This is a genomic window from Actinomyces sp. oral taxon 171 str. F0337 (assembly GCF_005696555.1).
Classification (GTDB): domain Bacteria; phylum Actinomycetota; class Actinomycetes; order Actinomycetales; family Actinomycetaceae; genus Actinomyces; species Actinomyces oris_E.
The window spans coordinates 1,430,638-1,892,010 of the sequence record NZ_CP040005.1 but is presented as its reverse complement, the minus strand read 5'-3'; the positions used below and the strand labels follow the sequence as shown (position 1 = coordinate 1,892,010).

General features: G+C 67.6%; 365 protein-coding genes, 12 tRNA genes, 3 rRNA genes, 1 other RNA gene, 3 pseudogenes and 1 riboswitch (1 of these 385 only partly in view). Of the genes and pseudogenes, 230 read left to right on the top strand and 154 right to left on the bottom strand.

What is annotated here, in order from left to right:
* Positions 1–32: the 3' end of a 4-hydroxy-tetrahydrodipicolinate reductase gene (dapB, locus tag FBF36_RS08300; RefSeq protein ID WP_009396507.1), read on the top strand. The gene continues 721 nt to the left of window position 1, outside the view; only the last 32 of its 753 coding nucleotides appear in the window; the start codon falls outside the window, past its left edge; it ends in the stop codon at positions 30–32.
* A 53-nt stretch (positions 33–85) separates the two neighbouring features.
* Here dapB and FBF36_RS08295 read toward each other — a convergent pair whose 3' ends face one another.
* Positions 86–871, bottom strand: coding sequence for a GNAT family N-acetyltransferase (locus FBF36_RS08295; RefSeq protein ID WP_034492347.1), 786 nt, complete (start codon positions 869–871; stop codon positions 86–88).
* 119 nt (positions 872–990) lie between these two features.
* Between FBF36_RS08295 and dapA the strand changes: the two genes are divergently transcribed.
* Positions 991–1,887, top strand: a complete 897-nt coding sequence (dapA, locus tag FBF36_RS08290) for a 4-hydroxy-tetrahydrodipicolinate synthase (protein WP_009396501.1) — start codon at positions 991–993, stop codon at positions 1,885–1,887.
* Between the two features lie 22 nt (positions 1,888–1,909).
* Positions 1,910–2,356 carry a pyrimidine dimer DNA glycosylase/endonuclease V gene (locus tag FBF36_RS08285; protein WP_009396499.1) on the top strand — a complete coding sequence of 149 codons (447 nt, stop codon included), beginning with the start codon at positions 1,910–1,912 and terminating at the stop codon, positions 2,354–2,356.
* Between the two features lie 40 nt (positions 2,357–2,396).
* On the opposite strand, the gene FBF36_RS08280 is transcribed toward FBF36_RS08285, so the two are convergent.
* The 3 genes from FBF36_RS08280 to FBF36_RS08270 all read right to left on the bottom strand — a co-directional run bounded on the left by FBF36_RS08280 (position 2,397) and on the right by FBF36_RS08270 (position 8,936).
* Positions 2,397–4,178, bottom strand: coding sequence for an AMP-binding protein (locus FBF36_RS08280; protein ID WP_009396497.1), 1,782 nt, complete (start codon positions 4,176–4,178; stop codon positions 2,397–2,399).
* Positions 4,179–4,253: 75 nt separating this feature from the next.
* Positions 4,254–6,170 (bottom strand): AMP-binding protein, encoded by a 1,917-nt coding sequence (locus FBF36_RS08275; RefSeq protein WP_009396496.1) that lies wholly within the window; start codon positions 6,168–6,170, stop codon positions 4,254–4,256.
* Between the two features lie 159 nt (positions 6,171–6,329).
* Positions 6,330–8,936 carry a HelD family protein gene (locus tag FBF36_RS08270; RefSeq protein WP_138137364.1) on the bottom strand — a complete coding sequence of 869 codons (2,607 nt, stop codon included), beginning with the start codon at positions 8,934–8,936 and terminating at the stop codon, positions 6,330–6,332.
* Positions 8,937–9,431: 495 nt separating this feature from the next.
* Here FBF36_RS08270 and FBF36_RS08265 point away from each other — a divergent pair, with 495 nt between their 5' ends.
* A complete protein-coding gene (locus FBF36_RS08265; protein ID WP_009396487.1) occupies positions 9,432–10,370 on the top strand; it encodes a PAC2 family protein in 939 nt (312 codons plus the stop codon).
* A gap of 48 nt (positions 10,371–10,418) precedes the next feature.
* On the opposite strand, the gene FBF36_RS08260 is transcribed toward FBF36_RS08265, so the two are convergent.
* A complete protein-coding gene (locus FBF36_RS08260; protein ID WP_225792322.1) occupies positions 10,419–11,246 on the bottom strand; it encodes a spermidine synthase in 828 nt (275 codons plus the stop codon).
* A gap of 86 nt (positions 11,247–11,332) precedes the next feature.
* Between FBF36_RS08260 and dinB the strand changes: the two genes are divergently transcribed.
* From dinB to FBF36_RS08135, 25 genes are all read left to right on the top strand, one after another.
* On the top strand, positions 11,333–12,613 hold the full coding sequence (dinB, locus tag FBF36_RS08255) for a DNA polymerase IV (protein WP_009396484.1): 1,281 nt from the start codon (positions 11,333–11,335) through the stop codon (positions 12,611–12,613).
* A gap of 193 nt (positions 12,614–12,806) precedes the next feature.
* Positions 12,807–13,220: a DUF3040 domain-containing protein gene (locus FBF36_RS08250; protein WP_034492342.1), complete on the top strand. Its 414-nt coding sequence runs from the start codon at positions 12,807–12,809 to the stop codon at positions 13,218–13,220.
* Between the two features lie 642 nt (positions 13,221–13,862).
* The gene (mraZ, locus tag FBF36_RS08245; protein ID WP_034492339.1) at positions 13,863–14,294 is read left to right on the top strand and encodes a division/cell wall cluster transcriptional repressor MraZ; all 432 of its coding nucleotides are present in this window, start codon (positions 13,863–13,865) and stop codon (positions 14,292–14,294) included.
* Positions 14,295–14,603: 309 nt separating this feature from the next.
* On the top strand, positions 14,604–15,728 hold the full coding sequence (gene rsmH / locus FBF36_RS08240; RefSeq protein WP_138137362.1) for a 16S rRNA (cytosine(1402)-N(4))-methyltransferase RsmH: 1,125 nt from the start codon (positions 14,604–14,606) through the stop codon (positions 15,726–15,728).
* 117 nt (positions 15,729–15,845) lie between these two features.
* On the top strand, positions 15,846–16,310 hold the full coding sequence (locus FBF36_RS08235) for a hypothetical protein (RefSeq protein WP_009393806.1): 465 nt from the start codon (positions 15,846–15,848) through the stop codon (positions 16,308–16,310).
* 6 nt (positions 16,311–16,316) lie between these two features.
* Positions 16,317–18,116: a peptidoglycan D,D-transpeptidase FtsI family protein gene (locus tag FBF36_RS08230; RefSeq protein ID WP_034491172.1), complete on the top strand. Its 1,800-nt coding sequence runs from the start codon at positions 16,317–16,319 to the stop codon at positions 18,114–18,116.
* A 107-nt stretch (positions 18,117–18,223) separates the two neighbouring features.
* Complete coding sequence (locus FBF36_RS08225; protein ID WP_009393810.1) at positions 18,224–19,810, top strand: UDP-N-acetylmuramoyl-L-alanyl-D-glutamate--2,6-diaminopimelate ligase; 1,587 nt, start codon at positions 18,224–18,226, stop codon at positions 19,808–19,810.
* On the top strand, positions 19,795–21,246 hold the full coding sequence (locus tag FBF36_RS08220) for a UDP-N-acetylmuramoyl-tripeptide--D-alanyl-D-alanine ligase (RefSeq protein ID WP_009393812.1): 1,452 nt from the start codon (positions 19,795–19,797) through the stop codon (positions 21,244–21,246). Before FBF36_RS08225 ends, FBF36_RS08220 begins: the two co-directional genes overlap by 16 nt.
* Positions 21,243–22,343 (top strand): phospho-N-acetylmuramoyl-pentapeptide-transferase, encoded by a 1,101-nt coding sequence (mraY, locus tag FBF36_RS08215; protein ID WP_009393814.1) that lies wholly within the window; start codon positions 21,243–21,245, stop codon positions 22,341–22,343. The genes FBF36_RS08220 and mraY overlap by 4 nt, the downstream gene beginning before the upstream one ends.
* 105 nt (positions 22,344–22,448) lie before the next feature.
* Positions 22,449–24,008 (top strand): UDP-N-acetylmuramoyl-L-alanine--D-glutamate ligase, encoded by a 1,560-nt coding sequence (murD, locus tag FBF36_RS08210; RefSeq protein WP_009393816.1) that lies wholly within the window; start codon positions 22,449–22,451, stop codon positions 24,006–24,008.
* Complete coding sequence (locus FBF36_RS08205; protein ID WP_034491174.1) at positions 24,005–25,519, top strand: FtsW/RodA/SpoVE family cell cycle protein; 1,515 nt, start codon at positions 24,005–24,007, stop codon at positions 25,517–25,519. The genes murD and FBF36_RS08205 overlap by 4 nt, the downstream gene beginning before the upstream one ends.
* Entirely contained in the window at positions 25,503–26,762 is a 1,260-nt protein-coding gene (locus FBF36_RS08200) for a UDP-N-acetylglucosamine--N-acetylmuramyl-(pentapeptide) pyrophosphoryl-undecaprenol N-acetylglucosamine transferase (RefSeq protein ID WP_034491175.1), read from the top strand. Before FBF36_RS08205 ends, FBF36_RS08200 begins: the two co-directional genes overlap by 17 nt.
* Complete coding sequence (murC, locus tag FBF36_RS08195; RefSeq protein WP_009393821.1) at positions 26,759–28,333, top strand: UDP-N-acetylmuramate--L-alanine ligase; 1,575 nt, start codon at positions 26,759–26,761, stop codon at positions 28,331–28,333. Before FBF36_RS08200 ends, murC begins: the two co-directional genes overlap by 4 nt.
* 383 nt (positions 28,334–28,716) lie before the next feature.
* Positions 28,717–29,562 carry a cell division protein FtsQ/DivIB gene (locus FBF36_RS08190; protein ID WP_009393823.1) on the top strand — a complete coding sequence of 282 codons (846 nt, stop codon included), beginning with the start codon at positions 28,717–28,719 and terminating at the stop codon, positions 29,560–29,562.
* Positions 29,563–29,869: 307 nt separating this feature from the next.
* On the top strand, positions 29,870–31,201 hold the full coding sequence (gene ftsZ / locus FBF36_RS08185; RefSeq protein WP_225792321.1) for a cell division protein FtsZ: 1,332 nt from the start codon (positions 29,870–29,872) through the stop codon (positions 31,199–31,201).
* Positions 31,202–31,231: 30 nt separating this feature from the next.
* Positions 31,232–32,065 (top strand): polyphenol oxidase family protein, encoded by an 834-nt coding sequence (locus FBF36_RS08180; protein ID WP_034491178.1) that lies wholly within the window; start codon positions 31,232–31,234, stop codon positions 32,063–32,065.
* Positions 32,066–32,217: 152 nt separating this feature from the next.
* Positions 32,218–32,682 carry a cell division protein SepF gene (locus tag FBF36_RS08175; RefSeq protein WP_009393832.1) on the top strand — a complete coding sequence of 155 codons (465 nt, stop codon included), beginning with the start codon at positions 32,218–32,220 and terminating at the stop codon, positions 32,680–32,682.
* Between the two features lie 12 nt (positions 32,683–32,694).
* A complete protein-coding gene (locus FBF36_RS08170; protein ID WP_034491181.1) occupies positions 32,695–32,991 on the top strand; it encodes a YggT family protein in 297 nt (98 codons plus the stop codon).
* Between the two features lie 164 nt (positions 32,992–33,155).
* Positions 33,156–33,764 carry a DivIVA domain-containing protein gene (locus FBF36_RS08165; protein ID WP_034491216.1) on the top strand — a complete coding sequence of 203 codons (609 nt, stop codon included), beginning with the start codon at positions 33,156–33,158 and terminating at the stop codon, positions 33,762–33,764.
* A 228-nt stretch (positions 33,765–33,992) separates the two neighbouring features.
* On the top strand, positions 33,993–34,796 hold the full coding sequence (gene lspA, locus FBF36_RS08160) for a signal peptidase II (RefSeq protein ID WP_009393837.1): 804 nt from the start codon (positions 33,993–33,995) through the stop codon (positions 34,794–34,796).
* Positions 34,793–35,713, top strand: coding sequence for an RluA family pseudouridine synthase (locus FBF36_RS08155; RefSeq protein ID WP_009393839.1), 921 nt, complete (start codon positions 34,793–34,795; stop codon positions 35,711–35,713). The genes lspA and FBF36_RS08155 overlap by 4 nt, the downstream gene beginning before the upstream one ends.
* A gap of 8 nt (positions 35,714–35,721) precedes the next feature.
* A complete protein-coding gene (locus FBF36_RS08150) occupies positions 35,722–36,360 on the top strand; it encodes a GNAT family N-acetyltransferase (RefSeq protein WP_192574964.1) in 639 nt (212 codons plus the stop codon).
* A gap of 66 nt (positions 36,361–36,426) precedes the next feature.
* Positions 36,427–37,395 carry a ketopantoate reductase family protein gene (locus tag FBF36_RS08145; protein WP_009393841.1) on the top strand — a complete coding sequence of 323 codons (969 nt, stop codon included), beginning with the start codon at positions 36,427–36,429 and terminating at the stop codon, positions 37,393–37,395.
* A 194-nt stretch (positions 37,396–37,589) separates the two neighbouring features.
* Positions 37,590–41,183, top strand: a complete 3,594-nt coding sequence (dnaE, locus tag FBF36_RS08140; protein WP_009393842.1) for a DNA polymerase III subunit alpha — start codon at positions 37,590–37,592, stop codon at positions 41,181–41,183.
* Between the two features lie 313 nt (positions 41,184–41,496).
* Positions 41,497–43,530 (top strand): BCCT family transporter, encoded by a 2,034-nt coding sequence (locus FBF36_RS08135; protein ID WP_034491184.1) that lies wholly within the window; start codon positions 41,497–41,499, stop codon positions 43,528–43,530.
* A 34-nt stretch (positions 43,531–43,564) separates the two neighbouring features.
* Here FBF36_RS08135 and FBF36_RS08130 read toward each other — a convergent pair whose 3' ends face one another.
* Entirely contained in the window at positions 43,565–43,831 is a 267-nt protein-coding gene (locus tag FBF36_RS08130; RefSeq protein WP_009393844.1) for an RNA-binding S4 domain-containing protein, read from the bottom strand.
* A 186-nt stretch (positions 43,832–44,017) separates the two neighbouring features.
* Here FBF36_RS08130 and FBF36_RS08125 point away from each other — a divergent pair, with 186 nt between their 5' ends.
* The 11 genes from FBF36_RS08125 to FBF36_RS08075 all read left to right on the top strand — a co-directional run bounded on the left by FBF36_RS08125 (position 44,018) and on the right by FBF36_RS08075 (position 59,883).
* Positions 44,018–46,522, top strand: a complete 2,505-nt coding sequence (locus FBF36_RS08125; RefSeq protein ID WP_009393845.1) for a right-handed parallel beta-helix repeat-containing protein — start codon at positions 44,018–44,020, stop codon at positions 46,520–46,522.
* 75 nt (positions 46,523–46,597) lie between these two features.
* Positions 46,598–46,966, top strand: a complete 369-nt coding sequence (locus FBF36_RS08120) for a hypothetical protein (RefSeq protein WP_009393846.1) — start codon at positions 46,598–46,600, stop codon at positions 46,964–46,966.
* Between the two features lie 64 nt (positions 46,967–47,030).
* Positions 47,031–47,124: riboswitch (SAM riboswitch) on the top strand.
* Positions 47,120–48,334, top strand: a complete 1,215-nt coding sequence (locus FBF36_RS08115) for a methylenetetrahydrofolate reductase (protein ID WP_034491187.1) — start codon at positions 47,120–47,122, stop codon at positions 48,332–48,334. It overlaps the preceding riboswitch by 5 nt.
* Positions 48,331–50,721, top strand: coding sequence for a 5-methyltetrahydropteroyltriglutamate--homocysteine S-methyltransferase (metE, locus tag FBF36_RS08110; protein WP_009393848.1), 2,391 nt, complete (start codon positions 48,331–48,333; stop codon positions 50,719–50,721). The genes FBF36_RS08115 and metE overlap by 4 nt, the downstream gene beginning before the upstream one ends.
* A gap of 92 nt (positions 50,722–50,813) precedes the next feature.
* Entirely contained in the window at positions 50,814–52,154 is a 1,341-nt protein-coding gene (hisD, locus tag FBF36_RS08105) for a histidinol dehydrogenase (protein WP_034491190.1), read from the top strand.
* A 380-nt stretch (positions 52,155–52,534) separates the two neighbouring features.
* A complete protein-coding gene (locus FBF36_RS08100) occupies positions 52,535–52,783 on the top strand; it encodes a hypothetical protein (RefSeq protein ID WP_225792320.1) in 249 nt (82 codons plus the stop codon).
* Positions 52,783–54,345 (top strand): glycosyltransferase family 2 protein, encoded by a 1,563-nt coding sequence (locus tag FBF36_RS08095; RefSeq protein ID WP_009393851.1) that lies wholly within the window; start codon positions 52,783–52,785, stop codon positions 54,343–54,345. The genes FBF36_RS08100 and FBF36_RS08095 overlap by 1 nt, the downstream gene beginning before the upstream one ends.
* Positions 54,342–55,055, top strand: coding sequence for a hypothetical protein (locus FBF36_RS08090; protein ID WP_009393852.1), 714 nt, complete (start codon positions 54,342–54,344; stop codon positions 55,053–55,055). The genes FBF36_RS08095 and FBF36_RS08090 overlap by 4 nt, the downstream gene beginning before the upstream one ends.
* 85 nt (positions 55,056–55,140) lie before the next feature.
* A complete protein-coding gene (gene wecB / locus FBF36_RS08085) occupies positions 55,141–56,343 on the top strand; it encodes a non-hydrolyzing UDP-N-acetylglucosamine 2-epimerase (protein ID WP_009393854.1) in 1,203 nt (400 codons plus the stop codon).
* Positions 56,340–58,295 (top strand): DUF2334 domain-containing protein, encoded by a 1,956-nt coding sequence (locus FBF36_RS08080; protein WP_009393856.1) that lies wholly within the window; start codon positions 56,340–56,342, stop codon positions 58,293–58,295. The genes wecB and FBF36_RS08080 overlap by 4 nt, the downstream gene beginning before the upstream one ends.
* A 94-nt stretch (positions 58,296–58,389) precedes the next feature.
* A complete protein-coding gene (locus FBF36_RS08075; RefSeq protein ID WP_009393858.1) occupies positions 58,390–59,883 on the top strand; it encodes a hypothetical protein in 1,494 nt (497 codons plus the stop codon).
* 46 nt (positions 59,884–59,929) lie between these two features.
* Here the strand turns inward: FBF36_RS08075 and FBF36_RS08070 are convergent, their stop codons facing one another.
* Entirely contained in the window at positions 59,930–62,254 is a 2,325-nt protein-coding gene (locus FBF36_RS08070) for a RecQ family ATP-dependent DNA helicase (protein WP_009393860.1), read from the bottom strand.
* Positions 62,255–62,311: 57 nt separating this feature from the next.
* Between FBF36_RS08070 and FBF36_RS08065 the strand changes: the two genes are divergently transcribed.
* The 4 genes from FBF36_RS08065 to FBF36_RS08050 all read left to right on the top strand — a co-directional run bounded on the left by FBF36_RS08065 (position 62,312) and on the right by FBF36_RS08050 (position 67,107).
* Entirely contained in the window at positions 62,312–64,237 is a 1,926-nt protein-coding gene (locus tag FBF36_RS08065; RefSeq protein ID WP_009393864.1) for a cation:proton antiporter, read from the top strand.
* Between the two features lie 100 nt (positions 64,238–64,337).
* The gene (locus FBF36_RS08060; RefSeq protein ID WP_009393865.1) at positions 64,338–65,480 is read left to right on the top strand and encodes a histidinol-phosphate transaminase; all 1,143 of its coding nucleotides are present in this window, start codon (positions 64,338–64,340) and stop codon (positions 65,478–65,480) included.
* 110 nt (positions 65,481–65,590) lie between these two features.
* Positions 65,591–66,190, top strand: coding sequence for an imidazoleglycerol-phosphate dehydratase HisB (gene hisB, locus FBF36_RS08055; protein ID WP_009393866.1), 600 nt, complete (start codon positions 65,591–65,593; stop codon positions 66,188–66,190).
* Complete coding sequence (locus FBF36_RS08050) at positions 66,190–67,107, top strand: hypothetical protein (RefSeq protein ID WP_009393868.1); 918 nt, start codon at positions 66,190–66,192, stop codon at positions 67,105–67,107. Before hisB ends, FBF36_RS08050 begins: the two co-directional genes overlap by 1 nt.
* Before the next feature lie 62 nt (positions 67,108–67,169).
* Here FBF36_RS08050 and FBF36_RS08045 read toward each other — a convergent pair whose 3' ends face one another.
* Positions 67,170–68,753, bottom strand: a complete 1,584-nt coding sequence (locus FBF36_RS08045; RefSeq protein ID WP_009393871.1) for a serine/threonine-protein kinase — start codon at positions 68,751–68,753, stop codon at positions 67,170–67,172.
* A 437-nt stretch (positions 68,754–69,190) separates the two neighbouring features.
* Here FBF36_RS08045 and hisH point away from each other — a divergent pair, with 437 nt between their 5' ends.
* A complete protein-coding gene (hisH, locus tag FBF36_RS08040) occupies positions 69,191–69,829 on the top strand; it encodes an imidazole glycerol phosphate synthase subunit HisH (protein ID WP_009393873.1) in 639 nt (212 codons plus the stop codon).
* A 41-nt stretch (positions 69,830–69,870) separates the two neighbouring features.
* On the top strand, positions 69,871–70,623 hold the full coding sequence (gene priA / locus FBF36_RS08035) for a bifunctional 1-(5-phosphoribosyl)-5-((5-phosphoribosylamino)methylideneamino)imidazole-4-carboxamide isomerase/phosphoribosylanthranilate isomerase PriA (RefSeq protein ID WP_009393874.1): 753 nt from the start codon (positions 69,871–69,873) through the stop codon (positions 70,621–70,623).
* Positions 70,624–70,668: 45 nt separating this feature from the next.
* Here the strand turns inward: priA and FBF36_RS08030 are convergent, their stop codons facing one another.
* The 3 genes from FBF36_RS08030 to FBF36_RS08020 form a co-directional block, all read right to left on the bottom strand.
* Positions 70,669–71,973 (bottom strand): lysophospholipid acyltransferase family protein, encoded by a 1,305-nt coding sequence (locus tag FBF36_RS08030; RefSeq protein ID WP_009393875.1) that lies wholly within the window; start codon positions 71,971–71,973, stop codon positions 70,669–70,671.
* Positions 71,974–72,073: 100 nt separating this feature from the next.
* On the bottom strand, positions 72,074–73,009 hold the full coding sequence (locus FBF36_RS08025; protein ID WP_009393876.1) for a phosphatidate cytidylyltransferase: 936 nt from the start codon (positions 73,007–73,009) through the stop codon (positions 72,074–72,076).
* Positions 73,006–73,704 (bottom strand): CDP-alcohol phosphatidyltransferase family protein, encoded by a 699-nt coding sequence (locus tag FBF36_RS08020; RefSeq protein WP_009393877.1) that lies wholly within the window; start codon positions 73,702–73,704, stop codon positions 73,006–73,008. The genes FBF36_RS08025 and FBF36_RS08020 overlap by 4 nt, the downstream gene beginning before the upstream one ends.
* 167 nt (positions 73,705–73,871) lie before the next feature.
* Here FBF36_RS08020 and FBF36_RS08015 point away from each other — a divergent pair, with 167 nt between their 5' ends.
* Positions 73,872–74,648: an SseB family protein gene (locus FBF36_RS08015; RefSeq protein WP_009393878.1), complete on the top strand. Its 777-nt coding sequence runs from the start codon at positions 73,872–73,874 to the stop codon at positions 74,646–74,648.
* A gap of 22 nt (positions 74,649–74,670) precedes the next feature.
* Here FBF36_RS08015 and FBF36_RS08010 read toward each other — a convergent pair whose 3' ends face one another.
* Positions 74,671–74,988, bottom strand: coding sequence for a hypothetical protein (locus tag FBF36_RS08010; RefSeq protein ID WP_009393879.1), 318 nt, complete (start codon positions 74,986–74,988; stop codon positions 74,671–74,673).
* Between the two features lie 163 nt (positions 74,989–75,151).
* Here FBF36_RS08010 and FBF36_RS08005 point away from each other — a divergent pair, with 163 nt between their 5' ends.
* The 6 genes and pseudogenes from FBF36_RS08005 to FBF36_RS07980 all read left to right on the top strand — a co-directional run bounded on the left by FBF36_RS08005 (position 75,152) and on the right by FBF36_RS07980 (position 80,237).
* Positions 75,152–75,886: an ABC transporter ATP-binding protein gene (locus FBF36_RS08005; RefSeq protein ID WP_009393883.1), complete on the top strand. Its 735-nt coding sequence runs from the start codon at positions 75,152–75,154 to the stop codon at positions 75,884–75,886.
* Positions 75,883–77,496: a DUF6297 family protein gene (locus tag FBF36_RS08000; RefSeq protein WP_009393884.1), complete on the top strand. Its 1,614-nt coding sequence runs from the start codon at positions 75,883–75,885 to the stop codon at positions 77,494–77,496. Before FBF36_RS08005 ends, FBF36_RS08000 begins: the two co-directional genes overlap by 4 nt.
* Before the next feature lie 333 nt (positions 77,497–77,829).
* Positions 77,830–78,339, top strand: a pseudogene (gene infC, locus FBF36_RS07995) (translation initiation factor IF-3); the annotation flags it as partial.
* 254 nt (positions 78,340–78,593) lie between these two features.
* Positions 78,594–78,788: a 50S ribosomal protein L35 gene (gene rpmI / locus FBF36_RS07990; protein WP_003780493.1), complete on the top strand. Its 195-nt coding sequence runs from the start codon at positions 78,594–78,596 to the stop codon at positions 78,786–78,788.
* A 27-nt stretch (positions 78,789–78,815) separates the two neighbouring features.
* On the top strand, positions 78,816–79,196 hold the full coding sequence (rplT, locus tag FBF36_RS07985) for a 50S ribosomal protein L20 (RefSeq protein ID WP_009393891.1): 381 nt from the start codon (positions 78,816–78,818) through the stop codon (positions 79,194–79,196).
* 126 nt (positions 79,197–79,322) lie between these two features.
* Positions 79,323–80,237 carry a TrmH family RNA methyltransferase gene (locus tag FBF36_RS07980; protein ID WP_009393895.1) on the top strand — a complete coding sequence of 305 codons (915 nt, stop codon included), beginning with the start codon at positions 79,323–79,325 and terminating at the stop codon, positions 80,235–80,237.
* A gap of 32 nt (positions 80,238–80,269) precedes the next feature.
* On the opposite strand, the gene FBF36_RS07975 is transcribed toward FBF36_RS07980, so the two are convergent.
* Both FBF36_RS07975 and FBF36_RS07970 read right to left on the bottom strand, forming a co-directional pair.
* Positions 80,270–81,550 carry a glycosyltransferase gene (locus tag FBF36_RS07975; RefSeq protein ID WP_009393897.1) on the bottom strand — a complete coding sequence of 427 codons (1,281 nt, stop codon included), beginning with the start codon at positions 81,548–81,550 and terminating at the stop codon, positions 80,270–80,272.
* A 208-nt stretch (positions 81,551–81,758) separates the two neighbouring features.
* Positions 81,759–82,409 (bottom strand): TetR/AcrR family transcriptional regulator, encoded by a 651-nt coding sequence (locus tag FBF36_RS07970; protein WP_034491224.1) that lies wholly within the window; start codon positions 82,407–82,409, stop codon positions 81,759–81,761.
* Positions 82,410–82,674: 265 nt separating this feature from the next.
* Here FBF36_RS07970 and FBF36_RS07965 point away from each other — a divergent pair, with 265 nt between their 5' ends.
* The 4 genes from FBF36_RS07965 to FBF36_RS07950 all read left to right on the top strand — a co-directional run bounded on the left by FBF36_RS07965 (position 82,675) and on the right by FBF36_RS07950 (position 86,250).
* Positions 82,675–83,460 (top strand): amino acid ABC transporter ATP-binding protein, encoded by a 786-nt coding sequence (locus FBF36_RS07965; protein ID WP_050792618.1) that lies wholly within the window; start codon positions 82,675–82,677, stop codon positions 83,458–83,460.
* An 89-nt stretch (positions 83,461–83,549) separates the two neighbouring features.
* Entirely contained in the window at positions 83,550–84,596 is a 1,047-nt protein-coding gene (locus FBF36_RS07960; RefSeq protein ID WP_009393904.1) for a glutamate ABC transporter substrate-binding protein, read from the top strand.
* A gap of 125 nt (positions 84,597–84,721) precedes the next feature.
* A complete protein-coding gene (locus FBF36_RS07955; protein WP_009393908.1) occupies positions 84,722–85,378 on the top strand; it encodes an amino acid ABC transporter permease in 657 nt (218 codons plus the stop codon).
* Complete coding sequence (locus FBF36_RS07950) at positions 85,375–86,250, top strand: amino acid ABC transporter permease (protein ID WP_009393910.1); 876 nt, start codon at positions 85,375–85,377, stop codon at positions 86,248–86,250. Before FBF36_RS07955 ends, FBF36_RS07950 begins: the two co-directional genes overlap by 4 nt.
* 44 nt (positions 86,251–86,294) lie before the next feature.
* Here FBF36_RS07950 and FBF36_RS07945 read toward each other — a convergent pair whose 3' ends face one another.
* From FBF36_RS07945 to FBF36_RS07940, 3 genes are all read right to left on the bottom strand, one after another.
* A complete protein-coding gene (locus tag FBF36_RS07945) occupies positions 86,295–87,098 on the bottom strand; it encodes a hypothetical protein (protein WP_034491203.1) in 804 nt (267 codons plus the stop codon).
* Positions 87,099–87,264: 166 nt separating this feature from the next.
* Positions 87,265–87,393 (bottom strand): hypothetical protein, encoded by a 129-nt coding sequence (locus FBF36_RS13670; protein WP_263970013.1) that lies wholly within the window; start codon positions 87,391–87,393, stop codon positions 87,265–87,267.
* 223 nt (positions 87,394–87,616) lie between these two features.
* Positions 87,617–88,051: a MarR family winged helix-turn-helix transcriptional regulator gene (locus FBF36_RS07940; RefSeq protein WP_009393926.1), complete on the bottom strand. Its 435-nt coding sequence runs from the start codon at positions 88,049–88,051 to the stop codon at positions 87,617–87,619.
* A gap of 120 nt (positions 88,052–88,171) precedes the next feature.
* On the opposite strand from FBF36_RS07940, the gene FBF36_RS07935 reads away from it, so the two are divergent.
* The gene (locus FBF36_RS07935) at positions 88,172–88,456 is read left to right on the top strand and encodes a hypothetical protein (protein ID WP_225792318.1); all 285 of its coding nucleotides are present in this window, start codon (positions 88,172–88,174) and stop codon (positions 88,454–88,456) included.
* 512 nt (positions 88,457–88,968) lie between these two features.
* Here the strand turns inward: FBF36_RS07935 and FBF36_RS07925 are convergent.
* Genes FBF36_RS07925 through FBF36_RS07915 form a run of 3 tightly spaced genes read right to left on the bottom strand, consistent with a single transcriptional unit; the run spans position 88,969 to position 92,521 of the window.
* Positions 88,969–90,657, bottom strand: coding sequence for an ABC transporter permease (locus FBF36_RS07925; protein WP_225792317.1), 1,689 nt, complete (start codon positions 90,655–90,657; stop codon positions 88,969–88,971).
* Positions 90,657–91,661, bottom strand: coding sequence for an ABC transporter ATP-binding protein (locus tag FBF36_RS07920; protein WP_034491206.1), 1,005 nt, complete (start codon positions 91,659–91,661; stop codon positions 90,657–90,659). The genes FBF36_RS07925 and FBF36_RS07920 overlap by 1 nt, the downstream gene beginning before the upstream one ends.
* Positions 91,658–92,521 (bottom strand): MerR family transcriptional regulator, encoded by an 864-nt coding sequence (locus FBF36_RS07915; RefSeq protein WP_009393934.1) that lies wholly within the window; start codon positions 92,519–92,521, stop codon positions 91,658–91,660. The genes FBF36_RS07920 and FBF36_RS07915 overlap by 4 nt, the downstream gene beginning before the upstream one ends.
* Before the next feature lie 185 nt (positions 92,522–92,706).
* Between FBF36_RS07915 and pheS the strand changes: the two genes are divergently transcribed.
* The 9 genes from pheS to FBF36_RS07870 all read left to right on the top strand — a co-directional run bounded on the left by pheS (position 92,707) and on the right by FBF36_RS07870 (position 103,565).
* Entirely contained in the window at positions 92,707–93,792 is a 1,086-nt protein-coding gene (gene pheS / locus FBF36_RS07910; protein ID WP_009393938.1) for a phenylalanine--tRNA ligase subunit alpha, read from the top strand.
* 1 nt (position 93,793) lies between these two features.
* Positions 93,794–96,451, top strand: coding sequence for a phenylalanine--tRNA ligase subunit beta (gene pheT / locus FBF36_RS07905; RefSeq protein WP_009393939.1), 2,658 nt, complete (start codon positions 93,794–93,796; stop codon positions 96,449–96,451).
* A gap of 128 nt (positions 96,452–96,579) precedes the next feature.
* Positions 96,580–97,098: a flavodoxin domain-containing protein gene (locus tag FBF36_RS07900; protein WP_009393943.1), complete on the top strand. Its 519-nt coding sequence runs from the start codon at positions 96,580–96,582 to the stop codon at positions 97,096–97,098.
* Between the two features lie 85 nt (positions 97,099–97,183).
* Positions 97,184–98,290 carry an N-acetyl-gamma-glutamyl-phosphate reductase gene (gene argC / locus FBF36_RS07895; RefSeq protein ID WP_009393945.1) on the top strand — a complete coding sequence of 369 codons (1,107 nt, stop codon included), beginning with the start codon at positions 97,184–97,186 and terminating at the stop codon, positions 98,288–98,290.
* The gene (argJ, locus tag FBF36_RS07890; RefSeq protein WP_009393947.1) at positions 98,287–99,483 is read left to right on the top strand and encodes a bifunctional glutamate N-acetyltransferase/amino-acid acetyltransferase ArgJ; all 1,197 of its coding nucleotides are present in this window, start codon (positions 98,287–98,289) and stop codon (positions 99,481–99,483) included. The genes argC and argJ overlap by 4 nt, the downstream gene beginning before the upstream one ends.
* Entirely contained in the window at positions 99,480–100,406 is a 927-nt protein-coding gene (gene argB / locus FBF36_RS07885; RefSeq protein ID WP_009393949.1) for an acetylglutamate kinase, read from the top strand. Before argJ ends, argB begins: the two co-directional genes overlap by 4 nt.
* Positions 100,403–101,677 (top strand): acetylornithine transaminase, encoded by a 1,275-nt coding sequence (locus FBF36_RS07880; RefSeq protein WP_138137356.1) that lies wholly within the window; start codon positions 100,403–100,405, stop codon positions 101,675–101,677. Before argB ends, FBF36_RS07880 begins: the two co-directional genes overlap by 4 nt.
* Positions 101,674–102,261: an arginine repressor ArgR gene (locus FBF36_RS07875; protein WP_009393953.1), complete on the top strand. Its 588-nt coding sequence runs from the start codon at positions 101,674–101,676 to the stop codon at positions 102,259–102,261. Before FBF36_RS07880 ends, FBF36_RS07875 begins: the two co-directional genes overlap by 4 nt.
* A gap of 80 nt (positions 102,262–102,341) precedes the next feature.
* Positions 102,342–103,565, top strand: coding sequence for an argininosuccinate synthase (locus FBF36_RS07870; protein ID WP_009393955.1), 1,224 nt, complete (start codon positions 102,342–102,344; stop codon positions 103,563–103,565).
* A gap of 42 nt (positions 103,566–103,607) precedes the next feature.
* Here FBF36_RS07870 and FBF36_RS07865 read toward each other — a convergent pair whose 3' ends face one another.
* Positions 103,608–104,480: a formate/nitrite transporter family protein gene (locus tag FBF36_RS07865; protein WP_009393957.1), complete on the bottom strand. Its 873-nt coding sequence runs from the start codon at positions 104,478–104,480 to the stop codon at positions 103,608–103,610.
* 175 nt (positions 104,481–104,655) lie between these two features.
* Between FBF36_RS07865 and argH the strand changes: the two genes are divergently transcribed.
* From argH to FBF36_RS07725, 28 genes and pseudogenes are all read left to right on the top strand, one after another.
* A complete protein-coding gene (gene argH / locus FBF36_RS07860) occupies positions 104,656–106,242 on the top strand; it encodes an argininosuccinate lyase (RefSeq protein ID WP_034491211.1) in 1,587 nt (528 codons plus the stop codon).
* A gap of 17 nt (positions 106,243–106,259) precedes the next feature.
* Positions 106,260–106,931 carry a DNA-3-methyladenine glycosylase gene (locus FBF36_RS07855; RefSeq protein ID WP_009393963.1) on the top strand — a complete coding sequence of 224 codons (672 nt, stop codon included), beginning with the start codon at positions 106,260–106,262 and terminating at the stop codon, positions 106,929–106,931.
* A 140-nt stretch (positions 106,932–107,071) separates the two neighbouring features.
* The gene (locus tag FBF36_RS07850; RefSeq protein WP_009393965.1) at positions 107,072–107,497 is read left to right on the top strand and encodes a hypothetical protein; all 426 of its coding nucleotides are present in this window, start codon (positions 107,072–107,074) and stop codon (positions 107,495–107,497) included.
* On the top strand, positions 107,494–108,054 hold the full coding sequence (locus tag FBF36_RS07845) for a MarR family winged helix-turn-helix transcriptional regulator (RefSeq protein ID WP_009393967.1): 561 nt from the start codon (positions 107,494–107,496) through the stop codon (positions 108,052–108,054). The genes FBF36_RS07850 and FBF36_RS07845 overlap by 4 nt, the downstream gene beginning before the upstream one ends.
* 61 nt (positions 108,055–108,115) lie before the next feature.
* Positions 108,116–108,253 (top strand): annotated as a pseudogene (locus FBF36_RS07840) (SAM-dependent methyltransferase); the annotation flags it as partial.
* A 164-nt stretch (positions 108,254–108,417) separates the two neighbouring features.
* Positions 108,418–109,680 (top strand): tyrosine--tRNA ligase, encoded by a 1,263-nt coding sequence (tyrS, locus tag FBF36_RS07835; protein WP_009393971.1) that lies wholly within the window; start codon positions 108,418–108,420, stop codon positions 109,678–109,680.
* Between the two features lie 537 nt (positions 109,681–110,217).
* Positions 110,218–111,774 (top strand): 16S ribosomal RNA (locus FBF36_RS07830).
* 411 nt (positions 111,775–112,185) lie between these two features.
* Positions 112,186–115,379: ribosomal RNA gene (locus FBF36_RS07825) — 23S ribosomal RNA — on the top strand.
* Positions 115,380–115,588: 209 nt separating this feature from the next.
* Positions 115,589–115,706 (top strand): 5S ribosomal RNA (gene rrf, locus FBF36_RS07820).
* The 16S, 23S and 5S rRNA genes sit together here, the layout of an rRNA operon.
* Before the next feature lie 713 nt (positions 115,707–116,419).
* Positions 116,420–117,268, top strand: a complete 849-nt coding sequence (locus FBF36_RS13810) for a hypothetical protein (RefSeq protein WP_009393660.1) — start codon at positions 116,420–116,422, stop codon at positions 117,266–117,268.
* Positions 117,265–118,365, top strand: a complete 1,101-nt coding sequence (locus tag FBF36_RS07810) for an HAD-IIA family hydrolase (protein ID WP_009393662.1) — start codon at positions 117,265–117,267, stop codon at positions 118,363–118,365. The genes FBF36_RS13810 and FBF36_RS07810 overlap by 4 nt, the downstream gene beginning before the upstream one ends.
* A gap of 86 nt (positions 118,366–118,451) precedes the next feature.
* The gene (locus FBF36_RS07805) at positions 118,452–118,706 is read left to right on the top strand and encodes a hypothetical protein (RefSeq protein WP_009393664.1); all 255 of its coding nucleotides are present in this window, start codon (positions 118,452–118,454) and stop codon (positions 118,704–118,706) included.
* A gap of 1 nt (position 118,707) precedes the next feature.
* Positions 118,708–119,580, top strand: coding sequence for a TlyA family RNA methyltransferase (locus FBF36_RS07800; protein ID WP_009393666.1), 873 nt, complete (start codon positions 118,708–118,710; stop codon positions 119,578–119,580).
* Between the two features lie 116 nt (positions 119,581–119,696).
* Positions 119,697–120,656, top strand: a complete 960-nt coding sequence (locus FBF36_RS07795) for an NAD kinase (protein ID WP_034491096.1) — start codon at positions 119,697–119,699, stop codon at positions 120,654–120,656.
* Positions 120,653–122,461, top strand: coding sequence for a DNA repair protein RecN (gene recN, locus FBF36_RS07790; protein WP_138137354.1), 1,809 nt, complete (start codon positions 120,653–120,655; stop codon positions 122,459–122,461). The genes FBF36_RS07795 and recN overlap by 4 nt, the downstream gene beginning before the upstream one ends.
* Entirely contained in the window at positions 122,458–123,663 is a 1,206-nt protein-coding gene (gene steA / locus FBF36_RS07785) for a putative cytokinetic ring protein SteA (RefSeq protein WP_034491101.1), read from the top strand. The genes recN and steA overlap by 4 nt, the downstream gene beginning before the upstream one ends.
* A gap of 58 nt (positions 123,664–123,721) precedes the next feature.
* On the top strand, positions 123,722–124,657 hold the full coding sequence (locus tag FBF36_RS07780; protein ID WP_009393672.1) for a copper transporter: 936 nt from the start codon (positions 123,722–123,724) through the stop codon (positions 124,655–124,657).
* 78 nt (positions 124,658–124,735) lie between these two features.
* A complete protein-coding gene (locus FBF36_RS07775; protein WP_138137352.1) occupies positions 124,736–125,653 on the top strand; it encodes a hypothetical protein in 918 nt (305 codons plus the stop codon).
* Positions 125,653–127,302: a murein biosynthesis integral membrane protein MurJ gene (murJ, locus tag FBF36_RS07770; protein ID WP_138137350.1), complete on the top strand. Its 1,650-nt coding sequence runs from the start codon at positions 125,653–125,655 to the stop codon at positions 127,300–127,302. The genes FBF36_RS07775 and murJ overlap by 1 nt, the downstream gene beginning before the upstream one ends.
* Positions 127,299–128,462, top strand: a complete 1,164-nt coding sequence (locus tag FBF36_RS07765) for a glycosyltransferase family 4 protein (RefSeq protein ID WP_138137348.1) — start codon at positions 127,299–127,301, stop codon at positions 128,460–128,462. The genes murJ and FBF36_RS07765 overlap by 4 nt, the downstream gene beginning before the upstream one ends.
* An 87-nt stretch (positions 128,463–128,549) precedes the next feature.
* A complete protein-coding gene (locus FBF36_RS07760; RefSeq protein ID WP_050792681.1) occupies positions 128,550–129,263 on the top strand; it encodes an NUDIX domain-containing protein in 714 nt (237 codons plus the stop codon).
* A gap of 331 nt (positions 129,264–129,594) precedes the next feature.
* Positions 129,595–130,329, top strand: coding sequence for a helix-turn-helix transcriptional regulator (locus FBF36_RS07755; RefSeq protein WP_009397422.1), 735 nt, complete (start codon positions 129,595–129,597; stop codon positions 130,327–130,329).
* Complete coding sequence (gene sufB, locus FBF36_RS07750; protein WP_009397418.1) at positions 130,326–131,765, top strand: Fe-S cluster assembly protein SufB; 1,440 nt, start codon at positions 130,326–130,328, stop codon at positions 131,763–131,765. The genes FBF36_RS07755 and sufB overlap by 4 nt, the downstream gene beginning before the upstream one ends.
* A 92-nt stretch (positions 131,766–131,857) precedes the next feature.
* Positions 131,858–133,123 carry a Fe-S cluster assembly protein SufD gene (sufD, locus tag FBF36_RS07745; protein WP_138137346.1) on the top strand — a complete coding sequence of 422 codons (1,266 nt, stop codon included), beginning with the start codon at positions 131,858–131,860 and terminating at the stop codon, positions 133,121–133,123.
* A gap of 68 nt (positions 133,124–133,191) precedes the next feature.
* Complete coding sequence (gene sufC / locus FBF36_RS07740) at positions 133,192–133,941, top strand: Fe-S cluster assembly ATPase SufC (RefSeq protein ID WP_009397416.1); 750 nt, start codon at positions 133,192–133,194, stop codon at positions 133,939–133,941.
* Positions 133,942–134,101: 160 nt separating this feature from the next.
* Positions 134,102–135,454, top strand: a complete 1,353-nt coding sequence (locus FBF36_RS07735; RefSeq protein WP_009397415.1) for a SufS family cysteine desulfurase — start codon at positions 134,102–134,104, stop codon at positions 135,452–135,454.
* A gap of 2 nt (positions 135,455–135,456) precedes the next feature.
* Positions 135,457–135,933 carry a Fe-S cluster assembly sulfur transfer protein SufU gene (gene sufU, locus FBF36_RS07730; RefSeq protein WP_009397412.1) on the top strand — a complete coding sequence of 159 codons (477 nt, stop codon included), beginning with the start codon at positions 135,457–135,459 and terminating at the stop codon, positions 135,931–135,933.
* A 52-nt stretch (positions 135,934–135,985) separates the two neighbouring features.
* Positions 135,986–136,381, top strand: a complete 396-nt coding sequence (locus FBF36_RS07725) for a metal-sulfur cluster assembly factor (RefSeq protein WP_009397410.1) — start codon at positions 135,986–135,988, stop codon at positions 136,379–136,381.
* A gap of 47 nt (positions 136,382–136,428) precedes the next feature.
* Here FBF36_RS07725 and FBF36_RS07720 read toward each other — a convergent pair whose 3' ends face one another.
* The 3 genes from FBF36_RS07720 to FBF36_RS07710 form a co-directional block, all read right to left on the bottom strand.
* A complete protein-coding gene (locus tag FBF36_RS07720) occupies positions 136,429–136,800 on the bottom strand; it encodes a DUF4267 domain-containing protein (RefSeq protein WP_009397408.1) in 372 nt (123 codons plus the stop codon).
* An 82-nt stretch (positions 136,801–136,882) separates the two neighbouring features.
* A complete protein-coding gene (locus tag FBF36_RS07715) occupies positions 136,883–137,278 on the bottom strand; it encodes a DUF488 domain-containing protein (protein ID WP_009397406.1) in 396 nt (131 codons plus the stop codon).
* Positions 137,279–137,352: 74 nt separating this feature from the next.
* Positions 137,353–138,183, bottom strand: a complete 831-nt coding sequence (locus FBF36_RS07710) for a MerR family transcriptional regulator (RefSeq protein ID WP_009397404.1) — start codon at positions 138,181–138,183, stop codon at positions 137,353–137,355.
* 229 nt (positions 138,184–138,412) lie between these two features.
* Here FBF36_RS07710 and FBF36_RS07705 point away from each other — a divergent pair, with 229 nt between their 5' ends.
* From FBF36_RS07705 to FBF36_RS07685, 5 genes are all read left to right on the top strand, one after another.
* Positions 138,413–139,162 (top strand): hypothetical protein, encoded by a 750-nt coding sequence (locus FBF36_RS07705; RefSeq protein WP_034492937.1) that lies wholly within the window; start codon positions 138,413–138,415, stop codon positions 139,160–139,162.
* Positions 139,163–139,282: 120 nt separating this feature from the next.
* A complete protein-coding gene (locus tag FBF36_RS07700; protein ID WP_192574963.1) occupies positions 139,283–139,621 on the top strand; it encodes an S-adenosylmethionine decarboxylase family protein in 339 nt (112 codons plus the stop codon).
* On the top strand, positions 139,618–140,388 hold the full coding sequence (locus FBF36_RS07695) for a hypothetical protein (protein WP_009397399.1): 771 nt from the start codon (positions 139,618–139,620) through the stop codon (positions 140,386–140,388). Before FBF36_RS07700 ends, FBF36_RS07695 begins: the two co-directional genes overlap by 4 nt.
* A gap of 52 nt (positions 140,389–140,440) precedes the next feature.
* Positions 140,441–140,686 carry a DUF350 domain-containing protein gene (locus FBF36_RS07690; protein ID WP_009397398.1) on the top strand — a complete coding sequence of 82 codons (246 nt, stop codon included), beginning with the start codon at positions 140,441–140,443 and terminating at the stop codon, positions 140,684–140,686.
* Between the two features lie 10 nt (positions 140,687–140,696).
* The gene (locus FBF36_RS07685) at positions 140,697–142,223 is read left to right on the top strand and encodes a polyamine aminopropyltransferase (RefSeq protein ID WP_009397397.1); all 1,527 of its coding nucleotides are present in this window, start codon (positions 140,697–140,699) and stop codon (positions 142,221–142,223) included.
* Positions 142,224–142,319: 96 nt separating this feature from the next.
* On the opposite strand, the gene FBF36_RS07680 is transcribed toward FBF36_RS07685, so the two are convergent.
* The 3 genes from FBF36_RS07680 to FBF36_RS07670 form a co-directional block, all read right to left on the bottom strand.
* Positions 142,320–142,679, bottom strand: a complete 360-nt coding sequence (locus FBF36_RS07680; RefSeq protein ID WP_009397396.1) for a hypothetical protein — start codon at positions 142,677–142,679, stop codon at positions 142,320–142,322.
* Positions 142,680–142,734: 55 nt separating this feature from the next.
* A complete protein-coding gene (locus tag FBF36_RS07675; protein WP_009397393.1) occupies positions 142,735–143,244 on the bottom strand; it encodes a flavodoxin family protein in 510 nt (169 codons plus the stop codon).
* A 186-nt stretch (positions 143,245–143,430) separates the two neighbouring features.
* On the bottom strand, positions 143,431–144,339 hold the full coding sequence (locus tag FBF36_RS07670) for a neutral zinc metallopeptidase (RefSeq protein WP_034492931.1): 909 nt from the start codon (positions 144,337–144,339) through the stop codon (positions 143,431–143,433).
* Between the two features lie 150 nt (positions 144,340–144,489).
* Here FBF36_RS07670 and FBF36_RS07665 point away from each other — a divergent pair, with 150 nt between their 5' ends.
* A complete protein-coding gene (locus FBF36_RS07665; RefSeq protein WP_009397391.1) occupies positions 144,490–145,545 on the top strand; it encodes a quinone-dependent dihydroorotate dehydrogenase in 1,056 nt (351 codons plus the stop codon).
* 52 nt (positions 145,546–145,597) lie between these two features.
* Here the strand turns inward: FBF36_RS07665 and FBF36_RS07660 are convergent, their stop codons facing one another.
* Positions 145,598–146,206 carry a DUF3043 domain-containing protein gene (locus FBF36_RS07660; RefSeq protein WP_009397390.1) on the bottom strand — a complete coding sequence of 203 codons (609 nt, stop codon included), beginning with the start codon at positions 146,204–146,206 and terminating at the stop codon, positions 145,598–145,600.
* A gap of 41 nt (positions 146,207–146,247) precedes the next feature.
* On the opposite strand from FBF36_RS07660, the gene FBF36_RS07655 reads away from it, so the two are divergent.
* Together FBF36_RS07655 and FBF36_RS07650 are read left to right on the top strand one after the other, a co-directional pair.
* A complete protein-coding gene (locus tag FBF36_RS07655; RefSeq protein ID WP_009397389.1) occupies positions 146,248–147,636 on the top strand; it encodes a dipeptidase in 1,389 nt (462 codons plus the stop codon).
* A 40-nt stretch (positions 147,637–147,676) separates the two neighbouring features.
* Complete coding sequence (locus tag FBF36_RS07650) at positions 147,677–148,930, top strand: glycerate kinase (protein ID WP_034492928.1); 1,254 nt, start codon at positions 147,677–147,679, stop codon at positions 148,928–148,930.
* Between the two features lie 44 nt (positions 148,931–148,974).
* Here the strand turns inward: FBF36_RS07650 and FBF36_RS07645 are convergent, their stop codons facing one another.
* Positions 148,975–149,988, bottom strand: a complete 1,014-nt coding sequence (locus FBF36_RS07645) for a LacI family DNA-binding transcriptional regulator (RefSeq protein ID WP_009397386.1) — start codon at positions 149,986–149,988, stop codon at positions 148,975–148,977.
* A 253-nt stretch (positions 149,989–150,241) separates the two neighbouring features.
* Positions 150,242–151,468, bottom strand: coding sequence for a hypothetical protein (locus FBF36_RS07640; RefSeq protein WP_009397384.1), 1,227 nt, complete (start codon positions 151,466–151,468; stop codon positions 150,242–150,244).
* Between the two features lie 198 nt (positions 151,469–151,666).
* Between FBF36_RS07640 and FBF36_RS07635 the strand changes: the two genes are divergently transcribed.
* The 5 genes from FBF36_RS07635 to def all read left to right on the top strand — a co-directional run bounded on the left by FBF36_RS07635 (position 151,667) and on the right by def (position 156,492).
* Positions 151,667–152,986 carry a deoxyguanosinetriphosphate triphosphohydrolase gene (locus FBF36_RS07635; RefSeq protein WP_034492925.1) on the top strand — a complete coding sequence of 440 codons (1,320 nt, stop codon included), beginning with the start codon at positions 151,667–151,669 and terminating at the stop codon, positions 152,984–152,986.
* Positions 152,987–153,044: 58 nt separating this feature from the next.
* The gene (gene dnaG / locus FBF36_RS07630) at positions 153,045–155,060 is read left to right on the top strand and encodes a DNA primase (protein WP_034492946.1); all 2,016 of its coding nucleotides are present in this window, start codon (positions 153,045–153,047) and stop codon (positions 155,058–155,060) included.
* A 49-nt stretch (positions 155,061–155,109) separates the two neighbouring features.
* Positions 155,110–155,676, top strand: coding sequence for a hypothetical protein (locus FBF36_RS07625; protein ID WP_034492920.1), 567 nt, complete (start codon positions 155,110–155,112; stop codon positions 155,674–155,676).
* Between the two features lie 90 nt (positions 155,677–155,766).
* Positions 155,767–155,838: transfer RNA gene (locus tag FBF36_RS07620), tRNA-Asn, on the top strand.
* 162 nt (positions 155,839–156,000) lie between these two features.
* Positions 156,001–156,492, top strand: a complete 492-nt coding sequence (def, locus tag FBF36_RS07615; protein ID WP_034492918.1) for a peptide deformylase — start codon at positions 156,001–156,003, stop codon at positions 156,490–156,492.
* A gap of 99 nt (positions 156,493–156,591) precedes the next feature.
* On the opposite strand, the gene FBF36_RS07610 is transcribed toward def, so the two are convergent.
* From FBF36_RS07610 to FBF36_RS07595, 4 genes are all read right to left on the bottom strand, one after another.
* Positions 156,592–157,092, bottom strand: coding sequence for a DUF3145 domain-containing protein (locus FBF36_RS07610; protein WP_034492916.1), 501 nt, complete (start codon positions 157,090–157,092; stop codon positions 156,592–156,594).
* Between the two features lie 175 nt (positions 157,093–157,267).
* Entirely contained in the window at positions 157,268–158,521 is a 1,254-nt protein-coding gene (locus tag FBF36_RS07605; protein ID WP_009397377.1) for a beta-ketoacyl-[acyl-carrier-protein] synthase family protein, read from the bottom strand.
* An 8-nt stretch (positions 158,522–158,529) separates the two neighbouring features.
* On the bottom strand, positions 158,530–158,781 hold the full coding sequence (locus FBF36_RS07600) for an acyl carrier protein (RefSeq protein WP_009397376.1): 252 nt from the start codon (positions 158,779–158,781) through the stop codon (positions 158,530–158,532).
* A gap of 263 nt (positions 158,782–159,044) precedes the next feature.
* Positions 159,045–160,244 carry a PucR family transcriptional regulator gene (locus FBF36_RS07595; protein ID WP_192574962.1) on the bottom strand — a complete coding sequence of 400 codons (1,200 nt, stop codon included), beginning with the start codon at positions 160,242–160,244 and terminating at the stop codon, positions 159,045–159,047.
* Positions 160,245–160,509: 265 nt separating this feature from the next.
* Here FBF36_RS07595 and aspA point away from each other — a divergent pair, with 265 nt between their 5' ends.
* Positions 160,510–161,988: an aspartate ammonia-lyase gene (aspA, locus tag FBF36_RS07590; RefSeq protein ID WP_034492910.1), complete on the top strand. Its 1,479-nt coding sequence runs from the start codon at positions 160,510–160,512 to the stop codon at positions 161,986–161,988.
* A 72-nt stretch (positions 161,989–162,060) separates the two neighbouring features.
* On the opposite strand, the gene FBF36_RS07585 is transcribed toward aspA, so the two are convergent.
* Positions 162,061–162,705 (bottom strand): DUF3060 domain-containing protein, encoded by a 645-nt coding sequence (locus tag FBF36_RS07585; RefSeq protein ID WP_009397370.1) that lies wholly within the window; start codon positions 162,703–162,705, stop codon positions 162,061–162,063.
* A gap of 108 nt (positions 162,706–162,813) precedes the next feature.
* Entirely contained in the window at positions 162,814–165,567 is a 2,754-nt protein-coding gene (gene aceE / locus FBF36_RS07580) for a pyruvate dehydrogenase (acetyl-transferring), homodimeric type (RefSeq protein ID WP_009397368.1), read from the bottom strand.
* A gap of 398 nt (positions 165,568–165,965) precedes the next feature.
* Between aceE and FBF36_RS07575 the strand changes: the two genes are divergently transcribed.
* Complete coding sequence (locus FBF36_RS07575) at positions 165,966–166,370, top strand: DUF3052 family protein (RefSeq protein ID WP_009397367.1); 405 nt, start codon at positions 165,966–165,968, stop codon at positions 166,368–166,370.
* A gap of 153 nt (positions 166,371–166,523) precedes the next feature.
* A tRNA-Val gene (locus tag FBF36_RS07570) sits at positions 166,524–166,599 on the top strand.
* Positions 166,600–166,636: 37 nt separating this feature from the next.
* On the opposite strand, the gene FBF36_RS07565 is transcribed toward FBF36_RS07570, so the two are convergent.
* Positions 166,637–167,551 carry an alpha/beta fold hydrolase gene (locus tag FBF36_RS07565; protein WP_138137341.1) on the bottom strand — a complete coding sequence of 305 codons (915 nt, stop codon included), beginning with the start codon at positions 167,549–167,551 and terminating at the stop codon, positions 166,637–166,639.
* Positions 167,552–167,848: 297 nt separating this feature from the next.
* Here FBF36_RS07565 and FBF36_RS07560 point away from each other — a divergent pair, with 297 nt between their 5' ends.
* Positions 167,849–168,064: a YdeI/OmpD-associated family protein gene (locus FBF36_RS07560; protein ID WP_009397362.1), complete on the top strand. Its 216-nt coding sequence runs from the start codon at positions 167,849–167,851 to the stop codon at positions 168,062–168,064.
* 78 nt (positions 168,065–168,142) lie between these two features.
* Here FBF36_RS07560 and FBF36_RS07555 read toward each other — a convergent pair whose 3' ends face one another.
* The 4 genes from FBF36_RS07555 to FBF36_RS07540 form a co-directional block, all read right to left on the bottom strand.
* Positions 168,143–169,183, bottom strand: coding sequence for a DUF1266 domain-containing protein (locus tag FBF36_RS07555; RefSeq protein ID WP_009397361.1), 1,041 nt, complete (start codon positions 169,181–169,183; stop codon positions 168,143–168,145).
* 87 nt (positions 169,184–169,270) lie between these two features.
* Positions 169,271–170,443, bottom strand: coding sequence for an aminotransferase class I/II-fold pyridoxal phosphate-dependent enzyme (locus FBF36_RS07550; RefSeq protein ID WP_009397360.1), 1,173 nt, complete (start codon positions 170,441–170,443; stop codon positions 169,271–169,273).
* A gap of 125 nt (positions 170,444–170,568) precedes the next feature.
* Positions 170,569–170,653, bottom strand: a tRNA-Leu gene (locus tag FBF36_RS07545).
* 37 nt (positions 170,654–170,690) lie between these two features.
* A tRNA-Ile gene (locus FBF36_RS07540) sits at positions 170,691–170,782 on the bottom strand.
* 204 nt (positions 170,783–170,986) lie between these two features.
* On the opposite strand from FBF36_RS07540, the gene FBF36_RS07535 reads away from it, so the two are divergent.
* Complete coding sequence (locus FBF36_RS07535) at positions 170,987–171,889, top strand: Nif3-like dinuclear metal center hexameric protein (protein ID WP_034492907.1); 903 nt, start codon at positions 170,987–170,989, stop codon at positions 171,887–171,889.
* A 46-nt stretch (positions 171,890–171,935) separates the two neighbouring features.
* Positions 171,936–172,670 carry a zinc ribbon domain-containing protein gene (locus FBF36_RS07530; RefSeq protein WP_009397356.1) on the top strand — a complete coding sequence of 245 codons (735 nt, stop codon included), beginning with the start codon at positions 171,936–171,938 and terminating at the stop codon, positions 172,668–172,670.
* A 72-nt stretch (positions 172,671–172,742) separates the two neighbouring features.
* Here the strand turns inward: FBF36_RS07530 and FBF36_RS07525 are convergent, their stop codons facing one another.
* Positions 172,743–173,552, bottom strand: a complete 810-nt coding sequence (locus FBF36_RS07525) for a YaaA family protein (RefSeq protein ID WP_034492903.1) — start codon at positions 173,550–173,552, stop codon at positions 172,743–172,745.
* Between the two features lie 93 nt (positions 173,553–173,645).
* Here FBF36_RS07525 and rnpB point away from each other — a divergent pair.
* Positions 173,646–174,037: RNase P RNA component class A (gene rnpB / locus FBF36_RS07520), an RNA gene on the top strand.
* Between the two features lie 81 nt (positions 174,038–174,118).
* On the opposite strand, the gene FBF36_RS07515 is transcribed toward rnpB, so the two are convergent.
* The 3 genes from FBF36_RS07515 to panB all read right to left on the bottom strand — a co-directional run bounded on the left by FBF36_RS07515 (position 174,119) and on the right by panB (position 177,316).
* A complete protein-coding gene (locus tag FBF36_RS07515; RefSeq protein ID WP_225792316.1) occupies positions 174,119–175,330 on the bottom strand; it encodes a hypothetical protein in 1,212 nt (403 codons plus the stop codon).
* Positions 175,331–175,451: 121 nt separating this feature from the next.
* Complete coding sequence (map, locus tag FBF36_RS07510) at positions 175,452–176,366, bottom strand: type I methionyl aminopeptidase (RefSeq protein WP_034492898.1); 915 nt, start codon at positions 176,364–176,366, stop codon at positions 175,452–175,454.
* Positions 176,367–176,470: 104 nt separating this feature from the next.
* Positions 176,471–177,316 carry a 3-methyl-2-oxobutanoate hydroxymethyltransferase gene (gene panB, locus FBF36_RS07505; protein WP_034492896.1) on the bottom strand — a complete coding sequence of 282 codons (846 nt, stop codon included), beginning with the start codon at positions 177,314–177,316 and terminating at the stop codon, positions 176,471–176,473.
* Between the two features lie 193 nt (positions 177,317–177,509).
* Between panB and glnA (FBF36_RS07500) the strand changes: the two genes are divergently transcribed.
* The 3 genes from glnA (FBF36_RS07500) (at position 177,510) to FBF36_RS07490 (ending at position 183,251) form a co-directional block, all read left to right on the top strand.
* Positions 177,510–178,841, top strand: a complete 1,332-nt coding sequence (gene glnA, locus FBF36_RS07500; RefSeq protein WP_009397351.1) for a type I glutamate--ammonia ligase — start codon at positions 177,510–177,512, stop codon at positions 178,839–178,841.
* Positions 178,842–178,859: 18 nt separating this feature from the next.
* Positions 178,860–182,480, top strand: a complete 3,621-nt coding sequence (locus tag FBF36_RS07495; RefSeq protein ID WP_009397347.1) for a bifunctional [glutamine synthetase] adenylyltransferase/[glutamine synthetase]-adenylyl-L-tyrosine phosphorylase — start codon at positions 178,860–178,862, stop codon at positions 182,478–182,480.
* A gap of 117 nt (positions 182,481–182,597) precedes the next feature.
* The gene (locus FBF36_RS07490; RefSeq protein ID WP_034492894.1) at positions 182,598–183,251 is read left to right on the top strand and encodes a histidine phosphatase family protein; all 654 of its coding nucleotides are present in this window, start codon (positions 182,598–182,600) and stop codon (positions 183,249–183,251) included.
* Positions 183,252–183,261: 10 nt separating this feature from the next.
* Here the strand turns inward: FBF36_RS07490 and FBF36_RS07485 are convergent, their stop codons facing one another.
* From FBF36_RS07485 to lipB, 7 genes are all read right to left on the bottom strand, one after another.
* Positions 183,262–184,062 carry an amino acid ABC transporter ATP-binding protein gene (locus FBF36_RS07485; protein ID WP_009397344.1) on the bottom strand — a complete coding sequence of 267 codons (801 nt, stop codon included), beginning with the start codon at positions 184,060–184,062 and terminating at the stop codon, positions 183,262–183,264.
* Positions 184,059–185,024 carry an amino acid ABC transporter permease gene (locus tag FBF36_RS07480; protein WP_009397343.1) on the bottom strand — a complete coding sequence of 322 codons (966 nt, stop codon included), beginning with the start codon at positions 185,022–185,024 and terminating at the stop codon, positions 184,059–184,061. The genes FBF36_RS07485 and FBF36_RS07480 overlap by 4 nt, the downstream gene beginning before the upstream one ends.
* 3 nt (positions 185,025–185,027) lie before the next feature.
* A complete protein-coding gene (locus tag FBF36_RS07475; protein ID WP_009397342.1) occupies positions 185,028–185,948 on the bottom strand; it encodes an ABC transporter substrate-binding protein in 921 nt (306 codons plus the stop codon).
* Between the two features lie 155 nt (positions 185,949–186,103).
* The gene (glnA, locus tag FBF36_RS07470; protein ID WP_009397340.1) at positions 186,104–187,528 is read right to left on the bottom strand and encodes a type I glutamate--ammonia ligase; all 1,425 of its coding nucleotides are present in this window, start codon (positions 187,526–187,528) and stop codon (positions 186,104–186,106) included.
* A gap of 189 nt (positions 187,529–187,717) precedes the next feature.
* The gene (locus FBF36_RS07465; RefSeq protein ID WP_075376359.1) at positions 187,718–188,437 is read right to left on the bottom strand and encodes a DUF4191 domain-containing protein; all 720 of its coding nucleotides are present in this window, start codon (positions 188,435–188,437) and stop codon (positions 187,718–187,720) included.
* A 107-nt stretch (positions 188,438–188,544) separates the two neighbouring features.
* On the bottom strand, positions 188,545–189,576 hold the full coding sequence (locus FBF36_RS07460; protein WP_009397338.1) for a lipoyl synthase: 1,032 nt from the start codon (positions 189,574–189,576) through the stop codon (positions 188,545–188,547).
* Positions 189,577–189,667: 91 nt separating this feature from the next.
* Entirely contained in the window at positions 189,668–190,369 is a 702-nt protein-coding gene (gene lipB, locus FBF36_RS07455) for a lipoyl(octanoyl) transferase LipB (RefSeq protein WP_075376358.1), read from the bottom strand.
* 102 nt (positions 190,370–190,471) lie between these two features.
* Between lipB and FBF36_RS07450 the strand changes: the two genes are divergently transcribed.
* On the top strand, positions 190,472–192,184 hold the full coding sequence (locus FBF36_RS07450) for a serine/threonine-protein kinase (RefSeq protein ID WP_225792315.1): 1,713 nt from the start codon (positions 190,472–190,474) through the stop codon (positions 192,182–192,184).
* 75 nt (positions 192,185–192,259) lie between these two features.
* Here FBF36_RS07450 and FBF36_RS07445 read toward each other — a convergent pair whose 3' ends face one another.
* Positions 192,260–194,527 (bottom strand): FAD-dependent oxidoreductase, encoded by a 2,268-nt coding sequence (locus FBF36_RS07445; protein WP_009397329.1) that lies wholly within the window; start codon positions 194,525–194,527, stop codon positions 192,260–192,262.
* Between the two features lie 87 nt (positions 194,528–194,614).
* Here FBF36_RS07445 and FBF36_RS07440 point away from each other — a divergent pair, with 87 nt between their 5' ends.
* Complete coding sequence (locus FBF36_RS07440) at positions 194,615–195,256, top strand: TetR/AcrR family transcriptional regulator (RefSeq protein WP_034492885.1); 642 nt, start codon at positions 194,615–194,617, stop codon at positions 195,254–195,256.
* A gap of 141 nt (positions 195,257–195,397) precedes the next feature.
* On the opposite strand, the gene sucB is transcribed toward FBF36_RS07440, so the two are convergent.
* From sucB to FBF36_RS07425, 3 genes are all read right to left on the bottom strand, one after another.
* Positions 195,398–197,098, bottom strand: a complete 1,701-nt coding sequence (gene sucB, locus FBF36_RS07435) for a 2-oxoglutarate dehydrogenase, E2 component, dihydrolipoamide succinyltransferase (protein ID WP_138137339.1) — start codon at positions 197,096–197,098, stop codon at positions 195,398–195,400.
* Positions 197,099–197,128: 30 nt separating this feature from the next.
* Positions 197,129–198,502: a dihydrolipoyl dehydrogenase gene (gene lpdA / locus FBF36_RS07430; protein WP_009398156.1), complete on the bottom strand. Its 1,374-nt coding sequence runs from the start codon at positions 198,500–198,502 to the stop codon at positions 197,129–197,131.
* Positions 198,503–198,740: 238 nt separating this feature from the next.
* Entirely contained in the window at positions 198,741–200,750 is a 2,010-nt protein-coding gene (locus FBF36_RS07425; RefSeq protein WP_009398154.1) for a leucyl aminopeptidase, read from the bottom strand.
* A gap of 21 nt (positions 200,751–200,771) precedes the next feature.
* Here FBF36_RS07425 and FBF36_RS07420 point away from each other — a divergent pair, with 21 nt between their 5' ends.
* Positions 200,772–201,326: a hypothetical protein gene (locus tag FBF36_RS07420; protein ID WP_009398153.1), complete on the top strand. Its 555-nt coding sequence runs from the start codon at positions 200,772–200,774 to the stop codon at positions 201,324–201,326.
* A 54-nt stretch (positions 201,327–201,380) separates the two neighbouring features.
* On the opposite strand, the gene FBF36_RS07415 is transcribed toward FBF36_RS07420, so the two are convergent.
* Positions 201,381–203,312 (bottom strand): chloride channel protein, encoded by a 1,932-nt coding sequence (locus FBF36_RS07415; RefSeq protein WP_009398151.1) that lies wholly within the window; start codon positions 203,310–203,312, stop codon positions 201,381–201,383.
* On the bottom strand, positions 203,312–205,339 hold the full coding sequence (locus tag FBF36_RS07410) for an alpha/beta hydrolase family protein (RefSeq protein ID WP_075377191.1): 2,028 nt from the start codon (positions 205,337–205,339) through the stop codon (positions 203,312–203,314). Before FBF36_RS07410 ends, FBF36_RS07415 begins: the two co-directional genes overlap by 1 nt.
* A gap of 371 nt (positions 205,340–205,710) precedes the next feature.
* Between FBF36_RS07410 and dxs the strand changes: the two genes are divergently transcribed.
* The 4 genes from dxs (at position 205,711) to pflA (ending at position 211,477) form a co-directional block, all read left to right on the top strand.
* Positions 205,711–207,768, top strand: coding sequence for a 1-deoxy-D-xylulose-5-phosphate synthase (dxs, locus tag FBF36_RS07405; RefSeq protein ID WP_138137337.1), 2,058 nt, complete (start codon positions 205,711–205,713; stop codon positions 207,766–207,768).
* Between the two features lie 373 nt (positions 207,769–208,141).
* The gene (locus FBF36_RS07400) at positions 208,142–210,256 is read left to right on the top strand and encodes a pyruvate formate lyase family protein (RefSeq protein WP_009398139.1); all 2,115 of its coding nucleotides are present in this window, start codon (positions 208,142–208,144) and stop codon (positions 210,254–210,256) included.
* Positions 210,257–210,332: 76 nt separating this feature from the next.
* Complete coding sequence (gene grcA2, locus FBF36_RS07395) at positions 210,333–210,578, top strand: autonomous glycyl radical cofactor GrcA2 (RefSeq protein WP_009398137.1); 246 nt, start codon at positions 210,333–210,335, stop codon at positions 210,576–210,578.
* Positions 210,579–210,601: 23 nt separating this feature from the next.
* The gene (gene pflA, locus FBF36_RS07390; protein WP_009398135.1) at positions 210,602–211,477 is read left to right on the top strand and encodes a pyruvate formate-lyase-activating protein; all 876 of its coding nucleotides are present in this window, start codon (positions 210,602–210,604) and stop codon (positions 211,475–211,477) included.
* Positions 211,478–211,586: 109 nt separating this feature from the next.
* On the opposite strand, the gene FBF36_RS07385 is transcribed toward pflA, so the two are convergent.
* The 5 genes from FBF36_RS07385 to glgX all read right to left on the bottom strand — a co-directional run bounded on the left by FBF36_RS07385 (position 211,587) and on the right by glgX (position 220,406).
* Positions 211,587–212,861 carry an HRDC domain-containing protein gene (locus FBF36_RS07385; RefSeq protein WP_009398133.1) on the bottom strand — a complete coding sequence of 425 codons (1,275 nt, stop codon included), beginning with the start codon at positions 212,859–212,861 and terminating at the stop codon, positions 211,587–211,589.
* A gap of 71 nt (positions 212,862–212,932) precedes the next feature.
* Positions 212,933–213,538 (bottom strand): DUF3000 domain-containing protein, encoded by a 606-nt coding sequence (locus tag FBF36_RS07380; protein ID WP_034493374.1) that lies wholly within the window; start codon positions 213,536–213,538, stop codon positions 212,933–212,935.
* 152 nt (positions 213,539–213,690) lie between these two features.
* Entirely contained in the window at positions 213,691–215,481 is a 1,791-nt protein-coding gene (gene treZ, locus FBF36_RS07375; protein WP_009398128.1) for a malto-oligosyltrehalose trehalohydrolase, read from the bottom strand.
* The gene (treY, locus tag FBF36_RS07370; protein ID WP_009398124.1) at positions 215,478–218,105 is read right to left on the bottom strand and encodes a malto-oligosyltrehalose synthase; all 2,628 of its coding nucleotides are present in this window, start codon (positions 218,103–218,105) and stop codon (positions 215,478–215,480) included. Before treY ends, treZ begins: the two co-directional genes overlap by 4 nt.
* A gap of 93 nt (positions 218,106–218,198) precedes the next feature.
* Positions 218,199–220,406: a glycogen debranching protein GlgX gene (gene glgX, locus FBF36_RS07365; protein WP_009398123.1), complete on the bottom strand. Its 2,208-nt coding sequence runs from the start codon at positions 220,404–220,406 to the stop codon at positions 218,199–218,201.
* A 218-nt stretch (positions 220,407–220,624) separates the two neighbouring features.
* Between glgX and FBF36_RS07360 the strand changes: the two genes are divergently transcribed.
* The 23 genes from FBF36_RS07360 to FBF36_RS07245 all read left to right on the top strand — a co-directional run bounded on the left by FBF36_RS07360 (position 220,625) and on the right by FBF36_RS07245 (position 244,131).
* Positions 220,625–220,697 (top strand) — tRNA-Gly (locus FBF36_RS07360).
* 1 nt (position 220,698) lies between these two features.
* Positions 220,699–220,773: transfer RNA gene (locus tag FBF36_RS07355), tRNA-Val, on the top strand.
* A 285-nt stretch (positions 220,774–221,058) separates the two neighbouring features.
* Positions 221,059–222,300 (top strand): carboxylate--amine ligase, encoded by a 1,242-nt coding sequence (locus tag FBF36_RS07345; protein WP_157184134.1) that lies wholly within the window; start codon positions 221,059–221,061, stop codon positions 222,298–222,300.
* Positions 222,301–223,626, top strand: a complete 1,326-nt coding sequence (locus FBF36_RS07340; RefSeq protein ID WP_138137334.1) for a lipid II:glycine glycyltransferase FemX — start codon at positions 222,301–222,303, stop codon at positions 223,624–223,626.
* Positions 223,627–223,713: 87 nt separating this feature from the next.
* Positions 223,714–225,765: a threonine--tRNA ligase gene (gene thrS, locus FBF36_RS07335; RefSeq protein WP_087944036.1), complete on the top strand. Its 2,052-nt coding sequence runs from the start codon at positions 223,714–223,716 to the stop codon at positions 225,763–225,765.
* Positions 225,758–226,372, top strand: coding sequence for an HIT family protein (locus FBF36_RS07330; RefSeq protein ID WP_009398119.1), 615 nt, complete (start codon positions 225,758–225,760; stop codon positions 226,370–226,372). Before thrS ends, FBF36_RS07330 begins: the two co-directional genes overlap by 8 nt.
* Positions 226,373–226,489: 117 nt before the next feature.
* Positions 226,490–227,122: a phosphatidylinositol phosphate synthase gene (gene pgsA / locus FBF36_RS07325; RefSeq protein ID WP_009398118.1), complete on the top strand. Its 633-nt coding sequence runs from the start codon at positions 226,490–226,492 to the stop codon at positions 227,120–227,122.
* Positions 227,119–228,117: a phosphatidylinositol mannoside acyltransferase gene (locus tag FBF36_RS07320; RefSeq protein ID WP_009398117.1), complete on the top strand. Its 999-nt coding sequence runs from the start codon at positions 227,119–227,121 to the stop codon at positions 228,115–228,117. The genes pgsA and FBF36_RS07320 overlap by 4 nt, the downstream gene beginning before the upstream one ends.
* Entirely contained in the window at positions 228,114–229,295 is a 1,182-nt protein-coding gene (locus FBF36_RS07315; RefSeq protein ID WP_009398116.1) for a glycosyltransferase family 4 protein, read from the top strand. Before FBF36_RS07320 ends, FBF36_RS07315 begins: the two co-directional genes overlap by 4 nt.
* 32 nt (positions 229,296–229,327) lie before the next feature.
* Entirely contained in the window at positions 229,328–230,071 is a 744-nt protein-coding gene (locus tag FBF36_RS07310) for a hypothetical protein (protein WP_009398115.1), read from the top strand.
* 4 nt (positions 230,072–230,075) lie between these two features.
* On the top strand, positions 230,076–231,377 hold the full coding sequence (locus FBF36_RS07305; protein WP_034493372.1) for a PrsW family intramembrane metalloprotease: 1,302 nt from the start codon (positions 230,076–230,078) through the stop codon (positions 231,375–231,377).
* Between the two features lie 172 nt (positions 231,378–231,549).
* Positions 231,550–232,452, top strand: coding sequence for a pyridoxal 5'-phosphate synthase lyase subunit PdxS (gene pdxS, locus FBF36_RS07300; protein ID WP_034493370.1), 903 nt, complete (start codon positions 231,550–231,552; stop codon positions 232,450–232,452).
* A gap of 83 nt (positions 232,453–232,535) precedes the next feature.
* Positions 232,536–233,171, top strand: coding sequence for an NUDIX hydrolase (locus FBF36_RS07295; RefSeq protein WP_138137828.1), 636 nt, complete (start codon positions 232,536–232,538; stop codon positions 233,169–233,171).
* 31 nt (positions 233,172–233,202) lie between these two features.
* Positions 233,203–233,901: a pyridoxal 5'-phosphate synthase glutaminase subunit PdxT gene (gene pdxT / locus FBF36_RS07290; protein WP_009398111.1), complete on the top strand. Its 699-nt coding sequence runs from the start codon at positions 233,203–233,205 to the stop codon at positions 233,899–233,901.
* 44 nt (positions 233,902–233,945) lie between these two features.
* On the top strand, positions 233,946–234,710 hold the full coding sequence (locus FBF36_RS07285; RefSeq protein WP_009398110.1) for a YebC/PmpR family DNA-binding transcriptional regulator: 765 nt from the start codon (positions 233,946–233,948) through the stop codon (positions 234,708–234,710).
* Positions 234,711–234,780: 70 nt separating this feature from the next.
* Entirely contained in the window at positions 234,781–235,386 is a 606-nt protein-coding gene (locus tag FBF36_RS07280) for a crossover junction endodeoxyribonuclease RuvC (RefSeq protein ID WP_225792505.1), read from the top strand.
* A gap of 114 nt (positions 235,387–235,500) precedes the next feature.
* A complete protein-coding gene (ruvA, locus tag FBF36_RS07275) occupies positions 235,501–236,154 on the top strand; it encodes a Holliday junction branch migration protein RuvA (RefSeq protein WP_009398108.1) in 654 nt (217 codons plus the stop codon).
* Positions 236,147–237,187 carry a Holliday junction branch migration DNA helicase RuvB gene (ruvB, locus tag FBF36_RS07270; protein WP_009398107.1) on the top strand — a complete coding sequence of 347 codons (1,041 nt, stop codon included), beginning with the start codon at positions 236,147–236,149 and terminating at the stop codon, positions 237,185–237,187. The genes ruvA and ruvB overlap by 8 nt, the downstream gene beginning before the upstream one ends.
* Before the next feature lie 174 nt (positions 237,188–237,361).
* A complete protein-coding gene (gene yajC, locus FBF36_RS07265; RefSeq protein WP_009398106.1) occupies positions 237,362–237,724 on the top strand; it encodes a preprotein translocase subunit YajC in 363 nt (120 codons plus the stop codon).
* Positions 237,725–237,933: 209 nt separating this feature from the next.
* A complete protein-coding gene (gene secD / locus FBF36_RS07260) occupies positions 237,934–240,009 on the top strand; it encodes a protein translocase subunit SecD (RefSeq protein WP_138137332.1) in 2,076 nt (691 codons plus the stop codon).
* The gene (gene secF / locus FBF36_RS07255; protein WP_009398104.1) at positions 240,006–241,109 is read left to right on the top strand and encodes a protein translocase subunit SecF; all 1,104 of its coding nucleotides are present in this window, start codon (positions 240,006–240,008) and stop codon (positions 241,107–241,109) included. Before secD ends, secF begins: the two co-directional genes overlap by 4 nt.
* Positions 241,106–241,663 (top strand): adenine phosphoribosyltransferase, encoded by a 558-nt coding sequence (locus tag FBF36_RS07250; RefSeq protein ID WP_009398103.1) that lies wholly within the window; start codon positions 241,106–241,108, stop codon positions 241,661–241,663. The genes secF and FBF36_RS07250 overlap by 4 nt, the downstream gene beginning before the upstream one ends.
* 143 nt (positions 241,664–241,806) lie before the next feature.
* Positions 241,807–244,131: a RelA/SpoT family protein gene (locus tag FBF36_RS07245; RefSeq protein ID WP_009398101.1), complete on the top strand. Its 2,325-nt coding sequence runs from the start codon at positions 241,807–241,809 to the stop codon at positions 244,129–244,131.
* A 40-nt stretch (positions 244,132–244,171) separates the two neighbouring features.
* Here FBF36_RS07245 and FBF36_RS07240 read toward each other — a convergent pair whose 3' ends face one another.
* Both FBF36_RS07240 and FBF36_RS07230 read right to left on the bottom strand, forming a co-directional pair.
* The gene (locus tag FBF36_RS07240) at positions 244,172–244,858 is read right to left on the bottom strand and encodes a hypothetical protein (protein WP_009398100.1); all 687 of its coding nucleotides are present in this window, start codon (positions 244,856–244,858) and stop codon (positions 244,172–244,174) included.
* Between the two features lie 746 nt (positions 244,859–245,604).
* Positions 245,605–246,330: a hypothetical protein gene (locus FBF36_RS07230; RefSeq protein WP_009398098.1), complete on the bottom strand. Its 726-nt coding sequence runs from the start codon at positions 246,328–246,330 to the stop codon at positions 245,605–245,607.
* A 244-nt stretch (positions 246,331–246,574) separates the two neighbouring features.
* Between FBF36_RS07230 and FBF36_RS07225 the strand changes: the two genes are divergently transcribed.
* The gene (locus FBF36_RS07225) at positions 246,575–247,372 is read left to right on the top strand and encodes a MerR family transcriptional regulator (RefSeq protein ID WP_009398097.1); all 798 of its coding nucleotides are present in this window, start codon (positions 246,575–246,577) and stop codon (positions 247,370–247,372) included.
* 113 nt (positions 247,373–247,485) lie between these two features.
* Here the strand turns inward: FBF36_RS07225 and FBF36_RS07220 are convergent, their stop codons facing one another.
* Positions 247,486–249,153 carry a DUF349 domain-containing protein gene (locus FBF36_RS07220; protein WP_009398096.1) on the bottom strand — a complete coding sequence of 556 codons (1,668 nt, stop codon included), beginning with the start codon at positions 249,151–249,153 and terminating at the stop codon, positions 247,486–247,488.
* Positions 249,154–249,447: 294 nt separating this feature from the next.
* Here FBF36_RS07220 and FBF36_RS07215 point away from each other — a divergent pair, with 294 nt between their 5' ends.
* From FBF36_RS07215 to FBF36_RS07195, 5 genes are read left to right on the top strand one after another with little or no spacing between them, the layout of a single operon-like run.
* The gene (locus FBF36_RS07215; RefSeq protein ID WP_009398095.1) at positions 249,448–251,082 is read left to right on the top strand and encodes an ABC-F family ATP-binding cassette domain-containing protein; all 1,635 of its coding nucleotides are present in this window, start codon (positions 249,448–249,450) and stop codon (positions 251,080–251,082) included.
* Between the two features lie 59 nt (positions 251,083–251,141).
* Positions 251,142–251,957 (top strand): MBL fold metallo-hydrolase, encoded by an 816-nt coding sequence (locus FBF36_RS07210; RefSeq protein ID WP_034493358.1) that lies wholly within the window; start codon positions 251,142–251,144, stop codon positions 251,955–251,957.
* A 35-nt stretch (positions 251,958–251,992) separates the two neighbouring features.
* Positions 251,993–253,444, top strand: a complete 1,452-nt coding sequence (hisS, locus tag FBF36_RS07205; protein ID WP_009398093.1) for a histidine--tRNA ligase — start codon at positions 251,993–251,995, stop codon at positions 253,442–253,444.
* The gene (locus FBF36_RS07200; protein ID WP_009398092.1) at positions 253,441–255,237 is read left to right on the top strand and encodes a dynamin family protein; all 1,797 of its coding nucleotides are present in this window, start codon (positions 253,441–253,443) and stop codon (positions 255,235–255,237) included. Before hisS ends, FBF36_RS07200 begins: the two co-directional genes overlap by 4 nt.
* Positions 255,234–256,949, top strand: a complete 1,716-nt coding sequence (locus tag FBF36_RS07195; RefSeq protein WP_138137330.1) for a GTPase — start codon at positions 255,234–255,236, stop codon at positions 256,947–256,949. The genes FBF36_RS07200 and FBF36_RS07195 overlap by 4 nt, the downstream gene beginning before the upstream one ends.
* A 115-nt stretch (positions 256,950–257,064) precedes the next feature.
* Here the strand turns inward: FBF36_RS07195 and FBF36_RS07190 are convergent, their stop codons facing one another.
* The 4 genes from FBF36_RS07190 to FBF36_RS07175 all read right to left on the bottom strand — a co-directional run bounded on the left by FBF36_RS07190 (position 257,065) and on the right by FBF36_RS07175 (position 263,100).
* Positions 257,065–259,650, bottom strand: a complete 2,586-nt coding sequence (locus FBF36_RS07190) for a DEAD/DEAH box helicase (RefSeq protein ID WP_009398087.1) — start codon at positions 259,648–259,650, stop codon at positions 257,065–257,067.
* 305 nt (positions 259,651–259,955) lie between these two features.
* On the bottom strand, positions 259,956–260,837 hold the full coding sequence (locus tag FBF36_RS07185) for an ABC transporter ATP-binding protein (protein WP_034493353.1): 882 nt from the start codon (positions 260,835–260,837) through the stop codon (positions 259,956–259,958).
* 4 nt (positions 260,838–260,841) lie between these two features.
* Positions 260,842–261,918: an ABC transporter permease gene (locus tag FBF36_RS07180; RefSeq protein WP_034493351.1), complete on the bottom strand. Its 1,077-nt coding sequence runs from the start codon at positions 261,916–261,918 to the stop codon at positions 260,842–260,844.
* A gap of 6 nt (positions 261,919–261,924) precedes the next feature.
* Complete coding sequence (locus FBF36_RS07175; protein ID WP_009398082.1) at positions 261,925–263,100, bottom strand: ABC transporter substrate-binding protein; 1,176 nt, start codon at positions 263,098–263,100, stop codon at positions 261,925–261,927.
* Between the two features lie 714 nt (positions 263,101–263,814).
* Here FBF36_RS07175 and FBF36_RS07170 point away from each other — a divergent pair.
* From FBF36_RS07170 to aspS, 4 genes are all read left to right on the top strand, one after another.
* Positions 263,815–265,083: an enterochelin esterase domain-containing protein gene (locus FBF36_RS07170; RefSeq protein WP_009398075.1), complete on the top strand. Its 1,269-nt coding sequence runs from the start codon at positions 263,815–263,817 to the stop codon at positions 265,081–265,083.
* Positions 265,084–265,482: 399 nt separating this feature from the next.
* Positions 265,483–267,897 carry a hypothetical protein gene (locus tag FBF36_RS07165; protein WP_034493349.1) on the top strand — a complete coding sequence of 805 codons (2,415 nt, stop codon included), beginning with the start codon at positions 265,483–265,485 and terminating at the stop codon, positions 267,895–267,897.
* Positions 267,898–267,973: 76 nt separating this feature from the next.
* Positions 267,974–268,765, top strand: a complete 792-nt coding sequence (locus tag FBF36_RS07160; RefSeq protein ID WP_034493347.1) for a hypothetical protein — start codon at positions 267,974–267,976, stop codon at positions 268,763–268,765.
* 106 nt (positions 268,766–268,871) lie between these two features.
* Positions 268,872–270,671: an aspartate--tRNA ligase gene (aspS, locus tag FBF36_RS07155; protein WP_034493345.1), complete on the top strand. Its 1,800-nt coding sequence runs from the start codon at positions 268,872–268,874 to the stop codon at positions 270,669–270,671.
* A gap of 110 nt (positions 270,672–270,781) precedes the next feature.
* Here aspS and FBF36_RS07150 read toward each other — a convergent pair whose 3' ends face one another.
* The 3 genes from FBF36_RS07150 to FBF36_RS07140 all read right to left on the bottom strand — a co-directional run bounded on the left by FBF36_RS07150 (position 270,782) and on the right by FBF36_RS07140 (position 272,003).
* Positions 270,782–271,156: a hypothetical protein gene (locus tag FBF36_RS07150; protein WP_009398066.1), complete on the bottom strand. Its 375-nt coding sequence runs from the start codon at positions 271,154–271,156 to the stop codon at positions 270,782–270,784.
* Positions 271,157–271,366: 210 nt separating this feature from the next.
* Positions 271,367–271,690 carry a hypothetical protein gene (locus FBF36_RS07145; RefSeq protein ID WP_009398060.1) on the bottom strand — a complete coding sequence of 108 codons (324 nt, stop codon included), beginning with the start codon at positions 271,688–271,690 and terminating at the stop codon, positions 271,367–271,369.
* On the bottom strand, positions 271,674–272,003 hold the full coding sequence (locus FBF36_RS07140) for an ArsR/SmtB family transcription factor (RefSeq protein WP_009398058.1): 330 nt from the start codon (positions 272,001–272,003) through the stop codon (positions 271,674–271,676). The genes FBF36_RS07145 and FBF36_RS07140 overlap by 17 nt, the downstream gene beginning before the upstream one ends.
* Before the next feature lie 84 nt (positions 272,004–272,087).
* On the opposite strand from FBF36_RS07140, the gene FBF36_RS07135 reads away from it, so the two are divergent.
* Both FBF36_RS07135 and FBF36_RS07130 read left to right on the top strand, forming a co-directional pair.
* The gene (locus tag FBF36_RS07135) at positions 272,088–272,861 is read left to right on the top strand and encodes a glycerophosphoryl diester phosphodiesterase (protein ID WP_009398056.1); all 774 of its coding nucleotides are present in this window, start codon (positions 272,088–272,090) and stop codon (positions 272,859–272,861) included.
* Between the two features lie 57 nt (positions 272,862–272,918).
* Complete coding sequence (locus tag FBF36_RS07130) at positions 272,919–273,536, top strand: L-threonylcarbamoyladenylate synthase (RefSeq protein ID WP_009398051.1); 618 nt, start codon at positions 272,919–272,921, stop codon at positions 273,534–273,536.
* Here the strand turns inward: FBF36_RS07130 and FBF36_RS07125 are convergent.
* A complete protein-coding gene (locus FBF36_RS07125; protein WP_225792312.1) occupies positions 273,523–274,080 on the bottom strand; it encodes a hypothetical protein in 558 nt (185 codons plus the stop codon). The two genes, FBF36_RS07130 and FBF36_RS07125, sit on opposite strands and share 14 nt — an antisense overlap.
* An 85-nt stretch (positions 274,081–274,165) precedes the next feature.
* Between FBF36_RS07125 and FBF36_RS07120 the strand changes: the two genes are divergently transcribed.
* The 12 genes from FBF36_RS07120 to FBF36_RS07065 all read left to right on the top strand — a co-directional run bounded on the left by FBF36_RS07120 (position 274,166) and on the right by FBF36_RS07065 (position 288,054).
* Entirely contained in the window at positions 274,166–275,572 is a 1,407-nt protein-coding gene (locus FBF36_RS07120; protein ID WP_138137326.1) for a replication-associated recombination protein A, read from the top strand.
* A 257-nt stretch (positions 275,573–275,829) separates the two neighbouring features.
* Positions 275,830–276,453, top strand: a complete 624-nt coding sequence (rpsD, locus tag FBF36_RS07115) for a 30S ribosomal protein S4 (RefSeq protein WP_009747225.1) — start codon at positions 275,830–275,832, stop codon at positions 276,451–276,453.
* Between the two features lie 237 nt (positions 276,454–276,690).
* Entirely contained in the window at positions 276,691–279,402 is a 2,712-nt protein-coding gene (gene alaS / locus FBF36_RS07110; protein WP_138137324.1) for an alanine--tRNA ligase, read from the top strand.
* Positions 279,403–279,442: 40 nt separating this feature from the next.
* Positions 279,443–279,958 carry a Holliday junction resolvase RuvX gene (gene ruvX / locus FBF36_RS07105; RefSeq protein WP_034493340.1) on the top strand — a complete coding sequence of 172 codons (516 nt, stop codon included), beginning with the start codon at positions 279,443–279,445 and terminating at the stop codon, positions 279,956–279,958.
* The gene (gene mltG, locus FBF36_RS07100) at positions 279,955–281,166 is read left to right on the top strand and encodes an endolytic transglycosylase MltG (protein WP_009398039.1); all 1,212 of its coding nucleotides are present in this window, start codon (positions 279,955–279,957) and stop codon (positions 281,164–281,166) included. The genes ruvX and mltG overlap by 4 nt, the downstream gene beginning before the upstream one ends.
* Positions 281,167–281,170: 4 nt before the next feature.
* Complete coding sequence (locus FBF36_RS07095; RefSeq protein ID WP_138137826.1) at positions 281,171–282,133, top strand: shikimate dehydrogenase; 963 nt, start codon at positions 281,171–281,173, stop codon at positions 282,131–282,133.
* 66 nt (positions 282,134–282,199) lie between these two features.
* The gene (gene aroC / locus FBF36_RS07090) at positions 282,200–283,432 is read left to right on the top strand and encodes a chorismate synthase (protein ID WP_034493338.1); all 1,233 of its coding nucleotides are present in this window, start codon (positions 282,200–282,202) and stop codon (positions 283,430–283,432) included.
* 76 nt (positions 283,433–283,508) lie between these two features.
* Positions 283,509–285,377, top strand: coding sequence for a 3-dehydroquinate synthase (gene aroB, locus FBF36_RS07085; protein ID WP_009398036.1), 1,869 nt, complete (start codon positions 283,509–283,511; stop codon positions 285,375–285,377).
* The gene (locus FBF36_RS07080) at positions 285,374–285,940 is read left to right on the top strand and encodes a shikimate kinase (protein ID WP_034493336.1); all 567 of its coding nucleotides are present in this window, start codon (positions 285,374–285,376) and stop codon (positions 285,938–285,940) included. The genes aroB and FBF36_RS07080 overlap by 4 nt, the downstream gene beginning before the upstream one ends.
* A gap of 90 nt (positions 285,941–286,030) precedes the next feature.
* Positions 286,031–286,594, top strand: coding sequence for an elongation factor P (gene efp, locus FBF36_RS07075; RefSeq protein WP_034493334.1), 564 nt, complete (start codon positions 286,031–286,033; stop codon positions 286,592–286,594).
* Positions 286,594–287,085 carry a transcription antitermination factor NusB gene (gene nusB / locus FBF36_RS07070; RefSeq protein WP_009398033.1) on the top strand — a complete coding sequence of 164 codons (492 nt, stop codon included), beginning with the start codon at positions 286,594–286,596 and terminating at the stop codon, positions 287,083–287,085. The genes efp and nusB overlap by 1 nt, the downstream gene beginning before the upstream one ends.
* 114 nt (positions 287,086–287,199) lie before the next feature.
* The gene (locus FBF36_RS07065) at positions 287,200–288,054 is read left to right on the top strand and encodes a hypothetical protein (protein WP_225792311.1); all 855 of its coding nucleotides are present in this window, start codon (positions 287,200–287,202) and stop codon (positions 288,052–288,054) included.
* 105 nt (positions 288,055–288,159) lie between these two features.
* Here the strand turns inward: FBF36_RS07065 and FBF36_RS07060 are convergent, their stop codons facing one another.
* Complete coding sequence (locus FBF36_RS07060) at positions 288,160–289,023, bottom strand: family 16 glycosylhydrolase (RefSeq protein WP_034493332.1); 864 nt, start codon at positions 289,021–289,023, stop codon at positions 288,160–288,162.
* 392 nt (positions 289,024–289,415) lie between these two features.
* Between FBF36_RS07060 and pyrR the strand changes: the two genes are divergently transcribed.
* The 12 genes from pyrR (at position 289,416) to FBF36_RS07000 (ending at position 304,218) form a co-directional block, all read left to right on the top strand.
* Positions 289,416–290,087, top strand: coding sequence for a bifunctional pyr operon transcriptional regulator/uracil phosphoribosyltransferase PyrR (gene pyrR / locus FBF36_RS07055; RefSeq protein ID WP_009398030.1), 672 nt, complete (start codon positions 289,416–289,418; stop codon positions 290,085–290,087).
* A complete protein-coding gene (locus tag FBF36_RS07050; RefSeq protein WP_009398029.1) occupies positions 290,084–291,073 on the top strand; it encodes an aspartate carbamoyltransferase catalytic subunit in 990 nt (329 codons plus the stop codon). Before pyrR ends, FBF36_RS07050 begins: the two co-directional genes overlap by 4 nt.
* The gene (locus FBF36_RS07045) at positions 291,070–292,392 is read left to right on the top strand and encodes a dihydroorotase (RefSeq protein WP_009398028.1); all 1,323 of its coding nucleotides are present in this window, start codon (positions 291,070–291,072) and stop codon (positions 292,390–292,392) included. Before FBF36_RS07050 ends, FBF36_RS07045 begins: the two co-directional genes overlap by 4 nt.
* On the top strand, positions 292,385–293,608 hold the full coding sequence (carA, locus tag FBF36_RS07040; protein ID WP_009398027.1) for a glutamine-hydrolyzing carbamoyl-phosphate synthase small subunit: 1,224 nt from the start codon (positions 292,385–292,387) through the stop codon (positions 293,606–293,608). Before FBF36_RS07045 ends, carA begins: the two co-directional genes overlap by 8 nt.
* 1 nt (position 293,609) lies before the next feature.
* The gene (gene carB / locus FBF36_RS07035) at positions 293,610–296,969 is read left to right on the top strand and encodes a carbamoyl-phosphate synthase large subunit (protein ID WP_138137322.1); all 3,360 of its coding nucleotides are present in this window, start codon (positions 293,610–293,612) and stop codon (positions 296,967–296,969) included.
* Entirely contained in the window at positions 296,966–297,850 is an 885-nt protein-coding gene (pyrF, locus tag FBF36_RS07030) for an orotidine-5'-phosphate decarboxylase (protein WP_034493330.1), read from the top strand. The genes carB and pyrF overlap by 4 nt, the downstream gene beginning before the upstream one ends.
* 154 nt (positions 297,851–298,004) lie before the next feature.
* On the top strand, positions 298,005–298,316 hold the full coding sequence (mihF, locus tag FBF36_RS07025; RefSeq protein WP_009398024.1) for an integration host factor, actinobacterial type: 312 nt from the start codon (positions 298,005–298,007) through the stop codon (positions 298,314–298,316).
* 57 nt (positions 298,317–298,373) lie between these two features.
* Positions 298,374–298,967 (top strand): guanylate kinase, encoded by a 594-nt coding sequence (gene gmk / locus FBF36_RS07020; RefSeq protein ID WP_009398023.1) that lies wholly within the window; start codon positions 298,374–298,376, stop codon positions 298,965–298,967.
* A gap of 45 nt (positions 298,968–299,012) precedes the next feature.
* Positions 299,013–299,411 (top strand): DNA-directed RNA polymerase subunit omega, encoded by a 399-nt coding sequence (rpoZ, locus tag FBF36_RS07015; protein ID WP_009405492.1) that lies wholly within the window; start codon positions 299,013–299,015, stop codon positions 299,409–299,411.
* A gap of 12 nt (positions 299,412–299,423) precedes the next feature.
* Positions 299,424–300,758 carry a bifunctional phosphopantothenoylcysteine decarboxylase/phosphopantothenate--cysteine ligase CoaBC gene (coaBC, locus tag FBF36_RS07010; protein ID WP_009398021.1) on the top strand — a complete coding sequence of 445 codons (1,335 nt, stop codon included), beginning with the start codon at positions 299,424–299,426 and terminating at the stop codon, positions 300,756–300,758.
* Positions 300,759–300,826: 68 nt separating this feature from the next.
* Positions 300,827–302,032 carry a methionine adenosyltransferase gene (metK, locus tag FBF36_RS07005; RefSeq protein WP_034493326.1) on the top strand — a complete coding sequence of 402 codons (1,206 nt, stop codon included), beginning with the start codon at positions 300,827–300,829 and terminating at the stop codon, positions 302,030–302,032.
* 38 nt (positions 302,033–302,070) lie between these two features.
* On the top strand, positions 302,071–304,218 hold the full coding sequence (locus FBF36_RS07000; RefSeq protein ID WP_009398019.1) for a primosomal protein: 2,148 nt from the start codon (positions 302,071–302,073) through the stop codon (positions 304,216–304,218).
* A gap of 55 nt (positions 304,219–304,273) precedes the next feature.
* Here the strand turns inward: FBF36_RS07000 and FBF36_RS06995 are convergent, their stop codons facing one another.
* From FBF36_RS06995 to FBF36_RS06965, 7 genes are all read right to left on the bottom strand, one after another.
* Complete coding sequence (locus tag FBF36_RS06995; RefSeq protein ID WP_009398018.1) at positions 304,274–304,816, bottom strand: TetR/AcrR family transcriptional regulator; 543 nt, start codon at positions 304,814–304,816, stop codon at positions 304,274–304,276.
* A 316-nt stretch (positions 304,817–305,132) separates the two neighbouring features.
* The gene (locus FBF36_RS06990; protein ID WP_009398017.1) at positions 305,133–306,497 is read right to left on the bottom strand and encodes an MFS transporter; all 1,365 of its coding nucleotides are present in this window, start codon (positions 306,495–306,497) and stop codon (positions 305,133–305,135) included.
* A 131-nt stretch (positions 306,498–306,628) separates the two neighbouring features.
* Positions 306,629–307,642: a DMT family transporter gene (locus tag FBF36_RS06985; protein ID WP_034493324.1), complete on the bottom strand. Its 1,014-nt coding sequence runs from the start codon at positions 307,640–307,642 to the stop codon at positions 306,629–306,631.
* A gap of 187 nt (positions 307,643–307,829) precedes the next feature.
* Entirely contained in the window at positions 307,830–308,957 is a 1,128-nt protein-coding gene (locus FBF36_RS06980; RefSeq protein ID WP_075248172.1) for a serine/threonine protein kinase, read from the bottom strand.
* Between the two features lie 209 nt (positions 308,958–309,166).
* A complete protein-coding gene (gene arcC / locus FBF36_RS06975) occupies positions 309,167–310,147 on the bottom strand; it encodes a carbamate kinase (RefSeq protein WP_009398011.1) in 981 nt (326 codons plus the stop codon).
* A 3-nt stretch (positions 310,148–310,150) separates the two neighbouring features.
* Positions 310,151–311,158, bottom strand: coding sequence for an ornithine carbamoyltransferase (gene argF / locus FBF36_RS06970; RefSeq protein WP_009398009.1), 1,008 nt, complete (start codon positions 311,156–311,158; stop codon positions 310,151–310,153).
* A gap of 65 nt (positions 311,159–311,223) precedes the next feature.
* A complete protein-coding gene (locus tag FBF36_RS06965) occupies positions 311,224–312,447 on the bottom strand; it encodes an arginine deiminase (protein WP_009398007.1) in 1,224 nt (407 codons plus the stop codon).
* Positions 312,448–312,792: 345 nt separating this feature from the next.
* Here FBF36_RS06965 and FBF36_RS06960 point away from each other — a divergent pair, with 345 nt between their 5' ends.
* The 8 genes from FBF36_RS06960 to FBF36_RS06925 all read left to right on the top strand — a co-directional run bounded on the left by FBF36_RS06960 (position 312,793) and on the right by FBF36_RS06925 (position 330,891).
* Positions 312,793–313,473, top strand: coding sequence for an HAD family hydrolase (locus FBF36_RS06960; protein WP_009398005.1), 681 nt, complete (start codon positions 312,793–312,795; stop codon positions 313,471–313,473).
* A 39-nt stretch (positions 313,474–313,512) separates the two neighbouring features.
* Entirely contained in the window at positions 313,513–314,487 is a 975-nt protein-coding gene (gene fmt / locus FBF36_RS06955; protein ID WP_009398003.1) for a methionyl-tRNA formyltransferase, read from the top strand.
* A 227-nt stretch (positions 314,488–314,714) separates the two neighbouring features.
* Complete coding sequence (locus FBF36_RS06950; protein ID WP_009398001.1) at positions 314,715–316,106, top strand: RsmB/NOP family class I SAM-dependent RNA methyltransferase; 1,392 nt, start codon at positions 314,715–314,717, stop codon at positions 316,104–316,106.
* Between the two features lie 37 nt (positions 316,107–316,143).
* Complete coding sequence (gene rpe, locus FBF36_RS06945; protein WP_009397999.1) at positions 316,144–316,839, top strand: ribulose-phosphate 3-epimerase; 696 nt, start codon at positions 316,144–316,146, stop codon at positions 316,837–316,839.
* Between the two features lie 337 nt (positions 316,840–317,176).
* Positions 317,177–319,057 carry a biotin carboxylase N-terminal domain-containing protein gene (locus FBF36_RS06940; RefSeq protein ID WP_009397997.1) on the top strand — a complete coding sequence of 627 codons (1,881 nt, stop codon included), beginning with the start codon at positions 317,177–317,179 and terminating at the stop codon, positions 319,055–319,057.
* Between the two features lie 66 nt (positions 319,058–319,123).
* Positions 319,124–320,692, top strand: coding sequence for an acyl-CoA carboxylase subunit beta (locus FBF36_RS06935; RefSeq protein WP_138137824.1), 1,569 nt, complete (start codon positions 319,124–319,126; stop codon positions 320,690–320,692).
* A gap of 115 nt (positions 320,693–320,807) precedes the next feature.
* Complete coding sequence (locus tag FBF36_RS06930; protein ID WP_138137320.1) at positions 320,808–330,269, top strand: type I polyketide synthase; 9,462 nt, start codon at positions 320,808–320,810, stop codon at positions 330,267–330,269.
* Between the two features lie 112 nt (positions 330,270–330,381).
* Positions 330,382–330,891: a hypothetical protein gene (locus tag FBF36_RS06925; protein WP_138137318.1), complete on the top strand. Its 510-nt coding sequence runs from the start codon at positions 330,382–330,384 to the stop codon at positions 330,889–330,891.
* On the opposite strand, the gene FBF36_RS06920 is transcribed toward FBF36_RS06925, so the two are convergent.
* From FBF36_RS06920 to FBF36_RS06885, 8 genes are all read right to left on the bottom strand, one after another.
* A complete protein-coding gene (locus tag FBF36_RS06920; RefSeq protein WP_009397632.1) occupies positions 330,885–331,709 on the bottom strand; it encodes an HpcH/HpaI aldolase family protein in 825 nt (274 codons plus the stop codon). The genes FBF36_RS06925 and FBF36_RS06920 overlap by 7 nt on opposite strands.
* The gene (locus tag FBF36_RS06915) at positions 331,694–332,479 is read right to left on the bottom strand and encodes a fumarylacetoacetate hydrolase family protein (protein ID WP_009397633.1); all 786 of its coding nucleotides are present in this window, start codon (positions 332,477–332,479) and stop codon (positions 331,694–331,696) included. The genes FBF36_RS06920 and FBF36_RS06915 overlap by 16 nt, the downstream gene beginning before the upstream one ends.
* A 26-nt stretch (positions 332,480–332,505) precedes the next feature.
* Positions 332,506–334,383: an FAD-dependent monooxygenase gene (locus tag FBF36_RS06910; protein WP_034493101.1), complete on the bottom strand. Its 1,878-nt coding sequence runs from the start codon at positions 334,381–334,383 to the stop codon at positions 332,506–332,508.
* Positions 334,384–334,452: 69 nt separating this feature from the next.
* The gene (locus FBF36_RS06905; RefSeq protein ID WP_225792310.1) at positions 334,453–335,115 is read right to left on the bottom strand and encodes a GntR family transcriptional regulator; all 663 of its coding nucleotides are present in this window, start codon (positions 335,113–335,115) and stop codon (positions 334,453–334,455) included.
* A 106-nt stretch (positions 335,116–335,221) separates the two neighbouring features.
* Positions 335,222–336,664, bottom strand: coding sequence for an MFS transporter (locus FBF36_RS06900; RefSeq protein ID WP_009397637.1), 1,443 nt, complete (start codon positions 336,662–336,664; stop codon positions 335,222–335,224).
* Positions 336,664–337,731, bottom strand: a complete 1,068-nt coding sequence (gene hpaD / locus FBF36_RS06895) for a 3,4-dihydroxyphenylacetate 2,3-dioxygenase (protein ID WP_009397639.1) — start codon at positions 337,729–337,731, stop codon at positions 336,664–336,666. The genes FBF36_RS06900 and hpaD overlap by 1 nt, the downstream gene beginning before the upstream one ends.
* A 143-nt stretch (positions 337,732–337,874) precedes the next feature.
* Positions 337,875–339,407: an aldehyde dehydrogenase gene (locus FBF36_RS06890; protein ID WP_009397641.1), complete on the bottom strand. Its 1,533-nt coding sequence runs from the start codon at positions 339,405–339,407 to the stop codon at positions 337,875–337,877.
* 118 nt (positions 339,408–339,525) lie between these two features.
* The gene (locus tag FBF36_RS06885) at positions 339,526–340,986 is read right to left on the bottom strand and encodes a fumarylacetoacetate hydrolase family protein (RefSeq protein ID WP_009397643.1); all 1,461 of its coding nucleotides are present in this window, start codon (positions 340,984–340,986) and stop codon (positions 339,526–339,528) included.
* Positions 340,987–341,185: 199 nt separating this feature from the next.
* Between FBF36_RS06885 and FBF36_RS06880 the strand changes: the two genes are divergently transcribed.
* From FBF36_RS06880 to FBF36_RS06850, 7 genes and pseudogenes are all read left to right on the top strand, one after another.
* Positions 341,186–342,700: an NAD-dependent succinate-semialdehyde dehydrogenase gene (locus tag FBF36_RS06880; RefSeq protein WP_009397645.1), complete on the top strand. Its 1,515-nt coding sequence runs from the start codon at positions 341,186–341,188 to the stop codon at positions 342,698–342,700.
* A gap of 221 nt (positions 342,701–342,921) precedes the next feature.
* Positions 342,922–343,131, top strand: coding sequence for a sodium:solute symporter family transporter (locus tag FBF36_RS06875; protein WP_009397647.1), 210 nt, complete (start codon positions 342,922–342,924; stop codon positions 343,129–343,131).
* A 395-nt stretch (positions 343,132–343,526) separates the two neighbouring features.
* Positions 343,527–343,859: pseudogene (locus tag FBF36_RS06870) on the top strand (hypothetical protein); the annotation flags it as partial.
* A 137-nt stretch (positions 343,860–343,996) separates the two neighbouring features.
* On the top strand, positions 343,997–344,503 hold the full coding sequence (locus FBF36_RS06865) for a holo-ACP synthase (RefSeq protein ID WP_009397652.1): 507 nt from the start codon (positions 343,997–343,999) through the stop codon (positions 344,501–344,503).
* 260 nt (positions 344,504–344,763) lie between these two features.
* A complete protein-coding gene (putP, locus tag FBF36_RS06860; RefSeq protein ID WP_009397653.1) occupies positions 344,764–346,257 on the top strand; it encodes a sodium/proline symporter PutP in 1,494 nt (497 codons plus the stop codon).
* Positions 346,258–346,680: 423 nt separating this feature from the next.
* Positions 346,681–347,676 (top strand): ABC transporter permease subunit, encoded by a 996-nt coding sequence (locus FBF36_RS06855; RefSeq protein WP_034493104.1) that lies wholly within the window; start codon positions 346,681–346,683, stop codon positions 347,674–347,676.
* A gap of 51 nt (positions 347,677–347,727) precedes the next feature.
* Complete coding sequence (locus FBF36_RS06850) at positions 347,728–348,774, top strand: ABC transporter substrate-binding protein (RefSeq protein ID WP_009397655.1); 1,047 nt, start codon at positions 347,728–347,730, stop codon at positions 348,772–348,774.
* Positions 348,775–348,842: 68 nt separating this feature from the next.
* On the opposite strand, the gene hisG is transcribed toward FBF36_RS06850, so the two are convergent.
* From hisG to FBF36_RS06815, 7 genes are all read right to left on the bottom strand, one after another.
* Positions 348,843–349,688 carry an ATP phosphoribosyltransferase gene (gene hisG / locus FBF36_RS06845; RefSeq protein WP_009397656.1) on the bottom strand — a complete coding sequence of 282 codons (846 nt, stop codon included), beginning with the start codon at positions 349,686–349,688 and terminating at the stop codon, positions 348,843–348,845.
* 58 nt (positions 349,689–349,746) lie between these two features.
* Positions 349,747–350,010 (bottom strand): phosphoribosyl-ATP diphosphatase, encoded by a 264-nt coding sequence (locus FBF36_RS06840; RefSeq protein WP_009397657.1) that lies wholly within the window; start codon positions 350,008–350,010, stop codon positions 349,747–349,749.
* Positions 350,011–350,196: 186 nt separating this feature from the next.
* Positions 350,197–351,882: a hypothetical protein gene (locus FBF36_RS06835; protein ID WP_009397658.1), complete on the bottom strand. Its 1,686-nt coding sequence runs from the start codon at positions 351,880–351,882 to the stop codon at positions 350,197–350,199.
* The gene (locus tag FBF36_RS06830; protein WP_034493105.1) at positions 351,879–352,682 is read right to left on the bottom strand and encodes an ABC transporter ATP-binding protein; all 804 of its coding nucleotides are present in this window, start codon (positions 352,680–352,682) and stop codon (positions 351,879–351,881) included. Before FBF36_RS06830 ends, FBF36_RS06835 begins: the two co-directional genes overlap by 4 nt.
* A 98-nt stretch (positions 352,683–352,780) precedes the next feature.
* Positions 352,781–353,536: a response regulator gene (locus FBF36_RS06825; RefSeq protein WP_009397661.1), complete on the bottom strand. Its 756-nt coding sequence runs from the start codon at positions 353,534–353,536 to the stop codon at positions 352,781–352,783.
* Complete coding sequence (locus FBF36_RS06820; protein WP_009397663.1) at positions 353,533–354,909, bottom strand: sensor histidine kinase; 1,377 nt, start codon at positions 354,907–354,909, stop codon at positions 353,533–353,535. Before FBF36_RS06820 ends, FBF36_RS06825 begins: the two co-directional genes overlap by 4 nt.
* Entirely contained in the window at positions 354,902–356,074 is a 1,173-nt protein-coding gene (locus tag FBF36_RS06815; RefSeq protein ID WP_138137313.1) for a DUF3866 family protein, read from the bottom strand. Before FBF36_RS06815 ends, FBF36_RS06820 begins: the two co-directional genes overlap by 8 nt.
* A gap of 68 nt (positions 356,075–356,142) precedes the next feature.
* On the opposite strand from FBF36_RS06815, the gene FBF36_RS06810 reads away from it, so the two are divergent.
* The 9 genes from FBF36_RS06810 (at position 356,143) to FBF36_RS06770 (ending at position 367,034) form a co-directional block, all read left to right on the top strand.
* Complete coding sequence (locus tag FBF36_RS06810; RefSeq protein WP_009397666.1) at positions 356,143–357,180, top strand: helix-turn-helix transcriptional regulator; 1,038 nt, start codon at positions 356,143–356,145, stop codon at positions 357,178–357,180.
* 2 nt (positions 357,181–357,182) lie between these two features.
* Complete coding sequence (locus tag FBF36_RS06805; protein ID WP_009397667.1) at positions 357,183–358,199, top strand: helix-turn-helix transcriptional regulator; 1,017 nt, start codon at positions 357,183–357,185, stop codon at positions 358,197–358,199.
* A gap of 111 nt (positions 358,200–358,310) precedes the next feature.
* Positions 358,311–358,568 carry a Sec-independent protein translocase subunit TatA gene (gene tatA, locus FBF36_RS06800; protein ID WP_009397669.1) on the top strand — a complete coding sequence of 86 codons (258 nt, stop codon included), beginning with the start codon at positions 358,311–358,313 and terminating at the stop codon, positions 358,566–358,568.
* Positions 358,569–358,613: 45 nt separating this feature from the next.
* The gene (gene tatC, locus FBF36_RS06795) at positions 358,614–359,435 is read left to right on the top strand and encodes a twin-arginine translocase subunit TatC (protein ID WP_034493107.1); all 822 of its coding nucleotides are present in this window, start codon (positions 358,614–358,616) and stop codon (positions 359,433–359,435) included.
* A 67-nt stretch (positions 359,436–359,502) separates the two neighbouring features.
* Positions 359,503–360,474, top strand: a complete 972-nt coding sequence (locus tag FBF36_RS06790) for a diacylglycerol/lipid kinase family protein (RefSeq protein WP_009397676.1) — start codon at positions 359,503–359,505, stop codon at positions 360,472–360,474.
* 21 nt (positions 360,475–360,495) lie between these two features.
* On the top strand, positions 360,496–363,456 hold the full coding sequence (locus FBF36_RS06785) for a DEAD/DEAH box helicase (protein WP_009397678.1): 2,961 nt from the start codon (positions 360,496–360,498) through the stop codon (positions 363,454–363,456).
* A 58-nt stretch (positions 363,457–363,514) separates the two neighbouring features.
* On the top strand, positions 363,515–364,432 hold the full coding sequence (locus FBF36_RS06780; RefSeq protein ID WP_138137311.1) for a DUF808 domain-containing protein: 918 nt from the start codon (positions 363,515–363,517) through the stop codon (positions 364,430–364,432).
* Positions 364,433–364,557: 125 nt separating this feature from the next.
* Positions 364,558–366,129: an apolipoprotein N-acyltransferase gene (gene lnt / locus FBF36_RS06775; protein ID WP_009397684.1), complete on the top strand. Its 1,572-nt coding sequence runs from the start codon at positions 364,558–364,560 to the stop codon at positions 366,127–366,129.
* Between the two features lie 65 nt (positions 366,130–366,194).
* Positions 366,195–367,034 carry a polyprenol monophosphomannose synthase gene (locus FBF36_RS06770; protein WP_034493109.1) on the top strand — a complete coding sequence of 280 codons (840 nt, stop codon included), beginning with the start codon at positions 366,195–366,197 and terminating at the stop codon, positions 367,032–367,034.
* Between the two features lie 8 nt (positions 367,035–367,042).
* Here FBF36_RS06770 and FBF36_RS06765 read toward each other — a convergent pair whose 3' ends face one another.
* Positions 367,043–367,402 carry an RNA polymerase-binding protein RbpA gene (locus FBF36_RS06765; protein ID WP_034493112.1) on the bottom strand — a complete coding sequence of 120 codons (360 nt, stop codon included), beginning with the start codon at positions 367,400–367,402 and terminating at the stop codon, positions 367,043–367,045.
* Positions 367,403–367,658: 256 nt separating this feature from the next.
* Here FBF36_RS06765 and FBF36_RS06760 point away from each other — a divergent pair, with 256 nt between their 5' ends.
* Positions 367,659–368,780, top strand: a complete 1,122-nt coding sequence (locus tag FBF36_RS06760) for a 6-phosphofructokinase (protein WP_009397687.1) — start codon at positions 367,659–367,661, stop codon at positions 368,778–368,780.
* A gap of 33 nt (positions 368,781–368,813) precedes the next feature.
* On the opposite strand, the gene FBF36_RS06755 is transcribed toward FBF36_RS06760, so the two are convergent.
* Together FBF36_RS06755 and FBF36_RS06750 are read right to left on the bottom strand one after the other, a co-directional pair.
* Positions 368,814–370,106, bottom strand: a complete 1,293-nt coding sequence (locus FBF36_RS06755; protein WP_138137309.1) for a GNAT family N-acetyltransferase — start codon at positions 370,104–370,106, stop codon at positions 368,814–368,816.
* Positions 370,090–372,504: an ATP-binding cassette domain-containing protein gene (locus tag FBF36_RS06750; RefSeq protein ID WP_138137307.1), complete on the bottom strand. Its 2,415-nt coding sequence runs from the start codon at positions 372,502–372,504 to the stop codon at positions 370,090–370,092. Before FBF36_RS06750 ends, FBF36_RS06755 begins: the two co-directional genes overlap by 17 nt.
* Before the next feature lie 101 nt (positions 372,505–372,605).
* Here FBF36_RS06750 and FBF36_RS06745 point away from each other — a divergent pair, with 101 nt between their 5' ends.
* From FBF36_RS06745 to FBF36_RS06730, 4 genes are all read left to right on the top strand, one after another.
* Positions 372,606–373,898, top strand: a complete 1,293-nt coding sequence (locus tag FBF36_RS06745) for an ABC transporter permease (RefSeq protein WP_225792489.1) — start codon at positions 372,606–372,608, stop codon at positions 373,896–373,898.
* Complete coding sequence (locus FBF36_RS06740) at positions 373,895–374,644, top strand: ABC transporter ATP-binding protein (protein WP_034493117.1); 750 nt, start codon at positions 373,895–373,897, stop codon at positions 374,642–374,644. The genes FBF36_RS06745 and FBF36_RS06740 overlap by 4 nt, the downstream gene beginning before the upstream one ends.
* A gap of 44 nt (positions 374,645–374,688) precedes the next feature.
* A complete protein-coding gene (locus tag FBF36_RS06735; RefSeq protein ID WP_009397695.1) occupies positions 374,689–375,312 on the top strand; it encodes an SGNH/GDSL hydrolase family protein in 624 nt (207 codons plus the stop codon).
* Positions 375,313–375,422: 110 nt separating this feature from the next.
* Positions 375,423–376,451, top strand: a complete 1,029-nt coding sequence (locus FBF36_RS06730; RefSeq protein WP_034493118.1) for a LacI family DNA-binding transcriptional regulator — start codon at positions 375,423–375,425, stop codon at positions 376,449–376,451.
* 82 nt (positions 376,452–376,533) lie between these two features.
* Here FBF36_RS06730 and FBF36_RS06725 read toward each other — a convergent pair whose 3' ends face one another.
* The 4 genes from FBF36_RS06725 to FBF36_RS06710 all read right to left on the bottom strand — a co-directional run bounded on the left by FBF36_RS06725 (position 376,534) and on the right by FBF36_RS06710 (position 381,877).
* Positions 376,534–378,588, bottom strand: coding sequence for a sucrose-specific PTS transporter subunit IIBC (locus FBF36_RS06725; protein WP_009397697.1), 2,055 nt, complete (start codon positions 378,586–378,588; stop codon positions 376,534–376,536).
* Positions 378,589–378,819: 231 nt separating this feature from the next.
* The gene (locus FBF36_RS06720) at positions 378,820–380,352 is read right to left on the bottom strand and encodes a glycoside hydrolase family 32 protein (RefSeq protein WP_009397699.1); all 1,533 of its coding nucleotides are present in this window, start codon (positions 380,350–380,352) and stop codon (positions 378,820–378,822) included.
* 44 nt (positions 380,353–380,396) lie between these two features.
* Positions 380,397–380,642, bottom strand: coding sequence for a hypothetical protein (locus FBF36_RS06715; protein ID WP_009397700.1), 246 nt, complete (start codon positions 380,640–380,642; stop codon positions 380,397–380,399).
* Positions 380,639–381,877, bottom strand: coding sequence for an inorganic phosphate transporter (locus FBF36_RS06710; protein WP_009397701.1), 1,239 nt, complete (start codon positions 381,875–381,877; stop codon positions 380,639–380,641). Before FBF36_RS06710 ends, FBF36_RS06715 begins: the two co-directional genes overlap by 4 nt.
* A 308-nt stretch (positions 381,878–382,185) precedes the next feature.
* Here FBF36_RS06710 and FBF36_RS06705 point away from each other — a divergent pair, with 308 nt between their 5' ends.
* On the top strand, positions 382,186–383,787 hold the full coding sequence (locus tag FBF36_RS06705; protein WP_009397702.1) for an Hsp70 family protein: 1,602 nt from the start codon (positions 382,186–382,188) through the stop codon (positions 383,785–383,787).
* A 23-nt stretch (positions 383,788–383,810) separates the two neighbouring features.
* On the opposite strand, the gene FBF36_RS06700 is transcribed toward FBF36_RS06705, so the two are convergent.
* The 7 genes from FBF36_RS06700 to gndA all read right to left on the bottom strand — a co-directional run bounded on the left by FBF36_RS06700 (position 383,811) and on the right by gndA (position 392,100).
* Entirely contained in the window at positions 383,811–384,770 is a 960-nt protein-coding gene (locus tag FBF36_RS06700; protein WP_009397703.1) for an aldo/keto reductase, read from the bottom strand.
* A 161-nt stretch (positions 384,771–384,931) separates the two neighbouring features.
* Complete coding sequence (locus FBF36_RS06695) at positions 384,932–385,459, bottom strand: MerR family transcriptional regulator (RefSeq protein ID WP_009397704.1); 528 nt, start codon at positions 385,457–385,459, stop codon at positions 384,932–384,934.
* Positions 385,460–385,776: 317 nt separating this feature from the next.
* Entirely contained in the window at positions 385,777–386,250 is a 474-nt protein-coding gene (locus FBF36_RS06690) for a hypothetical protein (protein ID WP_009397705.1), read from the bottom strand.
* A 133-nt stretch (positions 386,251–386,383) separates the two neighbouring features.
* Positions 386,384–387,034, bottom strand: a complete 651-nt coding sequence (locus FBF36_RS06685; protein ID WP_009397706.1) for a MerR family transcriptional regulator — start codon at positions 387,032–387,034, stop codon at positions 386,384–386,386.
* 110 nt (positions 387,035–387,144) lie between these two features.
* Positions 387,145–387,597: an FHA domain-containing protein gene (locus FBF36_RS06680; protein WP_009397707.1), complete on the bottom strand. Its 453-nt coding sequence runs from the start codon at positions 387,595–387,597 to the stop codon at positions 387,145–387,147.
* Positions 387,598–387,854: 257 nt separating this feature from the next.
* On the bottom strand, positions 387,855–390,554 hold the full coding sequence (gene pepN, locus FBF36_RS06675) for an aminopeptidase N (RefSeq protein ID WP_034493123.1): 2,700 nt from the start codon (positions 390,552–390,554) through the stop codon (positions 387,855–387,857).
* Between the two features lie 70 nt (positions 390,555–390,624).
* Positions 390,625–392,100 (bottom strand): NADP-dependent phosphogluconate dehydrogenase, encoded by a 1,476-nt coding sequence (gene gndA / locus FBF36_RS06670; RefSeq protein ID WP_009397710.1) that lies wholly within the window; start codon positions 392,098–392,100, stop codon positions 390,625–390,627.
* 415 nt (positions 392,101–392,515) lie between these two features.
* Here gndA and zwf point away from each other — a divergent pair, with 415 nt between their 5' ends.
* The 8 genes from zwf to FBF36_RS06630 all read left to right on the top strand — a co-directional run bounded on the left by zwf (position 392,516) and on the right by FBF36_RS06630 (position 400,086).
* Positions 392,516–394,099 carry a glucose-6-phosphate dehydrogenase gene (gene zwf, locus FBF36_RS06665; protein ID WP_034493126.1) on the top strand — a complete coding sequence of 528 codons (1,584 nt, stop codon included), beginning with the start codon at positions 392,516–392,518 and terminating at the stop codon, positions 394,097–394,099.
* Positions 394,096–395,067 (top strand): glucose-6-phosphate dehydrogenase assembly protein OpcA, encoded by a 972-nt coding sequence (locus FBF36_RS06660; protein WP_009397713.1) that lies wholly within the window; start codon positions 394,096–394,098, stop codon positions 395,065–395,067. The genes zwf and FBF36_RS06660 overlap by 4 nt, the downstream gene beginning before the upstream one ends.
* Entirely contained in the window at positions 395,060–395,854 is a 795-nt protein-coding gene (gene pgl, locus FBF36_RS06655) for a 6-phosphogluconolactonase (protein WP_009397714.1), read from the top strand. Before FBF36_RS06660 ends, pgl begins: the two co-directional genes overlap by 8 nt.
* Positions 395,855–395,933: 79 nt before the next feature.
* Positions 395,934–396,992 carry an HNH endonuclease family protein gene (locus FBF36_RS06650; protein ID WP_009397715.1) on the top strand — a complete coding sequence of 353 codons (1,059 nt, stop codon included), beginning with the start codon at positions 395,934–395,936 and terminating at the stop codon, positions 396,990–396,992.
* A 22-nt stretch (positions 396,993–397,014) separates the two neighbouring features.
* Positions 397,015–397,452 (top strand): RNA-binding S4 domain-containing protein, encoded by a 438-nt coding sequence (locus FBF36_RS06645; protein WP_034493129.1) that lies wholly within the window; start codon positions 397,015–397,017, stop codon positions 397,450–397,452.
* 101 nt (positions 397,453–397,553) lie between these two features.
* Positions 397,554–397,630, top strand: a tRNA-Pro gene (locus tag FBF36_RS06640).
* Between the two features lie 470 nt (positions 397,631–398,100).
* The gene (locus FBF36_RS06635) at positions 398,101–399,063 is read left to right on the top strand and encodes a CAP domain-containing protein (RefSeq protein WP_009397717.1); all 963 of its coding nucleotides are present in this window, start codon (positions 398,101–398,103) and stop codon (positions 399,061–399,063) included.
* A gap of 153 nt (positions 399,064–399,216) precedes the next feature.
* Positions 399,217–400,086, top strand: coding sequence for an HAD family hydrolase (locus FBF36_RS06630; protein WP_009397718.1), 870 nt, complete (start codon positions 399,217–399,219; stop codon positions 400,084–400,086).
* Between the two features lie 61 nt (positions 400,087–400,147).
* Here the strand turns inward: FBF36_RS06630 and FBF36_RS06625 are convergent, their stop codons facing one another.
* From FBF36_RS06625 to FBF36_RS13470, 3 genes are all read right to left on the bottom strand, one after another.
* The gene (locus FBF36_RS06625) at positions 400,148–400,447 is read right to left on the bottom strand and encodes a rhodanese-like domain-containing protein (RefSeq protein ID WP_009397719.1); all 300 of its coding nucleotides are present in this window, start codon (positions 400,445–400,447) and stop codon (positions 400,148–400,150) included.
* 71 nt (positions 400,448–400,518) lie between these two features.
* A complete protein-coding gene (gene pgi, locus FBF36_RS06620; RefSeq protein ID WP_009397720.1) occupies positions 400,519–402,174 on the bottom strand; it encodes a glucose-6-phosphate isomerase in 1,656 nt (551 codons plus the stop codon).
* Entirely contained in the window at positions 402,158–402,421 is a 264-nt protein-coding gene (locus tag FBF36_RS13470; protein ID WP_232272300.1) for a helix-turn-helix domain-containing protein, read from the bottom strand. The genes pgi and FBF36_RS13470 overlap by 17 nt, the downstream gene beginning before the upstream one ends.
* Positions 402,422–403,018: 597 nt before the next feature.
* Here FBF36_RS13470 and FBF36_RS06610 point away from each other — a divergent pair.
* Complete coding sequence (locus FBF36_RS06610; protein ID WP_009397722.1) at positions 403,019–403,531, top strand: VOC family protein; 513 nt, start codon at positions 403,019–403,021, stop codon at positions 403,529–403,531.
* Positions 403,532–403,544: 13 nt separating this feature from the next.
* Here the strand turns inward: FBF36_RS06610 and der are convergent, their stop codons facing one another.
* From der to rapZ, 14 genes are all read right to left on the bottom strand, one after another.
* Positions 403,545–405,704: a bifunctional cytidylate kinase/GTPase Der gene (gene der, locus FBF36_RS06605; protein WP_034493157.1), complete on the bottom strand. Its 2,160-nt coding sequence runs from the start codon at positions 405,702–405,704 to the stop codon at positions 403,545–403,547.
* A gap of 129 nt (positions 405,705–405,833) precedes the next feature.
* On the bottom strand, positions 405,834–406,994 hold the full coding sequence (locus FBF36_RS06600; RefSeq protein ID WP_034493132.1) for a prephenate dehydrogenase: 1,161 nt from the start codon (positions 406,992–406,994) through the stop codon (positions 405,834–405,836).
* Positions 406,991–407,965, bottom strand: coding sequence for a pseudouridine synthase (locus FBF36_RS06595; RefSeq protein ID WP_009397725.1), 975 nt, complete (start codon positions 407,963–407,965; stop codon positions 406,991–406,993). The genes FBF36_RS06600 and FBF36_RS06595 overlap by 4 nt, the downstream gene beginning before the upstream one ends.
* Entirely contained in the window at positions 407,962–408,561 is a 600-nt protein-coding gene (scpB, locus tag FBF36_RS06590) for an SMC-Scp complex subunit ScpB (RefSeq protein ID WP_009397727.1), read from the bottom strand. Before scpB ends, FBF36_RS06595 begins: the two co-directional genes overlap by 4 nt.
* Positions 408,558–409,379 (bottom strand): segregation and condensation protein A, encoded by an 822-nt coding sequence (locus tag FBF36_RS06585; RefSeq protein ID WP_009397729.1) that lies wholly within the window; start codon positions 409,377–409,379, stop codon positions 408,558–408,560. Before FBF36_RS06585 ends, scpB begins: the two co-directional genes overlap by 4 nt.
* On the bottom strand, positions 409,369–410,241 hold the full coding sequence (locus FBF36_RS06580) for a ParA family protein (protein ID WP_009397731.1): 873 nt from the start codon (positions 410,239–410,241) through the stop codon (positions 409,369–409,371). Before FBF36_RS06580 ends, FBF36_RS06585 begins: the two co-directional genes overlap by 11 nt.
* A 161-nt stretch (positions 410,242–410,402) precedes the next feature.
* Positions 410,403–411,338, bottom strand: a complete 936-nt coding sequence (gene xerD / locus FBF36_RS06575) for a site-specific tyrosine recombinase XerD (RefSeq protein ID WP_034493160.1) — start codon at positions 411,336–411,338, stop codon at positions 410,403–410,405.
* Positions 411,339–411,417: 79 nt separating this feature from the next.
* Positions 411,418–411,660, bottom strand: a complete 243-nt coding sequence (secG, locus tag FBF36_RS06570) for a preprotein translocase subunit SecG (RefSeq protein WP_009397741.1) — start codon at positions 411,658–411,660, stop codon at positions 411,418–411,420.
* A 229-nt stretch (positions 411,661–411,889) separates the two neighbouring features.
* Positions 411,890–412,669, bottom strand: coding sequence for a triose-phosphate isomerase (gene tpiA / locus FBF36_RS06565; protein WP_009397743.1), 780 nt, complete (start codon positions 412,667–412,669; stop codon positions 411,890–411,892).
* A 15-nt stretch (positions 412,670–412,684) separates the two neighbouring features.
* Complete coding sequence (locus FBF36_RS06560) at positions 412,685–413,878, bottom strand: phosphoglycerate kinase (protein WP_034493162.1); 1,194 nt, start codon at positions 413,876–413,878, stop codon at positions 412,685–412,687.
* Between the two features lie 114 nt (positions 413,879–413,992).
* The gene (gene gap / locus FBF36_RS06555) at positions 413,993–415,000 is read right to left on the bottom strand and encodes a type I glyceraldehyde-3-phosphate dehydrogenase (protein ID WP_009393321.1); all 1,008 of its coding nucleotides are present in this window, start codon (positions 414,998–415,000) and stop codon (positions 413,993–413,995) included.
* A 250-nt stretch (positions 415,001–415,250) separates the two neighbouring features.
* The gene (gene whiA / locus FBF36_RS06550) at positions 415,251–416,231 is read right to left on the bottom strand and encodes a DNA-binding protein WhiA (protein WP_009393320.1); all 981 of its coding nucleotides are present in this window, start codon (positions 416,229–416,231) and stop codon (positions 415,251–415,253) included.
* A 276-nt stretch (positions 416,232–416,507) separates the two neighbouring features.
* A complete protein-coding gene (locus FBF36_RS06545) occupies positions 416,508–417,518 on the bottom strand; it encodes a gluconeogenesis factor YvcK family protein (protein ID WP_009393319.1) in 1,011 nt (336 codons plus the stop codon).
* A gap of 3 nt (positions 417,519–417,521) precedes the next feature.
* The gene (gene rapZ, locus FBF36_RS06540) at positions 417,522–418,496 is read right to left on the bottom strand and encodes an RNase adapter RapZ (RefSeq protein WP_009393318.1); all 975 of its coding nucleotides are present in this window, start codon (positions 418,494–418,496) and stop codon (positions 417,522–417,524) included.
* Positions 418,497–418,617: 121 nt separating this feature from the next.
* Here rapZ and purT point away from each other — a divergent pair, with 121 nt between their 5' ends.
* Entirely contained in the window at positions 418,618–419,904 is a 1,287-nt protein-coding gene (gene purT, locus FBF36_RS06535) for a formate-dependent phosphoribosylglycinamide formyltransferase (RefSeq protein WP_009393317.1), read from the top strand.
* A 26-nt stretch (positions 419,905–419,930) separates the two neighbouring features.
* On the opposite strand, the gene FBF36_RS06530 is transcribed toward purT, so the two are convergent.
* From FBF36_RS06530 to FBF36_RS06505, 6 genes are all read right to left on the bottom strand, one after another.
* Positions 419,931–421,388 (bottom strand): glycoside hydrolase family 1 protein, encoded by a 1,458-nt coding sequence (locus FBF36_RS06530; protein WP_009393316.1) that lies wholly within the window; start codon positions 421,386–421,388, stop codon positions 419,931–419,933.
* 122 nt (positions 421,389–421,510) lie between these two features.
* The gene (locus FBF36_RS06525; protein WP_009393315.1) at positions 421,511–421,723 is read right to left on the bottom strand and encodes a TOBE domain-containing protein; all 213 of its coding nucleotides are present in this window, start codon (positions 421,721–421,723) and stop codon (positions 421,511–421,513) included.
* Positions 421,724–421,773: 50 nt separating this feature from the next.
* Entirely contained in the window at positions 421,774–423,930 is a 2,157-nt protein-coding gene (uvrC, locus tag FBF36_RS06520) for an excinuclease ABC subunit UvrC (RefSeq protein ID WP_009393314.1), read from the bottom strand.
* A gap of 113 nt (positions 423,931–424,043) precedes the next feature.
* A tRNA-Val gene (locus tag FBF36_RS06515) sits at positions 424,044–424,118 on the bottom strand.
* A gap of 1 nt (position 424,119) precedes the next feature.
* A tRNA-Cys gene (locus tag FBF36_RS06510) sits at positions 424,120–424,190 on the bottom strand.
* 36 nt (positions 424,191–424,226) lie between these two features.
* Positions 424,227–424,299: transfer RNA gene (locus FBF36_RS06505), tRNA-Gly, on the bottom strand.
* A gap of 150 nt (positions 424,300–424,449) precedes the next feature.
* Between FBF36_RS06505 and FBF36_RS06500 the strand changes: the two genes are divergently transcribed.
* A tRNA-Val gene (locus FBF36_RS06500) sits at positions 424,450–424,522 on the top strand.
* Between the two features lie 151 nt (positions 424,523–424,673).
* Here FBF36_RS06500 and FBF36_RS06495 read toward each other — a convergent pair.
* Complete coding sequence (locus FBF36_RS06495) at positions 424,674–426,050, bottom strand: UTP--glucose-1-phosphate uridylyltransferase (protein WP_009393313.1); 1,377 nt, start codon at positions 426,048–426,050, stop codon at positions 424,674–424,676.
* Positions 426,051–426,256: 206 nt separating this feature from the next.
* Between FBF36_RS06495 and FBF36_RS06490 the strand changes: the two genes are divergently transcribed.
* Positions 426,257–428,950: a DUF2339 domain-containing protein gene (locus FBF36_RS06490; RefSeq protein ID WP_138137304.1), complete on the top strand. Its 2,694-nt coding sequence runs from the start codon at positions 426,257–426,259 to the stop codon at positions 428,948–428,950.
* Between the two features lie 60 nt (positions 428,951–429,010).
* Here the strand turns inward: FBF36_RS06490 and uvrA are convergent, their stop codons facing one another.
* On the bottom strand, positions 429,011–431,857 hold the full coding sequence (gene uvrA / locus FBF36_RS06485) for an excinuclease ABC subunit UvrA (protein ID WP_009393311.1): 2,847 nt from the start codon (positions 431,855–431,857) through the stop codon (positions 429,011–429,013).
* A gap of 136 nt (positions 431,858–431,993) precedes the next feature.
* On the opposite strand from uvrA, the gene FBF36_RS06480 reads away from it, so the two are divergent.
* Positions 431,994–432,278 carry a YciI family protein gene (locus FBF36_RS06480; RefSeq protein ID WP_034490883.1) on the top strand — a complete coding sequence of 95 codons (285 nt, stop codon included), beginning with the start codon at positions 431,994–431,996 and terminating at the stop codon, positions 432,276–432,278.
* 132 nt (positions 432,279–432,410) lie between these two features.
* Complete coding sequence (locus tag FBF36_RS06475; protein WP_009393309.1) at positions 432,411–432,974, top strand: class I SAM-dependent methyltransferase; 564 nt, start codon at positions 432,411–432,413, stop codon at positions 432,972–432,974.
* 8 nt (positions 432,975–432,982) lie between these two features.
* Here the strand turns inward: FBF36_RS06475 and FBF36_RS06470 are convergent, their stop codons facing one another.
* The 10 genes from FBF36_RS06470 to polA all read right to left on the bottom strand — a co-directional run bounded on the left by FBF36_RS06470 (position 432,983) and on the right by polA (position 450,184).
* On the bottom strand, positions 432,983–435,472 hold the full coding sequence (locus FBF36_RS06470) for an HAD-IC family P-type ATPase (RefSeq protein ID WP_034490875.1): 2,490 nt from the start codon (positions 435,470–435,472) through the stop codon (positions 432,983–432,985).
* 56 nt (positions 435,473–435,528) lie between these two features.
* Positions 435,529–436,533 (bottom strand): TerC family protein, encoded by a 1,005-nt coding sequence (locus FBF36_RS06465; RefSeq protein WP_034490872.1) that lies wholly within the window; start codon positions 436,531–436,533, stop codon positions 435,529–435,531.
* A gap of 327 nt (positions 436,534–436,860) precedes the next feature.
* Complete coding sequence (locus FBF36_RS06460; RefSeq protein WP_009393306.1) at positions 436,861–438,102, bottom strand: arginine deiminase; 1,242 nt, start codon at positions 438,100–438,102, stop codon at positions 436,861–436,863.
* A gap of 89 nt (positions 438,103–438,191) precedes the next feature.
* Complete coding sequence (gene arcD, locus FBF36_RS06455) at positions 438,192–439,616, bottom strand: arginine-ornithine antiporter (protein WP_009393305.1); 1,425 nt, start codon at positions 439,614–439,616, stop codon at positions 438,192–438,194.
* A 292-nt stretch (positions 439,617–439,908) separates the two neighbouring features.
* Entirely contained in the window at positions 439,909–442,005 is a 2,097-nt protein-coding gene (gene uvrB / locus FBF36_RS06450; protein ID WP_009393304.1) for an excinuclease ABC subunit UvrB, read from the bottom strand.
* Positions 442,006–442,346: 341 nt separating this feature from the next.
* Positions 442,347–442,799 carry a hypothetical protein gene (locus tag FBF36_RS06445; RefSeq protein WP_009393302.1) on the bottom strand — a complete coding sequence of 151 codons (453 nt, stop codon included), beginning with the start codon at positions 442,797–442,799 and terminating at the stop codon, positions 442,347–442,349.
* 97 nt (positions 442,800–442,896) lie between these two features.
* Positions 442,897–443,547 (bottom strand): dephospho-CoA kinase, encoded by a 651-nt coding sequence (coaE, locus tag FBF36_RS06440; RefSeq protein ID WP_225792488.1) that lies wholly within the window; start codon positions 443,545–443,547, stop codon positions 442,897–442,899.
* A gap of 90 nt (positions 443,548–443,637) precedes the next feature.
* Positions 443,638–445,383 carry a hypothetical protein gene (locus FBF36_RS06435; protein ID WP_009393300.1) on the bottom strand — a complete coding sequence of 582 codons (1,746 nt, stop codon included), beginning with the start codon at positions 445,381–445,383 and terminating at the stop codon, positions 443,638–443,640.
* 200 nt (positions 445,384–445,583) lie between these two features.
* A complete protein-coding gene (rpsA, locus tag FBF36_RS06430) occupies positions 445,584–447,038 on the bottom strand; it encodes a 30S ribosomal protein S1 (RefSeq protein WP_009393299.1) in 1,455 nt (484 codons plus the stop codon).
* A gap of 311 nt (positions 447,039–447,349) precedes the next feature.
* Positions 447,350–450,184, bottom strand: a complete 2,835-nt coding sequence (gene polA / locus FBF36_RS06425) for a DNA polymerase I (RefSeq protein ID WP_034490870.1) — start codon at positions 450,182–450,184, stop codon at positions 447,350–447,352.
* Positions 450,185–450,201: 17 nt separating this feature from the next.
* On the opposite strand from polA, the gene FBF36_RS06420 reads away from it, so the two are divergent.
* Complete coding sequence (locus tag FBF36_RS06420; RefSeq protein ID WP_192574999.1) at positions 450,202–450,840, top strand: PaaI family thioesterase; 639 nt, start codon at positions 450,202–450,204, stop codon at positions 450,838–450,840.
* 22 nt (positions 450,841–450,862) lie between these two features.
* Here the strand turns inward: FBF36_RS06420 and FBF36_RS06415 are convergent, their stop codons facing one another.
* Positions 450,863–451,471, bottom strand: coding sequence for an ANTAR domain-containing response regulator (locus FBF36_RS06415; protein ID WP_009393296.1), 609 nt, complete (start codon positions 451,469–451,471; stop codon positions 450,863–450,865).
* A gap of 54 nt (positions 451,472–451,525) precedes the next feature.
* Here FBF36_RS06415 and FBF36_RS06410 point away from each other — a divergent pair.
* Positions 451,526–451,602, top strand: a tRNA-Leu gene (locus tag FBF36_RS06410).
* On the opposite strand, the gene FBF36_RS13805 is transcribed toward FBF36_RS06410, so the two are convergent.
* The 7 genes from FBF36_RS13805 to FBF36_RS06370 all read right to left on the bottom strand — a co-directional run bounded on the left by FBF36_RS13805 (position 451,559) and on the right by FBF36_RS06370 (position 461,322).
* Complete coding sequence (locus FBF36_RS13805) at positions 451,559–453,592, bottom strand: recombinase family protein (protein ID WP_412784066.1); 2,034 nt, start codon at positions 453,590–453,592, stop codon at positions 451,559–451,561. The two genes, FBF36_RS06410 and FBF36_RS13805, sit on opposite strands and share 44 nt — an antisense overlap.
* Positions 453,593–453,620: 28 nt before the next feature.
* Positions 453,621–454,157, bottom strand: a complete 537-nt coding sequence (locus FBF36_RS06400) for a hypothetical protein (RefSeq protein WP_009393294.1) — start codon at positions 454,155–454,157, stop codon at positions 453,621–453,623.
* A gap of 259 nt (positions 454,158–454,416) precedes the next feature.
* Positions 454,417–455,271: a replication-relaxation family protein gene (locus FBF36_RS06395; RefSeq protein ID WP_034490861.1), complete on the bottom strand. Its 855-nt coding sequence runs from the start codon at positions 455,269–455,271 to the stop codon at positions 454,417–454,419.
* A 244-nt stretch (positions 455,272–455,515) separates the two neighbouring features.
* On the bottom strand, positions 455,516–457,786 hold the full coding sequence (locus FBF36_RS13665) for a type IV secretory system conjugative DNA transfer family protein (protein WP_263970031.1): 2,271 nt from the start codon (positions 457,784–457,786) through the stop codon (positions 455,516–455,518).
* A 723-nt stretch (positions 457,787–458,509) separates the two neighbouring features.
* Complete coding sequence (locus FBF36_RS06385; RefSeq protein WP_225792487.1) at positions 458,510–458,704, bottom strand: hypothetical protein; 195 nt, start codon at positions 458,702–458,704, stop codon at positions 458,510–458,512.
* A gap of 51 nt (positions 458,705–458,755) precedes the next feature.
* Positions 458,756–459,424 carry an MT-A70 family methyltransferase gene (locus tag FBF36_RS06380; protein ID WP_087943987.1) on the bottom strand — a complete coding sequence of 223 codons (669 nt, stop codon included), beginning with the start codon at positions 459,422–459,424 and terminating at the stop codon, positions 458,756–458,758.
* A gap of 1,598 nt (positions 459,425–461,022) precedes the next feature.
* On the bottom strand, positions 461,023–461,322 hold the full coding sequence (locus FBF36_RS06370) for a hypothetical protein (RefSeq protein WP_009233120.1): 300 nt from the start codon (positions 461,320–461,322) through the stop codon (positions 461,023–461,025).
* Positions 461,323–461,373 lie beyond the last annotated feature (51 nt).

Genomic DNA, 461,373 nt, shown 5'->3' with positions numbered 1-461,373 from the left:
CCATCGGCCTGGACGCCCTGCTCGACCTCTAAGACGGGGGAGTGGGCAAGGAGCCAGGCGGGAGTCGGTCAGGAACGGTGAGGTGCTACAGCGAGGCCGCCCAGCAGTCCTCGGTGATGCCCTCGCCGACGCCGAGCACCCGGTGGGCCCCGGTGGGCGCCATGCCGACCGAGGACAGGAGCCGGCTGACCGACTCGTCCCCGCGCACCGCCCATGCCACCAGAGCCCTGGCGCCGTCCTGACGGGCCAGGTCCACGGCCGCCGCCAGGAGCCGGGAGCCGTGTCCCCGGCGCTGACTGGCCGGCTCCACGCCCAGGGCCGTGACCTCCACGGCCTGCACCCCGGCCTCATCAGCCTGCCCCTCGGCGTCCATGGACTGGGTGGGGGCCAGGCCCAGCAGGCCCACCACCGTCCGGCTCGCGGCCTCCGCCTGGGCGGTGGTGGCCACCAGGACGTGGTGCTCGGGCGAGGGCGGCTCAGCCACCGCCGCCTCCCAGCCCGCTGCGATGACCGGGGCGGCGATCATCGCCCGCACGCCCTCGGGCAGCGGCGCACCGTGCTCGGCGGTGTGTCCTGCCTCCAGGGAGGCGAGCATGGTGGCGGCCTGGACCTGCCCGATCGCCGTCAGGTCCGCCGCCCTAGCCGGGCGCACGAAGCCTCCTGGTGCCTGGGGGGCGCTATGGTCATGCTCCGTACGGTCGTGAGCGCCGGGGGAGTGGTGGTGCGGTGCACGCGTATCCGGGTCTGGGGTGAGTCCGGCCAGCGGGTCGGCGCCCAGCACGGAGCCGTCCCGGCTGTCGGAGGGTGATGATGGTGATGATGACGATGATGGCGATGATGGCGATGCAGTCTCGGGGGTCGAGGAGGTCATGGACTGAGCCTAGGTGACAGTCCTGCCGGGCCGGCGGGCGCAGCCGGGAATGCGGGTGCCTATGAGACGGATCATGAGAAGGGGTCCTCTGCGGGCCGGGTGCGCGTTAGGGTGGCGCCATGAGCGCAGCCCCCTCCCGCAGCTTCGGTTCCGTCGGCGTCGCCATGGTCACGCCCTTCACGCCCAGCGGGGAGGTCGACTTCGACGCCGCCCGTGCCCTGGCAGTCAGCCTGGTCGACGACGGCGCCGACCTGATCCTCCTGTCGGGCACTACCGGTGAGTCCCCGACCACTCATACTCCCGAGAAGCAGGAGCTGATCCGCCAGGTCAAGGACGCCCTGGCCGGACGCGCCATGGTCATGGCCGGTGCCGGCTCCAACGACACCGCCCACGCGGTGCGCATCGGCGTGGCCTCCCAGGAGGCCGGTGCCGAGGGACTGCTCATCAACGCCCCCTACTACAACCGCCCCAGCCAGGAGGGCGTCTACCAGCACATCAACGCCGTCGTCGAGGCCACCGACCTGCCCGTCATGGTTTACGACATCCCCGGGCGCACCGGCGTGAAGATCACCGAGGACACCCTGGCCCGCCTGGCCGAGAACCCCCATGTCAAGGCCGTCAAGGACGCCACCGGCGACGTCGAGCAGGGCTTCCGCCGCATGGAGTCCACCGGCCTGGAGTACTACTCCGGCGACGACGGACTCAACTTCGCCTGGCTCACCCACGGCGCCTCCGGCGTCATCTCCGTGGCCGCCCACGCCGACGCCCACTCCTGGCGCCAGATGATCGGCGCCGTCGACGCCGGAGACCTGGCCAGCGCCCGCACCCTCGCCCGGAGCCTGCGTCCCCTCGTGCACGCCATCATGGGTGGCGGGCAGGGGGCCGTCATGGCCAAGGAGGCCCTCCACCTCCAGGGACGCCTGCCCAGCCCTGCCCTGCGCCTGCCCCTGGTGCGCGCCGAGGAGGATGAGGTCGCCGCCCTGCGCGAGGTCCTGGCCGCCTCCGGGCTGCTCTGAGAACCGGTAGGGCACCGACACCATGCGCATGTGGTCGCTGCACCCGAGCCACTTGGACCGTGCGGGCCTGGTGGCCTGCTGGCGCGAGTCGCTCCTGGCTCAGGCGGTCCTGGCCGGTCGCACGCGCGGCTACTGCAACCACCCCCAGCTCGAACGCTTCCGAGCCGCCCCCGATCCGGTCGCTCCCGCGGTGGCGGTGGGCGCCTACCTGTGGGGGCTGCGAGAGGAGGCCGTCCAGCGCGGCTACCGCTTCGACGCCACCCGCATCGACCTGCCCGAGCCGGAGTGCACCGGCGTCAGCCTGACGGTCACCGAGGGGCAGATGGACCTGGAGCGCAGACACCTTCAGGCCAAGCTGGCCGGGCGTGCCCCCGAGCTCCTGCCCCTGCCCGAGCGGCTTGAGGCGCACCCGATCTTCCGGGTCGTCCCCGGCGACGTCGAGCCCTGGGAGCGGGCACTGACCCCGTAAGCATCGGAGCGGGCTCAGAGGCGACCGCTATCTCGGCCGATCAGTCCTCTCCCGCGGTCCTTTCGAGCACTCGCTCGCGCACGACGCGGCGCAGGATCTTGCCGATCTGGGAGCGCGGCATCTCCTCAATGACCTCCAGGCGGTGCGGCAGCGCGTAACGCGGGACCGTCCGCTCGGCGTGCTCCCGCACCGCCTCCAGGGTCACGGAGTCCGGCGCGGTCCCCTCGGTGAGAACGGCGGCGGCGCACACGAGCTCGCCCATAGCGCCGTCAGGGAGCCCCACCACCGCGACGTCGGCCACGCCCTGCATCGAACGGATCGCCGCCTCCACCTGACTGGGGTAGACGTTGAAGCCGCCGGTGAGGATCAGCTCGCGCTTGCGGTCGGCCATCCACAGGAAGGAGTCCTGGCGACGCACGATGTCGCCCGTGCGCAGCCATCCGCCCGCCAGGATCGCGGCCCGCGTGGCCGCCTCGTCCTCCCAGTAGCCGGCGAAGACCTGGGGGCCGCGCACCAGCAGCTCGCCCGGCTCGCCGTCGGGCACCTCCCGGTCGGGGTCCGGCTCCTCGGGGTCGACGACGCGCACGTCCGTGGACGGGAAGGGCAGGCCCAGTGCGCCCAGTCGGCGCGAGGGCCCCATGGGCGTGCCCGCGACGATCGGACTCGTCTCAGTCATGCCGTAGCCCTCGACGAAGAAGCCGCCGGTCGCCCTCTCCCAGCGGACCCCGACCTCCGGAGGCATCGGGGCCGCCCCGCACACCCCGTAGCGCAGGGTGTCAAGGCTCGTGCCCCGCTTCTGGGCGCCGTCGAGGATCCGCTCGAACATGACTGGCACACCGACGAAGAAGGTGAAGGGGCGCCGCTCGTGCGCAGCGAGGACCTGATCCACCGAGAACTTCGGCAGCATCACCTGGGTGGCGGCCTTCTGTACCGCGCAGAAGAGGTTGAAGGTCAGCCCGAAGGCGTGGAAGAAGGGCAGTAGGCACAGGAAGTTCTCCCCGCCCTCGTGCAGCATCGGCACCCAGGCGATGGCCTGGTTGGCGTTGGCCCGCAGATTGGTGTGCGTGAGCATCGCCGCCTTGGGGGTGCCGGTCGTCCCACCGGTGTGCAGCAGGACCGCGACGTCGGAGCCTCCCGGGTAGGGGAAGCGTGAGGGGATCCGGTGAGCGCCGGCCACCTCCTTGTCCCAGGAGCGCACCCCTGCCGGCAGGCTCTGGGTCCGGAAGGATGCCCGCTGCCGGCGGGCCCGCTCCACCGGGAGACGCAGCGCGGCTCGAAGGCGCACCGGCATCGCTGCCGACAGGTCCACGCTGAAGACCGTGCGCCCCTGGAGCACGTCGCCGGCGCGCGAACCAGCGGCCGCATCCGTGACGAGATCGATGCCCTTCTCCCACACGATGACGACGCGGGCCCGGTGCGCATCCAGCTGGGAGCGGATCTCCTCGGCGGGCGCCAGCGGGTTGTGCTCAGCCACGACCGCGCCGATGCGCAGCGCCCCGTAGAGGGCGACGGCATGCTGCGGACAGTTCGGCATGATGAGAGCCACCCGGTCGCCCTTGTGCACCCCCGAGGTCCGCAGTACCTGCGCCGCGCGCTCCGAGGCCTCCAGCAGATCTCTGTAGGTCATTGCCGCACCCAGGAAGTCGATGGCGACCCGGTCGGGGTAGAAGCGCGCCGCCGTCTCCAGCAGCTCGCTCAACGGCGCGTCGGGAATCTCGATCGCCGCGGGGATACCGGGCTGGTAGTGCGGGCGCAGGTAGTGGCGGTGGTCCTGGGTGGCCTGCTGCGGCGAGGCTCCGGCGTTGATCGTGCTGTCACTCATGTCTGTGGAGTTGAATCGGGCTGTGGGTGGGAGCAGTCGGGTGATCTGGAGCGGCTGCGATCTGAGGGCGGGCCTTCATCGGGAGGCCGCGTTGTCCTGGGGGCCGGTCCTGCCGTCCTGGCCGCCCTCCTGCTGACCGCCGTCCTTGCGCTCGCTCCTGCCGGGGAAGTGCTCGACGATGGAGACGGCCGCCGCCGTCGCCGCCCCGGAGGCCGCCTCCCGGGCCGCCAGGAGCTCATCTCGCACCACGCGCCGCAGCACCTTGCCGATCTGGGAGCGGGGCATCTCGGTCAGGATCGCGATCTGTCGCGGCAGGGCGTAGTTGGACAGGTTCTTGGCCGCCCACTCGCGCACCTGCTCCAGGGTGACCGTCTGGCCCTCCTTGGGCAGGATCGCGGCGACGACGGACTCGTTACCGGCCTCTGCCGGCAGCCCGACGACGGCGACGTCCTCCACCTGCGGCATCGAGCGGACCGCTGCCTCCACCTCCGTGGGGTAGATGTTGAAGCCCCCGGAGATGATGAGCTCCTTGCGGCGGTCGGCGATGACGTAGAAACCGTCCGCCTCCTGACGCACCAGGTCACCCGTGCGCAGCCAGCCCCCGTCCAGCAGAACCTCGGCGCTCTCCTCGGGGTTGTCCCAGTAGCCGGTGAAGACCTGGGGGCCGCGGGCCAGCAGCTCGCCGACCTCCCCGGGGGCCACCTCGCGCTCGACGTCCTCGGGGTCCACCAGGCGCACCTGGGTGGAGGGGTAGGGCACTCCCAGGGTCCCGGGTCGACGCGCCGGCGAGATCGGGTTGCCCAGGATGATGGGGGAGGACTCGGTCATCCCGTAGCCCTCAATGATGGTGCCGCCGGTGGCCTCCTCCCAGGCCTGGGCCACCGCCAGCGGGTTGGGGGCCGCCCCGCACACGGCGATCTTGCAGGAGGACAGGGTCGCCCCCGTGGCCCGCGCCCGGGTCACCAGACGGTCGAACATGACCGGCACCCCCGGGAAGAAGGTGGCCGGGCGCCGCTTCCAGGCGGCCAGCACCAGGTCCGCCCCGAACTTGGGCAGCACCACCTGGGTGGCGGCCAGCCCCACCGCGCACAGCAGCGACAGGGACATGCCGAAGGCGTGGAAGAAGGGCAGGACCGCGTAGAAGGTCTCCTTTCCCGTGCTCGTGGTGCGAGACGCCCAGGCCAAGGACATCTCGGCATTCGAGCGCAGGTTCTCATGGGTGAGGCACACGGCCTTGGGTGTGCCCGTCGTCCCACCGGTGTACAGCAGAGCAGCCGTGTCGGAGACGCTCGGCAGCGGGAAGCCCGTGGCCAAGGGGATGGCGGAGGCTGCCAGATCGTCCCAGGAGCGCACCCCGGCCGGGATCCTGCCGCGCAGCTCACGACGTTGGGTGCGGGCGGCGGCCACCGGCAGCCTCAGGGCCAGGCGGCTGCGCAGCGGAAGATGACGGGACAGGTCCACCGAGTACACGCTCAGGCCCCCCAGACCGGCCGCCTCCAGGGAACCCACCGCCGTCACGAGGCGCTCGAGGGTCTTCTCCCAGGCGATGATGACGCGCCCGCGGTGGATGTGGAACTGCTCGCGCAGCTGGGCGGCGGGCGCCAGCGGGTTGTGCTCGGCCACGATCGCCCCGATGCGCCAGGCCGCATAGGCCACGACCACGTGCTGAGGACAGTTGGGAAGAATGAGCCCGACGACGTCCCCACGCCCGACCCCCAGGCCCCGCAGGGCCTCCGCGGCCCGCGCCACCTGAGTCTCCAGCTGGGAGTACGTGGTGGTGGCGCCCAGGAAGTCCAGGGCCACCCGGTCCGGGAAGTCCCGAGCGGCGTCGCGCAGCATGCAGGACAGGGGCTCGCTCACCGCCGGGATCGTGGAGGGCACCCCGGCCTGCCGGTAGACGGCCTCAAGGGCCTCATCGCCAGAGGCGTCCGAACCGGCCGCCGACGCGGCGTCGTGCGTGAGCGCGGCTACCGACGTGCGTGAAGCACTCATGGGTCTTCCCCCTTGTCTGCCGTGAACCTTCCTCGGACCGGGAAGGCCTCGCCCGCCGCGGGTGCTGCCCGGTGCGACGACGAGACGTCAGGATCAACCGTAACCTACGGTGGCGTAACCTGCGTGGTCGGCGGCGGTGACGGCCGTGTGCGATCCGGCTCACCGGTCGCCTGAACGCGGCTCCAGGCCCCGGGGCAGAGTCAGACGGCTGACCACCCGCAGGCGGCGCGTGGGGCGAGTCATCGCTACGTACAGATCCCCCGCGCTGCGCTCACCGACCTCAGCGGGGTCCACGAGCACCACGACGTCGAACTCCAGCCCCTTGGACAGCACCGGATCGACCACCAGCAGCCGCGAGCGCAGCACGTCGCCTCCCGGCGCCTCCATCGCTGCGGCCAGGTCCGGGGCCTCGCGCAGCAGCGCCTCAGTACGGCTGGGGGAGGAGGAGATGACCGCGATGCGCCCGACACCGGCACCCACCTGCTTATCCAGACGGGACGACTCCTGGGAGACGATCTCGCGCAAGACGCTCGCCCAGGCATCGGGCTGGGCACCCTGAGGGGACTGCGACAGGTCCGTGACCTCCAGGCAGTCCGGCAGGTCGCGCACCGAGCGCACCGGGTAGACCGGCGGGTGGCCCAGATGCGTCACCGTCTCCTCAGCCACCTCCATGATCGTGGCCGGCGTACGGTAGCAGACGCTGAGCGCCTCCTCTCGCAGTGGGGTCGACCCTCCGCGCGAGCGCCCCGACTGCCTGCCCTGCCGCGAGCGCGAACGGGCCCGGTGACGGGACTGTGAGCGGGAGCGGCCCGCAGTCTTCTCAGCCGATGCCGTCCCCAGAGCGGTCAGCACCTCGCCCCAGCTGCCCGGGGCGTGGGGGCCCGAGTACTGGGCCAGATCTCCCACCACCGTGAAGGAGCGCACCGGACAGCGACGCGCCAGCGCCCGCCACGCCATGGTGCCCAGCTCCTGGGCCTCATCGACGACGACGTGCCCGTAGGTCCACGTCCGATCCGCCCGGGCCCGCTCAGCCAGAGTAAGAGTGGGGCCGCTCTGGGAGACCCGGTCAGCCAGCATCTCGGCACTGACCATCCCGTCACCCAGCTCCTGGGACTCGATCGCCTGGGCCGCGTAGGCCACCAGGTCCTCGCGGCGGCGGGCCTCCAGCCGGGCGCGCCGGGCCTGGGCGTCCTCACTGGGGCCCAGCAGCTCGGCCAGCTCATCAATGAGGGGAATGTCCGCCGCGGTCAGTCCGCCTCCCGGCGCACGGCGCAGCAGCTCGCGCTCCTGCTCGCTCAAGGAGGGCGCCACCTGCTCCAGGAGGGAGGGGCGGCTCCACAACCGCTCCAGCAGCCCCTGGGGCGTCGTCGGCATCCAGCACAGGTTGATCTCCCGACGGGCGTCGCGGGCGGTACGGATGTCCTCACGGATCCAGGCGCGGGTGTCGGCGTCCGAGGCGTCCTGGTTGGTGGCCCCCGCGTACTGGTCGGTCAGGCGCTCCAGGAGCCAGATCACGAAGGCCTCACGGGCCAGGTTGTGGGGCTTGCCGCCCCGACGGGCCCGGTAGGCCGCCTCACGTACGTCGTCGGGCCTCAGGGACAGGCGCACACCCTGGACCTCGATCTCACGCGGAGCCTCCGGGACGCGCTGGAGGCCCCGCACCGCCCGCTCCAGTGCCTCGACCCACAGGGAGCGCCCCTTGATCTCGGCGACGCGGGCGTCCTCCTGCGCCGTGGCCCGCACCCCGGGAACCAGGTCGCCGATCGTCGTGGAGACCACCCCCGTCTCACCCAGTGAGGGCAGTACCTGCTCCACGTAGCGCAGGAAGGTGCGAGACGGCCCCACCAGGAGCACGCCGGAGCGCTCCAGGCGCTCGCGCTCGGAGTAGAACAGGTAGGCCACCCGGTGCAGCGCCACCGCAGTCTTACCCGTCCCCGGACCACCCTGGACCACGAGCACACCCCGGCCCGAGGAGGTGACGACCCGGTCCTGCTCGGCCTGGATCGTGGCCACGATGTCACCCATGCGGCCGTCACGGGCACTGGACATCGCGGCGATGAGCGCCCCCTCGCCCTGCAGGTCCCCAGTGGCCACGGAGGTCCCCGACGAGCCGGACGGGACCTGGCCGGCCTCGAGGGCGGCCAGGTCCAGGACCTCGTCCTCCACCCCGAGCACCTGACGGGCCCGGGTGTCGATGTGCCGCCGGCGCACCAGCCCCATGGGCTCGGAGGCCGTGGCCTGATAGAAGGCCCGGGCCAGAGGGGCGCGCCAGTCCAGGATCACCTCACGGTGCTGGGCGTCCTGCAGGCCGATACGACCCACATAGTGGCGCCGGCCCCCGTCCGTGACGGGGGAGGAGCCGCCCACGCCCCTGCCAGAGCCGGAGACTGCGGCCGGGGCCCGCCCGGAGGCCCCCGAGTCCGACGCGTCATCGGGCGAGGTGCTCATATCCATCCGTCCGAAGACCAGACGGTCCTCGACCCCCTCCAGGGAGGAGACCAGCGACGAGTAGTGCACGGCATAGGCGTCCCGCTCCCCGCGGGACTGATGGGTGCCGCTGACGCCCTGGGCCTCGGTGCGGGCAAGGGAGTGACGGGCCTGGGCCAGCTGGCGGTCCAGCTCGCTGTAGGCGAGGTCGACGACAACCTGCTCACCGCGCATCTCGCGCTCGCGGACACTGCCCGCATCTTCCTCCGCCCGCTGAGACGCTTCCTGCTGGGAGTGCGGTGGGCGAGAGGGGATCGTCTGACTCACAAGGCCTCGCATCGGTTCTGGTTCTGGCCGGCAGGCGCGTAGAACGCGCTGACCTGCTCTGGTTGACGCTGACGGGTACTGGGGTCGGTGATGGCTTCAGTACGGTCGACCCATTATTCTCCTGCTGACGCCCCGACGGGGACGCCGAGGGCGAACAAGCCGCCCGAACCCGGCGTGGGCGGGAACATCGACAATCCAGAAGGTGTTGGCAGAAGTGCCCAGGACGCTAACCGCCGTTCCCGGGCACTCGCCCGGATGAATCCTGATAAAACGCCGAATCGTGTCACTGAGACGAAGTCACTCGACGTCGCTCGACCGAGACGAACGTGACTGAGACGGGGTCGCGCCGGGCACCGAACCGAAGACCATGCTGAGACCATTGCACGACACGAACACGCCCTCCTCGGCGCCGTCGGTCTCGCCCGCGCCCATCAGGCCGGGCGAAGAGCGCACCGACGGACCCGCGCCGCGGGAGGATGAACCAGGCCAGACAGGAGGAGACGGGCTGTGAGACCACTGTTCACCATCCAGCACCCCGCGGATCAGCCGATCTCCCCGAGGGTCCTCATCCACCACTTCGAGGGCGCCATGGACGCCGGGAACGCCGGCGCTCTGGCCGTCGACCAGCTGCTCATGACGCTCCCCAGCGAGCGTGTCGCCACCTTCGACATCGACGCACTCGTGGACTACCGCGCCAGGCGTCCCACGATGACCTTCGTCCACAACAACTACTCCTCAGTCATCATGCCCGAGCTGGTCCTGGACCTCCTCCATGACGACGACGGTCAGGATGTCCTCCTGCTCCATGGCAGCGAGCCGGACTACCGCTGGGACGAGTTCGTCGGAGCTGTGGCCCACCTGGCCGTCTCCATGGGCGTGAGCCAGGCCGTCGGCATGAGCGGGGTCCCCATGGCCGTGCCCCACACGCGCCCGACCTATGTGCACCATCACGGCAGCCAGCCCGACCTGCTGCCCAACCAGCCCGAGCTCTTCGGACACGTCGAGCTGCCCGGATCGATGTCGGCCTACCTCGAGCTGCGGCTGGGCGAGCTGGGTCTGGACTCCCGAGGAGTCTCGGCCGCGATCCCGCACTACGTGGCCCGTGACGAGTTCCCGCAGGGAGCCTCGGCGCTGCTGACCGCCGTCGTGCAGGCCACCGGCCTGGCGCTGCCAGTGGGCGACCTCGAGGCCGCCGCCAGCATCAACCGCGCCGAGATCAACGCCGAGGCCGCGCAGCAGCCGGAGGTCAGTGCCGTCGTCTCCGCCCTGGAGGCCCAGTACGACGCCATGGCCCCCAGGATCGCCATCGGTGAGGTCGACGCGTCCGCGCCGATCCTCAACCTGCCCAGCGCCGACGAGATCGGTGCCCGTCTGGAGGCGTTCCTGGAGGCCAACGATTCCGGGGACCTGGGGCCCCAGGGCTGGAACCCCGGCCGCGGGGGCTGAGCGATGCCGAGCGGCCCCAAGCAGACCGGTTGGCCGCCTCTCGCGGATCTAGCCGCCCTCGGGCCGCGGTACGGCGGCGTCGTTGAGCAACCAGGTGCGCACCGGCAGCGGTAGACGACGCACCGCACGCTCGATCTCCTCGAGCTCGCTCGCCGTGAAGGGGGTCTGGCGGGCCACCAGCACCAGGTTGCCCCGACGCCGGCCGCGCACCGCTGCGGGGTCGGCGACGATGACCGCGCAGGAGGCGTCTCCGTCCAGGGCTCTGGTGAGCGCAGCGATCTCGGCACCGGCCTGGGCGCGCGGCATGGAGGCGGTGTTGACCAGCAGCAGCCCGTCAGGCGCCAGTGCCCTCAGACAGGTGCCGAGGAACTCCTGGCTCCTGCAGGAGGCCGGCACGCTCCCGCCGTTGAACACGTCCCGCACCACGACGTGCCACTGGCCGGGCCGCAGCCCTGTGACCACCTCGGCGGCGTCGCCGACCCGGATCCGCAGCCTGGGGGATCGGGGAAGGTCGAACCAGGTTCGCACCCGGTCCGCGAGGATCTCGTCGATCTCGACGGCGACCTGCTGGGAGCCGGGGCGGGTGACGTCCCACGCCCTGGCCAGGGCGCAACCCGCCCCACCCAGGTGGAGAGCCTTGACTGGGCCGCCCGCGCCGCGCAGCGCCGTCAGCACCGCGTCCATCTGCTGGTGGTACTCGAAGTCCAGGTGGGAGGGGTCGCGCATGTCCAGGAAGGAGGACTCCGCGCCGTCGAGCATGAGAAGGATCCCGGTGTCTCGCGCCACGAGCTCGGCCGTGGCGAAGGAGGTGCGCACCGGGCCTGAGGGCAGGGCGGTCGGCGCCGGGGCGCCGGAGGCCCTGCGTCTACGTGTCACAGCCCCACGGTAGCCTGAGAGGGGCACAGGGGGACTCATCCGGTCCTTCAGCCGGTGATCCCGTCGCACTCGTTGAGGAGGTGGAGATGAGCAGGGCACCCCGTTCCCGGGCCGCACGCCGGTCCTGGGGGGACGATGACTCCGCCACCCCCATCATCCACGTCGACATGGATGCCTTCTTCGCCTCGATCGAGCTCCTCGAGCACCCCGAGCTGGTCGGCCGCCCTGTCATCGTCGGCGGCCGTGACGGCCGGGGCGTCGTCTCGGCCGCCTCCTACGAGGCCCGCGCCTTCGGCGTCTCCTCGGCGATGTCCATGGCCGAGGCCTCCCGGCGCTGCCCCCAGGCCGTGGTCCTGCCCGTGCGTCACGGCCTCTACTCCCAGGTCTCCGCCCAGGTCATGGCCGTTCTGGCGGAGGTCACCCCCGTCCTGGAGAAGGTGAGTATCGACGAGGCCTTTCTGGATGTGACCGGGGCCAGGCGCCGTATGGGGCCGCCGGTGACCATCGGCCGGTGGGTCCGCGCCGAGATACGCCGACGAGTGGGCGTTCCGGCCTCGGTGGGCATCGCCTCCACCAAGTTCATCGCCAAGCTCGCCTCCTCCCACGCCAAGCCCGATGGCCTGCTCCTGGTGCCGGCCGGCGCCACGCAGGACTTCCTCAACGTGCTGCCGGTCGGGGCGCTGTGGGGTGTGGGCGCCCGGACGCAGGAGATCCTGGCCAGGTGGGATATCAAGGACGTGCGTACCTTGGCGGACACCGACGTGCGCCACCTGGAGAAGATCCTCGGCCGGGCCTCCGGACGCCACCTGCACGAGCTGTCCCACGGCGTCGACCCCCGCCGGGTGGAGCCGGTACGCGAGGAGAAGTCGGTGGGTACCGAGACGACCTTCTTCGAGACCCTCACCGACCGGGAGCACGCCCGGCGGGTCCTGCTGGACCAGACCCACCAGTGCGCCGCGCGCCTGCGCGCGGCGGACCTGCGCTGCCGTGTCGCCGTCCTCAAGGCCCGAGGGGCCGACTTCACCACCGTCACCCGATCACGCACCCTGGCTGCTCCCACTGACCTCGCCCAGGACATCTGGGAGACCGTCGCCTCGCTCTACTCCGCCCTGCCCAGCCCGCCCGGTGGTTTTCGCCTCCTGGGGGTGCGGGTCGAGGGGCTGCTGCGCCCCGACGACGGTGTGCAGCTCCTCCTGGACGAGGACCCTCGGCGTGGCGCCTCCGAGCGGGCTGCCGACGCCGTACGCCGCAAATGGGGTGCCCACGCGCTGGCCCCTGCCAGCCTTCTGCCAGGAGACGGGGCCGCACGGACGCCGATCGACGAGGTGAGGCGACCAGGGCAGGATGACGCGAGCTGGACGCAGTAGCGACGGGAGGTCGCTTCGGCAGAGGCACTGAGCCGGACGATTCCCAGGTGAGGCGGATCAGGACGGGAGAAACCGGTTCCATCCCGATCGGGTCCGGCCCAACCGCTCAGGAGAGTTTCTCCTGAGCCGCCACAGCGCCTATCCTGGCAACCACGGCGCAGATCCCCGGCCCCGCCCGGAAGCAAGGAGCATGATGGCACTGTCAGAGCGAGAGCAGCAGGTCCTGCGGGACCTGGAATCGCAGCTCCATGAGGATGACCCCGAACTTGCCCAGACGTTCCAGCGTGAGGAGCGTCGGCTCTCGCGCCCCTCGCCCCGCCATATCGGTGGTGGTGTGGCCCTGGTTCTCGTCGGCCTGGCTCTTCTCATCGCAGGGGTCTCGGTGCCCCACAACCTCCTCTCCATCCTGCTGGGGGTCACGGGCTTCCTCGTAGCCGTCGGTGGGGTCGCACTGGCGCTGACCCGGGTTGAGAGCGCTTCGAGCCCGCGTCGGCCCGCTGCAGGTCGAGGCAGGCCCACCAAGGATAGGAACGGAGGGAAGAAGCGGTCCTCCTTCATGGACCGCCAGTCCGAGCGCTGGGATCGCAGACGCGACTCCGAGGACTGACCAGCTCGTACCTTCCTCCCCGCCCTCACCCACTTTCTCTCCTTCTCCTCTCCGCCCGCATTCCTGCGCCCCTCAGGCTGTGTCGGCGCACGCCGACCTCCACCTCACTCCACTGCCTCCACATCCCTCCACCCGTGCATCACCCCCGCCGCTACGGCTCAACAGGTCCTGTCTCCAACGCTCACCCGTTCGAGACGGGACCTGAGTGTGCGGAGGACTCGACCGGCCTCCGGAAAACCCTGCGAGACCGGCGAAGAACCCTGGATATTCCAAGGAGTCCATCGGATTCCGGAACACTACGGGGAGAGCGTCGCGGCTCTCCTCGTGTCTCTCCGAAGAGGTCCTGAACCCCACCGGAACCCTGCGTGCAGGCCGAGTGGATCCTGTCTTTTTCCTGTGCATCCACCACGCCGAGGGCGGTGGTGGTGAACGCCTCCCTCCACCTGCTCTCCGCCGTCCTCCACCCTGCTTGAAGAGGTGCTGGATTGCTGTCATTACAACGAAGAGCGAGGGTTCTGCGTCAGTGGGATCTCCATCGGCGATATGCAGTTGTGATGCTCTCGAAGAGGAGGGGTGGGAGAAAAGGGAGGGAAGTGGAGTAGGGTGGGGTTCACGGGGTCGTCGAGGGGAAGGAGGTGGCTCGTGTTCCTGGGGACGCATGCACCCAAGCTGGACGAGAAGGGCCGTCTCATCCTCCCGGCGAAGTTCCGTGAAGAGCTTGCGGGTGGCGTGGTTCTGACCCGAGGTCAGGAGCACTGCCTGTACGCCTTCACCGCTGCCGAGTTCGAGCGCATGTACGCCCAGCTTCGTGAGGCCCCCCTCGCTCAGAAGCAGGCGCGTGACTACGTGCGTGTCATGCTCTCGGGGGCGGACTCGCAGATCCCGGACAAGCAGGGGCGTATCACGCTGCCGGCGCCACTGAGGGCCTACGCGGGCCTGAAGAAGGACCTGGCGGTGATCGGAGCCGGTGCCCGGGTGGAGATCTGGGACGCCGAGTCCTGGAGCACCTACCTGGTGGCTCAGGAACAGGTCTTCGCGGACACGGCCGAGGAGATCATCCCCGGTTTCTTCTGATGCCGCGACCTTGTCGACAACTGAACACAACCCGACGGACCGCACGCCGACGCCATCAGGGCTCTGGCGAACCATCTCGTGAGGTCTCCGCCCGATGTCGAGTCCGACGCCTCTTCCCCGGCGCCGGAACCACGGGAGGAGTCCTGGTGAGATGGCCGCCTCCCGGATCGCAGGCGGGCATCGAGGATGCCTCAACCGCCCCTCTCGCAGAGAGCGTGAGCGTCAGACGTCAAAGACCCAACAAGCAACTGAGAACCACCCAGGCACCCGGAGCGGGGGCCGAGCCAGCACCGGAAAGGAGCACGCCCCATGACCAGCTCACAGGCACAGGCATCCGCTGCCGACGCCGTCGGCCGGCACCAGCCGGTGCTCCTTGAGCGCTGCCTGGACCTGCTCGCCCCCGCCATCGAGGGGCACGCTGACAGCACATCGACGGGCGGTCCGGCCCGACCTGTCATGATCGACTGCACCCTGGGAATGGGGGGCCACACCGAAGCGGCGCTTGAGCGCTTTCCGGCCCTGAAGGTCGTGGGCATCGACCGCGACCCCGAGGCGATTGCGCTGGCCTCGGCGCGCCTGGCACGCTTCGGTGACCGCTTCATCGCGGTTCAGGCGACCTACGACGCCGTGAACCGGGTGGCTCGTGAGCACTCCGCTCGTGCGGAGGGAGCGGTGGACGCCGTTCTCATGGATCTGGGGGTCTCCTCCCTTCAGCTCGATGAGGCCTCGCGGGGCTTCTCCTACGCCCGTCCGGCACCTCTCGACATGCGCATGGACCAGGGCTCAGGAATGACCGCCCAGGACCTGCTGGAGACCGCCGACGCCGTCGAGCTCAGCCGCATCCTGCGCACCTACGGCGAGGAGCGGTTCGCCTCCCGCATCGCCGCCGCCATCGTGCGTCGGCGTCAGGCCGGGGAGCCGGTGGTCAGCACCCAGGACCTGGCCGAGCTCGTCCGTCAGGCGGTGCCCGCACCGGCGCGCCGCAGTGGCGGGCACCCGGCCAAACGGACCTTCCAGGCGCTGCGCATCGCCGTCAATGCCGAGCTCGACGTCCTGGAGCGGGCCGTGCCCCGAGCACTCAACAGCCTGCGCGTGGGAGGACGACTCGTGGTGGAGTCCTACCAGTCCCTGGAGGACCGCATCGTCAAACGGGCACTCGCCCACGGAGCCACCTCCCGGGCGCCCCAGGACCTGCCGGTCGTCCCCGAGACGGACCGCCCCTACCTCGAGCTGCTCACCAGCGGTGCGGAGAAGGCCGATGCTCGAGAGCTCGACCACAACCCCCGCTCGGCGCCGGTGCGACTGCGGGCGGCCGCCCGCCTGCGTCCGGCCGACCAGGCGCCTTCACCGGAGGGGCCTGCGCCCACCGGCGGCCGGGGGGCGGACCCCGGCCGCCGAAGCGGTCAACGCACCGCCCGCCGCCACCGGAGCTAGGCGGCCTTGCCGCTCCAGACGTCGACAGACCGTCCCAGCCGGTCATCGATCTCACTGCACCATCTGCACCATCGTCCATCCACACCAGTCCAGCTACGACACAGGGAAGGCACATTGATGAGCGCCACTGCTACTGCTCGAGTCACCCGCCCGATCGCGACGCGGCGCACCGCCCAGGCAAGTGGTTCCACCAGCACCCAGGGACGCACGGAGGCGGGCTCCGTCAAGCGGCCCCAGCTGCGCGTCGTCAGCGGCGCCTCCCGAGCGGCCTCGTCATCCCTCCCCTTCCTCACCCTCATCATCTTCGTGCTGGCCGGTGCCCTCATCACCTCGATGCTCCTCAACGCCAAGATGGCCGACACCGCGTACCGGATGAAGGAGAAGCAGGTCGAGCTCAACGTCGCCGAGGACCACGTCGAGACGCTGCGCACCCAGGTCCAGGAGGCCTCGGCGCCCGACGCGCTGGCCGGCCGCGCCAAGGAGCTTGGGATGGTGCCCGCCGCCGCCCCCGGCGTCGTCGACGTCAACAAGGGTCAGCTCACTGAGGGAACGCCTGCCCACGCTGCCAGGACCGGGAAGTAGTCGCCTGTGAATCCCTCGCGTCGTCAGGCTCTCCAGGTCGGAGGGCTGCTCGTGTTCTCCGCACTGGCCGGGCGCACCGTCTACGTCCAGGCGGTTGACGGACCGGATCTGGCCGAGAAGGCGAAGGCCGAGCGTACGGTCACCTGGGTCAACCGGGCCCCTCGAGGCGACATCACCGGTCGGGACGGTACCGTTCTGGCCTCCTCGGCGGTCAGCTACGACGTCGGCGTCAACCAGTCCCTCATCGCCCAGTACGAACGCACCGAGATGCGCCTCAACGAGTCCACCGGAGTCAATGAGGAGGTCGTCGTCGACTACGGTGCGGCGGCGGTCGCGGCCCAGCTGGCACCGATCCTGAACGTCGATCCTCTTGAGCTGGGAGCCAAGCTCGTGGGTGACCGGAGCTACCAGGTCATTGCCCAGGAGGTCTCTCCTGACACCTGGAGAAAGATTAAGGCCCTGGATATCTCCGGGGTCGAGCCCGACCAGCGCACCCGCCGCACCTATCCGGCCGGGACCGTGGCAGGCAACGTCCTGGGCTTCACCCACGAGGGCGATCGCAACCGCGAGCTCATCGGGGCGGCTGGGCTGGAGCTCACCCAGAACAAGCTCCTCACGGGAACCGACGGCAAGGGCAGTGAGGAGGTCGGGCGCAGCGGCGTCATCATCCCCACCGGTGAGCAGGAGGACAAGCCGGCCCGGCCTGGCGCCACGGTGCGAACCACCCTCAATTCTGATCTGCAGTCCATCGCCCAGGAGACCATCGACCGAACGGTCTCCGCCCAGCACGCGGACTGGGGCGTTGTCGTGGCCATGGAGCCGGCCACCGGCAAGGTCGTGGTCCTGGCCGACTCCAACTCGGTCGACCCCTCCGATCCCTCCGCCACATCCGAGGAGAACCGCACCGCCCGTAGCGTTCAGGCCGTCTTCGAGCCCGGAAGCGTCGGGAAGGTCGTCACCTTCGCCACCGTTCTGGAGGAGGGCGCCGTCAAGCCCGAGGACACCTGGACGGTTCCCTACACCTTGAGGGTGGAGAGCGGGGAGTCCTTCGAGGACTCCCATGAGCACGAGACCCAGACGATGACCACCGCCGGAATCCTAGCCAAGTCCTCCAACACAGGCACTATCCAGATCGGTCAGAAGGTCTCCGACGATGTCCGCTACGACTACATGAAGCGCTTCGGCTGGGGGCAGGCCACGGGCATCGAGATGCCGGCGGAGTCCGACGGCATCCTCTACCCGCCCAGCTCCTGGGACGATCGCACCCGTTACGCCACGATGTTCGGGCACGGGGTGGCCGGCACCGCCCTCCAGTCGCTCCAGGTGCTGGCCACCGTGGCCAACAAGGGTGTGCGCGTGGCCCCCCGCGTCATCGACGCCTGGATCGACGCCGATGGCAAGGAGACCCCGCAGGCCCGCCCCGAGGAGGTGCGGGTCGTCTCCGAGGCGACTGCCAAGACCCTCACCGAGATGCTCATCGGCGTCACCCAGGAGGGCGGCACCGCGGAGTCCGCCTCCATCAACGGCTACCTGGTGGCCGGTAAGACCGGAACCTCCGAGATCCTCACCGACGACTCCACCGTGGCCTCCTTCGTCGGCTTCCTGCCGGCCCGCAACCCGGCGCTGGCCATCGCGGTCATCGTCAACCGGCCTGATGAGACCTACGGAGGCACCGTTGCCGCCCCCGTCTTCCGGGAGGTGGCGCTGGCAGCCATGCAGGCGCTCAACATCGCCCCCGACCCGAGCGTCGTGGCGGCCCAAGCCGCTCGGAACGGAGCCGGGGGAGAGCGGGACGCGAACCAGTGAGGTGGTGTATGTGCTAGATGAGCGTGACCACCAGCACCTCGGCGAAGTGAGCCGGAGATGCTCTTGTGGAACATCGACAGTGGAAGGTCGCGATAGATTGAGGAACTATGAGCAACCACGCCTACGAGTCGGCCGCCGCCCTACGGCCGAGCTCCAATGGTCCCATTCCCATCAGTACTCTGAGCGAGCGCTTCTCCCTGGCTCCCGCCTCAGCTGAGGATGCCGCCGCCCTCAACGACCTGAGCATCCTGGGGGTCAGTGTCGACTCCGCCGACACCGCCCCGGGCGAGCTCTTCGTGGGACTGCCCGGTTTCACCGTCCACGGGGCCCGCTTCGCCGCCGAGGCCGTCGCCTCCGGGGCCGTCGCCGTCCTGACCGACTCCGACGGCGCCCAGATCGTCCACGAGTCCGCTCCCGGTACCCCGGTCCTTGTGCACGGCGATCCCCGGGCCATCGTCGGTCCTCTGAGTGCCGAGGCCTACCATCACCCGGCACGCGGTCTCATCACCACCGCCGTCACCGGAACCAACGGCAAGACGACCACCGCCTACTTCCTCGACGCCATCCTGTCCGCCCACGTCGGTGGCTGCATGGTGGCCGGAACCGTCGAGCTGCGCGTGGGGGAGCACTCCGTGGAGTCCCCGCGCACCACCGTCGAGGCCCCCGTCCTGCAGCGGATGATGGCCCTGGCCGTGGAGGACAGGGTCGGTGCCGCCTCCCTGGAGGCATCCAGCCACGCCATCGTCCTGCACCGGCTCGACGGCATCGTCGTCGATGTCGCCGGCTTCACCAACCTCCAGCGTGACCACCTCGACTTCCACAAGACCATGGAGGGCTACCTGGAGGCCAAGGCGCGGCTGTTCACCCCCGAGCACGCCCGCCGGGGCGTGGTCTGCGTCGACGACCAGTGGGGTGCCGCCCTGGCCGCCGATGCCCCCATCGAGATCGACCGCGTACGTGCCTACCCCGGTGACGCCCCCGCCGACTGGTGGGTCAGTGACGCCGCCGTCTCCCTGACCGACTCCGCCACCACCTTCACCCTCCACGGGCCCGACGGCGAGCAGATCGAGGCGTCCTGCCCCCTGCCCGGACTCGTCAACGTCCAGAACGCCGCCCTGGCCCTGGTCATGGCCATCCGTGCCGGGGTGCCTGCCGCCACGGCCGCCGCCGCCCTGGCCGGTGCCCACAACATCCCCGGCCGTATGCAGCGCATCAGCCAGCGCGACGGCCGACGCGGCCTGTGCATCGTCGACTTCGCCCATACCCCCGAGGCCATGGAACTGGCCCTCAAGGCCGTGCGTCCCATCACCCCGGGGCGCCTCATCGTGGTCTTCGGCTCCGACGGCGACCGTGACCAGGGCAAGCGGCCCATGCTGGGCCAGGTGTGCGCCCGCCTGGCGGACGTTCTGGTCATCACCGACGAGAACCCCCGCAGCGAGGACCCCCAGCTCATCCGCGACGCCATCCTGGACGGGGTGCGCGGCGTGCGCCCCGACCTGAAGGATGTCGAGGAGATCACCACCTGGCGCGGCGACGCCGTGCGCCGGGGCGTCGAGCTGTGCGGACCCGATGACACCGTCATCGTCACCGGGAAGGGGCACGAGCCCTTCCTGGAGATGGCCGGGGAATTCATCCGGTACAACGACGCGCCCGTCATGGCCGAGGCCGTCGAGGAGAAATGGGGACGGGCATGAGGCTCAGCCTGAGTCAGATCGCAGCCGCTGTCGGCGGCAGGCTCATCGGCCCGGACGTCTCCGTGACCGGACCGGTTGTCACCGACTCGCGTCAGGCCACCGAGGGCTCGCTGTTCGTCGCCGTTCACGGCGAACGCACCGACGGCCACGCCCACCTGGGGTCGGCCGGAGCCCTGGGCGCCGTCGGAGCCATCGTCTCCGACCTGGAGGCCGCACGCAGTGGGCTGTCTCAGGGGCGGACCGAGGAGCCGTCCATGGGGCTCGTCCTCGTGGAGGACACCGTGACGGCCCTCGGCGCGCTGGCCCGCACCCACCTGGAGGAACTGCGCCGTGCCGCGGCCGATCGCGGTGAGCGTCTCACCGTGGTGGCGATGACCGGCTCGGTGGGCAAGACCACCACCAAGGACCTCACCCGGCAGCTCCTGGCCCCCTCAGGCCCCACGGTGGCGCCCCGGGCCAGCTTCAACAACGAGATCGGCCTGCCGCTGACCGTGCTCGAGGCCGACGAGTCCACCCGCTACCTCGTCCTGGAGATGGGAGCCTCCGGACCCGGGCACATCGCCTACCTCACCGGTATCGCCCCCCTGGACGCGGCCGGGGTCCTCATGGTCGGTCACGCCCACATGGGCGGTTTCGGCTCCATCGAGGGCGTCGCCGCGGCCAAGGCGGAGATCATCGCCGGCTTGCGACCCGACGGAACTACCATCCTCAATGCCGACGATGCCCGCGCCGCAGCCATGGCCGAGCTCGCACCGGCACGCGTCCTCACCTTCTCCTCCCAAGGCCGGGCGGCCGACCTGAGGACCGAGAACGTGGTCCTGGACGTTGCCGCCCGAGCGGCCTTCGACCTTCACCTGCCCGGACTCGATGAGCCCCGACGCGTCCAGCTGTCCGTGGCCGGCGCTCACAACGTGGCCAACGCCCTGGCCGCCGCCGGCCTGGCCCTGGCCGCTGGCCTGGCCCCCGAGCTCATCGCCGAGCGGCTCGGCTCCGTGAGCATTGAGAGCCCCCACCGCATGGATGTGTCGGAGCTCGGTGGGGATCTTCTCCTCATCGACGACTCCTACAACGCCAACATCGACTCCATGACGGCGGCGCTGGCCGTGCTACCTGCCCTGGCCGGGGACCGGCGTCGCGTCGTCGTGGTTTCCGAGATGCTCGAGCTGGGGGAGTCCTCGGCTGCCGATCACGCGCGCACCGGAGAGCTAGCGGCCCAAGCCGGAGCCGCTATGCTCATCGGCATCGGCTCCACCCAGGAGGCACTCGAGGCGGCCGGGGCGCGAGGGGTCGAGGTCGTCGGTTTCGATGATGCCGCGACCGCCATCTCCCAGATCGACGCCCTGCTGTCCGACGGCGACGCCGTCCTGGTCAAGGGCTCCAACGGCTCGGGCGCCTGGCGCCTGGCCGATCACCTCAAGGAGGTTCGTCCCCGATGACCGCCATCCTCATCTCCGGCGTGGTCGGACTCGTGGGCACCCTGTTGGGGACGCCCCTGCTCATCCGCTACCTCCACGCCAAGGAGTACGGACAGTTCATCCGCCAGGACGGCCCCCAGGGACACTTCACCAAGCGCGGCACGCCGACGATGGGCGGCCTCGTCATCATCATCTCCACCGTCCTGGGATACACCCTGGCCAATCTCACCCAGCTGCGCACACCGCGCGCCTCCGGGGTCCTGCTGCTCTTCCTCGTCGTCGGGCTCGGGCTCATCGGATTCCTGGACGACTTCGAGAAGATCTCCAAGCAGCGCTCCCTGGGACTGCGGGCATGGCAGAAGATCGTGGGGCAGGCGCTCATCGGCATCGGATTCTCGGTGGCGGCCCTGCACTTCGCGGACCGCAATGGGCTCACTCCGGCCTCCACCCGGATCTCCTTCGCTCGGGACTCGGCGGTCAACCTGGCCTTCGCCGGCAGCGTCGTCGGGCTCATCCTGTTCATCCTGTGGGCGAACTTCCTCATCACCGCCTGGTCCAACGCCGTCAACCTCACCGATGGTCTCGACGGACTGGCCGCCGGCGCCTCAGCCATGGTCTTCGGTGCCTACACGCTCATCGGGGTGTGGCAGACCAACCAGTCCTGCAACTACGGACACGAGACCATGGTCCCCACCACCTGCTACCAGGTCAGGGATCCCCGTGACCTGGCCATGATCGCCGCCGCGCTCATGGGGGCCTGCTTCGGCTTCCTGTGGTGGAACGCCTCACCGGCCAAGATCTTCATGGGCGACACCGGGTCGCTGGCCCTGGGCGGGGCCGTCGCAGGCCTGTCGATCCTGACCCGCACCGAGTTCCTGGCCGTCATCCTGGGCGGACTCTTCCTGGCCGAGGTCATGAGCGACATCATTCAGATCGTCTCGTTCAAGTCGACAGGCCGACGCGTCTTCCGCATGGCTCCACTGCATCACCACTTCGAACTGGGAGGATGGACCGAGGTCAACGTGGTGATCCGCTTCTGGATCATCGCCGGCCTGTGCGTCATCGCGGGACTCGGACTCTTCTACGCCGAGTACCTGCGCCAGCTCATCTTCGGGTGAGCCCGGACGCTCGGGCCACCGCGACCCGACGAACCATTGATGCAGTCTTCTCCCGCCGGCAGCCCGGTGAGGAGCAGTGAGGAACCAGGAGCGTGAGCCCGCACCGTGACCAGTCTGACTGAAGTCCCCGGTGAACCGCCCAGTGCCGTCACCGGCCCTGGCGGGGCCCTGAGCGACCAGCTCGACGGCGCCCATGTGGCCGTCGTCGGACTGGGGCGCACCGGGCGCGCCGTCGTCGATGCCCTGGCCACGCTGGGGGCCCGCATCCACGTCTTCGACAGCCGTGAGTCCTCCATCGACACGCTGGAGACCCCCGTGGTCTCCGCCACCGTCGCCGACGGCGAGACGACCGCGGCCGCGCTGGCGGACTCACCGGCGCGACTCCTCGTCGTCTCACCCGGGGTCCCGGCCACCGGACCGGTCCTGCGAAGCGCCGAGGCCGCAGGTATCGAGACCTGGAGCGAGGTCGAGCTGGCCTGGAGGATCCAGCAGGACTCGTCGCATCCGGACGTCCCCTGGCTGACTCTGACCGGTACGGACGGCAAGACCACCACGGTCAGCATGCTCTCGACGATCCTGGCGGCCCAAGGGCTCACGGCCCCGGCCGTCGGCAACATCGGCACTCCCGTCATTGAGGCGGTGCTGTCCGGCAGTGCCGACGCCCTGGCCGTGGAGCTGTCCAGCTTCCAGCTCCACACCACCAGAACCCTGGCGCCCCTGGCCTCGACCTGCCTCAACCTGGCTGCCGACCACCTCGACTGGCACGGAGGCCTGGAGGCCTACGCCCGGGACAAGGCCCGCGTCTACTCCGGCACCCGGCTCGCCGCCGTCTACAACCTCGCCGACGCCGCCACCGAGGACATGGTCCGTCAGGCCGACGTCGTCCAGGGCTGTCGCGCCGTCGGCTTCACCCTGGCCGCACCGGGGCTGGGGCAGGTCGGCATGGTCGAGGACCTGCTGGTCGACCGCGCCTTCCATGCCCAGCGACGTTCCAGTGGTGTCGAGCTGGCCACCACCGCTGACCTGGTGCACCTGGCCCCAGGGCGGTGCGCCCAGAACCTTCCCGCGCACCTGCTGGCCGACGCCCTGGCCGCCGCCGCACTGGCCTGTGCTGCCGGAGCCGACCCGGAGGCGGTCACTGCCGGGCTGCGCGCCTACAGTCCCGGAGCCCACCGGATCGTCACCGTCGCCGAGGCGGAGGGCATCACCTGGGTCGATGACTCCAAGGCCACCAACCCGCACTCCGCCGAGGCTGCGCTGACCTCTCTGCCGCAGGGGACCGGTGTCTGGATCTGCGGCGGCGACACCAAGGGCGCCCAGTTCTTCGACCTGGTCCGCACGGTGCGCCCGCACCTGCGTGGCGCCGTTGTCATCGGCAAGGAGCAGGACGACATCTTGGCGGCTCTGGAGCGGGAGGCCCCCGACCTGCCGGTCACCCGCGTCAGTGACGGTACCGCCGAGCAGGTGAGCGCCGCGGCTGTGGAGGCCGCCGGCGCCATGGCCCGCAGCGGCGACACCGTCATGCTGGCCCCGGCCTGTGCCTCCTGGGACCAGTTCACGTCCTACGCCCAGCGCGGAGACCTGTTCGCTGCCTGCGCCCAGGCCTACACCCATGGCGATGGCGCCCGGAGCACGGACGTCTCCGGCGACCAGGAGCAGTCGTGAAGACCGGGTCCGCCTCGGCCACCGCTCGTCGCTCGTCGACCTCCCCCTCGTCAGGCTCCTCGCGGGCGTCCGGAGGCTCGTCGCAGGGGACCGGTGCCGGTCGCAAGCCGGAGCGGACCGCCCCCCGAAGGGGTGCGGGCGCGCCGTCCAAGCAGGCTGGGAAGCCATCCGGCTCACGGCCCACGGGCCCGGGTGGTCGTCTGCGTGACGCCTGGCGCAGGCGCCTGGCGCACTGGGGCGAGCGGCTCTCACGACCCTGGGACGGCAGGGCCTCTCAGGAGCGTCGTCGGCGTCCTTCGGCCGGTGAGCCCGACTCCGCTCAGAGCTCCGAGCAGGTGACTCTGACCTACTACTGCCTGCTCGTCTCCACCCTGGTGCTGGAGACCTTCGGGCTCATCATGGTCTTCTCCGTGCAGTCGGTGACCGTTGCCGCCAACGGCGGCAACGCCTTCACCGACTTCGCCAAGTACCTCATCTTCGCGGTGGTCGGGACCCTGGGCATGGTGGGGGTCTCCCGCATGCCGCTGTCCTGGTTCCCGCGGATGGCATGGGGGCTTCTGGTGCTGACGATCGCCTTGCAGTGCCTGGTGTTCACGCCCGTCGGAGTCAATGTCTACGGCAACCGCAACTGGATCCAGGTCCCAGGGGTCGGCACCGCCCAGCCATCGGAGTTCATCAAGGTGGCCCTCGCCCTGGTCCTGGGCACCCTGGTGACCTGGTACGCGGACAGCCGCCCACGGGACCGGGTGTGGATGGCGGGCTGGGGCGGTGTCGCCGTTGCGATCCTGAGTGTCCTGGGTGGTCAGGATCTGGGAACCGTCATCATCCTGGTGAGTATCGTCGCCGGGGCCCTGTGGGTGGGGGGAATGCGGAAGCGCTGGTTCGCCCTCCTGGGGGCCGGTGGCGTCATCATGTTCGCGGCCGCCTCCATGCTCAGCGCCAACCGGCGTGCCCGGATCACCGCCTGGATCCATCCCGAGGGCGCGGACCCCACGGGTGTGGGCTACCAGCCCAAGCACGGGATGTGGGCGCTGGGGACGGGAGGCTGGCTCGGCGTGGGGCCGGGATCCTCACGCCAGAAGTGGGGCTACCTCACCCAGGCGGACTCCGACTACATCTTCGCCGTGCTCGGAGAGGAGTTCGGACTGGTGGGCACGCTCGTCGTCATCGCCCTGTTCGCGGTCATCGGTGCCTGCTGCCTGCGGCTCATGAGACGCCACACCTCCACGTACGTCGTGGCCACGACCTCGGCCATCGGTGCGTGGATCGTGGGGCAGGCGATCATCAACATGGGGGTCGTCACCGGTGCGCTGCCGGTACTGGGCGTCCCGCTTCCCCTCGTCAGCCGTGGAGGGACCGCGCTGGTGTCGGTCCTCCTGGCCATCGGGGTGCTTCTCGCCTTCGCGCGCCACGAACCCGGTGCGCAGGAGGCCCTGTCCACGAGTCCCGGGGCGCTGCGTCGTTCCCTGGCAGTCATTGTCCCTAGGAGGAACCGTGCCCGAGACAAGTGAGAGCGCAGGCTCGCCCCAGCAGGTGAGTTCCAGCGGCTCGGAGCGACCTCGGCCGTTGCGGGTGCTGCTGGCAGGTGGAGGTACCGCCGGCCATGTCAACCCGTTGCTGGCCACGGCCGCGGCCCTGCAGGACCCTGCCCTGGGCGGTGATCCTCGTACGCGGATCCTCGTCCTGGGGACCGCCGAGGGACTGGAGAAGCGACTGGTGCCCGAGGCCGGCTTCGAGCTGGCCTTTGTCCCCAGAGTTCCTCTGCCTCGGCGCCCCAGCGGTGACCTGCTGCGCCTGCCGCACCGGCTGGGAAAGGCGATCGGCGCCGCCACTGAAGCCATTGAGACGATCGGGGCCGACGTCGTCGTCGGTTTCGGTGGCTACGTCTCGACCCCGGCCTACCTGGCCGCCAGGAAAGCCGGGGTACCAGTCGTCATCCATGAGCAGAACGCCCGTCCGGGCCTGGCCAACCGGCTGGGGGCGTCCTGGGCTCAGGCAGTTGCCCTGACCTTCGCCTCCACCCGCCTCAAGGCCTCCAAGGGACGTACCGAGGTCACGGGGCTGCCGCTGCGCCCGGCCATCGCCACCCTGGTGGCGCAGCGGGCCACGAGTGAGGGCACCCGCCAGGCCCGCGTCGAGGGCGCGCAGGAGCTGGGGCTCGACCCCGACCTGCCCACGCTGCTGGTGACGGGCGGATCCCTGGGGGCCCAGCACCTCAACGAGGTTCTGAGCGAGTCGCTGGGCTCCCTGCCCGCAGGGCTTCAAGTGCTGCACCTGACCGGCAAGGACAAGGACGCCCCGGTGCGCGCCGCCCTCGAGACGGCAGCGGCCTCAGGCGCTGCGCAGGACCTTTTGGAGCGGTACCACGTGCTCGACTACCTGACCACGATGGAACAGGCCTACGCCTGCGCCGACGGGGTCCTGTGCCGTTCCGGCGCCGGTACCGTAGCAGAGATCACAGCCCTGGGACTTCCAGCGCTCTACGTCCCCTTACCGATCGGCAACGGGGAGCAACGTCTCAACGCCGCTGATGTCCTGGCCTCCGGAGGCGGACGCATGGTGCTCGACGCCGACCTCACGTCCTCCGACATCCTTGACTTCGCGATGCTCATCTCCGACTCTGAGCGGCAGGCCGCCATGGCCCGGGCCGCGGCCTCCACCGGCGTCCAGGACGCGGCGGCCCGCCTGGCCGCCCTCATCCAGCAGTGCGCCTCCATCCACGACACTCCCACTGATGAGGAGAACGCGGCATGATCGCCACGACACCCCAGGACAGCTCCCACACCGCCTGCCAGCCGACCGGCGACGGTCATTGCACGCTGGCGGACAGGGGCTTCCACCTCATTGGTATCGGGGGAGCGGGGATGAGCGTGGTCGCTCAGCTTCTCGCCGCCCGTGGCGCCCGGGTCTCCGGATCTGATGCCCATGGCGGTCCCGCCTTCGACCATCTGAGCGACCTGGGCATCACGACCCACCTGGGGCATGACGCCGCACACGTTCCCGAACGGAGCACGGTCGTGGTGTCCACTGCCATCAAGGAGACCAACCCCGAGCTCGCCGAGGCCCGTCGGCGGGGCCAGGAGGTTATCCACCGGTCCCAGGCGCTGGCCCTGGCCGCTCAGGGGCTGGACTTCGTCGCCGTGGCCGGCGCGCACGGCAAGACAACGACCTCAGGCATGCTCGCAGAGGCCCTGACGGATGCCGGCGCCGACCCCTCCTTCGCCATCGGCGGGGTCGTGCGGGCCCTGGGCACCGGGGCACACCTGGGGAGCGGTTCCGCCCTGGTCGCGGAGGCCGATGAGTCCGACCGCTCCTTCCTCAACTACTCGCCCCGCGTGGAGATCGTCACCAACGTCGAGCCCGACCACCTCGACAGCTACGGCACCGCGGAGGCCTTCGAGGCGGCATTCGTCGATTTTGCTCACCGGCTGGTTCCCGGGGGCCTTCTGGTCGCCTGTGCCGCAGACGCCGGTGCACTGCGTCTGGCGCAGTCCGCAGCCGCCGAGGGCCTGCGCGTCGTCACCTACTCCTTCGGCGGCCCCGACACCCTCCCCGGCGGAGTACTCGTGGGGGAGGGGCACGTCCACCTGGACATCCAGGATCGCGGAGCCTCATCCACTCAGGCACTGCTGACCCTCACCACGGCGACCGACCGTGAGTCCGCCGGCGGCACCGGCGAGGAACCGAGCCGCAGCCCGGTTGAGCTGGTGCTGGCCGTGCCTGGGGACCATGTGGCCCTCGACGCCGCCGGCGCCTGGGCCGCGGGCATCGAGCTCGGCGTCGAGCCTGCCCGCATGGCCCGGGCCCTGGGAGTGTTCGGAGGCACGGGCCGGCGCTTCGAGGACCGGGGTGAGGCCGACGGCGTACGTGTCATCGACGACTACGCCCATCACCCCACGGAGATCGAGGCACTGCTACGCACGGCACGGGGCGTGGCCCAGGAGCGCGGTGGACGGGTCCTGGTCCTGTTCCAGCCGCACCTGTTCTCCCGCACCCGGGCCTTCGCCGACCGCTTCGGACAGGCGCTGGCCCTGGCTGACGCCGTTGTCGTCACGGATGTCTACCCCGCCAGGGAGACTCAGGCGGACTTTCCCGGTGTCACGGGGGACACGGTCGCCCAGCGGGTCCCCGGTGGCAGAGCCAGATTCGTCGCCGAGCGCCTCGACGCCGCACGCGCGGTAGCCGACTCGGCGCGCCCCGGAGACCTGCTGCTGACAGTAGGTGCCGGAGACGTCACAGAGCTTGCTGCTACGGCACTGGCCGACCTGGCGGTGCGTGAGGGCGGTGCAGCCTCCTTGCCCGCGGAACGAGGCGAGCGGGCATGAGGAAGCCCTCGGCCCCCCGTCCTGAGCGCTCCAACCGCGCTCAGGACGCCCCGGCCAGCATCCCGCCTCGCCGTTCCGGCCCCCGACGTCCGCGTCCCACCCGTTCAGCGCAGGGACCGTCCGCGCCGAGCACCCCGACGGATCAGGGGACTGAGCAGACCGGTCCGTCAGCCACTGCCAGGCGGCCCCGGACTGCCTCCGCTTCCAGGACATCCAGGGGCGCGGGCGGCGCCCTGCCACCTTCGCGGCCTCGACGTTCAACGATGTCGAGGGGCGCGTCCAGCGCCTCTCCCTCGTCGCGTCGCAGGGGCGAAGGCACCAGCCGAACCAGTCCCCGCCAGGCGTCTCCCAGTCCCGACGCAGCCGCAAGCACCGAGCTGACCGTGTTCGGCCGCCGGCAGGTGGCTCTTTCCGGAGGAGATGACCGGGTCGTCTCCACCGGGCTCGCCGATCGGCTCAAGGAGCGTCAAGCCGCCCTGTACCGGTTGCGGCAGCGAAGGGTGGTGACGACCGCCGTTGTCGCGCTCGCCATCGTCCTGACAGTCTGGGCCCTGGCCTTCTCACCTCTCCTGGGCCTACAGGTCCGCAGGATCTCCGTGGCGGGATCGGACGGCAGCGTCTCCGACAAGCAGGTCCGAGACATTCTGGCCTCGTACGAGGGCGACTCGTTGCTGCGGCTCGACACCGGCCGGCTCTCCACCCAGGTGAGCGACAAGCTGGTCCGGGTGCGCCGGGCGCAGGTGACCAGGGCCTGGCCCCACGGGCTGCGGGTGCATCTGACGATGCGCGTCCCGGTGGCCACCGTGCAGGACTCGGACGGATACCAGGTCCTCGACAACGAGGCCGTGGTCCTCGAACGGGTCTCCGAGGCGCCGTCGGGGCTGGTGACCATCGTGCCCGGTCCCGCTGCGCAGGCATCGGGGCCACAGAGGGTCTCAGCCAAGCAGGTGGCTGCTGTCACCCAGGTGGTGGGCTCTCTCGCGCCGGAGACCCTGGCCCAGGTGAGCAGCGGAAGCGCAACTGAGGCGGGGCAGGTCACACTGACCTTGTCCAGTGGGGCCAGCGTGGTCTGGGGGAACAACCAGGACAACGGGCTCAAGGCGCGGGTCTTGGCGACTCTCATGACGACCACTGCGTCCATCTACGACGTCTCATCGCCTCATCGTCCCACCACCCGATCCGCCGACGGGGCGACCACGACAAGCACGACACCATCGAAGGAGTCCTGAACGGTTCTTCCGCTCCACCGCTCCATGGCGTTCCGAGGGATGGTGGAGCGGGGAGCAGCGCACGCCGCTCAGTCCTTCAGGTTTATTGCAGGTAAATCGCAGTGATATAGCAGGGAATCCGCAGGCAACTGCACACGAACACGCCGGGCTTCAATGCGATACGACGTCCTGGAAGTCTCATAGCGTTGACCCCGTCATTCAGAGAATGACATAAGTATTGACCTTAACTTGAGGTTGAGGTTTGAGGGGAGTCCTCATGAGGGGGCTCAGGACGAAACTCGCGGAGGGGACGCCAGTGGTCGAGAGCATGGCTGTGGACGACTCACAGCACTATCAGGCAGAGATCAAGGTCGTCGGTGTTGGCGGCGGCGGCGTCAACGCCGTCAACCGCATGATCGAGGCCGATCTGCGTGGCGTGGAGTTCATCGCCGTGAACACCGACGCCCAGGCGCTGCTCATGTCCGACGCTGACGTCAAGCTCGACGTCGGGCGAGACCTGACCCGGGGCCTGGGGGCAGGAGCCGACCCGGCGATCGGCCGCAAGGCCGCTGAGGACCACGAGTCGGAAATCCGTGAGGCCCTTGACGGATCGGACATGGTCTTCGTCACCGCGGGTGAGGGGGGTGGCACCGGCACCGGCGCAGCTCCTGTCGTCGCCCGCCTGGCCAAGAGCATCGGTGCGCTGACCATCGGTGTGGTCACCCGTCCCTTCTCCTTCGAGGGGCGCCGCCGCTCGGCCCAGGCTGAGGACGGTGTCCAGGCGCTGCGCGAGGAAGTCGATACCCTCATCGTCATCCCCAACGACCGCCTCCTGCAGATCGCCGACAAGAACATCTCCGTCGTGGACGCCTTCAAGCAGGCTGACCAGGTTCTTCTTCAAGGTGTCCAGGGCATCACCGAGCTCATCACCACCCCCGGCCTCATCAACGTCGACTTCAATGACGTCAAGTCCGTGATGCAGGGTGCCGGCAGCGCACTCATGGGTATCGGCTCGGCCACCGGTGAGGGACGTGCGATCACGGCTACCGAGGAGGCCATCGCCTCGCCGCTGCTGGAGACCTCGATCGACGGCGCCCACGGTGTGCTGCTCTTCTTCCAGGGCGGCTCCGACCTGGGTCTGTTCGAGATGAACGAGGCCGCCAACCTGGTGCGCGAGGCCGTCCATCCCGAGGCCAACATCATCGTTGGAAACGTTGTCGACGGTGCCCTGGGCGACGAGGTGCGTGTGACGGTCATCGCCGCAGGCTTCGACTCCGAGCCGATCGTCGGTGGCCTGTCCGATCCGATGGCTCGGCTGTCGCGGGCCGCTGCTGTTCCGCCGGTGCCCTCGTCACCGGTCGACGACCTGCCTGCGGCTCCCGCTCCTCGCGGCGGTGCCCACGCGGCCCAGAATCCGGTAACCCGCCCGGTCCCGCTGGCCCCTCCGCCCTCGTCGTCGCCGGCGGCTGCGGCGCACTTGTCGGAGGTCGGTGCGGCTGAGGCACTCTCGTCGGGGAGCATGCCGGCCTACGTGGATGAGGCCTACAGCTCCTACGGCTCGGCACCGGCGCAGCAGTCGGCCTCCGATCTTGAGGTTCCTCAGGTGATCGGGGTCGACGCCGACGACGACGGCATTGATCTGCCTGACTTCCTGCGCTGAGCGGTGCCGCTGCCCGGGGGTGCTACCACCATGTGTGATGCCAGCGCCGTTGAGATCTCGGACCTGATCGAGGTGGATCTGGGCCCGCGGGCTCGTGGGTACTTCACTACCCGCGGTCTGCGGGCTCGTACCGTTTCCGTCCCGAACGCTGCCGGCACTCATGCCCGGGGAGGTGAAGGCGATGGCGGCGGACACGGGGGTGGGGCCGCCTACGACGGGTGGAACCTGGCGCTCCATGTCGGAGACGACCCACAACGTGTTCATTGTCACCGTCGTCGACTCGAGGATCTGCTGGGACTTGAGCAGGGGAGGCACCTGGCCTGGATGAACCAGGTTCACTCCGCCGTCGTGTCCACTGCCAAGGTCGATGAGGTGCCCACGGCGGACGCGCTCGTCCTGGATGCCCGGACGGTTGGTGCGCCTGCAGGGTGCTGCGTGCTCGTGGCCGACTGCGTTCCCGTTCTGCTGGCGTCCGGGGACGGTGCCCTGACTGCGGCAGTGCACGCCGGGCGGCGAGGCATGCTCGACGGCGTCGTCGCCTCCACGATTGAGTTCCTCCAATGTGCGGGAGCGGAGCCAGCTGATCTGTGGGCCGCAGTGGGGCCATCGATCTGTGGCTCCTGCTACGAGGTCCCAGATGACATGCTCGCGCTGTCCGCGCAGCGCGAACCGGCGTGCGCCTCACGCACATCGTGGGGCACGCCTGGCCTTGACGTCGCGGCAGGCGTCCTCGCTCAGCTCGAGCGTGCCGGCGTTGGCCACATCAGTGCTGATCGGTGGTGCACGTACGAGGACCCTCGCTTCTACTCCTACCGTCGTGACGGAGTGACCGGGCGCCTGGCAGGTATTGCTATTCCACGATAAGGCCTAGTCTGCTGAATAAATCCTGGGCGTGACCTACCTGAAACCTGAGGTGGGGGACACGCCGAGTTGAGGTCCCCAAGCGGTGTCGCGGGGGCGGATACCGTCGCAGCACATCCGGAACGCAGGGGACCGGACGAACCAAGGAGCGATAGATGGGCGCGCTGCGCAGTATGACCAGTTTCCTCGGCTATTCAGAGCCGGAGGAGGAGACCTACGAGGACAGCTATGAGGCTGCCGACGCGAGCTACGCCGTGCAGGAGCACGAGCAGGACTTCGTTGACGAGGGGTATGAGGACTTCTCCGCCCCGGCTGCGCCCGAACCCGTTGCCGCCGCCCCGGACCTTCGACGTATCGTCACGGTTCACCCCTCGACCTACAACGAGGCCAGGATCATTGGCGAGTCCTTCCGTGACGGCGTTCCCGTCATCATCAACCTCACCGGCATGAGTGAGTCTGACGCGCGTCGCATGGTGGACTTCTCCGCTGGTCTGGTCTTTGGCCTGCACGGCGCTATCGAGCGTGTCACCCCGCGCGTGTTCCTGCTGACGCCGGCCAGCGTGGAGATCGACGGCGGTGAGGTCGCCGAGGCTCGCGGCCGCTTCTTCAACCAGAGCTGAGCTGACCCGTACGTGAACCTCGTCTCTGTAGTGGCCGGGATCCTGTCAAGCATTTTGAGCCTGTACTTCCTCATCCTCCTGGTCAGGGTCGTGCTCGACTGGATTCAGGTCTTCGCCCGCCAGTGGCGACCTCAGGGGGTCGTCCTGGTGCTGGCCAACCTTGTCTACGCCCTGACGGATCCACCTCTGCGAGTGATCCGCCGGAGGGTTCCCATGGCACGCCTGGGAGGGATCGGTATCGACCTGAGTTTCCTAGTCCTGGTCTTCGGGATCTGGATGCTCCAGTGGTTCCTCCGACTTCTCATCTGAACAGGTGTGAAGTCGTGAGCGAACCGCTAGAGTGCTGTTCTCACGTCAGCGTGAGATAGCGCGCTTGATGTGGCCTGAACCTCGAGTTCAGGTACTCTGTCCGCATGAGTGACCGGATGCCCGGTGCTCGTGACCTTATCCGTAACGACACCGAGGTGACGACCATGACGCTGCTGACAGCAGACGACGTCCTCAACAAGAAGTTCCAGGCGACCAAGTTCCGTGAGGGCTACGAGCAGGACGAGGTCGACGAGTTCCTCGACGAGGTAGTCGAGGCGATGCGTCAGCTGGAGGCTGAGAACGCCGACCTCAAGGCCAAGCTCGAGGCCGCCAACCGCCGAATCGCCCAGCTCAGCGAGGGGGCTTCTGTCCCCTCCGCCCCCGCCTCCCCGGTATCTCCGGTCCAGGCAGAGCCTGCCATGTCCATGCCGGCCATCTCTTCCGGAGACTCCGGCGCTCAGGGCCCGGCTGCCGCGTCCGGCATGCTCGAGCTGGCCCAGCGGCTCCACGACGAGCACGTCGCCAACGGCAAGGCGGAGGGTGAGCGCATTGTCACCGAGGCTCGCTCCACCGGTGAGCAGATCGTGCGTGAGGCAGAGGATCAGCGCAACCGCACCCTCGCCCAGCTGGAGAAGGAGCGTGCCGCCCTCGAGCAGAAGATCGACGAGCTGCGGCGCTTCGAGTCCGACTACCGCACTCGCCTCAAGAGCTACCTGCAGAACCTTCTGGCCAACGTCGAGGACGGCGGCGAGAGCTCCATCTCCGGCTTGTGATCCTCCAGGCAGTGATCGCCTCCCGGCCTACGTTCGTGAACACTTCAGGGACTGGCCAATGGAGCCCCATCACGATGCTCCCCATCCGCTCAGGATGGTTCACCTCCTCCAGACGTCAGTGACGCGGCCTCTATCGAAGGGCGGTGACCCGCGAGGGTCGCCGCCCTTCGCTGGGTACACAGCCCATTCGTCACCTGTTCTCCTCTGAACGCAATGCGAGAAAGCCCTATGCCTGACCACGTCGATCCTGCCTCCTCCGTGGAGGAAGCCGCCGGCAATGCCTGTGGCGCCGGTAACACCGATAACGTTGTCTCGCTGCCCACAGACAACCCCTTCAGTGCCATGGAGAGATCCATGAAGCCTCAGGAGAACGGGGAGGCGGGCAGGAAGTGGTTCAAACGCCTCCCAGTGATCGTGCTGTGGTTGGTGGCGGTCGCCATCATCATCGTGGACCAGGCCACCAAGCAGTGGGCACTCTCCGCCCTGGCCGACGGTCGGCACATGGCGCTGATCGGTCACGCACTGGGACTGGTCCTGGTGCGCAACCCGGGTGCCGCCTTCTCCTTCGCCACGGGGCAGACCTGGGTCTTCGCACTCATCGCCTCCTTGGTCGTGGTCATCATCATCCGTGTCTCCCGGAACCTGGCGTCTCGGTCCTGGGCGGTGGCTCTCGGTCTGGTGCTTGGCGGGGCGGTCGGCAACCTCATCGACCGCCTCCTGCGTGAGCCCGGTTTCCTGCGTGGACACGTCATCGACTTCATCGACTACGGCGGTTACTTCGTCGGTAATGTCGCAGACATCGCGATCGTACTGGCCGCCGCGGGCATCATCATCCTGTCCCTGGGAGGCTGGGAGATCGACGGCACGCGTGCCGGCGCCCAGAACGCTCCGGAGGACGGAGGGGCCGGCGGATCGGCCTCCTCAATCCGCCGAGGATCCCGAGTCCACCGGAAGAACAGCGGCGAGACGCCCTCGAAGCCATCGGGGTCCTCAGAGGCGGCAACGCGGACGACCCCAGCGGAGCAGCAATGAGCACGCGCCTGCTGCCCGTACCCGACGGCTTCGACGGCGAACGCGTCGATGCCGCACTGGCCAGGATGACGGGGCTGTCCCGTAGCCGGGTCGGGGACTTGTGCGAGGCCGGTGGCGTGCGCAGGAACGGTGAGGACCTGGCCAAGTCCGCTCGTCTGCATGCGGGCGAGCTTCTCGAGGTCGACCTGCCCGACCCGCGTCCCGTCGAACCGGTTGCCACGCCTGTGGAGGGCATGGAGCTGCTCTACGAGGACGAGGACATCGTCGTCGTCGACAAACCTGCAGGTGTGGCCGCACACCCCTCCATGGGCTGGGACGGTCCCGACGTCCTCGGCGCTCTCAAGGCCATGCGCGTCCGGGTGGCCACCTCCGGCGCCGCCGAGCGCCAGGGCATTGTCTCGCGCCTGGACGTGGGCACCTCGGGCGTCATGATCGTGGCCAAGGGGGAGCGGGCTTACTCGGTGCTCAAACGCGCCTTCCGGGAGCACACGGTGGACAAGGTCTACCACGCCCTGGTGCAGGGCCACCTCGATCCCTCCAGCGGCACGATCGAGGCACCCATCGGCCGCCACCCCAGCCGGGAGTGGAAGATGGCCATCATCGAGGGCGGGCGCGAGTCCATCACCCACTACGACGTCATCGAGGCGATGCCCGGGGCCTGTCTGGCCGAGATCCACCTCGAGACCGGACGCACCCACCAGATCCGCGTCCATATGGCCGCCGTTGGCCACCCCTGCGTCGGAGACGCCACCTACGGCGCCGATCCGGCCATGACGGCACGCACCGGTCTGATCCGCCAGTGGCTCCACGCCCGCGAGCTCGGGATCGCCCACCCCATCACCGGTGAGCACATGGTCTTCACCTCCGGGTACCCTGCCGACCTCACCCACGCCCTCGACGTCCTTCGCCTACCGTGAGCGGCACCATGAGTATCAAGACAGACTCACCCGACGACCCGAGTTCCTGGTCCGCGGCATGGGTGGTTGCTGAAGGGGACAGTTCCGGTCTGCCCGCTCTTGAGATCCGCCCGGCCACCGTCGTCCAAGAGCCCATCGGCTTCGCAACCGCTCGCGGCGATGAGACGGGCCCCGAGGCTGACCGGCTCCGCACGGCCGTGGCCGACGTGCGCCTCGAGGTCTTCGTCGGTGAGCAGGCGGTTCCCCTCGCCCAGGAGATCGACGCGCGTGACGAGGAGGCCACCACGATCCACCTCCTGGCCAGCGGAGCCGACGGCACGCCCCTGGGCGCCGGACGCATCCTGATGGAGCCCGAGCACCCCGGTCGGGTCCATCTGGGTCGGCTGGCCGTACGTAGCATCGCGCGCGGTACTGGGCTCGGGACCCGTGTCGTCGCCGCCCTCGAGCAGACCGCCCTGAGTCACTCCGACCGGCCCCGCGTGGAGGTGGTTCTCTCCGCTCAGGAGCAGGCCATGGGCTTCTACGAGAGCTGCGGATACCAGGTCCTGAGTGGGCACCGCTACCTCGACGCCGGCATCTGGCACCAGGACATGGCCCGCACCGTCAGCAGTATCAGCGCCGAGGGCAGTGCCCGCCGCACCACCTGAGGTCGGCCACTGACACCCCCGCACACGTGCACGTGCGGACAACAGCAGGACCGAGAGGAGACACTCATGCGGATCGTCATCATCGGTGCCGGTGGCATCGGAGGATGGCTCGGCACCCGCCTGTCGGCCAGTGGCCAGCAGGTCGGGTTCCTCGTTCACAACCGCACCCTGGCAGCCCTGCGCTCGGGCGGACTGATGCTGCGCGACTGCTCCGGAGGCGAGCCCGGCACCGTGACCGCCCGCATCGAGACGCCACTGGCCAGTGATGCCCCGGAGGAGCTCACCGGCGCTCTGGGCGGTGACCCGGACCTGGTCTTCGTGACCACGAAGGTCGATGCGCTACCGCAGCTCGCTCCTACGCTCAGGCGCCTGACCGGCCCCACCACCGGCGTCGTCTCCACCCAGAACGGGATCAGCGCGCCCGGACTGCTCGCCGACGCCGTCGGGAAGGAGCACGTCCTGCCCGGAGTCGCCCGCGTCTACTCCGCCACCATCTCGCCCGGAAACGTCCGCACCATCGGCAGTGCCGGCTCGCTGGCCCTGGGGGAGTGGAGCGGCAGCGCCACCGCTCGCAGCAGCGCCGCGGTCGATGCCCTGGAAGCGGCCGGCGTCCGCGCCTGGGTACCCAGCTCCATCTGGGCGGAGCTGTGGCGCAAAGTCTCCTTCGTCGTCGTCCAAGGAGCACTCGGTGCCGTCACGAACGCGCCCATCGGCGTCCTGCGCAGCGACCTGAGAGACACCTTCACCGAGGCCGTGCACGAGGTCGTTGCCGTCGCCGCGGCCCTGGGGCACGACCTGGCCACCGACGACGCCCCCGACCCGCTCGCCGCGGCCCTGCGCATGGCCGACGCCCAGCCGGCCGACGCCACCACATCGATGCAACGGGACATCGCCTCAGGCCTGCCCAGTGAGCTCGACGCCCAGCTCGGCTCCCTGTGCCGCGCCGGCGACGAGGCGGGTGTGCCCACGCCCGTCCTCGATCTCACGCACAGTCTCCTCGTTCCACGGGAGGCCGCCGCCCGAGGGCGCAGCTGACCCCGTATCGCCTCTCGGGCACGGTGGGGAGCGTGTCCGCCCGCCAGCGGCAGATTTCTCACCCGGCTTACCGGGCTACCTCCCGGCCACCCCGGCAACGGTCCCTCAAGGCCGGGGAAACTCCGGCCCTCCCAGCGGACGACGCGCTCGGTCCCTCCAGGAGACACGACACCGGGCGGGCCTAGGATGGGGCCATGGCGGAGATGAGCAGTCAAGAAGATGCAGCCCCCAAGGACGACTTCGTCCACCTCCACGTCCACACCGACTACTCCATGCTGGACGGCGCCGGGAAGATCAAGGACTACGTGGCCGAGGCCAAGCGCCTGGGACAGCCAGCCCTGGCGATCACCGACCACGGCTACATGTTCGGAGCCTACGAGTTCTATGCGGCCGCCACGGCTGCCGGTATCAAGCCGATCATCGGGGTGGAGGCGTACATGACGCCGGGCACGTCCCGCTTTGACAAGACCCGTGTCTTCTGGGGCGATGAGTCTCAGAGGAGCGATGACGTCTCGGCCCGCGGCTCCTACACGCACATGACACTGCTCTCACGCAACAACGAGGGCCTGCACAACCTCATGCGCATGGACTCCTTCGCCTCCCTGGAGGGCCAGTGGGGCAAGGCGCCTCGTATCGACCGCGAGCTGCTCTCGCGCTACTCGGGCGGCCTCATCGGCTCCACCGGCTGCCCCTCGTCGGAGGTTCAGACCCGCCTGCGCCTGGGCCAGTGGGACGAGGCCCTGCGCACTGCCGGAGAGCTGCAGGACATCTTCGGCAAGGAGTTCTTCTACGTCGAGCTCATGGACCACGGCCTGGAGATCGAGCAGCGCGTCACCAAGGACCTGCTGCGCCTGGCCCAGGAGATCGGAGCCCCGCTGCTGGCCACCAATGACTCCCACTACGTGCGCCCAGAGGACCGCACCATTCAGGACGCGATGCTGTGCATCAACTCCGGCTCCGTGCTCTCCGATCCTGATCGCTTCAGGTTCGATGGTGACACCTACTACCTGCGCCCCGGCTCCGAGATGCGCCGTCTCTTCTCCGAGATGCCTCAGGCCTGCGACAACACCCTGCTCGTGGCCGAGCAGTGCGACGTGCACTTCCGCACCGTGGACGAGGGGGCATCGTTCATGCCGGCCTTCCCCGTCCCCGAGGGGGAGACCGACGAGTCCTGGTTCATCAAGGAGTGCTGGCGCGGCATGGACCACCGGTTCAACGGCGACATCCCCGAGGACTGCCGCAAGCAGGCCGAGTACGAGATCAGCGTCATCACCCAGATGGGATTCCCCGGCTACTTCCTCGTTGTGGCCGACTACATCAACTGGGCCAAGGCCCACGGCATCCGGGTCGGGCCGGGACGCGGCTCAGGAGCCGGGTCCATGGTCGCCTACGCCATGGGCATTACCGAGCTCAACCCGCTGCGACACGGACTCATCTTCGAGCGCTTCCTCAACCCTGAGCGCATCTCCATGCCCGATATCGACGTCGACTTCGACGAGCGCCGGCGCGACGAGGTCATCGAGTACGTGCGTGAGAAGTACGGCGCCGACCGCATCAGCCAGGTGGTCACATACGGTGTCATCAAGGCCAAGCAGTCCCTGAAGGACTCCAGCCGCGTCATGGGCTACCCCTACGCGGTCGGCGACCGGCTCACCAAGGCCATGCCCCCCTCGGTCCAGGGCAAGGACATCTCCATCAAGGGCATCTTCAACCCCGACGACGAGCGCTACGGCGAGGCCGAGGAGTTCCGCAAGCTCCACGCCGAGGACCCCGACGCCCAGAAGATCGTCGAGCTGGCCAAGGGGCTGGAGGGAATGACCCGTCAGTGGGGCGTCCACGCCTGCGCCGTCATCATGTCCTCAGCCACCCTGACCGACATCATCCCCATGATGCAGCGCCTGCAGGACGGCGCCGTCATCACCCAGTTCGACTACCCCACCTGCGAGCACCTGGGCCTGCTCAAGATGGACTTCCTGGGACTGCGCAACCTCACGGTCATCTCCGACGCCCTGGAGAACATCGTCGCCAACGGCAAGCCGGCCCTGGACATCGACCACGTCGAGCTCGATGACCGCGCCACCTACGAGCTGCTCTCACGCGGTGAGACGCTGGGCGTCTTCCAGCTCGACGGTGGGGGGATGCGCACGCTGCTGCGCCTGATGAAGCCAGACAACTTCGAGGACATCTCCGCCGTCGGCGCCCTCTACCGGCCCGGCCCCATGGGGGCTGAGTCTCACACCAACTACGCGCTGCGCAAGAACGGCCTGCAGGAGGTCGTCCCGATCCACCCCGAGCTCAAGGACGCCCTCGACCCGATTCTGGGGACCACGCACGGTCTCATCGTGTACCAGGAGCAGGTCATGAAGATCGCCACCGACCTGGCGGGATTCTCCATGGGCAAGGCCGACGCGCTGCGCAAGGCCATGGGTAAGAAGAAGATGGACATCCTGGCCAAGATGTTCGTCGAGTTCGAGGCCGGCATGGTCCAGGCCGGTTTCTCCAAGGAGAGCGTCAAGACCCTGTGGGACGTCGTCGTCCCCTTCGCCAAGTACGCCTTCAACAAGGCCCACTCGGCCGCCTACGGCGTCGTGTCCTACTGGACGGCCTACCTCAAGGCGCATTATCCCACCGAGTACATGGCCGCCCTGCTCACCAGCCAGAAGGACAACAAGGACAAGCTGGCCGTCTACCTGGGGGAGTGCCGCCACATGGGCATCACCGTGCTGCCCCCGGACGTCAACGCCTCGCGGGCGCAGTTCTCCGCGGTCGACGAGGACGTGCGCTTCGGGCTGTCCGCGGTGCGCAACGTCGGCATCAACGTCGTCGACGCGATCGTGGCCGCCAGGGAGGAGAAGGGCGAGTTCACCTCCTTCGAGGACTTCCTCGACAAGGTCCCCGCGGTCGTGTGCAACAAGCGCACCATCGACTCGCTCATCAAGGCCGGGGCCTTCGACTCCCTGGGACACACCCGGCGCTCCCTGCAGGCCTGTCACGAGGACTTCGTCGACGAGGTCATCGGGGTCAAGCGCAACGAGGCCGCCGGCCAGTTCGACCTGTTCGCCTCCCTCGTGGGCGGTCCCGACGACGCCGACGACTCGCCCTTCGGTAACGGTCCGGTCTTCTCCTCCGACGTTCCCAACCTGCCGGAGTGGGACAAGAAGGACAAGCTCGCCTATGAGCGCGACATGCTTGGGCTCTACGTCTCCGACCACCCCCTCATGGGGCTGGAGGGACTGCTCGGCAAGCTCGCGGACAAGGAGATCTCCGAGCTCCACGAGAACGACGAGCTGCCCGACGGCGCCATGGTCACCATTGCCGGCCTCATCACCTCGCTGACCCGCAAGACCACCAAGCAGGGCAACCTGTGGGCCATCGCCCAGGTCGAGGACCTGGCTGGAAGCGTCGAGGTGCTCTTCTTCCCCCAGACCTACCAAACGGTCTCCACCATGCTGGCCCCGGACACGGTGGTGACGGTGCGTGGACGTCTCAATCGGCGTGACGGGCAGGTCGCCCTGTACGCCCAGGAGATGACGATCCCGGACATCTCCAGCGCCGCCCACGAGGCGGTTCTCATCACCCTGCCCACCAACCGGTGCACCGGGCCGCTGGTGGAACAGTTCAAGGACGTGCTCGCCAAGCACCCGGGCGGGTCCACGGTCCGTCTGACACTGACCAGCCCGGGGCGCGAGGTGCGTACCCAGCTGGCCCCCTCGCTTCGGGTGGAGGCCTCTCCCGCCTTCTACTCCGACATCAAGGCACTCCTCGGACCGGGGTGCCTGCGCCACTAACGGCTCCTCTCCGGTGAGTGACCGAGTGGCATTGCACTCGCCCTGATGGAGTCACCGAACTGACGCCGGCCGGCGCGGGCGTCGTTGCGGAAGACTGTTCGTGATCTCGCCGTGTCCTGATCAATAAACCACGCGTAGCGGCCCGTCCGTGGTGCAGCCCTGCCCCAGGAAGGTGGAGACGGGGTGTGGGCTATATTCTCACGGTCGTGCAAACTCAGTGACGGCTCGCTCCCAGGTGGCGTTCTGGCTTCATCTTGATAGTCTCGTGATGTCCACAAGCAGTCGGTGACTGTATTGTCTACGAGGTTATTTGATGAGTGACGAGGATCTGAACCCTCCAACAATGACGCAGCAAGAGGAACGGGACAGCAGCCCGCAGTTAGAGCAGACAAAGCAGGCAGGGGAGACTCCCCAGGGCACGGCGGCCACCACACCGGCCTTCCAGACCTCCCCGGCAACCGTGAAACGGCGGCAGCGCCACCTGCTCGACCGCCTGAGACGATCGGTCTCACGCCAGCCTCACGACATCGGTGAGGGAATGGACAAGGTGGTCTTCGGCGTCGCCGCGATCGCGACCATCGCGTTCGTGGCGTGGGGCTTCATCGATCCGCACGGGTTGGGGCGGGTCTCCAAGTGGGCCCTGGGGGGAACGATCAGCAACTTCGGCTGGTTGTTCGTCCTGTCCTCGACCCTCTTCGTCGTCTTCGTCATCTTCGTCGCGGCCTCCCGGTTCGGCAAGATCCCCTTGGGCGGGGACGCCGAGGAGCCCGAGTACTCCACCGGCTCGTGGGTCTCCATGATGTTCGCGACCGGAATGGGGATCGGCCTGATTTTTTATGGAGTCGGTGAGCCGCTCTACTTCTACATGTCGCCTCCGCCGGACACCGTCGATCCTCAGACGGCCAAGGCGGCCAGCACCGCCCTGGGGACGGCCATGTTCCACTGGACCATCTACCCGTGGGCGATGTATGCACTGGTAGGGCTCGGAATGGCTTACGGAACCTACCGTCTTGGACGTTCCCAGCTCTTCTCCGCCATGTTCACCTCCTTGTTCGGGCGTCAGGCCATCGACGGGGTCGGTGGACGCATCATCAACATTCTGGCGATCGTCGCAACCCTGTTCGGATCCGCCTGCTCCCTGGGACTGGGGGCTCTGCAGATCGGTGGAGGCATGGTGTCGACCAATCTGGTCACCAAGTCCACCCCCGCGATGATGGTCGGCATCATCGCGATTCTGACGGCCTGTTTCGTGGCGTCCGCCATCTCCGGCATTGAGAAGGGCATCCAGTGGCTGTCGAACATCAACATGGTGCTGGCTGTGCTTTTGGCGATCATCGTCTTCGTCGGCGGCCCCACCCTGTTCATCCTCAACATCATTCCCTCGGCGATCGGTGACTTCATCGACGAGCTGCCCGCCATGGCCTCGCGCACGGCGGCCGTCGGGAATCAGGACATGTCCGAGTGGCTGTCCTCCTGGACGATCTTCTACTGGGCCTGGTGGATCTCCTGGACGCCCTTCGTGGGGATGTTCATCGCCCGTATCTCGCGTGGCCGTACCATCCGGCAGTTCGTCACCGGGGTCATGCTCGTCCCCTCAGTCGTCTCCCTCATCTGGTTCGCCATCTTCGGTGGCGGCGCCATTGGACTTCAGGAGCGTGCCGAGCGCTCTGGCAGGGCAGCGGACGCCCTCGTCCATTTCAAGGCCGACGGCACACCCGACCTGAACTTCGACACCATCCTGTTCGACCTGCTCAATGTCATGCCTGTTCACAAGGTGGTCCTCATCGTCCTCATGGTGCTGGCAGTCGTCCTGGTGGCGATCTTCTTCGTCACCGGCGCCGACTCGGCCTCGATCGTCATGGGAGGGCTCTCGGAGAACGGCGCGACCGAGCCGAGCCGTTTCACGGTCGTCTTCTGGGGCGTGGCCACCGGTGGTGTGGCCTCAGCCATGCTGCTAGCCGGAGGGGATGATCCGCGCGAGGTCCTCACCGGCCTGCGGGACATCACGATCGTGTCAGCCCTGCCCTTCGTCTTCGTCATGCTGCTGCTGTGCGTCTCACTCTACAAGGACCTGAACAACGACCCCATGCTGCTGCGGCACTCGCTGGCCAACCAGGTCCTGGTCGACTCGGTCACGACCGCGGTCACGACCGCCAATGAGCCGCATGAGGTTGAGACCATCGAGCTGCACACCAGCCTGTCGTCGACCACCGACAGCGACGACGGGGACGGTGAGAGTAGCGAGGCCGGCACCGGCGAGACCGCCGCAGAACCGAAGTCCGATATCCGCGCCGTCGACGGCGCGGATGACTCACCGACAGGATCCGATCAGGGGCAGGACGGCTAGGCCGTTCGACTGCTCCTGGTACTGGGGTCCGGGCTCATTGCCCGGGCCCCAGCTGCTTGACGGCGGCGCCCACCTGGTCTGCGGGGTGATCGACGACAACCACGTCACCGTCGGCCAGGTGGTGCCCGCGACGCGTCTCAATGGCGCCGTTGACGGTGACGTCGCCGGACTGGATGGCGATGCGTGCCTGCGCACCGTCCTCCACCAGGCCAGCCAGCTTGAGGAACTGTCCGAGCCTGATGCTTCCAGCCACTGAGACGACCGGGTACCGGGATGCCCGCTGGGATGTTACATGCGTCATAGGTTGATCCTTGCAGAAAGCACGTGAGTCGTGCACATCAGGGCAGGTAGCACCTTAGGAAGGTGGTCTGTGAGGTCGCTAGTGAGAGAAGCGTCTCTCGGAAGTATGCGGATATAACGGATGCCAAATATAATTTATCACGGTAGGGTAACGACGTTCTTATCACACTACGGAGACGGAGACACCATGAAGCGTCGAATCGTCGCCCAGATGGCGATACTCGCTCTATCGCTGTCGGCGCCTGTTCTGGCTGTGACTCATGCGCCAGAAGCAGCCGCTGCGGACGGCAACACCATTCACGTCTCGGCCGAGGGTGGCTCGGACGCGGGAGACGGATCCGCTGCCAAGCCCCTCCAGACCATTGGGGCCGCCCTGAAGAAGGCCGGCGGCGGAGACACCATCGAGCTGGCCAACGGCACCTACCGTGAGGGTGAGCTCGCCGTGGACAAGGGCGTGACCATCAAGGCGGCCGAAGGTGCCAAGCCGGTCCTCACCGGCGCCGAGGTCCCCGCCAGCTGGAACGCCGGCGGTGACGGAAAGTGGTCCACTGGCAAGGACATGGTCCGCTTCTGCACGGTCTGCACCATCAATGCCGACCCCACCAAGGAAGGGATCGCCGCCCACCCCGAGCAGGTGTTCGTCGACGGCAAGCCCCTGACCCAGGTGCTCAGTCGCGACGAGGTCACCGAGTCCACCTTCTACGTCGATGACCCCGACCCGGTCACCCTGAACAACCCGCACAACAACCAGGCCGGCTACAAGGCCAAGCCGCACCGGGGCACCTCCTACGTCATCGGCGTCGACCCCAACCAGCACCAGGTCGAGGTGGTTCAGCACTCTCGCGCCCTGTCCTTCAACGCCGACAACATCTCCCTGTCAGGGCTGACCGTGGAGAAGTACTCCGCGGTACAGCGCTGGGACTACAACGACCCTGAGATCGGCACCATCTCCGGTGGTGGAATGATCGTGGCCGCACATGGTGCTCCTCGTATCGAGAACTCCACCTTCCGCTACTCCTCGACCGCCGGAGCGCTGCAGGTCATCGACTCGACCAACGCGGTCGTGTCGAACAACCTGTTCGAGAACAACGGCTCCAACGCCTTCGGCATCAATGACTCCAGCGGAGCCAAGGTGGAGAACAACCTGTGGAGGAACAACAACACCTCCGGCTTCATCACGAAGGACTGTGGTGCCTACTGCACCCTGGCCGATACCAAGATCACCCACTCCAAGAACATCCGCTTCGCCAATAACACGGTGGACTACTCGGCCACCGGTGTGGACATCTCCGACCCCACGGCCTATGACCAGAACCGGGCCGCGGGCGTCTGGTTCGACGAGGGCGTGATCGACTCCGAGATCGTTGGCAACTACTTCGTCAACGTCCCGGTGGCGGTCTTCAACGAGGTCTCCTCCAACAACCTCATCGCCTCCAACATCGTGGCCGGAGCCGGTATCGGCATCCACGTCTCCGGGTCCAATGACACCCGCGTGTGGAACAACACCGTCTCCCATGCGCTCACCAGCCTGTGGGTCCAGGAGGACACCCGTTCCGACGGCTGCAACGCCCGCAACGCTCAGGGTGTGTGCACCCAGGTTCAGAAGTGGAGCGCCGAGCACGGACTGAGCTGGGACGCCACCAACACCACGGTGATGAACAACATCTTCTCCTCCGAGCAGACCACCCCCATGCCCGGGGACCCGTGGCGCTACTCGGCCATGGTTCAGGTCCTCGGTGGGGCCAACCAGGACGGTTCCGGCGCGGTCTACGCCAACGAGATGGTCACCACCATCGACTACGACGCCTACTACCGCCACGAGAACCCTCAGACCCTGTCCACCACGGTCCTGTGGAACTGGGGCCCGGACCGCAAGACCCAGTCGGTCAACGCCGAGAAGCTCTCCGACTTCACGGCCAGCTCGAGCGTCAAGGCTGCAGGTAAGGAGTCCAACGGTCTGGACCTGCACGGCTCTCCGGAGAACAACCCGTTCTTCGTCAAGGAGTCGGCCAACCCGATGGACAAGACCTCGGACTTCCACCTCAAGGAGGGAAGCCCCGCCTCCGGCAACGGCCACGCCCTGCCCGAGGACATCGCCAAGACCCTCGGCGTCAATGCCAACGTCGCCGTGGACCGCGGTGCACTGGTCAACGTCGCCTGGGGCGGTGGCGCCGTTCCCGGTGCCGGCGACACCCCCGCCGACAACGGTGGCAACAACGGCGGCAATGCCAATAACAATGCCAATAACAATGCCGGCAACAACAACGGCGGCAAGGGAGACAACGCTGGCAACAACGGCGGCAACAACAACGGTGGTAATGCCAACAACAACGCCGGGGGTAACGGCGGGAAGAGCGGCAACCAGCCCTCCACCGCTGTCTCCCCGAACACCAACGGCTCCACCGCCGCCGACAGTGCTACCAGTGGTAGTGCTACCGGCACCGCCGGGCAGGGCGCGCAGACCGCCAGCCCCTCTGGCTCCAAGGCGGGTGCTGGGCAGAAGAACTCCGGCATCGCCAAGCCTGGCGGCAACGCTCAGGCCGGTCAGGGCCAGGCCGCTGCAGCTGCAGCAGCTACCGGTGGTGGTCGCCTTCCGCTCACCGGCGCCAGCATGACCGCCATTGTCCTGGCGGTGGCCGCCATCGCCCTGGGCGGCGGATTCGTCCTGGTGCGTCGCCGCATGTCCAGCTGATCAGTGCCGGCCTCGGGGTGGAAGCGCAGAGAGAACGAGCTTGTGAGGAGCCCGGACAGCCCGGATCATCGCACTGTGTCTCAACCGCTCGCCATCACCGTCGGTGACTACTTCCCAGTGGGGGAGAGGATGCACCGGCTCACCCCGAGGCTGGCCCAGGCCACCAACACAGCACGCTCCGTCCTGATAGAGATCGCTCAGCACCGTGAGGTCATCACCTACGGCGAGCTCAGTGACTCGATCGGACGGAGCGTGCTGCCGCGTCATATGGGGCCGTTGCTCTCCATGATCAGCCACGACTGCGCTGCTCGAGGCGAACCGAGCCTGGCCTCCCTGGTGGTCTCGGCCGCCACCGGAGAGGTCAGCACCGGGGACTCGAGCTGGGCCCCGCCAGAACGGCGGGCCTGCTGGGCGAGATGGGATGGGAACCGGGACGGCGACTGAGCGGAGCAGTTCTCGCTATGTGGGACGCAGGCGAGGGTGGGAAACAGTCGTGGTTTGATACGCTCGACCATCCAGAGCGGCCGAGAGACCTGGTTCCATGACGCCGCAGCAACCCGGTACGCGGGTGCTTCAGCCAGGATCGATGGAGACGATGTGCGAGACAACGAGCCCACTGATGAGCCAACCGCCGCGGCAGGGAGCTGCGGTGACGGCCTGAGTAACGCCGACCCCGGAACCGTCCGGCCGTTGCCCACCGTCAGCCTGGAGCTCTTCCCGCCACGTCCGGGTAAGGCCGCCTCGGCCACCTGGGGCCGCATTGACAGGCTTCTTGCCACCGGACCCGACTTCGTCTCGGTGACCTACCGCCCCACCTTCGTCTCCGACCCCGCAGGAGGCAACAGCGACGGGGGTCATGAGGGGAGTCCTTCGAAGCCGGCAGCGGGCCGGTGCGACGTCGCGCCCCGCGTGCGCGTGGCCCAGGAGCGGACCAATCCGTCCGAGTGCGTGCTCGCCCACGTTCTGGAGTCCAGCACCATTCCCCTCATGGCGCATCTGACCTGTATCGGCTACTGCAAGCAGGAGGCCGTCGACATCGTCACCCGCTTCCTTCGTATGGGGGTGCGGCGCTTCCTCGCCCTGCGCGGTGACCCCCCAGCCGGTACCCGGGCCGACGACGTCGCTGGGGAGCTGCGCCATGCCGACGACCTCGTCCGGGTCATCCGGGAGGTTGAGGCCGACTTCTTCGGAGACGGCAGGCGCCACGTCACGATCGCCGTGGCCGCCTACCCGGCCGCTAATGACCATATCGAGGCCATCGAGGTCCTGGCCGCCAAACAGGCCGCCGGAGCCGACCTGGCGATCACCCAGGTGTTCTACGACGCGGCCGACTACGTGGCGCTGACCAACGCGGCCTCCTACGCGGGTGTGAGCATCCCGATCCTCCCCGGGGTGATCCCTCTGACCGACCTGCGTCGGCTCACCCGTCTCGAGGCACTCACCGGGGTGCGCGTGCCCGAGAGCCTGCGATCCTCACTGGGATCGGCCAGCGGCGCCACCCTCGTGGAACGCGGTATCGGCGCGACGCTCGACCTGGCCACTGCGCTGCTGCGCGCCGGGGCTCCCGGACTGCACCTGTACACCTTCAACCGCACTCGGCCGGCCCTCGACGTCATCAGCCACCTGCGTCTGGGTGGCATCCTGGCCGGAGCCGCGCCCGACCGGGAAGTGCGCGACGCCGTCGATCGCGGGTATCTCCAGGCCACCCCCGGTCGAGGCCCCTCCTTCCTGCGCTGCGGCACTCCCGGTGCAGCACTCTCTTCCCGCCACCCTGTCCAGCCCCACACCACCATCACCAAGGAGAACGCATGAGCGCCACCCCTGAGTCGGTCGCCCCCGCCTCACCGGCTGAGATCGCCGTGACGGAGTCACAGGTCCCCTCCGCCCCTCTGCCGGGGGCCACCATCCTGGGATACCCCCGCATCGGCAGGGACCGCGAGCTCAAACGCGCCGTGGAGTCCTTCTGGAAGGGGAACCTGAGCGTCGATGAGCTCAGGCACGCCGCCGCCGAGCTGCGCGGGGCGACCCGCTCGCGCCTGACGGACCTGGGGCTGACTCAGCCCGCCTCGATCCCCGCGGACTTCACTCTCTACGACCAGGTTCTTCAGGTGACTGCCACTCTGGGAGCCGCACCCGCCCGTTTCCGTGACCTGCTGAATGCCGACGGTGCCCTTGACGTCGAGGGCTACTTCACGCTGGCCCGCGGTGAGGGCGCCCGTCCGGCCCTGGAGATGACCAAGTGGCTGGACTCCAACTACCACTACCTGGTCCCCGAGATCGACGCCTCCACCCCCATCGACTACGTCGACAAAGCCATCGCCGCCCAGGTCCGCGAGGCCAGGGCCGCGGGGACCGAGGTGCGCCCCGTCGTCGTAGGACCGGTGAGCTACCTGCTCATGGCCAAGCCCTCCGACGAGGCGGCCGAGGGCTTCCACCCCCTGGACCGGCTCAGCGACGTTCTGCACGCCTACGGCCACCTCCTCATGGACCTGCACGAGGCCGGTGCCACCTGGGTCCAGCTCGATGAGCCCGCCCTGGTCTCCGACTCCTGGAACGTTGAGCGTCAGCGTGTCCTCGACGCCGTGCGCGACGCCTACACCTGGCTGGGCGCCATCGTGGAGCGTCCCCAGATCCTCGTGGCCGGAACCTACGGCTCACTGGGTGACGCCCTGCCCGTGCTCGGGCATGCCCCGATCGAGGCGCTGGGCCTCGACCTCGTGGCCGGCTCCCTGCCTGAGACCGGCGATCTGGCGGCACTGGAGGGCAAGGCCGTCGTTGCCGGTGTCGTCTCAGGACGCAACATCTGGCGCACCGACCTGAACCGGGCCATGGAAACGCTCGAGCAGCTGCGCGAGCGACTTCCCGAGGGCACCCCCATTACTGTGGCGACCTCCACCTCCCTGCAGCACGTGCCGCACGATGTCGAGCGCGAGACCGCCATCGACCCGGAGATCCGCTCCTGGCTCGCCTTCGCCGATCAGAAGGTCGGCGAGGTCATCACCCTGGCCAAGGGCCTGAGCCAGGGCCGTGACGCCATTGCCGCAGAGCTCACCCAGGACGCCGACCTGCGCAACCAGCGCGCCGCCCACCCGGGTGTGCGCCGTGACGAGGTGCGCACCGCCGTCGACGCCGTCACGGACGCCGACCGCACCCGCGCCCCTTACACCGAGCGCAAGGCGGCCCAGGACGAGCGCCTCGGCCTTCCCGAGCTTCCCACCACCACTATCGGATCCTTCCCTCAGACCGCTGAGATCCGTAAGGCCCGCGCCGCCTGGCGCAAGGGCGAGATCGACGCCGCCGCCTACGACGCCGCCATGCGCGCCGAGATCGCCAGTGTCGTCGCCCTTCAGGAACGTCTCGGCCTGGACGTCCTGGTCCATGGAGAGGCCGAGCGTAACGACATGGTCCAGTACTTCGCCGAGCTGCTCGACGGCTTCGTGACCACGGAGCACGGCTGGGTCCAGTCCTACGGATCGCGCTGCACCCGCCCCTCCATCCTGTGGGGCGACGTCGCCCGTCCCGAGCCCATGACGGTGGCCTGGTCGGCCTACGCCCAGTCCCTGACCGACAAGCCCCTCAAGGGTATGCTCACCGGCCCGGTGACGATCATGGCCTGGTCCTTCGTGCGCGACGACATCCCGCGCGCCCAGGTCGCCGACCAGCTGGGGCTGGCCCTGCGTGCGGAGGTGGCGGACCTCGAGGCCGCCGGTATCGGCGTCATCCAGGTCGACGAGCCCGCCATCCGTGAGACCCTGCCGCTGCGGCGCGCCGACCGCCCCGCCTACCTGGAGTGGTCCGTCGGCTCCTTCCGTCTGGCCACCGGAGGGGCGGCTCCCGCCACCCAGATCCACACCCACCTTTGCTACTCGGAGTTCGACGTCGTCATCGACGCGGTCGACCACCTCGACGCCGACGTGACCTCCATCGAGGCCTCCCGCTCGCGCATGGACATCCTTCCCGCGGTGGCCGAGCACGGCTTCGAGCGTCAGCTCGGCCCGGGCGTGTGGGATATTCACTCCCCGCGCGTGCCCAGCCAGTCCGAGTGCACCGAGCTGCTCCAGCGGGCCGTCGACGCCCTTGGGGCCGAAAAGGTCTGGGTCAACCCCGACTGCGGCCTCAAGACCCGCGCCTACCCCGAGACCGAGGCGAGCCTGGCCAGCCTCGTCGGTGCCGCCCGCGCTGTGCGCGGAGGCCGATGAGCCTCTGACTCAACCGCAGGCGTGCGAGGCGGCCCGGGAGAGGTGACGTGCTCTCCCGGGCCGCCTTGTGCGTGGCCGGTAGGCTTACGGACATGCTCACCCGCACTGATCTGCGCAGTAACCGACTCTCTGCACGCCAGCTGGCACAGGCCCTACCGCGGGCCGCCCTTGACGTCGCCTCCGCCCAGTCCGCAGTGGCTCCACTGATCGAGGACGTCCGCTCCCGGGGCGCAGCTGCACTGCGCGACGCCGCTGAGCGCTTCGACGGCGTGCGCCCCGTTCACCTGCGTGTGCCCGCTGCGGCCATCGCCCAGGCGCTCGACGACCTGGACCCGTCGGTGCGCGAGGCCCTCGAGCTGTCCATCGCCCACAACCGGGTCGGGCACGCCGCCCAGGTACCCGCCGAGCGCACTACGGAGGTGGTCCCCGGAGGCAGGGTGACCCAGTGCTGGATCCCCGTCGAGCGCGTCGGGCTCTACGTTCCCGGAGGACTGGCCGTCTACCCCTCCAGCGTGGTGATGAACGCGGTGGCCGCCCAGGTCGCCGGCGTTGAGCAGATCGCCCTGGCCAGCCCGCCGCAGGCCGAGTTCGCAGGTCTGCCTCACCCGACGATCCTGGCGGCGTGCGCGCTGCTCGGGATCACCGAGGTCTACGCCGTCGGCGGTGCCCAGGCAGTCGCGATGCTCGCCTACGGTGCTGACGCCCAGGACGACACCGACCGTGCAGACGCCGGGGGAGAGGTCCTGTGCCGGGGCGTCGACGTCATCACCGGTCCCGGCAACGTCTACGTGGCGGCTGCCAAGCGAGCCGTCATGGGAGCGGTCGGCATCGACGCCGAGGCGGGGCCTACCGAGATCGCCGTCCTGGCCGACGCCGGGGCCAACCCCGAGTACGTGGCCGCCGACCTGCTCTCCCAGGCGGAGCATGACCCCAACGCCGGCAGCGTCCTCATCACCGACTCCCCGGAGCTGGCCGACGCCGTCGATGCGGCGCTTGAGCGCAGGCTCAGTGCGACCCGGCACCTGGAACGGGCATCGACCGCCCTGAACGGTCCGCAGTCGGGAACCGTTCTAGTACGTGACCTCACGCAGGCCATTGAGGTTGCCAACGCCTACGCGGCCGAGCATCTGGAGATCCACACGTCCGATGCTCCAGAGGTCGCGCGTCGGATCCGCAACGCCGGCGCCATCTTCATCGGGCCCTACAGCCCTGTGCCCCTGGGGGATTACCTGGCCGGCTCCAACCATGTCCTGCCCACCGGTGGGACCGCCCGATTCGCGGCTGGACTGAGCGTGATGGCCTTCCTCAAACCGGTCCAGCTCATCGAGTACAGTGCGTGCGCCCTGGAGGCCATGACTCCTGCGCTGGAGGTTCTGGCAGGCTGCGAGGACCTGCCCGCCCACGGTGAGGCGGCCCGTGCCCGGAGGCAGTGAAAAAGCTGCTGAACAGGTCTTTCGAGCTCAATTTGTGACCTGTTCGTGATTATCCTCTGCTGCGTCCGGGGGTGGTTTCTGATGCGACCCCCACCTTCATTGATACTTCAATCGTTGAAATGACGCCATTTTTGGTTCTTGTGAGTCACCTCCAAGGGGTCGCTTATCGCGTGGTCGAATAACACAGTGTTGCAAAGCGTTACTCTATTGTTATATTTGGTTACGACGCACGGTGCGCCGTGCCCGACGGGATGAGTTCCCACATCCCGTCACCCCCGGGCGCGCCGCACCGAGGCGTTGGTACCGGCTGGATCTGCTCGCCGCATGCGGCGGTGCCGGTCGGTGCTGGCCCTACCCCTTGGATCCAGATGGATGGCCTCATGCACTACTCCCCATTCGCCGCCGGAACCGGACTGTTCGTCGTGTGGTACGTCGCGCCGGCAGGTTCCCCTCCCGCTCTCGTCGCTCGCTTCCTCATCGACTGCGCCGGTCTGGTGTTCGTCACCATCCTGGCGTTCTTCCTTCTGATCAACCTCTATGGCGCGGTCCGTGCCCTGATCCCGCACCCTGGGGGCGCCGCCGGGCGTCACGCGCAGCAGCGCAGCGGTCTGATGAGTCTGCGAGCGTGATGAGGACGCAGACCCCGTTCATGCCTATGGACTTCGATTCCTCGAGCCCCCTGGGAATCCTCGACCGTATCGGTTGGTGGGGTGCCCTGGGGATGATCGCAGTGGCGCTCGCATACACGTTCTTCATGCTCATCGTCTCCCGCGGGGCCCCACGGCACGGTGGGCCCTCGCAGCCGGATGCGCCACTGCTCATCGTCATACTCATGCCCTGCCTCAACGAGGCGGCGGTCATCGGCGCCAGTGTCAGGCGGCTCATCTCGATCCCGGATCCGGGCCTGCGCATCATGGTTATCGACGACGGCTCCGACGACGACACTGCCCAGGTGGCCGCCCAGGCCGGCGACGAGCGTGTCGAGGTGGTTCGCCGTCGTCCTCCCCACGCCCGCCTGGGCAAGGGGGAAGCGCTCAATGACGCACTATCGATCGTGCGCTCCCGATGCACCACGGCGTCCTCCTCGCGAGTCGTCGTCGGAGTCATGGATGCAGACGGCAGGCTCGATCCCCACGCCATCGAGGAGGTCCGCAGAGCCTTCGCCCCGCAGGAGGTCGGCGCCGTCCAGATGGGGGTGCGCATCAACAACCGTTTCGGTTCTCTGCTCGCCCGCATGCAGGACATGGAGTTCGTGATCTTCACCGAGGTCTTCCAGCGGGGACGGCGCCGAGTCCACAGCGTCGGCATGGGCGGCAATGCCCAGTTCGTCCGCCTCAGCGCGCTCGACGCGCTGGGACCCCGACCCTGGACCCGGTCGCTGACCGAGGACTTCGACCTGGGTATCCGGCTCAACGCCACCAGCTGGACCAACGAGTTCTGGCCCGCGGCCTCCGTTCACCAGCAGGGCGTGACCAACATGCGCCGCCTCATGCGCCAACGTACCCGCTGGTTCCAGGGAAACCTCCAGGCACTGCACCTGCTGCGATCCGTCGCCCGCGAGCAGCGTGGCCTGGGGCGCGCCGACACCCTCTGGCAGATCCTCACGCCCTACCTGCTCCTGACCGGGTCCCTGCTGACCCTGTCCTTCCTCATCACCATGGTGACCGCCGGTGTGGCCGCGGTCCTGAGATGGGAGCAGTCATGGATATGGCTCGTGGGGGCCTACGTCATCGCCTTCGGGCCGGCGCTCATCTACGCCTGGATCTACTGGCGCATCGAGCGCCGTGAGGGTTTGAACCTGCTCAAGGCCGTGGGCTACGCGCACCTGTTCGTCCTGTACGGGCTCCTGCCCAGCCTCTACGGCTGGCGAGCTGTCGCCCGGGAGCTGACCGGGCGCACCGGGTGGGCCAAGACCGCTCGCGAGGCGGAGCCGGCTCAAGGAAAGCAGACCGCCCCCAGCAGACCGGCTGCCGGCCCCAACGGATCGGCATCCGCGGGCTCACCGCTACCGAGCAAGCAGCGGCCACCCAGCGCGCCTGCGAGGACGGAGCCCCTGACGGCTCCACAGGCCGCGGGGCCGGGCAGTGCTGTCCCGGCCGTTCCGGCCCGCCCCCTGCTGAACCCCACCGCCATGATCGTGCGCCGACCCCGCCGTACATCCAGCAATCTGACCAATGAGGAGATGAGATGACAGCCGCCAACGCGCCTCAGCACGCAGGAGCTCTCGACGGAACCCGTCGTGGCAGGATCCTGCGTCGCGCACTCCTGGCGGTCTGCGTCCTGGTGCTGGTCCTAGGAGTCACCGTGTACTGCCACGCCCGAGAGGCAGGGACCCCCGACTGCTCCCAGTGGGAGATCATCTTCGACGGTTACGGCGAGGCCTCGTGCTCCGAGGGCCTGCTGCGCCTCAAGCCGACGTCAGCCGACTCCCAGGACAAGACCCACGCCGGGCTGGCCACATCCACCACGGTCGAGATCGAGGCGGGAGGCGTCCAGACCATCCACACCACGATGACCACCGTCCGACAGCTGCGCGAGGACGGCGAGCCCAACGCCTGGGAGGTCGCCTGGCTCCTGTGGAACTACACCGACAACAACCACTTCTACGCCCTGGCCCTCAAGCCCAACGGCTGGGAGGTCTCCAAGCAGGACACCGCCTACCCGGGGTACCAGAGATTCCTGTCCTCCGGCAACACGCCCGTCTACCCGCCCGGGAAGAGCCACGACGTCACCGTCACCATTGATACAACCAAGACGGCAGAGGTCACCTTCACCATCACCGTGGACGGGCAGGAGCTCGGAACCGTCACCGACAAGCAGTCCCCCTACCGGTCCGGCGCCGTGGCGGCCTACTGCGAGGACTCCGACGTCACCTTCACCCCGATCACCGAGGACGAGTAGGACCTCCCTCCCCTCCACGGCGACATCCGACGCAACCATCACTGAGCCCATCTCATCCCACTCCGACGCACGACCAGGAGAACCCATGACAACCGACTCCACGCAAACGGGCAGCCCCCTGAGGATCATGCTCGTCTACGGCACCCGCCCGGAGGCGATCAAGCTCGCCCCCCTGGTGGCAGCCATGGGTGACGACCAGCGCTTCGCCCCCATCGTCGTCGTCACCGGACAGCACCGTGAGATGCTCGACCAGGTGCACGAGTTCTTCGGCATCGTGCCCGACGACGACCTCGACATCCACTCGCCGGGACAGACGCTCACCCAGATCACCAACCGCTGTCTGCAAGGGGTGGGCCGGGCGATCGAGGTCCATCGGCCAGACGCCGTCGTCGTCCAGGGGGACACCACCTCCGCCTTCGCCGCCGCGCTCGCGGCCTTCTACCACACGGTCCCGGTCCTTCACGTCGAGGCAGGTCTGCGCACCGGTGACATCTCCTCACCCTTCCCCGAGGAGGCCAACCGGCGGCTCATCAGCCAGGTGACCGCCCTGCACCTGTGCCCCACCACCACCAGCCGGGACAACCTGCTGCGCGAGAGCACCGACCCGCAGACCGTCAGCGTCACGGGCAACACGGTCATCGACGCCCTCCTGGTCGCCGTCGACCGCCGGGTTCCGCCACCGGACGAGGAGCTGGCAGCAGCACTGAAGGACGCCTCCCGACGAGTCGTGCTCGTCACGGCCCACCGCCGTGAGTCCTGGGGCGAGCCGATGCGGGCCATCGGCCGTGCCGTCGCGCGCCTGGCCGAGAAGCACCCCGAGACGCTCTTCGTGCTGCCAGTCCACCGCAACCCCAAGGTTCGCGAGGACCTCCTGCCCCAGATCGAGGGCCACCCCAACGTCATCTGGTGCGATCCGCTGGAGTACGGTGCCTTCTGCGCCCTCATCGACCGCTGCGACGTCGTCCTCACCGACTCCGGCGGTGTTCAGGAGGAGGCCCCAGCCCTGTCCAAACCTGTCCTGGTCATGCGGGACAACACCGAGCGTCCCGAGGCCATCGCCTTCGGGGTCGCCGATCTGGTCGGGACCGACGAGGACCGCATCGTCGAGCGGGTCTCCACCCTGCTGACCGACGAGGCGGCCTACGCGGCCATGGCCCAGGCCGCCAACCCCTACGGCGACGGGCACGCCTGCAAGCGCATCCTGGCCGTCATCGCCGCCCTGTTCGGCCGCGGTGTTCCCCTTCCCGAGTTCGAGCCCGTTCCCACCTCGTCCAAGGAGTGCTCATGATCCTGCCGACCCTTCTGTCTGCACGACGCCGTCGCTGCGCACTGGCCGCCATCGCGGTGTGCCTGGGCAGCTCCATCGCCTCAGTCGGCCCCGCCCAGGCCGTTCCCGCCACCGGCGCGCAGGTTCCGGTCGCGGCCCAGGCCGCAGCGGCCAAGCCGGCCGGTGGAGCACAGCCCAATGACGCCGACCCGGCCAAGAACCCGCTGCCGGCTCCGCCTGAACCAGCCGCGGCGGCCAAGAAAGAGCTTCCCCTCAGGGGTGACAAGCAGGCCGACATTGATCTCAACAAGCCTGCTCCCGCCGCAGGACAGGTCAAGATCCGTGACCTCAAACAGAATGCGCCCGATGTACCTGCCGGTGCGGTGACCTTCTCCAACCAGGAGGCGGGACCGGCATCGACCCTGGTCCTGTTCGACACCACCGGTGACTACGCCAAGCTGGGGGAGTACTACGCCCTGAGCATGGGCACCCTGGCCAGTCACTCCGGAACCGTGACGACCCTTCCGGTCAAGGACTACGTCGCAGGCCTGGCCGGTCGCTTCACCAACGTGGTCTACGTCGGCTCCACCTACGACGAGCCCCTGCCACGGGCCTTCATCGACGATGCCCTCACCGGCAACATCCCGGTCATGTGGACCGGCTTCAACATCTGGCAGCTGACCAAGACCGACGCCGACCGCACCGCCTTCACTCAGCGCTACGGATGGGACGCCGCCACCTCCTACATCGACTCCACCGACCGGGTCACCAGGATCAGCTACAACGGTGCCTCCCTGAAGCGCAGCGAGCTCAACTCCGGTGGGATCATCGCCCCGCACATCATCCGCGAGAAGGACGTCACGGTCCTGGGGCGCGCCGAGTGCTCCAAGCCCGACGGCGCGGCCACCGCCTGCGCGTCCGTCGCCCAGTCCGGCACCACCTCCTTCCCCTGGGCGGTCAGCTCATCCGGACTGACCTTCATCGGTGAGATCCCGCTGACCTACCTGGGTGAGCAGGACCGGTACATCGCCGCTGCCGACATCCTCCTGGACTTCCTCCAGCCCGGCGCCCAGCAGCTCCGCCAGGCCGCTGTGCGCCTGGAGGACGTGACCCCCGACAGTGACCCCGAGGAGCTGCAGGCGATCGTCGACTACCTCCACAGTGAGAACGTGCCCTTCCAGATGGCAGTGGTGCCCAAGTATGTCGACCCCAAGGGCACCGAGAACAACGGGACGCCCAAGGAGCTCACTCTCGAGGACTCCCCGGAGCTGGTGGCCGTCCTCCAGGACGCGGTGAAGAAGGGCGGGACGATCATCCAGCACGGCACCACCCACCAGTTCGGAACCCTGGACAATCCCTACAACGCCGTCTCCGCTGACGACTTCGAGTTCATCCGCTCGTGGTGCTCGGCCACCAACGACACCAAGGCCCCGGCCGTCGACTGCGAGGACAAGTCCTTCGTCCAGATCGGAGGAGCCCTGCCGGGCACCTCCCAGGCGTGGGCCGCTGAGCGTGTGGACCAGGGACGCCAGATCTTCGGCGAGGTCGGCCTACCGACTCCGGAGATCTTCGAGACCCCGCACTACTCAGCCACCCGTGAGGCCTACTACGGCATCGGCGAGCACTACCCGGTGCGCTACGAGCGCGAGCTCCTCTACGCCGGCACCCTGACCAACACCCAGGCCGGTCCCCACGACTACTACGGGCAGTTCTTCCCCTATGCGGTCAACGATCCCTACGGAACCCACGTCCTGCCCGAGAACCTGGGTAACTTCGAGCCCAACGAGATCAACCAGCACCCGCCGCGCCTGGCTCAGGAGGTCATCGACGCGGCCAAGCTCAACCTGGTCAACACCCACGCCACGGCCAGCTTCTTCTTCCACCCCTACTACCCGCTGGCCGAGCTGAAGAGGATCGTCACCGGTATCAAGGCCGAGGGGTACACCTTCGTGCCGGCCTCGCAGCTGAGATGACTACGGCGACGGCTGTGATATTCAGGGGCCCCGGATTCGCGGACATGAGACCGTTCGGTCGAAGTGTCTCTCAAGAGGTTGGAAGAATACTTCCATGACTTTTGAGACCAACCGCAGAAGGGCACTGGCGCTCCTGGGCACCGGGATTCTGGCGACGTCAGTGTCCTCCTGCGGCCACGCGAATGTGACTCCGCAAGCGATGGGAGACGGTGCAACCACCCATCTGAGCCTTCGCGTCAGTGACGCTCAGGGCAACGCCCTCAACCTCGAGGCGCTGCGACGCATCCAGTCCAACGGCAAGGGCGAGGTCGGCTATGACGACGCGCTGCTGGATGCCAAGACCCTGGAGGTCATCGCCGTCGGCCCCCTCTACCAGGATGAGGGCGGTGTCATCGGCATCGATGTGCCTACCGCGCGTGCCTGCACGCTGACCATGTCGTGGCCCACCAGCCATGGCTACTCAGCCCTCATGGTGGACCTGCCGGCCTCCGGTGAGCACGATCTCCTGGAGCTGGCGGCCAGGACCCTTCACGAGCGGCAGGCCGAGCGCTACCAGCGGGCCACCGCGAATGGTCTCAAGGGCGCCGATGAGGCAGGCACGCTGCGGGCCTCCGCCCAAAAGTCTCTGGACGCCTGCGCCACGGCCCAGTCCTGGGCGGAGCGAGGCCGCCTGGCGAGCTCCGCCCTGGAGTCCGCCGCAGGGGCCCAGCTCGCCCTGGACCGGGTGCTGGCGGCCCAGGCGCCGCAGGACGCCGTCATCGGGGTGACCTTCACTCGAGTGCCCACGGCCGCCGAGATCGCTGCCGCCCTCGCCCCCGGCGGCCCCGGGGGCGGCAAGCGGAAGGTGTCGGCCCGCCTGGTGATCGGTGACCCCCATGATGCTCAGGAGATGGCCGGCTGGCGCGGCACGGTGGAGTCCCTGCACGCGCAGGGAGGTCAGGCCCTGGTCCAGATCTGCGACTCCCACGACATGGTCGTCCTGACCGACGCCGCCTGGGACATGCGGGTCGACGCCCTCATCAAGGCGCTTCCCAACGTCGATGCCTGGGAGGTCGGCAACGAGATCGGTGGGGACTGGCTGGGCGGTGGGCCGGTGGCCAAGGCGCAGCGAGCGGCCAAGGCCGTGCGTGATCGCACCAGTGCCACGACCGTGCTGACCCTGTACTACCAGCTCGGGCAGACAGACCCGACATACTCCCTGTTCAGCTATGCCGCCAGGGAGATCCCCGCATCTATCAGGGAGCTGATCGACGTTGTGGGGCTGTCCGTCTACCCCCAGCTCCATCCGCTGGGAACAGCCGCTGATCGGGTCCTGAACACTCTGGAGGCCGCCTTCTCCTCCTCCCGGATCGCCGTGACCGAGCTCGGGTACGGGGGTGAGGACCTCAACGCCGGCCCCTGGTGGTTCGGCTCGGCCTCCGACCCTGCGGCGGCCCGCACCGCCGTGGCCGAGCACGTCACCGGTGCGGCGCTGGGGCGATCCGATGCCTGGGGAGCCCCCTTCTGGTGGTACTACCTGGAGGACCAGGTCGGGACCCCTGGGGGGCAGGTGGCTCCGGCGCTGGCCGCCGTCTCCACTGGTTTCTAGTACGCCGGGCTGGTGGACGCCGGCTGCTGAGGTCACCCGCCGGCCCCTATCTCTGTGCCATGACGAAGGGGTGGACCGCCACCGCTCCCGCCTCGCGCAGGAGAAAGGCCGCCAGCGTGAGCGTCCAGCCGGAGTCGCTCCAGTCGTCCACGAGCACCACGACGCAGTCCCGCAGCTGTTCAAGGGCCTGATCCGACCACTCCCGGAGCGTCAGGCTGCGGGCCACCTGTGCCAGGCGAAATGCGGAGCCCACATCGTGCTGTGGCGGGTCCTGGCCGGCCAGACCCACGACGCCCAGGGCTCTGGCGCCCAGTCGCGTGGCCACGGCGTGCCCCAGCCCGCGGACCATGCGGGGACGGGTGCGAGAGTCCACGACCACGACGGCGAGCGGCTTGTCCGGCCTGTGGGAACCGGCGGAGTCCTGCTCACCGCGGATGATCTCGCCGAGCCGGTCCACCGTCTCAAGGACCTGCGGTCTCACGACCACCGGGACCTCGCCGTCGGCGGCGGAGGCCACCAGCTCACGCAGTGCTCCCGAGGTCCCCAACCCGTCCAGCCTCCCCACGGCCAGACCGGTCGCCGCCTGACGGTCGGCTCCGATACGGCCCTTGAGGTGGCCCAGGCCCAATCGATCCATCCCGGTGGGCCACTGGCGGCGTGCCCGCAGCTCGACCCCCGCGCGCCCGAGCGCCTGACGAGCGGCACCGACCTGCTCCTGGTCGAGGGCTTCATGCAGCTCCAGGCCCCCGCACAGGTCGCAGGCTCCGCAGCGCCATCCCGGCTCAAGGAGGGGATCATCGAGCGCCGACCTCAGAAAGGCCATCCGGCAGGGGACGGCTCCCTGCTCGGGACCGGGATCGTCCCCGAGTCCCTCATAAGCCACCATCGCCTCCTGCTCGGCCCGGCGCGCGGCATCGACTCTCGCGTAACGCCGTGCGTCATAGGACCAGGGCCGGCCGGTGGACTCCCAGCCACCACGAACTCGTTGCACGGCGCCGTCAACGTCAAGAACCTTGAGCGTGGACTCCAGCCGAGTGCGCCGCAACGAGGTCACTGTCTCCAGCACCGCCGTCGACGCCGCCCCGGCACCCTCGGCCCTCCGCTCCTCCAAGGCGTCCAGGACCGCACGAACCTGGTCCTCGGGCGGGAAGCCCTGCGAGCCGAACCACTCCCAGATGGCCCGGTCCTCAGCGCCGGGCAGCAGGACCGCCTCGGCCCGCTCCACACCGCGACCGGCGCGCCCCACCTGCTGGTAGTAGCTCACCGGGGAGGAAGGAGCCCCCACGTGCACCACGAAGGCCAGGTCCGGCTTGTCGAAGCCCATTCCCAGAGCGGAGGTGGCCACCAGCGCCCTGACCCGGTTGGCCTTGAGGTCCTCCTCCAGGCGCTCGCGCTCGGCGGCGTCGGTCTGTCCTGTGTAGGCGGCCACCTCCGTGCCGGTCGTGCGCAGGTACTCGGCGATCTCCAGCGCCGCCGATACCGTCAGGCAGTAGACGATGCCGCTCCCGGGAGCACGGCGGATGTAGGCGGCCAGCCAGGCCAGGCGGGAGGCGGCATCCGGCAGGACCTTGACCCCCAGGTGGAGGGAGTCGCGCTTCAGGGCTCCCCGCAGCACCAGAACCTGCTCTCCTGCAGTCCCGCCTTCCTCCAGGGACGCTCCCAGCTGCTCAGCGACATCGGCGCTGACCCGGGAGTTCGCGGTCGCCGTCGTCGCCAGGACGGGGGTGCACGGTGGCAGGCCGGCCAGCAGAGTGCCGATGCGCCGGTAGTCAGGACGGAAGTCATGGCCCCAGTCCGAGATGCAGTGGGCCTCGTCAATGACGACCAGGGCGGCGCTTGCAGCCAGGTGGGGGAGTACCTCGTCGCGGAAGACCGGGTTGTTAAGACGCTCCGGGGACACCAGCAGGACATCGACCTCACCCGCGCGCACCCGGGCCTGAATCTCATCCCACTGGGTGACATTGGCCGAGTTCATGGTCACGGCCCGGATCCCGGCACGCTCGGCAGCGGCCACCTGGTCGCGCATCAGGGCCAGCAGTGGCGAGATGATGACGCTCGCCCCGGCGCCGCCTCGCGCCCCGGGGGAGGGCGGTGGGTCGCCCGGCCGCCAGCCTCCCCAGCCCTCTCGCAGCAGTACCGTCGCCACGAAGTACACTGCCGACTTCCCCCAACCGGTGCGCTGGACCACCAGCGCACGGCGGTGAGCGACGACAAGCGCCTCGATCGCCCGCCACTGGTCCTCGCGCAGGTGCGCGTCGCCGCGACCCACGAGCTCGCGCAGGACGGTCTCGGCGCGCTCACGCACGGGCGAGTCGGGCAGATCGGGGTGCGCGGAGCGCTCAGCATCCTCAGCGGGGCCTGTGATCGTCACAGATCCACCGTAGCGCGGACGTTCAAGGCGGCGCGGCCCTTGGATACCCTTGGGCCCATGGACCTCCTCATCATCGCCGTACTGGGCGCTCTGGCCATTGCGGCGGCATCTCAGCTCAGTGACCGCATCGGGGTCGCCCCGGCGCTGATCCTCCTGGCCGGAGGCACGGCGGTGGGCTTCCTGCCCTTCATCCCGGCGATCGAGCTGGACCCCCAGCTGGTTCTGGAAGGAGTCCTTCCCCCGTTGCTGTTCTCGACGGCGGTGAGCATCTCCACCATCAACTTCCGCCGCGAGCTCGCCCCGGTGGCGGTGCTGGCCATCCTGCTGGTGCCCCTGTCCGCGGCAGTGATCGGCGGGGTCCTCACCGTCCTGGTCCCGGGACTCTCCCTGGCCTGGGCCATCGCCATGGGGGCGATCCTCAGTCCCACCGACGCCGTGGCCATCTCCATCGCCCGCCGGCTGGGCGTCTCCCAGCGCATCATCACAGTCCTGGAGGGGGAGGGGCTCCTCAACGATGCCACCGCCCTGGTGGTCCTGTCCTCAGCCATCTCCGCGGCCACATCCGGCGGCGTCAGCATCGGCGGCGTCCTGGGCGGCTTCGCCCTGGCGGTCCTCGTGGCCCTGGGCGTGGGCTGGCTCGTCGGTGAGGTGAGCCTGCGGGTGCGCTCCCACATCACCGACCCCACCGTGGACACGGTCGTGTCCTTCACCGTCCCCTTCCTCGCGGCGATACCGGCCGAGCACATGCACGGCTCGGGCCTCGTGGCAGCTGTCGTCGCCGGGCTCATCACCGGCCACCGCGGCCCCCGGATGCTGCCGCCGGCCCACCGGGTGGCCTCACGCACCAACTGGCACACCGTCGAGCTCACCCTGGAAGGACTCATCTTCCTGGTCATGGGGCTGGAGTTCTTCGGCGTCGTGGAGAAGGTCGACGCCTCAGCTCTCGGTGTTGTGCGGGCCATCTCGGTCGCTGTCGTCGCCGGCTTCCTCACCGTCGTCATCCGGGCCCTCGTGGTGGCACCAATGCTCAAGGTCCTCAGCCACCGGACCGCGCGATGGGCGATCCACTGGCGGGAGAACGAGGAGGCCATCCACCAGTTCCAGAACCGCTGCTCGGCCATTGTACGCGGAGAGTCCGAGATGCCCCCGGTGCCCTGGGACCGGAGCCCCTTGGCGCAGGTTCAGCGCAGGCTCCGCCAAGAGACCAGCCACGAGAGCATCGCCCGGCGCGCACGCCGCCTCTCCAGCCGGGTCAGACGCCGGGGCGCCGACCTGGACTACTTCGCGGCCGAGCCCCTGGGCACACGCGAGGGCGCCGTCATCGTCTGGGCGGGTATGCGCGGCGCCATCACCCTGGCAGCCGCCCAGACCCTGCCGACCACAGCGCCTCACTACCCCTTCCTCCTCCTGGTGTCCATGCTCGTGGCCGCCGGCTCACTGACGATCCAAGGCCTCACGCTGCCCGCACTGGTCCGCCTCGTCAGGCCCGCCATGGCCGGACCCGCCGACGAGGAGGAGAAGGCCGCCGTCATCTCGCTGCTGGTCAACGCCGCCCGCGACGTCGCCTCCGTCGGCACCCACGGCGCCTCCCAGCACGCCGTGATCACCGGTGCCACAGGCCCCGGCACCCCAGACGCTCAGGCGACGACGAGCACGCCTGAGCTGGACAAGGCGTCGCAGACCGCCCCCGACCCCGAGAACAGCGAGAGCCCCAGCCCCGCCTCTGAGCAGCACGGCCTCGTGCGCAGAGAGGGCAATGACATCGTCGTCTCGCCGGCAGCCGTTGCCAAGGCCTGGGCCGACCCCACCTGGCGCCACGACGAGCTCGCCCCTGTGCGAGAGCGCGCCCTGGACATGATCCGAGCCCAGCGCGAGGCCCTTCTCGACGCCGGTGACGAGGGTCTCTACTCGGCCGACTCCCTGGAGCACGCCCTGAACCGCCTCGACTTCCAGGAGATCATGCTCACCAGCGAGCCGCACTGACAAGGCCCGCAGCAGGACACTGCGGCCGCCTCCTCGGTGCCCGGCACCTCCTGCTGCGGGACCCCGTCCGCTGCAGCAGACCGAGCCGTAGACTCCTGGTGTGAGCGCGAACCTGCCCCTGAGACCGGACCTGGACGGTGAGGCCCCCTACGGGGCTCCCGAGATCGACGTCCCCGTGCGGCTGAACGTCAACGAGAACCCCCATCCGCCCTCGGCCGCCGTCATCGAGTCGATCGCCACCGCCGTGGCGCAGGCCGCCCAGGGCCTCAACCGCTACCCGGAGCGGGACTTCCCCCGGCTGCGGGCCGCGCTCGCGGACTATCTCAAGGCCGAGTCCGATGCGCACCCGGCCCCTGAGCAGATCTGGGCGGCCAACGGCTCCAACGAGGTCATGCTCCACGTGCTCCAGGCCTTCGGCGGCCCCGGGCGCACCTGCCTGACCTTCACCCCCACCTACTCGATGTACCCCGAGTACGCCCGGGACACACTGACCGACTACGTCACGCGACCGCGCCGGGAGGACTTCACGCTCGATGCGGACGCCGCGGTGACAGCGATCAACGAGCTGCGACCGGCCGTCGTCATTCTGGCCAGCCCCAACAACCCGACTGGAACGGCCCTGCCACTTGAGGACATCAGGCGGATCCTCGAGGCGGCGCGCGGTCACGGCCCTATGCTCGGAGCCGGGATCGGCTCACCGGCCCGTGCCAGTGACTGCGTCGTCGTCATCGATGAGGCCTACGCCGAGTTCCGCCGCCCGGGCGTGCCCAGCGCCCTGGAGCTGGTGGGGTCGGCCAACCCGCACCTGGCCGTCACCCGCACCATGTCCAAGGCCTTCGGGGCCGCCGGCCTGCGCCTGGGCTACCTGGCCGCAGACAGTGCCCTGGTTGACGCCCTGCGCATCGTGCGCCTGCCCTATCACCTGTCCGCCGTCACCCAGGCCGCGGCCCTGGCCGCCCTGTCTCACCGTGAGGAGCTCATGGCTCAGGTGGCCTCTCTGCGCAATGAGCGCGATGCCTTCGTGGACTGGCTGCGGGCCCAGGGCCTGACCGCGCACGACTCGGACGCCAACTTCGTCCTGTTCGGCCCGTTCCCGGACCGCGATACCGTTTGGAGGCGCCTGCTCGACGCCGGGGTCCTCATCCGCGTCGTCGGCCCCGAGGGCTTCCTGCGGGCCAGTATCGGCACACCCGCCGAGATGGAGCGCCTCCGCCGAGCCCTGGTCGCAGCCATCGGCGGATGACGAGGACGCCGGCAGCGATCACCGCCTGGGACCGGTAGGGTTGCTATCGATTGAGATACCTATGAACCACGCCGCTGAAAAGCGCGACACACGATGCTGAGGAAGCACCTATGAGCCGTACCGCGCGCATTGAACGAGCCACGAGCGAGTCAAGCGTCGTCGTCGAGATCAACCTCGATGGCACGGGCCAGACCGACATCTCCACCACCGTCCCCTTCTACGACCACATGCTCACCGCGCTGGGGCGCCACTCGCTCATCGATCTGACGGTGCGCGCCACCGGTGATACCGAGATCGACGTGCACCACACTGTGGAGGACACCGCCATCTGCATCGGTGAGGCCCTGCGCGCAGCCCTGGGTGACAAGCGCGGCATCCGCCGCTTCGGCGAGGCCAGCGTTCCGTTGGACGAGGCCCTGGCTCATGCCGTCGTCGACATCTCCGGACGCCCCTACCTGGTGCACGAGGGCGAGTCCGAGGCCTTCATCCACCACCTCATCGGCGGTCACTTCACCGGTTCCATGGTGCGTCACGTACTGGAGGCCATCGCCTACCACGCCGGTATCTGCCTGCACGTGCGTGTCCTGGCCGGGCGCGATCCCCACCACATCGCCGAGGCCGAGTTCAAGGCCCTGGCCCGCGCCCTGCGCGCCGCCGTGGAGGACGACCCCCACGTCGAGACCATCCCATCCACGAAGGGAAGCCTGTGATGGATCAGACCCCCCGGCCCGACGGGAACCGCGACGACCAGCAGGACCACCAGCGCGACCTGGACGCCGAGTTCGCCGCCCTCATGGGCGACGTGGAGCTCCCAGACGACCTCTCGAGCGGAGACATGGGGGCTCTTCAGGACGCCCCCCGAAGCGGACCGGGCCAGGAGGCCCGGTCCGAGGACGACTCCGTATCGGCCGGTGTCGAGGGGGAGAGCACGCCGGCAGAAGTGAGTCCCGACGACGTCCCCCACAACACCTACCATCCCCTGAGCGGGGGACAGGGCCAGACGGAGGACACCGAGGGCGTCTCCCGGCTCACCGACGCCCAGGAGGCGCAGATCGCCGCCGCGGCCGACTCCCTGAGCTCCTTCGTGCCCGGTCAGTCCGACGACCAGGCTCCTCGGGCGGTCAAGGTCGCCGTCGTCATGACACCGCTGAACCGGGCTGATGGATTGGCCGGAATGTGCTCCCTGATGGACCTCGACTGCACCGTGGTGCCCTCCTCCAACGGGGCCTTCGCGGTCAAGCGGTTCGTCTCCGCCCACTCGGACTGGGACGTGGCCGAGCTGCTCGGCGGCTCCGACTCCGAACCCGCTGAGGCCGCGGAGCTGGCCGCCCAGCTCTCTCGCCTGTCACGAGCCGGCGCGGTCCTCATGACCGCCGACCTGGCCACCGACGTCGGTATCGAATCCGGCCTGTCCGGGACGATCACCGCCCGGCACTTCACCAACGGCCAGCCCGGTGAGGAGGCCTCTGCGGGGCTCCTGCTGGCCTCCATGGACCAGGTCGTCGAGGACGTGCTCCTAGGAGTCATCGACGCCGACGACGTCCCGGGCGCGGTGAAGTCCTCCGAGATCAAGGCACCCCGGGCGATGCGCTGGTTCGGACGCGGCCTGCGCCGTCCCCCGCAGTGACGTCACACGGGATACCACAGCTACGAGCTGCCCCCTGCCGGCTGAGGGTGCGGCAGCGGCTCCTAACCGGCGTAGGAGCTCGTCCGCTGCCCGCTCTTGTCCGAGGCGATGCAGGAGAAGCCCCGCTTCCCGGCATTCCAGCCGGCCTCCCCCGGTCCCAGTACCGATGTGCTCGGATCGCTCGCCCCATACTGCTGGGCGGCCTCTGAGGTGCAGGTGGCCTGCACGTTGGGATCAGCTGCCAGGTCGTCATCGCTGGACCCCGAGGTGCTCTCCGCCAGGGTCCCCACCTGGTAGACCTCCCATGAGTGGGGTTCGTTGCAGCTGACCTTCCTGGCCGTTGTCTGACCCGAGATCGAGGTGGTTCCCGCCAGACAGGTACCCACCGGGTGCGGCGGGGTCGAGACGACGTCCTGACCCGACGATGAGGACTGGGACGCGGCCGAAGGCGCCCTGGTGGCACTGGCCGCAGGAGCCAGACGGGCGCCCGCCACCCATCCTGCGCTCAGACCGACGACCAGGCCGACGACTGCGCCGATCGCTCCGGAACGCAGACCTGCCTGACGGCGCTCTCGGCCGGAGAGTCTCATCGACTGGCTCGGCTGAGCCGAGGCGGGGGCGTTCACCAGCGCCTTCTCGGAGGGCTCCAGCCCGCCTGAGACGACTGAGGGGGCTGAGGCGGCGGAGCCTGAGGAGCCGGCTGCGCGGACCGGGAAGACGGAGTCGGATGATGGCCGCTGTGGTGCAACGCTCCGAGCATCGGAGTCGGGCGATCCCGTCCTCTGGTCGGGCTGAGGCGGCGCCAGTCCGGCCTCAACCAGCTGCAATGAGGTCACCGGTCCGCCGACAGCCAGGTTCCCCGTCCCGAGCTGCTCACGGATCTGCCCCAGGGCCCCGGTGAGCTCGGTGCCGTTGCGGAAGCGGTGCTCGGGGTCCGGAGCCATCGCCTTGCTCAGAAGCGGAAGCAGGACCTCGGGGACGTGCGGGTCGCTGAGGTCGAGGGGGTCGTCGAGAGAACGGACGATCTCCGGCAGGCTGCGCTGCACACCGTCGGGGCCTCGCCGGGGGCCTCGACCCGTCAGCAGGGCGAAGAGCACCGCACCCATGGACCACACATCCCCCTCGGGGCCGGGGCTGGCCAGCATGAAGGCCTCCGGTGCGGCGAAGTCGGGGGTGAGGCACTCCAGGGTCACGGTGGGATCCTGACCCTCGCGCTGGACGGCAGCGATGCCGAAGTCCGACAGACGAGGAGAGCCGTAGGAGTCCAGAAGGATGTTGGCGGGCTTGACGTCCCGGTGCATGACACCGGCCGCGTGGGCCGCCCCCAGAGCCGAGGCCGCGGCCTCCACCAGGGCCACGGCGTCGGAGGCGGGGGTCGGGCCGCGTGAGACGAGGTCGTAGAGGCTGCCGCCCGCGCACAGCTCCATGACCAGGTAGGGGTGCAGATCGGGCAGCTTGCCCGTGTCGACCAGCGAGACCACGTGAGGATGCCCCGAGATCCGCGAGGCCGCCTGCACCTCGCGCATGAACCGCCGCTCATTGCGAGGATCATCCAAGGGGCGGGAGTCCACCTTGACGGCGACTGGACGCTCCAGGGAGTCCTGCACCCCGGCGTAGACCGTGGCGAAGCCTCCGCGTCCCAGCACTGAGGTGATCCGTACTCCGGGGATGGAGAACGGCGTGGCGCCGCGCGACCCGCTGGACCCGCCTGATCCTGTGCCGGCCGCTGCACGGGAGTGGCTCGAGAAGGACTGCGAAGGTGCCAGAGGTGGGGGTGCCGGCGAAGGCGCCAGAGGCGGCGGAGGGACCTGGCCGGAGGGGAACTGCATGCTCACGGATGAATACTCGCCCATCTTGCGGAATCGTGAAAGGAAGCCGACTACCCGGCTTCGGATCGCACAATCGGTGCCGTGTCCCGGCGCTGTCCCTGCTCACGACCACAATCAGCTCAACGCATCACCGAAAACCGTTGAGTCAAGGCTGTTGAGCCGGCGCTGCCGGTCCTGGTTCTGCGCACGTCAGAGGGCGTTTCATAGTGTGGAGGACACTCAGAACGATCTGCCGGGACGGTAGGGTATGTCACATGCAAGCGCCACGCGTCACCGTCCTGTCCTACGGATCCGGCAACGTCCGCTCGGCGGTGCGCGCTCTGGAACGCGTCGGCGCGCAGGTGACCCTCACCAGCGACCCGCATGAGGTCGCCCAGGCCGACGGGCTCGTGGTCCCCGGGGTGGGTGCCTTCGGCGCGGTCATGGAGCAGCTGCGGGCGGTTGACGCCCCTCGTCTCATCGAGCGGCGCCTGGCCGGTGGACGGCCGGTCCTGGGAATCTGCGTGGGTATGCAGGTCATGTTCGAGCGCTCCGAGGAGCATGGGACCGCTGAGGAGGGACTGGGCCAGTGGCCCGGCACCGTGTCCCGCCTGAGTGCCGACGTCGTGCCGCACATGGGGTGGAGCCGTGTCCGCCCTCCCTCGGGCTCCGTTCTGTTCGACGGCGTTGCCGACGAGCGCTTCTACTTCGTCCACTCCTATGCGGCCACTGAGGACCCTGCCGAGCTGCTCGGTCGCGGTCCCACCCGTCTGCCCCAGGTCACCTGGGCGGCTCACGGGCACGACTTCATCGCCGCCGTCGAGAACGGTGCCCTGTGCGCCACGCAGTTCCACCCCGAGAAGTCCGGTGACGCAGGGGCTCAGCTGCTGCGCAACTGGTTGACGACTCTCTGAACCCCACCCGAGCCAGCCCACGACCACCGCAGGAGAAACGCATGCTCACTCTACTTCCCGCCGTCGACGTCGCCGATGGCAAGGCCGTTCGCCTCCTTCAAGGGGCGATCGGTTCAGAGACGGATTACGGCAGCCCCGTCGACGCAGCCCGGGACTGGGTGGGAGCCGGGGCTGCATGGATCCACCTGGTGGACCTCGACGCAGCCTTCGGACGTGGCTCCAACCATGAGCTGCTCGCACGCATCGTCGGCGAGGTCGGTATCAAGGTGGAGCTCTCCGGAGGCATCCGTGATGACGCCTCACTGGCCCGGGCCCTGTCCGCCGGAGCCGCTCGGGTCAACCTGGGAACGGCGGCTCTGGAGGACCCCGAGTGGACCGAACGGGTCATCGCCGAGCACGGGGAGAAGATTGCCGTCGGGCTCGACGTGCGCGGCTCCACCTTGGCCGCCCGGGGCTGGACCAAGGAGGGCGGAGACCTGTGGGAGACCCTTGAGCGGCTCAATACCGCAGGATGCGCACGCTATGTCGTCACCGACGTCACTCGGGACGGGACGCTGAGCGGCCCCAACACCGCCCTGCTCACCGAGGTCTGTCAGAGGACTGCGGCGCCGGTGGTCGCCTCGGGCGGTATCGCCCATCTCGACGACCTGGTCGCGCTGCGTCGTCTGGTGCCGTTGGGACTGGAGGGCGCGATCGTCGGTAAGGCGCTCTACAACGGCAACTTCACCCTTCAGGAGGCCCTGGTCGTGGCCGGCGAGGAGGAGGGACGAGAGCCCTCGAAGGGGCGTGTCTGAGCTCTGCCCGCCTCTGCCTGACGTCTCCCGACCGCGCGGCTGCTGCTACGCGGGTGAGCATGGGCGTCCAGGACGCCTCGGGCGTTGCCAGTGTCTGATGACGCCTCGAAGCGCGGTGGCGAAGACGACGCCGGTGGCCGCCAGGTAGGGGCCGTAGTGCTGCCGGGTGATCGGTCCCAACGGCTTGCCCAGTGTCCTGACGATGGCGGTGGAGGCCGCCATGCGCACAGCACGCTCGCCGGCCGCGTGAATGACGACTGAGGGCAGAAGAAGGTCACGGCGCCCGGACTCGGCGGCGAAGAGCTTCACCGGGATCCCGGTCAGTGCCTGCTTCCAGTACCCGTGGGGGCCCCGGCGCAGGTAACGGGAGGTCGCCGTCCTCATCTCGGGCGTGGTCCACGGCGCGGGAGGCTGGTGTCCGCCCCGGGTCAGCAGGTGCGTGACTGCCACCCCGGTGACTGAGCCCGCCACGACCATCGCCGCCCGCCGCCACATCCGCTCTGGGTGGGTCAGCCCCAGCCACACCTGGCTCATCTCCGCCATGATCGGGAAGGAGATGGCCTCGGCCATGCCCCAGACGAACATCACGGCGTCTCCGCGACAGCCCTCCATCGCGGTGCGCAGGACGGTGAAGACGTCTGAGACCGGCTCGGGTCTGCGGGGGCGCTGGAGCATCTCCACGATCTGCTCGCGCGCCCGGTCGCTGACGCCCTCCACGTCATCACTGGGGGCGATCGGCTCGCCGACGCGTACCTCGACGGGGGAGTAACGGGGCAGGCCGCTCTTCTTCGGCATCATCTCTCGCGTCCCCACCAGAGCCACCGGTAGCACAGGGATCCCGAAGTCTCGTGCGAGTCGGGCGGCCCCGGAGTGGAAGCGGCTCATGCTGCCATCCGTGGAGCGGGTGCCCTCGGGGAAGATGAGAATGCTCATCGACTCGGCCACCCGGTTGGCCAGCGTGCCCCGCAGCTCCTCGTAGGCGCCCTCGCCGTCGCGCCGCACCGGGTAGGCGCCCAGCAGTCCCCTGGCCACGAGGCGACGCGAGCGACGGGTGAACCAGTAGTCCTGGGCAGCGACCGTGACCACCCGCATGAGAGTGGGGGAGGCGCTCATCATCGCGATCGTGTCCGCGTGGGAGCCATGGTTGGCGACGACGACGTAGGGGCCGTCGGCCTCGAACTCGCCCTCGACCCGAACACCCCCGAACGGAGCGATGACGGCGGACCAGAAGCGCTGACGCAGTACCGCGCGCCAGGTGACCTTCTGGGGCGTTCGCACAATCGATCGCAGGCGTCGTCCCGCCGAGGCGATCTCGGCCGAACCTGGCACCGAGGGGATCTGAAGGGGCATCGGGCTACCTTTCCGTGGGTTGTGCGGGCGATGGAGGAGGGTGGCTCGGAGGTGGAGAGACAGGACGGGGCTGGGGCGGACGTCGGAGAGATCGGCCCACTCACCCCAGAACGGCGGCCAGAGGCAGGACCAGGAGCAGGGAGTCGACGCGGTCCAGAAGACCCCCGAACCCGGGCAGCCAGGTACCGGCGTCCTTGACCCCGACGGTGCGCTTGACGAGAGACTCCAGAAGGTCTCCCAGGACGCCGCCCAGACCGACGGCGATCACCAGGCCGGGGGTGATGTCGCCCAGCAGGGTGAGGATGAGGGCGGCCCCGATGACGGCCCCCGCCAGTCCACCGAGCGTCTTGTTCGGGGACAGGGGGGACAGCGGACGTCGTGCCCAGGCTATTGGACGCAGGAAGGTCCCACCGGCCCACGCGGCCACGTCGGCGGCCGCAGCCGCGAAGGCGATGAGGAACGCGTCGTGCCACAGCACCACGAGGTGCGCCAGGGACCAAGGAATCCAGATCGAGGCGAAACCGGCAATCGTCGCCCTCCTCAGACCGTGCTCGACGTCGCCGGACAGGACGGCGGGCACGGCGCACGCGAGCACCGTGAGTGGAGCGAGCGCCATGAGGCCCGGGCGCAACCAGGCGGCCAACGGATAGATCACCGCCAGTGAGGCCAGCATCAGGGTCTCCGCCCTGGGCAGTCGAGTGAGCCGGGAGAGCTCGCGAACGGACTGCAACCCGAGGGCGGTGGCGAGCAGCGCCGTCGTCCCCCGTCCGATCCAGATAGGAATGCCGACCGCCGGGATGATGATGGCCCACGTGGTCCAGCGGCGGCGCAGCTCCGCCTTGCGGGACAGGGCCACACCGATGCCGGCCAGGAGCAGGATCGCCACGGCCGTGGTCGCGAGGAACACTGCTCGACCCGTGAGGACCCACCCCGGCCCGGGAATGGTCACGGTCCACGAGCGGCTGCCGCCCACGATCCAGTCGATCAACCCGCCGTCCGCCTCGTGCCCCGCCCAGGCGCTGATCCTGGTGGTCACGACTGGGCTCCTGGGGCGGCCTCGTCCTCAGGAGCACTGCGGCCTATGCGGCTGATGTCCTGCGGAGGCGGTGGTGCCATGGTGTCGGCCATGGCCGGGCCGGTACGTCCGGCGAGCGCGGTGGCGGTGCGTGCCAGCCGCACGCATGCCGTCACCGCAGAACCCATGATGATGACCCAGGCGATGATCACCAGGTACTGGGGGAGGGCGGCCGCCACGACCGCCGCCAGGCACCGCTCGGTCTTTCCGAACGGCCCACCGTTGAGCCTCGTGGCGCCAGCGCCTGCGGCGGCCAGGGAGATGAAGGTCGGTAGCGTTGCGGCCGCCAGAGCGATGAGGGTCAGGTAGACCGTGGTGGTCGATGAACCGGTGCGCAGGGCGAGGCCCACCAGACCGGCCATGATGAACAGGTCGGAGACCCGGTCCCCGATCTCGTTGAGGACGAAGCCGAAGGGTCTCGATACGTCTCGGGCCCGAGCCACGGCACCGTCAAGATTCGCGCCCCCGAGCCGGGCGGCCAGCAGGATGAATGCCAGAGGCCACCAGCCCATGACCAGTGCCCCGCAGCCCAGTGCTGCGGCGATGACGCCGACGGCGGTCCACACGTCAGGGGAGATACCGCGGCGCACCGATGCCTGGATGATGACCCCCAATCGGCGGGTGTACCAGTACTTCAACGAGTAGAGCGATACCACCGCAGCAGGTTATCGAGCCGAGTCCTCGAAGGTGAGTGAATGGTTCGGAAGGTGTTGGGGAGTAATCCCCAGGGCTCGGACGCGCTACGGTGAGTGCTATGAGCAGGTCTTTGGATCACCCGCTGCCGACTCCACGGCCCGAGGCGGTGCCCCAGGTGGCTGCTGCCATGTCCGCCAGAGCGAAGCTGGAACGACTTCTCGCCGCGCCCTCACCCTTCGCCGGAGATGATGGGGCAGTCCGTCCAGAGGTCCAAGCCGCCTTGGAGGCCACGGACCTGGCGCGTCACGAGTACCTCGACCGGTTGTGGTCGGCGCTCGTGGATGGACGCCTCATCGTTCCGGTTGCCGCCCATGCCCTGCCAGGCTCCCCGGAGAAGCGTGGACTCCGGAGTACCGACCTGTCGCGCGGCGGTGCGCCCGAGGTCCCGACCCATGAGGTGCATTCCGCCGACGCCTGCCAGGACGCGGCGACCCTGGCAGTGAGCCTGCCCGACGGGCACATCGCCCTGCCGGTGTTCACCAGCGCCGAGGCCATGAACCGGTGGCGCAGTGACGTGCGCCCCGTGCCCGTCTCGCCCGGACGAGCGGCGCAGGTGGCCTGCCTGTCCACCGATCAGCTGTGGGTGCTCGACCCCGGAAGCCGGGACCTGCGTCTGCCGCGTCCCGCCGTCGTGGCCCTGGCCGGGGGAGAGGCATGGGTGCCCTCATGGCGCAACGAGCCGGTGCAGGCCGAGGTGCGCGCCCAGCTCCAGGAGGTCGACGGAGTCACCGGCGTGGCCTTCGGGCCCGGTGAGGGAGCCGAGCTGCGGGTCTTCATCCGCATCGATGCCGCGGATGGCCGTGCCGGCGTGGCCCGGAGCCTGGAGGGCTGCCAGCACGTCATGGTCAACCCGGCCTGGGGCGACCTCATCGACACCGTGGAGCTGTGCCCGCTCCCCGCCTGATCCGAGACACCGGACCCCGATCTCAGGGGCGTCCCAGGATCAGGGTCTTCCACTGCTCGACCTGTCCGTAGTGGTCCTCCAGCGGCCCGGCCACCTGGTCGAAGCGGGCAACGACCTCGCGCAGGACCCGGGCGTCCTGGGTGCGTCCGTCATTCTGGATGATCCGGGCGGAGGCCTCGGCGATGGTGCGGATCTGGGCGAGGTCCCAGGTCGAGACCATCACCCGGCCGGGGCCCGGGTCCCTCGTGGTGCTCCAGTCGGTTCCGGACTCACGGGAGGGGGCGCAATCGTCGTCGGACGCGCCATGCGGGTCCGGGGTCCTCACGCTGTTCCAATCCATGACTGCGGAGCGTAAGGCATCCGATTCGACCAGGCCACCGAAAAAAACGTGTGTTGGAATAGTACCGATGAGCGCAATATCGACCACCTCAGTCCCATCTCAGCCGGAGCCTGTGTCAACACCCGCTAACCGGCATGAATCCGCCGACGGTGAGGTGAGTCCCATGGTCGGGGCCGCAGCCTCCACCAGCAGCTCCCAGCCCCCGGCGGTGAGCCGTGAGCCACTGGTGAGCGCCTGTGACCTCAGTGTCGGATACAGCGACCAGCCGGTCTGCGCCCCGGCCACCTTCGAGCTGCTTCCCGGACAGGTCCTGGCGCTGGTCGGAGTCAACGGGGCCGGTAAGTCGACGATCCTGCGCACCTGCTGCGGGCTACTGCACCCACTGGCGGGGCAGGTTCACGTACTCGGACACGTCCCCGACCCCCGCTCAGGTGCCCAGCGCGCCGCTGTCGCCACTGATCTGGGGCAGGAGTCCTTCTTCCCCACCCTGACGGTCGCCGAGCACCTGCGGATGGTCTGCTTCGGGCACGGTGTCGTCGAGGCCGACGAGCGGGTCAGTGACCTGCTGGAGGACCTGGAGCTGCGACGGCTCGCGGGGCACCTGCCAGAGGAGCTCTCCTCGGGGCAACGGCGCCGACTGGCGCTGGCATCGGTCCTGGTCCGGCCCCGCAGGCTGCTGGTCCTCGACGAGCCCGAGCAGCGCCTGGACCGGGTGACCCGCCTGCTCCTGGCCGACATGCTCGTCGAGGAGCGCGAGGCCGGCGGGGGAGTGCTCATGGTCTCCCACGACCCGGAGATCGTCGAGGAGGCGGCCACTGACGTGCTCCTCGTCGGACGCGACACCCGGATGCTCAGCGTGGACGACGGCGTGCGCGCCATTGAGGAGGGGCTGAGGTGACGCCGCTGGGTGAGCGGGAGACGCAGGCCCTCCCCATGACCCCTGAGGAGGCGACGTTTCCCGACGGGGCCGCGCTGCGCAGCTGGGTGCGGCGCCGTACCCGACGGCACCGCCGCGGTGTCTGGGCGCTCGTGGGAGACATCTACTCCGTACTCCTGACGCTCATCGTCGTCGTGACGATCCTGGCCCCTTACCTGCGCCGGCTGCTCGCCGCTCAGCCCGGTTCAGCGGCTGGGAGCGGTGCGCTCGGCGGCTTCGTAGCGGCGGGTCTCGATTCCGGGTGGCTGGGCCTGGCTCTGCTCATGCTACTGGGGGCGGTCGGCGTCGGTTCACTCGGCCGGCTCGGCCCCCTCTTCCTGCGCCCCCACGAGGCCGCCTGGTGGCTGCCCATGCCCGGGCAACGGGACAGTCTTCTGGTGCCGGTGGCCCACGTCGAGTACCTCATCGCGGCTACCGTGGGAGCCACGGTGGGCGTGCTCCCAGCGCTGGCGGCCGGAGGCGGCTGGGTCGCCGCCGCGGCGTGGCCGGCCCTGCTTTCGGCCGGGACCTGCCTGGTGCTCACCGAGCTCATCAAGGCCCAGATCCTTGACCGCGGTGTCGAGCCACTGCGCCGTCTTCTCATCCTGGCGGGGATTGGAACGTGCCTGGCCGGCGTGGCGCTTCCCTTCCCGCGCTCCCTGCTCGGGCACACGGCGGTGGCCCTTCTGGCCGGGGTGCTGACCGTCCTCGCCGTGCAGGGATGGCGGCGGGCCAGACCCAGCCTGGAGCAGGTGCATGATGCTGCGCTCCTCGCCGTTGTCGCGCGGTCCTTCGGTGCGCACGTCTCACTGCTGTCACTGGACACCAGGGCCCTGGGGCGGCTGCTCTCCCCGGAGCCCGCCAGGCCCGCGGAACCTTCACCGTTGCGACTGGCCCGGATCGGGAGCCGACTGCCCCGACCCCTCGGGGTGCTGATAGGAGTGGCTCAGACGGACTGGCTCCTGCTGCGCCGCCAGGGCCGGCGCCTGCTTCAGATGGGGGTCGGACTGGCCATCGCGGTGCTGCCGTTCCTGTCCGGAGCCGTCGGTGACCCCCTGCGCGCCGTCGGCTATCTCATCGGAGGCTGGGTCGCGACCCTGGCCGTTGCCGAGCCGGCGCGTCAGGCCTGGTTCGACGGCGGCCCTGACGCCTCCTGGCCGGTGGCGCCCTGGGTGGTTCGAGCAGGCCACCTGCTTGTGCCGGCCGTCCTCATGAGTATGTGGTCCTTGCTGAGCCTGGCCCCGGCCATGGCGGCCCTCGGGGCTGCGGCTGACGGGAAGAAGGGGCTCGCCATCGTTGTCGCTCTGGCCCTGGTGAGCGGCTGGGCCTGGGCTGGGGCTGCGCTGCGTTCGGGGTTCCGCAGGATGCCCGACTTCGCCGCCGGACTCATCGCCTCGCCAATGGGTTCCCTGCCGCCGGGGCTGATGCAGATGCTGACTGAGGGGCCTGACGCTGTCCTCGTGGGAGCGCTGGCTGTGGCGCTCGTTGCCAGTGGTATCGCAGCGCCGACGACGACGCTGCTCGGGATCCAGGCCGCCACCGGTGCTGTCGCCGTCGTGTGGGGAGTCCGCACGAACCGCTGGGCCTCCTGACACTCTGACTCGCCTCATATCCGCCTCATATCCGCCTCATACGTGGGAGGACTCACGCCAAGAGGGGCGAGGACGCAGTGGGAGAGCGAGCCCGTGCCCTGGTAGCATTCCTCACTGACCACCCGGGGTTCGCCCCGGTGCGCAAGCGGAGCGATCCCACCTGGGTTCCTTTTTGGGAATCGGGTTCATGCGAGGGTGACAAGCCCTTCGCGGTCCCTGCTCGGCCACGGCTGTGCGGTGATCGCGCTCATCACGAGGCCTCCGACCTGCGCGGCAGGAACGGGGGCCTTTCCTCGTTCGGCAACCATCCGTGACTCAGAGTGAGGAACCGACATCAGCGAGCCCCGTATCAACGAACGGATCCGCGTTCCCGAAGTGCGTCTCGTCGGCCCCAGCGGCGAGCAGGTCGGCGTTGTCCGCGTGGAGGACGCCCTGCGTCTGGCTGAGGAGGCCGACCTCGACCTGGTCGAGGTGGCACCCGACGCCCGCCCTCCGGTGTGCAAGCTCATGGACTACGGCAAGTTCAAGTACGAGTCGGCCATGAAGGCGCGCGACGCGCGACGCAACCAGGCAAACACCCAGCTCAAGGAGATCCAGTTCCGCCCCAAGATCGATGAGCACGACTACGCCACCAAGCGCGGCCACGTCGAGCGATTCCTCAAGGGCGGGGACAAGGTCAAGTGCATCGTCCGCTTCCGTGGCCGTGAGCAGTCCCGGCCCGAGCTCGGGATCAGGCTCCTGCAGGGCCTGGCCGAGGAGATGGCCGAGCTGGGCACCATCGAGTCCCACCCCCGTCAGGACGGCCGCAACATGGTCATGGTCCTGGCTCCGGTCCGCAAGAAGGCCGAGGTCAAGTCCGACCAGCGCCGCCGCCGCGAGGAGGCCCGCGCCGCCCGCCGTGCCGAGAAGCACGCGGGCCGGGCGCCCAAGGGCGCCAAGGCCTCGGACGGGGAGCCTGCCGGCGAGAACTCCTGAGAGCGCTGTCGGCGCTCTCGATACTCACCTGACACCACCGACCCACCCCCTCGCCGCCGCGAGCGGGGTCCGCAGTCCCGGCGACCACGCGTCTCCCAGGGACCGAGAAGAGGAAATTACCCATGCCGAAGAACAAGACGCACTCCGGTGCCAAGAAGCGCTTCCGGGTCACCGGCAGCGGCAAGCTCATGCGCGAGCAGGCCAACAAGCGCCACCTGCTGGAGGTCAAGTCCTCCCGCCGCAAGCGCAAGCTGTCCCAGGACCAGCCGGTCGCCCCGGCCGACGTCCGTCAGGTCAAGAAGCTGCTCGGTCGCTGACCGCCCAACCCACCAAGGAGTCTCACCATGGCACGTGTGAAGCGGGCTGTTAACGCCCAGAAGAAGCGTCGTTCCGTTCTCGAGAAGGCCTCAGGCTACCGCGGCCAGCGCTCGCGCCTCTACCGCAAGGCCAAGGAGCAGGTCACCCACTCCGGCGTCTACGCGTTCCGCGACCGTCGCGCCCGCAAGGGCGACTTCCGTCGCCTGTGGATCCAGCGCATCAACGCTGCCGCCCGCGTCGAGGGCCTGACCTACAACCGCTTCATCCAGGGCCTTGGCCTGGCCGGCGTGGAGATCGATCGCCGCATGCTCGCCGAGCTGGCCGTCAATGAGCCCGAGGGCTTCAAGGCCCTTGTGGAGGTGGCCCGCAAGGCCCTTCCCGAGGACGTCAACGCCCCCAAGGCCTGACATCAACCAGTGCAGTCGGGCGTCAGCCCCCACTGACACATCATCGCTGAGTCCTCGTCACAGACCCTGAGCCGGTTTGTGGCGAGGACTCGGTGTTCTGGTCGGCCGCTCGCGTAGGCTGACGGCATGAGCCCTACCGCCTCCACCGTCCCTGATGAGTTCCTCGAGGACTCTCCCGAGCGTCCTCAGGCCCGCGGTCCGCGGCGGCGCACCGTCAGCGAGGGCCCGGCCGCCGGCCGTGAGGTGCTGAGCAATCCGGCGTCGGCCCGCATCTCCCGCGTGGCGGGCCTGTCGCGCCGCAACGCGAGGGCCAAGCACCGTCGCTTCCTCGTCGAAGGTCCCCAGGGCGTGCGCGAGGCCGTCCGGCACGCCCCAGGCCGCGTGCTCGACGTCTACCTCACTGAGGCGGCCCTCGAGCGCCACGGCGAGATCTGGGATGAGGCCGTGGCAGTGGGTCTCTACGTGCACGTCACGACTCAACAGGTCATGGACGCCATGAGTCCCGACGCGCAGGGTCTCCTGGCCGTCGTGGCCACCGAGGAGGTCACTGGCTCCGAGGCACTGACCACCGCCCTGGAAGGGGCCAGGCTCGTCGCCGTCCTCGCCCAGGCCCAGGATCCTGGAAATGCCGGCACCATCATCCGGGCCGCCGATGCCGCCGGCGCCGACGCCGTCGTCCTCGTACGCGGCAGCGTGGACCCCACCGCGCCGAAGGTCGTGCGCTCCACCGCCGGAAGCCTCTTCCATCTGCCCGTGGTCACCGGCGTGGCCCTCGACGACGCCGTCACCGCGCTTCACAGTGCCGGACTCACCGTCCTCGCCGCCGACGGACGTGGGGACCTCGACCTCTTCGAGGCTGAGTCCCTCCTGGAGGCCCCCAGTGCCTGGCTGCTCGGTAACGAGGCCCACGGACTGCCCTCAGAGGCGTTGAGCCGAGCCGACGCCGTCGTCTCCATCCCCATCTACGGCAAGGCGGAGTCCCTTAATGTCGCCGCTGCCGCGGCCGTCTGCCTCTACGCCAGCGCCAGGGCGCAGGCTTAGGGCGCAGGCCCAGGACCCGGGCCGCCGCAGACTCACAGCAGCTCGCAGATCGCCTCGGCAGCCCGGCCCGGTCCGTCCAGCCCCTCCATGAGCCGTGCCATCCGCCGAGCGCGCGAACGCATGCCGTCGTCGGCCAGGGCCTGGCGCACCAGCGCGGCCCAGTCGGTCCTGCGAGCCTCCTTCTGCGATACGAGTTTGGCCGAGCCGAAGGCCACGCAGCGCTGAATGTTGAATCGCTGCTCGAACTGCAACGGAATCCCGATGAAGGGCCACCCCTGGACGCAGCTGGTCTGCACCGTTCCCTCCCCGCCGTGAGTGATGGCCAGGTCGACGGCGTCGCCCAGCTGGTGCGCCGGGATCCAGTCAGTGACGTGGACGTTGAGCGGAAGAGTCTCCAGGTCCTCCTCGTGAAGGTGGGAGCGCACCGGCGCCAGTACCTGGCAGTCCGCCTGGCCCAGGCCTGCGAGGACGTCAAGGACGAGGTCACGGTTCCCCGATGAGCCCATGGCGAAGTACACCAGGGGCTGGGGGCCGGCAGCCAGGTCGGCGAGGAGCTCGGGAGTCTCCCCGGGCAGACGGGCGTAGACCGGTCCCACCACCCGGTGCCCCTCCGGCATCCTCAGCCATCGAGGCAGCAGGTGCGGAGCGCTGGCGATGAGATTGAGGTCGGCAGTGAGCCCGGCGAGCACTCCCTGGGGCAGCGAGACGCCATTGGCCTTGGCCACCTGATGGAAGGATCGAGGCAGGGGGACCCGAGTTCCCAGCGCATGGAGCGCGTGGGCGGCCACGTTGTCGAGGAGGCACTCCTCGGGGGATGTGCGCGGCAGGAAACCGGTGGCCCCGGTGGTGCGCGCCGCCTCCAGATGCGCCAGGGAGTAGGCGAAGGGCCGTACGAAAACCAGTGGCACGCACTCCGCCCGCGCAGAAATAAACTGGCTGGGAGTTACTCCGATGACAACGGCGTCCGGGCGTAGGGCGCGCAACAGCACCCGCTCACTTGTCACCCGCTGAGCGAGCATCTGCGCCGTGAACGGGTGGTGCAGGCTGCGACCCTGGTCGAAGTCCAGCGCCAGCCTTCCCTCCTCCTCGCTGAGGTAGGGGGTCAGCAGACGGAACTCGAAGCCCGCGGCCTTGATGTACTCGGAGTTGCGTCGCGAGAAGCCGGCAAAGACGCACTCAACGTGCGAAGGCATCCGGCGGGCCACCTCGATCGCGCGGGTTACCTCGGCGAAGTTGAAGGTCTCCGGAGCGAAGAGGACGCGCGATGTCCTGCGGCGTACAGCCACCACACCTCCAGTGGTGCCATCAGGCATGATTGGCTCTCCTTCTGAGAGCGAGGGGCACCATCATGTGGGGATCCCTCATCGTCGTTATATTGTACGTCTTGTACAACTGAGGGAGAGGTTAGCACGCCCGAGTCTATGTGAATGTCTTTTTTTACGTCAGGTTTGGAGTGCTGGAAAAAGTGTGTGGTGGGGGCTCGGCTGAGGCCTGATCCTCAGTGCGGTTCGGCGGCCGCCCTCAGTGGTCGCCCGCCAGGTCGTGGGCGGTGCTCGGCGCTGAGGCCTGCTCGGAGGTGTGCTCAGCGCCTTGCCGAGCCTGGGACACCAGGCTCCGTAGCGTCTGGGCCGACATGTTCGTGATGGTCTCCTGGCTGATCTCGGGGTGATCCAGCCAGGCCAGGCACAGGGTGATCATGGTGCTGATCCACACCTCAGCGGCGAACATGGCCTGCTCATCGGGCTCTGCGATACCCAGGAGCATGAGCACGAGACGTTCGTAACGCTCGAAGCTGGTGGCCAGTGCGGCCGCGATCTCAGGGTCCTGGTCAAGACCTCCGGTGTGAAGTGCTCGAAGGCTGTCGGGCCTGGCCTTCACGTAGCCTGCGAAGGTGGAGATCGCCCCTTCCAGGGTCAGTGCCGTCTGCTGCTCGACCAGGCCGTGAAGATGAAGGATCTCGTACTCCACGATGGCTCGGGCGAAGGCGATCTTGGAGGGGAAGTAGTGATAGAAGAGTGTGCGTGACACACCGGCCCGCTTGATGATCTCGTTGACGTGAGTGCGGTCGAGCGTTCCTTCCGCGAAGAGCTCAACGCCGACTCTCACCAGCTCCTCCCGACGCTGCTCGGGCTGGAGACGGCGACGCGGATCGGTGGTGCTCGCGGGGCTCATGCGCATGAGACTACGACCGGATGGTCGACTCGCGCGGTTAGGCGCTCTGCTCGGTGTGTGAGCATCATCCCAGGGTCATGGGCGCTCAGGATTGGTTGACGCCCCGGTTGCCGACGGTGCTACTCTTCCTGACGAGAGGTCGGAGCTTTCTCAAACGTGCAGGCTGACATGACGCAAGGAGGAATGCAGTGCGCATGTGGATGTGTTGCTGTTGCTGTCGATGAGACAGATGACGCTCCCATACCCATGTTGAGACGAGGTACTCGTGACCGTATCCGCACCCTCTCCTGATCAGGCAGCCGCAGACCAGAACGATGACGTCCTGGTGCGGATCAGCCACGTCACCAAGTACTACGGCCGCTTCAAGGCTCTCGATGACGTCTCGCTCGACATCCGCCGTGGCGAGGTCGTGGCCGTCATCGGCGCCTCCGGATCGGGTAAGTCGACCCTGTGTCGTACTGTCAACCGTCTGGAGCCGATCCAGAAGGGGCGGATCGAGATCGACGGAACCCCACTGCCTCAGGAGGGTCGGGCTCTGGCACGGCTGCGCGCTGAGGTGGGCATGGTCTTCCAGTCCTTCAACCTCTTCCCGCACCGTACAGTGCTGGACAACATCACCCTGGCGCCCATCAAGGTGCGTGGTGTCCCTCGGGGCCGGGCTGAGGAGCGTGCCCGGGAGCTACTGGCCCGAGTCGGTCTGGAGGACCAGGCCGGAAAGCGTCCCTCCCAGCTCTCCGGAGGGCAGCAGCAGCGCGTCGCCATCGCCCGCGCGCTGGCCATGGACCCCAAGCTCATGCTCTTCGATGAGCCCACCAGCGCCCTGGATCCGGAGATGATCAACGAGGTCCTCGACGTCATCAAGGACCTGGCGACCTCGGGCATGACCATGCTCGTCGTCACCCACGAGATGGGCTTCGCCCGCTCGGTCGCCGATCGGGTCGTCTTCATGGACGGTGGCCAGATCGTTGAGTCTGGCCAACCCGCCGAGTTCTTCTCCTCCCCGCGCACCGAGCGCGCCCGCGACTTCCTCTCCAAGGTGCTCAGCCACTGAACCCTGAACCGCACCTCCTCCCGAGTGCGGCGACCACCGCAGGCCCAGCGCCTGGGACGGCCCCTCCCCGTCCGAACGAAAGGAACACCATGACCATCCTCTCCCGCCGCGGACTCCTGGCCACGACCGGTGCCGTCTCCCTGGCCGGCGTCCTGGCTGCCTGCGCCGACACGGGTGCCGACGGTAAGGCCGTTGCCTCGTCGACGGCCTCTGAGGCCGCCTACGACAAGGCCATCAACTCCGGTCCGGTGGCTCCCGCCGACGTCGTGGCCGCCTCCCCCTGGGCCGCCGCCGTGAAGCAGGCGAACAAGCTCGTCACCGGTGGCACCAAGACCTCGGAGGTCTTCTCCTGGGAGGACTCCAAGACGAAGAAGATCTCCGGCTTCGATGCGGCCATCGCCCAGGCGCTGGCCCGCTACATCATCGGCGGCGACGACGCCCGCTCCCTCCTTGAGGTCCAGCAGGTCACCGCCGACACTCGCGAGACCGTCCTGACTAACGGCACGGTCAAGGCCGTCATCGCCACCTACACGATCACCCCGGAGCGGGCCAAGAAGATCGACTTCGCCGGTCCGTACTACGCCTCCAGCCAGGCCATCCTGGTCAAGGCCGACAACCAGGACATCACCGGCGTCGACACCCTCACCGGGGACGTCGCGGTCCAGTCCAACTCCTCGTCGGCCGCTGCGTTGAAGAAGCACGCCCCCAAGGCCAACGCCAAGCCCTTCGACACCCAGGCCAAGTGCGTCGCCGCCGTCGAGAGCGGGCAGGTCAAGGCCTACGTCGTGGACCAGTCCCTGCTCAAGAGCGAGGTCCTGTCCAATGACAAGGTCAAGATCGTCGGTGAGACCTTCGCCGAGGACCCCTACGGCATCGGACTTCCCAAGGACTCCGGTGCGCAGGCCTTCGTCAACACCTTCCTGAAGACGATCGAGGCCGACGGCACCTGGAAGAGGATCTGGGACGCAACGATCGGAAAGTCCCTCGGTGGCACCGCCCCACAGCCGCCGGCCATCGGGTCGGTCCCCGGGTCCTCGACGGCCGGTGCTGACGGCGCTCAGCAGACTGCCGCGCCGGAGGGCGGCTCAGCGCCGGCCTCCGAGCAGGCCGGTGATAAGACTCCGCAGAACTCCTGAACGACTTCGTTGCCTGTCAGGCTTGCCGTGTCCTCGGTCCGAGTGGACCCGCCGCAGGGCCGACGGCGCGGCGGCCGGCAGCACTCTCGTCATAGTGACGACCCGCATCTTTCAAGGAGACGACCGTGAGTGCCATTACCGACAATCTCGCCGATATCGGCTGGGGACTGCTGGTCACCCTGGTGATCTCCGCCCTGTCCTACCTGGGCGGGCTGCTCCTGGGATCGCTCATGGCCGTCTTCCGGGTCGGTCCCATCCCTCCGCTGCGCGCGCTGGGCGCGGCGTGGGTGACGGTGGCCTGCAACATTCCGAATCTGTGCCTCATGGTGCTCATCGGTCTGGCACTACCCCATGTCGGTATCACGATCCCGCTTTTCTGGTCGGTGGTCGTCGCGCTGATCTTCTCCTCATCCGGATTCGTGTGCGAGACGGTCCGCAGCGGGATCAACTCGGTGCCGAAGGGACAGATCGAGGCCGCTCGCGCGCTGGGCATGCCCTTCGGGCTCATCATTCGTGGAATCGTTCTGCCCCAGGCGCTGGCCCGCACGATCCAGCCGCTGGTCAACATCTTCATCGCCTGCCTCATCGGCTCCTCGCTCGCCGCGGCTATCGGCGTCGTCGAGCTGACGGCGGTCACGCAGAAAATCAACCAGGACCGAGCTGCGGGAGTCATCACCTTCCTCACCTCGGGACTGACCTACCTGGCGATCGCCTTCGCCGCCACGAAGCTCGGCGGCCTTCTTGAGAGGCGCCTCGAGTTCATGGGGAAGGAGCGAGCATGAGCGAAGAGATCATGCCGATGACAGATCCCCGTCCCGTCAAGCAGCGGGGTCAAGGTTCTGGGGCAACGGATGCGGCGCTGCTCTTCGATGAGCCGGGGCCGCGGGGGCGCATCCTGATCGCCGTCGGATCGGTCTTCGCGGTTCTCGGAATCGCGGCGCTGGCAGGTGCGGTCCTCTATCGACTGGATCTTGCAGGGCAGCTCGACTACCCCGAGTGGCGCTACTTCCTGGGGCACTCGGTCGTCAGCCAGCTCCTGGAGGCAGCCGGTACCACGTTGAGCCTGGGGGCCGTTGCTGCCGTCCTCACCTTCCCTCTGGGAATCGCCCTGGGGTGGCTCCGCCTGCTGGACAACCGTCCCGTGAGGTGGCTGGTGGGCCTGTGGATCGATGCCATGAGGGCGGTACCGATGCTGCTGCTCGTCTACTTCTTCCTCCTGGTGGTTCCGCGCTTTGCGACGGTCTCGGACTTCTGGAAGCTGGCACTGCCCATCGTCATGTGCACCTCGGCGACGACGGCGGAGGTCTTCCGCTCCGGTGTCCGGGCGCTGGACCGGGGCCAGACGGAGGCCGCTTGGGCGCTGGGGATGAGTTCATCGCTCACGATGCGCCTCATCCTGGCGCCACAGGCCCTGCGCCTTATGCTCCCGACTCTTGTGACCCAGCTGGTGACCATCGTCAAGGGGACGACGCTGGCGTACGTGCTTGCCTACCCCGAGCTCATGTATCGCGGTTCGACCATAATTGGGCAAGCGAAGATCGACGCTCGCTTGTCGGTCTTCTTCCAGACCTACGTCATCATCGGCGTGCTCTACATCATCGTGAACTGGTCCCTGGGGGCACTGGCCAGGTACATCGAGTCGCGTACCCGTTGAGGGTGGGGCGGGCGACAAACATCGCTGCACCCTCACAGGCGGAGTCAGCCGGCTAGGAGGCTGGTCCACTTGTGTCGGTCGAGTGCGACTCCGACGTAGAGGCCGAAGTGCTTCGTGATGTTCTCATGGTTGTTGTCGGGCCATTTGCTCCACGTGTTGTTGAACGCGACATTCGGGGCTGAGCTGTAGAAGGCCAGTCCCTTCTTCGCGTTCCCAAGGGCGTCATACTCTTTGGATGAATCCTGTTTTCCGGTGACCCAGTTCAGTGAGAACTTGCTTCGATCCTGGGGGGAGAATGAGATTCCAGTCTGGTCATTCGGGGCATCGCCTCCACCGAAGACAATGAATCCTCCACCTTTCATGCTTTCGGCATACTCGGGGAAGAAGCTTTGGGTGATGAACTCGGATCCTCCGGAGTAGCCGATGAGCCACACTTGGTCCATGGTGCACCGGTGCTTGGTGCTTTCCCTCTGGATTGTGTCCGCCAAATACTTGACATTGTCTCCGCTCCACCACTTGCCGTCCGCGCTGGGGGTGCGAACGGATAGGACGTCATGGCCCCGGCTCGTTGCGGCACCAACGATTCCGTCCGTTCCAGCAAGGCCGCCGGGGATAGAGGACGTGTTGTTGCTGTCGCTGTCATACAGCTCCTGGCCGTCGCCGTCGAGGTAGACGACCAGTCCTTTTCTGCCGTTCCGACCCGCGTAGAATCGTGTTGCAGGAACGGAAGCATCGTTGCTGTTTGTTGAGGTGGCCGCTGCTGCTCCTGTGCTATGTCCGATGTAGGCGCTCGCTGCGAGAGCAAGCGGCAGACCAAGGGTATGACGCCGGGAAATGAGCCTTGCCATCAGTGATTCTCCTCGTGTGATGGTGTTGCTGTCTGCGTCGGGGTAATGGGACGCTAGCACGAGCAATCGCGACAGTAAAGCGGGGCGGGAGAGCGTTCAGTCATTATGGTGCAGTTTGCAAGGCGCCGCTGGGTAGAGGGCCGGAGGCGGGCTGTGGTGATGGCATTCAGGAGGGCAGGTCGCGGCGGGTGTAGGCGACCAGTCCGATCATGATGCCGGTGAGTCCCACCGTCGTCTGGACGGCCAAGGGTTTCCAGTCAGGTGAGCCGACGACGTCGAGATGGTGTCCGAGCACACTGAGGTCCTTGGCCCAGTCCTCGAGTCCGCGTCGGCTGGGGTGTGGTGAGGTTCGGCAACCGCGCTCTGTGCATCTCAGGCACTTTTGGCTGCTATGACGTCGTCACTTCGGCAGTGGGTGCTGCCGCAACACCGGGAGCATATCCATTGCAGGAGTGTGTGCTGTCCTTGTGTTGGAAGCTGGTGAACGGGCCTGGGCTACGCCTTGTTTTGTCCCGTGGTCACAGAGGCTGAAGGAGTGAGGGTAGGAGCCTGTCCAAGGCCTGTTGATCGTTGGGGGAGAGGAGCTTGCGCAGGTCGTCGTCAAGTTTCTCGACGACGACGGTGGCAGTCTTCAACAGCCTACGCCCTTCGTTGGTGATCTCGATGGTCTGCACCCGACGGTCGTTCCGACTGCGCTCCCTGCGCACGGCGCCGATGTTGACGAGCTGGTCAACCAGCGACACGACCAGGCTCGGGGCGACACCGAGCTGCGCGGCGATCTCACGCTGGGAGCTCGCCAGTCCGGCGTCGACGACGGCGAGCAGTCCCACCTGCTTGTGGGTCAGACCGGTGCGCTCAATACGTCTTGAGAACGACTGGGTGATCCGGCTGCCGGCGACGCCGAGCTGGAAGCACGTCGAAGCCAGGATGATGTGGCCATCTTGTCTGCTCATGAGACCAACGATACGCTAGAGAATGATTCAGCAATGAACGATAGGGGCCTCATGCCATGGTGGTTGGCGGTGCTGAACTCGTTACTAGGAGTCGTCTCGGCGGGGTTCTGAGCCGTCGCGGTGATCCGCCCGCAGACGCTCGCCCCGCTGCTGGGACATAGAGGGAAAGGTGGACGTTTCTATCCGGCGATGTATGCGGCCCGCAGTATTCCGCTCGGTGTGCTGGTCGCAGTCGTCGTCTGGCTGGATCCTGCCCAGTCGTCAACTGTGCTCGTCCTAGCCGCGGCGGCGGCCGCTCAGCTTGGAGATATGCTGATCGGTGTCGTGCACCGTGTGCCGGGAATGGTGGTGATTCCTCTTGCTGCTGCCGTTCTTCATCTGGCCGGTGCGACTTATCTGCTATGAGGGCGTAGGTGCAAAGTTTGAGATGTACCGCCGCTGCCAGGGCGTCTCCGCTGCTCGCGGGTGGTAAGTGTCTCGTATGAACTTCAATGCGCTGACTGGGTCCATTCCGTCAAGTATTGCAATGCATGCTAGCGCGGTGCCTGTTCGCCCCACACCCCCGCGGCATGCTATGTCGACCCTGGAATATGTTGCCCTCTCGAGGGTTAGTTCCAGTGCGTGGCGCGCTTCGAGCTTGTTGACTGGGAGGCAGAAGTCCGGCCATTTGATCCAGCGGATTTCCGCTTCAGGGGGATGGCGTGGGTAAAAACTTGACAAGATGAGAATGTGGTCTGGCGAGTCCCTACTTGTTTTGTAGTAACGGATAGGTCGCCCTCTTATTTGTGTGCCGGAAGGGAAAGTGACGATGCCTGATTCATGTGTGTTCCACTGTCCGATAAAGGCGTTTATTTTATTCATGATACTCTTGATGGTGATATGTCGGATTCGAATGACTGCAAGAACAGCAAGTTGAGTCAGGAGGGCAGGTCGCGGCGGGTGTAGGCGACCAGTCCGATCATGATGCCGGTGAGTCCCACCGCCGTCTGGACGGCCAAGGGTTTCCAGTCAGGTGAGCCGACGACGTCGAGATGGTGTCCGAGCACACTGAGGTCCTTGGCCCAGTCCTCGAGCTCCACGAGCCCGCCGAAGAACTGGGCGAAGCCGCTCCAGGCCATGATCGCCCAGGACATGCCGGTCAGTCTCGGCGCCAGACCCACCAGGGCGGCCGCGATCCCGATGGCCGCCACCATACCGGGCAGCTGGCTCACCGTGAACACGAAGGACCGCGCCACGGCGTGGTCGTCCGTGAGCTGAGTCGCCGTCGTCGCCGCAAGGACCGCTGCCGAGGCGAGCAGCAGGACCATCGACTCGATCAGCGCGTACAGAACCTGGGAGAGGAACACGCGTCCACGACTGACTCCAGCAGCGAGCTCGATCTCCATCAGGCCCGCGCGCTCCAGACCTGCCAACCAGTTCACCCGCCGTAACACCGCTACAGCCACGAGCAGCACCGTCACCACTGTCATGAGGGACATGAACTGCTCCACCGGGGAACCCACGGCGACCTTGCCTACCCAGGACGCCGTCGGCGAACCGGGGGCCAGCAGATCCTTGACGCTGCCCGAGACGGATCCGTACAGGAGCGCAAGACCCGTTGAGGCCAGGACCCAGCCGACGAGACCGCGCCACGACAGGCGCCCGAGCAGATCCATATGGCCCCGCACCCGCCACCGACGCCGAGACGAGCCGAGGTCGGGCAGATAGCCGTCCAGGTACTCACGGCGCATTGCGAGCACCATGGCACCGAGCGCCAGCGCGACCGCAACGGCGCAGCACACCGAGAGCACTGTGAACCGATCGTCGGAGTACGGGCGCACGAGGTCGCGCCAGCCCAGAGGAGTCAGCCACCTGAGCCAGTCCGAGCCGCCGGCGTCAGAGATCTGGTCAGCACTCACCCGCATCACGAAGGCGAGTGCGAGCGCGACCATCGACAGGCCCCTGGCCTGGCCCAGGTGGCGTCCCAGTTGGCAGGCCACCGCAGCAGCACCCGTGAACGCCCAGCCGCTCACGCAGATCGTTCCGGCCAGCGCCCAGGCCCCGGAGACCGTCAGCTCCGCAATGCTCCTGGTCTGCCAGGTCAGAATGCCTCCGACTCCTGCAGACAGGCCGCCGACAGCCGTCCAGACCACCATCACCGGGACCGCATGCGGAACCGCCCTGCCGGCACCGGTGGACCGCAGGACCTCGATGAGCCCCTCATCCTCGTCCCCCCGCAGCATCCGGCAGGTCAGCATGATCGCCATGAGCGCGGTGCACACGAGCAGAAAGGTCCCGGTCTCCCACTGCAGGAGCTGCCCGAGCCGGCCAGGAGTCGGGACGTATCCGTAGAGCAGACGCGTCCCCGGAGACTTGCGCATCTGGTCGATGAGTACCGTCCGGGACTCCAGTGAGGGGTAGACGCTCTCGTAGCTCGGTGCGGTGACACCGACCAGGAGCCACAGGGGCAGGACCCATGCCACGATCTGAACCCGGAAACGCCTGAACGCGATCCGCAGGTACACGACCCATCCGGACAGGGCGCCACCACCGTCCGCACCATGCCTGCCGGGCACGGGGCCGCCTGCACCACCTGTCGGTGCCGACGCCGCTGTGCTGACACTCATCAGGCCTCCTCGTAGTGACGCAGGAAGAGATCCTCCAGACTGGCCGGCTCACAGGTAACGTCCTGAATCCGGTGCTCACCCACGAGGCTCAGCACCGTTGGTACCTGCTCCGCCGGCACCTCAAGGCTGAGACGGCCACCGTCCTCGACGACATCGAGCCCCATGGCCCCCAGCGCCTGCGAGACGGCCCCGACCTCAGCGGTCGGAGCACTCATCTCAATGTGCGTGAGCGACAGCCGCCGCAGCGTTCCCAGGTCGCCGTGCTCGACCACGCGGCCGCCCTTGATGATCGTCACCGCGCTGCACAGGCCCTGGACCTCGGCCAGGATGTGGCTGGAGAGCAGAACTGTACGGCCCTCGCCGGCGGCTCTGGTGATCTCCTCGGTGAAGACCCGCTCCATGAGCGGATCCAGACCGCTGGTGGGCTCGTCGAGCACGAGCAGACTCGTCGGTGCCGCCAGGGCGGCCACGAGCGCCACCTTCTGCCGGTTCCCCTTGGAGTAGGTCCGTACCCGCTTGGTCGGGTCGAGATCGAAGCGCTCGATGAGCTCGGCCTCCCGATCGGTGTCGCGCGCTCCGCGCAGTCCTGCCAGGGTGTCAAGCACCTGGCCGCCGGTCAGGGGCGGCCACAGCGCCACATCACCGGGAACATAGGAGACCTGCCGGTTGATGACCGCGGCCTGTCGCCATGGCTCGCGGCCCAGCACTCTCACGCTTCCGTCGTCGGGCCGGTAGAGCCCCAGCAGGATACGGATCGTTGTGGACTTACCCGCCCCGTTGGGACCGAGGAAGCCGTGGACGCTGCCCGCCTCCACCTCCAGGTCCAGGCCATCGAGCGCCCTGAAGTGCCTGAAGTGCTTGACCAGACCGCGCACGAGCACCGGTGCCTCAGCCCTGCCTCCGAGATCACGGACCGCGGCGGGAGGAGAGCCCGTCGTGGGCTGATCCGAGCCCGCGCCAGATGCTGCTGACGTGCCCGGTGCCTTCTTTGCCTCGCCTCTCATAGCGCTGGCTCCTCTCCCGCCGAGCGGCGGATAGTTGCGGCGAAGTCCGGATCGGTGAGCATGAGCTCCATGAGCTCAGCCACGAAGGCCTGCTGAGCCGGATGGGGGTAGCTGGAGGTGGCCAGCACGTGGGTGAGCCGCCACATGGCGCGCCCCAGAGCGCCCGAGGGCAGGTCGTTCAGGACGGCCAGGGCGTGCTCCTTGTGGCGGGACGCGAGCCCCCAGCTGTTCTGCGCCAGCCGGTGAGCCTCGGCGAGGCCCTCGTTCTCGCTCAGCGTTGCCAGACGGGTGAAGTCCATGACCTGCTGAGCGGACAGCTCGCGATCATCCTCGTCCAGCCCTTCGATGAAGGGGATCGCACTGTCGGGCACCATGCCCAGAGAGGCGAGCACCACCATCATCTGGCGCTCGGCCCTCAGCACTCGCACACTGCCGCCCAGCCGGGCGATCCGAGCCTCGATGTCGTCATAGAAACGCGTCAGGGCACTGGGAGCGGGGGACAGGCCCTCACCGCGCTCCACCCGGGCGATGAGCTCATCGACCCGGGAGGCCTGCTCGGCCAGGCTGCGCTGCTGCGCCTCGATCGTGCCCCGAGTGGCCCACAGATCGCGCAGCACCGCCTCGCGGCGGGAGTCCTGATCGGTGCCGATCGTGTCCGAGGCGAGCATCTCAGCCACCTGTGTCAGCGACAGTCCACCGTCGGCCAACCACCGGATCCGCATCAGACGGGCCACGTGCTCGACGCCGTACTCGCGCCGCCCTCGCACCGTGGGCGGAATCTCCAACAGACCCAGGTGGTGGTAGTGACGCACCGCCCTCGGCGTGGTCCCGGCGATCCGGGCAAGCTCCTTGACGTGCATAAACCCATCTCAGCAGGTGACGTAACGTCACCGTCAAGTCCCACCGGTCCACGGCGTACCCCAGACCTCAACCGGGCGGAAGGAGGCCCTCGCCCCCGCCGGCGAGACGATTTACGCCCTCGCGACGGCGCGGACTACCCTTAAGGGCGGACAACCCCGGAGACACCTGGTGGAAGGCACCGCATATGACTGACGCTCCCGGCGCGCTCTCGCCCCTGGACGAGGCCGGCATCAATGCCGCCGTCGAAGAGGCCCTGGCCGCCTTCGCCACAGCCGGCACCCTCGCCGAGCTCAAGGAGGCCCGCCTGGCCCACACCGGCGATACCTCACCACTGACCCTGGCCAACCGACTCATCGGCACCCTGGACAAGGCGGACAAGCCCACCGCCGGAAAGCTCCTGGGGGGCGCTCGCGGGCGCATCGCCAAGGCGCTGACTGCCAGGCAGGAGACGCTCGAGGCCGCCGCTGAGGAGGAGATGCTGCGCACCGAGGCGGTCGACGTCACCATCCCCACCTCGCGGACGCAGACGGGCGCCCGGCATCCTCTCGACGTCCTCGTCGACGAGGCCTGCGACTTCTTCACCTCCATGGGGTGGTTCATCGCCGAGGGGCCGGAGGTGGAGCACGAGTGGTTCGACTTCGACGCCCTCAACTTCGACGCCGACCACCCCGCCCGCCAGATGCAGGACACCTTCTACATCGACGGTGCCAGCGTCGGGGCGGACGAGGGGCAGGCGGCCAACCTCGTGCTGCGCACCCACACCTCACCTGTCCAGGCCCGCGTCATGCTCGATCAGCAGCCCCCGATCTACGTGGCCTGCCCCGGCAAGGTCTTCCGCTCCGACGAGCTCGACGCCACCCACACCCCCGTCTTCCACCAGGTCGAGGGCCTGGCCGTGGACAAGGGCCTGACCATGGCGCACCTCAAGGGCGTCCTCGACCACTTCGCCAAGGCCATGTTCGGCCCCGAGGCGCGCACCCGCCTGCGCCCCTCCTTCTTCCCCTTCACCGAGCCCAGCGCCGAGATGGACCTGTGGTTCCCTCAGAAGAAGGGGGGCGCCGGCTGGATCGAGTGGGGAGGATGCGGCATGGTCAATCCCAACGTGCTCACCGCCTGTGGCATCGATCCCGAGGTCTACACGGGCTTCGCCTTCGGCATGGGGCTGGAACGCACCCTCATGCTGCGCCACGGAATCGCCGACATGCATGACATCGTCGAGGGCGATATCCGCTTCTCCCAGCAGTTCGGCACCACCGGAAGGGGAAACTGACATGCCCTACGTCCCTATTGAATGGCTGCGCGAGCACGTCGACGTCCCCACCGGCCTGAGTGCCGAGCAGCTCGCCGCCGACCTCGTCCGCGTGGGCCTGGAGGAGGAGCGCATCGTTCCGCCGGCCGTCACCGGCCCCCTCGTCGTCGGCAAGGTCCTCACCCGCGAGGCCAAGGAGCAGTCCAACGGCAAGGTCATCAACTACTGCCGCGTCGACGTCGGCCCCGAGCACAACGATGCCCCCGGCACCGGTAAGGAGCCCTCCGACCTGCCCAGTCGCGGCATCGTCTGCGGCGCCCACAACTTCGACGTCGGGGACTACGTCGTGGTCTGCCTGCCCGGCGCCGTCCTGCCCGGCGACTTCTGCATCGCCGCGCGCAAGACCTACGGTCACGTCTCAGACGGCATGATCTGCTCAGCTCGCGAGCTCGGCATCGGCGAGGATCACTCCGGCATCATCGTGCTCCAGCAGTGGCTGGCCGAGCACGGCCACGAGGGCGAGGAGCCACCCGCTCCCGGGACCGACGCCATCGGCATCCTCGGCCTGGGGGAGGAGGTCCTCGAGATCAACGTGACCCCGGACCGCGGCTACTGCTTCTCCATGCGCGGTGTGGCCCGCGAGTACTCCCACTCCACCGGCGCCCGCTTCACCGACCCCGCCGACGCCACCAATACGGGGCTGTACCCCAATGGCGTGGCCCCCGCCGGCGAAGGCGGTTTCGACGTCGTCGTCCCCGAGGACCCCCGCCCCATCCACGGACGCCCCGGCTGCGACCGCTACGTCGCCCGTCTCGTGCGCGGCATCGACCCGAACGCACCGTCGCCTGCCTGGATGCAGGACCGCCTCACCGCTGCAGGTATGCGGCCCATCTCCCTGGCCGTCGACGTCACCAACTACGTCATGCTGGACCTGGGCCAGCCGCTGCACGCCTTCGACGCAGGCAAGCTCGCCGCCCCCATCGTCGTGCGCCGGGCGAAGGACGGTGAGCGCCTCACCTTCCTCGATGACGTCACCCGCACCCTCGACCCCGAGGACCTGGTCATCGCCGACTCCCCGGAGGGCGAGGGCTCACGGGCCCTGGTTCTGGCCGGTGTCTTCGGCGGCGCCCTCAGCGAGGTCGACGCCGACACCCGCGACGTCCTCATCGAGGCCGCCCACTTCGACCCTGTTTCCGTTGCCCGCTCCTCCCGACGCCACAAACTGCCCACCGAGTCCTCCAAGCGCAACGAGCGCGGCGTGGACACCGAGCTGGCGCCCATCGCCGCCCAGCGGGCCGTCGACCTGCTCGTCGAGTACGGCGGCGGCACCGCCGAGCCCGTCGCCACCGACATCAACCGTACCCAGGCCCCCGAGCCCATCACCATGCGTGCCGACGCCGCCGAACGACTGACCGGTGTCGCCTACGGAACCGAGCGCGTCACCGAGCTGCTCACCACCATCGGATGCACCGTGGAGCGCAGCGGCTCCGCCGATGACGGAACCGTTCTGCTGACCGTCACCCCGCCGACCTGGCGACCGGACCTGGTGGGACCCGCCCACCTGGCTGAGGAGATCGCCCGCCTTGACGGATACGACGCCATCCCGGTCATCGTGCCCGCGGCCCCCGCCGGCACGGGACTGAGCGCTGACCAGAGGGCCCGTCGTGACGTCGTGCGCGCCCTGGCCGACGACGGACTCACTCAGGTCCTGTCCTACCCGTTCATCGGGGACATCCACGACCTGCTCGAGATCCCAGCGGACGACGTTCGCCGCCAGACGGTCCGGCTGGCCAACCCCCTGGCCGAGGACGCCCCCTATCTGCGCACGAGCGTGCTCGACTCCCTGGTCGATGTCGCCCGGCGCAATGTCTCGCGCGGCCTGACTGACGTCGCCGTCTTCGAGGTCGGCTCAGTCACCCACCCGGCCGGCACCGTTCCCGCCCCGATCCCCGGAACCGCGGGGCGCCCCACCGACTCCGAGGAGACGGCCCTGGAGGCGGGCATCCCCGCCCAGCCCACCCACGTCGGCGCCGTCATGACCGGTGAGCGTGAGCGCGGTGGAGTCCTGGGGGCCGGTCGCCCCTGGGACTGGGCCGACGCCGTCGATGTCGTTCGCACCGTGGCGAGCACGCTCGGGGTGGAGATCGAGGTCTCCGCTCCGGAGCGCCCATGCGCTCCCTGGCACCCCGGCCGCACCGCGGAGATCCGCCTGCCCGGTCGGCGCCGGGGCAAGGAGATCGAGCCCGGCAGGCTCGTCGCCCACGCCGGTGAGCTCCACCCACGGGTGGTCCGCACCCTCGGACTTCCGGAGCGGGCCTGCGCCGTCGAGATCGACCTCGACCCGTTGCTGGAGACTGTCCGCAGCACCGGGGCGCTCCAGGTCAAGACCATCTCCACCTTCCCGGCCGCCAAGGAGGACATCGCCCTCGTCGTCGACGAGTCCACCACCGCCGCCGAGGTCGAGGCCCTGGTCAGGCAGGCTGCAGGGGACCTGGCCGAGGAGGTACGTCTCTTCGACGTGTTCCGAGGTCCCCAGCTCGGCGAGGGCAAGAAGTCGCTGGCGGTCTCCCTGGTGCTGCGAGCCCCTGACCGCACACTGACCGCCGAGGAGACCGCCGCAGTGCGCAAGCGCGTGGTCAAACGGGCCGCCAAGGTCCTGGGGGCCGAGCTGCGCAGCTGAGCTACGCACGTACTACCAGCGTTAATGGCCATGGTGTGACGCACATCATGGCCATTAACGCTTCTTCAGTGCTGTTGTCGAGTAGGGGATCCCAGACAGCGAGTGTGGTCTCGGTAATACTAGGCGGCATGAAGATCCTGCTGACCTCTTCCTCCAAGCACGGGTCCACCGATGAGGTGGCTGCGGTGATTGCCGAGCGGCTCCGGGCTGCCCAGATCGATGTGGAGACCAAGCGTCCCGAGGATGTTGACAGCGTCGAGGAGTATGACGCCTTCATCCTGGGCAGCGCGGTCTACATGACCACGTGGATGCCGGAGGCCGTCGACTTCACCACGCGCTTCCGTGACGTCCTCAGGGCCCGGCCCGTATGGGCCTTCTCCGTGGGGCTCTCCGGCCTGCCCAAGGGCAAGGTCTCCGACCCCACGCGCATCGGCCCGGTGCTCCTGGCCATCGACCCGGAGGATCACGTGACCTTCGCCGGGCGCTTCGACCCCTCCAGGCTCAGCCTGCGCGAGCGTTCCATCGCCAGGCTTGGGGGAGCGAGCGAGGGGGACTACCGCGACTGGGACGAGGTGCGCCAGTGGGCCGACGCCATCGCCACCTCCCTGCATGACGACACGCTCACCGGTCGTCACGGTCGCTCCTAGCTCTCGACAGTGAGGCGGGGAAGGAGAAGAATCACAGCAACCATTGATGAATGCATTTCTATGCAGGCGGATGTATGGTTGCTGTATGACTTGGACAGTTGCTGTTGCCGGAGCCACTGGCTACGCAGGCGGTGAGGTCCTGCGCCTGCTCACGGCCCACCCCGAGGTGGAGGTCGGCGCACTCACCGCAGCCTCGTCCGCCGGCAGTCGACTCGGCGACCACCACACGCACCTGCTGTCCCTGGCGGACCGAATCGTCCAGCCCACCGAGGCGGAGATCCTCGCCGAGCACGACGTCGTCGTCCTGGCCCTGCCGCACGGGGCCTCCGCAACAATCACGGCAGCCCTCGAGGAGCTCGCGTCGGGCGGTGACGCCCCCTTGCTCGTCGACTGCGGGGCGGACCACCGCCTGACCAGCCAGCAGGCATGGGAGGTCTTCTACGGCTCGGACCACGCCGGAGCCTGGACCTACGGCATGCCCGAGCTCCTGCACCACGGCGAGACGCGCGCCCGTGCTCAGCGCGACGAGCTGGCAGCCACCAGGCACATCGCAGTTCCCGGCTGCAACGTCACTGCCGTCACCCTGGCCGTCCAGCCCGGCGTCGCCGCCGGACTTCTCGACCCCTCCCGACTGACCGCCGTGCTGGCCGTCGGATACTCCGGCGCCGGTAAGACGCTCAAGCCTCACCTCACCGCCGCTGAGGCCCTGGGCTCGGCCCAGCCCTACGCCGTCGGCGGCGCTCACCGGCACATTCCCGAGATCATCCAGAACCTTGAGGTGGCCGGTGCTGCCGCCGGCTCTGTGCACCTGTCCTTCACGCCGGTCCTGGTCCCCATGAGCCGCGGCATCCTTGCCACCGTCACCGCCCCCATGACTCCGGCTCTGCGTGAGGCCCCCGACCCTGAAGCCACCCTGTGGGCGGCCTGGGATGACGTCTACGGAGCCGCCGGCAGCGGTGAGAGCCTCATCCAGCTGCTGCCCGAGGGCGTCTGGCCCACCACCGGCACCGTCCTGGGAAGCGGAACCGCCACTGTTCAGGTCGCTATCGACCGCGGCGCGGACGTCGTCGTCGCCATGTGCGCCATCGACAACCTCGGTAAGGGCACCGCCAGTGCCGCCGTGCAGTCCCTCAACCTCGCCCTCGGTCTGGAGGAGACCACCGCTATCAGCACCCAAGGAGTCGCACCGTGAGCGTGACCGCAGCCCAGGGATTCCGCGCCGCCGGCGTGCGCGCCGGTCTCAAGGCCTCCGGCAAGCCCGACCTCGCCCTCGTCGTCAATGACGGACCGCTCGACACCGCGGCCGGAGTATTCACCACCAACCGGGTCGTCGCCGCCCCCGTGGTCTGGTCACGCCGGCTCCTGGCCGGTGAGGAAGGTGGGCAGCCGGGCCGCGCCCGCGCCGTCGTCCTCAACTCCGGCAGCGCCAACGCCTGCACCGGCACGCAGGGCATGCACGACACCGAGACCACCGCCGCCCGCACCGCAGGCCTGCTGGGAGCCGAACCGGGCCAGGTCCTGGTCTGCTCCACGGGCGTCATCGGAGAGCGCATCGATATGCCTGTCCTGCTGGAGGGAGTTGACGTCGCCGCCCTCGCCCTGGCCGACACGTCCCAGGCCGGCACCGATGCGGCCACCGCCATCATGACGACCGACACCGTCTCCAAGGAGGATGCCCTCACGATCGGTGCCGGCGATCAGGGCTGGACCATTGGCGGCATGATCAAGGGAGTGGGCATGCTGGCCCCCGGCATGGCCACCATGCTCGCCGTCATCACCACCGACGCCGCCCTCACCCCTCAGCAGGCGCGGGACGCCCTGGCGTCCGCCACGGCACGAACCGTCAACCGGATCAACTCCGACGGCTGCATGTCCACCAATGACACGGTTCTCCTGCTGGCCTCCGGAGCCTCCGGCACCACCCCCTCTGGGGCCGAGCTCGACGAGGCGCTCACGGAGGTGATGAGCAGGCTCGGCCGGCGCCTCGTGGCCGATGCCGAGGGCGCCACCCACGACATCGCCATCACCGTCTCCGGAGCCGTCAGCGAGGAGGCCGCTGAGGCCGCGGCCCGCACCGTCAGCTCCTCCAACCTCCTCAAGTGCGCCGTCGCCGGAGCCGACCCCAACTGGGGGCGTATCCTCTCCCAGCTCGGGACCGTGCCCGAGGACGTCTGCCCCTTCAACCCCGACGAGGTCGACGTCGCCATCAACGGCATCACGATCTTCAGCCACGGCGCCCCCCAACTCAACCGGGACGCGGTGGACATGAGCCCTCGCGAGACCCGCATCGACATCGACCTGTCGGCGGGCCGGGCCGAGGCCACCGTGTGGACCAACGACCTCACCCACGGATACGTCACCATCAACGCGGACTACACGACATGAAACGGACCCCTCTCGACCCACAGACCAAGGCATCCGTCCTGCTGGAGGCCGTGCCGTGGCTGCGCACCTACAAGGGCGCCACCATGGTCATCAAGTACGGCGGCAACGCCATGGTCAACGATGACCTCAAGCGCGCCTTCGCCCAGGACATCCTCTTCCTCCACCAGGTCGGGGTGCGCCCCGTCGTCGTCCACGGCGGCGGGCCCCAGATCAACGCGATGCTCAAACGGCTGGGCATCACCTCGGAGTTCCGCGGAGGTCTGCGCGTGACTACCCCCGAGGTCATGGACGTGGTCCGCATGGTCCTCACCGGCTCCGTGCAGCGAGAGCTCGTCTCCCTGCTCAACACCGACGGCTCCGCCGCCGTCGGTATCAGCGGTGAGGACGGCGGACTCCTGCGAGCCCGGCAGCGACTGGCCACGGTGGACGGGAACAAGGTCGACGTCGGCCTGGTCGGTGACGTCGTCGACGTCAGCCCGCAGCCCATCATCGACCTGCTCGACCAGGGCCGCATCCCGGTCATCTCCTCCGTCGCCCCGCTGACGACGGACTCCGAGACCGTCCTCAACGTCAACGCCGACACGGCCGCCGCCGCGATCGCTGTAGCCCTCAAGGCCCGCACCCTGCTCATGCTCACCGACGTCGAGGGGCTCTACTCCGCCTGGCCCGACCGCAGCACACTGGTGCCCTTCATCAGTGCCGCCGCGCTGGAGGAGCTCCTGCCCACGCTCGAGGCCGGGATGATCCCCAAGATGGAGGCCTGCCTGCGGGCCGTCTACGGCGGAGTCGCACAGGCACACGTCGTTGACGGGCGCCAGGCCCACAGCATGCTGCTCGAGATTGTCACCGACCAGGGCGTCGGCACCGTCATCCACCCTGGAGACGCCCCGGTACCACCGCTGAACGGAGGCAAGAGCCTATGACCCCCTCCTCACAAGCGCCGGCTCCCACCACCGAGTCGACCGGGACCAGCACTGACAACACCGGATGGCTGACCCGTTACACCGACGCCGTCATGAACACCTTCGGCACCCCCGGCCGGGTCCTCGTGCGCGGACGGGGCGCCCACGTCTGGGACGCCGACGGCCAGGAGTACATCGACCTGCTGGCAGGTATCGCCGTCAACTGCCTGGGCCACGCACACCCCGCGATCATCCGGGCCGTCACCGACCAGCTCGCCGAACTGGGTCACGTCTCGAACTTCTTCACCACCCCGGCCCAGGTCGGCCTCGCCGAGGAGCTCGTCCGGCTCACCTTCCCCAGCCGTCCCGCCCACGACTCCCGAGTCTTCCTGGCCAACTCCGGCACCGAGGCCAACGAGGCCGCCTTCAAGATCGCGCGCCGTCACGGCGGTAGCCGGCGTCCCCGGGTCCTGGCTCTCCAGGACGCCTTCCACGGCAGGACCATGGGCGCCCTGGCCCTGACCCACAAGGCCGCCTACCGTGAGCCCTTCGAGCCGCTGCCCGGCGGTGTCGAGTTCATCCCCGCCGGCGACATCGAGGCACTGCGCGCCGCACTGGGGCCGGACGTGGCAGCACTCGTCGTCGAACCCATTCAGGGTGAGGCCGGGGTGCGAGAGCTTCCGGCCGGATACCTGGAGGCGGCCCGCGAGCTGACCGAGGCCGCCGGCGCCCTGCTCATCATCGACGAGGTCCAGACCGGTATGGGACGCACCGGTGCCTGGATGGCCCACCACCTGCTGGCGCCGGGCGTCGTTCCCGACGTCGTCACCCTGGCCAAGGGACTGGGCGGAGGCATCCCCATCGGTGCGGTCGTCGCCACCGGCCAGGCTGCCACTCTCCTCGCACCGGGGCAGCACGGCACCACTTTCGGCGGCAACCCCGTGGCCTGCGCGGCTGCGCTCGCCGTCATCGAGACCATCCGCAGCCACGCCCTGCTCGACCGGGTTCAGCAGCTCGGCTCGGCCTGGTCCCAGGAGCTGGCGGCCGTCGACGGAGTCGACCAGGTGCGCGGTAGGGGCCTGCTGCTCGGCGTCGGACTGGAGGGCGGGCTCCCGCCCGCTGCTGAGCTCGCCGCCGCTCTGGCGACCTGCGGCTTCATCACTAACGCGCCGCGTCCCGACACGATCCGCCTGGCTCCGCCCTTCATCCTGCCCGATGACGACGCCAGAGCCTTCACCACCACGCTGTCCGAGGTCCTTGCTCGGGCACTGTCAGAGAAAGCCGGTTCATGAGCGCCACCATCGAGGTCTCTCAGCGCGACCTGGCGGCAACGGCCCCACTGGTACCAGGGACCAAGACCGCCAGGCACGCCAGTATTGTCCAGATCCTCTCGCGTGAGCGCATCCGCTCCCAGGCCCAGCTGCGCAAGGCCCTGGCACAGCGAGGCATCAGCACCACCCAGGCAACGCTCTCGCGGGATCTGGTGGAGCTGCGGGCCACGAAGATCCGCGCCCCGGGTGGAGAGCTCATCTACTCCATGCCTGAGGCCGGCGCCCCCGGCCAGGTCCATGCCGACACCCTCTCCGAGGCGGAGGAGACCGACGACTCATTGCGCGCTCACACCACCCCCCGTCTGGCCCGGTGGTGCGCCGAGCTGCTCGTCACCGCCGAGTGGGCCGGTCCCCAGGTGGTCCTGCGAACTCCGGCCGGAGCCGCCCAGCTACTCGCCGGGGCCGTCGATGACGCCATGATGCCCGGCGTCATGGGGTGCATCGCCGGAGACGACACCGTCCTGGTCATCACCCGTGGCGCCCAGGTCGCAGCCGATGTGGCCCGGCACCTGCTCGCCCTGGCCGACCCCTCCGCCCGAGCCTGAGCTTCTCCCCGCCGCCCTTGACATCTCAAGTCACCTCAGCGCCGCTTCGCCGGCGTCATCACGAAGAGAAGAGTGATCCCATGAGTATCCATAAGGACCGTGTCGTCCTGGCCTACTCCGGAGGCCTGGACACGTCTGTCGCCATCGGTTGGATCGGCGAGGCCACCGGTCGAGAGGTCGTGGCCGTCGCCGTCGACGTCGGTCAGGGTGGCGAGGATCTTGAGGTGATCCGTCAGCGAGCCCTCGACTGCGGCGCCGTCGAGGCCTATGTCACCGACGCCCGCGATGAGTTCGCCAACGACTACTGCATGCCCGCTCTCAAGGCCAACGCCCTCTACGAGGGGACCTACCCGCTCGTCTCGGCCCTCTCCCGTCCCGTCATCGCCCGCCACCTGGTCAAGGCCGCCCGCGAGTTCGGCGCGCACACCGTGGCGCACGGTTGCACCGGCAAGGGCAACGATCAGGTCCGCTTCGAGGTCTCCATCACCTCGATGGCCCCTGACATGGACTGCATCTCCCCGGTGCGCGACCTGGCGCTGACCCGTGACGTCGCCATCGACTACGCCGAGAAGCACAACCTGCCGATCGAGACCACCAAGCACAACCCCTTCTCCATCGACCAGAACGTCTGGGGGCGCGCCATTGAGACTGGGTTCCTCGAGGATCTGTGGAACGCCCCCACCAAGGACGTCTACGTCTACACCGATGACCCCGCCTACCCGCCCCTGCCCGACGAGGTGATCCTCACTTTCAAGGAGGGCGTCCCCGTGGCGATCGACGGTCGCGACGTCAGCCCCCTGGAGGCGATTCAGGAGCTCAACCGCAGGGCCGGCGCTCAGGGCGTGGGACGTATCGACATGGTCGAGGACCGGCTCGTGGGGATCAAGTCCCGCGAGATCTACGAGGCTCCTGGCGCCGTGGCTCTTATCGAGGCCCACCGGGCGCTCGAGGCCATCACCCTGGAGCGCATGCAGCACCGCTACAAGCGGAGCATGGAGCAGACCTGGGCCGAGCTCGTCTACGAGGCCCAGTGGTACTCCCCGCTCAAGCGCTCCATGGATGCCTTCATCGAGGACACGCAGCGCTACGTCAGCGGTGACATTCGTATGGTTCTGCACGGCGGCCGGGCGACCGTCAACGGGCGCCGCTCCGAGACGGGCCTGTACGACTTCAACCTGGCCACCTACGAGAGCGGCGACACCTTCGACCAGTCCTCGTCACGGGGATTCATCGAGATCTACGGGATGCAGTCCAAGCTCGCCGCCGCCCGCGACGTGCGCGCCGGCAACGGTCGGGGATTCTGACTCTGAGCTGCGCCAGAGCCCCACCAGCTCCGCAGCACTCGGCTAATCGGCCGCTTGCGCCTCGTTCTGGTGGGGCTGGCTGCGCAGCCAGCGGGAGTCGTCATTGGCGTAGGCGTAGTAGGCGCCGATCAGTAGCCCACCGCCCACGAAGTTGCCCAGCAGTGCCACAGCCACGTTAGCCAGCGCCGGCAGGACATCGATCCCGTGCGTCAGGCCGACGATGGTGAACAGGACCGTGTTGGCCACTGAGTGCTCAAGGCCGAGGAAGGCGAAGACGAACACGGAGATGATCATCGAGAAGATCTTGGACCAGTCCTCGCGGATGAATCCGTTGTAGATGAGGAGCATCGCCAGGTTGATCATGAAGTTGCACAGGATCGCCCGCACGAACAGGTCCCCGATCCCCGAGGCCGATGACAGGTAGTGAAGCTTGACGGCCACTGAGTGCGTGGCCTGTTCGCCAGTGGCTCCCTCCACGAGGGTGGAGAAACGGTACATGACCGCGAAGACGAGCCCTCCCACGAAGTTGCCGGCCAGGCACATGACCAGCACCCTCAGGACCCTCCACGCTGAGATCCGCTTGTAGTAGTAGCCGATGACCACCACCATCATGTTGCTGGTGAGCAGCTCGGACTTCGTGTAGTAGATGAAGACGAGAGCGGGACCGAAGGCCAGTGCCCCCAGGAGCTTGCCGATCCCCGCCAGAGAAGCATCCCCGACGTGGAGACCGTCGAAGACACCGACGATGGCGTAGTTGACGATGTAGAAGACCGCCACGACCATGCCGGCCATGGCCGCGCGCATGAGATAACGGTGGGCGATCACACCGGTCATCCTGGTCTTGGTCTCCAACGCCTCGAGCACGGTGGAGATGAACTGCTTGCCTGGGAAAAGGGCGTCTTGTTCGGCGGGCATCGACACATCATGGCATGGTCGGTCAGCCGCCATGCGGGCCTTTCTTCCTTCTTGTCGGTTGACGTCCCCGTTCCGCACCCGCTCCCGTAGCTTCCTCAAGAAGGCGTGGGTCGTTTTGCCTGCGATCCACGACAGGTCCCTTCTTGATCGGCTGTTGAGGAACCTGTGCGGGGAGATGAGTCATGATGGGGCCATGAGCCAGTTCTCCAGCCACCCCGCTAAGCCATCCGCTGTCCAGGTCGTTGCCTCAGATGCTCAGCAGGACCCGGCACCCGCCGGCGTCAGCCTGTGGGGCGGTCGATTCTCAGGAGGACCCGCCGACGCGCTGGCGGCCCTGTCGGTGAGCACCCACTTCGACTGGCGCTTGGCCCGCCACGACATCGCCGGCTCCCGGGCCCATGCCCGTGCCCTGGCGCAGGCAGGCCTGCTGGACGCGGTGCAGCTCCACGCCATGCTGGAAGCCCTGGACCGCCTCGAGGCTGATGTCGTCGCCGGCATCTTCGTCCCGGAGGCCACCGACGAGGACGTCCACACCGCCTTGGAGCGCGGCCTCATCGAACGCGCCGGTGACAACCTGGGGGGCCGTCTGCGCGCCGGCCGCAGCCGCAACGACCAGATCGCCACCCTCATCCGTATGTACCTGCGTGATCAGGCCCGCCACGTGGCCGGACTCGTTCTCGACATCGTCGACGCCCTCATCGACCAGGCCGCCCAGGCCTCGGACGCCATCATGCCCGGACGCACCCACATGCAGCACGCCCAGCCGGTGCTCGTCGCCCACCATCTGCTGGCTCACGCCTGGCCGCTCATGCGCGACGTCGAGCGCCTTGAGGACTGGGACTCCCGCGCCGCGGTGAGCCCCTACGGCTCCGGTGCGTTGGCGGGGAACACTCTCGGCATGGATCCCGATGCCGTGGCCGCCGACCTCGGATTCGAGGCCGCTGTAGAGAACTCCATCGACGGCACCGCCGCTCGCGACGTCGTCGCCGAGCTGAGCTTCGTGCTGACGATGGTGGCCGTCGATGTCTCACGCCTGAGCGAGGAGATCATCATCTGGAACACCAAGGAGTTCGACTTCGTCACGCTGGACGACTCCTACTCCACGGGCTCGTCCATCATGCCGCAGAAGAAGAATCCGGATGTGGCCGAGCTCGCCCGCGGCAAGGCCGGGCGCCTCATCGGTGACCTGACCGGGCTGCTCGCCACCCTCAAGGCCCTGCCCCTGGCCTACAACCGGGACCTGCAGGAGGACAAGGAGCCGGTCTTCGACGCCGTCGATACCCTGGCCGTTCTCCTGCCGGCCGTCAGCGGCATGGTGAGCACGATGACCCTCCACTACGAGCGCATGGCGGAGCTCGCCCCCCAGGGGTTCTCCCTGGCCACCGATATCGCGGAGTGGCTCGTCAAGAACGGCGTGCCCTTCCGAAGCGCCCACGAGATCTCCGGCGCCTGCGTACGCGAGTGCGAGAAGCGCGGCATCGAGCTGTGGGACCTGACCGACGACGACTTCGCCGCCATCGATGAGCGGCTCACCCCGGGCGTGCGGGAGGTCCTCTCAGCTGAGGGGTCCGTGGCCGCCCGAACCGGGCACGGCGGCACCGCGCCGGTGCGTGTTGTTGAGCAGCTCGCCCGTGCCATCGCACGCAGCGCCGAACTGCGAGTCTTCGCCTGGGAGGGCTCCTTGCTGGACGGCCCCGCGGGTCCCCAGTGGCCCGGGCCCAGTGAGACCGATGAGGAGTGGAGCGAGGAGGAGCAGGGCTGAGCCGGGGCGAGAGGACGATGTCGGACAGTACCGTGAGGGCGACGGCGACGGGGCTGAGCGCACAGGCCGCATCGCTGCTCAGACGCGACAGTCTGGAGGTGGCTCCGGCGCTGCTGGGCGCCGTCATTGCCGTGACTGACCCGTACGGGCACGTCGCGATCCGGCTGACCGAGGTGGAGGCTTACCGCGGCGAGGAGGATCCGGGCTCCCACGCCTTCCGGGGGCGCACGGCGCGCAACGCCTCCATGTTCGAGGCTGGCGGGTGCATCTACGTTTACTTCACCTACGGCATGCACCATTGCCTCAACATCGTCACCGGACCTGCCGGGGTCTCACGCGCGGTGCTGCTGCGCGGGGGAGAGGTCGTCGAAGGGCTCGAGCAGGCCAGGGGACGCCGCCCCGCAGCCCGCACTGACCGCGACCTGGCCCGTGGCCCGGCCAGACTGTGCGCCGCACTGGGACTGGACCGCTCCGACGACGGCGCGCTGCTGGGCGGGCCGGGATCACGCATCAGCCTGACGCTGCCGCAGCAGGCACCGGATGCCGGACGCATCCGCCGTGGGCCACGCACCGGGGTGGCCGGCCCCGGGGGAGACGGAGAAGCCTTCCCGTGGCGCTTCTGGCTGGACGGAGAGCCCACCGTCTCGCCATACCGGCCGGCCGTCACCAGGCGACGCTCACAGGGCTGAACCTCGCCGAGCCCAACTCCGATGGGTCTCCACTTGCCCGCGCCACTCCTGTCCGCTAATAATGGGTACACAGATTATCGCTGCAAAGACTATTTGTGGTGCGGAACCTCCGAGCGCGGAGGACGAGGAAGGGGACGGCCATGTGGTCGACTGAGTGCCAACGGACAGTGGATCTCCCGGCGGAGGTCCTGTGGGAGACCTGGATCAAGGTTCTCTCCGGTGACATCGAGCTCCCCCAGGGAGATCGCTACGAGCCGCGCGAGCCTGTGGGACCCGGCGCCTCGATCACGATGACTCCGGAGGGGCAGGACAGTATCGAGATCACGGTGATCCGCTGGGAACCCCCTCATGTCCAGGCGGACCGGGTCTCCTACGGGGGAGTGGAGCTGACCTTCACCCACTCCTTCATGCCCGCGCAGACACAAGGGAAGAGCGTTGTGACCACCCGCCTCGACATCGACGGCCCCGGTGCCGACGATGTAGGCCCGACGATCGGTCCGGGAATCGCCGAGGACTTTCCGCAGGCCATCGACTCGCTCGTTGAGGCTGCTAGGGTCGATATGTGAAGACACGGTTCCAGGGGCCGGAGGCGAGCCCCGGCTTCCTCATGTGGAGGGCCGCGCTGGCCTGGCAGCGCGACATCGCTGCCGCCCTGGAACCGGTTGGGCTGACGCACTCCCAGTTCGTCCTCCTGGCCTGCACGCAGTGGCTCGAGGAGCAGGGAGACGGTGCCAGCCAGGTCATGATTGCGGCCCAGGCGGGAATGGACGTGAAAACCGCCAGCCAGGTACTGCGCAGGTTGGAGCGGGCCGGCCTGGTGTCGCGTCAACCGGATCCCAAGGATGCCCGCGCTCGGATCGTGACAACAACAGCAGTGGGACGAGAAGTCGGGGCCAGCGCAACGCATCTCGTGGAGGATGCCGATGAGGCATACTTCGCCGTCATGCCCCACCTGCGCGAGGCGCTGCTATGCGACGCCGGTGCCGTGGTGCGCGGATCTGCAGCGCAGCCCAACGAGCAAACCGATGCGTCCGTCGGCCGGAGCGCGAGCCCCAAGACCTCGAGTGACACGGTCGGCCCGACCACGGCGGCTGCTCCACCAGGCTCCCGCAGTGGCCAGTGACTACTGGAACCACAACGTCGCCTTTCACCGGTGCATCAGCACCTTCGAGGCGGTCAGCTGCGTGGTCACGCGTGCTCCGAGAGAGTCCCTGGCCGAGATTCGTGCGGCGGCATCCTGGATGCTTCCCGAGGCCAGGATCCGACGGCGCTTCTACTGCCGACACACCCTCCTGCGGGACCGCCCGACAGAGATCTTGTGAACGATCCCGGTAGTCGGCTCGTGGCTCCGTGCCCTGGTCTCTTCGTGGAGGCCGAGCCGGAGCATGGCAGACTATCTGCGCCGGAGGTATCAGCCGGACCCGAGCGTGGCACGCCGGGAACACGCGTGCGGTAAGCACGACAACCCACGGAAGGCGACTGGACAGTGACGGACATCCTGGACGAACTGCAGTGGCGCGGGCTCATTGCCCAGCACACCGACATCGACGCGCTGCGAGCAGCGCTCACCGACGGGGCCGTCACCTTCTATTGCGGATTCGACCCCACCGCGCCGAGCCTTCACCACGGGCACCTTGTGGCCGTCAAGGTCATGCGTCATCTTCAGCTCGCCGGACATCACCCCTTGGCGCTGGTGGGTGGGGCGACGGGGCTCATCGGCGACCCGCGTGCCAAGGGGGAGCGCACTCTCAACACCAAGGACGTCGTCGCCGGCTGGGCGGCCGGCCTGCAGGAGCAGCTCGAGAACCTTCTCGACTTCAGTGGGGACAACCCCGCGCGGATCGTCAACAACCTCGACTGGACCCAGGCGATGAGCGCCATCGACTTCCTGCGGGACCTGGGCAAGCACTTCCGCATGGGAACCATGCTCTCCAAGGACATCGTTGCCCGGCGCCTGGCCAGTGAGGAGGGCATCTCCTACACCGAGTTCAGCTACCAGGTTCTCCAGGCCAACGACTACCTCGAGCTCTACCGGCGCTACGGCTGCACCCTGGAAGTCGGCGGCAACGACCAGTGGGGCAACCTCGTGGGCGGGATGGACCTCATCCACAAGGTGGAGGGCGACTCGGTCCACGTCATGACCAACCCCCTCATCACCAAGGCCGACGGCACCAAGTTCGGCAAGTCCGAGGGCGGGGCGATCTGGCTCAACCCCGAGATGCTCAGCCCCTACGCCTTCTACCAGTTCTGGCTCCAGGTCGACGACGCCGACGTCGTGCGCTTCCTCAAGGTCTTCACCTTTCTGGAGCGCGAGGAGATCGAGCGCCTGGAGGCGGCGACGGCTGAGAACCCGAAGGCGCGTGAGGCCCAGCGGGTTCTGGCGCACGAAGTCTGCACGTGGGTGCATGGAGCCGACGCGACTGCCCAGGCCGAGGCTGCGACCTCCGCGCTGTGGGGGCGCGGGGACCTCACCGACATCGACGAGGCGACGATCCTTACAGCCACGTCCGATCTGGCCTCCAGCGATGTCACGGTCGGAGGGACCACGATCGTGGACCTGCTCGTGGGCACAGGGCTGGAGCGAGGGCGCAACGCGGCTCGCAAGACCATTGCCGGAGGCGGGGCCTACCTCAACAACGTCAAGGTGGCCGACGAGACCGTGGTCATCGGCCCCGAGCACCTGCTCGCCGGGGGAGTGGTCCTGGTGCGCAAGGGACGGCGGAACCTGGCCGTCGGACGCACGGTTTAGGTTCCCTCCTAGGAAAAGCTGGATCTCCGAACACAGTTGCTGAGCGGTGACGGCGCCTTGTGGGCACCGTCACCGCTCTGCAGTTTGACGGCTTGGTGGCCGGTGCGTAATGTTCTCTCCGGCCCGAAACGGGGAGGATGAATTTCCTCAGACCGGCCGGGAACTGAGAACTGAAGAGAGCCGAATGAGAGACGAGGGTCACCAGCCATTCGTTTGACTCATAAAAAGCGGCTCGCTAAAGTTTCCCAGGCGCTTCTGAGAGCGAAGCGAAAGGCGAATTGCCTTCCGAATAGTTCTCGGTGGGTGTGTTGTTTGAGAACTCGATAGTGTGTCATGTTTTTTATGCCATGGTCCCTTGGGGCTGCGCATGGTTGTGTGTGGTTTTTTGGGGCTTGTTTTGTTTTGGTTTGCCTGGTCCTGCTTTTTTGTTGTGGGGTTGGGTTGGGCCTGGTCTGGTTTTCTGGACTGTTGTTCTGACTGTTGCTCTGGCTTGGCTTCATGCTTTGTTGTGTGGGGTTGGTTGGGGTTTGTTGGTTTTGTTTGGAGAGTTTGATCCTGGCTCAGGACGAACGCTGGCGGCGTGCTTAACACATGCAAGTCGAACGGTGAAGGGGCCTGCTTTTGTGGGTCCTGGATGAGTGGCGAACGGGTGAGTAACACGTGAGTAACCTGCCCCCTTCTTCTGGATAACCGCATGAAAGTGTGGCTAATACGGGATATTCTGTGCCTGCTGCATGGTGGGTGTGGGAAAGATTGTGCCTTTGGGTGTTTTCGGTGGGGGATGGGCTCGCGGCCTATCAGCTTGTTGGTGGGGTGATGGCCTACCAAGGCGGTGACGGGTAGCCGGCCTGAGAGGGTGGACGGTCACACTGGGACTGAGACACGGCCCAGACTCCTACGGGAGGCAGCAGTGGGGAATATTGCACAATGGGCGCAAGCCTGATGCAGCGACGCCGCGTGAGGGATGGAGGCCTTCGGGTTGTGAACCTCTTTCGCCAGTGAAGCAGGCCTGTCCCTTTTGTGGGTGGGTTGACGGTAGCTGGATAAGAAGCGCCGGCTAACTACGTGCCAGCAGCCGCGGTAATACGTAGGGCGCGAGCGTTGTCCGGAATTATTGGGCGTAAAGAGCTCGTAGGCGGCTGGTCGCGTCTGTCGTGAAATCCTCTGGCTTAACTGGGGGCTTGCGGTGGGTACGGGCCGGCTTGAGTGCGGTAGGGGAGACTGGAACTCCTGGTGTAGCGGTGGAATGCGCAGATATCAGGAAGAACACCGGTGGCGAAGGCGGGTCTCTGGGCCGTTACTGACGCTGAGGAGCGAAAGCGTGGGGAGCGAACAGGATTAGATACCCTGGTAGTCCACGCCGTAAACGTTGGGCACTAGGTGTGGGGGGCCTTTTCCGGGTCTTCCGCGCCGTAGCTAACGCATTAAGTGCCCCGCCTGGGGAGTACGGCCGCAAGGCTAAAACTCAAAGGAATTGACGGGGGCCCGCACAAGCGGCGGAGCATGCGGATTAATTCGATGCAACGCGAAGAACCTTACCAAGGCTTGACATGTGCCGGTCGGCTCCGGAGACGGGGTTTCCTCCTTGTGGGGCCGGTTCACAGGTGGTGCATGGTTGTCGTCAGCTCGTGTCGTGAGATGTTGGGTTAAGTCCCGCAACGAGCGCAACCCTTGTCCCGTGTTGCCAGCACGTTGTGGTGGGGACTCGCGGGAGACTGCCGGGGTCAACTCGGAGGAAGGTGGGGATGACGTCAAATCATCATGCCCCTTATGTCTTGGGCTTCACGCATGCTACAATGGCCGGTACAGAGGGCTGCGATACCGTGAGGTGGAGCGAATCCCTTAAAGCCGGTCTCAGTTCGGATCGGTGTCTGCAACTCGACACCGTGAAGTTGGAGTCGCTAGTAATCGCAGATCAGCAACGCTGCGGTGAATACGTTCTCGGGCCTTGTACACACCGCCCGTCACGTCATGAAAGTCGGCAACACCCGAAGCCCGTGGCCCTACGGGGAGCGGTCGAAGGTGGGGCTGGTGATTGGGACGAAGTCGTAACAAGGTAGCCGTACCGGAAGGTGCGGCTGGATCACCTCCTTTCTAAGGATAGGTTATGTGTGGGGGTGGCTTCCTGGCCGTTTGATCTTGCTCAGGCTGTTGAATGGGTCTGGGCCGGCTGGAGGGGCTGCTTCTGCGGAAGGGCGGCTGGTCGTGTCTCGTGGGTTGGTTCTCGCGGGTGTGGCTGGCTTGTCCGTGTTGGTATAGGAGACACACTCTCTGCTGCCTGTGTTTGGTGGTGGTGGGTGCCCCCCTTTTGCGTGCTTGGTGCGTGTGGGGGTGGCATGCTGTCGGGGTTCTGGGGCAGTGCGCCCTGGGTTGCCCGGCCCGTCCAGGGTTCCATTTCTTGGGGTTTTGGGTGGGTGTGGGTGGGTTGGTTGTGAACTGTATAGTGGACGCGAGCATCTTACTGTAAGATTTCTGCGACAAGTTTCTTGATTTTGTCGTGTGTTTTGTTGTTTGTTTTTTTGAGCGTTCGGTGGATGCCTTGGCATCAGGGGCCGATGAAGGACGTGGTGGCCTGCGATATTCCTCGGGGAGCCGGCTGGCGGGCTGTGATCCGAGGGTTTCCGAATGGGGGGACCCGGCACGAGTTATGTCGTGTCACCTGCATCTGAATTGTATAGGGTGTGGGGGGTGACGCGGGGAAGTGAAACATCTCAGTACCCGTAGGAGAAGATATTCCGTGAGTAGTGGCGAGCGAAAGCGGATGATGGTTAAACCGTGTGCGTGTGATACTCGGCAGGGGTTGCGTGTGCGGGGTTGTGGGGCTGTCCTGTCCTCTTCTGCCGGAGAGGGGGCGCGTGTGCTGGCTGGTAGCTGAATCGTCTGGGAAGGCGTGGCGTAGTGGGTGATACCCCCGTAGGCGGAACTGGTTGGTGCGTGTCTGGGATGGTGTTGCCCGAGTAGCACGGGGCTCGTGGAATCCTGTGTGAATCTGCCAAGACCACTTGGCTGCCTGAATACCTCCTGATGACCGATAGTGGATAGTACCGTGAGGGAATGGTGAAAAGTACCCCGGGAGGGGAGTGAAATAGTACCTGAAACCGGGCGCTTACAAGCCGTCAGAGCCTCCCGCATGTTTTTTGTGTGTGGGGGTGGTGGCGTGCCTTTTGAAGAATGAGCCTGCGAGTCAGTGGCGTGTCGCGAGGTTAACCCGTGTGGGGTAGCCGTAGCGAGAGCGAGTCCGAATAGGGCGAGTGTAGTGGCGCGTTCTGGACCCGAAGCGGGGTGATCTACCCATGGCCAGGTTGAAGCACGTGTAAGAGCGTGTGGAGGACCGAACCCACCTAGGTTGAAAACTGGGGGGATGAGCTGTGGGTAGGGGTGAAAGGCCAATCAAACTCCGTGATAGCTGGTTCTCCCCGAAATGCATTTAGGTGCAGCGTCGCGTGTTGCCCGGCGGAGGTAGAGCTACTGGGTGGCTGATGGGCCCCACAGGGTTACTGACGTCAACCAAACTCCGAATGCCGTTCGGGTTGTAGCGTGGCAGTGAGACTGCGGGGGATAAGCTCCGTGGTCGAGAGGGAAACAGCCCAGATCGCCGGCTAAGGCCCCTAAGCGTGTGCTAAGTGGGAAAGGATGTGCGGTCGCGCAGACAACCAGGAGGTTGGCTTAGAAGCAGCCATCCTTGAAAGAGTGCGTAATAGCTCACTGGTCAAGTGATCGTGCGCCGACAATGTAGCGGGGCTCAAGCACACCGCCGAAGCCGCGGACCCATGACAGTGTTCCTTTCACCGTCCGGCTTGCCCGGGTGGTGGCAGGGGTTGTGGGTGGTAGGGGAGCGTCCTGCACCGGGGGAAGCCTGTGGGTGACTGCTGGTGGACGGTGCGGGAGTGAGAATGCAGGCATGAGTAGCGATACTAGGGTGAGAAGCCCTAGCGCCGAATGACCAAGGGTTCCAGGGCCAGGCTAGTCCGCCCTGGGTGAGTCGGGACCTAAGGCGAGGCCGACAGGCGTAGTCGATGGATGACGGGTTGATATTCCCGTACCGGCGAAGCACCGCCCATGCTGACGCGCGGGTGCTAACCCACGCCCGGCCGCCATAATGGCCGCGCCTACTCCTTTCGGGGGGTGGTGTGGTTGTGGTGGTGGGGTCTGGGGACCCTCCGTGCAGGTAGGCAAGCGTGTTAACAGGGGTGACGCACAGTGGTAGCCCGGCGGACCTGATGGCTTGGTCCGTTCAAGCGCGCAGCCCGTCCTCCAGGTAAATCCGGAGTGGCTGTCTTTGATGACGGGGGTGAGGCGTGATGGTGACCCCACGCTGGTGGGGGATAACAGGGTGATCCTGGGGTGCCGAGAAAAGCCTCGACGCGATGGTGCCAGCCGCCCGTACCCTAAACCGACACAGGTGGTCGGGCAGAGTATGCCTAGGCGCACGAGTGAATCATGGTTAAGGAACTCGGCAAAATGCCCCCGTAACTTCGGGAGAAGGGGGGCCCGAACCCTGAAGCCCCTTTTGCGGGCTAGGGGGGAGGGTCGCAGAGGCCAGGGGGAAGCGACTGTTTACTAAAAACACAGGTCCGTGCGAAGCCGTAAGGCGATGTATACGGACTGACGCCTGCCCGGTGCTGGAAGGTTAAGAGGAACCATCAGCCCCCTCTTGGGGGTGAAGTGGTGAATTTAAGCCCCAGTAAACGGCGGTGGTAACTATAACCATCCTAAGGTAGCGAAATTCCTTGTCGGGTAAGTTCCGACCTGCACGAATGGCGTAACGACTTCCCCGCTGTCTCAACCATGAGCTCGGCGAAATTGCAGTACGAGTAAAGATGCTCGTTTCGCGCAGAAGGACGGAAAGACCCCGGGACCTTTACTACAGCTTGGTATTGGCGCCCGCTATAGCTTGTGCAGGATAGGTGGGAGACTGTGAAGCCGCCACGCCAGTGGTGGTGGAGTCGTCCTTGAAATACCACTCTGGTTATGGCGTGCGCCTGAACCTGGGCCCGTGATCCGGGTTAGGGACAGTGCCTGGTGGGTAGTTTAACTGGGGCGGTTGCCTCCTAAAGTGTAACGGAGGCGCTCAAAGGTTCCCTCAGCCTGGTCGGCAACCAGGTGTTGAGTGCAAGTGCACAAGGGAGCTTGACTGTGAGACCGACGGGTCGAGCAGGTACGAAAGTAGGAACTAGTGATCCGGCGATCCCGTGTGGGTGGGTCGTCGCTCAACGGATAAAAGGTACCCCGGGGATAACAGGCTGATCCTGCCCAAGAGTCCATATCGACGGCATGGTTTGGCACCTCGATGTCGGCTCGTCGCATCCTGGGGCTGGAGCAGGTCCCAAGGGTTGGGCTGTTCGCCCATTAAAGCGGTACGCGAGCTGGGTTTAGAACGTCGTGAGACAGTTCGGTCCCTATCCTCTGCGCGCGCAGGAGACTTGAGAAGGCCTGTCCCTAGTACGAGAGGACCGGGACGGACGAACCTCTGGTGTGCCAGTTGTCCCGCCCGGGGCACGGCTGGTTGGCTACGTTCGGGAAGGGTAACCGCTGAAAGCATCTAAGCGGGAAACCATCTTCAAGATAAGGTCTCCACAAGAAGGACTTGTCCTTCTTGGTAGGCCCCCAGCAGACTACTGGGTTGATAGGCCAGGAGTGGAAGACCGGCAACGGTTGACTGAGCTGACTGGTACTAATAGGCCAACACAAACAACAACACCCCTCAACACCACACACCTAGCGTGCGTGAGAATGCCGGGGGTGAGCGATACAGCATGCGCAAGGCGTCCACTATACGGTCCACACCCAACCCAACCACACACAAGCACACACACGCAGCGTGTGGTCAGCGGGCAGCCCAGGCAACCAGATAATCGAATAACCGTCACCACAATCAAGACGGCCCACGCACTGCCCGTACAGTCGTCTCGGTGGTCACAGCGACAGGGAAACGCCCGGCACCCATCCCGAACCCGGAAGCTAAGCCTGACAGCGCCGATGGTACTGCACCCGCCAGGGTGCGGGAGAGTAGGACACCACCGAGCACACACCACACAGCTGGCCCGGGAACCGCCAACAACAGCGGCCCCGGGCCAACTGCTCTACACACCCACAAACAACAGTACGCAGTACAGCCAGCGCGCGCCACGCTGCGTGTTGCTGGGGGCTCGTTACGCCTCCGAGCCTCGGTACAGGTAGGCTCCTCCCAGGTCTTCAAGGACAGCGGAGGAACTGACGGCAGTCCCGGAGTGAAAGAAGGACTATGGCGTATCAGGACCGTCGGCACGGGTCGGACCAGGGCGACGCAGGTCGGCGTCGCCGCAACGGTGAGCGTCACGGCTTCGGCGCACGCAGCCCTTTCTCAGAGGAGGACGGTCGCTTTCGCCGTGGCGATCATGCGGGACGGGACGACGACTCCTACGGCTCCCGCGGACATTCCCATCGGTTGAGCCGAGGCGAACACACCTCTCGCAACGATCGTCGGCACCGTGACGACTGGCGCGATGAACGGCGCCGCGACGGGGACAGCGGTGACGGGCGCAGCGACCGCAGTGATAGGAGGGCAGGCCGTTCCAAGGACCGCTCGGGGCGGAAGGACTCGCGGGACGAGCGTCGAGGTCGGCCGCCGCAGCGTCAGCGTGTCCCCGAGCCCAAGGTCCCGGACGACGTCGAGCCAACAGACCTTGAGCGCGGTGCGCGGGGCGATCTGCGCGCTCTGGGACGTGCCAACGCTGAGAACGTCGCCCGGCACCTGGTTATGGTTCAGCGCCTCCTCAACGACGATCCCCAGGCGGCCTACGAGCACGCGCGCTACGCCTCCTCCCACGCGGGCCGCGTCGCCGTCGTCCGGGAGACGACTGGAATCGCCGCTTATCTCGCCGGCCACTACAGCGAGGCGCTTCGAGAGATTCGTGCCGCCAGACGACTGTCCGGCCTCGATCTCCACCGAGCCATCGAGGTCGACTGCGAGCGAGCACTGGGCCACATCGACAAGGCCCTTCAAGCCGCTCAAGCGGCCGATCCGCGTCAGCTGGATGCGATCGAGCGGGCCGAGCTGGCCATGGTCGTCTCCAGTCTTCGCCATGACATGGGCCAGACTGATCTTGGTCTGCTCATCATTGAGGACGCCATCAGAGCGCGCCCTTCGGACAGTGACACCCTCAGGCGCCTGCACTCGGTGCGTGCCGACCGGCTCGAGGAGCTCGGGCGCCACCAGGAGGCCGAGGCCATCCGCCACCGTATCGGCCCTGAGCCGGTGGAGGAGGATGAGGTCGAGGTCTTCGATATTGAGGACGACTACGACTCCGAGGCTCAGGAGCAGGACAGCCCGGAGAGCTCCGGTACTCAGCCCACCAGCCGCTCCGATGGCGACAGGGACGATGAGGCCGTGAGCGAGACGACCGTGGCCCCAGAGGCTCTGGCTGAGACGCTTCCGGACCAGACCTCAGCAGACGTCGATCTTCGTGATGAGCCCGTGGGCCAGGACGAGGATGCTCAGTGGTCGCAGTCCTTCGCCGAGCGCGTCGAGGCCGAGATGGCCGAGCTGCTCCAGGACGCCCAGGAGTCCCCGACGTCTTCCACCAACGCTTCTGAGGAGTCCCGATGACCATGCCCCAGGCCACTGCCGCCGCTGCTCCCGCCACCCTTCTGGGCAGCGAACAGGCCCTGTGCGCCGCCTACGACGTCGCTCTGCTGGACCTCGACGGCGTGTGCTTCGCAGGCGAGGCCCGAGTGCCCCACGCCGCCGACAACGTCAACGCCGCCCGAAGGGCAGGAATGCACCTGTCCTTCGTCACCAACAACGCCTCACGGGCCCCTCAGACGGTTGTGGACAAGCTGGTGGCCAACGGCATCACTGCCGAGGCGTCGGAGGTCTTCAGCGCCGCCATGGACGCGGCCGCCATGCTCACCGAGCACATCGAGCCAGGCTCCACGGTGCTCGTCGTCGGTGGCGACGGCGTCCGCCAGGCCCTCCTCGACGAGGGCTTCCAGGTGACCAGCAGCGCGCAGGACGAACCGGTCGCCGTCGTCCAGGGCTGGGACCCGGCGGTTGACTGGGCGCTGCTGTCCGAAGGCGTCTACGCCATCAATGCCGGGGCCCTCCACGTGGCCACCAACCTGGACGCGACCCTGCCCACCGAGCGGGGCTTCGCCCTGGGCAACGGCAGCCTCGTGGCCGCTGTGGTCCACGCCTCCGGCAAGGAGCCTCTGGCCGGGGGCAAGCCCTTCCCCGGTATCTACACGCGCGCCCTCAAGCGGGCCGGCGGAACCAGGCCCCTGGCTGTCGGGGACCGGCTCAACACCGACCACGTCGGGGCCCGGGCCGCCGGGATCCCCGGGCTCCACGTTCTCACCGGTGTCTCAGATGCCCGGGACGTCATCGCAGCACCGGCCACCGAGCGTCCCAGCTTCCTTCACACCGACCTGCGTGGCCTGACTGAGCCCCACCCCGAGCCCGTGCGAACCGAGCAGGATGGTCAGGTGTGGTGGAGGGTCGGCAACCGTAGTGCCCGCGCCCTCGGCTCTGGTCTCGAGCTCCAGGATGCCGGCGCCGTGTCCTCCCCGGACGGCACCCCGGTGCGTATCGACCTGGACTCCTACCGGGCACTGGCCGTGGCCGCCTGGGACTGGGCCGACGCCCAGGGCCGCAGCGGCGAGGCCGCAGCGCTGGAGCTGCCCGAGATCGAGGTGATCGAGCCCTGAGAACCCGGTCGGGGCTGGAGAGGCTCCTTCCGGAGGAGAAGAGGAAAACACAGCGGCAGCAGGAACGATGGCGATGGGAGGCAGGAATGAGCCGCAACGAGTCGAGGACCGACGTCGGAGAGGAGACGCCGGCGATGGTGGACTCCTCGCACCGGCCGGTTCCTCGGCCGCCGGTGCCCGCGCCCCCGCGAGCCGACGCCGCCCTGACGGCGGCCCAAGGGCTCAACGACCATACCGACGAGCTCACCGAGATCGCTCAGATGCCCCTGGAGGAGCGGGCAGCCGCCCTGTCCGCCATCCACGAGGACCTCGCCTCCGTCCTGCACAAGGCGGAAGCCTGATATGGCCCGGCTCATCCGCATCGACTCAGAGCTCGTGCGTCGTGGGCTGGCCCGCTCCCGCACCCACGCCGCCACCCTCATCACCGACGGTCACGTCACCCTCGACGGGCAGGTCGTCACCAAGCCCGCCCGTCAGGTCGACCCGGCCCAGGCCATCGAGATCCTGGTGCCCTCCAGCGACGACTACGTCTCCCGCGGCGCCCACAAGCTCGCCGGCGCGTTGGACGCGCTGGGCCGACGCGGTCTGGCACCCCGCATCGAGGGCCGACGCTGCCTGGACGCTGGCGCCTCGACCGGGGGCTTCACCGACGTCCTCCTGCGACGCGGTGCCGAGCACGTCGTGGCCGTCGACGTCGGCTACGGCCAGCTGGCCTGGTCGCTGCGCTCCGACCCCCGTGTCACCGCGCTGGACCGCACCAACATCCGCACGCTGGATCCCGAGGCCGTCGCCCCCGCGCCGGAGCTGGTCGTGGGCGACCTGTCCTTCATCTCCCTGACCCTGGTCCTTGAGCCGCTGCTGCGCGCCGCGGCCGACGACGCCGACCTTCTGCTCATGGTCAAGCCCCAGTTCGAGGTGGGCAAGGATCGGATCGGGCACGGGGGAGTGGTACGTGATCCGGAGCTCCATGTGGAGACCGTCATGACGGTGGCTGAGCGAGCCCACGCCCTAGGCGTAGGAGTCGGCGCCGTGACCGCCTCCCCGTTGCCAGGTCCCGCAGGTAACGTTGAGTACTTCCTGAGCATGCACGCCTCCCGCGCCGGTTGTCTTGGGGACCTGCGCGGAGACGAGCTGCGCTCCAGCATCCAGGACGCCGTCGCCACCGGACCCGCGGCGCTCGGACCGCGACGACGCAGAACAAGGACCCACTCATGAGCAAGCTGAGCCCTTCAGACACCAGCGCTGCAACGCGGCCGGCTGAGTCGGCCGGCCTCCATCAGACCTCGGAGCAGCCGGCAACGGAGCAGCCTTGCCGGAGGATCTCGCGCGTCATGCTGCTGCAGCGCGAGCTCAACGACAAGCCCGTCCCCGTCCCCAGGCCCAGTGCTCCGACGTCCACCGCTGTGGCCCGGGCCTCGGCGGCACTGCGTGCCCACTGTGTGGAGCCGGTCGGCCCGGACTGCACTGACCACGTCGACCTCGTCCTGGTGCTCGGTGGCGACGGTACGATCCTGCGCGCCTTCGAGATCGCCCGTGAGCGGGACATCCCCCTGGTGGGTATCAATACCGGCCACGTCGGTTTCCTGGCCGAGGCCGACCCCGACGGCATCGAGCAGGTCGTCGCGGATCTGGTCGCCGGCCGCTACACGGTCGAGACCCGCACCACCTTGAACGTGGAGGTCATCTGTCCTGACGGCACGGTTACGCGCGACTGGGCTCTCAACGAGGCGGCCCTGGAGAAGCGCGACCGCGCCCGCATGATCGAGGTCGCCATCGGCGTCGACGGCCAGGCCGTGTCCTCCTTCGGCTGCGACGGCCTCATCATGGCCACGCCCACCGGCTCGACCGCCTACGCGTTCTCCTGCGGCGGCCCCGTCATCTGGCCCGAGGTCGAGGCGCTCCTCCTGGTGCCCGTGGCCGCGCACGCCCTGTTCACCCGGCCCCTGGTCCTGGGGCCCGACTCCTGCATGGAGGTCGTCGTCCAACGAGCGGGCTTCGGAGGCGCCGAGATCTGGTGCGACGGCAGACGCAGCCTGGATGTGCCGGTTAGCGCCAGGATCCGCGTCACCCGGGAGGAGCGTCCGGTGCGCCTGGCACGTTTCAACGAGGCCCCCTTCGCCAGCCGCCTGGTGCGCAAGTTCGACCTGCCCGTGGAGGGGTGGCGGGCCTCCAGCAGCGCCGACGAGGCCTACTCGGCTGAGGGCGACGTGCTGACCCAACCGATGGTCACCATCGCCGGTCATTGCACCGACGGTGGGGTCCGGCCGGACTCCTCGGGAGGGACGGCGTGATCGAGTCCTTGCACATCGAGGACCTCGGTGTCATCGAGGAGGCCGATCTCCCTCTCAGTCGCGGCCTGACCGCCCTGACCGGTGAGACCGGCGCCGGTAAGACGATGGTGCTCACCTCCCTCGGGCTGCTGCTGGGGCAGCGGGCCGAGACCACCATCGTGCGCACCGGCGCCGAGCGCAGCCTGGTTGAGGGGGCCTTCCTGGTCGACCCGGACTCGCGCGTTGCCGCCCGCGTCGTCGAGGCCGGGGGCGATCTCGACGACGACCTCCTCCTGGCCTCACGCACGGTCCCCGCCTCCGGACGCTCCCGCGCCTATCTGGGAGGGCGCTCAGTTCCGGCCTCGGTCCTCAGCGAGGTCGGTGGCCGACTGGTCTCCGTCCATGGTCAGGCCGATCAGCTGCGGCTGCGCTCGACCGCGGCCCAACGCGCTGCGCTGGACTCACTGGGCGGTCAGGACCACGCCGCCCTGTGCCGCCGCTACGCCAAGGCATATCAGGCGCGCCGCCGGGCCGACCAGGAGCTCCAGGAGTGGCAGGCATCCGCTCAGGCCCGAGCCGTCGAGGTGGCTCAGCTGCGCACCTGGCTCGAGGCCCTGGAGGAGATCTCCCCCCGCAGCGGTGAGGACCGGGAGCTGACGGCGGAGGCGGAGAGACTCGACCACGCTGAGGACCTGCGCAGGGCCGCCACCGGGGCCCGCGGCGCGCTCAGCGGGGAGGAGTCCGCCACCGGGCAGGCGCCCGACATCGTCTCCCTCATCGCCCACGCGCACCGCAGCCTGGCTGCCGAGTCCGACCGTGACCCCGCCCTGGCCGAGCTGGCCACGCGCACCCAGCGACTGGGCATCGACGCAGCCGATATCGCCGCCGAGCTGAGCGGGTACCTGTCCTCGCTGAGCGCCGACCCGGCTCGCCTCGCCCAGGTCCAGGACCGCCGCGGGGAGCTCGCTCGCGCCTGCAGGGAGATCGGCGGGCCTCAGGAGCAGCTCGACGACGTCGACGCCCTCCTGGCCTGGGGCGAGCGCGCAGCCGCTCGCCTGGCCGAGCTCGACGGCCCCCAGGACACCGCCACCGTCCTGGCCGAGCGCCTGGCCGCCGCCGATGAGGAGCTGGCCGGTGCCGGCGACGAGCTGAGCCGGGCCCGTCGGCGGCTCGGTGAGCGTCTGGAGCAGGCCGTCACCGCAGAGCTGGAGGGCCTGGAGATGAAGGGAGCCCGGCTCGTCGTCGAGCTGGAGCGACTCGACGAGCCCGGGCCCACCGGCCTTGAGAGTGTCGCTCTCACCCTCGTCTCACACCCCGGCGCGCCCGCCCTGCCCCTGGGGAAGGGAGCATCGGGAGGCGAGCTGTCCCGCATCATGCTCGCCCTGGAGGTGGTGCTCGCGGACGCCGCGGCCTCCGCGGGCGCTTCGACCCATACCCGCACTCTTGTCTTCGACGAGATCGACGCCGGCGTGGGAGGCCGGGCCGCCCGGGAGATCGGCAGGCGCCTGGCGCGCCTGGCGCGACATCACCAGGTCATCGTGGTCACCCACCTGGCCCAGGTGGCGGCCTGGGCCGGCACCCACCTCGTGGTGCACAAGGAGACAGTCACCGAACCCGCATCCGGTCCCGGCCTCTCAGAGGCGTCCGAAAGGAATGTGAGAAAGTCCCAGCCGGGACGCACCCGCACACAGGTCCTCGTCGTTGAAGGCCAGGAGAGAGAACGAGAGCTGGCCAGGATGCTCTCCGGGCACGAGGACTCACAGGCCGCGCTCCGGCACGCCGCTGAGCTTCTCCAGGAAACTGTCGTGGGACAATCCGAGCCGTGAGGAATCCCTTCCGCAGGAAGCCTGCGTCCGTCTCCGAGCATCCCAGCGGTGTCGTGCGCGTCGACGCGCGCACGAAGAAGCTCACCAAGCGTCTCCAGCCCGGGGAGATCGCCATCATTGACCACACCGACCTCGATCGGGTGGCCGCGGAGGCACTGGTGGAGTGCGGTGCCTCAGCGGTCCTCAACGCCTCCCCGTCCATCTCCGGGCGCTACCCGAACCTGGGCCCCGGCATCCTTCTCGACGCGGGGATCCCCCTCGTGGACGATCTGGGCCCCGACATCATGCGCCTGCACGACGGCCAGCGCATCACCGTCGAGGACGGCTCGGTGCGGATCGAGGGCAAGGAGCAGGTCATCGCCGAGGGCTCGGTCCAGACCAGGCAGACCGTCGCCGTGTCCATGGAGGAGGCTCAGAAGGGCCTGGCTGTTCAGCTGGAGGCCTTCGCCGCCAACACCATGGAGTACATGCGCGGGGAGTGGGACCTGCTCCTCAACGGTGTCGGCATGCCCTCACTGACCACGCGGATGAGCGGCAAGCACGTCCTGGTGGTCGTGCGCGGCTACTCCTACAAGGAGGACCTTCAGGCGCTCAAGCCCTACATCCGCGAGTACAAGCCCGTCATCATCGGCGTTGACGGAGGTGCCGACGCCGTCCTGGAGGCCGGCTTCAAACCGGCCATGATCGTGGGCGACATGGACTCCGTGTCCGACAAGGCACTCACCTGCGGTGCCGAGATCGTCGTTCACGCCTACCGCGACGGGCGCGCCCCGGGCCTGGCCCATGTCGAGGAGCTCGGGGTCGAGCATCATGTCTTCGCCGCCACCGGTACCAGTGAGGACATCGCTATGCTCATGGCCGATGAGGCCGGCGCCGAGATCATCGTGGCCCTGGGGACGCACGCCACCCTGCTCGAGTTCCTCGACAAGGGACGTGCCGGCATGTCCTCGACCTTCCTGACCCGGCTCAAGGTCGGCGGCCGCCTCATCGACGCCAAGGGCGTCTCCCAGCTCTACCGCACCCGCATCTCGGGGTGGTGGCTGCTGTTCCTCGCCCTGGCGGGCACCTTCGCCCTGGCCATGGCCCTGATGTCCACGCCCGGTGGACAGACCTTCTTGGGACTGTCCGGTGCCGTGTGGGACGACATTGTCAACTTCTTCCGCACACTGCTGGGCCTGGCCCCGAACTCACCCACCGTCTAACGACCCCCGCCCATCTGAGAGGCAGTCCCTCTCACGGTCATCTTCAAGGTCTTCAACCATGATCGACTTCCGCTATCACCTGGTATCGCTCATCTCCGTGTTCCTGGCTCTCGCCGTCGGGGTCGTCCTGGGGGCCGGTCCGCTGCAGAACTCCCTGGGAACCGCGCTCAACGACCAGGTCACCGCCCTGCGTGAGAACCGCAACGCCACCCAGGCCAAGCTCGAGCAGACTGAGACGGCCGTCAACGAGCGGGACTCCTACATCACTCAGGCCGCCAGCAGTCTCCTGCCCGGAACCCTGGCCTCCAAGAGTGTCGCCATGGTGCTCCTGCCCGACGCCAAGGCCGAGGACGCCGACGCCATCACCACCCAGCTCAAGAGCGCAGGCGCCACCGTCACCGGCCGGGTGAGCATGACCAGCACCTGGGTGGACGTGTCTCGGGAGAACTACCGCTCCAACCTCTCCGGACAGGTCCAGGGGCACCTGGGCAGTGCCAGCTCCCAGGACGCCAACGGCATCCTGGGGGAGGCACTGGCCAAGGCCCTCACCGCCAATGACGACTCCTCCCGAGTCCTCATGGACATGCTGTCGGTGGACAAGGCCGGCACGCCCTTCGTCACCGTGGACTCCACACCCACCGGGCCGGCGGAGATGATCGTCGTCGTCGGGCCCCGCCCGCAGGCATCCTCCGGCAAGGGGGCGACAGTCGAGGCCTCGCCGGGCCAGGATCCCAAGGCCTGGGCCAAGGCACTGGCGGGTACGGCCGGCCGGGCGCCGACAGTCGTCGTCGGTTCCGCCGACGGCGACGACAACGTCGTCAGCATCATCCGATCCGAGGGCGCGAAAGTGACCACCATCGACTCCGTCGGCCAGGTCGCCGCCTCGGTCTCCACGCCCCTGGCCCTGGCCCTGGTCTCTACCCGGGCAGGAACCATCGGCCACTACGGCTTCGACAAGGGGGCAGACGCCGTCATGCCGCCAGTGACCAAGTAGCCCCTGTCCTCAGGTGCTCCGGCCCCATCATGGGTGCCGAGGCCGCGGTCCGTCCTCGCCCTGCCTTAGGCTGAGCCCATGGCTGGCACGATCACGCGAGTAAGCTCCTGCGCCCGAGGCCTGGCGCAGGTGGGCATCAAGGCGGCGGGCGTCACCCTGTCCTGGTCCGCCGCCCTGGCGCCCATCGCCCAGGGCCTGGAGCGCACCAACTTCCATGGCCGCACAGTGAGCCTGCGCGGAGGCGTCGGAGCCGCAGCCGGAGCCGTGATGGCCGGGATCGAGGCCGGCAGACTCATGCGGGACAGGACGGCATCGCCCTCACGTGCAGGGCTCGCCGCCACCCTCGCGGCAGCGGCCGGCGGGTGCGCCGGCCTGGCCGACGACCTCGATGCCGGTGCCCACGACGGCGACACCCCCGCCAAGGGGCTCAAGGGCCACCTGACCGCCCTCGCCCACGGGCGCGTCACCACCGGAGCCCTCAAGATCGCCGTCATCGGCTCAGGGGCGCTTGTCGGTGGCGTCCTCCTGACTCGCCACCGCAGCTCGGGCACCGGCGGGCGTCCGCCGATGGAGAGTGTCGCCGATGCCGCCTCCAGCGCCGTGGTCATCGCGGCCTGGGCGAACCTCCTCAACCTGCTCGATCTGCGCCCCGGACGGGCGCTCAAGACCGCCTGCATCGTGAGCACCCCGCTGCTGGCCACCCCCGGACGCGACGGCGAGCCCACTCGTCTGCTGGCCGCAGGAACCCTGGGAGTCAGTCTCGTGGCCCTGCCGGAGGACCTCTTGGAGAACACGATGCTGGGTGACACCGGAGCCAACGCCGTCGGCGCCCTGCTGGGAACCGCCCTGGCGTGCCACCCCCACGCCGCGGTGCGCGCCGGGGCCGCCCTGAGTGGGGTGAGCCTCGTCCTGGCCAGCGAGAAGGTCTCCTTCTCCAGCGTCATCACCGACACCCCGATGCTGGCCGCACTCGACGGGCTGGGGCGCCGTCCCTGATGACATCCCAGCAACGCCGTGGCGGCCTGCTCTCAGCGGCCGGGTCCGTCGCCGGCCTGACCCTCGTCTCCCGCGTCCTGGGATTCCTGCGCTGGCTCGTCCAGGCCGCCACCGTCGGCACTGGCACGGTGGCGGGCGCCTACACCACGGCCAACCAGCTGCCCAACACCCTCTACGAGGTCGTCGTCGGTGGCGTGCTGGCGGCCACCGTCGTTCCGCTTCTGGCCGCCCCGATCACCGCGGGCAGGCGCGAGGAGGTCACCGTCACCGCCTCAGGGCTGCTCGGCCTGGTCCTGGCGGTCCTGACCCCGCTGTCCCTGGGGCTCATCGTCCTGGCCGCCCCGATCGCGGCCCTGTTCCCCACCTCCCAGGGCGTGGACCCGACGCTCCAGCACGAGCTCGTCGCCTCCTTCCTGCGCATGTTCGCCCTGCAGGTGCCCATGTACGGAGTTGCGGTCGTCCTCACCGGGGTCCTCCAGGCTCACAACCGCTTCACCTGGCCGGCTCTGACACCGATGCTCTCCAGCCTCGTGGTCATGGCGACCTACGGCCTCTACGGGGTGCTGGCCGGCGGTGACGACGCGACCGCCTCCAGCCCCGCCCTCCAGGTGCTCGGCTGGGGGACGACCCTCGGGGTGGCCGCGCTCAGCCTCCCGCTGCTGTGGCCGGTCCATCGGCTGGGACTGGGGCTGCGTCCCACCCTGAGACTGGGCGGCTCCCAGGCCCGGCGGGCGCTGCGGCTCGGCGGCGCCGGGGTGTGGACGATCCTGGCTCAGCAGCTGAGCGTCCTGGTAGTGCTGGCCATGGCCCGCTGGGGCGGGCAGACCGGAACAGCGGCGGTCTACCAGTACACGCAGGCCGTCTACGTCCTTCCCTACGCGGTGCTCGCCGTTCCCGTGGCCACCGTCCTCTACCCCCGCCTGACCGCCGCCTTCGAGGCCCGCACGCACCTGCCGAAGAGCTCTGGCAGCACTGGTGCGGATGAGGACGTCTCGCGTCTGGTCGCCACTTCCACGGCCCTGGTCACCGCCGTCGCCGTCGCCGGAACCGCCATGCTCCTGGCCGCCAGCGCCGCCGCCGAGCGCTTCTTCTCCTTCAAGCAGGTCGACGGGATGGGCCAGGCGCTGGCCGTCCTGGCCCCGGGGCTGATCGGCTACGCCCTCATCTATCAGGTCACCCGGGTCCTCTTCGCCGCCGACCGCTCTCGACCCGCCGCTCACGCCACCGCGGCCGGCTGGCTGACCGTGGCCGTGGCCTGTGCCGCCTGCGTGCGCCTCATGGCGCCCTCGGGCGGAAACGGGCGCGCCACCCTCGTGGCACTGGGAGTAGGCACGACCATCGGGATGACGGTGGCTGGGGTGAGTCTGCTCGCCGTCCTGGCCCGGGTCATGGGAGGCCGGGTGCTGCGTGCGACCCTGACCGCGCTCGTCGCGGGGCTGCCCGTGGCCCTCGCCCTCGGGCTGGCTGTCCGTGCGGCGACCACCCGCGTGACCTTCCTGCCGCTGGCCGTCATCACCGCCGTGATCGGTGCCGCCGCGGCCGCAGCCCTCGTCCTGGCGGCCATCCACCTGGCTGACCGCAGCCTCCTGGCATCGATACGTGGCGGGAGGCCAACGGTGACGACGGAGGATGACAAGGAGAGACCATGAGCCCCAACGGCGTCGACAGCAAGAACGAGCCCGGTGCCCCGCAGAGCCCGCACGCAGTGCGCCGGCGGATCCTCCAGGTGTGCGGATCGGCCGCCGGAGGGGTGCGGGCCCACCTGGCCGACTGCGCCCGGCTCCTGGCCGCCGACGGCCACGACGTCATCGTCGAGGCGCCGGCCGCGGTCCTAGACGGACTGGATGTCGATCCAGCCCGCGCCGAGGCGCTCGAGATCGGTCCCCGCCCCAGCCCCAACGACGCTCTGGCCGTGGCCAGGCTGCGTCGGCTGGGCCGGCGCGCCGACGTCGTTCACTCCCACGGCCTACGAGCCGGGGCCCTGGCCGCCTTTGCCCTGGGACGACGCCGCCGTGGACGCACCCGGCTGGTCGTCACCCTCCACAACCTCACCGTCGGTGGACGCCTGACCACCCTGGTGGGGGAGGGACTCGAACGGCTCATCGCCCGGCGCGCCGACCTCATCCTGGCGGTCAGCCCCGACCTGGCCGAACGGGCACGGGAGCTCAGTGCCCCGCATGTCGAGCTCGCCATCATTCCTGCAGCACCCCCGCCGCAGGCCTCCGAACTGAGCCCCCCCGACTCAGTGGTACCGGAGGATGCCTGGCCGCAGGGCGGCGCGCGCCTCCTGACCGTTGCCCGCCTGGCTCCCCAGAAGGGCCTGCCGCTGCTGCTCGATGCCGCCGCGATCCTCTCCAGCGAGGTCGACGCCGGCCGGCTCGAGGCCTTCACCTGGGCGCTCGCCGGAGAGGGGCCCGGCCGTCAGGAGGCCGCCGAGCGCATTGCCGCCGAACAGCTCCCAGTCACCCTCCTGGGGCGGCGATCCGATGCGCCTGCTCTCATGGAGGCCGCTGACATCGTCATCCAGACCAGTCTGTGGGAGGGCCAGCCCCTCACCATCCAGGAGGCCCTGCGTGCCGGCGCCGCGATCGTGGCCACCGACGTCGGCGGTACCGCCGTCACAGCCAGGGGAGGAGCCATCCTCGTGGTCCCTCAGGCCCAGGCCATCGCCGAGGCGCTCGAAACACTCCTGAGTGACCCCGAGTCCCGCTCCCGCGCCGCTCAACGCGCGCGAGAGGCGGCACAGCGCCTTCCCGGGCTCGAGGACCTCTGCGCCCAGCTGCGTCAAGCGATTCGAGCCCGCGACTGATCCGGCCATCGTGACGGCCGGCGGTAGCATCATGGGTGCGCAGGCGCGTATCAACCACAGCGCAGGCAGTAGGTGAAGGAGGCGACCATGGACCAGCCGGTGACCGGGGTCGGTCAGAGCAACGGATACGCAGGCCGTGAGGTCATCCTCAACGATGAACGTGACCCGGGGCGTGAGCGCCTGTCCAGCCAGAGGGTCTGGAGCGGGCCGATCTTCGCCGTCGACGCCGACCACGTGCTCCTCGCCCCCGGTCAGGACCCGGTGGCTCGTCAGGTCGTCGTCCACCACGACGCCGTCGCCGTCGTGGCCCTGCGTGAGGGTGAGGAATCCTCTCAGACCGACGGCGCCGCGGAGATCCTCATGATTCGCCAGTACCGCCACCCCGTGCGCGCCTGCCTGTGGGAGATCCCCGCGGGACTGCTCGATGTGGCGGGGGAGGCCCCCGCCGTCGCCGCCGCCCGCGAGCTCGCTGAGGAGACCGACTACGCGGCGGCCACCTGGAACACGCTGGCCGAGTTCTACGCCTCGCCCGGCTTCACCACCGAGGGGGCGCGGATCTTCCTCGCCCAGGACCTGAGCCTGCTGCCCGAGGACCAGCGCACCGCCCGCAAGGACGAGGAGGCCGAGTTCGTGCCCACCTGGGTCCGACTGGACGAGGCACTCGACGCCGTCATGGACGGCCGCCTGCACAACCCCTCCACCGTGCTCGGAGTCCTGGCCACGGCCCAGGCCCGCGCCCGTGGTTGGGATGGGCTGCGTCCGGCTGACGCCCCCTGGCTGCGCAGCCCGGAGAGCCTGTAGGTGCCTGCACCGGGCCAGCGGCAGCGTGACTAACGGGGCGCCGTCATAGCGGCAACCCACTGGTTAGGTATTCCTAGGTAAGGCTTACCTTTCATTAGGTGACGTGTTCAATCCCACCCCGCGACGCTCCGTCGTGAACTTGCCAGTGTTGAATTCGGCAAGCAAGATCTTGGTTAAACTCGTGGCACGACGACCAGCGACGCCTCGCAGGTCGATCCTGGAACCGGTCGGCGGACTGGCTGGCCGGCTTGGCCGGCAAGGAAGCGGTCGAACCGGTCGCAACGGGGACAGGCCGTGAGGCGTCGGAAGCGACTAGGGGAGGAGAACGGTCATGACGCAAAGTGACGACGACTCTACCCGGGCACGTGTTCTCGACCTCATCGCTGAGAAGGGACCGGTGTCGGCGGCTCAGCTCGCCAAGGTCCTGAGCCTGACGCCGGCCGCCGTGCGCAGGCACATCACAGCGCTCGAGGACGCTGAGCAGATCGAGGTTCACACTCCGGCTCAGACGGGTAAGCGTGGCCGCGGTCGCCCCGCCCGCCACTACGTCCTGACGCCCAAGGCCCGCACCTCCTTCGCGGAGGGCTACTCCGACCTGGCCAACCGCGCCCTGCACTACCTGTCCCAAGTGGCCGGTGACAAGGCGGTGGACTCCTTCGCCGCGGCCAGGGGCCGTGACCTCGAGCGCCGCTACGCCGCCGTCGTCGAGGCGGCCGGCAGGGACCCCTCGGAGCGGGCCCGCGCCCTGGCGGACGCCCTGACTCTCGACGGTTACGCGGCCTCGGTGCGCGACGTCGGAGACGGGTCCTTCGCCGTCCAGCTGTGCCAGGGCAACTGCCCGGTGCGTGACGTCGCCGGGGAGTTCCACGAGCTGTGCGACGCCGAGACGCAGGCCATCTCCCGGCTCATCGGCGTCCCGGTCCAGCGTCTGGCCACCCTGGCCGGAGGCGAGCACGTCTGTACCACCCACATTCCGATCGCCATGCCCGCGCTGCGCAAACGCGCGGTCCGGGCGGCGGCTAAGACGCGAGGCCTTGAGACCAAGCGAATGGAAGGAACCCGATGACACTGCCGACAACCGAGACCACGCGTAGCACCGATGACGAGATCATCGACTCGATCTCAACGAGCTACGACTTCGGCTGGCACGACTCCGACGAGGCCGGCGAGAAGGCCAGGCGAGGCCTTGATGAGCAGGTGGTCCGCGAGATCTCCGCCATCAAGGGCGAGCCGGAGTGGATGCTGGCCAAGCGTCTCAAGGCCTACTCCACCTTCGAGCGCAAGCCCATGCCCACCTGGGGCGTGGACCTCTCCCAGCTCGACATGGACGCCGTCAAGTACTACGTGCGCTCCACGGACCGGCCGGCCAACTCCTGGGACGACCTGCCCGAGGACATCAAGAACACCTACGACCGCATCGGCATCCCCGAGGCCGAGCGTGAGCGCCTGGTGGCGGGGGTGGCCGCCCAGTACGAGTCGGAGGTCGTCTACCACCAGATCCGCGGCGACCTGGAGGAGCAGGGTGTCATCTTCGTCGACACCGACACGGCCGTGCGCGAGTACCCCGAGCTCGTCAAGGAGTACTTCGGGACCGTGGTGCCGGCCGGCGACAACAAGTTCGCCGCCCTCAACACGGCCGTGTGGTCCGGGGGCTCCTTCATCTACGTCCCCAAGGGCGTCCATGTCGAGATCCCGCTCCAGGCCTACTTCCGCATCAACACGGAGAACATGGGCCAGTTCGAGCGCACGCTCATCATCGCCGACGAGGACTCCTACGTCCACTACGTCGAGGGCTGCACCGCCCCCATCTACTCCACCGACTCCCTCCACTCGGCGATCGTGGAGATCGTGGTCAAGAAGAACGCCCGTGTGCGCTACACGACCATCCAGAACTGGTCCAACAACGTCTACAACCTGGTGACCCAGCGCGCTACCTGCGAGGAGGGCGCCACCATGGAGTGGATCGACGGCAACATCGGCTCCAAGCGGAACATGAAGTACCCGGCCGTCTTCCTCATGGGGCCCCACGCCCGTGGCGAGGCCCTGTCCATCGCCTTCGCCGGCGAGGACCAGCACCAGGACACCGGCGCCAAGATGGTCCACATGGCGCCCCACACCTCCAGCCACATCGTCTCCAAGTCGATCGCCCGTCACGGTGGCCGCAGTGCCTACCGCGGACTGGTGCAGATCATGAAGAACGCCCGGCACTCCAAGTCCAACGTGCTGTGCGACGCGCTCCTGGTCGACGAGATCTCCCGGTCGGACACCTACCCCTACGTCGACGTGCGCACCGACGACGTCGAGATGGGGCACGAGGCCACCGTCTCCAAGGTGAGTGCCGACCAGCTCTTCTACCTCATGCAGCGCGGGCTGACCGAGACCGAGGCCATGGCCACGATCGTGCGCGGCTTCGTCGAGCCCATCGCCCGGGAGCTTCCCATGGAGTACGCCCTCGAGCTCAACCGGCTCATCGAGCTGCAGATGGAGAACTCGGTGGGCTGACCCACCGCAGCAGATCCTCCCACTTCAGCCCACTCAGCCTACGACCCACACCTCATTACACCGGCTGGCTGCCGGCCAAGGAGCACCTCCACATGCCTGAACTCTCCACCGACCACTCGAGCGCCACGCTCGACGGCGCCCACTCCCACGGCGGGCCGCGCTACGTCTCCTCGCGCGCCGACCGCCCCACCTCCTTCGACCCGGCCGACATCCCGGTGCCGCGAGGCCGCGAGGAGGAGTGGCGCTTCACGCCGATGAAGCGCTTCGCCCCACTGTTCGACCTCGACGCCATCCGCGCTGCCGCCGGCGCTGCCCAGACCGATGCCGGCGCCGTCCGTGTCGAGGCCGACCTCCCCGATGGTGTGAGCCTTGAGACCGTCCCACGCAGCGACGCCCGCCTCGGCACCGTCGGCGCCCCGGTCGACCGCACCGGCGTCACCGCCTGGAACGGCACCGAGACCGCCACCGTGCTGACCCTGGAGCCCGGCGCCCAGCTGGAGCGGGCCGCACGACTGAACATCATCGGCCAGGACGCGCAGCTCGCCCGCCCTACCGCCCAGCACATCCTCGTCGCCGCCGAGTCCGGCTCCAGGGGAACCGTCGTCCTCGACCACACCGGTACCGCCGCCCTGACCCAGGGCGTCGAGGTGACGGTCGCCGACGGCGCCGAGCTCACCCTGGTGACTGTCCAGGGCTGGGAGGACGAGGCCGTCCACGCCTCCAACCACCGGGTCAAGGTCTGTGGCCGCGGCGTCCTCAAGCACGTCGTCGTCAGTCTCGGTGGAGACGTGCGCATCTGCCCCGACCTGGGCTTCTCCGGCGAGGGTGGGCACATCGACGCCTACGGCGTCTACTTCACCGATTCCGGCCAGCACCAGGAGCACCGCCCCTACGTGGCCCATACCGAGCCGCACTGCTACTCGCGCGTCACCTACAAGGGCGCCCTTCAGGGCGAGGGCGCGCACGCGGTGTGGGTGGGGGACTGCCTCATCGGTCAGGCCGCCCGCGGCACCGACACCTACGAGCTCAACCGCAACCTGGTCCTGACCGAGGGGGCCAAGGCCGACTCCGTGCCGAACCTGGAGATCGAGAACGGCAACATCGAGGGCGCCGGCCACGCCAGCGCCACCGGCCGCTTCGACGACCAGCAACTGTTCTACCTGCGTGCCCGCGGTATCCCCGAGACCGAGGCCCGTCGCCTCGTCGTCCTGGGCTTCTTCAACGAGATCGTCGCCGAGATCGGTGTCGATGAGGTCGAGGAGCGCCTCATGGCCGCCATCGAGAAGGAGCTCGAGCTCACTGGACTCATCGCCGCCCGCACCGACCAGGACCCCGCCGCCCTGCCGGCAGCCGAGTGACAGGCCGGACCCGCACGACAGTCCGCCCACCCGCAACCAGACCACACCCCAGCTGAAAGAAACGTCGCATGAGCACTCTGCAGATCAAGAACCTCCACGTCCAGGTGGCCACCAATGACGGCCCCAAGCCCATCCTCAAGGGTGTCGACCTGACTATCGACTCCAACCAGGTCCACGCCATCATGGGCCCCAACGGCTCGGGCAAGTCCACCCTGGCCTACTCCATCGCCGGTCACCCCGACTACGAGGTCACCGATGGTGAGGTCCTCCTCGACGGTGTCGACCTGCTTGAGATGAGCGTGGACGAGCGTGCCCGCGCCGGCCTCTTCCTGGCCATGCAGTACCCCGTCGAGGTCCCCGGCGTCACCGTGGCCAACTTCCTGCGCACGGCCAAGACCGCCATTGACGGCGAGGCCCCCAAGGTGCGCCAGTGGGTCGGCGAGGTCAACCAGGCCATGAAGAACCTGCGGATGGACCCCGCCTTCTCCCAGCGCGACGTCAACGCCGGCTTCTCCGGCGGTGAGAAGAAGCGCTTCGAGATCCTCCAGATGGAGCTGCTCCGGCCCCGCTTCGCCGTCCTGGACGAGACCGACTCCGGCCTGGACGTCGACGCCCTGCGCATCGTCTCCGAGGGCGTCAACCGCCTCCACGACGAGACCGACGCCGGCTTCCTCCTCATCACCCACTACACGCGCATCCTGCGCTACATCAAGCCCGACCACGTCCACGTCTTCGTCGACGGGCGCGTGGCCGAGGCCGGCGGCCCCGACCTGGCCGACCGCCTCGAGGAAGAGGGCTACGACCGCTACCTCGCCTGACGGTCCTCACTGTGCCGGGGCCGACGACAGCGCGCCGCGCAACATGGCGTCGTCGCCGGCCCCGGCACTGATGAAGGGGGACTAAGGTTCCTCGTGACCTCAGCCCCCGCCGTCGGCGATCAAGCCCGGTACCGCTCGCACCGAATCGGAAAGGCACGTCATGACCCAGTCCACGGCCCCGCTCACCGGGGCGCCTTCGGCCAGCGCGCTCAACGCGGAGGAGGTCGCCGCGATCCGCGCCGACTTCCCCTACCTGGAGCGGCCCGCCCGCAACGGTAAGGCACTGGCTTACCTGGACTGGGCGGCCACGAGCCAGAAGCCCGCCGGCGTCATCACCACGGAGGCCGACTTCTACCGCATGTCCAACGGTGCGGCCGGGCGATCGACCTACCAGCTCGCCGACGAGGCCACTGCCACCTTCGAGGACGCCCGCGACGCCGTCGCCGCCTTCGTCGGCGCGCGCGGCAGCGAGCTCGTCTTCACCAAGAACGCCACCGAGGCCATCAATCTCGTCGCCCTTGCCATCGGGCACGCCAGCCTGGGACGGTCGGCGGCCCGCGGTGGCGGACCCGCGGCGACTGATGACCCGTCTCGGCGCCTCATCATCGGACAGGGCGACGAGGTGGTTGTCACCCGCGCCGAGCACCACGCCAACCTCGTGCCCTGGCAGGAGCTGTGCGCCCGCACCGGCGCCACCTTGCGCTGGCTGGACCTGACCGAGGACGGGCGCATCGATACCTCCACCCTGGACGTCATCACAGAGCGCACCCGTGTCCTGGCCCTGACCCACGCCTCCAACGTCACCGGCGCGATCAGCCCGCTCGATCTCATCCTCCCGCGCGCCCAACAGGTCGGCGCGCTCGTCATCCTGGACACCTGCCAGTCCGCCGCCCACCTCCCGCTGGACTTCGGCGCACTGAAGATTGCCGGTGTGGACGCCATGGTGCTCTCCAGCCACAAGATGCTCGGCCCCACCGGCATTGGTGCGCTCGTGGCCACCGAGGAGCTCCTGGCGGCGATGCCGCCCGTGCTGAGCGGCGGCTCCATGATCGAGGTCGTCACCATGGAGTCGTCAACCTTCATGAGCGGCCCGCCTCGTTTCGAGGCCGGTAGCCAGCCGCTGGCGCAGGCCGCGGGATGGCGCGCCGCCGTGGAGTACCTGGCGGGGATCGGCCTGGACCGGCTGCACGCCACCGAGCAGGTCCTCACCCGGCAGGTGCTTGAGGGGCTCACCCAGGTCCCCGGGCTGCGGCTGGTCGGCCCGACCGACACCACCGACCGCCTGGGCGTGGTCGCCTTCTCCATCGAGGGAGTCCACCCCCACGACGTCGGTCAGGTCCTCGACGCCGCCGGCGTCGCCGTGCGTACCGGCCACCACTGCGCCCAGCCGATCCACCAGCACTTCGGCATCCACGCCTCCTCGCGCCTGTCCTTCGGGGCCTGTTCCACGCCCGAGGAGGTGGACCGCTTCCTGTCCGCCATCGCCGACGTCCGGCGCTACTTCCAGAGGTGACCATGAACGAACTCGACCAGCTCTACCAGCAAGTCATCCTCGACCACTCCCGCGAGCGCCACGGCTCCGGCGCCCTCGACGCCCCGGACGCCACCAGCCACCAGGTGAACCCCACCTGCGGAGACGATGTGACTCTGGGTGTGCGCGTCAAGGACGGAAAGATCGAGGCCGTCGGCTGGGAGGGGGACGGATGCTCCATCTCCCAGGCCTCCATCTCCGTCATGCACGACCTCGTCAACGGCGCCGACCTGGCCACCGTCGCCCGTCTCGAGGCGGACTTCGATGCCCTCATGCACTCACGTGGCAAAGGCGTTGATGACGCCGTCCTGGACGACCTGGAGGACGGGGCCGCCTTCGAGGGCGTCTCGAAGTACCCCAACCGTGTCAAGTGCGCCCTGCTGGGCTGGATGGCCCTCAAGGACGCCCTGGCCAAGTCCGGCGTCGCCCTGCCCGCCGTCGAGCCGAACGACCCCGAGTAGCCCGACCGTCCCTCTCACCACCGTCCGACCTGCGAGGAAGAAGGAAGAAGCCATGAGCGAGAACCCCAGCGGGATGCCGGCAGCCGCCGACAATCCCATGGCCGCCCAGCAGCCGCCGGCCCCCGTCGCCAGCACCGAGGGCGTTGACGTCGCCGCCGTTGAGGAGGCCCTGCGCGATGTCATCGACCCCGAGCTCGGTATCAACGTCGTCGACCTCGGGCTGCTCTACGGGGTGTCGATCGAGCCCGACGGAACCGTCGTGCTTGACATGACCCTGACCACCGCCGCCTGTCCGCTCACCGACGTCATCGAGGAGCAGGCCCAGCAGGCACTGTCCCTCATCGCCGACAAGGTCCGTATCCAGTGGGTGTGGCTGCCGCCGTGGGGACCGGACAAGATCACCCCTGAGGGTCGCGAACAGCTCCGCGCCCTGGGATTCAACGTCTGAGACCCCACCGTCGGCGCTGTGACGCGCCCTCTTGAGCGCTGCATGCCTCAGGCCGTCATGAGCCACACTGCTGATCCGATATGGACCACCACGGCGAGCAATGGCGGTGCCGCTTCACGTGGGTTACGGCTTGCCACAACCATCGCATCCAGCAGCTCAATGGCTCCAGCCGCCAGGAGCCAGATCGCCGCCTGACTCGGCAGCAGGATGCACACGGCCGCCGTGGCGATCCCGAACGGGACGGCCCTGGCGGCATACATGCGTGCGAAGTAGGTCGTCGCCTCGCTCGGCTGCGTCATCTGAGAGCCGGGGGAGGTCAGTGGCCGTCCTGGCATCGCCTGTGGCCTGAACAACGCGACGAGGCCGAAGAACATGGACCCCAGCGCGACAGCGGCGTTGAGCGCCATCAACCAGGTCATGGGTGGAATCTCCTGTTGTTGACAGAGGTCGTGCGGGGCGAGGGTGTCGGCGAGGGTGTCGCAGTGCCGTCGATAGCGGAGTTCATGTCAGCTCCTCCTCGATACCGAGAATCGCCTCGCGCAGGACACGCGCGTGGCAGTGGACGTGGTCGTGGCCGGCGAACAGGAGCGTTACGCGTCCCTTCAGAGCCTCGTCGCGCAGGTGCTCGACGGCGGCAACCGCCTCGGGCCGTTCGGTGAGCTCGGCACGGTAGGCATCGACGAACTGGGGCCAGGGCATCTCGCCGTTGTGAAAGGCCCGCCGCAGCTCGGTGGTGGGGGTGGCGTCCTTGGCCCACTCATCGAGGGCGGCGCGCTCCTTGGAGATGCCACGGGGCCAGAGACGGTCCACCAGGACCCGCGCTCCGTCCTCGGCACTGGGCTCCTCGCGGATGCCTTTGAGGACCACGCTGTCTGAAGAGGGAAGATTCTGACTCATACCGTCGACGCTACTCGTCTCTGCTTCCGGTGTGACCCCATCGGCTCGCAGTGAACCGAGTCTGCTCGTGTCGCTTACTCGCTCAGGCGCCATCGATTGATCGCGGTGAGGAACTCCCGTTCCAAGGCCTGGGTGTGTCGGGTGTCGGGGTAACCGGTTGCGGCGATGAGGTCGAAGAGTGCCCGCACCGACTCGGTGTCGATGCTGCCGGCCAGGGCCGCAAGGCGCTCAGGCGGCAGCTGGGCCTCCATCCGGGAGACGATGAGCCGGGCACGCTGCTCGATCTGCGTGTCTGACAGCTCGGCCGGATCCTGGGAATAGAGAGCCAGTGACTCGGCGTCGTAGTGAGGATCCGGGTCGACGAACAGGGACTCCGCCTCCGGCGGCATCTGACCGCGGTAGCAGGCCAGGTCGGTCAGGTCCCGCTCCTTGCGCACAGCGCTGCGCGTGGCCTTATCGGGAGCGGCCTGCTCCAGCCGGTCGAAGAAGGCCGCCATGCGCGGGGACATCGGTGAGACAGCTGAACCGGTTCTGGCCCGCTCCAGCAGGCCGGCAAGCATGTTTTTCTGTCTGGTCACCTCGGCCAGGTGATCCTCCACGGCAGCCAGGGCCCCGGCCAGGTCCTCGACAACGCTTCCGGCCGCCGAGCGCGCTTCAGACGCGGGTGCATCGTCGATCCGCTCGATGCCGGTCGCCTCAGGCTCGTCAAGGACGCGCTTGATGGTCTCCAACGACACTCCGGCCTGCACCAGCCAACGGATCCGGGAGAGTCGGGCCACGTGGCTCAGGTCGTAGTCGCGCCAGCCGCCATGCTCACCGGGAATCGGAAGCAGCCCCAGCGAGTGGTAGTAGCGCACCGTGCGCACGGTTGTCCCGGTCAGCTCGGCGATCTCTGCAACGCGCATGGGGACAGTCTCACACGGCATCTGGCCCCTGAATTCTTCCACCGGCGCCCATGAGCCAGGCCGGATTCAGGACCACGCGTATCCGCCTGGTGGGTGCGGGCCATGGGGAGCGCGAACCGTTTGCCGGGGCATGCCCATGTTGCTACTGTGCCCGCGTGATGACAGGCGGATCAGGTATCGACGGTGGCAGTATCGCCCCGTCGGCTCCTCCGCAGACGGGAGGATCCTGGTGAACGGCACGCGAGCCAACCTGCAGGTCGGCGACCTGCTTCAGGGAAGTGCGGGTGCCCTGTCGGTCAGGGGATGCCTGCTCTTCAAGGAGTGGGACACCCAGGACCATTGCTTCTACTACTGGGAGGAGTGGCAGCTCATCGGTGCCGGTGACGCCGATACCTGGGTCGAGCTCGACCACGATCCCGGCGAAGTCCTCTTCTACGAGCCCGTTCGCCTCGAAGAGACGATCGAGCCGTGGGCGCTGAGCGTTGGCCAGAGGATGCAGCTCACGATCAACGGCGCTCTTCACCGGGGCCTCGTTGAGGAGGTGACCACCGGCACGCTCGAGAACGTCATCGGCTCTCCGGTGTGCCCGCTGAACATCGGCGAGACCATGACCTACGTCGAGGTACGGCTGACGGACCCGGCCGGTGTGACCAGCCGACTGACCATTGACAGCCACCGTTTCCGTGACCTCCTGGCCTACCGCAAAACCTCCTTATCCACGGCTCAGCAGAAGCAGTTCTTCGGGCGAGTCCTTTGCAACGGCCAACCTGTTGCCGGTAGAACTGGCCGAAACGTCGGATGTGCCATCGTCGCGGCCTTCATCAGCATCGTGCTCGCCGTCGGACTGTTCTCCGCGTGCTCCAGCAGCAGCCGCTCCAGCGGCAGTGCCGACTCCACCAGCACCTCGGACTCGAGCTCCTCACGGACCTATCGCCACCGTCCGGTCTACGGAGGCGGTGGAGGCGGAGTCGGCAAGTAGGCCCGCACTCGTCAGCGACGGCGTGCCCGCATGCGTTCCCGGCGCCGGATGGGCGTGAATGGGGACCTCACCCCGTTTGTCCGACTCCTGCCTCGTTGCTACCGTGCTCGCGTGAGTGCGGTGAGCCTGTGTTCTGTCAGCTACAAGATCAGTGGAGCCGAGCCGAACGCACTCGACGATCTTTCCACCATTGAGTCTATTCTGCACGACGCCGCCCAGACTGCGGGACTGACAGCCGTATCCAGTGCGCACCACCAGTTCGAGCCCCAGGGCCTGAGTGCCGTCATCATTCTGTCCGAGTCGCATATCGCCGCCCACACCTGGCCCGAGTCCGGCAACGGCTACGTGACGCTCACCAGCTGCCGCACACTGGCCCCCACGCAGATTGAGGCCGTGGGGGAGATGGTGCGCAGGCGCCTGCGGGCCCAACAGGTGACCAGCTCGGGGATCACGCTGTGAGTATCAGAGGCGATCTGAGAGTCGGTGAGACGCTTCGGGGTTCCCTGAGGAAGAGGGGCCGCTACTACACCGTCATGGGGCGAGTTGTCCTGAAACGACGGGATCAGCGAAGCCGGCGCCTCATCCGGTGGGAACAATGGCGTCTCGCCGACGACGACGGTAAAGAGCTCTGGCTTGAGATTCGCCGAGATACCAACAAGGTTATTCTTCACGAGCCCGTTCCCGTCCAGCCGACGATTGACCCACTCACCCTCGAGGTCGGTTGGACCCGGAAGTTGAGAGTCCGTGGCCGGCCGTGCACCGTCGAGGTTACGAATGTGCGCCGTGCTGAGATCGACCACGAGACCGGGACCATCGATCATTCCCAGGGGGCTCGCACCGCGACAACGTGTGCCGAGCTCCGCGTGGTGGATGCGCAGGGCTCGATCTCCACCATGGTGGTCGATGCACACCGCCTCCATGCTCGAGAGATCTATAGCGAAACAGGTATGTCCTCCTCGAAGCAGTACAAGGTCTTCGGTCGGCCCGTGATCCGACCGTGGTGGATACCCAGCTTCCTGCGAAGGTTCTGGCGGTGGTTCCCCGCGGCGATCTCCGGGACGAACGGAAGCGTGTGGGCCCCCGTGTTCTGGATCGTCCTGATGTTCGTGGTGCTGGTGCTTGCCGAGCTGATCGATGAAGATGAGGGTTTCTTTCCCTCAGGAGGCGGCGTCCCCTTCCGGAACCGCTCGGTCTACGGCGGCGGGGGCGGCGGCGTCGGAAAATGACCTGGAGCCCACTCACTCAATCCCCTCGACGGACACACACGAAGGAGAAGACATGTCGCTCATGACCATCGCTCACCACTCATCGGTCGACCTCAACTGGCAGTCACTGCTCAGCACCGTCGTCTACGCGGTGCTCGGAGTAGTCCTGCTCATGGTGTTCGCACTGCTGGTCAACCGCATCTTCCGCCTCGACCTCAGACGCGAGCTCATCGAGGACCAGAACATCGGTCTGGGGGTCGCCTTCGCCGGTACGGCGCTCGCCATCGCCATCATCATTGCGGCCACCATCCTGAGCTGAGCCGCACACCATGACCCACGGCCGGATCGGGCGACGGGAGAACGTCGCCCTGTTCACCGCGGCCCTGCTCGCCGCGATCGGCGGCCTCATCTATGAGCTCATCCTGGGCACGGCCGCCTCCTACCTCCTGGGCGACTCCGTCCTCAGCTTCAGCCTCGCCACCGGCATCACCCTGTTCGGCATGGGGATCGGCTCACTGCTGGTCAACCGCTTCCGTACCGCACCGGCAGTCGTCTTCGGCGTCAGCGAGGTGCTTCTGGGGCTCATCGGTGGCAACTCCGTCCTCCTGCTGTACCTGGCCTTCGGCCGTACCCGCCTGCACTGGGTCGTCTTCGGCGGCATCAGCCTGACCATCGGCATCCTCATCGGCCTGGAGATTCCGCTACTGGTGCGGACCTTCGCCGCCTTCGGGCGCCGCTCGACCAGTGAGCTGCTCGGCAAGGTCATGGCCATCGACTACTTCGGCTCACTGGTGGCCTCCCTGGTCTTCCCCCTGGTGCTCCTCCCACAGCTCGGGCTCATGCGCGGGGCCTACATGGTCGGGGCGCTCAACGTCCTGGTCGCGGTGCTCGTCCTGCTCCAGGTGCGCACGCCTCGCAAGATCCTGTGGGCGGCCACCGCCGCCGTTGTGGCGCTGGTCGGCATGTTCATGGCCGCCAACCGCATTGAGCGCAGTGTGGAGGCACTGACCTACAACGACCCGGTCGTCTACTACCAGCAGACCGCCTACCAGAAGGTCGTCCTCACTGAGTACCAGGACGACCTGCGCATGTACCTCAACGGCCAGCTCCAGTTCTCCAGCCTGGACGAGGCCAGGTACCACGAGACCCTGTCCGCCAGTGCCATGACCTCGGTGAAGGACCCCGCTCACATCCTCGTGCTCGGTGGGGGTGACGGTCTGCTGGCCCGGGAGATCCTGCGCTACCCCAGCGTCAAGGATGTCACCATCGTCGATATCGACCCCGACGTCACCGAGCTGGCGCGAAGCAACCGCCTACTCAAGGACCTCAACAAGGCGTCCCTGTCCGACCCCAGAGTGAAGGTCGTCAACGACGACGCCTTCACCCACGTCCAAGACTCCAAGGCGACCTACGACGTCGTTCTCATCGACTTGGTCGACCCCTCCAACGAGAAGCTCGCCAAGCTCTACTCCACCGAGTTCTATCGAAACGTCGAAGCGCGGCTGGCACCCGAGGGCGTCATGGTCACCCAGGCCACCTCCACGTTCTTTTCACCCCATGCCTTCTCCACGGTTGCCAGCACCGTTGCCGCCGCCCAACCGGATCGGAAGATTCTGCCCTTCTCGACCAATGTCCCCTCCTTCGGGGAATGGGGCTTCGTGCTGTCCACCAGGACGCCGCAGAACCTCATCAGCCAGTCACTTCCCGAGGGACTGACCTACCAGGACCGGGAGACCCTGGAGTTCATCATGCGAACCAAACCGGCCCGTACCGAGACCATGGAGCCCTCCACCCTCCTGCATCCGCGGATCGTTGAGGTCTACAACCGAGACATGCGCCAGTGGCGCTACTACTGAACCACTCAGGGAGAGGCGGCGAAATCGGCTCGGTCTGAAGAATTCCGGAGTCGACTTCGCCGCTGCGCTGTTACGTACCGAGTCGGCCGCTTTATCTCATCTCAGGATTCTGATGGTCAGCCAGGCCGCAATCCCGGCGATTACCACACAGCTCATGAGGGACACGATGACCGCCATGCCGATGATGAACAGATAGAGCATTGACGTCAGCGTTGCCAGCCAGATGAGTGCGACACGAGCAGCGCGAGGAAGGGCAGTCGCCAGGCATGCCCCTGCTGCGACGATCACCAGGCCGCTGACGGCGAAGCTCATGAAGCCGGGGTCAGTGACGCTGACCGACTCGAGCGTCCCTCCCCAGATGATGATGAGGAGACCGCAGACGGCCAGGCATGCTCCGGTGATGTTTCGTCCGCTCAGCTGCAGCCGGGACGACTTGTCATGGTTCGTTGCTGTCATGTTGTTGTTTTCCTTCCGATGATGAGATGCGCAGTTTTCGCCAAGACGTCTGTCGTTATCTGGTGTTCGCCGAAGCCGCGAGTTCGCGTCCCCAGCTGTGGGCGTCGGTCTTCTCTCCGTCAGCCAGCGGACCCTTGTTCGCCGTGACCACGAAGTTCCTGACCGAGGCCGTCCTCCTGCCCTGATGACGCTGCAGCGCCTTGGCGATCGCCTTGGCCGCTGAACCGCTGAGCCAGCCCTTGGAGATGACCGTGTCGAAGGCGGCAGCGCTGGTGGATGCCGGGATCACCGTGGTCTCCAGCCACCCACCGATCCCGTGGGATGCCTTGCCTGATCCCGCCTGCGCACAGGCCTTGGCCCGCGTTGCCGCAGTCGGCAGCCCCCGGTTGTGGGTGGGGGCTCCCAGCACGAGCAGATCCAGGTCTGCGGGCAGGGCGCTTGGAGCCTGGGAGACGTCGATGATCTGAGCGTCGACGCCGCCCTCGATCAGCCCGGTGGAGACGGCCTCGGCGATGGCACGGGTATTGCCGAAGTAGGACTCAACAATGATGAATGCCCTGGTCATGGTGTCCTCCTGAAGGCCAGTACCGGAGATGTTGCTGGTGACACGGGTGTCATGAACCCACTGTCGGGTGTGACGCCACGTCGTACGCAAACGGGGTCCGTCGCTCTCAAAGCGGCGGACCCCGTCAGACCGAGGGGATCGGTGGAGGAGACGAATCAGAGGGCGAATGACGTCGCCGCGTTCGTCTCAGAGCTGGGAGGCGTCGACGGCGAAGGTGTTGCAGGCCTGTACCGAGCCGGAGTTCATCCCGGTGGTGAACCAGCGCACGCGCTGCTCGGAGGAACCGTGGGTCCACGTGTCGGAGTCGACGTGCCCCTTGGCCCGCTCCTGGATGTGGTCGTCGCCCACGGCCTCGGCCGCACCCAGCGCACCTGTGATCTCCTCACTGCTGGGGCGGTTGAGGAAGGGCTTGCCGGTGTCCGGGTCGGGGGTGGAGGAGGCATGGTTGACCCAGATCCCCGCGTAGCAGTCCGCCTGGAGCTCCAGTCGCACCGAGTCGGAGGTCGCGCCGCTGCCCGAGCGGTCGGCCTTGGCCATCTGCCCGGTCAGGTGCTGGATGTGGTGGCCGAACTCATGGGCCACGATGTACTCCTCCGCCAGGGGCGTGTCAGTGGCCCCCAGGGACTTCTCCATCTCGGAGAAGAAGCTCATGTCCAGATAGACCGTCTGGTCCCCTGAGCAGTAGAAGGGCCCCACCGCCGAGGAGGCGTTACCGCAGGCCGAGGAGATCTGGGTGCCGTCCCACAGGACGAACTCGGGCTTGGCGTACTTGAGCCCCGCCTGGGAGGGCAGTTGCTCGGTCCACACCGCGTCGAGGGACTCGGCGGTGGCCACCATGCGGCACTGGGTGTACTTGTTGGCGCTGTCCCCGCTGGTGCACACGGAGGTGTCGATCGATGAGGCAGTCGACGTCGTCGTCCCGCTCTGCTGCTGCGCCCCCAGCATGGAGGACAGGTCCACCCCCGTGAGCTGGGAGATGAGGACCACAGCGATGACGGTCAGGATGGAGCCACCACCGATCATGGCGCCCCGGCCTCCGCCGGAACGGGTCTGGACCCGATTGGGGTCGAGCTGGATATCACGATTGAAGGACACTGGCCACCTCTGAGAACACGCCTGCAATGAGGCTCGGACGAAGCCCACGCTACCGTGACACCGCCACAAGAGCGAAGTAGGAACACCGAGGAGAATAAGGGTGGGATCCTGCGCGGTTCCTGTAAGACCAGGTCGGGGTAGCCTGAGGCCGTGCTCTACGACCTGCTGTACAAGACCGTCCTGACCCGTATCGACCCCGAGCTGATCCACGACGTGTGCCTGGACGCGATCGAGGTCACCAGCAAGGTTCCCCTCGTCAGAGACGCGGTGCGCCAGATGTGGGGGCGCAGACCGGCCTTCCCCGTGCCCTCGGCCAACCAGGGCGGCCCTTTCGCCCGGCCCGTGCCCGGCATCCTGGGACTCGCCGCCGGGATGGACAAGGAGGGGCAGGCCGTTGAGGGCCTGGACATGCTCGGTTTCGGCTTCATCGAGGTCGGCACGTTCACCGCACACCCCCAGAGCGGCAACGACAAGCCCCGCATGTGGCGCTATCCGCAGATGCGTGCGGTCCGCAACCGCATGGGCTTCAACAACTCCGGGGCGGACGAGGCCGCCAAGCGGCTGCGCGCCCTGCGCCGTACCCCGCGAGGCCGCTCCATCGTCGTTGGCGCGAACATCGGCAAGACCAAGGTGACCCCGCTTGACGAGGCGGTGGAGGACTACCGCTACTCGGCCGCGGCAGTGGCCCGCTGGGTCGACTACCTCGTCGTCAACGTCTCCAGCCCCAACACCCCCGGGCTGCGCAGCCTGCAGAGCGTTGAGACGTTGCGACCGATCCTCGAGGCGGTGCGCGAGGCAGCCGACCGCGTCGCAAGGCGGCACGTCCCGCTCCTGGTCAAGATAGCCCCGGACCTGGCTGACGAGGACATCGACGCCGTTGCGCAGATGGTCCTGGACATGGGGCTCGACGGGGTGGTGGCCACCAACACGACCATCGACCACGACCTGGGGGAGGGTGGCCTGTCCGGCGCACCTCTTCTGCCTCGTGCCCTGGAGGTCGTGCGCCGTCTGCGCCGCGGGCTGGGCCAGGAACCCACGATCATCGGTGTTGGCGGCATCTCCTCCATCATGGACGCTGAGCTCATGCTCGACGCGGGAGCGGACCTGCTTCAGGCCTACACGGCCTTCATCTACAACGGTCCCGCCTGGCCGGGGCGGATGAACCGGGCCCTGGCCACTGGGTTCCCCGCCCGGGTCACTGGTTGATCCCCGAAGCGACTGGGGCGACGGCACCGGGGCGGACTGGAACGGAAACGGCTCAGGAGGGGTACTGGCCCCGCCTGACCAGGGTGGCGGGACGGCGCCAGCGCCGCAGCATGAAGCAGCGCGACATGACGTAGAAGAAGATCGTTCCCTCGTCCTTGACCCGCTCCTCGCCGAACTTCTCGGTGAGGCGGCGGCGCAGGCGCGCCCAGCACCACACGGCGTCGGCGATCGCCAGCAGCAGGTAGCCGTTCATAGCCAGCACGGTGTAGAAGCTGACAAGCGGGTAGTGGGGCAGGATGCGGCTGAACCCGAAGGAGACGATGAGCAGGACGAAGATGAGGGGCATGAAGAACTCGCCCAGGCTGATGCGCGCGTCGACGTAGTCACGGATGTAGCGCTTGACCGGCCCCTTCTCCCGGGACGGGAGGTACTTCTCGTCACCGGTGACCATGGCCTCGTTCTGGCGCTTCCAGGCGGCGTCGCGGGCTGCTCGCGCCTCCCGCTTGGCGGCCTGACGGTCCTTGGGGACCACCGGGTGCAGGTTCTTGGCCTGCTGGTCCTTGCGCCGGGGCGTGGGGCGCCCCTTGCCGACGGGCTTGGGGGAGGGCTCGGCCACGGGCTCCGGCTCAGGGGTCTGGCTGCGCTTCTTGAACAGGCTCACGGTGCACAGACTAGCGGCAGCGGCGCGATACCCTGCAAACCATGATCACCGTTGATGCCGTGCGCACCGCCGTGCACACCTCCATGCCCACCATCGTCTCCGACCTGACGGATCTGGTCGCGATCCCCTCGGTCTCCGCCTCCAGCCACGATCAGTCCCAGGTCCAGCGCTCCGCCGAGGCCGTGGCCGCGCTCCTGCGTGACAGCGGCCTGGACGCCGAGATCCTCTCGGTGCCCGCTCCCGACGGCACCCCCGGCAGGCCCGCCGTCCTCGCCCACAAGGCCGGCCCCCAGGGCAGCCCGCACGTCCTGCTCTACTCCCACCACGACGTCCAGCCCGTCGGTGACCCGACCGGCTGGGACCAGGCCGACCCCTTCACCGCCGAGCGGCGCGGTGAACGGCTGTTCGGCCGCGGGACGGCTGACGACAAGGCCGGCGTCATCACCCACGCCCACGCCCTGCGCATCCTGGCGTCCCTGGCCGACGGCGAGCTGCCCTGCTCCGTGACGGTCTTCATCGAGGGTGAGGAGGAGGTCGGCAGCCCCTCCTTCGAGAGCTTCCTGACCACTCACCGCGCCCGGCTCGCCTCCGACGTCATCGTCGTGGCCGACTCCTCCAACTGGAAGGTCGGCATCCCGTCACTGACCACCCTGCTGCGCGGCGTCGTCCAGGTCGACGTCCGCCTCGACATGCTCGACCACGCGCTTCACTCCGGTCAGTACGGTGGCCCCGTGCTGGACGCCGCCACCGCCATGTGCCGTCTGATCGCCTCCTGCCACGACGACGCCGGCGACGTCGCCGTGGCCGGGCTGGTCAGCCGGTCCCAGGCCGATGCCGACTTCCCCGACTACTCGGAGGCCGACTTCCGTGCCGACGCGGGAGTCCTTGACGGTGTCGAGCTGTCAGGCACCGGGGACCTCACCGCCCGGCTGTGGACCAAGCCCTCGCTGACGCTCATCGGCATGGACGTCACGCCCCTGGACCTGGCCGGCAACGTGCTGACCCCCTCGTGCACGGCACGACTCTCGTTGCGCATCGCTCCCGGGCAGGACCCGGCCGCGGCCCAGGAGGCCCTGGTCTCCCACCTGGAGAAGCACGTTCCCTTCGGTGGCCGTGTGACCGTCACCGGCCGTGAAGCCGGACCCGCCTTCGACGGATCCGAGGTCACCCCCGCCTCCGAGGCCGCCCACTGGGCCCTGTCAACCGCCTGGGACACCGAGGCCGTCAACATTGGACAGGGCGGCTCCATCCCCTTCATCGCCACCCTCAAGGACGCCTTCCCCGATGCCCAGGTGCTCGTCACCGGGATCGAGGACCCCGACACCCGGGCCCACAGTGAGAACGAGTCCATGCACCTGGGCGAGCTCGAGCGCATCGTGGTCGCAGAGGCGCTCCTCCTGGCCCGGCTCGGCGAAGCCATCGGCTCATGACGGCCAGCGCTCACCGGGATCGCCACCGGAGCATGAGCACGTGAAGGTTCTTCTCGCCCCCGGTGGAATGTGGCCCGAGCCCAATGGAGTGCCTCTGGCGGGCTCGGGGCACGGCCTTGCCCCGAGCCGCGTCGCCTCCTGCCTGGCGCGCGGTTGGCGGGCGACGCGTCCCCATGACGCCTTGACCCTGCTCCCCATGGCGGACGGCGGACCGGGCTCGGCCCAGGTGATCGCCCCTGAGCGGGTCGCCTCCCGGGAGGCCATTCAAGGACAGGGACCGCTCGGACAGGTCAGAGAGGTCGACCTGGTGCGTCTGACTCCCAGCTCGTCACGATCCGGAAACCGGCACCGCACTGAGGCACGCACCTGGTTCCTGGACGCCGCCCGTCTCCTGGCACTTCCGGCTGATCCCGAAGAAACGGCTCAGGAGGCCCTTGAGGGCAGCACCTACGGCCTAGGAGGAGTCATCGGCACCGCCCTGAGCCATACCGGCCCCTCTGACACGCTCCTGGTCGGGATGGCGCGCTCCGCCGTTCACGATGGGGGCCTCGGAGCGATGGATGCGCTCGGGGGCCTGCGAGCGGCCAAGGACCTGTTGGCGCACCGCAGCCTCGGACTCGTCCTGGCCGACGACATCGCCCTGGGAGGCATGAACGGTGCTGGGGCGGCTCTTGCGAGCGTCACCTCCATCAGCCCTGAGCGGGCCCAGGAGCTGGACCGTCGCGCCTGTGCCCGGGCGATGGAAGGCGTCAGTGCGGCCGAGGACCTCGGTCCCGGTGCCGCTGGCGCACGCAGGTCCCTGCCTGTCGTCTCCTCACTCGACGACGTCGGGCCGCCCTCCGCCTTCGCGCACGCGGCGGACTCCACAGGGACTGCTCGTCTGAGAGTGTCGACCTGGGGAACCGGGGCGGGCGGGGGCAGCGCACTGGTGCTGCGGGCCCTGGGAGCGTGGGCGCGACCAGGGGCACGTGTCATGGCGGAGCTCGTCGGTCTGGGCGATGCTGTACGCGGTCAGGACCTGGTGGTCGCGGCCTGGGGAGAGCTCTACGACGTTCTGGTCGACGGCGTCGTGGGCGTCGTCGGACAGCAGGCCGCCTCTCAGGCGCTGCCGTGCGTCATGGTGTGCGGGCGCTGCGCCGTGACTCGCGGTGAGCTGGCCGCTGCCGGCGTCACCAACGCCTACGGGCTGCGGGAGCCCCGTGCCGCAGACCCCTGGGACGCCGCCGGAACTCACGAGCTGGAGTCACAGCTGACAGACATCGGCTCCCGACTGGCCCGTACGTGGTCGCGCTGACCGGACGGTTCACGTCAGGACGTCGCTGCGTGCTGCCTTGCGCCTCAGTCGATGGGTGCTGCGGCGGTCGAGTCGCGCACGATGAGGTCGGGGGCGAAGAGCATCTCGGTGTCGGCCGGCCGCTCCCCGTTGAGCTGTGCGAGTAGCGTGGAGACGGCCGCCCGGCAGATGGCGTCCACGGGCTGGCGCACCGTGGTCAGCGGCGGGTCTGTCATGGGGATGAGCGGTGAGTCGTCGTAGCCGATGACGGAGACGTCGTGAGGCACTGACCTGCCCGTCTGACGCACCCCGTGGACCACGCCCAGCGCCATGACGTCCGATGAGCACACGATGCCGGTGCAGCCCTGCTCCAGCAGATGAAGTGCCGCGCTGACACCGCCCTCGTAGGTGTAGAGCGTCTCCACGATCCGCAGTGGCTCCTCGGGCAGTCCCTCGTTCATGGCGTCCTCGTAGCCGGAGCGCTTGCGCTGAGCCGGCACCATGCGCATCGGCCCCATGGCCAGACCGATGCGCTGGTGACCTAAGGCGATGAGGTGATCCACTGCCACCCGGGTCGCCCGGCGATCATCGGTGGCGAAGCCCGGGGCCTTGATGGTCGGTGCGTTGCCGTTGACCGTCACCAGCGGCACGCCGCGCTCACGCAGGCGCTGGTAGCGGGTGACGTCACCGGTGGTGTCCGCGTGACGTCCGGAGACGAAGATGATGCCGGCGACACCGCGGTCCACGAGCATCTCGATGTACTCGTCCTCGCTGATACCACCGGGGGTCTGGGTGCACAGCAGGGGAGTGTGCCCGGAGGGCGCCAGGAGCTGCTCGATCTGCTGGGCGAACAGGGGGAAGATCGGATTGCTCAGCTCGGGCACGATCAGCCCCATGAGACCGCGGGAGGTCTGGTGCACCGACTCGGGCCGCTCATAGCCCAGGATGTCGAGTGCCGCGAGCACCTGCCGACGGGTCGAGTCCGCCACGTTGGACTTTCCATTGAGCACACGCGAGACGGTGGCGGTGGAGACACCTGCCTGGTCGGCGATGTCGGTGAGAGTGAGTCTCTGTGGCATGAGTGAATCCTATGAGGATCGGTGAAGGTCCAGGGGCCAGTTCACGCGAACCGACCGTGGTTCGTCGTCCAGCCCCAGGCCGCAATCATCGCAGATCAGACGTTGTTCTCGTCAATCATGAACCGACGTCTTGAACATGCTTCGACGCGTGGCACCCGGCTACACTCGTGAGCCGTCCCTTCGGGGCGACCGTGCTGGATGGGGATGTGGGGCAGACCCGCCACCGCTCCATCCTCCTCAGAGGACAGGGTGGTTAGGCAACAGTCGTGGCCTCCAGCCACGTCGTCGTTGTCGGAGGCACGAGTGGGCGCCCCTTCTCCTGACGCGGGGGCTGAGAGGACAGAAGAACCTTGGCCTCAGCCGGCAGAGTGACAGGGGAGTCGGAGGTGTTGACCACGACCAGGACTCCCCGCACCAGGAAGGCGAGGGTCTGGGGCGGGCACCACTCCAGGCCGGTGACGAAGGCCAGGGGCGCGCAGGCCAGGTTGTACTCGAGACGCACATGCGCCGCGTGCCGCACGGTCGCGGCCGGAGAGCCGAACTGGGAGGACTGCACCTGCGTGTGCTCAGCCACCATGTCGGCCAGCTCCAGGGGAGCGGTTGGCTTGTCGGAGTCGGACAGGGCGATCTCGTCGCCCTGACGCAGGTAGAGCGAGCCGGGGAGGGCCAGCATCATGGCCTGCAGCGCCAGCCCCCGACGCAGCCGTTCGTCGTGGTCAACGGAGTACCAGCGCTGTCCGTCACCCGGATCCAGGTGCTCGGAGAGAATGTGGGGAGGCAGGAAGCGCCAGGTGGGGGGAGCGCCGAAGCGGTCGTGCTCATCGAGCGACCGGGTCAGGTGGGACGTGAGCGACTCGGCGTTCCACCGTGTCAGCGTCAGACAGTCGTCGCGCAGGTGGTGCACCCAGTCGTCCTGGAGGTGATGGCGGAGCGACTCCGGGTAGTCGGCGGTCACGTCGGCGCCGATGATGCCCTCATCGACGTACTCGGCCAGCTGGCCGTGCAGCATGGCGCAGTAGGCGCTGAGCCGATCCAAACGGATCCCGCTGGTGATCTGAGGGGGCACGATGGTACCCAGGTCGATCCCGGCCGCACCGGCCCGCAGGTAGGCCTCCGAACGGCGCAGCAGGTCGTCGGCGGATCCTTCGAGACCGGTGACGAAGCCGGTGGTCTGCTTGGCGTAGGGGCCCGTGATCGGACCGAGTGCGCCGGAGATGCGCACGATGGTGCGCAGCCCTTGCTCGCCTGCCTTGTCGATGAACCGACGGATCGAGTCCATCTCGGTGTCGACGTCGAGCAGGCTCGGACGGATGAGCACCGCATCCATGCCCAGGTAGAGGGCGTGCTCAATGATGGGGGCGGTGCGGTCCAGCTCGGCGGCTCCCAGGGTCGGCGAGGGGATCTCGTAGACCAGCGCGTGGCGCCACCACTCTTCCGGACCGTCGTAGGGCCGGTGAACGAGGGTAGTGGTGGTGGTCACGGCAGGTGTCTCCCTTCCGCCGGGCGCGCGCCCAGGGGCTTCACGCCCAAGAGGTGATTCATCGATGTGAGGAGGGTGCGTGGCGACCGCATGGTGGAAGGATCGGGTACCGGCGCTCCCCTGGGACGGTGTCGGAGGTGTCGGAGGTGTCGGAATGGTGACGTCCATGGTAACCCGCTTCTGCGCTACCTTGTGACTATGTCAGCGCAGCATTCTGGATCCGAGCCTGTGCGTATCGACGGACACGATGCCCTTGGTCTGTCCGGGTACCGGGTGGAGGACGTGGAGCGCTTTGTTCACGAGCAGGCGAAGAATCCCCAACGCACCCCTTTTGAGCGTGACCGGGCCAGGGTCCTCCACTCCTCGGCGCTGCGACGTCTGGGGGCCAAGACCCAGGTGCTGGGGCCGGCGGCCGATGACTTCGTGCGTACCCGGCTCACCCACTCCCTGGAAGTGGCGCAGGTGGGGCGCGCTCTGGGGCAGGCGCTGGGATGTGACCCTGATGTCGTCGATACCGCCTGCCTGTCCCATGACCTGGGCCATCCTCCTTACGGACACAACGGTGAGAAGGCGCTCGACGTCGTGGCCCGCCAGATCGGAGGCTTCGAGGGCAATGCCCAGACCTTCCGGATCCTCACCCGGCTGGAGCCCAAGACCCTTGATGAGGCTGGGCGGCCGGTCGGTGTCAATCTCACGCGGGCCAGCCTCGACGCTGTCGCGAAGTACCCCTGGCTCAAGGGGAAGGGACCGGGTGGCCCGAGTGGACGTAGCGCGCGCAAGTACTCCGCCTACGATAGCGACGTCGAGATCTTCGCCTGGATGCGTCAGGGGGCTCCGGAGGGCAGGCGCTGCATCGAGGCGCAGATCATGGACCTGTCCGACGACGTCGGCTACTCCGTCCACGATGTCGAGGACGCGATCGCCCTGGGACGCGTGGACCCGGCCTGCCTGACCGACCCGAACGAGGTCGAAGAGCTTCTCGAGGCCACGCGGGCCTGGTACGGCACCGACCTGAGCGCCGACGCCCTCGGAGCGGCTTTCGAGAGGTTGTCCGACCAGCCCTACTGGATCCGCTCCTACAACGGTTCAGTGGCCGACGCCGCACGCCTGAAGAACCTCACCAGCGAGATCATCGGCCGCTTCGTCTCAGCGGTCGCCGCCGCCACCCGCCAGACCTACGGCAATGGCCCCCTGCCCCGCTATGAGGCCGAGCTCGTCATCCCCGAGGAGACGGCTGCGGAGATCCTCCTCCTCAAGGGCATCGCCGTGCGCTACGTCATGGAGCCCCGGGAGCATGAGCCGGTCTACATGCGCCAACGCACCCTCATCTTCGATCTCGCCGATGCCCTCATGACCGGCGGTGGGAAGGGGATCGACCCGGTTCTGCTCGATGTCTGGAACCGGGCCGAGAGCGATGATGAGCGCCTGCGGGTGGTCGTCGACCAGATCGCCTCCCTGACGGATACCTCTGCGCGGGCCTGGCACGCCCGGCTGTGCGGCATGTTCTCCGAGGTCTAACCGGCGCTCAGTGAAAACCCTGGCGCCGGATGTCGGAGCCCTCGCCTACGATGGCCCTGTGGCGGGACTGATCAGGCGTGAGGACATCGAGGCGGTGCGCGAGCGCGCCAGGCTCGAGGACGTCGTCGGTGAGCACGTGACTCTCAAGAGCGCCGGTGTCGGTTCGCTCAAGGGTCTGTGCCCCTTCCACGACGAACGCACCCCTTCCTTCCACGTCCGCCCTCAGCTCGGCTACTGGCACTGCTTCGGCTGCGGTGAGGGCGGTGACGTCATCACCTTCATCGAGAAGATCAATCACCTCGGTTTCGCCGAGGCAGTCGAGTACCTCGCCGACCGTACCGGGGTCCAGCTGCGCTACGAGGAGGGCGGCGCGGTGCGGCGTGGGGTGGAGCCGGGCACTCGTCAGCGCCTCATGGACGCCAACCGTCTGGCCGAGGCCTGGTTCCGCGAGCAGCTCGCCACCCCGGAGGCCCAGCCGGGGCGGGACTTCCTCACGGCCCGGGGCTTCGACCGCCACGCCGCCGCGCACTTCGGCGTCGGCTACGCGCCGGCCGGATGGGACCATCTCACCCGGTATCTGCGCAGTGCCGGCTACACCGAGGCCGAGCTGGTTGACTCCGGCCTGTGCAGCCGGGGCGGGCAGGACGGGCGACGCGTCTATGACCGGTTTCGCGGCCGCCTCATCTGGCCCATTCGAGACGTCACCGGAGCCACTGTCGGCTTCGGGGCGCGCAAGCTCTCGGAGGAGGACCAGGGTCCCAAGTACCTCAACACGCCCGAAACCCCTGTCTTCCATAAGAGCCAGGTCCTCTACGGGCTGGACCTGGCCAAGCGGGAAGTCGCCCGCTCGCACCGGATCGTCGTCGTCGAGGGCTACACCGACGTCATGGCTGCTCACCTGTCCGGGGTGACCACGGCCGTGGCCACGTGCGGGACCGCCTTCGGCGCGGACCACGTGCGGGTGGTACGCCGTCTCCTAGGAGACGTGGACGACCCCGCAGCGGGAGTCGTCACCGGCCAGGGACGCGAGGCTCGAGGCGGCGAGGTCATCTTCACCTTCGACGGGGACGCAGCCGGCCAGAAGGCCGCGTTGCGCGCCTATGCCGAGGACCAGCGCTTCGCCACCCAGACCTTCGTGGCCGTCGACCCCGGCGGCCTGGACCCCTGCGACCTGCGCATGAAGGAGGGGGACACGGGCATCCCGCGCCTGCTGTCCCGACGGGTGCCGCTGTTCGAGTTCGTCATTCGCACCTCCCTGTCCCACCTGGACCTGGACACCTCCGAAGGGCGGGTCCGGGGCCTGCGCTCGGCGGCACCGGTGGTGGCCGGCATCCGAGACCGGGCGCTCAAGCGCGAGTACACCCGACGGCTCGCCGGATGGCTGGGACTACCCGATGCTGAGGTCCACGCCGCAGTCCAGGCCGCAGGGAGGCGAGGGGCACAGCCCAGCGCTGCACGGGGCGGTCAGTGGCCCACCGACGAGACCGCCGGCCCCGATGCTGCGGCCCCCGTGCGGGGGCTGCCGCCGGTGACCGACCCCGTCGAGCAGCTCGAGCGTGAGGCCCTGGCCGTCATCATCCAGTTCCCGGTGGCAGCCCACCACGCCGGTGCTGACGAGATGGGAGCCGACTCCTTCGGCCAGCTCACCCACCGGGCCGTTTACGAGGCCGTCGCCGCCGCCGGAGGTACTGCGGAGGTGTTGGGGCTGGTCCAGCAGGCGGTGTCCGCAGGCACGGGGGAGCAGGAGGCGCAGCGCCGGGCCACGCTGCGTTGGCTCCAGCAGGTGCGCGACGGCGCCATCGACCTGGTCGAGGCCGCCATCACCGAGCTCGCCGTGGCGCCCCTGCCACTTCCCACGATCCGGGGACGCGGCACCGAGGTGGACGCCTCCGGGCTGGAACGCTACGCCAAGGGCGTGCTCGGCTCCCTCGCCGTCATGGGTATCAACCGGCGGCTCGTTGAGATGCGCTCACGCCACCGGCGGATGTCGCCGCAGGAGGAGGGCTACCGCGAGCTGTTCTCCCAGATCGCTGCCCTTGAGCAGCGCCGCATGCAGATCAGGCAGGGAGCCTGAGGCAGGCCGGTGGCACACCAGGTGAGCAGGTGCGGGTAGCCTGACGGTCATGTCGATCCTGCGACGTCGTCAAGGTTCATCCACCCGCTCCACCGCCGCACTTCCGCTGGAGATGCGTGAGCAGCTGCGCGAGCCCGCCCTGGGAGCCGTCCCCCTCAATGCGGATGGCTCGGCGTGGGCGGTGGCCACGACCGGATCCCTCGTGGTCTTCAACGGGTGCAGCAGGCCCAAGACCCATTCCTGGGACGAGGTGGAGCAGGGTACCTGGGACGGGCAGGAGCGCGTCTTCATCCTGAGGTGGTCGCAGCAGGATCGCGAGGACCTCGTTCTGAAGGTCCCGGCAGGAGTCCGTAACGGCGACGCCTACGCCTCCGCTGATGCGGCCCCCTTCGCCAAGGCCCTGCGCCAGCGGGTGGAGGCCGCCATCGTCCACAGCGCCGTGACAACGCTTCCCAGCGGCGCCACGGCCACAGCGAGTGTGCGTCGAGGCAGTGACGGTGAGCTCTACTCCGTCACCCGGCCACTGATCTCACAGGTCGATGAGGTGGAGGATTGCCAGGCGCTTCAGGAGCTGGAAGACCGCGTCCGCGAGGGTGTGGGCCTTCCCACACGGTAGGATGTTGTTGGAATAGCAGCGTTTCCTCCGATTCGCCGGATTCGACGTCGCCGCGGGATGTTGCTAAAGTTCACTGCGCGTCAAACGCATTCCTGCGTAGCTCAATGGCAGAGCATCCGACTGTTAATCGGACGGTTGCTGGTTCGAGTCCAGCCGCAGGAGCCGCCAGGGAAGTCCTCAGCTGATCGGGCTGGGGGCTTTTCGTTTTCGTCTGTGTTTGGAGCCCATCCGGTCTTCGACGGGTGTCGTCGGTGGTGTGCGAACACCTGATCACGAGACGGGCCGGACATGACCTCGTCGCTTCGGTCATGGGAGGATGCCGCCATGGCATACCGCGACATCCGCATCATTGGCGACCCGGTCCTGCGCACCGAGTGCGACTGGATCACTGACATCGACGACTCCGTCAAGGCCCTGGTTGAGGACCTGCTCGAGACGGTCGACGAGGACGGCCGGGCCGGCCTGGCCGCCAATCAGATCGGGATCGGTCTGCGCGCCTTCTCCTGGAACATCGACGGCGAGATCGGCTACATCCTCAACCCCAGGATCGTCGAGGTGTCCAAGGACGAGTACCAGGACGGGGACGAGGGCTGCTTGTCAGTGCCGGGCCTGTGGTTCCCCACGGAGCGGGCGTGGTACGCCCGGGCCGAGGGTGTGGACCTGGACGGCAGGGAGGTCGTCGTCGAGGGGGAGGAGCTCATGGCCCGCTGCATCCAGCACGAGTGCGACCACCTGGAGGGCCGCCTCTACCTCGATCGCCTCGACCGGAAGAACCGGGCCAAGGCGATGAAGGAGCTGCGAGCGCAGGGGCTGTAACGCCCCAAGGATGTGGACCGGGTGGGGCAACAGGTGATGAAACCTGTTGCCCCACCCGGTTCTCAGGAGGCGATGCGGCGAGCTCCGCGGGGTGTGCTCCTAGCCGACGCGGTGCAGCCAACGTACGGGTGCACCGGCTCCGGCGTAGCGGAAGGGCTCGAGCTCGTCGTCCCAGGCCTGTCCCAGAGCCAGGTCGAGCTCGCGGCGCATCCTCTCAGGTTCAGCCGCGTAGACGAGCGCAGCCCGGATCCGGTCCTCGGGGACGACGACGTTGCCGTGAACATCCGTCTGGGCGTGGAAGATGCCCAGATCGGGGGTGTGGGACCAGCGGCCGCCGTCGGTGCCGACGCTCGCCTCCTCAGTCACCTCGTAGCGCAGGTTCGCCCAGCCGCGCAGGGCCGATGCAAGACTGGCTCCCGTTCCAGCGGGTCCCACCCAGCTGGTCTCGGCCCGCATCATGCCCCGTGCCGCAGGCTGCTCGGTCCAGTCCAGGTGGACACGTGAACCGAGCACCTCGGCCGCTGCCCACTCGATGTGGGGGCAGAGCGCCCGAGGTGCTGAATGCACGAAAAGTACACCGCGGGTGTAGGCACCGATCATGAGTATCGCCTCCTGGTTGGTTTCGAGATTCGCCTTCCCCAACGGTCTCGACCCACAACCGGGCTCATGTCATGACGTACGCGGCATGCACGGCTTATTGTGCCTGACCGCACCGGCCGGGTCCAGCGCGGTGGGTCACAGGCGAGGTCTCACGGCACCGCCCGCCCGAGCACGACTACTGGCGGGTGAGGAGCAGAGCGACGTTGTGCCCACCGAAGCCGAAGGAGGTGCTGGCCGCCGCCTCCAGCTGGGGCAGGGCGCGGCCCTGCGGCCCAACGACGTCCAGACCGAGCCGGGCCAGCTCCGGATCCACTCCGGCTGGCAGCAGCGTGGGCGGGGCCCAACGCTCCTGCAGCGCCATGACGGTCAGCACCGCCTCCAGGCCCCCGGCCCCGCCCAGGAGGTGACCGGTGGCGGACTTCGTGGCGCTGATCGCCGCACTCGGAACCGTCCTGGCCAGGACACCGGCCTCGACGACGTCGCCGGCGGGTGTCGAGGTGGCGTGGGCGTTGACGTGCCCGACGGCGCCGGCATCAAGGCCCGCGCGATCCAGAGCCAGCCGCAGGGCTCGTTCCTGCTCCGCACCCGATGGCTCGGGGCGTGCGACGTCGTAGGCGTCGGCAGTGACCCCGGAGCCCGCCAGCACGGCCAGGACCTGTGCGCCACGGGCCGTGGCGTGCGCGGCTCGCTCCAGGACGAGGAGCCCGGCCCCTTCGCCCAGGACGAAGCCGTCGCGGTCCGGTGCGAAAGGGCGAGAGGCGGTCTGCGGGTCGTCGTTGCGCGTCGACAGGGCCCTCATGGCGCCGAAGGCGGCCACGGTCATCGGGTGAAGGGCCGAATCCGTGCCCCCGGCCACGACGACGTCGGCCCGTCCCAGAGCGATGAGGTCCGCACCGTATGCGATGGCCTCAGCCCCCGAGGCGCAGGCTGAGACCGGAGCGTGGATACCGCCGTGCGCCCCCAGCTCGATCCCGACGGCCGCCGCCGGGGCGTTGGGCATGAGCGCGGGGACCGCTGTCGGCAGCACGCGCCGGGGCCCCTTGTCCCTCAGGGTGTCCCACGCCTCCATGACCGACAGGACCGGGCCCATTCCCGGGGACACGGACACGGCCAGACGCTGCGGGGCGACCTGTGGAGCCTCGGCCTGCTCCCAGGCCTGGCGGGCGGCCAGCAGCGCGCACTGGCTGGCGCGGTCAAGACGGCGCATCTGGCGGGGTGGGAGCATCTCGGCGGGATCGACCGCCAGGGGAGCGCCGATCCGCACGGGCAGCTCATGGTGCCCGACCCACTCGTGCTCAAGGGTGCGAACCGCGCAGGTGCCCTGGTGCAGAGCGCTCCAGGTGGTCTCGACGTCTGCGCCCAGAGGGTTGACGGTCCCCAGGCCGGTGACGACGACGTCGTCAGGGCGGCACTCGGCTTCCGGGCTCATGTCTGTGGTCAGGCCTTCTTGGAGGTCACCAGGTCAACCAGCGCTCCGACGGTGGGCAGGGTCGGGATGAGGGAGTCGTCAAGGGCCACGCCGAAGCGTTCCTCGACCTGGGTGGCGATGGTCAGCAGACCCAGGGAGTCGACGTCGAGATCCTGGGCGAAGGTGGTCTCACGGGTGATGTCCTTGGCGGCGACGCCGGACTCCTCGCTGACGATCTGGGTGATGACGGGCTGGACGTCGTCGTTGCTCTGCTCAGCCATGGTGGCTCCTTCTGACGCCGCGACGGAGCATCCAGGATCCGTGACGGCACTGTGGCTCGATGATGGTTGTGGTTCGCCCGCGGCGGCGCCGCAGGTCGGACCATTGTCCCAGATGAGAATGGGTGCTCCGGAATAGGTGCGTTACCGGGGAGCGAGTCGTGACCGACGTGTTGTCATAGCGCAGCGACCGGACCAGTCCGAATGGGACGGACGGTCCGGTCGCCTAGGAGGGGGACGCGGATGCTCACCACGTCCGCGGCGCCTCAAGCCTCTCGGCTGACAGCCAGTCGGCCCACGATGATCGCCATGTGCAGCATGAGGCCGTCACGGGCGTTTGTTGCGTCCCAACCGACTTGTTCACTGACCCGGCCCAGACGGTAGCGCACCGTATTGGCGTGCACGAACAGGTTTCGTGCGGTGGCTTCCAGGCTCCCGCCCAGGGCCAGGTAGGTGGCCACTGTGCTCTCGAAGGGGTCGCCCATCTCGTGGAGGGGTGCGTGCACCAGATTGAGGATCTGCTCGCCGGCGAGCTCGTCGCCGGCCAGGAGCCGCTCGGGCAGGAGGTCATCGGCGTGAACCGGGTTGGGCGCCTCGGCCCACCCGGGCAGGGCCCGCAGCCCGGCCAGGGCGGAGCGCAGTGAGCGGCCGGCGTGCGAGATTCCCGAGACCACGGGGCCGACGACGGCCGACCCTCCCAGGCCGCCGGCCACTTGCATGGCCGCCTGGTCCACCAGCTGCTCAGCAGTGGCGTCCCGGGAGGAGTGCTTGGATGCCGAACCGGGGGCGGCTGAGCTGTCGCCCAGGACGATGAGGACGGAGTCACCACGTACCGATACCAGGCAGTCACTGGCCAGGTTGCGGCACTCGTGGCGCAACCTGGAGACCCCGAGCGCATCCAGGGTGGTCTTGGCAGCGATGGCCACCACCGGTCCGGTTCCGTTCCAGCCGGCAGTTCCGGCCCGGGTCGCGGCGTCCTCGGGGGCGTCGTGGAGCATCGCGTCGACCGCTACAGATTCCAACCGGGCGTCCCAAGCGCCTCGTGCCTCTGCTGCCCGGGCATACACCTCAGCCGCAGCGAAGCCGACGTCGCGCCCGAAGGTCAGGACGAGGATGCGGACAGTGTCATGATCCTCCGCCGGCACGGCGCGAGGAGCCTCGTCAACAACAACGTCGAGGACGGTGCGCACCAGAGCCAGGGTCTGCTCCAGCGTGATCACGCCGGTCAGGGCGGCAGGGGCCACGGAGAAGATCTGAGAGGGGGCCAACGGGGTCGACGGGTTCTCCGCCGAGTCGACGAACATAGTGACGCCCAGGCGGGCCACCGCTGCGATCTGGTCGCGCGATCCTTCCGGCAGGGTTCGGTAGAAATCATGGGCCGAACTGATGCGGTCCAGTGAGTGTTCAATAATTGTGTCCTGCGCCTGTCGCAGTGCAGACACTCCCGGAGCGCTCAACTCATCCATGCTGTGGATGCTACCGACTGGAATATCGTGGGGACAGTAGGTTCCCGATTGGCGCGGCGTGTGATCCGACACGGGTTTGTCTTGAAAATACGGGGATAACTAAGGATGGTGTGTTGTGCAGGCGGAGTGGATTACACAGGTTACAATAGCGTAACCATTGTGGAAGCCCATGGTATGTGAATCTGCAATGACCTGAGTGTGCGCACTGTGTGCCAGCATAGATGTGCGCACGTAGGCGCCTGGCTAGACAACTCGGAGGCTTAAGATGACGCAGGCAACCCGTACGGAGGAAGATCTTCTTGGTGCACGGGAGGTTCCACTGGAAGCCTATTGGGGAATCCACACGCTACGCGCGATGGAGAACTTCCGGATCTCTGGATCGGTGGTCGGTGATGAAGAGGCCTTTGTTTGTGGCATGGTGCAGGTGAAGAAGGCCTCGGCGTTAGCGAACAGTGATCTGGGAGCTCTTGACCCGGAGGTTGCTGGTGCGATTGTGTGGGCGTGCGACCAGGTGCTGGTTGCTGAGCGCTGCCTTGATCAGTTTCCGGTCGACCAGTTCCAGGGAGGTGCCGGAACCAGCGTCAATATGAATACCAATGAGGTGATTGCCAACCTCGCTCTGGAGTTCCTAGGATATGCCAAGGGTCGCTATGACATCGTCAACCCCAACGACCATGTCAACAAGTCCCAGTCGACGAACGATGCCTATCCAACTGGATTCCGTTTGGGGCTGTTCACTCTTGTCGGCTCGCTCATCGAGGAGCTTGAGCGACTCATCGCCTCCATGCGTGCCAAGGGGGTGGAGCTCGTCAATGTTCTGAAGATGGGGCGTACGCAGCTTCAGGACGCTGTTCCTATGAGCCTGGGGCAGGAGTTCGAGGCCTTCGCCGTTCTGTTGGAGGAGGAGGTCAGTCGGCTTCACAACAACGCCGCTCTGCTTCTGGAGGTGAACCTCGGAGCCACGGCGATCGGCACGGGGCTCAACACCCCGCCGGACTATCAGAGCACTGTCGTCGGGCATCTGCGGGAGATCACTGGTCTGGATGTTCGAGGAGCGCATGATCTGCTGGAAGCCACGAGTGACACAGGTGCCTACGTCTCGATGCATGCGGCGATCAAGCGTCTGGCGGTGAAGCTGTCCAAGATCTGCAACGATCTGCGACTGCTGTCCTCTGGGCCTCGTGCGGGGCTGGGGGAGATCAGGCTGCCTGAGCGTCAGGCTGGTTCCTCCATCATGCCGGCCAAGGTCAATCCGGTGATTCCGGAGGTGGTGAACCAGGTCTGTTTCAAGGTTATTGGAAATGACGTCGCGCTGACCTTCGCCGCTGAGGCCGGACAGCTCCAGCTCAACGTCATGGAACCGGTGATTGCCCAGGCCATCTTTGAGTCCATCAATCTTCTCACTCGTGGGATGTCGACCCTGCGGGAGCTGTGCATCGTGGGGATCGAGGCCAATGAGGATGTATGCCGTCGCAATGTGCTGGACTCGATCGGAATCGTTACCTACCTCAACCCGGTAATCGGCCATCACAATGGCGACATGGTGGGGCGAGAGTGTGCCCGTTCAGGACGCAGCGTGCGAGAGGTGGTTCTGGAGATGGGGCTGCTCGAAGAATCTGTTCTTGATGAGATTCTCAGCCCGGAGAACCTTCTTCGTCCCCATTTCCGTGACTTGAACGTCTACTCGGGATCCGATCCCTCAACTCCGCCGGTTGTGTCGACGGTGACCGACTCGGAGGGATAAGGAGGCTCGGCCTTCCGATTGCACCGTCTCACCGATGTCGGAAGGCCTTGTCCGACTCTGTCGCGACCGCCATCATGAGAAGGAGCGGCAGGAGCGGATGACAGGGGCGTTGACATCCTTGCCGATCATGTTGACGCCTTGTGGATCCACCTTCGACTGTGGAGGCCTGGAGCGCCAGAAGACGTAATTGAGGTTGTCTCCGTCGTTCGGGCCGAACGTGACTTTATTGGATGCATCGATCCAGATCGTGTTGTCGAACCCGTGGACGGTGAGTGACTCGATCTCTCCCTCGATGACGACCACGAGATTTTGTGCAGTGATTGTTACGTCTCGTGCCCCAGCCGAGACCTTGACCACCTGATCGGTGGAGAGCTCGTTGGAGGTGACATTGACCTGGTCGGAGGCGGGCACCACCTTGGTGACCTCGGCCTCTGCCTGGGCTCGGGTGTCCTCCGCGTCGTTGTTGGTCAGGTCGTCATCGTAGTCGCGTATCTCGGAGGACGTGCAGTTCCCGTACTCCAATGGATCAACGGGACCGGTGTCCTCCAGTTTTCCAGTGGGTTCCTCCTCGGCCTCCTCGGCGGCGGCGTCATGAGCCTGGTTCGACGGAGACGAGGACGCCCCCGTGGTACCGGTCCAGCCGACTGAGCAGCCAGACAGGGTCAGCAGGCACGCGGCCATGAAGGAGGCGGAGCGCAGGAGCAGGGAACGGGACAACGGAGGACCTCATTCGGCAGACATGGTGGTGCCGGTGGAACGCGGAAGACCGCGTTCCACCGGCACCACAATTGGTCAGTGCGTCCAACTATAGCCGCACGGGGCGGGTCAGGACTCCCCGCCCTGGGAGCCGGAGGTGCCTGCGTTGACGTTGGTCAAGTCGTAGCGGGCAATGGCTTGGGCCAGCACGGAGTGGTCGAGGCGTCCCTGCTCCACCAGCGCCTGGAGGGCGCGAACCACCACTGACTGGGCGTCGATGAGGTAGTGGCGCCTGGCGGCGGCACGAGTGTCGGAGAATCCGAAGCCGTCAGCACCCAGGGTGTAGTAGTCACCGGGCACCCAGGCTCGGATCTGGTCAGGGACAAGATGGTCGTAGTCGCTGGTGGCGATGAAGGGACCAGTGCTCTCGGAGAGCTTCTGCGTCAGGTAGGGGACCTGCCGCTGGGCATCGGGAGCCAGGAAGTTGGCCTTCTCCACCTCCAGGGCCTGGCGCCGCAGCTCGTTCCAGCTGGTGACGGACCACGTGGTGGCACGTACGTCCCAGTCCTCGGCCAGGATACGGCGGGCCTCCTCGATCCAGGGCACTCCGACGCCGGAGGCCAGGAGCTGGACCTCGGGTCCCTCGCCGTCGGGAGCCGTGCTGATGCGGTGAATACCGCGCAGGATTCCCTCGACGTCGACGTCGTCGGGTTCAGCGGGCTGGTGGATCGGCTCGTTGTAGACGGTCAGGTAGTACATGACGTCCCGGTTGCGGCCCGAGTCCGGTCCGTACCAGCGCTCCAGGGCGTCGCGCACGATGTGCCGTATCTCGTAGGCGTAGGCCGGGTCGTAGCTGATGACGGCGTCGTTGGTGGCCGCGATGATGGGGGAGTGGCCGTCCATGTGCTGGGTGCCCTCACCGGTCAGGGTGGTTCGCCCGGCGGTGGCTCCGATGATGAAGCCGCGGGTCAGCTGGTCGCCTGCGGCCCAGAACTGGTCGCCGGTGCGCTGGAAGCCGAACATCGAGTAGAAGATGTAGACCGGGATCATCGGCTCGCCGTGGGTGGCGTAGCTCGTGCCGGCCACCTGGAACAGGGAGACCGAACCGGCCTCATTGATTCCCGTGTGCATGAGCTGACCGGAGGTGGACTCCCGGTAGGACAGCATCATGTCGGCGTCGACTGGAGTGTAGTTCTGGCCCTGGGTGTTGAAGATCTTCTTGGTGGGGAAGAGCGACTCCAGCCCGAAGGTGCGCGACTCGTCCGGAATGATCGGGACGATGCGCCGGCCGATGCCCTTGTCCTTGATGAGCTCCTTGAGCAGGCGGACGAAGGCCATCGTGGAGGCGACCTCCTGCTTGCCCGAGCCGCCCTTGAGGATGTCGTAGGTCTTGTCTCTCGGCAGCTCGAGCTCGACGCCGGCATCGCGGCGCTCGGGGACGAAGCCTCCGAGCTGACGGCGGCGGTCCAGCATGTAGAGCAGCGAGGGGTCGTCGTCGGCCGGCCGGTAGTACGGCGGCATCTTCGGGTTGGCCTCGAGCTGCTCATCGGTGATTGGGATGTGGAGCCGGTCCCGCAGGGCCTTGAGGTCGTCCAGCGTCAGCTTCTTCATCTGGTGGGTGGCGTTACGGCCGGCGAAGTGGTCGCCCAGGAGATAGCCCTTGACCGTGTGCGCCAGGATGACGGTGGGCTGGCCCTTGTGCTCCGTGGCAGCCTTGTAGGCGGCGTACATCTTGCGGTAGTCGTTGCCGCCGCGCTGCAGTGCCCAGATCTCGTCATCGGTCCAGTCCTTGACGAGCTCGGCGGTGCGCGGGTCGCGGCCGAAGAAGTGCTCGCGGATGTAGGCGCCGTCGTTGGCCTTGAAGGTCTGGTAGTCGCCGTCGAGCGTCTCCATCATGAGGTGCTCGAGCGCGTGGTCCTTGTCCGCGGCGAGGAGCTGGTCCCAGCCACGGCCCCAGATCACCTTGATGACGTTCCAGCCCGCGCCCTTGAAGAAGGCCTCGAGCTCCTGGATGATCTTTCCGTTTCCGCGCACCGGGCCGTCGAGGCGCTGCAGGTTGCAGTTGATGACGAAGGTGAGGTTGTCCAGCTGCTGGCTGGCCGCCAGCTGCAGCATGCCGCGTGACTCGGGCTCGTCCATCTCACCGTCGCCCAGGAAGGCCCAGGTGTGCTGCTGAGAGGTGTCCTTGATGCCGGCGCCCTGAAGGTACTTGTCGAACCAGGCCTGGTAGATCGCCTCGGACGGGCCAAGCCCCATGGAGACAGTGGGGTACTCCCAGAAGTCCTCCATGCGGCGCGGGTGCGGGTAGGAGGGCAAGCCGCGGCCGCCTGCCGGGTGGGACTCCTCCTGGCGGAAGCCGTCCAGGTCCGGCTCATTGAGGCGGCCCTCGATGAAGGCGCGGGCGTAGTTGCCCGGTGAGGCGTGGCCCTGGAAGAAGACGTGGTCACCGCCGCCGGGGTGGTCCTTGCCGCGGAAGAAGTGGTTGAAGCCGACCTCGTAGAGGGTGGCCGTCGAGGCGTAGGAGGAGATGTGGCCGCCTACTCCCACGCCAGGTCGCTGGGCGCGGGTGACCATGACGGCGGCGTTCCAGCGCAGCCAGCGCCGGTAGGTGCGCTCGGCGCTCTCGTCACCTGGGAAGTAGGGCTCGTTGGCGACGTCGATGGTGTTGATGTACGGCGTCGTCATCTCGGTGGGAACCGTGACGTTCTTCTGCCGGGCCTGAGCCAGCATACTGAGCAGGATGTAGCGCGCGCGCTTGGCGCCCTTGTCCGCGATGAGGGCATCGAGGGACTCGTGCCACTCCTTGGTCTCCTCTGGGTCGTTGTCGGTCACCTTCGTCAGGAGGCCGTCAATGAGCGGCGTGGAGTCACTGGTGGGGCTCACGGAATCCTCTTTCCTCGCGTCTGTGCGGTCAGTCCGAGCCTCATTGCGTGCCGTGGCGCCGATGGAGCGTCGGCGTACGCCTGAAGTCAGACCGCTATGGATGACGGCCCTAATCTACGACCTGCGACGGTGTGAACGCTGCACACGGCGGGAGGAAAGTCCCACCTCACGTATGGTGTGACTCACATGGTAACGGGTTGGTCTCGGTGTCGAGGGCTGAGGAGGCGTGGGGCCTGAAGCCGGTGGCCGCACCGGAGCCGATCTTCAAAGGAAAGTCCAAGGTAATCTGACATGCGTGTTCACTTGCGCCGCTGGTACCGGGTGCGGTGGGCTAGTGCCCATCGCCCAGCAGCGGGCGAGCGATAGACGGGCGCAGCCCAGAAGGACGGTGTAAGGACGTGGCGAGTACAGCGGGTGGGGCTTTCGGCTTCGCCTCCGGTCTCATCATTCAGGAGTTCGGCTACGACGACGACGTCGACGAGACCTTGCGGCAGGCCGTTGAGGCGGAGACCGGAACCACTCTGGTGGACGAGGACTATGAGGACGTGGCCGACTCGGCCATCGTGTGGTGGCGTGACGACGACGGCGACGTTGACGACCTCACCGACCTCCTCATGGACGCCCAGGCCAACCTCGACGGCGCAGGGCTCATCTGGGTGCTGACGCCCAAGGCGCGTACCACTGGCGCCGTCCAGGCCGCCGAGGTGGAGGAGGCTGCTGCGACAGCCGGCATGCATGCGACCTCCGCCGCCTCCATGGGGCAGCACTGGAGTGGTATCAGGGTCTCCAGCCGAGGGCGCTGAGTCGCTCCAGTGGTCGACCTGCGTACTGTGCCGCCGGATGCGGAGATGATTGGTGGCTTTCCCGGCGGAGGCGGTAAAGTCTCCTCCGGCTGAGGCGGCTTGCGCCGTCAGTCGCATGTGCGGGCACCGGTAGCCTGGGGGATGTCTGCACCTGGACCTGTAGCTCAGTTGGCAGAGCAACGCGTTTACACCGCGTCGGTCGTCGGTTCGAGTCCGGCCGGGTCCACCAAGGCGTGACCTCTGTTGCCCGCGCGCCCGCAGCGGCCTCAGGTCCCACCTCGTGAGTGGAGACGCCGAGCCAGGCCGGCGACGGCGTCGACGAGATCCGTGACTCCGGGGTCTTCGACTGGGAAATGGCCGCACTCGCGCAGCACCACCAGCTCGGCCGGACCTGCGGCACGCGACAGTACTCGGGCGCTGAGCTCGATCGGCGTCCACGCGTCCCGACCGGGGTGCAGCAGCGTCACCGGCGTGCGATTGCGTTCGGGCGGGGTGTGCGCGAACCGCAGGTAAGAGGCGAGGAACCCCAGGGGGACCCTGGCGGCGCCCCCACGCGGGTCGATGGCGCACAGGCGAGACAGTGCGCGGTCGCGGCTCATCCGCCGCAGGTTCGCCACTGCGTTCATCGGCACCATGGTGCGCTCCAGTCCTCCGCGTGCGAGTGCCGACAACGGCCCGCCCAGGACGCCCAGTGCTGCCGCACGCGTCATGTGTGTCCGGGCGCGCCAGTCACCCGGGTCGAGCAGACACGTGGCGGCCACCGCCGCCACGTGCGGCGAGCGGGCCGCCACCTCGTAGGCGAGAAGGCCGCCGATGCTGGCGCCCAGAAGCACCAGCGGACGGTGGTCGTGCTCGGCCTCGACGAGGTCAACGAGGAGGTCGATCCAGGTGTCGTAGCGCACGGCCGTGGGATCCGGTGACGTCGTGCGTCCGTACAGAGGCAGGTCGACGGCGCTGACGTCGATGCCGCGTGAGGCCACCAGTGCGGCAATCGGCCACAGCGCTCCACTGTGCCCACCAGCTCCGTGGACGAGCAGCACCCGGGCCGGCGCCCCGGGGTCGGGGGCACGTGCGATGTGCGTACGGTGGCCGTGCCACCGCCACCACGTCGACTCGGGTACCAGGGAGGCCGCGCGCCGGTGGTGCTGAGGCAGGAAGGATACGTACGGATTGGCCGGCATACGTTGATGCTAACCGCGGTGCCCGCGCTTCACCGCAATGAGTTCACGAAGCCGTCCCAGCCCTCCTGCCTTGCATCACCCTGAAGCGGGCGCATGAGGAACCTGGCACGCTGCTGGTCGAGGATGATCACGTCCTCCTTCTGTGCTGGCTTGAGGCAGCTGTGATGCTGTTGGAGGCATCGAGGTGGGGGAGTGGCTATGGTGGTCATGGCAACGGAGGAAAAGAGGGCCGCCACAAGCGCCCTATTCGATTCTTTATCCGTGTGGTACTTCTGTCAATCAGCCAGAGGAGACGCAATGAGTGACGAGCAGGCAGGAATCCCGATAGAGCTCTCCGATGTGCTGTCGGAGAATAAGGCGGCGGAGAGGATATTCGCAGCTCTGCCCCCATCGCACCGGAACGAGTACCTGCGCTGGATCAGTGAGGCGAAACGTGCCGAGACTCGCCGTCGTCGGGCCATCAAAGCAGCAGAGATGATGGTTGATAAGCACGGTAGACCTGGTCCTGGATGAGTTCCTAGCCGGCTCTTATTTAAGGTGATGGGCCGACGGAGCCCGCTGCCTCGTGGCGGATCGTCTTGACGTGATGCCTCAGGCGCGCTTGGTGAACCGGTGGTGCTGCTCGGCGTGGATGCTGAAGTGCTGAGGGCGATGCTGCCCGCGGAGAATGGCCTGATCGTCGACCCAGCGCTCCCACTGCGTGGCGCGCTTCCGCTCGCCGGCACCCCGTGGTTTAGCCATGCCGGTGTCGAGCAGATCATCGAGGATCAGGAACGAGGGCTCGGGGGTGGCTACCTTCCAGTCGACGATCCCCCATGGACCGTCTGGGCTGAGGAGAACCAGTGAGCGGTTGAGATCGTGCAGGTCGTTGAAGTGCTCGTCCTTGCCGCTCTCGGAGCTCCAGTACCAGCGTGCCAGCCGGAATGACTCCGACACCTGCGTCCAGCTCCGGTAGTGCTCTCGCAACGCACGATCCAGGACCGCGAGCGTGTCCCAGGTCTCGTCCTCAGTCAGCCAGCCCATCGCGAATCCGCAGCGTGTCAGCATGGCGGCACGGACCAGGTCCCAGGCGGCGAAGTCCACGTTTCGGATGTCCCGGTCGTTGTTGAGCATGCGCTCGAGGCGCCACAACGTCTTTGCTGCGTCCGAGGACGAGTCGGCAGTATCCCACAGCTCGTGGCGCTCGGCCTCCGCCAGGGAGGTGCTGACCCAGCGAGCACGCTCCGCATCGAAGCCGGTGCGGTGGCCTGAGGTGATAAGCCAGTAGATCCGAGCGAGGAGATCGGTGCGGGAGCATACTCCCCAGTCGAGGGAGAGCATGGTGCGGGTGCCATCGAGATCGGAGCAGATGAGACGGTCCCACGGGTCCCGGCTGCACAGGGAGTACGGCGCACAGATCGCCAGGAGCCGTTCATGCGGGCCGGTGGTGAACTCATCGGGCTTGGACTCTCTGACAGGTCGATGGTGCTCAGTGAGCTCATTCCATGTGGACTCCTCACCCCGATGCGGGGCGGAGGAGGCCCTGTCGCGGCGCAGACGTATTCTCTGATGGATTGACCTGAAGATCTCGGTGGTAGCGATTACTCCAAAAACTACTAGCGCGACGGAAAGGAGCAGAGTCTGCAAGGGCATAAAGAGAATTGTGCAGCATGTGAACAGATGAGCGCCAAATTGTTGCACAGAGGTGATGCGGATTCATTGAGTTGAATGCCTGTATATTTACAGGCGGTTGATCAGTTTTTCGAGGCGCTTCATTCCTTCATGCAGCTCGTCACGGGAGGCCGCGTAGGACAGCCGTACGTGGGAGCGAGCCGTGGTCGTGGAGAAGTCCTGTCCCGGAGTGAGGGCCACATGCGCCTCCTCCAGGGCACGGTGGCAGAAGGTCTGGGCGTCGAGCCCCGTGGAGGAGACGTCGAAGTAGACGTAGAAGGCGCCGTCGGGCAGGACCGGAACAGGTAGGCCGATGCGTTGCAGCCCGTTGAGCACAATGCTCCTGCGGGCAAGCAGCTCCTGCCGGCGGTCCTCGCATACTGAGATGGATTCGGGGGAGAAGACCGCCAGCGCAGCTTGCTGAATAGGCGTCGAAGCGCACAGGAAGTAGTTGACAGCCAGGTTCTCTGCGGGTTGCACCAGCTCCTCGGGAAGGATCGCCCAGCCCAGGCGCCAGCCCGTCATCCCGAAGTACTTGGAGAAGGAGTTGATGACGATTGCCTCGGGATCGGTCTCCAGGACGCTGTGCGCCGGCGTGCCGTCATCATCTGGATCGGCCAGACCCAGGTAGATCTCGTCGACGATCCGCCAGGCGCTGCGTTCACGGGCCAGCGCGCAGATCGATGCCAGCTCCTCGAAGGGGATCGATGTGCCCGTGGGGTTGGATGGTGTCGCCAGCATCACCGCGCTCGTCTGCGGAGTCCACGCCGCCTCGGCTGAGGCTCGGTCCATCTGGTAACGGCTGGCAGGACTGGTGGGCGTCAGAATGATCCGACCGCCATAGGTTTCCACGAGCTGCCGGTTGCAGGGGTAGGACGGATCTGCGATGACGACGTCGTCGCCGGGCTGTGTGGTGGCGGCAGCCACTAGCAGGAGTGCTGACGACGCGCCGGTGGTCACGACGATCCGGGCTGGATCGACCTCGACTCCGTGCCTGTCCCGGTAGAAGCCCGCAATGGCCTCGCGCAGTGCGAGCAGGCCCAGGGCGGGGGAGTAGGGAAGTGGTCGGCCATCCATGACACGGCACATCTCCTCGCGGACAGCGGGAGGGGCGCCGAAGTCGGGCTCACCCAGGCTGAGCTTGGAGATCGAGTGGCCCTCCGCCTGGAGGATTCCAGCGCGTTCGCCAATGCTCATCGCGTGGAAGGGCTGAGCGGCTTTGGCCCGGTTGGCGATCTTCATGACGGCTCCTTGACTCGGGGGCGGACAGAACTAGTGTCCACCTTCCCACAGTGGGAGGGCAAAGGTCTCGTGAAGGAACAGCGACGTTTCGGGAACTGGTAGTGAGGGTTTGTATAGCGATGCTGTGGTGCCTCCGGCGGGACTCGAACCCGCACGCCCGTAGGCAGCGACTTTTAAGATCGCGGTGTCTACCGATTCCACCACGGAGGCGAGACGCGGCCCAATGTTTGAATAACTGGGGCGTCAGTACCCCCACTGGGATTCGAACCCAGGACCTTGTGCTTATCAGGCACGACACGAGGTATAAGCTCGCTGCTCTAACCGCTGAGCTATGGGGGCGCGGCCGCGACATCGACGGTGTCGAGGAAGCCGACGCTGCCAGTACCGGAGGGGCTTGGCAGCGCGGAAGTAGGTTACCCCAGATGGCGGCCGCGTCGGTCGTTTTCTCACTGTGTTCCATCAGGCACGCCCTCACGCGGGCGGCACAGGTCGTCGACCCCCTCACGTCTCTGGGCCTGCCTGCCTTACCGCTAGCCTGGTCGCATGAGTCATACTCCTGCCCCCGCATCTTCTGAGGCCGGACACGAGCCCTCACGGAACACTCCGGAAAGCCTCCTGACGGTCGGCGACGTCGTCGCCCTTGTGGAGGCCGCCGCTCCTCCCGGCCTGGCCGCCTCATGGGACTCCAACGGGCTCATCTGCGGTGACCCCGCCGATCCGGTGCGCAGCATCCTGCTGGCCGTCGATCCGGTGACGGCCGTCGTCGACGAGGCCATCAATGCCGGCGTCGATATGGTCATCACCCACCACCCCCTCTATCTGCGCGGAACCGATCACGTCGCAACCACCGATCCCAAGGGCCGCTGCATCCACCGCCTCATCCGCGCAGGCATCGCGCTCCTCAACGCCCACACCAGTCTCGACGCCGCCCACGGGGGAGTCGCCGATGCCCTCGCCGACCGCGTCGGACTCATCTCAGCCGTGCCGCTTGAGCCCGACCCCGTCTCCCCGGATCAGGGCATTGGACGGATCGGCACGCTCCCACAGCCCGTCACTCTGCGCCGGCTCGCCGCCGACGTCGCTGCAGCCCTGCCCGACTCGGCCCCCGGCCTCCTCGTGGGTGGGGACCTCGATGCCGTCGTCGGGCGCATCGCCGTCTCAGGTGGGGCGGGAGATTCTCTCTTGCAACGGGCCCGCGAGGCCGGAGCCGACGTGTTCCTCACCGCCGACCTGCGCCACCACCCTGCCTCCGAGCACCTGGAGGAGGGCCGCCCCTATCTCCTGTGCGGAACCCACTGGGCCACCGAGTGGGTCGGCCTGGAGCCCCTGGCTCGTAGGCTCCAGGAAAGCGCCCACTGCCATGGAGCCTCGCTGGCCGTTCAGGTCTCCCACATTGTTACGGACCCCTGGGCGCTGCGCCTGCCCACCGGACCAGACCGGGCATGAGAGGATTCGCAGCATCAACCTGTACGCACCTGAAGGAGCACACGCCGTGACAAGCGCCCCCATCGCCCAGCAGCGCCTTCTCATCGACCTCCAGGACCTCGACTCCCGCCTGGCACGGTTGCGTCACGAGCGCAAGCACCTTCCGGTCCTCGCCCGAATCGAATCAGTCATCGAACGTCTCAAGGCGAATAAGCGAGCCGCCATCCAGGCCGAGGCCGCCCTCGACGAGGCCAAGAAGCAGGCCACTCGCAGCGAGGACGAGGTCGGGCAGGTGGTGCGCCGTGCCGAGGTACTGCGCGAGCGCCTCCACTCCGGCACCAGCGCGGCCCGAGACCTCTCCGCCATTCAGGGAGAGATCGACCAGCTCGGTCAACGGCAATCTGCCTTGGAGGAGGCACAGATCATGGCCATGGAGGCGCTCGACTCCGCCCGGCAGAAAGCGGAGCGCCTCAGCCGGCAGGAGTCCGAGATCCGCACGGCCGGGCGGGAGCTCACCGCCAAGCGCGACGCTGAGTTCGCCCGACTCGACGAGGAGATCGAGTCCCTGGAGAACCAGCGGGCAGACCTGGCTGGAACCATTGAGACGTCCCTCCTGGCGGACTACGAGGCCGTCCGCACCTCCACCGGCGGGCTCGGCGCGGTCGCCCTCAGGGGACGCACCGTTGAGGGCGGCGCCGTCGAGATCAGCCCCCAGGAGCTGGCCCGCATCGCGGCCGCCCCGAAGGAGGAGGTCATCCACGCCGAGGAGAACGACGTCATCGTCGTACGCATGGACATCTGACAACGGTGCGTCGTAACCAACCGCTAAACGACCGGCCCATGGTCCGGATGCTCATGGCGGTCGCAACTGGCCTCAGCGAGTCACCAGGGTGAGAGCCTGTTGCCCCTTCCGGTCCGGCTCGGAGACCTCGACGTTGTCAATGCCGTCCAGGCGCCCGGCGACACGTGCGATGTCGTCTACGCGCGCTGACGCAGGCAGGGTCCCACCGGCAACGGCCCTGATAAGCTCCCCGGCGAGTAGCCCGCGAGCGTGCTTGGCCATGTGGGAGACCACCTTGCGGGAACCGTCGTCCGCGGTGCGAACCACGCGCACGGTCGCGACCTCGATGCCGTCATGCGCAGCCGGCTTCCAAGCGGCGGCGTAATCTGCCGACCGGCAATCGACCACCAAGCCCTGCGCAGCCATGGCGGTCAGGGACGGTCCAAGGTACGGCTTCCAGAACGCCGGCAGGCGTCCCGGTCCGGGCAGGGACGTGCCCATCGACAGGCGGTGGTCGGGTACCAGGTCAGTGGGGGAGAGGATGCCCCACAGACCCGAGAAGACAACGCAGTGGCGCTCCAGTGCGGCGCGGCCCGTCGGGTCCTTGGCGATAGAGTCGAGCCCAGCAGCCTCGTACAGGACCCCGGTGAACAGCCGATGGGCAGGGACGCAGGGTGAGGTCTCCAGTGACAGATTTATCCCCACCTGCTCAGCGCTACGCGGTCCCAACCCCAGGACGGAGGCCGCCTCGGCGCTGCGGCTCACCCCGGCCAGCGCGGACATCACCTCACGACGCGCGGCGGTAAGCCTCTCCGCGTCCAGCAGCGAGTCGAGATCCAGTGACGGTCCACTGGCAGGAGCAGTCTTTCCCTCAGAGGGAGGAAGCAGGATCAGCACCCGCACATGATAGGTCGCATCACGACTCCTGGCAGGCCGGGGCTGCGCGGTGGGCGCGACCCTTCGACGCCCCCGTACCGCTACACTGATCCGTGCGGATGAGCCGACCGGGCGGCCGCGGTACCGGTTACCGTCTTCATGGCGGTGCAGGGCTGAGGAACGTCCGGGCTCCACAGAGCAGGACGGTGGCTAACGGCCACCCGGGGTGACCCGCGGGACAGTGCCACAGAGAGTAGACCGCCCATCGGATATCGGTGAGTAAGGGTGAAAGGGTGGGGTAAGAGCCCACCAGCGCGACGGGTGACCGTCGCGGCTCGGTAAACCCCGTCCGGAGCAAGACCGTACAGCTGGCGCTTGAAGGCTGCTCGCCCAAGCCAGTGGGTAGGTCGCATGAGGCCGCTGGCAACAGCGGTCCAAGATGAATGGTCGCCACCGCCCAGGCCGGCAACGGCGGGCGGCAACAGAACCCGGCGTACAGGTCGGCTCGTCCGCCCCTCCTCGTTTTTTGGATAATGATTGTGGGGCGACCAGGAATTCCTGGTCGCCCCACAATCATGCGTCAATTGAGTGAATCACTTTGCAGCGAAGTACACCTCCTGGTCGGTCAGGTAGAAGCCCTTGACTGCGAAAACGCCCTTGCCGTCGTTGACGGTGGATGCGTCTACAAGGAATACGAAGTTACCTTTTGCGGTCCCTCCATCGCGAGGCATGGACTGCCGGTCGAACATGTCGTCGCTGCCGATGTACTCCGATTTCGCGGTATTTCCATCGTGAGAGTACGTGACCTGCAGGTCTGACGACTTGTACTCGCCTTTACCCTTGTAAGCAACCTCCACGGGTACGCGGATGTAGACCTTACCTGCGGGCGGCTCCTTGTAGGCGCCCCTCATTGTGCTCTTGAGGTCGTCGTTAACGTTCCACTCCACAGCCCCCATGGTCACGGTTACTGTAGCGTCCGGATCGGTAGAGTACTCGTCGGCCTTGAATTCTACAGACTTGGATGTGGGATCAATCGGGTTGGCGGCAGATGATCCGGGTCCGTCACTCTTGTCCGTTGAATCGTCAGAAGGCTTTGATGATGAGTCGTCGCCCGGCTCTTTCGTCTTCTGCTTTGCGGAGCTTCCTTTATTTTCCTTCGACTCCGAGCTTGACGTGCTGTCAGCCTTGTTGTCGCCATTGCCGGAATCGCCCTTGAACATGAACACGATGCCGATGACCAGGGCGACCACGACGACTGCGGCGATGCCGGTCCAGAACCACCACTGCTGAGTCAGTGGCTTGGAGCCGTTACCAGGGCCTGCCGGAGCGGCGCCGGCGGGCTGCCATCCGCCGGCCGGGGGCTGCATACCTCCTCCGGCCCCCTGATTCTGGAACGGCGTGGGCGACTGGGCGTAGTCCACGTTGGCCGCATAAGGGCTGGCACCGGCAGCTGCGGGCTGACCGGTGTAGTCACCGGAGGGGGCGGAGGCGGACATGCCTGTCGGGTCGGCAACAGGGGCGTTGGTGTTCAACGAGGCGGTCGGGGCGGTCGATACCGCCTGGGTCGGAGCCCATGCCGGGTCGGCTTCCGCAGCGGCACCTGCGGCCGAAGCAGCGGACCCGCTCGAGGCGGCGGAGTCATCGACCCAGATCTGCCAGCCTTCGGGAGCCGGCCCCCAGGCGGGGTCGGGTTGCCAGCCTGCAGGTGGTTCGAAGCCCTCGGGTGGCGCGGGCCAGTTCGGCGGTGGATTGAAGCGCAAAGCCATGAGAACCTCCGGGAGGAAATAACAGGGAGAAACCCGCACGGGCTTCCTGGGCAGAATGCAGATGTCCGCTGTCCAAGGACCTTACGTCGTCACCTCATCGTGAGGCAACGTGACAGAGGCCGATCGGCGTGGACATGGATGGGGAGCGATCCCCAGCACCTCAGGGCAGGGTAAGCACCTCAGCACCTTCCTCGGTCACCACGAGCGTGTGCTCGAACTGCGCAGTGCGGGAACGGTCCTTGGTGACCACCGTCCAGCCGTCGTCCCACTGCTCCCAGTCGATACTGCCGAGAGTGAGCATCGGCTCGATGGTGAACACCATGCCCGTCTCAATGACGTCGTCGTTCAGAGGGGCGGCGTCGTAGTGGGGGATGATGAGTCCTGAGTGAAAGGCCTCGCCGACGCCGTGGCCCGTGTAGTCGCGCACCACCCCGTAGTTGAAGCGCTTGGCGTAGGCCTCGATGACGCGGCCGATGACGTTGACCTCGCGTCCCGGTTTGACGGCCTTGATGCCCCGCTCCAGCGCGGTGCGGGTGCGTTCGATGAGCAGCTCCGTCTCACGGTCGACCTCGCCGACGGCGTAGGTGGCGTTCGTGTCGCCGTGGACCCCGCCGATGTAGGCGGTGACGTCAAGGTTGATGAGATCTCCCTCATTCAAGCGGGTCGAGTCCGGAATGCCGTGGCAGATGACCTCATTGATCGAGGTGCAGATCGACTTGGGGAACCCCATGTAGCCTAGGCAGGAGGGGTAGGCGCCGTGGTCGCACAGGTACTCGTGAGCGATCCTGTCCAGCTCATCGGTGGTCACCCCCGGAGCGATCGCCTTGGCGGCCTCGGCCAGAGCGCGGGCGGCCAGTCGGCCCGCCACCCTGATCCGCTCGATCGTCTCCGCATCCTTGATCTCTGAGGCCGTGACGTGCTCGGGGCCGTCGTGGAACATGTACTCGGGGCGTGCGATGGACGCCGGAACATGCCGCTGAGGAGTGAGCGTCCCGGGAGTGAGCGTGCCACGCGGTGCGCGGTCGGCCAGTGAGGAGGAGGGCGCCGAGGGCACGGAGGAAACCGAAGAACTCATGGCCTCAGCATAGAAGGAGGCATCCGGTTCACGGGACCTTCCCTTCAGCTAAAGGCCCAAGGCTTTCATCATCACGCTATGGGCATTATCACTGTCAGGAACCGTCAGGAGCTGAACCAGTGCTTCTCAGCGGGGAAGGACTCCTCGCGCACCGCGGCCCCGTAGTCGGCGGCCGCCTGACGCAGGGCCTCGCCGACCTGCCCGAACTGATGAGCGAAGCGCGGCGACCATTCCGTCATTCCGGCCATATCCGTCCAGACCAGGACCTGGCCGTCACAGCGGGCGCCCGCACCGATACCGATCGTGGGGATCGTGAGTGACTCGGTGACGCGCGCGGCCAGAGGCTCGGGCACCATCTCCAGGACGAGAGCGACCGCCCCCGCATCAGCCAGCGCCCGCGCGTCGGCCAGCAGCTCCTCCGCGGCCTCGCCGCGGCCCTGAACCCGGAAGCCACCGAGCATGTTGACGCTCTGCGGGGTGAACCCCAAGTGACCCACCACTGGGATGCCCGCCTGAGTCAGCGCCCTCACGCCTGCTGCCCGGGGCCTGCCGCCCTCGAGCTTGACGGCATTGGCACCCGCCTTCATAAGACGCACAGCGCTGGCCAGTGCCTGCTCAGGACCGGCTTCGTAGGTGCCGAAGGGAAGGTCGGCCACTACGAGTGCGCGCTTGGTCGCCCTCGCTACCGAGCGCGTGGCCACCACCATCTCGTCGAGCTGGACCGGCAGCGTGGAGTCGTGCCCCAGCATGACATTGCCGATCGAGTCGCCCACCAGCAGCAGGTCGGTTCCCGCAGCGTCCAGGATCTGGGCGGTCACGGCGTCGTAGGCGGTCAGCATGACCAGCTTGGCGCTGTTCTTCTTGGCGGCTGCCAGGTGATGAACGCGCACGGGCTTGCCGCCTCCGACGACGTTGGGGGACGTACCGTAAGGGGACTCGGGTGTAGGCATGGCACGAGGCTACCTGAGGTGCCGCAGCGCGTTGGCCCGCCGGATGCCCCACCGGCATCCCTGGCCGAGGACGTTCTCCGAAACCTGCCTGACGCACCCGCGCACTAGGCTGGTTCCAGCAGAACATCTCAGGTGCAAGACCGCCGGTCACGTCGTCGGCCGGCTACTGCACCACCGTGCTGAGGAGGTCCCATTGGACAAGCAGCAGGAGTACGTGCTCCGAGCCATCGAGGAACGCGACATCAGCTTCATCCGCTTGTGGTTCACTGACGTCTCCGGACAGCTCAAGTCCGTGGCCATCGCGCCGGCCGAGGTCGAGAGCGCCTTCGAGGAGGGCATCGGCTTCGACGGATCGGCCATCGAGGGCCTGACCCGCGTCTTCGAGTCCGACATGCTTCTGGCGCCGGATCCCTCCACCTTCCAGATGCTGCCGTGGCGGGACGGGGATAACGGTGTGGCCCGCATGTTCTGCGATGTCCTCACGCCCGACGGCGAGCCGGCCCGCACCGATCCGCGCTCCGTGCTCGAGCGCCAGCTCGCCCGGGTCGCCGAGGCCGGCTTCACCTGCTACATCCACCCGGAGATCGAGTTCTACCTGGTCAAACGTGACGCCGACGGGCGCATCCGCCCCACTGATGACGCCGGTTACTTCGACCACGTGCCCGGGGGAACCGCCCACGACTTCCGCCGCCACGCCATCCTCATGCTCGAGCAGATGGGGATCTCGGTACAGTTCTCCCACCACGAGGGCGGCCCCGGCCAGAACGAGATCGACCTGCGCTTCGCCGACGCCCTGTCCATGGCGGACAACGTCATGACCTTCCGTGCCGTGGTCGAGGAGGTCGCCCTGGAGGAGGGCTGCCTGGCGACCTTCATGCCCAAGCCCTTCCCCGACCAGTTCGGCTCGGGCATGCACACCCACTTCTCCCTGTTCGAGGGGGACCGCAACGCCTTCTTCGACCCCGCCGGCCAGTACCAGCTCTCCGCCACCGGTCGCTCCTTCATCGCCGGGCTGCTGCACCACGCCTCGGAGATCACGGCCGTCACCAACCAGCACGTCAACTCCTACAAGCGCCTATGGGGAGGGGACGAGGCCCCCAGCTACGTGTGCTGGGGCCACAACAACCGCTCCGCCCTCGTGCGCGTCCCGATGCACAAGCCAGGCAAGGCCCAGTCCGCACGCGTGGAGTTCCGCGGCATCGACTCCTCGGCCAACCCCTACCTGGCCTATGCGGTCATCCTGGCTGCGGGCCTCAAGGGCATCGAGGAGGGCTACGAGCTCCCCCCGGAGGCCGAGGACGATGTCTGGGCCCTGTCCGAGATGGAGCGCAGGGCGCTGGGCATTCACGCCCTGCCCACCTCGCTCAAGAGCGCGGTTGCCGCCATGGAGGGCTCCGACCTGGTGGCGGACACCTTCGGTGAGGACACCTTCGAGTTCTTCCTGCGCAACAAGCGCCGCGAGTACCGGGCCTACGACGCCCAGGTCACCGATTTCGAGATCAGCCAGTTCTTCCCGCGTGCCTGAGCGGAGCAGGGGACAGCTGTGAGAGACCGCAGCGAGAAGCGAGCGCCGATCGGGTCCCCCTCCCGGCACAGCTCCTCGCCCAGGACCGTCCTGCTGCGGGCAGGATTCCAGAACGCCGCCCGCGCCGGGGCGCTCCTGGGTGATCCGGCGCTGCTGCCCTTCCTCCCGGCACACGCTGAGGCCGACGACGTCGGCGAGGTGGGAGACCCCGACGGATGTGCCCCGGCAGATCGCTCCAAGCGGCCAGGCAGCCGACCCGCTGACGTGAGACTCGGGCCGGCCCGTGAGGACCTCGTCAGTTCCCTGGCCCTCACCGCCGATCCCGACATGGCTCTGCTCAGCCTCGTCCGGCTCGCCGAGGCCGCCACCGCAGCCGAGTCGACTCACCGGGCATCGGCGGGCAGTGTCGAGCCCGGGTGCACGACGACACCGGCAGCACTTCTGCGCAGCATCCTGAGCGATCCGGCCGCAGAGCACCGTGAGCACAGGCAACGCCTGCTCGCGGTCCTGGGGGCCTCGCAGGCCCTGGGCGACTTCCTCGTGGCCCATCCCGAGCGCCTCACGGCGCTCGCACCGCTCAGGGCGTGGAGCTCCCTTGAGGAGCCCAGCCCCAGTGAGGCGCTGCAGCGGGTGGTCCAGGAGGCGCTGGGGCAGGCCGGCCCTGCGAACGCTGCCCCGTCAGACGGTGGTGAGACAACCCCTCAGCCGGGAGGAACGGACCAGGCTGTCAGCCGGGCGACCGCGGCGCTGCGGCGCGCCTACCGGGACCGGCTCACGGCGATCGTCGCCGACGACCTTACCAGCGCCGACCCGATCGAGCACGTCCCCACCGTCTGTCGTCGCATGGCCGAGCTCGCCGACGCCGCCCTGGACGCGGCTCTGCTCGTCGCTCGCGCCGCCGTCGGACCACAGGCGGATGAGGTGGCCCTCGCTGTGATCGCCATGGGCAAGACCGGGGCCCGCGAGCTCAACTACATCTCGGACGTCGACGTCGTCTACGTCGTAGGCCCCGCCCACGAGCCCCGGAGTGCTCATGAACCGGTCAGCGAGGAGCACCTCGTGGACGTCGGCACCCACCTGGCCACTGAGCTCGCCCACGTCGTCTCCGCCACCGCGCCCGAGCCGCCCCTGTGGCCACTGGACACGGCGCTGCGCCCCGAGGGCAAGGACGGTGCACTCGTGCGCACCCTTGACTCCCACCTGGCCTACTACCGCAGATGGGCCGCCTCCTGGGAGTTCCAGGCCCTGCTCAAGGCCAGGGCCTGTGCCGGGGATACGGAGCTCGGTGCCCGCTACGAGCAGGGCGTGGCGCCCTACGTGTGGGAGGCCAGCAGGCGGGAGAACTTCGTTGAGGACGCCCGTGCCATGCGGCGCCGTGTGGAGAAGGAGTCCGTGCCGCGCGGAGGAGAGGACCGGCGTATCAAACTGGGACCCGGTGGCCTGCGAGACGTCGAGTTCACCGTCCAGCTCCTCCAGCTCGTCCACGGCCGCTCCGATGAGAGCCTGCGGGTGCGCGGCACCCTGGAGGCTCTCGACGCTCTCAGTGCGGGCGGCTACGTCAGCCGAACCGATGCCGCGGCCATGAGCAGCTGCTACAAGGCCCTGCGTCTGCTGGAGCATCGCAGCCAGCTCTTTCGGCTGCGCCGCACTCACAACCTTCCTGAGAAGGAGGAGAACCTGCGCCGCATCGAGCGGGGCATCAGCGGCTGCCTGGGACGGGGCGACAGCCTGTGGGAGGGCTTCAAGGACCTGCGTCGGCGAGTGCGGTCCCTCCACCAGGAGATCTACTACCGCCCCCTGCTGGGCTTCGCAGCCGCCCTGAGCGCCGACGAGATGGCCCTGAGCCCTCAGGCGGCGCGAGAGCGCCTCGCCGCCGTCGGCTACACGGACCCCGACGGGGCCCTGCGCCACATCCAGGCCCTCACCGAGGGCGTCAGCCGTCGAGCCGCGATCCAGCGCCAGCTGCTACCGGTCATCATCGGCTGGATCGGTGAAGGCGCTGACCCCGATTTCGGCCTGCTGTCCTTCCGGCGGCTGTCTGAGGCCATCGGAGGGTCGCACTGGTACCTGGCGATGCTGCGGGACTCGCCGGTGGCGGCACGCAGACTGTGCCAGGTCCTCTCCAGCGCCCACTGGGCCACCGAGCGCCTGGCGGAGTTCCCCGAGTCCATCGCCTGGCTCGACGACGACGACGAGCTCGAGCTCCGCCGATCCGGCGCCCTGGCGGAGGAGGTCGCCGCCGTCCTGCGCCGTCGCAGCCTCACCGGCCCCGATGAGGCGACCCTTGCCGAGCAGGCGATCGAGGCCGTCCAGGCGATCTTAAGAGTGCGCGCCCGCGAGGAGGTGCGCGCCTCACTGGCGGACTGCCTGGACGGCATCGACCCCGAACGCACCGCCTCCATCCTCTCCGACGCAACCGACGCGGTGCTGGAGGGGGCTCTGACCGTGGCCACCGGGCTGGTCATCGCCCAGCGCGACGGGGCGGAGGCCGTTTCCGTGGGACCCGACGCCAGTGGCCGCTGGCAGGCCGCCCTCGCCCGGCACGCCATCGTCGCCATGGGACGCCTGGGAGGCCGCGAGATCGGGTACGCCTCCGATGCGGATGTCCTCTTCATCCATGAGGCCCGTGACGGGGTGGACCAAGACGCCGCCGCTCAGGAGGCCGAGGCCGTCGCCAAGCAGGTCATGGGACTGCTGGCCTCAGCGCTCCCGCACCCCCTCGAAGTGGACTGCGATCTGCGCCCCGAGGGCCGCAACGGCGTCATGAGTCGCTCGTTGAACGCCTACCGCGAGTACTACGGCCGCTGGTCCGCCCTGTGGGAGCGCCAGGCGCTGCTGCGCGCCCGTCCCTGCGCCGGTGACCGCGATCTGGGTCGGCGTTTCGAGGAGCTCATCAACCCGTTGCGCTGGGCGCAGGAGGGACTGCTGCCCCAGGACCTGCGGGAGATCCGCAGGATCAAGGCGCGGGTGGAGGCCGAGCGCCTGCCCCGGGGCATCGACCCGGCCCGTCACCTCAAGCTCGGCCCCGGAGGACTCAGTGACGTGGAGTGGAGTGCGCAGGTACTCCAGCTCGCTCACGCCGGTCGGATACCCGAGCTACGGACCACCTCGACCGTCGGTGCGCTCCAAGCCGCGGCCCAGGCCGGGGTGCTGAGCGCGGACGATGGGGGAGAGCTGGTCGCCGCCTGGATCCTGGCCAGCCGCCTGCGCTCGGCGATCGTCCTGGGAACCGGGCGCGCCTCGGGGCCGCGCTCCCAGGTCCTTCCCATCCAGATCCGGGAGATCCGCCTGGTGGGGCGCCTCATTGGTCTGGGCTCGGGCAGGGAGCGAGAGCTCGAGGACCTTTACCGTCGCAGCGCCCGCCACGCGCGCGCGGTGGCCGAGCGCATCGTCTTCACCGATGCCGCCGCCCACGGCTCCTCCGCACCGACGCCGTCGCCCACCACGTCAGTGGCTCAGCAGCACAGCGCGGACTCACCGCCGCCCCACCCAACGGGCCGAGCCCGGAACGGCCGTGCACAGTCCCGTCGGGGCTTAGGAGCGGCAGGCTCCAAGAGCACCAGTTCCAAGAGCTCCAGGCAGGTACGCCGCAACCGTGTCACCAGAAGGCGACCGGAGGGGCCCTACCCCTGGAGCTGACCGGGCGGAGACGGCGCCAGGCGGATACCGGCCGGGTGTCAGCCGGACGCCGCCGGGCGATGAGGATCGCACTGTCGTCGAGGGCCGTCGTGCTGCGAACCTGGCAGACTTGGCGCCGTGAGGCTCATTCTCGTACGCCACGGTCGCACCGGGGCCAATGTCATGCAGGCACTTGACACCGCCTTCCCCGGAAATCCCCTGGACGAGGTGGGTCTGGGGCAGGCCGACGGATTGCCGGACCGTCTGGACAAGGCCGGCCTGCTTCAGGGGCTGGGATCGCTATGGGTCTCCCCGATCCTGCGCGCCAGGCAGACCATCGCCCCCATCGAGGCCGCCACCGGCCTGAGCGCCACCGTCGACTCAGGACTGCGTGAGGTCCTCGCCGCCGACCTGGAGATGAACACCGACGCGCGCTCGGTGGCCTGCTACGTGGACACCACCCGGGCCTGGATGGCGGGTCGCCCCGCCTGCCGCATCCCCGGCTCCCCGGAGGACGGGCACGACACGCTTCAGCGCTTCGACGACGCCGTCGGCCGAATCTACGGGCAGACCGCTCAGGCGGGCGACTCAGCGGCCCTGCTCGTCTCCCACGGAACCGCGCTGCGCCTGTGGACCTCCCTGAGGGCCGCGGCAGGAGGCGGCGTGGACCCGCTGTGGGTCGCCGACCGCCCCATGCACAACACCGGGATCACCGTCGTCGACGGTGATCCCGGTGCCGGGTGGAGCCTGACCTCCTGGGATGACGGCGCCTGGGACCAGGCCGCCTCCTGACCGGCCCGCCTTAGAGCACCGAGGAGAGGAAGGCCCGGGTACGTTCGGCCTGGGGATCATCCAGGACCTTGACGGGGTCACCGGACTCGCAGATGACGCCGCCGTCCATGAAGATCAGCTGGTCGCCGACCTCGCGGGCGAAGCCCATCTCGTGGGTGACCACCACCATCGTCATGCCGGAGGCGGCGAGATCCTTCATCACCTGAAGGACCTCACCAACCAGCTCGGGGTCCAGCGCGGAGGTCGGCTCATCGAAGAGCATGAGCTCAGGATCCATCGCCAGGGCGCGGGCGATCGCCACCCGCTGCTGCTGACCACCGGAGAGCTGGGAGGGGTAGTGGTCGAGCCGGTCACCCAGCCCCACCCGCTCCAGCAGCTCGATGCCGCGTTCGCGGGCCTTGGCCTTCGGAGTCTTCTTGACCAGGATCGGCGCCTCCATGACGTTCTCCAGAGCCGTCATGTGGGGGAAGAGGTTGAAACGCTGGAAGACCATGCCGATCTTGGCGCGCTGAGCGGCGCGGGCCCTGTCCGACAGGGCGTGCAGCTTGGTGCGACCACCGCGCTCGACCTCACGCATACCGATGAGCTCGCCGTCGACCTTGACCCGGCCGGCGTCGATGGACTCCAGCTCGTTGATGCAGCGCAGCAGCGTCGACTTCCCCGAGCCGGATGGGCCGATGAGGACCGTGACCGAGCCGGGCGGGACGATGAGGTCAATACCCCGCAGCACGTGCAGCTCGCCGAAGAACTTGTGCAGGTCGCTGATCTCGACCTTGGGCGTCCCCGCCGCGGCGTGGGTTGATGTGCTCATGGGGTGACCTCCAGGAAGGGATTGTCCTTGGTGGTGTGGGCATCGAGGATGGCCTGCTGGCGCGCGGACAGGCCCCGGCCGGAGGAGGCGGAGGACTTGTCGGAGTCGAAGCCCTTGCCGTAGTAGCGCTCGATGTAGTGCTGCCCCACCATGAGGATCGAGGTGATGACGATGTACCAGATGGCCGCGACGAGGAGCAGCGGAATGATCTGGTAGGTCAGCGACGCGTAGGAGTTGGTCACGAAGGTCAGATCCAGGGTGAAGGGGACCGCCAGGACCAGGGAGGTCGTCTTGAGCATGGAGATCGTCTCGTTGCCGGTGGGCGGGACGATGACCCTCATCGCCTGCGGCAGGACGATCCTGCGCAGGATCTGGCTCTTACTCATGCCCAGGGCCCCGGCGGCCTCGCTCTGACCCTTGTCCACCGAGTTCAGGCCCGAGCGGACGATCTCGGAAAGGTAGGCGCCCTCGTTGATTCCCAGCCCCAGGACCGCCGCGACGAAGGGGGTGAAGACCGCCGTCGTCTTGAAGGTCAGCAGCTCGGGGCCGAAGGGGATTCCCAGGCTCAGCTTCTGGTAGAGCGCGGACAGCGCCCCCCAGAAGACCAGCTGGGTGTAGATCGGGGTGCCGCGGAAGAACCACAGGTAGGCCAGTGCCACCCAGCGCAGGACCGGGTTGGAGGACTGACGCAGGATCGCTGTGGTGACCGCCAGCACGATGCCGATGGCCATGGCCATGAAGGTCAGCAGCAGCGTCCAACCGACGGCCTTGACCACGTGGACCTCACGCAGGAAGAACCAGACCGTGGACCAGTGGAACTTCTCGTTGGTGACCAGCCCGTGGATGAGCATGGCCCCCAGGACCGTGACGATCGCGGCACTGATCCACGTTCCCGGGCGGGGGACTGGCTTGGGTTTGTTGAGGGCGACCTTGTCGTCATCAGGGGTGGGCGAGGCGGTCACGGCTCACTCCTTCACTGAGGGATTGAGTTCTGCGGTGGTCAGGGCGGCGTCCTTCACGCCCCAGTTGTCCAGGATCTTCTGCCAGATGCCCTGGTCCATGAGGTACTGGATGGCAGCCTGGATCGCGGCGGCGAACTGCGGATCGGCCTTGGAGGTCACCACCCCCTGGGGGGCGGCGTCCTCGATCTCCCCGAGGGTGACGATCTGGCTATCGGTCAGCTCGACGGCGTATCCGGCCACGGTGGAGTCGGAGTAAGTGGCGTCGATGGTGCCGCCCACCAGGCCGGTGGTGGCCTCGGACTGCTTGGAGTAGGAACGCACGGACAGGACCGCCTTACCCTTCTTGGCGCATTTCTCGGCGGCGTCGCGCATGGTGGTCTCCTGGGCGGTTCCCACCTGGACGCCGATGGTCCGTCCGCACAGCTGGAGGTGGTCGGAGGTCTCGACGCCCTTCGGGTTGCCGGCCTGGACGTTGAATCGAGAACCCACGTTGATGTAGGAGGTCATGTTGACCTCCGCGATCCGCTCGGGAGTGACGGTGAAGGAGGAGATGCCGGCGTCGTACTTCGAGCCGATCGATGCGATGATGGAGTCGAACTCGGCCGTGTGCACCGTGCCCTTGACGCCCAGGACGGCGGCGATCGCGTTGGTCAGATCGACGTCGTAGCCCACAGCCTTGCCCGAGGGGTCGAGGAACTCCGCCGGTGCGTAGTCCGTGGATGCGGCCACGTTCAGGACGCCATCCTCGAGAGCGCCGTGGGGGAGCTTGGCGATGATGTCGGGCTGCGCCTGGATCGACGAGGTGTCATAGGAGTGGATCTGCGAGCTCCGGTTCGCGTTCCAGTCAGCAGCGTTGGTACATCCGCTGAGGACCAGGCAGGCTGTGGCTGCCAGCCCGAGGGCGGCGTGTTGGTGGATCCTCATTGTGGGATCTCCTCTTCGGAGTGGAGCAAGACAGAGAAAGAATATCCGCAATGCAGTATAGGTATGCAAGCATGGAAGGTGGCGTACAGCACGACGGCGGCCCTGAGCCTCGTGCGTAGAAGGCTCAGGGCCGCCGTCTGAACCGAGTCAACGGCTCACAGGTCGTAGTAGAGCTGGAACTCGTAGGGATGGGGGCGCAGTCGCAGCGGCTCGATCTCGTTGGCGCGCTTGTACTCGATCCAGGTCTCAATGAGATCAGGGGTGAAGACGTCCCCCTCGGTGAGGAAGTCGTGATCATCCTCCAGCGCCTCCAGGGCCTGGTCCAGGCTGTCGGGGAGCTTGTCGATGTCGAAGTACTCCTCGGGAGCGAGCTCGTAGAGGTCCTTGTCGATGGGCTCACGGGGCTCGATACGGTTGCGGATACCGTCGATGCCCGCCATGAGGACGGCGGCGAAGCACAGGTAGGGGTTGGAGGAGGGGTCCGGCACCCGGTACTCCACCCGCTTGGCCTTGGGGGAGGAGCCCGTGACCGGGATGCGAATGCAGGCCGAGCGGTTACGGGCCGAGTAGACCAGGTTGACCGGCGCCTCAAAACCGGGGACCAGGCGGTGGAAGGAGTTCACCGACGGGTTGGTGAAGGCCAGCAGCGCCGGGGCGTGAGCCAGGATCCCGCCGATGTACCAGCGGGCGAGGTCCGAGAGCTGGCCGTAGCCCCGCTCATCGAAGAACAGCGGTTTGCCGTCCTTCCACAGCGAGTGGTGGGTGTGCATGCCCGAGCCGTTGTCGCCGAAGATCGGCTTGGGCATGAATGTGGCCGTCTTACCATTTCGCCAGGCCTCGTTCTTGATGATGTACTTGAACTTCATCATGTCATCACCCGCTGCGAGCAGAGAGCTGAAGCGATAGTTGATCTCCTGCTGTCCGGCAGTGCCGACCTCGTGATGCGCCCGTTCGATCTCCAGGCCGGAGGCGAGGCAGGTGCGGACCATGCGGTCGCGGATATCGGCCATCTGGTCGTTGGGTGAGACGGGGAAGTAACCGCCCTTGAAAGCGGTCTTGTATCCCTTGTTGCCGCCCTCCTCCTCACGGCCTGTGTTCCAGGCCGCCTCAGAGGAGTCGATGGCGTAGAAGGACTCGGCAGGCGAGGACTCGTAGCGCACTGAGTCGAAGAGGTAGAACTCGGCCTCCGCTCCGATATAGCAGGTGTCGGCGATTCCGGTGGAGCGCAGGTAGTCCTCCGCCTTGGCGGCGATCGAGCGAGGGTCGCGCGAATAGACCTCGTCCGTGAAGGGGTCAACGATCGAGAAGTTGACGACCAGGGTCTTCTCCTCGCGGAACGGGTCCAGGAAGGCGGTGGTCACATCTGGAACCAGCTTCATGTCCGACTCGTGGATCGCGGTGAAGCCTCGGATTGATGAGCCGTCGAACATGAGACCGTCGGTGAGGGCCTCATCCTTGAAGGCGGCCACAGGAATAGTGAAGTGCTGCATGACGCCGGGCAGGTCGCAGAACCGCACATCGACCAGTGCGACGTTCTCCTTCTCGATGAACGTCAGTGCCTCGGACGCGTCCTTGAACATATCTCCTCCAGGTGGGAATGGCGCACATACTCCACACGTATGCACTGCGGCTGACATCGGTCACTATATTGACGCTACCGTGACAAAGGAATGGCGCCAGTGTTGCCTGAGTGTTTCGCCCGTTATTCTCCGTCCCTTTGAGGCGGTAGGCGCTGAGTGATGGAAGGTAGAGGTGACCCGGAAGGTGTTTCAGCGGCCGCGCATCGCACGGCGGTCGGGACGGACTCGATTCGGATCAATGTGCTTGGGAATCGGCAGGTTCCTGCCCGCCATCGAGGTCAGGCGCTTGGAGACCTGCGTGATCTCGCTGTCAGTCAGTGACGTGGGCTTGGTCGGAAGCCGGCGCAGCGTCTTGGACAGGTCGGTCAGACGCACCTGTCCGGCGTCAGTGCCCACCTGGAGGGTGTGGATGGGAACGGTCGACAGCAGCCGATGGACCTTGCGCTCCTCCTCGGCCAGCATGCGCCTGGTACGGGTGCTTGGTCCCTCGGCGATGAGAACGACCCCGGGGCGTCCCACCAGCCGCCACACGAGGTCCTGGTCCTTGGTGAAGGCCACAGGCTCGGACTCGACGTACCAGCCCCGGCCGATCTGGTCCAGAACGGCCTTCGCCGCTCCCGGCATTCCCTCGATCTGGGAGTAGGAGGCGCGACGCACGGCGACAGACAGGATGATCATGTCGACCATCAGCGCCATGAGGATGCCCAGGAACAGCCAGTACCACAGAGACATTCCGCTGGCGAACGATATTGCCAGGCCCGCTGCGACGCAGGCGATGGTTGCCGCCAGCATCGCCCACCCGATCCACGGATAGCTGCGCCGCGAGATCGTGTAGGAGTCCTTGATGTTCTGAAGGTACTGAGCCAGCCGGCGCTTCTTCTTCGGCTGGGGGGACTGGGCACTACTCACGGGCACACAATAGACGACGTCGGTGGCCTGCACACACGGTCTCGCCGTCAGCGTTGCCGGCCGGTGCGCATCAAGAATCCCGCTGTGTGGGACTCGGCGTTTCGCCCTCAGCAGGCGGCGGCGAGGTGGGGGTGGGTTCCCAGCAGGGCCGATGCCTCCTGACGGGCGGTGGCCGGTTCGGCGAGCTGCGACAGGTGCTCGGGGATGGGACGGCCGCGCTTGACCATGGCCCGTCCCCACAGCATCCCGGCACGGTAGGATGAGCGCACCATGGGCCCGCTCATCACGGCGGCGAATCCGATCTCTTCGGCCAGACGACTCAGGTCGACGAACTCCTGGGGCTTGACCCAGCGGTCAACGGGGTGGTGAAGCTTGGAGGGGCGCAGGTACTGCGTGATGGTGAGGATGTCGCAGCGCGCCTCCACCAGGGCGGCCATGGCCGCCTCGATCTCGTCGCGGGTCTCGCCCATGCCCAGGATGAGGTTGGACTTGGTGACCAGGCCCGCCTCCGCAGCGGCCGTGATGACGTCGAGGCTGCCCTGGTAGGAGAAGGCCGGTCGGATCCGCTTGAAGATGCGTGGGACCGTCTCCAGGTTGTGGCCGAGAACCTCGGGGCGCGAGGAGAAGACGTCCTCCAGGGCCTCCGGGTTGCCTCGGAAATCGGGGATGAGCAGCTCGACCCCGGTACCCGGCGAGAGCTCGTGCACCTGACGGGCGGTCTCGGCGTAGAGCCAGGCGCCGCCGTCGGGGCGGTCGTCACGGGCCACCCCGGTGACGGTGGCGTAGCGCAGCTCCATCTCCTTGATCGAGACCGCCACGCGCCTGGGCTCATCGACGTCGTACTCGGTGGGGCGGCCGGTGGCGATGTCGCAGAAGTCGCAGCGCCGGGTGCACATCTCGCCGCCCACCAGGAAGGTGGCCTCACGGTCGTTCCAGCACTCGTAGATGTTGGGGCAGTTCGCCTCGGCGCACACCGTGTGCAGGCTCTTCTCCCTCACCAGGCCGCGGACCTCCTGGTAGGTGTCTGAGACGACGGCGCGGGTGCGCAGCCAGTCGGGCTTGGACTCAATGGGTGTCTGGGCGTTGTGCGCCTCGACCCGCAGGAGCTTGCGTCCCTCAGGGGCCACGGTGGTGCTCACGTCTACCTCTCCTCGCCGACGACGGTTCTACAGGGAGTCTAGTACTCTCCTGAGGCTTATAGGACCTCCGACCTAGGGGTGACGTCCGTTGTCACGTGGTGTCCGCCACCAAGGGGGTCAGTTGGTTCTCCAGGGCCGAGACCAGAGCGTTCGCGGGGGCGCCGGTCGACAGGTGCCGGCCGGTCTCCGCTCCCAGTGAGGTCACGCCGGCGTCGTCGATTCCACAGGGAATGATGCGTTCCAGGGAGAAGGCCTCCAGATCGGGGTCGACATTCAGACCGATCCCGTGCATGGTCACGCCGCGGGCGACCCTCACCCCCAGGGCGCAGATCTTGCGCTCGGGGCGCGGGAGCCGACCGACCCTTTCCACCGTCTCAGGCTCGGCGGGCAGCCAGACCCCGGAGCGCCCCTCGACGCGGATCGTCTCCAGACCGTAGAGGCCGCACAGCTCGATCACGGCGGCTTCCAGCGCCCGCACATAACGGATGACGTCAATCGGCTGGGTCAGGCGCAGGATCGGGTAGACGGTCAGCTGGCCCGGCCCGTGCCAGGTGGTCTTGCCGCCGCGGTCCACGTCGACCACCGGTACGTGCCCCGGCTCGACGACGTCAGTGCTGGGCCGCTCCCAGGAGTGGGCCCTCCTGCCGACGGTGTAGACCGCCTCGTGCTCCACGAGCAGAAGCGTGGAGGGACGCCGTCCCTCCACGACCTCGGCATGGAGATCCCGCTGCCGCTGCCAGCCCTCATGGAAGGGGATGAGTCGGGAACCGAGCTCCATGTCCTCACGCAGCACGGGCGCAGTCTACGCGACCACAACCGGAACCGGAGCCCGAGTTATCCACAGGCCGGTCGAATGGGCTGGTCATCCAGGGGTGCCGTGATGACCATGGAATGCATGAGCCCGACGACGTGCCCCCACCCTGCCGACCGCTCTCCAGGTGGTGCCTCCGGCCGCGAACGGCCCCGGCGCCGTCCCGTGCCTCGACGTCGGCCTCGCCGCTCCGGCGCCGTTCGCCCTCCCTCGCTTCCGACATCCGACGCCGAGCCGAGCATTCCCGACTCGGCACTCGGCGCCCTCTCGCAGCAGGGCTACACCATTGGCGAGGTCATGGGGCGCTCCACCGCTCCCAGTGCTCCTCGTCGTGGACTGGATGCGCAGGGGCACCATGTGGTGATCCGGGTCGTCGACCTGCCCCAGGGGCGCGCTGGAGCCTCCGTCCTGCGTCGCTTGGCCGATCTGCGCGTGCTGCGTCACCCTGGTCTGGTGACCGTCCGGGAAGTGGTGTCGCTGCCCGAGCACCGTGCGGGCGTCATCATGGACCTCGTCGAAGGAGCGGGACTCGACGTGGTCCTGGGGGCACGGGGAAGGTTGAGTGCCTCCTACCTGGCCACGCTCCTGGACGTTCTGGGCTCGGCACTGGCCTACCTGCATGAGCACGGTGCGGCCCACGGTGACGTATCGACCGGCAACGTCCTGGTGACCACGGAAGGGCAACCGGTCCTCGTCGACCTGCTGGGCTCCGTCATGGAGACGGGCACGCAGGAGTATGCCGCGCCGGAACGCCTTGCCGGTGCTCCGGCGTCCGCGGCCTGCGACGTCTACGCCCTTGCTCGTCTGCTGACCGAGTGCTCGGGGCAGGGAGGCGCCGTCCACCGGCGTCTGGCGGGGCTCCTGACCGATGCTCTGGCCGAGGACCCCGCCGACCGTCCCACGGCCCGGGACCTGACCGCCCGAGCGCCTCAGCTGGGGAACGCCTCACCCATCGAGCTGCCCGACGGCGCCCGCCTCGCTGCAGGCTCTCTGCGAGCAGCGGCCCGCACCCCGACTCGCACGGTCGGCTCCAGGCTCAGACCTCAGGCCAGGGCGGGCGCCCGGCCGACGACGAAGCGCGAGCCCCGAAAAGACCGTGGCGGCGCCGGCAGCACCGGGCGAGGGCCTGCGGCCATACGGTGGGGGAGAAGAGGAGGATCGGGGCGCAGACGTTCCCGCGCCTGGGGGCTTGCGGCGGCACTGCTGGCGGCCGTCTGCCTGGCTGCCTGGGGGCCGGCCAAAGCACTGGTGTCGTACAGGCCCGCATGGGCGCTCGGTGCGGCCACGAGCCCATCGAGCCCGGCGCGACCGGTGGCCTCCACCCTCCCCGCAGGAAGCCCATCTCCCGTCGCTGCTGGAAGTCCGGCCGCAACGGCGTCGACACCGGGTCCTGGCGGGAGCGGTGGCTCGGACATGGCGAGTGTCGTCGTCGGACTGTCCGCGGCTCGAGACCGGGCCCTCATGGCCGGCGATGCGACAGCCCTGGCGGCCACGACGGTACCGGGGTCGCCCGCGGCCGAGGCCGACACCCGGGTTCTCACCGAGCTGCTCGACTCCGGTGAAGGCGTCGGGGAACTGCACACCTCCGTCAGCCAGGTCGCTGAGGTGACGCTGCCTGACGACGCGGCAGCACAGTGGCCCAGCGCGAGAGCGCTGCAGGTGACGCTGTCTCAAAGTGCCTCAACGCGTTCGGGGCCTGAGGGAACGCGGACGGTTCCGGCCCTCCAGCCCCGGCAGGTCATGCTCGTTGTCGTCCCGGCGCCGTGGCGCGTTGCCGACATTCGAGCCGTGAAGTGACCCGCAGGCCCGCCCGCCTGTGACGCGCGGCCAATGATCGGGGTGGACTCGGGGTGGGCATGGACCGCACGGCGCTCAGTACGGCTCGGTCAGGATTGACGTGTAGCCCTCGCGCTCGAGCACGTGCCGTGTGTCCGTCACCATCGCCGCCGAGCCGCACAGGTAGACGTCCGTGCTGCCGGGGTCGAGGCGAAGGTCGTGGGCGAGGTCGGTGACTGCCTGGGTGACTCGTCCGTGGAACGCTCCCGGCGCCTTCTCGCGGCTCAGGCAGCGCACCACGGTCCCTGGCATGGGTGAGCTGATCCTGGTGGTCAGGTCCTCCTCCTGGTGACGGCACCCGAAGATCAGCGTGTCGTGCTCCAGTCCAGGAGCCTGAGCGAACATGGCCAGCATGGGGGCGATCCCAGTGCCGGTGGCGATGAATAGGCGGCGCCTACCCGACTCGGCGAGCCTGAATCCACCCAGGGGCAGCTCCACCTCAGTGCGTGTGCCCTCGTCCGCGTTCTCGATGAACTGTGATCCTTGGCCACCTGTCCGCGTGGAGATGAGTAGTCGAAGACGACTGTCCTCCAGGCCTGCGATCGAGTAGTCGCGCCATGCGTTGTCACCCACGTGCAGACGCGCGAACTGTCCCGGTGCCCACGGGCCGATCATGCCGTCCAGCTGCAGCACCGCCTCCCACACGCTGGGAGTCACACGGCGCTTGGAGACCAGGACGGCACGGTACTTGCCCTCAGGCAGTGCGTGTACTGCGCGAGAGTCGGAAGCTGCGGGAGCCGAGCGCAGGGCGGAGGTGATGGTGGGGTACCCGCGGGGCCCAAGGACCTGGCACGCGGCTGCCGCCCCGCCCATCATGGCTCCCATGATGCCGACGCTGCCGGCGTCCTGGCCGGAGAGGAACAGGCCGGAAACTGCTGTGCGCGGCCCCAGGGGCCTGGACCGGTACCTCAGCGGAGTGGCCGGAAGCCCGTAGAAGGCTCCAGCAGGGTGAGCGGTGTAGTGCTCGTAGGTCAGAGGGGTGGAGGTCTCCACGTAGTCCACGAGGTCGGTCAGCCCGGGAACCGCGCTCTCAGCCAGCTCCAGCAGGCCGTGGGCGATGCGCTCCTTCAGGGCGGAGTACTCGGGGCCTCGGCGTCCTCTGGGGTGCTCGGCCCACTGCTGGAAGGCCTTCGCGTCGCAGAAGGAGATGAGCTCGGCGGTGTGAGGGGACTCGCCGGACTTCAAGGAGGGGAAGGAGACGTAGACGTCGTGAGGACGACCCTCGAGCAGCGCATCGCCGTGTTGGGGCGTGTGCTCGTGATCGAGGTCCCGGTTGACCCAGACGTTACCGCCATCGACGCCAATACCGCGTGGGTCGTCACGCAGGCGCAGGAACACACTGACCGCTGATGTGCCAGTGCCCAGATGACCCAGCGTGCGGCGTGCGGGCCCGGTGAGCCGGCCGATCTCCCCGAATGTAGGCAGGAGGCGGTTGAAGGTGTTGGAGGCGCCAATGGCGGAGACGATGACAGGGGCACGGTAGATGCGTTCCCGTACCTGCGCTCCGCGGTGGTCCATGACTCGGACCCCAACGGCCGCCCCGTTCTCGGTAAGGATTTCCGTCGCCTCCTGAGCGACGCGGACGGCGCCTCCGGCCCGCTCGATGCCCTTCTCGAAGGTGCGGGCGATCCGAGCGCTGCCGCCGCGGGGAAACCATCCGCCCTCGAGGTAGTGGGAGACGATCAGCGCGTGCGCGGCGAAGGCCGAGCGTGACGGCGGCAGTCCGTAGTCCCCCCACTGGCTGGCCAGGACGGCCTTGAGCTCGGGGGAACGGATGTGGGCGTCCAGGTACTCCTTCGTCGTACTGGTGGCCGTCCGTCCACCCAGGCGTTGGGCGGCTCTCAGAAGTGGTGCTATCGGACGGGGAACCATCCCCTGGGCGAAGCCCATGGTCACCCACGCCGTCGTGCGGCGAACATCCTTGAAGTAACGGTGAATGGCTTTCGCCTCCTGAGGGAAGGCGGTAACCAGGTCGTGCTCGTAGCGATCCGGGTCGCTGCTGACGCTCAGATCGAGACCGGGGTAGACGAACCTGTCGTAGGCGTCCGGCATGCGGTTCCACTCCAGCTCGCCGCCGGAGAGATAGTCGAAGTAGGTGCGGCCCTGGCTTCCGGGCGCGACCTGTCCGATGTAGTGCACGCCCACATTGCAGGAGGCGCCATCGCGCCGGAAGGTATGAGTCAGGCCGCCCGGTTCCGTGTGCCGCTCCAGGACAAGAACTCGCTTGCCGGCTGCGCGTGCCAGCAGACCAGCAGTCGTCAGGCCTCCGATTCCCGAACCGATCACGATGACGTCGTAGGACATGGTGTACCCCTTACGTGACTAGACAGTGTCAAGTCAGCATAGCAGCCAACTGGACACTGTCTAGTTGGCTAGTTCTAGACTCTTCCCATGGCATCTGAATCGACAGGCTCCTCAGGGCGCCGCGGTGGCCGCGACCTGCGCTCCGAGCTATTGCGAACCAGTAGGCAGCTCCTCGACGAATCCGGTCCCAGCACACTGAGCATGCGGGAGGTCGCGCGTCGCGCCGGCTGCACGCACCAGGCGCCCTACCACTACTTCGCCAACCGCGAGGCCATCTTGGCGGCGTTGGTGCACGAGGGCTTCGATGAGCTCACGGACATGCTCGCCTCGGCGCGCGAGGGGCTTGGGAGCGCGGATCTGCGCGCGATCCTGACGGCCTCGGGAAACGCCTACGTCGAGTTCGCGCTACGTCACCCCGGGGTGTTCCGGGTGATGTTCCGGCCCGACGCCTGTGATCCCGAGAGCTTCCCGGAGGTCGCGCAGGCCGGTGAGCGTGCGCGCCATGAGCTGGCCCGTCTGGCCAGGGCCGTGATGGGTGACGACGCTCATCTCGAGGCGGAGGTCCTGATCTGGTCCGGCGTGCACGGCCTGGCCTCACTGCTGCTCGACGGCCCGTTGGCGGGCGAGTTCGGCTCGATGGAGGAGCGCACCGACTTCGCTCGCCGCGTCGTCGGTCTGGTTGAGATCCCCTTCGCCGGCGTCGGGCCGGCAGCGGACGAGGGCTCCTGAGTCCGAGCGGGGAGGTCGGGAGTGGACCGGGGCGGTTGCGCCTGCCCGATCGTGTGACCTGATGCCTCTGCCAGGACGAACGGGGCCCCGCACCGTGATGGTGCGGGGCCCCGTTGACGGCCTAGCGGGCCGAGCGCAGGCTCACAGCCCCAGCTCGCCGCCGAAGTCGCCCTCCTCGAGGCGCTTCTTGACCGTCATGAGGTAGCGGGCCGCGTCCGCGCCGTCCACCAGTCGGTGGTCGTAGGACAGGGCCAGGTAGCACACCGAGCGGATGGCGATGACCTCGCCGCCGTCGGCGTCCTTGATGACGCGGGGCTGGCGCTGAATGGCACCCAGGCCCAGGATCGCCACCTCCGGCTGGTTGATGATCGGCGTGTCGAACAGGGCACCGCCGCTGCCGGTGTTGGTGATCGTGAAGGTCGAGCCGCTGAGCTCATCGGGGTTGACCTTGTTGTCCCGGGTGCGGGCGGCCAGGTCGTTGATGCGCTTGGCCAGCCCGGGGATGTTGAGGTCCCCGGCGTTCTTGACAACCGGCACGAGCAGGCCGCGCGGAGTGTCCACTGCGATGCCGACATGCTCGACATCGTGGTAGGTGACGTTCTTGCCCTCGATGGAGGCGTTGATCTTCGGGTGGGCCTTGAGAGCCTCCGTGGCCGCCTGGACGAAGAAGGGCAGGAAGGTCAGCTTGGTGCCGTTCTTGGCCAGGAAGTCGTTCTTCGCGCGAGCCCGCAGCGCGGCCACTCGAGTCACATCCACCTCGACAACGGTGGTCAGCTGGGCGGAGGTCTGCAGGGAGTCGATCATACGATCGGCGATGACCTGACGCAGTCGGCTCATCTTCTCCGTGCGTCCGCGCAGGGTCGTGTCCACCTCGGGCCTGGTCGAGGCCGGCTTGGCCGCGGCGGCGGGCGCCGAGGCCTCAGCAGCCGGAGCCGGGGCGGCTGCCGCCGCGCGGGCCTCCTCAGCGGCCTTGGCGGCAGCCTCCACGTCCTGCTTGCGGATGCGGCCGCCCACGCCCGTGCCGGTGACGGTGGACAGGTCCACACCCTTGTCCTTGGCGAGCTTGCGAACGATCGGCGTGACGTAGGAGCCCGTGGCGCCAGAGCTCACCGGTGCGGGGGCGGCGGGTGCTGGCGCCTCGGCGGCCGGAGTCGGGGCCGGTGCGGGAGCCGGGGGCTCGGGAGCGGCCTCGGGCGCGGGGGCTGCCGGTGCTGGGGCGGAACCCGCCTCGGAGGGGTCGCCGATGATGGCCAGGACGGTGCCGACCTCGACGGTCTCGTCCTCGGGGACGCGGATCTCCAGCAGGACGCCGGATGCGGGGGAGGGGACCTCGGTGTCCACCTTGTCGGTGGCGACCTCCAGCAGGGGCTCGTCGGCCTCGACGGTGTCTCCCACGGCCTTGAGCCAGGAGGAGACCGTCCCCTCGGTGACGGACTCACCCAGAGCCGGCATCGTCACCTCAGTGCCCTCGGCCGAGCCACCGGCCTGCGGGGCGGCTGGTGCTGGCGCCTCGGCGGCCGGAGTCGGGGCCGGTGCGGGAGCCGGGGGCTCGGGAGCGGCCTCGGGCGCGGGGGCTGCCGGTGCTGGGGCGGAACCCGCCTCGGAGGGGTCGCCGATGATGGCCAGGACGGTGCCGACCTCGACGGTCTCGTCCTCGGGGACGCGGATCTCCAGCAGGACGCCGGATGCGGGGGAGGGGACCTCGGTGTCCACCTTGTCGGTGGCGACCTCCAGCAGGGGCTCGTCGGCCTCGACGGTGTCTCCCACGGCCTTGAGCCAGGAGGAGACCGTCCCCTCGGTGACGGACTCACCCAGAGCGGGCATCTTCACGGACTCTGACATTGCTGTCTTCCTTACTCTCGTCTAGCTGGATCAGCCGTGGTTGTGCAGCGGCTTGCCGGCGAGGGCCATGGCGGCCTCGCCGAGGGTCTCGTTCTGGGTGGGGTGGGCGTGGACCAGAGCGGCGACGTCGTCGGCGTCGGCCTCCCAGGACACCATGAGCTGGCCCTCACCCACCTGCTCGCCCATACGGGCGCCGACGGCGTGGAAGCCCAGGATGGGGCCGTCCTTGAGGGAGACGAGCTTGACGAAGCCCTGGGTCCCCAGAATCTGGCTCTTGGCGTTGCCGGCCACGTTGAACTCGGCGGAGGTGATGTTGTCCTTGCCATGGATCTCGGCGGCCTTGGCCTCCGACAGCCCCACCGAGGCGATCTCGGGCTCGCAGAAGGTCACCTTGGGAACCAGGACGTCGTCGACCGGGGTGGGGTCCAGGCCCGCGATCTTCTCCGCCACGACGATGCCCTGGGCGAAGCCGCGGTGGGCGAGCTGGACGCCGGGAACGATGTCTCCTACGGCCCACACGCCGGGGACGTTGGTGCGGCCGTACTCGTCGGCCAGGACGAAGCCGCGGTCCATGGCGACCCCGACCTCCTCGTAGCCGAGGTTGGCGGTCGCCGGTCCGCGACCCACGGCGATGAGGAGGACCTCGGCCTCGTGGGTCTTGCCGTCCTGTGTGCGCACCGTCACCCCGTCGTCGTGGCGCTCCACCGACTCGAACATCGTGTTGGTGCGGAAGGCGATCTTGCGCTTGCGGAAGGCGCGCTCGAGCTGCTTGGAGATCGCCTCGTCCTCATTGGGCACCAGGTGGGGCAGCCCCTCGATGATGGTGACCTGGCTGCCCATGGACGCCCAGGCCGAGGCGAACTCGACCCCGATGACGCCGCCGCCCAGGATCACTGCCGAGGCGGGGACGTGGTCCATCTCCAGTGCCTCCTCGGAGGTGATGACACCTCCGGAGATCTCCTGTCCGATGGTCTTCGAGTAGGAGCCGGAGGCAAGGACCACGTTGCGGCCGGTGATGCGACGGCCGTCAACCTCGACGGCGTCGGCTGCCACCAGGCGTCCCCACCCCTGGATCAGGTCGATGCCCCGCGAGGACACCAGGCCCTCAAGGCCCTTGTGCATCCGCGAGACGATGCTGTTCTTGTACTTCTGGACGCCAGGCATGTCCACGCCCTCGAAGGCGGCCTTGATGCCCACCGCGGCGGCCTCGCGCACGGCATCGGCGGTCTCGGCGGCGTGCAGCAGGGCCTTGGTGGGTACGCAGCCGCGATGCAGGCAGGTACCCCCCAGCTTGTCCGCCTCGATGAGGGCGACCTTGAGGCCCAGTTGGGCGCCGCGCAGGGCGGCGGCGTAGCCCCCTGATCCCGCGCCCAGAATGACCACGTCGTAGACGGTCTCTGTCACGAACTCACTCCTTGTTGGTTGGTCACGTCGCCCACGCGGGGCGGCTCGGCACGGGGCCATTGTTCCACCTGAAGAGGGCACGCAGGAGCCAGGGGGGTTGCTGTTTAGGGACCAGAGTCCCGAAAACTGGGTGATACGCATCACCGCCCACGGGCGGAGCCGGTCACGAGGCGTGCCGGGGACCGCTCACGCAGACCCCGGCACGGGCGCCGTCGACTCGTTGCCGGCGGACGACGACTCAGGAGAGGATGCTGACCTCGGCGGACAGCGAACGGAGCAGCTCCACCAGGGTGGAGACCCCCATGCCCGTCCCGCCGGTCGGAGTCAGCCCCCAGGGCGAGGAGTCGTTGTAGGCGGGGCCTGCGATGTCGAGGTGCGCCCACGGTCGGCGCCCGACGAACTCGCGCAGGAACAGCCCGGCCGAGAGCATCCCGCCGGCGCGCGAGCCGACCTTGGTGTTGCGCAGGTCGGCGAAGGGCGAGTCCAGGGTGGCGCGCAGATGCGCGGGCAGTGGCATCGGCCAGAAGGACTCTCCGGCCCGCTGCGCCGCGGCGACGACCTCCTCGCGAAGGTCCGGCGTCCCCATGACGGCGGCCACGTGGTCGCCCAGTGCCACGATCTGCGCCCCGGTCAGGGTGGCCACGTCCAGGACGGCATCGGGCTCCTCCCTGACGGCCCGGGCGAGGGCATCGGCCATGACCAGGCGCCCCTCGGCGTCGGTGTTGGTCACCTCCACGGTGGTGCCGTCGAACATCGTGATGACGTCGCTGGGGCGCTGAGCGTCGGCCCCCGGCATGTTCTCGGCCAGCGCCAGCCATGCGGTGACGCGGATGGGCAGTGCCAGGCGCGCGGCCGTGACGATGGCGCCCAGTACGGTGGCGGCTCCCGCCATGTCGGACTTCATCTCCGGCATGGACGAGGCGGGCTTGAGGGACAGACCACCGGAGTCGAAGGTAATGCCCTTGCCGATGAGAGCGACGTGCTTGGGGTGGCCCGCCGCCCCATCGCCTTCGGTCTGCGAGCTCATCTGTTCGCCGGCAACCTCGGCGGCACGCACCGGCGACCACTCCAGACGGACCAGGCGTGCCGGGTGCACCGAGCCCTGAGCCACGCCGAGGATCCCTCCGAAGCCCTGCTCGACCAGTGCCGGGGCGTCCCAGATCTCAACTCTGATGCCGGCCTCCTGCCCAGCTGCGCGAGCCCTCTCGGCGAAGACCTCGGGAGTCAGCCGATTCGGCGGCTCATTGACCAGATCCCGGGTCAGCGCCGTGGCCTGGGCCAGGACCAGGGCTCCTGTCAGCGCCTCCTGCCCCTCGGGGGTGTCGGCCAGGGGAGAGACGATGGAGATGCTCTTGAGCGGGGAGTTCTTCTTCGAGATCGTCTCCTGTCCGGGGCGGTCCTCGTTCTTCGTCGCGCTCCAGGAGTAGGCGCCCAGGGCGGCTCCGTGCGCGACGGCGGCTACCTGCTCCTCGGAGAGCGTGGGCAGTGCCAGGGCGGCGGAATCGGTCCCGGCCAGTGCTCGGGTGGCGCATCCGGCGGCCCGGCGCAGGAGGCCGGTCTGGTCGTAGCCCAGTGCGGCCTCGTCGTCAGTGGTGACGGCGAGTGGATCGGTGTCGGCCCATCCTGTTCCGACGCCGACCACGAGGATCGTCGAGGGTCCCTGGTAGCCCTGGGCGGTCACTGACGAGGAGGGCAGGCGCACCACGGAGTCCTGGGCTCCCGAGAAGCCCAGAGCCGGCAGCAGGGCCACGAGAGCATCGATGTCCAGGCCCTTCAAAGCGGTGCTCGAGGGCGGCTCGAGGCCCTCCAGGAGGATCTCGGGCGCCTCGACCCCCTCCCTGCCCGGTGCCGCGGCCAGGACGAGCACGTCGGTGTCGGCCTCGGCGCTGGAGGCAGCATCAGGCTCGACTCCGGCTGACTCCCCGGAGCCGCTGCCCGTGCTGGTGGCGCCGTCGGTGTCCTCCTCCTGGGTCTCGGTGTCCTCCTCGTCGCTGTCGGAGTCCCGCTTCAGATCCTGCCTGGTGCCTGTTGAGCCGGCCCCGTCCCTGGCTTGGGGGGCCTCGGAGCTCTCAGTCTCCTCGACCGTGTCGACCTCGGCCTGACTGCTGAGGTCGGTATCCTTGCGGTCGTCGTCCGCCGAGGCGCGTGCGTTCAGGGATTTGGTCAACTTAATGGTGCTCACGTTGTGAATAGTAACGTTCTGGCATTGGTTGGAGGTTGAGTCGGCGCTGCGCGTGCCGCAGGTCATCACGTGGAAAGGTCATCCCTCATGGACGAGCGCTCAACGGTACGTCCGGTTCAGGACACCCGCCGTCCCGCATACGGGTGGGGGCGGATCCTGGTCGGCGTCTTCGCCGTCTTCGGGGCCAGCGTTCTCATCCCCTCCCTGACGACGCTGCTGAGAAGCCCCCACGAGGATCCGGCGGTGTGGTCCCTCAACGTCCTGGGGGGCGGCCTGTACATCCTGCTGGCCGTCTGCGTGGCCCACAACGGGCGCCGGATGCGCAACATCGGCTGGATGTGCCTGGGGGCACTGGCCACCATGGCGGTGCTCATCGGCGTCCTCACCTTCCCCACTCCCTCGCCCGCCGACCTCAGCGCCTCGGTGTGGGCCCACTGGGGTCGGTCCCGGTGGTACCTGCCTGCGATCCTCCCGGTGGTCGCCGCTGCGTGGATGTGGATGTCTGACCCTCGGCGCATCGTGGCCAACGCCGAGCGCATCACCGAGTTGTCGGACACCCTCACCGAGAGCATCACTGAGAAGGCCCGGGCGGTCCAGGAGAACCGTACCCTCAAGACTCCTCGCAGTGGTCGGCACCGTTGAGGCGGTACGCCGCACTGTGAACAGATCCCGAATGCGTCAAGTCTCGACGGACTCTCATCGACGTCGGGAACGGCGCGAGCTGCGTGAGCTGATCCTGCTGGTTCTGCGTGGCGGAACGGGGCGGGAGTGCCACTTGTCCTGCAGACGTGAGCCCCAAGAGGTATAGGTGACGGAGGCCGCGCGGGCCTGCGCCTGGACCTCGTAGATCCGTTCGACGATGATCCGCTGGGACACCCAGCCCACCAGCCCCTCGGCACCGGAGCCGGCTGCGCGGGCGACCACCGGAAGCCCCTCCAGGCGGGTGCTGGTCAGGGCCTCGAGCACATCGGTCGCCTCGGCCTCACAGGGCAGACGGTCGCAGACCAGCGACAGCTCCGCCACCGTCGCCGGCCGGGGTGAGGCGTCGTCGGAGTCATCGCTCAGGAGCGCTCCGGCGAGCTGTGCGGCCGTCACGCAGCCGAGCAGCTCACGGGCGCCGTCCTCTCCGGTTGTGACCACGGGCAGGGCCGAGACGCCACGTCGGCTCATCAGGGACGCGGCCTCGTTGAGCTGCGCCGTGTCCTCGAGCACGGCAGGCGGGTCCACCATGAGCCGGGAGGCGTGGGTTCGTCCCAGGAGCGTCGTGGTCATCGGGTCCTCGACATCCTCTCCGCGACGACGCAGCTCCTCGGTGAACAACGTGCCGCGTGAGAGGAAGCGGCTGATGAAGGTGGCCAGCACCGTGGCCAGCATGAGGGGGAGCAGCAGCGCGTGCTGCCCGGTCATCTCGATGATGAGCAGGACCGCCGTCATCGGGGCGCGGGCCGCACCGGCGAACACCGCTCCCATTCCGATCACCCCGAAGACCCCGGCGGCCGGCGCGTAGCTGGGAGCTACGAGGGTACCGAAGGCCGCACCGAGCGTCCCGCCGATGAACAGGGACGGGGCGAACACCCCGCCGACGAAACCCATCCCCAGGGTCAAGGAGGTCGTTATCATCTTGGCAACGCACAGCACCAGCAGCAGCGTCAGGGTGTAGCGCCCGGCCAGCGCCCGGTTGAGGGTGGCCGACGACTCCCCGTACATCTCGGGAAGAATCAGGAGAACCGCACCGACCGCGAGCCCACCAGTGCCCGGACGCGCCCAGATCGGAACGCCCAGCCTCTGCCAGGCACGGGTCAGGGCGTCGAGCATGATGAAGCGAAGGCGCATGAAGCCGATGCCGACGCCCCCGCCCACGACGCCCAGCAGCGCGACCCAGCCCAGCTGGGCGTCGCCGGACAGGTCCAGGTAGGGAAGCGACAGCGACAGCGTCGTTCCCAGGAGGTGATGGGACAGGACAGTCGAGGACACGCAGGCCAGGACGATGACGATGAAGGCGTCGGCGCTGAAGCCCATGAGGACGACCTCCAGGGCGAAGAAGGCCCCCGCCAGCGGAGCATTGAAGGCGGCGGCGATCCCAGCGGCCGTTCCGGCGGCTGCCAGGTGGCGGATCGAGAGCCTGGGCAGTCGCAGCCCCCGTCCGATGACGCTCGCCGTCGACGCGCCCAGCTCGGCGATCGGCCCCTCCGGGCCGACTGAGCCTCCGCCTCCGATCGTCAGCGCGGCCGACGTCGTCGTGGCCAGAGCCGGCAGCGGTGCCATAGTGCCGTCGCCGTGGCGCGTCGACCAGATGACGCCGGCCACCCCGTGGCCAGTGGGCGTACGGCCCAGTCGGGACATCAACGGTCCCGTGAGGAGTCCGGAGAGCACCGGAGCGACCAGGACGAACCAGGATCCCAAAGGCGCCAGGAGCCCGACCGAGGGGCCCATCGACACGGTGTAGTCGTCGGCTCCGTTGAGCAGCTGGGACCAGGCATCGATCCCCAGCCGGAACAGCACTGCGCCCAGGCCCGAGGCGAGCCCCACCAGCACCGCCAGGATGTAGAGGCCGAAGCGATGATGACGGAAGAGGCTGCCTGCGCGCCGCGACAGGGGCTGAGACAGCCTCTTCCAGGCATGATCCATCAGTGCAGGTTCTCCACCTTGACCGTGAAGGTCTCCTCCTCGCTCTGGCCGTCGGGCTCGGAGCAGGCTCCGCCGATCTTCCACACCTGCCGGTAGAAGCTCAGCTCGGCCTCGTAACGCCGTCGGATGTTCGCCGCCAGACGGAAGCCGTGGCCCTCACCCTGGAAGACCTCCAGGGCCACCGGCGCGCCGGCCTCCTTGAGGGCCTCATACATGGCTGTGGCCTGTTCGGCCGGCACGATCGGGTCCTCCGAGCCCTGGATGAGCAGCAGCGGGACGCTGATGTCCTCGATGTGGTTGATGGGGCTGCGCTCGTCCAGAACCGGGTCGTCGATGTCCTGGGTGCCTATGAGCTGGCCGATGTAGTGCGACTCGAACTTGTGGGTGGTGCGCACCAGTCTCTTGAGATCGGTCACCCCGAAGCAGGAGCTGGCCGCCGTGAACACGGCGGAGCGGGTGATGGCCGACAGCACCGTGAAGCCTCCGGCCGAACCGCCGCGGATCGCGATGCGGCGTGGGTCCACGAGCCCGGCGTCGACCAGGTGCTGGGCCCCGTTGACGCAGTCGTCGACGTCGTACACGCCCCACTTGCCCTCCAGAGCCTTGCGGTAGCCCGTCCCGTAGCCCATGGAGCCGCGGTAGTTGACGTCCAGGTAGCCGAAGCCCCGGCTGGTCCAGTACTGAATGCGCAGGTCGTAGCCGGGTACGGCCGTGGCCGTCGGACCTCCGTGGACGTTGACGATCAACGGTGGCAGCTCGCCGTCGGTGCCTGCGTGAGAGGCCGACGTCGGTGGGTAGTAGAAACCGTGGGCGGTTGCGCCGTCGCTGGTAGGCCAGGAGATCGGCTCGGGGAAGGAGACCCCGGTGTCCTCAGGGACGAACTCGCCTGAGCCACGCAGCACCTGCACACTGCCGTTCTTGACCTCCACGATGCTGGGCATCGACATCTCGTTGGATGCCAGCATGACGACGCGGCCCGCGTTGGAGGCGACGTTGCCGATCGGCTGCCACCCCACGTTCCACTCCTCGAGCTCCCCGTTGGCGAGCCTGATGGTCCCCAGGTGCGAGACCGCGTCGCGGGCCCAGGAGGTGATGATGTGCTCGGAGTCGAGCACGTCGAAGGAGTGCGGCCCCAGCTGCCAGGCCGGGGTGGTGAAGGTGACCTCGGCCGGGTGCAGCGGCCGGGTGCGCAGCTTCTCCGACCAGCCGGTGCGGTTGGTGCCGCGTACCGGGAAGCCCTCGGTGCGATAGAGGTTCCAGAAGCCCGAGGCGTTGGACCCGTGAACCAGCTCGCACTCCTCGGTCCAACGGGGCTCGGAGACCGAGTGCCCGTGACCTCCGTCCACCAGCGTCTGCTCGCCGAGTGTCCCGTCTGGGCCGAGGTCTCCCACATGCAGGCAGGCGTTGTCCCACGGCATCCCCGGGTGGTTCCAGGTGATCCACGCCAGATGCTCGCCGTCGGGGGACAGCGTCGGAGAGACCACGAAGTCCGTTCCCGACACCAGCGTGCGCACGCGGGAGTCGTCGCGGGCCGCCGAGCCGTCCAGGGGAATCGCGACCAGGGTGTTCACGGCCTCGCCGTGGCCCCGGTGGTCCTCACGGACGGCGTAGACCAGTCCCCGGCCCGTATCGATCTCCAGGTCGCCGTGACGTACGTCTCCGTAGATCGTCAAGGGGACCAGGCCGCGCATGCGGTGCGCCACGTCGTAGCGGTACAGGCGCCCGTCCCCAGCGTGCGAGACCACGATGATCCCGCCGTCAACGGCGTAGGCCCGTCCTCCGTACTCGTGCACCCGGGTGCGCACATCAACCAGCTCGTCGGCAGGCGTCAGCGGAAGCACCTCACCGATCTGGCCGTCGCCGTCACGGCGAAGCAGCACGTTGCGGCCCGCCTGCGAGGCGCGCTGCTCCACCCAGTAGGTGTCTCCGCCGTCCACACGGACCTGGGAGAGCAGGACCGTCCGGGTCGTGATGGTGCCTGGAGTGATGGGCGAGGGCCAGGTACCGAAAGGGGCTGTGGTGCTCATGGTTCCTCCTGGAGGGCAGTCCTGAGGGGCGGTCGGGCGATCAGGAACAACGTCGCGGACCGGTGGGCGCGGACGGTTCGACGCCCAAGGCATACATTACGTGCTCAGCCGTGACCCGCGTGACACGCGACCGCACAGCGGCCGGGACGGCTCTATGCTGAGCACCCTTGGATCGCTCAGGGCATCGTCCCGGGTGGCCATACAGTCACGGAGCCCGGAGAAGCAGCCTCTGCAGGAGACACCGCCGCCGTGGCAACGGCTACCCTGTCCCGAGTGCCGCTTCGGCGACCCGCCGGCTCGCTCATGAGCGACGCACCATCGCATGAACGACAACAACTGACTCGTCATCACCTTCGACAAGGAGGCGCACCGTGCCAGCAGCTGCTGAGCGTCCTGGGCGGCCCGCCGGGCAGACCGGTAGGGCGCTCCTGCCCCGCGTGCGCAAGCCCGCCGACCTCGACCGGCTCACCAGTGAGCAGCTGGTGACGCTCGCCTCTGAGATCCGCCAGCATCTCGTCGCCTCAGTGGCGCGCACCGGTGGCCACCTCGGCCCCAACCTCGGTGTCGTCGAGCTGACGATCGCCCTGCACCGGACCTTCCGCTCACCGCGGGACACCATCGTGTTCGACACCGGTCACCAGGCCTATGTCCACAAGCTGCTCACCGGCCGTCAGGACTTCACTGATCTGCGCGAGCGCGGCGGCCTGTCCGGCTACCCCTCGCGGGCTGAGTCCGTCCACGACGTCGTGGAGAACTCCCACGCCTCCACCTCTCTGTCATGGGCCGACGGCATTGCCCGGGCCAACCACCTGCAGGGCCACGACGAGCGCCACGTCGTCGCCGTCATCGGGGACGGGGCCATGACCGGGGGGATGGCCTGGGAGGCCTTGGACAATATCGCCGACTCCTCAGATCGCCACCTGGTCATCGTCGTCAACGACAACGGCCGTTCCTACGCCCCCACCATCGGGGGACTGGCCCACCACCTCGACGCCCTGCGCACCAATCCCGGCTATGAGCGGGTCCTGTCCGGGGTTAAGCGGACGCTCCTGTCGCAGGGCGCCCCCGGCCGGGCCGCCTTCGACGCCCTCCACGGCCTCAAACGAGGGCTCAAGGACGTCCTTGTCCCCTCGGCCTTCTTCGAGGACCTGGGGATCAAGTACACCGGACCGGTCGATGGCCATGACATCACGGCCATCGAGTTCGCCCTCACCCGCGCCCGTGAGTACGCGGAACCGGTCATCGTCCACGTCATCACCGAGAAGGGCCGGGGCTACACCCCGGCCGAGGAGCACGTCCCCGACCGCTTCCACGCCGTGGGACAGATTCATCCCGAGACCGGGCTGCCGGTGGTGGCCGAGCGCTTCGGCTGGACCTCCGTCTTCGCCGAGGAGATCGTCTCCCTGGCGCGCAGTGACGAACGGATCGTCGGGGTCACCGCCGCCATGCAGGCCCCGGTGGGCCTCCAGCCCCTGGCGGATGCGATGCCCAAGCGGGTCATCGACGTCGGTATCGCCGAGCAGCACGCGCTGACCTTCTCCGCCGGGCTCGCCTTCGCCGGCATGCACCCGGTGGTGGCCCTCTACGCGACCTTCCTCAATCGCGCCTTCGACCAGGTGCTCATGGATGTCGCCCTGCACCGAGCGGGAGTGACGATCGTCCTTGATCGGGCCGGAATCACGGGAACCGACGGGGCCAGCCACAACGGCATGTGGGACATGGCGCTGCTGGCGCATGTTCCGGGTCTGCGCCTGGCAGCGCCCCGCGATGAGACGACGTTGCGCGAGAGCCTGCGGCTGGCCGTGAGCATTGACGATGCGCCCGCCGTCGTGCGCTACCCCAAGGGTGCTCTGCCCGAGCCGCTGACGGCGGTGCGCCGTCTCAGCGGGGGACCGGATGAGTCAGGGTGTGGCGAGGAGCCGGTGCAGAAGGAGGCGCTGTCCCCGTGCGCCTTCGACGTCGTTGATGTCCTGCTCGAGAGCCTGCGGCCGACCGGCACTGCGCGGATCCTGCTGGTGGGCGTGGGGGCCATGGCCCCCGAGGCCTACGAGGCCGGCCGGATCCTTCAGCAGGAGGACCGCGCCGTGACTGTGGTGCATCCGCACTGGGTCATCCCGGCCCCGGCTCCTCTCGTGGCGGCCGCCGCCAACGCCGATGTCGTCGTCGTGGTCGAGGACGGGCTGGTCGACGGTGGCATCGGTTCCCAGCTGCGTGATGCGGTCGAGGGCTACCGGGCCGCCCACACCGGTGCAGGGGGCTCGCCGGTCTTCCGCCGTATCGGTATTCCGCGCCAGTTCATCGACACCGCCACGCGCGCTCAGCTGATGGAGGACTTCGGCATGCGGGCCGCCGATATCGCCGAGGCGGCTCGGATCGCGGCCGATGGCGTCGCAGGCGCCCGCACCAACCAGGACCTTGGGACCGAGTAGGGGTGTGGCGGCGGTGTCTCGCTCCCTGTTTTCGGCAGGAAGGCGGAGATCCGCTGGGACACCTGTCCTAATCGTCTCAATAGGTCGACATGCTGGGAGCGCAGCTCCATTCCTCTCCGTTGCCGAAGGCCGGACAGTGTTGAGGGCCGGTGAGGCGTATCTTTCTGGGAGTCGATGGAGGGACTTATGTCCTGGATTGCGATGGCATTGATCGGCCTGTGAGTCATCTAACCGACTCTTCTTGGGACCAGTGGCTCACAGGTCATCCTCTGAGTTCTACTCTGAGATCGACGGCGCGCCGATGTGCCGCCTCGCCTCACAAGGGCGATCACAACCGGGTGGCTCTCCGGTCACCCACATGAGGAGGGCACGGATGACCACTGAGGTCACAACATCTGCCACCACGGCGAGCGGCAATGACGCCTGGGAGGGTTTCGTTACCGGACCGTGGACCGAGGACATTGACGTCCGCGACTTCATTCAGCGCAACTACACCCCCTACGACGGCGACGCCTCGTTCCTCGCCGACGCCACGGACAAGACCCTGCGTCTGTGGGACACCCTGGAGAAGAACTACCTCTCCGAGGAGCGCAAGGTCCGCATCCTCGACGTTGACACCCATATCCCCGCCGACATTGACGCGTTCCCTGCCGGTTACATCAGCGAGGACGATGACGTCATCGTTGGTCTGCAGACGGACTCCCCGCTACGTCGCGCCATGATGCCCAACGGTGGCTGGCGCATGGTGGAGACCGCCATCAAGGAGGCGGGCAAGGAGGTCGACCCCGAGGTCAAGAAGATCTTCACCCGCTACCGCAAGACCCACAACGACGCGGTCTTCGACATCTACACCCCGCGCATCCGTGCGGCGCGCTCGAGCCACATCATCACCGGGCTGCCCGACGCCTACGGCCGCGGCCGCATCATTGGTGACTACCGCCGTGTGGCGCTCTACGGCGTCGACTTCCTCATCGAGGAGAAGCAGAAGGCCAAGGACGCCGTGGCGGACAAGCCCTTCTCCGAGCACTGGGCCCGTTACCGCGAGGAGCACTCCGAGCAGATCAAGGCGCTCAAGAAGCTCAAGGTCATGGCCGCCTCCTACGGCTACGACATCTCCGGCCCGGCCAAGAACGCCCACGAGGCGGTCCAGTGGACCTACTTCGCCTACCTGGCTTCCGTGAAGTCCCAGGACGGTGCTGCGATGAGCATCGGCCGACTCTCCGGCTTCCTGGACATCTACTTCGAGCGGGACCTGCGCAACGGGGTCATCGACGAGACCCGCGCCCAGGAGCTCATCGACAACATCGTCATGAAGCTTCGCATCACCCGCTTCCTGCGCACCATCGACTACGACCAGATCTTCTCCGGCGACCCCTACTGGGCCACCTGGTCCGACGCGGGCTTCGGTGAGGACGGTCGTGCCCTGGTCACCAAGACCTCCTTCCGTCTGCTGCAGACCCTGCGCAACCTCGGTCCGGCCCCGGAGCCTAACATCACGATCTTCTGGGACGAGAACCTGCCGCAGGGCTACAAGGACTTCTGTGCCCTCATCTCGATCACGACCTCGTCCATCCAGTACGAGGCCGACGAGCAGATCCGCGAGCACTGGGGTGACGACGCCGCGATCGCCTGCTGCGTGTCCCCGATGCGCGTGGGGAAGCAGATGCAGTTCTTCGGTGCTCGCGTCAACTCCGCCAAGGCCCTGCTCTACGCCATCAACGGTGGCCGCGACGAGATGACCGGTAAGCAGGTCGTCACCGGTCTGCCCGGTGTCGAGGGTGACGGTCCGCTCGACTTCGACGATGTCTGGGACAAGTACGAGAAGATGCTCGACTGGGTGGTGGCCACCTACGTCGAGGCCCTCAACATCATCCACTACTGCCACGACCGCTACGCCTACGAGTCCATCGAGATGGCGCTGCACGACTCCGACATCGTGCGCACCATGGGCTGCGGCATCGCCGGACTTTCGATCGTGGCCGACTCGTTGGCTGCCATCAAGTACGCCAAGGTCACGCCGGTTCGCGACGAGACCGGCCTGGTGGTCGACTACGTCACCGAGGGTGACTTCCCGATCTACGGCAACGACGACGACCGCGCTGACGACATCGCGGCCACGGTGGTCCACACGATCATGTCCAAGATCAAGGCCCAGCCCTTCTACCGGGACGCCATCCCGACGCAGTCGGTGCTGACGATCACCTCCAACGTGGTCTACGGCAAGGCGACCGGCTCCTTCCCCTCGGGGCACCAGAAGGGCACCCCCTTCTCACCCGGGGCCAACCCGGAGAACGGGATGGACACTCACGGCATGGTCGCCTCGATGCTCAGTGTCGGCAAGCTCGACTACAACGACGCCCTCGACGGCATCTCGCTGACCAACACGATCACCCCGCAGGGACTGGGCCGCACGCTCGACGAGCGCGTCGCCAACCTCGTGGGCATTCTCGACGCAGGCTTCGTCCCTGACGACTGCGCCGAGATCTGATCGAGCCGCTCACCCGGCTGATCACACCGCAGCAATTTCTCACTCATCGATAACACCACCTCAGAAAGGGGCCAAAATGGCCACGTACGAAGAGCGCCTCGCCTCCATGAAGGCACAGCGTCAGGACAACGGCGGCGTCAAGGGCCTGTACCACGCCAACATCAACGTCCTGGACCGCAACATCCTCGAGGACGCGATGGAGCACCCGGAGAACTACCCGAACCTCACGGTTCGCGTCTCCGGCTACGCCGTCAACTTCGTCAAGCTGACCCGGGAGCAGCAGCTTGACGTCCTCCACCGCACCTTCCACTCCCAGGCCTGAGCCCCGGAGCACGGCGAGCGGTCATGACGCAGACCACGACGACCGTGCGCGACGGCGGTCGGGACCAGGACTTCCTGGCCCCGGCCGCACGTTTGCGCGGGGCGGGTATCGGAGGGCTCGAGGAGCTGACGGATCTTCAACGCTCGGAGCGCCTGGCTAGGATGCGGGACGGCGAACTGGGCTCGATCCACTCCTGGGAGCTCGTGACCGCGGTGGACGGTCCCGGCACCCGGATGACGGTCTTCCTCAACGGATGCCCCCTGCGGTGCCTGTACTGCCACAATCCCGACACCTTCCTCATGAAGGACGGGGAGCCTGTGGAGACCTCTGAGCTTCTCCGCCGCATGCGCCGTTACCGGGGCGTGTTCCGCGCGTCCAAGGGCGGGATCACGCTGTCGGGCGGTGAGGTCCTCATGCAGCCGGCCTTCGCGGGCAAGCTCCTGGCCGGCGCCAAGAAAATGGGTATCCACACCTGCATCGACACCTCAGGTTTCCTGGGCGCCAATGCCAGTGACGAGATGCTCGATGACATCGACCTGGTCCTGCTCGACATCAAGAGCGGTGACGAGGAGACCTATAAGAAGGTGACGGGGCGCTCCCTGGCTCCGACCATCACCTTCGGTGACCGGCTGGCGGCCAAGGGAATCGAGATCTGGGCGCGATTCGTGCTGGTTCCGGACCTTACTGACGATCCTGAGAACGTCCATCATGTTGCCCGAATCATCGAGCGCTGGGGCTCGGTCAGCCGTGTCGAGGTGCTGCCCTTCCACCAGATGGGCACCGACAAGTGGGACGCCCTGGGGCTGACGTATCAGCTTCGCGACACCCGACCCCCGGAGCCGGAGCTGGTGGAGTCCACTCGTGCGATCTTTCGTTCCTACGGTTTCGAGGTTCACTGAGGCTTCCGGAGGATGCGGGTTTCTCGAGCCGAGCTCGTGGTGACTTCTTCTCTCGTGCGCCGTCCACGTCACAGTGGGCGGCGCACTGTTGCCTGCGCTTCGTGGCTGTTCAGCTCAGGGCTGTCACAAGGGCAGGGGCGGCCTGCTCGATCTGCCACGGCCTGGCTCCCAGGGCGGCCAGACGCTCACCGATCTCCTGAGCGCTGACGCTGCGGGTACGTCCGGCCTCGATCTCCTCGCCGAGGTCCCAGGCCAGATGACGTTGGCACCCCGGGGTCAGGAGAAGCTCCTGGGGTACGCGGATCTCCTCGGCGCGCTGCCTGATCGCCCCGCGTACGTGGGTGAGCCGGTCGGCGGCCGCGGCGTGGTGGCGCTGCCATGTGCGCGGGTGGGGGAGCTCGTCGGGCCCTAGCGGCGCGCGTGTGGGGGGAAGCTCGTCGTCGGGCAGCTCCAGGGCGCGTTCGATGGCTCTCCACCAGCGTTCCTGGTTCTGGCGCGCCTGCCGGGAGGAGAACTCCTTGAGGGCACTCATTTTGCGTCGTGAACGGGGTCGGGCAACGGCGGCGGCGACGAGAGCCTGGTGGGGAAGGACCTTGGAGGGAGTGCGGTCGAGCTCTGCGGCCAGCTGCTCCCTTGAGTTCCACAGCTCGCGCAGGATCGCCAGTGAGCGGGGGGAGCGCACAGAGCTTCCCGCTCGCGGGGTCTTGCGCCACGGGTCGACCTTGGCCGGTTTGGCCGGTTTGGTGCGCACGTGCTCGAACTCCTGGGCGGCCCACTGGTCCTTGCCGGCTGCTTTGAGCTCGGTGGCCAGGGCGTTGCGCAGGTCGATGAGCAGCTCGACGTCGAGGGCGGCATAGGTGAGCCAGGAGGCGGGCAGAGGCCTGGTGGACCAGTCCGCTGCCGCGTGGTCCTTGGCCAGGCGCAGGCCCAGGGTCTCCTCGATGACGGCGCCCAGTCCGACGTGCTGTCGCCCCAGGAGGCGGGCTGCCAGCTCGGTGTCGAACAGGGAGTCGGCTCTCAGCCCGAGTGCAGTCAGGCAGGGGATGTCCTGGTCGGCGGCGTGGAGGATCCACTCGGGTCCGTCGAGGGCCGTGGCCAGCTCGGTCAGAGGGCCGCTGGTCACCGGGTCGACGAGAAGGGTGCCGATGCCGTCTCGTCGGAGCTGGATGAGGTAGGCGTCCTGTCCGTAGCGGAAGCCGGAGGCCCGTTCGGCGTCAACGGCGACGGGGCCCTGGCCATCCGCCAAAAGCTGAGCGGCTCGGCTCAGCTGGGTGGGGGTGGCGGTGATCTCGGGGAGCCCGTCCTGGGGGCGGGGGTAGTCGATGATGTTGTCCGGGCTGATGGGACGGTCCGTTGTCCCGGGGGGGACGGCTGGGCGGGGCACGGCCGAGGATGCAGCTGGGCGGGGCACGGCCGAGGATGCAGCTGGGCGGGGGGCGCCGGTGCGACGGGGCGTCACCTTCCGACTCCGGCGAGAGTCAGGGGGTGGACAGCGGCCGGTTCGTGGCCGGAGGCGACCAGCAGCAGCTCGTGCCAGGCAGTGAGGTGGGGGCCGAGCTGGGGGCTCGTGGGGGACCAGGACGCTCGGATCTCGGCGTGGGCGCAGGAGTCGGTGAGGGTGAGTCCACCGAAGGTCTCGGACAGGACCTTGGTGACGGTTCCTACCAGCGAGTGGTAGCCGGCGCGGGAGTCCTCAAGGCCGTCGGTGAGCCAGCTCCAGGCGGCGGACTCGAAGACGGGGTCCATGCCGATCTCATCGTCGATGCGGGCGCGCGCCTGGACGACGATACGGAAGTCTCCGTCCCACGCCTCCTGACCGTCGGGGTCGTGGAGGACGACGAAGCGTCCGGTGGCCACGGGAGTGGCTCCAACTGTCTCAACGGTCTCGGCGCTCAGTGCGGCGGAGTAGGGGGCCAGCTTCTTGGGGGCGGGCACCTCCTCCATGAGGAGCCCTCGGGAGCGGGGAGCGTCACGAAGGGACAGGAGCGCTTCCTCGAATCGTTCGGGGATGGCACCTACCTCGTTCTGGCGCGGCCTACCGTTGACAGTCACGGATGCCACGCTAGTGCGCTACCACAGCGGGCACATGAAGCCACGCCGCACAGATGGTTGCATTGTGTCAACGAGGAGCCTGCCTTTCTGAACGGATGTGCATCATTCGTCTGCGGTGCGCTGGCATGCGACCGGCTGGTACTGGCTCCTGGTGTGGCTCGTCAGCGTCGGGCGACGAGCGTCTGACCAGGAGGCAGACAGGTCAGGTCGGAGTGGACCGGGTCCCAGGACAGAAGCACCTCTGTCACAGCGGGAACGGGCTGCTGCCGCCCGGAGAGGTTGGTGGCGACGACAATGTCCTCATAGATCACCGTGAGAACGTCGTCGATCTCATCGATTCGCGGCCAGGCGGTGCGCTGGGACCATGCCAGATCGCGGCGCAGGGCGGTCAGTGCCCGGTACCAGGCCAGCATGCGGGCGTGATCGGCCTCCTCCAGCTCCGACCAGTCCAGGCGTGAGGCTTCGACGGTTCCGGCGGCCTGGGGATCGGGAATATCGTCGGCGTCCCAACCGAAGCCGGCGAACTCCCGGACGCGCCCCTTACTGACGCTGCGGGCCAGGTCCTCCTCCTCGTGGTCGGTGAAGAACTGGAAGGGGGTGCGGGTCCCCCACTCCTCGCCCATGAAGAGCATGGGAGTGTAGGGGGACAGGAGCACCAGGGCGGCAGTGGCGGCCAGGGCGGCATCATCGAGGCCGGCTGAGGGACGGTCTCCGACGGCTCGGTTGCCGATCTGGTCGTGGTTGGAGCCGAAGACGACGAAGCGCCTGGGGTCGGTGCCCTCGGGCACGGGGGCGCCCCAGACCCTGCCGCGGAAGGTGGACCAGGTGCCGTTGTGGAGGAAGGCTCCGCCGTAGGCCTTGGCCCACGCGCCGGGCTCGGCGAAGTCTCCGTAGTAGCCCTGATCCTCCCCAGTGAGCCGTGCGTGCAGGGCGTGGTGGACGTCGTCGGCCCATTGAGCGGTCATGCCCAGGCTGGGAGCTGTGGCCGGAGGCTCCTGGTCGGTGGGGGTGATGACCCCGACGTCGTTGAGGTCGGCCTCGGCCACCAGGCTCAGGGGGCGGCCCAGCTCGGCGGACAAGGCGGTCACGGCGTCCGAGAGCTCGGCCAGGACGTGCGTCTGAGGCGGGTCGGCGGCCTCGGCGTCGTCCTTGATCTCGTGGATGGCGTCCAGACGCAGGGCGTCGATGTGGAAGTCGCGCAGCCAGCGCAGGGCCGAGTCGATGACGAAGGCGCGTACCTGTTGGCTGCCGTCGTGGTCATAGTTGACAGCCTCGCCCCACGGCGTGTGGTGGGCGGGAGTGAAGTAGGGGCCGAAGACACTGAGGTAGTTGCCCGATGGGCCCAGGTGGTTGTACACGACGTCGAGGCACACGCCGATACCGGCGTGGTGGGCGGCGTCGACGAAGCGCATGAGGGCGTCGGGGCCTCCGTAGGCCTCATGGACGGCCCACAGGCCGACTCCGTCGTAGCCCCATCCGGCTCTGCCGGGGAAGGCGGCCAGAGGCATGAGCTCGACGATGTCGACGCCCAGCTCGGCCAGGTGGCCCAGGCGGGAGATGGCGCCGTCCAGGGTGCCCTCGGGGGTGAAGGTGCCCACGTGGAGCTCGTAGATGACCGAGCCGAGCAGGTCCTTGCCCGTCCAGTCCTGGTCGGTCCACTGCCAGGCGGTCGGGTCCACGGTTCGCGAGGGGCCGTGGACGCTGTCGGGCTGCAGTGCGCTTCGGGGGTCTGGGCGGTCGGGGGAGCCGTCGACACGGAATGCGTAGTCGGTGCCCGGCTCCAGGTCGAAGGGGGCGGTCCACCAGCCGTCCGGGGCCGGGACCATGTCGACCAGCCGGTCATCGCCGGGCAGGTGCAGCTCGACCCTCTTCGCCGCAGGGGCCCACACGGGCACGCGGGGGCCTACGGGGAGGGCCGGGGAGGTCCAGGCCCGGGGTTCCGTCGGGCTCATCGGGCGGTCTCCTCGGAGCAGTAGGCGGAGTCGGTCTCGCGATCCGGGGAGGCTACCTTGGCCAGGACGACGACGGGGTCGTCCCCGACCACCTCCGCCAGGGGCCGGTTGCCTCCCTCCACGGTGCCGTGGCGCAGGACGTGTTCCCAGGTCCCCTCCGGCAGCACGATGCTCTCCTCGCGCCATCCCCCCAGCTGCTCGAGCCGCCTGGACAGGCGTCTGACGATGACGACGACATCGGGGAGCTCGTCGAGCAGGCGGGTGTAGGCGAAGGCGAAGGAGGTGGTCACCGGGATCGTTCGGTAACCCGAGCGGGGGCCGACGAAGGTGTGGGGGCGGGCGGCGCGCAGGCGCGTCAGGCGTGAGGTGAGAAAGAGCTTGTCCTCATCGAGACTGCGCGGTGCGGCTCCGGAGTCGAGGCGCTCCAGGGCGTTGATGAGGCCCATGGGTCCGGTGTAGTTGACCGCGCGGCGGTTGTCGGGGTCGACCAGTGATGTGCGGGTGGTCTCGCTGCCCTGATAGATGTCGCTCACGCCCATCCAGGTCAGGGCCATCGCCTTGCCGGCCAGGATGGCGGTGCGTACGGACCTGGCCGTCAGGGCCGCGAAGGCCTCGAGCTCGCCGGAGACCTCCTCGCTGGTGAGCAGCTGGGTGGCGTAGTCGGTCAGGGCCTGCTCGCGAGCCAGGTCCGGGGCGGTCCAGGTGGTCCAGGTCTTCTGCTCCCGGGAGGCCTTGATGAGGTAGGCGCTCAGCCGCTCGGGGGTCATGGGGTCGTCGCTGTCGGGTGCCCAGGTTCCCCACAGGGTCTGCCACAGCAGGTTCTCGCTGCGTCCGTCAAGGTCCAGGGGACGGAACTGCGCCGTCATGGCGCGCAGACGGTGGATGAGGTCGCTCCACTCCTCGGCGTAGGAGGCCAGCACGTCCAGGCGGGCGCGCACGTCCTCGCCGCGCTTGGTGTCGTGGGTGGTGGAGGTGATCATCGTGTCGGGCCAGGTGTTCTGGACCCGGTCGGCCCAGGCGTGGGCCTCGTCGGTACTCAGCGCGAAGCCGGCCGGGTTGCCGCCGACCTCGGTGAGACTGGTCAGATGGGTCCAGCGGTAGAAGGCCGTGTCCTCCACGCCCTTGGCGGTGACGGCCCCGCACACCTGCTGGAAACGGATGACGGCCTCGGCGCGCTCAGGGGACTCCGACAGGCCCTCGGAGCCGACCGCCTCGCCCAGGAGGATGGCCACCACGAGGTCGAGGGTCTCTCCCTGGTCCGGTTCGAGGCGCTGACGGGCCCGCTCAGCGTCGGCCTGGAGGATCGCGGCCGTCTCCGGGCCGGGAGGCGTACCCGGAACGACATAGACCCGGTACTGGTCCGCGGCCACGAGCAGCTCGACGACGCAGGCCCGCAGGTCGCGCAGAGTGTGATCGCGCAGACGCACGTCCTGTGAGGTCAGGGAGTCCAGGATGCGGGCCAGACGGTCGACTTCCGCGGCCAGTGAGCCGGCGATGACCTCGCGCTTGGCCTCCTCGACGATGCGGTCATAGTCCACGGGTGCGTCCCCCGTGATCTCCTGCATGAGTGCCCCCAGCCGGGCGGCGCCGGCAGGGTCCACCTGAAGCTGGTCGATCCGCCAGGCGGCGTCGTAGCCGGTGGTTCCGGCCACCGGCCAGGAGGTGGGCAGGGACTCGTCGGGCGCCAGGATCTTCTCCGCGGCGATCCACGCCCCGCTGGTGGCCTCGGCCAGCTGGGTGAGGTAGCCACCGGGGTCGGCCAGGCCGTCGGGGTGGTCGACCCGCAGGGCGCTGATGACTCCGGCGCCCATGAGCTCGAGGATGAGGCCGTGGCTTCCGGCGAAGACGTCGGGCTCCTCGACCCGGATCGCGGCCAGGGTGCCGACGTCGAAGAACCGCCGGTAGTTGATCTCCTCGTCACCGACTTTCCAGTAGGCCAGGCGGTAGTGCTGGCGCTCAACGAGGACGTGCATCGGCAGCGACTCGGTGCCCTGGGCGACGGGGAAGGCATGATCGTAGTAGCGCAGCACCCACTGCTCGCCCAGCTCCTCCTGCCCCGGAACCACCATCTGCTCCAGGGTGAGCTCCTCGTCGGCCAGGACAGCACCGATGCGCTTGCCCAGGACCGGCATGAGGATGGGCTCGTCCAGAGAGAGGTCGAACCAAGCGGCGTACGGGGAGTCCGGTCCCTCGCGCAGCACCGACCACAGGGGCAGGTTGTGCCAGCCGGGGGTGGGCACGGCCATGTGGTTGGGAACGATGTCCACCACGACGCCCATCCCGTGGGCGTCGGCCTCGGCGGCCAGGGACTCCAGCTGCTCCCGTCCGCCCATGACGGCCGAGACCCTGCGGTGATCGACGACGTCATAGCCGTGGGTGGATCCCGGCGCGGCGGTGAGGATCGGGGAGAGGTAGAGGTCGGTGACTCCCAGATCGGCCAGGTAGGGGACCAGGGCCTTGGCGTCGGCGAAGGTGAGGTCCTCACCCAGCTGGAGACGGTAGGTGGTCACCGGAGTGCGGTGCTCCGGCGCGGGCACGTGCCCCGACCAGGGCGCGTAGGCCGGCGTCTCCGCGCAGTCCGCCGAACCGGCCTTATCCACTGCTGCGTCCACTGCGTCGGTCATGTCACTTCCTGAAGCTCGTCTGGTCTGCGTCGGGTGGTGCTGCTTGATGGGTGATGTGCGTTCGGTGGCGCGCCGGAGGGCCGCGGAGAGCCCCTACCTCGGGTGGCGCTCCGTGGTGGCGTCGGACTCGGGGGCGTCGGTGAGGAAGAGCATGGAGCGGGCCTCGACCACGACGGTGTCGTCAGCAGCGAGAACCGGGTCGGAGTCCCCGTCCACTGCGGGAGCCGTGTCCAGCGCGACCTTCCAGGTGGGGGCGTACCCCTCGCCGGGCAGGGTGAAGGTGATGTCCTCGTCGGAGGCGTTGATGAGTACGAGGAAGGAGTTGTCCACGATCCGCTGGCCCCGCTCATCGGGCTCGGCGATCGCCTCCCCGTTGAGGAAGACCATCATGGCCCGGGCGTACCAGGTGGTCCAGTCCTGGTCGGTCATGGACTCACCGGCCGGAGTGAGCCACTCGATCTCGCCGAGCTCGCTCTCTCCGCCGTGGCGGGCGTCGCCGGTGAAGAAGCGTCGACGCCGTAGCACCGGGTGGTCGCGACGCAGCCACATCATGGTGCGGGTGAACTCCAGCAGGTCGTTGTCCTGCTCACTGAGATCCCAGTTGATCCAGGTGATCTCGTTGTCCTGGCAGTAGGCGTTGTTGTTGCCCCCCTGGGTGCGTCCCATCTCGTCGCCGTGGCAGATCATGGGCACGCCCTGACTGAACAGGACGGTGGCCAGGAAGTTGCGGGTCTGGCGCTGACGCAGCTCGGTGATCGTCGGATCGTCGGTGGGTCCCTCGGCGCCGCAGTTCCAGGAGCGGTTGTTGTTGTCCCCGTCGGCGTTGCCCTCGAGGTTGGCCTCGTTGTGCTTCTCGTTGTAGGAGACCAGGTCGTGCATCGTGAAGCCGTCGTGGGCGGTGACGAAGTTGATGCTGGCTACCGGTGTGCGACCGGCGTGCTGGTAGAGGTCGGAGGAGCCGGTGATGCGGGAGGCGAACTCGCCCAGGGTTGAGGGCTCGCCGCGCCAGAAGTCGCGCACGGTGTCGCGGTACTTCCCGTTCCACTCGCTCCACAGGGTCGGGAACCCGCCCACGTTGTAGCCGCCGTCGCCCACGTCCCAGGGCTCGGCGATGAGCTTGACCTGGGAGAGCACCGGGTCCTGGTGGATGATGTCGAAGAAGGCGCTGAGCTTGTCCACCTCGTGGAACTGGCGTGCCAGGGTGGAGGCCAGGTCGAAGCGGAACCCGTCGACGTGCATCTCGGTGACCCAGTAGCGCAGCGAGTCCATGATGAGCTGGAGGACCGCCGGCGAGCGCATGAGCAGCGAGTTGCCGGTACCGGTGGTGTCGAAGTAGTGGCTGGCCGAGCCATCGACGAGGCGGTAGTAGGAGCTGTTGTCGATGCCTCGGAAGGACAGCGTGGGGCCCAGGTGGTTGCCCTCGGCCGTGTGGTTGTAGACCACGTCCAGGATGACCTCGATGTCGGCCTCGTGGAAGGCCTTGACCATGGACTTGAACTCCTGGACCTGCTCACCCTCGGTGCCGTAGGCGGCGTAGGTGTTGTGCGGGGCGAAGAAACCGATCGTGTTGTAGCCCCAGTAGTTCGACAGGCCCTTCTCCTGCAGGTGGGTGTCGTTGACGAACTGATGGACCGGCATGAGCTCGATGGCCGTCGCACCCAGGTTCTTGAGATGGTCGATGACGGCGGGCTGTGCCAGACCGGCGTAGGTGCCCCGCAGGTCCTCGGGAACCATCGGGTGCAGCTTGGTCATGCCCTTGACGTGGGCTTCGTAGATGATTGTCTCGTGATACTCGTGCTCCGGGGGGTGGTCGTGTCCCCAGTCGAAGTAGGGGTTGATGACCACCGAGCGCATGGTGTAGTCGGCCGAGTCCTCCTCGTTGCGCACCTCCGGGTTGTCGAAGGAGTAGGAGTACAGCGTCTGGGACGGGGTCACCTCGCCGGAGATTGCCTTGGCGTAGGGGTCCAGCAGCAGCTTGGAGGGGTCGCAGCGGTGACCGGAGGACGGGTCGTAGGGGCCGTCCACCCGGTAGCCGTACTTCTGGCCTGGGGAGGTCCCCGGAAGGTAGGCGTGCCAGACGTCGCCGTCGACCTCCTTGAGCGCCACCCGCTCCTCGTTGCCCTCGTCGTCGAACAGGCACAGGTCAACGCCGGTGGCGGCCGAGGAGTAGAGGGCGAAGTTGGTTCCTGAGCCGTCGTAGGTCGCCCCGAGTGGGTAGGGGTGGCCCGGCCAGATCTGGCGCTGGGGGTCTTCCTGAGGTTCCTGTTCGGCCTGAGGTGTGGATGTTGTCGGCGTGGTCATAGGGACAACCCTGCCACGACTGAGGTGTGAAGGCAGGCGTGTGGGCGAAAGACATGCCACGTCGTTCCGTCATCCGCCGGAGCCCTCCCGCATCCTCCTGTGGTCGTGTGAGGAGATGCCTGCAGCGTGAGACACCTCATGAAGGAACAGGGCCGGAAGGTTTTGCCTCCGAGAGACACCTCTGCTACCTTTCTTCCCGCACCCCACAAGGGTGTCATGCGGATGTGGCTCAGTTGGTAGAGCATCACCTTGCCAAGGTGAGGGTCGCGGGTTCGAGTCCCGTCATCCGCTCGGGCGATTGGCGCAGCGGGAGCGCGCTTCCCTGACACGGAAGAGGTCACTGGTTCGATCCCAGTATCGCCCACCAGATCTGACGGTCGATCCGAGCCCGGAGCACAGTGCTCCGGGCTCTTGTCGTTCCATCGGGCGGTGGCTCGCGCGGGTGGTATGTGTCACCGAGAAGTCGCGGCATTCTCCCCGAGTTCAGGACAGTTGCCTGGAATCCTGCTGGATTCCACGTGTGGAGTGGCCATGGTCGCGGTCGGCCGTGTGTCCGGATCGTGATGTTCCCATGGTGGTCGGGAACGGGGCGTCCCGCCGTGCTCTACCATCTGGGGGAGGAGTTGGTCCCTGCGGCAAGAAACGGATGGTCATGACGGAACGCTTCAGGCACCTGCTGCCCGTGGTCCTCGGTGGAGATATTGGAGCCTACGCCCTGGCGCGGCAGCTTCACGAGGTCACCGGCACGTCGGTGACGGTCGTGGCCTCGGATCCGATCGTGGCGATCTCCGAGTCGGTCTACATCACCGTTGTGCACCAGGAGGCCGGGGCCCCGCCGGAGCTGACCATTGCGCTGTTGCGGGAGCTGGCCGAGGGCAGAGGACCCCGCAGTGCCGTGCTCATGGCCAACACCGATGCCGCGGCCGCCATGATCTCCGCTCACCGCAGTGAGCTCGAGCCCACCTATGTGCTGCCCTTCCCGGACATCGACGTGCTCGACGCCGTGAGCGACAAGGCCTCCTTCTCCCGTCTGTGCGCCGAGGTGGGGGTGCTCACGCCCCGGGAGGTCGTCGTCGACCTGGCCGACCCCGACTGCGAGCCACCGACCAGCGCCTCCGAGCTCGGCCTGGAGTTCCCGCTCGTGGCCAAAGCCGCCATCGGCGCCGACTATGACCGCATCTCCTTCCCCGGCAAGCGCAAGATCTGGTTCATCGACGACGCCGCCGAGCTGGCCGGCATGTGGAGGAGTCTGAAGGAGGCCGGCTACCGCTCCACCTTCCTGGTTCAGGAGTGCATCCCCGGTGACGACACCGCCATGCGCTCGGTGACCGTCTACATGGACTCCACCGGCGAGCTGCGCCTCATCGGCTCAGCACGCGTCCTCCTGCAGGACCACGCGCCCACCATGATCGGCAACCCGGTCGCCATGATCACCGAGGCCTTCCCCGACCTGTGGAACGCCGCCGGACGCCTGCTGCGTCACGCCGGCTACCGCGGCTTCGCCAACCTCGACATCAAGGTGGACCCCCGCGATGGACGAGAGCTCTTCTTCGAGGTCAACCCCCGAATCGGTCGCAACTCCTTCTACCTGACCGCCGCAGGCGCCAACCCCATGGCCGTCATGCTCAAGGACCTGGTCCTCGACCAGCGCGACGAGCGCGTCGAAGTCACCCGGCAGGTCCTCTACTCCCTGGTTCCCGACGGCGTCATCGTACGCTACGTGTCCGATGAGGCGCTGCGCCGCAAGGCCAAGAGCCTGGGGCGGGGCATCGATCCGCTGCGCGACCCGGCCGAGCGATCGCTTCGCCGGCGCGTGACGATCGAGCTCCAGCGCCTCAACCACTACCGCAAGTTCGCCCGCAACTATCCGCAACGAGTCGACAGGTCCCGCTGAATGCCCGAGAACGAGAACATGCCCGACAGCACCACTCCCGACGCCACGACTGACGCCACGGCCGAGACTGCCGCACCAACCCCCGAGAAGGCTCAGACGACTCAACCGAACGAGAAGGGGCAGAAGGACGGCAAGCCCGAGCAGCCCGAGCACAAGGTCGACACGACCGACAAGGGTGTCAGGGCTGACAAGGCTGACAAGGCTGACAAGGCTGACAAGGCTGACAAGGCTGACAAGGCTGACAAGCCCAAGGTCTCCCGGCCCACGCACCCCGAGCCGGTGCACTCCACTCCGGACCGCTCCGAGACCCTGCGTCGGGTTGACGGACGCGAGATGCGCCTGGCTGTGGGCAACAGCCCCTTCCCGGTCGAGCAGACCGAGGCATGGGAACGTTTCGAGGAGGCCATGGGGCGTCCGCTGTGGGGCCGCTACCTCTATGAGGACGGGGGCAAGCCCGTTGCCGCCATCGCCCTGTACCGTTACGAGATGGGAGGTCAGACCTTCCTGTGGGCCAAGCACGGTCCGGTCTGGCTCAAGGAGCAGTCGCCCGAGCGTGAGGCCCACCTGCGCCGGCTGCTGCGCTCGGTGGTCAAGGAGCGCGACCGTTCCGTGCGCTTCATCCGTATGCACGCCCGCTACGGCGACACCGATCTGCGAGAGCTGCTCTCCACCATCACCTACGATCGCACCTACGTCATCGACCTGGTGCCCAAGACGCCGGAGAAGATGGCTGCGGTCATGCCCAAGGACGGCCGCCGCGCGGTCAAGCGCGCCGAGCGCGTGGCCCGGGAGGCCGGTTGCACCATCAGTGACGAGACCGGCCTGAGTCGTGAGGAGTTCGACAAGGTCTACGAGGTCCTGCGTGAGACCGCCGAGCGCGATGGCTTCAAGCCCCATGACGCCGAGGTCTACTGGACCATGCTGACGGCCCTGGGGGAGAAGAACGCCCGCCTGTTCGTCCTGCGCAAGGACGGCGTCCCCCACGCCTGGGACCTCATCCTCACCTCGGGCAAGGACGCCGTGGCGTACTACGGCGCCTCCTCCAACGAGTCGCGCACCTTCCGCGGGGCCGAGGCCCTGGACTGGTGGGCCGCCTGCACCCTGGCCCAGGAGGGCTACCGCGGTCTGGACCTCATGGGCGCCGGCTCCACCCGCGTCCCCTCGCTCTACACGGTGGGCCAGTACAAGAAGCGCTACGCCCAGCACGTCACCGAGGTGGATGGAGCCTGGGACGTCCCGGTCTCCCGAGCCATCTACTCCGGGATGCACACTGCCAAGCGCCTGCGTGACGCACTGCGCGCGCGGCGTGGCTCACGGGAGGACTGAGCCTGCGCGACCGCGACGTAGACTCGCGGCCGAACCGAGGTGCACCAGTACAGCGCCCCGCACCGATGCAGCAGAGGAGACGAGCCCGTGTCAGACCAGCCCATGATTGAGATCACCCTCGACGGCGCGCCCCGCACCATTGAGGCGGGCAGCACGGGGGCGCTCCTCCTGCAGGACGCCGTCAAGAAGGACGGCGTCGTCGCGATGCGCGTCAACGGCGAGCCCTGGGACCTGGAGCGCCAGGTCCCGGCCGGCGCCGTCGTCGAGCCCATCACCCTGTCCAGCGAGGACGGCCTCAACATCCTGCGTCACAGCGCCACCCACGTCATGGCGCAGGCGGTCCAGGAGATGTTCCCAGGCGTCAACCTCGGCATCGGCCCCTTCATCACTGACGGCTTCTACTACGACTTCGGCGCCATCGACGCCGTCACCCCCGAGATGCTGCGCGAGATCGAGAAGCGCATGAAGCGGATCGTCAAGGAGGGGCAGCGCTTCGTGCGCCGCGACATCACTGAGGCCCAGGGGCGTGAGGAGCTGGCCGACCAGCCCTACAAGCTCGAGCTCATCACCACCAAGGGCGCGGGCGCCGAGGGCGCCTCGGTCGAGGTCGGTGCCGGGGGGCTGACCATGTACGACAACGTCCGACGTGACGGCAGCGTCGCCTGGACCGACCTGTGCCGCGGCCCCCACCTGCCCTCGACCCGCCTCATCGGGCAGGGCTTCGCGCTGACCAAGTCCTCGTCCGCCTACTGGAAGGGCGACCAGTCCGGCGACTCCCTCCAGCGGATCTACGGCACCGCATGGGCCACCAAGGACGAGCTCAAGGCCTACCAGACCCGCCTGGCCGAGGCCGCCAAGCGCGACCACCGCAGACTCGGCGCCGAGCTCGACCTCTACTCCTTCCCCGAGGAGATCGGCCCCGGCCTGGTGGTCTTCCACCCCAAGGGCGCCATGCTGCGCCACCAGATCGAGCAGTACGTCGTCGACCGCCACCTGGACTACGGCTTCGACTTCGTCCACACCCCCGAGATCTCCAAGGGCGGGCTCTTCCACACCTCGGGCCACCTGCCCTACTACGCCGACACCATGTTCCCGCCCATGCTCGCCGACGAGGAGCGCGACGCCGAGGGCAACATCACCAAGGCAGGTCAGGAGTACTACCTCAAGGCCATGAACTGCCCGATGCACAACCTCGTCTTCCGATCCCGCGGACGCTCCTACCGCGAGCTGCCGCTGCGCTTCTTCGAGATGGGCCACGACTACCGTTACGAGAAGTCCGGCGTCGTCCACGGGCTCACCCGTATGCGCGGCTTCACCCAGGACGACTCACACACCTACTGCACCCCGGATCAGGCCGGTGAGGAGATCCGCGCCCAGATCGACTTCTTCCTGTCCATCCTCAAGGCCTTCGGACTGACCGACTTCCACCTCGAGCTGTCCACCCGCGACGAGGAGGGCGCCAAGAAGGACAAGTTCATCGGCTCCGACGCCGACTGGGACGCCGCGACGCAGGCCCTCCAGAACGCCTGCGACGCCTCCGGTCTGGAGGTCGTCCCCGACCCGGGCGGCGCCGCCTTCTACGGTCCCAAGGTCTCGGTTCAGGTCAAGGACGCCATCGGCCGGACCTGGCAGATGTCCACCATCCAGTACGACTTCAACCAGCCCGAGCGATTCGACCTGGAGTACACGGCCGCCGACGGCACCCACCAGCGCCCCATCATGATCCACTCGGCCAAGCTGGGCAGCGTGGAGCGCTTCATCGGGGTGCTCACCGAGCACTACGCGGGCGCCTTCCCCACCTGGCTCTCCCCGGTGCAGGTCCGTCTCATCCCCGTGGCCGAGGCCTTCGACACCTACGTCGACGACGTCGCCGCCCGGCTGCGCGCCAAGGGAGTGCGCGTCGAGGTGGACCACTCCGACGACCGCTTCGGCAAGAAGATCCGCAACGCCTCCAAGGACAAGATCCCCTTCACCCTCATCGCCGGAGGGGAGGACGCCGAGGCCGGTGCCGTCTCCTTCCGGTTCCGCGACGGCCAGCAGACCAACGGCGTGCCCGTCGAGGAGGCCGTGACCCACATCGTCAGCGTCATTGACGCCCGTATCAACGACCCGGCGGGGGAGAAGCTGCACAGTGACTGAGGAAGCGACTGGAGACACGATCAGCGCCCCGGGAGTCGGCGACGACGTCGAGGTGGAGGAGCCCTTCTACCACGAGGGCGCTCCGCAGGCCTTCCAGCGCCTGTGGACCCCGCACCGCATGGTCTACATCGGGGGGCAGAACAAGCCCTCGGACGACACCCCCGCACAGTGCCCGTTCTGCACGGGGCCGGATCGCCGTGACGAGGAGGCTCTCATCGTCCACCGGGGCGAGACCAGCTACGTCATCATGAACCTGTACCCTTACAACACCGGTCACCTGCTGGTATGCCCCTATCGGCACATCTCCGACTGGGCCGAGGCCACCGTGGCCGAGCGTCAGGAGATCGGTGAGCTGACTGCCACGGCCATGGGTGTCGTGCGCTCGGTGAGTCGACCCCACGGATTCAACCTGGGTATGAACCAGGGAGAGGTTGCCGGAGCAGGGATCGCCGCTCACCTCCACCAGCACATCGTGCCGCGTTGGAAGGGGGACGCGAACTTCATGCCCATCATCGGTCGCACCAAGCCCGTTCCCCAGCTGCTCGGTGAGCAGCGGGACATGCTCGCCGCTGCCTGGGCCGCTCCGACTGGGCGGTCTGGGGACTGATCCCCCTGGCCCTCCTCGATGAGCTCCGTCAGGCTGAGGGCATTCCTCTCCGTCTCAACCCATCCCGTTCCATACGGCCCGTCTCTCCGACTGCTCCACCCGAGACCTAAGGACCTCATGCTCGGCAACCATGGCCGCGGCCTGACCAAGGCCCTGTTCACCCGCCCCGCCCTCGCGCTCGGACGGCTCGGGGTGACCCCCAACATGCTCACCGTCACTGGAACGGCCCTGTCCGTGACGGCAGCGGTCACCCTGCTGCCGCAGGGGCGCTTCGTGGCCGGGCCCCTCGTCCTGCTCGTAGTGCTGGTGGCCGACTCCTTCGACGGCATTCTGGCCCGAGCCACCGGGAAGAGCTCGGTCTTCGGAGCCTTCCTGGACTCCACCATGGACCGTCTCGCCGACGGCGCCGTCCTGGGCTCCCTGGCGGCCTGGGCGGCACTGTCCATGCCTGCCGGCGTGCTGCGCACTGTGACTGTCGTGGCTGCCCTTGCCGCCGTCGTCACGGCGGCCACCGTTCCCTATGCCCGAGCGCGGGCCGAGTCCATCGGTGCCACCGCCTCCGTGGGGATCGCCGAGCGCACCGACCGGCTCCTCGTAGCGCTCGGCGCCACCTTCATCGTGGGGCTCGGGGCCCCTCAGTGGGTGCTCACCATCGGGCTCCTCTACGTGGCGGTCGCCTCCTTCATCACCGTGATCCAACGCGTGCGCACCGTCCACCAGCAGTCCCGGCAGGCGGGTGATCTGGCATGAGGCTGCGCCTGTCCGCCGTCTCCGGCGCCTACCGCCTGGCCTGGCGAGGTACCCGCCACCTGCCCGCGCCGGTGGGCTACGGCCTGGCGCACACCGTTGCCGACGCGCTGTGGGCCGGGCACCGCCTGAGGCGCAGCAGCACCGGGGTGGGACAGCTCGAGCGCAACCTGTCCCGCATCCTGCCTCCAGGGACGTCGCCACGTGCTCTGCGCCGGGCCGCACGGGCAGGAATGCGCTCCTACATGCGCTACTTCTACGAGGCCTTCGCCCTACCCGGAATCACGCCGGAACAGATCCTCGCGCGCGTGCGCGCCGACGTCGACCCCCAGCTGCACGAGGACGTGCGCGCGGGCAGCGTCGTCATGGCTCTGCCGCACATGGGCAACTGGGACCTCATCGGGGCCTGGGCCTGCCGTGAGCTCGCCACCGTCCTGACCGTCGCCGAACGCCTGGAGCCCGAGGACCTCTTCGAGCAGTTCGTCTCCTTCCGTCAGTCCCTGGGCATGCGCATCATCGGTCAGGCCCGCGGGGAGAAGGTCTTCGACCGCCTCCTGGAGACAGCGAGCCAGGGGCACTACGTCGTCGCGCTCCTGGCCGATCGGGACCTGTCCTCAGCCGGCATCACAGCGCAGCTGGGCGGTGCCGCCGCACGGGTGGCCGCCGGTCCCGCGGCGATCGCCCAACGGCTGGGACGCCCCCTGTACGCCGCCTCGATCCACTACGAGCCACTGACCGGCGAGCGACGCCGTCGGGCGGGATCGCCTTGGGGACTCGTGCTGACCGCACGCAGGGTTCCGGAGCCGCAGCAGCTGGAGGGACGTGAGCAGGTTGTGGCGCACACTCGCGCCTGGGTCGCTGAGCTGGAGCCCTTGATCGCTGAGCACGCCGAGGACTGGCACATGCTCCAGCCCGTCTTCGACGCCGACCTGGATCGGGATCGCCTGGCTCGCAGCCACGCCCGCGAGCAGCAGGTCGCCCACGAGGAGGACGCATGAGGATCGGTATCGTCTGCCCCTACTCCTTCGACGCTCACGGAGGAGTCCAGGTCCACGTCATGGACCTGGCCGGTGAGCTCTTCCGCCGCGGACACGAGGTTCAGGTCCTCGCGCCGGCCTCCCAGGACACCGACCTGCCGGACTGGGTCACCAGCGCCGGTGACTCCATCGCCATTCCCTACAACGGTTCGGTGGCGCGGCTGAACTTCGGTGCTCTCGTGGCCAGGCGCGCCCGACGCTGGCTGGAGGCCTGGGACTTCGACATCCTTCACATTCACGAGCCCATCACTCCCAGCGTCGGGATGCTGGCCCTCCAGGCCGCCACCGGACCGGTCGTGGGCACCTTCCACGCCGCCATGGATCGCTCGCTCGCCCGAGAGCTGCTGAGCCCGGCGACGGTGCCGCTCATGGAGAAGCTCTCGGCCCGCATCGCCGTCTCGGAGGAGGCCCGCCGTACCCTCATTCAGTACCACGGTGGCGACGCCGTCGTCATCCCCAACGGCGTCAACGTGAAACCCTTCGCCGACGCCCCCAAGGACGACCCCCGATTCCGGGGCACGGATGAGGCTCCCACCATCTCCTTCCTGGGACGCCTTGACGAGCCCCGCAAGGGACTGCGAGTCCTTGCTGACGCCATCCCGGCGGTGCTGGAGTCGGTGCCGGGGGCGCGCTTCCTCATTGCCGGCCGCGGACAGGCCCAGGAGATCCGTGACGAGCTGGCTCGCTTCGGGGACTCCGTGGTCTTCCTGGGAGGCATCAGTGACGAGGACAAGGCCGCCATGCTGGCGTCGGCCAGCTGCTACGTGGCCCCGCAGACCGGAGGGGAGTCGTTCGGCATCGTCCTGGTGGAGGCCATGGCCGCAGGTACCCGGGTCGTCGCCTCCGACCTCAAGGCCTTCTCCGACGTGCTCGGCGAAGGCCGCTACGGGGCGCTGTTCCACAATGAGGACGGCGACGACCTGGCCCGAGTCATCATCAACACCCTGCAGGACATGACGGCCTCCCAGGCCCGCACCCATGCAGCCTCCCAGGTGGTCGGGCGCTACGACTGGTCCGCGGTCACCGACGAGGTCCTCGATGTCTACGACATGGCCCTGTCCACCGCCCACACCCGGGTGGATCCCGCCCCCGGCTCCCGAACCATGCTGGGCCGACTGCGTGACGCCCTGGACGACTAGCAGCTGAGCTCAGGAGTGATGAGGAACCGACCATGACACAGGCCATCGATATCCCCACCGGCGCAACCACGGCGCTGCCGGCTCTTTCCTCCACGGGATCCGGCACGATGACGGTGCCGATATGGAGCATCGTCGTGCTGCTGGTCGGGCTGGCCATGGCCATCGGGTGGGCTCTCTACGCCAGGGCGGTGCGGGTGGACCGGCTGCACCGGCAGGTACTGGGAGCGCGGGCCACGCTTGAGGCCCAGCTCGTTCACCGGGCCGAGGCCGCGGCGGAGCTGGCCACCGTCCCGGCCCTGGATCCGGCCTCCGGACTGCTGCTCAGCAGGGCCGCTCGCGAGGCGCTGGACGCCGAGGGGCCAATTGTCGACGACGGCCTGGACACCTCCGCGCCTCTTGGGAGCACTCCCCATCCTCCTCCTGCTCCCGGTGGCGCAGCGCTCACCGTGCCGACCACTCGCAGTCGGGCTCTTATCGAGTCAGATCTCAGCCGGGTCCTGCGAACGGTGGTCTGCGAGCCCGCGCGCCACGAGCTGTCCGCCGACCCACTGAGCGTGCCGGCACTCAACCGTCTGGACCGGGCCTGCTCCCGCCTGGTCCTGGCCCGCAGGTTCCACAACACCCACGTCAGCGAGGCCCAGGCGCTCAGGGCACGGCTGCTCGTCCGGATGTGTCGCCTGGCCGGGCACGCCCCCATGCCCCAGACCTTCGATGCCGACGACGACACCACCCCCGAGACACAGCCGGACCACGATGACGAGGCGCAACCGAGGTGAATCAATGAGCATGCCCCCCAGTCCCTGGGCCCCCCGCCCCGGATACCGACGCTCCAGCGCCCTGCCGCAGACCTCAGCAAGCTCCGGTTCCCTTCCCGGAGCCGGGCAGCGGTACCAAGTTCATCGTGAGAGCCACGACGTGGATCGTTCGCGTTCCTCAGCTCCTGAGGGCGGGCGGCAACAGCCCAAGCAGGTGGCCTCTCTCATTCCATCCGGCATCCCGGCGAAGGTCGGGGCACTCGTCATGCTGACCGCGATCGTTCTCTTCTCCCTGTGCACCCTGTATTTCTTCTTCGGGCTGCGTAGGGACTTCGGGCCGGTCGTTCTCCCGTCGTTTCAGCTGGCTCTCATCCCGTTAGGCGGGGTGCTTGTGGCCACGATGCTGCTCGCGGGAGTGTTCTGGTACGTTCGCTGGGAGCCCAGGCCTCCCGGTCTGTTCACGACGGTCACTCTCGTGGTGGCATTCCTGTGGGGAACGAGCGTGTCCACCCTCTGCTCCTTAGTGGTCAATGGCTGGGTGGCTCGAGTCATCACAGAGGCCATGGGGGATCCGGGTGCGGCTGGCGTGATTTCAGCGCCTCTGGTTGAGGAGCTGACCAAGGGGCTGGGGGTCCTGTTCGTCTTCCTCATCTGGCGACGGACGATCAATGGGACGATTGACGGGGTCGTCTATGCGGCGTTCACTGCCGCCGGATTCGCCTTTGTTGAGAATATTCTCTACTTCGTTCAGGGATGGGACTATGTGGGGCGCATCTTCGTCATGCGAGGGCTGCTGTCTCCATTCGCTCACCTGACGTTCACCGCCTGCACCGGGGTGGCCATTGGCCTCTCCTCTCGCCGACGGTCCCAGTACGCGTGGGCGTGGATGGCTCCTGTGGGCCTGGTCGGGGCGATTCTGCTCCACGCGACCTGGAACGGGTTCGTCGCAACGAACTTCGGGGTGTACCTGCTGCTTCAGTTCCCGTTCTACGCTCTTTGTGCCGGACTGGTCTCGTGGCTGCGTTGGAGCGAGCGCCGGTCGATGCGCCGTGGGATAGAGGACTACGCCCGCGCCGGCTGGTTCTCCCCGGCCGAGGTCCGGATGCTCACCACCGGTGCGGGACGCCGGTCGGGCAGACAATGGGCCGCCGCCAGGGGGCCGCAGGCCTCTGCGGCCATGAACACGTTCCACAAGGGCGCTGCGGAGCTCGCCCAGCTGCGACAGCAGGCCGTGGACAGCCATGTTCAGGGCGGGCTCTCCGTCAAGGAGAGCGAGCTGCTCGACCGGATCAGCTCGGCGCGCCGAGCCTTTCTCGGAACCGGGTAGAAGAAGACCGCAGGAGCCAACGGATGTCTTGTGACGGCTCGGGTCTCACAGCGTGAGCACGCGGGGCCGTTCGGGAAGCACGGGGTAGCATGCGTGGTATCAGCATCTTTTCGACGGAGCCGTCGCCGCCGCACCTGTGCGGAGGCCACGGCTCACGGCCAGAGGACCACGATTGAGCACAGAGCAGACCACCCCCAGCACCGGAACCCTCACCGTTAAGCGCGGCATGGCGGACATGCTCAAGGGCGGTGTCATCATGGACGTCGTCACGCCCGAGCAGGCCCGCATCGCCCAGGACGCGGGAGCCGTCGCCGTCATGGCCCTCGAGCGAGTCCCCGCCGACATTCGAGCCCAGGGCGGCGTTGCCCGCATGAGCGACCCCGACCTCATCGCCGGCATCATCGAGGCCGTCTCCATCCCGGTCATGGCCAAGGCCCGCATCGGCCACTTCGTGGAGGCCCAGGTGCTCCAGAGCCTCGGCGTGGACTACATCGATGAGTCCGAGGTCCTCACCCCTGCCGACTACACCCACCACATCGACAAGCAGTCCTTCACCGTTCCTTTCGTCTGCGGAGCCACCAACCTGGGTGAGGCGCTGCGCCGCATCACTGAGGGCGCGGCCATGATCCGGTCCAAGGGTGAGGCCGGCACCGGGGACGTCTCCAACGCAGTGACCCACATGCGTACGATCCGCGACGAGATCCGCCGCCTGACCTCGCTGCCCGAGGACGAGCTCTACGTGGCCGCCAAGGAGCTCGCCGCCCCTTATGAGCTCGTCGCCGAGGTCGCCCGCACCGGGCACCTGCCCGTCGTGCTGTTCACCGCCGGCGGTATCGCCACTCCGGCCGACGCCGCCATGATGATGCAGATGGGGGCCGAGGGCGTCTTCGTGGGCTCGGGCATCTTCAAGTCCGGCGACCCCGCCAAGCGGGCCGCCGCCATCGTGCGCGCCACCGCGCAGTTCGACGCCCCCGACGTCATCGCCGAGGTCTCACGCGGACTGGGAGAGGCGATGGTCGGGATCAACGTCGACGAGATCCCCGAGCCTCACCGCCTGGCGGAACGCGGCTGGTGACCGGCTCCCCGCAGGGCGCCGGACACCCCGCCGATGACGCGGACTGCGGCTCCGCCGGCGGCCTGGTCGACGGACGTCACCCGGTGCTGGTCCCCGAGGACTGGGACCAGCACCTCGACAGCGCCGAGTGGAGCCTGGGCGACGACGGCCTGCCCTTCAGAACGGCTGCCCGGGTTCTGGCCGTGACCCAGGACGGCGAGGTACTGCTGTTGGTGGGGCATGACGCCGCGGACCCGAGCCACAGCTGGGTCTTCACCCCGGGAGGAGGGCTCCGCAGCGGCGAGGAGCCCCGTGCCGGGGCCGTGCGTGAGCTGGTCGAGGAGTCCGGGATCGAGGTCGCCCCCGACGACCTGGAAGGTCCCATCGCCCACCGGGAGGCGGTCTTCCGCTTCGCCTCCGTCACGTGCCGCCAGGACGAGATCTTCTTCCTCCTGCACCTGCCGACCACGCGCCCGATCAGGAAGGACGGCTGGACCTCCCTGGAGCGAGACGTCGTCGACTCCATCTCGTGGTGGAACGTGGAGCAGCTGCAGGCCGCCCAGGAGCGGGGACAGAAGATCTACCCGGTGCGCCTGCCCGCGATCGTGGATGAGCTCGCCTCCGGCTGGAGCGGCCGGCGCTTCGATCTCACGGATCCGGTGGACTGCGAGGTCCTGGCCGAGCTCGCGAGCAACCCGGCCCGCCACTGCGACCCCACTGCTGAGGAGACAGATGACTAACCCGAATCCCTCCCGCCGCCCGACCCACACGATGGATGCCCGCCACCCTCGGGCGCTCTTCCCCGCACTCGTGCCGACCGACTCCCGTCCCACGATCGGGGTCCTGGCCCTTCAGGGAGACGTACGCGAGCACTCCTTGGCCCTCGAGGCAGCGGGAGCGCGTCCCGTCGTCGTACGCCGTGCCACCGATCTGGGGCGGAGCCCGGGAGACAGGATCGACGGCCTGGTGATCCCCGGCGGGGAGTCGACGACCATGAGCACGCTGCTGGTCGCCTTCGGCATGCTTGAGCCCCTGCGCGAGCTGATCGGCGCGGGCCTGCCCGCCTACGGGTCGTGCGCCGGGATGATCATGCTGGCCGACCGCGTCGAGGGGGCGCAGGAGGACCAGGAGTTCCTGGGCGGCATCGACATGACCGTGCGCCGTAACGCCTTCGGCCGTCAGGTGGACTCCTACGAGGAGGACCTCACCGCTCCAGCGCTGGGCGCGGGGCGGGACCGACCGTTGCGGGCCGTCTTCATTCGGGCGCCCTGGGTGGAGGAGGTGGGCCCCGGCGTCGAGATTCTCGCCACGACCCGCGCAGGACGTGCGGCTGGGGTCGGTGGGGCCGACGGCGGTAGGATCGTCGCGGTTCGTCAAGGGGCCCTGCTCGCCACGTCCTTCCACCCGGAGGTCGGAGGCGACCACCGGGTTCACGACGTCTTCGTCTCCATGGTGACGCGCCGGGCCTGAGCACGGTCGGCCGCGCCCTCATCATCGACTTCCAAGGAGCACTTATGTCGGGTCACTCCAAGTGGGCCACCACCAAGCACAAGAAGGCCGCCATTGACGCCAAGCGCGGCAAGCTCTTCGCCCGCCTCATCAAGAACATCGAGGTCGCCGCCCGTACCGGCGGTGGTGATCCCACCGGTAACCCCACCCTGTTCGACGCCATTCAGAAGGCCAAGAAGAACTCCGTGCCGGCGGACAACATCACCCGGGCCGTCAAGCGCGGCAGCGGTGAGGAGGCCGGTGGCGCCGACTGGCAGACCATCATGTACGAGGGCTACGGCCCCGGTGGGGTCGCCTTCCTCGTCGAGTGCCTCACCGACAACCGCAACCGGGCCGCCTCCGACGTGCGCGTGGCCTTCTCCCGTAACGGCGGGAACCTGGCCGACCCGGGCTCGGTGGCCTACAACTTCACCCGTAAGGGCGTCGTCGAGGTCGCCAAGGCCGACGGCGTGGACGAGGACTCCATCCTCATGGCTGTCCTGGACGCCGGCGCCGAGGAGGTTGAGGACGTGGGCGAGTCCTTCGAGATCTACTCCGAGCCCGGTGACATCGTCGCCGTGCGTACCGCTCTGACGGAAGCGGGGATGGACTACGACTCCGCCGAGGTCCAGTTCGTCGCCGGAACCAAGGTGGAGGTCGATGTCGAGGGCGCACGCAAGGTCTTCCGCCTCATCGACGCCCTGGAGGACTCCGACGACGTCCAGAACGTCTACACCTCAGTGGACCTCAGCCCAGAGGTGGCCGCCGAGTTCGCAGGCGACGAGGACTGAGGCCCTGGACGTCGTCGGCTCTCGGCCGCGTTCGGCTCGCGCCGTCGTCACCGAGCAGCGGGTCCTGGGAATCGATCCCGGATTGACCCGCTGCGGCCTGGGATGCGTGGACGTCGATCCTCGACGTCAGGTCCGTCTGGTGGAGGTCGGCGTGGTTCGGACTCCGCCTTCTCAGAGCCCCGAGCTGAGGCTGCTGACCATCACGGAGGCCATTGAGGACTGGATCGCCCGCCTGGGCCCCACGGTGGTGTCCATTGAGCGGGTCTTCGCGCAGGACAATCTGCGCTCCGTCATCGGAGTCGCCCAGGTCATGGGCACCGCGATGACCACTGCGGCGCGCGCAGGTCTGGAAGTCGCCCAGCACACGCCCAGTGAGGCCAAGGCCGCCGTCACCGGGTCGGGCATCGCCGACAAGGCCCAGGTCCAGACCATGGTCACCCGCATCCTCGGCCTCGATGCCCCGCCCCGGCCCGCGGACGCCGCTGACGCACTGGCTCAGGCGATCTGCCACGGCTGGCGCGGAGGCGGAACGGGGACGGACGACGCCACCGAGATGGTCTCCGCCGGGGGAGCGGTGCGTGTCTCAGCCCGCACGCCGGCTCAGCGTCAGTGGGCCGCCGCCCAGGCCGCGGCTCGGCGAACCGGTGCCGTCGATCCGCGGCGGGTGCGGCGCTGAGGACGCTGCCCGACCCGGGCTGCTAGGATCCGAACGTCTGTTCGAGCCCGCCATTATCCACCGAGCCGGCCTGGCGTCGCTCGACCCGCTGAGAACATCCAGGAGAAGCTGCCCATGATCGCCTCCCTGCGCGGCACTGTCCTCAGTGTCGGCCTGACCGGTGCCGTCATTGAGACCGGCGGCGTCGGCATGAGCATCCAGGCCACGCCCACCACGCTGTCCGGCCTCAGGGTCGGTGAGGAGACCCTCGTTCATACCGAGATGGTTGTCCGTGAGGACTCGCTGACGCTGTTCGGCTTCGCCGACACCGATGAGAGGGACAGCTTCCGCACCCTGATGAGCGCCAAGGGCGTCGGAGCCAAGCTGGCGCTGGCGATGCTGGCCGTCCACACCCCCAACGCGCTCAGGCGGGCCATCGCCTCCCAGGACGTCGCCGCCCTCACACGGGTTCCCGGCCTCGGCCCCAAGGGTGCTCAGCGCGTCATCCTGGACGTGGCCGACAAGCTCGGCCCCGTCACCGGAGATGATCTCGGCGCCGCCCGTGCGGCTTCGGGCACTGCTGGGGGACAAGAGGGGGCGGCCGACAGCGGTCCTGAGCCCCACGCGGACGTGGTCGCCGCCCTGGTGCAGCTCGGCTGGAACGAGGCCAGCGCGTGCCAGGCCGTCAGCTCCGTGACGGCCGATGCCGCCGCGGCCGACCAGGATCCGGACACGGCGGCTCTGCTGCGGGCCTCCCTGAGGTGGTTGGGAGGCGGGCAGCGTGGCTGAGCCGGAGGATCTCGACCGGCAGCGCCTGGTCGGTGGCGGTGCCGATGCCACCGAGCGCGCCGCCGAGGCGGCCCTACGACCCAAGCGCCTGGAGGACTTCACCGGGCAGGAGGTGGTGCGCGGCCAGCTGTCGGTGGTGCTGCGCTCCGCCCTGGCCCGCGGGGTGACGGCCGACCACGTTCTGCTGTCGGGGCCGCCCGGGCTGGGCAAGACCACGCTGGCCATGATCATCGCCGCCGAGGTGGACGGCTCCCTGCGCCTGACCTCGGGGCCGGCCATCCAGCACGCCGGAGACCTCGCGGCCATCTTGTCCTCCCTGGAGGAGGGCGACGTACTGTTCATCGATGAGATCCACCGCCTGGCACGGACCGCTGAGGAGATGCTCTACCTGGCGATGGAGGACTTCCGTGTCGACATCGTCGTGGGGAAAGGACCCGGCGCCACCTCCATCCCACTGTCCCTACCCCCCTTCACCGTCGTCGGAGCCACCACGAGGGCGGGGCTGCTGCCCGCGCCGCTGCGGGACCGTTTCGGCTTCACCGGGCACCTCGACTACTACGGACCGGGCGAGCTCACCCGGATCCTCACGCGAAGTGCGGGGCTGCTGGGCGTGAGCCTGGAGGCGGACGCCGCCAAGGAGCTGGCCTCACGCTCCCGGGGCACGCCCCGTATCGCCAACCGGCTGCTGCGTCGCGTCCAGGACTGGGCGGAGGTTCACGGGAGACCCGGCCGACTCGACCTCACGGCGGCCCGCGGCGCCCTGGACGTCTTCGAAGTCGACGCCCTGGGCCTGGACCGTCTGGACCGCCAGGTACTCGAGGCCCTGTGCACCCGGTTCGGCGGTGGCCCGGTAGGGCTGACGACGCTGGCGGTCAGTGTGGGGGAGGAGCCCGAGACGGTGGAGACCGTGGCCGAGCCCTACCTCGTGCGCGAGGGGCTGGTGGTGCGTACCCCGCGGGGTCGGGCGGCCACGCCGGCTGCCTACAGCCACCTGGGACTTGAGCCCCCTGCCGAGGGATCATTGTTCTCCTGAGCGACAACCGGGTAATGTGATCATTTTGTGACCGGTTGGTACCCAGTTGTGCCCGACCACTCGCCGACGGTAGGGAAGGCTGTGGCCCAGGTGCCATAGACTCGCCACCGCCGGCCTGTGACAGTCGTAGGTCCGCATCAGCCGAGACTGCCTAGTCGAAACGGAGAGGCCTCCATGTCGTCGTATTTCATCTGGATCATGTTCATCGGGATGCTCCTGATGATGTGGTTCGTCAGCCGCAGGCAGCGCGCGATGCAGGAGGAGCAGAAGCGCCGTACTGAGAAGGGCCTGGTACCCGGCAACTGGGTTCGCACCATCGGCGGCTTCTACGGCACGGTTGTCGAGGTCGACGGTGACGTGGTCACCCTGGCCACGCCGCTGGGCGACGAGACCCTGTGGAGCAAGCGGGCGATCGCCGCCGTCGAGGAGCCGCCCTTCGGCTCCGCCTCCGCCCACGACGAGTCCGGCACCGACGTTGAGCAGGCCGACGAAGACATCCGTGAATCCGAGCAGGACACGGCCGAGCCGCAGTCCTGAGATCGCGAGCCGACCGCCCCCCCCCACGACGTCGGCGCGATACCGCTCAGCGGCTCCCCACAGGCCCCGCCTGCGCTTGGCGACCGGTCTCACTGAGCCCACCGGAATCGGTGCGTCTCACGGTGGTGCCCGCCAAGCATCCCAACCCCACACTCACCTCAGCCTTCGGGCCATGCGCTCGAGCACACTCCACCCCAGGAAGGGACCACGTGTCCAGCAAGCAGCGAAAGCGCCCAGGGCGCCGCCTCCTGATGTTCATCCTCGTCCTCGTCATCGGTTTCGGCGCTCTCGTGGTGGGAAACATGAGGCACAAGGCCTCGCTCACCCCCGGACTCGCCCTCGATCTCGAGGGCGGTACCCAGCTCATTCTGACGCCCACGACCTCCGACGGCTCGGCGATCAGTGACAGCGATGTTGAGCAGGCCATCGAGGTGATCCGCCAACGCGTGGACGCCTCCGGTGTCTCCGAGGCCCAGATCTCCCGCCAGGGCGGTCAGAACATCGTGGTCTCGCTGCCCGGGAAGCCCAGCCAGGCCACCCTGGAGCTGGTGCGGACCTCCGCCGTCATGTACTTCCGCCCGGTGCTGCGCGTCCTGGAGGGCAGCGCCCAGCAGGCTGCTAAGAACATCGCCAGCCAGAACCCCTCCGGCGCACCGACCTCGGCGCCGACGAGTCAGCCCAGTGCCCAGGCCCAGGCTCAGCCGGACCCGAACGGCGGCGGTGAGGCGACTCAGCCGCCAGCGGACTCGACCGGCGCCGAGGAGGGCTCGGGCGAGGGTGAGCAGGCAACCCCGACCCCGGCCCCCACCGCACAGCCCACGGCCCAGTCCACCGCGCAGCCCAGGACCCCCGAGGAGATCGCCAAGCAGCTGGCGGACGTCAATCAGGACGGCGTCATCTCCTCCGATCCGCTCCCCGCCCAGGACAAGACGAACTCATCGGACTCCTGGATCACCGAGAAGCTCCTCTACGACGGCTACATGACCGACTGCACCGACCCGAAGAATCTCACGGGGCAGACGCAGGACCCCAAGGCCGCCGTCGTCTCCTGCTCCAAGGAAGCCGGTTCCCAGCAGCACGGTGCCTACATCCTCGGCCCGGCTGAGATCAGCGGAACCGAGCTCAAGAGCGCCAACTCGGGCCTGGAGGCCGACTCCCGAGGCCAGACCACCAACCAGTGGGTCGTCTCTCTGACCTTCAACGCTGACGGCACCAAGAAGTTCTCCGAGTTGTCCAAGCGGCTCCTGACCTACCGTGACCAGGCGAGCGCCGCCGGCGCGCAGGGCGCTCAGAACCCGCAGGCCCAGCACCTCGGGGACAAGGCCCAGTTCGCCATCGTCCTGGACGGCCTGACCGTCATGGCCTCCGGTTTCAACGAGACCGTCCACTCACCGATCACCGACGGCCGGGTCCAGATCACCGGCCACTTCAACCAGAACCAGGCCAACACACTGGCCAACCAGCTCTCCTTCGGCTCGCTGCCGCTGAGCTTCACGGTCCAGTCCGAGCAGCAGATCTCCGCCACTCTGGGAACCGAGCAGCTGCGCAACGGCCTGATCGCCGGGCTCATCGGTTTCGCTCTCATCATCCTCTACCTGGCCTGGCAGTACCGCGGCCTGGCGGTGGTGGCCGTAGCGTCCCTGGTGGTGGCCGCTGCCGGCACCTACCTGGTCATCGCGGCACTGAGCGCGACCATGGGCTACCGCCTGTCCCTGGCAGGGGTGGCCGGACTCATCATCTCCATCGGCATCACAGTCGACTCCTTCATCATCTACTTCGAGCGCGTCCGTGACGAGGTGCGTCAGGGACGGACCCTGAAGACCGCGGTCGATGAGGGATGGAAGCACGCCCGGCGCACGATCCTCGTCTCCGACGCCGTCAACCTCGTGGCCGCGATCGTCCTGTACTTCCTCGCCGTCGGCGGGGTGCAGGGATTCGCCTTCACCCTGGGGGTGACCACGTGCGTGGACCTGGCCATCATCATCTTCTTCACCCACCCGTTGATGGAGTGGATCATCCGTTTCCGCTTCTTCGGCGAAGGGCACCGGCTCTCCGGCCTTGACCCCGAGCACCTCGGAGCAACGTCCTCGACCTACGGCAAGGGGCGCGAGGCCGTCGCCGACCGCGTGGCCGGGTCCCTGGCGCGCCGCAAGGCCGAGGCCCGCAGGAACACGGAGAGCCCCGACGATGCCGCTGACGAGGCCGACGATGATGAGACTCAGCAGCAGGAGGACGACGCGGTCGGTGCCGCGGCCGACAAGGGAAAGGACGGTGAGACGAAATGAAGTCTCTCGCCACGCTCGGTAACGAGCTCTACTCGGCCAAGACGTCCATCGCCTTCGTCGGCAAACGGAGGATCTGGTACCTCATCGCCGTCGTCATCGTCCTCGGCTCGGCCACCCTCCTGGCGACCGTGGGACTCACCCCGGGCATCGACTTCAAGGGTGGTTCGGAGATCACGATCACGGGGCTGTCCTCTCCTTCGGAGCGTCCCGCCAACGAGGCCCTCTCCAAGAGCGACCTGGCGGCCAGCTCCTCGGTGACCACCATGGGGTCGGGGTCGGTGAGGGTGCAGACCAACCAGCTGAGCAAGCAGCGCCTCGACTCGCTGGCCGGTGAGCTCGCCACCGCCTACAAGACCAACGCCTCCAACGTCTCAGCGACGACTGTGGGGCCGACCTGGTCCTCCGACGTCACGAAGAAGGCGGCTCGAGGACTGGTCCTGTTCTTCATCTTCGTCGGACTGCTCATCTGGGCGTACTTCCGCACCTGGAAGATGGCCGTGGCGGCCCTGCTCGCCCTGTGCCACGACATCGTCGTCACCGTGGGCATCTACGCCCTGTCCGGATTCGAGGTCACCCCGGCCACGATCATCGGTGTGCTGACGATCCTGGGGTACTCCCTCTACGACACGGTCGTGGTCTTCGACAAGATCCGTGAGAACACCGAGGGCTTTGAGTCCCAGAGCCGATCCACCTACGCCGAGCTCGCGAACCTGGCGGTCAACCAGACCTTCATCCGATCGATCAACACCTCTGTCGTCGGTGTGCTTCCGGTGGCCTCGCTCCTGTTCGTCGGTGCCTTCATCCTGGGTGCAGGAACGCTGCGCGATATCGCTCTGACTCTGTTCATCGGTATGATCGCCGGGACCCTGTCCTCGATCTTCCTGGCCACACCTCTCCTGGTGGATCTGCGCTCACGTGAGAAGCGCATCAAGGACCAGGCCGCCAAGGTCGCCGCAGCGCGCCAGCACCGTCGGGAGGAGGCCGGTGACGACGCCGAGGAACTGGCTAAGATTGACGCGGCTCCGGCCGCCTCACCAGTCACTCCCGGCCACCACCTCGGCGTGGCGGCTCAGCCCAAAAGGAAGAAGAAGCGCAGATGACCGCTCCTGTAGCCCGTTCCGAGACGGTTCCCGAGTCTCTGACCAGGCTGGTCATAAGCCACCTGCGTGAGATTCCCGACTTTCCCGAGCCGGGGGTCCTCTTCCGAGACATCACTCCGCTCCTTGCCGACGGACAGGCCTTCGCCGGTCTCGTCGACGGTCTGGCCGATCACTATCGGGGTCGGATCGATGCGATCGCGGGGCTCGAGTCCCGCGGCTTCATCCTGGCAGCGCCCTTGGCGGTTCGGCTGGGGGTCGGAATGATCACGGTGCGCAAGGGCGGCAAGCTGCCCGGCCCGGTCATCGGCGTGGACTACTCCCTGGAGTACGGCACCGCCCGTATGGAGCTGCGGCCCGAGACCGTCACCCAGGGCGCGCGCGTTCTGGTCATCGACGATGTTCTGGCCACCGGTGGGACGGCCGCCGCGTCCATCTCCCTCATTGAGCAGGCCGGTGCCTCGGTGGAAGCCATCTGCATGCTTCTGGAGCTGGCCGATCTCGGTGGTCGCCGCCAGCTCCAGGGGCGTGAGGTCGACTCGATCGTCATCTTCTGAGATGAGAATCGAACGGCTCATCCGCTCCGCCTCACAGCCACGGCTGATTCCTGTGTGGTGTCGCGTCCACCTGCGGCGCGACACCACAGGGCCATCGGCAGCGCCAGCACGCCTCGGTGTGCCAGCGGCTATATGATGCGTCAATGACGGAGACGAAGAACACCCCGGACACGTCAGGAGACAGCGTTGTCCCCGGCTCGCGCGTGCGTAGCCGTCTGGCGTGGTTCGGCTCCCGGGGACACTCCACGCCAGCGGCCATTGAGCCGCTGCTGCGCGCGGTGCGCGCCAACCACCCCAAGGCGGACACGAGTCTCATCGTGCGCGCCTACGAGGTGGCCGAGAAGGCTCACTCCGGCCAGCGACGCAAGTCCGGGGAGCCCTACATCACCCACCCGGTGGCAGTGGCGACTATCCTCGCCGAGCTGGGGATGACGGCCCAGACCCTGGCGGCAGCCGTCTTGCACGACACCGTGGAGGACACCGACTACACCCTGGAGCGCCTGCGCGCCGACTTCGGCGATGAGATCAGCCTGCTCGTCGACGGCGTCACCAAGCTCGACAAGCTCCAGTACGGGGAGGCCGCCCAGGCCGAGACGGTGCGCAAGATGATCATCGCGATGTCCAAGGACATCCGAGTCCTGGTCATCAAGCTCGGCGACCGTCTTCACAACGCCCGCACCTGGAAGTACGTCTCCGCGGAGAACGCCGCACGCAAGGCCAAGGAGACCCTGGAGATCTATGCGCCCCTGGCCCACCGCCTGGGAATGAACACGATCAAGTGGGAGCTGGAGGACCGTTCCTTCAAGGCCCTCTACCCGGGTGTGTACGAGGAGATCGAGCACATGGTGGCTGAGCGGGCCCCGGCTCGCGAGGAGTACCTGCGTCAGGTCCGCCTCCAGATCGAGGAGGACCTGAGGGTCAACAAGATCAAGGGCGCCGTGACCGGGCGGCCCAAGCACTACTACTCGATCTATCAGAAGATGATCGTGCGGGGGAAGGACTTCGACGACATCTACGACCTTGTGGCGGTGCGGGTCATTGTCGATACCGTCCAGGACTGCTATGCGGTGCTCGGCTCCCTGCACTCGCGCTGGACCCCTATGAGCGGGCGCTTCAAGGACTACATCGCCGTCCCCAAGTTCAACCTCTACCAGTCGCTGCACACGACTGTCGTGGGGCCGGGGGGCAAGCCGGTGGAGATCCAGATCCGTACCCACGAGATGCACCGCATGGCTGAGTACGGCGTGGCCGCGCACTGGCGATACAAGGAGGACCCCAACGCCTCCGGTCCCAGTGCCCTGGGGGGCAGACCCGGTGACCCCGACCAGGGCGACATGGGCTGGCTGCGGCAGCTCGTCGACTGGCAGAAGGAGACCCAGGACCCCTCCGAGTTCCTCGATGCTCTGCGCTACGAGATGGCCGGGGATCAGGTCTACGTCTTCACTCCCAGGGGCGATGTCCTGGCCCTGCCCGCCGGGGCCACTCCGGTGGACTTTGCCTACGCCGTCCACACCGAGGTCGGCCACCGCACCGTGGGCGCACGTGTCAACAGCCGGCTGGTGCCCCTGGACACGCGCCTGGAGAACGGTGACACGGTGGAGGTCTTCACTTCCAAGGCCATCAACGCCGGTCCTTCGCGTGACTGGCTCACCTTCGTCGCCTCGACCCGTGCCCGCAACAAGATCCGTTCCTGGTTCTCCAAGGAGCGCCGCGAGGAGGCCATCGAGGAGGGTAAGGGCGCCATTGCCCGCACCCTGCGCAAGCAGAACCTGCCTCTTCAGCGCCTCATGAGCCACGAGACCCTTATGAACGTGGCAAAGACCCTCGACAAGGTTGACATTGAGGGCCTTTACGCCGCAGTGGGCGAGGGACATGTTTCCGCCCAGCACGTCGTCGACACCCTGGTGACCACCATGGGTGGGGAGGACGGCGCCGAGGAGACTCTCGCGGAGGGGATCCTGCCCACCCGGGCCACGGCGCACCGGCGTCCACGAACGGCCGATGCCGGGGTCGTCGTCGCCGGTATGGATGAGGGTGATGTCTACGTGAAGCTGGCGCGCTGCTGCACGCCCATGCCGGGCGACCCCATCGTCGGTTTCATTACCAGGGGCTCGGGCGTCTCGGTGCACCGGGCCGACTGTCAGAACGTAGACCAGCTCCAGCGCGAGCCTGAGCGACTCATCACCGTCTCCTGGGCGGATCACGCCCAGTCCGCCTACCTGGTCCAGGTCGAGGTCGAGGCCCTGGACCGTGGAGGCCTGCTCGCCGACATCACTCGAGCGCTCGCAGACAGCCACGTCAATCTCGTGAGCGCCAGCATCGCCACGAGCCGCGACCGGGTCGTCACCGGGCGGTTCGTCGTCGAGCTGGCTGAGGTCGGCCACCTGGACCATACGCTGGCGGCGCTGCGACGCATCGACGGCGTCTTCGAGGCGCGCAGAAGCCTGTCCACGACGCGCCGTCGATGAAAAGGACTGAGGACGAGTGGTGCCACGTGACGACGGATCGTTACGTGGCCTCTAGCCTGGCACCACTGACTCTTCGTAAATAGGACTTGCCAGAGCCATCGGCAGCCGCCTCCATGACGGCAAGCCGGTCGAATTCATCCAGTAAGGACGGCCAGCGGTTCTCGAGAAGGCGAAAGGCGATGACGGATGTTACATGCTCCCCTTTGAAGCCTTCGGGAGAAAACTTGATCCTGCGCCGATCGGAAGAAAGTATGACAAGGCTGTCGGCCCTCCATAGATTGTTTGAATAACTATATGAGTATAAGTATTTAGGCGAGTATAAGTACGACGCGATGTCTTCGAATTCGATTCGGGTTGTCCCATCAAGGAAGGAATGCTTCTCGATGTATCCTGGCCCAACCTCGATATAGTTAACATTTGTTTGGAGGATTACGCCAGTTCCTAGGATAAGGAGTAGGGCGGCGATGACGAGCCATATAGTAGCGACATCTGCGTCATCGTCAGAAAATGAGGGGTTGATCCATCGTCTGCAGCCGAGCCAAAGGGTGACTAGACCGATAAATATAAGTAACCCGCCGCTGAGCAGCTGATATTTTGGTGGTTTTGATAGTACAACGCCATCTTCCGTCATGGCGGAGCCGTCCACGCGGTCGAAGCGATCCAGCGCCACCTTGATGATGATACCAAGTATCATGGCAAGACCGAGAGGAAGTGGAATGTCCTCCATGTCAACAACACCAGTCTCTTCTGTAGGATTTCATGAATGGGTTCGCTAAAAAGTGTGTAGGCCTATTTTTTTTAAATTATGTTGCTATTTACTGCTGGAATGTGACCGACTCGATGATATGCTGCGCCCGCGGACAGCCTCTGCTGGCCGCTCCTCGGCAGTGGTTGAGCGTCAGCAGGAGGCGGACTCGGCTGACCCCGTGATCGCGGGCAGTCATGATGGCCTGAACAGCGGCCGTAGGAGGTCCCAGCCGTGCGATGTCGACGGCGGCCCGCGCGATGGTCGCGCAGGTGACACCGTTGATCACGGTGGTGTCGGAATGAGGTAGCCTGCCTCGTCTCGTCACCAGGTAGGGCACGCGACTTCGGCGCCCTCCCGGTAGGCAGACCTCGAGCGTGCTCGGTGGCGCCCCGCCGACATGCACCCACAGAGCCGTGCCTGCCAAAAGCACACCCTGGCACGGTAGGGCAGTGGTGATGGCCTGCAGTCGTCCTTCCACTGATTGCAGAAGATCTGCTGGCTGCAGGTTGCCCAGGACGTTGACCAGCAGACGGGAGTCGAGCTCAGCGCACCTCAGCAGCTGCATGTCCTGAGTAGGGAGCATGCCCAGGACTGGGGTGAGGGGGCGGGCGGACAGGTGTGCCACGGCGGCATGGCCTGGCACCGGAACACAGCGAGTCATGTTCCTATCGTTGACCTTTTTTGAGAGCTGTGCCAGAGTGCGAGTAGAGCCTGTGGATAACGGGTCAGATGTTCTGGAGTCGGTGTACGTGTGAGGCGCTCAGATTGCTGGCCTTCCTGGAGCCACTAAGGTACCGTTTTGCTGTTCCGTTAGAGGCTGCTTGAACTAGTCTGGAGTGAGTGGTGGGATCGGTTGGATTCGGCCAGTGGCCGTTGGTCATGCGAAATGCGATCACGGATACGACGTAGTTGCCACGATAGTAGTCCGTCTGGAAAGAAATCCTGCGCCCGTCTGATGTGCTGATTGTTAGCTTCCCTCCTTCTGATCTCGGGGAGTAGGAGTATGAGCTGATCTCATGGAACAGGATTCTTTTGATCTTGCCCAGTCGTTCACGTTTCTCTACGTAATCAATACCGGTTTCAACGTACTCATTTCGGACGGACATGATGATGAGAAACGAGTATGCCGTAAAGAAGATCCCGGCGGCAAAGACCGCTATGGCGATCAGTGAGAGAGGGGTGAGCTGGTCGGGGCTCACTGAACTTGGGTCTCCCGGGGTGCTCCAGGAAATGAATGCGTAACGCATCAAGAGCAATCCGCCAATAATAAATGGAATTCCAATGAATGGGAGTATAACGCCGGCCACGAGCTGAAATCGTGGCGCTCTCACCCTGACGGCCCCTTCAGGTGTGGTGGTATATTTTTCAGAATTTTTACCCCCTAAGTATGCCCTTACGGCGGGGCCGATAATGACGACAATGAAGATGAGGACATAATTCCAGTAATGCATAACAGATATCTTAGTGCTCTTCTGTTGGACTCGGCTTCTTGTTGGAGAATGTGTGACTTGTTAGATATCCACAGAAGGCTGCGTGTGATTTCTTGCATATTTCAGTCAGTCTGTTGTCGCCTTAGGTTTTATCAGGATGTGATGCGTAAGAATTGGGGTTGAACTCAGGTCAAGGGGATGAGGTAGGTGTATGACGCACACGGTTAGAGGGGTAGACGATTCGGCACGCACGACGAGTTCTGCGATGGACTTCTCGGAGACCACGATGACAGTCGGCGAGGTCTCAACGCTCCTGGGTGTCAGCGTCAGGGCGCTGCACCACTGGGACGAGTCCGGCCTGGTGCATCCCTCCCGGCGCAGTGACGCCGGCTACCGGCTCTACTGCGAGACGGACATCATGCGCATCCAGCAGGTTCTCGTCTACCGGCAGACCGGCATGAGTCTGGCTGATATCAAAGAGGTCCTTGACGAGCCGGGCGCCGACGCCGTCACGCACCTACGTCGTCAGCGCGAGCTGTTGCAGGGACAGGTCTCCCACCTGCAGCAGATGCTCCTGTCCATCGACACGATCCTGGACATGCAGCAGCTGGGAGGCAGACTCTCCCTGGCCGAGACGGTGGAGATCTGGGGGACCGACTGGGACCCCGTTTATCTCGCCGAGGCCCAGGCCAAGTGGGGCGATACGGAGGAGTGGGCCGAGTCGGCCCGGCGCAAGGCCCGGATGACTCGCGCCGACTGGGAACAGGCGCACTCCGAGACTGTCGCCCTGGAGACCGCGCTGGCCGAGGCGATGCACAGCGGCGTCGAACCGGGCAGCCCCGAGGCCAACGCCCTGGCGCGATGGCACCGCAAGGATCTCAACCGGTGGTTCGAGGTCTCCACCTCCAAACAGGTCGTCATCGCCCGCAGTTACGTGGCCGATGAGCGCTACGCCCGCTACTACGACAAGCGCGCGCCGGGCTTGGCAGCCTGGGTCAAGGACGTCATCGACGCCGGCGCCAGATCCGAGGGCGTGGAACCCGCGACCGCCACCTGGGAGTAGAAGACCCCTGGGGACAGACGCACAGGCGCAGGAGAACGGGGGTCGACACCTGGTTCGGTGTCGACCCCCGCGCAAGGTTCACAAACGCACGGCGCCGTGAGACGGATCTCGGATCAGGCCTTGGCCGAGCGCAGCACCTGCTCGAGCCAGGCTCGGCGAGCTGTCAGAGCGGCCTCGGCCTCGGCGATCTTCTTGGCGTCGCCGGCAGCCTGGGCGGCAGCCAGGTCCTTCTCCAGGCCGGCGATCGCGTCCTGGAGCTGACCGGCCAGGCCCTCGGCGCGAGCCTTGGTCTCCGGGTCGGTGCGGCGCCACTCGGCGTTCTCGGCCTCGCGGATGGCGTCCTCGACGGCGCGCATGCGGCCCTCGATGCGGCGCACGGCTCCGCGGGGGACCCGCCCGGCCTCCTCCCACGCGTCCTGGATGGGGCGCAGGGCCTTCTTGGCGGCCTTGATGTCCTTGATGGGCAGGAGCGCCTCGGCCTTGGCCACCAGCGCCTCCTTGACCTTGAGGTTCTCGGCGAACTCGGCGTCGACGGCCTCGTCCTTGGCGCGGCGGGCGTCGTAGAAGACCTGCTGGGCGGCCCGGAAGCGGGCCCACAGTGCGTCGTCCTCCTTGCGGGAGGCGCGTCCGGCCTTCTTCCACTCGGCCAGCAGATCACGGTACTTCGCGGAGGTACCGGCCCAGTCGGTGGAGTTCTGCATCTCCTCGGCACGCTTGATGAGCGTCTCCTTGGCGGCCCGCACCTGCGCCTGCTTGGCGTCCAGCTCGCTGAAGAACTGGCGGCGGTGACGGTCGAAGGTAGTGCGCGCGTGGGAGAAGCGCTTCCACAGCCCGTCCTCGGTGGGACGGTCCAGGCGCGGCCCGCGCCGCTGCGCTGCCTTCCAGGACTCGAGCAGTTCACGCAGCTCGGCGCCGGAGTTCTTCCACTGCGTGCGGCCCGGGTCCTGCTCGGCGATGGCCTCAGCGCGCTCGACGATCGCCGTGCGCTCCTTGAGGGCCTGCTCCTTGGCGGCCGCACGCTCAGCGGATACGGCCTCGCGTCGCTCGGCGGCCACCGTCTTGAGCGCGGCGAAGCTGGCCCGTAGTCCCTCCAGATCGCCGACGGCGGCCGGTTCGTTCAGGGACTCGGAGATCGAGGACAGGGTCGAGTCGATCTCGCGAACGCTGAGCTGGGGCAGGCGGGTGGCGAACAGGTCGATGGTCGCCTTGAGATCCAGGTAGCGGCGCACGTAGAAGGCCATGGCCTCGGCGATGGGAGCATCGGGGAACTGGCCGACTTCGCGCTCGGCGCCACCGTCCTGGACGTAGACCCGACCCTCACCGTCGACGCGCCCCCACTTGGCGGCGTCCATGGCCTCCTGCGGGTCAACGGCCGGTTCGGCGGGCGCCGCGGGAGCCGCAGCCGGGGCGGGAACCTCGGCAGGAGTCGGTGTGGCGTCCCCCTGGGTGGCCTCTGCGGTCTCGGGCCTCTGAGTCTCCTCGGCAGGCTGCTCGGTCGGCACGGGATCCCCGGAAGCCGAAGAGACGGACTCGTCAGAGACGGCCTGCGCGGACTCCTCGGTGGGCCGGTCCGAAGGCTCGCTGGGCTCGGACTCCTTCGAGGCGGCGACGTCGGCCGTGGCGTCAGCCGTGGCGTCGGCCGCTACGTCGGTGACGGGGGAGGTGGCGGCTTCAGGCGCCTGCTCCATCGGGGTGGGCGCTGTCGACTCGTCAAGGCCGGTCGGCTGGATGGTCTGCTCAGTGTCGGGCTGGTTCCGCTCAGTCACGGGATGCTCCTTCATGGGTTGACGGGGAGGGAGCGGCGTGACCGCTCCGTTCCGTTCGCGCCCGGCTCTCAAGCCGGGTGGTGATGACGTGCCGTCGGAGGACGGCAGTGCCGAAAGTCTACGTTCCTGCCGGCTCCATTCACCATCCTTCGCCCCACTGATTTCAGTTGATTCGTTGAGCGCCGATGCCCCTCACAAGCGGGCCGGTGTCGGTTCCCTACGCCTCGTCGACGGCTGGCGCTGTTAGCATGTGACCATGCTCGCGTGACTCGCCCTTGTGCCCCCACCGCCTCATGTCAAGGACGAGTCATGCCTGCGATCTGCTTCTCCCACGTCAGCTTCTCCTACACCTCTGATCCCCTGCTTGAGAACATCAGTCTCACGGTCTCCGACCGCGAACGCGTCTGCGTCGTCGGCCCCAACGGATCGGGGAAGTCCACGCTCCTGCGCCTGGCCACCGGCGAGCTGTCGCCTGACCACGGGGCTGTCAGCATTCCCGAGCAGCATGGCCCGCCGGCGGCCGACTCGGAGGAGTCGACTGCCACGTCGATCGAGGGCTACCTCGACGCCGTCTGCGCTGAGACCCTGGAAGCGCTTGATCGTTTCGAGCGCATGGGCGAGGCCATTGCCCAGGCCGGAGCTGAAGCCGGCTCCCTCGCCGAGGAATACGACTCGTTACTGACCCGGCTTGAGTCTCTCGAGGCCTGGAACCTGCCTGCTCGACGGGCTGAGGCGCTCGCCGGGCTGGGACTGGGGCGCGTGGATACAGGCCGCCTCGTCTCCTCCCTGTCGCCGGGGCAACGGGCGAGGCTGGAGATCGCCGCTCTGCTTCTTTCAGCCGGTCAGGCGCTGGTGCTCGACGAGCCCACCAACCACCTGGATGCCGGTAGCAGCAGCTACCTGAGCGAGATGGTGGTGTCATGGCCCGGACCGGTCCTGTTCTCCTCTCACGATCGTGCCTTCATCGACGAGGTGGCCACCGCCGTCGTCGACCTCGACACAGCACCGTGGCAGGCACTCGCCACCGCCTCCGGGGACAGCGGCCCCATGGGTGCCTACCGGTGCGCGGGGCGATACAGCGACTACCTCGTGGAGAAGGCGTACGCCAGGTCGTCCCACCGCAGCCTTCACCAGCGTCAGCAGGAGCAGCGGCGCAAGCTCGCGCGTCACCGTCGCGACTCCGAGATGGTTGGGCACAGCGGGGCAGCGCCCCGGACCGAGGCCCGCATAGCCCGGAAGTTCTACGCCGACCGCGCCCAGCGCGTCTCCACCCGGCGCCAGACACAGGACGACCGTCGGCTGGAGGCGCTCGCCAGTACCGAGGTACGCAGGCCCCGCTCCTACGACCTGCAGCTGCGTCTGACTGAACCGGCGCCGCGAACAGGGATGGCGGTCTCGGCCCGGTCAGCCGCCGTACCCGGGCGCCTTGCACCGGTCACGGTCGACGTCATGGCCGGGGAGCACCTGCTGGTCACCGGCGCCAATGGGAGCGGCAAGTCCACGCTTCTGACCTGGATGGGTAGGCGGTCAGCACCCACGGAGGACTCCGTCGGCAGCCTCACGGTATCCGGTTCGGTGCTCCGGATACCCCAGCACCTGCCGCGTCTCGGCGACCCTGGGGTGGATGAGAACGTGTGGGCCGAGGGGATCGGGGACCGTGGCCAAGGCGCTCTGCACCCGCGCCTGTGGAACCGTCCCATCAGCGAGCTCTCCGACGGTAACCAGCGCCGCGTCCAGCTGGCCCTGGCTGCTGCTGCTGGGCCTGAGGTGCTTGTCATCGACGAGCCCACGAACTACCTGGACCTGGACGCCCTCGAGACGCTCGAGGCCGCTCTGAGGACATGGACGGGCACGCTCATCGTCGCCAGCCACGACCGCTGGTTCATTGAGCACTGGTGGGGGAGGCGGCTTCACCTTCGAACCAGCCGGGTCCTGTGGACCTGAGCAGCGCTTGGAAACGTATTCACACCAGGTACCAGGTGATCCAAGTTAGGGTGGGAGGCATGATCTTGGAGCGCACCATCGCACCCGTGTTCGCAGCCAACTGCTATGTCCTGGCCGCAGGCCCGGGTGAGCCCGCCCTCGTCGTCGACCCCGGAGCCGGCGCCGCCGGCGGCGCCCTGGCCCTGCTTCGCTCCCATCGGCTCACCCTGGGCGCCATCCTGCTCACCCACGGACACGCCGACCATGTATGGGACACCCAGACCCTCATCGAGGCGGCGCATGCCGAGGGCATGCTCGCCAGCGACGACTCCGTCGACGTGCCGGTCTACATCCCCGAGCGCGACCGGTACCGGCTCGAGGAGCCCGACATCACCACCGGCATCAGCGCCAACGGCATGACCTTCACCGACATGGCCGGTACCCCTTGGAGGCAGCCCGCCGATATCCGTCTCTTCCCCGGAGACGGATTCTCCCGCGCCGTCGAGCTGGTCCCCGGCATCGCTCTGCGCGCGATCCCCGCTCCGGGCCACTCGGAGGGCTCCACCCTGTTCTTCTTCGAGGCCCGCCTGGCCGACAACGCCCTACTGTACGAGACCGAGGTCATCGAGGACGACCCCTCCGCCGCGGACGAGGAGCACACCTACCTCATGGCGCTCGACGGCGACGTCATCTTCAAGGGATCCGTGGGTCGCACCGACCTGCCCGGCGGAGACCAGGTGCAGATGCTCGGCACTCTGCGGTTCCTGGCCAGCGCCATCGACCCGGCCACCGTCCTGCTGCCCGGGCACGGTGCAGTGACCACCATGGAGCACGAGCACCACGGCAACCCCTACCTCGCCGAGGCCAAGATCCGTGGAGGAGACCTCAAGGCCTGACGGCGGCGCGCAGGCTCGCTGCCCGTCATGACACAATGCGGACCATGGCACAGGTACGACAAGCCCTCTCCTCACTGTCCGGCTTCCCCGAGTGGCTCCCCGCGGGCCACATCGTCGAGCAGCACTTCGTCGACATCCTGCGCCGCACCTTCGAGCTCCACGGCTTCAGCGGCATCCAGACCCGCGCCGTCGAGCCGCTGAGCGAGCTGACGAAGAAGGGAGAGACCTCCAAGGAGGTCTACCTGCTCAACCGTCTGCAGGCGGATCCTGCCGAGTCCGAGTCCGAGTCCGAGACGGATCCGCGCAAGCAGCTGGGGCTCCACTTCGACCTGACAGTCCCCTTCGCCCGCTACGTCGTCGACAATGCCGGGCTGCTGACCTTCCCGTTCAAGCGCTACCAGATTCAGAAGGTCTGGCGTGGGGAGCGGCCTCAGGAGGGAAGGTTCCGCGAGTTCATCCAGGCCGATATCGACATCGTCGGTGACGGCGCCCTGCCGCTCCACCACGATGTCGAGGTCCCCCTCATCATGCACGAGGCGCTCAGCTCCCTGCCGGTGCCCGCGGTCACCATCCACGTCTCCAACCGCAAGGTCGCTCAAGGCTTCTACCAGTCGATCGGTATCGACACGGACCGGCTCATCGAGGTCCTGCGCGTGGTCGACAAGCTCGACAAGATCGGACCCGAGAAAGTGGCCGCCGAGCTTACCCAGAACGTTGGTGTCAACGCGCAGCAGGCGGCGCAGGCCCTCAGGCTCGCCACCATCACCGGAACCGATGGTCAGGACGTCTCCGGGCAGGTCCTGCGGGCACTGGCCGGCGCCGAGCCCTCCGAGCTCCTTAACGAGGGTCTGGCCGAGCTGACCGCCCTGCTCGAGGCCACCGGACGTCGCCGCCCCGGCGCAGTCGTCGCCGACCTCAAGATCGCTCGCGGGCTGGACTACTACACCGGCACGGTCTATGAGTCCTTCATGGCCGGCCACGAGGATCTCGGCTCAGTGTGCTCCGGGGGCCGCTACGACTCACTGGCCACCAACGGCAGGCGCACCTTCCCCGGTGTGGGCATCTCCATCGGCCTGTCCCGGCTCCTGGCCCGCGTCATCGGGGAGGGGCTTGTGGAGGTCAGCCGCTCCGTGCCCACGGCGGTGCTCGTGGCTGTGACCGACGAGGCCCACCGCTCGGCCTCCGATGCCATCGCCGATGCGCTCCGTGCCCGCGGCGTCAGCGCCGACGTGGCCCCCAGCGCCGCCAAGTTCGGCAAGCAGATCAGGGCCGCGGACAAGCGATCCATCCCCTTCGTGTGGTTCCCCGGCGCTGATGGCGCCCCTGACTCGGTCAAGGACATCCGCACCGGCGAGCAGGTCGAGGCCGACGCCACCACCTGGCAGCCGCCCAGTGACGATGCCGCACCACGGATCACCATCAGCCGGGTTGCGGCCTGCTCGCAGGCCGGTGGCGAGGACGGCTGCAAAGTCGACTCAGCCTCATGACTATGAGCCGGAGCGAGTCCAGCAGCACGCACAACGTCCAGCAGGCGACCAGGGCGCTGTCCGCCCTCCGCGACAGCCTGACGGCCTTGTCCTTGCCCTACGGCCTTCAAGGAACCGCCGCCGCCTCGGACAAGGCCACCCTCATCCGTGACCAGCTCGGTGACTACATCCTTCCCCGCCTGGCCAGCCTGGACGCTCCGCTGCTGGCCGTGGTCGGTGGCTCGACCGGGGCCGGCAAGTCGACTCTCGTGTCCTCACTCGTTCGCCGGCACGTGGCCAGGGCCTCCGCGATCCGTCCCACCACGCGCCGCCCCCTGCTGCTGCACGCACCGACCGACGCCGCCTGGTTCGACACCGACCGGGTCCTGGGCTCCCTCTCACGTCTGCGCGTGGATGCCGACGCTCCGGCGAGCCCGGCCACTGACCACACGCCGAGAGAGCTCGAGCTGCGATCCTGCGAGGGGCTCCCCGAGGGGCTGGCGATCGTGGACGCACCCGATGTCGACTCCGTGGTCGAGGACAACCGGGACCTGGCCGCGACGCTCCTGGCCGGTGCGGACCTGTGGATCTTCGTCACCACGGCAGCGCGCTACGCCGACGCCGTCCCGTGGGAGCACCTGCGGGCCGCGGCCGAGCGGCACATCACGGCTGCCATCGTCCTGGACCGGGTACCCGATGGTGCGCAGGCTGAGGTGGAGGCCGATCTGCGGCGCAGGCTCGCGGAGGCGAACCTGGCTGAAGCCCCCGTCTTCACGATTCCTGAAACGGCTCTGGACGACGACGGCTTCCTGCCTGAGTCCTGCGTCTCACCACTGCGCCAGTGGTTGGGAGCGCTGGCCTCCGACGCGGCCGCTCGCCAGGACGTCGCGCACCGCAGCCTGACCGGTGCCATCGGTGCCGTGCTGGCACAGAGCGAGCTGCTCGCCGTCGAGCTGGACTCCCAGGAGGCCGAGCAGGCTGAGCTGCATCGAGCAGCCACCTCTGAGCACGATGACGCACTTGAGCGCGTCATCGAGGCCACCGAGGACGGTTCCATGCTGCACGGTGAGGTGCTGGCCCGCTGGCAGGAGTTCGTGGGGACTGGGGACCTGTTCCGGTCCTTGGAGGTTCAGGTGGGACGGGTCCGCGACCGCATCACGTCGCTTCTGCGAGGGCGTCCGGCTCCGGCCAAGCGCGTTGAGCAGGCGATCGGCTCCTCCCTGGTCGAGCTCCTGGTCGCCGAGTCCCAACGGGCCTGCCTGGCCACGGAACGCTCCTGGAGACGCGCCGGCACCTCCCAGCAGGCCCTCAACCGGGCACTGGCGGAGGTGCCCACCCAGACCGGCCTTGAGGTCATAGCCGCGGCCCTCGTCCACGACTGGCAGCGTCAGGTTCTCACGCTCGTTCGAGCCGAAGGCTCCGACAAGCGGCTCACTGCCCGCCTGTTGTCCCTGGGGGTCAACGGTGCCGGAGTCGTCCTCATGATTCTCGTCTTCGCTCACACCGGCGGACTGACTGGGGGAGAGGTGGGGATTGCGGGAGGTACGGCCATCCTGGCCCAGCGGGTTCTGGAGGCCGTCTTCGGAGACCAGGCGATGCGCGGCATGACCAAGACGGCCCGGGAGGACCTCAGCAGGCGAGCCACTGGTTTGTTCGCCAACCAGACGAAGTGCTTCACTGATGCTCTTCCGGTCCCCAACCCCAGTGCAGACACGCTGCGAGAACAGCTTCAGGCCTGCCAGGAGGCGGCCACGTCATTGCGCGCCCTGCCGACTGCCCGCAGCAGCCGGACGGCCGGGAGGAGGGCCAGGTGACCACTGACCGTTCCGGCGCGTTAGACCTACCGCTGGTTCTCGAGGACCTGGAGAGGGCTGTCAACCTGGGCGAGCAGCTCGGTCTGCGTGACGAGCTCACTCAGGCCCGGGATGTCCTCGCGCAGGCCTCCCACCGTCGGCGTCTGGCGCCGGAGACCACGGTGGCCGCCCTTCTCGGGGCGACCGGCTCGGGCAAGTCCAGCCTCACCAACGCCCTGACCGGCTCCGAGGTGTCCCGTACCGCCCGTACCCGTCCGACGACCACCCAGCCCCTCGCCGTCGTCCCGGATACGGCTGTCGAGGCCGCTGAGCTGTTGGACTGGCTCGCCATCGGCCACAGGGCGCGCGTCGATGGCGGCTGGGCCCTGGGCGAGACCACGGTGCTGGTCGATCTGCCCGACATCGACTCCGACGAACCCGCGCACCGGGCCATCGCCCAGCGCATGGCGGGCAAGGTCGACGTCCTGGTGTGGGTCCTCGATCCGGAGAAGTACGCCGACGGCGTCGTTCATCGCGACTTCCTCATTCCCATGGCGGCGCATGCCGAGGTCATGGTGGTCGCCCTCAACCAGGTGGATCGGCTCGACCTTGAGAGCCGGGACGCAGTGCTTAGGGACCTGAGGAGGATCCTGGACCACGAGGGCCTTGGATCCGTCTCCGTGGTTCCCGTCAGCGCCCGCACCGGAGAGGGCGTTGAGAATCTGGCACACGCTGTGGCCTCGGTCGCCTCGAACAGGCTGGCCAGCGCTCGAAGCCTTGTCGCCCACGCCCGGCGTGCAGCCGGTGACATGGGAGAGCGGACAGGGCTCATTGCTCCACCTGCTCCAGCTGCAGGTGAGCCGGTCCCGGCCGCTCAGCAGACGCCGCAGGTAGGTCAGCCCCTGCACGCGCTCCGACAGGCGGCCGCGAGCCTCGCCGGAGTCGACGTCGTCTCGCAGGCGGTCGAAGGATCGGACCGTCACCGGGCACATACCCGCGTCGGCTGGTTCTGGCTGCGGTGGGTCGCACACCTGCGACGTGACCCGCTCCGAGCCCTCCACCTGGGAACCAGGCGCCCACCTGCACCGGGGGCCGGAGACGGAGAACGGCTCGATGGGGGCACGGTGCCCGGTGCCATCGACCTCAGCTCCCTGCCCCCCGCAGGACCTGCAGCAACGGGCAGGCTGCGCAGCAGTGCCCACGTCTATGCCGTGGCGGCCTGCTCCGGACTGCCCGGTGACCTGGCCGCTCAGGCCGTTCTGCGCAGCGACGAGCGTGCTGAGAGCCTCGCCGAGCCTCTGGATCTGGCTGTGGCCGCGGTGGACTACGGGGGCTGGAAGCGCCCGGCCTGGTGGCGCGTCGCGAACGTGCTGCAGTGGGTGACCGCACTGACGGCACTGATCGGTGGGCTGTGGCTGGTGGCTATTCACGTCCTGGAGGACTACCTCCTGATCATCAGCATCGACGTTCCCCGCTGGGGGGGAGTTCCCTGGCCCACCATCCTCCTGCTCGGAGGTCTGCTGCTCGGACTGGTCCTGGCAGGTCTGGGAACGTTCTTGGCCCGCCTTCAGGCCAGGCATCACAGCAGACGGATCATCGACCGCTTGCGCCGTGCCACCGATGAGGTCGTGAACGTCAAGATCGTCGAGCCACTGACGGCCGAGACCAGCGGATGGACCGAGCTGGCGCAGGTCCTCCACCGGCTGGCCGCCCATTCCGACTCGCGTGAGTAAGACAGCTCCCACTCGGAACGGACACCCGGATTGGACACCGGGGCGGGCATACGACGGGGCGGGGTGACACGTATGTGGTCATCCCGCCGCCGCGAGTGTGGATGCTGTGAGGCGTTCAGCGGTCGCCGCGCCGGCCGCGGAAGCCGCCCCGGTTGCCGCCGAAGCGGTTCTGGTTGCGCTCACTGTAGCCATGGCGGTCGTCCCGGTAGCCGTCACGGTCGTAGCCGCGACCACCCCGGTCCTCGCGCCGCCCGCGGAAGCCGTCCCGGTTGCCACGGCGGTCCTCCCACCGACGGTTGTCACGGCGGTCCGCACGGTCCGAGCGGTCGTAACCGCCCCTGCCGCCGCGCCCGTCACGGTCCTTCCAACCGCGCTCACCGTCATCACGGCGGGGGCGGAAACCACGGTCCGGCCGTTCGCCGCGCTCACTGCGGTCCTTGCGGTCGTCCCAGTCACGCCACTTGGGACGGCGCTCTGCGCCGTTGGGGCCGGACCAGCCGTGACCCGGCCCCTCATCGGGGCGGATCCGCAGCTCGCGGCCGGCAAAGGTCGCCCGTCCCATGACGCTCAGCTGCTCGGGGCTGAGTTCGGCGTAGATCGTGACCAGGGAGAAGGACTGAAGGATGTCGATCTTGCCGATGTCGGAGCCCTCGATCCCGCCCTCGTTGGCCAGGGCGCCGACGATCGCGCCGGGAAGGACCCGGTCTCGGTGCCCCACCTCGACACGGTAGACGGTCCCAGGGCCCTCGTGCTCGCGGCGTCCGGAACGCGTGGCCGAACGGCGCCCCTCTCCCCGGTCGCCCCGGTCGCCACGACGGTTCTTCTCGCGCCCACCTTCGAAGGATGCCGACAGAAAGGTCCCCTCGGAGTCGAGGTTCTCCTCCCTGCGGGCGCGCTGGGGGCGCTCACCGCCACGGTCCTCACGCCTGCGCGGGCCCTCATCACCCACGGCCAGGGCCAGCAGCGTCGCCGCCAGCTCCTCAACGTCAATGTCCAGCTCCTGGGCGCAGTCGGTGACCAGCGGCAGGTACATGTCCAGACGACCGCGCTCGTGACGCGCGGCGGCCTTGGACAGGAGCTTGCGAGCGCGGTGCTCGGAGACGTCCGCGGGGGAGGGCAGGGTGATCTCCTCCAGACGGCTGCCGGTAAGGCGCTCGATCTGGCGGAGCTTGCCCTTCTCCTTGGGGGTCAGGAAGGTGACGGCCTCACCGTGGCGGCCGGCGCGGCCCGTGCGGCCGATACGGTGCACGTAGGCCTCGGCCTCACGGGGCACGTCGAAGTTGACGACCAGTCCGATGCGGTCCACGTCCAGCCCTCGGGCGGCCACGTCGGTGGCCACCAGCACGTCAAGGGTGCCGGCGCGCAGCCGCTCCACCAGACGCTCGCGCTCGCGCTGAGGCACGTCACCGGAGATCGCGGCTGCCTGGATGCCCCGGCCTGCCAGCTCGATGGCGACGTCCTCGGCCGTGGACTTGGTCCGTACGAAGACGATGGCGGCCTCGGCGTCGGTGACGGCCAGGACCCGGGAGACGGCGCCGATCTTGTGGCGGAAGGGAACCACCGCGTAGGTCTGGTGGACGGTGGCGACGGTGGAGGCCGGCCTGGAGACCTCTACCTGAACGGGTTCGTGGAGGTGCTGGCGCGCCACGGCCTGGATGGCCGGAGGCATCGTCGCGGAGAACAGGGCGGTGCGCCGATCAGTGGGAAGGGACTGAGCAATCGTCTCGACGTCCTCGGCGAAGCCCATGCGCAGCATCTCATCGGCCTCGTCCAGGACGAAGTAGCGCACGTCGTCGAGCTGGAGCGCACCCTTGTCAATGAGGTCGATGACGCGTCCGGGAGTGCCGACGACGACCTGGGCGCCGCCCTTGAGCGCGCCGATCTGAGGGCCGTAGGGGGCGCCGCCGTAGACGGCCACCACGTCCAGACCGCGGGAACGGGCGGCCATATCGGTGATGGCCTCGGCGCTCTGGAGCGCGAGCTCACGGGTGGGGGCCAGGACGAGTGCCTGGACCACGCTGTCACGGGAGTCGACGGCGTCGAGCAGCGGCAGACCGAAGGCCGCCGTCTTGCCGGTTCCGGTCTGGGCGACGCCGACAACGTCTCGGCCGGCCAGCAGGACCGGGATCGCCTCCTTCTGGATGGCGGTCGGCGTCACGAAGCCCATGTCGGTGACGGCCTTGAGCAGGTCCCTGGGAAGACCCAGGTCGGTGAAGGTGATGCCTTCGTCCTTCTGATCCGCCTTCACCTCGCCCTTGTCCCGGTTGTGCGGGGACGGGGCGTGCTCGTCGGCGTGCCTGTGGCCATCGGTATCAGAGTCGCTGTCGATGAAGGGGGTGTGGCCGTCGACCTCGTCCTCATCGATGTCAACGCCGTCGTCCTCATCGGAGTCGTCAATGCCGTCCTCCGGGTCGGCCTCGGGGCGGTTCTGGTCGACGTCGTCCGCCTCGTCCTCGTGGTCGACGTCCTCAGGGTCCTCGGGGGAGTCGGAGGAGGCGGGGGTGGCGAAGTCCTCAGGGGAGGAGTGAGCGTCGTCGGAGTGGTGCGGCGCGACAACGGCGTCGTCCTCATCGGTCCTGGCCGGCCGACCGCCGGAGAGCTCGGCGGAGAAGAGCGCGTCGAGACTCAGAGGGCCCTTGCTGTCGGTGCCCTGGGCATCGTCGGAGGCGCCGGGCACAGTGCTGCTGGAGGAGGTAGTCATGAAGTTTTCCCATATCTGTCCCCGTGAAGATGGTGGGGACCGCGGCGGAGTGTGGGGGAGGACCTTTTGTCCTCCGCTCTTTGCCGTACCTGGCCCACCACACTCGCCCCGCACCCGGACTGGCCGGGTGACTCATGGGCTAACACGCACAGACTCACGGGATGCTCGTGCCGCACACCGGGTGCGGCAGGACCCGAACGGGGTCAACAGGGCACGGATCGCTCCTGCGCCCAGGCTACGTGAGAATCGATGGCACTCCGCGCTCCACGGGCTGGATCACAGGTGAGGTCGGTCTCGTGGCCCGTTCACCGCCCCAGCAGGCTGAGGATCTTGTGACGCAGCCGGCGGACCTCGTCACTTGACTCGTCGCGCTGGGGCACCTCAATGTCGGCGACGATGCGCGCGGGGCGCTCGGACAGGACGACCACTCGGTTGGAAAGGCGCAGGGCCTCGTCGACGTCGTGGGTGACCAGGACGGCCGTGAAGCGTTGAGACTCCCACAGCTTAAGGATCTCGTCCTGAAGCTGGAGGCGTGTCAGGGCATCGAGCTTGCCCAGGGGCTCATCCAGGAGGAACAGCCGGGGCCGGTTGACCAGGGCCCGGGCCAGCGACGCCCGTTGAGCCATACCGCCTGAGAGCGTGGCGGGGTAGGCCTCGGCGAAGTCCCGCAGCCCCACGATCTGCAGGGCGGCCTCCACTCTCCGCTGGTCGCGCTCCCTACGGTTTCTCGCCTCAGGGCCCAGGGCGACGTTGTCCCGCACGGTCCTCCAAGGCAGCAGAGTGGCGTCCTGGAACGCGAGCGCGCGCAGGGGCGAAGGTCCGGTGACCTGCTTGGAGTCGACGGTGACGCGGCCCTCGACAGGCTGCTCCAGCCCGGCCAGCAGTCTGAGGATCGTGGACTTGCCGCACCCGGATGGTCCCACCAGCGAGACGAATTCGCCGGGGGCGACCGTCAGGTCGATGTCGTCGAGCACGGGGAGCTGATTCGGCTTGGCGGTCTCTGCATCATAGCGCGCCCTCGCAGCGGGGGAGACCTGGCGCAGCAGCAGATGGAGCCATCCGTGCTCCAGGTCGTGGAACAAGGGGTAGCGGTGGGACACACCAGTGAGCTCGACCTGTGCGCCTCGGGGGACTGACGGGGGCGAGACCTGCGGCGTGACGGCAGCCGTTGTAGAACCAGCAGACATCGGTTCACCACCTCACAAGGTTCTGCTGCCATGCCAGCAGCGAGGAGCGGATCTTGAACAGCAGGACCATGAGCGTGCGGCAGAAGGCCACCAGGATGACGAGGCCCACGTACATCCGGGGGTAGTCCGCCCATCCCTTGACCCAGTTGATGTACCAGGCCAGGCCCTTGTCGACGCCGGTCAGCTCGGCGGTCATAAGAGCGGCGAGCGAGGTGCCCAGGCCTGTGAACAGGCCGGTGAGCATGTCCGGTAGCGCCGAGGGCACAGCCACCCGTCTGATGAGGAAGAGCTCATCTGCTCCCAGTGTGCGGGCCATGTCGATGTAGTCGCGGCGCACGGAGCGCACGCCCGCGCGGGTCATGGTCGCCATGGGGAACCAGGCTCCGAAGCCGACGATGAAGGCTGCTGAGGCGTATGTCGTCGGAAGCAGCAGCAGCGCCAGCGGAAGGAGCGAGGCCGCAGGAACCGGGCCAATGGTCTGAAGGAGCGGATGAAGCCAGTAGTCGGCGCGCCTCGACCAGCCCATGAGCAGTCCGGTGAAGAACCCCAGCACCGATCCAGCCGTGTACCCGATGATGAAGAGCATCGCCGAGGCGCCCAGGCAGCTGAGTAGCAGCCTCCAGTCACCGAGGAAGGAGGCGATGAGTACTTCTGGGGCGGCGAAGTACGGGGGTGTGAGCAGTCCGAGCTTGGATGTCGTCAGCTGCCAGACGATGAACCATGTGCCGGCGGCGTTGATCCAGGGCAGGAAGTGCGTCAGCGACGTCGCGGCTGAGGAGGCCGGTCGGACCCGTGCTGTGAGTGTCCAAGCGATCAGGGTGATCAGCCATGTCCCGGCAAGGACTGTGACTGGAGTGGTGGACTCCTTGCGGAGAAGGTCTGCCTCCGGCAGGGCAACGATGATGACCAGGTAAGCCAGCCACAGGAACAGTGCTGTGGTGCTCGCAAGAGAGCCTGTGCTGGAACGGCGATCGTCTGGTGCGCTCCGCCCGGATGTGGAGGAGTGCGGTTGTTGATGCCCGTCGTCGATGGGCTTGACGGATGTGGTCGATGTGGTCGTGGGTCTCACCTCAGTGGGCATGGTCAGTCAGTCCTTGATGCCGAGGTCGGCGACGACGGTGTCGGTCAGCTTCCGGGCGGAGACGTCGGATGAGATGAAGCCGGTTCCCTTAAACTTCTCGATGCCGGGTTCGATCGCGGCTCGGAACCTGGAGGCCGAGGCATTGAACCCGTATGTCTTGAGCACTCGGACGACGACGTCCTGGTCCGCGGCGACGTAGTCGTTGTCGACCTCGATCTTGGCGATCTCCTCGATGTGGTCGGGCACGTAGGCCGAGCCCTTCAGCCATGCCTCTGTCAGAGCCTTGGCCTCCTTGGGCTGCTGACGTACGAAGTCCCCGTTGAGTGCTACCGAGCAGCAGAACTCCTCAGCGTCGTTGTTGGCCAGCTCTCGGGCTTTACCCTTGAAGACGGGAAGCAGCGGCCCGGGGTCAGAACCCATGACGGCGTCCACCTGGCCGTCAGTCAGTGCGGTCCCCAAGGAGTCCGCATCGATTGTGCGCCACGTGATGTCACCTCCGTCCGGGTTGACGTTGATGCCGGCCTCGGACAGTCCGATCGCGAAGTAGGCGAAGGCGGATGACGACAGTGACGGCACGCCGATGGTGGCGCCTTTCAGATCAGCCAGCTTCTGATACGGGGAGTCCTTGCCCACCACCAGGCGCAGGCAGCCGGCGTGGAGCCCTGCGGTGAGTCTGGCGTTGAGGCCGTTGTAGATCGGCTCCAGCCAGGAGAAGAAGATTCCCGGAGCGCCAACGTACTTACCGGCGCCTACGCCGTCCTTGGTGTCCTCGGTCTGCTGGGTGCGTGCCAGCGTGACCTTCAGCCCCGCATCGTCGAAGAAGCCCTGGTGGTAGGCGGCGTAGAGCGGTGCGGCGCAGATGTCGCCACCGATCACCAGGGGGAGTGCCTCGTGGGCCCCGATCACTCCCTGGTTGGTGCGTCGAATCGTCAGGAACGCACTGGTACCGACCACGGCAGCGGCTGCGATCCCCCCAATCGTGAGCAGCGTGCGCCGTGAGGGCATACCGCGACGCGTCTGGTCCGTCTCATTGGCGTCAGGGTCATCGATGCCGTCATCGGCTGCCAGGATTGCGGCGGCGTTCTCAGCCGTGACCTCCTGAGAATCCACAACCTCGCCGTCCGGTGGAACGGAGGACGAGGAGTCGGAGGACTGGGGCCGGTGGGAGGACGAGGAGGACATGGACATGGTTTCTCCTGTGGTGGTGGGAACGAGCCTCAATGTGCACGATGGAAGCGTCCCCGTGAAAACGGTAGAGGAGGGGCAAGAGAAGCCCGTGCACAGTGAGCTGGGCAGGCGCGACGCGACCTCAGATCAGGACCTGCAGAAAGGCGTCCCTGTACTGTGACGAGTTGAATGTGGCGACACGGGAGCCTGGGAGGTCATGACCGATCATGGTTCTCGGCCGGCGTCAGAGCTGTTGTGAGGGGGCTTCGCGCTTCCCGGGCCGGTCCGGCCCTGGGAGAGGGGAAGGAATCAACAGGGGCGACAACAACGCATCTGCGCACCACACATGACCGCGAGCGCCTGTGCGCCTGGAGCGGTTGTGGCCGTAAGAACGATGTGCGCCATGACCGTTACCCTACGCCACTCTCCCCGAAACAATGCAAGCCTGCCATCCGTCTCATCATGGGAGCGGCCCATCGCCGGATCACTGCCGAACCGATACCGGCGCGCTGTAGAGTCGACGGCGTGAGTGACGTGCGTGGCGATGAACCGCATGCGCCGCAGGCACGGTGGAGGCAGCTGGTTCCAACTCCTGTGGCCCAGGACGGTGGTCCGCTTCGCACCACCCCGGTGTGGTGGCCGCCTGCTCCCAGCGATGCCGGCCTGGCTGCCGTTGCAGCCTCTGGTACGCCCGTCCTAGGAGACTCGCACGTCGTCGACGGGGTCGAGATGGTGGAGGCGACCTTCCTGTGGCGCGACGACCAGCAGCACGGCGCTAGTCCCAGCGTTCTCATCCATCTCAACACCCTGACGGACAACCATCGCACCCACATCGCTCCGGCGATCGCCGCCCGGGTCCCCGGAACCGGCTGGTGGGCGCTTCACATACTGCTGCCCCAGGATGCTCTTCTGGGCTACCGGACCGTCGTGACCCGTGACCCGCTCCCTGACGACGCCGGCGCCCAGCGCGAGTCCTGGAAGCGCGTTCACGCACTGGGGCGGCCGGACCCCTTCAACTCCGACAGTCTGCACGACGGCTTCGGCCTCGTCTCCTCGATGTGGCAGGGGCCCAAGGCCCTGCTGCACCCGGACTGGAGGATCAGCTCGGACGCTCCGACAGATCGGGCACCCATCTGTCCCCGCGGTGAGCGCGACGGGTACGACATCAGGTTCGACCTGGAGGACGCGGCGCTCAGGGACTTCGATGAGCCGCACGATCCCAGGCGCCGAGTCACGCTGTGGCGCGGGTGCCGTGTCCCGGAATCCTCTGGTGGGCGGTGCGAGCGCGGCCTACTGGTCCTGCTCGACGGCAACATCTGGCGCGGTAACGACGCCGTCGATCACCTGGCTCCCAGATCCAGCCGCTGGGATCTGCTGCTCATCGACTCCGGCGGCCTGGCGATGCGCTCGCGCGACCTGTCGGATCCGAGGCGCAGCAGAGAGCTGCTCCGCCGTTGCCTGCAGGCGGCACGCCGAGCGACCGGCGACAGGGACAGCGCGACCGACTCACCATCTGACGGCGGTGGTGAGTACCTATGGCCTCCGCAGCGGATCGTGGTGGCCGGTCAGTCCTTGGGAGGGGTCGCGGCAGCCGACTTCGTTCTGCACCGTCCAGAGCTGGCCACCCGCGCGGTTGTCCAGTCCGGCTCCTTCTGGCTCGGCTCGGATCATCGCGGCGAGGGTGAGGGGGATGTACTGACCTGGCTGCGCCGTCGTGCTGAGACGCGGAGGACCTCAGCCGGATCGTGGGAGCAGGAGGACCTGGATGCCCACAACGGCGGCAGTCTGAAGGCTCGGATGGTGGTTCAGTGCGGAGTCCATGAAAGCGGCCTGCAACGTGCTGCTCGAACAGCGGCGGCGCTCCTCAAGGCGGAGGGGACGCTCATCGAGTACTGGGAGGAGCGCGGCGGCCATGACTACGCCTGGTGGCGTCACGGTCTGTCGTGGGGACTCGATGCTCACGAACAGGATCTGGATCTGAGCGACCGGACCACCTGAGCACGCTCTCGCTTGTGATTGTCGTCGAAGAGAGAGGCGTGGCAAGGACCTGATCTGCTGCACAGAAACCGTAACTCAAAAGAAATCTTGGCCACAACAGGATCACGCATCCTGATTTATCGTTACCAACGCTCGAGTTTCCCCAAGAATTCCGGTCCAGAATGATCTCATCCCGACCGATCGTAGGTTTACCTGTATGTATACTTAACCCGGAAGCGACAACGCGGACGATGTTTTCCGGGTGATAGCGGATTCTTGGAAGGGAGGCGTCCGTCTATCATCATTCGCGAAAGGCGGTCGCGCCTGCTTCGCGGTGCGTCCTTTCCTCGTGCATACCGGTGTCAGCCATTTGCTGTACGAGTAAGTCCATCTGCCCCCGCCCATGAACGAGACCACGTCATGCAATACGCTCAGCGGCTGCGTGCCGCCCTCCCTGCAACCAGGGTCGGTCTGCGCGCGATTCTTGCTGTTCTGACAGCCTTCGGCATTGTTCTGGCCACCGCCGGTGTGGTCGCCATGCCCCTCCTGGACGAAGGCAAGACCGCTGAGGATTCCGAGAACAGCTCGGCCTGCCACCCCGCAGCCAGAATGGTCTACCCCGATGGCCAGTCAGCGCCCGAGTACGTGATGCCGGTCTACGAGACCGGACCCGGCGTGGGAGTTGAGTCGATCCTGTCGGACTGGTGCAGTAGCGCAGGAGAAGTCCTGGAGGACCCCACCATCACGCTCAACGTCGTCGAGGGGAAGACCGTCACTCCGTACCTGATCCCCGGCATCAAGGCCGAGCTCGAGCGTCCGGCTCCCGCCAACGGCGAGCAGGACGTGTTCATCCCGACCGACTATCTCGTCAAGGGCGTGCGTCAGGTCACCAGGGACAGTGGCTGGGAGGTCGGCACGAGGGTCTTCAGCCTCACCTACACCAGCGGAACAGTGAGTGCGACAACAGGCCTGTTCTCCTTCGTCAAGCAGGACCCAAATGTCATCAACCCCCCGGTCCCCGAGCCAACATCGGAGCCGACTGCTGAACCGACTTCTGAGCCGTCCGCCGCACCCACCGCGGAGCCGAGCGCTGAGCCCACGCCGGAGCCGACTCCTGAACCAGCGCCGGACCCCTCGGTGTCTCCTACACCGACTCCTACACCGACTCCCACACCGACTTCCTCAGCGGCCCCCAGCTCACCGGCACCCCCCGCACCGACTCCCTCCGCAGCACCCAGCGCGTCTGCCAGTCCTTCCATGACTGCCTCACCCAGCTCATCGCCCTCGCCTACAGGGGCGCCTCTGCCTGAGCCGACTGCGTCCGCTCAGCCGAGCGCATCTCCGAGCGCCGTTGTCGAGACGTGCCAGGCCAAGCCCGCCGTCCAGGTGCTCGGCTCCGATGGCTCCGACCCCCAGGGGGACGAACCCGCGTACACCCCCCAGAACGCCGTCAGGATCAGGGGGACAGGCTGGTGCTCACAGGGGACGATGCTCGATGGTGACAAGCCGGTCGAGATCAAGGTAGCGGCCTACGGCGGGTACGTGGTCCCAAGAACGCTCTCAGTTCCCGTCACCTTCCATCACGGGACCTTCGACGCCCAGGTCAATCTGTCGGCGCTCTACGCCGCAGGGAACGTCGACAAAGGACGCTACTACCTTCAGCTCTCGCCGATCGACACCGGGCTGACGGCCGGCACCAACATCTTCACCTTCAACAAGGCTGTTGCTCCGCAACCCACGCCGGAGCCGTCCCCCGTACCGACTCCTACTCCGACTGCAGAGCCCTCGGCCACCGGTGCGCCCACCGGCGAACCCGCACCTGAGCCGACTGGCTCACCCGCCGGCCCTGCTTCCACACCCTCCGCCGAACCGTCGCCGGAGTCCTCCGCGTCGTCCGCCCCCTCTGCTCTTCCGTCCGAGACAACGTCTTCGGTTCCCGCACCGCACACGACCGAACCCGATCAGAGCGCCCGGAACCGGAACCCGGATGACGGCGGGCGCCCCGGAACCGTCAACGCCCCAGGCAGCAACCCGGGCGGCACAGGTACAGGGGCAGGTGCAGGCACAGACACGGGCACAGGCAGCCAGGGCGACTCCTCCGCGCCGCAGGCACCCGATACTGGGGCGGACTCACGCTCCTCGACCTCTCAGGACGGTGCCGCCCCCCAGCAGGCAGCGAACGCAGGGGCCGCGCCCGCCCCGAACGTTGGCGGCGCAGGAGACGTACGCGGACATGCACCGGAAGACTCCGCGGCCTCGGCGCAGGACTCATCCGAGCACGAGGCGTCCTCTCAGCGCACTGTCCGTCCCGACCGGAGCCCAGTGCCCCCGGTGGCCAGCGCGGCGCACCTGAGCGCGGACAACGCCGGCTCCTTGTCCGGGTCCCGTCAGGGCAACATCGTCAATCTCATTCTGCCCAAGTCCAAGGTGCAGGCGGGCGAGTGGGTGTCGGTGTTCGTCTTCCCCGGAGCCACCACCAAGGGCTGGGTGCAGGTCGATGATGCCAACAGCGTCTCCATCGATATCTCGACATTCGAGTCCGGCTCCTACGAGCTGGCGGTGGCCGATCGTGACAACAGCCTTCTGGGATGGGCCAAGCTGGAGATCGCCTCCGCGTCCTTCGATCCTCGCAACCCGGCACAGGCTCAGCTGCTGGCCTTCCCGGACAAGGAGACTGCGCCCACCACGGGACTCAGTACCAACGACATGCTCCTGGGCGGCGCTGGAGGGCTGCTGATCGTCGGTGCCATGAGCCTGCTGGTCGCCGCGTTCTCAGGAACGCCGATTCGCGCACCACGGTCCGCCGAGCGGCTGCGGATGTTGCGCAGGCGCTGAGACGGTGCGGTAGGAGAGCGTCAATGACATCGTCAAGGGGCCAGAACAAGCGGCCGTGGAAAGGAGGTGGGAGCAGATGATCCGGACGTCCCGGACGACAGAGCGCATGCGGCGTGATCGGCGTCGTTCACCGGCTCGGCGCCGGATCGGCTTCCGGCGCCTCCAGGGCTCGCCTTACATGCTCGTCATCGTCTCCTTCCTCCTCGCATCCCTGGCGGCACTGGTCTCCACGAGCCCCGCTGCCAGAGCGGACACCAGGACCGGTCCCTCCACCACAGGAACCGCCTCAACGGTCAGCCCCTCGACGGTGGCCGTCGGAGGAACGATCATGTACACGCTCTCGGGATTTCCCAGTGGCGTGACGGTCCAGGTCCTCATCGACGACGGCGCGCTGGCCGCCTCGCACCCTCTGGAGCCCGAGGTGGTCACCACGATCACCGTTAAGAAGGACGGCACCGCCGCAGGCTCCTTCGAGCTTCCCGAGTACGTCGAGCAGGGGAACCACTGGCTGCGATTCCGGGTCTTCGGGGCCCGGGGGGAGAGCGGCCAGGAGGGCAACGCGGCGGACTACACCAACAAGAGCCCCTACTTCACAGTATCGGGTGTCACGGTCATTGGCGGGGCCGCCCCTCCCACCGTTCCGACGGCTCCGACACCGCCACCCCGGCAGGTAGCGGCCATGGGGCGATCCAACGGTGCGGGAGCCGCCGGCATCCAAGCCGCAGGTCCAGGTGGTGGGTCGACCGGCTTTCCAATCATCGGTGCCTCCATCCTCGTGCTCAGCATGATCCTGGTCGTGCTTTCGGTGCTCGTAGCGATCAACCGTCGCAGGATGGCCGCCTACCAACGTCGCCGAGCCATGGCCTGACGCCCGATCATCGAGCTCCTTGTAAACTACCGCCGGCGCCCACCCGTCTCGTGGTGCGCCCCGACGGGCACCGGCTCAGTGCCCCACACGGAAGGAACTCAGCACCGTGCTGCGAACTCGCACCGCAGGCTCTCTGCGCGCCTCAGACATCGGCCAGGTCGTGACCCTCACCGGATGGGTGGACCGACGGCGTGACCACGGAGGCGTGGCCTTCATCGACTTGCGGGACGCCTCGGGGATCGCCCAGGTCGTCATCCGGGAGGAGATCGCCCACGACCTGCGCGCCGAGTACGTCCTGGCCGTGACCGGGGAGGTGAGCGCCAGGCCCGAGGGCAATGCCAACCCGAACCTGCCCACCGGCGAGATCGAGGTCGTCGTCTCCGACGTCGAGATCCTCAACGCCTCCGCCCCACTGCCCTTCCAGGTCTCCGACCACGCCGAGGACGCCGGACAGGTCGGCGAGGAGGCCCGGCTGCGCTACCGCTACCTCGACCTGCGGCGCAGCGCCATGCAGCACACCATCCGCCTGCGCGCCAAGGTCAGCCAGGCCGCACGCAGGGTCCTGGACTCCCACGACTTCGTGGAGATCGAGACCCCCACCCTGACCCGCTCCACCCCGGAGGGCGCCCGCGACTTCCTGGTCCCCGCCCGCCTGGCCCCGGGATCCTGGTACGCCCTGCCGCAGAGCCCGCAGCTGTTCAAGCAGCTCCTTATGGTCGCCGGCATGGAGCGCTACTACCAGATCGCCCGCTGCTACCGCGATGAGGACTTCCGCGCCGACCGCCAGCCCGAGTTCACCCAGCTCGATGTGGAGATGAGCTTCGTCGAGCAGGACGACGTCATCGCCGTCGCCGAGGACGTGCTGCGCGAGGTATGGGCCCTCATCGACTACGACCTGCCCACGCCCATTGCCCGCATGACCTACCGCGACGCCATGGAGAAATACGGCTCGGACAAGCCCGACCTGCGTTTCGGCTGCGAGCTGGTGGACCTGACCGACTACTTCAAGGACACCACCTTCCGGGTCTTCCAGAACCCCTACGTGGGCGCCGTCGTCATGCCCGGCGGGGCCTCCCAGTCCCGACGCACCTTCGACGCCTGGCAGGAGTGGGCCAAGCAGCGCGGTGCCAAGGGCCTGGCCTACGTCACCGTCGCCGACGACGGGACCCTCGGTGGCCCCGTCGCCAAGAACATCACCGACGCCGAGCGGGCCGGCCTGGCCCAGGCCGCCGGTGCCGAGCCCGGCGACTGCATCTTCTTCGCCGCCGGGCCTGTGGACTCCTCCCGCGCCCTGCTGGGCGCCGCCCGCCTGGAGATCGGCAAGCGCTGCGGCCTCATCAACGACGACGAGTGGTCCTTCGTCTGGGTCGTGGACGCCCCCCTGTTCAAGCCCTCCGTCGAGGCCAAGGCCGACGGTGACGTGGCCCTGGGCAAGTCCGCCTGGACCGCTGTCCACCACGCTTTCACCTCGCCCAAGCCCGAGTGCCTGGAGACCTTCGACACCGACCCGGGAGGCGCCCTGGCCTACGCCTACGACATCGTCTGCAACGGTAACGAGATCGGTGGCGGCTCCATCCGTATCCACCGCAGTGACGTTCAGGAGCGTGTCTTCAATGTCATGGGGATCGGTGAGCAGGAGGCCCAGGAGAAGTTCGGCTTCCTGCTGGACGCCTTCAAGTTCGGTGCTCCGCCGCACGGCGGCATCGCCTTCGGGTGGGACCGCATCGTCTCCCTGCTGACCCGGGCCGACTCCATCCGTGACGTCATCGCCTTCCCCAAGTCCGGTGGCGGCTTCGACCCGCTGACTGAGGCGCCCGCCCCGATCACGCCCGAGCAGCGCAAGGAGGCCGGGGTTGACGCCGATCCGGACAAGGCTGACAAGCCCGCCGGTACGAACAAGGCCTGAGAGCCGGTAGGGCTCACAGCACACCGAGATGGTTGACGGGTGCGTGCCAGAACGAATGCTCTGGCACGCACCCGTCAACGGCTCTCAGGCGCTCCCGGGGCTCTGTCGACCTACAACAGCCGGCCCAGGACGCAGGCGAAGCCGCGATTACCTGCTTCCCACTCCTGATCACCGGGGCCAAGCGTGTTGATCGTGTAGCTGGTGGACAGGTCGAGTCCGTAGCGCTCCGCGTAGTCGCTGGTGCAGGCGGCCTTGACCTGAGGGTCATTGGTCATGGCCTCGGCGAGCTCGTTGCCGTTGCGGTATCGCTGCGCGGGGTCGGGGTGCAGTGCCCGGTCGAGCACTGGGCGCAATACCTCGGGTATGCGCGCGTCAGAGGTGTCCACGGGTACGGACAGGTGGTTGATGATCTCCGGCAGGTTCCGGTGCGCCGTTGGCGGTGCGACGCGGGCCAAGGTGTTGGGAACAGGGAAGGGACTGCTCATGGGCTCATGAGTGCACATCGCTGCAAACCTATGAAGTCCCGTCCGCTCATATCCTCCTGCCGCATGCAGCCCTGCGTCTGTGCATCCGGCTGCAGCGCTGCCAGAACCTGTGAGGGTCTCTTGCCGAAGCACTTCATTCGGCAAGAGACCCTCACTGTGGTGCACCCACCGCGAGCCGTGCGCGTGCAGGGGTGTGACTGGCTGAATCGATCAGGCGGCGTGCGTGCAGGTGGGGCAGGAGCAGTCCTCGCAGGTGCACGAGGAACAGGAGTCCGAGCAGTGCTCGCACGAGCAGGTGTTGTGGTTGCAGGTGGGGCAGGAGCAGTCCTCGCACTCGCACACGGCACAGGGGTCCGAGCAGTGCTCGCACGAGCAGGTGTCGCACTCGTCGTAGTGGCCGTTGTCCTCGTGGTGGGCGTGGCCGTTGTGAATGTAGTCGACGTGGTCTCCGTGGATGACGGCGAGGTGCCCGCAGTCGGGGCCGTGGGTGTGGTGGTGGGCCTCAGCGGGGCGGTGCTCAGTGGTGGCAGTCATGATCGTGCTCCTTCGTGTGCTCGAGGGTGTCGATGAAGATGGATGCGACATGGTCGTCGATGAGGGAGTAGCTCTGGCGCTTCCCGTCGCGGACCGACTCGACCAGGTGGGCGTTGCGCAGGACCCGCAGGTGGTGGGAGACCAGAGGCTGGGACACTCCGAGGAACGCCACCAGCTCGGTGACGTCAGCCGGCGAGCTGATGAGGCGGTAGACGATGCTCGCCCTCATGGGGTGAGCCAGCGCCTTGAACAGCTGCACCACGGCCGAGTCCTCCCCGAGGGGGGACTCCGGAGGTGTGGCGACCTTTCGCATACAAGAGAGTTTATATCAACATCGCTTGATGTCAATGCGACCTTCTGGGATGTGCGCTCGTGCGGCTCGGGTAGCATTCCGGCCATGTCATCGGTGATCGCAAGCAGTGACGGGCGCGCGCGCGGCGAGGGGCGCATGATCTTCGGGCACCGAGGCCTGAGCTCACTCGCCCCGGAGAACACCATGGCCGCGTTCCGTTACGCGGTGCATCATCAGGTTCAGTGGGTGGAGGCCGACGTCGACGTCATCGCCGACGGCACAGTCATCATCTGCCATGACTCCACCCTGGACCGGACCACGAATCGCGCCGGCCGGTACGACGACCTGACGGTGGCCGATCTGGGCGGTATCGACGCCGGAGGCTGGTTCTCGCCTCGGTTCGAGGGTGAGTCGCTCCCCACTCTGGGGAATCTCATCGACCTCATGAACGACGCCGGCCTGAACGCCAATATCGAGATCAAGCCCAACGAGACCGGCAAGGAGGCGACCTTGCGGCTCATTGACGGCGTCATCGCACAGCTCGAGCGCCTGCGTCCCGACGTCAAGGTCATCGTCTCCTCCTTCAGTCATCTCCTGCTCCACCTGTTCAAGCAGCGCGCCCCGGAGGTCCCCGTGGGCTGCCTGTACGAGAGTCGTGCGCTGTCGGGCGACTGGAGGAGCACGCTGGAGATCGTGGGTGCCGACTACATCCACCCCGAGGACTCCGGACTGACCCGGCAGCAGGTTCAGGAGTTTCGGGCCGAGGGCTACGGCGTCAACGTCTGGACCGTCAACTCGCCGAGCCGAGCCAACGAGCTCTTCAACTGGGGCGTGACCGGTGTCTTCTCCGACGTCCCTCACCAGATCCCTCGCGGCTGACGTTCTCCTGCCTTCGGAATGCTGTGTGAGACCTGTCACTCGCGGTAGGGTGGGGGCATGGCACGCTACATCGAGCTCCACCCCGTCAATCCTCAGGCCCGTCTCGTTGAGAAGGTCGTCGACACCTTGCGCGACGGCGGCCTGGTCGCCTACCCCACCGACTCCGGGTACGCCCTGGCCTGCGCGCCGGGCAACAAGGAGGGACTGGACCGCATCCGCACCATCCGCCAGCTCGACGGCAAGCACAACTTCACCTTCGTGTGCGCCGACTTCGGCCAGGTCGGGCCGCTGGCCATCGTGGGCAACAACGCCTTTAGGCTCATCAAGCGGCTCACCCCGGGGCCGTGGACCTTCATCCTCAAGGGGACCAAGGACGTACCCCGGATGACGCTCAACCCCAAGAAGCACACGCTGGGAGTGCGCATCCCCGACCACGCCATCACCCAGTCGCTCGTCGCCGAGTTCGGCGCCCCCATCCTGTCCTCCACCTTCATCCGTCCCGGCCAGGAGGAGCCCGAGACCAACGGGTGGGAGATCCAGGACTCCCTGGGGCACCTCATCGACGTCGTCATCGAGGGGCCCGTGGGACAGGGGGAGTCGACCACCGTCGTCGACCTGACCGACGACGTCCCCGAGGTGCTGCGCGAGGGCGCCGGAGACATCAGCCTCCTGTGACTGACCGGCCCTGCCGGTGCCTGCGCCAGTGACCGACCAGTCCGATCGTCAGGGCCACGGGCCAGACCAGCATGGGCCCGTAGCACAGGCAGAAGACGACGAGCTGGGCGGGGCCCATGCCCTCGACGGGCGTCCAGGACGGCGGGTCGCGCAGGAGGGCCAGCGTGAATGAGGCGGTGACCTCGTAGATGATGAGGTAGAGCAGGAGATTGCCCGCACCGCCCACGATGACGGGCAGTCGGTGGGGAACCGCTCGCCCTCCTATGCCTGGCACCCATCGCGGGAGCCTCTCGCCCCACGGCCGGCACAGTGCCAGGCAGGCCAGGGCGGCGCCGACCTGGATCAGTTCCAGCACCACGACGTAGGTGAACCCGCCCGCGCTGGCGCGATAGAGGCCTGCCCGCCCGAAGCCCACGTCCGCGCCGGCCAGCATCGCCACTCGCCAGGCGACCGAGGGTAACGGGCACAGGAACGCCGTCCAGCACGCGGCCGCGGCCCACGGCTGCACCGGCCCGGCGGCAGGGGGAGGGGCTTTCGGGTTCATAGTCGAAAACTAGTCCGATTCGGCACTGCCGCAATGGCCCGGGCGCTCCCGCGGGGTCGGCGGCCGGGGAGATAGGGTCGGGTCCATGGACCTGTTCGAGTCGGCCGGCACGGATGACGCCGGGATCCCCGTGGACTCCCACGCACCGCTGGCGGTACGAATGCGTCCGCGCACACTCGACGAACTCGAGGGACAGGCACACCTGCTCACCCCCGGATCGCCCTTACGACGACTCGTGGAACCGGCCGAGGCGGACAAGAGCTCCCATGCGGGCGAGCAGGGCAGTGGTGCCGTACGGTCCGCCGGCTCGTCCTTGTCCTCGGTCATCCTGTGGGGCCCGCCCGGAACCGGCAAGACGACGCTGGCCTACCTGGTGGCACGAGGAAGCGGACGCAGATTCGTGGAGCTGTCGGCGGTCACGGCGGGCGTCAAGGACGTGCGCGCCGTCGTCACCGATGCCAGGCGCCGTCTGGCGGCGGGGGAGGAGACGGTGCTGTTCATCGACGAGGTGCACCGCTTCTCCCGCTCACAGCAGGACGCCCTGCTGCCCAGCGTGGAGAACCGTTGGGTGACGCTCATCGCAGCCACCACGGAGAACCCGTCCTTCAGCGTCGTCTCACCGCTCCTGTCCCGCTCCCTGCTCCTGACGCTCCATCCTCTGCAGGCCGATGACATCGGGCGCCTGGTCGATCGTGCCCTGGATGACGAACGGGGCCTGGCCGGCACAGTGGGCATCAGTGACGAGGCGCGCGGGCAGATCGTGCGCATGGCCGGCTCCGACGCCCGCAAGGCGCTCACGGTGCTGGAGGCCGCCGCCGGCACGGTCCTGGCGCAGGCCTCCGGTTCCGGCACGTCGCCCCTCATCGAGGTGGCTGACGTCGAGCGGGCAGCCGACGTGGCGGCGGTGCGTTACGACCGGGCCGGGGACCAGCACTACGACGTCGTCAGCGCCTTCATCAAGTCGATGCGCGGCTCGGACCCCGACGCCACGATGCACTACCTGGCGCGCATGATCGCCGCGGGGGAGGACCCCCGTTACATCGCCCGCCGCATCGTCATCCACGCCGCCGAGGACGTGGGGCTCGCCGACCCCACGGTGCTGTCCACTGCCGTGGCCGCGCAGCAGGCGGTCGCCATGATCGGGATGCCGGAGTCCGGGCTCATCCTGGCCGAAGCCGCGCTCGCCGTGGCCACCGCCCCCAAGTCCAACGCGGTCACCGTGGCGCTCAACGAGTCGCTGGCCGATGTGAGGTCCGGCAAGGCCTCGGTCGTGCCCGCCCACCTGCGAGACGCCCACTACGCCGGGGCCGAGGGGCTCGGGCACGGCAAGGGCTACCGCTACCCCCACGACTTCCCCCATGCCGTCGTCGGTCAGCAGTACCTGCCCGACGGGCTCGAGGACAGTCGGTACTACCGGCCCACCGGCAACGGCTTCGAGAAGCAGCTGGCCTCCCGCCTCGAGGCGGTCCGGCGCATCCTCGATGAGCGATAGCGCGCACACCTTTGAGCGACTCATCCGGGCAGATGCTGAGGACCGTCTCACACCGAGCGGTTCCAACATAGGTTTTCGCCGGTGAGCACGCTAGAGTTCTCGAGTTGTCCACATCGGGGACGGCTTGCGGCTCCTGCTGGCGCCACCGGCCGACGACGATGCGGACCTCCTGGGGTCCCGGCCCGGACCGAGGCTTGACCCCGCGCCGTCGGCTTCCGCCACGGCGTGCGACCAACGATCCGACAGGAATGACACTCATGAGCTCTTCACGCTCCCGCCGCCAGGTGCGCCTCTCTCGCGCCCTGGGCATCCCGCTGACCCCCAAGGCCGTGCGCTACTTCGAGCGTCGCCCCTACGGCCCCGGTGAGCACGGCCGTGCCCGCCGCCGCACCGAGTCCGACTACGCCGTCCGTCTCAAGGAGAAGCAGCGCCTGCGCGCCCAGTACGGCATCCGCGAGGCCCAGCTTCAGCGCGTCTTCGAGGAGGCCCGTCGCGGTCAGGGCCTGACCGGTGAGTCCCTCGTCGAGCTGCTCGAGATGCGCCTGGACGCCCTCGTTCTGCGCTCCGGGATCGCCCGCACCATCGCCCAGGCCCGCCAGGACGTGGTCCACCGCCACATCCTCGTCGACGGCAAGGTCGTGGACCGCCCCTCCTACCGCGTCAAGCCCGGCCAGACCATCCAGGTCCGTCCCCGCTCCCAGGTGATGGTGCCCTTCCAGGTCGCCGCCGCCGGTGCGCACCGCGACGTGCTGCCCCCCGTCCCGGAGTACCTCAATGTGGACCTCGAGAAGCTCTCGGCCACGCTGGTGCGCCGCCCCAAGCGCGACGAGGTCCCTGTGACCTGTGACGTCCAGATGGTCGTCGAGTACTACTCGCGCTGACCCTCACGCTCACCTGACGCCGGGGCGCCCCGGACCCATGAGAGGTTCGGGGCGCCCCGGCGTGGGAGTACGCTCACCATGGAGCAACCCGACCGGCTCCGAGTCCGCAGGCGACTGGTTCCACCGTCTCCACCGTGTACCGGTCCGGCCGGTCGGCCACACCACACCATCCACCCGCCCAGCACCAGGCCCGAGAGCCGCAGTGCCCGGCCACACCTCGAACAGGATGAGGACCCCATGCGCACATCCGAGATCCGCAGCCGCTGGCTGGACTACTTCGCCGCGAACGAGCACGAGATCCGGCCCTCGGTCTCCCTGGTGTCTCCCGAGCCCTCCATCCTGTTCACCGTGGCGGGCATGGTGCCCTTCATCCCCTACATCCTGGGTACCGAGGAGGCTCCCTGGCCCCGGGCCGCCTCAGTGCAGAAGTGCATCCGCACCAATGACATCGACAACGTCGGTATCACGACGCGCCACGGCACCTTCTTCCAGATGAACGGCAACTTCTCCTTCGGCGACTACTTCAAGGAGGGGGCCATCTCCTACGCCTGGGGACTGCTGACGGGCAGCCGGGAGGAGGGCGGCTACGGTCTGGACGGGGACCGGCTGTGGATGACGATCTGGGAGGAGGACCAGGTCTCCCTCGACTACTGGACCCGCGAGATCGGGGTTCCCGCCGAGCGGATCCAGCTGCTCCCCTTCAAGGACATCTCCTGGTCGACCGGGCAGCCCGGACCGGCCGGTTCCTGCTGCGAGATCCACTACGACCGTGGCCCCGACTACGGGCCCGACGGCGGCCCCGCCGTCGACACCCAGGGCGACCGCTTCCTGGAGATCTGGAACCTCGTCTTCGATGAGTTCCTGCGCGGAGAGGGCAAGGGGCACGACTTCGAGCTCCTGGGCAAGCTCGACCAGACGGCCATCGATACCGGCGCCGGTCTGGAGCGTCTGGCCTTCATCATGCAGGACAAGCCCAACATGTATGAGATCGACGAGGTCTTCCCCGTCATCAAGGCCGCCGAGGAGCTCTCCGGAAAGGTCTACGGTCGCGGCGCCGCCGGCCCCGAGGCCGGCGAGGCCCACCATGACGACGTGCGCATGCGGGTCGTCGCCGACCACGTGCGCTCGGCGCTCATGCTCATCTCCGACGGCGTGCGCCCCGGCAACGACGGACGCGGCTACGTCCTGCGCCGACTCATCCGCCGGGCCGTGCGCTCCATGCGTCTGCTCGGCGTTGACGAGGCCGCCATGCCCACGCTGCTGACCGCCTCGAAGGACGCCATGAAGGCCTCCTACCCCGAGCTGGAGACCGGCTGGAGCGCCATCTGCGAGGTGGCCTACGGCGAGGAGGACGCCTTCCGCCGCACCCTGGCCGCCGGCACCACGATCCTGGACATCGCGGTGGCCTCGGCCAAGAAGGAGGCCGGCCGCACCGGGCGCCCGTTGGTGTCCGGCAAGAGCGCCTTCGAGCTGCACGACACCTACGGCTTCCCCATCGACCTCACCCTGGAGATGGCGGCCGAGCAGGGGGTCGATGTCGATGAGAGCGCCTTCCGCAGCCTCATGAACGAGCAGAAGGAGCGCGCCCGCGCCGACGCCCGCGCCAAGAAGACCGGGCACGCCGACATCCGCGTCTTCCGCGAGCTGGAGAAGGAGATGGGTGGCGGCTCAACCTTCCTGGGCTACACCGAGTCCTCCGCCGAGGCCACCGTTGCCGGTGTGCTGGTTGGCGGCGTCCCGCAGAGCGTCGTCACCGCCCCGGCCGAGGTCGAGGTCATCCTGGACCGCACCCCATTCTATGCGGAGATGGGCGGCCAGCTCGCCGACCAGGGCACGATCCGTCTGGCCGACGGCGGCACCGTCGAGGTCGATGACGTCCAGGCTCCCGTCAAGGGGCTGCACGTCCACCGCGGCACTCTGACCGAGGGCACGATCGCCGTGGGGGAGAAGGCCTTCGCCCAGATCGACTCGGCTCGCCGTCTGGCGATCGCGCGCGCCCACACCTCCACCCACATGGTGCACAAGGCGCTCCACGAGATCGTCTCCGACAACGCCACCCAGGCCGGCAGCGAGAACTCCCCCTCCCGCATGCGCTTCGACTTCCGTCACGGCTCCGCCCTGGCCGGGGACCAGATCTCCGGCATTGAGGAGCGGGTCAACGCCAGGCTGTCGGAGGACCTGGCCGTCACCGATGAGGTCATGGACATCGACGCCGCCCGCGCCGCAGGCGCCATGGCCCTGTTCGGGGAGAAGTACGGCAAGGAGGTGCGTGTCGTCTCCATCGGCGGGGACTGGTCCAAGGAGCTGTGCGCCGGGACCCACGTGCCCAGCACCGGGCACATCGGCCGTATTGCGGTGCTGGGCGAGTCCTCGATCGGTTCAGGGGTGCGCCGCATCGACGCCCTCGTCGGTGAGGGAGCCTACGGCTACCAGGCCAAGGAGCACGCCCTGGTCTCCCAGCTCTCCACTATGGTCGGGGGCCGTCCCGAGGACCTGCCCGAGCGTGTCGAAAGCCTCATGACACGTCTGAAGGACGCCGAGAAGCGCCTTGCCGCAGCTGAGCAGGCGGCGTTGTCCGCGCGCACGGCCGGCATCGTCTCCGACGCCGTGCGCGTGGATGAGGTACGGCTGGCCTCGGCCAACCTCGGTTCCGTTGGCTCGGCCGACGCCGTCCGCTCTCTGGTTCTGGACGCCCGCAGCCGGCTCGGTGACTCCGATCCCGCCGTCGTCGCCGTCGGTGCGGTCGTGGGCTCGCGCCCGGTGGTCGTGGTGGCCACCAGTGCCGGTGCCCGTGACAAGGGCATCCGCGCCGGTGCCTTGGTGCGTACCGCCGCTCAGGTGCTGGGCGGCGGCGGTGGCGGCAAGGACGACCTTGCCCAGGGTGGTGGCCAGAACCCGGAGGCTCTGGACGAGGCGCTGCGCGCCGTCGCCGAGCAGATCAAGGCCTGACCCGGCGAGCCGGCTCGCCCCGTACTACGTAGCAGATCACGTGACAGACTCATCGGCTCAACCGGTCTCGGGAGACTTCCGTCCCGGTGTCCGTATCGCCTTCGACGTCGGAAAGGCGCGTATCGGTGTCGCTCGTTGCGATCAGGACGCGATCCTGTCGTTTCCTGTGGCAACTCTCAGGCGGGACCGTTATGGTGCAGACCTCGACGAGGCTGTTGACCTCGTCGAGGAGTACGGTGCCTTCGAGGTGATCGTTGGTCTGCCCAAGCACATGGGTGGCGGCAGCTCGAGCTCAACCAGGGACGCCCGCGCATGGGCGCGAGACCTGGCGAGCCGCCTACCGCGGCAGGTGTGCGTCCGGTTGGTCGACGAGCGGCTCACCACCGTCACTGCTCACCGGGATCTGCACGCGGCCGGCATGAAGGAGAGGAGCTTTCGCGGTATCGTCGACCAAGCGGCGGCGGTCGTCATCCTTGAACAGGCCATCACAACTGAGCGGATGTCCGGGGTCCCGGCCGGTGAGCGAGTCCACCCGACCAAGAGAGGCAGAGCGTGAGCCACGACGATTTCTTCGCCGAGCTCGGCATCCAGCGCGATGAGGACGCTGGCGACGCCAAGGACAAGCCCAAGAGCCGCAGGCAGCGGCGCATGGAGAAGGTCGAGCGCCGTCAGCGCAAGCGGCGTCGGCACTGGCTGACGAGCCTTGTCATCGTTGTCACCCTCGTGGCCATCGGTGTGCTGGGCTACAAGGCCATCGGGATCATGCGTGACGCCTCCGCCCAGGCAACCCACGCCGAGGACTACAAGGGCGAGGGCGAGGGCGAGGTCACAGTGACGATCCCGGAGGGAGCCTCCGGAGTGGACATCGGTGACATCCTCCAGAGCAAGGGCGTCGTCGCCTCCGGCAAGGCCTTCACCAATGCGGTGAAGAACAATCCGAAGGGTAATACTATCCAGCCGGGCACCTACAAGCTCAAGAACAAGATGTCGGCCAACGCCGCGCTCCAGGCGCTGCTCGATCCCGAGAGCAAGGGCGACCACACGCTGACCATCCCCGCTGGTGTCTCCAAGCAGATCGTCAAGGACCGGCTCAAGAAGGTCGGCAACTTTACCGATGAGCAGATCGAGGCCGCCTACGCCGACACTGCTGGCATCGGTCTGCCCGCCGAGGCCGGCGGCAACGTCGAGGGCTGGCTGGCCCCGGGCACCTATGACGTTTCCGAGAACGCCACGCCGAAGGACCTGATCAAGAAGATGGTCTCCCAGACCGTCACCCGCCTCAAGGAGCTCAAGGTGTCCAAGGAGGACTACCAGAAGGTCTTGACCAAGGCCTCCATCGTTGAGCGAGAGGTCAACAGGGAGCAGTACTACGGGCAGGCGGCACGGGTCATTGAGAACCGTCTGGAGCAGACTGATGGGGAGACCCATGGACTGCTTCAGATGGACTCGACAGTGCAGTACGGCCTGGGGCGCTACGGGGGCATCCCCTCCGAGGCGGAGACTCAGGACGCCAACAACCCGTACAACACCTACGTTCACAAGGGTCTCCCGCCGGGGCCGATCGGTAGCCCCGGTGAGGCGGCCGTCAAGGCGGTGCTCAACCCACCGGCCGGGAGCTGGCTCTACTTCGTCACGGTCAACCTCGAGACTGGAGAGACCCTGTTCGCCTCCACCAGTGAGGAGCAGAAGGCCAACACCAAGAAGCTCAACGACTACTGCAGCAAGAACAAGGAGATCTGCAACGGCGAGAAGAAGAGTGGCTGACCCGATGGCGGCAGTGATCCGCCACCGCGCCGCCGTCATCGGCAGTCCGGTGAGCCACTCGTTGTCTCCTGTACTGCATCGAGCCGCGTACGCCGGACTGGGGCTCGACCACTGGTCCTACGAGCGGCGCGAGACCGCGCCTCCAGAACTGCCCGGGCTTCTCGCCGAGCTGGCCGCTCCGGTTCAGGCCGGGCCTGCCTGGGCGGGCCTGAGCGTCACCATGCCCCACAAGCAGGCGCTCCTGGCGCACCTGGACGTCATCGACCCCCTCGCCGAGGCCGTCGGTGCCGTCAACACCGTGGTGGCGCAACGCAGTGGTGCAGGAGGCGCACTCCTGGCCGGCTTCAACACCGACGTCGCCGGCATCGTCGGTGCACTGCGGGAGACCGCCCGCAGACGGGCACCGGGCTCCCCGGATGACTGCTTCCGGGTCGAGCAGGCCGTTGTTCTCGGGTCGGGTGCCACCGCCTGCTCCGCCCTCGCGGCGCTCGGAGAGCTCCGGGCCGGCCGGATCATTGTCGTGGCGCGCCGCCACGCCGGGCCCGGCCGCGCACTCAGCGCCGCCCACCGCATGGGGCTGGATATCGAGACCCTCACCTGGAAGCCGGCCGACTCGGTCTCCAACACCGAGGCGGCCCGGCGCCTGGCCGCGGCCGACGTCGTCATTTCGACCCTGCCCGCCGGGGCAGCGGACCCTCTGGCCGGTCCGACGGATGCGTTCACGGGCCGCTCGGGCCGGACCCGTTCGGCGGCGGTCATGCTCGACGTCGTCTACGCCCCCTGGCCCACTGCCCTCGCCCAGGCCTGGGGGCGCGCCGGGGGAGCCGTCGCCCCGGGCTGGCTCATGCTCCTGCACCAGGCAGTGCCCCAGGTACAGCTCATGACCGGGCAGCAGCCGGACATCGAGGACATGCGTGCGGCACTGCGCTCGGCGCTGACCTCGACCTCGGCCAGCGCCGACGACTGATCCGCGCGCAGGGAATCTCGACGCGGGACGCCGGAGGCGGCGTCGGCGTGTGAGAGTATCTGCCTCATGCTTCGATGGATGACGGCCGGGGAGTCCCACGGCGAGGCTCTGACCGCGGTGCTGGAGGGCATGCCCGCAGGCGTGCGCATCACCAGTGAGGACATCCGGGCAGCACTGGCCCGGCGCCGTCTGGGGCATGGGCGCGGTGCTCGCCAGGCCTTCGAGCGCGATGAGCTGCGGGTCCTGGGCGGCATCCGCCACGGGAGCACCATCGGCAGCCCCGTCGCACTGCAGATCGGCAACTCCGAGTGGCCCAAGTGGTCCACGGTCATGAGCGCCGACCCTGTGGAACCCCATGAGCTGCTCATCGACGCAGGGACCGGTGACGAGCGCGAGATCGCCCGCAACCGGCCGCTGACCCGCCCCAGGCCCGGCCACGCGGACCTGCCGGGGATGCTCAAGTACGACCTGGATGAGGCTCGTCCGGTTCTGGAGCGGGCCTCGGCCCGTGAGACCGCCGCCCGGGTGGCGCTGGGGGCCTTGGCCGAGGCACTTCTGTTGCAGGTAGCCGGGATCAGGCTGGTCAGCCACGTCGTGCGGATCGGCTCAGTCGCCCTGCCCGGCGACGTGCCTCCACCGAGTGCTGAAGATACCGAGCGCCTGGACGCCGACCCCGTGCGCTGCACGGATCCAGCCACCAGCGCCGCCATGGTCTCCGAGATCGATGCCACCAGGAAGGACGGCGACACGCTCGGAGGTGTCGTCGAGGTCATCGCCACCGGTGTCCCGGTGGGACTGGGCACCCACGTCAGCGCCGACCGCCGCCTCGACGCGCGCCTGGCGGCCGCACTCATGGGGATCCAGGCGGTCAAGGGCGTGGAGATCGGCGACGGCTTCGCCGAGGCGGCCCGGCGGGGCTCGGCTGCCCACGACGAGATCGTCTCAGTGACCTCAGGAACGCTCGCCCGGCCCACTAACCGAGCCGGCGGCATCGAGGGCGGCATCTCCAACGGCTCCGACGTGCGGGTACGGGCCGCTTTCAAACCGATCTCCACGGTGCCCAGGGCCCTGCGCACCGTCGACCTGGCCACGGGGGAGGCCGCCACAGGGTTGCACCAGCGCTCCGACGTGTGCGCCGTCGTCCCCGGAGCGGTCATTGCTCAGGCCATGACCGCCCTGGTCCTGGCCGATCTTCTCCTGGACAAGACCGGGGGCGACTCGGCCGACGAGGCCCGGCGCAACCTCCGCTCCTATCTGGACCGCATCGCAGAACGGACACAGTGGCGGACCGGGCGGTGAATCTGGTGGCAAGTCGCTCTGTGCGGGCGATACTGGTACCACCCACAGCGAGCTCAACGGAGAGGCAGACACGATCATGACCTGGAAGCGTGTTCCGACCATCGCTCTGCGCGACGACCAGCTGCCCCTGGTACTGGTGGGGCTGCCCGGTGCGGGCAAGACCACTCAGGCCAGGCTCCTGGCTCAGGCCCTTGGCGTCCAGGTCACCGACACCGACGCCGAGATCCGCCGGCGTGCACGCATGACGATCCCCGAGATCTTCGCCTCCGAGGGGGAGGAGTGCTTCCGCGACCGCGAGCACCGGGCCATGCGGGCGGTCCTGGACTCCCCGGCGGCCGCTCAGGGCGTCATCGCTCTGGGCGGGGGAGCGGTTCTGCGTCCCGAGAATCGAGACCTGCTGCGCGGTCACACCGTCATCTATCTGTCCGCCTCCCCGAGCACCGCCGCCAAGCATGTGGGTGACGGGACCGGGCGCCCTGTCATGGCCCCGGACGCCGACTCCGACCAGACCCGTGCCGCTCAGCAACACTGCGAGGAGCACGGTGAGCACGCTGGTGTCCTTGCGCGGATGGAGGCCCTTCACGCTCAGCGCTCACCGTTGTACTCCGAGGTCGCCACTCTCACCGTGCCCACCGACGGGCTCAGCCCCCAGCAGATCGCCGCTCTCATCCTCGTGGCTCTGGGGGTCCAGACCGCTCAGGCGGTCAGTGTCCTGGCACCCATGGCCGAGGCGCAAGCTGACTCCGCCACCGCCCCGGACGGGCCCGGTGGCGCGTCTCAGCGTGTCCGCGTCCGGCCCGCTGCAACCACTGAGGTCGGCAGCGGCGCACGACGGGTCAGCGTCGCCGGCGAGAGCCCTTATGACGTGCTCATCGGCCATGGGCTCCTGGCCGAGCTGCCCCGCCGCGTGCAGGACGCTCCGGGGGCGGGTGCGGGAGGCGTCGCCGTCATCCACTCCAAGGCGCTGGCCGACCGCGCCACCGCTGCCGAGGCAGCGCTGACCTCCGAGGGTCTGCGCGTCCTGCGGCTCGAGGTTCCCGATGGCGAGGAGGCCAAGAAGGCGCGCGTCCTGGAGTACCTGTGGGAGCGGTTCGGCTCCTTCCGCCTGGGGCGCGACGGGCTCGTCGTCGGTCTCGGAGGCGGGGCGACAACGGACCTGGCTGGGTTCGCAGCCGCCACCTGGTTGCGCGGCGTGCCCGTGGTGCAGGTTCCCACCACGCTGCTGGCCATGGTGGACGCCGCCGTCGGAGGCAAGACGGGCATCGACACGCCCGCCGGTAAGAACCTGGTGGGTGCCTTCCACCCGCCGGCCGCTGTCATCGCCGACCTGGAGACGCTCTCCACTCTGCCGGCCGCTGAGCTGCGGGCCGGACTCGGCGAGGTCGTCAAGTGCGGTCTGATCGCCGATTCCGTCATTCTCGACCGGGTCCTGGCCGATCCCACCGACTGCCTGACCTGGGACTCGCCGGTGCTGGCCGATCTGGTCGCCCGTTCCGTAGCGGTCAAGGCCGCCGTCGTGGGGGAGGACCTGACCGAGGCCGGCCTGCGGGAGGTCCTCAACTACGGGCACACCTACGCCCACGCGATCGAGAAGGTCACCGGATACTCCTGGCGTCACGGCGAGGCGGTGGCCGTCGGCTGCCTCTTCGCCGCCGAGGTCGCCCACCGCAACGGCAATCTGAGCAGTGACGCACTTGCCCTGCACTGGCAGAGCCTCGAGGCGGTCGGCCTGCCGACCCGCTTCCCCGAGGGGGAGGGACGCTGGGAGGGGCTCAAGGAGGCCATGATGAGCGATAAGAAGGTGCGCAGTGGCCGACTGCGCCTGGTCCTGCTCGACGACATCGCCAGGCCCGTGCGGGTTCAGGCACCCGCGGAAGGCGTCCTCTTGGCGGCTCATGAGGCCGTCACCGGTGGGCCCCACCCGACAGAAGGCGATCTCGGTTGAGTGCCACTGCGCCAGGCTCCGTCATCCTCATCGGCCCGCCGGGTGCCGGCTGCTCGAGTGTGGCCCGTGCCATCGGGCGTGCTCAGGGCCTGCCCGTGCTCGATCTGGGACAGCTGGTTGCCGACGAGCTGGAAACGCGCCCCGACCTGGCGCTCGTCGCCGTGCCGGAGACCGAGTACCGCCGCGTCGAGGCCGACACCACTGTGAGGATCCTGGAGCGTGCCGCGACCGAGAGCGCCGTCGTCGCCCTGGGATCTGGCTGTCTCATGGTTGCGGAGATACGCCAGGTCCTTGAGCATCTCAGGCTCGCCAACCGCCAGACTCACCGCATTGTGGCCCTGACCTGTGCCACTCGGGCCCTGGCCACCCGTAACGGTCTTGACGCTCCCCGGTCCGTGGCCCTGGGAACCATCCATCACCAGTTCGTCCAGATGCTCCACGAGCGTCAGGCCCAGTGTCAGGACCTGGCCGATGTCGTTATCGACACCACCTCGACGACCCCCGATGAGGCCGGTGAGAAGGTCATGAGCGCCGTCAGAAGCGGTTTGTCCCACCACTCGTGATCGGTGCGACACGCCTGTCCCGGGGTGAGCGCGGCACCTCGCGGTAGGATCAGCGCGTCCCAGATGCAATGCAACAGTGAGGAAACCCTCGTGGCCACGACGAACGACCTGAAGAACGGCATGGTGCTCAACCTCGAGGGCCAGCTGTGGCAGGTAGTGGAGTTCCAGCACGTCAAGCCCGGTAAGGGCCCCGCCTTCGTGCGTACCAAGATCAAGAACGTCCTGTCCGGCAAGACCGTCGACAAGACCTTCAACGCCGGTCTCAAGGTCGAGACAGCGACCGTCGACCGGCGCGACATGCAGTACCTCTACAAGGACGGCGACGACTACGTCTTCATGGACGTCAAGTCCTACGAGCAGACCTACGTCCCCTCGGCCATCGTCGGCGACGCCGCCACCTTCATGCTGGAGAACCAGGAGGTCATCGTAGCCTTCCACGAGGACTCGGTCCTGTTCGTCGAGCTGCCGGCCTCCGTGGTCCTGACGATCTCCCACACCGAGCCGGGTCTCCAGGGCGACCGCTCCAGCGCCGGCACCAAGCCCGCCACTGTCGAGACCGGCGCTGAGATCCAGGTCCCCCTGTTCCTCAACACCGGTGACAAGGTCAAGGTGGACACCCGCTCCGGCTCCTACATCTCCCGCGTCACCGACTGATGACCGAGCATCCCGAGGAGGGCTCGACCCACTCGAGCCCCGCGTCGCGCCACCCGGTCACCGCCCGCACCAAAGCGCGCCGGCGTGCCATCGAGATCCTCTTCGAGGCCGATCAGCGCGGGATGCTGAGCTCTGAGGGCACTGAGGAGTTGCGCTCCTTCGCGCAGCTGCGCGCCGTCAGCTCGGCCAACCACACCGAGGCCCCCCTCTACACCCGGGAGATCCTCAACGGGGTGTGCGATCACCTGGCCGACATCGACGAGACGATCCAGACCTACGCACAGGGGTGGACCCTGGGGCGTATGCCGGCCGTCGACCGCGCCATTGCCCGAGTCGCCACCTGGGAGATCGTCTACAACGACGACGTCGATGCTCCTGTTGGCGTGGATGAAGCCATGACACTGAGCCGGATGCTCTCCACCGACGAGTCACCCAGGTACCTGGGAGGACTTCTGGGGCGTATCGGCGACCTCGCGGACACGTTGCGCTGACCCACGGAGCAAAGGCTCACGGCATGGGGCGCACTCCCTATGCCGTGAGCTGCCCTCACACGGGGCCCCTGGCCTAGTCTGAAGCCAGCCCCACTGCCGACGCTGGAGTACCCCGTGAGTCAGCTTCCTCCCCAGGATCCCAACGACTACCCCTACATCAAAGGCACCTGCGCACCCACGGGTGGGGCGAACAGCGTCAAGAGCCCCGCAGCGTTGCCGCCCGTCTCCGATGTCACTGGCTACCCCTGGGCAGGACCGGGACTGGTCTACCCCGCAGGGACTTATCCCTCCGGAGGCTTCCAGCCGCCTGCAGGAGCGCCCAGCGGATATCCGTGGAGCGTCCCCATACCTGTTCCCTACGACACCTTCCTTCCGACTCGGCCGGCTCCTGTTCCCGGATTCGTCTGGAACGACCCGGTCCTCACAGTCAAGCGGAAGCGCGTCTCGAATCGTCGGGTTTCGCTGTCAAGCGGCATCATCGGCGTCGTCACCATGATCGTCCAGATGATCATCACCGTCACCATCCTCCTCGCTACCGGCTACCTGGGGCAGCGGGACTCGTTCTTGATACTCCTGTCCATTCTCATCGTGGTCTTCGCTCCGATGATCGTTGGCGTCGGGTGGATCACGACCTTTATCCTTGCTCTTATTTCCTGTATCCAGGCGCATTCCCGGATACCTCAGGTCCAGCCCGATGGATGGACCGAGGCCAAGATGCCAACGTCAGCACTGCTGGCAGCAAGTATCGTGGCGGGAACCCCAATTCTCGTCATGTATATGTCCCTGTACCGAGGGCTCTCGCGCAGCTCCGCCGACGTGTTCATCGGTGGTTTTCTGGAACCTCTGCTCATCGCCTGCGGCTTGGCCCAGGTTCTGATCGCAGTGGGAATCGCCTTTCTTGTCCGCATGAGTAAGGCGCTGGACCCAGCGGTCAGGGCGCCACAGGTCGAGGGGATGCAGGTTCCATGATCTGTTCCCGGTGCCGATGAGAACTCGGGCACCGGCGCATCCCCTCGGCCCGTGCCGGCTGCTCCTGACGCATCGGCTGGCACGGGCCGAGGAGGACTGCATCAGCTACCGATCCATGGCGCGTACGACGATGTAGTCAATATCCACCTGGGCCTGAGTGAAGTCCTCATGCTTGAGCCTTCCTCGGTGGATGCTTCCGCTGTGCGTGGTCAGGCAGATGTGGTACGCGGCGTTGCCACCGAAGCACTCATCGAACTCCTGCCGGTACGCTGAACGCGAGACCTCATGGTAGGGCTGACCGTCGAAGAGGAAAAGAATGCTCTCTGGGGTCTTCTCCATCCCATAGGTGTGCCACTGGGTGAGATCGGGGCGCGGTGAGACTCCCAGATTGCTTCCTGTACCTCCCGCCTGGCCGAAGTGCACCGTCGACTCCGCGATGCCGGTGGCGCTGCCGCCACCATAGGTCTCAACGACATCGATCTCACCTCCGTTGTCATCGTCGTCCGCACGCAGCCAGATCCCCGCGAAGAGGCCCTCATCCGACTGGGGGAAACGTGCCCTGGTCTCCAAGGAGCCGTAGACAAAGGAGAACAGCCCCTGCGTGGTGACAAAGGCCTGGTCGACGTAGCGGAGGGTCTCGTCCTTGTCGAAGCGGTTCTGAAAGCCCTTGAGGGGGGTGGCGCGCTTGCGCCACAGGAGATGCCCGACACCGTTGCTGACGCTGTGGGTGTCATGCGTGAACACCCCCCAGTCGTAGCTGGTGCAGGACTCTGGCTCCGAGCGATTGTCCCGCCAGCGTGACGGGGAGAAGTCCATCCCGCTGGAGAACTGCTCGTCGAAGATGACGCTACTGAATTCGTGGGACGACTCGGCTACCGCGGCCGGCGAAGGGGACAGCAGACCGGCGGTGGCCAGTCCTGCACCAGCGCCGAGGCCGGTGATGATCGAACGTCGAGTAGGGAGCGTCATGAAAAACATTCCTTGCTTGAGAAGAAGTCGCTGACGCAGCAGCAACACCGGACCTTGTCTGCATCGCGACATCGTTCAGCTCTCAATCGGGCTCAGATGGATCCGGCACTCACTTCTCAAGCTCTCGACATATTGTGACGATCTCGCAATCAGCGTCTGACGACGCCGGAGCATTGGGCCAAGACTAAACATTGTCACGGAAGATTTGTAGATGCGAAACACGTCCTGCCGCGACTCACGTCAGATGCTGAGCCGTTTCACCGGCCGTCACGTGACCTTCGTCTCTGTGAGTCGCGCTGCCTGGGCGAGCACAACCCGCCGGAGGAGACGTAAACTTGGCGACGACCAACATCCTTTAAGTCCGTCCAGAGAGGCGGGGAAGGAGGCCTGAAATGGCCGAACGTTTGTCAGGCGCCTCTGGCGCACCATCCCAGGGCAAGGAGATCCTCGGACCTCCCGAGATAGCCCGATCCCTGTTCCGTATCGCGCACGAGATCCTGGAGCGCAACCGCGGGACTCAGGACGTCGTCGTTCTAGGGATTCCCAGTGGGGGAGCGCCACTGGCGCACAGGCTCGTCGAGGCGCTCGCCGTTGCCTCGAGCGAAGGGACGCAGTGGTCCGCGCAGGCGGGGCAGGCACCGGCCGCCGGTGCCAAGGTCCCGGTCGGCACCCTGGACATCACCATGTACCGCGATGATCTGGGACGTCACCCCATCCGGGTTCCTCGCCCCACCGAGATCCCTCAGGGAGGCATTGACGGTAAGGTCGTCATCCTCGTCGACGACGTCCTCTACTCAGGGCGCACCATCCGAGCCGCCCTCGATGCCCTAGGGGCCGTCGGTCGCCCCCAGGCCGTGCAGCTCGCCACTCTGGTGGACCGAGGCCACCGGGAGCTGCCCATCCGTGCCGACTACGTGGGTAAGAACCTGCCGACCTCCCGTGCTGAGAAGGTCGTGGTCTCCCTGACCGAGCTCGGCGCCTCCACCGACGCCGTCACCATCGTCCCCGCAGACGTCCCTACTGAGCGTTCGAGCGAGCGCAGCAACCAGGAGGCCACCCGATGAAGCACCTGCTCTCCGCCAAGGACCTGACCCACGACGAGGCGGTCATGGTCCTGGACACCGCCGAGGCGATGGCCGCCACCCAGAGTCATGCGGTCAAGAAGCTCCCGACACTGCGCGGCAAGACCGTGGTCAATCTCTTCTTCGAGGACTCCACCCGCACCAGGCTCTCCTTTGAGGCCGCCGCCAAGCGCCTGAGCGCCGACGTCATCAACTTCTCTGCCAAGGGCTCCTCACTGTCCAAGGGGGAGTCCCTCAAGGACACCGCCCAGACGATCATGGCCATGGGGGCGGACGCCGTCGTCGTGCGCCACTCCGCCTGCGGTGCCGCGCACCTGCTGGCCCACGCCGGCTGGATCAACGTGCCCGTCCTCAACGCGGGCGACGGTACCCACCAGCATCCCACCCAGGCCCTCCTGGACGCCATGACCCTGCGCCGCTGGTACGTCCCTGGAGCCCCCGCGACAGCGGACGGCAGCCCCTGCCCGCAGGGACGCGACCTGGAAGGCGCCCGCCTCATCATCGTCGGAGACGTCCTGCACTCCCGGGTGGCCCGCTCCAACGTGGACCTCATGACGGCGCTCGGAGCCAAGGTCACCCTCGTGGCGCCCCCGACGCTGCTGCCCGTCGGCATGGATGACTGGCCCTGCGACGTCTCCTACAACCTCGATGAGGCGATCGAGGAGATCCAGCCCGACGCCGTCATGATGCTGCGCGTCCAGCGCGAGCGCATGAGCGCCGCCGGCGGTGGCTTCTTCCCGAGTCCTGCTGAGTACTCCAGCGTCTACGGCCTCACCTCGGCCCGGCGCCGGGCCATGCCGGAGCATGCCATCGTCATGCACCCCGGCCCCATGAACCGCGGCCTCGAGATCACCGCCGAGGCCGCCGACGACCCCCGCTCACGCATCATCGAGCAGGTCGGCAACGGAGTCTCCGTCCGCATGGCCGCCCTCTACCTCCTCCTCGCTGACGAAGGGAACCAGCTGTGACCTCCCACCTCCTGACCGGTGTCCGCCCCTACGGCGAGGACCCCACTGACATTCTCATCACCGACGGAACCATCACCGCCATCGGCCCTGACGCCGAGGCGAAGGCTCCGGCCGATGTCCAGCGCCATGACCTGGACGGGCTCATCGCCCTGCCCGGGCTCGTCGACATCCACACCCACCTGCGCGAGCCGGGAGGGGAGTCCGCCGAGACCGTCTACTCCGGTACCCGCGCCGCGGCGATCGGTGGTTACACCGCCGTCTTCGCCATGGCCAACACCACGCCCGTGCAGGACAACGCCGGTGTCGTTGAGCAGGTGCTGCGGCTGGGCCGTGAGGCCGGCTGGGTGGACGTCCAGCCGGTGGGCGCCGTCTCAGCGGGGCTGGCAGGCGAGCACCTGTCCGACATGGGTGCCATGGCAACCTCCGCTGCCCGCGTGCGCGTCTTCTCCGATGACGGCAAGTGCGTCTCCGACCCCGTCCTCATGCGTCGGGCACTGGAGTACGTCAAGTCCTTCGACGGCGTCATCGCCCAGCACCCTCAGGACCCCCGCCTCACCGAGGGCTCCCAGATGCACGAGGGCGTCGTCTCCGCCGAGCTGGGCCTGCGCGGCTGGCCCGCGGTGGCCGAGGAGTCGATCATCGCCCGCGACGTCCTGCTGGCCGAGCACGTCGGCTCGCGCCTGCACGTGTGCCACCTGTCCACCGCCGGCAGCGTCGAAATCATCCGCTGGGCCAAGTCCCGCGGCATCAACGTCACCGCCGAGGTCACACCGCACCACCTCCTGCTGACCGACGAGATGGCCCGCACCTACTCGCCGCTGTACAAGGTCAACCCCCCGCTGCGCACGACCAAGGACGTTGAGGCGGTCCGCGAGGCCCTGGCCGATGGCACCATCGACGTCGTCGGCACTGACCACGCCCCGCACCCGGTGGAGGACAAGGACTGCGAGTGGCAGGCCGGCGCCTTCGGCATGACGGGACTGGAGACGGCTCTGAGCGTCCTGATCGAGACGATGGTCAGCACCGGCTGCATGACCTGGCGCGACATCGCCCGGACCATGTCGTCGGCCCCGGCCCGTATCGGCCGCCTGAGCGACCAGGGGTGCGAGCTCGAGGTCGGTGCCCCGGCCAACATCACGGTGGTCAACCCCGAGGTGCGCCGCACCGTCGACGGCACCGCCCAGTGGACTGCTTCCACCAACACCCCCTACGCGGGGATGGAGCTCCCGGGCCAGGTGATGGCCACCTTCCTCCACGGTCGTCCCACCGTCCTGGACGGCGCTCCCGTTGAGGCCCCTGCCGGCTCGGCTCATGCCTGAGTCGAGCCACCGCCCAGCCGCCCTCCTTGTTCTGGAGGACGGCTGGGCCCTGCGGGGCCGCAGCTACGGGGCTCAAGGGCGCACCATTGGAGAGATCGTCTTCTCCACCGGGATGACCGGGTACCAGGAAACACTGACCGACCCCTCCTACCACCGCCAGATCGTGGTGCAGACCGCGCCACACATCGGTAACACCGGGGTCAACGACGAGGACGCCGAGTCCGATCGCATCTGGGTGGCCGGATACGTCGTACGTGAACCTGCCCGACGAGCCTCCAGCTGGCGCTCCCGCGGGGAACTGGAGGACGATCTGCGTGACGCAGGCATCGTCGGCCTCTGCGAGGTCGACACCCGGGCCCTGACCCGGCACCTGCGCGAGGCGGGCGCGATGCGCGGCGGTATCTTCTCCGGGGACGCCCTGCCTGCCGGAGGCACCGACCCCGGTGGCCCCAGTCAGGCCTGCATCGACATCTGCCTGGAGGCCGTTCGCAGCGAGCCGCCCATGAGCGGCCGTGCCCTGGCCGCAGAGGTGACCACTCCCTCCGGCTACATCGTCGAGCCCACCGGAGCGGCCGATGGGCAGGAGCCGGTCGCGGTGCTGGCCGCCATTGACCTGGGCATCAAGTCCCGCACCCCATGGCAGTTCGCTGAGCGCGGCGTACGTGTCCACGTCCTGCCCCAGTCCACCACCCTCTCCGAGATCCTTGCCCTCAGGCCCGATGGCGTCCTGTTCTCCAACGGTCCCGGAGACCCGGGAAGTGCCGACGCCGAGACCAGTATTCTGCGCGGTGTACTCGACGCCCATATCCCCTTCTTCGGCATCTGCCTGGGCAACCAGCTCCTGGGACGTGCCCTGGGCTACGGCACCTACAAGCTCGCCTACGGGCATCGCGGGGTCAACCAGCCCGTTCTGGACCGTGCCACCGGCAAGGTGGAGATCACGGCCCACAACCACGGCTTCGCCGTCGACGTACCCGTTGACGAGCCCTCCATGGCCCCCTTCGACAACGGCCGCTACGGTCGGGTGGAGGTCTCCCACGTGGGACTCAACGACGGTGTCGTCGAGGGGCTACGCGCGCTGGACCTGCCGGCCTTCTCCGTCCAGTACCACCCCGAGGCCGCGGCCGGCCCCCACGACGCCGAGCACCTCTTCGACCGATTCATCCGCCTCATGCGGGAGCGCCGCCAGGGCCAGGACCGCGAGGACACGAACTGACATGCCTGCTCGCCCTGATATCACCTCCGTCCTGGTCATCGGATCGGGACCCATCGTCATCGGGCAGGCCTGCGAGTTCGACTACTCCGGGACCCAGGCCTGCCGAGTCCTGCGCGCTGAGGGAATCCGCGTCATCCTGGTCAACTCCAACCCGGCCACGATCATGACCGACCCGGACATCGCCGATGCCACCTACATCGAGCCGATCACCCCCGAGGTCCTGACCACCATCATTGCCAAGGAGCGGCCTGACGCCCTCCTGCCCACCCTGGGTGGGCAGACGGCCCTCAACGCCGCCATGAGCCTGGTCGAGCGGGGTGTGCTCGAGGAGTATGACGTCGAGCTCATCGGCGCCTCCGCCGCGGCCATCAACGCCGGGGAGGACCGCGACGAGTTCAAGGACGTCGTCGAGCGCTGCGGCGCCGAGGTCGCCCGCAGCGTCATTGCCCACACCATGGATGAGTGCCGCGCGGGAGTCGATGCTCTGGGCGGTTACCCGGTCGTCGTGCGCCCCTCCTTCACGATGGGCGGCCTCGGCAGCGGCGTCGCATTCAATGACGCGGACCTGCATCGCATCGCGGGGGCGGGGCTGGCGGCCTCCCGCACCACCGAGGTCCTCCTGGAGGAGTCGATTCTGGGCTGGAAGGAGTACGAGCTCGAGCTCATGCGCGACACTGCTGACAACGTGGTGGTCGTGTGCTCCATCGAGAACGTCGATCCTGTGGGAGTGCACACCGGTGACTCCATCACCGTGGCCCCTGCCCTGACCCTCACCGATCGCGAGCTCCAGCGGCTGCGGGACATCGGCATCGCCGTCATCCGGGAGGTCGGGGTCGACACCGGTGGTTGCAACATCCAGTTCGCCGTCGACCCGGCCACCGGCAGGATCATCGTCATCGAGATGAACCCTCGCGTCTCCCGGTCCTCAGCCCTGGCCTCCAAGGCCACCGGCTTCCCGATCGCCAAGATCGCCGCACGCCTGGCCGTGGGGTACACGCTCGACGAGATCCCCAACGACATCACCGGCTCCACTCCGGCCTCCTTCGAGCCGACCCTGGACTACGTGGTCGTCAAGGTCCCGCGCTTCGCCTTCGAGAAGTTCCGGGGCGCCGACTCCAGGCTCACCACCACCATGAAGTCGGTGGGAGAGGCGATGGCGATCGGCCGCTCCTACACTGAGGCCCTCCAGAAGGCCCTGCGCTCCCTGGACAAGAAGGGTTCCGTCTTCCACTGGGACGGACGTGCCCCCAGCCAGCAGCAGACCGCTGAGCTGCTGGAGTCCATCGCCATCCCCAGCGAGCACCGACTGGTCGACCTCCAGCAGGCCGTACGCGGCGGAGCCACGATCGCTCAGCTCCACGAGGCCACCCGCATCGACCCCTGGTTCCTCGACCAGATGCTGCTTCTTGAGGAGGTGGCCCAGGAGGTCAAGGGCGCATCCGCGCTCACTCCGGAGGTCCTGGCCCTGGCCAAGCGCCACGGCTTCTCCGACGTCCAGGTCGCCGCCCTGCGCGGCATCAGCGAGGACACGGTGCAAGAGGTCCGCCATGCCTTCGGCCTGCGGCCCGTCTACAAGACCGTGGACACCTGCGCCGCCGAGTTCGCCTCGTGCACGCCCTACCTCTACTCCAGCTACGACCTGGAGACCGAGGTGGCATCCCGCGAGCGTGAGGCCGTCATCATCCTGGGCTCGGGACCCAACCGGATCGGCCAGGGCATTGAGTTCGACTACTCCTGTGTTCACGCCGCGATGGCCCTGTCTGATCGCTACGAGACCGTCATGGTCAACTGCAACCCTGAGACCGTCTCCACCGACTACGACATCTCCGACCGGCTCTATTTCGAGCCTCTGACCTTCGAGGACGTCATCGAGATCTACGATGCCGAGCTGGCGGCCGGCCCCGTGGCCGGTGTCATCGTCCAGCTCGGTGGCCAGACACCCCTGTCTCTGGCCGCCAGGCTGGCCAAGGCCGGGGTGCCGATCCTGGGGACGAGTCCCGAGGCCATCGACGCCGCTGAGGACCGCGAAGCCTTCGGCGTCGTTCTTCAGCACGCCGACCTGCCCGCTCCGGCGCACGGCACCGCTCTGAGTGACGAGCAGGCGCGCTCAGTCGCCCAGGGCATTGGCTATCCGGTCCTGGTACGCCCCAGCTACGTGCTTGGCGGTCGCGGCATGGAGATCGTCTACGACGCGCAGGGACTCGACGACTACCTCCAGCGCGCCGGTCTTGAGCCCGGCGGCGTCTACGGGACCGGGCCGCTACTCATCGACCGTTTTCTCGACGACGCCATCGAGATCGATGTCGACGCCCTTTACGACGGCAGCGAGCTGTTCCTCGGTGGGGTCATGGAGCACATCGAGGAGGCCGGCATTCACTCCGGCGACTCCGCCTGCGTCATGCCGCCCATGACCTTGTCCGACACGGAGATCGCTCGCATCCGACGCTCCACCGAGGCGATCGCCGAAGGGGTGGGCGTGCAAGGCCTGCTCAACATCCAGTTCGCTCTCGTCTCCGATGTTCTCTACGTCATCGAGGCCAATCCTAGGGCCTCGCGCACAGTCCCCTTCGTCTCGAAGGCATCCGGTGTGCAGCTCGCCAAGGCGGCAGCCCTCATTATGATGGGGGAGACGATCTCCTCGCTCAGGCGCTCCGCTCACCTTCCCGAGGCCGACGCCACCGTCACCGATCCCGATGATCCGATCGCCGTCAAGGAGGCGGTCCTGCCCTTCAAACGGTTCCGTACCATCGAGGGGCGCGTGGTCGATACGATCCTGGGACCGGAGATGCGTTCCACCGGGGAGGTCATGGGCTACGACGTCGACTTCCCGCGGGCCTTCGCCAAGTCCCAGGCCGGTGCCTACGGTGGCCTACCAGGAGAGGGCACGCTGTTCGTCTCGGTGGCCGACAGGGACAAGCGCGCCATCATCCTGCCGGTGGCCCGGCTCGCGGAGCTCGGCTTCACGGTCCTGGCCACCACCGGTACCGCGCAGGTGCTGCGCCGCAACGGGATCGACGTCATGGCTGTGCGCAAGATCAGTCAGGGTGTCGGTGCCCACGGCGAGCAGACGATCGCTGGACTCATCGAGTCCGGAACCATCGACATGGTTGTCAACACCCCCAAGGGTCAGGGTGCCCGTGCCGACGGGTACTCCATCCGCGCGGCCACCACCGGCGCCGACCGTCCCATCATCACCACCGTCCAACAGCTCCAGGCGGCGGTCCAGGCACTCGAGGCCCAGCTGCGCGGTCCTTTCCAGGTTCGCAGCCTCCAGGAGCACATCGCCGCCCGCCGATCCCGGCGAGGCTCGGTGCCCGAGCCCCATCCCGTTGCCCCTGTTGACGACAAGGAGACTCGATGAGTCCTGCAGCCTCTCACCAGCCCAGTGGTTCCAGACGCCCCTTCGGATCCCGTCTGGCTGACGCCATGGACGACCACGGACCGCTGTGCGTGGGAATCGACCCCCACCCGAACCTGCTTGAGGCCTGGAATCTGGCCGACTCGACCGCGGGTCTGCGGGACTTCGCCCTGCGGACCGTCGACGCAGTCGGAGGGCATGTGGCCGCCGTCAAGCCGCAGTCCGCCTTCTTCGAGCGTCACGGCAGCGCAGGCATCGCAGTCCTCGAGGAGACCCTGGCGGCCCTGCGAGACGTTGGCACGCTGTCCGTTCTTGACGTCAAGCGCGGTGACATCGGTTCCACGATGGCCGGTTACGCCCAGGCCTACCTGTCCGATGGCGCTCCTCTGGCCGCCGACTCCATCACAGTCTCGCCGTACCTGGGCTACGGCTCCTTGACTCCCGCGCTCACTCTCGCCGAGGCGAACGGACGGGGCGTCTTTGTTCTGGCTCTGACCTCCAATCCTGAAGGAGCCGGTGTCCAGCACGCCGTCAACGGTGACCAGTCCGTGGCCGCAGACATCGTGGAGGGCGTGACCGCCTCCAACGCCCAGGCCAGCGGGGAGGGCCGACTCGGCTGCATCGGGCTGGTCGTGGGTGCCACTGTCGGTGGGGCCGCCTCTCATCTGGGAATCGACCTGCAGCGCGCCAACGGCCCGTTACTGGCGCCCGGGGTCGGAGCCCAGGGAGCGGGGCCGACCGAGCTGGAGTCCGTTTTCGGAGCGGCGCGTCGTCAGGTCCTGGCCTCCACCTCGCGCGGGGTCCTCAAGGCCGGCCCCTCCATCGAGACGCTGCGAAAGGCCGCGTTGGCGTCCGCCTACGAGGCTGCGACAGCTCTTCGCTGAGCCCCCTGATCTGCTGTAGCCCGCCTTGGGCGCGGGGTGTGTGCGGAAACACGAAGTCGGTTGTGGAATATGGGCCCCTGCGAATGCGAGTGCACGTGACCCGACTTATGCTCGTGGTGCGGGTCACTGGTACTGGACTGGGAGGAGACACACCATGACGCTTCCTACACTGACACCCGAGCAACGGGCTCAGGCACTGGAAAAGGCGGCCGCTGCGCGATCGCAGCGCGCTCGTATCAAGTCAGAGCTCAAGAGCGGGGAGCTCAAGCTCTCCGAGTTCTTCACCGCCTCAGAGACCGATGATGTCCTGGGCAAGATGAAGGTGAGAGCACTGCTCATCTCCCTCCCACGTGTCGGGACCACTACAGCTGATGCCATCCTGGCTGATATTCAAATCGCCGAGTCCCGGCGGGTCCGTGGGCTGGGAGCGAATCAGAGAGCGGCACTGGTGGAACGCTTCGGCTAGGGCAGTTGTTCAGACGCAGGGTCGTGCTGGCAGTGCCCGGTAGGCCATGATGTGGCCATGACCGACGTTGCTGCCGCAGACCCGCCCGTTCCCGCACTCGCCCGCCTGACCGTTCTGGCCGGCCCCACAGCGGTGGGCAAGGGCACCGTCGTCACGGAGCTGCGCAGACGCCATCCAGACCTGTTCGTCTCGGTCTCGGCCACCACCCGCCAGCCCCGTCCCGGCGAGGCTGACGGCGTCCACTACCACTTCGTCAGCGACGAGGACTTCGACTCGCTCGTCGCCAGCGGCCAAATGCTTGAGTGGGCACTGGTCCATGGCAAGTATCGCTACGGCACCCCCCGCGGCCCGGTCCAGGACCGGCTCGATGCCGGATGTCCCGCACTGCTGGAGATTGACCTGGCCGGCGCCCGCCAGGTTCGCCGGGCGATGCCCGAGGCCCGCCTCGTCTTCCTCGCGCCGCCGAGCTGGGACGAGCTCGTCCGCAGGCTCGTCGGACGTGGTACTGAGGACGCCGGGGAGCAGGAACGCCGCCTGGCCACGGCGCGCACCGAGCTGGACGCGGCCGGTGAGTTCGACCATGTCGTCGTCAATGACACCGTGGCGAGTGCCACCGCGGAGCTGGAGAGACTCATGGGATTGGGCAGTTAGAATAACGTGGCTCTGAACTATCGAGATTGAACCGGAGGCATGCACATGCTCGGAACCTCTCCCCAGCCCGAGGGCATCACCAACCCGCCGATCGATGACCTTCTGGAGAAGGTCGACTCCAAGTACGGGCTCGTGGTGGAGGCCGCCAAGCGCGCCCGCCAGATCAACACCTATACCCAGCAGCTCGAGGACAACCAGTTCGAGTTCTTCGGTCCGCTGGTCGACTCCGAGGTCGGCGAGAAGTCTCTGGGCATCGCTCTGCGTGAGATTGCCGAGGACAAGCTCGAGGTCATTCCCGGAGACGTGGCCCGCGCCCGACGCGCCGAGGCCGAGGAGGCCCGTCGGGCTGCCGAGGCCGATATGTTCAGCGACATTTCGCTGGACGCGCCGGTCTCCCTCGAGGGGGGCGAGACTCCCACCAGTCTCGACGACATCCAGTTCTGAGCCGGGCTCGCCATGGACGAGCCGCACGCTGCTGCGAGTGAACGCGCCGTGACCGCCTTCGAGGGGCCGCGGCGCGTCGTCGTCGGCGTATCCGGGTCGATTGCCGCCTACAAGGCCCCCTTCGTCGTTCGACTGCTGCGTCAGGCCGGGCACGAGGTCAAGGTGGTGGCCACCGAGTCGGCGCTGAGGTTCATTGGGGCTCCGGCGCTGGCAGCGGTCAGCGGCCGGACCGTATCCACCGGTGTCTTCGACGATCCGGCTGCGGTCGAGCACGTGGCCGTGGCCGAGTGGGCCGAGCTCGTCGTAGTCGCTCCGGCTTCGGCGGACCTGCTGGCGCGGGTGCGAGCAGGACGGGCCGATGACATGCTCGCCGCAACGATACTGACCTGTCAGGCCCCCGTTGTCCTGGCGCCGGCCATGCACACCCAGATGTGGGTCAACCCCGCAACCCGGGAGAACGTGGCTGTACTGCGTGAACGTGGTCTGACGGTCATCGAGCCGGACTGCGGCCGCCTGACCGGCAAGGACTCCGGAGTGGGACGGATGCCCGAGCCCGAGCGGGTCGTGTCGCAGGCCCTGGCTGCTCTGAAACAGCTCGCTGACGTGGCGGGAGCGGAGGATGCCTCGGGGGAGGGCGACAGGCGTTTGGAAGGACGGCACGTCGTCATCTCGGCCGGCGGGACACGTGAGCCCATCGATCCGGTGCGGTACCTCGGCAACCGCTCCTCAGGGCGTCAGGGCTGCGCGCTGGCGGCGGCTGCCGCCGAGCAGGGGGCCCGCGTCACCCTGGTGCAGGCCCACGTGGCCTCCGACCTGCTCAACGCCCTGCCCGCAGAGGTGAGCGTTGTCGCTGCTGGCACCGCCTCCGACATGCTCCGCGCCGTGCGCGACGGCGCCCGCGACGCCGATGCCGTCATCATGGCAGCGGCTGTCGCCGACTACCGACCCGTCACCGTGGCCGCCACCAAGCTCAAGAAGCAGGCGCCCGCCGAAGCGGATCACTTCGGTGAACCGGCCATGTCCATCGAGCTCACCACTAACCCGGACATCCTGGCCGGGCTGGTGAGCGACCCGCCTCGGCCAGGTCAGATCGTTGTCGGATTCGCCGCTGAGACCGGGGACGAGAACGGTGACGTGCTCTTCCACGGCAGGGCCAAGGCTCGCCGCAAAGGGGCTCACCTTCTGGCAGTCAATGCGGTGGGGGAGGCGCTTGGTTTCGGAGACGTTCCCAATGCCGTCGTCGTCCTGGATGCCCACGGTACGGAAGTGGCGCGGGGACAGGGCAGCAAGATGGACGTCGCCCGTCTTCTCATCTCCCTGACCGCTGACCTGGTGGACGCGGTCTGACGCTCGGCCCTGCATTTTCGTGGGTAACGCCACGACGGATCAGTGCTGGTGGTGACTACGATGGGCGGGTGAGTTCCTCCTTGCGTCTGTTCACTTCCGAGTCGGTCACTGAAGGACACCCGGACAAGGTCTGTGACCGTGTCTCTGATGCGATCCTCGACGCCATCCTCGAGCAGGACCCCACCGCGCGCGTCGCGGTTGAGACGATGGTGACGACCGGACTGGTGCATGTGGCCGGAGAAGTGACCACGGAGAGGGCCTACGTCGAGATCCCCGAGATCGTACGCCAGGAGATCTCCGCGATCGGCTACACCTCCTCGGACGTCTGCTTCGACGCCCGCTCCTGCGGTGTCTCGGTATCGATCGGGCAGCAGTCCGCGGACATCGCGGCCGGAGTGGACAAGTCTCTTGAAGCCCGCAGGGACGACACGGACATCGATCCTCTCGACCTGCAAGGCGCCGGAGACCAGGGGCTCATGTTCGGCTACGCCTGCGACGACACCGCGGCTCTCATGCCGCTGCCCATCCATCTGGCTCACCGTCTGGCGGAGCAACTGACCGTCGTGCGCAAGCAGGGCATCGTCCCGGGCCTGCGTCCCGACGGCAAGACCCAGGTGACGATCGGCTACGACGGCCAGCGCCCGGTGAGCCTGCACAACATGGTCATCTCCACCCAGCACGACGAGGACCGCACTCGTGGCTGGCTCACCGACGCTCTGCGGACAGAGGTCATCGAGCCGGTACTGGCCGCCGAGGCCGAGGCCGGCACCGAGCTCGACACCGCCGGCACCGAGGTCCTCATCAATCCTTCAGGACAGTTCGTCATCGGTGGTCCGGCAGGTGACGCAGGGCTGACGGGGCGCAAGATCATCGTCGACACCTACGGCGGAATGGCCCGCCACGGCGGGGGTGCCTTCTCCGGAAAGGACCCCTCGAAGGTGGACCGCTCCGCCAGCTATGCCATGCGCTGGGTCGCCAAGAATGTCATAGCAGCAGGGCTGGCCAGAAGATGCGAGATCCAGGTGGCTTACGCCATCGGCTCAGCCCACCCCGTGGGCGTCTACGTGGAGACATTCGGGACCGCGACCGTTCCCGAGGAACGCATTATGAAAGCCATCAACGAGGTCTTCGACCTCCGTCCGGCCGCGATCGTGCGGGACCTCGACCTGCTGCGTCCCATCTACCGAGCCACCAGCTCCTACGGCCACTTCGGGCGTCCCGGCTTCAGCTGGGAGGCCACTGACCGCGTCGAGGCTCTGCGCCAGGCCGTCTGAGCCCCGCGTACTCGGGCGGGAGACTTCCGAAGGCTTGTATGGCAACCGGCTACGACGACGCTGCTTATGCTACCGGTGAGCCGGACGAGCCGGCGCGTAGTCAGGGCGTGAGCAGGCAAGGCGAGCTTTTGGAACTGCCGGAGCCCGGTCAGCGCACGGTGACGGTGGCCGGGGTCCAGGACCCCGTGGCCAGGGTCCTCCTGGACTCCCCGGTACCGCACCTTGATCGCACCTTCGACTACCTGGTGCCTGCGGCACTGGCCCAGCAGGCGCTGCCTGGCACCCGGGTGATGGTCCGCTTCGGTGAGCAGGAGATGCGGGGCTGGATCTGGGAGCGGGGTGCGACAACGACGCACATCGGTCGGCTCTCTACACTGCGACGGGTGGTTTCCGACCTCCAGGTCCTGCCAGCGAGCTCACGCCGCTTGGTCGAGGCTGTCGCCTCCCGCAGCTGCGGAACACGCTCCGACGTCATCCGTCTTGCGGTTCCCGCCAGGCACGCCACGACGGAGAAGAAGGAGAGGGACAAGGCTCCTCTCAACCTTCCAGCTTGGGAGCACACTTCCTCGAGCGAGCAGAGCTGGCACCCATACGACGGTGGTGAGGAGTTCCTGCGCCGGCTGGCCGACGGCGAGGCTCCACGAGTGGTCTGGTCCGCCCTGCCGGCGCAGCCAGGACCGCACCAGGCACGTTTGTCGGGCGGCGACGGTCGGCCTGTCGCGGTGGTTGAGCCGTGGCAGGTGTGCCTGGCCCGGGCCGTCCAGGCCACGTTGGTGAGCTCCCGCAGTGTCGTCGTCGTTGTGTCGACGACTCATCAGGCTGAGACCCTGGCCGCCTGGCTGGGACGTGAGCTGGAGGGGGAGCCGGTGGTGGTGCTCTCAGCCGAGCACGGGCCGGCGCGCCGTTACCGAGCCTTTCTGACTCTGCTACTGGGGCGCGCCCGGGTGGTCGTTGGCACGAGGGCGGCGGCCTTCGCTCCGGTGCATCGGCTCGGGCTGGCGGCCGTTTGGGACGACGGGGACAACCGGTTGGAGGAGCCTCACGCTCCCTACAGTCATACGCGCACGGTGCTTGCCCTGCGCTCCACGTTGGAGGGTGCCGGTCTGCTCATCGGTGGTTTCAGCCGTTCCGTGGAGGCGCAGTCACTCGTTGAGCAGGGGTGGTGTCAGAGCCTCGTGGCCCCTCGGCATGTCGTACGCAACGTGGTGCCCCGTGTAGAGGTTCCTGGCCCGGCAGAGCTGGATCGGGAGGGCGCTTCCGGGGCGGCCCGAATCCCATCGCTCGCCCATCGAGCACTGCGGCGCGCCCTGCAGGACGGACCGGTTCTCGTCCAGGTGCCACGCGCCGGGTACGCGCCGTTGGTCGCCTGTGCCCGGTGCCGCTCGGCCGCTCACTGTTCTTCGTGCGGGGGCCCGCTGGCGATGGACCATCTGGGACGTACCTCCTGCCGTTGGTGCGCTCGTACGGTGGGGCAGTGGGACTGCCCCGAGTGCGGCGGCCATGGCTTGAGGATGGCGACGATCGGGTCCACGCGCACGGGGGAGGAGCTCGGGAGGGCCTTTCCCGGTGTCCCCGTGGTGGTCTCAGGAGCGAGAGAGGCCCACGGCGTCGTGGACGAGGTTGACGCCACGCCGCGCCTTGTCATAGCCACGCCCGGGGCTGAGCCGGTGGCCGAGGGTGGATACCGGGCAGTCCTGCTGCTCGACGGCGGGGCCCTGTCCTCACGACCCGATCTTGGCGCAGCGAGTGAAGCACTGCGCCAGTGGTCGAATGCTGTGGCATTGGCGGCGCCGTCGGCCCGCACTGTTCTCCTGGGCGGTCCGGATCCGGTCGCGGCACAGGGCCTTGTGAGATGGGACCAGGCGGGCTTCGCCCGCAGGGAGCTCCTGGAACGAGCCGAGCTGCGTCTTCCGCCCGCGTGGCGAGTGGCACGTTTGGACGGTCCGGTGCGTGGCGTGGAGTCCCTCCTGGCCCAGGCCGACGCCGATGGTTTCGAGGTGCTGGGACCGGTGGCTCCACCGCCCGTTCACGGTCAGGTGCCCCCCGGCGTGGCCAGGGCTCTGGTACGCGCTCCGCTGTCCCGTGGCAGGGCACTTGCAACCATGCTTGGGGTCAGGCTGCGTGACCGGTCGGCCCGGCGTGAGGAGCCGGTGCGTGTTGAGCTCGATCCCACTCGTTTGTGGTGAGGAAGTCGGGACGAACCGGCAAGGAGAACGAGGAGCACGACCAGCTGGACAGACCCTAACCGGCGCTACTACTCGACTTGACCATGGCGGGCCGTGTCACGTGAGCGGTGGAAGCCGAAGCGGTACCCACTGTGGCACCAGGCGCCTGGAAGGGCGGCATGCCGTGAGCCAGGGAAATGAGATCAGTCAGCAGTCCCGCTGCGGTGGACTTGACGTTCCACCCCTCGCTGAGGGCGGTCACGGCCGCACCGTCGACGATGGCAATGACCATCTCCGGCTCGAGCGGGCTGTCGAGCTGGCGCAACACACGACGCAATGCAGCGTTGAGGCGTTGTCGTCCCTGGCGGTATGCGTGCTTGACCGGGGACGCCTGGCTGGCCGAGATGAGCTGGAGATAGTGCCCGAAGTAGGCCCCATGGGCGGGGAGGGTCGCCTGGAGGATGAACCGGACCCGCTGAGGGATGTCTGGAACGCCCTTGAAGGCCTCCACTCGGTCGGCGACATGCTCCGCCCGGGAGGCCCACAGCCCGATATTGACCAGCCCCGCCTGATGGAGGAGATCCTCCAGGCCATCGAAGTAGTAGGTCGTCGCGGACAAGGAGCACCCGGCTCGCTTGGCAACACTACGATGGCTGATTGCGGAAGGACCTGACTCACGGATGATGGCTGCCGCGGCTTCGATAATGGCCTGACGTCGGTCCTCGCCTCGCGGTGTGACTCGGGACTCCGCTCGAGAACCTGCAGGTGTGGAAGCGTCGCTACTCGCTGCGTCTCCAGCGGTGTCTGCATCGGTAGTAGCCATGCTCATCATCTTACGATAATGAAGCCGTCATGTCCGTAACAAGACGGTGATAATGGCCTCGTAAAGAGGCAGTCTATATTCGACCTGTTACCAATTGCTCTGAGTGAGTGGATCAGGCTGAAGGCTGAGTCTGCTCCTCCGTCAGTTCCGACCCGTGAATTGTGCGGGACTGGAAGATTGCCACCATGGCGATCAACGCGATCATCGTGAGATAGACCGCCGGTGCCAAGGGGGATCCGGTGAGCTTGATGAGCCATGTGACAATGAATGGCGTCGTTCCACCAAGAAGCGCGTTGGCCCCATTGAAGGACAGGGCGAATCCGGAGTAGCGGACATTGGTCGGAAAGGACTCTGCCAGGAAGGTGGCCAGAGTTCCATCATTAGCCGTCAGAGCTACAGCAAAGACGATCTGGCACAGGATGACCACTGCAAGCATGCCTGCGGCCTTTGTCATGACAACAAACAACGGGATGGTGAGAACGATGAACGCGACACAAGCGGCGATGAGCATCCGCCGACGTCCGAAGGAGTCCGACAGGTGCCCCATAAGAAAAATCGCGCCGATGTACACGACCAGCATCACAGACGTTGCCAGAGTGGAGGTGTCCTGCGAGAATCCGAGCTCTTCGTGGACATAGGTCGGCATATAAGTGAGGAGCATGTAGAAGGCGACGGCGTTGAGACAGGAGACTCCGAAGGTGATGAGTGTCTCGCGCAGGTGGTCTCGCAGCAGCAGGCGCAGCGGTTCGACCCAGCTGGCGGTCTTCTGCTCCTGCGGCATCTCCGCTCGCATCTCCTGGTAGGCGGGGGAGTCCTCCAGATGCACCCGGATATAGCGACCGATGAGTCCCAATGGGCCGGCCAGCAGGAAAGGAACTCGCCACCCCCAGGTGTTCATGGCGTTGTCACTGAGGACCGAGAACATCCCTGTGACCATGAGGGAACCGGCAAGCAGGCCGCAAGCGGTGGAGGCTGGAACCAGGGAGGTGTATATCCCACGGCGCGACGGCGGTGCGTACTCAGCAAGGAATGTTCCAGCACCCGCATATTCACCTGACGCAGAGAATCCCTGAATCATGCGCAGGACAAGCAGGCCGATGGCGCTCACCATCCCAATAACCGAGTATGTGGGAAGAAGTCCGATGAAGAACGTCGATCCGGACATGATAAGAATCGACCAGGACAGCGCCCAGCGACGCCCCCATCGGTCCCCCCAGGCCCCCCACACGACAGCTCCGATGGGACGCAGAATGAATGACATCGCAAACACTGCGTATATCGACAGCAACTGGAATGATTTGTCTGCCTCTGGAAAGAAGGCGTGACCAATGACGGTAACCAGGTATCCATACGAGGCGTAGTCGAACCACTCAATGAAGTTTCCGATGAAGCTCGCTTTCGCTGCACGCCTCAGCGCAAGACTTCGTTCTGAGTCCAGGTGATGGTCGTTCGTGCTTCCTGAGTGGACGGTATTCATAGCCTATGGCTCCGGCTCGGTGGATGTCGACGTTGACGTAATAGTCATCTCAAGGTGAGACATTGATGATTCTACCTGCGATCCTGCCTGCCCGCTGGGAGTTGACGCAGGCAGACAGGATCGCAGGAGGATCAGGACGTGGAGGCACGTGATTTCCGGGTGGCGGCATCCACGATGATCGGGGCCAACCCACCACCGACAATGAGCAGTCCACCGATCATCCCCATGGGCGTGAGCTTCTCTCCCCAGACGAGCAGGCCGCACAGAATGGCGACCGGACACTCCCAGTAGGAGATCGTCGAGTACTCAACGGCAGGCAGGTTGCGCCCTGCAACAACCAGGAACCCCAGTGCGAAGAGGCCGCAGACGAGGAAGAGGGCCACTGCCCACATCCAGTTAGTGGCGGTGAAGGTGGAAACGCCGTGCCAAGGACGCAAGACGATGGACATGACCAGCGTTGCGCAGGCGGCCCAGAAGAAGTTCCACACACCGCGGACGATCGAATCGACATCCTTGCGGTACCCGTAGAAGAACAATGCCAGACCGTAAAAGACGCCGGACAGCAGGCCTAAAAGATCTCCCAGGCTCTTCTGAGGGAACTCGGGAGATGTGGCTGACAGATCCAGTCCGAAAGTGAGACTCCCGTTCTTGTAGTCGATGATTCCAATGGTCAGCAGCATTCCTATGAACACAAGAGACAGGAAGATGCCGGAGAGCACGCTGATCCTCTCTTTGCGGAAAATGCGTGCGAGCAGTGCGCAGAACAGGGGTCCTGTATAGATGAGGAAGACGGCATTGGAAATGGTCGTCATCAGGGTCGAGGAGATGTAGCAGCCCAGGGACAGGCCGATGCTCACACCTCCCAGGATCACCGTGGTGCTCAGACGGGTGCTCTTGAACAACCCGGCCTTCCCGGTGAGAACGAGGATGAGGATGAATCCAAGCAGTCCGACGCTCATGCGCCCGAAGGCCAGGAACGAACCGATGACGGACTTGTCGGCGTCAGCGAGGCCGGCGGTCGTGCCACGACTGATGGTGCCGACAAGCCCCATCCCGGTGGCGGAGAGAAGCATGGCGATGGCGCCCAGCTTCTTGTTCATGACGTACTCTGTGACAGAGGATTCAGCGGACGATGTCTGTGACATGGCAGTTGTGTCTCCTGAGTTCTCCCCCGGCGTGCACGACAGACCGGCATCCTTGCCGGGTCTCACGCGGTCAGGTGGGCCTTCCCAGTCCTATGGAGCGTCCGCTGACCGCGCTGCGAAGAGCAGAGCCGGGAACGGTGCGGGGCGGCAGCCCGGTCCCATGAGCCGCCGCCCCGCACCCTTGAGATCAGACCAGAGTCGGGTCAGCGACCTGGTTGGGGAAGTAGTCCTCGCAGCCACCCTCACGGTAGACGTCGGCCGTTGCGCAGTGCAGACCACCGCCGAAGGCGTAGGCGTCACGGAAGGGAACCGGGATGACGTTCATGCCCAGCTTGTCCATCTGCTCCATCTGGTGGACCTCGCTCGCCTCGACACACACGGTCTTGTGGTCGATGACGAGGCAGTTCATGGACAGCCAGACGGAGGAGTAGCACAGCGGCGGCGGAACCTCGTGGGCCGGAGGAGCTGCGTCGACGATCTGCCAGTCATTGGCCTCGAAGATCTTGCGCTGCTCCTCGGGCAGACGGCGGTGCGGGTTGTTGATGATGAGCCCGGGCCGCAGCGGCACGAAGGTGGCGTCGATGTGGATCGGGTAGGGGTCACCGGGGAAGTTCACCGCGTGCACCCGCAGGTCCGGGTAGTAGCGCTTGAACCACTCCATCGCCTTGCGGTTGGTGGTCAGACCGTGCTGGATGAACAGGTCCTTACCCACGCGCATGACGTCGGCGGCGTCCCACATCGGCTCGAACTCGGTGGTCACGAAGTCCTTGGCGGCGGTGCGCTCAAGGCGCTCCTCCAGGGAGATCCGCTCGTCGTAGTAGTTGTGCTTGTAGGACTTGTCCGTCAGTCGAGGACGAGGGGCCTGGGTCCACTTGAACTCCGGGTCCTCCTCGAAGTACTGGTTCATGAGGGGCCAGTAGGCGAGGTACTCGAAGTAGCGGCAGCGGAACGAGTTGGCCGACGCCATGATCTCGTCACCGATGGTCAGCAGGATGTCGCGAGGGGGCATCTGGGTGAAGCCGGACTCCGTGCGGAAGTCGGGCGTCTGGATGGCCTGGTTCCACTGCAGCGGTGTGGGGCGGTCCACCTGGACGCCCAGACCCTCGAGGATCTTGACGTAGTTGTCGAGCTGCTCGTTGGCGGCCTCGACGGTGGCGGTGGGGCGGGGGCCCCACATGCCGCGCATCTCGGAGTCGATCGGCACTTTCTCAGAGGTGGCGGGCTCCTCGGGAGGAATAACCGAGAAGTCGGCGCGTCCGACGATAACGCGCTTGAGAGGGTCGAAGTCGTTCCAAGAGTTGACGATCTTCGTCATGAGTAAGTCACTCCTTTGTGCTCGATGTGTGGTGCGTGAATGAAGACAGGTGATGTGTCTGTGGTTCAACACTGTCATTCTACTCTGAAGGATCCGAAAAAGTGGTCGTAGGAGTATCTGAATACAAGAATGATCGCTGAACCGTGGCACGGTCATTGCTGGTTGACGGTGTTCACCACCTCCTTGAAAGACCGATGCCGTTGCGCCGGTCAGGCCCTGCGAATACGAGTGTCGAGCTGCTCGGGAATTGGGGGATGGATATCGTCTGGGCCCCCGTAGTTTCCTCCGGGAGTCACGATAGTCCCTGCCTGGCCCTCAATGATGGAAACGGCGTCCTCAAGACGTCCGATTGCCGCCATATCGCCAGTCAACTCAACAAATCGACACACCGCCTCGACCTTTGGTCCCATGGACCCACTGGGAAGTCCCATGGACCGCAGCTCTGCCGGTGTCGCCCTCGGGACCTGTTTCTGGTTCTCGGTCCCGAAGTCCTGAAACACTCCATCAACGTCCGTGAGGATAAGAAGCGCATCGGCCTCCAGGGCCTCGGCCATGACCGATGCCGTGAGGTCCTTGTCGATGACGGCTTCAATACCCTTGAGCTTGCCCTCCTCGCTGCGGACGACGGGAACACCGCCGCCTCCGGAGCAGACGACGATCGCACCGGCATCCAGTAGGGAGCGCACCAGGCGGGTCTCGATGACGCGCTGCGGCATGGGGGAGCCGACGACGCGGCGGTAGTGCTCGCCGTCGGGCTTGACCACCCAGCCCCGCTCCTCAGCCAGCTTCTCGGCCTCCTCCTTGGTGTACACCTCACCGACGAACTTGGTGGGGTTGGAGAAGGCCGGGTCACCGGCCATCACCAGGGTCTGGTTGACCATGGCGGCCACGTGGCGACCGGGCAGGGCGTTCTGCATGGCCTGCAGCAGCCAGTAGCCGATCATGCCCTGCGTCTGGGCACCGAGGGTGTCGAAGGGGTAGGGCTCGGAGAGGCGCTCGTCATTGGCGGACTGCAGGGCCAGGACCCCCACCTGGGGGCCGTTCCCGTGAGTCAGGACCAGCTCGTGCTTCTCCGCCAGCTTGGCCAGCTCGTGGGCCGCGATCTCGACATTGCGGATCTGGGTACTGGCGTCGGGCTTCTCCCCCCGACGCAGCAGGGCGTTTCCCCCGAGGGCGACGACGATTCTCACAACTCAGTCCCACTTTCCCAGGGTCGCGACCATGACGGCCTTGATGGTGTGCATACGGTTCTCGGCCTGGTCGAAGGCGACGTTGCGCTCGGTCTCGAAGACGTCGTCGGTCACCTCCAGGCCCTCCATGCCGGTCTTGGCGAAGATGTCCTCACCCACCGTGGTGTTGCGGTCGTGGAAGGCCGGCAGGCAGTGGAGGAACTTCACGTCCGGGTTGCCGGTGGCCTCCACCAGCTGGGCGTTGACCTGGTAGGGCGCGAGCAGAGCGATGCGCTGGTCCCAGACCTCCTTGGGCTCACCCATGGAGACCCACACGTCGGTGTAGAGGAAGTCGACGCCCTTGACGCCCTCAGCGGCGTCATCGGTGATGAGGATGCGGGCGCCGCTGTCCTTGGCCAGCTTCTCGGCCTGAGCCACCACCTCGGGAGAGGTCTGCAGCTCCTTGGGGGCCACCATCCGCACGTCCATCCCCATGAGGGCCGCTGAGATGAGCAGCGAGTTGGCAACGTTGTTGCGGGCGTCGCCGAGGTAGGCGAAGGAGATCTTCTCGATCGGCTTGTCTGCGTGCTCCAGCATGGTCAGCTGGTCGGCCAGCATCTGGGTGGGGTGCCACTCATCCGTCAGTCCGTTCCACACGGGGACGCCGGAGAGCTCAGCCAGGGCCTCGACGTGCTCCTGCTTCTTGCCGCGGAACTCGATGCCGTCGTAGAAGCGGCCCAGCACCCGGGCGGTGTCCGCCACGGACTCCTTGTGGCCCATCTGGGAACCGGAGGGGTCGAGGTAGGTGACCTGTGCACCCTGGTCGTAGGCCGCCACCTCGAAGGAGCAGCGGGTACGCGTCGAGGTCTTCTCAAAGATGAGAGCGATGTTCTTCCCGGCCAGGCGCTTCACCTCGCGGCCGGCCTTCTTGTCCTTCTTGAGCTGGGCGGCCAGCTCAAGCAGGGAGCTCCACTCCTCAGCCGTGAAGTCGAGCTCTTTGAGGAAACTGCGGTTGTTCAGGGGGTGGGACATGAGGATTCCTTCGTCCAGTGTGGTGATGTACTGACAGTTCTTCTTATGCGTCGGCCAGGGCCGACTCAGGCAAGCGGGTCCCGCAGGGTTGGGCAGCTCATGCAGTGTGGACCACCGCGACCGCGACCGACCTCCGAACCGGGAATGGTCAGGACCTCGATGCCATGGGAAGTAAGGTACTCGTTCGTGTTGACGTTACGTTCATAGGTAACGATGACACCGGGGGCGATGGCCAGGGAGTTGGAGCCGTCGTCCCACTGCTCACGGGCGGCGGCCATCGAGTCCTGGGGCGTGATGAGAACGTTGAGCTCGTCGACACCCAGGGCCTGGGCGATGACCCGGTACATGTCCTCGGGGGCGTTGCGCGTGACGCTGATCTGCTTGTCTCCGTCTGGGCGCAGCGTGAGCGTCGGCAGCTTCCCCAGGCCGCCGTAGATGGTGAACGTGCCGACGTCGACCATGGTCATTACCGTGTCCAGGTGCATCTGGGCGCGCGTCCGGTTCATCTCGACGGCGACGATCTGGTTCACCTTGCCTCCGGCGAACAGTCGGCTGGCGAGCCTCTCGATACCCTGCGAGGTGGTGCGCTCGGAGACTCCGACCAGAACGGCGCCGTTGCCGATGATCTGGACGTCTCCACCCTCCACGGTGGCGGGGCCTGCCTGTGTGCCCTCGGACCACACGGGGAAGTCGGAGCCGGCGAAGAGAGGGTGCCAGCGGTAGATCGCCTCGTAGTTGATGGTCTCGCGCTGGCGGGCCGGCATCATCATCGAGTTGATGGACACCCCGTTGTAGATCCAGCAAGACGTATCGCGAGTGAAGAGGTGGTTGGGCAACGGCGGCAGAAGCAGGTCGTCGTCGTCCATGGAGGCCAGCACGAGCGAGTCCGGGCAGGAGGTGCGCTCGAGCAGCTCGGCCTTCGTGATCCCGGCAACGAGCACCTCGGCCAGCTCGGCCCCGGACAGATCCTGGGCCAGGGCGCGCAGCGGCTCGGCGGCACTGGGGCCGTTGGTGTTCTCGTTGACGACCCGATCCAGGACGTAGTCCCTGGCTTCGGGCGCCTCGAGGGTCTGGGCCAGCAGGTCGCTGAGGTAGAGCACCTCGATGTCGCGGTCGGTCAGAACTCGTGCGAACTGGTCGTGCTCCTCCTGGGCCCGTTCAAGCCACAGGACGTCGTCGAACAGGAGGTGGTCCTTGTTCTGCGGGGTGAGTCGGAGCATCTCGTTGCCGGGTCGGTGCAGGATGACCTGGCGAAGCTTCCCGATTTCGGAATCTACGGAAATTTCCATGACTCCCTCTCTGACACAGCACTGTGTCGCCGATGTGGATCATGACGCGCATCACGCGCTCTGACTGTAGAAGTAGTACGCCCGTACTGGATTGGTACGAGCGTACCAGAGTCCATAGCGGTTGGAAACCCCCTGGTAGGAAGAAGTTCAGGGCACGTCGATCGAGCGGCTTTTGCCTATGCGTGATATTGCTCCCACCAGGCGCTTCATTGCTCTTGGAGGTGCTGCCGAGCATCTCTGACCAGCAATCTGAGTGGCCCCGCATCAGTAGATGACTCACAAATGTCAGAGGCGCTCCGTCCCAGGTGGACTCGCGCGGAGACCCGACGGCGCAGGCGTGGGAGGATGCCAGGTGTGAACGTGCTGATCCCGGGCCTCAGGACCTCCACCCCCGCCGTCTCCGTGAGCGCCGTCGTTCTCGACTACGGCAATGTCCTGTACGCCTGGGAGCCCATAGCGTCAGTCGCCGGATACGTCTCGGCCGATGCCTGGGAGGGGTTCGTGGTCGATGGCGGGTTCCTGACCTGGAACGAGCGGCTGGACCTGGGGGAGCCCTTCGAGCAGGTCCTCGCCGACTGCATCCGAGCCCATCCCGATCGCCCTGACTGGGCGGAAATCCTCTCCCTGTACCGTCAGCGCTTCGCCGCCTCGCTGACGGGCCCCGTTCCCGGTATGGCGGATCTGCTCGACGACCTCCTCGAGGAGGGTGTGGCGCTGTACGGGCTGACCAACTTCGACGCCGCCACCTTCGAGGCGGCCAGGCTCCTGGTTCCCCAGCTCGAGCGCTTCGTCGGCATCGTAGTCTCCGGGCGCGAGCATCTGGCCAAGCCCGATGCCGCCGTCTTCGAGCTGCTCCTGGAGCGTTACCGCCTCCAGGCCTCCAGCACCCTGTTCATCGATGACTCGGCGGTCAACATTGAGGCGGCCGGTCGGCTGGGGCTGCGCACCCACCGCTTCACCGGCTCAGGACGGCTGCGGGCAGAGCTCATCGCCCTGGGCCTGCTCCCCACGCCGGGCCGGCGCTGAACCCCGCACCGGGCGACCCGGAGCCTTAGACTCGGCCGCATGCGTGTGCTTTTCGCCGGAACCCCTGAGGCAGCCCTGCCCACCTTGGAGGCCCTTCTCGCCAGTAAGCACGACGTCGTCGGGGTCCTCACCCGTGCGGACGCCCGTCAAGGACGCGGCCGGACACTGCATCCCTCACCTGTGGCGGCCATGTCTCGCGACGCCGGGCTCGACGTACGTACCCCCGCGACTCTCAAGGGTGAGCATGCCGACGACGTGCGCGACTGGGTGCGCGCCCTGAGGGCCGACGTCGCCGTCGTGGTCGCCTACGGGCGCTTGGTCCCGGCCGATCTGCTGGACGTCCCTGTGCACGGCTGGTTAAATCTCCACTTCTCGTTGCTCCCTGCGTGGCGCGGAGCCGCTCCGGTCCAGCGGGCGGTCATCGCCGGCGACGAGGTCACCGGGGCCAGTGTGTTCCGACTCGAGGAGGGCCTCGACACCGGCCCCGTCTATGGCCGACTCACCGAGGCCATCAGTGGCCGGGACACCAGTGGCGACCTTCTGGAGCGGCTGGCACAGGCCGGGGCGCCCCTCGTCCTTGACGTCCTGCGCTCCGTGGGGGACGGGAGCGTGCGTCCGGAGCCGCAGGATGACGCGCTGGCCACGCTGGCGCCCATGCTCTCCTCCGCCGACGGCCAGGTCCGGTGGGACGATCCGGCACTGACCATTGACCGCCGGATCCGGGGCGTCAGTCCGGCGCCGGGTGCCCACACCACCTACCAGGGGGCCAGGTTCCGCCTGGGCCCGGTCACCCCGGTCCCTGAGGTCACCGACCTTCTGCCCGGCCAGCTGCGTGCCACCAAGCATGAGGCTCTCGTGGGAACCGGGGGCTGCGCCGTCCGTCTGGGACAGGTCGCGCCCGCCGGGCGCAGCTGGATGCCCGCCGACGCCTGGGCGAGGGGGGCGCGTCCGGAGGCGGGCGTCATCCTGGGGGACTCGTCTCCCAGGAACAATGACGTTGAGGGAACGATCTGATGGGGGAGCGATCGGCACACCGGAGCCCGTCAGATGGGCACGGCGAGAACCGGCGAGGCGGAAGCGGCGCGCCCGGGAGGCGCCGTGAGCAAGGCAGCAGTCGCAGTAAGCGCGGTGGTCACCACGCGGGCGGCCGGGGGCGGGGGCGGCTGCCTTCCAGACAGCACGGCCCGTCCACAGGCGCATCACCGCGCTCAGCGCGACGCCGATCGGACCCGGCGCGTCAGGTGGCCCTGGAGGTGCTCACCCGCGTTCGCCGCGATGACGCCTTCGCCAACCTCCTGCTGCCCGAGCTGTTGGAGACCGCCGACCTGGATCGGCGCGACGCCGGCTTCGCCACCGCCCTGACCTACGGGACCCTGCGGCTCCAGGGGCGCTACGACGCGATGATCGCCGCCTGCACGGACCGCCCTCTGGAGCGCATCGACCCGGCCGTGCTCGACATCCTGCGCCTGGGAGCCCACCAGCTCATGGGTATGAGAGTGGCCCAGCACGCCGCCGTCAGCACCACCGTGGACCTGGCCACCACCTCCTGCGGGCGCGGCGCGGCCACCTTCGTCAACGCAGTCATGCGTCGGCTCAGCGGGCAGGACCTGGACTCCTGGATGGCTGCCCTGCAGCAGAACGCACCTGATGAGACGTCCGCCCTGGCCCGCACCCAGTCACACCCGGAGTGGATCGTCAAGGCACTGCGCCAGGCCCTGGTCACCCACGGCCGCAGCAGCGATGAGCTGGAGGCGCTCCTGATCGCGGACAACACCGACCCCGAAGTGGCCCTGTGCGCCAGGCCGGGCCTCATCGCCCCGGAAGCGCTGGCCAAGGTTGCTCGCAAGGCGGACCGGGCACACGACGTTGAGCCGCGTCCCGGCAGGATCAGTCCCCTCGCCGTCGTCATGGTCGGAGGAGACCCTGGCAGGATCGAGGCGATCCGCGACTCCCGGGCAGGGGTTGAGGATGAGGGGAGCCAGCTGGTGGCGCTCATTGCGGCACATGCTCCCCTCGAGGGGCGCGACGAGCGCTGGCTCGACCTGTGCGCCGGGCCCGGTGGCAAGGCCGCCCTGCTCGCCGCGCGGGCCGCTCAGAAGGGCGCTCAGCTGCTGGCCAATGAGGTCAGCCCCCACCGGGCCGACCTGGTGCGCTCCGCCCTGCGCGCCATCGCGCCGGACGTGGTCCGGGTGCGATGCGGCGACGGACGCGACCTCGGCCGTGATGAGTCCGGCACCTACGATCGTGTCCTGGTCGACGCCCCCTGTACGGGCCTCGGGTCACTGCGTCGTCGCCCGGAGGCCCGTTGGCGCCGTGCGCCGGGCGACGTCACCGTCCTGGCCGAGCTTCAGCGGGAGCTGCTGGCCAGCGCCCTGCGCGCCGTGCGGCGCGGGGGAGTGGTGACCTATGTGACCTGCTCACCGCACGCTCTGGAGACGACCTTCGTGGTGCGGGACGTGACGCGACTTCTGGAGCGGGAGGGCCTGCGCACTGAGCCCCTGCACGCCGGGGACGTCGCCACCCGCCTGGCCCCGCAGCCGCCGGCCGGATCCGACCGGGAGACGCTTCAGCTCTGGCCCCACCTCGACGGCACCGACGCCATGTTCTGCGCCTTGCTGCGCCGCACCAGCTGACTGACAACCACACCAGCGCATCACGAGGAGCACCCCGATGACGGCCATCCACCCCTCGATCCTCAACTGCGACATCGCCCATCTGGCCGACGAGCTCGACCGGGTCACGGGAGGTGCTGGCACCCCGGGCGCCGACGGGATCCACGTCGACGTCATGGACAACCACTTCGTGCCGAACCTGTCCTGGGGGCTGCCGGTGGTCGAGGCGGTGCTCGCCCACTCCTCGCTGCCCGTGGACGCCCACCTCATGATCCGCGACGCCGACCGCTGGGCGCCGACCTACGCCGAGGCCGGCTGCCAGATCGTCACCCCCCACGCCGAGGCCACGACAGCGCCGGTGCGTCTGGCGCGTGAGCTCCACCGACTCGGCGCCGGCGCGGGCATCGCACTGAGGCCCGCCACACCTCTGGAGGCCGTCGCCGACGTACTGGGGGACTTCGACCTTCTCCTGATCATGACCGTGGAGCCGGGCTTCGGAGGCCAGTCCTTCATCGAGTCGATGCTGCCCAAGATCCACCGCGCTCGCGAGCTGGTCGGCACCAGAGGACTCGACCTGCGAGTGCAGGTCGACGGCGGCATCACCTCACAGACGATCGAGCGCGCCGCCGAGGCCGGCGCCGATGTCTTCGTTGCCGGGTCCGCGGTCTACCGGGCCGACGACGCCTTGGCCGCCATCTCAGAGCTGCGTGAGGCGGCCTCCTCGCACCGCCATGACGCTCACGGCGGCCACTGACGACACTGAGGGGCGCTGAAGGCGGCCACCATCAGTGCCCAGTCCCGTCAAAGGAGGTGCTCATGATGCAGGCGTGACAGCCGATGTGCAGAGGCACCCCACGCCATCAGCCTTGTGGGAAACCTCAAAGGCGTTCGGGGAGCAGAAGGCACCTTTGCGAGGCCCCCGTTATGCCGCTCCATTACTGGGGTCTCGACTGTTACACCAACGCAACTCTTGGTCTTTGTGAGGTTTCCACAAATGGAATGTGGTGCCTTGACCACGTAACGTCGTTACCCAGTGGATCTGCCCTTCAGCGATTGTAGGGAAGGTACGGACCCACCCCGCCGGCCCAAGGATGGCCCGCCGCCAGCCCGGCACCGTCCAGGTAAGGAGACTCTTGGTGACCCTCTCCCGTATCCTCATCGCCAACCGTGGCGAGATCGCACTGCGTATCGTGCGAACCGCCCGCGATCTCGGGGCGACGTCGATCCTTCCGTACACGCCCGAGGACCTCATGAGCCCCGCGGCGGAGCTCGCCGACGAGGCCTACGCACTACCTGAGGGGTCGTCCTACACCGATGCGGCAGCGCTCCTCGAGCTGGCCCGCACCACCGGTGCCGACGCTATCCACCCCGGTTACGGGTTCCTGTCCGAGGACGCTGACTTCGCCCGCTCCATCATCGAGGCCGGCATCACCTGGGTCGGCCCCTCGCCTGAGGCCATGGATGCCCTCGGGGACAAGATGAGTGCCCGGGACACCGCCGAACAGGCCCGGGTCGCCCCGGTACCGGGCATCACCGACTCGGTCACCGACGCTGACACCGTGATCGACTTCGCCGCCGCCCACGGCTACCCGGTCGCTCTGAAGCGCACCGACGGCGGCGGAGGACGCGGTATCACCGTCCTGCACAACGACGACGAGGTCAGGACCACCCCTGCCTTCGAGTCGGCGGCGCAGGGCGGTGGCACCCTCATCCTGGAGCGATTCGTGACGGCCGCGCGCCACGTCGAGACCCAGTGCGCCCGCGACTCCCACGGCGGATTCGCCGTCGTCTCCACCCGCGACTGCTCCCTGCAGCGACGTAATCAGAAGCTCCTCGAGGAGGCTCCCGCACCTTTCCTGCCCGAGGGCGTTCACGACCGGCTCGTCGAGGCCTCCCGTCGTCTTTTGGAGACGGTCGACTACGTCGGGGTGGCCACCTGCGAGTTCCTCCTGACCCCCGAGGGCAATGTGTGGTTCCTGGAGGTCAACCCCCGTCTCCAGGTGGAGCACTGCGTCACCGAGGAGGTCACTGGCACCGACCTGGTCGAGGTCCAGCTGCGCATCGCAGAGGGCGGTCGCCTCGGTAAGCTCAATGAGCCTCGCGGTCACAGCCTCGAGCTGCGCATCACCTGTGAGGACCCCTCCCGTGGCCTGGCTCCCTCCACCGGCACCATCACTCGCCTGCGCTGGCCGGCCGGCCCCGGTATCCGTATCGAGTCCGGAGTCACCGAGGGTGATGTCGTCACCTCCCTGTTCGACCCGATGCTCGCCAAGATCATCGTCACCGGCGCCAGCCGGCAGCAGGCCATCGCCCGAGCCCGACGCGCCCTGCGAGAGACGGTCGTCGAAGGTGTCACCGTGTGCACCGCCCTGCACGCCGAGGTCCTGACCCGTCCCGACTTCACCGCACCCGACAAGGCCGGACAGCTGGCCGTGACCACGCGGTGGATCGAGAACGAGGTGCTGCCCGACCTCGATGACACCGCTGCGGCGTCGGAGGCCGACGGCTCCCCGGAGACGGTCGCCAATCCGCGTACCCGCTCCAGCTACGTCATCGAGCTCAACGGCCGCCGCATGCAGCTCACCCTGCCCGACGGGATCCTCGCACCCACCAACCCGGCGCGAGGCTTCAGCCCCCGCAGCAACCGGGCCCAGCCGCTGCGCAGCCGTTCCGGCGGGGGCCGCTCGCCCCGAGGCGCAGCCTCCGGCGACAACGGGGCCATCGCCGGTGAGCCCGGCGTCATCGCCGCCCCCATGCAGGCCATCGTCACCCGTATCTGTGTGGAACCGGGCCAGCAGGTCTGCCAGGGCGATCTGCTCGTGGTCCTGGAGTCCATGAAGATGGAGAACTACGTCCACGCACTCGGCGACGGCACCATCTCGGAGATCCCCGTCAGTGCAGGACGCACCGTCTCGGCCGGCGATGTCCTGGTGCGCCTGCACACCCCCGAGAACGACGCCGAGGAGGCCTGAACCGTGACCACCGATCCCATCACCGGCCCCGGAGCGCCTGCCGAAGCACCGGGCCAGGGAACCACCATGGCCGACTCGGTTGCCACCACCGCCTTCCGCCAGCGCATCGCCCGCATCGACCGGGAGGCCGAGGAGCGTGCCGCCGCTCGCCAGCACGCCAAGGGCAAGCGCACCGCCCGCGAGCGCATCAACGACCTGCTCGACGACTCCACCTTCCTGGAGATCGGTCGCTACACCGGTTCCGGAGCCGGCGACAAGGCCCGCCCCTCGGGCGTCGTCACCGGCTTCGGTCAGATCGATGGCCGCCAGGTGGCCGTCTACTCGCAGGACTTCTCCGTCTCCGGCGGCGCCCTGGGCACCATTGAGGGGGACAAGATCGTCCGTCTCCTGGACGACGCCCTGCGCCTGCGCATCCCCGTCATCGGACTCATCGACTCCGGCGGCGCCAAGATCCAGGAGGGCGTGGGAGCCCTGCGCCAGTACGGGCGCATCTTCAACCGCACCTGCGCGGCCTCCGGACTGGTCCCGCAGATCAGCGTCATCCTGGGACCCTGCGCCGGCGGCGCCGTCTACAGCCCGGCCCTGACCGACTTCGTCATCGCCACCCGCCAGGCCTCCCACATGTTCGTCACCGGTCCCGACGTCGTACGCGCCACAACCGGTGAGCAGATCAGCGCCGAGGACCTCGGCGGCGCGAGGATCCACGGCTCGGTCTCCGGCGTCGTCCACTACGTGGCTGAGGACGAGGAGGACGCACTGGGGCAGGTCCGCAGCTTCCTGGCCTACCTGCCCTCCTCATCCGGGGTCAGCGCCCCCCTGTACGCCTATGACGACACCGACGCCCAGGCCGACGCCGAGGCCGCCCGCGGCGTCGGCGAGATCGTCCCGGCCTCCACCCGCCAGGCCTATGACGTCGTCGAGGTTGTCTCTGCCGTTGTCGACCACGGCGAGCTCGTCCAGGTCCAGGAGGAGTTCGCCCCCAATGTCGTCGTCGGCTTCGCCTGCTTCGAGGGCCACCCGGTGGGGATCGTCGCCAACCAGCCGCTGGTGGACGCCGGCACCCTGGACGTCGACGCCTCCGAGAAGCTCGCCCGCTTCGTGCGCTTCTGCGACGCCTTCGGGCTGCCGGTGGTGACTTTCGTCGACGTTCCCGGCTACCGTCCCGGAGCCGAGCAGGAGCACGCCGGCATCATCCGCCGTGGCGCCAAGGTCATCAACGCCTACGCCACCGCCACCGTGCCGCTGGTGACGATCGTCCTGCGCAAGGCCTACGGCGGCGCCTACATCGTCATGGGTTCCAAGGCCATCGGCGCCGACCTCAACTTCTGCTGGCCGGGAGCCGAGATCGCCGTCCTGGGCGCTGCCGGCGCCGTCGGCATCATCCACCGTCGCGACCTGGCCAAGGTCCGCGACGAGCAGGGGGAGGAGGCCGCCGCCGCCGAGCACGAGCGGCTCGTGGCCGAGTACACCGACGCCGTCATCAACCCTGACAAGGCCGTGGCCATCGGTGAGATCGACGCCGTCATCGCCCCCGAGGACACCCGCAATGTCATCGTCGACTCGCTGGCCGCGCTGCGCGCCAAGAACGACGCCCGCCCCGAGTCCCCCAAGAAGCATGACAACATCCCCCTCTGAATCAGGCCACGAGTCCCACTGGCCGCTACGTTCCCCGTCGTCACCCGACCTCAGTTCCGGTAACTGTTCCGAGACCACCGACCACGCCGTCGCCACACCGAAGGACACCACGACCGTGCACACGAACTCGCAAGCCCCCAGCCCCGCGACCACCATCGCTGAGCGCCTGAGCGGAGGCGAGCCCTACATCATCACCTTCGGAGGCCAGGCCACGCCCTGGCGCCAGACGCTGGCCGACCTGGTCTCCCTGGACCACGTCCTGGCCGATGACGTCGTGGCGATCGACCGGGCCGTGGCCGAGCGCTTGGCCCCCGTTTCCACCGATCTGCTCACCGTGACCCCGCGCGGCTCGCGGCTCCTGGACGACGAGGCCGCCCCGGTCGCGCCCCAGCACCGCACCACCGCCGACGGCGCCGACGTCTCCGTGCCCGGCATCCTCATGGCCCAGCACGCGACCCTGGCCTCCCTGGCCGGCGCCGGCATCGACCCGACCGCCCACGCCCCGGTGGGCGCCATCGGTCACTCCCAGGGCGTTCTGGGTGTCAGCCTGCTTCAGGCCGTGCAGGCCGGTGAGCGCGAGAGCGTCATCGAGGTTCACGCCATCGCCCGCCTCATCGGCGCCGCGGCCACCCGCACCACCCGCCGCCTCGACCTGGGCACGGTGGGGGAGTCCACCCCCATGCTCTCGGTCCGCGGTGTCACCCGCAGCGTGCTCGACGCCGTCCTGTCCCGGGTCCCCGGCTCGGAGCGGATCTCCGTGGGCGTGACCAACGGCCGTCAGGCGCACATCCTCTCGGGGCGCCCGGCCGATCTCGAGGGCGTCGTCACCGCGCTGGAGGCGGCCGCCGCCCGCAGCGCCAAGGCCCGTAAGGACCGCCGCCGCGGCGGTGCCGTCCTGGCCCCGGTCACCGAGTTCCTCGCCACCTCGGTCCCCTTCCACACCCCGTTGCTCGCCGGTGCCGTCGATGACGTCGCCGTCTGGGCGGCCACCTGTGGCCTCAACGAGAAGCTCGCCCGCGAGCTGGCCACCGCCGTGCTCATCGACCCGGTCGACTGGCCCGGCCTGGTCACCGAGGCCCTCGGGATCGGATCGGCCGCCCCGGTGCGCACCGTCCTGGACCTGGGACCGGGCAACGTCCTGGTCCGTCTCACCGAGGGCGTCGTGGCCGGTACCGGAACCACCGTCGTGCCCGCAGGGACCGCCAAGGCCATTGACGACCTCGACCGCGCCGGCGCAGCCCCCCACCCCAGTGTCGACCGCTCCCGCTTCGCCCCGCGCATCACCCGCCTGCCCGACGGCCGCCTCACCCTGGACACCGCCTTCACCCGCCTGACCGGGCGCAGCGCGGTGCTCCTGGCGGGAATGACACCCACCACCGTGGATCCCGCCATCGTGGCGGCCGCCGCCAACGCCGGCTACTGGGCCGAGCTCGCCGGTGGGGGCCAGACCACCCCCGCCGTCCTGACTGAGAACCTCGAGGGCCTGGAGAAGGCGCTCGAGCCCGGGCGCACCGCGGCCTTCAACGCCATGTTCATGGACCGCTACCTGTGGAACCTGCACCTGGGGACCCAGCGTCTGCTGTCCAAGGCCCGTGCCGGGGGCGCCCCCATTGACGGCATCACCATCTCCGCAGGGATCCCCGAGCTCGAGGAGGCCACCGCCCTGCTCGAGCGCCTCCACGCCGAGGGCTTCCCCTACATCGCCTTCAAGCCCGGCACCGTGGACCAGATCCGTCAGGTCCTGGCCATTGCTCGGGCCGTGCCCGACAGCCCCGTCATCATCCAGATCGAGGACGGGCACGCCGGTGGCCACCACTCGTGGGAGGACCTGGACACCATGCTCCTGGCCACCTACGACGCCATCCGTGCCGTGACCAACGTGGTGCTCGTCGTCGGAGGCGGAATCGGTACGCCCACCCGTGCGGCCGACTACCTCACCGGCCGCTGGGCCGAGGCCTACGGAACGGCCGCCGCCCCCGTCGACGGCGTCATGATCGGCACCGCCGCCATGACCTGCCTGGAGGCCAAGACCAACGACGACGTCAAGCAGCTCCTCGTCGACACCCCCGGGATCCCCGAGGACTCCGGGGTCGAGGGCGGCTGGGTGGCCTCCGGGGAGTCCATCGGCGGCATGACCTCCGGGCTGTCCCACCTGCGTGCCGACCTCTACGAGATCGACAACTCCTCGGCCCGGGCCTCCCGCCTCATCCAGGAGCTCGCCGGTGACGAGGCCGCCATGGCCGCACGCCGCCAGGAGATGATCGACGCCCTGGCCAAGACCGCCAAGCCCTACTTCGGCGACGTCGAGGAGATGACCTACCTTCAGTGGGCCACCCGCCACGCCGAGCTGTGCGTGGCCCCCCACGAGGGTCGCTCCGCCACCCGCGCCGACTGGGCCGATGAGGGTTGGTACGACCGCTTCATCGACCTGCTGCACCGCATCGAGGCCCGCCTGAGCCAGGCCGACCACGGCGAGATCCCCACGCTCTTCGCCGACTACGACGCCGTCATCGACTCCGACGCCGCCCTGGCCGCCCTGGCCGAGCGCTACCCGTCGGCCGCCTCCACTCTGGTGGAGCCCGTCGACGCCGCCTGGTTCGTCGACCTGTGCCGCAAGCACCCCAAGCCCGTGCCCTTCGTGCCCGTGGTCGACGCCGACATCCTGCGCTGGTGGGGCACCGACTCCCTGTGGCAGTCCCAGGACCCGCGCTACACCGCCGACCAGGTGCGCATCATCCCCGGTCCCGTCGCCGTGGCCGGCATCACCACCATCAACGAGCCGATTGGCGAGCTGCTGGGCCGCTTCGAGACCGCCGCCGTCGAGGCCCTCCAGGAGGCCGGCACGGGCGAGCAGGAGGCCGCCGGCCGTCTGGGCGCCGCCCCCGCCGTGGCCGACGGCGTCCTGGCAGCCCCCGTGGCCGACGCCAAGGAGCTCGTCCAGGTGGCCCCCCACGTCCTGTGGAACGGCCACCTGACGGTCAACCCGGCCACCGTCCTGGATGACGACGCCTACAACGTCGTCGCCCGCCCGGACGTGGCCGAGGACGCCTACGACCTCGACATCCGCCTCGACACCCACTGGGACGGCACTCCCGGCGGAGACAAGATCCACGCCGTGCGCCGCCTCGTGGTGCCGCTGCGACTGGCCCGCGCCTGGGACGGCGCCGCCCCGTTGGTCGACCCCGAGCGCATCAGCGAGACGATGAATGACCTGCTGCGGGCCACCGCCGGCGTGGGGGCCGTGTCCATCACGGGTGACGACGTCGACCACCTGCCCGAGGTCCGCCCCGGGCAGGCCGGTGCCACGGACGTCCTGGGGCGTCCCACCACCCAGCCCTTCGGCACCATCCACGGCTCCTTCACCCTGGCGAGCACCCTGGGCCACGACCACGCCTCAGTGACGGCCGATGCCCTCCCGGCGGACCTGTCTGCCGCTCCCTTCGTGCCCGACGCCCTGCTCGGCCCCTGCTGGCCTGTGGTCTACGCCGCCCTGGGCAGCGTTGTCGAGGACGGCATGCCGCTCATCGAGGGCCTGCTCGGTGCCGTCCACCTGGACCACACCATCGACCTGCACCTCACCCTCCACCAGCTCCAGGAAGCAGCGGCCACGACCAGCCCCACCATCAACGTCACCGGCTGGGTCGCGGCGCTGGAGGAGTCCAGTGCCGGTCGCGTCGTCGACGTGCGCCTGGAGCTGACCGACGCCGGCGACGGCACCGTAGTGGCGCTCATGCGTGAGCGCTTCGCCATCCGCGGTCGCGCCTCCGGCAACGCCGTGCCCAGCGCCCCTGAGCTCGCCGGCGGCACCGGCCGCGAGACGGCCCCGGCCGCTCGCCGCATCCTGCGCCGCGCCACCGTTACCGCGCCTGCGGACATGACGGCCTTCGCCCGGGTCACCGGTGACTTCAACCCGATCCACACCTCCTACAACGCCGCCCGCGTGGCCGGTATGGAGGCCCCGCTCGTCCACGGCATGTGGCTGTCGGCCACCGCCCAGCAGGTGGCGGCCTCCACCGCGGTCGACGGCTCGCGCCACGTCCTCGCCGGCTGGACCTACGTCATGACCGGTCCGGTGGAGCTGAGCGACGACGTCGAGATCACCGTGGAGCGCACCGGCCTGGTGGTCGGCGGCGGCTACGTCCTGGAGGTCGTCTGCCGCATCAACGGCGAGGTCGTCTCCCGCGGCACCGCCGTGACGACGCCCGAGCCCACCGCCTACGTCTACCCCGGCCAGGGCATCCAGGCCCCCGGCATGGGCCTGGACGAGATGAACTCCTCCAAGGCCGCACGGGAGATCTGGGAGCGGGCCGATGCCCACACCCGCGCCGAGCTGGGCTTCTCCGTCATCAACCTGGTGCGCGACAACCCCACTGAGATGACCGCCCGAGGCGTCACCTACCGCCACCCCGAGGGTCTGCTCAACCTCACCCAGTTCACCCAGGTGGCCCTGGCCACCGTGGCCATGGCGACCACTGCGCGCCTGGCCGAGGCCGGTGCCCTCGTGGACGGCGCCGCCTTCGCCGGCCACTCCCTGGGCGAGTACACGGCGCTGAGTGCCTACGGGCGCGTCATGCCCGTGGAGACGACCATCTCCATCGTCTTCCAGCGCGGCTCCACCATGCACTCGCTGGTGCCCCGTGACGCCGACGGCGCCTCGAACTACCGCATGGGCGCCCTGCGCCCCAACCAGGCGGGGATCAAGGCCGACGAGGTCGAGGCCTACGTGCAGTCGATCTCCCAGGAGACCGGCGAGTTCCTCCAGATCGTCAACCACAACCTGGCCGGCGTCCAGTACGCCGTGGCCGGCACGATCAAGGGCCTGGACGCCCTGGCCGCCGACGCCCGCGCCAAGGCCAAGGCCCGCGGCGGCAAGAACCCCTTCATGTTCGTGCCCGGCATTGATGTGCCGTTCCACTCCGAGGTGCTGCGCCCCGGCGTGCCGGAGTTCCGTGGCCGCCTGCTCGAGCTCGTCCCTGACGACCTCGACGTCGAGCGCCTGGTGGGCCACTACGTGCCCAACCTCGTGGCTCGGCCCTTCGCCCTGACCCAGGACTTCGCCCGCTCGATCCTTGAGGTCGTGCCCTCGGAGCCCGTCGAGGAGATCGTGGCCGACTGGGACTCCTGGGTGAAGCGCCCCACGGAGCTGGCCCGCGTCCTGCTCGTCGAGCTCCTGGCCTGGCAGTTCGCCTCCCCGGTGCGCTGGATCGAGACCCAGGAGGTCCTGCTGTCCTCCCCGAGCGAGGGCGGCCTGGGGATCGAGCACATCGTCGAGGTGGGCCTGGCCAATTCCCCCACCTTGGCGAACCTGGCCACCAACACGCTACGACTGCCCCAGCACGCCGGGCGTCACGTCACCGTGCACAACGCTCGCCGCGACGAGGCCCGGGTCCTGGCCACCGACACCGATCCGGCCGTCGAGCTCACCGAGCCGAACTTCGATGTTCCGGCCGCCGAGGAGCCGGCTGCTGAGGCCGCTGCTCCCGCGCAGGCCGCTACGGCCGAGCAGACCCCGGCTCCCGCAGCCGAGGCCTCGCCCGTTTCGGCGGCTCCGGCCGCAGGCGGACCGGTGGACGACCTTCCCTTCGGGGCGACCGACGCCCTGACGGTGCTCCTGGCCCATGCCTCGCGCATCCGTCCCGAGCAGATCGGAGCCACTGACACCACCGAGACGCTCACCAACGGAGTCTCCTCGCGCCGTAACCAGCTCCTCATGGACCTGGGCACTGAGCTCGAGCTCGCCTCCATCGACGGCGCCGCCGACGCCGACATGACGGCCCTGGCCGCCACGGTCGCCAAGGGCGCCCCGGGCTACAAGGCCTTCGGCCCCGTCCTCACAGAGGCGATCCGAGTGGGGCTGGGCCGCCTTCTGGGCCCCTCCGGCGTGCGCGCCTCCCGCATCGCCGACCGCGTCACCGGCACCTGGGGCCTGGGGCAGGGGTGGGTCTCCCACGTGACCGCCGCTCTGTTCCTGGGCACCCGGGAGGGAGCATCGATGCGCGGCGAGGACCTGGCCTCCCTGGGGTCCTCGGCCCCGTTGACCAGCGCGAGCGCCGTGGACACCCTCATCGACTCCGCCGTCCAGGCCGTTGCCGCGGACCATGGCGTGACCGTCGCCAAGCCGAGTGCCGGCGGCGCCGGAGGCGCCGTGGTCGACTCCGCGGCCCTGGACGCCTTCGCCCAGAGCGTCACCGGTGATGAGGGCGTCCTGGCCACCACGGCCCGCACCCTCCTGGAGGCCCTGGGCCTGACCGAGAAGGCCACTGTCCCGGCTGATGCCGATGATGAGGCCTCCCGTACCCGGGCTGCCCTGGCGGCCCTGGACGCCGAGCTCGGCGCCGGATGGGTCACGTCCGTCACCCCGGCCTTCGCCCCAGAGCGCGCCGTCCTCATCGACGACCGCTGGGCCACGGCCCGTGAGGACGTTGCCCGCCTCGGCTCCGGCGAGACCGACCTGGACGCCTCCCGCCGGCTCCTGGCCCCCGAACGCTTCGTGGGCCTGGGGCAGGCGGTGGCTGATCACGCCACCTGGTGGGCCAAGCAGGTCAAGGACTCCGATCTGGCAGACGGCGCCGAGCGCGCCGCCATCCTGACCGGGATCGCCCAGGCCGCGCCGAAGGCCCCCCAGGCCGGCGATCCCACGGTGCGCTGGTCCGAGGACGTCGCCGTCGTCACCGGTGTGGCCCCCGGCTCCATCGCGGCGGCCGTCGTCGGAGAGCTGCTGGCCGGTGGCGCCACCGTGGTGGCCACCAGCTCGCGCCTGACCCACGAGCGCCTCGAGTTCGCCACCACCCTGTACCGCGAGCACGCCGCGGCCGGCGCCAAGCTGTGGATGGTTCCCACGAACCTGTCCTCCTACCGGGACGTCGACGCCCTGGCGGAGTGGATCGGCAACGACCAGGTGGTCACCTCCGGAAGCTCCACCAAGGTCGTCAAGGAGGCACTGGTTCCCACCCTCCTGTTCCCCTTCGCCGCGCCGCGAGTCTCGGGCACACTGGCAGACGCCGGCCCCGCGGCCGAGTCCCAGACCCGCCTGCTGCTGTGGTCGGTGGAGCGCACCATCGCCGCCCTGAGTGCCATCGGCTTCGACACCCACGTCGACCACCGTCTGCACGTGGTGCTGCCCGGCTCCCCGAACCGGGGCACCTTCGGTGGTGACGGCGCCTACGGCGAGGTCAAGTCCGCTCTGGACGCGATCGTCAACCGCTGGTCGTCGGAGCGTGCCTGGGCTCAGCGCGTCACTCTGGCCCACCCCCGTATCGGCTGGGTCAAGGGCACCGGCCTCATGGGCGGTAACGACCCGCTCGTCGCTGCCGTCGAGGCCGCCGGGGTGCGCACCTGGACCACGGAGGAGATCGCCTCCGAGCTCGCCGGCCTGTGCACCTCCGAGGTGCGTACCCGTGCGGCCCGGACTCCTGTGAACGCCGACCTCACCGGGGGACTGGGCGACGACATCGACCTGGTGGCCCTGCGTGAGAACGCCGCTGCACAGGCCGCCGCGCCCACCGAGGAGACCGAGGCCCCTGCCGTCATCAAGGCCCTGCCCACCCCGGTGATGCCGACTCAGCCCACCGCCCCCCAGTGGGGCGAGGTGAGCGCCGACCCCGACGACCTGGTGGTCATCATCTCCACCGGAGAGGTCTCCACCTGGGGATCGGGCCGTACGCGCCGCGAGGCCGAGCTGGGTATGAGCGGCGGGGAGGACGTCGACCTGACCGCCGCCGGCGTCCTCGAGCTGGCCTGGGGCATGGGGCTGCTCACCTGGCAGGACAGCCCCAAGGCCGGCTGGTACGACACCGACGGGGAGATGGTCGAGGAGTCCGACATCCTGGAGCGCTACCGCGACGAGGTCGTGGCCCGCTGCGGTATCCGCGAGTTCGTCGACGACGGCGTCATCGCGCCGATCGCCGACGAGGAGGTCACCGTCTACCTCGACCGTGACATCACCCTGTCGGTTCCCGACGAGGCCACGGCCCGCACCATCGAGGCCTCTGACCCCGAGCACACCCTCGTGGTCCCCGACGCCGAGACCGGGGAGTGGACCGTCACCCGACTGGCCGGCTCACTAGCCCGGGTGCCGCGCCGTGCTGCCCTGTCGCGCACGGTCGGCGGCCAGTTCCCCCGCGACTTCGACCCGGAGCGCTGGGGCATCCCCGCCTCGATGACCCAGGGCATGGACCCGATCGCCTCCTGGAACCTGGTCACCGCCGTCGACGCCTTCCTGTCGGCCGGCTTCACCCCGGCCGAGCTCCTCAAGGCCGTCCATCCCTCCGACGTGGCCTCCACACAGGGCACCGGGTTCGGCGGCATGGAGTCGATGCGCAAGATGTTCGTCGGCCGGTTCCTGGGGGAGGAGCGTCCCAGCGACATCCTCCAGGAGGCCCTGCCCAATGTCGTGGCCGCCCACGTCATGCAGTCCTACATCGGCGGCTACGGCGCCATGGTCCAGCCGGTGAGCGCCTGCGCGACCGCGGCCGTCTCCATCGAGGAGGGCTGGGACAAGATCGCCCTGGGCAAGGCCGACGTCGTCGTGGCCGGCGCCATCGACGACATCTCGATCGAGTCCGTCGTCGGCTTCGGCAACATGAACGCCACCGCGGAGGCCGCGGCCATGCGCGCCAAGGGCATCTCCGACCGCCACTTCTCCCGCGCCAACGACCGCCGCCGCGGCGGATTTGTGGAGGCCGAGGGCGGCGGCACGGTGATCCTGGCCCGTGGCTCGGTGGCGGCCCGAATGGGCCTGCCGGTGGCCGGTGTGGTCGGTTTCGTCTCCTCCTACGCCGACGGCGCCCACACCTCGATCCCGGCGCCCGGCCTGGGCGCCCTGGGCGCCGGCCGCGGCGGGCGCAGCTCGCGCCTGGCCAAGGCTCTGGCGGCCCTGGGTGTGGAGGCCGACGACATCGCGCTGGTCTCCAAGCACGATACCTCCACCGGTGCCAACGACCCCAACGAGTCCGAGCTGCACACGCGTCTGGCGCGCGCACTGGGACGCTCCGAGGGCAACTCGCTGGTGGCGGTCTCGCAGAAGACCATCACTGGTCACGCCAAGGGCGGTGCCGCCGTCTTCCAGGTCGCGGGTCTGACCGAGATCCTCGCCTCCGGCGTGGCTCCCGGTAACGCCTCCCTGGACGTCGTCGATGCCCCCCTGGCCAAGGACGCCTTCTGGGTGTGGCCGCGCAGGCCCATCCGTCTGGCCGGCCGTGGCGGCCAGGACGGGCGCGTCCCCGGTGCCGGCCCGGTGCGAGCCGGCCTGCTGACCTCGCTGGGCTTCGGACACGTCTCGGGTCTCATCGCGATCGTCCACCCCGGTGCCTTCGAGGCCGCCCTGCGTCAGGCCGAGGGCCAGGAAGCGGTTGACGCCTGGCTGGCCTCCGCCAACGCCCGCCTGGCCGCCGGGACCAGGCGCCGCCGCGCCGGCATGATCGGCCGGGCCCCGCTGTTCGAGCAGGTCCAGGGCCGGCGCCTGGGGGAGGAGTCCAAGCAGCGCGACCCGCACGAGGTCGAGGCCGCCATGCTGCTCGACCCCGACGCCCGCCTGGGCTCCGACGGCGTCTACCACGCAGGGGAGACCATCGCCTGACGCCGAGCCGATTTCGGCCCGCCGCCTACAGGCGGCCGTTGCCCCCTCCACCACGCAGCCTCAGCGGAGGGGGCAACGGTACACCTCCTGTGGGAGACGCTCCAGGGTGTCCTTGTCAGCTCCACCCGGCCCGAGAACATCGAGGCCATTCGGCTCGTCGCCGAGCCCGACGACGCTGGCGAACCTGGCATGGGATCCGAACGATGAGCGAGCCCCGACCGCCGACGCGGCGCTCGGCACCGATGTCGACCTCGTCCACATTCTGTCGCTGGTCCACGAGCTGACGATCCCGGGCACCGGCTTCGCAGCACGTGCCTTCGCGGCCGGCGGGCTGCGCGTGGTGTGGCGCCGACGAGACCGAATCCCTTCAGCTGGGGCGCTTTGCCGCTCGGTTGGCCGCAAGGAGGCCGTCATCAAAGCCTGGTCCGAGGCCGTCAACTGCCGCAAGATCGAGCTCGTCTTGGACCGGCCGGGATGGTGCTCCCTGTGCCTGACCGGGGAGGTCAACTCCGTCGTCGCTCCCTCTCGGACAGGGAGCTGCGGACGCGATCTGCTGGCCCGTGTCGCTGAGTCCGACGGCGACTGGGCCATCGCCGTCGGACTCAGCTGCTCCGCTCAGTAGCTGGTTGGCTCCGCCTCGGGCTCCCGGCCTGCCCGTTCGTCGATGAAGAGGGCCGCGAGCCCTTCGGACTGCCGCGCCAGGAGAGCGACGTCCGCGCCGACGAGGATGAAGTCGACGCCCTGATCGAGGTAGCCGTGGGCGAGCGCCGGGTCGAAGGCGTTGATACCGACCTTCTTCCCTGCTTCCTGCCCGGCGGCGATCGCCCGCTGGACGGTGTCCACGACCTCCGGGTGGCCCTGCTGCCCGATGAGGCCCATCGAGGCGGCGAGGTCCGAGGGACCGATGAAGATCCCGTCGACACCCGGCGTCGCTGCGATCGCTTTGGCGTCCTTGACGGCTTTGGCGGACTCAATCTGGACGAACAGTGATACGAGCTCGTCATCAGCCCGCTGCAGGTACCGTTCGACCCGGTTCCACCGTGCGCCGCGAGCGAGGGCGGAGCCGACGCCCCGGACGCCCTCGGGCGGGTAGCGGGTCGCCCGCACTGCCTCGGCCGCGGCCTCGGCGGTGTCGACCATGGGCACGAGGAGGTTCTGCGCGCCCAGGTCGAGGTACTGCTTGATAAGGACCCGGTCGTTGAACGGGACTCGTACCACCGGCGTTGCCGGGTAGGCGGCCACCGCCCGGAGCTGTTCCTGGATCGAGGCGAGCGAGAGCGGCGCGTGCTCGCCGTCGATGAGGAGCCAGTCTAGGCCGCTGCAAGCGCAGATCTCGGCGGCCGTCGTAGAGCCCGAACAGACCCACATTCCCACCTGGGCACGCTCGGCGTCGGCGAGCCGCTGCGCGAAGGTGGGGGGCAGGATCACAGGAAGCGGCATGAGATCGTCCCCATATCTCCGTAGTCGCAGAATACGGCATCCCCGCGCTCCACCCACATCGGGCGAGTGAAGGATCCAGCGAGGATGATTTCGCCGGCCTCGAGCCTCTGGCCGTGTTGGTGGAGCTTGTTGGCGAGCCAAGCGACCCCGGTACCGGGGTGGTTGAGCACCCCAGCGGCCAGGCCCGTCTCCTCGATTGTCTCGTTGCGGTACAGCAACGCGCCGACGCGGCGAAGGTCTACCGCGTGCGGAGGCGTCGGGTTGCCTCCCAGCACCATCGCACCGTAGGCCGCGTTGTCCGAGATCGTGTCGACGATCGTTCGGCCCTCAAGCTCGACGTGGGAGTTGAGGACCTCGAGGGCCGGCGTCACGTACTCCGTCGCCCGCATGACGTCGAAGAGTGTGCAGTTCGGTCCCTCGAGAGCGTCCTTGAGGACGAAGGCCAGCTCGACCTCGATGCGGACGTTCGCGAAGGAGTCGAAGTCGAGGACCGCGCCGGTCTGGACGACCGTGTCCTCGAACATCACGCCGTAGTCGGGCTCAGTAATGCCGGTCGCGGCCTGCATCGCCTTGGACGTAAGCCCGATCTTGCGGCCGACGATCCGGTGACCCGCGGCCAGGCGCTGCTCCTTCCAGACGTTCTGGATGGCGTAGGAGTCCTCGACGTTGGCCTCGGGGTAGCGTGCCGTGATCCTCGGGATGAGAACGTGGGTGCGCTCGGCCTCCGCGAGCTCCGCGGCGAGCGAGTCGATCTGATACTGGGTGAGCATGTTGAGCCTCCTCCTGCAGGTTCAGGCTAGTCGGTGAGGTCGAAGACGCCGTCGAAGAACTCAGCGATCTCGGCCGTCCCGGTTAGCGGTTGGATGTCCGCCACGTACTGGTCGGGCCGGACGACAACGATCGCGCCATTCTCACTGATCCCACGGGCGCCGAAGATCGAGTCGCCGGGCACGGCGGACCAAGCCTGGTTCCAGTCCTCGACCTGGAACGGGCCGTTCTTCGGACGGAAGCCCGCGGGCACGTCCGTGATGTCGTAGGAGCGGTGCGGCTGGCGATAGATGACCTTGGCGTCGAAGAGCGTGTTGAGGTCGTCGCCAGGGCGGGTGTGGCGTACCGCCGGGGAGTCAGGGGCCTCCGCCCACCAGCGCGCGAAGTCAGTCACAGGGCCGTCCTCGCCAGGAGCAGCGGCATCGGCGAAGACGTAGACGCGCCAGCGGCCGTCGGCCTCGTGCTGGTGGCCGATGTGTAGAGGCACGGCGTCACAGCGACGCACGGCCTCGTAGGACTTGAACCGCTTGCCGAGTGGGTAGCCCGTGGCAAGCTCCTGCCGGGCACGGCCTGAGATGATCATCGAAGGCTTGTACTCCGTCATGAAGCCAGCCGGGAACTCAGCGGTGCGGACATAGAAGTCCTCGATACACTCGTCGTCCGGGGTGTTGCCGGCCATGCGGCCGGACCACGACAGGTCAAAGTCGATGAGGTCCTGGGCGATCTGCTGACGCTCGGCGTTGTAGGTACGCAGGAGCTTGTGCGAGGAGTAGCCGCGCAGCACCTGGGCGAGCTTCCACCCGATGTTCCAGGAGTCCTGCATGGACACGTTCATGCCCTGGCCGGCTTTTGCGGAATGCGTGTGGCAGGCGTCGCCGCAGATGAAGACACGGGCCTCGCGGTCCATGTCCGGGTCGAGCCCAACCTCGTCGAAACGGTCGGTAACGCGATGGCCCACTTCATAGACGCTCCACCAGGCGACCTCTTTCGGGACGATCCGGTAAGGCGCAACAATGGCGTTCAGCCGGCGGACGATCTCCTCGAGTGGGGTCTTGCGGACCTCGTGGTCGTCGTTCTCGGGAACCCGGCCGAGGTCGACATAGCTCCGGAACAGGTAGCCGCCCTCACGCGGGATGTGGAGGATATGGCCCTGGTTGGAGGTGATGATGCACTTGGTGCGGATGTCCGGGAAGTCGGTGTCGGCGACCATGTCCACCACGCCCCAGGCATGGTAGGAGATCTTGCCTTGGTGCGTGGCGCCGATGGCCTTGCGCACGCCCGAATGGGCGCCGTCACCGCCGACGACGTATTTTGTGCGGACCGTGAGCTCCTCGCCCTCGCGCTCGCCCGTGCTGCGGCGCAGACGCACCTCGACGGGGTACTCGCCCTCGCCGATGGTGAGGTCGACGAACTCGTAACCGTAGTAGGGGGCATTGCGTGAGGGTTGGCGGCCCATGAACTCGCGGAAGTAGTCGAGGACGCGCGCCTGGTTGACGATCAGGTGGGGGAACTCCGAGATACCCTGAGGGTCGTCGTCGGTGACGCGGCTGCGCACAATGTGCTCCGGGGCCAACGGGTCCGGGGTCCAGAAGGCCGTCTCGGTGATGCGGTAGGCCTCGTCAATGATCTCGTTGGCGAACCCGAACGCCGCGAAGGTCTCGACCGACCGGGCCTGGATACCGTCAGCGTGACCGAGTTCGAGGCGTCCGCCCCGCTTCTCGATGAGGCAAGTCGTGATCTCGGGAAAGACTGACAGCTGGGCTGCGGCAACGATCCCGGCTGGGCCCGAGCCGACAATGAGAACATCCATGGTCTCGGGCAGATTGGGGGAGCGGTCGATGCCGATGCCAGCGGCGGGCTTGATACGGGGATTCTCGGAGACGTAGCCGTGGTGGTTGAACTGCATGGTCATTCCTTATTCGGTTGCTGGTCGTCACCCTTGACGAGGTAACCGCGGCCCGGTCGGGCCGGGTGCTCACTCCGTCGTGAACGCCTCGGGTAGGTGGTTCTTCATAGAGGCGAGTTTGTGCTCGCGTGCGTAGTGCTCGATCTCGTCGGTCGGCGCACCGTCCCGGATGAGGTCGATGAGGTGATCGTGCTGAGCGATCGAGACGCTCGAGGTCCGGGGGCTGAAGCCAAGACCCGAGCGGCGGATCATGTTGACTCGCTCGGCCTCGGTCCTCATGATCCCGAGGATCCGCTCATTGCGGCAGGCCGAGGTGAGTACCGTGTGGAAGCGGCCGTTGAGGTCCCGGTAAACGCTGGAGTCGAAGCCTTGCTCGAGGAGCATGCGCATCTCGTCGTTGATCGCGGTCGCTTCCTCGAGGTCGGAGCGGGTGAGCCGTGGTGCCGACAGCGCCGTGGCCATCCCCTCAAGGAGAGCGAGGGACTCCATGGAGTCCTGGTAGGCAGACAGGTCCACGCCAGAGACCTGAGCACCAATGTTGTGCCGGTACTCGACGAGCCCCTCGGACTGGAGCCGCCGGACGGCCTCACGGACGGGGACGACGGAGACGCCGTGCTCTTTGGCGAGGACCGTGAGGACGAGCCGATAACCGGCCGTGTAGCGGCCATCGAGGATCCGGGACCGCAGTTCGTCGTAGACGAGTCGGGACTTCGAAGCGGACGGAGTCCTCAAGAATCCTCCTGAGTTGATGACGGGGCTGCCCACTGCGGCGGACCGCGCCTGGCGGACGGACTCGCACAGTGTAGGGGCAGCGCCCGTCACCATCGTCAACACCCGCTTAGAATCCGGCGCCGCGATCGAAGGTCGCCTCGGTCGCGTGGTGGGTGCGCGCGACCTCGTCGATCCTAGCGTTGAGCTCGGCGTCTGCGGCGGCCGAGAGGTCGCGGCCGGTGCGGTCCTTGAGAAGAACGGTGGCCATGAGACCGAGAACGGTGACGACGCACAGGTAGCTGGCGACCGCCATTGAGGTGTGGAACTGGGCTTGGAGAGCCGTGGCAATGAACGGAGCAAAGGCGCCGCCGAGGATCGCACCGAAGGCATTGGCGAGGCCCGCGCCCGAGTAGCGGATACGGGCCGGGAACATCTCGGCGAAGAGCGCGGCCTGGGGGCCGTAGGTCATACCGAGCGGGATCGTAAGGACGACCATGCCCAGGCCAATGAGAATGTAGGACTTGGTGTCGATGAGCTTGAAGGTGATGAAAATCCAGACCACCTGGATGAGGAACCCGATGAGGTAGACCTTCTTGCGCCCGATCCTATCGGAGAGCATGGCTGAGCCGAGGGTCGTGCCGACCCAGCACAGCGCGGCGAGCGAGACCAGGTGAAGGATGTTCTCGCGGACGAGGCCGAGGTCGTTTGTCGTGTAGGACAAGATGTAGCCGCCAGTGATCATGTAGCCGGCGACACCGTTGCCAGCGAAGATGATCATGCCTTGGAGGAGCGGCCGCCACGAGGTGCGGAACATGTCGACAAGCGGGAGACGAACCTGCTCGTCGGCGTCGGCGAGCTCGTCCATGACAGGTGACTCAGAGACCCCGAGACGGATAATCATGCCGATGACAACAAGCATGACCGATAGGAGGAACGGGATGCGCCAGCCCCAGCTGGTGAACTGTTCCTCGGTGGTGAAGCCGTCGACGATCGCGAGTGCGAGGGTCGCCAGGAGCATCCCGAGAGGGACGCCTATCTGAGGGAAGCCGCCGAAGAGGCCGCGCTTGTGGGCGGGGGCGTGTTCGACAGCCATGAGGGCCGCGCCGCCCCACTCGCCGCCGGCCGCGAACCCCTGGACGATCCGCAGAGAAATAAGGAGGATCGGGGCCCACACTCCGATGGCGGAGTAGGTCGGCAGGATGCCGATGAGAAAGGTCGCCACGCCCATGAGGATGAGCGTGAGAACGAGCATGGACTTGCGGCCGAGCCGGTCGCCGAAGTGTCCGGCGACGGCCGCGCCGAGCGGCCGGAAGAAGAAAGAGATTCCGACGGTTGCGAAGGAGATAAGGCGGCCGGCGGCGGCGCCCGCGTCCTCAACGAAGGGGTTGAAGAACAACGGCGCGAGGATGATGGCGGCCGCATTGGCGTAAATGAAGAAGTCGTACCACTCGACTGCAGTGCCAACGAGAGTGCCGAGGGCAACCCTGCGGTCCTCCGGCTTCTTATGGTCGAGAATGATGCCCTGTGGAGCTCCGGAAGCGCCGGTGAGGTGCGAGGCGGTACCTGCCATCAGACCTGACCCCCGACCTTGAATCCTGCCTCGGTGTCGCCCTTGCGCGTGTACGAGAAACCGTCAGCGCCGATAGTGACATCCATCTCCTTGACCTCGGTGCGCTCGATGACGGGCTGCGGGTTCCCATCGAGGTCGAGCACGAGGGAAGCGTCGGTGTACCACGAGGGCACAACCGGGTTGCCCCACCAGTCGCGGCGCTGGTTGTCGTGTACATCCCAGACGACTTCCGGGTTGTCCGGGTCGCCGGTGTAGTAGTCCTGCGTGTAGATCTCGACGCGGTGGCCGTCGGGGTCGCGCAGGTAGAGGTAAAATGCGTTGGAGACGCCGTGGCGGCCCGGGCCGCGCTCAATGTGGTCGGACATCCGCAGGGCGCCGAGCTTGTCGCAGATGTACAAGATGTTGTGTTTCTCGTGGGTCGAGAATGCGATGTGGTGCATGCACGGGCCGTTGCCACCGGTCATCGCGGTGTCGTGGACCGTGTGCTTGCGTGTCATCCAGGCGGCGTAAACGACGCCGTCGTCGCCCTTGATCGATTCGGTGGTCTTGAAACCGAGGTCGTTGAGGTATGCGGTGCCTTTGACGACGTCGGGGTAGACCTGATTGAAGTGGTCAAGGCGGACAAGCGCGCCTGCGCCTTGGAGCTCGTAGTTCCAGGCGAGCCGCTCGACGTGCTCGACCTCGTAGAAAAACTCGTAGGGGAAGCCAAGCGGGTCGACGACCCGCAGGGCGTTGGGGACACCCTTGGTGAACTTGCCGCGGCGGGTTTCGCAACCGAGCTCCTTGTAGTAGGCCTCGGCCTTGTCGACCTCCTCCTCGGAGCGAACGCGGAAGGCGAAGGCGGCGACACCTGCGACCGGGCCCTTGCGCAGGACGAGGTTGTGGTGGATGAACTCCTCGAAGGAGCGCAGGTAGATCGTGTTGTCGTCCTCTTCGGTGACGACGAGGCCGAGGACGTCGACGTAGAACTCGCGGGAGGCCGCGAGGTCGGTGACGACGAGGTCCATGTAGGCGCAGCGCAGGATGTCCGGCGCGGCGACGGTGGGGGTTGGGACGAGATCTAACATGACAGTCTCCTTTGGCTGTGATGTGAGTGTTGCGGCGTGCCGCTGGTGATGGGGTCGGGCCTGGCCCTTGGGGCCAAGCGGTGGATGGTGGGCGCCGCGCGGGGAGCGTTCTATCACTCCCTACGCTGGCGGGCGGCCAGGGCTCAGGCGCTAGGCCCGCCAAGGCCGAGGTCGTTGTCCGCGTAGCCGGTGGCGCCGAAGCGGGTCGTGTGGACGTCGCCAAGCGTGACGTGAATGGACTGCTGCACGGAGTAGAAGTCGAGGGACCGGTAGCCGCCCTCGTGGCCGAGGCCCGAGCCCTTGACGCCACCGAAGGGCGTCCGCAGGTCTCGGACGTTGTGGGAGTTGATCCACACCATGCCGGAGTCGATGGCGTGGGAGACGTTGTGGGCGCGGGCGATCGAGTTGGTCCACACGTACGCAGCTAGGCCATACTCGACGTCGTTGGCCAGAGCGATGGCCTCTTCATCGGTGTCGAAGGGGGTGATCGAGACGACGGGGCCGAAGATCTCCTCTTGGAAGATGCGGGCGGTGGGTGGGACGTCGGCGAAGACAGTGGCCTGGACGTAGTTGCCTTCGGGCAGGTGCTCTGGGCGCTCGCCGCCAGCGACGAGACGGGCCTCGCCCTTGCCGATCTTGATGTACTCGGTGACCTTCCGGTAATGCTCCGGGTGGACGAGGGCGGCGATCTCGGTCTTCGGATCCGAGGGCGGGCCGACCACGATCTTCTTGGCGCGCTCGGCGTAGGCCACGACGAAGCGGTCGTAGATGGGCCGCTCAACGAGGATCCTCGAGGAGGCGGTGCAGCGCTCACCATTGAGGGAGTAGACGCCGAAGAGCGTGGAGTCGAGAGCGGACTCGAAGTCGGCGTCGGCAAAGACGACGGCAGGGGACTTGCCGCCAAGCTCCATCGACATGTGTTTCATGTTGCGGGCACAGTTGCTGTAGATGACCTTGCCAGTGCCGAGCTCGCCCGTGAAGGAGATGAGCGGGACGTCGGGGTGCTTGACGAGGGCGTCACCGGCGGACTCCCCGAATCCGTGGATGATGTTGAAGACACCCTGAGGGACACCGGCGCGCTCCATGATTCCGGCCCACAGGTGGGCAGAGACGGGGGTGAACTCGGCGGGCTTGAGGATGACCGTGCAGCCGGAAGCGAGCGCCGGGGCCAGCTTCCACGACTCCTGCATGAAGGGCGTGTTCCAAGGAGTGATGAGGCCGGCGACGCCCAGCGGCTTGCGGTTGACGTAGTTGACCTGGCGGTCGGGCATCCTGAAAGCGCCGTCGACCTGGGCAACGATGAGGTCGGCGAAGAACCGGAAGTTCTCGGCGGCGCGGTTGGCCTGGCCTTTGGCCTGGCGGATGGGCAATCCGGAGTCGAAGGACTCGATGGCGGCGAGATCCTCATTGAGGGCGGCGACCTCGTCGGCGATTCGGTTGAGGATGGTGGCGCGCTGGCGGGGGAGCATGCGAGGCCAGGGGCCCTCTTCGAAGGCGCGCTTGGCTGCGGAAACGGCGAGGTCGACGTCGGCCTGAGATCCGGAAGAGCAAGTGATATACGCCCGGTTGGTCGTGGGCTCGAGGACGTCGAAGGTCGCGCCGTCAACGGAGTCGACGAGGACGCCGTCGATGTAGTGCTGGATGTGGTCCGGGAGGGACATGGGCGGGTTCGTCATGGTGGTCTCCTCGTTGAGGTTGTGGTGCAGTGGCGGTGTCTGTAGTGAGGCCGGGGTCCGGTGACGGACCGACGACGCAGCGTCAGGTTCCGTCCACGCTCTGGGGTGGCAGCGTGGGTCAGGCGCCGGTGGCGGCATCCTGCTCGTACCTCTCGCGCCACTCGGGTCCGAGGGGGAAGAGCCCTTTGAGCTCGTGCCCCTTCTGGACCATGCGGGCGATGTACTCCTCCTCGCGCTCCTGCCTCTCGGCGTCGGCGAGGACCTCCTCGACAAGCTCGGGCGGGATGACGAGGCCACCGTCGTCGTCCGCGACGATGACGTCGCCGGGTTGGATGGCAGTCCCACCGCAACTGATAGTGACGTCGACGTCCCAGGGGACATGGACCCGGCCGAGGACGGAAGGGTGGGTGCCAGCGCAGTGGACGGGCAGTCCGGTTGCGGCGACAGCGGCGGAGTCGCGGACGGCACCGTCGGTGATGATGCCGGCAGCGCCGCGGGCGAGGGCTCGGAGAGCGAGGATGTCGCCCAGGGTGCCAGCGGTATCGATGCCGCGGGCCTCCATGACGAGGACCTCGCCGGGGCGGAGAGCGTCGACGGCGCGCTTCTGGGCGTTGTAGCCGCCACCGCGAGCCTTGAAGAGATCAGGGCGGTAGGCGATGTACCGCAGGGTGCGGGCGGTGCCGACCATGCGGGTTCCGGGAACGAGCGGGTGGACGCCGTCGATGGTGGTGTCAGGCAAACCGCGGCGGCGGAGCTGGGAGGACAGCGTGGAGACGGCCACGGCGTCAAGTCGAGTGCGCAGCTCAGCGCTGAGTGAGAAGGTCGAGGGCAGGCCGGCGGCCTCACGTGAGCCCCAGGCATCGATGCGCTGCTGGTCGTCGACAGCGGGGGCGGAGCCGATGGGGGCGAGAGCGGGCGCCTCGACGACGGTCGTGGTAAGGGGACCGGTGGTGACGGCTGGATCGGTCTCGGAGAAGACCTCGACGGAGACAGTCTGGCCAGGTTGGAGGACAGAGCTGCCGGCAGGTGTGCCGGTGAGGATAACGTCCCCGGGCTCAAGGGTCATGACCCGGGAGAGGTCGGCGATGAGGTGGGCGAAGGGGAAGAGGAGGGTTGCGGAGGAATCATCCTGGACGATCTCGCCGTTCACAGTGGTGCGGATGTGCAGGGCGGCGGGGTCGATGTCCTCGGCCGGGATGAGGGTAGGGCCGAGAGGCGTCATGCCATCGCCGGACTTGGAGCGGGTGTTGGAACCGCGGTCGGCGGCGCGCAGGTCGAGTAGGCCCATGTCGTTGCCGGCGGTGACCCATCCAACGTGGCTCCAGGCCTCGTCCTCGGTAACGCGGCGGGCGGCGGTGCCGATGACAAGGGCGATCTCGCCCTCGAAGACGAGGAGCTCGGTGTTGGCGGGGCGCTCGACGGTGCCGGGGTCGGCAATGGAGGACGGGGCCTTGATGAAGTACGAGGCGTCGGAGGGAATCCGTCCACGCTGGGCGGCGCGGGAGGGGTAGGAGAGGTGGACGGCAATGATCTTGCCGATGGCGTGGCCAGTGGTCCTCGAGACGATCGTGCCCTTCATGACGCTCCTCGCAGGTGGTCGTGGGTGATGGGGTGCTTCCTCGCACTGCGCACCGTATATGAAGTCGTATACGATGCGTGTTAAGATCATGACGCAGATCACGGAGTGTGTCAACATGTTCCGAGGACGCGATTCTCAGACGTCATCACTTTGGGGTCGCCGACGCCGTCGGCCCCAGTATCCCGAAGGAGAAGCACCCATGACCAACCAGCCCCCCGCCCCCATCAGCGACGCGGGTATCCGTGAGCTCCTCGACTCAATCCCCACCGGCATCCTCATCGGAAACGAGTGGCGCGAGTCCTCTTCAGGGGAGCGCTTCGACGTGCTCAATCCCGCCACGGGGGAGGTCCTCACCACCGTCGCCTCCGCCACCCCCGAGGACGCCGCCGAAGCCATGGACCTCGCGGCGCGCACCCAGCGCTCCTGGCAGGCCACGAGCCCGCGCGAGCGCGCAGACATTTTGCGGCGCGCCTACGACCTGGTCGTCGGTCCGTTCCGCGAGCGCCTCGCCCGGGTAATGACACTCGAGATGGGCAAGCCTCTCGACCAGGCCGACGCCGAGGTCACCTATGGCTCGGAGTTCCTGAGGTGGTTCGCCGAGGAGGCCGTCCGGATCCGTGGCGACTACTTCCGTCTCCCTGAGGGCCACCTCCAAGCGGTTGTCGTGCGCCGTCCGGTCGGCCCGTGCCTGTTCATCACACCGTGGAACTTCCCGCTGGCCATGGCAACCCGCAAGGCCGCCCCAGCCTTCGCGGCCGGCAATGTCGGCATCCTCAAGCCCTCGCAGGACACTCCGCTAACCTCCCTGCTCTTCGCGCAAGTCCTCGTCGAGGCCGGCCTGCCGGCGGGCGTCCTCGCGGTCCTGCCCACAAACCGCAGCCGCGCCCTGACCGGATCCCTCATCGCTGACCCACACCTCCGGAAGATCTCCTTCACTGGCTCGACCGGCGTTGGCAAGGCGCTGCTGGCCGAGGCCGCCCAGGGGGTTCTACGCACCTCGATGGAGCTCGGCGGGAACGCCCCCTTCATCGTCTTCGACGACGCGGACCTCGATGCCGCCGTCGAGGCCGCCGTCATCACAAAGATGCGGAACATGGGAGAGGCCTGCAATGCCGCGGACCACTTTTTCGTCCAGGGCGGCGTCTACGACGAGTTCACGCGTCGGTTCGCCGAGGCCATGGCCTCCCAGCGGGTCGGCAACGGCCTGGAGCCGGGCGTCGCCGTCGGCCCACTTGTCTCCGCACGCCAACGAACTTCCGTCGCGGAGCTCGTCGTCGGCGCCATCGAGTCCGGTGCAACCGCGCTCGTAGGCGGCTTCGTCCCCGAGGGTGCGGGATTCTTCTACCCGCCCACGGTTCTCATGGACGTCGACCCGCACGCCGAGATCGTCACCAACGAAATCTTCGGGCCTGTTGCCCCTGTCATCCGGTTCAACGATGAGGAGGAGGTCATCGGCCTCGTCAACACCGACACCGTGGGTCTGTCCGCCTACCTCCACACCTCCTCGACCGCCCGTATCCTGCGGATGGCCGAGCTCCTCGAGGTCGGCATGCTTGGGGTCAACTCCGCGACCATCTCGAATGCAGCTGCCCCTTTCGGAGGCGTCAAGGAATCCGGGATGGGGCGAGAGGGCGGCAAGGAAGGAATCGAGGACTACCTCGAGACAGTCTACGTCGGTATGCCGGCGCCCGACCTCCACCTCGAACGAGAGTGAGCGCTAAATGACACTCCCAATGGAAGACGCCTGACACATACATGCATCCACTCATCGAGTGACGTGCACCAGGCACCCATCCTGACTCCGGTGTCCCCGTCCTTTGCGGGCGGGGGCACCGGCCCCAACAACGACATCGACGACAACATTCGTTCCGGTCACGACCTCAGTCCCTGGCCCCTGGATAGGGCACTCTCAGTCGGAGCCTCGGACGTGTCCGAATGGATTCTCATATATTCCTCCCCGGCGCCCTTTACGCCAGCGGCCTCACTGTCATCTACACGCTCATCGGCGAGGGTCCTCTCGCTGTGTCCGATACTGATTTCATCCAGGGCTTCATGATGATCATGGCCCGCGTCATGGAGCCGGTCGTCGGCGTGCGGAAGCTCGAAGGGTCAGCCAAGGCCATTGACACCGTGGCCTGGGGGTAGAACGGCACGATCCTGGTGCTCGTGGCGCTCGCCTAGGCCGGTTTCGGAGCCGCCTTCGGGCCGACCGTCCTGAGCAGCCTATTCTGGAACTAACTGATCACCCCCCAGAGTCGTGGCGGGCACGGTCGCCAGCGCCTCGCAGTGGAAGCTGGCCGCTCTGCCTGAGACAGTTGATGCCGCGACCCGGGTGGGACGCCGGGAACGTGCGCCATGGAGTTGAGTCCAGCGGGTTCAGATCACGGGCTGGGGCGTACGTTAGACTCCCCACTCCCCGGCGTCCCCGGAGTCGAAGATGTTGGGAATCGAGATGAGCCAGCCCGACAGCAGCCCTGTCTGTCCAGGCCGTAGGAGCTGACCTTATAGCCACTGCGCACGATCCTGCGTCCCTGCATCCGGGGTACCACGTTGTGGCGGTCTCTCAAAAGACCATCACCGATCATGCCAAGGGCGGCGCCGCAGTCTTCCAAGTCGCTGACTTGACCGAGATTCTCGCCACCGGCGTGGATCCTGGTAACCTCTCCCTCGGTATCGTCAACGCCCGCCTGGCGGCCGGGACCAGGCGCCGCCGCGCCGGCATGATCGGCCGGGCCCCGCTGTTCGAGCAGGTCCAGGGCCGGCGCCTGGGGGAGGAGTCCAAGCAGCGCGACCCGCACGAGGTCGAGGCCGCCATGCTGCTCGACCCCGACGCCCGCCTGGGCTCCGACGGCGTCTACCACGCCGGCGGGTGAGCTCATCACGATAGCGGACAGGGCCGGTTCTGCAGACGATGGATACCGTCTGAAGAACCGGCCCTGTTTGACTCACATGGAATTGTCAAAGGAATTGCGTAAATGATTCGTAAGTTTTATTTCATGAGGATTCCATCATGACTGAGCCGCAGCTTCCGGACATACCGAGGACATCCTCCGGCGCAACTGTTCTAACGGTGGGCACCGACCTGGTGCACGTTCCTGGTTTCTCCGCTCAGCTCGATCAGCCCGGCACCGTCTTCGCACAACGCACCTTCACTGCGCGTGAGTTCCGCGAGGCCCGGCGTCGCTCGCAGGAGAGGGGATCGAGCCCGGCCCAGCACCTGGCCGCGCGGTGGGCGGCCAAGGAGTCCTTCATCAAGGCCTGGAGCCAGGCGCACGTTCTGCGCGCAAGAAGTCGCGGGACGAGTACTTCTCCGGTTATCCTGGCCGAGGACGTCGACTGGCGTGAGATCGAGGTTGTCACCGATCGGTGGGGCCGTCCTTCTTTACGTCTGAGCGGCACCGTTGCCCACGCTGTTGAGCACAGCCTCGGAGAGGAGGTATCGACCCCAGGGTGTTGGCCGGTTTCCCTGAGCCATGACGGCGATTACGCCGCGGCCATCGTTCTTCACGTGCGTTGAGTCGTGCCCACACAGAAGGAACAATGAGGAAACCTCGACCATGATCTTGTGAGCGGTCACTGCTGCCCGTCATGTCACGCACGGATTTCCAAGTCATCCGCGGTGCTTGTCCGTCACTCATGGTCACGCCATTAGGAATACCAACGACGAGCCGCGATATACCGCGCACGCCGATCCGGATCACTCACGAGACTCCACGAGTCCTTTCTCCAACGGCGGCAGCGGTATGTCTCCCCTCTGACTGACGTGAGGACATATAGATGACTGCCACTACCTATCAAGCCATCGCGATGATTGTCTATTTCGTGGCCATGCTCGCCATCGGGGGCTGGGCCTATCTGCGAACGGACAACTTCGACGACTACATGCTTGCCGACCGCGACCTCAATCCCTGGGTGGCGGCGCTGTCGGCGGGAGCCTCGGACATGTCGGGGTGGCTGCTGATGGGACTGCCGGGAACCCTGTACGCCACCGGACTGGTCGAGGGGTGGATCGCCGTCGGACTGACGATCGGTGCCCTGGCGAACTGGCTGCTGGTGGCGCCTCGCCTGCGCGCTTACACCGAGGTCGCCAACAACTCCATCACGGTCCCCAGCTTCCTGGACAACCGACTCCACGACACGCACCGGCTGCTGCGGTGGTCCAGTGGTCTCATCATTCTGGTCTACTTCACCTTCTACGTCTCCTCCGGGATGGTCGCCGGCGGCCGTTTCTTCGAGTCGTCCTTCGATATGGACTACCGCCTCGGCATGGTCATCGTCGCCGCGATCACCGTGGTCTACACGCTCATCGGCGGGTTCCTGGCCGTGTCCTACACCGACTTCGTCCAGGGAGTCATGATGGTGAGCGCCCTGGTCATGGTGCCCGTCGCAGGGGTCATTCGGCTCGGGGGACTGACCAACCTGAGGCAGGCCATCGCCGAGGTCGACCCTCACTACTGGGCCATCTGGGGCCCGACGTCAACACTGCTCGGCCTCGTCTCGGCACTGGCCTGGGGCCTGGGTTACTTCGGTCAGCCGCACATCATCGTCCGGTTCATGGCCATCCGCAGTCCCAAGGAGGCCGTGGCCGGCGGCACCATCGGGATCGGCTGGATGCTCTTCGCCGTGCTCGGTGCAGCCGGCACCGCCATCGTCGGCGTGGCCACGTACCAGCACGACAAGAAGCAGCTGGCCGATCCGGAGACCGTCTTCATCACGCTGGGCAAGCTGCTCTTCCACCCGCTGGTCGCCGGTTTCATGCTGGCAGCAATTCTGGCCGCCATCATGTCGACGATCTCCTCCCAGCTGCTCGTGACCTCCTCGGCGCTCATCGAGGACCTGTACGGCTCCTTCGCCCGCACTCGAGAGGAGAAGATCAGTGGCAACCGCATGGTGCTCTACTCGCGCATGGCGGTCTTCGCCATCGCCCTGATCGCGGCCGTCATGGCCTGGAACCCCAGTAAGACGATCCTCGACCTCGTGGCCTTCGCCTGGGCCGGCTTCGGCGCGTCCTTCGGCCCCACTATTCTGCTGTCGCTGTACTGGAAGCGCTTGAGCGCCATGGGAGCCTTCGCCGGAATGATCACCGGGGCCGTCGTCGTCATGATCTGGGGGAACGTCTCCGGTGGCCCCGGTGGCATCTTCGACCTCTACGAGATCCTGCCCGGATTCCTGGGTAACCTGGCCGTGGCCTGGGCCGTGTCTCGCACGAGTCAGCCATCCAAGGAGATCTCCGAGGAGTTCGAGGCCGCCGTCGCCGCCTCGCGTTCATAGCCGACCGGCACCGTTGGGGACGGATCCTCTCGATCGTCATCGTGCCTTGAGAGGTCCACGACTGTGCTGTCGTGACCAGGATGGTGGTCGCCACAGCACAGTGGCCGTGTAGCGATCGACGTTGTACTCTTGCCGTCAGCAACGTGCTCCGGGGTCGGTGAAAGTCCGAACCGGCGGTCACAGTCCGCGACCCGCTCGTGCCACGGCAGCGTCAAGCAGCCGGGGAACCAGCGGCTGAGCCGGTGGAATCCCGGCACCGACGGTGAGAGTCCGGAGGGGAGGATGCGCGTGGCGCTCGGCGGGGAGACCCGCGGCTCGAGACAGTGTCCCGAGCTCACGGACAGCCGTGAGCTCACCGGATGGTGAACCGAGCGGGCGCCCAGCACGTGTGTGCGCCGACCGACGGCGTGCAGGCGGACCCCGGTGCAGCCGGGAGCGCCCGTTCCCGGAACGACCCGGGAGGACGCCGTCGTGTACAGTCCCAGCCCCATCGGCAAGGCCGCGCGCTCTCAAGCTTCCCCCGCCGAGCTGCCCAGTGACGTTCCGGAGCCGTCGACACCCTCAGCCTCACTGGAGCCCTCGGTGCCGGAGTCCGTCTCAGGGCCCTTGCAGAAGTCTTCGGCTCGTCGTCGACGTCGTATCCGCGCTGCTGAGCGCAGCGGGCCACTACCCGCCGTCGTCCTGGGAGCGGCACTGCTCATCATCTGGCAGCTCGTCGCCGGCTCGGGCGCTGTCCCCGAGATCTTCCTACCCAGCCCCTGGGCGGTCGTCACCCGCCTGTGGCTGAACCTCACTCAGGCCGGGCTGGGGTGGAGAGCCTGGATCACGCTGCGTGAGGCCCTCCTCGGCTGTCTCCTGGCCGCCGTGTTTGCTCTGCCCCTGGCCTGGGCCCTGTACCGTTGGCGGCTGTTCTCGCGAACCGTCCTGCCCTATGTCGCCGCAAGTCAGGCGGTCCCCGGCATCGCCGTCGCGCCCCTCATGGTTCTGTGGATCGGTTACGGAGCTCTTCCCATCGTGGTCCTGTGCGCCTTCATGGTCTTCTTCCCCATCACCATCACGGTGCTCCTGGGGCTGCGCAGCCTGGACGCCGACGTCATGGATGCCGCCCGGCTCGACGGCGCTCATGGCCTGCGCATGCTCATCCACATGGAGCTGCCGATGGCCCTGCCGGCGATCTACACCGGTTTGCGTACCGGTTTCACCCTGTCAGTCACCGGTGCGGTCGTCGGCGAGCTCATCATGGGCGGCGAGGGCCTGGGGACCGTGCTCTCCACGCAACAGAGCCGGGGCGACACCACCGGCGTGTTCGCCACGATCACGCTCCTGTGCGTCCTGGCCACATCCATCCACTGGGCGCTCCATGAGCTCGAGCGACGCAGCCGCACCGTGGACGCCCTACGAGGTCGACGCGCCACCTGAGCCCTGCGCGGCTCCGCTTCTCACCCCTCCCACACAAGGAAGCTCCTCATCATGACTCTTTCTCACCACGTCGTCTCCCAGTCGTTCCTCTCGCGCCGTCGCCTGTTGGCAGGAGGTCTGGCGCTCACCGGCGCCGGGGCACTCGCCGCCTGCTCCTCGGGCACGGCAAGCCGCGCGGCATCGGCCTCGGCGGCCGGAGGCGCACTGACCATCGGCCTGACCTACACGCCGAACATCCAGTTCGCCCCCTTCTACATGGCTAAGAAGGATGGGACATATGCCGCCAACGTGACGCTGCACCACCACGGGGCGCAGGACGGCCTCTTTGACGCCCTCCAGAGCGGCCAGGAGCAGCTCGTCATCGCTGGCGCCGACGAGGCTGTGGTGGCCACCTCCAACGGCTCCGACCTCGTCATCGTGGGCGGCTGCTACCAGTCCTACCCGGCCTGCCTCATCGTCCCGGAGAGCTCCCCGATCAAGGCTCCCGCGGACCTCAAGGGCAAGACCGTCGGCACTCCGGGACGCAAGGGGGAGACCTGGTACGCCCTCCAGCTGGCCATGTCCACGGCCTCCCTGACCGAGTCGGACCTGACGATCCAGGACATCGGCTACACCCAGCAGGCGGCACTCGTCGGCGGCAAGGTCGACGCCGTCGTCGGCTACTCCAACAACGACGCGATCCAGATCCGCCAGGCCGGCACCCCCGTGCGTACCATCCAGGTCGCCGACCGGATCCCCCTCGTGGGCGTCTCGCTGGTGACGACCCGGTCTCTGCTGGACTCCCGTCGCCAGGACCTCGAGACCGTCGTCAAGGCCTCGATCAAGGGCATGACCGCATTCGTCAAGGACCCCGACGCAGCAGTCGAGGCCACCAAGGACCACATGGACGACCTCAAGGTGGATCAGACTCAGGCGGCCCGTGCGCGCGAGGTCGCCGTGGCCACCGGCAAGCTGGTCAGCGGCGATGGTTCCCACCCCATCGGTTCGGTGCGGGTCGACGACATCGCCTCCATGATCGAGTTCCTCACCTCCCACAAGCTCCTGGGCGACAAGAAGACACCCAAGGCCGCCGAGGTCTGCGTGCCCCTGGCCCAATAGGCAGCAGCAGGGCACGACAGGGCACGACAGGGCATTGGGCGCCATCCCGGACGTGCCGGGGAAGGCCTCTACAGTCGGCAGGCCAGTAGTGAGGAGACGAGGATGGCGCGCGCCCCGACCTCGTAGAGCTCATCCATGACCCGGTTCATATCCACCCGCGGGACCATGGCGCGCACCGCCACCCAGTCGGGGTTCTGCAGCGGGGAGACGGTGGGGGACTCGATGCCCGGGGTGAGGGCCGTCGCCAGGTGCAGCTTGTTCATGGGGATGTCGTAGTCGACGAGCACATAGGCGCGGGCACGCAGCACCCCCTCCAGGCGCCGCACGAGCGTGGCCAGTCCGGGTTCTCCGCGGAACTGCTCGGTGGTGATGAGCACCGCCTCGCTGACGAGGATCGGGTCCCCGAAGGTCTCCAGACCTGCCGCCCGCAGCGTTGTGCCGGTCTCGACGACGTCGGCGATGAGGTCGGCCACACCCAGCTGGACGGAGGACTCCACGGCGCCGTCGAGGTGAACGGTCTGGGCCTCCACACCCCGGGAGGCCAGGTAGCTGCGCACCAGGATGTCGTAGGAGGTGGCCACGCGGCGCCCGGCGACGTCGGCCAGGGAGCTCATCGTGCCCTTGGGGGCGGCGAAGCGGAAGGTGGAGCGGGCGAAGCCCAGGGGCAGGTGCTCGACCGCGTCGACCCCGGAGTCCAGGAGCAGGTCCCGCCCGGTGATGCCGGCGTGCACGGTGCCCTGGCCGACGTAGACGGCGATGTCGCGCGGACGCAGGAAGAACAGCTCGACGTCGTTGGCCTCGTCGACGAGCACGAGCTCACGGCCCGTGCGGCGGGTGCGGTAGCCCGCCTCGGAGAGCATGGTGATGGCGGGATCGGACAGGGATCCCTTGTTCGGCACGGCGATACGCAGCACGGCGGTTCCTGATCTGTGGTGGGGGAGTCGAGTGAGGAGGCCTGAGAGGTCTCAGGACCTACAGGTGGCGGTAGACGTCCTGGAGGCTGTAGCCCTTGGCGACCATCATGACCTGGGCGTGGTAGAGCAGCTGGCTGATCTCCTCGCAGGCGGCCTCATCGGACTCGTGCTCGCAGGCCATCCAGGCCTCAGCGGCCTCCTCCACGAGCTTCTTGCCGATGAAGTGGACCCCGCGGTCCAGCTCCTCAACCGTCCCGGAGCCCTCGGGGCGGGTGGCCGCCTTGTGCTGCAGCTCGTTGAAAAGGTCCTCAAAGGTCTTCATGGACCTAGGCTATCGGAAAGCCAGTGGGGCACTGACCGACCGTTGACCTATGTGAGACCGGAGCCGGTCCTCGGCACTGACCGGCGTCGACACGGGTGGGATGCCATCCGACTCCGAGAGATGCCCCGCCCCGAGACGACGGTGCGGCTCGCTCCGGTCACTCGGATCGACCGCCCCGGATTAGCCTCACTCACGGATGGCGGCGCGCCTGGCTCCCAGGACCGCTACCCCCATCGCCGTCGACCCGATGAGCAGGCTGAGGACGACGATCGTCAGCCAGCGTCCCGGGAACTGGTGGGCGACACTCATCCAGGCCCAGGGAGCAATCCGCCACAAGCCGGTGGCCGTCATGACCTCGTTGCCACCAATGAGCAGCCCTGTGACGACCAGGATGATGTTGAGGACGATCGCCACGACGATCCGGGTGCACAGAGCCACCGCCAGGCTGACGGCCGCGATCATGAAGGCCACAGCCGGCATCACCATGAGTCCATAGACTGCGCCGGTCACCGCAGGCAGGCTCGGGTCGGTGCGGGTCAGAGTGTCGCCCAGCACAGTCACGATCCAGGAGACGACCAGAACCGGGACGAGGAAGACAGCGCTGAGAACCGTCGCCGACACCAGAATCCCGCAGGCCCCCCGTCGAGTGATGAGGGTGCGCCAGGCCGGCTGAAGTCGCCCCCACACCGTGATGCCGGTGATGGCCGCGGCAACCGGCATACCGACGAGCTCGAGGAAGCTCTGCCCGTACCCAGGTGGGTAGGCGGTGTGGAGGACACCCAGGAAGGCGAGCAGCAGGGTCGCCAGGACTACCCACACGATCCAGGGCAGGACGCCGGCCATTGCCAGCACGGCGCTGCGCGGCCCGGGAACACGGGCCATGCGGGTAGCAGGCGTGGCTCGGCGATTCGGGATGCTTCGGGGCCACGAGCCCGGAGCATGCTCCGATGACTGCACCGAAACGGTCTCCGACTGATCCTCGTCAGCGGCCCTTCCACCAGGAAGCAGCCGGCTGAGCCGGGAGACCGACGAAGTCGAGGACCCGGCACCACCGGGAGCGCCGCTGAGAACGGCCAGTCCGACGCCGATCAGGGTCAGGCCGGTCGTCAGCAGGAACCCGGGCAGGAGCGGGTAGCCCCATACCGGCGAGCCCTTCTCGAGCAGGACGGAGTTTCCGTGAACGCCTAACAGGGGCAACGGGACCCGAGCCGTCCAGGCCCACGGGAGCATCCACCAGTCGCTCCGTTCGGCCTGACCCACGCCCACCGCGGACCACATGAAGCCCAGGACAGGTGCGACCCCGACGGCGACGGCTCGAGCCACCCGGAAGGCCGCCATGCCCCAGGCGCAGGCACCAGTGACGACGATCCACATGTAGGTGGCGAACAGCAGGTACCTGTTCCAGGGACCCCAGCCGCTGCCGACGATGAGGGCGTGCCCCACCACCGGGGCGACCAGTGCCACCTGGCAGGCCAGCGCCGACAGGCTCAGGACCACGATGCGGGCGGTCACTACGCGGCGAGGATCGACGGCGCGCCAGGCCGTCCCGCCCTGGCGCCACCGCTGCTCACGCCACTGGGCCATCGCCCCGGTCAGCAGGCCCAGCGGAACCGCGAAGGCCCCGGCGTACAAGTGCATCCACGCCAGAGCATTGCCGTTCCACTGGAGCTCCTTGACCACGCCTGAGGAGATCGAGGCATTCGCCAGGATGATGGTGTGCGCGGTGAAGACGAGGGTCGCCCCGATGACGCCCCAGGTGAAGGTGCGCCGACTGCGGGTGATCTCGGCGCGCACCAGGTTCCACAGGCCTACTCTCACTTCTGTCTTCCCCTGCACCGTCCTCCAGGGCTGCGGCTGCACAACGGTGCTCATGCGCGGGCCTCCGTTCCGGTGCGGCGTCCGCTACCAGTGACCGCTGCCAGGAAGGACTTCTCCATGGCCCGCTCGTCGTCGGGGTCGGCGAAGTCGGACAGCGCCCCCTCGTAGACGAGGTGCCCGGTGGCCAGGACCCCGATGTCGTCGCTCATGCGGGCGATCTCCCCGAGCTGATGACTGGAGACGATGACGGTGCGACCCTCGTCGGCCAGGTTCCGTACAAGATCGCGCAGCTCGATGATGCCCTGAGGGTCCAGGCCGTTCTGGGGCTCATCGAGGATGAGGACCTCCGGGTCGTTCAGAAGCGCCATGGCCAGCGACAGGCGCACCTTCATGCCCGTGGAGAAGGAGCCGGCGCGCTTCCTACCGACTCCCGCCAGTCCCACGCGCTCCAGGAGCGGGACGATGGTCTCCGGCGAGGTGCCGGTCAGGCGGCAGTGGACGAGCAGATTGCGCCGCGCGGACAGCTGGGGGAAGAGCGCGGGACCATTGATGGAGGCCCCCACCTGGGCCAGGCTGCGCCGGCTGAAGGGGACACCCTGAATCTCCACACGACCGGCATCGGGCCTCAGCAGACCCAGCGCGACGTTGAAGGCGGTCGACTTACCCGCGCCGTTGAGACCGAGCAGCCCGTAGACACGACCGGGATAGGCTGACAGGTCGAGACCGTTGAGCACCTGCTGGCGGCCGAAGGACTTCGAGACCCCCGTCAGTCGCAGCCCAGGGGTGAGACCGGCGCCGTGAGTAGGGGAGCGGAGAGGTGATGCCGTTGTGGTGGCTGTGTGGGGAGATGTCATGACCCTATGCTCGTGCGCGACGGTACCTCGGCGGATCCCCACCAGGGATACGGCCCGTGCCCGCCACCGTGGCCCCGTCTCCTCCCTGGGGAGGAGAGCTACTGGAGCTGGACGAGCCCGGTGGTCAGCGCGTAGATGACGAGCTCGACCCGGTTGCGGCAGCCCGTCTTGCCCAGGATCGTCTTGACATGGGACTTGACCGTCGATTCGGCGACATGGAGCCGCTCACCGATCCGTGCGTTGCTCAGCCCCTGGCACACCAGGGCGAGCACGGCGTCCTCCCGACCGGTGAGAGCCTCATAGGGTCCCGACGGCGCTCCCACAACGGGCACGGCGCCATCGGTCGGCCCCGACGGTGAGGCGGGCGACTGCGGGGCACCGGGTTCGGTACCTGCATCAAGGTGCGCCAGAACAGTTCCCGTGACGGCCGGATCCAGCCAGGACCCGCCGCGGGCGACGACGCGGATCGCCTCCAGCAGCGTCATCGGCTCGGCATCCTTGAGGAGGAATCCGTGGGCGCCGGCACCCAGGGCCGCCAGGACGAGGTCCTCATCATCGAAGGTGGTCAGGACCAGGACCCGCAAGGAGGCGGTGGCCGGTGCGGCACGCAGTTCACGAATGGCACTGACCCCGTCCAGGACCGGCATCCGCAGATCCATGAGCACCAGGTCAACCGCCCCGTGATGACCGGTGGCCCGCGCGGTCAACCCCTCGACGGCCTGACGCCCGTCGACCGCCTCCAGCACGACCTCCATATCGGGCTGCGCGGCCACGAGAGCACTGAAGGCACTGACCAGCAGCGGCTGGTCATCGACGACAGCCACCCTGATCACACCGGTTATACTGAGCATCATCTGGAGCCTCCTGAACCTGACTTGTCAGCCATTGTGGCGCTCGCGGACAGCTCGGGCGGTGCCACGGGGAAGTCGACGTCGATGGTGAAGATGCTGTGGTCCTCTCCGCCTTGGACACCGTGAGTCATGGTTCCGCCCACGAGCCTGAGTCGCTCCTCGAGGCCGACGAGCCCGCTGCCACCGAAGGGGGAGTGCTCTGCGACGTCGGGCACCGGGTTGGCGACGTGAAGGTGGCAGGAGTCCTGTGACAGTGTCAGGCTCAGCTCGATCTGGCCGGTTCCGTGCCTGACGGCGTTGGTGAGGGTCTCTCCTACCAGACGCACGAGGGTGAGGCGTTGTATCGCAGACCACGCCGAGTTGCACCGCTCCAGGACCTCCGGTTCGGGAAGCACGGCGCTGATCCGGCTCCCCGAGCTGCGGGTGGTCTCGATGAGGGCCGGGATGGTCCGTAGGTCCGCCAGGGGAGTGATCTCGCCGGCGTCGGAGCGCAGGACGGAGACGAGCTGGCGCACGGATGCCAGGGAGGTATCGGCTGTGTCCCGCACCGTGGTCAGCGTGCTGCGCAGCCGTTCCTCGCCTCCCAGGGCCAGGCCGGTGGCGGCCTGCACCTTGATCGTGGTGAGGCTGTGGCCCACGAGGTCGTGGAGCTCTCGGGCCAGGCTGAGGCGCTCGACGGCAACCGCCTGGGCCGCGGCGATGCCGACGTCGCGGGCTTGGTTCTCGGCGATCCGGCGGCGGGAGGAGGCCAGCAGGTAGGTGAGCACCACGGTACCGACGAAGACCATGCTCGTGAGCGTGCGGGTGACCAGGATGGCTTCGTTCCAGCCGCTGCTTGTCGTCGGGTCGTCACCTGCTTCATAGGGACGGGTGTAAGAGGCCAAGGTGACGGGGTTGACCAGGGCGCCGGCCAGAGCCAGCAGGAGTGACGCCGTACCCCAGCGCCGATCGGGCTCCCAGCGGGTGACGGTGTACAGGCTGGTGACCGCCGTGGCGATGATCGGGTTGAGGCCGAGGTTGACGGGGGAGAGGGCCACGAGGATCGCGTAGGCTGCCAGCAGGGCATAGGTCGCGATGAAGGAGGCACGCAGAAGGCGTAACCGTCCGAACTGCGTCAGCGCCAGCGCCAGGCACAGGGCGAAGTGCGCAACATAGACGGCGTAGCCGCCGAAGCGCAGGACGAAGGTAACCGACTCCAGAGCGAAGGCGAGGAAGACGGTACCCAGGGCGAGATCCACGACCGGGACCGAGTACCGTGACCAGCGCCCTCTTCGCCCCGGCACCGTGCGGTGCCGTGCGCGCCAGTCGTAGGCCGCCGACAGGTTCGTCGTTAGTGGCAGCACCGCTTCATCGACCAGCGCGGCCAGGTCAGCCATTCACCGCCCCCGCATCCAGGATCCGGCGGACATGGCGACCGGCCGCCGCTGCGGCGATGAAGGCGGCCGTGTCCTCATCCAAACCCCGTCGCATGGTGGACAGCCTCACCCCGGTCTCCACCTCGGCCGCCCGCAGCAGCTCCAGGAGCCCGTCAACGGCAACCTTGACGAGTCGGTGCTGCCCGGCGCCCGGCCGGGGCGCGCACAGGGCCTTAGCCTCCTGACGCACCTGCGCCCCCAGCGAGCCCTCCAGGTCGGGGACGACGACGTCGGCCCCTGCCAGTGCGACCCGCCCGTAGGCCGTCATCGAGTGGTGGGACACGCCCCGGTGGCGGGTGCGGGCATCGGCCTGGGAGACACGCAGGCAGGCCACCGGGCGCCCGCCCAGCGTGGCGATGGCGTTGATGGCGTCCCCGCAGGCCACCCCGGAGAAGCCCCAGGGCGTCTCGGTACCCAGGTTCCCGGGCCCCTGGATGACGACGGCGGCGTCGGCGTGCAGGACGTGCCGGGCTGCTAGGAGCGCGTTGTGGACGCTGACCGCCTCGATGTCGCCGCCCCAGGCCTGCCCGGCCGTGATGGTCCCGCTCAGCCACCCGGCCCGGCTCAGCGCGGCAACGACACGCGAGTAGGCCAGGGGCAGGGCCCCGCCGTCGGTCATGATGTAGACGACGCGCGGCTGGTCCTGGCCGTCGGGGGAGCGCAGGCCGGTGAGCACCGCCGGCAGGCTCGAGTGCAGGTCGGCCACCACCACCGGCATCCCCTCCAGGTCCAGGCTGCCGATCGGCTGGGACAGCAGGCCGTGGTGGGCCGTGCCCTGCTCGTCAACGCCGGTGACCATGACCTGGTCCGGCATGTAGCGGGCCTTGACGAGGTGTCCCTCGCGCGGAGGGTCGGTGGGTAGGACGTCCAGGCGAGAGCTGACCATGGCGTGCCCACCCGTGCCCAGGGCGCGGTCGAGGGCCGAGACCTCCAGCCTCACCCGTTCCTCGGCGGCGGGCAGCCCGGTGAGGGCCTCGTAGGCGACCGCGCGGACCCTCTGGCCGGGCAGCAGGCTGCCCGCACCGCTGGGAGCCCCGACGATCTCCACCTCCAGCTCGGCGCAGGATCTCCCCGCAGGCCCCCATGCCGTCCTGGTCCCGGTCACTACGCCGTCGCGCCACATCATGGCGGCAGACTATCCGGGTACGCGCGTCTCCAGCCGCAGGCCACCGGACTCTTCTAGGCTGGGGGACCGTGAGCGAGCAGATCCGTAGCACTGAGGAGCGCCTGGTGAGCCTTCTGCTCACCTTGCGCAACAGCACCACCGGCCTGAGCGCCGAGGAGCTCGTGGCCAGCGTGCCGGGATACGCCTTGGCGGACGCCTCCACCAACCCGGTCTCGGCTCGCCGCAAGTTCGAGCGGGACAAGGACACGCTGCGCGAGCTCGGCATTGAGGTGACCACCACAGGACGCCCCGAGGAGCCCCGGTACCGGGTCGTTGAGGAGGACTACATCCTGCCCGCGCTGCATCTGAGCGCCGAGCAGGCCGCCTGCCTGAGCCTGGCGGCCTCCGCCTGGCGCGACGGTGGTCTTCCCGCCACGGCCCGGCGGGCCCTGACCAAGCTGCGCGCCGTCAGTGAGGGACCGGCGGGAAGCAGCTCCGCCGGCCTGCCGGCCCTCACCGCTGATCTGTCCGGTGACGAGATCCCCGAGGAGCTCATCACCGCGGTCGACGAGCGCCGCCTGGTCACCTTCGACTACGTCTCCGCCCGCTCGGGCAGCACCCGGGCCCGTACTGTCGAGCCGCATCATCTGCGCCTGGCCGAGGGCGCCTGGTACCTCGACGCCGTCGAGCCCTCCGGCACTCTCGACACGGACAGCACCGAGGAACCAGGGCGATATGAAGGAAGCGCCACCAGGCTGCTGACCTTCCGCCTGGCCCGCATGACCGGGTCAGTCACCGTCCATGGGCACCCCGGGGCTTTCACCCGTCTTCCCACCAAGGCGCCCAGCCGCCGGCGTGCACTGCTCGCCGCTCTGCCAGGGCGGGCCCTGGGGCTGCGTCTGGCCGGCGCCCGCCCCGATCCGGCTCAGGCTTCACAGGCAGACCTGCCTGCGCACCTGGAGGGCCGTGATCTCATCGCCGTGGAGTATGAGGATTCCTTCTCCTTCGCCGGAACCGTTGCCGCTCTTGGCGAGGCCGTCGTCGTCCTCGCCCCCGACTCCTTGCGCCAGGCGGTCCTGTCCCACCTGCGAGGCGCCGCGGGGCTGACGGCACCGGAAGGGGAGTGACCATGGCTCGCGTATCCGCCTCCGACCAGCTCACGCGGCTGCTGGCCCTGCCCGCCTGGGTCGCGGAGAACCCCGGCGTGACCGTCAAGGAGGCCGCCGAGCACTTCGGCGTGCCCCCGGCCGTCATTGAGCGCGACGTCAACACGCTGTGGGTCTCCGGATTGCCCGGCGGCATGCACGGGGACCTCGTGGACTTCGACGCCTCGGACTTCGAGGCCGGGCGCCTGCGGCTGTCCGAACCACTGGGGCTGGACCGCCCGGTTCGCCTCACCCGGCAGGAGGCGATCTCTCTGCTCATGGCGCTCAGGGTGCTCGCCGACCTCCTGGCCGACGATGACGCCTCCGCGCCCGTGATCGCCTCCACCCAGCAGGCGGTGACCGCCCTGCTCAGCTCTGGCCCCCCCACCGAGGACTCCGACACCCGCGTCGATCCGGGAACCATCACCTCCACCGGCCCAGACCCCGCGCACGCCGGACGTTCCAGCCATACGTCCCGGATCCTGGCCGCTGTGCGCTCCGCCCTGCAGGACAGGCGCCGCCTCCACCTGGTCTATGTCTCCGCCACCGACACCCCCTCGGAGCGAGACGTCGATCCGATCACACTGGAAAGTGATGGATCACATATGACGCTGGTGGGCTGGTGCCTCAGCGCCAAGGCTGAGCGCAGCTTCCGCCTGGACCGGATCACGTCGGCTGAGGTGCTCGACATCCCGTCCGTGCGGCATCGCGCCTCGCGCAGAAGGAACCAGCCCGCGGCCGATCACTCCGCGGGGAACAGACCTCGCGCCACGCTGGTTCTCCAACCAACGGGCCGCTGGCTCGCCGAGCAGGTCCCGTGCCTGTCCCAGGAGGAGACCGCAGACGGCAGCCTCAGGGTTGTCGTTGAGGGACGCGACCGCGCCTGGCTCATCGGCCTGGTCCTCTCAGCGGGGCGCCATCTCGTGGCGGTGGAGCCCCCGGAGCTCGCCCAAGAAGCGGCAGCATCCGCTAATCAGGCTCTGACCTCATACAACGGCTGAGCCTTGCTCCGTCCGCCTTGGGGAGAACCGTCAGGACCCTCGTTCTGAGGCGCCCGCCCGGGAGGCTACACTCAGCCCGTATCGATAGCCCCTACCACAAGGAGCAGCACCGTGAAGTTCACTCCGACGCACATTGTCGTCCTGCTTGTCCTCGTCCTGCTTGTCTTCGGCTCCAGCAAGCTGCCTGACATCGCCCGCAGCGTGGGCCAGTCCATGAAGGTCTTCAAGAAGGAGGTCAAGGAGCTGCGCGATGACGACTCCAAGGACCCCCAGGCCCAGATTCAGCAGCCGCAGGAGGGCACCTACTATACCGAGCCCACCCAGTCCGGCCAGACCGCTCAGAGCGCCGAGGGCTCATCCCAGAAGTGATGTCATCCGGTCAGAGCCGGTGACCTGCAGACGAAGGAGGCCGCGGTGCCCAAGCTCCCTCAGATCAAGCGATCGAGGCGCAAGGACAACCCCGAGGCGCGCATGTCCATCGGGGACCACCTGCGCGAGCTGCGCAACCGGCTCTTCATCTCTGCCCTAGGTGTCCTGGTGATGTCGGTTGTGGGTTATGTGCTCTACGAACAGGCCTTCTCACTTATCACCCGGCCGATCGATGCCGCCAATGCCCGCGGCGCCAACCTCACTCTGAATTTCGACACGATCTTGGCCTCCTTCGATATGAGACTCCAGGTCTCCATCTGGCTCGGCGTCCTGTTCTCCGCCCCACTGTGGATGTACGAGTTCTGGGCCTTCGTCGGACCGGGCATGACCCGCAAGGAGAAGGCCTACACTTGGTCCTACGGCGTCGTGGGACTCTTGTTGTTCTCCGCCGGCGCCGCCCTGGGGATCTGGGTGATGCCGCATGCGGTCGCCATCCTCACCAGCTTCATTCCTGATGGCCCCACGGCGGGCCTCATCAACGCAGGCGTCTACCTGTCCTTCACCATGCGACTGGTGGTCGTCTTCGGACTCGCCTTCCTCCTGCCCGAGCTCCTCGTCGCCCTCAATATGCTGGGGCTCATGAAGGGTTCCACGATGCTCAAAGGCTGGCGCTGGGCCGTCGTTGCCATCTTCACCTTTATGGCTTTCGCCAATCCGCTACCCGATGCTTGGTCCATGATCTTCATGGCACTGCCAGTCACTGGCCTGTACTTCCTGGCCTGCTTCATCTCCATCATGCATGACAAACGAGTGGAGAAGAAGCGTGCCCAGCTCGACGCCGAGCTCGAGGCCGCCCTGGCCGAGTAGTCAGGCGCATCACCCGACCTCTGCTGAACTGTCGTACACGTTCTGAACTGTCGTACCCGTTGCCTCGATGCGTATCGCTCTGCTGTCCAACCCCTCCTCGGGTCGAGGCCGTCATGCGGCCGCCGACGACGTCGCCCGCCGGATCCTCACCGAGGCCGGCCACGAGGTCCTCCACGTGCGTGGCAGCTCCTACGAGCAGGCGCGTCACGCAGGACGGGCCCTCCTGGGCGACGGGCCGCACCGGAACGTCGAGGCATTCGTCGTCGTCGGCGGGGACGGCATGGTCCACCTGGGGGTGGACATCGTCGCCACGACGGGTGTGCCCCTGGGCATCGTGGCCACCGGCACCGGTAACGACATCGCCCGGCACTTCGGTCTGCCCAGCAGGGATGCAGCGGAATCTGCCCGCCTCATCAACCAGGCGCTGTCCGGAAAGGGCGCCATTACAGTGGTGGACGCGATCTACGCCTCCCGCCCCGACGGCACCCTGCTCGCCCCGCAGCGTCGATGGTCTCTGGCCGTGGTCAGCGCCGGGGTGGACGCCGCCGTCAACGCCCGCGCCAACACCCTCTCCTGGCCGGCCCGTGAGGGACGCTACGTGCGCGCCTTCACCGCCGAGCTCGCGACGCTGGCTCCCTACGGATACCGGGTCACCACCGACGAGGGCACCTGGGAGGGGCCGGCGCTCCTGCTGACTGCGGCCAACACCCGTTATGTCGGCGGCGGCATGGACCTGGCGCCCCAGGCCGACCCCACCGATGGCCTGCTGGAGGTGCTGCGCCTGGACCCCGTGGGCCGCACCCACCTGCTCGCCCTCTTCCGCCGGCTCTTTCGCGGCACACACCTGACCGACCCGGCCGTCCACGTGGAGCGCAGCCGCACCGTCACCATTGAGGCGCTCGCTGTGCGAACCGGCCGTGATCGGGGCCTGCGTCCGCCTCCTCACCCCTTCGCTGATGGCGAGCCGCTGGCCGAGCTGCCCCTGCGCCTTGAGGCCGTCCCCGACGCCGTCCGGCTGCTTCTACCGGCTCAGAACTGATCCGGACCGTAGGGTGTTGCCATGAGCTCACCAGCCGAGCGCTATGCCGCATCTCGACGTCGACAGGCCGCCTCCAGCAGTGAGCTCGCCCGTTTCACCCAGGGCTACGACTTCCCCCTCGACCCCTTCCAGGAGGAGGCCTGCGGCGCCCTCGAGAGGGGAGAGGGCGTGCTGGTCGCGGCTCCAACGGGCGCCGGCAAGACGGTGGTGGGGGAGTTCGCCGTGCACCTGGGCCTGGTCCGGGGGCTCAAGACCTTCTACACCGCCCCCATCAAGGCGCTGAGCAACCAGAAGTATCTGGACCTTGTGGCCCGGCACGGTCAGGAACGGGTGGGGCTGCTGACCGGTGATACCTCCGTCAACCCTCACGCGGACGTGGTGGTCATGACCACCGAGGTGCTGCGCAACATGCTCTACTCGGGCTCGCGTGACCTGGACCGGCTGGGCTTCGTGGTCATGGACGAGGTCCACTACCTGGCCGACCGCTTCCGCGGGTCGGTGTGGGAGGAGGTCATCATCCATCTGCCCGCCGAGGTCCAGGTGATCTCCCTGTCTGCCACGGTCTCCAACGCCGAGGAGTTCGGCGACTGGCTCGGCCAGGTGCGCGGCAGGACCGCCGTCGTCGTCTCCGAGGAGCGCCCCGTCCCGCTGACTCAGCACATGATGGTCGGTCGCCGGCTGTTGCCGTTGTACTCCCATCCCGCGGATCCGGCTGAGCAGTCCGACCAGCTCGACCAGTCCGAGCAGCCCGAGCTGGAGCAGCAGGCGGAGCGGACGGGGCAGCCCCCGCTCAACCCCGAGCTGCTCAAGGCGGTCAAGCAGGCTCGGCGTGCCGCCGCTTCCGGAGGTGGCTCCAAGAATGGCTACCGCGGCCGCGGCGGCGATTCGGCCAGGGGACCGCAGCCCTGGAAGCGCTCCGCACGAGGCGGACGGGCGCCTCGCCGTGGCGAAGGAGGGGCCCGCACGGCCAGGTTGAAGCCGCCCTCCCGACTGCAGGTCGTCACGGCCCTGGAGGGGGCGCGCCTTCTGCCCGCGATCGTCTTCGTCTTCTCCCGGGCGGGCTGCGAGCAGGCCGTCCACCAGGTGGTCAACGCCGGGGTGGACCTGACCACCGAGGCCGAGGCCGCCCGGATCCGCGAGGTCATTGAGCGGCGCACCGCTGACATCCCCGCCGGCGACCTGGGGGTCCTCGGCTTCCACTTCTGGGCCCACGCCCTGGAGCGCGGCGTCGCGGCCCACCACGCGGGTCTGCTGCCGGTGTTCAAGGAGACGGTGGAGGAGCTCTTCAGCGCGGGCCTGGTCAAGGTCGTCTATGCCACCGAGACCCTGGCACTGGGGATCAACATGCCCGCCCGCACCGTGGTCCTGGAGTCACTGCGCAAGTGGAACGGCTCGGCTCATGTCACCCTCAGCCCGGGGGAGTACACCCAGCTGACGGGGCGGGCCGGGCGCCGCGGCATCGATGTGGAGGGCCACGCCGTCGTGCTGGCGGCTGACGACGTCGAGCCGGCCACGGTCTCCTCGCTGGCCTCCCGGCGCACCTACCCGCTGGTCTCCGCCTTCCGCCCGACCTACAACATGGCCGTCAACCTGCTTGAGCGCATGCCGCGCACGCGGGTACGTGAGGTGCTTGAGCAGTCCTTCGCCCAGTTCCAGGCCGACCGCGGCGTCGTGGAGCTGGCTGCTCAGGCTCGCCGCAAGCGCCGCAGTCTGGAGGGCCTGGAGAAGGACATGATGTGCCGTCTGGGCGACTTCCGAGAGTACGCCTCCCTGCGCCAGGCCATTGCCGAGGCCGAGGCGGACCTGTCGCGGGACAAGGCCGCGGCGCGCCGCAGTGAGACGGGTCGGACCATGAGCTCACTGGGACGCGGTGACGTCGTTGTCTTCCGCAAGGGGCGGCGCCGTCGCCATGGCATTGTCCTGGAGGTCGGTGCCGACCGGACCGGGACCCCCACCATCACGGTGCTGGGGGAGGACTCGCGAGTGGCCAGCCTGACCCTGGACACAGCGCCGGACGGAGTCATGCGTGTGGGTGTGCTGCGGGTGGCGGACTCGGTGGATCCGCACCGCCCCCGGGATCGGGACCGGCTTGTTCAGCGTCTGGTCGACGCGCTGCGCTCAGGGGACCTGGAAGGGGGCACGAAGCGCACACGCACCCGCTCCAGCCGGGCGCAGGCCCGCCGTGACAGCGCTATCGAGAACCTTGAGCGCCTGCGCCATGAGATGCGCTCACACCCCTGCCACGGCTGCCCCGACCGGGAGGAGCACACCCGGGTGGGCCGCAAGTGGTCCCGGGCCCGGGCCGAGGCCGAGCGCCTCCAGCGGCGCATCGAGACCCGCACCGGCACCATCGCCCGCCTCTTCGACGCCGTCTGCGAGGTGCTTCTCGAGCTGGGTTACCTGCGGCCGGTGGACCGGGGCCACCCGGAGCGCGAGCTGCGGGTCACCGGTGCCGGCAAGGTACTGGCCCGGATCTACGCCGAGCGTGACCTGCTCATCGCCGAGTGCCTGCGCACGGGAGTCTTCGAGGACCTCAGCGCCGCGGAGCTGGCCGGGGCGCTGAGTGCCTGCGTCTACGAGCCGAGACTGAGCGCCCAGTCGATCGGGCTGCCAGTGGCGCCCGGGTCCAGGCTCGGCCAGTGCCTGCGCGCACAGCTGGGAGTCTCGCACCGGATCCACGACCTGGAGTCCCTGGCCCGCATCGAGGCATCCTCGGGAGCAGAGCCGGCGCTGGCCGGGTCCGTCCAGGCCTGGTGCGATGGCGCGCAGCTGGCGGACATCCTGGATGCCACTGAGCTGACGGCCGGGGACTTCGTGCGCTGGTGCAAGCAGCTGCTCGACGTCGTCGGCCAGATCGCGAGCCTCTCACCACCACCGGACGCCAGCCCCGAGCAGGCCAGAGCGGTCACCAGCCTGTCGATGCGCGCCGCAGAGGCGTCCCTGGATCTCAACAGGGGAGTGGTGAGCTGGTCCGCGGTGTGACGCTGCGGCTAGTACTCTCGTTCCAGCCGATACTCCGGACGACAGGACTCATGCCCCTATGTCAGGCTTCTTCGCCCTCCTCGACGACATCGCCACGCTCGCCAAGCTGACGCTGTCCACCGTTGACGACACGGCCTCCATGGCCGTCAAGACCTCCGCGAAGGTGTCGGCGGCCGCCGTCGACGACGTCGCCACCACGCCCCAGTACGTCACCGGTATCACCCCGGACCGTGAGCTGCCGATCATCAAGAGGATCACGCTGGGCTCGTTGCGCAACAAGCTCCTCATCATCCTGCCGATCGGCCTGCTGCTGACGGCCGTGGCACCGTGGCTCCTGCCGGTGGCGCTCATCGTCGGTGGCGCCTACCTGTGCTTTGAGGGCGGGGAGAAGATCCTGGAGCGCTTCGGCGGCGCTGCTCACGCCAAGGAGGAGACCGGCCCGGTCGACGAGGCGCAGATCATCCGTCAGGCCATCACCACAGACTTCGTCCTGTCCACCGAGATCATGCTGCTGGCCCTGGCCGAGGTGGAGGGGGAGTCCTCCATGCGGCGCATCATCGTGCTGGTCCTCATTGCTCTGCTCATCACCTTCGCCGTCTACGGCCTGGTGGCGGCCCTCATCAAGCTCGACGACGCCGGGGCGCACCTGGCCGGGCAGGGCCGTACCGGCATCATCCGGTCCTTCGGGCGTGCGATCGTGACCTTGGCGCCGGCGCTCTTCCGCGGCATCGGGATCGTCGGGACCGTGGCGATGCTGTGGGTCGGCGGACACATCCTGGCGACCAACCTCGCCAAGGTCGGCTTCCACCCCCTGCACCACGCCATTGAGTGGGCCGAGGAGCTCACCCACAACCCGGTCTTGTCCTGGATCACCGGAACAGCCATGTCCTGCCTCATCGGCGCAGTCATCGGCACCCTGCTGGCCCTGGCCTGGCAGCCCGTGCACCACGCTGTGGCCCGCCGTCACAAAGGTTAACCATCAAACTTACCCGTATGCTTCACCGCGTGACAGAGCCTTCCCGGTTGCCCTCCTGGCTGCGTACCCGGCTGCTTTCTCAGTCTCCCCGCCGGCTTCGCCGATCAGCGCCCGCGGCTGTGGCGATGCTGGCGGGCCTGGCCACCTACGCCGCCTTCCCCCCGATGAACCTGTGGTGGTCGGCCCTCATTGGGGTCGGGACACTCATGCTGCTCGTCCGCGGCCGCGGCTTCTGGGCGGGCACCGGTCTGGGGCTGTTCTACGGCTTCGGCCTGTTCACGCCTCTGCTGCACTTCACGATGGTGGGCATGGGCAACCCGATCGGCTGGATCGCGCTGACGCTCTTCGAGTCGCTCTATCTCGCCGGCCTCGGCGGCGCGTGGGCTCTAGTCAGCCGACTCCCACAGCTTGAGGGGGCCTCCGGCGGCCGAAACCCGCTGCACCATGTGCCCGCTGGTGCCCGGGGTGTTCTCGCCTTCGCTCTTCTGTGGTCGGGCGTCGAGGAGCTGCGCTCGGTGTGGCCACTGGGCGGTTTTCCCTTCGGGCGTCTGGCCTTCGCGATGGCCGACGCCCCGGTCCTGCCTGCCGCCGCCTATGTCGGCAGCGCCGGGGTGGGGCTGCTGGTGGCACTGGCCGCGGCATGCATCGCTCAAGCGGCTCGATCCGTCTATAAGCGCCGTGCCCTGCCGGTCCTCCTCTGCGCAGCGCTCGCAGCGGCTCTGCTCGCCGCACCGCGGCTACTGCCGCTGGATACACGAGCCGAGGACGGAACCGTTCGTGTCGGAGCCGTCCAGGGAAACGTCGCCACGGACTTCGAGGACGCCTTCAACCGGGCCCTGGAGGTGACTGGCAACCACGCTGAGGCCACGAGGAAGCTGGCCGACGACGTCGGCCCCGGCAACCTCGACATGGTCATCTGGCCGGAGAACTCCGCGGACCTGGACCCACGCGACTACCCGGCCTCAGCGGCCATTGTTGATGAGGCCGCCCAAGCGGTTCAGGCGCCAGTACTCGTGGGGGCGGTCCCTTTCGTCGACGACATCCGTTACAACGACGTCCTCATCTGGAATCCCGGAGACGTCTCCGGGAAGACGACTCATCCGTACTACCGCAAGCACCGCCCCGTGCCCTTCGCGGAGTACATCCCCTCCCGTTCTCTGGTACGGCGCCTGACCACCCAGGTCGACCGGGTCGGTATCGACATGCTGCCCGGCACCGGTCCCAGCACGCTGACGGTTCCGGCCATCACCCAGGGCCGAGACGTCACCTTCGCCATGGGCATCTGTTTTGAGGTCGCCTATGACGACGCCCTGCGCACCGGCGTCAAACAGGGCGGGCAGGCGATCATCATCCCGACGAACAACGCCTCCTTCCTCGACTCAGGCGAGGCCGCCCAGCAGCTCGCCCAGGGGCGCGTCCAGGCAGTGGTCCACGGCCGCAGTGTCATCCAGGCCTCCACTGTCGGTTACACCGCGATCATCAATCCCCGCGGCGAGGTCGAGCAGGTCACGCAACCCTATACTCAGGCGAGCCTCGTGGCCGATGTCCCGCTGCGCAGCTCACAGACCGTTGCCGACCGGCTCGGTACCGCCCCCGGCATCCTTCTCCTCGCCGGTGCGGGCGCGCTGGTCGGGGCCGGTATCCTGAGCCAGGCGCGCCGACGGTGGACAGCGACTCCGACTCGTCATCGCAGCTGATCTCAGACATCTTCAGGGTGTCTCAGCTAGTCTCGGCGCCACGCAACTCAACTATGGAGAGAGAAGTGAAGACACTCGTCGTCATCCCCACCTACAACGAGATCGAGTCCCTGCCCACGGCACTGGATCGGGTCCGCGAGCACGTTCCCGAGGCGGACATTCTCGTCGTCGACGACGGTTCCCCCGACGGCACCGGCGACTACGCCGATACCCGTGCGGACGAGGACTCCCACATTCATGTCCTGCACCGCTCGGAGAAGAACGGGCTGGGCCCGGCCTACCTCGCCGGGTTCTCCTGGGCCCTGGCCGCCGGCTACGAGCTCATCGTGGAGATGGACGCCGACGGCTCCCACCGCGCCGAGGACCTGGCCCTGCTCATTCAGCGCGCTGAGATGGCCGACGAGCCGGACCTCGTCATCGGCTCACGGTGGGTCTCCGGCGGTGCCACCGAGGGCTGGGACGCCAAGCGCGTGGCCCTGTCCAAGGCCGGGAACCTCTACATCAACGCCATGCTGGGTCTGCGCGTCAAGGACGCCACTGCGGGCTTCCGGGTCTTCCGCGCCTCCATCCTGCGCCGCATGGACCTCGGTCAGGTCGAGGCCCTTGGCTACGGGTTCCAGGTCAATATGACCAAGCTGGTTGACGAGGTCGGCGGCCGCATCGTGGAGATGCCGATCACCTTCCTGGAGCGGGAGGCCGGCCAGTCCAAGCTCTCCGGGGGAATCTTCACCGAGGAGCTGTCCCTGGTGACCCGTTGGGGAGTGGCCAAGCGCTCCAGCCAGCTGCTCGATGCGGCCAAGGTCGCCGGGAGCAGGCTGCGCGCCGCCCGCGACAAGCGCCGTCGGGCTGCTGCTGGCTACCAGCAGCAGCGCCCATCGGCCTCATCCCGTCAGAAGCGCTCCTAGCGAGCCTTTCAGCCGCTGACCCGCTCGCGGTAGACCTCACCGCTGCGCAGCGCCTCGAGGCGCTCATTGAGGAGAACCTCGAGCTCATCGACCTTGCGGCGTTCCAGGAGCATGTCCCAGTGGGTGCGCGGGGTCTTCTTGGGCTCGTCGGGCTCGGGCTCGTCCTCGCCGCGTCGTGCGGCGATCTGGCCACACTCGGGGCACTCCCAGGTGGGAGGCACCTCGGCCTCGGTGGACATCGGGATCCTGGTGACGTGCGCCATCGGGCACTCGTAGCTGACGATCATCCGCTCAGCGAACTCGACGCCGTCCTCCGACTCCATCGACTTCGCACCGATGGTCATGCCTCGCAGTGCGCGGTCTGCCATGCTTCTGGTCTCCTTGTGGCTCGTCTCTCGTGGTGTCCCGGTCCTCTGGCGGAGCGTACGGCTCACGCGCAGCCTCAAGGGCACAGGTGCGTCAACACCGAAGGAGGGCGCAGTGTTCCCGTTGGGTTCCCACTGGGTTCTCTCAGTATCGACGCGATCAGGGTAATGATGATACTGGCTGGCGTCTAACGTGACATCGTCGGTCTGGATCGGCTATGCCCTGTGCGGGACGCCAGGGAACGGCATACTTGGGTCCATGGCTCAGCGCATCGGCATTCTCACGGCAGGCGGCGACGCCCCTGGACTCAACGCGGCGATCCGAGGCTTTGGAAAGGCGGCGATCCAGCAGCACGGCTGGGAGCTCGTCGGTTTCCGGGACGGCATGCGTGGCCTGGCTGAGAACCGCTTCACCGAGCTCGACCCCGCTGCCCTGTCCGGGATCCTCACCACGGGTGGAACCATGCTGGGGACCAGCCGGGACAAGGTACACCGCATGATGATCGACGGCGAGCCCCGTGACATGGTGCCCACCATTGTGGAGAACTGCGAGAAGGACGGGATCGACGCCCTCGTCTGCCTCGGCGGGGGCGGGACCGCGAAGAACGCCAAACGCCTTATGGACGCGGGTCTCAACGTCATCCACCTGCCCAAGACCATCGACAACGACATCGTTCACACCGACTCCTCCTTCGGCTTCGCGACGGCCCTGGAGATCGCCACGGAGGCCGTGGACCGGTTGCACTCGACGGCGCACTCCCACCATCGCATCATCCTCACCGAGATCATGGGTCACCGGGCCGGCTGGTTGGCCCTGGGCGCAGGTATCGCCGGTGGGGCGGATGTCATTCTGCTGCCGGAGATCCCGTACTCGGTGGACGCGATCGCGGACAAGATCGAGCGGCGTCGCTCCCACGGGTCGTCCTTCTCAGTGGTGGCCGTGGCCGAGGGGGCACTGTCGGTGACGGATCACGCCGAGCTGGAGCACGCTCGCGCCCTGGTCAAGGACGCATCCAGTCCTGAGCGCAAGGCCATGGCCAAGCGGGGGGTCAAGCGCCTGGAGGCATCCCACCGCGCCAACACCTTCACCCTGGCCGAGCAGCTGGAGAGCCTGACCGGGCTGGAGGCGCGTGTCTCCATCCTGGGGTACGTCCAGCGCGGCGGTTCGCCCTGCGGCGCGGATCGTCTTCTGGGCACGCGCCTGGGCGTGGCCGGAGCCGACGCGATTGCCGAGGGCCGCTATGGCGTCATGGTCGCTGACCGGGGTCACGGCACGGAGCTGGTGCCGCTCAAGGATGTGGCCGGCCACACCAAGTTCGTTCCGGCCGACCACGAGTGGATCCAGGCCGCTCGCGCCGTGGGGACCGCGCTGGGGGACTGAAGGAGCCCGCCCTGAGCGGCGAAGAGCCGGACCTCAACGGGCCAGGAGCGGCCCGGGGGTCCAGGCGATCTCTCCAGCTCCCACACCGGTGGGGGCGTCACCGGAGACGATGACGTCAGCACGCTGCCATGGACGGTCCTTGGCGAAGAAGAGGCGCTCACCGGCCATCCACCAGTGCCAGAAACGCACCGACTCCTCGGCGTCGCCGTTGACGCCCTCAGCGATGTCCCGCTTGATGCCGCGGCGCTCGGCCACGTCGTCGCCGGTCTGTACCCACACGTGCGCGTCAATGAGGTTGCTGACCGCGCGCAGACCGGCCCCGGTTCCCTCGACGACGACCAGGGGAGAGCCGGCCGGAATCCGGATGGAGCCCTCGCGTCCGTGCTCGCGCCACTTGTCCGGGACGAGGTCGAGGCAGCCGGCCTCGTGCAACCGGGTCAGGGTGTCGACGTACAGCTGGTCCCAGTCGTAGAGCGGCTCATTCCAGATGAGGTCATCCAAGTGAAAGGCCTGTGCACCGGGGACGGCCGCGGTCAGCACCGTGGTGAGTGTGGTCTTGCCCGATCCTCCTCTCCCGTCAACAGCGATGATCGCCGGCCGCCCCTGGGGCGTGCCGACAAGGCTCAGCAGGTGCGCAATGAACTCATCCGTGCTGTCGATCTGCCACCGAGTGACGGCGGGTTCTTCGGGTTGCAGCTCGACGGACTGGCCACCCTTGACCCGTCGGAGACTGTCGCTGTCGGCTGGGTTGTTCTGCTTGCCGCACATGGTGGGTCCTTTCAGGCAACGGCTCATGAGGGTCAGGTCGAGGATCTGACCATGCTTCTCGCCGGCCTGCGGGACAGTGCCGACAGTGGTGAAACCATAGCGCTCGTGCAGGTGCACCGAAGTCGCGTTACTCGCCTCGATCAGGGCGATCATAGTGCGGTCCCCGGCCTGCCGTGAGGCCTCGATGAGGGCGGTGAGGAGCCTGGCACCCAGCCCTTTGCCTTGAGCCGTCGGGCTGAGGTAGATCGAGTCCTCGACTGTGCGGGTGTAGCCCTCGTAGGAGTGCCAGGGACCGGCCACCGCAAACCCGATGACGTCATGCGGCTTGCCACTGACGTGAGCAACGAGAGCCGTTCCTCGCTGCACCATGGGGGCCAGCCAGGTCTCGGCCCTGGCAGGGTCCTGCTCGATGCTGGTCCAGATGGCCAGGGACTCCCGCACGGCGGCGTTGCGGATCTGGCGGATAGCGGGGGAGTCTTCCATGGTCGCCGGGCGGATCTGGTAGGTCTGTACCGCATCGGCGTGTCCATAGCCCTTAGTCTCACTCGGGGGTGTCATCGTTCCCCTCCTCGACGTACCGGGCGAGGTATCGCCCCGTCAGAGTCGTTCGCTCCGCCACCATCCGCGTCGGCGTTCCGGTGAACACGACGTGACCGCCGTCGTGGCCGGCTCCGGGACCGAGGTCGATGATCCAGTCTGCGTGCGCCATCACGGCCTCGTGGTGCTCGATGACGACGACGCTGCGACCGCAGTCCACAAGGTGGTCCAGGAGTGCGAGCATGGCCTCGATGTCGGCCGGGTGCAGTCCGACGGTCGGCTCATCGAGAACGATGATACGGCCTTCCTGGCTCAGGTGGACGGCAAGCTTGAGCCGCTGGCGCTCACCACCGGACAAGGTGGTGAGCGCCTGGCCGAGGTGGAGGTAGCCGAGGCCCACGTCCTTCAGCCGTGACAGGATCCTGGTCGCAGCGGGAAGGCGAGCCTCACCCTGGGAGAAGAAGGTCAGTGCCTCGTCGGCACTCATGTCCAAGACATCGGCGATGCTGCGTCCGCAGAGGCGGTAGGCGAGCACCTCGTCCTTGAAACGGCGCCCCTCACAGGCCACGCAACGGGACTCCACGGTCTCCATGAAACCCAGCTGTGTCTCAATGATGCCCGTTCCGCCGCACACCGGGCAGGCTCCTTCTGAGTTGGCCGAGAAGTGCGCGGGTTTCGCACCCCTGTCCTTATTCGCCTTGGCAAAGGCCTTGCGAACAGGGTCGAGCAGTCCGGTGTAGGTGGCGGCATTCGATCGCCGTGAGCCCTTGATCGGTGTCTGATCGATCGTCACCACGCCGTCCATGGGGGAGAGGTGGCCATGAATGAGGCTCGATTTCCCGGATCCGGCCACTCCTGTGATGACAGTAAGAACTCCGACGGGAATATCAACGTCGACGTCACGAAGATTGTTCGTCTTGGCGTGACGAATTCTCATCATGTCCGTGGGGGAGCGGTGACTGCTCTTGAGCCGCACCCGGTCCGCCAGGTGGCGTCCGGTGAGAGTGTCGGAGCGGTGCAGCTGCTCGACCGTTCCCTCGAAGCAGATTCGACCTCCTCGGCTTCCTGCTCCCGGCCCCAGATCCACCACGTGATCTGCGATCGAGATCGTCTCGGGCTTGTGCTCGATGACGAGCACGGTGTTTCCTTTGTCCCGCAGTGACAGCAGCAGCTCGTTCATCTGGTGGAGGTCGTGCGGGTGCAGGCCGATACTGGGCTCATCGAAGACGTAGGTGACGTCGGTGAGAGCCGAGCTCAGGTGGCGCACGAGCTTGGTGCGCTGGGCCTCACCGCCCGAGAGCGTCGAGGCCGGGCGGTCCAGTGACAGATAGCCCAGCCCGATGAGCACGAAGGCGTCCAGCATTTCCTTCAGGTTCTCCAGCAGGGGAGCAGCACCGGTCAGAATTCCCTGAAGACGAGTAACCCACTGCAGCAGATCGGAGATCTGCATGGTGCAGGCATCGGCAATCGACTTCCCATCGATCAAGCAGGTGCGGGCCGGTTCGGACAAGCGGGTCCCCTGACACTGCGGGCAGGTCCCGAAGACAACGGCCCGTTCCACAAAGGCTCGAATATGAGGCTGCAGTGCCTCTGGTTCCTTGGCGAGCATCGACTTGCGGATCCTGGGAACAAGTCCTTCGTAGGTGGTGTTGATTCCACCGACCTTGATCTTCGTGGGCTCCTTGTAGAGCAGATCGTCTCGCTGCTTGGGCGTGAAGGAGTCCACCGGCACATCTGCCGGAAAGAGGCCGGATTCGGTGAAGCTGCGCACCTGCCAGCCACCGGCAGCGTATCCGGGGACGGTGATTGCACCGTCTTTCAGGGAGAGCGTCTCATCGAGCACCTGCGTCAGATCGATGTCGGAGACCCTGCCCATGCCTTCGCAGCGCGGGCACATCCCGCCCTGAACGGTGAATGTCTTGCGCTCGACGATCTTGCGGCCGCCGCGCTGCGTGGTGACCGCACCACCACCGGTGACGGACGGGACGTTGAAGGCGAAGGCCTGAGGTGAGCCGATATGCGGCGCGCCGTGCGTCGAGTACAGGACCCTCAGCAGGGCTCCGACGTCGCTGACGGTGCCGAGGGTTGAGCGCGGGTTGGCTCCCAGACGTTCCTGGTCCACGGTGATCGCCGCTGTCAGCCCCTCCAGGCGGTCGACGGCGGGACGTGCACTGGCCTCCATGAATCCTTGAACGAAGGCCGGGTAGGTCTCATTGACCAGGCGGCGCGACTCGGCAGCGATCGTGGCGAAGACGAGTGAGCTCTTGCCTGAGCCCGACACGCCGGTGAACACCGTCAGTCTGCGCTTAGGGATGACGACGTCGATATCACGCAGGTTGTTCTCACGAGCCCCGACGACGCGGATGACGTCGTGCGCATCGGCGGGATTCTGTTCAGCAGTCCTTCCACCAGTAGTCACATGTCCGATTGTGCCGGACGTCGCCGAAGGGCGCTGAAGGGCGCCGCAACAGCCTGCTCGGCAGAGCAATCCCCATTCACCCAACGCCGATAATGCACATTATGTCATTCTCAGAGGAGTGTCACTCTTCCAAGACACGCCGCAGGATCTGGGCGTCCTGCCTGGCCGGCCCCCTCAACGACCACCGCCCCTGCCCCTTCGACCGCGCGGACCCCAAGCGGCGTGTAGCCTTCACGCAGTGCGCCAGCCGGCCCGCTGCCGACTTTTCCTCAGGGAGCCCCATGTTCCTAGCGCTGCGCGAGATCCGCCATGAGCCCGTGCGCTTCACGCTCATCATCTCCGTCATCACCCTGGTGGCTTACCTCACATTCTTTCTGGCTTCTTTGGCCGTGGGTCTCGCCCACCGTTACCGCGCCGGCATCGATGGCTGGAACACCGCCAGTGTCGCCGTCACGGACGCCTCCAACGACAACCTTTCCGCCTCACGCCTGAGCGACAAGCAGCTGAGCGCCGCCAAGGACCTGGCCAAGGACAAGGGGGCCACGGCATCTCCCCTGATGAGCACTGCCGCTGTTGCTCAGGCACCAGATGTCAAGGACGAGGACGGCGAGGCCCTGCGAGAAGACGTTTTCGCCTTCGGAATCGATCTGGACGGACAGCTCAGTCCACCTGTAGCTGAGGGACGAGCAGTTTCCGACCCCCGTAGCGAGGTCCTCATCGACGACTCCCTGAAGGCCAAGGGACTCACAGCCGGCAAGACGATTCGACTGCTGGGTTCCGATCACGACTGGACGATCGTCGGGTTCACCCACGACACCACTTTCCAGGCGGCTCCCATCGTGACCCTGGACAGCCGGGCCTTGGGCCAGTACGGCCCCACCAGCCTGTCCCCCGCTGTCTCCGCCGTCGTGTTCACCTCTGACCTGACCGCGGACAGTAAGGCCGTGCAGTCCGCTGAGGACGCGGGCCTGACAATCCTCACCACCGAGGAGCTCATTCGCACGCTCCCCGGTTACTCGGTCCAGGTCCTCACCTTCAGCCTCATGATCGGTGCACTCATCATCATCGCCTCCACAGTACTGGGCATCTTCATCTACGTGCTGACGCTGCAGAAGAGGCCGGTCCTGGGGATCCTCAAAGCACGCGGCGTGCCCACGAGCTACCTCATCCGCTCCGGCTGCGCCCAGACCCTCGTGCTGTCGGTTGCCGGCATCGGCATCGGCCTGCTTCTGACGATAGTGACGTCCCTGGTCCTCCCCCATGCCGTGCCCTTCAGGATCTCCGCGCTGCTGGACCTTCTCATCGTCACGGCCTTCATCGTCGTCTCAGTCATCGGAGGTTTCATCTCCGTACGGGTCATCTCCCGCATCGACCCCGTGGAGGCCATCTCGTGACCGCATCAAGAGCAGCGACCGAAGCCGCAACCACCGTCATGTCCCTGGAGTCGGTGACCCGGGACTACCGACAGGGTGATGAGACCGTTCACGCCCTGCACAGCACAGACCTCACGCTGCGCGCTGGTGAGCTGGTCGGGATTCTGGGCCCCTCCGGCTCAGGAAAATCCACGCTCCTGACCATCATGGGCGGCCTGCGCACCCCTTCCAGCGGCACCGTCACAATCTCCGGTCAGCCCTTCTCCAGCCTGCCGGAGAAGCAGCGGGCCAGGCTTCGACTTGGGCGCATCGGCTTCGTTCTCCAAGCCTCGGGTCTGGTTCCCTTCCTGAGACTCAACGACCAGTTCTGCCTGCACGACCGAGCAGCACGAACGAAGGGCGACACCGACAGACGGGACCATCTTCTGAACTCGCTCGGCATCACGAAACGCGCCCACGCCTACCCCTCCGAGCTGTCCGGGGGCGAGCGTCAGCGCGCTGCCATCGCGGTGGCGCTCTACCACGACCCAGACATCATCCTGGCGGATGAGCCCACAGCCGCTCTGGATACTCGACGGGCTCAGGACGTCGCTCATCTGCTTGCGGATCAAACCCAAGAGCTGGGTAAGGCAACAGTGATGGTCACTCATGACGAGCGGCTGCTTCCGGTTTGCGATCGGGTGCTGGTCATGCATGACGGCGTCTTGACAGAGCAGGACGCGGCTGAGGACGACGAGGGACGGGGCGGCTCAGATGATGACCACTGAGCCGCGCTGGTTCCTCCCAGCATGGAGAACTACAGTCGGTAGCCGTGTCCACGATCCCGAACTCCACTAACTTCCCCACCGCCGTCTTCCTCGGCGATTCGGTCACCACCGGTTGGCGAGCCCTGAGCCATCCCCGCAATCGCTGGACCTCCCTTGTGTGCGAGCATCAGCGGTGGCGGGAGGTGAACCTGGCGACGGACGGCCTGGGGTTCTTCGCACGACGCGGTGGCCATCTGCCCGGCGGACAACGCTCGCCGTCGTGCCGTGACACCACCTGGCTGGAAGCGGTGCTGCGTTGCGAGCCCGACATCGTCACGATCAGCCTGGGGCTGAACGACGCCGCCTTCCTCCCCTCTCAGCGCGAGCTGGTCGAGCAGGCGATCGACCATGACCTCGGCTTCATCTCCGAGCGTCTACGAGGCGCGCCGATCATCATCGCCCCCTACTTCCCCTCCCTGGAAGTCGGCCCACGTTTCCAGGCCATCCACCGCCTCGTCCTTGAGAGGGCCACGTCCCTGGGCCTGACCTCGACCGACGCCTTGAGCACGGCCATCAACGGCGACGAGAACCGCCTGGCCATCGACCAGATCCACCCCGACGACGCCGGACACGCCCAGATGGCCCGCGCCATGATCTCCTTCTACGCCGAGATCCTGCCCACCACGTAACACTTCCACCTACGTTTACGCAGGTCAGTTGGGTAATGACCCTCTCGGGGCATATGCTTGCCAGTAGATCGCACTCACCGTGACCGACTAAGGAGCTCGAGGACCCACTCGTGGAGTCACACCGCAAACCCACACTGGCTGATGTTGCCCAGGCTGCAGGCGTCTCGCTGACGACAGTCTCACGCGTGCTCAACAACCGCGGCTACCTCTCCCAAGAGACACGGGAGCGGGTGGCCGAGGCGATCGCGCAGCTCAACTACCGCCCTAATCAGATCGCCAGAGCACTGCACGGCAAGTCGACGCATTCGATCGGGCTGATCGTCCCCACTGTCGCCCTGCCCTTCTTCGGCGAGCTGACCGAACATGTCGAGGACTTCCTCGCAGACCATAGCTACAGGACGTTCGTCTGCAACTCCATGGGCAAGGTGGACCGGGAGCGCGAGTACCTCGACCTGCTCGTCTCCCACCGAGTCGACGGCATCATCTCCAGCGCCCACAACGACGGCCTGGCCGACTACAGCTCGATTCACCTGCCCATGGTCAGTGTTGATCGGGACCTCTCCCCCATCGTCCCCAATGTCCGCTGCGACAACGAGGCCGGCGGCCGACTCGCCGCCGAGCACCTGCTCAAGCGTGGGGCGCGCCGCCCAGCCCTGCTGACGTCTCGCACCGGAATCCACAACCTGCGGGAGAAGGGGTACCGCCAGGTGCTCCAACAGGTAGGTATCGAGCCGGTGATCCTCACCGTCGACTTCAATACGCCCAATAGCGAGCGCCCCGGTCTCATCCGCGAGCGGCTCGACCTCGTCGCCGACGACATCGACGCAGTCTTCGCCACCGATGATCTCGCTGCCGCACAAGTGATGGAGTGGGCAGCCGAACGCGACCTGAGGATTCCGGACGATTTCAAGGTGATCGGCTTTGACGGCACCATCGCCATGCAGCACGCCCTGCCGGCTCTGACCACGATCCAGCAACCCATCGCCAAGCTGGCGCGAGCAGCGGTCGACCTGCTCCTGAACCGGATCGCGTCGTCCACCACCGCCTCCTCGGACAGCAAGCAGCCGAGTGAGCCCCGGAAGGATCCGCAAGCCCCCTCCCCCATACCCGTGAGGCTGCTGCCCGGCCGTACCGCCTAGTGGGACGTTGACGATACTCGTGGGCCCCGACCTGGATGGTCGGGACCCACGAGTATCTGTTCACAGACAATCGTTCAACGAATCAGACGTTGGCCTGTACGGCGTCGGCCTGAGCATTCTCCTTGTCGTCATCGGAGACATCGGCCTTGCGCATGACGTCGAAGAAGGCGTCCCCCCGGTGAATCGTTCCAGCACCGTGCTCCTCGATACCCTCGTAGCCCTGGGCGTTGGAGACGACGATCGGGGTGACGGTCTGGTAGCCGGCGGCACCGACGGCGGCCCAGTCGACATCCACCAGCGGCATGCCCCGAAGAACCTTGTCGCCGGCCTTGACCTTGGGGCTGAAGTGCCTGCCCTCGAGCTGGACGGTGTCCATGCCGACGTGGATGAGCAGCTCGACTCCGCTGGCGGCTCGCAGACCGTAGGCGTGCCCGGTCGGGAAGGCCACGAGGACCTCGCCGTCAACCGGGGAGACGACCGGCCCCTCAGCGGGCGCAATGGCCATGCCCGGGCCGAGCATGCCGGTGGCGAAGGTCTGGTCCTCCACCTCGGACAGCGGGATCGCACGCCCCTGGATCGGAGCAGTGACGGTGAAGTCCTCGGCGGCCTCAGTGGGCAGCTCGACGGTCTCGGCGTGCTCGGCCATGGCCTCGGCCTCCAGGGCACCCTCATCCGCCTCACCGACGTCGTCGCCGGCCAGGGAGGCCTTACCACGGGTTGAGGCGTAGGCGTAGGCGGCGGCGAAGGCGATGATGATCGTGAACACCTCCACGGCGAGGTACTTGGGGATGTCCGTTGTTCGCATCGACACGAAGCCCACCATTCCCGCAGCCCCCAGGGAGTGCGTGCGCAAGTCGAGCAGGGAGACCAGGATGCCTCCGATGCCGGCTGCTCCCATTCCGATGAAGAAGGGCCAGCGGAGGCGGAGATTGACACCGAAGATGGCGGGCTCGGTGATACCGAAGAGCGCGGAGACACCACCGGCACCCGCAAGCCCCTTCATCTTGGCATCACGGGTCTTGAGGAACACGGCCAGAGCCACGGCGCCCTGCGCGACATTGGCCATGGAGGCGATCGGGAAGATGAAGGATCCGCCGGTAGTGGCCTTGTCAGCGATGAGTGGCAGCTCCACCGCGGGGAAGGACTGGTGCAGACCGGTGACCACGATCGGGGAGTAGACGATGCCGAAGAGGAAGCCACCCACAGGACCTGCTGTGTTGTACAGCCAGTCCAAGCCGTCCGTGATCCAGATCGACAGCTCGCGGGTGAGCGGGCCGACGACGATGAAGGTGAGGAAGCCGGTGACCAGCATGGTGAAGAGCGGCGTCAGCAGGAAGTCGGCGGTTCCGGACAAGCGTTTGTGAAGCCACTTCTCAACCACGGACAGGATCCATGCCACGCACAGCACTGGGATGACCATGGCCTGGTAGCCGATCTTGGCCACCTCCAGACCGAACAAGGACCAGGTCGAAGACTCCCCTGTGTACTGCCAGAACTTTGCCGCCGCCTCCGGATTGGACATGTCATAGGCGGACAACAACGACGTCGAGACCATGGCCGCCCCCATGGCGGCACCGAGATAGACGTTGCCACCGAAGCGCTTGGTTGCCGAGTAGCCCACGAGTACCGGCAGGAAGGCGAAGGCCGCCGCCGAGATCATGTTGATGAGAGCCGCGTAGTCCTTGAGCCAGCCCCAGCGCTCCGTCAGCGCCTGATCGCCGAAGAGCCCCTCGGCAGTCAGGACGTTGTTCAGGGCCATCATGAGACCGCCGGCAATGAGGGCGGGAAGAATCGGAACGAAGATGTCGGCGATCGTCTTGATGAAACGGGAGAGCGGGTTGCCGCCCTTGGCGGCCTGCTCCTTGGCCTCGTCCTTGGAGACCTCTTTGACTCCTCCGGTTTGGATCATCTCGGAGAAGACGAGGTCGACGTCTCCCGGTCCGACGATGATCTGGAACATGCCGCCCGCGATGAAGGTGCCCTTGAGGTCAGGGTCCTTGTCGAGAGCCTTCTGGTCGACCTTATCCATGTCATTGAGGACAAGACGCAGACGGGTCGCGCAGTGCGCTGCTGCGTTGATGTTGTCGGCGCCACCGACATACGTCAGGACATCCTTCGCCACGCGGGCGTGATCCATTGCCACCCGAGGGTTTCCTTTCTCGTGATGGGACCGCAGCACCTGAGAGGGCGGGGAGACCCATCGGTCGGGAACATCGCTGACTCCCTGCGGCCACACCTGTGTCAATCGATAGTCACATTACAGTGAGTTAGAGCACCCTGCAACCGGAGAGAGGGGCCTGGTCAATTTCCTGTCCTCGCCCTGCTCAGGAGCCTTTTGCTTCTGTCATGGCGCGAGGTTGAGAAGAATTCAGGACGGCATGAAAGTCCTCGTGCTGCCGGTTGTCAGCGCGAGGCTCCCCTCCACCATCAGCCGCGTTCCCGAGCTGTTGATGTCGACGAAGCTGCGCAGTGTGAGGACCAGCGCCCCGTCGCCAACGAAGACCTCGGTCAGCGAGCGGTCGTGAATGATCTCCAGCACCGGCTCACATCCTTCAGGAAGTGTCACTGCACGCATGGAACCGTGCTGGGTATAGCGGGAGGTGGAGCGATCCACCCGGAGCACCTGCTCGTCCAGGGTGATGTCCACGTGCGAGGCATCCGAACCGATCCGCACTCCCCATGGTCCCGTGGTCCGCTCAGCATCCGCCTCCAGGCGCAGCTGCCAGCTTCGGTGCCCGTTCAGGTTGTCGACCTTATAGCTGCCCGCCTTCAAGCACTCACCCGCGACAGTGGGGTCACCGGCGTCATACGGGAGCGAGGCAGCAGGGCGCTGGATGAGTCGGCCGGCCTTGAGACTCAGCATCCGAGGAAGGTTGAGGGCATGGACCCACTGTCCGGTCTCGATGGAGGGCTGGTCGTCCTCCGAGGCGTTGCCCGCCCACCCGGTCAGCAGCACCGGCCCCGATTCGGAGGGGCGCCGGGCGAAGATTTGAGGGGCGTAGAACTCGAAGCCCCGGTCGACCTCGTAGAAGACCCCGCCAGTCCCTCGCAGCTCAGTACCCACGAGGTGACCCACCGTGTAGACGCAGGGGAAGATGTTCTCAAAGCCCTCCCGATCAGGCTCGATGCCCTGCGGGCACCAGAAGAGAACGTCCCAGTCCTCACCGGTGTCCTCGTCCTTCAGTCGCACCAGGCCGGGGCACTCCCACATGTACCCGAAGGAGTCGAAGGCGCCTCCTGCTCCGGGAAATCTCAGCTCTCCCTCAAGCTCCCAGGAGACCAGGTTCCGGGAACGGTACAGGACTGCGGCACCAGTCTCGTCGGCGCGCTGGACCCCGATGAGCATTCGGTACTCCCCCGGCCGGTCAGGATCCCGGAAGACCTGCGGGTCGCGGTAGTGGACCGTGTAGCCCTCGGCGTGGGTGGGGATGAGGGGGTTGCCGGGCCACTTGATGAAGTCGGTCAGGTCGCCACTGGTCACCAGGCACTGGCTGGCGGTGCGCTCGTCGGTGACCGGGTCCTTGAGGTTCCCGGTGTAGAAGAGATGGTAGGGGACCTGAGCGGCTGCGCCGTCGAGCTCGGTCCCCTCCAGCACGATCGCGTTGCCGGAGTAGGCCCCCGAGCAGTCGTAGGAGGAGTCCGGAATGACGGCGGGCGCATGGTGGCGCCAGTGCAGCAGGTCTGTCGAGGAGGAGTGCCCCCAGTAGACCAGCTTGCGGTGAGGATGGAAGGGACTGAACTGGTAGAAGGCGTGGTAGGTGTCGCCGTCGACGAGCAGCCCATTGGGATCGTTGAGTCGCCCCACCGGTGGGACGACGTGGAAGCGCGGATAGTCCGGGTCGTCGGCCGCCGCAGAAGCAGCAATCGCATCCAGGGCCAGGTCCTTGAGGTCCTCAGTCACGATCGGATGTTAGCAGGACCACTGTTGTGTGCTGGAATAGTTCATCAGTGGAAGTAAGGGACGATGAGCCACAGACCGAACAATGCGATCACGGCGGCAATGGCGATGAAAACACCTGCAAGAACCTGGGCCAGGCGCGCCCCCTCGACCTCGCCGGCCTCATGCTTGGCGTGCACGGTGGCCAGCATGCGAGCCGCCAGCGAGCAGATGGTGAGGATGAAGACGGTACCCAGTACCGTCAGTGACGCCACCAGCCACAGTGAGCCCCAGTCGATCACCATACCGGTCATGCCATGGATCCTGTCGTCATCCTACGTGTGCTGTCCTCGTCCGTCGCGCCGTTGACGATCTCGGAACGCACCTCGTCCAGCGTCAACGGTTCACGTCCCAGCTCCGGATCCTGCTTGACGACGACGACCTCGGAGGCGTCATTGACGTTGGAGAAATCCACCCGGTTGTGCCCCGCCTGCCGGATGATCGCCAAAGCTCCGAGGATGAGCAGACAGATGACGGCGATCGTCCCCGGCACCCCGCCCTTGACTGCGACATAGGACGTGGCGGCCCCCACCAGACCTGAGCACGGAAGCGTCACCAGCCAGGCGATCCCCATCTTGCCGGCAGTCCTCCAGGACACCTTGGTGCCTCGGCCGATCCCTGAGCCCAGGATCGACCCGGTGCAGATATGGGTGGTGGACAGCGCAAAACCCAGATGGGAGGAGGCCAGGATCGCCACCGTCGAGGCGGTTTCGGAGGCGAAGCCCTGAGGCGCCTCGACATGCACCAGTCCACGCCCCATGGTGCGCATGATGCGCCACCCGCCCGAATAGGTGCCCAGACCGATGGCAAGGCCCGCTGCGGCGATGACCCACCAGTGGGGTCCAGTACCGGCCTCCTGGTAGCCGCCGGCCACAAGCACCAGCGTAATGACCCCCATGGTCTTCTGCCCATCAGACGTGCCATGGGACAGAGCCACCAGCGATGCGGTGACCCGCTGACTGTTGCGGAAGAGCCTCTCGGAGTACGGATTGGTCGGATGCGCGATGCGGTAGGCCAGCGCTGTGGCCAGTGCGGCCGCCACCCCGGCCACAACCGGTGCGATGACGGCGGGCAGAATGATCTTGGAGATCACTGTCCCCCAATGGACTCCCTGGACCCCGGCCGCCACCACGACCGCTCCGATGAGTCCTCCGAACAGCGCATGGGACGACGACGACGGCAGTCCGAACAACCAGGTCGCCAGGTTCCACAGGATGGCGCCGGCCAGACCCGCGAAGATCATGGCCGGCGCCGCCTCGATCACCGTGTCATCGAACATCCCATGAGAGATCGTCTTGGAGACCTCTGTCGACAGGCAAGCGCCGATCACGTTGAGCACGGCGGCGACCAGAACCGCTTTTCTGGGTGTGAAGGCGCCTGTCGCCACCGACGTCGCCATCGCATTGGACGAGTCGTGGAAACCGTTCGTGAAGTCGAAGACGAGGGCCGTCACGACGACAACGATCACGAGGAAGAGAATGGTGCTCATACCGTTCCCGATGGGAGATGTGGGTAACCCTCTCGACTGCCCTCGCAGGCGGCCGTGGAGGCGCGGGTCGCGTGAGCGCAACCCACCAGTATTGTTACCCGCCGACCCCCCTGCTGCCTAACCAATCGCATACAAGCCTCTCGCCGGTTCCCGGCGCCTCATAAGCGCATCATGACCGCTCCCCAGCAACACGGTCTTTCGTCCCATCTTTGGGACGAAGCCGCTGAGCCAATTGTCACGTTCCACAAGTACCTCTTGACATGGTGGCTTACCCCAGAAAGAGGGGCCCGTCACGATAGGGTCACCGTATGGCAGCGGACACCATGAAGAGCCTGGACGGCATTGGCAGCGGCACCCTCCCCGATCAGGGGATCGACTCCGAGTCGGCAACGGACATCGATCTGGGCATCGACCTGGGGACGACACGCACCGTCGTCGCACGCGCTGATCGGGGGAACTACCCCGTTATCAGCTTCACCGACGAGCATGGCGACGAGCACGACTTCATCCCCTCACTGACAGCACTGCACGAAGGCGTGCTCATCCATGGCTTCGCTGCCAGGCAGGCCGCTCACCAGGGGGCTCCGTTGCTGCGCAGTCTCAAACGAGTTCTGGCCTCCCCCACCTTGACGGCCTCGACACCGGTACGGCTGGGAGACCAGACCTTCTCCGTTTTGGAGGTTCTCACCAGCTACCTGCGTCACCTTGAAGCCGAGCTCACTGAGCGGGGCATTGACATCGCACGCGCCCGAGTGGTTGTCGCCGTACCCGCACACGCCTACGGGGCTCAACGCCTCCTGACTCTTGAGGCCTTCCAGCAGGCCGGTTTCCGTGTCGCCGCGATGCTCAACGAGCCCAGTGCAGCCGGCTTCGAGTACACGCACCGCAAGGCGACCACCGTCTCCTCCAGACGTACCCGGGTCCTGGTCTACGACCTGGGCGGCGGCACCTTCGACACCTCACTGGTCGACGTCGTCGGCACTTCTCACGAGGTGCTGGCCTCTCACGGCCTAGGAGACCTCGGCGGGGACGACGTCGATCTGCTCATGGCCACAATGGCCCTGAGCAGGGCGGGTATCACCGAGGAGGACCTCTCCGCCACCGAGCTCGACGATCTGCTGGATCAGTGCCGGGACGCCAAGGAGCACCTCACTCCTCAGAGCCGACGGGTGCTCGTCATCCTGAGGGGTCAGGACGTCGTCCTGCCTGTGGCCGACCTGTACCAGACCTGCACACCGCTCATTGAGCGGTCCTTGGGCACGATGGCGCCTCTGGTCGGCAGGCTGGATGACGGGAGCCCGGACCTGACCGACATCGCGGGCGTCTACCTGGTCGGCGGCGCTTCCGGTCTGCCGCTGGTGCCCCGGCTCCTGCGGGAGCGCTTCGGTCGTCGGGTTCACCGCTCCCCCTACCCGGGGGCCTCCACCGCCATCGGCCTGGCGATCGCGGCGGACCGCACCAGCGACTACGACCTCACCGACCGGCTCTCGCGGGGTTTCGGCGTCTTCCGCGAGGCCGACGGCGGGCACCGCCTCACCTTCGACGCGCTCCTCAGCCCCGAGTCCGTCCAGGCCTCACCCGGTGGTCGGGAGGGAACGGTACTGACCCGCGAGTACGATGCGGCGCACAACATTGGCTGGTACCGCTTCGTGGAGTGCGCCGGTGTCGACGAGGGCGGCGAGCCTCGCGGCGAGATCGCTCCCTACCAGGACATCGTCTTCCCCTTCGAGTCCTCACTTCGGAACGTCGACGACCAGGAGCTGAGAACCTACTCGGTGGAACGGCGCGATCACGGTCCGCGGATCCAGGAGCACTACCGCGTCGATGAGGCAGGTCTGGTTCGCGTCACCATCACCGACCTCACCGACGGATACAGCCGCCGTTACGTTCTGGGCAGGCGTACCCAGTAGGTGCCGGCGGCCCCCACAGCGGGTCAGGACCGCGCGGCATCGGAGACCCGGGTGAGAGCTCGGGCCTCATCGTCACTGATCTCGAGGTCCAGAGCATCCATGATCGGCCGCAGCTGGCTCAGATTGCGCGCCGACGCCAACGGAGCAGTGACACCGGGACGATCACGCAGCCAGGCCAGCGCCACGGCTGCGGGCTCCACCCCGTGATCCGCCGCCACCCTGACGACGGTTTCAACGACGTCATAGCACTCCGGCCGCTGATAGTCGGCAACCATTCCAGCCCGGTCGCCGTCGATCGTCTCATCTCGGCGGTACTTTCCCGTGAGGAAACCGGCCGCCAGAGCGAAGTAGGGCATGAGCCCCATGCCGAGCTCGGCCGCCACCTGTCCCCTGGCGCCAGGGCCTTCGACGTCATCGCGGTGGAGAAGGTTGTAGTGGGGCTGAAGGACGATGGGTCGGGCGCTCCCCTGGGAGTCGGCGATGGCGAACCACTGCCGGATGCGCTCGGGCGTGTAGTTGGACAACCCCACATGCCGGATCCTGCCTGCAAGGCGGGCATCCTCAAATGCGGCGACTGTCTCCTCCATCGGAGTGGACTCATCGTCGAAGTGGGCGTAGTAGATATCAATGACCTCGGTGCGCAGACGCGATAGCGACTCCTCCAGCGCCCGGTGGATGTTGTCTGCGCTCAGACCTGCACGGTCAGGCTTGGTGGAGACCTTCGTGGCTAGAACCACGCGCTCACGGACCGGACGCGAGGCGAGCCAAGCACCGATAACGGTCTCCGACTCGCCTCCTGAGTTCCCCGGAGCCCAGTAGGAGTATCCGTCAGCAGTGTCAACGAGGTTCCCACCACCGTCCACGTAAGCGTCCAGCACCTCGAAGGAGGTCGCTTCATCGGCCGTCCAGCCGAAGACGTTGCCTCCCAGCCCGATGGGGCTGATCTGCAGGTCGGCCAGGGTACGGGTTGGAGATCCAGTCATCTTGCCTCCTAGTCTGAGAGCGCCGCCGGGAGCTGCACTGCAGCGGCATTCGCCCTGTCACGAGTCGGACCAACGGAGCCAGAATACGTGTGAGGCTGGAACCGCCTCCACGGTTCCAGCCTCAGCGAACAAGCGGTCTGATGGTGCGCGCCTCGCGGCGCTCAGATGGCCTGCTGCCGCTTGGCGGCGCGACGCTTGGCCAGCTCATCCTCGACCAGCGGCGTCCCGAGCGCCTGGGCATGATCGACGGGCAGATCCGCCAGCGCCCCCTCAACCTCGTGCCATACCCGCCCCACGGCGATACCGAAGACACCCTGGCCGCCTGCGACCAGGTCAACGACCTCGTCGGCCGAGGTGCACTCGTAGACCGAGGCGCCGTCGCTCATGAGGGTGATGGAAGCCAGGTCCTCGACACCGCGGGAGTGGAGGGCGCTAACGGCCGTACGGATCTGCTGCAGCGAGACCCCGGTGTCCAGGAGGCGCTTGACAACCTTGAGGACCAGGATGTCACGGAAGGAGTAGAGGCGCTGGGAGCCCGATCCCTTGGCGCTTCGAATCGACGGCTCGACCAGTCCGGTACGCGCCCAGTAGTCGAGCTGACGATACGTGATACCGGCAGCGCGGCAGGCAACCGGCCCTCGGTAGCCCGAGTCCGCATCGAGCTGAGGCAGCGGGTCACCGAACAGCATGCCCTGAGTACGCTGAGGCCTTGCTATCGCACTGGCTTCATTCATGCTCACGACCTGCTCCTGTCACCGGAAGAACACACACCTGAAACTGGTGCGGCGGCCAGCCTCATGCGGCCACGGCTCCACGATAGGGCCAGTTGAGGCGATGCTCAACGAAGGGCACGCCCCATCTCGGTGTGCCGTCAGACATGAATCTCTAGCTGAGGTCAACAGTCACCACCTCAGCGCCGACAATTGCCTGCGATGGAGCCGGTGCACCGACGACACATCAGTGATAAAAAGTGCTATAGATCACAACATTAGTCACACGAGTCACATCAGTCCCGCGTGTCGTCAGCCAGACCATCAGTCTCCGACAACATGCGCTGCCACTGCGCAAGCCGCTCCACGCCGTGGTCGTCACTGAGATCAACAGCCCTCAGGCGCGTCAGCGAGCTGCTGGCGTGTACCGGGAACCGGTGGTAACCACTCAGAAGCAACCCCTCCCCCGGAGTGCAGGCAACCGTCATCACCTGGCTCGCACAGGCAGGAGTCTCAACGATGAGCCTGGCGACGATGCGCGCATCATCGTCGACGTCGAGCTCAGTGCGGCCGATACGGCCACCCAACGCCTCGACGAGATCATCGAGAAGCCGGGGCCACGACGGCGACCTGTGCGAGCCGTGAGCCTGCAGAACCAGCCCCTCGTGCGCCGTGACCGGAATGGCCAGCATTGCCGGCCCGCCGTCCTCGACGAGGACGGCGACCAAGCCGTCATCAGGATCGGTGGATCTGACACCCACCAACTGCATCAATGGCACGTTCCAACCCTACGGGAGGCAGTCACCCCTGTCCTGGGAACACGCACGCGATGCACGCTGACCTTTGTCGGTACAAAAAGCCCGGCCGAACGACCGCCGACCGGGCGCGTGTGCACTCACCCTCTCAGCCCAGTGCGTCAACGGCGCGACGCAGCAGAATGGTGTGCAGGTCCGCGACGAGCTCGGCCAGCTCCCGGGCCGTCTCCTCGCCGGCACTACGCGACCGCGACCGGCGTGGAGCCACCGCCTGGTCGATCGTGTCCGCCTCCCGCTCAGCCGAGGCACGCACCGCGCGCAGATTGCGCAGCGGTACTCCCTTGCGGGTGATCTCCATGGCCAGACGCACGGTTCTCAGGTTCTGCTGACTGTAACGTCCACGGACGTCCGGGCTGATGAGTCCAACGGCGACGAGCTCCTCGATCTGAGACTCACTGGCACCGGAATGGACCAGGAGAGCCTCCAGGTCCATGGGGCCGTTGTCGACGATCTGACCATCACGGGCGACTACCCGAGCAACAGGCTGCGGAGCGGGGGCCTCAACGTCGGCGTCCAGCCGCGCGAGACGGTCACGGATGACGTGCAACGGGAGGTACTCGTCGCGCTGCACCGCCAAGGCGTAGCGCAGCCGCTCCAGGTCCGCCTGCGAGTAGCGACGGTACCCGTTGCCGACACGGTGAGGACTGATGAGCCCCTCGCCCTCGAGATAGCGCACCTTTGAGATCGACAGGGCCGGGAACTCCACCTTGAGGAGATCCACCACCTGCCCGATCTTCATCACAGGCTCTCGAGAGATGCCGCGCGGCCAGGTCTCGCCTGCCGGGCGCTCAGAGGCCTCAAGCAAGGAGGAGGGGGTATCTCGCTTCTTGCTTCGTGCGGTTGCAGCGTTCACCGAGACGCGGCTCCGCCCTGGGGACCGGGGTGGTAGGTCATCCGGTACTTGCCGATCTGGACCTCGTCACCGGAGCGAAGAGCCACCTGCTCCACGCGCGTACGATTGACGTACGTTCCATTGAGCGAACCGGAGTCACGGACACCGTACCCACCATCGGGCAAGGACGAGAAGACCGCGTGCTTCCTGGAGACGGTGACGTCGTCGAGGAAGATATCGGCGCGCGGGTGGCGCCCCACGGTCGTCTCCTCAGCATCCAGGAGGAACCGCGCGCCGGTCGTCGGCCCGTGGTGGACAAGAAGAAGCGCCGTTCCCGACGGCAGGGCAGCGATCGCGGCGGCGTCCTGCTGGCTCAGCCCCACCACCGGGGAGTCGACTGAGTTGGCGACGTCGACGACTCCAAAGGTCTGTGTGGAGGAGGGATCCTGCTCGATCGGCCTGCTCGACATTATTCCTGCCCCTCGGTTCGTTGCGGCGCCCGGTGCGCCGCCTCAGGAACCACCATACCGTTCGTTGCACCGCCGTCGAGTCAACACCACGACGTGGCTCTCCACGATTGACGAGGAGCATACCCGCTACACGCCCCCAACGATGCCCTCAAGGCGAGCGGGAGCACCGAATGAAGGTCTCAAACAGGTCACGACCCCTCATTGATGTTGGTCAGGCTAGGACAAAGGTCTCACAGACGCGGAGATGGTCTGAGTCCTCAGAGATCTGCTGAGCCTGTTCGTCGAGCGGTCAGAGCACGTCTCAGGTCGTCAAGGCTCTTGAGGATGAGTCGGCGCAGGGCCGACGGGGCCTCGGGGTGCTTCGCGAGCCAGTCCTCGACCGATTGGGCATCCGACTCGTCCCCGCAGGCGGGGAAGAGCCCGACAACCAACCGGGTGGCGATCTCCTGGCCATGCCCGGACCACAGCCCTTGAAGCTCCTGAAGGTAGCGGGAGGTGAAAGCCGCGGTCAGATCCCGGTGAGCGTCGACGCCGAAGCCCGCGACAAGGGCATCGATGTGCTCGTTGCTCAAGGCGGTCTCCGTCAGGAGCCGGTCGAAAACCTCGGCCTTGAGGTCCTGGCGGGGCATCGAGGTGGAGGCCCTCAGGTGATGGGTGATGCCACTGGCCGTCGGGTCCCCCTTCCGCTCTGCATCGAGCTCGTCGGTACTGACGGCGTCCAGCCGGGCCAAGGCGGTCATGGCCCGCCACCTCATGTCGGCGTCCAGCTCCAGGCCGGGCAGAGCGCCACTCAGGATCTCTCGGACACGGGCGGCCATCTGGGTGCTCCTTGCCTCACCGAGCAGCCGAGCCTGTCCTGCGGCCTCCAGCCAGGCGCGGGCACGCACGATCTGCGCGTCGGAGCCCGGTGCGGCTGCACGGAGCCTGCCCCACCCACCGTACAGGACCGCCGGTTCCTTCTCTTTCGAGGACTCGGTCGAGTCATCGGCCAGGAGGCGTTCCAGGAGCGCACGACGCATGTGCGGATCGGCATATCTGCAGGCGACTCGTAGCGCCTGGTTCAGCAGTGCGGTCAGGGTGCTCGGCTCGGTGTCATCGTCGGCGTGCGCGAGAACGGACTGGACGAACAGTGCTGCATCGATGACCGCGTCACGCACAAGATTGTGCAGCATCGACCAGGCCAGGGACCGCGCCATGGGGTCGCGCAGCGAGCTGAGCGAGGTGGTCAGACAGGCCAGCGAGGCGTCGTCGGGGCGCACGACGGCGTAGGTGAGGTCCTCGTCGTTGACAACCACGAGATCGGGAGCGGGCAGCCCCACGGCCTCGGCGACGTCGACACTCTCGGTCTCCAGCGCAACCGGCAGCCTGTGGGTGCGCACCAGTGCACCGTCTCCGTCGAAGGAGTAGAGGCCGACAACGAGCGTGTGCGGACGCAGCACGCTCTGCCCGGTCACCGGGTCGGTTCCCTCCTGCCTCAGGGTCAGGGAGACGAGCCGCCCCTCCTGAACGGCCAGCTCGTCGGTGATGACCGAGGGGCCTGCGGTGTGGAGCCAGGCGCGGGCCCAGTCGTGCATGTCGCGGCCCGAGACCTGGGAGAGCACACGCAGGAAGTCGTCCAGGGAGGCGTTGCCGTAGGCCCTGCGCTCGAAGAGGAGCCCCGCGGCCTTCAGGAAGGTGTCCTGGCCGACGTGGGCGACGAGCTGCTTGAGGACGGCGGCCCCCTTGGCGTAGGTGATGCCGTCGAAGGCCTGCCGGGCGGCCTCGACGTCGTCGACCTGCGCGACGATGGGGTGGGTGGTGGCCGGCCGGGAGTCCTCCAGGTAGGCCCAGGCCTTACGGGTGGAGGCGAAGCTCACCCAGGCCTCGGTGTAACCGGCTGCCTCGGCCTCGGCCCAGGTGCCCTGGTGATCGGCGAATGACTCCTTGAGCCAGGTGTCCTCCCACCAGGTGGGAGTCACGAGGTCACCGAACCACATGTGACACATCTCGTGGAGGATCGTGTTGGCGCGTCCGGCCCTCTGGGAGCGGGTGACCGGCCCCCGGAAGAGGTAGAGGTCCTCGTTGAAGGTGACGCAGCCCGGGTTCTCCATGGCTCCGAGGTTGTACTCCGGGACGAGCACACTGTCGTAGGAGTCCCAGGGGAATCCGTAGTCGTAGGCACGGTCGTAGAGGTCCAGGCCGGCGCGGGTCAGATCGAGGAGCTCGGTGGCGTCGAGGTGCTCGGCCAGGCTGGCGCGGCAGGACCAGGACAGGGGAATCGTCAGGCCCGGACGGCTCGGAGACGTCCATTGCCCGGTCACTCGGTGCCAGGGACCGGCGGTCAGCGCGGTGAGGTAGCTGGGCAGGGGTGCGGAGGCGGCGAAGGATGTCACCTCGCAGCCGGAGTCGGTGCCGGTCGGGGCAGGGCGGCTCGATGCATCTGCTTGCGGCCGGGTGTTGGACATGACCGTCCAGCCGCGTGGGTGAGTGACTTCCAACGAGAAGCGGGTCTTGATGTCCGGCTGCTCCATGACCGGCCAGGCCCGTCGCGCGTCGGAGGGCTCGAAGTGGGTGTAGAGGTAGGTGGCGCCGTCGACCGGGTCATGGAAGCGATGCAGCCCCTGACCCGAGTTGGAGTAGAGGCCACGCGCCGCAATCTCCACCGTGTGCTCGCCCGGGGCGAGGACGGGCAGGTCGATACGGGCCCCGTCCCAGGCCACCGGGACCGGTTGCCCATCGACGCTGAGAGAGTCGACCGCCTGCCCCACGAAGTCCACCCAGAGGCCTTCGGCGCGTTGCCTGATGTCCAGGAGCATCAGGCAACGCACGCCGAAGGCGGCCTCGTGACGCACGGTGGCCCCGGTGACGTCAACAGCCACATGGCTGGATGGCACCCGGCACACTGCGGATCGCCAGGAGACCTCCTCGTGACGCAGGTTCGTGGGGCTGTCTGAACGGGCGGGCGCGGTGGTCGTCATGCGCCAGAATCTAGCGCCATGCGGTCATGGCCGAGGCCTCCACGAGGCCGGCACCAGGCCTCATCGGGTCTCAGTCCCACTTCTCCTCGGTGCGCTCGGGCGTGGCCCACAGGGTGTGGTAGACACCCTCGACGTCGTCAGTGCGGTGGTAGGTGTGCGAGCCGAAGAAGTCGCGCTGTCCCTGAATGAGGGCTGCAGGCAGGCGCCGTGAGCGCAGCTGGTCGACGTAGGCCAGGGAGGAGGCGAAGGCCGGGGCGGGAACACCGGTCGTGGCGGAGGTGGCCACGACCTGGCGCCAGGCGGGCAGCACACTCGCCAGGGAGGAGGCGAAGACCGGCGCCGTGAGAAGACTGGCCAGAGCCGGGTTCTCGTCGTAGGCGCGGGTGATGTCATCCAGGAAGCGGGCACGGATGATGCAGCCGCCTCGCCAGATGCGTGCCATGGCGCCCAGGTCGATGTTCCAGCCGAACTGCTTCGAGGCGGTGGCGATCTCGTCGAAGCCCTGGGCGTAGGCGGCGATCTTGGAGCCGTAGAGGGCCTGCCTGACGGCGTCGACGAAGGCGCGTCGCTCCTCGGAGCCGGTCAGGGTCGCCTCCGTGGTCCCCGGAGCGATATCGGCGGCCTGGACCGCGGCCCGCGCCGAGCTGGACGAGGAGACCGCGCGTGCGAAGGTGGCCTCAGCGATGGCAGGCACGGCCACACCCAGATCGAGGGCCGTCTGGGTGGTCCACACTCCGGTGCCCTTCTGACCGGCCGCGTCGACGACGACATCGACGAAGGCCTCACCTGTGGCGGCATCGGTGTGAGACAGAACCTCGGTGGTGATGTCGATGAGGTAGGAGTCGAGCTCGGAGTCCTTCCAGGAGCGGAAGACCTCGGCGATCTCCTCCACGGTGAACCCGCCGACGTGGCGCAGCAGGTCGTAGGCCTCGGCGATGAGCTGCATGTCGGCGTACTCGATGCCGTTGTGGACCATCTTGACGAAGTGGCCGGCGCCGTCAGGACCGACGTGAGTGCAGCACGGCGTACCGTCGACATGGGCCGAGATGGACTCCAGCATCGGCCCCAGACGGTTGTAGGATTCTGCGGTGCCGCCGGGCATGATCGACGGGCCGTTCAGCGCCCCCTCCTCGCCGCCGGAGACACCCATGCCCACGAAGTGCAGGCCGCGCTCACGCAGAGAGACCTCACGGCGCCGGGTGTCGGTGTAGAGCGTGTTGCCGGCATCGACGATGATGTCACCGGGCTCCATGAGGGCGGCGAGCTCCTCGATGACCGCCTCTGTGGCCGCTCCGGCCTGGACCATGATGATGGCCACGCGGGGGGTACGCAGCGATGTCACGAAGTCCTTCAGATCGGCCGCGGGCACGAAGTCGCCCTCAGAGCCGTAGCGTTCGATGAGCCTCTCGGTGCGGGCCAGCGTGCGGTTGAAGACGGCGACCGCGTGACCATGACGAGCCAGGTTACGGGCGAGGTTCGCTCCCATCACCCCCAGCCCGAGGACACCGAGATCGGCTGTGGCCGGTGCGGGGATGAAGCTGCTCATGGAAGTCCTTTCCTGTGCCACAGCTCCTATGACGGCGCTGCGGTTCCAAGCCTTGACGGCGGACGATACTGGTTGCGCTCTGCGAGACGACAACGGTGTGTCGGCAGTCCGGTTCACGACACCGACGAGTACCCACCGGTACCTGTCAACCTCGGCGACCCTATCGCGTCCAGCCCTCGTGCACGAGGAGCGTCCGTGGTTCAGACGTGCCCCGAATGACATGTGACGGCTCACGGTATGCCTGTCCCTGCCAGGTGAGCCACTCCCGGGGGCGCTAGAGTGCACCGGTGCGGCCAGTACGGTTCCTCGAGCCGGTGCGGTGACCCTGGCCAGGTCTCTGTCAGACCGCCGCAGTGCGCCGACGGTACGCTGGTGGCGCCTGGTCCGCCGATCGTCGATCCTCAGAAAGGCTGACGTGTCCAGCTCCGACTCCGCGACTCCGTTTCCGTCGTCGAGACCCACGCGGGCGACCAACCCGCTTCTCGACGCCCGCGACCTTCGCCTTCCGCGTATCGCGGACCCCTGCGTTCTGGTGATGTTCGGCATCACTGGTGATCTGGCCCGCAACAAGCTCCTGCCCGCCATCTACGACCTGGCCAACCGCGGCCTGCTCTCCCCCAGCTTCTCCCTGGTGGGCGTCGGCCGACGCTCCTGGTCCGACGACGACCTGCGCGGCTACGTGGAGGAATCGGCTCGGGCGGGTGCCCGCACCCCATGGCGTCCCGCTATCTGGGAGCAGCTGGCAGCGGGGATGCGCTTCGTGGAGTTCAGCTCCTTTGAGGACGACGCCGCCTACGACGAGCTCACTCGCGTGGTGGATGACCTGGACACCACCCGGGGCACGCGCGGCAACCGCGCCTTCTACCTGTCGATCCCTCCGGGATGGTTCCCGGCCGTGACTGAGCGCATCGCCCGCTCCGGGCTCGTGGAGGAGTCGGCCGACGCCTGGCGCCGCGTCGTCATCGAGAAGCCCTTCGGACACAACCGCTCCAGCGCCAGGGAGCTCGATGCCCTCGTGGGACGCATCGTGCGCCCCGACGACGTCTTCCGGGTCGACCACTACCTGGGCAAGGAGACGGTGCAGAACATCCTGGCGCTGAGATTTGCCAACACGATGTTCGAGCCGCTGTGGAATCAGCGCTACGTCGATCACGTCCAGATCACCATGGCCGAGGACATCGGTATCGGTACCCGGGCCGGCTACTACGACACGATCGGCTCGGCGCGCGACGTCATCCAGAACCACCTGCTCCAGCTCCTGGCACTGACCGCCATGGAGGAGCCCACCAGCATGGAGGCGGCCGCGGTACGCCTGGAGAAGGAGAAGGTGCTCGACTGCGTGCGCCTGGAGCGCGACGGGGTCCTGGACCTGGACCTCACCACTGCCCGCGGCCGGTACGAGGCCGGCTTCCAGGGAGGTCTGCCAGTGCGGGGCTACCTGGAGGAGGACGGCGTCGCCGCCGACTCCCGCACCGAGACCTTTGCCGCTCTGCGCCTGGAGATCGCCAACCGCCGCTGGGCCGGCGTGCCGTTCTACCTGCGCGCCGGTAAGCGCCTGACCCGCCGGGTCACTGAGGTCGCCATCGTTTTCAAGCAGCCGCCATTCCTTCCGTTTGAGTCGGCGGCCACCACTGCCGTGGGTGCCAACACGATCGTGCTGCGGATCCAGCCTGATGAGGGCATCACGCTGCGGCTGGCGTCCAAGGTGCCCGGAACCCAGATGGAACTGCGTGACGTCTCCATGGACTTCGGCTACGGGGCCACCTTCAACGAGGAGTCGCCGGAGGCCTACGAGCGCCTCATCCTCGATGCGCTCCTGGGTGACGCCCCACTGTTCCCCCACCAGCGCGAGGTCGACCTGTCCTGGCGCATCCTGGACCCCGTCATCGAGCACTGGAGCGCCGGCGGGAGCCCTGAGGGCTATCGCCCCGGCTCCTGGGGACCGGCCAGTGCCCACGATCTCCTTGCCCGCGACGGCCGCACCTGGAGGCGCTCATGATTACCACACTGACCGCGACAACCACCTCCCGGATCGTCTCCCGGCTGGTTGAGCACGAGGGAACCTCCGGCTCCTCCCGGGTGCTGACGCTCGTGATCTCCACCGACGAGGGGGGTCTGGAGGATGCGCTGTGCGCCGCGCACGGTGCCAGCCGGGATCATCCCAGCCGCATCATCGCCGTCGTCAAGCCACCTGAGGAGGACACCACCGGCCGAGAGACCCCACGCAGCCGCGACGGACACGTCTCGGCCCAGGCCGGAGGGCACCTGGACGCCGAGATCCGTGTCGGCCACGATGCCGGTGCCGGCGAGACGCTGGTCCTGAGGCCTTGGGATGAGGCGGCTCTGCACACCGACACGCTGGTGGTGCCTTTCCTCCTGCCCGACGCTCCGGTGGTCGTGTGGTGGCCGACGACCGTCCCTGAGATCCCTTCGCAGGACCCCTTGGGACGCCTGGGCTCCACGCGCATCACCAACACTCCCGCGCAGGTCTTCCCGGCCAGGGCGCTGCGAGAGCTGGCACCGGTGAGCGTGCGCGGCGACATCGACCTGGCCTGGACCCGCATCACCCTGTGGCGCGCCATGGTGGCCTCCACCCTGGACCCGCTGCTGCGCGCGGGCGGGCTGCGGGAGGTGGTGGTGGCCGGAGAGCCGAGGAACTCCTCGCTCTGCCTTATGAGCGCCTGGCTGCGGCTGCGGCTGGACGTGCCGGTCACGCGAGTCGATGAGGAGGGCTTCAAGGGCATCTCCTCCATCACCGCCAGAACCGACGACGGCGAGGTCATCATCGCCCGCCACGACCTGGAGCGGGTCACGATCACACGCCCCGGCTCCCCCGAGCCCCAGGTGGTCACGATGGCCCGGCGCGAGCCGATCAGCACCCTCAACGAGGAGCTGCGCCGGCTCACCCCCGACCTCGTCTACCAGGAGGTCCTGGCCTCACTGCTCGAGGAGTCCGTCAATGACTGATACCGGCGCACCCCACTCCCAGGCGATCGCTGAGATCCAGTCGGCCGCAGCTGCTGCTGCGACACCAGCCGTCGTCGTGGTCCCGACACTGAGCGACGCCGCTCAGAGGGTCTGTGAGGACACCATGCGAATTCTGGCCGAGGCGGTGGCGGCTCGGGGAGTCGCCCACCTGGCGCTGACAGGTGGTTCCGGGGGCATAGCACTGGCTGACGCCCTCGCGCCACTCATCACCGCCCAGCCTGAACCGGTGCGCCGCGCCATCCATCTGTGGTTCGGTGACGAGCGCTTCGTCCCGGTGGGCGACCCGGAGCGTAACGACCTGCTGGCCACGCCCCTCATCGCCGCGGGCATCAGGGAGTCTCAGACGCACCGGCTGGCTGCTCCGAACGAGGTCAGTGGTCTGGATGAGGCGACAGCCCGCATGACCCATGAACTCGAGTCGGCGGGGCTGTCCCACGGCGGCTTGGATGTCGTCCACGTGGGGCTGGGACCTGACGCCCACGTATGCTCGCTCTTTCCCGGGCACCCGGCCGCACTTGCAGTGGGAGTGCCTGCTGTGGCTGTGCGCAACTCGCCCAAGCCGCCTTCCGAGCGCTACTCTCTGACCTTCGATGCCTTACAGCGTGCCGGCAGGGTCATGGTGGTGGCCGGCGGTGGAGGTAAGGCCGAAGCGGTACGTCTGGGTCTGGGCAGCCCCGATGTGCTCAAGGCGCCGGCGTCGTGCTGCCGGGGGAAGCAGACCATCTGGTACCTGGATGAGCCGGCCAACGCTCTGATGACTGCTTAGGTCCCATTCGGTCGAGCTGCCGCATCACGGGCCGACGAAGCCGGCAGCTCCTGTCGGTGGGTGAGGCTACCGTTGCCCCATGAACGCTTCCGGCCGGACCCTGACGCGCCTCACGGTGCTCGGTGCGCTCAGTGCTTCGGGGATGACAGCAGCACTTCCCGTCCATGCCGATACCTCGCCGGAGCCCTCACAGAAGTCCGCGGCCACTGAGCTCGCTGCCCTCCATGAGGCGCCCTGGGACCAGAGAGGAGACTTCATCCTGTCCCCGAGCGCCTCTCTTGAGGCGCTTTCGGAGCTGCCTGAGGATGCTCCGGCCGCGCAGTCCTGGGCAGAGGGAGGTTCGCGCACCGGTTGGTTCGGTGAGGCGTGGACCGACGTCGACGGTGACGGCTGTGACACTCGTAACGAGATCCTGGCCCGAGACCTGACGGACACCGACTTCTCACGTGATGACGGCGTTCAACCCCGCGAGGACGGGCGCGGCCGGGGCGCGGGCGTGTGCCCGGACGCCACCGTCTGGGCTGGCATTCTTCACGATCCCTACACCGGCAGAAGGATCACCTTCACACGTGGTCAGGACACCTCAGCCGCCGTCCAGATCGACCATGTCGTGCCGTTGAACTACCTCTACGCCCACGGAGCCTGGCAGTGGGATGAGCGCACACGGCTGCTGGTGGCCAACGATCCCCTGAATCTCATCGCCGTTGATGGCGAGGCCAACCAGGCCAAGGGCGCCTGCGGCCCGGCGAGCTGCCCCGTTGGCTCCACCGAGACCGGCAGCTGGCGACCCAGCGGCCCAGGCGGCTGGTGGCCGGCCAACACCTCCTACCGCTGCACCTACGCGCGTCGTTTCGTCTCAGTGGCAGCCGCCTACCGGCTCGGTCTGCCCCAGGCCGATAAGGAGGCACTGAACACCACCTTGAACAGCTGTCTTGCCGGTGGAGACGGGACTGACTCCCTCCCGGAACGGGCCACTCGTACCGCGAAGGAGGTCGGCTCCGTTGTCTGGCGCAGCCCTGGGTACGCGGCGCTCGCGGCCTTCGGCACCCTGGTGCTGGGTTGGGGGCTCATCGTTCGGGGGCGCCGTCGATGGCGCAGAGCCTCACGGCGTCGAAGTCATAGAAGGGTACGTCACTGACCTTCTTGCTTAGGATGCCATCATGGCAACGCACCCTTGTTCCGCATCCGACGGCAACAGCACCCCACGTGGCCCGGCGTCGGCTCGCATCGACGTCTGGCTGTGGAGCGTGCGACAGATCAAGTCCCGCTCGGCTGCGACGAGCGCTTGCAAGGCGGGACATGTGCGTATCAACGGCGAGACCGCCAAGCCCGCCCAGCACGTCGCGGTGGGTGACGAGGTCCGCTACCGAGTCGACGGGTTCGACCGGTTGCTGACTGTCACTCGCATCCTCACCAAACGGGTGGGTGCGCCCATCGCCCGCACCGCGTACATCGACTCCTCTCCCCCTCGCCCGTCTCCGCTGGATGCGCCGGCCGCCGTCATCCGAGATCGCGGAGCGGGACGGCCCACGAAGAAGGAACGACGTCAGCTCGACGCCCTCATGGGAGGAGGCCGCCATCGGGACGACCGCTTCTGATGTTCTGGGGGTGAGCGGCCTCACCGCCAGCAGATTTCTGAAGGAGCCATCCCATGGGTTAAGGTTCTGCTCGTTGCAAGCGGCCCGGCGCCGCGAGTCAACGGGCTGTGGCGCAGTTTGGTAGCGCACTTGACTGGGGGTCAAGGGGTCGTGGGTTCAAATCCCGCCAGCCCGACCAGCGCAAAGATCCGTACTCTCAAGAGAGTGCGGATCTTTTCAGTGAAAGAAACTTTGCAGCAAGACTGAACACATTTCTACAACATTCCCTTTATTAACACCAATCACATTTACATCCTCTATAACAACCATGAGGTCTATTTAGATTTCCAGCTCTCTGCGATAACCTTCTACTTTTTAGCCACGGTCCAGCAATCGCTGCAATGACGCCACATTCCCACCCCCAGCCGTCCGTGGTCACCTTTTATCAGCACCTCAAGACGAAGGGCTATGCCCACAGTCGACAGCTCGATTCAGCCGGACGATGAATTTGGTCAGAAAAGTCACAGCCCAATAACATGCACGGCCGGCACGACTGTGGTTGAGTGAACACCGACATCAAGGGTGTCTCACAGCATCCTGCGCACCGGCTCATAGCTGGTTGCGCGAATAAGACTGTGTTCTCATATTCCCGATCAGAGAGAACGACACATGAACATCAAGCGCGTCATTGCCGCAGCTGCGCTCACCGTCGTACCACTGACCGCCTCCTCGGCCGTGCTGGCCGCTCCAGCCGCTCCTCAGGCGGCACCGGCAGCCGCTGCCGCGGTTCCCGCCCAGGTGACCTCGGAGGGGTCCCAGTACGCCAACACCGTCCTGAACAAGGTCAACGAGCTGCGCAGCAAGATGGGTCTTCAGCCGGTGACCCGGTACCAGGAGCTCGACGCCGTCGCACAGGACTGGTCCGAGCAGCAGGCCGCCGCCAACAACATGAGCCACCGCCCCGACTTCACGTCGGTCTACCCGGCGGGCTGGACCAAGGGCTCTGAGAACGTGGCCTGGCACACCGCGGGTGGCGACACCGGCGCGATAATCTTCGACCAGTGGCTCAACTCCCCCAGTCACTACAAGAACATGACGGACCCGAACGTCAACTCCATCGGCATCGGATTCGCCCAGACCTCGAACGGCAGCTGGTACGCCACCCAGAACTTCGCCGCCTACAACGTCAGCAACACGACGCTGACCCAGACGACCACCAGCACCACCACAACCACCAACACCACGACGACGACCAACGACACTCCGCCGTCGACGAACAACACCCCGCCAGCGGACACCCACGCCCCGCAGCCGACTCCGGAGGCCACGCCGTCGACGCCGACCACCGAGACCACTCCTTCGGCACCGGCCGCTCCTCCGACCACGGAGACCACCACTCCTGCGGCCACGTCGACGCCGTCCGCTCCGGCCACTACGGCGACCACTAAGACCGTCACGGCCACCGGCACCCCGGCCAAGCCGTCCTCGACTCCCGCGGTCGCGGATCCTCGCACCACCCCGACGAAGCCCGCGCTCGCAACCACTGGTCCAAGCATCGCGTTCGCCGTCGTCGCCGCCGGCCTGCTCGGCACCGGTGCATTCCTCGTCATGCGTCGCCGCCAGGCCAGCTGACTGAGCTGAACGCTCCGGAGAACGCGAGCCGTTTCTCTGACGGGCGCCTGCTTGTCCACTGATCGGTATGGGCCAGCAGGCGCCCGTTTTTGCGACCCCGACCGCCCGCCGCCGTTACCCACATGGAGGCGCCATCCTTGAGAGGATGACACTGTGAAGCGTCTTCCCCTTGAGCCGGAGCTCCTCGCGCCACTGCCCGCAGAGATCGATCTACGCCTCGTTGTCACCGACATGGATGGAACCCTCATCGATGGTGAGGGGCATGTTCCCGAAGGGCTGATGGAGGCGGTCACAGGCATGCGAGACGCCGGCATCGTCTTCGCCCCAGCCTCGGGCAGGCAGCTGGCCAACCTGCGTGCGGTTCTGGGAGCCGCCGTCGACGACTCGCCGCTCATCGCTGAGAACGGTTCCTTCGTCGTCCACGGCGGTGAGGAGATCCATGCCGACACCATCAGTGCCCAGGATGCCAAGGCCGCCATCACCACGACCCGTCGCCTGGCCGACTCCGGGTACGACGTCGGCGCTGTTGTGGCCTGCAAGCACTGTGCCTATATCGAGCGATCCGATGCGGCCTTCCTGGAGCAGACCAGGCTGTACTACGAGGCGCTGGAGATCGTCGGGGACCTCAACGACATTCCGCTGGATGAGGTGCTCAAGGTGGCGGTCTTCGACTTCGACGACGTCGAGAACGGTAGCTCCCAGGCACTGACCGCAGCGGTTCAGCACGTGCAGACCGTCGTCTCCGGGATGCACTGGACGGACATGATGTCGGCACGAGCCTCGAAGGGCCGTGCCCTGGCGGCGCTTCAGGCCAGGCTCGGGGTCCTTCCGGAGCAGACGGCCGTCTTCGGGGACTATCTCAACGACCTGGATCTCTACGACCACGCGGACCTGGGCTTCGCCATGCGCAACGCCCATCCCGGCATCCATGCCGCAGCGGCGTACACGGCACCCGCCAACACCGAGGACGGTGTCCTGCGCACGGTCGCGGAGCTGCTCAGGCGCTCACGAGAACAAGACTGAAAGACGCGGGACGGCCCCGAACCGGTGAGTCCGAGGCCGTCCCGAGAGGTTGTCCGCCGGGCTACTGACCCAGCCAGGCCTTCATGCCGCCGCTGACGTTGACCAGCTCGCCGGTGTAGCCTGCAGCAGTCAAACCCTCGACCGCCTTGGCGGAGCGCACTCCGCCGGCACAGATGACCGCCGTGGGGCGGGCCGCATCGAGCTCTCCCATCCGGTCGGCCACCTCACCCAGCGGGATGTTGACTGAGCCGGGGATCGCCGAGCTCGCGACCTCATCGGGCTCGCGTACGTCAAGGACCACCAGGTCCTCCCCTGCCTCGAGCCGACGACGCAGCTCGTCAACGCTGACTTCCTTCATCATGTCCTCCTCAAGGGTTGTGGATCGCAGGTATGGCAAAGCGTCCAGCTGAGTGGCCGCCGGGGTGCATCGGGCTAGTGGCGCAGGCTACGGTAACGGGTGATGAGGCCGCGGGTGGAGGCGTCCTGCCCTGCAAGAGCCTCCTCGTCTCCCTGGACGGCGGGGGCGATCTCGAGGGCCAGCTTCTTGCCGAGCTCGACCCCCCACTGGTCGAAGGAGTCGATTCCCCACACGATGCCCTGGGTGAAGGTGATGTGCTCGTAGAGGGCGATGAGCTCTCCGACGACCGCGGGGGTCAGCGCCGGGGCGAGAATCGAGGTGGTTGGCCTGTTGCCGGCGAAGACGCGGGCTGGAACGATCTCCTCGGCGGTGCCCTCGGCACGTACCTCGTCGGCGGTCTTGCCGAAGGCGAGCGCTGCGGTCTGCGCCAGGTAGTTGGACAGGAACAGCTCGTGGACGTCCACCTTCCCGTCCTTGGCGGGGTGAGCGGGGTTGGCCACGGCGATGAAGTCCGCAGGGATGAGCTGGGTGCCCTGGTGAATGAGCTGGTAGAAGGCGTGCTGGCCGTTGGTGCCCGGCTCACCCCAGAAGACCTCGCCGGTCTCAGTGGTTACGGGGCTGCCGTCCCAGCGCACGGACTTGCCGTTGGACTCCATGGTGAGCTGCTGGAGGTAGGCAGGGAAACGGTGCAGGTACTGGGCGTAGGGCAGGACAGCGTGGGAGCCGGCCTTGAAGAAGTTGACGTACCAGACGTTGAGCAGGCCCATGAGCATGGGGACGTTGTCGGCCGGAGCCTTGGTGGCGAAGTGCTCGTCAACGGTGTGGAAGCCGGCCAGGAAGTCGGCGAAGTTCTCCGGACCGATGGCCACGGCCAGCACCGTGCCGACGGCGGAGTCCACCGAGTAACGCCCGCCCACCCAGTTCCAGAAGCCGAAGGCGTTGGCCGGGTCGATGCCGAACTCGGCGACTTTGTCCAGGGCGGTGGACACAGCCACGAAGTGCTTGGCAATGGCGCCGTCAGTCTCAATGCCCTTGGCCTGCAGGGCAGTCAGGAACCAGTCGCGGGCCATACGGGCGTTAGTGAGGGTCTCCAGCGTGGTGAAGGTCTTGGAGGCGATGATGAACAAGGTCGTCTCCGGGTCGAGGTCCGCGACCTTCTCTGCGCAGTCGGTGGGGTCGATGTTGGAGATGAAGCGGCACTGAATGCCCTTCTGCACGTAGGGCTTGAGGGCCTCGTAGACCATGACGGGGCCGAGGTCGGAGCCGCCGATGCCGATGTTGACCACCGTCTTGATGGGCTTGCCGGTGATGCCTGTCCACTCCCCCGAGCGCACGCGGCGGGCGAAGGCGTAGATCTTCTCCAGGACCTCGTGGACGTCGGCAACGACGTCCTGGCCGTCCACGGTCAGGGAATCGGTTGCGGGACGGCGCAGGGCGGTGTGGAGGACGGCGCGGTCCTCGGTGATGTTGATGTGCTCGCCGGCGTACATGGCGTCACGGCGGCCCGGGACGTCGACCTGCTCGGCGAGCTCGATCAGGGCGTCGCGGACGTCGTCGGTCAGCAGGTTCTTGGACAGGTCGACGTAGAGGTCTCCCAGCTCGTAGGAGAACCGCTCGGCGCGCTGCGGGTCGTCGGCGAACCAGGCGCGCAGGTCCGGGGTCATGGAGTCGTGGAGGTCGGTGAGGCGCTTCCAGGCGGGCGTGGTGGTGGGGTCAACCGGATTCAGCATGGCTACAGTCTATGGGCGTCGCAGCCGCGCGCCACTGTCCGGCGCCAACCGTTCCCCTCCTCGTGGAGTCCTGATACGGCGTGACGCCAACGAGTGACGTCCCCCGAGGTTCGAGCCTGCTACCGGTCGCTAAGAGCCCGCGATCGCTGATCGTCTGCTGTCGGTACTGGCTCGGTGAGAAGCCCAGGACGCGTCGGAAGTCGGCGGTCAGGTGCGCATGGTCCGCGTAGTCGAGCTCGGCGGCCACTTGCGCAACGGTGACGGACGGATCCTCCCGGAGCCGCTGTGCCGCTTCCTGGAGCCGGTAGCAGTCTGATCACTGCGAGTGGGGGCAGGCTGATGTACTTCTCGCAGAGGCGTTGCAGACTTCGGATAGAAAGATCGAGGCGTCTCGCCAGCTGATCGACACGCAGGACGCTTCTGTCGGCGGCGACGACGTCCTCCATCTTATTGGCGATGAGCGCCATCGCTTGTGGCGGCCCGGTACGCTGCGCCAGCCAGTCTGCCAGCGCACTGGCGGCACGTTGTCCGCCCGTCGTCATGTTCGTTATCCATCATGACGCCGGCGACCGCAGCGCTCAGGTCAGGGTCCTCGAGCGGCTGATGGGAGTCCTGGATCAGGGATGGGGAGCACAGCGCGCCTGCCCCTGCAGGCCCGAGAAGGGCTCCGACGGCCCATCCTCGGCCTTCCAACTCGTGATAGGAGATGCTTGTAATCGGGCCGTGCAAGGTGATCGAGGATTCCCCGTTGATCAGCGGTCGTGTCGGGCACGGCTCCTCACCTTTCCGGAACTGTCGCGGATCTTCAAGCGGAGGCGCCTCCATCTTTCCTACAGTCGTTGGCATGACTACACGCAACGTTTCCGGGGCCACTGGACAGTACACGACTGATGGGACTCCGCACGGCTTCACCAGCATCACACCGTTTCTGGCCATTGACGGCGCCGACCGGGCGCTTCGGTTCTACCGTGACGTCTTCGGGGCGCGCATCGTGGACAGTGTGGAGATGGAGGGGTCGATCGTCCACGCGGAGCTCGACTTCGGTCACGGAAGGCTCCAGATCGGTGAGCCCTCCACCTTGTCCGGTCTGGTTGCGACTCCGTCGGCCGAGCCGGTCTGCTACTCGATCGGTCTGTACTGCCCGGATGTCGATGCCACCGTTGACCGGGCTACCACTGCCGGAGCGACCTTGCTGGAATCGCCTAACACCTTCGTGTCCGGGGACAGGTTCGCCTCCATCCGCGATCCCTTCGGCGTGCGGTGGTCGATCATGACCCGGGTCGAGGACCTGTCCGAGGAGGAGAGCGCGGCGCGTGTTGCCCAGTGGGCCAAGGAGCAGGCCGCTTCCGGCGACTGAGTCCGTCCGGGGCTCAGCGCCGCTGGCGCTTCTCGCGTACGCGCACCCCGATCTGGATGGGGGTGCCGGTGAAGCCGAACTCCTCGCGCAGGCGGCGCTCGATGAAGCGCCGGTATCCGGCGTCGAGGAATCCGGTGGTGAAGATGACGATCCGGGGCGGGGCCACCTGAACCTGGGTGGCGAAGAGGATGCGGGGCTGCTTGCCGCCGCGCACCGGGTGCGGGGTGGCGGACTGTAGCTGCCCCAGGAAGCCGTTGAGCCGGCCCGTCGGGACGCGCGTGGTCCAGCCCTCCAGGGCGGCGTCGAGAGCGCGCACGAGCCGGTTGGTGTGCCAGCCGGTCCGGGCGGCCAGGTTGATGTGGGGGGCCCAGGAGACGTGGGCCAGGTCGTGCTCGACCTCCCACAGGAGCATCTTCTGACGCTCCTCGTCCACCAGGTCCCACTTGTTGTTGACCAGGACTAGGGCGCGGCCGGCATCGACGGCCTGCTGGACGACGCGCACGTCCTGCTCACTGATCGGCTCGGAGGCGTCCAGGAGGACGACGGCGACCTCGGCATTGTCGATGGCGCCCTGCGTGCGCAGCACCGCGTAGTAGTCGGCGCCCCGTGACTGCTTGACGCGCCGGCGGATTCCGGCGGTGTCGACGAAGACCCACTGGCGCCCGTCGAGCTCGATGATCTCGTCGACCGGGTCACGGGTGGTGCCCGCGGTCTCGTTGACGACGACGCGCTCCCTGCCCGCGATGGAGTTCAGCAGCGAGGACTTGCCGACGTTGGGCCGCCCCACGAGGGCGATGCGGTGCAGGTCCCCCTCGGGCGCCGCAGCGGCCACGGCGGAGACCTCCGGGAGGATCTCCATGACGGCGTCGAGGACCTCGCCGCTGCCCCGGCCGTGCAGGGCCGAGACCGGGAAGGGTTCGCCCAGCCCCAGGTTCCACAGAGCGGCGGCGTCCCCCTCCTGGGCCGGGGAGTCGACCTTGTTGGCGGCCAGGACCACCGGCTTGCCGCTGCGACGCAGCATCCGCACCACGCGGGCGTCGGTCTCGGTGATGCCGACCTGGGCGTCGACGACGAGCAGGACGGCGTCGGCCATCTCGACGGCGATCTCGGCCTGGGTGGCCACGGCTGCGTCGAGGCCGGCCACGTCCACCTCCCAGCCGCCGGTGTCGACGATGGTGAAGCGGCGCCCGGCCCATTCCGCCGGGTAGGAGACCCGGTCGCGGGTGACACCGGGGGTGTCCTGGACAACGGCCTCGCGGCGGCCCAGGACCCGGTTGACCAGAGTCGACTTGCCCACGTTGGGCCGGCCGACGACAGCCAGGACCGGCAGCCCGGGCTCGACGCTGTCACCGGTGGGCAGGCCCCCGTCGGCCTCCAGGAGGGCGAGGTCCTCCTCATCGAGCTCGTAGTCGGCCAGGCCCGCACGCATGGCCTGGGCCCGCAGGTCCTCCTCAGCGTCCCGCTGGGCGGCGGCGTCGGCGGCCTCCTCCACCAGGTCCAGGACCCGTTCGACGGATTGCTCCAGGGTCATCTCCGAGGTGTCCACCAGGGTGACGCCCTCGGGTGCGGTGAGGAACTGGGAGACCGTGGCGTCATCGCGGTCGCGACGCACCACCTGGTCACGCAGGGCGGTGGCGTCGACCTGCTTGCCGCCGGCCTCCAGGTCCCCGGCGCGACGTGCCAGACGGGCCTCCTCCGAGGCGGTCACCAGCAGACGGGCGTCGGCGTCGGGCGCGATAACGGTGGTGATGTCCCGTCCCTCGGCCACGATGCCGGCGCCCTCGGAGAAGGAGCCGGTGTGCCCGGTCGCCTCGAAGCGGATGATCTCGCGCTGGCGGCGTGCCAGCTCGGCGCGCACCTCGAGGTTGGTGGCGACCTTCGAGACGACGGTGGCGATGTGCGGGTCACGGATCGCGGTCGATACGTCCGTGCCGTCCACGGTGAAGGTGGGGTGCTCGGGATCCAGCCCCATGTGCAGGGGCATCGCGGCGACGGCCTCGGCGACGGCGGCCTCGTCCTCCAGGCCGATCCCCTCGCGCTCGCACCACCAGGCGGCGGCCCGGTACATGGCACCGGTGTCCAGGTAGGCCAGTCCGAGCGTGGCGGCGACGCGCCGCGACACGGTGGACTTGCCCGATCCGCTTGGTCCGTCGATCGCTACGACGATTCCCATGGTGCCCTCCATCAGGGTCCGATTTCCGGTCATGAACTGGGCCAAGCGTCCCACACTCCAGCGAGGTACTGCGGATCAGGTCCCATGAGTACTGACACAGGCGGGCCTGCGCGGCACATTGAACCGGTTTCAGACCGCGACGACGCGCCAGCCCTGGGCGTCCAGCGCCTCCTCCAGCCGTCGGGCGACCGCAGGAAGGACGGAGATGAGGGCGATGCCGGCGCTCTGCCCGGCGGAGTGCTCCAGGGAGAAGTCCTCGATGTTGACGCCGGCGGCGCCGACGTCGGAGAAGAGCCGGCCCAGCTCGCCGGCGGCGTCGGGCACCAGGACCTGGACCTCGGTGTAGCGACGCGGCGCCCCGCCGTGCTTTCCGGGAATACGTGCCCGGCCGGCGTTTCCCCGAGTCATGATGTCGGTGACCGCGCCGACGGCCCCGGGAGCGACGACACGTGCCGCTCCCGGGCCTGCATACTCCGGGCCGTCCGGATCGTAGGTGGCCGCTTCGATCCCCGTGATCAGTGCACCCAGGTCATCACTGATCCGGCGCAGCAGGTCGACCACGGGCCCGGCATTACCCACGATGATGGCCGACCACAGCCTGGGGTCCGAGGCCGCGATCCGGGTGACGTCACGAAGACCTTGCCCCGACAGGGCCAGAGTCCCCTCCCCCAGCCCCTCCAGGCGAGCGGCCACCAATGAGGAGACGAGCTGGGGCATGTGGGAGACGGCGGCGACGGCGGCGTCGTGCTCCGCCGCACCCATGCGCACCGGGCTGGCGCCCACATCGACCGCCAGGTTCCTGACGACCAGCTCCGCCTGCGGATCCGAGTCCTGACCGACGACCACCCAGGGACGCCCGGCGAAGAGGTCGGAGTCGGCGGCGCCGGCGCCCGAGCACTCCCGACCCGCCATCGGGTGGGAGCCGACGTACCTGCGCGCCTCGGCTCTCGCCCGGTCACGGACCTCATTGACGACCCGTTCCTTGACCGAGGCGACGTCAGTGACCACCGCACTCGGGTGGGCACTCAGCTGCGCGACGACGACGTCGGCGGTCACGTCGGGGGGCGTGGCCACGACGATGACCCGCGGCTCGGGGCTGTCCTTCCCGTGGAGCGTTCCCGCACCCATGTCGCGGGCCAGGGCCAGGGACGTGGGTGAGGTGTCGGAGAGCTGGACCTCGACACCCGCCGCCCGCAGCGCCAGGGCGAGCGAGGTTCCCAGCAGTCCTGTACCAACGATGAGCACCGGTCCACGCGTGGACACCGACGTCGGCGGCTCGGGCGTGCTCACAGACCGACCTCCTGCTGCAGCGCGGCGATCTCCTCGCCGCTGAGGGGGCGGGTCTCACCGGGGCGCAGGTTACCCAGCCGCAGAGGTCCCAGCCTGGTGCGCGCCAGACGCGTCACCGGGTGGCCGACGGCGTCCAGCATGCGTCGCACGATGCGGTTCTTGCCGGAGTGGAGGGTGATCTCGACGATGGAGCCGCGTGGCCCGGAGTCCTTGACGGTGACCCGGTCCGCCTTGGCCTCACCGTCCTCCAGCTCGATGCCGCGCCGCAGCTTGCGCGGGACCCAGGGCTCGACCTGCCCCTCGACGATGGCGACATAGGTCTTGGCGATCTCGAAGCTGGGGTGCATGAGCCTGTGGGAGAGCTCGCCGTCGTTGGACAGCAGGAGCAGTCCCTCGGTCTCGGTGTCGAGGCGGCCGACGTGCACCAAGCGCAGTGAGTCGGGCAGCTCGGGGTGCTCGGCCAGGTAGTCGCGTCCGTACTGGGCCACGGTCGGACGGCCCTCGGGGTCATCCATGGTGGTGACGACCCCGGCCGGCTTGTGGAGCATGAGGGTGATGAGCTCGGGGTTGGTGAGGATCCGGCTGCCGTCGAGGCGGATCTCCTGTGTCAGCGGGTCCACTCTGACGCCCGCCTCGGTGACAGTGATGCCGTCGACGCTGACGCGGCCATCGGCGATGAGCTGCTCGCAGGCGCGGCGCGAGGCGACCCCTGCGTGGGCGAGGACCTTCTGCAGCCGCTGTCCGGAGGCGACGTGTGGGTCGTCCCGGCCGCCCTTGGTGGCGCGCTCACGCATGGCGAGCAGATGGGACTCCTCGTCCTCGTCGATGGCCTCGGCGTCGAAGGCGGCCAGGTCGCCGGCGTCGGTCTTCTCGTCCAGCTCCTCGAGGTCGTCCTCGTCGTAGAACTCCTGCGCCCCGAAGTCGCTGTGGGGTACGGACTCGGTTCGGGCATGGCGGTTCCTCGGGGTCATGGGGTCCTCCTACCGGCCATCTCATCGGCCTGCTCGACGATCTCCCCCAGTGCCTCAACACGGGGAAGGTAGGGAGCCAAGGGTGGTAGCTCGTCGAGGGAGTCGATTCCCAGGTACTCCAGGAACTCTCCCGTGGTCCGGTACAGGATCGCACCGGAGGTCTCGGCGCCGGCCTCCTCGATGAGGCTGCGGGCGTGCAGGGTGCGCATGACACCGTCGACATTGACACCACGGATCTCCGCGACGCGCCCCCGGGTGACCGGCTGCCTGTAGGCGACGACGGCCAGGGTCTCCAGAGCGGCCTGGCTCAGCCGTGCGGTGGCGCCACCGATGATGAACTGCTCGACGAGGTCGGCGTGCTCGGGCACGGAGGCGAAGCGCCACCCGCCCGCCGCACGTCGTAGAAGGAATCCGTGAGGCCGGCTGCCGGGTGCCTCTCCCCGGTACTCGGCAGCCAGGCCCTCGAGCAGCTCCTCGCAGACGCTCTCCTCAACGCCGAGGGCCTCGGCGATCGCAGTGGTGGTCACCGGTTCGTCGGCGACAATGAGGATGGCCTCAGCGGCGCTGCGCAGCTGAGGCTCTGCGGCCTCGCTCATGCGAATTCCTCCTCGAGCTCAGTGAGGTTCTTGGAGGTCATCATGCCGGTCAGATCGTCCTGGCCGCCGCACCAGGTCACGGTGATCTCGCCCATGGCCTCGGGCTGGTCCAGCTCAGCGCTGCCCTGCCGGTGGAGAATGAGCAGAGCCAGGAACCGAGCCACCACGACGGCGGTACGCTCGGCGTCCTCAATGATCTGGGCGAAGGTCAGGGTTCCGTGACGGCGCAGCCTGAGGGCGATGAGGTTCAGCTGTTCCCCGACCGGTACCCGCTCGTGAAGGTGGACGGTCTGGACACCCGGATCCGTGGGACGGGTGAAGGCTCCGACCGCCAGCCGCGTTAGTTCCTCTGGAGTGATGGTGGCCACGAGCCTGGGCAGCAACGCCACCAGATGCGGTTCCAGGGCGACGATGCGGGGGTGGCTGCGTGCGGAGGTCTCCGCCCGGTGGCGAAAAGCCGCTGCGGCCTCCTTGAAGGCCCGGTACTGCAGGAGCCGGGCGAAGAGCAGGTCACGGGCCTCGAGCAGCTCGAGGTCGGGCTCCTCCTCATCCTCGTCATGAGGCAGAAGACGGTGTGCCTTGAGAGCCAGGAGGGTGGAGGCCACGACGATGAACTCCGATGCGCGCCCCAGGTCCCAGTCCGAGCGCATATGGGCGATGAAGTCGTCGGTCACCTCGGCCAGCGCCAGCTCGGTGACGTCGAGCCGTTTGCGGGCGATGAGGCTCAGAAGCAGGTCGAAGGGACCCTCGAACTGGGGCAGCGTGACACTGAATCCGGGCAACCGGGGCGGCCCCTGCTCCTCCGGCTCAGGCGACATCGCCGCGGGCGATGACCTCGCGGGCCAGCCGGCGGTAGGCATCCGCACCGGGGTGGGAGGGCGCGTAGCTGGTGATCGGCTCATTGGCCACGGAGGCGTCCGGGAACTTGATCGTGCGCCGGATGCGAGTGTCGAAGAGCTGCTCACCGAAGGCCTGCTCCAGGCGCTCGAGCACCTCCCTTGAGTGCAGGGTGCGGGAGTCCACCATGGTGGCGAGAATGCCGTCGATCTCCAGAGTGGCGTTGAGACGGTCCTTGACCCGCTCGACGGTCTCCACCAGGAGCGCCACCCCGCGCAGGGCGAAGAACTCGGTCTCCAGCGGGATGATGACGCCGTGGGAGGCGGTCAGGGCGTTGATGGTCAGCAGCCCGAGCGAGGGCTGGCAGTCCACGAGGATCACGTCGTACTCGTCGAGCACTGGACGCAGCACCCGCTTGAGGGCCTGCTCGCGGGCGACCTCGTTGACGAGCTGGACCTCGGCGGCGGACAGGTCGATATTGGCGGGGACGATGTCCAGTCCCTCCACCGTGGTCTCATGGATGACCGCGCGAATGTCCGGACGACTGGCGACGAGCAGGTCGTAGATGGTGGAGTCGAGCTCGTGCGCGTTGATGCCCAGGCCGGCCGAAGCCGCTCCCTGGGGGTCGAAGTCGACGATGAGGACCTTGCGTCCCAGCTCGGCCATCGCCGCACCAAGGTTGATCGTCGTCGTGGTCTTTCCGACGCCGCCCTTCTGGTTGCACATGGAGATGACCCGAGCGGGTCCGTGCGACTCCAGCGGCGCGGGAACGGGGAAGTCCTTCTCCTCGCTCTCGTCGGTGCCGGGGTTGTCGATCAGGCCTGGCTGGATGGAGTCATTCACATCACCCAGCCTAGTCGAAAGCCGACCGACATCGCCCAGTTCAGACGGGACACGCCAGAGAACCGCCCTGGCAGGCCCCTGCTTTCAGACACGCCCCGGTGCGCACCCAGACTTCCCACACCGAGAACCGGGAGCACGGCCTCCGAAGATGAGCTCGGCGATCAGGCCAGAGCCCGCGGGTGACTGGTGGCGTAGACCTCCCGCAGATGGTCGACGGTGACCTTCGTGTAGATCTGGGTGGTGGTGACCGAGGCGTGTCCGAGCATCTCCTGGACAACCCGGACGTCGGCCCCTCCTGCCAGCAGATGCGTGGCGAAGGAGTGGCGCAGGGTGTGGGGGGAGATGCGTCGCCGATCAGCGGAGTCCACCCCGATGAGCCCGGCCCGTTCAGCGGCCTGCTGCAGGACGGCCCAGGCGCTCTGTCGGCTCAGGGGCCTGCCCAGGGTGTTGAGGAAGACCTGCGGCACTCCCCTGCCCTTCTCGGCCAGGACCGGCCGACCTCGCACCAGGTAGGCGTCCAGCGCCTCCCAGGCGTAGGTCCCCATGGGGACCACACGCTCCTTGCGTCCTTTGCCGAACAGCCGCAGCAGCCGGGAGTCGGTGTCGAGGTCGTCGATGACGAGCCCCACTGCCTCGGAGATGCGGGCGCCGGTGGCATAGAGGACCTCGAGCAGGGCCCGATCGCGCAGGCTCACCGGGGAGTCGTCGACGCCGGCGGCCTCCAGCAGGAGGCGGACCTCGTCAATCCCTAAGGCCTTGGGCAGGCGTCTTCCGGGCTGGGGAGGACGCACGGTGGCCGAGGGGTCCTCGGAGGTGGTGCCCTCGGCCATGAGGAACTTGTGCCAGCCGCGCACTGCCGTGACGGTTCTGGATGCCGACGACGACGCCAGTGGGCGGGCACCGTCGGATCCGGTGCGCAGGACCTCGAGGAAGCCGGCCACGTCGTTGCGGTTGACCTCCTGCGGGGCTGAGATGCCGGCGCTTCTCAGGTAACGCAGGTAGCGGCTGAGGTCGCGCTCGTAGGCACTCAGGGTGTGGGGGCTCAGCCCGCGCTCGACACGCAGGTGGGCGAGGTAGCCGCGTAGCCCCCGGTCCAGGACGTCGCCACGCGGATCGGGGGTGGTGTCGATGGCTGGATCCGTCGTGTGCGCAGTGCTCGTCGGAGTCCGCCGACGCTCAGCCGAGCTTGGCGACCAGGCCGAGCCCGACGATCGTGATCGTCCAGATGACGGCCACCGCCACCGTGATGCGGTCAAGGTTGCGCTCGGCCACGCCGGAGGAACCGGCCGACGAGGAGATACCGCCACCGAACATGTCCGACAGACCGCCGCCCTTGCCCTTGTGAAGGAGGATCGACATGATGAGGAAGAAGCTCGAGAGGACGAGCAGCACCTGAAGGACGATACGCACTATGTTCACGTCACGTTCCCTTCGTTGTTGGTTCCGTCTTGCTGCGGGGGCCTCTCGCTCCGGCTGGGTCCGGCGCGACTCCCGACAGGGTCCGCGCCCCCACCTGTCCGCCTGGCAGTCTACCTGCAACGCACCGGGTCCTGGACACCTCGCGGTGTGAGGTGTCCAGGACCCGGCAACGAGCGGTAGGACGCTAAGGGAAAGTGGTTGCTCGTCTCCCCGTGGCGGTCAGGGTCGCTCAGGCGTAGAAGCCCGCCATGGCGGCGAAGGAATCCGCCTTGAGGGAGGCTCCGCCGACGAGCGCGCCGTCGACGTCGGGCTGGGCCATGAGCTCCTTGATGTTGTCGGGCTTGGCGGAACCGCCGTAGAGGATACGGGTGGCGTCCGCGGTGGCGTCACCGTAGTCGGCGCGCAGGGCCTCGCGGATCGCTCCGCACACCTCCTGGGCGTCCTCGGCGGTGGCGGTCTCGCCGGTGCCGATGGCCCAGATGGGCTCGTAGGCGATGACGATCTTGGCGACGTCCTCCCCGCTCCATCCCTCGAGGGCGGCGCGGATCTGCCCCAGGACGAAGTCGACGTGGGTACCCGCCTTGCGGATCTCGAGGGCCTCGCCGCAGCACAGGATGGGGGTCATGCCGGCGTCGAGCACCTTGCGGGCCTTGGCGCCTACAAGGGCGTCGGACTCGCCGTGGTACTCACGACGCTCGGAGTGGCCCATGACCACGTAGCTGACGCCGAGCTTGGTGAGCATCTCGGTGGAGATCTCACCGGTGTAGGCGCCGTTGTCGTGGATGGAGACGTCCTGAGCGCCGTACTTGATGCTCAGAGAGTCGGCCTCGACGATGGTCTGCACGGTGCGGATGGCCGTGAAGGGCGGGATCACGAGGACCTCGCACTTGGAGTAGTCGTGGTCGCGGTCCTTGAGCTCCATGGCCAGGCCCTGGACGAGGTGGTTGGCCTCGAGGTGGTCGAGGTTCATCTTCCAGTTGCCCGCCATGAGCGGGGTGCGGTTACTCATCTGGGTTGCCTTCCTTCAGTCGTTGAGCACTGCGATACCGGGCAGGGTCTTGCCTTCGAGAAGCTCGAGGGAGGCGCCGCCGCCGGTGGAGATGTGGGAGAACGTTGCCTCATCGAAGCCGAGCGTGCGCACGGCGGCGGCGGAGTCGCCACCGCCGATGACGGAGAAGGCGTCGGACTCGGAGATCGCCTTGGCCACTGCCTTGGTGCCCTCGGCGAAGGCCGGGAACTCGAAGACGCCCATGGGGCCGTTCCACACCACGGTCTTGGAGGTGGCGATGGCGTCGGCGAACAGCTGTCGCGTCTCGGGTCCGATGTCCAGACCCATCTGGTCGGCGGGCAGCCCGTCGGCGGGCACCACTGTGGCCGGGGCGTCCGCAGCGAAGGCGGGGGCCACGACGGTGTCGACGGGCAGCAGCAGCTCGACGCCATTGGCCTTGGCGGTCTCCAGGTAGCCCTTGACAGTGTCGATCTGGTCCTTCTCCAGCAGGGAGGTGCCCACCTCATAGCCCTGGGCGGCCAGGAAGGTGTAGGCCATGCCGCCGCCGATGAGGAGACGATCGGCCTTGCCCAGCAGGTTGGAGATGACGCCGAGCTTGTCGGAGACCTTGGAGCCACCGAGCACCACGGCGTAAGGGCGCTCAGGGTCGTTGACGGCGCGTCCCAGGGACTCGATCTCCTTGACGACGAGCAGGCCGGCAGCGGAGGGCAGCAGCTTGGCGACGTCGTAGACGGAGGCCTGCTTGCGGTGCACGACGCCGAAGCCGTCGGAGACGAAGACGTCGGCCAGAGCGGCGAGCTCGGAGGCGAAGGCCTCGCGTTCGGCGTCGTCCTTAGAGGTCTCAGCGGCGTTGAAGCGTACGTTCTCCAGCAGGACGATATCGCCGTCACCGGCAGCGGCGACGGCGGCCTTGGCGGACTCGCCCACGGTGTCTTCAGCGAGGGTCACCTTGACGCCGGTGACCTCGGCAAGGCGATTGGCGACAGGAGCCAGGGAGTAGTCGGGGTTGACCTGCCCCTTGGGACGTCCCAGGTGGGCGGTGATGATCACCTTGGCGCCGGCGTCGAGCAGGGTGCGCAGGGTGGGCAGAGCGGCCTGGATGCGGCCGTCGTCGGTGATGTTCTTGTCGGCGTCCAGCGGCACGTTGAAGTCGGAGCGGACCAGGACTCGCTTGCCCTTGAGGTCGCCCAGGGACTCGATGGTCTTCATGAAGCCTCTCATCGGTTGTGGGTGATGGTGTGTGGGTGTGGGACGGACGGCGCCCGCGCACGCATAGCGTGGCGCGGGCGCCGTCTTCTAGAGAGTCATGCTCTCGGTCTGGTCTCAGGCGAGCTTGGAGCCGACCAGGGAGGTCAGGCGGACCAGGGCGTTGGAGTAGCCCCACTCGTTGTCGTACCAGGAGAGGACCTTGACGAGGTTGCCGATGACCTTGGTCTCGGTGGCGTCGAAGATCGAGGTGTGCGGGTTGCCCACGATGTCGGTGGAGACGATCGGGTCCTCGGTGTACTCGAGAACACCCTTGAGCTCGCCCTCGGCGGCGGCCTTGACGGCGGCCTTGACGGCCTCGACGGAGACCTCCTTCTCGGCGATGAAGGTCAGGTCGGTCAGCGAGCCGGTCGGGGTGGGGACGCGCACGGCCAGACCGTCGAACTTGCCCTTGAGGGCGGGCAGGACGAGGGCCACGGCCTGAGCGGCACCGGTCTTGGTGGGGATCATGTTCAGCGCGGCGGCGCGAGCACGGCGCAGGTCGCTGTGCGGGGCGTCGAGGACGCGCTGGTCACCCGTGTAGGAGTGGATGGTGGTCATAATGCCGCGCTCGATGCCGAAGTTCTCGTGGAGAACCTTGGCAAGGGGGGCGAGGCAGTTGGTGGTGCACGAGGCGTTGGACACGATGTTCATCGTGGCGTTGTCGTAGTCGCCCTCGTTGACACCCATGACGAAGGTGCCGTCGACGTTCTTGGCGGGAGCGGAGATGACGACCTTCTTGGCGCCACCGTCGAGGTGGGCCTTGGCCTTCTCGCCGTCGGTGAAGAAGCCGGTGGACTCCACGACGACCTCGACGCCCAGGTCGCCCCAGGGCAGGTCGGCGGGGTTGCGCTGAGCGAGCACCTTGATGTGCTTGCCGTTGACGGTGATGCCATCCTCGTCGTAGGAGACCTCGCCGTTGAAACGACCGAGGATCGAGTCGTACTTGAGCAGGTGGGCCAGGGTCTTGTTGTCCGTCAGGTCGTTGACGGCGACAACCTCGATGTCGGCGCCCTGCTCGAGGGCGGCACGGAAGAAGTTGCGGCCGATCCGGCCGAAGCCGTTAATACCAACGCGGGTGGTCACTTTGTGTCCTCCTAGTGCGCCGGTTGGCGGCGCACGGTTGCTGGGCTCTTCTCACACACGGGGTGTGCTCCGGAACCTCTTCAGCTCACAATCCGATTCAGCTCCGGCACGACCGAGTCTAGCCACACTGGGCAGGCGCTGGGAGTCGCCGACCACGCCACGGGCGAACACTGTGATGCACAAGCCAGCCTGTGCGGGAGCCAATGACCATCAACCACCCCTGAGGCAAGGACCGAGGTCCCATCTTGGCTCAGGACTCGAGCATCTCCTGGGTGAGAACCGACTCAGTGTCGGGGATGCCCAGCTCATGGGCCTGCTTGTCCGCCATGGCCAGGAGGCGGCGGATACGGCCGGCAACGGCGTCCTTGGTCAGCTGCGGGTCGGAGAGCTGCCCGAGCTCCTCCAGGGACGCCTGCTTGTGCGCGATACGCAGGCGGCCGGCCTGAAGCAGGTGGGCGGGGACATCGTCCCCCAGGATCTCGAAGGCGCGCTCGACCCGGGCCCCCGAGGCCACGGCGGCCCGTGCGGAACGGCGCAGGTTGGCGTCGTCGAAGTTGGCCAGACGGTTGGCGGTCCCCCGCGACTCGCGCCGGGATCGGCGCTCTGCCCACACCTTGAAGGCCTCCGGCGCCCCCATCCGCTCCAGGAGGACGCCGATGGCCTCGCCGTCACGAACGACGACGCGGTCGGCCCCACGCACTTCTCGGGCCTTGGCGGAGATGTCGAAGCGCCGCGCAGCCCCGACAAGGGCCAGTGCGGCCTCCGAGCCGGGACAGGTGACCTCCAGGGAGGAGGACCGGCCGGGCTCGGTCAGGGAGCCGCGGGCCAGGAAGGCTCCGCGCCAGGCGGCAGCGGCGGCGTTGCGCCCACCCTGGATGACGGCCACCGGCATGCCTCGCACCGGCCGGCCTCGGTCGTCGACCAGCCCGGACAACCGGGCCAGGTCCTTGCCCCGCTGGCTCACTCGCAGCACGTAGCGAGACCCCCTGTGCAGGGATCCGCCCTGGACCACCATCACCTCGGGCTCCATGCCGTAGAGCTCCTTGAGGTGCTGGTGCAGCCGGCGCACGGCTCCGCCGTGGTCGAGCTCGGCCTCGACAACGATGCGCCCGGAGACGATATGGAGTCCTCCGGCGAAGCGCAGCATCGCGGAGACCTCGGCCCGTCGTTGGGCGGCGTTCTCAGTGGCGACGAGCGCAAGCTCATCCTTGACGGTGACCGTCAGCGACATGGGCGGGCTCCTCGTGGTCGGGGTTCGTGATTCGGTACTGGCGACATGGTTGACGCGGCGGCCGTTGCCAGGACATCCCAGGCGTTGCCGATGCGCTGCTCGAACGGACGCGGCCCGGGCAGCGGGCGAAGCAGCAAAGATGACGAAGCGCTGTCATACGGCGCCCTGAGGCGTATCAAAGAGAATTCTTAACCGCAGCACCCGGCAGCCGGCTGGATGCGGCCGCGAAGAATTATGAACGATCATGAGCAGCAGGATTGCTCAATGAGTTGAGCGTCACGTTTCATCATGCTCGTCATCATCGGTGACGTCACCCAGCGCTCCCTCGAAGGCGTCCCGGAAGGCGGCCGCCAGGCGGAGCGGATCATGATGGCACAGGGCCTCGCCGGTGCGCACCTGTCGCAGGACGACGGTGGCCCCCATGGCTGTGGCCACCGCCTCAAGATCGGCGACGTCCTCAACTGTGGAGGGGTCGGCCAGCACCACGTCCAGGCGCAGGTCGGGTGCGTACTGGCTCAGGACCCGCAGGTGATCAGCGATGGTCATTCCGTCGGTCTCGCCCTGTTGAGCGGAGAGGTTGAGGACCAAAACCTTGCGGGCCGAGGTGTTCACCAGTGCGCGACGCATGGACGGCAGGATGAGGTGAGGGAGCACCGAGGTGTACCAGGAGCCGGGCCCCAGGACCACCCATTCCGCCTCGTCAATGGCGCGCAGCGCCTCGGGGTGAGCGTCGGCGTCCTCGGGAACCATGACCACGTTCTCCAGGCGTCCGCGGGCCGAGGCCACCGCCACCTGCCCACTGACCCGGCGCCGGCTCCCCCCGGAGACGATGTCGGCCTCAATGATCAGAGGGGAGGAGGACATGGGCACGACGCGGCCGTGGATCGTCAGCAGGCGCCCCACCCAGTCGAGCCCGGAGACCTCGTCCCCCAGCAGCTGCCACAGCGCCAGGATGAGCAGATTCCCCAGGGCGTGGTTGTCGAGCTCGCCCTGTCCCTCGAAACGGTGCTGGAGCACGTCTCGCCAGGTGAGGCCCCACTCGGAGTCCTCGCAGAGCGATGCCAGCGCCATTCTCAGATCTCCTGGCGGCAGACAGTCGAACTCCCGGCGCAGGCGTCCCGATGAGCCTCCGTCGTCGGCGACGGTGACGACGGCGGTGAGCCGGTGGGTGACGTGGCGCAGCGCCCGGAGCGTGGCCGACAGACCGTGCCCGCCTCCCAAGGCGACAACGGCCGGTCCCTCCTCGCCGCGGCGGGGCCAGCCCGCCGCATCGATCGTCGTTCCCACTGGCTACTCCCGTCCCAGATCACGGTGCTGGACAACGACCTCGAAGCCCGCTCGTCTCAACCTCACCCCGAGCCTCTCCGCCGAGGCCACCGAGCGGTGCTTGCCGCCGGTGCAGCCCACAGCCAGAGTGACGTGAGGCTTGAGCTCGTCAATGTACTGCGGAAGCGCCGGGATGAGCAGGTCGGCGTACCCGTCGACGAAGGCCGCCGCTCCCTTCTGGGCGAAGACGTAGTCGGCCACCGGTGCGTCACGTCCGGTGAGGTGTCGCAGCTCGGAGACCCAGTAGGGGTTGGGGATGAAGCGCACGTCCAGGACATGATCGGCGTCCAGGGGAATGCCGTACTTGAACCCGAAGGACATGACGTTGATACGCAGGGCCAGGTCGGACTCGTGCGCCACGAGCTCGCGCACCCGGCGGGCGAGGTCGTGGACCGAGTAGTTGGAGGTGTCGATGACGCTGTCGGCCACGCCCCGCAAGCCCCCCAGGAGCGTGCGTTCATGCTCGATCCCGTCGAGGACCGAGCCGCTGCCCTGCAGCGGGTGGGGTCTGCGGGAGGACTCGAAGCGTCTGACCAGCACGGCGTCGGAGGCGTCCAGGAAGATGAGCCTGACGTCAGTGCCGTTGCTGCGGACCTTGCGCAGGTAGTCCATGAAGTGGGAGAAGAACTCGCGACTGCGCACGTCGACCACCGCGGCCAGACGGTGCACACCGGCACCGACCGTCGTCATCATTCCGGACAGGGCCGGCAGCAGCTGGGGCGGTAGGTTGTCCACGACGTACCAGTCGAGGTCCTCCAGGGCGTTGGCCGCGCGTGAGCGCCCCGCCCCGGACATGCCCGTGACAATGATCAGCTCGGGACGTTCTGCCGGTGGTACCGGTGGGGTCGCCTCATCGAGGGCGGGGATCTCAATGGGAACCGTGTCCTGAAGCCGCTTGCGCTTGCCGGAGGATGGCTGAGGGCGGCGCTCGTCATGCATGCCCCAAGCATCGCACGTCCAGCTCGGTCCACCCGTTGCCGACGCCGGTTTACCGGTAGCGTTTCATCATTGCCAGTACTCACCGCCGCCGGTTCTCGGCAGCCAGACGTCAGGAGGCCCCATGAGCTCCTCCCCCATTCCCGACCAGGGACGCTCGATCCCGAGCACGTCCCAGGACACTGCGATGCGGCAGCCCACAGCCCCGGTCCTGGGCACACCCTGGACCCGCAGCGCGACGAAGGTGGCGCTCCTGGGCGCCGGCGAGATCGGCAAGGAGGTGACGATCGCGCTCAGCCGCCTGGGGGTGGAGGTCACGGCGATCGACCGCTACGAGGGTGCTCCAGCCCAGCAGGTCGCCCACAACGCCCTGACGGTGGACATGAGAGACCCCGCTGCGCTCACAGCCGCGATCCGCTCCAGCGGCGCCACGATCGTCGTCCCGGAGATCGAGGCGCTGGCCACCGACGCCCTGGCAGCGCTGGAGAGCGCCGGTGAGGTGCGGGTGGTGCCCACCGCCCGTGCGGTGCAGCTGACGATGAACCGTGAGGGCATCCGCCGTCTGGCTGCCGAGGAGCTGGGGCTGGCGACCAGCTCCTACGCCTTCGCCTCGTCCTTGGACGAGCTGCGGGCGGGCGCTCAGCGAGTGGGCTTTCCGTGCGTGGTCAAACCGGTCATGTCCTCGTCGGGCCACGGCCAGTCGGTGGTGCGCGGAGCGGAGGACCTGGAGGCGGCCTGGCGCTATGCGGCGGCTGACGGACGGGTCGACCAGGGCCGGGTCATTGTGGAGGGCTTCATCCGCTTCGACACCGAGATCACCCTGCTCACGGTGCGCTGGCGTCATCCAGGCACCGGGGAGACGGTGACGAGCTTCTGCGAGCCGATCGGGCACCGGCAGGTCGACGGGGACTACGTGGAGTCCTGGCAGCCGCAGGCCCTGAGCCCAGTGGCCCTGGAACGGGCCCAGCAGGTGGCTGAGGCCGTGACCACGGCGCTGGGCGGCTGGGGCCTGTTCGGGGTGGAGCTGTTCATCTGCGGGGAGGACGTTCTCTTCTCCGAGGTATCTCCGCGCCCGCACGACACCGGCCTGGTGACGCTGGCGAGCCAGCGCCTGAGCGAGTTCGAGCTGCACGCCCGCGCCCTGCTGGGTCTGCCCGTGGACACCTCGCTGCGCTCTCCCAGCGCCTCGGTGACCATCAAGGCCGCCGGCCATTCCGGGCCGGGTGAGGGAGTGAGCTTCGCCGGTCTTGATGAGGCGCTCGCGCACGAAGGCGTGGACCTACGGCTCTTCGGCAAGCCCGTGGCACATGAGGGACGTCGTCTGGGGGTCGTAGTGGCCTATGCCGACGATGTCCAGGTCGCCCGAGACCGGGCCCGGGCCGCGGCCCGGGCGATCCGTCCCAGCGTCTGAACCGCCCAAGCCGTGACGTCCCGCGCCTACTCCCGCGGCGGTTCCTGCGTCGGAGGCACGAGCGAGACGCCGTTGGATGCGATGACGTCGCGGTACCAGCCGAAGGACTTCTTGCGGTAGCGGGCCAGGGTGCCGTTGCCGTCGTCGTCGCGGTCCACGTAGATGAACCCGTAGCGCTTGGACATCTGGGCGGTGGAGGCCGAGACCAGGTCGATGCAGCCCCAGGAGGTGTAGCCCAGGACCTCGACGCCGTCGGCAATGGCCTCGGCGACCTGGACCAGGTGGTCGTTCATGTAGGCGATGCGGTAGTCGTCCTCGACCGTGGGGCCGTCGGGGCCCTCCACCAGGACGTCCTTGGCTCCCAGCCCGTTCTCGACGATGAACAGAGGCTTGCCCCAGCGGTCCCAGTAGTCGTTCAGGATGGTGCGCAGGCCCGCCGGGTCGATCTGCCACCCCCACTCGGAGGCCTTGAGGGTGGGATTGGGGACGCCGCCCATGAGGTTGCCCCGGCCGGCCTCGGCCGACTGGGTGACGGTCTCGCACACGGACATGTAGTACGAGAAGGAGACGAAGTCGACGGTGTGCTCACGCAGCAGCGCGCGGTCCTCCTCAGTGATCTCCAGCTCGATGCCCTTGTCCCGCAGGGCCCGCCGCAGGTAACCGGGGTACTCACCGCGCACGTGGAGGTCCCCGAAGGCGTAGTTGGCACGCTCGGCCTGCTTGGCGGCCCAGACGTCATGGGGGTCGGGGGTCAGCGGGTAGGTGGGCACGGCCAGGATCATGCAGCCGATCCGGATATCGGGGTTGGTCTCGTGGGCGATCCTGGTCGCGGCCGCGGAGGCGACGAGCTCGTGGTGGATGGCCTGGTAGAGGTCCTGCTCGCTGAGCCTGTCCTTGGGCGTGGCGATGCCGCCGGACAGGAAGGGCTCATGGAGCACGGAGTTGATCTCGTTGAAGGTGAGCCAGTACTTGACCCTCTGGCCATAGCGCTCGAACAGGGTGCGGGCGTAGCGCTTGAAGAAGCCGATGAGACGGCGGTCGGTCCAGCCGTCGTAGGTGCGAGCCAGGTGGAGCGGGGTCTCGTAGTGACTGATGGTGACCAGCGGCTCGATCCCGTGCTTCTCGAGCTCATCGAGGACCCGGTCGTAGAAGGCGAGTCCCTCCTCGTTGGGCTCGGTCTCGTCGCCGAGAGGGAAGATGCGGCTCCAGGCGATGGAGAAGCGGAAGACCTTGAAACCCATCTCCGCCAGCAGGGCGATGTCCTCGGCGTAGCGGTGGTAGAAGTCGATCGCCTCGAGCTTGAGGTTATCCGGTGTGGGGGCCTGGGTGGGCGGGGCCATGATGCCCCGGGGCATGACGTCCTGGACGGACAGGCCCTTGCCGCCCTCGTCGTAGGCGCCCTCGATCTGGTTGGCGGCAGTGGCACCGCCCCACAGGAAGCCGTCGGGGAAGCGCAGGTCGGGGTCAGGCGATGGTGCGGTCATGGCTCCTCATCCTCGGTGTCTTTTGTCAGGCGGCAGGTTCAGAAGGCTCCGGGTCGGTGACCACCCCTGCCATGATCGCACTGACGGCTACACCGACCTGCGCCTCACGGCAGCGTCTGACCTCAGTCCTGAAGGCCCACCATGACGGAGGAGGCCTTGACGACGGCGACTGCCTTCTTACCCTCTGCCAGCTCGAGCTCCTCGATGGCCGTGTTGGTGATGGAGGAGGTGATGATGACGCCGGGGGCGACCTCGATCTTGACGACGCCGTTGACGGCGCCCTTCTCAATGGAGACGACAGTACCGGGCAGCTGGTTGCGGGCGGAGATCCTCATACAGGGTTTCCTTTCGAGTTGATGCCAGCCCAGCACATCGTGAAATCACACTACTGTTGAGTATCTGGACTGTTGAGGTGAGCCAAGATAGTACCTGCCAGAGCCGGCCCGATACCCTTGATGCGGGTGATGTCGTCCACCTCGGCCTGCCGAATGCGTGTGACCGAGCCGAACTCACGCAGCAGGGCCGCCTGACGAGCCGGCCCCAGGCCGGGGATCCCATCCAGCACGGAGCGGGTCATGCCGGCTGAGCGCTTCTTGCGGTGGTGGGTGATGGCGAATCGGTGGGACTCGTCCCGGAGGTGCTGGAGCAGATAGAGGGCGGGCGACGTACGCGGCAGGATGACGGGGAACTCCTCCCCCGGCACCCATACCTCCTCCAGACGCTTGGCCAGGCCGATGAGCGGGACGTCGATGCCGAGCTCGTCGAGCACGGCACGCGCGGCATTGACCTGCAGTAACCCGCCGTCGACGACGACGAGTCCGGGCGCGTAGGAGAAGCGCCGGGCCTTGCCGGTCTCGGGGTCGATAGGACCGGAGGCGACGGCGATGCCCTCGGCGTCCTCGATCTCCTCGGCAGCGCGGGCGGCCGCCTCGCCCTGTCCCTGCTCGGCGATGAGCCGTTTGAACCTGCGGGTAAGGACCTCGTGCATGGCTGCGGTGTCATCTGTGGCACCGTTGCCGTCCTGGCCGCGCACGGTGAAGCGGCGGTAGTCGGCCTTGCGGGGGGCACCGTCCTCGAAGACGACCATGGAGCCGACCTGGTAGGTGCCCTGGGTGTGGGAGATGTCGTAGCACTCGATGCGCAGGGGTGCCTCGGCCAGGTCGAGGGCCTCGGCGAGCTCATCAAGGGCGAGGGTGCGTTGGGTGAGATCCCCCGCCCGTCGGGTCTTGTGCAGCCGCAGGGCCTCCTCCGCGTTCTTGCGCACCGTGTCCATGAGGGCGGCCTTGTCGCCGCGCTGCGGAACGCGCAGGTCGACCTTCGCGCCGCGCAGGTCGGCCAGCCAGGCCCGCACAGTGGCGGCGTTGCTGGGCATCTCAGGAACCAGGATCTCCCGGGGCACCGCGGTGGTGGCCGTGTGGGCGACGTCGTCGACACTGGTGGCCGCCGACTCGCCGTTGCGTCGGGAGGCGGCACCGCTGGAACCGTTGGGACCGCTGCGGGGCTGGGGGCTGGACGGGGCGCGCTCACCCACCCCGACGGAGGTGGTGGTGCCCGAGGAGGCGGGGGCTCCGCCCTGGTGGACGGCGCCGTCGTCGGCAGGATCGAGGAGGGAGGCGTAGACCTGCTCCAGGAGGCGTTCGATGAGCTCGGCGTCCCCGGCGTCGTCAATGAGGTCCACGACCCAGCCGCGCTGTCCGCGCACCCGGCCGCCGCGCACGTGGAAGACCTGGACCGCGGCCTCGAGCTCGTCGCGGACCAGGGCGAAGACGTCGGCGTCGGTGGCGTCGGGCAGGACAACAGCGTTGCCCTCGATGACCTTGCGCAGCGCGGTGGCGTCGTCACGCAGGCGGGCGGCCTTCTCGAAGTCGAGGGCCGCTGCGGCAGCCTTCATCTCAGCCTCGACCTGGCGCAGGTAGGGGCCGGTACGGCCAGCCATGAAGGCGCAGAAGTCCTCGGCCAGCGCCCGGTGGTCCTCCGGATTGATGCGACCCACGCACGGCGCCGAGCACTTGTCGATGTACCCCAGCAGGCAGGGACGCCCCGATGCCTGGGCGCGGCGGAAGACACCGGCGGAGCAGGAGCGCACCGGGAACACCCGCAGCAGCTGGTCGACGGTCTCGCGGATGGACCAGGCCTGGACGAAGGGACCGAAGTAGCGGGTTCCCGGTTTGCGGGCCCCGCGGACCACCTGGACGCGGGGGTGGGTCTCCCCCATCGTCACCGCCAGGTAGGGGTAGGACTTGTCGTCCTTGTACATGACGTTGAAACGGGGGTTGAACTCCTTGATCCAGGAGTACTCCAGCGCCAGGGACTCCACCTCGGTGGACACGACCGTCCACTCCACCGCGCAGGCGGTGGTGACCATCTTCTGGGTGCGCGGGTGCAGAGCGGCAAGGTCCTGAAAGTAGCTGGACAGGCGTTGACGCAGGTTCTTGGCCTTGCCGACGTAGATGACGCGCCCCTGCCCGTCCAGGAACCGGTAGACCCCCGGGGACGTGGGGATCTCGCCCGGGGCAGGACGGTACATCGAGGGGTCGGCCATGCCCGCTAGGGTAGACGCCGACCGACGTTGTCCACGACATGCTGCCCCGTAACGAGTCGCCCGAACGGCGAAGGCCCGAACCAGCAGGGCTCAGGCCTTCGTATCTTTGCATGTGGTGGGCGATACTGGGATCGAACCAGTGACCTCTTCCGTGTCAGGGAAGCGCGCTCCCGCTGCGCCAATCGCCCGAGGTGGGTACCGGATTCGAACCGGTGTAAACGGCTTTGCAGGCCGGTGCCTAACCTCTCGGCCAACCCACCATGAGATGCTGGGGCTGGGCGCTCCCGGCTCCTCGGAGCGGATGACGGGACTCGAACCCGCGACCCTCACCTTGGCAAGGTGATGCTCTACCAACTGAGCCACATCCGCGTGATTCCTCACGGTTCGACTGAACCGCTTGGTGCTGGAAAACCATAGCATCACGATCGCGGTGACAGGCAAACAGCATCGCGGTGATTCACCTCACCGGGCAGCCGTTTGCTCCGGGGGTATCGGCCTGGCTAAGGTTAGCGCCGCACCGGGCGATTGGCTCAGGGGTTAGAGCGCCTCGTTCACACCGAGGAGGTCACTGGTTCGATTCCAGTATCGCCCACCGGATCATGCAGTCTTCACGCTTGCCCTCTCCTGCTAGGGTAAGCATTTTTCATGCCCTCGCTCGGCAGGAAGGCGCCGAACCCCATGACCGAGGTACGACGCCCCCGCGTAGCAAGCAGCGACCAGCAAGGTCACTGCTAACGGCTCGTTCAGATCCGGGTGCCGTCGACGATCCTTCCGGGGGAGCCCTCCTCTTCCACGCGCGCCTCACCGGTGGCGACGACGTCGGCGCCGAAGGTCCAGTCGCCGTCCACGGTCAGCGACCGCGCATCCTTGATGGAGGGGACGCCGTCGGGGAACCGGACCTCGAAGTCCTGGATCTTCTTGTAGAAGCGCGGGTCGAGATTTACGGTACAGGCCCGCTCCGGGACCATCCGCAGCAGACCGTCGTCGTCGACCTCGTAGACGTCCGAGCGCACCAGCAGCAGATCGTTGGTGGTTTTGACCGGCAGGAACCGGGAACGTGGCACCTCGATGGCTGTCGCACCCTCGAAGGCCTCCACGGCGGCCCCCATGGCCGTCTCGAGCTGGATGACCGGCGTTGAGGAGGAGTCTGCGGGGTCCACCGTCTTGCTGTTCTTGATGAGCGGAAGACCGAGGATCCCTCCCCGTTCAGCCAGGGTGTCGCGCAGCACCTTGAGGTCGAACCAGAGGTTGTTCGTATGGAAGAAGGGGTGGCGGAACTGGTCGGTGAAGTAGTGCATCTGGTCGCCAGGCGTCTGCGCCGTGTCACGCAGAATGATGCGCCCGTCGCTCTTACGCACGGCCAAGTGGCCGCCCTTGACATCGGCTGGCGTGCGACGGCACATCTCCGGCGCATAAGGGGCACCGGAGGCGGCGAACCAGCCGGCGATCCTGGCCGAGGGCGCCGCACCGAGGTTGTCGGAGTTGGCGGTCATGGCGTACCGATACCCCTGATCCAGGAGGGCGTCCAGCAGCCCGGAGGCGAGCAGGGCGGTGTAGATGTCGCCGTGCCCCGGGGGGCACCACTCGAGCTCGGGGTCGGCCCCCCACTCCACGGGAGCCAGATCGTCAGCGCGAAGCTTGGGTTCGCGGTTCTGCAGGAAGTCCAGGGGCAGTCCGTCGACCTGGACCTCGGGGTGCCCGGCCAGCACCTCGAGGGAGTCCTCGCGGGTACGGAAGGAGTTCATGAGGATCAGTGGCAGGCTCACACCGTAACGCCGACGCGCCGCCAGAACCTGATCGACCAGCAGGTCCAGGAAGGTCTTGCCGTCACGCACCGGCAGGAGGGACTTGGCGCGATCCAGGCCCATCGAGGTGCCCAGGCCCCCGTTGAGCCGGATGAGGACCGTCTTGCTCAGCGCCTCGCGAGCCTCCTCATCACTGACCTCAACGTCAGCGAGGGAGTCGATCTGTGTCAGGGGCTCGATGGTCTCCTCGGGGATGAGTCCCGTGGCTCCCGCTTCCAGGGACTGGTAGTAGTGCGTGAAAACCGTGATGGCCTGATCGGCGACGCCGGCATCGCGCATCTTGTGCTGCGCTGCAGTGAGTCCGTTCTCGCTCATGAGATGCAGCCTATCCCAGCCTGACCGTTCTTGTGGATCTTTGTTCGAGTCTGTTCGTTCTTGAACGACCGGTCTTCCTCTCGTTCCCGAGTTTTCCACAGGGTACCTTTCCCCCTTCACGACATCGACAGCTCCCCGTACTCTCAGAAGAACCGGTTGAGTGACAAGTGCTTACCGCCGAGCACCGAGTGACGAGGAGAACCGTCGTGTCCATACCGTCCACTGTCGGCCCGAATGTCTCCTTGGTACTGCAGAGACTGGACCTCATCGAGAGGAAGATCGACTGGCTCGCAGAACGCGTCACCTGGCTGACCTACTCCTCCACCACCCCAACGCAGGAGAGCAGTGACTTCCCCACCACGGTGATGAGCAGCGCCCCTGTTTCCACCTCGAAGGAGAGCGCGGCCACCGACGTCGTTGATGGTTACTCTGCGGAACCCTCACCCGCTGACACGCCGCACCAGCCTGAGACGACACCGCCCGCAAGCACCTCGGAAGCGAGCACGGTCTCCGAGACCCCCTGGCAACGCCTCGACGAACCTGCTGCTCAGGCCCCCGTCAACGAAGTTCCCCTGGATGACAAAGCCGCTCACACCAAGACAACCACGCCTTCGGAGGCCCCCCGAGCACCCCGAGGCGAGGTGCCGCCGGCACCTTACGGTCAGGAGCCCGCCCCCGTGGAGCCCGAGCAAGCCTCGGCACCCTGGACGAGCCCGGACTCGATGCATCATGCACCCGTTGCGGGCGCTGCCTCTCATATGCAGGGAAGCGGACCGGCCGGGACCGGCCAGGCACGCAGCGCAGGCACCGAGCAGATCCCCGGATGGGCCCAGCGAGCGATGCGGGAGGGCAACCTCGGACGCTATCTGCTCTCCGGCGCCGCAGCGGTGCTCGTCCTGTCTGCCGGGGTGAGTCTTCTGGCTCTCGTCTGGGACTCCATTCCTGACCCGGTCAAGATCCTGGGACTGGCACTCATCGCGGTCACGATGACAGCGGCCGGCGCTCAGCTGGGGATCAGTCGTCCCCGTTACCGCGTCGCTGCGGCGACGATCACGGGAACTGGTGGAGGACTCGGCTTCGTTTCCATCGTGGGAGCCGTCCTTCTCAATGGAATGCTCAGCCCAGAGCCCGCTCTGGTGCTCATGGCCTGCTGGGGGCTCGTACTCCTGGCCGTGTCCCACATGACACGGGTGCTGTTCACCGCGGTCGTCTCAACCCTCGGCGCCCTGGTGACCATCGGATTCGCAGTCAGCCACGTGGTGCGTCAGCCGCAGGCCGCGCTCATCACGTGGCTGATGATCAGTATCTACGTCACGGTACTGGCACTGACCTGCGTGGTCCTGTCGCGCAACACGGAGCGGATGAGGCTGGCCGCCTGGTATCCGGTGACGTCAATGGTGGCCACGGCGACGGCCCTCATCGCCGCCCCGATCCAACCGATGCTGCGCACCTCCGTCGCCAGCGGCACCGGTATCGTTCTGACCCTGTGCCTACTGCTGGTGTGCCAGACACTCCATGCCAGCACACAGCTGTGGAGCATCGGTGTCGAGACCTCGGGATGGGACTGGGGCCCAACGGCGGTGATCCTCATGCTGAGGATCGGAAACCTGATGACGGAGCAGATGAGCCTGCGCCTGGGGCACACCGTCATCGTCATCACCTTCCTCCTCGAGCTCCTCCTGCTGGCCTTGGCGGCACTCGCGACACTCCCGATCCACTGCCCCGCTGGTTGGCGCCGTGCCATGGCGATCGGGCACGAGGTTGCGTTCTTCCCCCTCGCACTGATCGGGATGGCGATCATTGACGACCCCAGGGTCTATCTCTTCGTCATCGTGGCTGCGATGCCGTGCCTGCTTCCGGCGATCTTGAACGCAAGAGTGGAGCCGGCCCCGATCCTTGCCCTTCTCGGGACGGTGCCGATTCTCATGGCCCCGGGCGCTGCTCACTCCCGCGGCGACACCTGGTCGCTGATCGTCTCCGTGGTGATCTCTGCGCTCATGGTCATCATGGCCGAAGGACTCGGTGACCGAGCCGCATGCAGCTCTCCGGTCCCTGCTTCACATTCCGCGCCGTCGCACGTCCAGACACGGGTACTGGCCCTGCGGGCGGCACTGGCGGTGGTGGCCTTCAATATCGCCGTCGTCATTCCGTTCCTGGGCTCCGGTCTCGTGGGTGACTCCCAGAGCGCCTGGGCGGCGCTGCGCGCGGTTCCAGGCCTGGCGACGATCACATTCATCGCTCTGGGGGCGTTCTCAAGCGGAGCCACGCCTAAGCGAGTGCTCAGTGGTCAGTGCCGAGGATCCCGCTACCGGGTGGGTCCTCGCGGCGAGGCCCTGCCCGGTCCGGCGGGAAATCAGGCAGGAGCACCGGCGCCGTCGTGGATCCTCTCAGCGATGGTGGCCGTGCTGGCAATGGTGACGCTGTCGTGGGCCGAGGATGCCTCCTCGTCGATCTGGATGCTGCTGCTGGTCGCCGTCGCCCTGGGGGTGGGGGCATGCGCCACGTGGCTCCTGCTTCCCTGGCGGCGGTGTGCGGAGGTGTGCCTGAGCCTTGCGATCGGCAACTCACTGCTCATGTGGCTCTCAGTCATAGTGGCCACCGAGGTCGACCCGGGTTCGGTCCTCATGTCGGTGCTGGTACTGCTGACGGGCGGAGCCTGCATCGTCCTCGGGTTCAGGGCGCGTCTGACAATCCTGCGCCACTACGGACTGACCCTGGTGCTCCTGTCCGTACTCAAGCTCGCCGTTATGGACGTGGCCGCGCAGAACTCGATCATTCGAGTCATCTCCCTGGCGGCCGCAGGTGTCGTCTGCTTCGTCCTGTCGCTGCTCTACAACCGCTACGCGCAGGAGCAGCGTCACGAGAACGACCAGAACCCCGTGGACTCCAGGAACATCTGAGGGCAGCGGGGAACCGACGCCGAGCCGTCCAGCAGAGCCGGACCGGAGCGGGAAGGGGCGTCAGCCGCGGGCGGCCTCCAGCACCGGAGCCAGGAACTGGCCGGTGTAGGACGACTCAGTGGCCGCGACCTTCTCCGGCGTGCCGGCCACGACGACGGTTCCCCCGCCCTTGCCGCCCTCGGGCCCCATGTCAATGACCCAGTCGGCGTTGGCGATGACATCGAGATTGTGCTCAATGACCACCACGGAGTTGCCCTTGTCCACCAGTCCCTGAAGCACCCCGAGCAGCTTGCGGATGTCCTCGAAGTGCAGCCCGGTGGTCGGTTCATCGAGAACGTAGATGGTTCGGCCGGAGGACCGGCGCTGAAGCTCGGTGGCGAGCTTGACGCGCTGGGCCTCACCGCCGGAGAGCGTGGTGGCCGACTGCCCCAGGCGCACATACCCCAGTCCCACCTCGACCAGGGTGTTGAGGTGGCGGGAGATCACTGAGGAGGCGGAGAAGAACTCGGCCGCCTGGTGGATGGTCATGTCCAGGACGTCGGCGACCGTCTTGTCCTTGTAACGGATCTCCAGTGTCTCCCGGTTGTAGCGGGCGCCGTGGCAGACCTCGCAGGGAACGTAGACGTCGGGCAGGAAGTTCATCTCGATCTTGAGCGTGCCGTCACCCTTACATGACTCGCAGCGCCCGCCCTTGACGTTGAAGGAGAACCGCCCGGGTCCATAGCCGCGCACCTTCGACTCGGGCACGGCCGCGAAGATCTTGCGGATGTGGTCCCACACCCCGGTGTAGGTGGCGGGATTGGACCGGGGGGTGCGCCCGATCGGAGACTGGTCGACGTGCACCACCTTGTCCAGGTGCTCCACGCCCCGCACCGTCTTGTGCCTGCCGGGCACGCCGCGGGCGCGGTTGAGCCGGTTGGCGAGCACCTGATAGAGGATGGCGTTGACCAGGGAGGACTTCCCCGAGCCGGATACTCCTGTGACGGCGGTCAGTACGCCGAGTGGGAAGGAGACGGTGACGTCCTTGAGGTTGTTCTCACGGGCGCCGACAACGGTGACCTCACGGTTCTTGTCCCGCTTGCGTCGAGTCGCGGGGATCTCGATCTGACGCCGTCTGGCCAGGTAGTCGCCGGTGACCGAGCCCTCGGCTCTGGCCAGGCCCTCGATGTTACCGGAGTAGACGACCTCGCCGCCCAGCTCGCCGGCGCCAGGACCGATGTCGACGATCCAGTCGGCCGAGCGGATGGTGTCCTCATCGTGCTCGACGACGATGAGTGTGTTGCCCAGGTCCCGCAGCCGCTGGAGGGTCTCGATGAGTCGGGTGTTGTCGCGCTGGTGCAGGCCGATACTGGGCTCGTCCAGGACGTAGAGGACCCCCACCAGGCCTGAGCCGATCTGGGTGGCCAGGCGGATGCGTTGGGCCTCGCCTCCGGAGAGCGTGGCCGCACCGCGGGCCATGCTGAGGTAGTCCAGGCCCACGTCCACGAGGAAGCCGAGGCGCGCGTTGATCTCGGTCAGGACGCTGCCTGCGATCTGAGCGGCCTGGCCGGTGAGGTTGAGGTCGGCCAGGAAGTCTCGGGCCTCGCTGATCGGCAGCTCGCACAGCTGAGCGATGGACAGCTCGCCCACGCGCACGGCCAGTACCTCGGGCTTGAGCCGGGCCCCGGCACAGACGGGACAGGGGATCTCACGCATGTAGGCCTGGTAGCGCTCGCGGGACCAGTCGGACTCGGTCTCGTCGTGCTTGCGCATGACGTAGTCGAGAACCCCTTCAAAGCCGGTGGAGTAGATGCGTTCGCGCCCCCAACGGTTGCGGTAGGTGACCTTGACCTCGTAGTCCTTACCGCGCAGAATCGCCTCCCTGGCCCGTGCCGGTAGGGCGCGCCAGGGGGTGTCGACGTCGAAGGAGAGCTCCTTGCCCAGGGCCTCGAGCTGGCGGGTGAAGTACTTCTGGTGGCTCGACCAGGGGGCAACGGCGCCCTCGGCCAGGGTCAGCTCCTCGTCGGGGACGACGAGCTCGGGGTCCACCTCGAGCCGGGTACCGATCCCGGTGCAGGCGGGGCAGGCGCCGTAGGGGGCGTTGAAGGAGAAGGTGCGCGGCTCCATCTCGTCCAGGGCCAGGGGGTGCTCGTTGGGGCAGGCGCGCTTCTCGGAGTAGCGGCGCTCCCGGTCGGGGTCGTCCTCAGGCAGGTCGACCTGCTCGATGATGACCAGGCCCTCGGCCAGGCCGAGCGCCGTCTCCACCGAGTCGGTGAGGCGCTGGCGGATGCCCTCCCGGACGACGAGCCGGTCGACGATGACCTCGATGTCGTGCTTGAGTCGTTTGTTGAGGGTCGGGGGATTGTCGAGGCGCTCAGGGGCGCCGTCGACGCGCACCCGGTTGAAGCCGCGCCCACGCAGCTCGCCGAAGAGCTCGGAGTACTCGCCCTTGCGTCCGCGCACCACGGGGGCGAGAACCTGGAAGCGAGTGCCCTCGGGCAGGGCACGGACCTGGTCGACGATCTGCTGCGGGGTCTGGGAGGAGATGACAGCGTCACAGACCGGGCAGTGCTGGACGCCGGCGCGCGAGTAGAGCAGACGCAGGTAGTCGTAGATCTCCGTCACAGTGCCCACCGTGGATCGGGGGTTGCGTGAGGTGGACTTCTGGTCGATGGAGACGGCGGGACTCAGCCCCTCGATGAGCTCGACATCGGGCTTGTCCATCTGGCCGAGGAACTGACGGGCGTAGGAGGACAGGGACTCCACGTAGCGGCGCTGCCCCTCGGCGAAGATCGTGTCGAAGGCGAGGGAGGACTTGCCCGAGCCCGACAGCCCGGTGAAGACGATCATCGTGTCGCGCGGCAGATCCAGGTCCACGCCCTTGAGATTGTGCTCGCGGGCCCCACGGATGATGAGAGAGTCGTTCACGGGATTCGAGTCTAAGGGGTGACCGCACGTCCCGCGCGTCGCACACGTGTTCGACGTGTCTCATGGTCGGGACGCCGGAAGAATGCCAGCGCCGCTGGTTCAGGCCACGTCCGGAACTCCCCTCTATGCTGAGACCATGAGCAAGATCTACGCCGTCGAGTACCGCTACGTCACCGACAAGGACGAGGAGATGGCCGCCGGCCGCCCCTCGCACCGCGCCTTCACCAGCCGTCTGGCCGATGAGGGCCGACTGCTGGCCGCCGGCCCCTACGTGGGCACCCACGACGCCCTCATCGTCGTGCGCGCCGAGGACGAGGCCGGCGCGCTGGCCCTGCTCGAGGAGGATCCCTTCCAGCAGGCCGGCTACATCAACGAGCGCATCCCGCGCGAGTGGAACCCGGTCATCGGGGTCCTGGCCTGAGCTACTTCCCCGCCGTCTCATGTGCTGACGGCTCTTGCTCCCGCGCCACCCGGCCGGGAGCATGGGCCCATGATTTCTTCCGAGTCTTCTTCCGCACCGACCGAGTCCCAGTTCTCCCGCCCTTCCTCGCTCATGGGTCGCCTCCTGCTGCGCAGCATGAACATCGGGCACGGCCGCCTGCACCAGTGGGGCCTGAAGGCAGCGGGTATCCAGCTGACTGACAGGGTACTCGACGTCGGCTGCGGAGGTGGCAAGGCCATCTCCCGCATCCTGGAGGAGACGCGCCGTGAGGTCGCCGGCGTTGACCACTCCCCTGAGGCGGTCAAGACCGCACGGAGCGTCAACCGCGCCGCCATCTCCTCCGGACGCCTGCGGATCGTGGAGAGCTCAGTGGAGAACCTCCCCTTCCGTGACGGGTTCTTCGACGTGGTGACGGCTTTCGAAACCACTTATTTCTGGCCGGAACTGCAGGCCGCTCTTACTGAGATCCACCGGGTTCTCAACCGCGGTGGCAGGCTCGTGATCGCAAACGAGTTCGCTGATCGGGCGTCGGCGGGGGCCTGGGCGGGTCGCCTGAACATGCACGTCCCTGACAGCGAAGCCCTGGCCGGCGCAGCCTACGAGGCCGGTTTTCTGATGGTGGATGTCAGCGTCCATCCTCACAACGGCTGGCTGCGCCTCGTCGCTGCGAAGTAGAGGCGCGCTCACCCCCGACCGCGCACGATCCGGCGCCGCACCAGGTGAACCAGCTCGATTCCAACGATGGCCAGGCATGCCATGAGTGCGATCACCCACCACACCCCTGGGGTGGGCCAGGCCAGGAGGAAGAAGGCGCGCACCGGTGGGGCGACGACGCCGAGAACCGCGATCGCCCCCATGAGGACCACCAGCCCCAGACGCCAGCTCGTCAACGGTCTGGCGGTGAGCGTGAGCAGCCACAGCCCGCAGGTGATGAGCACCAGGGTCGTTGCCGTGGTCACCTGGGCCCGCGGGGCGTGGGTGAGCGTCAGCCAGAGGTACGTGGACAGGGTCACGGTTCCCGCCATGAGTCCCGCCGGTACGCACAGGCTGAGCACCCGGCCGAGGAAGCCCTGCCGGTAGCGCTGGTTGCTGGGGGCTAGAGCCAGGACGAAGGCGGGGATCCCGATCGTCAGCGAGGAGACGACCGTGAACTGGCGGGGCAGGAACGGGTAGGCGACCGCCATGGCCGACACGACGACGGCGATGAGGGACGCGTAGATGGTCTTGGCCAGGAACAGGGAGGCGATGCGCTCGGTGTTGGCCATGACACGGCGTCCCTGAGCCACGACCCCGGGCAGGGCCGAGAACTCTCCCTTGAGCAGCACCAGGCGCGCCACCGCCTTAGTGGCCGGAGCTCCGTTACCCATGGCGATGCCGAGGTCGGCGTCCTTGAGTGCCAGGGCGTCGTTGACGCCGTCCCCGGTCATGGCGACGACGTGCCCTCGGGACTTCAGTGCCCGCACCAGTGCCCGTTTCTGCTCGGGGGTGACGCGTCCCAGGACGCTGGCGCCCTCAACCGCGTCGGCCAGGCGCTCCAGGTCCTCATCCGTCTCGTGCCCGCCGCCTGCACCAGCAGGCAGGGTACGTGCGTCCAGGGCAACGAGCTCGCCGCCGTCAGGGGCGGTGACCCCGGCCTGGCGGGCGACCGCGGCCACCGTCTCGGGACTGTCACCGGAGATGACCTTGGCATCGACTCCCTGCTGGCGGAAGTAGGCGAGGGTCTCAGCGGCGTCGGGGCGTATCTCCTCAGTGAGGATCACGATCCCTGCGGCCTCGAGGTGACCGGGAAGCCGCGAATCATCCTCTCCCGGAGCCGACCTCCAGGGCGATCCCGATCGGGCCAGGGCCACGACACGCACTCCCTGCGCAGCGATCTGACGAGCACGGTCCAGCACTGACTCGCTGTGTCCTGCCAGGACGATCTCTGGGGCGCCGAGCACCCAGGTGGTGCCGGACCGGTCGCGAACCGCGGACCACTTGCGGCGAGAGGAGAAGGGCACCGACTCCACGTCGGCCGAGGAGCCCGTATTTCCGGGTTCCCGGGCATCCTTGAGGCCCTGCTCGCCAAGGCCTCTGAGATCACTGAGCCCCTCCCTGATGGCATCGGCGGTGGCGTTGGCCTCCCCCACCGTACTGAGAAGTGCGAGCGCCGAGAGCACCTCGGAGGGCGCCTGGTCGCCGTCGGGACCCTGGACCTCTCCGAGGCGGATACGGCCGGTGGTAATGGTGCCGGTCTTATCCAGGCACAGGGTATCGACCCGGGCCAGGACCTCGACGGCGGGCAGCTCCTGAGCCAGGACGTTGCGCCTGGCCAGGGACAGGGAGGCGGTGGCGAAGTTGACGGAGGTCAGGAGCACCAGGCCCTGGGGCACCATGCTGACCACGCCGGCGATACCGGCAACGACCGCGTGCCGCCAGGCACCGCTGCTCCAGGTCTCGGCAATGCTTCCGCTCAACCGCAGCTGGGACCACACCAGTACCAGGGCCACGGGCACGATGACCCAGCTGATCCAGTGCAGCACCCGATTGGTCCCGGCCTGCAGCTCACTGACAACGAGTGAGTACCTGCGGGCCTCCCTGGCCAGCCGGTGGGCGTAGGCGTCCCCGCCGACCGCGGTGGTGCGGAACAACCCGGTCCCGGCCGTCACTGTGGTCCCGGACATGACCTGCGCTCCGCTCACGGGGCGCACAGGTCGGGACTCACCGGTGAGGATCGACTCATCGATCTCAAGGCCGTCGCTGATCAGGACTTCCCCGTCCGCAGGTACCTGCTGGCCGGCCCGGAGTCGTACGACGTCGTCGATGACGACCTCGCCGACCGCCACCTCAGTCTCGGTCCCGTCCCTCAGGACAACGGCACGGGGGGTCTCCAGCACAGCGAGACGGTCCAGGGCACGCTTGGCGCGAATCTCTGCCAGGGTGCCCGTGGCGGTGTTGAGCAGCAGGACGAAACCGAACAGCGCGTCCGCCCAGTGCCCCAGTGCGAGGACGAGAACCAGCGCGACGCCGAGGATGCCGTTGAAGATCGTGAAGACATTGGCCCGCAGGATCTGGGCCGCGCTGCGGGAGGTCCGCTCGCGGTACTCGTTGGTCCGTCCGGCGCTGACACGCTCAGCGACCTGGGCCGCGTTGAGCCCGTTCACCGGGGACTCAGAGGGGTTCGTGGTGCTCACGAGTCACACAGTAGTGAATCGGTCGAGGGCCGCCTCTCATCCTGGCGGCCGAGACATCAGGATGCGACCTCGGCACGCCGGGCATCTGCTCGCGACTTGAGGACCGAGGCGATGACCGTGACCATAACGGTGGTGATGATGACGCTCAGGGACACGCCGATCGACGCCTCAGGAATGGCGTGCCACTCCTGGCCGCCGTTGATGAAGGGCACCTCGTTGGTGTGCAGGGCGTGAACGATGAGCTTGAAGCCGATGAAGCCGAGGATGACCGCCAGGCCGTAGTGGAGGTAGACGAGCCGGTCGAGCAGCCCGTCGATGAGGAAGTAGAGCTGGCGCAGGCCCAGCAAGGAGAAGGCGTTGGCGGAGAACACCAGGAAGGGCTCGCTGGTCAGGGAGTAGATCGCGGGGATGGAGTCGACGGCGAACATGACGTCGGCGGTGCCGATGGCGATGATGCACAACATCATGGGCGTGATCATGGTGCGACCGGCGTGGCGGTGGATGACCTTGCCGCCCACGAAGCCGTCGGTCATGGGGATGACGCGGGCGATGAGCTTGACGAAGCCGCTGGGCTTGTACTCCTCATCCTCGTCATCGGAGTCCTCGACGCCCTCCCGCGCCTGAGCGAAGGCGGTCCACAGAAGCCAGGCCCCGAAGAAGTAGAACACCCAGGAGAAGTTCTCGATGAGCGCGGCACCGGCGAGGATGAAGATGAGCCGCAGGATGAGGGCGATGACGATGCCGGCGAGCAGCACCTCCTGCTGGTACTTCCGGGGCACCTTGAAGGAGGACATCATGATGACGAAGACGAAGAGGTTGTCGATGCTCAGCGCCTTCTCGGTGATGTAACCGGCCAGGTACTCCTGGGCGAAGCCCCCGCCCCACACGAACCAGACGATGCCGCCGAAGACCAGGGCCATGGCGATATAGGCCACCGACCAGACGGCGGCTTCCTTCATGGTGGGCTCGTGGGGGGTGCGCACGTGACCGACGATGTCGATCACGATGAGGGTCATGATGATGGCCGCAAGGCCGATCCACCCCAGGATGTGGACGTCCACGTATTCTCCTCCGGTACGGAACTGGTACCGGAGGTCTCCTCCCGCCACGTGCACAAGCGCTCAAGGCGTGTACCGCTCTGGCCGCGACGCCGGGAACGCAGGGCCGTATGTGCCTGCACCGCCGTGATGACGACGTCGCCGTTGGTTGGGAGTACTCCCCTCCGTGTATAACGCCTGAGAGTCTAACGTTCTCACCGGCGTGGGCACATGGACAGTCCCGTCGAGCAGGTGTGGGGTGCATGACGTTGCCGCCTCACAGAGAATCCTCGGAGGCGGCAACGACATCACCATCGTGACTGCAACGTCCCTGCCCTGAAGCAAGCTCGATCAGTAGACCGGATCCCGATCGATCGGGCAGGTCATGCAGTGACCGCCTCCGCGGCCGCGCCCGAGCTCGCTGGAGGGGATCTCCAGAACCTCGATACCGGCGGCGCGCAGGTTGGCGTTGATCGAGTAGTTGCGGTCGTAGGCGACGACCACTCCCGGGGATAGGGCCACGACGTTGTTGCCGTCATTCCACTGCTCGCACTCGGCCCCGTAGCGTCCTGCGGTGGACATGACCGGGGTGAGCTTGACGCCTAGGGCCTCGGAGACGACGTCGACGAAGTAGCCCTCGTCGTAGGTGACCTTGATACCGCCGCGCTCAGTCTCGTCGGGGCGCAGGGAGAAGGTGTCCATCGCCCGGACGACCGGCTCATAGACGTTGACCACGTCCTCGGAGCACACCGTGAAGACGGTGTCCAGGTGCATCGCGGCGCGCTCCTTGGGCATGCGCGCTGCGATGACCCGCTCGGCCGAGCCCGCTTCGAACAGCGACTTGGCGATCTGGCTGACGGCCTGGAAGGTGGAGCGCTCCCCCATGCCGACCAAGACGATGCCCTTGCCGATCGGCATGATGTCGCCCCCTTCGATGAAGGTGTGCCCCATGTCCTGGTCGACCGTGTTCAGCCAGGCCTTGTAGTCGTAGTTGAACATCGGGTGGTAGCGGTAGATGGCGGTCAGCAGGAGGACCTCGCGTCGTCGGGTGCCCCAGAACATCCGGGACATCTCGACGCCGTCGTAGATCCAGGCGGAGTTGTCACGGGTGAACAGGGTGTTAGGCAGGGGGGCGATGAGCATCTCCGGGTCGTCGCTGTTGACGTGGAACGGAGAGATGCAGCTGCCGAACACGTCCGTGGGCACCTCGTCGGACACGAGGCCACCGATGAGGAGCTCACCGAGCTCGGCCGAGGGCATCTCCTTCAACCAGGTCAGCAGGTCCTCAGCGACCCCCACCCCCATGGTGGCGTGATTGACGCGCCGGTCCAAGATGAACGAGCGTGCCTTGGGAATATCCAGGACATCGGCGAGCAGATCACGCAGCTCGAGGACATCGATGCCACGCTCACGCATGAGCTCGACGAAGAAATCGTGGTCACGCTGAGCCTTGGGGACGTCCAAGACATCATCGAAGAGTAGATCGTGGCAGTTCGACGGCGTGAGACGCTCGTGCGCGCGACCGGGGCGGCACACCATGACACGGCGCAGCTTGCCGACCTCGGAGTAGACTCCGTGCTTCTGTTCGGTCATTGTTCCTCATTCCAGGTCGCGGCAGCACATTCACGTGCCACCGAGAACGGTGCAGTCGTAGATGACAGGACGATGATTGAGAACAGCGGTCATAGACTCAGCGCGCCAGTGGCCAGACCGTGGACGGCGTAGACGGACATGGCGGAGAAGAGCGCAACAAGTCCCCACTCGGCCGTACTGAAGACCTTGACCTTCTGCTCACGCCTCGCCCAGATGTAGAAAGGCAGCCCCAACACGTAGAAGATGGCGGTGTACAGGAGGTACACCAAGCCTGCGGCATAGAGCAGCCACAGACCGTACGCCGACCCCAGAACGCCGACGACGAGATCGAACGCCTTCGCCTTGGTTCCACCCTTGAGGGACACGAGCACCTGGAACAGGGCGGACAGCAGATATGGCAGAAGGATGAGGGCAGAGGCCAGGCTGATGAGACGCGTGTAGGTCGAGGCGTTGAAATAGGTCCAGATCAGGAAGAGCTGAACCAGCCCCATGGTCAGCCACAGGGCGTTGACGGGTACGGCTTTAGCGTTCTCGCGCCCCAGGAACGAGGGCATGAGCCCTTCCTGGGCGGGAACGCGCACGATCTCGGCCAGCATGAGAAACCAGGACAGCAGGGCACCCACCAACGACACGATCAGTCCCAGGGCGATGAACTCCGCTCCCCACGGGCCGACTGCCGCCTCAAGCACCCCGGCCAAGGAGGGATCACCGAACTTGGCGAGCTCGGAGCAAGGAACAATGCCGTAGGACAGGACGTTCACAGCGAGCAGAAGGGCCAGGACGGAGAGGAATCCCAGAATCGTCGCCCTGCCGACGTCGGCACGCGTTCTGGCCCGCTCGGAGAACACCGACGCCCCTTCAACGCCGATGAACACCCACACTGTCACCAGCATCATGCCCTTGAACTGGGAGAGCACATCACCGATTCCCACACCAGCACCGGATCCCCAGAACTCGTGGGCGAAGATATCGAGCTTGAAAGCGAACAGGCCGATAATAATGAAGACGATCAGTGGCAGGATCTTGCCGACAGTCACAATGAAGTTGATGATCGCGGCCTCGCGGATGCCGCGCAGAATCAAGACGTGATACATCCACATGACGACCGAGGCGACCCCGATGGCAAGCGCGGTATTGCCGTCACCGAACCCGGGGAGGAACACTCCCAGTGAGGCCATGAGCAGCACGAGATAGCCAACGTTACCGATCCAGGCCGACAGCCAGTACCCCCAGGCGGAGGAGAATCCGACGAGGTCGCCGAAGCCGGCGCGGGCGTAGCCGTAGACACCGGCATTGATCTCAGGTCGGCTGATAGCCAGCCGCTGATAGACGAAGGCGAGCATGAGCATGCCGAAACCCGTGATGAACCACCCGATGATGAGCGGTCCAGGCGCTGCAGCACGTGCCATCTGCTGCGGCAGACCGAAGATGCCACCGCCGATCATCGATCCGATGCCGAGTGCAGTCAGCGCGGCCAACGAAACCTTGCTGGAGGAGACCGTCCGGTCCCCCACATCAACGGCCCCGACGTCCTCTCAGCCATAGCAACTCACGCCCCCTCGCAATCACATTGGCACAACACATATTTACCATACGGCACATTATGAGAGTGAACAAGGATCACGTCATGTCAGTAGAAATTCTTCGGCGCGTATAACGCGATGCATAATCGCTCAGATTGGCTCCAGCAAGCCACACAATATGGTGAATACTAGCCAGACACCCTAGAGAATCCTGAACGCCGCTTCTTCACTTCTGGGACTAACGCCATGAAGTAACAGAACGAATCATGCCGGTCGCGCTCTCTCACTGCGCGGCCCGCATCGCGCGCAGCTCCTTCTTGAGATCCTGGATCTCGTCGCGCAGACGGGCGGCGAGCTCGAAGTGAAGGTCCTCGGCTGCAGCATGCATCTGCTGGGTGAGCTCATTGATGAGCTCGACGAGATCACCCTGCGCCGCCCCGGCCAGTCTCTCTCGGACTGTGGCCTCGGCGGCGTGCTTACGTCGGGCTCGTATCGAGGAGTCCTCGTGGCCCCGATAGCCGCCGGCCAGGAGGTCGGCGGTGTCGACGTCCTCACGAGCGAGCATGTCGGTGACGTCAGCGATCTTCTTGCGCAGCGGTTGCGGGTCGATGCCGTGCTCAGTGTTGTAAGCCAGCTGCTTGGTGCGGCGACGCTCGGTCTCCTCGATGGCCTCCGCCATGGCCGGGGTGATGGTGTCGGCGTACATGTGGACCTCGCCGGAGACGTTACGGGCGGCACGTCCGATGGTCTGGATGAGGGAGCGTGTCGAGCGCAGGAATCCCTCCTTGTCGGCGTCCAGGATGGAGACGAGCGATACCTCCGGCAGGTCCAGCCCCTCGCGCAGCAGGTTGATGCCCACGAGGACGTCGAAGCGGCCAAGTCGCAGCTCGCGCAGGAGCTCGACACGCCGCAGCGTGTCGACGTCGGAGTGGAGGTACTCCACGCGCACGCCCCGCTCGGCCAGGTATGTGGTCAGGTCCTCGGCCATGCGCTTGGTCAGGGTGGTTACGAGGATCCGCTCCTGGCGCTCGACGCGGGTGCGCACCTCCTCGAGCAGGTCGTCGACCTGTCCCTCGGTGGGCTTGACGACCACCTTGGGGTCCACCAGGCCGGTGGGCCGAATGATCTGCTCGACGACTCCGTCGGAGCGCTGGGTCTCATAATCGCCGGGGGTGGCCGACAGGTACACGGTCTGGCCGATGCGGTCCTCGAACTCGGCGAAGGTCAGGGGCCGGTTGTCCAGGGCGGAGGGCAGACGGAACCCGTGGTCGACGAGGGTACGTTTGCGAGAGGCGTCCCCCTCGTGCATGGCCCCGATCTGAGGGACTGTCACGTGGGACTCGTCGATGACCAGGAGGAAGTCCTCAGGGAAGTAGTCCAGGAGGGTGTTGGGCGGGGTGCCGACCTCACGTCCGTCGATGTGCAGGGAGTAGTTCTCGATCCCCGAGCACATGCCGATCTGCTGCAGCATCTCCAGGTCGTAGGTGGTGCGCATGCGCAGCCGCTGGGCCTCCAGGAGCCGGCCGTCGTGCTCGAGCTGGGCCAGGCGCTCGGCGAGCTCGGCCTCAATGCCCTCAATCGCCTTCTGCATGCGTTCGGGTCCGGCCACGTAGTGGGAGGCGGGGAAGACGAAGACCTGCCCGACGGTGTCGATGACGTCACCGGTCACGGGGTGCAGTGTGGCCAGGGCCTCGATCTCGTCTCCGAAGAACTCGATACGGATGGCGAGCTCCTCGTACATCGGGATGATCTCCACCGTGTCGCCGCGAACGCGAAAGGTGCCACGGGTGAAGTCGATGTCGTTACGGGTGTACTGCATCGTCACGAAGCGTCGCAGGAGATCGTCCCGGTCGATCTGCTGCCCCACCTCCAGGGGCGTCATCCGGTCCACGTACTCCTGGGGAGTGCCCAGGCCGTAGATGCAGGACACCGAGGAGACCACGACGACGTCCCGGCGGGTGAGCAGGGAGTTGGTGGCGCTGTGGCGCAGACGCTCGACCTCATCGTTGATGGAGGAGTCCTTCTCGATGAAGGTGTCCGTCTGCGGGACATAGGCCTCTGGCTGGTAGTAGTCGTAGTAAGAGACGAAGTACTCGACCGCGTTGTTCGGGAGCAGCTCACGGAACTCGGCGGCCATCTGAGCGGCCAGGGTCTTGTTCGGCTCCAGGATGAGGGTGGGGCGCTGGACCTGCTCAACGAGCCAGGCGGTGGTCGCGGACTTACCGGTTCCCGTGGCGCCGAGCAGAACGATGTCCTTCTCCCCCGCACGGAGGCGCTCGGTCAGCTCGGCGATCGCCGCGGGCTGGTCTCCGCTGGGCGAGTAGGGACTGACGACCTCGAAGGGCTTGGCTACGCGCTGGAGCTCGGTAACGGGACGCATGCCCTCAGGCTACGCGGTCCGGCCGACATCCTTGAGATCACCGGTGGAGGCTCGGCTCGCGTCACATCGCTGGGACCGTACCGTCACCACACTGAGGCGCCTTTGTGGCCGGTTAGGGACCATTCCAGCAAGTTCGCCCACTACCGTGGTGCCCGCAGGACATCGCTACGTCCTGCCCCCGCGTTCACGGTGGGACGCAGCTCCTGTCAGCCGCACCCTCCGCCCTGACTCAAGGAGTCCTCATGGCCTTCATCGTTGCTGTCTCAGCAACCATCATCGGTGTCCTCGGCCCGACCCGCACGACCTCTCGACGCAGCAGCTGCTGAGTCCACTTGCCGGCTCTACCGCTCGGTTCCGCCCCACTCGACGGCGGTGAATCCGGTCCGTACGGGTGCAGGCACAAGCTTCTGCTCAGGAACCGATACTTGCGGTACATCCCCGACGACGATGTAGACCCGGATGAATGCCTCCGGGACGATCTCTGCGCCGGAGGAAGGGGTTGTGAAGCGGTAGACGGCCTTGCGAGCGTACTCATCGGTGGCGAAGGTGACCAGTGCCCTGCCCCGCTCAGCGATCCGCGGTCCCCAGAAGGTGATGAACTCAGTCGCCTCGCGCTCACTCAGCCCCAGGACGGCGAGCTTGTCTCGAGGAACGAAGCGGCTGCTTCCGCCTCGACGACGAAGCCCTTGTCCTGAGCGAAGGTGGTGGGCTCCTCCCCCTCCCAAAACAGTGACGGGTAGTTCCGCCCCGAGGCGCCGGTGAGGTCCCCGTCGGGAGACGCCGTCATGTGCCACGTGACGCCACCATCCGCCTGCGTCCGGGGCGCCATGGCTCCTCACCCCACTGTAGGAATGGGCGCGGCATCCACCGATGGGAAGGTCTCCCCCGGTGTCAGGCGATGGTTCCGGGCTCCAAGATCCGGGTGCTCCAGAGCCTGTCGACCTCCGCGCTCAGGTCCTCTATCGCCCCGGAGTTGGACACGATGACGTCGGCGACACCTCGGCGCTCCTCGTCGGTGGCCTGTACCGCGATGCGAGCCAGTGCCTCGTCGCGATTCATCCCCCGCTCGGAGAGCCGCTCCAGACGCAGCTCAAGATCCGCCTCGACGACGATGACGAGATCGAACATGTCCTGCATCTGCCCCTCAACAAGGAGAGGAACGTCGTAGACCACTACCTGCCCGGCCGGAACCGTGTCCATCCGAGCCCACGCCTCGGCTGCGATGAGGGGCAGGAGGATCTCCTCCAGACGCGCGCGGCGCAGGTCGTCGGAGAAGACCAGCCGCCCCAGAGCACTGCGGTCCAGGGAGCCGTCCGGTGCCAGGATCCCATCCCCGAACTCGGCCACCACTGCCGCAAGACCGTCACTGCCCGGGCTGACGACGTCGCGAGCGACCTCGTCAGCACTGGTCACGACCGCGCCGCGCTCCTCGAGCAGCGCGGCCACCGTTGACTTACCCGCGCCGATGCCGCCGGTGAGCCCCACGCGCAGGGCTCGATCCGTCGGACGGCGAGTGGCACGGGGTGCAGGTGTATAGTGCATGACCCCATCATGCCGTGACCGGCCCGAGCCGGGCCAGCGCGCCGGCGATACTGGAGACACCGTTGATACGGGGCACGCGGCCTCGCCCTGTCAGCTGCCCCCCGAGGCCGCCTGACCATCACTCATGATCGTCGCGGTCGATCCGGGTCGTCTTCTTCCTCCCCGGCCCCGCCCGTAGGGCGCGATGCGCTCCTCGACCCGGGCCAGGGACTTCACCGCGTTCTGCGGGGAACTCACGCACCGCGAGGCCTGATCCGACGCCCGCGAGATGATCTCGCGGACGATCGACGCGCGGGAGTGGTCCTCCTCCACCCCTTCAACCAGGACCTCCGCCAGTGCGGAGAGAACCTGCACCGCGACCAGAGGGTCGCCGACGGCGTCGACGAGTATCCCGCAGCGCTCTCCCGGCCGGTTCATCGGCCAGGATTCCATCGACTCTCGGCACTGGCGCCATGCCCGGCCACTGGCGGCACGGTCTCCCCGGGCCTGAGCGGCGTGTGAGGCCAGGGCGAGTGCGGCGCAGGCGGTTTCCGTCCATCCCTGGCTCAGACTCAGCTCCGCCGTGTCGAGGTGCTCCTTCTGTGCCCGCTCGTTGGCGCCCAGCGCCGCCAGGAGCCGGCCGAAGGCCAGGCGGAGGTCAACGACCAGCTCCAAGGCCGAGTCATCCACCACCTCGGACAGCGAGGCGCTGACCGTCTCCGCGGTCGACATGGCGCGCTGGCGCACCGACTCCATGCCGTAGCCACGAGACAGCGTCAGCAGCTCACGGACCTCCTTGAGCAGGGCGCCCTGGTTACGCAGCCGGGTGCGATCAGCCGGCACAGCGCTCGTCACCGTCCCGTAGGACCGGCTGGCGAGTCCGGAGGCCTCAGCGGCCATCCTCATCTCCACCCGGTACGACACGCCGTTGTTGCCGTTGCGGGCGTCGAAGCGTTGGGCGATACCGCGCACGAAGCCAGTCATGACGTCATAGGCGTGCACGACGGTATCCCAGGCCGTGAGCTCCAGATTCCCCCAGGGCGTTGTCCAGCTCAGTGAGGCGCCCAGGGCATGGTTGCCGTAGTCGGCCCGGTTGGCCTCCCTCATGACGAGAGCCAATCCGACAGCGGTGTTCATCAGGCTCCAGGCCGAGGCCTCGGACACAGCCGTCATAGGGCTGTGGCGCAGGAGCGCGATGGCCCGTTGCCACTGGGAGGACAGTCCCAGGTACTCGAACCTGTCCCCCAGGGACTGGAGTGACACGACGTCCGGAAGGCGGAGCCGGCTCAAGGAGGCGAAGGCGTCCTCAGCCTCGACGAGCCGTTGGTGGGCCAGGTAGGGAACCAGCACCGCACCCAGCCCCCGCGCGGTCTCCACGGGATCGGCCTCCGCACGGTTCGGCGTTGCCGTCGCAGTGCTGATGACACCGGAGTAGTCGTCATGCATGCGAGCGGTGGCCAGGACCGCGCCGGTGTCAGTCTTGCCGAAGGAGAAGAGTCTGGCCTCTCGAAGCCGTTCGAGGGCCTCGTTCCTGAGGCCGAGGACGGCTGAGAGCTCCACCTGGGCGTAGCGCAGTGGGAGCGTCGAGCAGCTGTGAGCTGTCCGGAGCCTCTGGCAGAAGGCGATCGCCTGGTCGAGGCTCTCCTTGCGGGTGCCCGGGTCCTGGCCCAGCTGAACCAGCCAGGCCCGGTCGACGGCGCAGACCGCCTGCACCACCTGGTCGGGCGCATCCCCCGGAGCCGCTTTTTCGACGTCGTCAGTGGCAATCGCCTCCCACAAGGCCGCTGCAGCGACACGACTGGGGCAGACGGGGTCGACATCATGCAGAGCACGGGCAATGTCGCCCCAATAGCTCATATCGTCTCCAACGGTCGTCACGTACAGGTTCCTACTTCCAAGGAAGAGGGAGCACCAGCTCCACCCCAGAGCCTCCCACGGGCAAAGCGCCCGGGCGATGGGGAGAAGACACCGACATCTGAGGGTCTCTGCCTGCGGAACAGACAGAGACCCTCAGATGATGTCAGAGATCAGTCCTGATCAGTGAAAAGTGCGGATGCTCAGTTACCAGTGAGCTTCTCGCGCAGAGCGGCCAGGGCCTCATCGGAGGCCAGAGTGCCGGAGGCCTCCGACGGAGCCGAGGAGTAGGAGGTGCCGCCCGCGGGGGCCGCCGGGGCACCGGACTCCTGCTCCTCCTCCAGAGCCTTGGCGACCTGGGCCTTGTGAGCCTCCCAGCGGGCGTGGGCAGCCGCGTACTCGGCCTCCCAGGCCTCGCGCTGGGCGTCGTAGCCCTCGAGCCACTCGTTGGTCTCCGGGTCGAAGCCCTCGGGGTACTTGTAGTTGCCCTGCTCGTCGTACTCGGCCGCCATTCCGTAGAGGCTTGGGTCGAAGTCCTCCGACGTGGGGTCGACGCCCTCGTTGGCCTGCTTCAGCGACAGGGAGATGCGACGACGCTCCAGGTCGATGTCGATGACCTTGACGAAGACCTCGTCGCCGACCTTGGCCACCTGCTCGGGCACCTCAACGTGACGCTGCGCCAGCTCGGAGATGTGGACCAGGCCCTCAATGCCGTCCTCGACACGAACGAAGGCACCGAAGGGAACCAGCTTGGTGACCTTGCCGGGAACGACCTGGCCGATGGCGTGGGTCCGAGCGAAGGCCTGCCACGGGTCCTCCTGGGTCGCCTTGAGCGACAGGGAGACGCGCTCGCGGTCGAAGTCGACGTCCAGGACCTCGACCGTGACCTCGTTGCCGACCTCGACGACCTCGGAGGGGTGGTCGATGTGCTTCCAGGACAGCTCGGAGACGTGGACCAGACCGTCAACGCCACCCAGGTCCACGAAGGCACCGAAGTTGACGATGGAGGACACGACACCGGAGCGAACCTGCCCCTTCTGCAGGGTCTGCAGGAAGTTGGTGCGGACCTCGGACTGGGTCTGCTCGAGCCAGGCGCGACGGGAGAGGACCACGTTGTTGCGGTTCTTGTCCAGCTCAATGATCTTCGCCTCGAGCTCGCGGCCCACGTAGGGCTGGAGGTCGCGAACACGACGCATCTCCACCAGGGAGGCGGGGAGGAATCCACGCAGACCGATGTCCAGGATGAGACCGCCCTTGACGACCTCGATGACGGAGCCGGTAACGACGCCGTCCTCCTCCTTGATGCGCTCGATGGTGCCCCAGGCGCGCTCGTACTGCGCGCGCTTCTTGCTCAGGAGCAGGCGCCCCTCCTTGTCCTCCTTCTGCAGGACGAGGGCCTCAATCTCATCACCGACGGAGACGATCTCATCAGGGTCGACGTCGTGCTTGATGGACAGCTCGCGAGCGAGGATGACGCCTTCGGTCTTGTAGCCGATGTCGAGGAGGACCTCATCACGGTCGACCTTGACGACAGTGCCCTCGACGATGTCGCCGTCATCGAAGTACTTGATGGTCTCGTCAACGGCGGCGAGGATCTCCTCGGTCGAACCGATGTCGTTGACGGCGACCGGGGCGGGGCTGGGCGTAGTGGTTGTCATTGAGTGGATGCTCCGAATGCGGATAGTTGGATCGGGTTGATAGGGACCGCACGCTCCCCAGTGAGGTGAATCGGCCCGGACCAATTCATCATCCTGGTTGGATTACTCTCATAGGAGACGCCCAGGAGCGCACGAGTGAACCTTAGCAGTGCGTGACGAATCCGTAACTAGACAATGCTCAAGCATTATCCCGTACATGCGTGCAATCGCTCACGTCATCTGACAACTAGGTGTCGAGAGGATGACGCATCGATCTCATTTACATATCAACGGTTTTTTTGGGTGATGATCGAGGAGCCTGGAGGGTTCCTTTAGTGGGCGGCCTCACGCCAGGTCTGTCCTCGTCCGACAGCGACGTCCAGCGGAACTGAGAGCTCGGCCGCCCCTCCCATCTGCTCCTTGAGGAGGCTCTCGACCGCCGCGGCCTCTCCGGGTGCGACCTCGATGAGGAGCTCGTCGTGGATCTGCAGGAGGATGCGGCTGCTCAGTCCCTGCTCGGTCAGCGCGCCGTCGACGTCGATCATGGCCTTCTTGACGATGTCGGCGGCACTGCCCTGGATGGGGGCGTTGAGAGCGGCCCGCTCAGCCATCTCACGGCGCTGCCGGTTGTCGCTGGTCAGGTCGGGCAGGTAGCGGCGGCGCCCGAACATCGTCTCGGTGTATCCGTCGCGGCGTGCCTGCTCCACCACGGACTCCAGGTAGTCGTGAACCTTTCCGAACCTGGCGAAGTAGGCGTTCCTCAGGTCCGCCGCCTCAGCGTTGTCGATACCGAGCTGACGAGCCAGTCCGAAGGTCGATAGACCGTAGGCCAGCCCGTAGCTCATGGCCTTGACGTGGCTGCGCTGCTGGGCGGTCACGTCCCCGACCTCGATGCCGTGGACCAGGGCGGCGACATAGCGGTGCAGGTCCTCCCCGCTGCGGAAGGCCTCGATCAGGGCCTGGTCGCCGGACAGGTGCGCCATGATGCGCATCTCGATCTGGGAGTAGTCGGCGGTCATGAGGCAGTCATAGCCCTCACCGACGGTGAAGGCCTCGCGGATACGCATCCCCTCCTCGTGACGGGCCGGGATGTTCTGCAGGTTGGGGTCGGTCGACGACAGGCGCCCCGTGGCGGCGATGGTCTGCTGGAACGTGGTGTGGATGCGACCATCGGCCTGGATCGCCTTGCGCAGTCCCTCAACCGTCTGCCGCAGCTTGATGGCATCGCGGTGCTCAAGAAGGTGCTCCAGGAAGGGGTGGGATGTCTTGGCGTACAGGCCGGCCAGGGCATCGGCGTCGGTGGTGTAGCCGGTCTTGGTCTTGCGGGTCTTGGGCATCTTCAGCTCGTCGAACAGGACGGCCTGGAGCTGCTTGGGGCTGGAGAGGTTGAGCTCTCGCCCGGCGGCGGCGTAGGCGCCCTCAGCGGCGTGGGTCACGCGGGCGTCGAGCTCGGTCTCACGGGCCGCGAGCACGGCGTCGTCGACGGCGATACCTGCGTCCTCCATGACGGTCAGGGTCGCGGCCACGGGCATCTCCAGGTCGGTGAACAGCCCCACGGCGTCGCGAGCCGCCATCTGCTCATCGAGCACGACCTGGAGCGGGAGCAGGACAGCGGCCCGACGCGCACTGGCCATGTGGGTCGCGGGAACGGCGTCGGAGGTGAGGGCCTCGAGATCGAAGGCGCTCTGGGACTCACCGGGGCCGTCGTTGGCCTGGGCCCCGCTCTCATCGACAGCGGCCAGATCGATGCCGAGCCAGCGCTGGGTGAGGGTCTCGACGTCGTAGCTGCGCTGCTCAGGACGGCACAGGTAGCCGGCCAGCGAGGGATCTGCGATGACGCCGTCGAGCGTGAGTCCCCGGGCGCTCAGTGCGTGCCAGCTCCCCTTGGCGTCGGCGACCAGCTTGGGACGGTCGGTGTCGGACAGGAACCGGGCCAGCACCGCTTCGTCCTCGGGCAGGATCTCGGTGAGGTCGATGGCGACCGCCCGGGAGCCATCGGACAGCGAGACGAGCGCCGCATCGCCCTCGACGGGCCTGAGGACGCCGACAACATCGACACCGAGAGGACGGGAACGGTCCCCATCAGCCGCCGGGCCGGCCTCCAACCAGTGAGCCAGGTGCCCCGCGGCAAGATCGTGCCCCAGCGAGACGATCTCCAGATCACTCAACGCGCTCAGAGCACCGGGTCCCTCTCCCTCACCCGGCTCGGCGTGGTCGGAGGTGTCGGTGAAGCTCAGGATGCGCAGCGCCCGCTGGTGCAGGGTGCGGAACTCCAGGGTCTCGAACACGCGTGCCAGGCCGGCGCGGTCGGCGCCTGGGAGGCGCAGGTCGGTGCGGGGAACGACTCCGAGATCCAGGTCGGTGAGCAGACGGTTGAGGCGGCGGTTGCGAACGACGTCGTCGAGGTGGTCGCGCAGGGACTGTCCGGCCTTGCCCTTGATCTGGTCCGCATGAGCGATGACGCCATCGAGCCCGTCGTAGAGGTTGAGCCACTTGGCGGCGGTCTTGGGCCCCACGCCTGGGACTCCGGGGAGGTTGTCGCTGGTCTCCCCCACGAGGGCGGCGAGGTGGGGATAGCGCTCGGGCGTCACCCCGTAGCGCTCCTCCACCTCGTGAGGCGTCATGCGACGCAGCGTTGAGACGCCCTTGACCGGGTAGAGCACGGTGCACTGCTCGGTGACCGTCTGGAAGGAGTCGCGGTCCCCGGAGCAGATGAGAACCTCCATGCCCTCGGCCTGGGCCGAGACCGCCAGGGTGGCCAGGATGTCGTCGGCCTCGTAGCCCGGCGCGGTGAGCGTTTTGACGCCCATGGCCTCCAGGACCTCCTGGATGAGCTCGACCTGCCCGAGGAAGGGCTGCGGCGTCTCATCGCGGGTTCCCTTGTACTCCGCGTACTCCTCAGTACGGAAGGTGCCTCCCGGCAGGTCGAAGGCGACCGCCATGTGCGTCGGCTGCTCGTTGTCCAGCAGCGAGAGGAACATGGAGACGAAACCGTGAACGGCGTTGGTGGACTGCCCGGTCGACGTCGTGAAGTTGTCGACGGGCAGCGCGTAGAAGGCGCGGAAGGCCATCGAGTGTCCGTCGATGAGAAGAAGCCGCTCGGGAACCGGATCCGAGGGGGACTGAGGTGTTGGGCTCGTCGCAGGGCTGGTCGCGGTGGTGCTCACCGTGCCAGCCTAGGCCCATGAGCCATCCACAGTCCGACTCGCCCCTCTCCCCCGTCAGCGTAGGAGAGTCCTGCGACTCTCAAGCCTCTCCTGTCTCCGCGGACTCCCCCGGCTCACCGGCGGTCGTCGGGCCGCTGGGGCCAGTGGGCCGCGTCACTGCGGCCTCCTACTCCGGAGCGAGCGCCGCTGCCGTGGCCTTCCCGGACCCCGCCCGGCGCCCGTACCCCGATCCGCGTCCCGCGGGCTCTGCCGTCTCCGCCTCCTCGGCGCTGCACGCGGTGCTGGAGGACAATGAGGAGGGCACGCTCATGGACACCCTCGGGATGGAGGTGGTGACTCGCGACGCGAACCGGACCGAGGTCCGGATGCCTGTCGACGGAGCCCGACAGGTCATCGGGATCCTGCACGGCGGTGCCACTGCCGCGATCATCGAGACGGCCGCCTCCGTGGCAGCGCGCGCAGCGGCGCCCGATGATGCCGTCCCGGTCGGGGCGGAGTTGACGGTCAGCCATCTGCGCTCCGTGTCCCAGGGCTGGGTGAAGGCCACCGCCACCCCCCTGCACCGCGGCCGCCGTACCGTGGTCTACCAGGTCACGGTCACGGACGACGACGAGCGGACGATCGCCGTCGGAACGCTGCGCAGCCTGTTCACCTGACGCACTACGCACCAGGACGTGATCAGTCCTTCTTGGCGGTACCGACCTGCTCGATGACGGCATCGGCCACCTCGCGCATGGTCAGGCGCCGGTTCATCGAGGTCTTCTGCAGCCACCGGAAGGCCTCCGGCTCGCTCAGCCCCATGCGCTCCATGAGCAGCCCCTTAGCCCGGTCGACGCGCTTACGGGTCTCGAAGCGCTCGGTGAGGTCAGAAATCTCACTCTCGAGGGAAAGGATCTCCTCGTGTCGCGACATGGCGATCTCAAGTGCTGGAATGAGGTCTGCCGGGGTGAAGGGCTTGACGACGTAGGCCATGGCGCCGGCGGCGCTGGCTCGTTCAACGAGCTCAGTCTGGGAGAAGGCCGTCAGCATGACGACGGCGCAGCTGTGCTTCTCAAGAATCCTCTCGGCTGCGGTGATGCCGTCGGTCACCGGCATCTTGACGTCGAGAACGCACAGGTCAGGGGTGTGCTCATCAGCCAGACGGACAGCCTCCTCCCCGTCTGCGGCCTCAGCGACGATCTCGTACCCGGCATCGGTGAGAGTCTCGACGATGTCAAGGCGGATGAGGGTCTCGTCCTCAGCGACGAGCACCCGGCGGGACTTGGTGGTGCTGGACTCATTGCTCACGGCTTTAATCCTAGTATGATCTCGCTGATAGCGCCCCCGCAGAGCGGGCGGCGTGCCTCCGTAGCCCAATTGGCAGAGGCATCCGACTCAAAATCGGAGTGTTGTGGGTTCGAGTCCCACCGGAGGTACCAACAAGCTCTTACCCGAACCCACCCCAGTCAAAAACGTCTGGGATGTGGTCTCAGATGATGAACAACGCTCACCCACCAGGGTGGGCGTTGTTCGTGTTGTAGAGCTCATGAGCGTGTCGTCAGCGGTGGGCGGTGTGGTCGGCTTGTCGGGCTGAGCCAGGTGCTGCAGGTAGTGCGCATGGGCGGCGGCGTGCAGGCCGGGGCTGGCCAGCTGGTCGAAGGGTGAGGTGAGCAGGGCGCTAAGGCGAGCACCGGAGCCCGTATCGGCGAGGTGGATGGGACGAGAAGTCAGGGCTGGCGTGTCAGCATCGGCAGCTCCTCCCCCGCTGACATCGCCGGTTCCTTCTCCGGTGCTGTGCCGTTCATCGTGTGCGCCCGCATCGCGCCTGCCTGCTGTCTTGTCATGGCCGGGGGCGGCCGAGAGTGGAGTGCTGAGCTTGTCTGCCGCACCCTTACCCAGCTGCTTGCCGCTGTCGGTCGTTCCATCGCCTGTGCTAGGCAGGATAACTCGGCCCTCCTCATCGACCCGTGGGTTGACCAGTACGCGCTCGAAAAAGACTTGGTTGAGCAGCTTCTTCAGGTGGGCGGGTGCAGCGCTGTAGAGGCGGTGGCAGTCTTCGAGGAGGTCAAGGGCTTGGGTGAGGTGCTGGCGGACTTCAGCGGCGTCGGCCTGGTAGGCGGCCAGCTGGCGCTCGATCTGGTTCAGCTCGGTGGACAGCTCAGCCTGTTCCTCCTTGAGGAGGTCAAGCGGCACCGCGCCTTCGTAGTGGGCGTGGAGGAGACGGCGGCGTCTGTCCTCGATGTTGGTGCGCCGGGTAGTGAGGGAGCGCACTGCCTTGGCCTTGTCCCCTTCTATCTGAGCCAGCTCGTCGTGGAGGTAGTGCTCAATCTGCGTTCTGTCCTCCGCACTGAGCTGGATGGTTTGGTAGACGTCACTCATCCGGTCTTCGACGACGTCGATGAGCACGGCGGTGAAGGCGCAGTCGTGCAGGCGGCAGCGGCGGGCGCAGACGAAGTAGGGGTAGATGGTGCCCTTGCTGTTCTTGGCATTCTGGACAGACAGGCGGGCACCGCAGTGGCCGCAGACAACGGTGCTCTTGAGGAAGTGGTTGTGGATGCGCTGGCGCTCCCCATAGCGCCGTGAGGCCAGGATGGTCTGCACGGTCTGCCAGGTCTGGCTATCTACCAGCGGCTCGTGCTTGCCGGGGTACTCCACGCCCTGGAAGGTGACGATGCCTTTGTAGTAGGGGTGGCGCAGGATCTCTTGTAGGCGCGTTGCCGTGATGGGCTTGGCGCAGCGCCGCGGCGTGGGCGGGATGTTCAGGCCGACGGTGTTGAGATGGTCGGCCAGTTGCCGCACCGTCCAGTTACCGGTCGCATACTCCGTAAACGCTAGCCGGATGAGTGGTGCCCGCTCCTCATCCAGGGCGATGGTGCGGTTTTCTCTCCCGTTCTCGTCCCTTGCACGCACGTTGAGGTAACCGAGTGGTGCCTTGCCCAGCGTCCCGCCATTCCTGGCCTTTTCTCCCATCCCCTTCATGACCTCATTGGCCAGGTTGCGGCTGTAGAACTCCGCGATGCTGCTCATGATGCCGTGCAGCAGCATGCCGCCAGGCGTCTGGTCGATGTTCTCCGACGTCGACACCAACCGCACACCGGCCTCCTCGAAGGCCCGGTTGATCTCCACATCATCCGCTCGGTTCCGTGCCAGGCGATCTAACTTGTGGACGATGACATAGTCGATCCCACCGTCTTCTTTGAGGTAGGCCAGCATCTTCTGCAGCTCGGGGCGGTTCGCACTACGAGCCGACTCTCCCCGGTCAGCGAACTCCTTGACCACCAGCGCACCCATCGACTGGGCTTTACGCTTGTTGGCTTCACGTTGAGCTGGGAGGGAGAACCCCTCCTCCGACCCGCCGCGCTGGGCCTGCTCCCGGGTGGAGACGCGGATGTATGAGACGGCCCGCTTGGGGGTGAGCTGGGCGGCCATGGCGGTGAAGGGATCGGGGGCGAGTGCGTCAGGCATGGTGCACCTCCTTGCTGGATTTGGTGTGTTCACTGGTCTGCTCGCGCTGCCTGCGCTCTTGGCTTCTCAGCGCATCGAGCTGGCGCATCCACGCCCCTTCCTCGTCGTTCCACCAGGCAGGCGGCTCACCGTCGCCGGGACGCCAGCTGTTGAGGCAGACCAGGTGGGTGCCGCTGGCTGCGAGCTGCTCGACGACCGCGTCTGCTTCGGCTCCGGTGAGGTTGGGGGTGGGCCAGCCCGCCGTGATGACGTACGCCACCCCACCGCGCCGGCAGGCATCGAGCAGCATGCTCAGGCCATGCTGGCGCTGCTGTCGGTCGTGGAACTCGGTGACCAGGTTGAGACCAGTCGTGTCGGCGTAGTCCTCTACCAGCTCCCGTTGCCGGGCCAGCTCGAAGGGGTAGCGGGCCGCGCCGTAGAAGATGGCGATCACCCCGGTACCCGTCTGGTCGTCCAGCGCGGTGGTGGGTACGGTGGAGAGCACAGCCAGGTGCTTCTCCTGTGCGTTCGTTCTGGTTTGTGTTGTCATCTGTCTCCTCCTCTCGTCATATATATTGCTATTTCACTGGTTTAATGTTTCTCCTCTTTCTATTGACGCTCAGATGGACGGAAAAGTCCAGTCCGATTTTGCTTTACCCCTGGCGGCAATCCGCGAGTTTCCGCGCGGATCGCCATATGGTGGTTGTCTGCTGTAAGCAGTATTCACCTCACCCCCTCCATCTTTCACCCCACTAACTGGGATGCTGGTGTTTTCCGGTGCCGCACAAGATATGCCTTCTTTTGGTGTGTCAGCGTGGCTGGTTGCTGGCCTGTGGGGTGGGGATGGCGGCGGGGCCGCCGTGGATCAGGGTGGGCAGCTGGTCGAGGCGGATGACGCGGAAGAGGTCGCGCAGCAGGCCGGTGCTGTGGGCGATGGCTCGCTCGAGGCGGTGGCGTCTGCGGTCGGTGGGGACCAGCCAGACCACCAGGGGGAAGACCCCGCCGTCGCTGGCCTGGGCTTGGTGTTCCTGGTAGCGCCAGCAGGTGGCGATGACGCGGCCGGGGTTCTCGGTGGCCCGATCAACCTCGACGAGGTAGCGATCCTCATAGGCCGGGCTGGTGATGGTCACGGCCAGGTCGGAGCGCAGCACCTGCACCTGGCCGCTGGGGCTGAGCGCAGTGCGCCAGCACTCCGGCTCCAAGGCCACCGCTGCCTCTGTGTCCGCCTCCTGGCGGACGGCCTCCTCGATACTGGTGCGCACCTCCGTTATCGCCAGGAGGTGGTCCAGGAAGGTGGTCGACACCTCACGGGGCCGCTGCCGCCGCGGCACCTCCTCACCCTCCCCGTTCTCTGCAGCCACAAGCCGGTGACCCCGAGTCGTCGCGGCCCAGACGGTCACGGCTGAGCCGCCCTGCCAGCCACCGACCCGTCGCTCCAGGCTCGTCAGGAGGCGCTGCTGAGCCAAGTTGGCCAGGTGGCGCTGGGTCTGGCGCAGAGCCGAGGCCGACGACGCATACTCCAGGGCGGTCAGCCGAGCAAGCTGCGTGGTGGTGGCAAAGCGATGGGCCGCCACCAGGGCGAGCAAGCGCGCCTGCATCGGATGGATCGGCGCAGGCACCAGCGATGAGAACCGGGCCGCTGCAATGGTGGGTGACCGGTTCATCGCTGGCCGCCTCCGCCGGGCCAGACGTGACCACACCAGGTGGGGTCAGTCACCGCCACACACGACCACAAAAGGCCGAGATACCGCCGCTCGCCGTGAGCCGTGAGTGCAGCGGTACGTCGACCGAGACGTCCACCGAGACGACACCACTGCTGGTTGGTTCGCAGGCCAGCCGCACCAGCATCACCGCTTCTGCTTCGCCTGCAGCAGTGGTGCCAGGTCATGTGGTTGCGTACCAGTTGCTTCATGGTCGCCTCCTGCGGCCAATCGCGGGGCGGGACCGCCCAGACTCAGCCTCAGTTCCGTTGCTGGTGCCGTCCGAGCCAGCCTCATCCGGGGTGGCGTCAGGGGTCGGCTCACCAGCCGTCTCGTCCTCGGGTCCACCATTAGTAACGTCATCAGTGGTGGCAGCAGTGGCGTCTGTGGTCGTGGCCGGGTTGTGTCGCTCATTCGCGTCCACGGCGCTGGGCGCGGTGCCGCTGGTCAGGGCGATGAGCTCAGCTTCGGTCTGCTCGGCTGGGATGCCGTAGCGGGCGTGGCTGGCGGCGTAGAGCAGGGCTGGGTCGCGCACCGGTGGTGGAGCGGGCCGAGTGGCGAGGGAGAACCAGCCCGAGGGGCGCCCGTGGTGCATGACGGTGGCGTAGGCCTGGTACTGGGCCAGCAGTTGGAAGTCGGCCGCCTCCAGCTCCGGAGCCAACCGAGCCGCCGCGGCCGCATCGGTCGCCGACAAGGCGAAGTACACCTTACTGCGCGTGTTGGTCTCCACCGCCTGGATCATCTCGGCAGATAGCTGGCCCCGGTACTGGTGCGCCAAATGGAAGGCCGCCCCGAGTGATCGGGCCTGGGCCAGGGCGTCGGCCAGGCTGCCCGGCAGCCCTGCCAGGAAGGCCTGGACCTCATCGATATACACGCTCACGATCTGCCGCCGCTCAGGCGGCTCTGCCTGGCGCGCCAGCAGGTGCTGCCACAGCTGAGCCACCAGCAGGGTCCCCAGCAAGCGGGCCGCTCCGGCTCCGAGCAGGCCCTGGTTGAGGTTGACCACTACGATGCGTCGGCGCTCCAGCAGATCTGTCAGCCCGAAGCGGGGCTGGGCCTGGCCCAGCATCGCCCGCAGACCCGGGCGCAGCATCAGCTGGCGCAGCTTGTTGAGCACCGGCGCTACCTCCACCGCCTGGGTCCGCACCGGCTTGGCCTCATACCCCTGCCAAAAGACATCCGTCCCCAAAGGATCAGGTGGAGCCAGTGCCAGCACCCGGCGTCGGAAGGCCGGATTGGTCAGCAGCGGCACCAGCCACACCAGCGTCGCCTGCGGGATACGCGCCAACGTCAACAGCGCAGCAGAGAGCACATCGGCAGTCCGGATGCCCCAGCTGTCGCGAAACAGCTCAGCCAGCACCCCCAGCACCGCCTCGGCCGTCACTACCGCCAGCTCCGGCGGCCCGGCCAGTGGGTTGAACCCCACCGGGCAGGGATTGGTCGGATCCAGCACCACCACGTCGTCCGCCCTCTCCTCGGGCAGGCGCGCCAGAAAGTCCGTCGCCAAGTCCCCCTTGGGGTCGAGCAGGAGCAGACCCCGGCCCTCAGCCGCATCAGCCAGCGCCAACGCGAGCAGCACCGTCGACTTACCCACACCAGTCGGCCCCAGCAGATGCGTGTGGTAGATAGCATCAGAAATTGGCAGGCGTACCAACTCCTCCTTACCGGGCACCGCACTCGCCCCAACGACGCGCTGGGACGACCCGGACCCCACCTCCGGCGGTGGGGCAATCTGGCGCGGGTGCCCACTCCCCAGCAGCGGCAATGGCAGCTCACCCACCGGCCAGCCCGCCATCGCCACAATCTCCACGGCACCAAGCTCCAGCCCCGCCCGCCACGGCCGCCGCACCGCATCCAGCTTGGCGGGGTGCTCCGTGCGGGCGCGCAGCCGCACCCCCGGCCCTTCCAGCAGGCGCAGCGCCCCCAGCAGCCCCTGCAGCAGCGTCCGCTGGCGCAGCGGCGATGCGGCCCGCACCCCCAGACGCAGACTCGCCGCCGCCCGATGCCGCCCCACCTGTGCCCGCATCCGCCGACCCCGCTCACCACTAAGAGACGGAACCGGTACGAGCCCGAGCAACTCCAGCCAACCCTGCGGCTCCACCCGCCCACACGCCTCCGGACTAAAGCGCCGCCCCAGCTGCAGCTGCACCACCAACTCCTCGTCCTCAGCCGTAGATGCCAAGGCCGCCAGGATGGCTCGCACCACCGCGCTGAGGCGCTCCGCCGCCAGTCCCACCCCGACTGGCCGGGCCGACACCACCACCGCCTGATCCACCGCCCGCCGCGAGAACCCACGAGACACCCGGCAGCCCGGCACCAGCTCACGCACCACCCTCGCCAACCGCTCACCTTCCCGCGAGCCCACCGCCCACGTCGCCTGACCGCTTGAGGCGCGCAGCTCCAGCACCACCCGACCAAGCGAGCTATCTGCCAGCAGCCGCTCCACCAGACCCACCGCCGTGTCCTGGGCAAGCGGCAAGGCAAAGCGCAGCTGATGCCACACCAGGGGCTGAGTGGGGCGGGCCATCACGGGGTGCCTCCCGGCGTGGACGAGGCAGCTGCCTCGTCGGACTCAGCCGCACCAGCGCGATCCGGCAAAACATGGGAACCAGCGGCAGAGGTGCCATGAGCCAAGTAGTGAGCGCCCTCATGACGCTGGTGAGCACACCGTCCTGCCGAGCCGCTCCTAGGCGATGCCGACGCGGGATCATTCGCAGCACAGCGCCACACCGAGGTGCCACCATGGGCACTCTGCCCGCTATGAGCGCCAGCCCACGGAGCCGCAACATCTTCACGAGCGGCAGCCGACACATCGCTGGTACCAGGCTCGCTCCTCGAGCAGCTCTCAGCACCTGAGGAAGCCGCATCATCCGCTGCCGACTCCACAGCCTCATCCGCCGCCATCTGCCGCGCCAGTGCCAGCACGATCCGCGCCACCGCCCGGTGATCCATGCCGCTGTGCCGCACCGGCACCAGCCGCACTCTTCGTGACGAACCAGGGCGGCCAGTAGGGTGCGGGGCCATCATGAGTGCCTCCTGGTAGGAAGGTGTCCGCCCTGGTCACCGCCAGTGGGGTGAGAACTGCGACGCCGAGGGGAACGTGCTCGCTGTGTTTTGTCGTCGACGGGCCAACTCAAGCCCTGCTCAGCCTGACCCACCTGACGACGCCTATCCGTCTGCCGCTCGCTTCTGAACGGCTCCCTCACCACTCCCGTCGGCTGCGCCACCAGCGCACTGCCAGCCAGGCGGCGGCGCTCACGGCGAGCAGCCCGACGAGCCAGGGCCAGCTGCTTTGCACGATGACGACGATCCACCTCAGCCCCATCGCGATCAGGAGCAGGCCGACGCCGCATCGCAGCAGGCTGCCGGGCAAAGAACGCCTCGAATCGCTCATCATCACCATCTCCTCGCAGACTGCAAATTGGGTACTTGTCTTGCCACGGCCGACTCATAGCGTTACCTCCTTGCCGTTACCGCCACCAGTGCCACCACCGGCAGCGTCGTCTGTCTGCGTCCTCTGCGGCATTGCTTCCGCCTTCTCAACGCGTTCGCTGTACCACGGCACGGCAAAGCCGGGGATGCGGATGTCGCTCGCTACTTGGTCGCCCCACACCGCCCAGGGCTGGTTCGACTCCGGCCGGCGGCGGGCAAACAGCTCCAGGTACGGCCCAGGGCTGACCCGCTCGATAATGGCGAACTGCTCAGCCGGCTTGCGTGAGTGCTCGGTGACGGGTGCGTTGAACCAGGTCGGCTGGGAGCGCGAACCCAAGGGTGCTCTCCCCCGAGTGCAGAACAGCAGCTGCTCGGTAGCATTACGAAGCTGGTAGCGACCACCCAGGCCAAGGCGGAACTTCACCCAGGTCAGTGGACTGCGCACCGTAAAGCCCCAGGCCTCAGCCACCTCATACGCCCTCGGCAGCAAGGCATTGGTCGTCCACAGCCACAGGTGGGCATCACGCGCCGCCAGCGACCCCACCGGCAGCGCCGTGATCCGCGCCAGGCTCATCGTCCGGTAGTGCTTCTCACCGCCCTGCAGTGGCCAAGGCGGATCGACCAAGATGGTGGCAAAACCACCAGGCGGCAAGCCAGGGATCTCACCAACGCCCCCAGTCGGCACGCCGGCTTTCCTTACGCTACCGGCCGCTTTGCCTGCGCTGTCTTGGCTGAGCACCGCAGCGCTGGTGGCAGCGCCCCCAGAGTCTCTCCGACCAGCTGAGCCAGGCCCACAGTTCACTGCGCCGCTAGGTCTTGCCATGCCAGTGTCCGGCTTCGTTGCTGCGCCCGCCTGCTTGGCCACCGCACCGTGCCGAGCCGCCGCTCCCCCAGCGCACGCTCGTCTTGTCTGTTTCGTCTGCTGCATGATGTCCCTCCTTTTTTGTTCATACGTGCTATTGCTTCGGGCAAACCCGCTGCCCGCTATTTCACGCATCGGCAGCCAGGTGCCCTTATCCCATACATTCCACGAACACTCGCGTGTTGCAAGGCCTCCGGATTCAGATTGCCAAGCGACGCGACACGTGCTGCTTGTGAGCCGTTTCTGTGGTGCCACCCCAGGAAACAAAATGGACACACACGCCACTTAGTGGCCACGAAAGTCGGTGCTGTAGTTTTTGCAACAAGCAGGCGAGAATGACGCAGCATGTGGGTAAGGAATGGAGCCAGACGCGACGGTTTCCGCACGTTCCAGACCCCGCCAGCGCGACCAGCCAGGGCGACCTGCGAAGGTCTTGCCTTACCGCGCGTTCAGTCCGGCAGGTGGTAGTACAGGCCGCCAGAGCCCGCTCAATCCCGACGCTCACGGCTGCCGCTCGTCCGACCGAGCCGGTCGCTGCTGTGTGCACCGCCTGGGGCACGGCCGCGGCGGACGACGCGAGGGCGAGTGAGCCGGCCAGGTGGGACGGGCCATACCCTCTGCCGTGCGGTTGCTGTCCGATGCATCCGGCACCGTCTCAGGAGACACACCATCACGGTCGCTACCACCGTCGGTGCCGCAAGTTCTGTCGGTAGAGGTAGAGGCCGCTGCCTCCCGCACTGCTTGCTCGTTGTCCTGTAGCACCTGGGCCATGGCTGCTTGCATGGCCCGGCCTGCTTCTTGGCGTTGCTGGCTCAGCTCGCTGCCCAGGGCCAGGGCGGCTGCCCAGGATGAGCTGGCCGGGACGCCTGCTCCAGCTGCTCTAGCCGCCTGGTGTGCGGAGCGCCAGCTGGCTGCGACCTCACCGGCCAGCTGACCGGCCTGGTAGCTGCTCGGCAGTGCGGCAGACAGCGACAGCGGCGGCTCACCGACGGGCACCGGCTGGCTCGCTCCGCTGGGCGGCATCTCTCGCCACTGAGCCAAGCCATCGCGCAACCCCTGGGCGAATGCCCAGCTGACTGCGCCTACCACCACCAGACCGATGAGGGCCAGAATCCCAACTATTACCGTCATGATGAAACCTCCGAAGATGAAGAAAGAGAGAAGAAAAGAAGGAAGCGAAGAGAAGGAACGTGAGGAGAAGGAACGAAGGCGCGAGGCAGCGCGCTCACCACCGGGTTGGCGGCATTGTTGGCGACGTTGCGGTACTAGCCCGGCCATCCTGAGACCCACCGAGAGGCGGCAGTCCCAGCTAGCCGAGCAGCCAGTGCTGCTGCCCTCCGGCAGTTCAGGAGTGCTGCCACGCCACCAGTCGCGCGTGGGCTCGCGCTCTGGGTCAGCGACGCACCACAGCGCCCGGCTGCCTACAACTGCCCGATCCGCTGCCCAGCACCCAGGGCGTATCCCGTGATGATCGCTTCGTAGAACTGGGCACCACCGGGGGCGATGCGGGTCTGGGCCTCGGCCTGGGTGACCAGCGTGGCGATATTGGTCAGGACCTGGGAGGTCAGGAAGGCCCGGGCCTGCTCGGCCTGGGCCGCTACTTCTGCCTGGGCGGCGACCTGCTCGATCTCCCGCCGGGTCACCCGGGCCTGACCATTGCCCAGCACCACCCCCATCCGGGTGCGCTGGGGCGAGAAGAGACTGAGATTGGTAGAAGCCATGAGGAGAGTCCTTTCGAGAGGAGAGGAAGGAAGAAGAGACAGACGACCAGC

What these genes read in the sequence shown, in the direction of transcription:
- FBF36_RS08295 (WP_034492347.1), bottom strand. Translation starts at nt 871, where the DNA reads ATGACCTCCTCGACCCCCGAGACTGCATCGCCATCATCGCCATCATCG.
- dapA (WP_009396501.1), top strand. Translation starts at nt 991, where the DNA reads ATGAGCGCAGCCCCCTCCCGCAGCTTCGGTTCCGTCGGCGTCGCCATG.
- FBF36_RS08285 (WP_009396499.1), top strand. Translation starts at nt 1,910, where the DNA reads ATGCGCATGTGGTCGCTGCACCCGAGCCACTTGGACCGTGCGGGCCTG.
- FBF36_RS08280 (WP_009396497.1), bottom strand. Translation starts at nt 4,178, where the DNA reads ATGAGTGACAGCACGATCAACGCCGGAGCCTCGCCGCAGCAGGCCACC.
- FBF36_RS08275 (WP_009396496.1), bottom strand. Translation starts at nt 6,170, where the DNA reads ATGAGTGCTTCACGCACGTCGGTAGCCGCGCTCACGCACGACGCCGCG.
- FBF36_RS08270 (WP_138137364.1), bottom strand. Translation starts at nt 8,936, where the DNA reads ATGCGAGGCCTTGTGAGTCAGACGATCCCCTCTCGCCCACCGCACTCC.
- dinB (WP_009396484.1), top strand. Translation starts at nt 11,333, where the DNA reads ATGAGCAGGGCACCCCGTTCCCGGGCCGCACGCCGGTCCTGGGGGGAC.
- FBF36_RS08250 (WP_034492342.1), top strand. Translation starts at nt 12,807, where the DNA reads ATGGCACTGTCAGAGCGAGAGCAGCAGGTCCTGCGGGACCTGGAATCG.
- rsmH (WP_138137362.1), top strand. Translation starts at nt 14,604, where the DNA reads ATGACCAGCTCACAGGCACAGGCATCCGCTGCCGACGCCGTCGGCCGG.
- FBF36_RS08235 (WP_009393806.1), top strand. Translation starts at nt 15,846, where the DNA reads ATGAGCGCCACTGCTACTGCTCGAGTCACCCGCCCGATCGCGACGCGG.
- FBF36_RS08225 (WP_009393810.1), top strand. Translation starts at nt 18,224, where the DNA reads ATGAGCAACCACGCCTACGAGTCGGCCGCCGCCCTACGGCCGAGCTCC.
- FBF36_RS08220 (WP_009393812.1), top strand. Translation starts at nt 19,795, where the DNA reads ATGGGGACGGGCATGAGGCTCAGCCTGAGTCAGATCGCAGCCGCTGTC.
- mraY (WP_009393814.1), top strand. Translation starts at nt 21,243, where the DNA reads ATGACCGCCATCCTCATCTCCGGCGTGGTCGGACTCGTGGGCACCCTG.
- murC (WP_009393821.1), top strand. Translation starts at nt 26,759, where the DNA reads ATGATCGCCACGACACCCCAGGACAGCTCCCACACCGCCTGCCAGCCG.
- ftsZ (WP_225792321.1), top strand. Translation starts at nt 29,870, where the DNA reads ATGGCTGTGGACGACTCACAGCACTATCAGGCAGAGATCAAGGTCGTC.
- FBF36_RS08180 (WP_034491178.1), top strand. Translation starts at nt 31,232, where the DNA reads ATGTGTGATGCCAGCGCCGTTGAGATCTCGGACCTGATCGAGGTGGAT.
- FBF36_RS08175 (WP_009393832.1), top strand. Translation starts at nt 32,218, where the DNA reads ATGGGCGCGCTGCGCAGTATGACCAGTTTCCTCGGCTATTCAGAGCCG.
- FBF36_RS08165 (WP_034491216.1), top strand. Translation starts at nt 33,156, where the DNA reads ATGACGCTGCTGACAGCAGACGACGTCCTCAACAAGAAGTTCCAGGCG.
- lspA (WP_009393837.1), top strand. Translation starts at nt 33,993, where the DNA reads ATGCCTGACCACGTCGATCCTGCCTCCTCCGTGGAGGAAGCCGCCGGC.
- FBF36_RS08155 (WP_009393839.1), top strand. Translation starts at nt 34,793, where the DNA reads ATGAGCACGCGCCTGCTGCCCGTACCCGACGGCTTCGACGGCGAACGC.
- FBF36_RS08150 (WP_192574964.1), top strand. Translation starts at nt 35,722, where the DNA reads ATGAGTATCAAGACAGACTCACCCGACGACCCGAGTTCCTGGTCCGCG.
- FBF36_RS08145 (WP_009393841.1), top strand. Translation starts at nt 36,427, where the DNA reads ATGCGGATCGTCATCATCGGTGCCGGTGGCATCGGAGGATGGCTCGGC.
- dnaE (WP_009393842.1), top strand. Translation starts at nt 37,590, where the DNA reads ATGGCGGAGATGAGCAGTCAAGAAGATGCAGCCCCCAAGGACGACTTC.
- FBF36_RS08135 (WP_034491184.1), top strand. Translation starts at nt 41,497, where the DNA reads ATGAGTGACGAGGATCTGAACCCTCCAACAATGACGCAGCAAGAGGAA.
- FBF36_RS08130 (WP_009393844.1), bottom strand. Translation starts at nt 43,831, where the DNA reads ATGACGCATGTAACATCCCAGCGGGCATCCCGGTACCCGGTCGTCTCA.
- FBF36_RS08125 (WP_009393845.1), top strand. Translation starts at nt 44,018, where the DNA reads ATGAAGCGTCGAATCGTCGCCCAGATGGCGATACTCGCTCTATCGCTG.
- metE (WP_009393848.1), top strand. Translation starts at nt 48,331, where the DNA reads ATGAGCGCCACCCCTGAGTCGGTCGCCCCCGCCTCACCGGCTGAGATC.
- hisD (WP_034491190.1), top strand. Translation starts at nt 50,814, where the DNA reads ATGCTCACCCGCACTGATCTGCGCAGTAACCGACTCTCTGCACGCCAG.
- FBF36_RS08100 (WP_225792320.1), top strand. Translation starts at nt 52,535, where the DNA reads ATGCACTACTCCCCATTCGCCGCCGGAACCGGACTGTTCGTCGTGTGG.
- FBF36_RS08095 (WP_009393851.1), top strand. Translation starts at nt 52,783, where the DNA reads ATGAGGACGCAGACCCCGTTCATGCCTATGGACTTCGATTCCTCGAGC.
- FBF36_RS08090 (WP_009393852.1), top strand. Translation starts at nt 54,342, where the DNA reads ATGACAGCCGCCAACGCGCCTCAGCACGCAGGAGCTCTCGACGGAACC.
- wecB (WP_009393854.1), top strand. Translation starts at nt 55,141, where the DNA reads ATGACAACCGACTCCACGCAAACGGGCAGCCCCCTGAGGATCATGCTC.
- FBF36_RS08080 (WP_009393856.1), top strand. Translation starts at nt 56,340, where the DNA reads ATGATCCTGCCGACCCTTCTGTCTGCACGACGCCGTCGCTGCGCACTG.
- FBF36_RS08075 (WP_009393858.1), top strand. Translation starts at nt 58,390, where the DNA reads ATGACTTTTGAGACCAACCGCAGAAGGGCACTGGCGCTCCTGGGCACC.
- FBF36_RS08065 (WP_009393864.1), top strand. Translation starts at nt 62,312, where the DNA reads ATGGACCTCCTCATCATCGCCGTACTGGGCGCTCTGGCCATTGCGGCG.
- hisB (WP_009393866.1), top strand. Translation starts at nt 65,591, where the DNA reads ATGAGCCGTACCGCGCGCATTGAACGAGCCACGAGCGAGTCAAGCGTC.
- FBF36_RS08050 (WP_009393868.1), top strand. Translation starts at nt 66,190, where the DNA reads ATGGATCAGACCCCCCGGCCCGACGGGAACCGCGACGACCAGCAGGAC.
- hisH (WP_009393873.1), top strand. Translation starts at nt 69,191, where the DNA reads ATGCAAGCGCCACGCGTCACCGTCCTGTCCTACGGATCCGGCAACGTC.
- priA (WP_009393874.1), top strand. Translation starts at nt 69,871, where the DNA reads ATGCTCACTCTACTTCCCGCCGTCGACGTCGCCGATGGCAAGGCCGTT.
- FBF36_RS08030 (WP_009393875.1), bottom strand. Translation starts at nt 71,973, where the DNA reads ATGCCCCTTCAGATCCCCTCGGTGCCAGGTTCGGCCGAGATCGCCTCG.
- FBF36_RS08015 (WP_009393878.1), top strand. Translation starts at nt 73,872, where the DNA reads ATGTCCGCCAGAGCGAAGCTGGAACGACTTCTCGCCGCGCCCTCACCC.
- FBF36_RS08010 (WP_009393879.1), bottom strand. Translation starts at nt 74,988, where the DNA reads ATGGATTGGAACAGCGTGAGGACCCCGGACCCGCATGGCGCGTCCGAC.
- FBF36_RS08005 (WP_009393883.1), top strand. Translation starts at nt 75,152, where the DNA reads ATGGTCGGGGCCGCAGCCTCCACCAGCAGCTCCCAGCCCCCGGCGGTG.
- rpmI (WP_003780493.1), top strand. Translation starts at nt 78,594, where the DNA reads ATGCCGAAGAACAAGACGCACTCCGGTGCCAAGAAGCGCTTCCGGGTC.
- rplT (WP_009393891.1), top strand. Translation starts at nt 78,816, where the DNA reads ATGGCACGTGTGAAGCGGGCTGTTAACGCCCAGAAGAAGCGTCGTTCC.
- FBF36_RS07980 (WP_009393895.1), top strand. Translation starts at nt 79,323, where the DNA reads ATGAGCCCTACCGCCTCCACCGTCCCTGATGAGTTCCTCGAGGACTCT.
- FBF36_RS07975 (WP_009393897.1), bottom strand. Translation starts at nt 81,550, where the DNA reads ATGCCTGATGGCACCACTGGAGGTGTGGTGGCTGTACGCCGCAGGACA.
- FBF36_RS07970 (WP_034491224.1), bottom strand. Translation starts at nt 82,409, where the DNA reads ATGAGCCCCGCGAGCACCACCGATCCGCGTCGCCGTCTCCAGCCCGAG.
- FBF36_RS07960 (WP_009393904.1), top strand. Translation starts at nt 83,550, where the DNA reads ATGACCATCCTCTCCCGCCGCGGACTCCTGGCCACGACCGGTGCCGTC.
- FBF36_RS07950 (WP_009393910.1), top strand. Translation starts at nt 85,375, where the DNA reads ATGAGCGAAGAGATCATGCCGATGACAGATCCCCGTCCCGTCAAGCAG.
- FBF36_RS07945 (WP_034491203.1), bottom strand. Translation starts at nt 87,098, where the DNA reads ATGGCAAGGCTCATTTCCCGGCGTCATACCCTTGGTCTGCCGCTTGCT.
- FBF36_RS07940 (WP_009393926.1), bottom strand. Translation starts at nt 88,051, where the DNA reads ATGAGCAGACAAGATGGCCACATCATCCTGGCTTCGACGTGCTTCCAG.
- FBF36_RS07925 (WP_225792317.1), bottom strand. Translation starts at nt 90,657, where the DNA reads ATGAGTGTCAGCACAGCGGCGTCGGCACCGACAGGTGGTGCAGGCGGC.
- FBF36_RS07920 (WP_034491206.1), bottom strand. Translation starts at nt 91,661, where the DNA reads ATGAGAGGCGAGGCAAAGAAGGCACCGGGCACGTCAGCAGCATCTGGC.
- FBF36_RS07915 (WP_009393934.1), bottom strand. Translation starts at nt 92,521, where the DNA reads ATGCACGTCAAGGAGCTTGCCCGGATCGCCGGGACCACGCCGAGGGCG.
- pheS (WP_009393938.1), top strand. Translation starts at nt 92,707, where the DNA reads ATGACTGACGCTCCCGGCGCGCTCTCGCCCCTGGACGAGGCCGGCATC.
- pheT (WP_009393939.1), top strand. Translation starts at nt 93,794, where the DNA reads ATGCCCTACGTCCCTATTGAATGGCTGCGCGAGCACGTCGACGTCCCC.
- FBF36_RS07900 (WP_009393943.1), top strand. Translation starts at nt 96,580, where the DNA reads ATGAAGATCCTGCTGACCTCTTCCTCCAAGCACGGGTCCACCGATGAG.
- argC (WP_009393945.1), top strand. Translation starts at nt 97,184, where the DNA reads ATGACTTGGACAGTTGCTGTTGCCGGAGCCACTGGCTACGCAGGCGGT.
- argB (WP_009393949.1), top strand. Translation starts at nt 99,480, where the DNA reads ATGAAACGGACCCCTCTCGACCCACAGACCAAGGCATCCGTCCTGCTG.
- FBF36_RS07880 (WP_138137356.1), top strand. Translation starts at nt 100,403, where the DNA reads ATGACCCCCTCCTCACAAGCGCCGGCTCCCACCACCGAGTCGACCGGG.
- FBF36_RS07875 (WP_009393953.1), top strand. Translation starts at nt 101,674, where the DNA reads ATGAGCGCCACCATCGAGGTCTCTCAGCGCGACCTGGCGGCAACGGCC.
- FBF36_RS07870 (WP_009393955.1), top strand. Translation starts at nt 102,342, where the DNA reads ATGAGTATCCATAAGGACCGTGTCGTCCTGGCCTACTCCGGAGGCCTG.
- FBF36_RS07865 (WP_009393957.1), bottom strand. Translation starts at nt 104,480, where the DNA reads ATGCCCGCCGAACAAGACGCCCTTTTCCCAGGCAAGCAGTTCATCTCC.
- argH (WP_034491211.1), top strand. Translation starts at nt 104,656, where the DNA reads ATGAGTCATGATGGGGCCATGAGCCAGTTCTCCAGCCACCCCGCTAAG.
- FBF36_RS07855 (WP_009393963.1), top strand. Translation starts at nt 106,260, where the DNA reads ATGTCGGACAGTACCGTGAGGGCGACGGCGACGGGGCTGAGCGCACAG.
- FBF36_RS07850 (WP_009393965.1), top strand. Translation starts at nt 107,072, where the DNA reads ATGTGGTCGACTGAGTGCCAACGGACAGTGGATCTCCCGGCGGAGGTC.
- FBF36_RS13810 (WP_009393660.1), top strand. Translation starts at nt 116,420, where the DNA reads ATGGTTCAGCGCCTCCTCAACGACGATCCCCAGGCGGCCTACGAGCAC.
- FBF36_RS07810 (WP_009393662.1), top strand. Translation starts at nt 117,265, where the DNA reads ATGACCATGCCCCAGGCCACTGCCGCCGCTGCTCCCGCCACCCTTCTG.
- FBF36_RS07805 (WP_009393664.1), top strand. Translation starts at nt 118,452, where the DNA reads ATGAGCCGCAACGAGTCGAGGACCGACGTCGGAGAGGAGACGCCGGCG.
- FBF36_RS07800 (WP_009393666.1), top strand. Translation starts at nt 118,708, where the DNA reads ATGGCCCGGCTCATCCGCATCGACTCAGAGCTCGTGCGTCGTGGGCTG.
- FBF36_RS07795 (WP_034491096.1), top strand. Translation starts at nt 119,697, where the DNA reads ATGCTGCTGCAGCGCGAGCTCAACGACAAGCCCGTCCCCGTCCCCAGG.
- FBF36_RS07780 (WP_009393672.1), top strand. Translation starts at nt 123,722, where the DNA reads ATGATCGACTTCCGCTATCACCTGGTATCGCTCATCTCCGTGTTCCTG.
- FBF36_RS07775 (WP_138137352.1), top strand. Translation starts at nt 124,736, where the DNA reads ATGGCTGGCACGATCACGCGAGTAAGCTCCTGCGCCCGAGGCCTGGCG.
- murJ (WP_138137350.1), top strand. Translation starts at nt 125,653, where the DNA reads ATGACATCCCAGCAACGCCGTGGCGGCCTGCTCTCAGCGGCCGGGTCC.
- FBF36_RS07765 (WP_138137348.1), top strand. Translation starts at nt 127,299, where the DNA reads ATGAGCCCCAACGGCGTCGACAGCAAGAACGAGCCCGGTGCCCCGCAG.
- FBF36_RS07760 (WP_050792681.1), top strand. Translation starts at nt 128,550, where the DNA reads ATGGACCAGCCGGTGACCGGGGTCGGTCAGAGCAACGGATACGCAGGC.
- FBF36_RS07755 (WP_009397422.1), top strand. Translation starts at nt 129,595, where the DNA reads ATGACGCAAAGTGACGACGACTCTACCCGGGCACGTGTTCTCGACCTC.
- sufB (WP_009397418.1), top strand. Translation starts at nt 130,326, where the DNA reads ATGACACTGCCGACAACCGAGACCACGCGTAGCACCGATGACGAGATC.
- sufD (WP_138137346.1), top strand. Translation starts at nt 131,858, where the DNA reads ATGCCTGAACTCTCCACCGACCACTCGAGCGCCACGCTCGACGGCGCC.
- sufC (WP_009397416.1), top strand. Translation starts at nt 133,192, where the DNA reads ATGAGCACTCTGCAGATCAAGAACCTCCACGTCCAGGTGGCCACCAAT.
- FBF36_RS07735 (WP_009397415.1), top strand. Translation starts at nt 134,102, where the DNA reads ATGACCCAGTCCACGGCCCCGCTCACCGGGGCGCCTTCGGCCAGCGCG.
- sufU (WP_009397412.1), top strand. Translation starts at nt 135,457, where the DNA reads ATGAACGAACTCGACCAGCTCTACCAGCAAGTCATCCTCGACCACTCC.
- FBF36_RS07725 (WP_009397410.1), top strand. Translation starts at nt 135,986, where the DNA reads ATGAGCGAGAACCCCAGCGGGATGCCGGCAGCCGCCGACAATCCCATG.
- FBF36_RS07720 (WP_009397408.1), bottom strand. Translation starts at nt 136,800, where the DNA reads ATGACCTGGTTGATGGCGCTCAACGCCGCTGTCGCGCTGGGGTCCATG.
- FBF36_RS07715 (WP_009397406.1), bottom strand. Translation starts at nt 137,278, where the DNA reads ATGAGTCAGAATCTTCCCTCTTCAGACAGCGTGGTCCTCAAAGGCATC.
- FBF36_RS07710 (WP_009397404.1), bottom strand. Translation starts at nt 138,183, where the DNA reads ATGCGCGTTGCAGAGATCGCCGAGCTGACCGGGACAACCGTGCGCACG.
- FBF36_RS07690 (WP_009397398.1), top strand. Translation starts at nt 140,441, where the DNA reads ATGTCGCTCATGACCATCGCTCACCACTCATCGGTCGACCTCAACTGG.
- FBF36_RS07685 (WP_009397397.1), top strand. Translation starts at nt 140,697, where the DNA reads ATGACCCACGGCCGGATCGGGCGACGGGAGAACGTCGCCCTGTTCACC.
- FBF36_RS07680 (WP_009397396.1), bottom strand. Translation starts at nt 142,679, where the DNA reads ATGACAGCAACGAACCATGACAAGTCGTCCCGGCTGCAGCTGAGCGGA.
- FBF36_RS07675 (WP_009397393.1), bottom strand. Translation starts at nt 143,244, where the DNA reads ATGACCAGGGCATTCATCATTGTTGAGTCCTACTTCGGCAATACCCGT.
- FBF36_RS07655 (WP_009397389.1), top strand. Translation starts at nt 146,248, where the DNA reads ATGATCACCGTTGATGCCGTGCGCACCGCCGTGCACACCTCCATGCCC.
- FBF36_RS07645 (WP_009397386.1), bottom strand. Translation starts at nt 149,988, where the DNA reads ATGCCACAGAGACTCACTCTCACCGACATCGCCGACCAGGCAGGTGTC.
- FBF36_RS07635 (WP_034492925.1), top strand. Translation starts at nt 151,667, where the DNA reads ATGTCAGCGCAGCATTCTGGATCCGAGCCTGTGCGTATCGACGGACAC.
- FBF36_RS07625 (WP_034492920.1), top strand. Translation starts at nt 155,110, where the DNA reads ATGTCGATCCTGCGACGTCGTCAAGGTTCATCCACCCGCTCCACCGCC.
- def (WP_034492918.1), top strand. Translation starts at nt 156,001, where the DNA reads ATGGCATACCGCGACATCCGCATCATTGGCGACCCGGTCCTGCGCACC.
- FBF36_RS07610 (WP_034492916.1), bottom strand. Translation starts at nt 157,092, where the DNA reads ATGATCGGTGCCTACACCCGCGGTGTACTTTTCGTGCATTCAGCACCT.
- FBF36_RS07605 (WP_009397377.1), bottom strand. Translation starts at nt 158,521, where the DNA reads ATGAGCCCGGAAGCCGAGTGCCGCCCTGACGACGTCGTCGTCACCGGC.
- FBF36_RS07600 (WP_009397376.1), bottom strand. Translation starts at nt 158,781, where the DNA reads ATGGCTGAGCAGAGCAACGACGACGTCCAGCCCGTCATCACCCAGATC.
- FBF36_RS07595 (WP_192574962.1), bottom strand. Translation starts at nt 160,244, where the DNA reads ATGGATGAGTTGAGCGCTCCGGGAGTGTCTGCACTGCGACAGGCGCAG.
- aspA (WP_034492910.1), top strand. Translation starts at nt 160,510, where the DNA reads ATGACGCAGGCAACCCGTACGGAGGAAGATCTTCTTGGTGCACGGGAG.
- FBF36_RS07565 (WP_138137341.1), bottom strand. Translation starts at nt 167,551, where the DNA reads ATGCCGGCCAATCCGTACGTATCCTTCCTGCCTCAGCACCACCGGCGC.
- FBF36_RS07560 (WP_009397362.1), top strand. Translation starts at nt 167,849, where the DNA reads ATGAGTGACGAGCAGGCAGGAATCCCGATAGAGCTCTCCGATGTGCTG.
- FBF36_RS07555 (WP_009397361.1), bottom strand. Translation starts at nt 169,183, where the DNA reads ATGCCCTTGCAGACTCTGCTCCTTTCCGTCGCGCTAGTAGTTTTTGGA.
- FBF36_RS07550 (WP_009397360.1), bottom strand. Translation starts at nt 170,443, where the DNA reads ATGAAGATCGCCAACCGGGCCAAAGCCGCTCAGCCCTTCCACGCGATG.
- FBF36_RS07535 (WP_034492907.1), top strand. Translation starts at nt 170,987, where the DNA reads ATGAGTCATACTCCTGCCCCCGCATCTTCTGAGGCCGGACACGAGCCC.
- map (WP_034492898.1), bottom strand. Translation starts at nt 176,366, where the DNA reads ATGAGTTCTTCGGTTTCCTCCGTGCCCTCGGCGCCCTCCTCCTCACTG.
- panB (WP_034492896.1), bottom strand. Translation starts at nt 177,316, where the DNA reads ATGCCTACACCCGAGTCCCCTTACGGTACGTCCCCCAACGTCGTCGGA.
- FBF36_RS07485 (WP_009397344.1), bottom strand. Translation starts at nt 184,062, where the DNA reads ATGAGCACATCAACCCACGCCGCGGCGGGGACGCCCAAGGTCGAGATC.
- FBF36_RS07475 (WP_009397342.1), bottom strand. Translation starts at nt 185,948, where the DNA reads ATGAGGATCCACCAACACGCCGCCCTCGGGCTGGCAGCCACAGCCTGC.
- glnA (WP_009397340.1), bottom strand. Translation starts at nt 187,528, where the DNA reads ATGTTCAAGGACGCGTCCGAGGCACTGACGTTCATCGAGAAGGAGAAC.
- FBF36_RS07450 (WP_225792315.1), top strand. Translation starts at nt 190,472, where the DNA reads ATGAGCCCGACGACGTGCCCCCACCCTGCCGACCGCTCTCCAGGTGGT.
- FBF36_RS07445 (WP_009397329.1), bottom strand. Translation starts at nt 194,527, where the DNA reads ATGTCCTACGACGTCATCGTGATCGGTTCGGGAATCGGAGGCCTGACG.
- FBF36_RS07440 (WP_034492885.1), top strand. Translation starts at nt 194,615, where the DNA reads ATGGCATCTGAATCGACAGGCTCCTCAGGGCGCCGCGGTGGCCGCGAC.
- sucB (WP_138137339.1), bottom strand. Translation starts at nt 197,098, where the DNA reads ATGTCAGAGTCCGTGAAGATGCCCGCTCTGGGTGAGTCCGTCACCGAG.
- FBF36_RS07425 (WP_009398154.1), bottom strand. Translation starts at nt 200,750, where the DNA reads ATGACCTGCGGCACGCGCAGCGCCGACTCAACCTCCAACCAATGCCAG.
- FBF36_RS07420 (WP_009398153.1), top strand. Translation starts at nt 200,772, where the DNA reads ATGGACGAGCGCTCAACGGTACGTCCGGTTCAGGACACCCGCCGTCCC.
- FBF36_RS07415 (WP_009398151.1), bottom strand. Translation starts at nt 203,312, where the DNA reads ATGGATCATGCCTGGAAGAGGCTGTCTCAGCCCCTGTCGCGGCGCGCA.
- FBF36_RS07410 (WP_075377191.1), bottom strand. Translation starts at nt 205,339, where the DNA reads ATGAGCACCACAGCCCCTTTCGGTACCTGGCCCTCGCCCATCACTCCA.
- FBF36_RS07400 (WP_009398139.1), top strand. Translation starts at nt 208,142, where the DNA reads ATGACCACTGAGGTCACAACATCTGCCACCACGGCGAGCGGCAATGAC.
- grcA2 (WP_009398137.1), top strand. Translation starts at nt 210,333, where the DNA reads ATGGCCACGTACGAAGAGCGCCTCGCCTCCATGAAGGCACAGCGTCAG.
- pflA (WP_009398135.1), top strand. Translation starts at nt 210,602, where the DNA reads ATGACGCAGACCACGACGACCGTGCGCGACGGCGGTCGGGACCAGGAC.
- treZ (WP_009398128.1), bottom strand. Translation starts at nt 215,481, where the DNA reads ATGAGCCCGACGGAACCCCGGGCCTGGACCTCCCCGGCCCTCCCCGTA.
- treY (WP_009398124.1), bottom strand. Translation starts at nt 218,105, where the DNA reads ATGACCGACGCAGTGGACGCAGCAGTGGATAAGGCCGGTTCGGCGGAC.
- glgX (WP_009398123.1), bottom strand. Translation starts at nt 220,406, where the DNA reads ATGACCACGCCGACAACATCCACACCTCAGGCCGAACAGGAACCTCAG.
- FBF36_RS07345 (WP_157184134.1), top strand. Translation starts at nt 221,059, where the DNA reads ATGACGGAACGCTTCAGGCACCTGCTGCCCGTGGTCCTCGGTGGAGAT.
- FBF36_RS07340 (WP_138137334.1), top strand. Translation starts at nt 222,301, where the DNA reads ATGCCCGAGAACGAGAACATGCCCGACAGCACCACTCCCGACGCCACG.
- pgsA (WP_009398118.1), top strand. Translation starts at nt 226,490, where the DNA reads ATGCTCGGCAACCATGGCCGCGGCCTGACCAAGGCCCTGTTCACCCGC.
- FBF36_RS07320 (WP_009398117.1), top strand. Translation starts at nt 227,119, where the DNA reads ATGAGGCTGCGCCTGTCCGCCGTCTCCGGCGCCTACCGCCTGGCCTGG.
- FBF36_RS07315 (WP_009398116.1), top strand. Translation starts at nt 228,114, where the DNA reads ATGAGGATCGGTATCGTCTGCCCCTACTCCTTCGACGCTCACGGAGGA.
- FBF36_RS07310 (WP_009398115.1), top strand. Translation starts at nt 229,328, where the DNA reads ATGACACAGGCCATCGATATCCCCACCGGCGCAACCACGGCGCTGCCG.
- FBF36_RS07305 (WP_034493372.1), top strand. Translation starts at nt 230,076, where the DNA reads ATGAGCATGCCCCCCAGTCCCTGGGCCCCCCGCCCCGGATACCGACGC.
- pdxT (WP_009398111.1), top strand. Translation starts at nt 233,203, where the DNA reads ATGGATGCCCGCCACCCTCGGGCGCTCTTCCCCGCACTCGTGCCGACC.
- FBF36_RS07285 (WP_009398110.1), top strand. Translation starts at nt 233,946, where the DNA reads ATGTCGGGTCACTCCAAGTGGGCCACCACCAAGCACAAGAAGGCCGCC.
- ruvA (WP_009398108.1), top strand. Translation starts at nt 235,501, where the DNA reads ATGATCGCCTCCCTGCGCGGCACTGTCCTCAGTGTCGGCCTGACCGGT.
- yajC (WP_009398106.1), top strand. Translation starts at nt 237,362, where the DNA reads ATGTCGTCGTATTTCATCTGGATCATGTTCATCGGGATGCTCCTGATG.
- secF (WP_009398104.1), top strand. Translation starts at nt 240,006, where the DNA reads ATGAAGTCTCTCGCCACGCTCGGTAACGAGCTCTACTCGGCCAAGACG.
- FBF36_RS07250 (WP_009398103.1), top strand. Translation starts at nt 241,106, where the DNA reads ATGACCGCTCCTGTAGCCCGTTCCGAGACGGTTCCCGAGTCTCTGACC.
- FBF36_RS07245 (WP_009398101.1), top strand. Translation starts at nt 241,807, where the DNA reads ATGACGGAGACGAAGAACACCCCGGACACGTCAGGAGACAGCGTTGTC.
- FBF36_RS07240 (WP_009398100.1), bottom strand. Translation starts at nt 244,858, where the DNA reads ATGGAGGACATTCCACTTCCTCTCGGTCTTGCCATGATACTTGGTATC.
- FBF36_RS07230 (WP_009398098.1), bottom strand. Translation starts at nt 246,330, where the DNA reads ATGCATTACTGGAATTATGTCCTCATCTTCATTGTCGTCATTATCGGC.
- FBF36_RS07225 (WP_009398097.1), top strand. Translation starts at nt 246,575, where the DNA reads ATGGACTTCTCGGAGACCACGATGACAGTCGGCGAGGTCTCAACGCTC.
- FBF36_RS07220 (WP_009398096.1), bottom strand. Translation starts at nt 249,153, where the DNA reads ATGAAGGAGCATCCCGTGACTGAGCGGAACCAGCCCGACACTGAGCAG.
- FBF36_RS07215 (WP_009398095.1), top strand. Translation starts at nt 249,448, where the DNA reads ATGCCTGCGATCTGCTTCTCCCACGTCAGCTTCTCCTACACCTCTGAT.
- FBF36_RS07210 (WP_034493358.1), top strand. Translation starts at nt 251,142, where the DNA reads ATGATCTTGGAGCGCACCATCGCACCCGTGTTCGCAGCCAACTGCTAT.
- hisS (WP_009398093.1), top strand. Translation starts at nt 251,993, where the DNA reads ATGCGGACCATGGCACAGGTACGACAAGCCCTCTCCTCACTGTCCGGC.
- FBF36_RS07200 (WP_009398092.1), top strand. Translation starts at nt 253,441, where the DNA reads ATGACTATGAGCCGGAGCGAGTCCAGCAGCACGCACAACGTCCAGCAG.
- FBF36_RS07190 (WP_009398087.1), bottom strand. Translation starts at nt 259,650, where the DNA reads ATGACTACCTCCTCCAGCAGCACTGTGCCCGGCGCCTCCGACGATGCC.
- FBF36_RS07185 (WP_034493353.1), bottom strand. Translation starts at nt 260,837, where the DNA reads ATGTCTGCTGGTTCTACAACGGCTGCCGTCACGCCGCAGGTCTCGCCC.
- FBF36_RS07180 (WP_034493351.1), bottom strand. Translation starts at nt 261,918, where the DNA reads ATGCCCACTGAGGTGAGACCCACGACCACATCGACCACATCCGTCAAG.
- FBF36_RS07175 (WP_009398082.1), bottom strand. Translation starts at nt 263,100, where the DNA reads ATGTCCTCCTCGTCCTCCCACCGGCCCCAGTCCTCCGACTCCTCGTCC.
- FBF36_RS07170 (WP_009398075.1), top strand. Translation starts at nt 263,815, where the DNA reads ATGGTGGAGGCGACCTTCCTGTGGCGCGACGACCAGCAGCACGGCGCT.
- FBF36_RS07165 (WP_034493349.1), top strand. Translation starts at nt 265,483, where the DNA reads ATGCAATACGCTCAGCGGCTGCGTGCCGCCCTCCCTGCAACCAGGGTC.
- FBF36_RS07160 (WP_034493347.1), top strand. Translation starts at nt 267,974, where the DNA reads ATGATCCGGACGTCCCGGACGACAGAGCGCATGCGGCGTGATCGGCGT.
- FBF36_RS07150 (WP_009398066.1), bottom strand. Translation starts at nt 271,156, where the DNA reads ATGAGCAGTCCCTTCCCTGTTCCCAACACCTTGGCCCGCGTCGCACCG.
- FBF36_RS07145 (WP_009398060.1), bottom strand. Translation starts at nt 271,690, where the DNA reads ATGACTGCCACCACTGAGCACCGCCCCGCTGAGGCCCACCACCACACC.
- FBF36_RS07140 (WP_009398058.1), bottom strand. Translation starts at nt 272,003, where the DNA reads ATGCGAAAGGTCGCCACACCTCCGGAGTCCCCCCTCGGGGAGGACTCG.
- FBF36_RS07135 (WP_009398056.1), top strand. Translation starts at nt 272,088, where the DNA reads ATGTCATCGGTGATCGCAAGCAGTGACGGGCGCGCGCGCGGCGAGGGG.
- FBF36_RS07130 (WP_009398051.1), top strand. Translation starts at nt 272,919, where the DNA reads ATGGCACGCTACATCGAGCTCCACCCCGTCAATCCTCAGGCCCGTCTC.
- FBF36_RS07125 (WP_225792312.1), bottom strand. Translation starts at nt 274,080, where the DNA reads ATGAACCCGAAAGCCCCTCCCCCTGCCGCCGGGCCGGTGCAGCCGTGG.
- FBF36_RS07120 (WP_138137326.1), top strand. Translation starts at nt 274,166, where the DNA reads ATGGACCTGTTCGAGTCGGCCGGCACGGATGACGCCGGGATCCCCGTG.
- rpsD (WP_009747225.1), top strand. Translation starts at nt 275,830, where the DNA reads ATGAGCTCTTCACGCTCCCGCCGCCAGGTGCGCCTCTCTCGCGCCCTG.
- alaS (WP_138137324.1), top strand. Translation starts at nt 276,691, where the DNA reads ATGCGCACATCCGAGATCCGCAGCCGCTGGCTGGACTACTTCGCCGCG.
- FBF36_RS07095 (WP_138137826.1), top strand. Translation starts at nt 281,171, where the DNA reads ATGGCGGCAGTGATCCGCCACCGCGCCGCCGTCATCGGCAGTCCGGTG.
- aroC (WP_034493338.1), top strand. Translation starts at nt 282,200, where the DNA reads ATGCTTCGATGGATGACGGCCGGGGAGTCCCACGGCGAGGCTCTGACC.
- aroB (WP_009398036.1), top strand. Translation starts at nt 283,509, where the DNA reads ATGACCTGGAAGCGTGTTCCGACCATCGCTCTGCGCGACGACCAGCTG.
- nusB (WP_009398033.1), top strand. Translation starts at nt 286,594, where the DNA reads ATGACCGAGCATCCCGAGGAGGGCTCGACCCACTCGAGCCCCGCGTCG.
- FBF36_RS07060 (WP_034493332.1), bottom strand. Translation starts at nt 289,023, where the DNA reads ATGACGCTCCCTACTCGACGTTCGATCATCACCGGCCTCGGCGCTGGT.
- pyrR (WP_009398030.1), top strand. Translation starts at nt 289,416, where the DNA reads ATGGCCGAACGTTTGTCAGGCGCCTCTGGCGCACCATCCCAGGGCAAG.
- FBF36_RS07050 (WP_009398029.1), top strand. Translation starts at nt 290,084, where the DNA reads ATGAAGCACCTGCTCTCCGCCAAGGACCTGACCCACGACGAGGCGGTC.
- carA (WP_009398027.1), top strand. Translation starts at nt 292,385, where the DNA reads ATGCCTGAGTCGAGCCACCGCCCAGCCGCCCTCCTTGTTCTGGAGGAC.
- carB (WP_138137322.1), top strand. Translation starts at nt 293,610, where the DNA reads ATGCCTGCTCGCCCTGATATCACCTCCGTCCTGGTCATCGGATCGGGA.
- pyrF (WP_034493330.1), top strand. Translation starts at nt 296,966, where the DNA reads ATGAGTCCTGCAGCCTCTCACCAGCCCAGTGGTTCCAGACGCCCCTTC.
- mihF (WP_009398024.1), top strand. Translation starts at nt 298,005, where the DNA reads ATGACGCTTCCTACACTGACACCCGAGCAACGGGCTCAGGCACTGGAA.
- gmk (WP_009398023.1), top strand. Translation starts at nt 298,374, where the DNA reads ATGACCGACGTTGCTGCCGCAGACCCGCCCGTTCCCGCACTCGCCCGC.
- rpoZ (WP_009405492.1), top strand. Translation starts at nt 299,013, where the DNA reads ATGCTCGGAACCTCTCCCCAGCCCGAGGGCATCACCAACCCGCCGATC.
- coaBC (WP_009398021.1), top strand. Translation starts at nt 299,424, where the DNA reads ATGGACGAGCCGCACGCTGCTGCGAGTGAACGCGCCGTGACCGCCTTC.
- FBF36_RS07000 (WP_009398019.1), top strand. Translation starts at nt 302,071, where the DNA reads ATGGCAACCGGCTACGACGACGCTGCTTATGCTACCGGTGAGCCGGAC.
- FBF36_RS06990 (WP_009398017.1), bottom strand. Translation starts at nt 306,497, where the DNA reads ATGAATACCGTCCACTCAGGAAGCACGAACGACCATCACCTGGACTCA.
- FBF36_RS06985 (WP_034493324.1), bottom strand. Translation starts at nt 307,642, where the DNA reads ATGTCACAGACATCGTCCGCTGAATCCTCTGTCACAGAGTACGTCATG.
- FBF36_RS06980 (WP_075248172.1), bottom strand. Translation starts at nt 308,957, where the DNA reads ATGACGAAGATCGTCAACTCTTGGAACGACTTCGACCCTCTCAAGCGC.
- argF (WP_009398009.1), bottom strand. Translation starts at nt 311,158, where the DNA reads ATGTCCCACCCCCTGAACAACCGCAGTTTCCTCAAAGAGCTCGACTTC.
- FBF36_RS06965 (WP_009398007.1), bottom strand. Translation starts at nt 312,447, where the DNA reads ATGGAAATTTCCGTAGATTCCGAAATCGGGAAGCTTCGCCAGGTCATC.
- FBF36_RS06960 (WP_009398005.1), top strand. Translation starts at nt 312,793, where the DNA reads ATGCCAGGTGTGAACGTGCTGATCCCGGGCCTCAGGACCTCCACCCCC.
- fmt (WP_009398003.1), top strand. Translation starts at nt 313,513, where the DNA reads ATGCGTGTGCTTTTCGCCGGAACCCCTGAGGCAGCCCTGCCCACCTTG.
- rpe (WP_009397999.1), top strand. Translation starts at nt 316,144, where the DNA reads ATGACGGCCATCCACCCCTCGATCCTCAACTGCGACATCGCCCATCTG.
- FBF36_RS06940 (WP_009397997.1), top strand. Translation starts at nt 317,177, where the DNA reads ATGGCCCGCCGCCAGCCCGGCACCGTCCAGGTAAGGAGACTCTTGGTG.
- FBF36_RS06935 (WP_138137824.1), top strand. Translation starts at nt 319,124, where the DNA reads ATGGCCGACTCGGTTGCCACCACCGCCTTCCGCCAGCGCATCGCCCGC.
- FBF36_RS06920 (WP_009397632.1), bottom strand. Translation starts at nt 331,709, where the DNA reads ATGCCGCTTCCTGTGATCCTGCCCCCCACCTTCGCGCAGCGGCTCGCC.
- FBF36_RS06915 (WP_009397633.1), bottom strand. Translation starts at nt 332,479, where the DNA reads ATGCTCACCCAGTATCAGATCGACTCGCTCGCCGCGGAGCTCGCGGAG.
- FBF36_RS06910 (WP_034493101.1), bottom strand. Translation starts at nt 334,383, where the DNA reads ATGCAGTTCAACCACCACGGCTACGTCTCCGAGAATCCCCGTATCAAG.
- FBF36_RS06900 (WP_009397637.1), bottom strand. Translation starts at nt 336,664, where the DNA reads ATGGCAGGTACCGCCTCGCACCTCACCGGCGCTTCCGGAGCTCCACAG.
- hpaD (WP_009397639.1), bottom strand. Translation starts at nt 337,731, where the DNA reads ATGTTAGATCTCGTCCCAACCCCCACCGTCGCCGCGCCGGACATCCTG.
- FBF36_RS06890 (WP_009397641.1), bottom strand. Translation starts at nt 339,407, where the DNA reads ATGACGAACCCGCCCATGTCCCTCCCGGACCACATCCAGCACTACATC.
- FBF36_RS06885 (WP_009397643.1), bottom strand. Translation starts at nt 340,986, where the DNA reads ATGAAGGGCACGATCGTCTCGAGGACCACTGGCCACGCCATCGGCAAG.
- FBF36_RS06880 (WP_009397645.1), top strand. Translation starts at nt 341,186, where the DNA reads ATGACCAACCAGCCCCCCGCCCCCATCAGCGACGCGGGTATCCGTGAG.
- FBF36_RS06875 (WP_009397647.1), top strand. Translation starts at nt 342,922, where the DNA reads ATGGATTCTCATATATTCCTCCCCGGCGCCCTTTACGCCAGCGGCCTC.
- FBF36_RS06865 (WP_009397652.1), top strand. Translation starts at nt 343,997, where the DNA reads ATGACTGAGCCGCAGCTTCCGGACATACCGAGGACATCCTCCGGCGCA.
- putP (WP_009397653.1), top strand. Translation starts at nt 344,764, where the DNA reads ATGACTGCCACTACCTATCAAGCCATCGCGATGATTGTCTATTTCGTG.
- FBF36_RS06850 (WP_009397655.1), top strand. Translation starts at nt 347,728, where the DNA reads ATGACTCTTTCTCACCACGTCGTCTCCCAGTCGTTCCTCTCGCGCCGT.
- FBF36_RS06840 (WP_009397657.1), bottom strand. Translation starts at nt 350,010, where the DNA reads ATGAAGACCTTTGAGGACCTTTTCAACGAGCTGCAGCACAAGGCGGCC.
- FBF36_RS06835 (WP_009397658.1), bottom strand. Translation starts at nt 351,882, where the DNA reads ATGAGCACCGTTGTGCAGCCGCAGCCCTGGAGGACGGTGCAGGGGAAG.
- FBF36_RS06830 (WP_034493105.1), bottom strand. Translation starts at nt 352,682, where the DNA reads ATGACATCTCCCCACACAGCCACCACAACGGCATCACCTCTCCGCTCC.
- FBF36_RS06825 (WP_009397661.1), bottom strand. Translation starts at nt 353,536, where the DNA reads ATGATGCTCAGTATAACCGGTGTGATCAGGGTGGCTGTCGTCGATGAC.
- FBF36_RS06820 (WP_009397663.1), bottom strand. Translation starts at nt 354,909, where the DNA reads ATGGCTGACCTGGCCGCGCTGGTCGATGAAGCGGTGCTGCCACTAACG.
- FBF36_RS06815 (WP_138137313.1), bottom strand. Translation starts at nt 356,074, where the DNA reads ATGATGTGGCGCGACGGCGTAGTGACCGGGACCAGGACGGCATGGGGG.
- FBF36_RS06805 (WP_009397667.1), top strand. Translation starts at nt 357,183, where the DNA reads ATGGCTCGCGTATCCGCCTCCGACCAGCTCACGCGGCTGCTGGCCCTG.
- FBF36_RS06790 (WP_009397676.1), top strand. Translation starts at nt 359,503, where the DNA reads ATGCGTATCGCTCTGCTGTCCAACCCCTCCTCGGGTCGAGGCCGTCAT.
- FBF36_RS06785 (WP_009397678.1), top strand. Translation starts at nt 360,496, where the DNA reads ATGAGCTCACCAGCCGAGCGCTATGCCGCATCTCGACGTCGACAGGCC.
- FBF36_RS06780 (WP_138137311.1), top strand. Translation starts at nt 363,515, where the DNA reads ATGTCAGGCTTCTTCGCCCTCCTCGACGACATCGCCACGCTCGCCAAG.
- lnt (WP_009397684.1), top strand. Translation starts at nt 364,558, where the DNA reads ATGCTGGCGGGCCTGGCCACCTACGCCGCCTTCCCCCCGATGAACCTG.
- FBF36_RS06765 (WP_034493112.1), bottom strand. Translation starts at nt 367,402, where the DNA reads ATGGCAGACCGCGCACTGCGAGGCATGACCATCGGTGCGAAGTCGATG.
- FBF36_RS06760 (WP_009397687.1), top strand. Translation starts at nt 367,659, where the DNA reads ATGGCTCAGCGCATCGGCATTCTCACGGCAGGCGGCGACGCCCCTGGA.
- FBF36_RS06755 (WP_138137309.1), bottom strand. Translation starts at nt 370,106, where the DNA reads ATGACACCCCCGAGTGAGACTAAGGGCTATGGACACGCCGATGCGGTA.
- FBF36_RS06745 (WP_225792489.1), top strand. Translation starts at nt 372,606, where the DNA reads ATGTCATTCTCAGAGGAGTGTCACTCTTCCAAGACACGCCGCAGGATC.
- FBF36_RS06725 (WP_009397697.1), bottom strand. Translation starts at nt 378,588, where the DNA reads ATGGATCACGCCCGCGTGGCGAAGGATGTCCTGACGTATGTCGGTGGC.
- FBF36_RS06715 (WP_009397700.1), bottom strand. Translation starts at nt 380,642, where the DNA reads ATGACCGGTATGGTGATCGACTGGGGCTCACTGTGGCTGGTGGCGTCA.
- FBF36_RS06710 (WP_009397701.1), bottom strand. Translation starts at nt 381,877, where the DNA reads ATGAGCACCATTCTCTTCCTCGTGATCGTTGTCGTCGTGACGGCCCTC.
- FBF36_RS06705 (WP_009397702.1), top strand. Translation starts at nt 382,186, where the DNA reads ATGGCAGCGGACACCATGAAGAGCCTGGACGGCATTGGCAGCGGCACC.
- FBF36_RS06700 (WP_009397703.1), bottom strand. Translation starts at nt 384,770, where the DNA reads ATGACTGGATCTCCAACCCGTACCCTGGCCGACCTGCAGATCAGCCCC.
- FBF36_RS06695 (WP_009397704.1), bottom strand. Translation starts at nt 385,459, where the DNA reads ATGCTGTTCGGTGACCCGCTGCCTCAGCTCGATGCGGACTCGGGCTAC.
- FBF36_RS06690 (WP_009397705.1), bottom strand. Translation starts at nt 386,250, where the DNA reads ATGCAGTTGGTGGGTGTCAGATCCACCGATCCTGATGACGGCTTGGTC.
- FBF36_RS06685 (WP_009397706.1), bottom strand. Translation starts at nt 387,034, where the DNA reads ATGAAGATCGGGCAGGTGGTGGATCTCCTCAAGGTGGAGTTCCCGGCC.
- FBF36_RS06680 (WP_009397707.1), bottom strand. Translation starts at nt 387,597, where the DNA reads ATGTCGAGCAGGCCGATCGAGCAGGATCCCTCCTCCACACAGACCTTT.
- pepN (WP_034493123.1), bottom strand. Translation starts at nt 390,554, where the DNA reads ATGACGACCACCGCGCCCGCCCGTTCAGACAGCCCCACGAACCTGCGT.
- gndA (WP_009397710.1), bottom strand. Translation starts at nt 392,100, where the DNA reads ATGAGCAGCTTCATCCCCGCACCGGCCACAGCCGATCTCGGTGTCCTC.
- FBF36_RS06660 (WP_009397713.1), top strand. Translation starts at nt 394,096, where the DNA reads ATGATTACCACACTGACCGCGACAACCACCTCCCGGATCGTCTCCCGG.
- pgl (WP_009397714.1), top strand. Translation starts at nt 395,060, where the DNA reads ATGACTGATACCGGCGCACCCCACTCCCAGGCGATCGCTGAGATCCAG.
- FBF36_RS06650 (WP_009397715.1), top strand. Translation starts at nt 395,934, where the DNA reads ATGAACGCTTCCGGCCGGACCCTGACGCGCCTCACGGTGCTCGGTGCG.
- FBF36_RS06645 (WP_034493129.1), top strand. Translation starts at nt 397,015, where the DNA reads ATGGCAACGCACCCTTGTTCCGCATCCGACGGCAACAGCACCCCACGT.
- FBF36_RS06635 (WP_009397717.1), top strand. Translation starts at nt 398,101, where the DNA reads ATGAACATCAAGCGCGTCATTGCCGCAGCTGCGCTCACCGTCGTACCA.
- FBF36_RS06625 (WP_009397719.1), bottom strand. Translation starts at nt 400,447, where the DNA reads ATGATGAAGGAAGTCAGCGTTGACGAGCTGCGTCGTCGGCTCGAGGCA.
- pgi (WP_009397720.1), bottom strand. Translation starts at nt 402,174, where the DNA reads ATGCTGAATCCGGTTGACCCCACCACCACGCCCGCCTGGAAGCGCCTC.
- FBF36_RS06610 (WP_009397722.1), top strand. Translation starts at nt 403,019, where the DNA reads ATGACTACACGCAACGTTTCCGGGGCCACTGGACAGTACACGACTGAT.
- der (WP_034493157.1), bottom strand. Translation starts at nt 405,704, where the DNA reads ATGGGAATCGTCGTAGCGATCGACGGACCAAGCGGATCGGGCAAGTCC.
- FBF36_RS06595 (WP_009397725.1), bottom strand. Translation starts at nt 407,965, where the DNA reads ATGACCCCGAGGAACCGCCATGCCCGAACCGAGTCCGTACCCCACAGC.
- scpB (WP_009397727.1), bottom strand. Translation starts at nt 408,561, where the DNA reads ATGAGCGAGGCCGCAGAGCCTCAGCTGCGCAGCGCCGCTGAGGCCATC.
- FBF36_RS06585 (WP_009397729.1), bottom strand. Translation starts at nt 409,379, where the DNA reads ATGTCGCCTGAGCCGGAGGAGCAGGGGCCGCCCCGGTTGCCCGGATTC.
- tpiA (WP_009397743.1), bottom strand. Translation starts at nt 412,669, where the DNA reads ATGAGTAACCGCACCCCGCTCATGGCGGGCAACTGGAAGATGAACCTC.
- FBF36_RS06560 (WP_034493162.1), bottom strand. Translation starts at nt 413,878, where the DNA reads ATGAAGACCATCGAGTCCCTGGGCGACCTCAAGGGCAAGCGAGTCCTG.
- whiA (WP_009393320.1), bottom strand. Translation starts at nt 416,231, where the DNA reads ATGTCGCTGACGGTCACCGTCAAGGATGAGCTTGCGCTCGTCGCCACT.
- rapZ (WP_009393318.1), bottom strand. Translation starts at nt 418,496, where the DNA reads ATGCATGACGAGCGCCGCCCTCAGCCATCCTCCGGCAAGCGCAAGCGG.
- purT (WP_009393317.1), top strand. Translation starts at nt 418,618, where the DNA reads ATGAGCTCCTCCCCCATTCCCGACCAGGGACGCTCGATCCCGAGCACG.
- FBF36_RS06530 (WP_009393316.1), bottom strand. Translation starts at nt 421,388, where the DNA reads ATGACCGCACCATCGCCTGACCCCGACCTGCGCTTCCCCGACGGCTTC.
- FBF36_RS06525 (WP_009393315.1), bottom strand. Translation starts at nt 421,723, where the DNA reads ATGAGGATCTCCGCCCGCAACCAGCTGCCCGGTACTGTCGTCTCCATT.
- uvrC (WP_009393314.1), bottom strand. Translation starts at nt 423,930, where the DNA reads ATGGCCGACCCCTCGATGTACCGTCCTGCCCCGGGCGAGATCCCCACG.
- FBF36_RS06495 (WP_009393313.1), bottom strand. Translation starts at nt 426,050, where the DNA reads ATGAGCGAGAACGGACTCACTGCAGCGCAGCACAAGATGCGCGATGCC.
- FBF36_RS06480 (WP_034490883.1), top strand. Translation starts at nt 431,994, where the DNA reads ATGAGCAAGATCTACGCCGTCGAGTACCGCTACGTCACCGACAAGGAC.
- FBF36_RS06475 (WP_009393309.1), top strand. Translation starts at nt 432,411, where the DNA reads ATGGGTCGCCTCCTGCTGCGCAGCATGAACATCGGGCACGGCCGCCTG.
- FBF36_RS06460 (WP_009393306.1), bottom strand. Translation starts at nt 438,102, where the DNA reads ATGACCGAACAGAAGCACGGAGTCTACTCCGAGGTCGGCAAGCTGCGC.
- uvrB (WP_009393304.1), bottom strand. Translation starts at nt 442,005, where the DNA reads ATGCGTCCCGTTACCGAGCTCCAGCGCGTAGCCAAGCCCTTCGAGGTC.
- coaE (WP_225792488.1), bottom strand. Translation starts at nt 443,547, where the DNA reads ATGCACTATACACCTGCACCCCGTGCCACTCGCCGTCCGACGGATCGA.
- FBF36_RS06435 (WP_009393300.1), bottom strand. Translation starts at nt 445,383, where the DNA reads ATGAGCTATTGGGGCGACATTGCCCGTGCTCTGCATGATGTCGACCCC.
- rpsA (WP_009393299.1), bottom strand. Translation starts at nt 447,038, where the DNA reads ATGACAACCACTACGCCCAGCCCCGCCCCGGTCGCCGTCAACGACATC.
- FBF36_RS06420 (WP_192574999.1), top strand. Translation starts at nt 450,202, where the DNA reads ATGAGCCATCCACAGTCCGACTCGCCCCTCTCCCCCGTCAGCGTAGGA.
- FBF36_RS13805 (WP_412784066.1), bottom strand. Translation starts at nt 453,592, where the DNA reads ATGGCCGCCCAGCTCACCCCCAAGCGGGCCGTCTCATACATCCGCGTC.
- FBF36_RS06400 (WP_009393294.1), bottom strand. Translation starts at nt 454,157, where the DNA reads ATGACAACACAAACCAGAACGAACGCACAGGAGAAGCACCTGGCTGTG.
- FBF36_RS06395 (WP_034490861.1), bottom strand. Translation starts at nt 455,271, where the DNA reads ATGAACCGGTCACCCACCATTGCAGCGGCCCGGTTCTCATCGCTGGTG.
- FBF36_RS06385 (WP_225792487.1), bottom strand. Translation starts at nt 458,704, where the DNA reads ATGATGAGCGATTCGAGGCGTTCTTTGCCCGGCAGCCTGCTGCGATGC.
- FBF36_RS06370 (WP_009233120.1), bottom strand. Translation starts at nt 461,322, where the DNA reads ATGGCTTCTACCAATCTCAGTCTCTTCTCGCCCCAGCGCACCCGGATG.